At 59.6% G+C, this 327332-nt stretch carries 285 protein-coding genes, 2 tRNA genes, 7 pseudogenes and 2 riboswitches (1 of these 296 cut by a window edge); of the genes and pseudogenes, 144 read left to right on the forward strand and 150 right to left on the reverse strand.

Features of this window, described 5'->3' with window-relative positions; translation table 11 throughout:
• Positions 1-465, forward strand: partial view of a LysR family transcriptional regulator gene (locus tag IB250_RS07300; RefSeq protein ID WP_007895089.1) — the 3' portion only. The gene continues 432 nt to the left of window position 1, outside the view; the window shows 465 of its 897 coding nt (coding positions 433-897); its start codon lies beyond the left edge, outside the window; its stop codon occupies positions 463-465.
• A 482-nt stretch (positions 466-947) separates the two neighbouring features.
• Positions 948-1304: a DUF6124 family protein gene (locus IB250_RS07305; protein WP_192343585.1), complete on the forward strand. Its 357-nt coding sequence runs from the start codon at positions 948-950 to the stop codon at positions 1302-1304.
• Positions 1305-1439: 135 nt separating this feature from the next.
• Here IB250_RS07305 and IB250_RS07310 read toward each other — a convergent pair whose 3' ends face one another.
• From IB250_RS07310 to IB250_RS07340, 7 genes are read right to left on the reverse strand one after another with little or no spacing between them, the layout of a single operon-like run.
• Positions 1440-2858 (reverse strand): ATP-binding protein, encoded by a 1419-nt coding sequence (locus IB250_RS07310; RefSeq protein ID WP_192343586.1) that lies wholly within the window; start codon positions 2856-2858, stop codon positions 1440-1442.
• Positions 2855-3517, reverse strand: coding sequence for a response regulator (locus IB250_RS07315; RefSeq protein WP_192343587.1), 663 nt, complete (start codon positions 3515-3517; stop codon positions 2855-2857). The genes IB250_RS07310 and IB250_RS07315 overlap by 4 nt, the downstream gene beginning before the upstream one ends.
• An 11-nt stretch (positions 3518-3528) precedes the next feature.
• Positions 3529-4173 carry a tetratricopeptide repeat protein gene (locus IB250_RS07320; protein ID WP_192343588.1) on the reverse strand — a complete coding sequence of 215 codons (645 nt, stop codon included), beginning with the start codon at positions 4171-4173 and terminating at the stop codon, positions 3529-3531.
• Entirely contained in the window at positions 4170-4979 is an 810-nt protein-coding gene (locus IB250_RS07325; RefSeq protein ID WP_192343589.1) for an SDR family oxidoreductase, read from the reverse strand. The genes IB250_RS07320 and IB250_RS07325 overlap by 4 nt, the downstream gene beginning before the upstream one ends.
• Complete coding sequence (locus IB250_RS07330) at positions 4966-5640, reverse strand: TenA family transcriptional regulator (protein ID WP_063343388.1); 675 nt, start codon at positions 5638-5640, stop codon at positions 4966-4968. Before IB250_RS07330 ends, IB250_RS07325 begins: the two co-directional genes overlap by 14 nt.
• Positions 5637-7118, reverse strand: coding sequence for an AMP-binding protein (locus IB250_RS07335; protein WP_192343590.1), 1482 nt, complete (start codon positions 7116-7118; stop codon positions 5637-5639). The genes IB250_RS07330 and IB250_RS07335 overlap by 4 nt, the downstream gene beginning before the upstream one ends.
• A complete protein-coding gene (locus tag IB250_RS07340) occupies positions 7108-7785 on the reverse strand; it encodes a thermostable hemolysin (RefSeq protein ID WP_192343591.1) in 678 nt (225 codons plus the stop codon). Before IB250_RS07340 ends, IB250_RS07335 begins: the two co-directional genes overlap by 11 nt.
• A gap of 187 nt (positions 7786-7972) precedes the next feature.
• On the opposite strand from IB250_RS07340, the gene IB250_RS07345 reads away from it, so the two are divergent.
• Positions 7973-8545 carry a cytochrome b gene (locus IB250_RS07345; RefSeq protein WP_192343592.1) on the forward strand — a complete coding sequence of 191 codons (573 nt, stop codon included), beginning with the start codon at positions 7973-7975 and terminating at the stop codon, positions 8543-8545.
• On the opposite strand, the gene IB250_RS07350 is transcribed toward IB250_RS07345, so the two are convergent.
• The 3 genes from IB250_RS07350 to IB250_RS07360 form a co-directional block, all read right to left on the reverse strand.
• Entirely contained in the window at positions 8526-9632 is a 1107-nt protein-coding gene (locus tag IB250_RS07350; RefSeq protein ID WP_192343593.1) for a DNA alkylation repair protein, read from the reverse strand. The two genes, IB250_RS07345 and IB250_RS07350, sit on opposite strands and share 20 nt — an antisense overlap.
• A 135-nt stretch (positions 9633-9767) precedes the next feature.
• On the reverse strand, positions 9768-11576 hold the full coding sequence (locus IB250_RS07355; RefSeq protein ID WP_008071329.1) for a monovalent cation:proton antiporter-2 (CPA2) family protein: 1809 nt from the start codon (positions 11574-11576) through the stop codon (positions 9768-9770).
• A 118-nt stretch (positions 11577-11694) separates the two neighbouring features.
• Positions 11695-12585 carry a LysR family transcriptional regulator gene (locus tag IB250_RS07360; protein WP_007895093.1) on the reverse strand — a complete coding sequence of 297 codons (891 nt, stop codon included), beginning with the start codon at positions 12583-12585 and terminating at the stop codon, positions 11695-11697.
• A gap of 168 nt (positions 12586-12753) precedes the next feature.
• Between IB250_RS07360 and IB250_RS07365 the strand changes: the two genes are divergently transcribed.
• From IB250_RS07365 to IB250_RS07385, 5 genes are all read left to right on the forward strand, one after another.
• Complete coding sequence (locus IB250_RS07365) at positions 12754-13836, forward strand: 4-oxalomesaconate tautomerase (RefSeq protein WP_123495274.1); 1083 nt, start codon at positions 12754-12756, stop codon at positions 13834-13836.
• Positions 13837-13881: 45 nt separating this feature from the next.
• Positions 13882-15201, forward strand: coding sequence for a dicarboxylate/amino acid:cation symporter (locus IB250_RS07370; RefSeq protein ID WP_192343594.1), 1320 nt, complete (start codon positions 13882-13884; stop codon positions 15199-15201).
• Positions 15202-15335: 134 nt separating this feature from the next.
• On the forward strand, positions 15336-16640 hold the full coding sequence (locus IB250_RS07375; protein WP_008071325.1) for a CitMHS family transporter: 1305 nt from the start codon (positions 15336-15338) through the stop codon (positions 16638-16640).
• Between the two features lie 94 nt (positions 16641-16734).
• A complete protein-coding gene (locus tag IB250_RS07380; RefSeq protein WP_192343595.1) occupies positions 16735-17988 on the forward strand; it encodes an OprD family porin in 1254 nt (417 codons plus the stop codon).
• Positions 17989-18213: 225 nt separating this feature from the next.
• Positions 18214-18552, forward strand: coding sequence for an FKBP-type peptidyl-prolyl cis-trans isomerase (locus IB250_RS07385; RefSeq protein ID WP_007895103.1), 339 nt, complete (start codon positions 18214-18216; stop codon positions 18550-18552).
• Positions 18553-18744: 192 nt separating this feature from the next.
• On the opposite strand, the gene IB250_RS07390 is transcribed toward IB250_RS07385, so the two are convergent.
• Both IB250_RS07390 and IB250_RS07395 read right to left on the reverse strand, forming a co-directional pair.
• Entirely contained in the window at positions 18745-19080 is a 336-nt protein-coding gene (locus IB250_RS07390) for a hypothetical protein (RefSeq protein ID WP_318652635.1), read from the reverse strand.
• Between the two features lie 157 nt (positions 19081-19237).
• The gene (locus IB250_RS07395; protein ID WP_192343596.1) at positions 19238-19522 is read right to left on the reverse strand and encodes a DUF6124 family protein; all 285 of its coding nucleotides are present in this window, start codon (positions 19520-19522) and stop codon (positions 19238-19240) included.
• A gap of 504 nt (positions 19523-20026) precedes the next feature.
• On the opposite strand from IB250_RS07395, the gene IB250_RS07400 reads away from it, so the two are divergent.
• Together IB250_RS07400 and dmeF are read left to right on the forward strand one after the other, a co-directional pair.
• Entirely contained in the window at positions 20027-20302 is a 276-nt protein-coding gene (locus IB250_RS07400) for a metal/formaldehyde-sensitive transcriptional repressor (protein WP_019648873.1), read from the forward strand.
• 11 nt (positions 20303-20313) lie between these two features.
• Positions 20314-21243 carry a CDF family Co(II)/Ni(II) efflux transporter DmeF gene (gene dmeF / locus IB250_RS07405; RefSeq protein ID WP_192343597.1) on the forward strand — a complete coding sequence of 310 codons (930 nt, stop codon included), beginning with the start codon at positions 20314-20316 and terminating at the stop codon, positions 21241-21243.
• Between the two features lie 8 nt (positions 21244-21251).
• On the opposite strand, the gene IB250_RS07410 is transcribed toward dmeF, so the two are convergent.
• Positions 21252-22358 (reverse strand): cytochrome P450, encoded by a 1107-nt coding sequence (locus IB250_RS07410; protein WP_192343598.1) that lies wholly within the window; start codon positions 22356-22358, stop codon positions 21252-21254.
• An 81-nt stretch (positions 22359-22439) separates the two neighbouring features.
• Between IB250_RS07410 and IB250_RS07415 the strand changes: the two genes are divergently transcribed.
• Positions 22440-23204 (forward strand): ArsR/SmtB family transcription factor, encoded by a 765-nt coding sequence (locus IB250_RS07415; RefSeq protein WP_192343599.1) that lies wholly within the window; start codon positions 22440-22442, stop codon positions 23202-23204.
• On the opposite strand, the gene IB250_RS07420 is transcribed toward IB250_RS07415, so the two are convergent.
• Positions 23201-23809: a LysE family translocator gene (locus IB250_RS07420; protein ID WP_192343600.1), complete on the reverse strand. Its 609-nt coding sequence runs from the start codon at positions 23807-23809 to the stop codon at positions 23201-23203. The two genes, IB250_RS07415 and IB250_RS07420, sit on opposite strands and share 4 nt — an antisense overlap.
• Positions 23810-23913: 104 nt before the next feature.
• Between IB250_RS07420 and IB250_RS07425 the strand changes: the two genes are divergently transcribed.
• Positions 23914-24840 carry a LysR substrate-binding domain-containing protein gene (locus tag IB250_RS07425; RefSeq protein WP_192343601.1) on the forward strand — a complete coding sequence of 309 codons (927 nt, stop codon included), beginning with the start codon at positions 23914-23916 and terminating at the stop codon, positions 24838-24840.
• On the opposite strand, the gene IB250_RS07430 is transcribed toward IB250_RS07425, so the two are convergent.
• The 6 genes from IB250_RS07430 to IB250_RS07455 form a co-directional block, all read right to left on the reverse strand.
• Positions 24830-25171 (reverse strand): hypothetical protein, encoded by a 342-nt coding sequence (locus IB250_RS07430; protein WP_008071311.1) that lies wholly within the window; start codon positions 25169-25171, stop codon positions 24830-24832. The genes IB250_RS07425 and IB250_RS07430 overlap by 11 nt on opposite strands.
• A 135-nt stretch (positions 25172-25306) precedes the next feature.
• Entirely contained in the window at positions 25307-26326 is a 1020-nt protein-coding gene (locus IB250_RS07435) for a branched-chain amino acid aminotransferase (RefSeq protein WP_192343602.1), read from the reverse strand.
• A gap of 271 nt (positions 26327-26597) precedes the next feature.
• A complete protein-coding gene (lpdA, locus tag IB250_RS07440) occupies positions 26598-27983 on the reverse strand; it encodes a dihydrolipoyl dehydrogenase (RefSeq protein WP_192343603.1) in 1386 nt (461 codons plus the stop codon).
• Between the two features lie 18 nt (positions 27984-28001).
• Entirely contained in the window at positions 28002-29270 is a 1269-nt protein-coding gene (locus IB250_RS07445) for a dihydrolipoamide acetyltransferase family protein (RefSeq protein ID WP_192343604.1), read from the reverse strand.
• A complete protein-coding gene (locus IB250_RS07450) occupies positions 29271-30329 on the reverse strand; it encodes an alpha-ketoacid dehydrogenase subunit beta (RefSeq protein WP_007895121.1) in 1059 nt (352 codons plus the stop codon).
• Position 30330: 1 nt separating this feature from the next.
• On the reverse strand, positions 30331-31566 hold the full coding sequence (locus IB250_RS07455) for a 3-methyl-2-oxobutanoate dehydrogenase (2-methylpropanoyl-transferring) subunit alpha (protein ID WP_007895123.1): 1236 nt from the start codon (positions 31564-31566) through the stop codon (positions 30331-30333).
• 185 nt (positions 31567-31751) lie between these two features.
• Between IB250_RS07455 and bkdR the strand changes: the two genes are divergently transcribed.
• Entirely contained in the window at positions 31752-32240 is a 489-nt protein-coding gene (gene bkdR, locus IB250_RS07460; protein WP_017339472.1) for a Bkd operon transcriptional regulator BkdR, read from the forward strand.
• A 153-nt stretch (positions 32241-32393) separates the two neighbouring features.
• Here bkdR and IB250_RS07465 read toward each other — a convergent pair whose 3' ends face one another.
• Positions 32394-33257 (reverse strand): MBL fold metallo-hydrolase, encoded by an 864-nt coding sequence (locus IB250_RS07465; RefSeq protein WP_192343605.1) that lies wholly within the window; start codon positions 33255-33257, stop codon positions 32394-32396.
• Between the two features lie 104 nt (positions 33258-33361).
• Here IB250_RS07465 and IB250_RS07470 point away from each other — a divergent pair, with 104 nt between their 5' ends.
• The 6 genes from IB250_RS07470 (at position 33362) to nahK (ending at position 41380) form a co-directional block, all read left to right on the forward strand.
• Complete coding sequence (locus IB250_RS07470) at positions 33362-33697, forward strand: ArsR/SmtB family transcription factor (RefSeq protein WP_192343606.1); 336 nt, start codon at positions 33362-33364, stop codon at positions 33695-33697.
• Positions 33698-33942: 245 nt separating this feature from the next.
• A complete protein-coding gene (locus IB250_RS07475) occupies positions 33943-35187 on the forward strand; it encodes an FAD/NAD(P)-binding oxidoreductase (RefSeq protein WP_192343607.1) in 1245 nt (414 codons plus the stop codon).
• 9 nt (positions 35188-35196) lie between these two features.
• Entirely contained in the window at positions 35197-36003 is an 807-nt protein-coding gene (locus IB250_RS07480; RefSeq protein WP_192343608.1) for a sulfite exporter TauE/SafE family protein, read from the forward strand.
• A 209-nt stretch (positions 36004-36212) separates the two neighbouring features.
• A complete protein-coding gene (locus IB250_RS07485) occupies positions 36213-37397 on the forward strand; it encodes a porin (protein WP_008005357.1) in 1185 nt (394 codons plus the stop codon).
• A 256-nt stretch (positions 37398-37653) separates the two neighbouring features.
• Complete coding sequence (gene nosP, locus IB250_RS07490; RefSeq protein ID WP_192343609.1) at positions 37654-38817, forward strand: nitric oxide-sensing protein NosP; 1164 nt, start codon at positions 37654-37656, stop codon at positions 38815-38817.
• The gene (gene nahK / locus IB250_RS07495; RefSeq protein WP_192343806.1) at positions 38786-41380 is read left to right on the forward strand and encodes a hybrid sensor histidine kinase/response regulator NahK/ErcS'; all 2595 of its coding nucleotides are present in this window, start codon (positions 38786-38788) and stop codon (positions 41378-41380) included. Before nosP ends, nahK begins: the two co-directional genes overlap by 32 nt.
• 142 nt (positions 41381-41522) lie before the next feature.
• Here the strand turns inward: nahK and IB250_RS07500 are convergent, their stop codons facing one another.
• The 6 genes from IB250_RS07500 to IB250_RS07525 all read right to left on the reverse strand — a co-directional run bounded on the left by IB250_RS07500 (position 41523) and on the right by IB250_RS07525 (position 46757).
• Positions 41523-42188 carry a response regulator transcription factor gene (locus IB250_RS07500; protein WP_008005351.1) on the reverse strand — a complete coding sequence of 222 codons (666 nt, stop codon included), beginning with the start codon at positions 42186-42188 and terminating at the stop codon, positions 41523-41525.
• A 56-nt stretch (positions 42189-42244) separates the two neighbouring features.
• Positions 42245-42802 (reverse strand): PQQ-dependent catabolism-associated CXXCW motif protein, encoded by a 558-nt coding sequence (locus IB250_RS07505; protein ID WP_192343610.1) that lies wholly within the window; start codon positions 42800-42802, stop codon positions 42245-42247.
• A gap of 231 nt (positions 42803-43033) precedes the next feature.
• The gene (locus tag IB250_RS07510) at positions 43034-43825 is read right to left on the reverse strand and encodes an ABC transporter permease (protein ID WP_192343611.1); all 792 of its coding nucleotides are present in this window, start codon (positions 43823-43825) and stop codon (positions 43034-43036) included.
• Positions 43822-44565 carry an ABC transporter ATP-binding protein gene (locus tag IB250_RS07515; protein WP_192343612.1) on the reverse strand — a complete coding sequence of 248 codons (744 nt, stop codon included), beginning with the start codon at positions 44563-44565 and terminating at the stop codon, positions 43822-43824. The genes IB250_RS07510 and IB250_RS07515 overlap by 4 nt, the downstream gene beginning before the upstream one ends.
• Positions 44562-45536, reverse strand: a complete 975-nt coding sequence (locus IB250_RS07520; RefSeq protein WP_192343613.1) for a YVTN family beta-propeller repeat protein — start codon at positions 45534-45536, stop codon at positions 44562-44564. Before IB250_RS07520 ends, IB250_RS07515 begins: the two co-directional genes overlap by 4 nt.
• Before the next feature lie 36 nt (positions 45537-45572).
• A complete protein-coding gene (locus tag IB250_RS07525) occupies positions 45573-46757 on the reverse strand; it encodes an ABC transporter substrate-binding protein (protein ID WP_192343614.1) in 1185 nt (394 codons plus the stop codon).
• Positions 46758-46917: 160 nt separating this feature from the next.
• On the opposite strand from IB250_RS07525, the gene IB250_RS28810 reads away from it, so the two are divergent.
• The 13 genes from IB250_RS28810 to IB250_RS07585 all read left to right on the forward strand — a co-directional run bounded on the left by IB250_RS28810 (position 46918) and on the right by IB250_RS07585 (position 60670).
• Positions 46918-47046 (forward strand): hypothetical protein, encoded by a 129-nt coding sequence (locus tag IB250_RS28810; protein WP_256348746.1) that lies wholly within the window; start codon positions 46918-46920, stop codon positions 47044-47046.
• Positions 47047-47149: 103 nt separating this feature from the next.
• Complete coding sequence (gene pedF / locus IB250_RS07530) at positions 47150-47611, forward strand: cytochrome c-550 PedF (protein ID WP_192343615.1); 462 nt, start codon at positions 47150-47152, stop codon at positions 47609-47611.
• A gap of 3 nt (positions 47612-47614) precedes the next feature.
• On the forward strand, positions 47615-48490 hold the full coding sequence (locus tag IB250_RS07535; RefSeq protein ID WP_192343616.1) for a substrate-binding periplasmic protein: 876 nt from the start codon (positions 47615-47617) through the stop codon (positions 48488-48490).
• Complete coding sequence (locus tag IB250_RS07540; protein WP_192343617.1) at positions 48490-49251, forward strand: quinoprotein dehydrogenase-associated SoxYZ-like carrier; 762 nt, start codon at positions 48490-48492, stop codon at positions 49249-49251. Before IB250_RS07535 ends, IB250_RS07540 begins: the two co-directional genes overlap by 1 nt.
• Positions 49252-49266: 15 nt before the next feature.
• On the forward strand, positions 49267-50202 hold the full coding sequence (locus IB250_RS07545; protein ID WP_192343618.1) for a quinoprotein relay system zinc metallohydrolase 1: 936 nt from the start codon (positions 49267-49269) through the stop codon (positions 50200-50202).
• Positions 50203-50757: 555 nt separating this feature from the next.
• Positions 50758-52533, forward strand: coding sequence for a PQQ-dependent methanol/ethanol family dehydrogenase (locus IB250_RS07550; RefSeq protein WP_192343619.1), 1776 nt, complete (start codon positions 50758-50760; stop codon positions 52531-52533).
• A 240-nt stretch (positions 52534-52773) separates the two neighbouring features.
• Positions 52774-54294: an aldehyde dehydrogenase family protein gene (locus tag IB250_RS07555; RefSeq protein ID WP_192343620.1), complete on the forward strand. Its 1521-nt coding sequence runs from the start codon at positions 52774-52776 to the stop codon at positions 54292-54294.
• A gap of 257 nt (positions 54295-54551) precedes the next feature.
• Positions 54552-54623, forward strand: coding sequence for a pyrroloquinoline quinone precursor peptide PqqA (gene pqqA, locus IB250_RS07560; protein ID WP_010455123.1), 72 nt, complete (start codon positions 54552-54554; stop codon positions 54621-54623).
• A 54-nt stretch (positions 54624-54677) separates the two neighbouring features.
• Positions 54678-55592 carry a pyrroloquinoline quinone biosynthesis protein PqqB gene (gene pqqB, locus IB250_RS07565; protein WP_192343621.1) on the forward strand — a complete coding sequence of 305 codons (915 nt, stop codon included), beginning with the start codon at positions 54678-54680 and terminating at the stop codon, positions 55590-55592.
• A 125-nt stretch (positions 55593-55717) separates the two neighbouring features.
• Positions 55718-56470 carry a pyrroloquinoline-quinone synthase PqqC gene (gene pqqC / locus IB250_RS07570; protein WP_192343622.1) on the forward strand — a complete coding sequence of 251 codons (753 nt, stop codon included), beginning with the start codon at positions 55718-55720 and terminating at the stop codon, positions 56468-56470.
• Positions 56467-57600, forward strand: a complete 1134-nt coding sequence (gene pqqE / locus IB250_RS07575) for a pyrroloquinoline quinone biosynthesis protein PqqE (RefSeq protein ID WP_192343623.1) — start codon at positions 56467-56469, stop codon at positions 57598-57600. The genes pqqC and pqqE overlap by 4 nt, the downstream gene beginning before the upstream one ends.
• A gap of 237 nt (positions 57601-57837) precedes the next feature.
• The gene (gene ercA, locus IB250_RS07580) at positions 57838-59001 is read left to right on the forward strand and encodes an alcohol dehydrogenase-like regulatory protein ErcA (protein WP_192343624.1); all 1164 of its coding nucleotides are present in this window, start codon (positions 57838-57840) and stop codon (positions 58999-59001) included.
• Positions 58985-60670: a NahK/ErcS family hybrid sensor histidine kinase/response regulator gene (locus tag IB250_RS07585; RefSeq protein WP_192343625.1), complete on the forward strand. Its 1686-nt coding sequence runs from the start codon at positions 58985-58987 to the stop codon at positions 60668-60670. The genes ercA and IB250_RS07585 overlap by 17 nt, the downstream gene beginning before the upstream one ends.
• A gap of 156 nt (positions 60671-60826) precedes the next feature.
• On the opposite strand, the gene IB250_RS07590 is transcribed toward IB250_RS07585, so the two are convergent.
• The 3 genes from IB250_RS07590 to IB250_RS07600 all read right to left on the reverse strand — a co-directional run bounded on the left by IB250_RS07590 (position 60827) and on the right by IB250_RS07600 (position 64188).
• On the reverse strand, positions 60827-61720 hold the full coding sequence (locus IB250_RS07590) for an SMP-30/gluconolactonase/LRE family protein (RefSeq protein ID WP_192343626.1): 894 nt from the start codon (positions 61718-61720) through the stop codon (positions 60827-60829).
• Between the two features lie 45 nt (positions 61721-61765).
• Positions 61766-62578 (reverse strand): NAD-dependent epimerase/dehydratase family protein, encoded by an 813-nt coding sequence (locus IB250_RS07595; RefSeq protein WP_192343627.1) that lies wholly within the window; start codon positions 62576-62578, stop codon positions 61766-61768.
• 314 nt (positions 62579-62892) lie between these two features.
• Positions 62893-64188: an OprD family porin gene (locus IB250_RS07600; RefSeq protein WP_412548335.1), complete on the reverse strand. Its 1296-nt coding sequence runs from the start codon at positions 64186-64188 to the stop codon at positions 62893-62895.
• 237 nt (positions 64189-64425) lie between these two features.
• On the opposite strand from IB250_RS07600, the gene IB250_RS07605 reads away from it, so the two are divergent.
• On the forward strand, positions 64426-65046 hold the full coding sequence (locus IB250_RS07605) for a TetR/AcrR family transcriptional regulator (protein ID WP_123495187.1): 621 nt from the start codon (positions 64426-64428) through the stop codon (positions 65044-65046).
• Between the two features lie 112 nt (positions 65047-65158).
• Here the strand turns inward: IB250_RS07605 and preA are convergent, their stop codons facing one another.
• The 3 genes from preA to hydA all read right to left on the reverse strand — a co-directional run bounded on the left by preA (position 65159) and on the right by hydA (position 69400).
• Positions 65159-66433 carry an NAD-dependent dihydropyrimidine dehydrogenase subunit PreA gene (gene preA / locus IB250_RS07610; RefSeq protein ID WP_192343628.1) on the reverse strand — a complete coding sequence of 425 codons (1275 nt, stop codon included), beginning with the start codon at positions 66431-66433 and terminating at the stop codon, positions 65159-65161.
• On the reverse strand, positions 66434-67801 hold the full coding sequence (locus IB250_RS07615; protein WP_192343629.1) for an NAD(P)-dependent oxidoreductase: 1368 nt from the start codon (positions 67799-67801) through the stop codon (positions 66434-66436).
• Positions 67802-67960: 159 nt separating this feature from the next.
• Positions 67961-69400 carry a dihydropyrimidinase gene (gene hydA / locus IB250_RS07620; protein WP_192343630.1) on the reverse strand — a complete coding sequence of 480 codons (1440 nt, stop codon included), beginning with the start codon at positions 69398-69400 and terminating at the stop codon, positions 67961-67963.
• 622 nt (positions 69401-70022) lie between these two features.
• Here hydA and IB250_RS07625 point away from each other — a divergent pair.
• The 6 genes from IB250_RS07625 (at position 70023) to IB250_RS07650 (ending at position 76597) form a co-directional block, all read left to right on the forward strand.
• The gene (locus tag IB250_RS07625) at positions 70023-71507 is read left to right on the forward strand and encodes an NCS1 family nucleobase:cation symporter-1 (protein WP_192343631.1); all 1485 of its coding nucleotides are present in this window, start codon (positions 70023-70025) and stop codon (positions 71505-71507) included.
• Positions 71508-71642: 135 nt separating this feature from the next.
• Entirely contained in the window at positions 71643-72926 is a 1284-nt protein-coding gene (locus IB250_RS07630) for a Zn-dependent hydrolase (protein WP_192343632.1), read from the forward strand.
• Between the two features lie 188 nt (positions 72927-73114).
• Positions 73115-73549 carry a carboxymuconolactone decarboxylase family protein gene (locus tag IB250_RS07635; protein WP_192343633.1) on the forward strand — a complete coding sequence of 145 codons (435 nt, stop codon included), beginning with the start codon at positions 73115-73117 and terminating at the stop codon, positions 73547-73549.
• A 3-nt stretch (positions 73550-73552) separates the two neighbouring features.
• Entirely contained in the window at positions 73553-74446 is an 894-nt protein-coding gene (sigJ, locus tag IB250_RS07640) for an RNA polymerase sigma factor SigJ (protein ID WP_192343634.1), read from the forward strand.
• A gap of 212 nt (positions 74447-74658) precedes the next feature.
• Positions 74659-76155, forward strand: coding sequence for a helix-turn-helix transcriptional regulator (locus tag IB250_RS07645; protein ID WP_192343635.1), 1497 nt, complete (start codon positions 74659-74661; stop codon positions 76153-76155).
• A gap of 193 nt (positions 76156-76348) precedes the next feature.
• A complete protein-coding gene (locus tag IB250_RS07650; protein WP_192343636.1) occupies positions 76349-76597 on the forward strand; it encodes a DUF1652 domain-containing protein in 249 nt (82 codons plus the stop codon).
• A gap of 443 nt (positions 76598-77040) precedes the next feature.
• Here the strand turns inward: IB250_RS07650 and IB250_RS07655 are convergent, their stop codons facing one another.
• From IB250_RS07655 to IB250_RS07665, 3 genes are all read right to left on the reverse strand, one after another.
• On the reverse strand, positions 77041-78156 hold the full coding sequence (locus IB250_RS07655; RefSeq protein WP_192343637.1) for a Gfo/Idh/MocA family protein: 1116 nt from the start codon (positions 78154-78156) through the stop codon (positions 77041-77043).
• A gap of 289 nt (positions 78157-78445) precedes the next feature.
• Positions 78446-79213 (reverse strand): SDR family oxidoreductase, encoded by a 768-nt coding sequence (locus tag IB250_RS07660; protein ID WP_008009686.1) that lies wholly within the window; start codon positions 79211-79213, stop codon positions 78446-78448.
• Positions 79214-79251: 38 nt separating this feature from the next.
• On the reverse strand, positions 79252-80319 hold the full coding sequence (locus tag IB250_RS07665) for a phosphotransferase family protein (protein ID WP_192343638.1): 1068 nt from the start codon (positions 80317-80319) through the stop codon (positions 79252-79254).
• A 189-nt stretch (positions 80320-80508) separates the two neighbouring features.
• Between IB250_RS07665 and IB250_RS07670 the strand changes: the two genes are divergently transcribed.
• Entirely contained in the window at positions 80509-80904 is a 396-nt protein-coding gene (locus IB250_RS07670; RefSeq protein ID WP_007899527.1) for a DUF4280 domain-containing protein, read from the forward strand.
• A 186-nt stretch (positions 80905-81090) separates the two neighbouring features.
• Here the strand turns inward: IB250_RS07670 and IB250_RS07675 are convergent, their stop codons facing one another.
• From IB250_RS07675 to tssB, 12 genes are all read right to left on the reverse strand, one after another.
• A complete protein-coding gene (locus IB250_RS07675) occupies positions 81091-81633 on the reverse strand; it encodes a toxin-antitoxin system YwqK family antitoxin (protein WP_192343639.1) in 543 nt (180 codons plus the stop codon).
• Between the two features lie 12 nt (positions 81634-81645).
• A complete protein-coding gene (gene tssI, locus IB250_RS07680; RefSeq protein WP_192343640.1) occupies positions 81646-83655 on the reverse strand; it encodes a type VI secretion system tip protein VgrG in 2010 nt (669 codons plus the stop codon).
• 15 nt (positions 83656-83670) lie between these two features.
• Positions 83671-84045 (reverse strand): hypothetical protein, encoded by a 375-nt coding sequence (locus IB250_RS07685; RefSeq protein WP_192343641.1) that lies wholly within the window; start codon positions 84043-84045, stop codon positions 83671-83673.
• A gap of 7 nt (positions 84046-84052) precedes the next feature.
• Positions 84053-84679: a DNA/RNA non-specific endonuclease gene (locus IB250_RS07690; RefSeq protein WP_192343642.1), complete on the reverse strand. Its 627-nt coding sequence runs from the start codon at positions 84677-84679 to the stop codon at positions 84053-84055.
• Between the two features lie 14 nt (positions 84680-84693).
• Positions 84694-85677, reverse strand: a complete 984-nt coding sequence (locus tag IB250_RS07695; protein WP_192343643.1) for a LirA/MavJ family T4SS effector — start codon at positions 85675-85677, stop codon at positions 84694-84696.
• Positions 85678-85720: 43 nt separating this feature from the next.
• Entirely contained in the window at positions 85721-88264 is a 2544-nt protein-coding gene (tssH, locus tag IB250_RS07700; protein ID WP_192343644.1) for a type VI secretion system ATPase TssH, read from the reverse strand.
• Between the two features lie 2 nt (positions 88265-88266).
• Positions 88267-89292 (reverse strand): type VI secretion system baseplate subunit TssG, encoded by a 1026-nt coding sequence (gene tssG / locus IB250_RS07705; protein ID WP_192343645.1) that lies wholly within the window; start codon positions 89290-89292, stop codon positions 88267-88269.
• Positions 89256-91049: a type VI secretion system baseplate subunit TssF gene (gene tssF, locus IB250_RS07710; protein ID WP_192343646.1), complete on the reverse strand. Its 1794-nt coding sequence runs from the start codon at positions 91047-91049 to the stop codon at positions 89256-89258. The genes tssG and tssF overlap by 37 nt, the downstream gene beginning before the upstream one ends.
• On the reverse strand, positions 91033-91476 hold the full coding sequence (gene tssE, locus IB250_RS07715; protein ID WP_192343647.1) for a type VI secretion system baseplate subunit TssE: 444 nt from the start codon (positions 91474-91476) through the stop codon (positions 91033-91035). Before tssE ends, tssF begins: the two co-directional genes overlap by 17 nt.
• A 15-nt stretch (positions 91477-91491) precedes the next feature.
• Positions 91492-91995, reverse strand: coding sequence for an Hcp family type VI secretion system effector (locus IB250_RS07720; protein WP_038984147.1), 504 nt, complete (start codon positions 91993-91995; stop codon positions 91492-91494).
• A gap of 74 nt (positions 91996-92069) precedes the next feature.
• The gene (tssC, locus tag IB250_RS07725) at positions 92070-93557 is read right to left on the reverse strand and encodes a type VI secretion system contractile sheath large subunit (RefSeq protein WP_008067879.1); all 1488 of its coding nucleotides are present in this window, start codon (positions 93555-93557) and stop codon (positions 92070-92072) included.
• Positions 93558-93585: 28 nt separating this feature from the next.
• Positions 93586-94134, reverse strand: coding sequence for a type VI secretion system contractile sheath small subunit (gene tssB / locus IB250_RS07730; protein WP_007906307.1), 549 nt, complete (start codon positions 94132-94134; stop codon positions 93586-93588).
• Positions 94135-94362: 228 nt separating this feature from the next.
• Between tssB and IB250_RS07735 the strand changes: the two genes are divergently transcribed.
• From IB250_RS07735 to tssA, 5 genes are all read left to right on the forward strand, one after another.
• On the forward strand, positions 94363-94812 hold the full coding sequence (locus IB250_RS07735) for a type VI secretion protein (RefSeq protein WP_192343648.1): 450 nt from the start codon (positions 94363-94365) through the stop codon (positions 94810-94812).
• 173 nt (positions 94813-94985) lie between these two features.
• Positions 94986-96317, forward strand: coding sequence for a type VI secretion system baseplate subunit TssK (gene tssK / locus IB250_RS07740; protein ID WP_192343649.1), 1332 nt, complete (start codon positions 94986-94988; stop codon positions 96315-96317).
• An 18-nt stretch (positions 96318-96335) separates the two neighbouring features.
• The gene (locus IB250_RS07745; protein ID WP_192343650.1) at positions 96336-97103 is read left to right on the forward strand and encodes a DotU family type IV/VI secretion system protein; all 768 of its coding nucleotides are present in this window, start codon (positions 96336-96338) and stop codon (positions 97101-97103) included.
• Positions 97100-100936 carry a type VI secretion system protein gene (locus IB250_RS07750; RefSeq protein ID WP_192343651.1) on the forward strand — a complete coding sequence of 1279 codons (3837 nt, stop codon included), beginning with the start codon at positions 97100-97102 and terminating at the stop codon, positions 100934-100936. Before IB250_RS07745 ends, IB250_RS07750 begins: the two co-directional genes overlap by 4 nt.
• Positions 100933-102021, forward strand: coding sequence for a type VI secretion system protein TssA (gene tssA, locus IB250_RS07755; RefSeq protein WP_192343652.1), 1089 nt, complete (start codon positions 100933-100935; stop codon positions 102019-102021). Before IB250_RS07750 ends, tssA begins: the two co-directional genes overlap by 4 nt.
• On the opposite strand, the gene IB250_RS07760 is transcribed toward tssA, so the two are convergent.
• On the reverse strand, positions 102018-102989 hold the full coding sequence (locus tag IB250_RS07760) for a 2-hydroxyacid dehydrogenase (protein WP_192343653.1): 972 nt from the start codon (positions 102987-102989) through the stop codon (positions 102018-102020). The two genes, tssA and IB250_RS07760, sit on opposite strands and share 4 nt — an antisense overlap.
• Before the next feature lie 431 nt (positions 102990-103420).
• On the opposite strand from IB250_RS07760, the gene IB250_RS07765 reads away from it, so the two are divergent.
• Positions 103421-104701: a serine/threonine transporter gene (locus tag IB250_RS07765; protein ID WP_192343654.1), complete on the forward strand. Its 1281-nt coding sequence runs from the start codon at positions 103421-103423 to the stop codon at positions 104699-104701.
• A gap of 263 nt (positions 104702-104964) precedes the next feature.
• Here IB250_RS07765 and acnB read toward each other — a convergent pair whose 3' ends face one another.
• Positions 104965-107565 (reverse strand): bifunctional aconitate hydratase 2/2-methylisocitrate dehydratase, encoded by a 2601-nt coding sequence (acnB, locus tag IB250_RS07770; RefSeq protein ID WP_192343808.1) that lies wholly within the window; start codon positions 107563-107565, stop codon positions 104965-104967.
• Between the two features lie 407 nt (positions 107566-107972).
• Between acnB and IB250_RS07775 the strand changes: the two genes are divergently transcribed.
• The gene (locus IB250_RS07775) at positions 107973-108443 is read left to right on the forward strand and encodes a DUF1289 domain-containing protein (protein ID WP_007906319.1); all 471 of its coding nucleotides are present in this window, start codon (positions 107973-107975) and stop codon (positions 108441-108443) included.
• A gap of 104 nt (positions 108444-108547) precedes the next feature.
• Here IB250_RS07775 and IB250_RS07780 read toward each other — a convergent pair whose 3' ends face one another.
• Complete coding sequence (locus IB250_RS07780) at positions 108548-109411, reverse strand: universal stress protein (RefSeq protein WP_192343655.1); 864 nt, start codon at positions 109409-109411, stop codon at positions 108548-108550.
• A gap of 161 nt (positions 109412-109572) precedes the next feature.
• On the opposite strand from IB250_RS07780, the gene IB250_RS07785 reads away from it, so the two are divergent.
• A complete protein-coding gene (locus IB250_RS07785) occupies positions 109573-110181 on the forward strand; it encodes a tRNA-(ms[2]io[6]A)-hydroxylase (protein ID WP_192343656.1) in 609 nt (202 codons plus the stop codon).
• 113 nt (positions 110182-110294) lie between these two features.
• Here the strand turns inward: IB250_RS07785 and IB250_RS07790 are convergent, their stop codons facing one another.
• The 4 genes from IB250_RS07790 to IB250_RS07805 all read right to left on the reverse strand — a co-directional run bounded on the left by IB250_RS07790 (position 110295) and on the right by IB250_RS07805 (position 113597).
• Complete coding sequence (locus IB250_RS07790) at positions 110295-110783, reverse strand: GFA family protein (RefSeq protein WP_192343657.1); 489 nt, start codon at positions 110781-110783, stop codon at positions 110295-110297.
• A gap of 180 nt (positions 110784-110963) precedes the next feature.
• A complete protein-coding gene (locus IB250_RS07795) occupies positions 110964-111581 on the reverse strand; it encodes a DNA-3-methyladenine glycosylase family protein (RefSeq protein ID WP_192343658.1) in 618 nt (205 codons plus the stop codon).
• A 75-nt stretch (positions 111582-111656) separates the two neighbouring features.
• Positions 111657-112469 carry an isocitrate lyase/PEP mutase family protein gene (locus IB250_RS07800; RefSeq protein ID WP_192343659.1) on the reverse strand — a complete coding sequence of 271 codons (813 nt, stop codon included), beginning with the start codon at positions 112467-112469 and terminating at the stop codon, positions 111657-111659.
• Between the two features lie 45 nt (positions 112470-112514).
• Complete coding sequence (locus tag IB250_RS07805) at positions 112515-113597, reverse strand: bifunctional transcriptional activator/DNA repair enzyme AdaA (protein ID WP_192343660.1); 1083 nt, start codon at positions 113595-113597, stop codon at positions 112515-112517.
• Positions 113598-113722: 125 nt separating this feature from the next.
• Between IB250_RS07805 and IB250_RS07810 the strand changes: the two genes are divergently transcribed.
• Positions 113723-114136 carry a VOC family protein gene (locus IB250_RS07810; RefSeq protein ID WP_192343661.1) on the forward strand — a complete coding sequence of 138 codons (414 nt, stop codon included), beginning with the start codon at positions 113723-113725 and terminating at the stop codon, positions 114134-114136.
• Positions 114137-114139: 3 nt separating this feature from the next.
• Here the strand turns inward: IB250_RS07810 and IB250_RS07815 are convergent, their stop codons facing one another.
• From IB250_RS07815 to IB250_RS07825, 3 genes are all read right to left on the reverse strand, one after another.
• Positions 114140-114760, reverse strand: a complete 621-nt coding sequence (locus IB250_RS07815) for a LysE family translocator (protein WP_192343662.1) — start codon at positions 114758-114760, stop codon at positions 114140-114142.
• 236 nt (positions 114761-114996) lie between these two features.
• Positions 114997-115287 (reverse strand): hypothetical protein, encoded by a 291-nt coding sequence (locus tag IB250_RS07820; RefSeq protein WP_192343663.1) that lies wholly within the window; start codon positions 115285-115287, stop codon positions 114997-114999.
• Between the two features lie 150 nt (positions 115288-115437).
• A complete protein-coding gene (locus tag IB250_RS07825) occupies positions 115438-115650 on the reverse strand; it encodes a DUF1059 domain-containing protein (RefSeq protein WP_008074349.1) in 213 nt (70 codons plus the stop codon).
• A 242-nt stretch (positions 115651-115892) separates the two neighbouring features.
• Between IB250_RS07825 and IB250_RS07830 the strand changes: the two genes are divergently transcribed.
• Positions 115893-116480: a LysE family translocator gene (locus tag IB250_RS07830; RefSeq protein WP_192343664.1), complete on the forward strand. Its 588-nt coding sequence runs from the start codon at positions 115893-115895 to the stop codon at positions 116478-116480.
• Between the two features lie 144 nt (positions 116481-116624).
• Here the strand turns inward: IB250_RS07830 and IB250_RS07835 are convergent, their stop codons facing one another.
• Positions 116625-117458, reverse strand: coding sequence for an AraC family transcriptional regulator (locus IB250_RS07835; RefSeq protein ID WP_192343665.1), 834 nt, complete (start codon positions 117456-117458; stop codon positions 116625-116627).
• 34 nt (positions 117459-117492) lie between these two features.
• Positions 117493-117996: a VOC family protein gene (locus IB250_RS07840; protein ID WP_192343666.1), complete on the reverse strand. Its 504-nt coding sequence runs from the start codon at positions 117994-117996 to the stop codon at positions 117493-117495.
• Positions 117997-118378: 382 nt separating this feature from the next.
• Between IB250_RS07840 and IB250_RS07845 the strand changes: the two genes are divergently transcribed.
• The 4 genes from IB250_RS07845 to IB250_RS07860 all read left to right on the forward strand — a co-directional run bounded on the left by IB250_RS07845 (position 118379) and on the right by IB250_RS07860 (position 122292).
• Positions 118379-118834 carry a (2Fe-2S)-binding protein gene (locus IB250_RS07845; protein ID WP_007906916.1) on the forward strand — a complete coding sequence of 152 codons (456 nt, stop codon included), beginning with the start codon at positions 118379-118381 and terminating at the stop codon, positions 118832-118834.
• Between the two features lie 24 nt (positions 118835-118858).
• Positions 118859-121027 (forward strand): xanthine dehydrogenase family protein molybdopterin-binding subunit, encoded by a 2169-nt coding sequence (locus tag IB250_RS07850; protein WP_192343667.1) that lies wholly within the window; start codon positions 118859-118861, stop codon positions 121025-121027.
• A 1-nt stretch (position 121028) separates the two neighbouring features.
• On the forward strand, positions 121029-121607 hold the full coding sequence (locus tag IB250_RS07855; RefSeq protein WP_192343668.1) for a hypothetical protein: 579 nt from the start codon (positions 121029-121031) through the stop codon (positions 121605-121607).
• A 73-nt stretch (positions 121608-121680) separates the two neighbouring features.
• Positions 121681-122292, forward strand: coding sequence for a GGDEF domain-containing protein (locus tag IB250_RS07860; RefSeq protein WP_192343669.1), 612 nt, complete (start codon positions 121681-121683; stop codon positions 122290-122292).
• Positions 122293-122327: 35 nt separating this feature from the next.
• Here the strand turns inward: IB250_RS07860 and IB250_RS07865 are convergent, their stop codons facing one another.
• A complete protein-coding gene (locus IB250_RS07865) occupies positions 122328-122753 on the reverse strand; it encodes a VOC family protein (protein WP_192343670.1) in 426 nt (141 codons plus the stop codon).
• Positions 122754-122868: 115 nt separating this feature from the next.
• Here IB250_RS07865 and IB250_RS07870 point away from each other — a divergent pair, with 115 nt between their 5' ends.
• Complete coding sequence (locus IB250_RS07870) at positions 122869-123735, forward strand: LysR family transcriptional regulator (RefSeq protein ID WP_192343671.1); 867 nt, start codon at positions 122869-122871, stop codon at positions 123733-123735.
• Positions 123736-123914: 179 nt separating this feature from the next.
• Here IB250_RS07870 and fabI read toward each other — a convergent pair whose 3' ends face one another.
• From fabI to gloB, 8 genes are all read right to left on the reverse strand, one after another.
• The gene (fabI, locus tag IB250_RS07875; RefSeq protein ID WP_007906751.1) at positions 123915-124709 is read right to left on the reverse strand and encodes an enoyl-ACP reductase FabI; all 795 of its coding nucleotides are present in this window, start codon (positions 124707-124709) and stop codon (positions 123915-123917) included.
• A 21-nt stretch (positions 124710-124730) separates the two neighbouring features.
• Positions 124731-126341, reverse strand: a complete 1611-nt coding sequence (locus IB250_RS07880; protein ID WP_192343672.1) for an ABC transporter ATP-binding protein — start codon at positions 126339-126341, stop codon at positions 124731-124733.
• A 1-nt stretch (position 126342) separates the two neighbouring features.
• Positions 126343-127362, reverse strand: coding sequence for an ABC transporter permease (locus IB250_RS07885; protein WP_008074378.1), 1020 nt, complete (start codon positions 127360-127362; stop codon positions 126343-126345).
• A gap of 1 nt (position 127363) precedes the next feature.
• The gene (locus IB250_RS07890) at positions 127364-128437 is read right to left on the reverse strand and encodes a microcin C ABC transporter permease YejB (protein WP_123495110.1); all 1074 of its coding nucleotides are present in this window, start codon (positions 128435-128437) and stop codon (positions 127364-127366) included.
• 4 nt (positions 128438-128441) lie between these two features.
• Positions 128442-130283: an extracellular solute-binding protein gene (locus IB250_RS07895; RefSeq protein WP_192343673.1), complete on the reverse strand. Its 1842-nt coding sequence runs from the start codon at positions 130281-130283 to the stop codon at positions 128442-128444.
• On the reverse strand, positions 130280-132112 hold the full coding sequence (locus IB250_RS07900) for an extracellular solute-binding protein (RefSeq protein WP_192343674.1): 1833 nt from the start codon (positions 132110-132112) through the stop codon (positions 130280-130282). The genes IB250_RS07895 and IB250_RS07900 overlap by 4 nt, the downstream gene beginning before the upstream one ends.
• 319 nt (positions 132113-132431) lie before the next feature.
• The gene (locus IB250_RS07905) at positions 132432-133886 is read right to left on the reverse strand and encodes a transglycosylase SLT domain-containing protein (RefSeq protein ID WP_123495106.1); all 1455 of its coding nucleotides are present in this window, start codon (positions 133884-133886) and stop codon (positions 132432-132434) included.
• Positions 133887-133985: 99 nt separating this feature from the next.
• Positions 133986-134753, reverse strand: coding sequence for a hydroxyacylglutathione hydrolase (gloB, locus tag IB250_RS07910; RefSeq protein ID WP_192343675.1), 768 nt, complete (start codon positions 134751-134753; stop codon positions 133986-133988).
• 65 nt (positions 134754-134818) lie between these two features.
• Here gloB and IB250_RS07915 point away from each other — a divergent pair, with 65 nt between their 5' ends.
• The 5 genes from IB250_RS07915 to IB250_RS07935 all read left to right on the forward strand — a co-directional run bounded on the left by IB250_RS07915 (position 134819) and on the right by IB250_RS07935 (position 140275).
• Positions 134819-135577, forward strand: a complete 759-nt coding sequence (locus tag IB250_RS07915; protein ID WP_008074391.1) for a methyltransferase domain-containing protein — start codon at positions 134819-134821, stop codon at positions 135575-135577.
• A gap of 92 nt (positions 135578-135669) precedes the next feature.
• Positions 135670-136122, forward strand: a complete 453-nt coding sequence (gene rnhA, locus IB250_RS07920; protein ID WP_003180633.1) for a ribonuclease HI — start codon at positions 135670-135672, stop codon at positions 136120-136122.
• A 291-nt stretch (positions 136123-136413) separates the two neighbouring features.
• Positions 136414-137172, forward strand: coding sequence for a DNA polymerase III subunit epsilon (dnaQ, locus tag IB250_RS07925; RefSeq protein ID WP_192343676.1), 759 nt, complete (start codon positions 136414-136416; stop codon positions 137170-137172).
• A gap of 218 nt (positions 137173-137390) precedes the next feature.
• On the forward strand, positions 137391-139646 hold the full coding sequence (locus IB250_RS07930; protein ID WP_123495103.1) for an Orn/Lys/Arg decarboxylase N-terminal domain-containing protein: 2256 nt from the start codon (positions 137391-137393) through the stop codon (positions 139644-139646).
• A 14-nt stretch (positions 139647-139660) separates the two neighbouring features.
• On the forward strand, positions 139661-140275 hold the full coding sequence (locus IB250_RS07935; protein WP_008074397.1) for a GNAT family N-acetyltransferase: 615 nt from the start codon (positions 139661-139663) through the stop codon (positions 140273-140275).
• Here IB250_RS07935 and IB250_RS07940 read toward each other — a convergent pair.
• Both IB250_RS07940 and IB250_RS07945 read right to left on the reverse strand, forming a co-directional pair.
• Positions 140241-141134: a LysR family transcriptional regulator gene (locus tag IB250_RS07940; RefSeq protein WP_192343677.1), complete on the reverse strand. Its 894-nt coding sequence runs from the start codon at positions 141132-141134 to the stop codon at positions 140241-140243. The genes IB250_RS07935 and IB250_RS07940 overlap by 35 nt on opposite strands.
• 88 nt (positions 141135-141222) lie before the next feature.
• Positions 141223-141459, reverse strand: a complete 237-nt coding sequence (locus IB250_RS07945; RefSeq protein ID WP_123495100.1) for a hypothetical protein — start codon at positions 141457-141459, stop codon at positions 141223-141225.
• Between the two features lie 184 nt (positions 141460-141643).
• Between IB250_RS07945 and IB250_RS07950 the strand changes: the two genes are divergently transcribed.
• Positions 141644-142204 (forward strand): NADPH-dependent FMN reductase, encoded by a 561-nt coding sequence (locus tag IB250_RS07950; RefSeq protein ID WP_123359687.1) that lies wholly within the window; start codon positions 141644-141646, stop codon positions 142202-142204.
• A gap of 203 nt (positions 142205-142407) precedes the next feature.
• On the opposite strand, the gene IB250_RS07955 is transcribed toward IB250_RS07950, so the two are convergent.
• Entirely contained in the window at positions 142408-143358 is a 951-nt protein-coding gene (locus tag IB250_RS07955) for a DUF1853 family protein (protein ID WP_192343678.1), read from the reverse strand.
• 124 nt (positions 143359-143482) lie between these two features.
• Here IB250_RS07955 and IB250_RS07960 point away from each other — a divergent pair, with 124 nt between their 5' ends.
• The 6 genes from IB250_RS07960 to pepN are packed head-to-tail and all read left to right on the forward strand — an operon-like array spanning position 143483 to position 149999.
• The gene (locus IB250_RS07960; RefSeq protein ID WP_007906781.1) at positions 143483-144373 is read left to right on the forward strand and encodes an NAD(+) kinase; all 891 of its coding nucleotides are present in this window, start codon (positions 143483-143485) and stop codon (positions 144371-144373) included.
• Positions 144370-145344 carry a metallophosphoesterase gene (locus IB250_RS07965; protein WP_185022091.1) on the forward strand — a complete coding sequence of 325 codons (975 nt, stop codon included), beginning with the start codon at positions 144370-144372 and terminating at the stop codon, positions 145342-145344. Before IB250_RS07960 ends, IB250_RS07965 begins: the two co-directional genes overlap by 4 nt.
• On the forward strand, positions 145341-146213 hold the full coding sequence (locus tag IB250_RS07970; RefSeq protein WP_192343679.1) for a rhomboid family intramembrane serine protease: 873 nt from the start codon (positions 145341-145343) through the stop codon (positions 146211-146213). The genes IB250_RS07965 and IB250_RS07970 overlap by 4 nt, the downstream gene beginning before the upstream one ends.
• A gap of 30 nt (positions 146214-146243) precedes the next feature.
• Positions 146244-146504: a YeaC family protein gene (locus tag IB250_RS07975; protein ID WP_192343680.1), complete on the forward strand. Its 261-nt coding sequence runs from the start codon at positions 146244-146246 to the stop codon at positions 146502-146504.
• Positions 146501-147331: a DUF2797 domain-containing protein gene (locus IB250_RS07980; RefSeq protein WP_192343681.1), complete on the forward strand. Its 831-nt coding sequence runs from the start codon at positions 146501-146503 to the stop codon at positions 147329-147331. The genes IB250_RS07975 and IB250_RS07980 overlap by 4 nt, the downstream gene beginning before the upstream one ends.
• A gap of 10 nt (positions 147332-147341) precedes the next feature.
• Positions 147342-149999: an aminopeptidase N gene (gene pepN / locus IB250_RS07985; protein ID WP_192343682.1), complete on the forward strand. Its 2658-nt coding sequence runs from the start codon at positions 147342-147344 to the stop codon at positions 149997-149999.
• A gap of 216 nt (positions 150000-150215) precedes the next feature.
• Here the strand turns inward: pepN and IB250_RS07990 are convergent, their stop codons facing one another.
• From IB250_RS07990 to IB250_RS08005, 4 genes are all read right to left on the reverse strand, one after another.
• A complete protein-coding gene (locus tag IB250_RS07990) occupies positions 150216-150614 on the reverse strand; it encodes a putative zinc-binding protein (RefSeq protein WP_123495094.1) in 399 nt (132 codons plus the stop codon).
• Positions 150615-150688: 74 nt separating this feature from the next.
• Positions 150689-151363, reverse strand: coding sequence for a Crp/Fnr family transcriptional regulator (locus IB250_RS07995; protein ID WP_192343683.1), 675 nt, complete (start codon positions 151361-151363; stop codon positions 150689-150691).
• 86 nt (positions 151364-151449) lie between these two features.
• The gene (narL, locus tag IB250_RS08000) at positions 151450-152097 is read right to left on the reverse strand and encodes a two-component system response regulator NarL (RefSeq protein WP_008067117.1); all 648 of its coding nucleotides are present in this window, start codon (positions 152095-152097) and stop codon (positions 151450-151452) included.
• A complete protein-coding gene (locus IB250_RS08005) occupies positions 152094-153896 on the reverse strand; it encodes a HAMP domain-containing protein (protein WP_192343684.1) in 1803 nt (600 codons plus the stop codon). The genes narL and IB250_RS08005 overlap by 4 nt, the downstream gene beginning before the upstream one ends.
• Positions 153897-154199: 303 nt before the next feature.
• On the opposite strand from IB250_RS08005, the gene IB250_RS08010 reads away from it, so the two are divergent.
• From IB250_RS08010 to IB250_RS08060, 11 genes are all read left to right on the forward strand, one after another.
• On the forward strand, positions 154200-155504 hold the full coding sequence (locus IB250_RS08010) for an MFS transporter (RefSeq protein ID WP_192343685.1): 1305 nt from the start codon (positions 154200-154202) through the stop codon (positions 155502-155504).
• The gene (locus IB250_RS08015) at positions 155482-156879 is read left to right on the forward strand and encodes a NarK family nitrate/nitrite MFS transporter (RefSeq protein WP_192343686.1); all 1398 of its coding nucleotides are present in this window, start codon (positions 155482-155484) and stop codon (positions 156877-156879) included. Before IB250_RS08010 ends, IB250_RS08015 begins: the two co-directional genes overlap by 23 nt.
• A gap of 69 nt (positions 156880-156948) precedes the next feature.
• Positions 156949-160722: a nitrate reductase subunit alpha gene (locus tag IB250_RS08020; RefSeq protein WP_192343687.1), complete on the forward strand. Its 3774-nt coding sequence runs from the start codon at positions 156949-156951 to the stop codon at positions 160720-160722.
• A 1-nt stretch (position 160723) separates the two neighbouring features.
• A complete protein-coding gene (gene narH / locus IB250_RS08025; protein ID WP_038982852.1) occupies positions 160724-162262 on the forward strand; it encodes a nitrate reductase subunit beta in 1539 nt (512 codons plus the stop codon).
• Positions 162263-162264: 2 nt separating this feature from the next.
• Positions 162265-163020: a nitrate reductase molybdenum cofactor assembly chaperone gene (gene narJ / locus IB250_RS08030; RefSeq protein WP_192343688.1), complete on the forward strand. Its 756-nt coding sequence runs from the start codon at positions 162265-162267 to the stop codon at positions 163018-163020.
• Positions 163013-163693, forward strand: a complete 681-nt coding sequence (gene narI, locus IB250_RS08035) for a respiratory nitrate reductase subunit gamma (RefSeq protein ID WP_192343689.1) — start codon at positions 163013-163015, stop codon at positions 163691-163693. Before narJ ends, narI begins: the two co-directional genes overlap by 8 nt.
• Positions 163694-163703: 10 nt before the next feature.
• Positions 163704-164660, forward strand: coding sequence for a peptidylprolyl isomerase (locus IB250_RS08040; protein WP_192343690.1), 957 nt, complete (start codon positions 163704-163706; stop codon positions 164658-164660).
• 25 nt (positions 164661-164685) lie between these two features.
• Positions 164686-165678 carry a GTP 3',8-cyclase MoaA gene (moaA, locus tag IB250_RS08045; RefSeq protein WP_192343691.1) on the forward strand — a complete coding sequence of 331 codons (993 nt, stop codon included), beginning with the start codon at positions 164686-164688 and terminating at the stop codon, positions 165676-165678.
• A gap of 289 nt (positions 165679-165967) precedes the next feature.
• Positions 165968-167983 carry a ribonucleoside triphosphate reductase gene (locus IB250_RS08050; RefSeq protein WP_192343692.1) on the forward strand — a complete coding sequence of 672 codons (2016 nt, stop codon included), beginning with the start codon at positions 165968-165970 and terminating at the stop codon, positions 167981-167983.
• A gap of 32 nt (positions 167984-168015) precedes the next feature.
• Positions 168016-168183: an anaerobic ribonucleoside-triphosphate reductase gene (gene nrdD, locus IB250_RS28815; protein ID WP_017338867.1), complete on the forward strand. Its 168-nt coding sequence runs from the start codon at positions 168016-168018 to the stop codon at positions 168181-168183.
• Positions 168180-168875: an anaerobic ribonucleoside-triphosphate reductase activating protein gene (locus IB250_RS08060; RefSeq protein WP_192343693.1), complete on the forward strand. Its 696-nt coding sequence runs from the start codon at positions 168180-168182 to the stop codon at positions 168873-168875. Before nrdD ends, IB250_RS08060 begins: the two co-directional genes overlap by 4 nt.
• Positions 168876-168890: 15 nt before the next feature.
• Here the strand turns inward: IB250_RS08060 and IB250_RS08065 are convergent, their stop codons facing one another.
• From IB250_RS08065 to IB250_RS08080, 4 genes are read right to left on the reverse strand one after another with little or no spacing between them, the layout of a single operon-like run.
• Positions 168891-170270, reverse strand: a complete 1380-nt coding sequence (locus IB250_RS08065; protein ID WP_192343694.1) for a 4Fe-4S binding protein — start codon at positions 170268-170270, stop codon at positions 168891-168893.
• Positions 170258-171112: an FTR1 family iron permease gene (locus IB250_RS08070; RefSeq protein WP_192343695.1), complete on the reverse strand. Its 855-nt coding sequence runs from the start codon at positions 171110-171112 to the stop codon at positions 170258-170260. Before IB250_RS08070 ends, IB250_RS08065 begins: the two co-directional genes overlap by 13 nt.
• 22 nt (positions 171113-171134) lie before the next feature.
• Positions 171135-171467: a cupredoxin domain-containing protein gene (locus IB250_RS08075; RefSeq protein WP_192343696.1), complete on the reverse strand. Its 333-nt coding sequence runs from the start codon at positions 171465-171467 to the stop codon at positions 171135-171137.
• The gene (locus IB250_RS08080) at positions 171468-171998 is read right to left on the reverse strand and encodes an iron transporter (RefSeq protein ID WP_192343697.1); all 531 of its coding nucleotides are present in this window, start codon (positions 171996-171998) and stop codon (positions 171468-171470) included.
• 206 nt (positions 171999-172204) lie between these two features.
• On the opposite strand from IB250_RS08080, the gene IB250_RS08085 reads away from it, so the two are divergent.
• Complete coding sequence (locus tag IB250_RS08085) at positions 172205-172450, forward strand: DUF3079 domain-containing protein (RefSeq protein ID WP_192343698.1); 246 nt, start codon at positions 172205-172207, stop codon at positions 172448-172450.
• 67 nt (positions 172451-172517) lie between these two features.
• Here IB250_RS08085 and IB250_RS08090 read toward each other — a convergent pair whose 3' ends face one another.
• From IB250_RS08090 to IB250_RS08120, 7 genes are all read right to left on the reverse strand, one after another.
• Positions 172518-173192: a polysaccharide lyase family 7 protein gene (locus IB250_RS08090; protein ID WP_192343699.1), complete on the reverse strand. Its 675-nt coding sequence runs from the start codon at positions 173190-173192 to the stop codon at positions 172518-172520.
• Between the two features lie 352 nt (positions 173193-173544).
• A complete protein-coding gene (locus IB250_RS08095) occupies positions 173545-174336 on the reverse strand; it encodes an XRE family transcriptional regulator (RefSeq protein WP_192343700.1) in 792 nt (263 codons plus the stop codon).
• Positions 174337-174633: 297 nt separating this feature from the next.
• Positions 174634-177729, reverse strand: coding sequence for an efflux RND transporter permease subunit (locus tag IB250_RS08100; RefSeq protein WP_192343701.1), 3096 nt, complete (start codon positions 177727-177729; stop codon positions 174634-174636).
• A complete protein-coding gene (locus IB250_RS08105) occupies positions 177726-178838 on the reverse strand; it encodes an efflux RND transporter periplasmic adaptor subunit (RefSeq protein WP_123495076.1) in 1113 nt (370 codons plus the stop codon). Before IB250_RS08105 ends, IB250_RS08100 begins: the two co-directional genes overlap by 4 nt.
• A gap of 30 nt (positions 178839-178868) precedes the next feature.
• Positions 178869-180383 (reverse strand): efflux transporter outer membrane subunit, encoded by a 1515-nt coding sequence (locus tag IB250_RS08110; RefSeq protein ID WP_192343809.1) that lies wholly within the window; start codon positions 180381-180383, stop codon positions 178869-178871.
• A gap of 118 nt (positions 180384-180501) precedes the next feature.
• Positions 180502-180717: a hypothetical protein gene (locus IB250_RS08115; protein ID WP_123495075.1), complete on the reverse strand. Its 216-nt coding sequence runs from the start codon at positions 180715-180717 to the stop codon at positions 180502-180504.
• A gap of 255 nt (positions 180718-180972) precedes the next feature.
• Complete coding sequence (locus IB250_RS08120) at positions 180973-183870, reverse strand: AAA family ATPase (RefSeq protein ID WP_192343702.1); 2898 nt, start codon at positions 183868-183870, stop codon at positions 180973-180975.
• A gap of 336 nt (positions 183871-184206) precedes the next feature.
• Here IB250_RS08120 and IB250_RS08125 point away from each other — a divergent pair, with 336 nt between their 5' ends.
• Complete coding sequence (locus tag IB250_RS08125; protein ID WP_192343703.1) at positions 184207-185865, forward strand: bifunctional 3-(3-hydroxy-phenyl)propionate/3-hydroxycinnamic acid hydroxylase; 1659 nt, start codon at positions 184207-184209, stop codon at positions 185863-185865.
• A 2-nt stretch (positions 185866-185867) separates the two neighbouring features.
• Positions 185868-186512: a TetR/AcrR family transcriptional regulator gene (locus tag IB250_RS08130; RefSeq protein WP_192343704.1), complete on the forward strand. Its 645-nt coding sequence runs from the start codon at positions 185868-185870 to the stop codon at positions 186510-186512.
• Between the two features lie 22 nt (positions 186513-186534).
• Here the strand turns inward: IB250_RS08130 and IB250_RS08135 are convergent, their stop codons facing one another.
• Positions 186535-187770 carry an NADH:flavin oxidoreductase/NADH oxidase family protein gene (locus tag IB250_RS08135; protein WP_192343705.1) on the reverse strand — a complete coding sequence of 412 codons (1236 nt, stop codon included), beginning with the start codon at positions 187768-187770 and terminating at the stop codon, positions 186535-186537.
• A gap of 354 nt (positions 187771-188124) precedes the next feature.
• Between IB250_RS08135 and IB250_RS08140 the strand changes: the two genes are divergently transcribed.
• The 5 genes from IB250_RS08140 (at position 188125) to IB250_RS08160 (ending at position 194430) form a co-directional block, all read left to right on the forward strand.
• Positions 188125-188739: a TetR/AcrR family transcriptional regulator gene (locus IB250_RS08140; RefSeq protein WP_192343706.1), complete on the forward strand. Its 615-nt coding sequence runs from the start codon at positions 188125-188127 to the stop codon at positions 188737-188739.
• Positions 188740-188823: 84 nt separating this feature from the next.
• Positions 188824-189915: a VOC family protein gene (locus IB250_RS08145; protein ID WP_123495068.1), complete on the forward strand. Its 1092-nt coding sequence runs from the start codon at positions 188824-188826 to the stop codon at positions 189913-189915.
• A gap of 175 nt (positions 189916-190090) precedes the next feature.
• Complete coding sequence (locus IB250_RS08150; protein WP_192343707.1) at positions 190091-191047, forward strand: fumarylacetoacetate hydrolase family protein; 957 nt, start codon at positions 190091-190093, stop codon at positions 191045-191047.
• Positions 191047-192948, forward strand: a complete 1902-nt coding sequence (locus tag IB250_RS08155) for an acyl-CoA synthetase (RefSeq protein WP_192343708.1) — start codon at positions 191047-191049, stop codon at positions 192946-192948. Before IB250_RS08150 ends, IB250_RS08155 begins: the two co-directional genes overlap by 1 nt.
• Before the next feature lie 162 nt (positions 192949-193110).
• The gene (locus IB250_RS08160) at positions 193111-194430 is read left to right on the forward strand and encodes an outer membrane protein transport protein (RefSeq protein WP_192343709.1); all 1320 of its coding nucleotides are present in this window, start codon (positions 193111-193113) and stop codon (positions 194428-194430) included.
• A gap of 82 nt (positions 194431-194512) precedes the next feature.
• On the opposite strand, the gene IB250_RS08165 is transcribed toward IB250_RS08160, so the two are convergent.
• Positions 194513-195223 (reverse strand): class I SAM-dependent methyltransferase, encoded by a 711-nt coding sequence (locus IB250_RS08165; RefSeq protein WP_192343710.1) that lies wholly within the window; start codon positions 195221-195223, stop codon positions 194513-194515.
• 153 nt (positions 195224-195376) lie between these two features.
• Between IB250_RS08165 and IB250_RS08170 the strand changes: the two genes are divergently transcribed.
• The 3 genes from IB250_RS08170 to IB250_RS08180 all read left to right on the forward strand — a co-directional run bounded on the left by IB250_RS08170 (position 195377) and on the right by IB250_RS08180 (position 197151).
• Entirely contained in the window at positions 195377-195538 is a 162-nt protein-coding gene (locus IB250_RS08170; protein WP_192343711.1) for a DUF2986 domain-containing protein, read from the forward strand.
• Positions 195539-195688: 150 nt separating this feature from the next.
• Positions 195689-196384 carry a tRNA (adenine(22)-N(1))-methyltransferase gene (locus IB250_RS08175; RefSeq protein ID WP_306419134.1) on the forward strand — a complete coding sequence of 232 codons (696 nt, stop codon included), beginning with the start codon at positions 195689-195691 and terminating at the stop codon, positions 196382-196384.
• Positions 196385-196548: 164 nt separating this feature from the next.
• The gene (locus IB250_RS08180) at positions 196549-197151 is read left to right on the forward strand and encodes a DUF4157 domain-containing protein (protein ID WP_192343712.1); all 603 of its coding nucleotides are present in this window, start codon (positions 196549-196551) and stop codon (positions 197149-197151) included.
• A gap of 142 nt (positions 197152-197293) precedes the next feature.
• Here IB250_RS08180 and IB250_RS08185 read toward each other — a convergent pair whose 3' ends face one another.
• From IB250_RS08185 to IB250_RS08195, 3 genes are all read right to left on the reverse strand, one after another.
• Positions 197294-197968 carry a MarC family NAAT transporter gene (locus IB250_RS08185; protein ID WP_192343713.1) on the reverse strand — a complete coding sequence of 225 codons (675 nt, stop codon included), beginning with the start codon at positions 197966-197968 and terminating at the stop codon, positions 197294-197296.
• A gap of 49 nt (positions 197969-198017) precedes the next feature.
• Positions 198018-198584, reverse strand: coding sequence for a hypothetical protein (locus tag IB250_RS08190; protein ID WP_192343714.1), 567 nt, complete (start codon positions 198582-198584; stop codon positions 198018-198020).
• Between the two features lie 384 nt (positions 198585-198968).
• Positions 198969-199346, reverse strand: a complete 378-nt coding sequence (locus tag IB250_RS08195) for a c-type cytochrome (protein ID WP_192343715.1) — start codon at positions 199344-199346, stop codon at positions 198969-198971.
• A 237-nt stretch (positions 199347-199583) separates the two neighbouring features.
• Between IB250_RS08195 and arsN2 the strand changes: the two genes are divergently transcribed.
• Positions 199584-200024 carry an arsenic resistance N-acetyltransferase ArsN2 gene (gene arsN2 / locus IB250_RS08200; RefSeq protein ID WP_225603381.1) on the forward strand — a complete coding sequence of 147 codons (441 nt, stop codon included), beginning with the start codon at positions 199584-199586 and terminating at the stop codon, positions 200022-200024.
• A 438-nt stretch (positions 200025-200462) separates the two neighbouring features.
• Here the strand turns inward: arsN2 and IB250_RS08205 are convergent.
• Positions 200463-201112, reverse strand: a pseudogene (locus tag IB250_RS08205) (tyrosine-type recombinase/integrase); the annotation flags it as partial.
• A pseudogene (locus IB250_RS08210) lies at positions 201113-201316 on the reverse strand (DUF4224 domain-containing protein); the annotation flags it as partial. It abuts the pseudogene before it with no gap.
• 185 nt (positions 201317-201501) lie between these two features.
• Between IB250_RS08210 and IB250_RS08215 the strand changes: the two are divergent.
• Both IB250_RS08215 and IB250_RS08220 read left to right on the forward strand, forming a co-directional pair.
• Positions 201502-202485: a DUF2971 domain-containing protein gene (locus tag IB250_RS08215; RefSeq protein ID WP_192343716.1), complete on the forward strand. Its 984-nt coding sequence runs from the start codon at positions 201502-201504 to the stop codon at positions 202483-202485.
• A gap of 162 nt (positions 202486-202647) precedes the next feature.
• Positions 202648-203589 carry a hypothetical protein gene (locus IB250_RS08220; RefSeq protein WP_192343717.1) on the forward strand — a complete coding sequence of 314 codons (942 nt, stop codon included), beginning with the start codon at positions 202648-202650 and terminating at the stop codon, positions 203587-203589.
• 164 nt (positions 203590-203753) lie between these two features.
• Here IB250_RS08220 and IB250_RS28820 read toward each other — a convergent pair whose 3' ends face one another.
• From IB250_RS28820 to IB250_RS08235, 4 genes are all read right to left on the reverse strand, one after another.
• Positions 203754-203876 carry a hypothetical protein gene (locus IB250_RS28820; protein ID WP_263864768.1) on the reverse strand — a complete coding sequence of 41 codons (123 nt, stop codon included), beginning with the start codon at positions 203874-203876 and terminating at the stop codon, positions 203754-203756.
• A gap of 305 nt (positions 203877-204181) precedes the next feature.
• Entirely contained in the window at positions 204182-204772 is a 591-nt protein-coding gene (locus IB250_RS08225; protein WP_192343718.1) for a glyoxalase superfamily protein, read from the reverse strand.
• 278 nt (positions 204773-205050) lie between these two features.
• The gene (locus IB250_RS08230; RefSeq protein WP_192343719.1) at positions 205051-205260 is read right to left on the reverse strand and encodes a hypothetical protein; all 210 of its coding nucleotides are present in this window, start codon (positions 205258-205260) and stop codon (positions 205051-205053) included.
• A 182-nt stretch (positions 205261-205442) separates the two neighbouring features.
• Positions 205443-205530: transfer RNA gene (locus tag IB250_RS08235), tRNA-Ser, on the reverse strand.
• 124 nt (positions 205531-205654) lie between these two features.
• Between IB250_RS08235 and IB250_RS08240 the strand changes: the two genes are divergently transcribed.
• Positions 205655-206326 (forward strand): Bax inhibitor-1/YccA family protein, encoded by a 672-nt coding sequence (locus IB250_RS08240; RefSeq protein WP_007898177.1) that lies wholly within the window; start codon positions 205655-205657, stop codon positions 206324-206326.
• A gap of 226 nt (positions 206327-206552) precedes the next feature.
• Here the strand turns inward: IB250_RS08240 and IB250_RS08245 are convergent, their stop codons facing one another.
• Both IB250_RS08245 and IB250_RS08250 read right to left on the reverse strand, forming a co-directional pair.
• Positions 206553-206882: a YceK/YidQ family lipoprotein gene (locus IB250_RS08245; protein WP_008066990.1), complete on the reverse strand. Its 330-nt coding sequence runs from the start codon at positions 206880-206882 to the stop codon at positions 206553-206555.
• Positions 206883-206939: 57 nt separating this feature from the next.
• Positions 206940-207377, reverse strand: coding sequence for an Lrp/AsnC family transcriptional regulator (locus tag IB250_RS08250; protein ID WP_008006559.1), 438 nt, complete (start codon positions 207375-207377; stop codon positions 206940-206942).
• A gap of 135 nt (positions 207378-207512) precedes the next feature.
• Here IB250_RS08250 and IB250_RS08255 point away from each other — a divergent pair, with 135 nt between their 5' ends.
• Entirely contained in the window at positions 207513-208406 is an 894-nt protein-coding gene (locus tag IB250_RS08255; RefSeq protein WP_192343720.1) for a DMT family transporter, read from the forward strand.
• 7 nt (positions 208407-208413) lie between these two features.
• Here IB250_RS08255 and IB250_RS08260 read toward each other — a convergent pair whose 3' ends face one another.
• Positions 208414-210039: an NADP-dependent glyceraldehyde-3-phosphate dehydrogenase gene (locus IB250_RS08260; protein ID WP_192343721.1), complete on the reverse strand. Its 1626-nt coding sequence runs from the start codon at positions 210037-210039 to the stop codon at positions 208414-208416.
• Between the two features lie 346 nt (positions 210040-210385).
• Here IB250_RS08260 and IB250_RS08265 point away from each other — a divergent pair, with 346 nt between their 5' ends.
• The 6 genes from IB250_RS08265 to IB250_RS08290 all read left to right on the forward strand — a co-directional run bounded on the left by IB250_RS08265 (position 210386) and on the right by IB250_RS08290 (position 219486).
• Complete coding sequence (locus IB250_RS08265) at positions 210386-211273, forward strand: Dyp-type peroxidase (RefSeq protein WP_192343722.1); 888 nt, start codon at positions 210386-210388, stop codon at positions 211271-211273.
• A 239-nt stretch (positions 211274-211512) separates the two neighbouring features.
• Positions 211513-212130: a transcriptional repressor LexA gene (gene lexA / locus IB250_RS08270; RefSeq protein WP_192343723.1), complete on the forward strand. Its 618-nt coding sequence runs from the start codon at positions 211513-211515 to the stop codon at positions 212128-212130.
• Positions 212130-212747 (forward strand): translesion DNA synthesis-associated protein ImuA, encoded by a 618-nt coding sequence (gene imuA / locus IB250_RS08275; RefSeq protein WP_192343724.1) that lies wholly within the window; start codon positions 212130-212132, stop codon positions 212745-212747. Before lexA ends, imuA begins: the two co-directional genes overlap by 1 nt.
• Before the next feature lie 7 nt (positions 212748-212754).
• Entirely contained in the window at positions 212755-214170 is a 1416-nt protein-coding gene (locus tag IB250_RS08280) for a Y-family DNA polymerase (RefSeq protein WP_192343725.1), read from the forward strand.
• Positions 214146-217244 carry an error-prone DNA polymerase gene (locus tag IB250_RS08285; RefSeq protein ID WP_192343726.1) on the forward strand — a complete coding sequence of 1033 codons (3099 nt, stop codon included), beginning with the start codon at positions 214146-214148 and terminating at the stop codon, positions 217242-217244. The genes IB250_RS08280 and IB250_RS08285 overlap by 25 nt, the downstream gene beginning before the upstream one ends.
• A 130-nt stretch (positions 217245-217374) precedes the next feature.
• A complete protein-coding gene (locus tag IB250_RS08290; RefSeq protein WP_192343727.1) occupies positions 217375-219486 on the forward strand; it encodes a PAS domain-containing sensor histidine kinase in 2112 nt (703 codons plus the stop codon).
• Between the two features lie 157 nt (positions 219487-219643).
• Here the strand turns inward: IB250_RS08290 and IB250_RS08295 are convergent, their stop codons facing one another.
• Positions 219644-220165 carry a DUF4142 domain-containing protein gene (locus IB250_RS08295; protein ID WP_192343728.1) on the reverse strand — a complete coding sequence of 174 codons (522 nt, stop codon included), beginning with the start codon at positions 220163-220165 and terminating at the stop codon, positions 219644-219646.
• Between the two features lie 218 nt (positions 220166-220383).
• On the opposite strand from IB250_RS08295, the gene IB250_RS08300 reads away from it, so the two are divergent.
• Both IB250_RS08300 and IB250_RS08305 read left to right on the forward strand, forming a co-directional pair.
• Complete coding sequence (locus tag IB250_RS08300; protein WP_008066957.1) at positions 220384-220626, forward strand: YdcH family protein; 243 nt, start codon at positions 220384-220386, stop codon at positions 220624-220626.
• A gap of 108 nt (positions 220627-220734) precedes the next feature.
• The gene (locus tag IB250_RS08305) at positions 220735-220929 is read left to right on the forward strand and encodes a hypothetical protein (protein WP_192343729.1); all 195 of its coding nucleotides are present in this window, start codon (positions 220735-220737) and stop codon (positions 220927-220929) included.
• A 235-nt stretch (positions 220930-221164) separates the two neighbouring features.
• Here the strand turns inward: IB250_RS08305 and IB250_RS08310 are convergent, their stop codons facing one another.
• From IB250_RS08310 to IB250_RS08340, 7 genes are all read right to left on the reverse strand, one after another.
• Complete coding sequence (locus IB250_RS08310) at positions 221165-222253, reverse strand: SMP-30/gluconolactonase/LRE family protein (protein ID WP_192343730.1); 1089 nt, start codon at positions 222251-222253, stop codon at positions 221165-221167.
• The gene (locus IB250_RS08315; protein WP_192343731.1) at positions 222250-223392 is read right to left on the reverse strand and encodes a sterol desaturase/SRPBCC family protein; all 1143 of its coding nucleotides are present in this window, start codon (positions 223390-223392) and stop codon (positions 222250-222252) included. Before IB250_RS08315 ends, IB250_RS08310 begins: the two co-directional genes overlap by 4 nt.
• 110 nt (positions 223393-223502) lie before the next feature.
• A complete protein-coding gene (locus IB250_RS08320; RefSeq protein ID WP_192343810.1) occupies positions 223503-224366 on the reverse strand; it encodes a LysR family transcriptional regulator in 864 nt (287 codons plus the stop codon).
• Positions 224367-224552: 186 nt separating this feature from the next.
• Positions 224553-226271, reverse strand: a complete 1719-nt coding sequence (locus IB250_RS08325) for a hydrogenase maturation protein (protein ID WP_192343732.1) — start codon at positions 226269-226271, stop codon at positions 224553-224555.
• A 282-nt stretch (positions 226272-226553) separates the two neighbouring features.
• The gene (locus tag IB250_RS08330; protein WP_192343811.1) at positions 226554-228401 is read right to left on the reverse strand and encodes an amidohydrolase; all 1848 of its coding nucleotides are present in this window, start codon (positions 228399-228401) and stop codon (positions 226554-226556) included.
• A gap of 304 nt (positions 228402-228705) precedes the next feature.
• Positions 228706-229020 (reverse strand): SCP2 sterol-binding domain-containing protein, encoded by a 315-nt coding sequence (locus IB250_RS08335; protein WP_123495039.1) that lies wholly within the window; start codon positions 229018-229020, stop codon positions 228706-228708.
• Positions 229021-229084: 64 nt separating this feature from the next.
• On the reverse strand, positions 229085-229795 hold the full coding sequence (locus tag IB250_RS08340) for a histidine phosphatase family protein (RefSeq protein ID WP_192343733.1): 711 nt from the start codon (positions 229793-229795) through the stop codon (positions 229085-229087).
• A gap of 202 nt (positions 229796-229997) precedes the next feature.
• On the opposite strand from IB250_RS08340, the gene sohB reads away from it, so the two are divergent.
• Positions 229998-231020, forward strand: coding sequence for a protease SohB (sohB, locus tag IB250_RS08345; protein WP_192343734.1), 1023 nt, complete (start codon positions 229998-230000; stop codon positions 231018-231020).
• A 190-nt stretch (positions 231021-231210) separates the two neighbouring features.
• Complete coding sequence (locus IB250_RS08350; protein WP_192343735.1) at positions 231211-235152, forward strand: dermonecrotic toxin domain-containing protein; 3942 nt, start codon at positions 231211-231213, stop codon at positions 235150-235152.
• A gap of 44 nt (positions 235153-235196) precedes the next feature.
• On the opposite strand, the gene IB250_RS08355 is transcribed toward IB250_RS08350, so the two are convergent.
• A complete protein-coding gene (locus IB250_RS08355; RefSeq protein WP_063340169.1) occupies positions 235197-235691 on the reverse strand; it encodes a DUF934 domain-containing protein in 495 nt (164 codons plus the stop codon).
• Positions 235675-237333, reverse strand: coding sequence for a nitrite/sulfite reductase (locus IB250_RS08360; RefSeq protein WP_192343736.1), 1659 nt, complete (start codon positions 237331-237333; stop codon positions 235675-235677). The genes IB250_RS08355 and IB250_RS08360 overlap by 17 nt, the downstream gene beginning before the upstream one ends.
• A 520-nt stretch (positions 237334-237853) precedes the next feature.
• On the opposite strand from IB250_RS08360, the gene IB250_RS08365 reads away from it, so the two are divergent.
• A complete protein-coding gene (locus IB250_RS08365; RefSeq protein ID WP_192343737.1) occupies positions 237854-238939 on the forward strand; it encodes an ABC transporter substrate-binding protein in 1086 nt (361 codons plus the stop codon).
• Positions 238940-238945: 6 nt separating this feature from the next.
• Here the strand turns inward: IB250_RS08365 and IB250_RS08370 are convergent, their stop codons facing one another.
• Complete coding sequence (locus IB250_RS08370) at positions 238946-239167, reverse strand: DUF2970 domain-containing protein (RefSeq protein WP_123495032.1); 222 nt, start codon at positions 239165-239167, stop codon at positions 238946-238948.
• Positions 239168-239322: 155 nt separating this feature from the next.
• A complete protein-coding gene (gene metH, locus IB250_RS08375; protein ID WP_192343738.1) occupies positions 239323-243033 on the reverse strand; it encodes a methionine synthase in 3711 nt (1236 codons plus the stop codon).
• Positions 243034-243188: 155 nt separating this feature from the next.
• On the opposite strand from metH, the gene IB250_RS08380 reads away from it, so the two are divergent.
• A complete protein-coding gene (locus tag IB250_RS08380; RefSeq protein ID WP_192343739.1) occupies positions 243189-245474 on the forward strand; it encodes a fatty acid cis/trans isomerase in 2286 nt (761 codons plus the stop codon).
• Positions 245475-245591: 117 nt separating this feature from the next.
• Positions 245592-246176 carry a Fe-S biogenesis protein NfuA gene (nfuA, locus tag IB250_RS08385; protein ID WP_007898222.1) on the forward strand — a complete coding sequence of 195 codons (585 nt, stop codon included), beginning with the start codon at positions 245592-245594 and terminating at the stop codon, positions 246174-246176.
• An 85-nt stretch (positions 246177-246261) separates the two neighbouring features.
• On the opposite strand, the gene cobM is transcribed toward nfuA, so the two are convergent.
• The 4 genes from cobM to IB250_RS08405 all read right to left on the reverse strand — a co-directional run bounded on the left by cobM (position 246262) and on the right by IB250_RS08405 (position 248426).
• Positions 246262-247008 carry a precorrin-4 C(11)-methyltransferase gene (cobM, locus tag IB250_RS08390; protein ID WP_063340164.1) on the reverse strand — a complete coding sequence of 249 codons (747 nt, stop codon included), beginning with the start codon at positions 247006-247008 and terminating at the stop codon, positions 246262-246264.
• 82 nt (positions 247009-247090) lie between these two features.
• Positions 247091-247504, reverse strand: coding sequence for a cobalamin biosynthesis protein (locus IB250_RS08395; protein ID WP_007898224.1), 414 nt, complete (start codon positions 247502-247504; stop codon positions 247091-247093).
• Complete coding sequence (locus IB250_RS08400; protein ID WP_123495028.1) at positions 247501-248208, reverse strand: CbtA family protein; 708 nt, start codon at positions 248206-248208, stop codon at positions 247501-247503. Before IB250_RS08400 ends, IB250_RS08395 begins: the two co-directional genes overlap by 4 nt.
• Positions 248209-248219: 11 nt before the next feature.
• Positions 248220-248426, reverse strand: a complete 207-nt coding sequence (locus tag IB250_RS08405; RefSeq protein ID WP_063340162.1) for a CbtB domain-containing protein — start codon at positions 248424-248426, stop codon at positions 248220-248222.
• Between the two features lie 120 nt (positions 248427-248546).
• Positions 248547-248775, reverse strand: a riboswitch (cobalamin riboswitch).
• Positions 248776-248988: 213 nt separating this feature from the next.
• Positions 248989-249203: riboswitch (cobalamin riboswitch) on the forward strand.
• 99 nt (positions 249204-249302) lie between these two features.
• Between IB250_RS08405 and cobW the strand changes: the two genes are divergently transcribed.
• From cobW to IB250_RS08430, 5 genes are all read left to right on the forward strand, one after another.
• Positions 249303-250370 (forward strand): cobalamin biosynthesis protein CobW, encoded by a 1068-nt coding sequence (gene cobW / locus IB250_RS08410; protein WP_192343740.1) that lies wholly within the window; start codon positions 249303-249305, stop codon positions 250368-250370.
• 3 nt (positions 250371-250373) lie between these two features.
• On the forward strand, positions 250374-254240 hold the full coding sequence (cobN, locus tag IB250_RS08415) for a cobaltochelatase subunit CobN (protein ID WP_192343741.1): 3867 nt from the start codon (positions 250374-250376) through the stop codon (positions 254238-254240).
• 161 nt (positions 254241-254401) lie between these two features.
• Positions 254402-255406: an ATP-binding protein gene (locus tag IB250_RS08420; RefSeq protein WP_192343742.1), complete on the forward strand. Its 1005-nt coding sequence runs from the start codon at positions 254402-254404 to the stop codon at positions 255404-255406.
• 119 nt (positions 255407-255525) lie between these two features.
• On the forward strand, positions 255526-256071 hold the full coding sequence (locus tag IB250_RS08425; RefSeq protein ID WP_192343743.1) for a vWA domain-containing protein: 546 nt from the start codon (positions 255526-255528) through the stop codon (positions 256069-256071).
• A gap of 184 nt (positions 256072-256255) precedes the next feature.
• On the forward strand, positions 256256-257902 hold the full coding sequence (locus IB250_RS08430) for a phospholipase D-like domain-containing protein (protein ID WP_192343744.1): 1647 nt from the start codon (positions 256256-256258) through the stop codon (positions 257900-257902).
• 175 nt (positions 257903-258077) lie between these two features.
• On the opposite strand, the gene IB250_RS08435 is transcribed toward IB250_RS08430, so the two are convergent.
• Positions 258078-259301, reverse strand: a complete 1224-nt coding sequence (locus IB250_RS08435) for an NADH:flavin oxidoreductase/NADH oxidase family protein (protein WP_192343745.1) — start codon at positions 259299-259301, stop codon at positions 258078-258080.
• A 77-nt stretch (positions 259302-259378) separates the two neighbouring features.
• Between IB250_RS08435 and IB250_RS08440 the strand changes: the two genes are divergently transcribed.
• Positions 259379-259783, forward strand: a complete 405-nt coding sequence (locus tag IB250_RS08440; protein ID WP_192343746.1) for a MerR family transcriptional regulator — start codon at positions 259379-259381, stop codon at positions 259781-259783.
• Positions 259784-259915: 132 nt separating this feature from the next.
• On the opposite strand, the gene IB250_RS08445 is transcribed toward IB250_RS08440, so the two are convergent.
• Positions 259916-260365: a thioredoxin family protein gene (locus tag IB250_RS08445; RefSeq protein ID WP_192343812.1), complete on the reverse strand. Its 450-nt coding sequence runs from the start codon at positions 260363-260365 to the stop codon at positions 259916-259918.
• Positions 260366-260707: 342 nt separating this feature from the next.
• Between IB250_RS08445 and IB250_RS08450 the strand changes: the two genes are divergently transcribed.
• The 8 genes from IB250_RS08450 to IB250_RS08485 all read left to right on the forward strand — a co-directional run bounded on the left by IB250_RS08450 (position 260708) and on the right by IB250_RS08485 (position 267401).
• A complete protein-coding gene (locus IB250_RS08450; protein WP_192343747.1) occupies positions 260708-261556 on the forward strand; it encodes a transporter substrate-binding domain-containing protein in 849 nt (282 codons plus the stop codon).
• Between the two features lie 52 nt (positions 261557-261608).
• Positions 261609-262271 carry an amino acid ABC transporter permease gene (locus IB250_RS08455; protein ID WP_192343748.1) on the forward strand — a complete coding sequence of 221 codons (663 nt, stop codon included), beginning with the start codon at positions 261609-261611 and terminating at the stop codon, positions 262269-262271.
• A gap of 8 nt (positions 262272-262279) precedes the next feature.
• The gene (locus tag IB250_RS08460) at positions 262280-262942 is read left to right on the forward strand and encodes an amino acid ABC transporter permease (RefSeq protein ID WP_192343749.1); all 663 of its coding nucleotides are present in this window, start codon (positions 262280-262282) and stop codon (positions 262940-262942) included.
• Entirely contained in the window at positions 262939-263730 is a 792-nt protein-coding gene (locus tag IB250_RS08465; RefSeq protein ID WP_192343750.1) for an amino acid ABC transporter ATP-binding protein, read from the forward strand. Before IB250_RS08460 ends, IB250_RS08465 begins: the two co-directional genes overlap by 4 nt.
• 40 nt (positions 263731-263770) lie before the next feature.
• Positions 263771-264160, forward strand: coding sequence for a RidA family protein (locus tag IB250_RS08470; protein WP_007898265.1), 390 nt, complete (start codon positions 263771-263773; stop codon positions 264158-264160).
• Between the two features lie 145 nt (positions 264161-264305).
• On the forward strand, positions 264306-265070 hold the full coding sequence (locus tag IB250_RS08475; protein ID WP_032830034.1) for an IclR family transcriptional regulator: 765 nt from the start codon (positions 264306-264308) through the stop codon (positions 265068-265070).
• A gap of 39 nt (positions 265071-265109) precedes the next feature.
• Positions 265110-266327, forward strand: coding sequence for an amino acid deaminase (locus IB250_RS08480; protein ID WP_192343751.1), 1218 nt, complete (start codon positions 265110-265112; stop codon positions 266325-266327).
• A 141-nt stretch (positions 266328-266468) separates the two neighbouring features.
• Positions 266469-267401 carry a sugar kinase gene (locus tag IB250_RS08485; protein ID WP_192343752.1) on the forward strand — a complete coding sequence of 311 codons (933 nt, stop codon included), beginning with the start codon at positions 266469-266471 and terminating at the stop codon, positions 267399-267401.
• A gap of 143 nt (positions 267402-267544) precedes the next feature.
• Here the strand turns inward: IB250_RS08485 and IB250_RS08490 are convergent, their stop codons facing one another.
• Both IB250_RS08490 and IB250_RS08495 read right to left on the reverse strand, forming a co-directional pair.
• Positions 267545-267820: a peptidylprolyl isomerase gene (locus IB250_RS08490; protein ID WP_007898282.1), complete on the reverse strand. Its 276-nt coding sequence runs from the start codon at positions 267818-267820 to the stop codon at positions 267545-267547.
• Between the two features lie 66 nt (positions 267821-267886).
• The gene (locus IB250_RS08495) at positions 267887-270424 is read right to left on the reverse strand and encodes a PAS domain S-box protein (protein WP_192343753.1); all 2538 of its coding nucleotides are present in this window, start codon (positions 270422-270424) and stop codon (positions 267887-267889) included.
• A 117-nt stretch (positions 270425-270541) separates the two neighbouring features.
• On the opposite strand from IB250_RS08495, the gene IB250_RS08500 reads away from it, so the two are divergent.
• Entirely contained in the window at positions 270542-271651 is a 1110-nt protein-coding gene (locus tag IB250_RS08500) for a PilT/PilU family type 4a pilus ATPase (protein WP_192343754.1), read from the forward strand.
• Positions 271652-271773: 122 nt separating this feature from the next.
• Here IB250_RS08500 and IB250_RS08505 read toward each other — a convergent pair whose 3' ends face one another.
• The 10 genes from IB250_RS08505 to IB250_RS08550 form a co-directional block, all read right to left on the reverse strand.
• Entirely contained in the window at positions 271774-273729 is a 1956-nt protein-coding gene (locus tag IB250_RS08505; protein WP_192343755.1) for an acetoacetate--CoA ligase, read from the reverse strand.
• Between the two features lie 141 nt (positions 273730-273870).
• Positions 273871-274656, reverse strand: a complete 786-nt coding sequence (locus tag IB250_RS08510; protein ID WP_192343756.1) for a 3-hydroxybutyrate dehydrogenase — start codon at positions 274654-274656, stop codon at positions 273871-273873.
• Positions 274657-274663: 7 nt separating this feature from the next.
• Positions 274664-276055, reverse strand: a complete 1392-nt coding sequence (locus IB250_RS08515) for a GntP family permease (protein ID WP_192343757.1) — start codon at positions 276053-276055, stop codon at positions 274664-274666.
• Positions 276056-276336: 281 nt separating this feature from the next.
• A complete protein-coding gene (locus IB250_RS08520; protein ID WP_192343758.1) occupies positions 276337-277752 on the reverse strand; it encodes a sigma-54 interaction domain-containing protein in 1416 nt (471 codons plus the stop codon).
• A 147-nt stretch (positions 277753-277899) separates the two neighbouring features.
• Positions 277900-279480 carry an ABC transporter ATP-binding protein gene (locus tag IB250_RS08525; protein WP_192343759.1) on the reverse strand — a complete coding sequence of 527 codons (1581 nt, stop codon included), beginning with the start codon at positions 279478-279480 and terminating at the stop codon, positions 277900-277902.
• Positions 279481-279494: 14 nt separating this feature from the next.
• On the reverse strand, positions 279495-280517 hold the full coding sequence (locus IB250_RS08530; protein ID WP_123495006.1) for an ABC transporter permease: 1023 nt from the start codon (positions 280515-280517) through the stop codon (positions 279495-279497).
• A complete protein-coding gene (locus tag IB250_RS08535; RefSeq protein WP_192343760.1) occupies positions 280517-281578 on the reverse strand; it encodes a microcin C ABC transporter permease YejB in 1062 nt (353 codons plus the stop codon). The genes IB250_RS08530 and IB250_RS08535 overlap by 1 nt, the downstream gene beginning before the upstream one ends.
• A complete protein-coding gene (locus IB250_RS08540; RefSeq protein WP_192343761.1) occupies positions 281578-283446 on the reverse strand; it encodes an extracellular solute-binding protein in 1869 nt (622 codons plus the stop codon). Before IB250_RS08540 ends, IB250_RS08535 begins: the two co-directional genes overlap by 1 nt.
• Before the next feature lie 136 nt (positions 283447-283582).
• On the reverse strand, positions 283583-283864 hold the full coding sequence (locus tag IB250_RS08545; RefSeq protein ID WP_007898306.1) for a peptidylprolyl isomerase: 282 nt from the start codon (positions 283862-283864) through the stop codon (positions 283583-283585).
• A 96-nt stretch (positions 283865-283960) separates the two neighbouring features.
• A complete protein-coding gene (locus tag IB250_RS08550; protein ID WP_192343762.1) occupies positions 283961-284842 on the reverse strand; it encodes an esterase/lipase family protein in 882 nt (293 codons plus the stop codon).
• Positions 284843-285182: 340 nt separating this feature from the next.
• On the opposite strand from IB250_RS08550, the gene IB250_RS08555 reads away from it, so the two are divergent.
• Positions 285183-286235, forward strand: a complete 1053-nt coding sequence (locus tag IB250_RS08555; RefSeq protein ID WP_192343763.1) for a hypothetical protein — start codon at positions 285183-285185, stop codon at positions 286233-286235.
• 58 nt (positions 286236-286293) lie between these two features.
• On the opposite strand, the gene IB250_RS08560 is transcribed toward IB250_RS08555, so the two are convergent.
• Positions 286294-287382: a 3-deoxy-7-phosphoheptulonate synthase gene (locus IB250_RS08560; RefSeq protein WP_192343764.1), complete on the reverse strand. Its 1089-nt coding sequence runs from the start codon at positions 287380-287382 to the stop codon at positions 286294-286296.
• A 628-nt stretch (positions 287383-288010) separates the two neighbouring features.
• Here IB250_RS08560 and IB250_RS08565 point away from each other — a divergent pair.
• From IB250_RS08565 to IB250_RS08605, 9 genes are all read left to right on the forward strand, one after another.
• A complete protein-coding gene (locus IB250_RS08565; RefSeq protein ID WP_192343765.1) occupies positions 288011-288769 on the forward strand; it encodes a carbon-nitrogen hydrolase family protein in 759 nt (252 codons plus the stop codon).
• Entirely contained in the window at positions 288770-289213 is a 444-nt protein-coding gene (locus IB250_RS08570) for a GNAT family N-acetyltransferase (protein WP_192343766.1), read from the forward strand.
• Between the two features lie 127 nt (positions 289214-289340).
• Entirely contained in the window at positions 289341-289982 is a 642-nt protein-coding gene (gene uvrY / locus IB250_RS08575; RefSeq protein WP_008015884.1) for a UvrY/SirA/GacA family response regulator transcription factor, read from the forward strand.
• A gap of 2 nt (positions 289983-289984) precedes the next feature.
• The gene (uvrC, locus tag IB250_RS08580) at positions 289985-291808 is read left to right on the forward strand and encodes an excinuclease ABC subunit UvrC (RefSeq protein WP_063340136.1); all 1824 of its coding nucleotides are present in this window, start codon (positions 289985-289987) and stop codon (positions 291806-291808) included.
• A gap of 33 nt (positions 291809-291841) precedes the next feature.
• Positions 291842-292402, forward strand: a complete 561-nt coding sequence (pgsA, locus tag IB250_RS08585) for a CDP-diacylglycerol--glycerol-3-phosphate 3-phosphatidyltransferase (protein WP_008066866.1) — start codon at positions 291842-291844, stop codon at positions 292400-292402.
• Positions 292403-292465: 63 nt separating this feature from the next.
• Positions 292466-292541: transfer RNA gene (locus IB250_RS08590), tRNA-Gly, on the forward strand.
• A 471-nt stretch (positions 292542-293012) separates the two neighbouring features.
• Positions 293013-293633 carry a TetR/AcrR family transcriptional regulator gene (locus IB250_RS08595; RefSeq protein WP_123494982.1) on the forward strand — a complete coding sequence of 207 codons (621 nt, stop codon included), beginning with the start codon at positions 293013-293015 and terminating at the stop codon, positions 293631-293633.
• A 244-nt stretch (positions 293634-293877) separates the two neighbouring features.
• Complete coding sequence (locus IB250_RS08600) at positions 293878-294657, forward strand: thioesterase family protein (protein WP_192343767.1); 780 nt, start codon at positions 293878-293880, stop codon at positions 294655-294657.
• Between the two features lie 52 nt (positions 294658-294709).
• Positions 294710-295981 (forward strand): OmpP1/FadL family transporter, encoded by a 1272-nt coding sequence (locus IB250_RS08605; RefSeq protein ID WP_192343768.1) that lies wholly within the window; start codon positions 294710-294712, stop codon positions 295979-295981.
• A 57-nt stretch (positions 295982-296038) separates the two neighbouring features.
• Here IB250_RS08605 and IB250_RS08610 read toward each other — a convergent pair whose 3' ends face one another.
• Both IB250_RS08610 and IB250_RS08615 read right to left on the reverse strand, forming a co-directional pair.
• Positions 296039-296824 carry an SDR family NAD(P)-dependent oxidoreductase gene (locus IB250_RS08610; protein ID WP_192343769.1) on the reverse strand — a complete coding sequence of 262 codons (786 nt, stop codon included), beginning with the start codon at positions 296822-296824 and terminating at the stop codon, positions 296039-296041.
• A 74-nt stretch (positions 296825-296898) separates the two neighbouring features.
• Entirely contained in the window at positions 296899-298362 is a 1464-nt protein-coding gene (locus tag IB250_RS08615; RefSeq protein ID WP_192343813.1) for an efflux transporter outer membrane subunit, read from the reverse strand.
• A 219-nt stretch (positions 298363-298581) separates the two neighbouring features.
• Here IB250_RS08615 and IB250_RS08620 point away from each other — a divergent pair, with 219 nt between their 5' ends.
• The 3 genes and pseudogenes from IB250_RS08620 to IB250_RS08630 form a co-directional block, all read left to right on the forward strand.
• Positions 298582-299691, forward strand: a complete 1110-nt coding sequence (locus IB250_RS08620) for an efflux RND transporter periplasmic adaptor subunit (RefSeq protein ID WP_192343770.1) — start codon at positions 298582-298584, stop codon at positions 299689-299691.
• The gene (locus IB250_RS08625) at positions 299688-302768 is read left to right on the forward strand and encodes an efflux RND transporter permease subunit (protein WP_192343771.1); all 3081 of its coding nucleotides are present in this window, start codon (positions 299688-299690) and stop codon (positions 302766-302768) included. Before IB250_RS08620 ends, IB250_RS08625 begins: the two co-directional genes overlap by 4 nt.
• A gap of 54 nt (positions 302769-302822) precedes the next feature.
• A pseudogene (locus IB250_RS08630) lies at positions 302823-303132 on the forward strand (beta-ketoacyl synthase N-terminal-like domain-containing protein); the annotation flags it as partial.
• A 223-nt stretch (positions 303133-303355) separates the two neighbouring features.
• Here IB250_RS08630 and IB250_RS08635 read toward each other — a convergent pair.
• From IB250_RS08635 to IB250_RS08650, 4 genes and pseudogenes are all read right to left on the reverse strand, one after another.
• A complete protein-coding gene (locus tag IB250_RS08635; protein ID WP_008073806.1) occupies positions 303356-304738 on the reverse strand; it encodes an LLM class flavin-dependent oxidoreductase in 1383 nt (460 codons plus the stop codon).
• A 235-nt stretch (positions 304739-304973) separates the two neighbouring features.
• Positions 304974-305229, reverse strand: a pseudogene (locus IB250_RS08640) (TonB-dependent receptor); the annotation flags it as partial.
• A gap of 8 nt (positions 305230-305237) precedes the next feature.
• Positions 305238-305453, reverse strand: coding sequence for a hypothetical protein (locus tag IB250_RS08645; RefSeq protein WP_123494975.1), 216 nt, complete (start codon positions 305451-305453; stop codon positions 305238-305240).
• A gap of 133 nt (positions 305454-305586) precedes the next feature.
• A complete protein-coding gene (locus IB250_RS08650; RefSeq protein ID WP_192343772.1) occupies positions 305587-306468 on the reverse strand; it encodes an EamA family transporter in 882 nt (293 codons plus the stop codon).
• Between the two features lie 116 nt (positions 306469-306584).
• Here IB250_RS08650 and IB250_RS08655 point away from each other — a divergent pair, with 116 nt between their 5' ends.
• The gene (locus tag IB250_RS08655) at positions 306585-307412 is read left to right on the forward strand and encodes an AraC family transcriptional regulator (RefSeq protein WP_192343773.1); all 828 of its coding nucleotides are present in this window, start codon (positions 306585-306587) and stop codon (positions 307410-307412) included.
• A 270-nt stretch (positions 307413-307682) separates the two neighbouring features.
• Here the strand turns inward: IB250_RS08655 and IB250_RS08660 are convergent, their stop codons facing one another.
• The 5 genes from IB250_RS08660 to IB250_RS08680 form a co-directional block, all read right to left on the reverse strand.
• Complete coding sequence (locus tag IB250_RS08660; RefSeq protein ID WP_192343774.1) at positions 307683-308621, reverse strand: carbohydrate kinase family protein; 939 nt, start codon at positions 308619-308621, stop codon at positions 307683-307685.
• A gap of 131 nt (positions 308622-308752) precedes the next feature.
• On the reverse strand, positions 308753-309391 hold the full coding sequence (locus IB250_RS08665; RefSeq protein WP_192343775.1) for a nucleoside/nucleotide kinase family protein: 639 nt from the start codon (positions 309389-309391) through the stop codon (positions 308753-308755).
• 164 nt (positions 309392-309555) lie between these two features.
• On the reverse strand, positions 309556-310482 hold the full coding sequence (locus IB250_RS08670) for an ABC transporter substrate-binding protein (RefSeq protein WP_192343776.1): 927 nt from the start codon (positions 310480-310482) through the stop codon (positions 309556-309558).
• 43 nt (positions 310483-310525) lie between these two features.
• Complete coding sequence (locus IB250_RS08675) at positions 310526-311548, reverse strand: ABC transporter permease subunit (protein ID WP_008073815.1); 1023 nt, start codon at positions 311546-311548, stop codon at positions 310526-310528.
• The gene (locus IB250_RS08680; protein WP_192343777.1) at positions 311545-313104 is read right to left on the reverse strand and encodes a sugar ABC transporter ATP-binding protein; all 1560 of its coding nucleotides are present in this window, start codon (positions 313102-313104) and stop codon (positions 311545-311547) included. The genes IB250_RS08675 and IB250_RS08680 overlap by 4 nt, the downstream gene beginning before the upstream one ends.
• A 517-nt stretch (positions 313105-313621) precedes the next feature.
• Between IB250_RS08680 and IB250_RS08685 the strand changes: the two genes are divergently transcribed.
• The 3 genes from IB250_RS08685 to IB250_RS08695 all read left to right on the forward strand — a co-directional run bounded on the left by IB250_RS08685 (position 313622) and on the right by IB250_RS08695 (position 318169).
• Positions 313622-314632: a LacI family DNA-binding transcriptional regulator gene (locus IB250_RS08685; protein WP_192343778.1), complete on the forward strand. Its 1011-nt coding sequence runs from the start codon at positions 313622-313624 to the stop codon at positions 314630-314632.
• Positions 314633-315046: 414 nt separating this feature from the next.
• Positions 315047-316711, forward strand: a complete 1665-nt coding sequence (pgi, locus tag IB250_RS08690) for a glucose-6-phosphate isomerase (RefSeq protein WP_192343779.1) — start codon at positions 315047-315049, stop codon at positions 316709-316711.
• A 231-nt stretch (positions 316712-316942) separates the two neighbouring features.
• Positions 316943-318169, forward strand: coding sequence for a maltoporin (locus IB250_RS08695; protein ID WP_192343780.1), 1227 nt, complete (start codon positions 316943-316945; stop codon positions 318167-318169).
• Positions 318170-318496: 327 nt separating this feature from the next.
• On the opposite strand, the gene IB250_RS08700 is transcribed toward IB250_RS08695, so the two are convergent.
• Positions 318497-319420 (reverse strand): LysR family transcriptional regulator, encoded by a 924-nt coding sequence (locus IB250_RS08700; RefSeq protein WP_192343781.1) that lies wholly within the window; start codon positions 319418-319420, stop codon positions 318497-318499.
• Positions 319421-319691: 271 nt separating this feature from the next.
• On the opposite strand from IB250_RS08700, the gene IB250_RS08705 reads away from it, so the two are divergent.
• Together IB250_RS08705 and IB250_RS08710 are read left to right on the forward strand one after the other, a co-directional pair.
• Positions 319692-320252, forward strand: coding sequence for an ester cyclase (locus IB250_RS08705; protein WP_192343782.1), 561 nt, complete (start codon positions 319692-319694; stop codon positions 320250-320252).
• A gap of 13 nt (positions 320253-320265) precedes the next feature.
• Positions 320266-321303: a polysaccharide deacetylase family protein gene (locus IB250_RS08710; protein ID WP_192343783.1), complete on the forward strand. Its 1038-nt coding sequence runs from the start codon at positions 320266-320268 to the stop codon at positions 321301-321303.
• A gap of 3 nt (positions 321304-321306) precedes the next feature.
• On the opposite strand, the pseudogene IB250_RS28660 reads toward IB250_RS08710, so the two are convergent.
• Positions 321307-321502 (reverse strand): annotated as a pseudogene (locus IB250_RS28660) (beta-propeller fold lactonase family protein); the annotation flags it as partial.
• Between the two features lie 123 nt (positions 321503-321625).
• Here IB250_RS28660 and IB250_RS08715 point away from each other — a divergent pair.
• Positions 321626-321832 (forward strand): annotated as a pseudogene (locus IB250_RS08715) (OprD family outer membrane porin); the annotation flags it as partial.
• Positions 321833-321890: 58 nt separating this feature from the next.
• On the opposite strand, the gene IB250_RS08720 reads toward IB250_RS08715, so the two are convergent.
• Entirely contained in the window at positions 321891-322265 is a 375-nt protein-coding gene (locus IB250_RS08720) for a winged helix-turn-helix transcriptional regulator (protein ID WP_192343784.1), read from the reverse strand.
• Between the two features lie 102 nt (positions 322266-322367).
• On the opposite strand from IB250_RS08720, the gene IB250_RS08725 reads away from it, so the two are divergent.
• Together IB250_RS08725 and IB250_RS08730 are read left to right on the forward strand one after the other, a co-directional pair.
• Positions 322368-323486 (forward strand): NADH:flavin oxidoreductase, encoded by a 1119-nt coding sequence (locus tag IB250_RS08725; RefSeq protein ID WP_192343785.1) that lies wholly within the window; start codon positions 322368-322370, stop codon positions 323484-323486.
• A gap of 652 nt (positions 323487-324138) precedes the next feature.
• Positions 324139-325125, forward strand: a complete 987-nt coding sequence (locus tag IB250_RS08730; protein WP_192343786.1) for a lipase family protein — start codon at positions 324139-324141, stop codon at positions 325123-325125.
• Between the two features lie 163 nt (positions 325126-325288).
• Here IB250_RS08730 and IB250_RS28895 read toward each other — a convergent pair.
• The 4 genes and pseudogenes from IB250_RS28895 to IB250_RS08745 all read right to left on the reverse strand — a co-directional run.
• A pseudogene (locus IB250_RS28895) lies at positions 325289-325357 on the reverse strand (hypothetical protein); the annotation flags it as partial.
• A gap of 46 nt (positions 325358-325403) precedes the next feature.
• On the reverse strand, positions 325404-325604 hold the full coding sequence (locus tag IB250_RS28900; RefSeq protein ID WP_318652638.1) for an OprD family outer membrane porin: 201 nt from the start codon (positions 325602-325604) through the stop codon (positions 325404-325406).
• Entirely contained in the window at positions 325519-326298 is a 780-nt protein-coding gene (locus IB250_RS08740; RefSeq protein ID WP_192343787.1) for a nitroreductase, read from the reverse strand. The genes IB250_RS28900 and IB250_RS08740 overlap by 86 nt, the downstream gene beginning before the upstream one ends.
• Positions 326299-326658: 360 nt before the next feature.
• Positions 326659-327332 (reverse strand): helix-turn-helix transcriptional regulator (locus IB250_RS08745; protein ID WP_192343788.1); only part of this gene is annotated, 674 nt, incomplete at its 5' end.

A 327332-nucleotide genomic window follows, 5' to 3' on the forward strand; every position in this document is an offset into this window, starting at 1 on the left:
GAACGCCCGGCCGCCGACATGCTGGTCACCCGAAAACTCACCGATTACCGACTGGCACTCTACGCCAGCCAGGCCTATCTGGACCGTTCGCCACCGCTGCGTAGCCGCGAAGACCTCGGTCGCCATGCGTGGATCGGCTACGTCGACGACTTGCTGTTCAGCCAGGAACTGATGTTCCTCAACAGCTTCTGCCGCAACCCCCAGGTGGTCTTTCACAGCACCAGCGTCATCGCCCAGCAACAAGCCGCGCGCTCGGGCCTGGGGATCGCCGTGCTGCCGTGCTACATGGCCAGCGCCGATCCCCAACTGGTGCCGTTGTTGCCGGATGAAAGCATCCAGCGCAGTTACTGGATCAGTACGCGGCGCGAGCTGCACAAATCCGTGCGATTGCGGGTGCTGTGGGATTACGTGGTGGAGTTGTGTGAGCGTGAGCAACATCTGCTGCAAGGCTCCATTCCCCTGTAGGAGCGAGGCTTGCCCGCGAAGAACGATAACGCGGTGTGCCAGACCTTACGCCTTCGCGGGCAAGCCTCGCTCCTACAGAGGCATCCGCCGCGAGTGAGGCTGCATCTCGCTCACAGTCCATTTAAACAAGAGAAATCGCGATCGTTTAAATGAAGCTTGCCGTTACCATCCTAAGGCTACAACGTCTTGCGCCACCCCCTACACGTAAGACAGAATCCGCCAGCTTGTGCGTCTAGGGGGCCGTCGGTAACTTGATTCCCGTCACTGCCCATCAGTGATCGGGTCTGCAAGCTCGCCGGAATACCAGTCGCATAGCCCTGCCAAAGGACGCTTGTTTATGTCCTCGAAATGGCGGCTTTGTGCGGGAGATCTTCGGATCTGCCGGGTTCCTGGTTTCCCGGTCTTGCAGACCCGCACATAGCTGCCACCCATCATCTGCAAGTGATGTTGGTAGCTCCTAATGAACAATCAGGAGTTTCACCATGATTAAACCTACGCCCAATCCGCCGGACACCGATCCGATATCCCCGTACGAACCCAATTCAAACAAACTCAACGAGGCCGCCGAACGCGCCCTCGACTTCCACTTACCATCGAATGCCGACATCAAAGCCACCGCGCGTAAACCCAGCAAACTGTTTGCCGTGGCCCCAGAGGCGACTACCGAAACCCTGGCGGTTTTTTTGGTCGAGACACTGGCCTCGGTCGATGTGATGGTCCATCAGTTGGTGGATCATTTGGAGGGTGAGTCGCGTCACGCCCTGCTGGGCATTTCAAACAGCATTATGGTGGCGGAGATCACCGCGAACCGGGTGCTGGATCACATTAATACGCCTTAGAAGTGTGAGCTCCATTCCCCTGTGGGAGCGGGCTTGCTCGCGAAAGCGGTGGGTCAGGCAACATCAATGTTGACTGTACCGCCGTCTTCGCGAGCAAGCCCGCTCCCACAGGGATTGTGTTCCGCGCGCAGTCGCTCAGCCATTGGACGGCAGCTCGCGGGTGGTCCGTTGCACAGAACTGTGGTGCTGGCCATAAGGAATGGACAGCGTCGCCCGCAACCCGCCTTCCGGTAGATTGACCAAGGTAATCCGCCCACCCAGCCGCGTTGCAATGGTGCTGACGATGGTCAGTCCCAACCCCGCGCCTCCGGTATTTCCACTACTGTAAAAACGTTCGAACAACCGTGCGCGATCCGCTTCGTCGATGCCTGGCCCCTGGTCCTGGACGCTCAAGTTGTAGAACCCATCGTCCTGGCTCAGTTGCACGGTGATGACGCCATGCTCCGGCGAAAAATTCGCGGCGTTGGTGACCAGATTGTTCAGGGCGATGTCGATGGCGGCAGCGTCGGCAAGCACTTCAAAAGGCTGGTCAGCGACATCGAAGGCCAGCTCCAGGTTCTTGCTCAATAACCAGGGCGTGAGTTGGGCCAGACTGGCGCGCACCGTTTCGCTCAGGTCGATGCTTTGCTCCACCGGCACCACGGCCTTGGGTTCGAGACGGGCCATGGTCAGCAGCTGATTGACCAGGCGGCTGGTGCGGTCGACCCCGGCAATCAGAAACGCCAGGGACTCACGACGCTCCTGTTCCGTGCCGGCTTCCTGCAGGTTTTGCGCATGCACCCGCAGCACGGCCAGCGGCGTGCGTAATTCGTGAGCGGCGTCGGCGATGAAGCGCCGTTCGCGGCCAAGCACCTCTTGAATTTGTGCGAGCATGCGGTTGAGCGCTGCCTGCATCGGTTCCAGTTCGCTGGGCAACGGGGTCAGTTGCAACGGCTCCAGAGAACCGCTGTGCCGTGCCCGCAACGTTTGCGCCATATTGGCCAGGGGTTTGAGCCCCCAGCCAATAGCCAGCCAGACCATGGCCGCCAATATCAGGCTGCCCAATACATTGGGCCACAGGGTATGACGCACGATCCGGTCTACCAGGTCCGCACGCACGTCGTCCCGTTCACCGACCCAGATGCGCAGGTCATTCTGTTTGTCTTCGAGCATGAACACCCGCCAATGGCGGTTGTGCAGATCCACCACATCGCTGAAACCGGATTTCGTCGGCGGCGCCGTGAAGGAGGGCGCACTGGCGGTGTGCACCAGTACTTCGCCCTTGCGATTCCACACCTGAAAGGCAATTTTGCTTTCATAGGGATGACCATCGACTCTCGGCACCGCTTCACTCAAGGCCTTGTTGAACGCTTGATACAGTTCGGCGTGTTCATTGCTGGCCAGCGGCATGCGCATCACACCCTGCAACAGCCGGGCGTTCTGGGCCAGTTGGGCGTCGTAGACTTCGGCAATTTCGTGATTGCTGTCGTGCAGGTTGAGCACGCTGATGATCGCCAGACCCGTCAGCATCAGGCCGATGATCAGCGTCAGGGTGCGACGCCGGATCGAAGTCATCCACGCTCCTCCACCAGGTACCCGACACCGCGAATGGTGCGGATCAGGTCCGTGGAGAACTTCTTGCGCAGGTGATGGATATGCACTTCCAGAGTGTTGCTTTCGGCTTCTTCGTTCCAGCCGTAAAGCAGTTGCATCAGGTGATCGCGGGTCATGACCCGGCCCGGAGGCGAGAGCAACTCGTGGAGCAGTTGATACTCCTTGGGCGTCAGCGCCACCGGTTCGCCTTGATAGCTGACTTGCTGGGTACCGGGGTTCAGGCTGATGCCGGCGTGTTCGATCAGCACTTGAGCGCGACCGGCGCTGCGTCGCAACAAGGCCCGCAGGCGAGCCTTGAGTTCGGCCAGGTCGAAGGGCTTGATCAGGTAATCGTCGGCCCCGGCATCCAGCCCGGCGATGCGGTCTTCGGTGGCATCCCGGGCGGTGAGGATCAGTACCGGCAGGTTGGAGCCGCTTTCGCGCAAACGGTGCAACACTTGCAAACCGTCCATGCGCGGCAGGCCGAGATCGAGCACGGCCAGGTCAAACGTCTCGCTGAGCAGCGAATGCAAGGCACTGCTGCCGTCTTGCAGCCAGTCGACGGTGTAACCCTCACGGCCCAGGGCCTGATGAATGCCCTCGCCGAGGGCCACGTCATCCTCGATCAGTAATAAACGCACGCGGACTCCTGTCAGTTGAGTTTTTTGTTCACGTCCACCAGTAACGCTTCGATCTCTTTGCGGCGCCCGGCGTCGGCGCTTTCCCGGCCTGGGCGGGGGGCCGCTTGCAGGGCTTTTTGCAGTGCGTCCCTGGCTTCACCATAGCGCTTTTGACGGTAAAGGTGATCACCCCAGAAGTACAGACTGTCGATGCCGGCGGGATTCAGCTGCAAGGCCTGCTTCAACAGTTGTTCGGCCTTGTCGGCATCGCCGAAACCGATGGGCCAGCCGGGCACGCGATCATACAGCGCCGCGAGACTGGTATAGGCCGAGCCTTGCAAGGCCTTGGGATCAATAGCGAGGGCTTTTTCCAGGTCAACTTTGGCGGCCTTGACCTTGCTCAGGGCGCCGAGTCCACCCTGGGCTCCGGCCCAACTGCTGGTGACAATGCCGGACCAGATCCACGCTTCGGCCAGGGATTGGCGTTCCTGGGTGAACGCCGAGGCTTGGCTTGCGAGTTTTTCGAAGGCCGCGGTGCGCTGTTCGGCAGGCAATTCGTATTGAATGTGCGCCCAGCTTTGCTGAATGCCATTGAGGCGCTGCTGATCGGCGGCGTCCAGCGCCCAGACGCTTTGGCTCAACACCCCGAACAGCAGGCAAGTGACGATTTTTTTCATGGTTTGAAACTCTCGTTGTCGGGCTTCTGACTAAGGCGACGGATCAGCGGCAACTGCTTGCGCAAGCCACGGTCCACCAGATGCGGCAACAGACTGTTCAGGCGAACGAAAAAGCGTTCCGGCCAGCCCAGGTATAAATCGCGCCGGTCACCGGCAATGGCGTGGATGACCGCCGAGGCGACGGTTTGCGGATCGTCGACATTGGCTTTGAGCGCATCGTTCAGCGCCTGGGCCGCCGGGCTGTTCATGCTGGTGTGGGTCGCCCGGGGGGCAACGTAAAGCACGCTGATCCGGGTGTCGGCCAGCTCCCGGCGCAGGGCTTCGGAGAACCCGCGCAGGGCAAACTTGGTGGCGCAATAGCTGGCGTAACCGGGGTAGCCGATGGAGCCGTAGGTCGAGCCGACGTTCACCACCATGGCGCTCTCGGCTTGCTTGAGCAGCGGCAGCAAAAGCTTGGTCAGGCAAATCGGCGCACTGATGTTCACCGCCAGCATCGCATTGATCTCGCTGTCATCGAGCTGTTCGAGCATGGCGAAGTGATTGACCCCCGCGGCGTTGATCAGCAAGTTGATGCCGCCGATGGCTTCGGCCGCAGCCAGCACTTTGTGTCGGTCGCCGGGGACGGTCAGGTCAGCGCCGACCCAACACAGGTGCAGCGGGTAGCGTTCGAGCAAGGGCTCCAGCGTCTCCCGGTGCCGGGACACGGCCAATACCCGCGCGCCACTGGCACACAGGGCGCTGGCGATGGCCAGGCCGATACCGCCGCTGGCTCCGGTCAAAACCACACGGGCTTCATGCAGCTGCATGCAGGTTCTCCCCATCGCGGGGCAGGCCGCGGAACATGTCGGTATAGAGCGTGTAAACGACCTTCGAGGCATGAATCACCGCGGCTTGATCCGCCGGGTCTTGGAGTGTGTTCATCAGCCGGCGGTAGGTCTGCATGTGTTCGATATCCAGCGAACCGTGGGAACTCAGGTAGCTGAAGGCGGTTTCCGGCAGCGCCAGGCGCTCGCGGATGCTGCCGGCCGCGTGGGTGGCCAAGGCAATGCTGGTGCCTTCCAACACGTTGACCATGCCGAACAGGCCCACCGGGTTGTCCCGGGCAATCAGGTCGTAGAGGAAGCTGACCATCAACTCGATCGGCAGCGATGGACGACCGTCACGCACCGCCTCTTTGTCACCGCCACAGGCCGCGATGTCGTCGAGTACCCACTGTTCGTGGCCGTACTCCTCGTCGATGTACTCGCACACCGCTTTGCGTAGCCATTCCAGCCGCTGCGGCAGACGTGCGCCGCACGCCATCATCAACGGCACGGTATGGCGCACGTGGTAGTAGGCCTGGGCGAGGAAGGCGCGGTAGCTCTCCAGGCTGACCTTACCCTCAAGGGCATCGCGGATGATCGGCAGGTTGAACAACTCGTGGCGTTCCTGCTGGGTGGCTTCTTGCAGGGTGTCGAAAAAACTCATGATGCGGATTCCTCGGAAAAAATGAAGTCAGTGAGCTGCGCCCGGTAACGCTCGACGATGGCGTCGCGGCGCGGTCGGCCATTGGCCGTCAGCAAGCCATTGGCGGCGGTGAATGGTTGATCGAGACGGGTCCAGTGATGAACCTGAGCGTAATCGGGCAAGGCCTCGTTGGCCTGGGCCACGGCGGCGGCCAGCTCTTCATCGGTGCAGTCCGGCCGATGGGGCCAGAGCAGGGCGTGGTTGCTCGGCATCGCTTCGCCGTAGACGAACGCCTGAGCGATGTGACGACGCTGAGTGAGTTCGGCCTCGACCCATTCCGGATTGACGTTGCGGCCGAAACTGGTGACGAACTGATGCTTCTTGCGCCCGTTGAGGTAGAGAAAACCTTCCGGGTCGAACTCGCCGAGATCGCCGGTCGGCCACCAATCATCGCCGAAGGGCGCTTGCCCCAAATAGCCGAGCAGGGTCGAGCCCTTGACCAGCACTTCACCATCATCGGCCAGGCGAATCTCGACATGGGGCAGGGGCCGGCCAACGCTACCAGGGCGGCGCGTGCCCGGGCGGTTGAGGCACACCACCGACGAGCACTCCGACAACCCGTAACCCTCATAGACCGGAATGCCAATGCGCTGGGCGCGATGCAGTAATTCTTCGCTAACTCGCGCACCGCCGACCGCGGCAAAACGCAACGATTGGGGGTTGAATGCTTTTTGCTCGGCAGCGCTGACCAGCATAAGCAGCAACTGCGGCACCAGGATCAGACTTTCCGGTTTCCGGGTGGCCAGACAACCCAGCAGCCGCGGCACATCGACACCGCTGGCACCCTGAATGCCCAGGGTTTTCTGGCTCGGTACGCTCAAGGTCGCACCGGCATACAGCGCGGCGTAACAGCCGAGGTTTTCCAGCAGAATCGCCAGGGGCAGCAGCGCCAAGTGATGCCGTGGATCGGTGGGTTTGCTTGCCTGATCCAGCTCACGGGCCACTCGCAAAAGGCTCTCGGCGCTCAGGCATACGCCTTTGGGCGTACCGGTGGTGCCTGAGGTGAAGGTCAGTTTGGCGGTGCCTTCGGGTATCAGGTTCGGGCCGTTGAAGGGGCGACGCCAGAATTCGCCGGTCTTCTCGTAGCCGGCCGCCTGCAGTTCGGCTTCCAGTTCCGGTTCGGCAATCACCAGTGTCGCCTGGCTCTGTTCCAGGCAATGATTGCGTTGTGCCGGGCTGAAGAAGGGCGGCAACGTCAGGCAGGTCAGGCCTTCGAGCAGGACGGCCAGGTCCCAGAGCATCGCTTCGGTGCCATTGTCCAGGGCCAGCGCGACCACTTTGACGTGCTCATCGCGCAGACGCTGTTGGCGATATATGACCTCGGCGTACAGCGTGACGTAGTCCAGTTTCAACTGATCGCCCCACAAGGCGATGGCGTTGGTCTTGCGCTCGGCATGACTGCGCAGGGTCTGCTTGAACCGCTCCATTTCAGGCGACATGGCTGGACTCCTCAAGGGCCGTCGGCAACCCCAGGCGATTGAACAGACCGATGTTGCGCAAATGGATGAAACCGGCGCGGATGTTGCCGACATGCACCCATGGCTGACTCTCGTAATAACTGCCCCAGAGGTGACGGTCGTCGCCCAGCCGCGCAGGATCGGCGGCGCAGAGCGTCACCGGCTTCAAGCCCAGGCGATGAAAACTGTTCACCAGCCCGATGTTGCCGGTGAACGCCACCCATTCCAGCCCGCCCATGGCCAACAGGTAGGTGATGGCGATGATGCTCAGGCGCGCACTGCCGGTATCGCTGGCGGCGAGGTTACCGACCTCGACGATGCCGGCCCGGTCCACGGGTTGACCGGCAGCGTCGCTGATCAGCGGATCAATCGCCTCGTCCAGATAACGTTCCAGAAACAAGGGGTCGGCACCGGCCAGTCGTACGCCAGCCACCGCACACAGCGTGCCTGACGCATCACTCATGCCGAACAGCTGCGGCATGAACTGGCGGATGTCGGCGCCGTGGGCCTTTCGAAAACGCTGCTGGATAAAGGCTTCGAAGACCGGACGCTGGGGATCGTCCAGCAAGGCTCTGGCCAGACTCATCTGCGGGGTTTCGGCTTGACCGAAGTGCAGGGGCAGAGGGATGTTCCAGTCGAAATCGGGCATGGGCAAGAACGCCTCCCTGAGTAAGTTTGGGAGGAGTATCAAAGGCAATTCTTAACGGAGTCTGAAGGTGGACCTTCAGACTGTCTTAAGGCTGGACGGGCAGGGTGGCGCCGGTCGGTTCGACGAAACCGGATCCAGGCTGTACGAAATGAGTCGGCAGCCGCCACCGATCTTCAAGAGGCCCCGTATGACCCGAGATTCAGCAGTACACCGGTATGGAAAACTCTCGATCACCTTGCACTGGCTGATGCTGGCGCTGTTCATCGGCGTTTATGGTTGCATCGAGATCAAAGGATTGTTGCCCCGTGGACACGCCATGAAGGGCCTGTTTCTGGGGCTGCACGGCATATTCGGGGTGAGCATTTTTGTGCTGGTCTGGATTCGCCTACTCGGGCGCCTCACGCCCAGGCCACCGATTACCCCGGCCCCGCCCACCTGGCAGACGGGCGTCTCGCACCTCATGCACCTGGCGCTGTATGGGCTGATGATCGCTACGCCGCTATTGGCCTGGTTGATGCTGGCCGCCGGGGGCAAGCCGATGCCGTATTTCGGCTTTTTCCTGCCGGCGCCGATTGCGGTTGATCCCGATCTGGCCAAGCAACTCAAGCATTGGCATGAATGGCTCGGCAGCACTGGCTACTGGTTGATTGGTTTGCACGCAGCGGCGGGGTTGTTTCATCACTACTGGGTCCGCGACAACACACTCACGCGCATGCTGCCGGGGGGCTCTGGTGTGGGTGTCAATGAGCGTCAGCGATAATTCGGAATTGGGTGCTGGCCAAGCGTTCGCCATTTACCAGAATGTGCACCGCGTGCTGGCCGGCATAGTGCCTGCGGGTGGTCAGTTCCTTGATGTGCTGACTGCGGCTAATGGCTTCGCTGGCATTGTCGGACAGCGTGAGGGCTTTAAGTTTGAACACCTTTGCCGAGGTGCTGCCGTTGGCTTTGACATAATCGATAGCGTAATCGATCACCAATCGCTGACTGTCCGGGACCGTGGACTTCACTCTGAAAGACAGGGTGATTTTCTCACCCAGACGTATCACCGCCGGCTCAACCTTCACGTCAATGATTTCAACCTCGGGCTTGCCGCCCGCGCCAATGATTGCCAGCGCTCGCTTGTTACCCTGTTTGATCAAACTGCGCAGAGCGTGTCTGGCGATCCACGCCGTGTGTTTGTTGTCCAGCGACCAGCCCTCGATCAGCGCCAGCACCCACTCGGGATGATCCTTGGTGATGTCGTTGAGGTGGTTGGCCACGGATTTGCGCACGTAGAGGCTGTTGTCGGCCTTGAGATTGTCGAGGATCGCTGCCGCCAGTGTCGGGTCGGCCTGGACCTGTTCCAGGCGGAACGACCATGGCAGGCGCGGTCGGCTGCCTTCGCTGGCCAGGCGCCGGACGTGTTCGTTGTCATCCAGCGACCAGTCTTGCATCAGCTTGAGTGAGCGTTCGATATCGCCGCGCAGAAAGTGCCGGATGGCAAATTCCGATGAGCCGAAGGCCGTGAAATATTTGAGCGCGTCCATCGACAGATCGAACGTGTGAGCGCCGTAGGTCGCGACGTAGTGCGGCAAAAACATACTGACGAAGGCGCTGTTCAGGCGCGGGGCGAGGGCGCGCAGGACGTCGAGGGATTCTTCATAACCGAGCGGCAATACCGCGTGCAGGCATTCGCTGACGCGGGCCATGCGTTGCATGACTGACAATTCCGCCAGACCGGTTCTGGCCAGTTTCAGGAAGGCCTTGGCATCGAACCCGGGATAGACCGCAGTCATCTCGGTGGCGATGTGTGCGAGGCGTTCGGCGTTGAAGATTTCCTTCAGGGCGGGGGAGGTCTGGTCAGCCATTGTGGGTTCCTTGCCAAGTGATCGTTCCCACGCTCTGCGTGGGAATGCATCCCGTGACGCTCTGCGTCACATTTCAAGAGCGGACGCAGAGCGTCCATGGCGGCATTCCCACGCAGAGCGTGGGAACGATCCGGTTCAAACCTTACCCGCTTCCTCTTCCAGCTGATCCGACTCAAACAGTTTTGCCAATTCCGCCCGTGCTTCCTGCGCCGTTTGCATCACTTTGGCCGCATCGTCATACACCGCGTGCTGGGCCTCCAGCACCTGTTCATCGTGATGGGTAAAGCGCTTGATCCGCGCATCTGCCTGGGCCTGTGTCAGACCCAGTCCGACCAAGGTCCGCCGGGTCATTTCCAGGCTGGAATAATAGGTTTCCCGCACCGCCTGCGCTCCGACATCCACCAACCGGTGCACATGCTGACGGTTACGGGCGCGGGCGATGATTTTGATGTGCGGATAGAGCTTGTGCACCACCTCGGCCGTCTTGATGTTGGTGTCGGGATCATCGGTGGCGATCACGAAGAACTCCGCTTGCTCGACCTTGGCCGCGCTGAGGATTTCCGGGCGCATCGGGTCGCCATAGAACACCGGCACGCCGCCGAAGCTGCGGGACAATTCGATGGTTTCCACCGATGTGTCGAGGGCGATGAACTTGATGTTCTGCGCCCGCAGAATCCGCGCCACGATCTGCCCCATACGGCCCATGCCGGCGATGACCACGCGGGGCGTGTCGGCGTCGATTTCACGGAATTTTTCCGGCACCACCACGGGTTGAACCTTGGGGCTGACCAGTCGGGCGCACAACAGCAACAACAGCGGCGTCACGGCCATGGACAAGGTAATCGTCAGCACCAGCAAATCGTACAGGCGTGGCTCGAACAGCCCCTGATCACGGCCGATCTTGAACACCACAAATGCGAACTCACCACCGGCCGCCAGCACGATGCCGAGGCGAATCGCACTGACCTTGCCCAAACCTCCGGCCAGTCGACCGACAACAAACAGCAGCGGCAACTTGATGGCGATCAGCAACAGGGTCAGCCCCAGCACCACGACTGGCGCGCTCAGCAGCAGACTCAAATTGGCGCCCATGCCGACGCTGATAAAAAACAGCCCCAGCAGCAGTCCCTTGAACGGTTCGATCTGCGCTTCCAGCTCGTGACGGTATTCAGAATCCGCCAGCAGCAAACCGGCGAGGAACGCGCCGAGTGCCATGGACACGCCGACCAGGTCCATCAACCACGCCGTACCAATCACCACCAGCAATGCGGTGGCCGTGGAGACTTCCGGCAGACCGGTCTTGGCCACCACCCGGAACACCGGTCGCAGCAAGTACCTTCCGCCAATCACCACCACCGCGATACTGCCCAGCACCCGCAAGCCATGGTTCAAATCTTCGGCGGCACTGGTGGTGTGATCGCCGCCGGCCAGCAGCGGCACCATCGCAATCAGCGGGATCGCGGCGATGTCCTGGAATAGCAAGATCGCGAACGCCAACCGCCCATGGGGGCTGGTCAGCTCCTTGCGCTCGGCCAGGCTTTGCAAACCAAATGCAGTAGACGACAACGCCAGGCCCAGGCCCAACACGATGGCACTGTTCAGCGATTGGCCGAACACGAACAACGCCAGCACACCAATCACCGAACCGGTCAGCAGCACCTGCGCCAGGCCCACGCCGAACACCGATTTGCGCATCACCCACAAACGTCGCGGCGACAGCTCAAGGCCGATGATGAACAGCAACAACACCACCCCGAGTTCAGAGATGTGGCTGACGCTTTGCGGGTTGCCGATCAAGCCCAGCACCGACGGCCCGATGATCACCCCGGCAAACAGATAACCCAACACCGCCCCCAATTGCAGGCGCTTGGCCAAGGGGACGGTGAGCACCGCCGCAAATAAAAAGACGACAGCGGCTTGCAACAGGTTGCCTTCGTGGGGCATGGCGAAACTCCTGGGTGGGGCAGGCGAGAGCGGCGCTCGCCCGATTTTCAGCGGGGCGTCAGGATAAAGGCTGGCGTCCATTCAGTCAGCAACGAGGTTATTGATCGAACTCCACGGCTCAGTGGGGCCATTGTTCGAGCAGAATCGAAACGAACTTCTCCGCCGCCGGCGATAGCGATGCGCCTCGACGGTACACCAGGCCGAGTGTCCGGTTCACGACGGGGTCAGTCAGCGGGATGCTCACCAGTGTCGGGTGATCCGCCGCCGGCATCGCGAGACTCGGCATGGCGGAAACCCCAAGCCCGGCTTCGACCATGCCCAGCGAGGTGGACAAATGCTGCACTTCATAAAACCACTGCGGACGCCAGCTCAGGCCCGACAGAGCGTGGTCCAGCAACATGCGGTTGCCGCTCAGGCGCCCGACGCCGATCAACCGGTAATCGCTCAGTTCTGACCAGGTCACGGACGTCCGCTGGGCCAGTTCATGGTCACGACGGCACGCCAGGACGAAGGGTTCGTTGACCAGTGAAACGAATTCGATGTCCGGGTGCTGGCCGCTCATCATGTTGATGCCGAAGTCGGCTTCCCCCCGCAACACTGCTTCGAGCCCTTCATTGGCGCTGAGGTCGAGCAAGCGGATGCGGATTTTCGGATAGCGCTCGTTATAAAGACGAATCACCGACGGCAGGAAGTAAAACGCAGCGGTTGGAATGCAGGCCAGGGTCACCTGACCGATTTGCCGTTCGGCCAATTCACGGATGTTCAGGATCGAATCGTCGAAGTCATCCAGTAATCGACGAGCCTTGGGCAGGAAGTCGCGACCGACGCTGGTCAGGCTGACCTTGCGCGTGGTGCGATCGAGCAACGTAGTCCCTAAACCCTCTTCAAGTTTTTTTATCCGCCGGCTCAAGGCTGGTTGCGACAGATGCAGTGCATCGGCAGCTTCGTGAAAACTCCCCAGTTCGGCGATTTTCACGAAAGATCGGATGTCCTGAAGCTCATATTCCATGTTTTATCTCGTCGGGAAAGGGCGTTGAACTGCGTTCTGAACGTTAAAACTTTCTTTTGTGAAACGCAATAATTGCTCCGATCTTTGCATTGGAAACACAATTACTTCCCTGTCACTCTTGTTTGCAAGACATCAATTACCCCGATTGATTAACAAGAGTTAGTGGCCATGCAACGAATTCCTTGTGTGCTGATGCGCGGTGGTACCTCAAAAGGACCGGTATTTCTCGCCTGGGATCTGCCGGTTTCGGTTGAAGAGCGTGATGAGTTGTTGCTCTCGGTGATGGGCTCCGGTCACGAACTGGAGATCGACGGCATCGGCGGCGGTAGCCCGCAGACCAGCAAGGTCGCCATCGTCAGCCCTTCGTTACATCCCGATGCCGATGTTGATTACTTGTTCGTTCAGGTCATGGTGTCCCAGCGTCGGGTGGATACCGCCCCGAACTGCGGCAACATGCTCTGCGCGGTCGGGCCGTTTGCCATCGAGCAAGGCCTGGTCAAGGCGGTCGGTGAGCTAACCCGCGTGCGGATTCGCAATCTCAACACCGGCACCTTCGTTACCTCTGACGTGCAGACACCAAACGGCAAAGTCAGCTATGAAGGTGACACCGCCATCGATGGCGTGCCAGGCAGCGCGGCACCGGTTCAACTGACATTCCTTGACGCAGCGGGCAGCAAGACTGGCAAGCTGTTTCCAACCGGCAGCACCCAGGACTGGTTCGACGACATTCCGGTGACCTGCATCGACATGGCCATGCCGATGCTGATCATCGAGGCGCGTCACTTGGGCAAACGCGGCGATGAAACTCCGGCCGAGCTGGACGCCGACAAAGACTTTATGCGCCGTCTCGAAGCTCTGCGGTTGCGGGCCGGCATGGCCATGGGGCTGGGCGACGTCAGCGACAAGGTCATCCCCAAGCCTGTGCTGGTTGCACCGGCCAAGGCCGGTGGCACGTTGCAGGTTCGCTACTTCATGCCGCATAACTGCCACCGTGCGCTGGCCATTACCGGTTCCATCGGTCTGGCCACGGCATGCGTCAGCGAAGGCAGTGTGGTTGCGCAGATGCTCGGTAATACCGGTGGGACGCGTCTGCAACAGGTGCGGATCGAGCACCCGAGCGGCGGCATCGATGTCGTATTGTCCTACACCGGTGAGAACGGTGAGACAATCCGCGCCTCCGTTGTTCGTACCGCGCGAAGGCTGTTTTCCGGCTTTGTGTATGCCCCGGTTTCCCAACGGCTCGCAGGGTAGTCTTCTCGCGCAGTCACTGTCGTTTGCATCAGAACAATTCTAAAAATGGGTGATGCCATGAAAGTTGTTAAATCGCTCTACTTCCAGATCCTCTGCGCTGTGCTGCTGGGCGTCGTGGTCGGGCACTTCTGGGCTCAGCAGGCCATTGCCCTCAAGCCGTTGGGTGATGCCTTCATCAAGCTGATCAAAATGATGATTGCGCCGGTCGTGTTTTGCACCATCGTCACCGGCATCGCCGGGATGAACGACAAACGCTCCCTTGGCCGTTTGCTGAGCAAGACCATGCTGCTGTTTCTCGGGCTGACGGTGATCAGCCTGTTCATAGGCCTGGTCGCGGTCTACGTGTTCAAGCCGGGCGTGGGCATGAACATCGATCCGAGCCATTTGAGTACGGCGGGCCTGTCTCAATACACCGAGTCTGCGGCGAAGCTTGGGGTGGTCGAGTTTTTCATGCACATCATCCCTGACACCTTTATAGGTGCGTTCAGTAAAGGTGAAGTGCTGCCGGTGCTGTTTATCGCGGTGCTGTGCGGTTTCGCCCTGTCTTCCCTGGGCGACCGTGGCAAGCCAGTGCTCGATGTACTGGAAGCGGCATCGCAGATGGTCTTCAAGATTTTTTCCTACCTGATGCGTTTTGCGCCGATCGGTGCCTTCGGCGCACTGGCGTTCACCGTCGGACAGTACGGCATCACCTCGCTGGGTTCGCTGGCAAAGTTGATCATGACCTTGTACGTCGCCTGCGCCTTTTTCGTCTTTGTGGTATTGGGGAGCATTTGTCGCGCCCACGGCTTCAGCCTGTGGAAGCTGCTGCGTTACCTGCGCGAAGAGTTCCTGGTGGTGTTGGGAACGTCCTCCACTGAGCCGGTCATGCCACGTATGCTGGAGAAGCTTCAGGCATTGGGATGCAGCAAAGGTGTGGTCGGGCTGGTGCTGCCGACGGGGTACTCGTTCAACCTCGATGGCACGGCGATCTACCTGTCTCTGGCGGCAATTTTCATTGCCCAGGCCTGCAACATTGATCTGACCATGACCCAAACCTTGACCATGCTGGCGATCATGTTGCTGTCGTCCAAGGGTGCGGCGGGGGTGACTGGCAGCGGTTTCGTGGCGCTGGCTTCCACGCTCACGGTGATCCATGACATTCCGCTGGCTGGTCTGGCGCTATTGATCGGGATCGACCGTTTCATGTCTGAAGCTCGGGCCTTGACCAGTCTGGCCAGTAACGCCGTGGCGACTGTGGTGATCTCTATCTCGGAGAACGCCTGCGACCGTCAGGTCCTGCTCGATACCCTGGACGGTAAAAAACCGGCTGTCCCGGATGGCGATCAAACCTGGGACCGCGTCGGAACCACCACGCACATTTAGTACTGCGTAAGCGCTGCAAAAACTAATCTTTTTACTACCTGCTGCCGGGCGTCGCTGATCGCGTCGCCTGGCGGGCTCGGAGTCGTTCGCCTGCGCGTCGGCCACACAATCCATAACAACAAGAGAGTTGCCTTATGCTTGCCTTACTCGGCTTGGCCATGGTGGTTGTGTTCACCTTTCTGATCATGACCAAACGTCTGTCACCGATCGTTGCGTTGACCGTTGTTCCAATCGTCTTTGCGGTTATCGGCGGTTTTGGTGGGACTACCGGCAAAATGATGCTTGATGGCCTGAAAATGGTCGCACCGTCGGCGGCGCTGCTGCTGTTCGCGATTCTGTTTTTCGGTTTGATGATCGACTCGGGGCTGTTCGATCCGCTGATCCGCAAGATTCTCAAGCGGGTCAACGGCGACCCGATGAAAATCGCGGTCGGCACTGCGCTGCTGTCGCTGACTGTCGCCCTGGACGGTGACGGCACGACCACTTACATGATCACCTGCGCGGCGATGCTGCCGTTGTACAAGCGCATCGGCATGAACCCGATGATTCTGGCGACCATCGCCATGCTGTCACTGAGCATCATGAGCGGCATGACCCCTTGGGGTGGCCCGGCGACCCGGGCGATTGCCGCGCTGGGGCTGGATGCCGGGGCGTACTTCATTCCGTTGTTGCCGACCATGGTCGGTGGCGCCGCGTGGGTGGTGTTCACCGCGTTCCTGCTGGGCCGCACCGAGCGTAAACGCATCGGCAATACCCAACTGCAGAGCGGTGGCGGTGATTGCTACATCAAAGCGATTCTTGAGGATACGCCGCACAAGCGCCCGAAACTTGCCTATGTCAACCTGTTGCTGGTGACTGCGGTGATGGTCGCGCTGGTGATGGGGATCATGCATTCCGCGATCCTGTTTCTGATCGGTTTCGTGCTGGCGCTGATGATCAACTACCCGCAGCTGGACATTCAGAAGGAGCGCATTCTCGCCCACTCCGGTAACGCCATGACCGTGGTGCTGCTGGTATTCGCGGCTGGTATTTTCGCCGGGATTTTCTCCGGTACCAAAATGGTCGACGCCCTGGCGCAAACCCTGGTGGACTGGATTCCACCGTCTTGGGGGCACCTGTTCCCGCTGGTGGTGGCGATCACCAGCATGCCGTTGACATTCGTGCTGTCCAACGATGCTTATTACTTCGGTGTGGTGCCGATCCTTGCCAACGCGGCGGCGGCCTATGGGATCGATCCGGTGGAAATCGCCCGAGCGTCGATTCTTGGCCAACCAGTGCACCTGATGAGCCCGCTGGTGGCCTCGACCCTGTTGCTGGTGGGGATGGTCGACCGCGACATCGGCGACTTCCAGCGCGCCACCGTCAAATGGGCGGTGCTCACCTCTCTGGTGCTCACCGCGCTGGCTCTGCTGACCGGTGCCTTGACGCTGTTCTCCTGATTCACCCCTGACTCGCCGCTGATAGAACTCCACGCTCCCGATGACGGGTGCGCGGCCACGTGCATCCTTAAAACAACAATATGAGTAGTTCGACATGATCCATTTTCTGACTCGCGGGGCTTTTCTTCCTCTTCTGGGCGTGTTGCCGATGGCCACTGCCGGTGCGAGTGATTTCATCGACGACAGCAAGTTGAAGCTGCAACTGCGCAACGTCTATTTCAACGAAAACTTTCGCGATGAACATGGCTTGAGTGCGCGTTCGGCCAGAACTGCCAAAAGTGAGCGCACCGAGTGGGCCCAGGGTTTCCTGCTGGATTTCCAGTCGGGGTTCACCCCCGGCACTATCGGTTTCGGGGTCGACGCATTGGGCCTGCTGGGTGTCAAACTCGATTCCGGGCGTGGCCGCAGTGGCACCGGTCTGTTGCCGGTACACGATGACGGTCGCGCCGCCGATGAGTTCGCCAGTGCCGGGGCTGCGGCCAAGGTCAAACTGGCCAAGACCACCCTCAAATACGGCACCCTGCTGCCCAAAACTCCGGTGCTGATCTATAACGATGCGCGCTTGCTGCCGCAAACCTATGAGGGAGGACAAGTCAGCAGCACCGACATAGAAAACCTGACCCTGACTGGCGGTCATCTGGACCGATTCAAGCTGCGCGATTCCACCGACAGCGTGTCGATTGTTCCTGACGGATACTCAGGCGACAAAGGTGGCGATTTCACCTACGCCGGCGGTGATTACAAACTCGGCAAGAACACCCGTCTGAGTTACTTCTATGGTGAACTGGAAAATTTCTATCGCCAGAACTTTGCCGGCCTCCAGCACGATCTGCCATTGGGTCCCGGGGTGTTGACCGGCGACTTGCGCTATTTCAACAGCAATGACGCGGGCCGTGCCTACGCCTCGAAAATCGATAACGACATGCTCAGCGGTCAGCTGTCCTACGCGGTGGCGGGGCACACCTTTGGTGGCGGTTATCAACAACTCAGCGGTGACGCCGGGCTGCCGTACATCAGCGGTGCGACGGTGTACTCGTTCAGCAACGTCGGCATCGGCAAGTTCATCGAAGAGGACGAGAAGACCTGGATGCTCAGTTACGGTTACGACTTTGCACCGGTGGGCGTGCCCGGGCTGACGTTCATGACCCGTTATCTCAAAGGCAACGACGGCAAGTCCGACACCAACATCAAAGAGTCCGAACGCGACACGGAACTGGCCTATGTGGTCCAGAGCGGCACGTTCAAGGGTGTTGGCGTAAAGCTGCGCAACTATGTCTACCGTTCGGACTTCGCGCGTGGACGTGACAGCAATCGGATTTACTTCACCTACGACATTGCTCTCTGGTAGGGCGCCGTGGCGCCTGCGTCAGACCCGGCTTACCGTCTGCTCGCCCAACCGATACTGATTATTTTATTCCCACTGCGTTTAGCCCGAACCGTGGGAGGAGGTGGCGGGTATATTAGTTCACGGCCACTGCCCGATACAGAGCGAAACGGTTGCCAATAGTCCGCATTTCTGGGAAAACGGCGCCCATGAAGCTTGTTCGGGCAAGCGCACACTAGAGTGAATGTAATGAATGATGAATTGCAGGTAATCGACCTTGAAGTGGGCGACGGCAAAGCCGCTGTCAAAGGCGCGCTGATCACTACTCAATATCGGGGTTGGCTGGAAGACGGCACTGAATTCGATTCTTCCTACAGCCGAGGCAAACCTTTTCAGTGTGTGATTGGCACGGGACGGGTGATCAAGGGCTGGGACCAGGGAATCATGGGCATGCAGGTCGGCGGTAAACGCAAATTGCTGGTGCCGGCGCATCTGGCCTATGGCGAGCGGACGATGGGCGCGATTACACCGAATTCGAATCTGATTTTCGAGATTGAATTGCTGGAAGTGCTGACGCGGGATGATTGATGGCTGTGTGAGCTGTGGCGAGGGGGCTTACCCCCGTTGGGTTGCGCAGCGACCCCAGTCCGGTTATCGCGGTTTTTCAGGCATGACCGCATGCACCGATTTTACGACTGCTGCGCAGCCGAGCGGGAGCAAGCTCCCTCGCCACAGTTCAGTGCCTGGTTCACGGTTATTGTCCCTTTGCTAAATGGCAAGTCAGGTGAATACCTCAATATCATCAAGGGTGTCCGCCACAGTCCCTTCCAGGGAGGGGAATTTTTCCTTCACCTTTTCAAGGGCCGGGAGTACAGCACCCAAGTCCAGATCACCCTGTCTGCGGGCTATGTGACCGAGCGCGGTGACCGCAGCTGCAGCAACCGATTCAGACTCACTCTCGAGGTACCTCAGGCAGGTTCTCTGAGCCCAGGTATTGTCTTGCTCATTCAACCCGATAGAAACCAGTGCGGCGATAACGTTGGTTTCGACGTCGCTAGCTAGAAGCGTTGTCGCTTCCTCGTGGCTCATTGTTGGATCTTGGTAAAGAAAGCTCACATTTTTACTCCCCTCTGTGGCGAGGGAGCTTGCTCCCGTTGGGCTGCGCAGCGGCCCTAAAACCCGTGAATGCGGTGTGTCAGGTAATCTCCGCTCGCCAGTTTTGCGACTGCTGCGCACCCGAGCGGGAGTAAGCTCCCTCGCCACAGACCATCGGCTATTGCTGCGGATCGATGTTATCCAACGCCCGGTTCACGGCCAGTTCGCCCAGCATGATGACCTGCTGAATCCCCAACATTGTGTTGCGATGTGGGTCTTCCAGAAGGGTTGCGAAATCACTGATCATGACACTGGCTGATGCCAGTGATTCGCAGGCATTGGCCAGCAAGCTTTCGGTATCCATGTCGGGTGCGACGACAAACATTGTGCTGGGTTTGCGTGGGGGCTTGGGCGAAACCGATTCGGCTTCTGATTCAGGAGGGTTTGGAGTGTGTTTGAACATTGCTTGTTAGTCCTTAAGTGATGCTGACACCACCTTGCGACTAAACGAGAGGGTGGCAGCTGTACGCAGGTTAGTCGACCGGGGACACAAGCAATTACCGGCGCGCCCGAAGGCGCCCTGCGTACAGCTGCCATTGAGCGCAGGCGTAGGTACGCCCGACTGAATGGAGTGCATGCTGCTTGTGAAGACTACCGAGCGACTAAACCCGATCACTGACCATTCAGTGACGGGAATCAAGTTACCGACGGCCCCCAAGGCGCACAAGCCGGCGGATTCTGGCGTAGTTGTAGGCAATGACGCAAGGTGCTGTAGCCTGTTGCGCACGCCTCAAGTGATGCTTCGTTTGTCATGCCGTCTTCGCGAGCAAGCCCGCTCCCACAGGGTTTGCGCTGAACCTGTGGGAGCGTGGCTTGCCCGCGATGAACGATGACTCGGTCCACCTGACTTGCTAACCCCGGCAGCATCGGCAATCATGTCCGCCATATAGGGGTAGGGGGTATACGTATGTCGCACATCCACGAACACAAAGACGACCTGCTCAACCGCGTCCGGCGTATTGCCGGCCAGGTTCAGGCGGTGGAGCGGGCGCTGGAATCCGACGCCGAGTGCGCCAAAACCCTACATCTGGTCGCGGCGATCCGCGGTGCGGTCAATGGTCTGATGGACCAGTTCATCGACGCCCACGCCCGTGAACATGTGGCGCGTCCCGGGCTCAGCGATGAAGCACGCGCCGAAGGCGTTGAGGATTTGTTGCAAGCCATCCGCCGTTATTCGAAATAGAGGCCAGCCCCATGACTCTGCAACCTCAGGCTTCGCACTTTACCCACGACCACCTGTTTCTAGGGGCCGCCCACGATGACAACGCCCGCCGCACATTGTGGGTGGTGGCGCTGACGTTCGTGATGATGATTGGCGAAATTGCCGCCGGTTACATCACCGGTTCCATGGCGCTGCTGGCGGATGGCTTTCATATGGCGACTCACGCCGGGGCCATGGGCATTGCGGCGGCGGCCTACGGCTTTGCTCGACGACATGCCAACAATTCGCGCTTCAGTTTTGGTACCGGCAAGGTCGGGGATCTGGCGGGTTTTGCTTCGGCCATAGTGCTGGGCCTGGTGTCGATCGGCATCGCTGGCGAGTCCGTCGTGCGACTGTTTCAACCGACCACTGTGGCTTTCACCGAAGCGACGGTGATTGCGGTGGTGGGGCTGGGGGTGAACATCGTCAGTGCGTTTCTGTTGTCGGGCAATCATGGGCATCACGGCCATGATCATCACGATCACAGTAATGCCCACGCTCATCATCACGACAACAACCTGCGTTCGGCGTATTTGCATGTACTGGCCGATGCGTTGACCTCGGTGCTGGCCATCGTGGCATTGTTGGCCGGGCGCTACCTGGGCTGGGTCTGGCTGGACCCGGTGATGGGGATCGTCGGCGCGATCGTGATCGCGAGATGGGCTTATGGCTTGATGCGTGACAGCGCCGCAGTGTTGCTGGATACCACCGATGAGCACGTCGCCGCCGAAATTCGTGAGCTGCTCGAGTCGACGGACGATGTTCGCATCAGTGACCTTCACGTCTGGCAAGTCGGCCCTCAGGCGCGGGCCGCGATTGTCAGCGTCGTGGCCGTGGCAGGTGTCAATGCCGACGCCATTCGCGAACGTCTGGCGCCGGTTCATGAGTTGTCTCACCTGACGGTCGAGCATCGCCACGCTTGAAGTGTCTTTCAGGCAAAGAGCGGAATGCGCCCGTTAAGGGAAGGGCGGTAGTGCCAGGTCAACCGGTCCAAAGCAGGTTGCATCGCCAGGATCTCAGCCAGCGTCGCACGGGCAATGCTTAAGGCCAACACCTGTCCCGGACATTGATGACGGCCCGCGCCGAAAGTGAAACTGCGACGGTTCGGGCGATCGAGCAAAAACGCGTCGGGATCATCATTGAGCTGCGGATCGCGATTGGCCGAGGCCAGCAGCACCAGGATAACGTCGTCGGTGTTCAGGCTCACGCCGTCGATTTCACACGGTGCGGCGATGAAGCGGCGGGTGTTTTGCACTGACGGGTCGAAGCGCTGAACTTCAGCGATCAGGTCATCAAGTTGAGCCGAATCCAACTGTGGGTTTCGCCTCAACGCCAATAGCGCATTACCGATCAGTCCGGCAGTGGCTTCATGGGTCTGGGAGAACAGGCCGATCAGGTTGGCGATCAAGGTTTCAGCGTCGGTTGATGTCGCCGCGAAACGCTGCCGGATACCCGCGAGCAGGGCGCTTCGATTGTTCGGGTCGTCCAGAAGCTCGATGAAATAACCCTTCAGCTGTTCCGCCGCGACATGGGCGGCGTCCAGTTGTGCTTGAACGCTGAGCGCCGACAGGCAGGCGACGAAGTCTGCGGTCAGCTCGCTGATGGCCCGGCCCTGAGCCGGAGAAAAGCCGAGCAACGCCGCGACCACGCAGACCGGCCCGCGAAACATCGCTGCGTACAACCCGTCGGGGCCCGGGGTAATCAATCGAGCGCCGACCAACGCATTGACCTCATTCACGTCCATCAACGCCAGCCCCGGCTCAATCGCCGCCCTCGGGCAACGCTGCCGCTCGCCTTCATTCATCCGCATCAACTGACCGAACACCTTGCCGGCCATGCCTTGAGCAATCGCCTGGGGCACCGGCTCATGAGATGGCCGCACATGACAGTGCGGATGCGCCAGCACGGCGGCAACGGCTCGGGCGCTGCTGGCCACCCACAGTTTCAGTCCTTGATGAAAAACCAGCCCACCCTCGGCGCGCAGTTGCGCGTAGTAAGGGTAGGGATCGGCGTGAGTCGCAGCGATGATCGGGTCCATGGGGCGCAGCCTTATCGGTGGTTGGAAAGTGTTGCTACTATCTCCAGTCCGAAAGGGCCTTGATTCGTCCGGGAGCGAAATATGAACGCAGAACAACACGACATCGGCGTCTCTCAAGTGGCTGCCGCCATCGCGGAGCCTGCCCGAACGAAAATCCTCTGTTCGCTGATGGACGGCCACGCCCGCACCAGCACCGAGCTGGCGACGATTGCCGAAGTCAGTTCCTCGACCGCCAGTGCTCACCTGGCCAAGCTCAAGGAACTGGCGCTGGTGCGTTTGCACGTTCAAGGCCGTCACCGCTATTACAGTCTCGCGGACAAGCGCGTGGCCCAGGCGCTGGAAGCGCTGATGGTGATCAGCCAGAACGCCGCGCCGACGTTCAACCCGCGCACCCCGGATCGCCTGCAATTCGCCCGCACCTGCTACGACCACATGGCCGGCACGCTGGCAGTGTTGCTGCATGACCGGATGATCGACGCGGGGTGGTTGCTGGAAATCGATGAGCAGGTTTATCAACTGAGCGACAGCGGTGAGGCGTTATTCGAAGGATTGGGCATCGACGTCAAAGACCTCGGCACCTTGCGCCGCCGCTTCGCCTGCCCGTGCCTGGACTGGAGCATGCGTCGGCCGCACCTGGGCGGTGCCTTGGGTGCGGCGTTGCTGCAAACGGCGATCAAACGCAAATGGGTGACGCAGGACCTGGACAGTCGGGCTCTGGCGTTGACGGCGCTGGGGCGTAAGGAACTCAGTAGCCGGTTCGCCGTTGAGCTGCCGGTTCAGGCTGCGACAGCACAACCTGCGTCCACCGAGACCAGGCGCCGCACGATCGCCAGCCCTGCGGCTTAGCGACTGGACGAGGCCATGAGCACGCCAAAGCCGGCGAAGGTCACGCCCGAGACTTTCGCCGCCAGCCAGGAACCCTTCGGGCTCGACAACCAGCCTTTGGCGGCATTGGCGAGCAAGGCATAGCTGCCATGCACCAGAACCACCAGCACACCGTAGGAAGCGACCAGTTTGATGAACTGGGTGTAGAAGTGCGCCGAGGTGTCGATGAATTGCGGGAACACCGCCAGAAAGAAAAACACCGCCTTGGGGTTCAACAGCTGCATCGAAGCCGCTTCAAGAAAGCGATAGCCAGGGCTTGAGGGGCGCGTTTCAAGCAGCGTACTGAAACGATCCGAGCGCCAGCTTTTATAGCCCAGGTACAACAAATAGGCGGCCCCTGCGTATTTCAACGCGGTAAAGGCGCTCGCGGAGGTGCTGAGTATCAGGCCAACACTGGTGGCGCTGATGGCGGCGACGACAAACGCCCCCGACGCGATCCCCAGAATGCCCGGCACGGCCCCCGTCCAACCGTGTCGCACCGCGTTCGACAGGGTCAGGACCACGCCTGGCCCCGGGCTCAAAATGGTCAGGGTGGCGAAAAGTACAAAGAGTCCGTAGCTGTTCATGTCTTGCTCCATCGGTGGCGCTGGCTGCGTGTTGGCAGAGTGGCGTGACGAAACGAGCGTGACAAACGCTTTAATTAAAGCGCATAGGTGACTAAATTAGACCCATGAAAAATCAACTACCGCCGCTTAATGCTGTTCGCGCCTTCGCCGTTGCTGCTCGTCATCAGAGCTTCAGGCTGGCGGCCGAAGAGCTGCATGTCAGCCATAGTGCCGTCAGCCGGCACATCAAATTGCTTGAGGAATATTTGGGCGTGCTGCTGTTCGAGCGGCGCATCCGTCAATCGGTGCTGACGCCGGCCGGCCAGCGCTTTTATGAGCAGGTCAGCGCCGGGCTGTCGCAGATCGCCAACGCTGCCGCTGCGCTCAAGCAACATGCCTCGCTGCCTACCGTGAAGATCAATGTCCGTCCGTCCTTTGCCGTGCTTTGGCTGACGCCCAGGCTGGCGGATTTTGTTGCGCAGCACCCGGGCATCAAGCCGCAGGTGATCACTCAAACCCAGGCACCCGATCAGGCACGCGACGGGTTCGATGTCGTCATTCGCCGTGGCCGTGACGACTGGGCACCGGCGATTGAAGCGCGACCGCTGTTCGAAGACGAACTATTGTTGGTCGCGGCGCCATCGCTGATCGAGCGCCTGCCACTTGAAGACCTCACTTCGCTGAGCCGGCACACGTTACTGACCGTCAAGGCGCGTCGCGAAGACTGGCACAATTGGGCCATGCACTTTGGTCAAGGCCAGTCAGCCACTCAGGTAACCCGGCAGTTTGATCACATGCACCTGGCGCTTCAGGCTGCCGTGGATGGACAGGGTATCGCCCTGTGCCCAACCTCATTGCTGGGCACTCACCTCTCGAGCGGACGCCTGATCTGCCCGTTGCCCGAGTTGCGTCTGCCGTTGCCGCGTTACTACTACGGCGTTGCACCGGACGTGACGGCGCAGACACGGGTGTTTGTGGAGTGGATGTTTGCCCGCATTGCTCAAGATGAGCTGCAGTGGCAAACACCTGGTGCTGTAACCGCTACGCCCTGAAATTCCAGACAATCTCCACCACCCGCACCGCCAGCACCAGGTAGACCAGAAACAGAATGATCTGAAACGCCGTGTGATACGGCAACCTGGACAGCCGACGCAGGCCGTCGCTGACATTAAGCAGCATCAGCACCGCTGACAGCAGGATCAATCCCCAGCCGGCGAGGCTTGAGGTGAGAAACCCCATAAACAGGTACTGATCGCTGTGCAACGCGTTGGTGCCCGCCGCAAACATCAGCGCACACACCAGCAGGTTCTTGATGTTGTCGAACACTTGCGTGGTGAAGTCGGTGTCCAGCAAGGCCAGATACTTTCGCCAGAGTTTTCCCATGGTTTTGATGGCACCCGTTGATGGCCGTTGGACGTGGCAAGTCTAGTGACCTTTTCCACGATTCGCGGGCGAAAAAAAGCCCGGCCTTCAATAGGATGGCCGGGCTTTTTTGTTCAAACGGACAGTCGTGTCAAATCAAACCTTGACGATCCAGCCCGCTGGCGCTTCGACGTCGCCGGTCTGTACACCGGTCAGCTCTTTGTAGAGCTTCTGGGTGATCGGGCCGACTTCGGTTTCGCTGTGGAACACGTGCAGTTTGTCGTTGTAGCTGATACCGCCGATCGGGGTGATCACTGCGGCAGTACCGCAAGCGCCGGCTTCCTTGAAGTCGGACAGCTTGTCGATGAACACGTCACCTTCGACCACTTCCAGGCCCAGACGGGTCTTGGCCAGCTCGATCAACGACAGACGAGTGATACCCGGCAACACCGAAGGGGAATTCGGGGTGACGAACTTGTTGTCGTGGGTGATCCCGAAGAAGTTGGCCGAGCCGACTTCCTCGATTTTGGTGTGGGTCAGCGGGTCCAGGTAGATGCAGTCGGCGAAGTGCGCCTTCTTGGCCTGGGAACCCGGCATCAGGCTGGCGGCGTAGTTGCCACCGACCTTGGCCGCACCGGTGCCTTGTGGGGCGGCACGGTCGTAGCTGGAGATCAGGAAGTTGTGCGGGGTCAAACCGCCCTTGAAGTAAGCGCCGACCGGGATGCAGAAGATCGAGAAGATGAACTCGGGCGCGGTGCGCACACCGATGTTGTCACCCACGCCGATCACGAACGGGCGCAGGTACAGCGCGCCGCCGGTGCCGTAAGGCGGGATGAAACGCTCGTTGGCGCGTACCACTTCCTTGCACGCTTCGACGAACTGTTCGGTGGACACGTGCGGCATCAGCAGGCGCGCGCAGCTGCGTTGCATGCGTGCGGCGTTCTGGTCCGGGCGGAACAGGTTGATCGAACCGTCCTTGCAGCGGTAGGCCTTCAGGCCTTCGAAGCACTGCTGGCCATAGTGAAGGGCAGTGGAGCCTTCGCTGATGTGCAGCACGTTGTCTTCGGTCAGGGTGCCTTTGTCCCACTCGCCATTACGCCAGTGCGACAGATAGCGCTTGTCTGTCTTGATGTAGTCAAAACCCAGCTTGTCCCAATTGATGCTTTCGTTACCCATGACACCCTCTATCACTTAACAACCGCCGAAACGGTTCAAGGCTTCTGACATTTTTCTGGATGGGGACAACAATACTTCATTCCGGGCCCATTTCGCAGCCCGGACTATCGGGTGATTGGCATATAAATGGTGTCGACCTTGAGAATTCGCGAGCAAGCCCGCTCCCACATTCGATCTGTGGTTGCCACAGCGCCTACAAACACCACAAATCCAATGTGGGAGCGGGCTTGCTCGCGAAGAGGCCATCACCTACGCCATCAATCTCCCTGGGTTACAGATGCAGCGCGTGACCAAGGGCACGCAACGCCGCTTCCTGCACCGCCTCACCGAGCGTCGGATGCGCGTGGATGGTGCCGGCGATGTCTTCCAGACGAGCGCCCATTTCCAGGCTCTGGCCAAACGCCGTCGACAACTCCGACACGCCTACACCGACCGCCTGCCAGCCAACAATCACATGATTGTCCCGACGAGCGACCACCCGCACGAAGCCGCTTTTCGATTCCAGCGTCATCGCCCGGCCATTGGCGGCGAACGGGAAACTCGAAACGATGCAGTCCAGCCCCGCAGCCTTGGCCTCGTCCGGGGTCTTGCCGACCACCACCAGCTCCGGGTCGGTGAAGCACACGGCGGCGATGGCGGTCGGGTTGAATTCGCGGTGTTTGCCGCTGATCAGCTCGGCAACCATTTCACCCTGAGCCATGGCCCGGTGCGCGAGCATCGGTTCGCCGCTCAAGTCGCCGATGGCGTAGACGTTACGCATGCTGGTCTGGCACCGGTTGTCGATCTTGATCGCCGAACCGTTCATGTCCAGGTTCAAGGCTTCGAGGTTCCAGCCTTGAGTGTTGGGTTTGCGGCCGACAGCCACCAGTACCTGATCGGTTTCCAGGTTCAAGGTGTCGCCATTCGGGTCACGAACTTGCAACGTATTTCCTTGTGAATCAAAGCCTTCAACGCTGTGCTTCAAGTAAAGCTTTACGCCGAGTTGCTTGAGCGCTTCGTGTACCGGATGGGTCAGTTCGGCGTCGTAGGCTGGCAGGATACGATCCTGCGCCTCGACCACACTGACCTCGGCGCCGAGCTTGCGATAAGCAATCCCCAGCTCCAGACCGATGTAACCGCCACCGACCACGACCAGCCGTTTCGGCACGGACGTCGGTGCGAGGGCTTCGGTGGAGGAGATAACCGGCCCGCCAATCGGCAGCATCGGCAGGTTCACGCTTTTCGAACCGGTGGCCAGCACCAGGTGCTCGCACTGAATGCGCGTGTCGTCGACTTCGACGGTCTTGCCGTCGATCACTTTGGCCCAGCCTTGAATGACCTGAACCTTGTGCTTCTTTAATAGCGCCGAAACGCCGGTGGTCAGGCGATCAACAATGCCGTCCTTCCACTCGACGCTCTTGCTGATGTCCAGGGTCGGCGCCGATACGCTGATGCCCAGCGCCGAGTGTTGGCTGTGGTGCTGCGTCTGATGGAACTGTTCGGCGACGTGAATCAATGCCTTCGACGGAATGCAGCCGATGTTCAGGCAGGTGCCGCCCAACGATTCGCCTTCCACCAGAATGGTCGAAATGCCCAACTGACCGGCGCGGATCGCCGTCACATAGCCGCCAGGGCCGCCGCCGATGATCAGCAGCGTGGTGTTCAAAGTCTGTTGCATGACTTTCTCCACAAATGCCTACTCAACAAAAAGCGTGGCGGGTTGTTCGAGCAAGCCACGGATGGCCTGGATGAATTGCGCCGCGTCCATGCCATCGACCACGCGGTGATCGAAGGAGCTGGAGAGGTTCATCATCTTGCGGATCACGATCTGGCCTTTGACGACCATCGGCCGTTCGACGATTTTGTTCACGCCGACGATTGCCACTTCCGGCAGGTTCAGCACCGGGGTGCTGACGATGCCGCCCAGGGCGCCGAGGCTGGTCAGGGTGATGGTCGAACCGGAAAGCTCATCGCGGCTGGCCTTGCCAGTGCGCGCAGCGGTGGCCAGACGCGAGATTTCCGCGGCGCTGTCCCACAGGCTGCGGGTTTCGGCATGACGTACCACCGGCACCATCAAACCGATGTCGGCTTGGGTGGCGACGCCCACATGCACCGCGCCGAGGCGCGTGATGACTTGCGCTTCGTCGTCGTAGCGGGCGTTGATCTGCGGGAAGTCGCGCAGGGCCACGACCAACGCGCGGACCAGGAACGGCAGCAAGGTCAGCTTGCCGCGGGTTGCGCCGTGTTTTTCGTTCAAGTGTGCGCGCAGTTCTTCCACGGCAGTGACGTCGATTTCCTCGACGTAGCTGAAGTGGGCAGCACGCTGGGTGGCGTCTTGCATGCGCTGGGCGATCTTGCGACGCATGCCGATCACCGGGATTTGCTCTTCGTCGTTGCGCTGGGCGTAAGCGGCGGTGGCGGTCGATGCATTTGACTGACCCTGAGCCAGATAAGCCTCGAGGTCTTCGTGCAGAATCCGTCCGGCAGGGCCGCTGCCACGCACCAGACGCAATTGAATGCCGAGGTCCAGCGCATGCTTGCGCACGGCGGGGGAGGCCAGTGGACGCTCATCGGCTTCACGGGCAACCATCGGACCTTGGCACGCGGCGGCAGGGCGAGGCGCCGCCACCGGTGTGCTTTCAACAACCGCTTCAACTTTAGGCGCTGCAATGGGTGCTTCTTTAACCGCTACTGGCTGAGCCGACTCTTTAACGTTGCCCGCGCCTTCGACTTCGATGCTGATCAGAATGCTGCCGACTGCCATGACTTCGCCAGGCTGGCCGCCCAGCGCAATCACTTTGCCATGCACCGGGGATGGAATGTCGACCATCGCCTTGTCGGTCATGACATCGGCCAGCACCTGATCTTCGACGACCATGTCGCCGACCTTGACGTGCCACTGAGACAGCTCAACTTCTGCAATGCCTTCGCCAATGTCCGGCATTTTAATAACGTGCGTGCCCATTCAGACCTCCATAACCCGATGCAAAGCCGCGCCCACTCGGGACGGGCCAGGGAAATACGCCCACTCTTGCGCGTGCGGGTAGGGAGTGTCCCAACCGGTGACGCGCTCGATCGGCGCTTCCAGGTAGTGGAAGCAATGCTCTTGCACCAAGGCGACCAGTTCGGCGCCGAAACCGCAGGTGCGGGTCGCTTCGTGAACGATCACGCAACGGCCGGTTTTCTTCACCGACTTGACGATGGTGTCCAGGTCCAGCGGCCACAGGCTGCGCAGGTCGATGACTTCGGCGTCGATACCGGTTTCTTCAGCCGCCACTTGCGATACATAAACGGTGGTGCCGTAGGTCAGGATGGTCACGTCTTTGCCGGGACGCGCGATGGCAGCGACATCCAGTGGCACGGTGTAGTAACCGTCCGGCACTTGCGCGGCGGGGTGTTTCGACCACGGGGTTACCGGACGGTCGTGGTGGCCATCGAACGGGCCGTTGTACAGGCGTTTTGGTTCGAGGAAGATCACCGGGTCATCGTTTTCGATGGAGGCGATCAGCAGGCCTTTGGCGTCGTAAGGGTTGGACGGCATGACCGTGCGCAAACCGCAGACCTGGGTGAACATCGCCTCGATGCTCTGGCTGTGGGTCTGGCCGCCGTAGATGCCGCCGCCGCAGGGCATGCGCAGGGTCATCGGTGCAGTGAATTCGCCGGCCGAGCGATAACGCAGGCGGGCGGCTTCGGAAATGATCTGGTCCGACGCCGGGTAGACGTAATCGGCGAACTGGATCTCGGCCACCGGCCGCAAACCGTAAGCGCCCATGCCCACGGCGACGCCGACGATGCCGCTTTCGGAAATCGGTGCGTCGAATACCCGGGAGGTGCCGTACTTGTTCTGCAGGCCTTCGGTGCAACGGAACACGCCGCCGAAGTAGCCCACGTCCTGGCCGAACACCACGACATTGTCGTCACGCTCAAGCATCACATCCATGGCCGAGCGCAGGGCCTGGATCATGGTCATGGTGGTCGTGGTCATGGCGGTTTCCAACTCGATTTTATTGTTGTGATCGTTCATGTCAGATCCCCAACTCTTGACGCTGGCGCTTCAAATGCTCCGGCATCTCTTTGTAGACGTCTTCGAACATGGTCGCGGCGCTCGGAATCTGGCCGCCGGCGAGGGTGCCGTACTGCTCGGCTTCTTTCTGCGCGGCGATCACTTCGGCTTCCAGCTCGGCGCTGACGGCGACGTGTTCCTCTTCAGACCACTGACCGATTTTGATCAGGTGCTGCTTGAGGCGCGCAATCGGGTCGCCCAACGGGAAGTGGCTCCAATCGTCGGCAGGACGGTATTTGGATGGATCATCGGACGTCGAGTGCGGGCCGGCGCGGTAGGTGACCCATTCGATCATGGTCGGGCCGAGGTTGCGGCGCGCACGTTCGGCGGCCCAGGCAGAGGCGGCGTACACCGCGACAAAATCGTTGCCATCAACCCGCAGGGAGGCGATGCCGCAACCGACGCCGCGTCCGGCGAAGGTAGTGGCTTCACCACCGGCAATCGCCTGGAACGTGGAGATTGCCCATTGGTTGTTGACCACGTTGAGGATCACCGGCGCACGGTAGACGTGGGCGAAGGTGAGGGCGGTGTGGAAGTCCGATTCAGCGGTAGCGCCGTCGCCGATCCAGGCCGAGGCGATTTTGGTGTCGCCCTTGATCGCCGAGGCCATGCCCCAGCCCACGCCCTGGACGAATTGGGTGGCGAGATTGCCGGAAATGGTGAAGAAACCGGCGTCCTTGACCGAGTACATGATCGGCAGTTGACGGCCCTTGAGCGGATCGCGTTCGTTGGACAGCAGTTGGCAGATCAGGTCGACCAGCGGCACGTCGCGGGCCATGAGAATGCTTTGTTGACGGTAGGTGGGGAAGCACATGTCGTCGATGTTCAAGGCCAGGGCCTGGGCGCTGCCGATGGCTTCTTCGCCAAGGCTTTGCATGTAGAACGACATTTTTTTCTGACGCTGGGCGACCACCATGCGGTTGTCGAAAATCCGCGTCTTGAGCATGGCGCGCATGCCTTTACGCAGGATCTCGACGGGCACGCCTTCAGCCCATGGGCCGAGGGCATTGCCCTGGTCGTCGAGCACGCGAATCAGGCCTTTGGCCAGATCAGCCGTGTCGGCCGGTTCAACGTCGATTGGGGGTTTGCGCACCAGGCCTGCGTCGGTCAGATGCAGGTAGGAGAAGTCGGTTTTGCAGCCGGGGCGGCCCGAAGGTTCGGGAACGTGCAGGCGCAGCGGTTCGTACGCTTGGTTCATGGCTTCTACGCTCGATCTTGTGAATTTCTTGTAGTGAGCTGGCAGTCATTCTTCGATAAAAGAAATCTTGTCCTACAACAATCATAGGCCGGCCCAAGAAGAATATTTCTCTCTGTTTCGTTGCGCTTGAGGTCATTTGAGGATAAAAATTCTGCATAAACATAAAAAGCAGGTGGTTTTGTCTCATGCGCAAACTGGACCGTACCGATATCGGCATTCTCAACAGCCTTCAGGAGAACGCGCGCATCACCAACGCCGACCTCGCGCGTTCGGTGAACTTGTCGCCCACGCCGTGCTTCAACCGGGTCAAGGCGATGGAAGAATTAGGGCTGATTCGTGAGCAAGTGACCCTGCTCGATGCCGACCTGCTGGGGCTGCATGTGAATGTGTTTATTCACGTCAGCCTGGAGAAACAGGTGGAGGAGGCGTTGCAGCATTTCGAAGAGGCGATCTCGGATCGTCCGGAAGTGATGGAGTGCTATTTGATGGCCGGCGACCCGGATTACCTGATCCGCGTACTGGTGCCGACCATTCAGTCGCTGGAGCGCTTCATGATGGATTTTTTGACCAAAGTGCCCGGGGTGGCGAACATCCGTTCGAGCTTTGCGCTCAAGCAAGTGCGCTACAAGACGGCGCTGCCGTTGCCGGCCAATGGGTTGACCCTGGCCAATTGAGTTGTAGCAGCTGTCGAGCACCGCGAGGCAGCGTTCGGCGGCGAAGCCGTCGCAAAACTTGCAACCGCGTTCTTTCCGGGAAACCGCGTTGGTTGGATTACGACGGCTGCGCCGCCGAACGCTGCCTCGCGGTGCTCGACAGCTGCTACGGGACTAGAGTTGATTCAGAGGGATTTTGAGGTAAGTGACACCATTGCCCTCCGCCGGCGGCAAATTCCCCGCCCGCACATTCACCTGAATCGCCGGCAACAACAACGTCGGCATGCCCAACCCGGCATCGCGCCGGGTGCGCATGGCGACGAAAGCGGCCTCATCAATGCCATCGTGAATATGGATGTTGCTTTTGCGCTGCTCGCCAACCGTGCTCTGGCATTGCGGGGCGCGGCCCGGGGGCGGGTAATCGTGGCAGACGTAGAGGCGAACGCTGGCGGGGAAGGCCAGCAGCTTGTGGATCGAGGCAAACATCTGGTTGGCGTTGCCGCCCGGGAAGTCGCAGCGCGCGGTGCCGACGTCTGGCATGAATAACGTATCGCCCACCAGAATCATATCGCCGTCGATCAAATAGGCCATGTCCGCCGGGGTATGGCCGGGCACATGCAGGGCCGTGGCCTTGAGATTGCCGATCCGGAATGATTCGTCCGGCACGAACAGGTGATCGAACTGTGAACCATCGACGCTAAATCCCGCCTCCAGATTGAACAGCGTCTTGAACACGTCCTGAACCTTGCTGATCGACTCACCGATCGCAATCTTGCCCCCCAATTCCCGACGCAGATACGGCGCGGCGGACAGGTGATCGGCATGGGCGTGGGTTTCCAGCAGCCATTGCACCTGCAACTGATGTTCGCGCACGAAGGCGATGATTCTGTCGGCCTGGACGGTCGCGGTGCGCCCGGCGGCGGGGTCGTAATCCAGCACTGGGTCGACAATCGCGCAGTGCCCGCCATCGTGCTCGTAGATCACGTAGCTGTAAGTCGACGAGGCGGGGTCGAGGAAGGCTTCAATCAACGCAGACATGGGGACGAACCTGTGGAAAGGGGCGGGAGGACAATAACCGGTTGCAACACTTTATGTTTAAACATAATGTCCGCAGCTTAAGTGACGTCGAAGGCATCCTGCAAATGCAATCCAGTCTGACCGAATGTGAAGTCGCCCAGCTCCGGGCTTCTGCCTCCAAAGCTTGCGTGCTGCTCAAGGCCTTGGCCAACGAGGACCGCCTGCTGATTCTCTGCCAACTGACCCAGGGCGAGCGCAATGTCGGCGAACTGGAAAAAATGACCGGCGTGCGCCAGCCCACACTGTCCCAACAGCTGGGCATCCTGCGCGACGAGGGATTGGTCGCCACCCGTCGTGAAGGCAAGTACATATTCTATGGTTTAGCCAGTCACGAAGTGATTCAGGTGATGAAGACGCTGTCCGGCCTGTACTGCGGAGCGGTGCTGAAAAGCTGGGGCTGAGTCTGATAGCCGTAATGCGATCCGTAGCAGCTGTCGAGCCCTGGCGAGGCTGCGTTCGGCTGCGAAGCAGTCGTAAATCAGAGATTGCGGTATGTCAGACAGACCGCATTAGCCGGTTTCACGACTGCTTCGCAGCCGAACGCAGCCTCGCTGGGGCTCGACAGCTGCTACGGGACTGAACGCAGCCTCGCTAGCTGCTACGGGACTGAACCCGGCGCCATGCGTGCAATAACAAGGAATGAGTAATGAACGATCAACACTGGGGCCCATCCATCAGTGCCGACATCGTGGTAATAGGCGGCGGAACCGCCGGCATTGGTTTGGTTGCCAGCCTGCTGAAACGCGATCCGGGTTTAAACATCACCGTCATCGAACCCGACAGCCAGCATTACTACCAACCGGCGTGGACGCTGGTCGGCGGTGGTGCTTACGCGGTGAAAAACACCGCGCGCCCGATGTCCTCGGTGATGCCGCGCCAGGCCACCTGGTTGCAGGCGTGCGTGACTGACATCGCCCCGGACAGCAAACAGCTGACCCTCGACGATGGCCGCACCGTCAGTTACCGGAACCTCGTGGTCTGCCCCGGTTTGCGCCTGGCCTGGGAGAAAATCGAAGGCTTGCAGGACACCCTCGGCCAGAACGGCGTGACCTCCAATTACAGCTATCGGCACGCGGCCTACACCTGGGAACTGGTCCGGGGATTGCGCGGCGGTAAAGCGATCTTCACCCAGCCAGCGATGCCGATCAAATGCGCCGGTGCGCCGCAGAAAGCCTTGTACTTGTCCTGCGATCACTGGCGTAAAACCGGCGTTCTGAACAAATTCGACGTCGAGTTCAATCTGGCTGGCGCTGCGTTGTTCGGTGTGGCGACATTCGTGCCGCCGCTCATGAAGTACATCGAAAAGTACAACGCCCGGCTGGCCTTCAATTCCAATCTGGTCAAGGTTGACGGGCCATCGAAAACCGCGTGGTTCGAGGTCAAGGACGCTGCAGGTGTCGTGACCGTACAAGAAAAAACCTTCGACCTGCTGCACGTCGTGCCGCCTCAGGTTTCGCCGGATTTCATCCGCCAAAGCCCGTTGGCCGACGCCGCTGGCTGGTGCGAAGTGAACCCGCACAGCCTGCAACACGTGCGCTATACCGACGTCTTTGCCTTGGGCGATGTCTGTTCCACCAGCAACGCGAAAACTGCCGCCGCCGCGCGCAAGCAGATCGTGGTGGTGGCGCAAAACCTTCTGGCCCTGCGCAAGCAACAGCCGTTGCCACTCAAGTACGACGGCTACGGTTCCTGCCCGCTGACGGTGGAGAAGGGCAAGGTGATCCTCGCCGAGTTCGGTTACGCCGGTAAGTTGCTGCCGACCTTTCCCCTCGACCCGACAGTGCCGCGCCGTTCCGCCTGGTTTCTCAAGGCGACCTTGCTGCCGTGGTTCTACTGGAATGGCCTGCTCAAGGGCCGTGAATGGCTGACCCATCTGTCCAAGGTTGACTGAGAGAACCCTATGTTGCTGGCCAGTTTTTTCGGCGTTGTCATGGGGCTGGTGCTCGGTTTGACCGGCGCTGGTGGCGGTATTCTTGCGGTGCCGGCCCTGGTGCTGGGGCTGGGTTTGACCATGACCCAAGCGGCGCCCGTCGCCTTGTTCGCGGTGGGCAGTGCGGCGGCGATCGGTGCGATCGACGGTTTGCGCCATGGCCTGGTGCGCTATCGCGCGGCGTTGTTGATTGCACTGCTGGGCGCGGTATTTTCGCCGGTGGGCATCTACTTCGCCCATCAGTTGCCGGAAAGGATCCTGATGGTCCTGTTCAGTCTGCTGATGGTCATGGTGGCCTGGCGGATGCTGCGCCGGGAAAAGCCCGACGATGGCCCGAGTGATCACGGCCATGCCAACTGGGGCCAGAAAAACTGCATGCTCGATCAACAGACCGGGCGCTTTTCCTGGACCGCCAAATGCACCGCCACTCTGGCGGCACTCGGCGCGGTGACCGGTGTGGTCTCGGGGCTGCTCGGGGTCGGTGGCGGCTTTCTGATTGTGCCGGCGTTCAAGCAACTGACCGATGTGCAGATGCGCGGCATCGTCGCCACGTCGTTGATGGTGATCAGCCTGATCTCGGTGATCGGCGTGATCGGCGCGTTTCATGCCGGGGTGCGGATCGATGGTTTGGGCGTGTCGTTCATTGTCGCCAGCATCGTCGGGATGATCCTCGGTCGAAAACTCTGCGCGCGGGTGCCGGCCCGAGGGCTGCAGATCGGCTTCGCCAGCGTCTGCGTGGTGATCGCCGTTTACATGCTGTTTAGAGCGCTCGCCTAGCGGGCACCGGTTCCTGTGGACGCCAGTCCGGTCCACAGGCGTACGCCCTAAGTTCCGGGCCTGTCCGACGGGCGGTCTTACGCCGAATTTGCCGCGCGCTACCCGCCAGTCCAAAGCAGCTCACAACCGCCCCCAAGGCAGCGTATGACGCCGCCGGTCCACTTTCGATAATCGCCTCCGACATCAAGTCCCCCGTTGCGGAGCGCGTCATGCACAACAATAAGAACTTCAAGCATCGTTTCTTGCCGGCCTTCATCGCCAGCCTGTCGTCCCTTGGCCTGAGCTCAATGGCCGAGGCCGAAATCATGCTGTACGACAAGGACCAGACCACGTTCTCCACGGATGGCTACATCAACGCCTTCTACGTGAACAGTGACGTGGACCGGGCCGGCGAGCAGTACGACCGGCGCCAGGCGCGGGTGAAGATGGGGTTTCTGCCCAACTACCTGGGCTTCAACATGGGCAAGCAGGTCGATGACCTCAAGCTCGGCGCCCGCGCCTCGTTCTGGGTGACCATCAACGACAGCGAAACCAACGGCACCGACACCGCCATCGACGTGCGGCAGTTCTATGGCACGGTAGCCAATCCAGAGTGGGGCGAGGTGCTGATCGGCAAGGACTTCGGCCTGTTTGCCCGCTCCAACATCCTGCTCGACGAATTGCTCGCCGGTTATGGTCAGGTCAGCGATACATTGGGCCTGGTGGACGGCGGTGGGGTGTCGTTCGGCAACATCGGCAGCGGCTACCCGTACCCGTTCCCGACGTCGCAGATTACCTATCGCACCCCGGTGATGGATGGCTTGCGGGTGGCGGTCGGGATCATGGACCCGGTCGACACCAACGACAGCAGCGCGACGGGCAAGGCGTATCAGGAGAACCCGCGCACCGAGAGCGAGATCACCTATCAGTTCGACGTCGGCGGGGCGAAGATTTACAGCTGGCTCAACGGCAGCTACCAGACTTCGGACAACACCGATTCCAGCGTCGAGTCCGTCACCTCCAAAGGCGTGGGCTACGGCGTGCAGGCGAAGATGGGCGGGCTGTCGCTGACCGGCTCCGGCTTCCAGGCCAAGGGCATCAACCCGTTCTTCACCAACAACGCGGGCGAGCCGACCCTGCGCAATGTCGACAGCGACGGTTACCTGTTGCAGGGCTCCTACAAACTGGGCAAGAACCGCCTGGCACTGTCTTACGGCAAGACCGAGGACGACGGCAACGGCGTGGTCGGCAGCGGTGCCGATTACGAGACCCGCGGCATTGCGCTGTTCCATGACGTCAACGACAACCTGAAGCTGGTGGCCGAGTACAACCAGTTCGAGATCAACGGTCACGACACCAGCGCCCAGAATGAAGACACCGATACGTTTGCGGTGGGGGCGGTGTTGACCTGGTAACTCCATAATCGGCACAACGCAGATCCAATGTGGGAGCGGGCTTGCTCGCGAAAGCGCAGTGTCAGGCAACATCATTGTTGACTGGAAGGCCGCTTTCGCGAGCAAGCCCGCTCCCACAAGGGATTTGTGGTGTTCTGTAGATATTGTCGTCCTCTCATCCCATCGAACCACCCACCCGCTACCCAAGTAGCATTCGCCGCCGCCCGCAGGCTTCGTACACTCGTGCCTCATACAGGCGCACCGGCGAGGGGCGAGGATGCAGCAGGTTCAGAACGACGGTGTGGTCAGTGGCATGTCCCAGGCCACGGATGCCCAGCAAGCGGCTCAGGATCTGGCGCGACAACTCTTGCACCCGCACTTGGGCTTCGTGCTGTTCTTCTGTTCCGCCGAGTACGACTTGCAGGCGCTGGGGCAGGCGTTGCAACAGAGCTTCGGCGGCATTCGTCTGGTGGGTTGCACCAGTGCCGGAGAAATCACCCCCCAAGGTTATGGCCGCAGCTGCGTGACGGCGGTGGGCTTCGATCATCGGCACTTTTCCATCTCCGCCGAACTGATCGACGAGATGGAGCATTTCAGCCTGATCGATGCCCAGCAAATGGTCGAGCGACTGGTCAGCGGCTGTCGCAGCAACACCCTGGCACCGATCAAGGGCAACAGCTTTGCCCTGACCCTGCTCGATGGCTTGTCCAGCCGTGAAGAAATGGTTCTGGCGGCCTTGAGCGCAGCGTTAGGCGACATTCCGCATTTTGGCGGTTCAGCCGGCGACGACAACTACCTGACCCACACCCACGTGTATTTCGGCGGCGAGTTTCACAGCGGCGCGGCGGTGGTGGTGCTGGTCAATACCTGGCTGGACTTCGAAGTCTTCACCACCCACCACATTCTGCCCAGGGCCGAGAAGCTGGTGGTCACCGCTGCCGACAGCACCTCGCGCCGGGTGTTCGAACTGAATGCCGAACCCGCCGCCGAGGAATACGCCCGGCACATCGGCGTGGCGGTGGCCGACCTCGATTATCGGATCTTCGCCGCGCATCCGTTGGCGGTGCGAATCAACGATCAGTATTACGTGCGGGCGATCCAGCAGGTTCATCCGGACCTGAGCCTGAGTTTCTATTGTGCGGTGGAAAACGGCATCGTCCTTACCGTCATGACCCCCGGCCCCATGCTGCCAAATCTGCAAAACTTGTTCGACGGTTTGCAGAAGCGTCTCGGGGACCTGTTGCTGACCATCGGCTGCGACTGTTTTCTTAGGCGTCTGGAACTGGAAGACGGCGGCAATCTCGAGCAGATCGGCGCGTTTCTGCGGGAGCAGCGGGTGATGGGTTTCAACACCTACGGAGAACAGTTCAATGGCATGCACATCAACCAGACCTTCACCGGGGTTGCCATTGCCCGAGGCCGGTCCCCTGGACAGCGCTGACCTGCAGGCGCAGATCGCCAGCCTGCGCCACGAAAACCACAAACTGCAGCGCATCAATGGCGCGCTGATCGAGCGCATTGAATCCGGCATCACCCGGGGCAACGACCCGTATGCGGCGTTCCAGCATTCGGTGGTGCTGGCCGAACAGGTGCGTGAGCGCACCGATGCCCTGAACCAGGCCATGGCCGAACTCAAGGCCGGCAATCATTTGCTCAGTGAGGCACGGCTGCGGGCCGAAACCGCCCATCAACACTTGATCGACGCCATCGAAAGTATTTCCGACGCCTTTGTACTGTTCGATGCCGAACAGCGGATCGTGCTGTTCAACAGCCGCTTCAAGGCGTTCTGGGGCAACAGCCGGGTGCGCATCAATGCTGGCATGCGCCTGCGCGAGGTCAAACGGTTGATGACCTCGACTGGACTGTTCAGCGAAGAACCCCGCGGGCATGCCGACGAAAACCTGCTCTATCGCCTGCACAACGGGCGCTGGCTGCAAGTCAGCGAACGGCCGACTCAGGAAGGCGGGCGGGTGATCCTGTTCACCGACATTACCGACGTCAAACTCAGCGAAACCCTGCGCCGTGAGCAGGCGGTGGCGCAAAAATCGCACTTGTTGCAACGGGCGGTCGACAACCTGTCCCAAGGCGTGGCGATGGTCAACGCCGAGGGCATTCTGGAACTGTGGAACCGGCGCTTCCTGGAACTCAGCGGCCTGGCCCCGGTGGCGGCTCATCGGCCATTCGCCGAAGTGATTGCCGACAGCGAACTGAACCTGCTGACCCCGGCCAGTCGCGATCCGAACGGGCGGCACGTGCAGGAATGCGAGCAGCGCCTCTACGATGGCCGGGTGCTGGAAATCCGCACCCATCCGTTGCCCACCGGCGGTTTCGTCAACACCTTCACCGACATCACCGAACGCTACCAGCACGCCGAAGCGCTCAGCGAAAGCGAGCGCTGGATTCGCCTGATCACCGACCATGTGCCGGCGCTGATCGCCTACCTGAATGCCGATCTGGTCTATGAATTCACTAACAAGGTCTATGAAGAATGGTACTGCTGGCCCCGGGGCGTGATGCTCGGGCAGAGCCTGCGCGAAGTCCACAGCGAGCAGCACTATCAGCGCCTGGAAGCCTACGTGGCCCGGGCCCTGGCCGGCGAGAGCGTGACGTTCGAGTTTGCCGAAACCAACATCAACAATCAGGAGCGCTACATGCTGCGCTCCTACGTGCCCAATCGCCTGGCCACCGGGGAAGTGGTGGGGATTTTCGTGTTGATCCGCGACATCACCGAGCGCCGCCGTACCGCCGAGGCGCTGCATCAGGCCTATCAGAACCTTGAACTGCGGGTGCGCGAACGCACCACCGAACTGACTACCCTTAATGACCAACTGCTGCGCGAAATCGACGAGCGCCGCCGGGTGGAGTCACGCTTGCGCGAGGCCAAGCTCGAGGCCGAGCAGGCCAATCTGTCGAAGACCAAGTTTCTTGCGGCGGTCAGCCACGATCTGCTGCAACCGCTGAATGCCGCGCGGCTGTTTACCAGCGCCTTGCTGGAGCGCCGGGAGCCGGTGGCCAACGAGACGCTGGTGCGCAACGTCAGCAATTCCCTGGAAGACGTGGAAAACCTGCTGGGCACGCTGGTGGACATTTCCAAACTCGATGCCGGGGTGATCAAGGCCGACATTGCGCCATTCGCCCTGAGCGAATTGCTGGAAAACCTCGCCGCCGAATACACCCAAGTGGCCCGCAGCGAAGAGCTCGAGCTGCATTTCATCCCCTGTTCGGCGTTGGTGCGCAGCGACATTCAGTTGCTCGCGCGGATTCTGCGTAATCTGCTGAGCAATGCCATTCGGTATACCTACAGCGGGCGCGTGGTGCTCGGCTGCCGGCGTCATCATCAGCGGCTGACCATCGAGGTCTGGGACAGCGGCCTGGGCATTGCCGAAAACCGTCTGGAGGAGATTTTTCAGGAGTTCAAGCGAGGGGATGTGCAGCGCCCGGATCAGGATCGCGGCTTGGGGCTGGGCCTGGCGATCGTCGAGAAAATCGCCCGTATTCTCGGCCACCGGATTCATGTGCGTTCGTGGCCGGGCAAGGGCTCGATGTTTTCCGTCGAAGTGCCGTTGAGTGCCACGGCGCCCAAGGCGTTGCCGAACCTGCTGATGAGCGAACCGATGCTCGAGCGCCTGCGCGGTGCGCGGGTGTGGGTGCTGGACAACGACGCGGCGATTTGCGCGGGGATGCGCACCTTGCTCGAAGGTTGGGGCTGCCGGGTGATAACGGCGCTGTCGGAGGAGGACCTGGCGCGGCAAGTGGATAATTATCACGATGAAGCCGACCTGCTGATCGCCGACTATCACCTGGATGACGAGAAGAATGGTGTCGACGCCGTGGCCCGCATCAACGCCCGGCGTGCTTCAGCGATCCCGGCGATGATGATCACCGCCAACTACAGCAACGAACTCAAACAGCAAATCCGCGAACTGGGCCACACCCTGATGCACAAACCGGTGCGGCCGATGAAGCTCAAGACGGCGATGAGTCATTTGCTTGGTCGGCCTTGAGGTGTGCCTGAGAGAGTTGGGTGATTTTTAGGGCCCCTTCGCGAGCAAGCCCGCTCCCACATTGACCGAGTCGACTCAGATCTAATGTGGGAGCGGGCTTGCTCGCGAAGGGGACGACTCGGTCTTCTGGTTGCCTGCGAACTCAGCGCCGCAAATACGACCCGAAATCAATATCCCCGGCACTCAAAATCGCCTGCACCCGATTGTGCACATTGAGTTTGCGCAAAATCGCCGAGACGTGGGCCTTGACTGTGGTTTCGGCGATTTCCAGGGTGTAGGCGATCTGTTTGTTCGATTCGCCCTTGGTCATGCGCTCTAGCACCAGCAGTTGTTTGCGGGTCAGCGCCTGGAGCAGTTCGGGCGGGAAGCTCGGGGTGTCATTCATCCGGCGATGAGTGCCGCTTTTTTGCGTGCGGATGATGTCCGGCGGCAGGTACACATTGCCATTGAGGATCTGCTGGATGGCTTCGGTCATCTGCACCCGAGGCGAGGACTTGGTGATGAACCCCACCGCGCCATAGGTGATGGCTTGCAGCACGATTTGTTTGTCCTGCTCGGCGGAAACGATCACCACCGGAATGGTCGGCGCCTCGTTGCGCAGATTGATCAGGCCATTGAGGCCATGCATGCCGGGCATGTTCAGGTCGAGCAGGATCAGGTCCAGGTCATCGTGTTCCTGGGTCAGGGCCAGGGCACTGTCGAGGTCGGCGGTTTCCATGACCTCGCTGCCGGGGAAACCGTCGCTGATGACGTTATGAATGGCTTCGCGAAACAGCGGGTGATCGTCGGCAATCAGAATTTTGTACATGGCCTTTCACCTCATTATTTTTGATTCGGGTGTGGCAACAACACGCAGCGCTCACGTCAGGGAAAGGGCTCGGGCTTTGCCTGCGTCACGGGCAGGTTCGCCGCTTGCCAGGCATCCAGTCCGTCGCGGTACCAATACAGTGTTTTATAGCCCATGGACGCGGCGCGTTTTACCGCGTTCCAGCTCAACCAGCAATCGGAGCGGCAGTAAAAGACCAACGGTCGCGTCAGGTCGCCCGCCGTCAATTGCTGCAGGTGGCGCGCGAAATAATCCTGCCACGGGGGCGTCAGGTCACCGTCACCGGTATTGGCCAGCCAATGGCTGCCGGGCAGGTTTTCATGGGCCTCATCTTCGATGAAACGGCCTTGCAGCCATTGCCTTCGGTAGACATCGATCAGCAGCGGATGGGGCGTCTGCGTGAGCAGGTTTTGCAGGGCAGGCGTGTCGATGATACTCGCGCCCTGAAGCTGAGTCGGGGTTGGGCTGCGGTATAGACCGATGCGATAACCGTCGGCAGAAAACAGCGCTGTTTCAGCCTGCGCGACGCCCAGCAACAGGCTCAGCGACAGCGCGGCGAGAGAAGGGCACAGCAGAACACGTCGTGCACGCGGCATGGGGTTCAGTCCTTATAGTTATGAACCCATTACATGCCAGTAGCGGTGCATTGTGAATGCGACGATAGACAGGTAAACCAGTACTAAAGTAGTAATTTGCCCTGTTTTAATTGATCGTTCCCACGCTCCGCGTGGGAATGCCTCACCGGACGCTCTGCGTCCGCTCTTGGGACGCAGAGCGTCCCTGGCTGCATTCCCACGCGGAGCGTGGGAACGATCGGGTCGGAGCTGTCAGTTGGTTTTGCGCAGGGCCGCATGCTGCGGGTTGAAGGTGAGTACCGCCAGCAGGGCGAACACCAGCGTCAGCCCCGTACATACCGCCAGCGCCACCAGGTTGAAGCGTTCATACAGCGCAAACCGCACCAGCTCCACTGCATGGGTGAACGGGTTCAAGGCGCACAGCCAATACAACCACTCGCTGGACTCGCGCATTTTCCATAGCGGATACAGCGCCGACGACAGGAAAAACAGCGGGAAGATCACGAAGTTCATCACCCCGGCAAAGTTCTCCAACTGGCGGATGGCGTTGGACAGCAACAGGCCCAGCGCGCTGAGCATCAACGCCACCAGCAGCAATGCCGGCAAGGCCAGCAACAAACCCATGGCCGGCGGTTGCACACCGTACAGCCAGGCAATCGCCAGAAAGGCATACACCTGCAACAGTGAAATCAGCGACGTCGCCAGCAATTTGCTGCACAGCAGGAAGGTCCGGGGCAGGGGGCTGGTCAGCAGCACGCGCATGCTGCCCATCTCCCGGTCGTAGACCATCGACAGCGAACCTTGCATGCCGTTGAACAACAGGATCATGCAGGCCAGGCCCGGGATGATGTAAACCTCATAGGGGATGTAGGTGTCGTAGGGCTCGATGATGGCGATGCCGAGTGCCGCGCGAAAACCGGCAGCGAACACCAGCAGCCACAGCAACGGCCGCACCAGCGCGCTGAGAAACCGCGTGCGCTGCAACACAAAGCGCAGCCATTCGCGCAGCACGATACCGCTGAAACATTGCCAGTAGGCGTTCATCCGACGATTGCTCCTGAAGGGGGCGGGGTGGTCAGGTGAGCGAAGGCCGAACCCAGGTCGCCACCGTGTTCCAGGCTCAACGCGTCGGCCTGTCCGCTGGCCACCAACCGCCCTTGATGCAGGATCAGCAAGTCGTCGCTGGGCTGCACTTCATCCAGCAAATGAGTGGTCCAGAGCACGCTGATGGTGTGCTCGCGGCACAGGCTGCGGATGTGTTGGTTGAGCGCCAGGCGACTGGCCGGATCGAGGCCGACGCTGGCCTCGTCGAGCAGCAACAGGCTTGGCTCGTGCAACAACGCACGGGCGATTTCCACCCGGCGGCGATGGCCGCCATTGAGCTCGCGTACCCGTTCGCGACGGCGCTCGGTCAGGGCCTGGCGTGCCAGTTCGGCGTCGACTCGCAGGTTGGTCTGGCGCCGGGACAGGCCATGCAGCGCGGCGTGATAACGCAGGTTTTGCTCAACACTGAGGTCCAGATCCAAAGTGCTTTGCTGAAACACCACACCCAATTGCTTGAGCGCCGGACGTGCCGAGGTGCGCAAGGAGCAGCCGCCGACCCGAATATCACCGCGCTGCACATCATAAAGGCGGGTGAGCAGCGCAATCAGCGTCGACTTGCCCGCGCCGTTCGGTCCCAACAGCGCCGCAAAACGCCCCGCTGCCAGATTGAAACTCACCTGACGCAAGGCCTCGCGCGCGCCGTAAGCGAAACTCAGGTCGCTGACTTCAAGGGCGTTCATGGTGTCACCACCACGCCCCACGGATAGCGCCCGACTTTCACCGATTTAGTGACCTTGAGGCTGTCGACATCGATCACCGATACGTCGCCGCTGACGCCATTGGTGGCCAGTAATTGCCGTTGATCCGGGGTAAACGACATCTGCCAGACCCGTCGGCCCACCAACAGGTAATCAACAATCTCGAAGGTCTTGGCGTCGATCACCGCCACATGGTTGGCCGGGCCGAGGGCGACGAAACCGTACTTGCCGTCGGCGCTGAGTTTGATCCCCACCGGTTGGACTTTGTCCGGGTGCACGCCTTTGATCTGGAAGGTCAGCGTCTTGAGGACCTTGCGGCTGGCGACGTCGAGAATCGTCACGGTGCCGCCGATTTCCGCCGAGGCCCACAGCTGCGAGCCATCGGGATTGAATTCGACGAAACGCGGCCGCTGATCGACCAGGGTATTGTCGGCGAGGGTCTGGGTGCTGGTGTCGATCCAGTGCAGCATGTTGGTGGTTTCACTGGTGTTCACCGCCCACTTGCCGTCGGGGCTGACGGCCATGCCTTCGGGCTCGACGCCGACGTTGATCTGCCCGAGCACTTTGGAAGTTTCGGTGTCAATCACCGTCACCAGCGCGTCGTCCTCGTTGGAGACGTACAGCCAGCGATTGTTGGGGTGCAGGGCGAATTGCTCGGGGTCTTTGCCGGAGGGCAGTTCCTTGATGATCTTGCGCGTGGCGATGTCCATTACCTGGACCCGGTCCGAATCGCTGGCGCAGATGTACAGCAGCGTGTTGTCGTGGGACAGCAACAGGCCGCGCGGGCGCTGGCCGACGGGCAGGGTATCGGTGACTTGCAGGGTCTGCATATCGATCAGGCTCAGGCTGTTGTCCTTTTCGTTGGAGACCCAGGCGGTGCTGGCAGCGACGTGCCCGGCGGTGAGAAGCAGGGCGCAGGAAAGTAGGGCACAGGAAAGCAGGGTGCGGCGCATGGCAGATTCCTTATTGTTGTTGTCATGAAAAAAGGATCAGAGAAAGCGGCAGCTGACCTCGGCTTTGTCGTAACCCAGGCTGTCCATTTCGTTGACAGGGTGCAGGAAGCCGTCTTGCGGCGAAGTGCTGACCAGCGCCCGGGGTTGCACGATGGGGATCGGCTGGCGCAACTGACCGTTCCACGGCCGATAACTGAGCTTGCGACCCTTGAAGCCGTCCAGCGGCAATTGATCGCTGATCTCAAGCGTACGAATCGCCATGGCATCGGCCTGACGCAGTTTACCCACCGCACTGGCGATGCTGCGTACGGCAATCCACGCGGCGAAATCCCGGTCGTTCATCCAGCGCCCGGCCAGGGCTTCGAAGCGTTTCTGCAACTGCGCGGCGCCGTAGGTTTCCACGGTTTTGTGCCAGCCCACCGGGGTCAGGCCCTGGGTGCCGGCGACCGGCCGTGGATACCAGGTCTGGTAGGGCACGTACTCGCCGAAGTCGCCGCGTTCATCGGCCACCAGCACCACGTCGTACTCGGCGGTCTGGGTGAACAGCGGCATGTCGGCCTGAGCGCTGCGGCGCTGGTCGTTATCGAAGCTCCAGGCTTTCTCCGCCACCAGTTGCAGGCCGAAGCGTTTGGCCGCCCGACGCAGGGCGGCGGCATAGGCTTGATCGTCCGCGGTCGGGCCGACGATCAACAGCGCCCGCTGCCATTTGCGCAGCACCAGAAATTGCGCCAGCGCATCGGCCAGCATCGCCCGGCTTGGCAGGCTGTGTAGCACGTTCGGCAGGCAGTCGGTGCTGCGCAGGCTGTCATCCGCGCTGCCGGCGTTGAACAGCAAGCTGTCGGGTAGCACGGCGCTGAGACGGCGCAGGGTCTGCGCCGGTGCATTCACCACAAACAGGCGCAGGCCTTGTTCGTATTGGGCTTTGGCCGCTTCGATCAGCGCATCCGGATTGTCGACGCTGGCGCTGACCAGGCTGTAGCTGTGGTTGAGAAAGCGCCCGGTACTGTTGCTGTCGGTGATCGCCAGTTCGGCGCCGCGCAGGCCGGCATCGGTCGGTTCGGGAATGACGTTCGACAGCAACGGCCCGGGGTCGGGGCGATAACCGAGGTAGCCGATCTGCACTTGCAGCGGTGCCTGCGCCGCCTGAACCTGGGTCGCCACCCCGGCGGCGCAGGCAATCGCCAGCAAGTAGATCAAGGCATAAGGGGCGAGCTGGCGCATAAAGGCACTCCATCACAGGTAGCGTCAGCATAGGAACCCTGGACGGGCGGGGAAATATGCAGAAAGTACCGATGGGCCAGTACCAAGGTAGTAACTCACCCCGGGCGGCGCGGTTTTAGCATGGATTGCAACGGCCATCACTCAAGGGGGGAGATTGACCATGCGAATTCTCAAAGCACTGCTCCTGCCGTTTTTGCTGATCCTGACCCTGATCGGCATCGACAAGCTGCACGGCGCCCGCCCCGTATTGGTTGGGCCTGCGCCACAAGCCCTACTACCAAGGGAGTAGGCCGCGGCCACCAAAGCAGCATGGGGTTGGCGCAAAGCCGTTCCTAAGATGGGTGCCATAGCCTCTTCAAAGAGGTTTTGCGTGCAATCTTGAGGGCAGAACAATGACAACAAAACGCAGCGCCTTGCTCGTTGCCGGACTGCTGGCCGGTTTCATCAATGCAGGTTCCGTCTGGGCCCACGGCAACGTGGTACCCCAAGCCGTCGAAACCCAGGGACTGACCCCGATCAAGGATGCCGGTGTGCAGGTCGATGCCGATGGTTGGGCGGCGGCGAACCCTTACCGTTCCTCCCCGGAACGCGAAAAAGCCGTGCAAATCGGCTCTTCGGCCTACAACCAGAACTGCGCGGCCTGTCATGGCCTGGAAGCCAAGTCCGGCGGTATCGCTCCCGACTTGCGCATGCTCGACGTCGGCGAGGCCGGTGATGAATGGTTCGTCGAACGTGTGCGCCATGGCGCCGTGCGTGACGGCCGGGTGTACATGCCGAAGATGGCCGACTACCTGAGTCAGGAAGCCCTGTGGGCGGTACGCACCTACCTGGACAGCGTGCACGTCGAGGAGTGACCCATGCGTTTGCTCGCGGTGTTGATCAGCGCTGTGTGGCTATGTTGCCAGGCAGCGCAGGCGCAGGTCCGTACCTATGACGAAATGATCGCCGCCGCCGAGCTGAAAGTCGCGGTGTACAAGGACTTCGCGCCCTACAGCTTTGAAGACGCTGGTCAGGCTCGCGGGGTCGATGTTGAACTCGCCCAGGCGCTGGCCAAGGCCATGGGGGTACGCCTGAAACTGATTTGGGCACCCGCCGGAGAAAAGCTCGACGACGACCTGCGCGATTACATCTGGCGGGCCAGCCAGTTGCACAATCAGCAACTGGCCGACCTGATGATGCGCGTGCCCTACGATCGCGATTACGCACAGAAACGCAATGAACTGGGTGAACTGGAAAACGGCCATGTGGTGATGTTCGGGCCGTACCAGACCGAACAATGGCAAGTCGCTTACGACCGTCGTCGGCTGGATTCAGTCGCCAGCGTCGCGGTGTTCCAGCAACACCCGATCGGTGTTGAAGTCGACAGCGTGCCGTCGTTTTACCTGACCTCGGTGTTCAACGGCATGCTCGCCGCCAAGACCCACCATTACCCAGGCGTACCCCAGGCGTTTGCCGCGATGAAGGCCGGTGAAGTCGACGCGGTGATGGCCATGCGCGGCGAGATCGACTGGCAAGTCCATCAGGCCGCCGACCCACAAGTGGCGTTGGCGGAAAACGCCTACCCGAACATGGGTAAACAGCTTTGGGAGATCGGCATGGCGGTGCATGAAAGCAATCGGCAACTGGCCTACGCCGTGGAAGAGGCGCTGGAAGCGTTGATTCGTGAGGGCTCGGTGAAAGCCATTTATGCCCGTTACGGCCTGCGGTATGACGTGCCCGAGATGTATCAATAGTGAACTGGCGAGCGAGTTGTCTGTTGGCCTGCTGGTTACCCTTGGCCGCGAACGCGGCGGACGTCGAGCCGGGTAACGACCCGGTGCCGTCGGTGATGTGGGGGTTCTATCACAAACAGATGCTCGGCGATGCACCGTTCGTGTTCGATGAGCGGGTCAAGTTGCTCGCGCCGCCATTTGCCGAAGACGCCCGACAAGTGCCGCTGGAAATCGACGCCCGGGCGTTCAAGGGCGAAGTGGTGCGCATCCTCGCCTGGGCCGAACTCAATCCGCTGCCGAAAATCGTCGACTTCGAACCCTTGACCGGTGTGCTGCCATGGCTGTCGATCCGCATCCGCGTTGAACAAGCCACGCCGTTGCGTGCGGCGGTACTGACCCGCGACGGGCTGTGGCATGTCGGCTCGACCCTGATCGATGCGGCAGGCGGCGGTTGCACTGCGCCAAGCGTGGTGCGCACGCAACCGGGTTGGGAAGAACACATCGGCGAAGTGCTGGGTGGCCGTTATCCCCGGGGCGAATTCAGTCGCGTGCGTTTGCAGGTGGCGCATCCGATGGACAACGGCATGGTCAGCGGCATCCCGGAGTTTTTCATCAACCTGGCCGAGCTGCGCGATCAAAACGATCAATTGCTGGCGCGTCTGCAGTTGTTCCCGGCGGTCAGCGAAAACCCCAATCTGGCCTTCGACATCGAAGGAGCAGGGCAGACGCGTCTGGTGCTGCGCGACAACAGCGGCAATCAATTCGATGCGGCCATTCCCTGACCCAAGGAGCGAGTGATGCGCTGGATGCTGCTGTTGTTCATCAGTCTGAGCCTGCCGGCCCTGGCCGATCCCGATTACACACTCAAGCCCCGGCAGATCGCCGAAGACACCTGGCTGCTGGAAGGCAGCACCGACAACTTCGCCAAGAGCAATGGCGGCAACATCGTCAACACCGCGTTCATCGTCACGGAAAAAGGTGTGGTGGTCATCGACACCGGGCCGTCGAAACGCTATGGCGAAGCCCTGCGCAAAGCGATTGCGGCGACTACCGATAAACCGGTGATTCAGGTGCTGCTGACCCATCACCATCCTGATCATGTGTTGGGCAGTCAGGCTTTCACTGACGTGCCGATTGGTGCCTTGGCCGGTACCACCGAACTGTTGCGACAGCAGGGTGATGCCATGGCTGAAAACATGTATCGGCTGGTGGGTGACTGGATGCGCGGCACCGAAGTGGTGTTGCCGACGCAGGTGCTGACGCCTGGCATGCACAGTTTTGGGAACCACGATTTGCGCCTACTGAGTCTGGGTGGGCACACCGGCGCGGATCTGGCTATTCTCGACCAGAAAACCGGCGTGTTGTTTGCCGGGGATCTGGTGTTTTATCAACGTGCCCTGACCACGCCCAACAGCCCGGGGCTGTCGGTGTGGCTGGCCGACATCGCGACCCTGCAGGGTTTGCCGTGGACACTGATCGTCCCCGGCCATGGGCCGGTGGCCACGGATACAAAACCGTTCGAACAGATGCACGATTACCTGACCTGGCTGGACCAGCTGATGCGCGACGGCGCGGCCAATGGCAGCGACATGGCCGAAATGATCCGCAGCCCCATCCCCGAACGTTTCGCCGGGATCAGCCTGAGTCGCTATGAACTGATCCGCAGCGTCAGCCATTTGTACCCGCGTTACGAACGGGGACAGATGAGGCGGGTGGATTCCGGCCAGCACTGATGTTGCCTGACACACCGCCTTCGCGAGCAAGCCCGCTCCCACATTTGAGCGGTGTGAACGCAGATGTTGTGTACGAAAATCCGCTGTGGGAGCGGTGTGAACGCAGATGTTGTGTACACCGAAGATCCACTGTGGGAGCGGGCTTGCTCGCGAAGAGGCATTCACATTCAGTAATGATGTTGCCTGGCACACCGCCTTCGCGAGCAAGCCCGCTCCCACATTTGAGCGGTTTGAACGCAGATGTTGTGTACGAAAATCCGCTGTGGGAGCGGTGTGAACGCAGATGTTGTGTACACCGAAGATCCACTGTGGGAGCGGGCTTGCTCGCGAAGAGGCATTCACATTCAGTAATGATGTTGCCTGGCACACTGCCTTCGCGAGCAAGCCCGCTCCCGCAGGGACCGAAGTCGATCACAAAATCCGCGACCGACCCGGTACTAAGGAACTAGCAATCTCCGCACTGCGGGTAATTGTTGCAAGGACGGCGGCGTTCAAGAATCTGCACCAGACCGGGAAAATTTCCCGGGTATAACAAAAACCGCAGAGGCAGCCGTCATGACCCAACCCGCACGTCGCCAACCCTTCGTTTTGAGCATGCTGCTCAGTGCCATGCTGTTGTCTGGCCAGGCATTGGCCGCAGTCTCCGATCAAGACATCCTCCAGGACCCGAAGAACCCGGAGCAGGTCGTCACCAACGGCTTGGGCGTCCAGGGTCAGCGCTACAGCCCGCTGGACACCCTCAATGTCGATAACGTGAAGGACCTGCGACCGGTCTGGGCCTTTTCGTTCGGCGGGGAAAAACAGCGCGGTCAGCAGGCGCAGCCGATGATCAAGGACGGCGTGATGTACATGACCGGCTCCTACTCGCGGGTATTCGCGGTGGATGCGCGCACCGGCCGCAAGCTCTGGCAATACGACGCGCGCCTGCCCGATGACATCCGGCCGTGCTGCGACGTGATCAACCGTGGCGTTGCGCTGTATGGCGACCTGGTGATTTTCGGCACCCTCGACGCCAAGCTCGTGGCCCTGAACAAGGACACCGGCAAGGTCGTCTGGAGCAAGAAAGTTGCCGACCACAAGGAAGGCTATTCCATCAGCGCCGCGCCATTGGTAATCAACGGCAAACTGATCACCGGTGTGGCCGGTGGCGAGTTCGGGGTGGTGGGCAAAATCGAAGCCTATGATCCGAAAAACGGCGACCTGCTGTGGACTCGTCCCACCGTCGAAGGCCACATGGGCTATGTCTACAAGGACGGCAAGGCTGTGGAGAACGGCATCTCCGGCGGCGAAGCGGGCAAAACCTGGCCCGGCGATCTATGGAAAACCGGCGGCGCGGCCCCTTGGCTGGGCGGCTACTACGACCCGGAAACCAACCTGTTGCTGTTCGGCACCGGCAACCCGGCGCCGTGGAACTCGCACCTGCGTCCTGGCGACAACCTTTACTCGTCCTCGCGCCTGGCGTTGAACCCGGATGACGGCACGATCAAGTGGCACTTCCAGAGCACACCCCACGACGGTTGGGACTATGACGGCGTGAACGAACTGGTGTCGTTCAACTACAGCGAAGGCGGCAAAGAAATCAAAGCCGCAGCCACCGCGGACCGTAACGGTTTCTTCTATGTGCTCGATCGCACCAACGGCAAATTCATCCGTGGCTTCCCGTTCGTGGACAAGATCACCTGGGCCAGCGGCCTGGATAAAAACGGTCGGCCAATCTACAACGACGCCAGCCGTCCGGGTGCGCCGGGCTCCGAGGCCAAAGGCAGTTCGGTGTTTGTCGCGCCAGCGTTCCTGGGGGCGAAAAACTGGATGCCGATGGCCTACAACCGCGACACCGGCCTGTTCTATGTGCCGTCCAACGAATGGGGCATGGACATCTGGAACGAAGGCATCGCCTACAAGAAAGGCGCGGCGTTCCTCGGTGCCGGTTTCACCATCAAACCGCTGAATGAAGACTACATCGGCGTGCTGCGCGCCATCGACCCGAAAACCGGCAAGGAAGTCTGGCGCCACAAGAACTTCGCGCCGCTGTGGGGCGGGGTGCTGACCACCAAGGGCAACCTGGTGTTCACCGGTACGCCGGAAGGTTTCCTGCAGGCATTCAATGCCAAGACTGGCGAGAAAGTCTGGGAATTCCAGACCGGTTCCGGCGTGCTCGGCTCGCCCATCACCTGGGAAATGGACGGTGAACAATACGTCTCCGTGCTCTCCGGCTGGGGCGGCGCGGTACCGCTGTGGGGCGGCGAAGTGGCCAAGCGCGTCAAGGACTTCAACCAGGGCGGCATGCTCTGGACGTTCAAGCTGCCTAAAGACCTGGTAGCCAAACACTGATCGCTGCAACTGATCGTTCCCACGCTCTGCGTGGGAATGCAGCCCGGGACGCTCTGCGTCCCAAAAGCCGAACGCGGAGCGTCCGTTGAGGCATTCCCACGCGGAGCGTGGGAACGATCACCTACTACCAAATAACGAGAATCCCCCTGCCAACGGCGCATTCGTCTGGCAGGCGGGGCTCTCTACTATCGGTTCATCGCCTGTTGGCTCGACAGGCATCGACCCAGACAGAGGCCCACCATGATCTACGCACAACCCGGAACAGCCGGCGCTATCGTTTCCTTCAAACCGCGCTACGGCAATTTCATCGGCGGCGAATTCGTCGCTCCAATCAACGGCGAGTACTTCACCAACACCTCACCGGTCACCGGTGAAGTGATTGCCGAGTTCCCGCGCTCCAGCGCCGCCGACATCGAAAAAGCCCTCGACGCTGCCCATGCCGCCGCCGATGCCTGGGGCAAAACCTCGGCGCAGGATCGCTCGCTGGTGCTGCTGAAAATCGCCGACCGCATCGAGCAGAACCTGGAAATCCTCGCCGTCACCGAAACCTGGGACAACGGCAAGGCCGTGCGCGAAACCCTCAACGCCGACGTACCTTTGGCCGCCGACCACTTCCGGTACTTCGCCGGTTGCATCCGCGCTCAGGAAGGCGGCGCCGCCGAGATCAACGAACTGACCACCGCCTATCACTTCCACGAACCGCTGGGCGTGGTCGGGCAGATCATCCCGTGGAACTTCCCGCTGCTGATGGCCGCCTGGAAACTCGCCCCGGCCCTGGCGGCCGGCAACTGCATCGTGCTCAAACCCGCCGAACAAACGCCGCTGTCGATCATGGTGTTCGCCGAGCTGATCACCGACTTGCTGCCGGCGGGCGTGCTGAACATCGTCCAGGGCTTCGGTCGCGAAGCCGGTGAGGCGCTGGCCACCAGCAAGCGCATCGCCAAAATCGCCTTCACCGGTTCCACCCCGGTGGGCGCGCACATCATGCATTGCGCCGCCGAGAACATCATTCCAAGCACCGTCGAGCTGGGCGGCAAGTCGCCGAACATTTTCTTCGAAGACATCATGAACGCCGAGCCGCAGTTCATCGAGAAAGCCGCCGAAGGTCTGGTGCTGGCGTTCTTCAATCAGGGCGAAGTCTGCACCTGTCCTTCCCGGGCGCTGGTGCAGGAATCGATCTACGAGCCGTTCATGGCCGAGGTGATGAAGAAGATCGTCAAGATCAAGCGCGGCAACCCGCTGGACACCGAAACCATGGTCGGCGCCCAGGCGTCCGAGCAGCAATACGACAAGATCCTCTCGTACCTGAAAATCGCCCAGGAGGAGGGTGCCGAACTGCTCACCGGCGGCGCGGCCGAGCGTCTTGAGGGCGACTTGTCGAGCGGCTATTACATCCAGCCGACCCTGCTTAAGGGCCACAATAAAATGCGTGTGTTCCAGGAAGAAATCTTCGGCCCGGTGGTGGGTATCACCACCTTCAAGGACGAAGCCGAAGCCCTGGCGATTGCCAACGACAGTGAGTTCGGCCTCGGTGCCGGCCTGTGGACCCGCGACATCAACCGCGCCTACCGCATGGGCCGGGCGATCAAGGCCGGGCGCGTCTGGACCAACTGCTACCACCTGTACCCGGCCCACGCCGCGTTCGGTGGCTACAAAAAATCCGGTGTCGGCCGTGAGAACCACAAGATGATGCTCGACCATTACCAGCAGACCAAAAACCTGCTGGTGAGCTACGACATCAATCCGATGGGGTTCTTCTAACCCGCAAAAACACCACAACCCCAATGTGGGAGCGGGCTTGCTCGCGAAGGCGGCTTGATATTCAACAATTATGTTGACTGACAATCCGCTTTCGCGAGCAAGCCCGCTCCCACATGGGTTCTCCGTGTACTTGAGACCGCGCGACACCCCCTACCAACGCACGCCGCCAACTCCTTCGAAAGTAGCATTCGGTCATCTCATCCCCCGTGCATTAATGGTCTTACCGGAATTGACCGGCACAAGAAGAGGATTGACCCATGTGGAATAAACCCGCGTTTACCGATCTGCGTATTGGCTTCGAAGTGACGATGTATTTCGCCAACCGTTGATTGATCGCCCGGTCAGCCGTCGCGTTGGCCGGGCCTGCCTTCTGGAGCCATCCCATGCACATCCGCGTTCTCGGTTCCGCCGCCGGCGGTGGTTTTCCGCAATGGAACTGCAACTGCCGTCAATGCGCCGCGATGCGCAACGGCAACCTGCGCGCGCAACGTCGCACGCAGTCGTCCATTGCCCTGAGCGACGACGGAGTGGAGTGGGTGCTCTGCAATGCTTCACCGGACACTCGCGCGCAACTCGAAAGCTTTCCGGCGATGCAACCGGCCCGACGCTTGCGCGACACGGCGATTGCCGGTGTCGTCCTGCTGGATAGTCAGATCGACCATTGCACCGGCTTGTTGAGCCTGCGCGAAGGCTGCCCGCATTCGGTCTGGTGCACCGAGCGGGTTCACGAAGACCTCAGCAGCGGCTTTCCCTTATTCACCATGCTCAAACACTGGAACGGTGGCTTGCAGTGGCAACCCATCGGACTGGATCGCGAGCCGTTCAGCATCGCGGCCTGCCCACAGCTGCAATTTCGCGCGATTGCGTTGGTCAGCAACGCACCGCCGTACTCGCCCAACCGTGGCAACCCGCAACCGGGGGACACCATCGGCCTGTTCATTGAAGACCTGCGCAGCGGCGCATCGGTTTTCTATGCGCCGGGGCTGGGGCAAGTTGATGCCGAGGTGTTGAGCTGGATGCAGCGTGCCGACTGCCTGCTGCTGGACGGCACGCTGTGGCGCGACGATGAAATGCGTGTGTGCGAAGTCGGCCAGAGCCTGGGCAGCGAAATGGGCCACCTGCCACAAAGCGGCCCCGGCGGCATGCTCGACTTGCTGGAGGGCTTTAGCCGTCAGCGCAAGGTGCTGATCCACATCAACAACACCAACCCGATCCTCGATGAAGACTCGGCCGAGCGGGCGTTGCTGGAACGGCGCGGGATTGAAGTGGCCTATGACGGCATGAGTATTGAGCTGTAGCGGATGGCCTCTTCGCGGGCAAGCCTCGCTCCTTCAGGGGTTTGTGTACACCGCAGAACCCTTGTAGGAGCGAGGCTTGCCCGCGAAGGCGCCAGACCAGACACCGCGAAATCCGGAGAACCGCAATGACCGACACCCCCATGACCCCCGCCGAATTCGAAGCAGCCCTGCGCGCCAAGGGTGCCTATTACCACATCCACCACCCATTCCACCAAGCCATGTACGCCGGGCGTGCCACCCGCGAGCAGATCCAGGGCTGGGTCGCCAATCGCTTCTATTACCAGGTGAACATCCCGCTCAAGGATGCCGCCATCCTCGCCAATTGCCCGGACCGCGACGTGCGTCGGGAATGGCTGCAACGGATCCTCGACCACGACGGCGTCCCCGGCAGTGAAGGCGGCATCGAAGCGTGGCTACGATTGGGCGAAGCCGTGGGGCTGGATCGCGAACAAATCCTTTCGCAAGAGCTGGTGCTGCCGGGCGTGCGTTTCGCCGTGGACGCCTACGTCAATTTCGCCCGTCGCGCGTGTTGGCAAGAAGCGGCCAGCAGCTCGCTGACCGAACTGTTCGCGCCACAGATCCACCAGTCCCGGCTCGACGCCTGGCCCACCCATTACCCATGGATCGACCCGGCCGGCTACGACTATTTCCGTACACGTCTGAGCCAGGCCCGGCGCGATGTCGAGCATGGTTTGCGCATCACCCTGGCGCATTACGTCACGGTCGAAGGCCAGCAACGCATGCTGGAGATTCTGCAGTTCAAGCTCGATGTGCTGTGGAGCATGCTCGACGCGATGAGCATGGCCTATGAGCTGGATCGCCCGCCGTATCACACCGTCACCACGGAGCGGGTCTGGCACCGGGGGATCATCTTGTGAGCCAGATCGAACAGCAACCCGGCCCACCGCTGTGGTTGCTGGCGGAGCTGACCTATCGCTGCCCGCTGCAATGCCCGTATTGCTCCAACCCGCTGGACTTCGCCCAGCAGGGCGAGGAGTTGAGCACAGAAGAATGGATTCGGGTATTCCGCGAGGCGCGGGAGATGGGCGCTGCGCAACTGGGTTTTTCCGGTGGCGAGCCGTTGGTGCGCCAAGACCTCGCCGAGCTGATCAAGGCCGCGCGGGACATGGGTTACTACACCAACCTGATCACCTCGGGTATCGGCCTGACCGAACAGAAGGTCCGCGACTTCAAAGTCGCCGGGCTGGACCACATCCAGATCAGCTTTCAGGCCGCCGACGAACAGGTCAACAATCTGCTCGCCGGTTCGCGCAAGGCCTTCGCCCAGAAACTGGCCATGGCCCGTGCGGTGAAAGCCCAGGGTTACCCGATGGTGCTGAACTTCGTCACCCATCGACACAACATCGACCAGATCGCGCAGATCATCGAACTGTGCCTGGAGCTGGAGGCGGATTTCGTCGAGTTGGCGACGTGCCAGTTCTACGGTTGGGCCGAACTCAACCGCGTCGGCCTGTTGCCGACCCGCGAACAGTTGCAGCGCGCCGAGCGCATCACCAATGAATACCGCCAGCGGCTTGAAGCCGAGGGCCACCCGTGCAAGCTGATTTTCGTCACCCCGGATTACTACGAAGAACGCCCCAAGACCTGCATGAATGGCTGGGCCAACCTGTTTCTCGACATCACCCCGGACGGCACGGCCTTGCCTTGTCATAGCGCCCGCCAGTTGCCGGTGCAGTTTCCCAACGTGCGCGAGCACAGCATCGCGCACATCTGGAACGACTCCTTCGGCTTCAACCGTTTTCGTGGCGATGACTGGATGAAAGAGCCGTGCCGTTCCTGCGATGAAAAGCACAAGGACCTCGGCGGCTGCCGCTGCCAGGCGTTCATGCTCACCGGTGATGCGAGTAACGCGGATCCGGTGTGCAGCAAGTCGCCGCACCACGACGTTATTCTCAAGGCCCGGGACGAAGCCGACGCGCCGGGGCAGGGCATGGAGCACCTGACGTTGCGCAATGAAAAGGCTTCGCGGCTGATTTATCGTGGATGAATCGTGGGCTGATACAAATCCCCTGTGGGAGCGGGCTTGCTCGCGAAAGCGGCATTACATTCAACACATCTATTGACTGACACACCGCTTTCGCGAGCAAGCCCGCTCCCACAGTTGATCTCCAATGGATACAAGTCTGAGTACATCCCAGCTCGCTATCCATTGGTCTGATTGCATTCGCAGCCGGATGCTTTAGTGTGGTCCTTACCTTTCAAAACAATAAAAACAGGCTTTCCAATGAGCCAGAATCTCAGCCAGCTGCGTAAATTCGTTTCGCCTGAAATCATCTTCGGTGCCGGCTGTCGGCACAACGTCGGTAACTACGCCAAGACCTTCGGCGCCCGCAAAGTGCTGGTGGTCAGCGACCCCGGTGTGATTGCCGCCGGTTGGGTCGCCGATGTCGAGGCCAGCCTGCAAGCCTTGGGCATTGATTTCTTTTTGTATAGCGACGTTTCGCCCAACCCGCGGATCGAAGAGGTCATGCTCGGTGCCGAGCTGTACCGGGAGAATCACTGCGATGTGATCGTGGCGATCGGCGGCGGCAGCCCGATGGATTGCGGCAAGGGCATCGGCATTGTCGTCGCCCACGGGCGCAACATCCTCGAGTTCGAGGGCGTGGACATGTTGCGCATGCCCAGCCCGCCGCTGATCCTGATCCCGACCACTGCCGGCACGTCGGCCGACGTGTCGCAGTTCGTGATCATCTCCAATCAGCAAGAACGCATGAAGTTCTCCATCGTCAGCAAAGCCGCGGTGCCGGACGTGTCGCTGATCGATCCGGAAACCACCCTGAGCATGGATCCGTTCCTGTCGGCCTGTACCGGCATCGACGCGTTGGTCCATGCCATCGAAGCCTTTGTCTCCACCGGTCACGGGCCGCTCACCGACCCTCATGCGCTGGAAGCGATGCGGCTGATCAACGGCAATCTGGTGCAAATGATCGCCAACCCCAGCGACATCGCCCTGCGCGAGAAAATCATGCTCGGCAGCATGCAAGCCGGGCTCGCGTTCTCCAACGCGATTCTTGGCGCGGTGCACGCCATGTCCCACAGCCTGGGCGGCTTCCTCGATCTACCCCATGGCCTGTGCAATGCGGTGTTGGTGGAACACGTGGTGGCGTTCAACTACAGCTCGGCGCCGGAGCGCTTCAAGGTGATCGCCGAGACCTTCGGTATTGATTGCCGTGGCCTCAATCACCGGCAGATTTGCGGACGGCTGGTCGAACACCTGATCGCGCTCAAACATGCCATCGGCTTCCACGAAACCCTGGGCCTGCACGGGGTGAGTACCGCAGACATTCCGTTCCTGTCGCAACACGCCATGCACGACCCGTGCATCCTGACCAACCCGCGCGAATCCAGTCAGCGCGACGTCGAGGTCGTCTATGGCGAAGCCCTCTGACGAGCAACAACGGGCGCTGGCCGGGTTACTCGGCTTAGGCAACCACTCGGCGCGCAAGAGTCATTACCCGGAACTGGCCGCGCGCCTGGATGAACTGGAAACCGAACGCAACCGCTACAAATGGCTGTTCGAAAACGCGGTACACGGGATCTTCCAGGCCAGCCTGCTGGAGGGCATGCGCGCCGCCAACCCGGCGCTGGCGCGGATGCTCGGCTATCAGAACCCGCAGGAGGTGCTGTTTTCCCTGACGGACCTGGCGGGCACGTTGTTCGTTGGCGGGGCGCAAGAACTGGAAAGCATCGGCGAAATCCTCCAGCGCGAGCGCAGCCTGCTGGGCTATGAAACTCAGTTGCGGCGCAAGGACGGCAGCGTCCTCGACGTGTTGATGAATCTGCTGCTCAAACCGGATCAGGAAGGTTTGGTGGAGGGCTTTGTCGCCGATATCACCGAACGAAAACTCGCTCAGCAGCGCCTGCAACAACTCAATGACGAACTGGAGCAGCGGGTCACCGCGCGCACCAACGAGTTGATGGACGCCGCCGAAGCCTTGCGCGATGCCCGTGATGCCGCTGAAGCCGCGAATCGCAGCAAGGACAAATACCTCGCCGCCGCCAGTCACGACTTGCTGCAACCGCTCAACGCCGCGCGTTTGCTGATCTCGACCTTGCGCGAGCGCAAACTGCCCGACGTCGAACAGGTGCTGGTGGAGCGCACGCATCAGGCGCTGGAAGGGGCGGAAGATTTGCTCACCGATCTGCTGGATATTTCCCGGCTCGATCAGGCCGCGGTGAAGCCGGATATTGCCCTGTACCGCCTCGACGAATTGCTCGCGCCACTGGTCTCGGAGTTTCAGTCGGTGGCCGCGGCAGCCGGGTTGAACCTGCGGGTGCACATGGGCGATTACGCCATTCATACCGACTTGCGCCTGATGACCCGAATCCTGCGTAACTTCCTCAGTAATGCCTGCCGCTACACCGACGAGGGCTGCATTCTGCTGGGGGCAAGACGCCGGGGCGATGCGCTGCGTATCGAAGTCTGGGACACCGGGCGCGGAATCCCGGCGGATCGTCTTGACTCGATCTTCCTCGAGTTCAACCAACTGGACGTCGGGCGCGCCGCCGATCGCAAGGGCGTGGGCCTGGGACTGGCGATTGTCGAACGCATCGCCAAGATCCTCGACTACAGGATTGAGGTGCATTCGCGGCCGGGGCGCGGTTCGATGTTCAGCATCGAAGTGCCGATCTCCCATGAGATTCCATTGCCGATCAGTCAGGCCGCGCCGCAACCCAGTACCGGTAACCCGTTGCCGGGCCGGCGGCTGTTGGTGTTGGACAACGAAGTCAGCATCCTTGAAAGCATGAGCGCGCTGCTCGGACAGTGGGGCTGCGAGGTGGTCATCGCCACCGACGAGGCCACGGCACTGATGGCTTTGCAGGGACAGGCGCCGGAATTGATTCTGGCGGACTATCACCTGGATCACGGGGTGGTGGGCTGTGAAGTGGTCCGGCATTTGCGCGAGCATTTCAGCCAGGCGATTCCAGCGGTGATCATCACCGCCGACCGCACCGACCAGTGTCGGCGCTCACTGCAGCGACTCGACGCACCGCTGCTGAACAAACCGGTGAAACCCGGCAAGTTGCGCGCGGTGCTGACTCAACTATTGGCGTAGCGGTAGCGGCAACCACAGCGACAGCGCTGGAATGTAGGTCACGGCCATCAGCCGCCGACTCGGTGGCGGTGAAGATACCCGAGAGAATCCCGCCGAGAATGATGACCATCCCTGTCTTGTTGTTTTTATTCAAGGCACAGCGATGCAGCAGAAGGGTTAAAGCCATTCGTTGAACACCGGTTCCGGCAAGCCTTTGACGCCGGGGGTGAGGGCGAACACGCCGCCGGCCAGCGACTGTTCGTCATGGTCGTCAGCGGGGCGGATCGAGGTCACAAACAGGGTATCGAGCTGGCTGCCACCGAAGGCGCACATGGTCGGTTTCTTTACCGGCACGGGGAGCGAACGATCCAGTCGGCCATCGGGGGTGAAACGGTGAATCAGCCCGGCGTCGTTGGCGCAGATCCAGTAGCACCCTTCGGCATCCACTGCCGCGCCATCGGGGCGACCAAGGAAGTGATGCATGTCGACGAACAGCCGACGGTTGGATGGCGTGCCGTTGTCGATGTCGTAATCGAAGGCCCAGATCTGCTGCACGTCGGGGTGCGAATCCGAGAGGTACATGGTCTTGCCGTCCGGGCTGAAACCCAGGCCATTGGGTACGATGAAACCGCTGAGCCGGGCGTCGAGCGGCCCGGGTTGTCCGGCGCTGTAGCGATAGAGCGTGCCGTCGGCGGCGTTGGCGCCCATGTTCAGCACCATGCTGCCGGCCCAGAAACGGCCCTGACGATCACAGCGGCCATCGTTCAGGCGCATGTCGGGGCGGGCGTGATCGACGTGGGCCAGCAGTTCGCTGTCGAGGTGGCCATCGTTGTGTGGGTGCAGGTGAAAGAATCCGCTTTCCATGCCGGCGACCCAGCCACCCGCGCTGTGACGAGCGATGCAGGCGAGCATTTGCGGGGCTTTCCAGGCGTGAACGTGCCCGCTGTCGGCATTCCAGCGCTGTAATCCACCGGTCGGAATATCGACCCAGTACAGGGCGTTTTCCTCGGGGACCCACACCGGGCTTTCACCGACCGCATTGCGGGCATCGACAATCAATTCGGCTTGCATGGCAACGCATTCCCTTGGCTTTGTTATGTGGGGATTGGCGAGGGCTCAGTCGCCGAACGGACCAACCGCGACAAAGGCACCACCCTGATAAACCCGGGCCGGATCATCCTCGGCGGGCATTGGTTGGGCTTCGACTTTTTCGCGGAAGACTTCAGACGTGTCCTGTGGCGCATAACCCAGGTGTGCGGCGAAACGGTTGTCCCACCAGACGCTCTTGTTGTCGGACATGCCGTACACCACGGTATGGCCGACATTCGGGGTGTACAACGCGCGTTCGAGCAGTTGGGTCATGTCGTCGAAGCTCAGCCAGGTGCTCATCATTCGGCGGTTCTGTGGTTCCGGGAACGAGGAGCCGATGCGGATGCTGACGGTTTCGATGCCATAGCGATCGAAGTAGAAACTGGCCATGTCTTCGCCGTAGGACTTGGACAAGCCGTAATAGCTGTCCGGGCGGCGAGGGGAGTGGGCGTCGAGGGTTTTGTCCTGCTTGTAAAAGCCGATGACGTGGTTGGAACTGGCGAAAATCACCCGCTTCACACCGTGGCGGCGGGCCGCTTCGTAGATATGGAACACGCCGCAGATGTTGGCACCGAGGATCTCTTCGAACGGACGCTCAACCGACACGCCGCCGAAGTGCAGGATCGCGTCCACGCCTTCGACCAGTTGATGCACCGCTTGCTTGTCGGCGAGGTCGCACGGCACGACTTCTTCGCGATCATCAATGGCTGGCGCCATGTCGGCGATGTCCGACAGACGGAGTACGTTGGCGTAAGGTCGCAGGCGTTCGCGCAAGACTTTGCCGAGGCCACCGGCGGCGCCGGTCAAGAGCAGGCGATTGAATGGGGATGTGGTCGTCATGTAAATCCCTGAACAGTAAATTGTCGTTATTGGGTTGTTGTAGGTTGTCGTATGACTTGGTCGAAGTATTGTTAGGCTTTCCGGTGCTTGTCAACGCGACTTTGATTGAAATTGACGGAGGGTCATGTTCATCCCCCGTGAGTGCATTTCGCGACACTCTTTTGTAGCAGCTGGCGAAGCCTGCGTTCGGCTGCGCAGTAGCCGTAAAATCAGGCACTGCGGTCCGTCAGATAGATCGATTTGCGACTGCTTCGCAGCCGAACGCAGCCTCGCGAGCTCGGCAGCTGCTACAAGCCGAACGCAGGCTTCGCGCCTTACAACAACGAAATCGGGTAACTGATAAAGATCCTGTTCTCATCGAATTCATTGGTGCTGAAATCGCGGCGGATGGTCGCGTTGCGCCATTTGACGTTGAGGCTCTTCAGCGCGCCGCTTTGCACGGTGTAGGCCAGTTCCGATTCACGGCCCCATTCCTTGCCATCGGTGATCGCTCCGGTATGCACGTTATCGCCGCTGATGTAGCGGTTCATCAGCGTCAGGCCGGGGATGCCGAGGGCGACGAAGTTGTAGTCGTGGCGCACCTGCCAGGAGCGTTCCTTGGCGTTGTCATAGCTGGCGTTGTAGCTGTCGTTAGCCAGCGTGCCGCCGCTGGTGCCGTTGACGCGCATCCAGGCGCTGTCGCCGCTGAGTTTTTGCAGGCCGACATAGAAGGTGTTGCCGCCGTATTTGGCCGAGAGCAGGGCGAACGCGGTTTTGTTATCGAGGTCGCCGGCCAGCGCGCTGCCGTCTTCCTTGCCGATGAAGTAACCGAGGTTGGCACCCAGGGTCCAGTCACCCATGGGCTGGCTATGGCTCAGGTTGAAATACTGCTGCTGATAAATGTCGCTGAGTTCCGCGTACCACACGCCGACCTGAGTACGCTTTTCATTGAACGCATACTCGCCGCCGCCAAAGTTGAAGCGGTCGGAGGTGAACGCGCCTCTGCCGTTCATCGACATGTCTTCCATGCTCGCGTCATTGCGCGGGCTGTTGCCGCGAAACTGGCCGCCATAGAGCGTCAGGCCGCTGAGTTCGGTGGAGGTGACCTGGCCGCCGCGAAAGGTTTGCGGCAGCGAGCGACCATCATCGGAGCGCAGGATCGGCAGCACCGGCATCCATTCCCCGACCTTCAATTCGGTTTTCGACACCTTGGCTTTCAGCGCCACACCCAGACGGCCGAAATTGTCGGCGGGGCGGCCGTCATCATGGATCGGCAGCAACTGCGTACCGCCCGTGCCCTTACCGCCGTCGAGTTTCTGCGAGTACATACCGAGCACATCCACGCCGAAACCGACGGGGCCCTGAGTGAACCCGGATTTGGCGTCGAGGATGAAGTTTTGCGTCCACTCTTCCGCCTTGCCCTGGGCATTGTCCGGGTTGGTGAAGTTGCGATTGATGTAGGCATTGCGCAGATTCAACGTGGCTTTGGCGTCATCGACGAAACCTTCGGCCTGGCTGGTCAGGGGCAGGAGGAAGGCCAGGCTGCTGCAACCGATCAGGCTGAGGGTATGGCGACGGACGAAGGTGGGGCGAGGGGTGCTGCTGAAGGAATTGCGGGCGATTCTGCTCACGATAACGCTCTCTTGTTTTTTGTTGTTTTTATTTTTTGTTATATGTCGTCGTACAACGTTGGCGGCGATTATTTGCGAGGCTTTAAGGGGATGTCAATCACAAGTTATACGATGACTTCTCCATCAATGTTGACTGTCACCGAGCTGCAAGACCACCGTACGAAGTTTCGTTTTCCCCTGTCGCCCCGATCCAGAGCGGATGCTAGTCTTGATCAACGTTGTTGCCAGGGAGCCCTCATGGGCAATCACAAGATCGAGATTCGTCGCAGTAACGTCGAAAAAATTCTGCTGGGGGCCGAAAAAGTCTTCGCCGAAAAAGGTTTCGGTAGCACCGCCATGGCCGACATCGCCGCCGAAGTGCAACTGCCGCGTTCCAACCTGCATTACTACTTCAGCACCAAGAGCGAGCTGTACAGCGCGGTATTGCTGGGTTTGCTGGAGGTCTGGAAGCAGGACGCCTTGTGCTTCGAGATGTTCGATGACCCGCGTGTGGTACTCAGCAGTTACATCCGCGCCAAGATGAACCATTCCCGCAGCCGGCCGTACGGCTCGAAAGTCTGGGCCAACGAAATCATCCACGGTGCGCCGACACTGGGTGACAAACTGGACGCCAGCCTGTACGACTGGGCCAAGATGAAAGAAGCGAAAATTCGCCAGTGGGTGGAGGACAAACGCATCCTGCCGGTGGAGCCTTCCAGCCTGCTGTACATGATCTGGGCCTCGACCCAGCACTACGCCGACTTCGATCACCAGGTGAATATTCTTAATGATCACCAGCCGCTGTCGGACATGCAGTTCGAGCGGGCGGTGCAGACGGTGACAAGCGTGATCTTGCGGGGGATCGGGTTGGAGCCGTAACCCGATCGTTCCCACGCTCTGCGTGGGAACGCCTCAATGGACGCTCTGCGTCCGCTCTTGGGACGCGGAGCGTCCCGGGCTGCATTCCCACGCGGAGCATGGGAACGATCGGTTAGACAGTGATGTGGTACGGATTCCTCGGATCATGATTCCAGTCCAGGAACGGCTTGCCGGTATCCATCGGCACCATCTCGATGCAATCCTGCACCGGACACGTGATCTGACACAGATTGCACCCCACACACTCATCATCGATCACTTCATATTTATGCGTCCCGTCCGCCTGCTTAAGGCTCGCAATCGCCTGGTGCGAGGTATCTTCGCAAGCGATGTGGCAGCGACCGCAACCGATGCACGCCTGCTGATCAATCTTCGCAATCACCTGATAGTTGATGTCCAGGTACTTCCAGTCCGTGGTATTGCCCACCGCACGCCCGGAAAACTCCGAGACACTGGCGTAGCCCTGACTGTCCATCCAGCGGGACAAACCGTCCTTCATCTCCTCGACAATCCGGAAACCATGCAGCATCGCCGCCGTGCACACCTGTACCGAACCGCTGCCCAGGGCAATGAATTCTGCCGCATCGCGCCAGCTGCCAATTCCGCCAATGCCAGAGATCGGCAGGCCTTGGGTCTGTGGGTCGCGGGCGATTTCGGCGACCATGTTCAACGCGATCGGCTTCACTGCCGAACCGCAATAACCACCGTGGGTGCTTTGGCTGCCGACGGCGGGATTGGCGACCATGCGTTCCAGATTGACGCTGGTGATCGAGTTGATGGTGTTGATCAGCGACACCGCATCGGCCCCACCCCGGTGAGCGGCACGGGCGGCGACGCGGATGTCGGTGATGTTCGGCGTGAGCTTGACGATCACCGGCAGCGAGCAATAGGTCTTGCACCAGCGAGTGACCTGCTCGACGTATTCCGGCACCTGGCCGACCGCCGCGCCCATGCCCCGTTCCGGCATGCCGTGGGGGCAGCCGAAATTCAGTTCAATGCCATCGGCCCCGGTGGCTTCCACCAGCGGCAGGATGTTTTTCCATGACTCTTCGACGCAGGGCACCATCAGCGACACGATCAGCGCGCGATCCGGCCAGTCCTTTTTGACCTGGGTGATTTCCCGCAGGTTGATGTCCAGCGAACGGTCGGTGATCAGCTCGATGTTGTTAAAACCAAGCACCTCCCGATTAGCCCCGAAGTGTGCCGAGTAACGCGACGATACATTGACCGCCGCCGGGTCCTCACCCAGGGTTTTCCAGACCACGCCGCCCCAGCCGGCCTCGAACGCGCGAACCACGTTGTAGGCTTTATCGGTCGGTGGCGCAGAGGCCAGCCAGAACGGATTGGGGGCTTTGATGCCGGCGAAGACAATCGAGAGATCGGCCATTTACGCAGCCTCCACGTTGAGCATGAGTTGAGCGTTGATGGCCTCGGCGGCCAGCTTGCCGTGCTGCACGGCCTGCACGGTGAGGTCCTGATCGAGGCTGGTGCAATCGCCGCCGGCATACACGCCGGGGATGCTGGTGCGCAGCTGTTCGTCGACGAGGATGCGGTCGCCCTGACGCTTGAGTTCACGGGCCAGCGGATCGGCGAGGGCGCTGTTGTCGAAGGTTTGGCCGATGGCTTTGAAGATCGCGTCGGCGGCCAGTTCGAAGGTTTCGCCGGTGGTTTGCAGACGACCTTCCTCCAACCGGGTGCGAGCGAAGCGCATGCCGCGCACGTTGCCCTGATCGTTGAGCAGCACCTCTTGCGGTTGCGCCCAGGTCAGCAGCCGCACCTGATTGGCCTTGGCGATGTCCTGTTCGTGACCGGTGGCACCCATGTCCGGGGCGCCACGGCGGTACACCAGATTCACGTCGCGAGCGCCGAGACGGGCCATTTGCACGGCCATGTCGATGGCGGTGTTGCCGGCACCAAGGACAATGCAGTGCTCGGCCAGTGGCAGTTGCGTCAGGTCATCGGCCTGACGCAGTTCGCGGATGTAGTCGGTGGCGGCGAGCAGGCCGGGGGCATCCTCATGGGCTAGCCCCAGCTGTTTGCTGGCGGCCAGGCCGAGGCCGAGGAACACCGCATCGAATTGCTGATGCAGTTCGCTGAGGGTCAGGTTGTCGCCGAGTTTCTGGCCGTGGCGGATTTCGATCCCGCCAATCCCCATCAGGAATTCAAGTTCCTTCTGCGCGTAATCGTCCACCAGTTTGTACTTGGCGATTCCGTATTCGTTGAGGCCGCCAGCCTTTTCCCGCGCCTCGAAAATCACCACGTCATGGCCGTGCATGGCGCTGCGGTGCGCACACGACAAACCCGCCGGGCCGGCACCGACCACGGCGATGCGCTTGCCGGTCGAGGCGGCACGCTGGAACGGGTGTTCGCTGAAATGGGCATTGTCCACGGCATAGCGTTGCAACAGGCCGATCAGCACCGGCGCGCATTCCTGGGCGTTGTTGCGCACGCAGGCCTGCTGGCAAAGAATCTCCGTCGGGCAGACCCGGGCGCAACTGCCGCCGAGGATATTCGCCGAGAGGATTTTCTGCGCGGCGCCCTGAACGTTTTCCTGATGGATATTGCGGATGAACGATGGAATATCGATGTCGCTCGGACAGGCATTCACACACGGCGCGTCGTAGCAATACAGGCAGCGCGAGGCTTCCAGATGCGCCTGACGGTCGTTGAGCGGCGGCGCCAGATCGGTGAAATGGCCGGCGAGGGCGGCCGCGTCCTCATGGGGATGCGGGAGGTGGTTCAGGCTCTTGATCACGGTGTTGGCCTCACGGTTATTGAGGTACTGCCTCTGATGGGCTGATCGTTCCCACGCTCTGCGTGGGAATGCCTCAAGGGACGCTCCGCGTTCCAATGGGACGCAGAGCGTCCCGGGCTGCATTACCACGCAGAGCGTGGGAACGATCGTGGGTACGGCTCAGCGTTTCACTGCCGTCGGCTTGTTCAACTCAGCCCGCTTGCTCAGCAAATCAAACACCGCCGGATACGCCGGCCGTTCGACATACCGACCGGCACCACGCTCGGCGCGCAAATCACCATCGGCCCACACCACTCGGCCCTGGCTGACGGTGTGGCTCGGCACGCCACGCACGGTCTTGCCTTCAAAAATATTGAAGTCGACTTGCTGGTGATGGGTCTTGGCTGAAATCGTCCGCGTACCTTCCGGATCCCAGAGCACCAGATCCGCATCGGCGCCAACGCGGATTGCCCCTTTGCGCGGATAGAGGTTGAAGATCTTCGCGGTGTTGGTAGAGGTGAGGGCAACGAAGTGCTGCATCGACAAACGCCCGGTATTCACCCCTTCATCCCAGAGCACCGCCATGCGGTCTTCGATACCGGCGGTGCCGTTCGGGATTTTGCTGAAGTCGTCACGACCGGCGGCTTTTTGCTCGGCACAGAAGCAGCAGTGGTCGGTGGCGGTGGTGTGCAGGTTGCCCGCTTGCAGGCCATGCCAAAGCGCCTCTTGATGGCCGCGAGGACGGAAGGGCGGGCTCATCACGTAACCGGCGGCGGTCTGCCAGTCCGGGTGTTGGTAAACGCTGTCGTCCAATAGCAGATGCCCGGCCAGCACTTCGCCGTAGACCGGTTGGCCCTTGGCGCGGGCGTAGGTGATTTCGTCGAGGGCTTCCTTGGTCGAGACGTGCACCAGGTACAGCGGCGTGCCGAGGGTTTCGGCAATGCGGATCGCCCGGCTCGCGGCTTCACCTTCCACCTGCGAAGGCCGCGACAGCGGATGTGCTTCCGGCCCGGTCATGCCCTGGGCCATCAATTTGCGTTGCAGGTGATAGACCAGTTCGCCGTTTTCCGCATGCACGGTCGGCACGGCGCCCAATTCCAGACAACGCTCGAAACTCGCCACCAATGTGTCGTCGGCTGCCATGATCGCGTTCTTGTAGGCCATGAAGTGCTTGAAGCTGTTGACCCCGTGGTGGCTGACCAGCTCGGCCATTTCTTCGCGGACCTGTTCGCTCCACCAGGTGATCGCGACATGGAAACCGTAATCCGACGCCGATTTCTCCGCCCAGCCGCGCCATTGATGAAACGCCTCCATCAACGATTGCTGCGGGTTGGGAATCACGAAGTCGATGATCGAGGTGGTACCGCCGGCAAGCCCCGCTGCGGTGCCGCTGAAGAAGTCCTCGCTGGCCACCGTGCCCATGAAGGGCAGTTGCATGTGAGTGTGCGGGTCGATGCCGCCGGGCATCAGGTATTGGCCGCTGCCGTCGAGCACTTCGGCATCGACGGGAACATCGAGGTTTTCACCGATGGCTTTGATCACGCCGTCGGCGCAATAGACGTCGGCGCGATAACTTTCATCATGGGTAATAACGGTGGCGCCACGGATCAACAGAGACATTCCGAGTTCCTCGCAGGCATTGACCGACTGATGCCGGTTCTAAATGTTTTATATGAAGCAGACGCCAATCGGTGTATTCCTGTCAGCGCTGTCAAGAATAGACGCTAGCTGCAGTTTGTGGATTGAGCAAGAATATTTTTTATAAGCTTATTGCTGTTTTAACTAATTGAAAAATAACGATAAAAACTGAAAATCACCAAAATGGTGAGGCCTCTCACCATTTTGACGCACTTGACAGGTTCGAAATATGGTCAAGATTTTCTATGTGAAATCAGCCGCTTGAGGATGGTCTATGGTTGATGCGCAATCTTTCAAAAAAGATCGACGCACCAGATTGAGTCCTGACTGTTCGGACAACTTGCCTGACATTCGGCCTGAGTGGCATGGCAACTCACCGCGGATTCAATAGTTGGATAAATAAAGCTGATTAACATCAGTTGGTTAGCGAAATTTTATGGCACTGCCCGATGCGCTAGCGGGGCACCCGGCACGTTTATTGATGCCGCCGCTGACACCTTGGCCGGTCCATGAAAGTTGTCAGTTTCTCCGGCCATCGTCGGGCTTGCGCACTTTGCGCCAGCCCCTGATGAGCAAAAATAATCAAAAGAACAGTGGAGCGGCCATGCAACAGATCAGATCGCAAGTGACCGAGCGCGACGGCTTGTTTGAGCTCGAAGCCGGCAGCGACGTGCTTGACAGTCCCCGTTACAACCACGACATGGCACCGACCAAGGTGCGCGAACGAACCTGGAACAAATGGCACATCACCGCGCTGTGGGTCGGCATGGCGATCTGCGTGCCGACCTACACCCTCGGCGGCGTGCTCACCGCTTATTTCGGCCTGAGCGTCGGTGAAGCGCTGCTGGCGATTCTGTTTGCCAACATCATCGTGCTGATCCCGCTGACCCTGAACGCCTTCCCCGGCACCAAGTACGGCATTCCGTTTCCGGTGTTGTTGCGCTCATCCTTCGGCATCCTCGGTTCCAACATACCGTGCCTGATCCGTGCCCTGGTGGCCTGCGGCTGGTTCGGCATTCAGACGATGTTCGGCGGGCTGGCGATTCACCTGTTTCTCGGCTCGGTGTTCGATGGCTGGAAAGCCCTCGGCGGTACCGGTGAAGTGATCGGCTTCATGCTGTTCTGGGCCTTGAACCTGTGGGTGGTGATTCGCGGCGCGGACTCGATCAAATGGCTGGAAACCCTTTCGGCGCCGTTGTTGGTGCTGGTGGGCGTGGGGCTGCTGGTGTGGGCGATGCCGAACGTATCGATGACTGAATTGATGGCGATCCCGGCCAAGCGTCCGGAAGGGACCAGTGTGGTCAGTTACTTTGCCGCCGGGCTGACCGCGATGGTCGGGTTCTGGGCCACCTTGTCGCTGAACATTCCAGACTTCAGCCGCTACGCGAAAAGCCAGAAGGATCAGATCATCGGGCAGATTATCGGCTTGCCCCTGACCATGTTCCTGTTCGCCTCCCTTGGTGTGGTGATGACGGCCGCTTCGGTAAAACTGGTGGGCGTTACTGTCTCCGATCCGGTCACGTTGATCGGCCATATCCAGAGCCCGGTCTGGGTCGCCCTGGCCATGGCGCTGATCATCATCGCCACGTTGTCGACCAACACCGCGGCCAACATTGTTTCGCCGACCAACGATTTCCAGAACGTCGCGCCCAAGGTCATCAACCGCACCAAAGCGGTGATGCTCACGGGTTTGGTCGGGTTGGCGCTGATGGCCCATGAATTGTTGAAAAAACTGGGGCTGATCGTCTCGGATTTGAGCCTGGAGACGGTGTATTCCAACTGGTTGCTGGGCTATTCGAGCCTATTGGGGCCGATCGCCGGGATCATGGTGGTGGATTATTTCCTGATCAAGAAACAGGAACTGGATTTGGCCGGACTTTACCGCGATGACGTTTATCCGGCGTGGAACTGGTTCGGTTTTATCGCGTTCGGCGTGCCGGTAGCGCTGACGCTGTTGTCGCTGGGCAGCGATGCGTTCAGCTGGTTCTACAGCTATGGCTGGTTCACCGGCTCGGCCCTTGGTGGGCTGATTTATTACGGGCTGAGTGTGATGCGGCCGAGTCCTACTGCCGTGAAATCGGCGGTGTGAGTTTGATCGTTCCCACGCTCTGCGTGGGAATGCAGCCCGGGACGCTCCGCGTCCCAGAAGCGGACGCAGAGCGTCCATGGATGAATTCCCACGCAGAGCGTGGGAACTATCAGAAGAAGAACTGAGGAGATCACCATGAACGCTGCCATAGACGTTCTGCAGTCCACCCATCAGCACATCAACCGCGACCGTCTGTGGCAGTCGCTCATGGACCTGGCCAAACTCGGTGCCACGGTCAAGGGCGGCGTCTGCCGGCTGGCCCTGACCGACCTCGACCGCCAGGCCCGGGACATCTTCGTGAACTGGTGCGAGGAAGCCGGCTGCACCGTCAGCATCGACGCCGTCGGCAATATCTTCGCCCGTCGGCCTGGCCGCAATCCGAATCTGCCGCCGGTAATGACCGGCAGCCACATCGACACCCAACCCACTGGCGGCAAGTTCGACGGCTGCTTCGGCGTGCTGGCCGGGGTCGAAGTCTTGCGCACCCTCAATGACCTGGGTGTGGAAACCGAAGCGCCGCTGGAAGTGGTGGTCTGGACCAACGAAGAAGGCTCGCGCTTCGCTCCCTGCATGATGGGCTCCGGCGTGTTCGCGGAAAAATTCACCCTCGAAGAAACCCTGGCCAAGGTCGATGCCGAGGGCGTGACCGTCGGCGAAGCCCTGAACGCCATTGGCTATGCCGGACCGCGCAAGGTCAGCGGCCATGCCGTAGGCGCGTATTTCGAAGCTCACATCGAGCAAGGCCCGATTCTTGAGGATGAGCGCAAAACCATCGGTGTCGTGATGGGCGCCCTCGGGCAGAAATGGTTCGACCTGAAACTGCGCGGCGTCGAAGCCCATGCCGGTCCGACGCCGATGCACCTGCGCAAGGACGCTCTGGTCGGCGCCTCGGTGATCGTCGGCGCGGTCAATCGCGCCGCCCTCGGCCATCAACCCCACGCCTGCGGCACCGTCGGCTGCCTGCAAGCCTACCCCGGCTCGCGCAACGTGATTCCTGGCGAAGTGCGCATGACCCTGGATTTTCGTCATCTGGAGCCGGCGCGACTCGATTCAATGATCGCCGAAGTTCGCGAAGTCATCGAAACCACCTGCGAGGAACACGGCCTGACGTTCGAACTGATCCCCACCGCCGACTTCCCGCCGCTGTACTTCGACAAGGGTTGCGTCGAAGCGGTACGCGGCGCGGCGCAAGGGTTGGGTTTATCGCACATGGACATCGTCAGCGGTGCAGGGCACGACGCGATCTTCCTCGCCGAACTCGGCCCGGCCGGGATGATCTTCGTGCCCTGCGAGGGCGGCATCAGCCACAACGAAATCGAAAACGCCGCGCCGGATGACCTCGCCGCCGGGTGTGCGGTGTTGTTGCGGGCGATGTTGGCGGCTTCGGATGCGATTGCCAGTGGTGAACTTGCGGCCTGAAGATCAAAAGATCGCAGGCTTCGCCAGCTCCTACAGGGGTTGCGTACATCCGTGGGTGTACTCGGTCAATGTAGGAGCTGGCGAAGGCTGCGATCTTTTGCTTCTAAGCGTTAAAAAAACGTCCCACGTCACAAACCCGAATCCTCAATCGTCATCCTGTTGAACCCCACAATTAGCGGAGCAACACGATGTCGTCCAACACCCAACCGGTCAATCTGCTGCAGTCCATTCCTCAGGTTTTCGAAAGCCTGACCCAGGTCCATGTCACCCTCGACAGCCATGACCTGGACCCGACCCTCAAACACCTGCTGCACCTGCGTGCCTCGCAGATTAACCAATGCGGTTTCTGCGTGAAGATGCACACCCGCGAGGCGCGCGAGGCCAATGAAACCAACGAGCGCCTGGACCGCCTGATCGTCTGGCGTCACGTCAGCGATTTCAGCGCCGCCGAACGCGCCGCCCTGGCCTGGACCGAAGCCCTGACCGTACTCGATGAAAAGACCGATTACGCCACCCTGCGCGGCGACTTGCGCGAGCATTTCAACGATGCTCAGATCGGTGCCTTGACGGCCGAGATCGGCATGATCAACCTGTGGAACCGTTTGCAGGTGTCGAGGCACTGATCGATGAACTCCGCTGAAAACGCCGCCGCTGTATTCGAGCAGCGCCGGCCCTTTTTGCTCGGTCTGGCGTATCGCATTCTCGGCTCGCGCACCGAAGCCGAGGATGTGGTGCAAGAGTTGTTCATCAAGTGGCTGGAGGCCGACCGGGCCTCCATCGCCACGCCGGCCGCCTGGCTCACCACGGCCTGCACCCGGCACTGCATCGACCTGCTGCGCTCGGCGCACACGTCACGGGTCGATTACATCGGCACCTGGCTGCCGGAGCCGATTCACACCACCCATCAGCATTCACCCGAACACATGCATGAACTGGCCTCGTCATTGTCCACCGCATTCCTGCTCTTGCTGGAACGGCTGACCCCCAAGGAGCGCGCCGCGTACCTGCTCTACGAAATTTTCGACATGGATTACGCGCAAGTCGCCGAGGCGATCGGAGTCCAGGAAGCGGCTTGCCGCAAACTGGTGTCCCGGGCCAAGGCTGGCCTGGGGAGCGGGCAAATCCGTTATCAGCCGGAGCCGGCGCGTCAGGATCAATTGCTGAGCGCCTTTCACAGCGCAATCGCCAGCGGCTCAACCGCGTCCCTGACCGCGCTGCTGGCCGAAGACGTCGAACTCTGCGCCGATGGCGGCGGTAAGGCCTCGGCCATCCGCGAAACCTTGTCTGGCATTACCAGCGTGCTGGATTTCATTGGTCAGTCGTTGCATGTCTATTGGCATACTTGCGAATGGCTGCCCAGCGAAATCAATGGGGCACAAGGCGTGATCATCAAGGCGGACGGGGTCATTACTGCGTCGATGACGTTTGGTTTTGATGAAGCGGGGCGGGTGAGCCGGATTTTTATCATGCGCAATCCGGATAAGCTGGCGGGGCTGGATGCATCGTTGCAAGTGCAATAGTTGATCGTTCCCACGCTCTGCGTGGGAATGCAGCCCGGGACGCTCCGCGTCCCTTTCGAGAGCTGGAACGCGGAGCGTCCCTAGAGGCATTCCCACGCGGAGCGTGGGAACGATCAGCCCGGCGGATGAGTCCTCAGCACTATCCCAATCCCCCGCGGTCGTAATCTTCACAGGGCGGCGCATGAATGCGCCGCCGTACGCGTGGAGTTCCAATGAGCCAGGACGTCCTGACCACCGAAACCAATCGCCGCCAGTTGCAGCAGATCATCGCCGGGCTGTCCGATGGGGTGATTTTGCTGGAGCTTGACCAGACGATCCTCTGGGCCAACGACGCCGCGCTGACCATGCACGGCGTCAGTCGGATCGGTGAGCTGGGGGCCAATGCCAAGGAGTACGCGAAGCGGTTTGCCTTGCGCTATCGCAACAATCACCCGGTGGCGACGGAGAATTATCCGATCAGCCGTGTTGCCCGCGGCGAGATGTTCAACGATGTACTGGTTGAACTGACGCCAGTCGAAAACGGCGAACGCACCTGGGTTCACAGCGTGCGCAGCATGGTGCTGGCCGACCATGCCGGCGAGCCGGAGTCGTTGGTGCTGATCATGAATGACGTCACCGAATGGGCCAGCGCCGAGCAGCGTTTCGAAAAGACCTTCAATGCCAACCCGGCCCCGGCGGTGATCTGTCGCCTCAGCGATTTGCGTTATATCAAAGTCAACCAGGGCTTCCTGGAAATGACCGGTTATGCCCGCGATCAGGTGATTGGCGCTTCGACCTATGAGCTGGATGTGCTGGAGCGTGCTGAAAACAAGGACCTGGCCAAGCAGCGTTTGCGTGACGGGGTAACCATTCCGCAGATGCAGGCCGAACTGCAATTGCCCGACGGTGGCAGCAAACAGGTGATCGTTGCCGGGCAACCGCTGGAGCTCAACGACGAAGCTTGCATGCTGTTTTCCTTCGTCGACATGGAACTGCGGCACAAGGCTGAAATAGCCCTGCGCCAGAGTGAGGAACGGTTTGCCAAAGCCTTTCGCCTCACCCCGGTGCCGATCCTGGTGTGCAGCGCCGACGATCAAGTGGTGATGGATGTCAACGAAGCGTTTCTCGATACCCTCGAGTGCCCGAGTGAAGAGGTGCTCGGCAAGACCGTGGCGCAACTCGGTTTCATCAATGACGCAGGCGCTCGCACGCGATTGTTTGCGGCCCTGGAGAAAACCGGGAGTGTGGATCGCATCGATGTCAGGGTACGCCGCAAGGATGCCGGGCTGATCGATTGCGCCGTCTCGGCGGACACCGTGAACATTCAGGGTGGCACTTGCTACCTGCTGGTGTTGATGGACATTACGGAGCGCAAACGCACCGAGCTGGAACTGGTGTCAGCCATTGAAGAGGTGATGAAAGATGCTTCCTGGTTCAGCCGCACGCTGATCGAAAAACTCGCCAACGTGAAGAACGTCAATTCACCGCAGTTGCCCACTGTGTCGTTCACCGAACTGACCGCGCGAGAGCGCGATGTGCTCGGCTTGATCTGTGAAGGCCTGGCCGACAAGGAAATCGCCGCACGCCTGAAACTGGCGCCTAATACGGTGCGCAATCATGTTTCGACGGTGTATTCCAAACTCGACGTGCACAGCCGCAGCGAGGCGATTGTATGGGCTCGCGAACGGGGTCTGTTCTCCAGCGAGAGGCGGCCCAAGGGGCAACGTTAAGATGCAAATGCACTAGTTGGGATGGTGCAATTTGATGTTCTGCTCAGGGGCTGGTTTTTCTAGTCTGTGAGGGTGCGATACGTGGCTTCGGGTCGGTATCGCATTTTCTTCAATGCAGCTAAAGGAACAGCCACATGGGTACGAACAGTTCAAGCGTGGAGTCGATTTCAGCTCGTCGCCAAGGTGAATCGGGATGAATCATCTGGCGCAATTGCGTATGCAACTGGAGCGGAGTTTTTCGCCGTTGGCCTGTGAGTGCGCGCTCACCGGGGATAATTCGTTGACGGTGAAGCTTTATCATCCGGCGACGGGGCAGGTGGATCTGGTGGTCAGCGGGTTGAGCATGGCGAATCTCAGAACGCCGGAGGCGTTGACGGCGTTGATTGAAGAGTTGCAGTACGAGCTTGAGAACATTGGCCTGCATCGGTCCAGTGCTTCGTAGGCGCTGGCTTGTTTCCCTCTGCTTTTTCTGGCATTGGCGGGTGGCTGGGCTATAAGGAATGCGAGGTATTTCTTTTCTGTGACGGGGCCGCAGGTAGGCGGTGTGGTTTTTGTGTCGCGGAAAATGTCGATTACTTACCGCGGGTCAACCTATGAACAGTCTTGGGATACGTATTTTTTCGCCACTGTCGCTCGTACTCTGCGCGGCGATTCTGGGTGGATGTGCCAGTCCGCCACCTCCACCACCCGCTGCGCCGCCACCGCCACCGGTTCGTACCTGCCAGACCTCCGAAAACACCGATGTACAGGGTGACATGAGGGCTGAAGGGCAGGTGACGCGGACCACGACCCTGACCCGTTGCGTCACTCAGTAAGTTTGCTCCGGTTAATGGCGTTTACCGCCAGTGGCCCTCTGCGACTGGCGGGTGTCGCCCGAGCGGCGATTCAGACTTCCTCGATCCTGACCCAACGCGACTCGTGTGCCGCCAAACGAATCGCTGTCGCCAGGCGTTCGACTTCCCATGCCTGCTCGAAATCTGTCCCGTCCTGACCGAGGCCGGCCAGCGCCATCACCAACTCATGCACTTCCAAAGTCTTGAGTTCGTTGTAACCCAACTGATGCCCCGGTGCCGGGCTGAAAGCGGCATAACCCGGTAAATCCGGCCCTGCCAATAGCCGTTGAAAACCGCCTTGCCCTGCGCGAAACATCCGCAGTTCATTCAAGCGTTCCTGATCGAACGCCAGGGTGCCCCGGGTGCCGCTGATTTCAAAACTCAGGTGATTCTTGTAACCATGTTTGAGCCAGCTGCTGCTGAACGTCCCGCGCGCGCCGTTGGCGAACCGCAGCAACGCGTGGACCTGATCGTCGACCGCGACCTCGCGTCGTTCCTGACCGCCCAACGTAACGGGGCGTTGCGCATGCACGGTCTGGGTATCCGCGCACACCGCCTGAATATCGCCAAGCAGATGACGGGCCATGGCCAGCAAGTGACTGCCCAGGTCCGCCAAGGCACCGCCGGCGTAATCGGCGTCGCAACGCCAGGACCAGGGTGAAACGGGATCGGCCATGAAGTCTTCGCTGAATTCGCCCTGGAAACTGATGATCTGTCCCAACGCTCCACTTTGAATCAAATCCCGAGCGAGGCCGATGATCGGATTGTGCTGGTAGTTGTAGCCGACCCGCGTCACCACGCCCGCAGCTTTAGCGGCCAGACGCATGGCGCTGGCCTGTTCGAGGTTCACCGCCAGCGGCTTTTCGCAGTACACCGGCTTGCCGGCGGCGAGGGCGGCCATGGCCATGGGGTAGTGCAGATGATTAGGGGTGGTGATGGCGATCAGATTGACCTTGGGATCGTTGATCAGCTGTTGCCAGTCACTGTGAGCGGCATCGAAGCCCCACGCGTCGGCGCAGTGCCGGGCGCGCTGCGGATCGGCGTCGGCGAGGGCGGTGAGTTTGAGCTTCAGCGGTAATTCAAATACGGCGCTGACATTGCGAAAGGCCAAGGCGTGGGCGCGGCCCATGAAACCTGTGCCGATGAGTCCGATACCGAGTTCGCGCATAGCCGGGGTCCTTTGGGTTTTTATTTTCAGGAGGGCTATTTATGGAATAAATATTCCCGAAATGCAAATTGTGGAATAAATATTCTTATGCGGGGTCCGATACGGCTGCGATTTGATTGTTCCTACGCTCCGCGTGGGAATGCAGCCAGGGACGCTCCGCGTCCCAAAAGAGCGGACGCAGAGCGTCCGGTGAGGTATTCCCACGCAGAGCGTGGGAACGATCAGTGGTGAGTACTGAAAACTAAAAAGGCAGCCCTGAGGCTGCCTTTTATGTATCTGGTGAGTCGAATCAGGACAAGAACCCGCCATCCACATTCAACGAAACCCCAGTCGTGTAGCTCGACGCGTCACTGGCCAGGTACAACACCGCACCGGCCATCTCACTCGGGTCGGCTACACGCTTGAGCGGAATCTGCTGCAGCGCGGTTTTCAGGATGGCGTCGTTCTTTACCAGCGCCGAAGCGAACTTGGTGTCGGTCAGACCCGGCAGCAGGGCGTTGCAACGGATGCCGAATTGCGCGCATTCCTTGGCGAAAACTTTGGTCATGTTGATCACCGCTGCCTTGGTCACTGAGTAGATGCCCTGGAAGATCCCCGGCGAAATACCATTGATCGAGGCGACGTTGATGATGCTGCCGCCGCCGTGTTCGCGCATCAGCTTGCCGGCTTCCACCGACATGAAGAAGTAGCCGCGAATGTTCACGTCGACGGTTTTCTGGAAGGCGCTGAGGTCGGTGTCCAGTACGTTGCAGAACTGCGGGTTGGTCGCCGCGTTATTGACCAGAATGTCCAGGCGCCCGAACTGTTCGCGGATGCCGGCGAAGACTTGGGTGATCTGCTCCATTTCACCGATGTGGCAGGCGACTGCGGTGGCCTTGCCGCCAGCGGCGATGATCGCGTCGGCAACGTGCTGGCAACCGTCGAGTTTGCGGCTCGAAACGATGACGTGGGCACCTTGCTGCGCCAACAGTTTGGCGATGGCTTCACCGATGCCGCGGCTGGCGCCGGAGACGAAAGCGATCTTGCCGTCGAGGTCGAACAACTGAGTCTTGGACATGATTTTTCCTTGTTATTGGGCCCGATCAGCGGCCGTGATCAGAGGCTGGATTTCGAGATGACTTGCAGGCTCATCTGCTCCAGCAGTTTGTTCATGTGAATGAACTGCGCGAAGCGTTTGTCCTGGGTCTGACCATGGAAGAAGCGGTAGTAGATCTGCTGCACGATGCCGGCCAGGCGGAACAGACCGTAGGTGTAGTAGAAGTCGAAATTGTCGATCTGGATGCCCGCGCGTTCGGCGTAGTAATCGACGAACTCACGGCGGGTCAGCATGCCGGGGGCGTGGCTCGGCTGACGGCGCATCAATTGCACCGGCGCCGGGTCGTCGGCTTCGATCCAGTAGGCGAGAGTATTGCCCAGGTCCATCAGCGGGTCGCCGAGGGTGGTCAGCTCCCAATCCAGCACGCCGATGATCTGCATCGGGTTCTCGGGGTCGAGGATCACGTTGTCGAAGCGGTAGTCGTTGTGGACGATGCTCGACGTTGGGTGATCGGCCGGCATCTTGTCATTGAGCCAGGCTTTGACCGCTTCCCACTTAGGTGCGTCCGGGGTCAGGGCTTTTTCGTAGCGCTCGCTCCAGCCTTTGATTTGCCGTGCCACATAGCCTTCGGGTTTGCCGAGGTCGCCCAGGCCATAGGCCTTGTAGTCGACCCGGTGCAGTTCCACGAACTTGTCGATGAAGCTCTTGCACAGGGTTTCGGTCTTCGCTGAATCAAGGCCAAGTTCTGGTGGCAGTTCGGAGCGCAGGATGATCCCCTTGACCCGTTCCATCACATAAAACTCGGCACCAATCACTGACTCGTCAGTGCAGTGCACATAGGCTTTGGGGCAATAGGGAAAGCCATCCCGCAGCTGATTGAGAATGCGGAATTCGCGGCCCATGTCGTGGGCGGACTTGGCCTTGTGGCCGAACGGTGGCCGACGCAGGACGAATTCCTGTTCGGGGTATTCCAGCAGGTAAGTCAGGTTCGACGCACCGCCCGGAAACTGGCTGATTTTCGGTAAGCCGCTCAGGCCCGGAATGTGCGCCTTGAGGTATGGATCGATCAGGCTGGCATCGAGTTCTTCGCCGGAGCGGATACGGGTGGACTGGTCAGTAAGCGCCATGCTTATCCCTTCTGCTTATTTTGGAGGCCAGACATCATTGACTAATCTAATGGTGCGCCGGGGTGGCCACAAGCGCGGCACGGTCTTATAGGTTAGCGTGTTGCCGGATAATCAGCGTTCCTGATGTGCGCGAACCGGCTCGGCGGACTATGGTTCAGTGGAGCGTCGCTTCCAGGAAGGAGATTCGACATGGGTTGTCCGCAAGTTTGCGCCACCGCGACCCTGCAATGCAGTTTCGGCGCGGCACCAGCGGTACTCAACGTGTTGCCGGTGAATCGCACGCTGACCGGGGGCATGCCAGCGGCGAACATCATGGATCACATTCCGCTGGTCAACGTCATGCCGTTCGGCACGTGCATGAGCATGGCCAACCCGATGGTCGCGGCCGCCACCGCCGCAGCGCTTGGCGTATTGACGCCGATGCCCTGCATTCCGGCCACCGCCACCCCGTGGATCCCCGGCGGCGCGCCGACCCTGCTGCTGGGCGGCATGCCGGCCATCGATGCCAACAGCACCCTGATGTGCAATTGGGCAGGGGTGATAAAAATCGTGATGCCGGGGCAAATGCAGATGCTCATTCCCTGACCTCAAATAATCCTTGTAGCAGCTGTCGAGCCCCAGCGAGGCTGCGTTCGGCTGCGTAGCAGTCGTAAAATCAGAGAGTGCGGTACGTCAGGCAGACCGCATTAACCGAATTCACGACTGCTTCGCAGCCGAACGCAGCCTCGCTGGGGCTCGACAGCTGCTACAGGGCTCAAGCTGCTACAGGGCTCAGGCCTGCTCGGGATCACTCCAGCGCCTGAACCACCAGCGCACCCTCGAAATCGGCTTGCCCTCGGCATCCAGCGGTCGCCCATCGCTGGCAAAACCCTGTTCCGGTTCCAGTAATAGACCATTGAGATATCGAGCCTCGACGGCAGCTTTACCGTTGGGATGAAAGCGCTGATACCGCCCCTCGCGCACGCCATCGCGGTAGAACTCTGCTTCGGCCAGTTGCCCGTCGGGAAAGTAATTGAACGCCTCGCCATGCAGCAGCCCTCGGCGGTAAGTCGCCTTGCGCTGCAGCCGGCCTTGCGGCGCATAGAAACTCGCGACCCCCTGCAGCTTGTCACGAACAAACGGCAGCTGCGCCGAGACCTTGCCGTTAGGGTGATAGAGCAGGGTAGTGCCTTGCAGCTCGCCCTGGCTGTACTGCAAATCGGCCTGCGCGCGCCCGTCATCCTTGATGTGCAGCGCACCGTCGAGCTGGCCATCGAGCAAGCGACCTTTGAGCTGTTTATCGTTCTGCTGCAAATCCAGCGGCGTGATGGCCATGGGTTCTCCTTGTCAGTTGACCTGCACCAGACCACCCTTGATCGTCAGCATGCCGCCACCGTCCACGATCTGCGACGCGGCGCCTTTGTTGGTCAGGCTGATCCCGGCATCGTTGGTCATGGTCGTGCCGGCCTTGTTCTCCAACGAGGTCCCCGCCTGATTGCTCAGGGACGTACCGGCCTTCTGGCTGATCGAGGTGCTGGCCTGGGCTACCAGATCAGCGCCACTCTTGATCGCAAAACTGCCGCCGCTTTGCAGGGTCAGGGTACCGGTCACCTTGATGGTCAGATTGCCGTCCACCGTCAGGCTGTAATCGCCGGTGACCTTGTGCGTGTAGTTGCCACCGGTGCTGTGGGTCTGGTCCGCGCCCACGGTCACCGTGCGACTGTCCTTCACATCGAGATTGTCACTGCCAGTCTGGATGGTCACGCTGCGTTTGCCTTTCTCCAGGGTCACGGTCTCGTCGCCTTCCTTCACCGTGCGCGTACGGGCGTTCTGTACGGTCAGGGTTTCGTCATGGCCGACCGTGGCGGTGGTGTCGTTGAGCACATTGATCTTGAAATCCTTTTGCGCCTGGAGAAACACTTCTTCGGCGTCCTTCTTGTCCTCGAATCGCAGCTCGTTGAAACCGCCACCGCCCTTGGACGACTGAGTCTTGATTCCGGACTGGGTCTGATTCGCTGGCAGCGCATAGGGCAGGGCGTTGTCACCGTTGTAGACGCAACCCGTCACCAGCGGTCGATCGGGATCGCCATCGATAAACGTCACGATCACTTCCTGGCCGATGCGCGGCACGAACTGCATGCCGAAACCCTTGCCGCTCCAGGGCAATACCACCCGCACCCAGCAGGAGCTGGCTTCGTCGTTCTTGCCGTCGCGATCCCACGGGAACTGCAACTTGATGCGGCCGTATTCGTCGGTCCAGATTTCTTCGCCCGACTTGCCGACGACGATGGCGGTTTGGGTGTGCATTCGCGGCTTCGGTGTGGTTCTCACCGGGCGAAAAGGCGTGGCCTTGGGGATGGCTTCGAAGCGATTACGATAACTGTCATGGCTGGCTTCGTGAGTCACCGCCGTTACCACCCAATCGATATTCAACGTCGAATCATCGTGCCCTGCGAGAGTGAACCAGTGCCCCGGCACCAGCCAGCGGCAGTCGCTTTCACCGACAAAACGCTTCTCCTGGCTGCGCAATCCATCGACACGCTGCTTGGTCAGCGCATCGCCGCGCGCTTTGGTGTTGTAGCTACCGGGGTGCTCGTACATCGACCGTGGCCCGGCGACGGCTTCGGCCTGGCTGTAGAGCGAGGTGGTCGGGGTGGTGAACTCGTAATCCGTCGCCTGATACACCCCGGCCACCGCCTGTACGCAGACCTGGCCGGAGCGAATGCCGTGCAGTTCTCGCTCACCCAACTGCTGGCCGAGATAGTTCACCTTGGGGCCATTGGGGATTGGCACAAAGGCATCGTTGCTGTCACCCAGCACCAGCGTGTGTTTGCCGTCCTCGTGGGTGAAAAACCAGAAAATCCCTTCCTCTTCCAGCAACCGTGAAACGAAGGCGAAATCGGTTTCGCCGTACTGCACGCAGTACTCGCGCGGGGTATAGCTGCCGCTGAGCTTCAGCAGGAAATCGGTAAAACCATGAGCCTTGAAAATCGTGGTGACGATGTCAGAGGTGCTGAGGTTCTGGAACACGCGGTTGTTGCTGGCCAGGGTCAGCCACCAGAGCCATGGCCGCAGTACAAGCTGATAGCGCTCGGCAGTGGCGTCGGCCGGGAGTTGGCGGATTTCGGCGACCAGTGCATCCATCGGGCGGGTGAGGGCGTCGTTGTGCAGGGTGGTGGTGACGTGGGTGGCGACGGCGGTGATCAGGGTGAGGGTGGCACCGTCGTTGAGGCCGTTGAGGGTTTGTGTGCCCAGCGCATTGAGCGCTTCTTCGCCGGACAGCGATTCAGGATAAAGCGCCGACAGCGAGGTGGCGGTAAGGGAGAGGCTGGTATTGCTGTCGGTGGAGCGGGGCATCAAAGTCGCCTCGGGTCATGAATTCAGAAATGAAAGCTTGAGTGCCGGCAGACCGTGTTGGACTTTAATTACCTGCATCGGTGTGCCACGCGGGCAACTCCAACCATTGAGCGATTCGGGAATTTTCGTTAGATATTTCTTTTTGACGCCGACAAAGACCATCACTCGACTCATGCTGTCCGTTTGCGCACGGACGACACTGGACGTGAAGAACAGCGTTTCTTCTTTACCTTGTCGAGGAATGACACCGGTAGGTGGCTGACAGGCAACCTCGCGGACATTGAATCGACCGATCTGATTGGGCTCGCAAGCGGCAATCAATGTGACCAGCCGTTCTGGGGGGCTCAGGCTTACTTCCTGTTCCAGGGTCGGGAAAATATCGAATTTCATAGCCACCTCATGATGCCCAGCAGCCCAGTGCGACATGCCTTGGACTGCCTTCATGGAATTTGTACACGCCGTTGAGGATGTACAGCGGGTCTGACGTCCAACCTTCACCGTGCTCGGTCAAAACACGGTAGACCAATGGATAAACCAGAACCCCGGGCGATTCCGCGTAGAAAAAATCAATCCTCAACGACTCAGGGCAAGGCATAGGGCAATAGGGATTGTTGGCTGCCCCAGACGTAGAGCCACCGGGAGCAACTTGTGCCGTCAGATAGCGTGAGGGGTCATATTGAGCAGTGACTTGATAAATGAAGTTGATGCCAGGGTTCGCTTTGACATGCTTATATACCATTAGCTCGTATTCATACATGATCGGGTGGTTGGTGCCTTCCGTTAAGGTCACCAGATTACGCAAATCAGTTCCGCTGCCACCGAGTTGATTACCGATCAAATGACCACGCTGGTGATGTTGCGGACAAGAACCTGAAATGAACCCCGGTGGATGGAGGGATTGGTCAGGGCCGGAGCCTCCCGACATATTGTTCGACGTTAATATGGCTTTGGCGTAAAGAGGTACAGTGACACTTGAGCCGTTGACGTTGATTGAAGTGGCTTTGTATTCAGGAATGATGGGCATTGACAGTCTCCTTGTTAACTGCCTATGTATAAGAATCCGCTTTTGCCGTGAAAGGTATAACTCGTTGCCGTTCTTTTCGAGAACAGTTCAGGGTCAGTATTGGTGACCTTTTTTCTGTTGAGCCTTGCTTTGTTGAATTCTTCGGTTCCGCGCTCCCAATCCGTGTGGGTATGGTCGTCGGTATAAAGATCTTTGAACTTTATCTGCTCGGAAGGTGTGATCTCGACGAGTGATTTTTTTTTGTATTTTGTGCTGAGGTAGTGAGATAGGAAATGATCGTTGATGGGGGTGAGGCCATTGCCATAACCAATAAGCAGACGAGTGATATTGTTGGGGGAGCGGTAGCTGTCTGTCGTTGTCGAACCGACTTTGGCGCCCCCTCCCATGGCTGGAAAACAATCCACCAGTGTTTCCCATAAACTTGTGGTCAGGTTTTTTCCGTCCCTCCTGTAATAGTCCACACTGCGCGTATACAGTTCATGTGCCATTGACGTAGTCTGCCCATTCAATTCTCTGGCGATGACTAACCATTGTAAGCTGTGGCTATGTTCGCCGTGGTCTGCTGCGATGGAATCTTTCCAGAAGAATTTGTGATGGATCAAATAACCCACGTATTGATCATTCATAGTGAGCTTGAATTTGTTGGGGACAGTATTAAAATCGGTGTCCGCTTCAAGGTTTTGCTGGAATTTGAATCCGTTTTTCATGGCTTCCAACCCCAGGCAGCGCGTAAAAAGATTGCCGAAAGGCAAGCTTTTGGTGGGCTCGTTATCTTTGGTTTTGGTTATAAGTCGATAATGATCCCAGAGGTCTTTTGAAAGATTGACGATTCCTTGCTCAAATCTTGGTTTGTCTTCCAGTAGATCGAATATTTTTCCGTAGTCAATCAGGTCGTTGTTGAAGTCGGTATCTTTTTGCTTTGCACGTTTTCTTTCTTTGTTCTTTTCTTTAACGGTAAGTACATAGTCCTTGTCTTTTAGTATTTCGTAGCCTGGCATGTGCTGTCCCTGCTTCAGTTTTCTGTGTTTGAAGTGTTTGTATTCATTCCAACACCCACTCCGCCAACTTCCCCGTCACCTGCGTCATCAAAACATTCTCAACATCCCTCGCTCCCGCCGCACTGCACTTGGCCAACACCGCCTGCACAATCCCGGTATCAAACTCAAACTGTTTCCCGGTCGCGGCCTTGTAGCGTCCGCGCAATTTCTCCAGTTTCGCCAACACAATCCCTTCCAGCGTCGCCTCATCCAGCGGCCGATACGCCACCACCGTCATGCGGGCCAGAAACGCTGGCCGAAACGTTTTCAGCAGCACCTTGTGCAGCGCTTCGTTGAAGGCATCGGTGCCCAGTTGCGCGACCGGTGTATCGAGCAGCAACTCAGCGCCAACGTTGCTGGTGGCGAGCATCACGGTGTTTTTGAAATCCACCACCAATCCGGTGCCGTCTTCCATCACGCCTTTGTCGAAGACGTTGTAGAAGGCTTCGAGCACATCCGGATGGGCTTTTTCGATTTCATCCAGCAGCACCACCGAATAAGGTTTTCGCCGCACCGCTTCGGTGAGTACGCCACCGCTGCCGTAACCGACGTAGCCGGGCGGGGCGCCTTTGAGTTGGCTGACGGTGTGGGCTTCCTGGTATTCCGAGAGGTTGATACTGATGAGGTTGCGTTCGCCGCCGTAGAGCGCGTCGGCCAACGCATAAGCGGTTTCGGTTTTGCCCACGCCCGTGGGGCCGACCAGCAGGAATACGCCGACTGGTTTTTGCGGGTCGGTGAGGCCGGCGCGGTAGGCTTGCAGGCGTTGGGCGATGGTGTTCAGCGCGGTGCTTTGGCCCATGACCCGCAGGCCCATGCGCTGGCCGAGGGTGCGTACGGCGTGGGCTTCGTCGGCGAGCATTTTGCCCACCGGAATTCCGGTCCAGCCGGCGATCACGGCGGCCACGGTTTTTGCGTCGACCTGTTCCGGCACCAGCGGATCGTCCTGGCGAATGGCATCCAGACCGGCCTCGAGTCGTACCAGTTCGGCGGCCAGATGATCGATGCGGCTGTCGGTGGCTTCGTCCGGTTTGTCGTTGTCGGCGCGCTCGCTCAAGGTAAGTAACTCGCGGCGGGTTTCCAGCAGTTCGCGCACGGCGATCCGCTCTTCGTTCCAGCGGATTTCCAGGTCGCGAATGGACTGCACATTACTGACGGATTCGGTTTCCAGCAGGGTGATGCGTTCCCGATGATCGAGCCCGGTGGCTTGTTCGCGACGCAGGCGTTCGACTTCATCCTTGAGGCTGTTCTGGCGATGGCGCAGGCTTTCCAGCGGTGGCGGCACGTCGTGCTGGCCGAGGGCGACCCGGGCGCAGGCGGTGTCGAGCACGCTGATGGCTTTGTCCGGCAACTGACGTCCGGAGATGTAGCGGTGGGACAGTTTCACCGCTTCGTGAATCGCCGCGTCCAGCACCTGCACGCCGTGGTGCTGTTCCAGTTTCGCGGCCACCCCACGGAGCATTTCCACGGCGGTGGTTTCGTCCGGTTCCTCGACTTGCACCAACTGAAAACGGCGGGCGAGGGCCGGGTCTTTCTCGAAGTATTTTTTGTACTCAAGCCAGGTCGTGGCGGCCAGGGTGCGCAACTCGCCACGGGCCAGCGCGGGTTTGAGCAGGTTGGCCGCGTCGCTGCCGCCTTCCGCGCCGCCAGCGCCAATCAGGGTGTGGGCTTCGTCGATGAATAGAATGATCGGTTTGTCGGCGTTGCGCACCGCGTCAATTACACCTTTGAGCCGCTGTTCGAACTCGCCTTTGACCCCGGCCCCGGCCTGCAACAAACCGAGGTCGAGTACCCGCAGGCTGACTTCCTGCAACGACGGCGGTACATCGCCAGCAGCAATGCGCAGGGCCAGGCCTTCGACCACCGCCGTTTTGCCCACGCCCGGCGCGCCGACCAGGATCGGGTTGTTCTGCCGACGTCTGAGCAGGATGTCGATGCACTGGCGAATCTCGCCGTCGCGTCCGACGATGGGGTCGATGCGCCCGGCGTGGGCGTCGGCGGTCAGGTCCTGGGTGAACTGATCGAGCACCGAGTCCTGTTTCGGCTGCGGTTTGCCGGCATTGACAGGCCGCGTGCCGCCGACGTGTTCGCGAGAGTTTTCGGTCCATTCCAGCAGGTTGCTGCGCAAGGCTTCCCGCGGAATTTTCAACAGCGACGAGGCGCTATTGAGCAGCAGGCTGCGGCGTTCATCGCGGTCGAGCAAGGCCAGCAGCAGCAAGCCGGAACGAATGCTGTCGAGGCCGAGCACGCTGGCCTGAACCACCGCGTCTTCGAGCAGGCCGATGGTTTGCGCCGAGAGCGCCGGGGTGCGGGTGCTGCCGGATTTGAACAGTTCCAGGGCCTTGTTGATTTCCGCCGTCAGGGCATCGCGCTCCAGGCCAAAACGCGGCAGCAAGTAAGCGAAGTCACCACCCTCGATGTCCAGCAGCTCAAGCAGCAGGTGTTCGATTTCGACGTAATGATGACCCCGTTGCAGGCAGCGTTGCGCGGCCCGTTCGAGGGCGCGGCGGTTGTCCGGGTTGAGGCGTCCGATCAGGCTGGCCAGTTCCATGTTCAGGTGATCTCCAGCTGACGAAGGCGGGTTTCGATCTGTTGCACGGCGAGGCTGGTCTGGCGTTGCAGGCCACCGTTCCAACTGAGCAAGGGCGGAGCCTGGCGACCGAGTTTTATCGGGCTGGCACCGCGCACCAACAGCACCAGCGTGCAATCCAGATCGGGCCCGAAATACAGCGCGCTGAGGCTGGCCAGTGCCGGATGGGAGTCGCCATCGGGCAGAAACCGCGTCGCCTGCGCCGAGGTCAGCGGGCCGAGGGTCAGGCGGATGCCGGCGTGTTCATCCCAGACCCGGGTGCCGGCCACGGCGCTGCGGCCCAGTTGCAGGTTGCGGCCGCCCGGTTGCAGGCGACTGCGACTGGCGGGTGGGATTTCCCGCCAGGCACCTTCATAGGCGCTGAGTGCGACCGGCAGTTCGAAGTGCTCGCGCACGATCGCGGCGAAGCCGGCGAGGGAGCGACGACCGTCGGCAAACAGCGCGCTGCATGCCAGTACGGCGGAATCGGGAACGGCCTGACGTTCCTGCAAGGCTTTGGGCAACAACCCGGTCAGCGCCCGCAGTTGCGCCTGCACCGGGGACGCGCCGGGGGCCGTAAAACCGACGGCAATCCGGTGTTTGCGCATCACCTTGTACAGCAAGCTGAGCAAGCGATGCTGGAACAGGTCGAGGAATTCGGCCGGCGCATGATCCTTGGCGCGAGCCCTCTGTTGCAGCCATTCCTGATAGGCGTAGGGCAGAGGGCCGTCGGGCCCGCCGAGGCCAAACACCGGGGTACTGAGCGTCGGTTGCTGACCGGGTTCCTGGGTCAGGCTTTCGATTTCGCTGGCGGAAAAAAGCGCCGTCAACGGCCCGCGCAGGCGCAGGGCTTCCGCTTGAGGCGCGGTGCCGCTGCCCAGGGATTCGGCTTGCGGGTGTTCACGCTCCAGCAGCAGCAACGCCTGTAATAATTCGAACGCCTGCGGGTCGCGCCGCAGCTTCTGACTCAGGCTCAGAGGGAGAGTGGCATGCCGGCTTGGGGTTGCCATGTCTTGACCTCCTTGTCTGACTGGACCAGGACCGTGCGCACAAAGCGATTGGCCGTGGCATAGAGTGAAAAGAATTGCGCCAGCACCGCTGAAAACAACACGGCGCTGCTGCCGACGAAATGCTGCGGATCGAGTTGCAGCTGAACCTCCAGCCCATTGCGCCAGCCGCGCCACGCATCTTCGCCGACATGGGCGATCACCCGTTCACAGCCAAGGCCGAGCAAACCTTCGATCTGCCGCAGGGCGCTGGCCTCGTCACGCAGGTTGTGCAGTTGGAGGATTTCCTTGAGGGCATTCAGCGCCTGCGGCCCCTCGACCAGCGACAAATGATTGAGGGTCAATTGCGACACCAGCCGCCAACGGGACTCACCGTCCAGGCGCGGCAAACTCTGTGGGCTGGGTGGATTGCGCAGGCGTGCCCAGGCCACTGGCCCCGGTCGTTCGAAACCCAATGGTGTCCCGGCCGGAAGGCTCTGGGCCAAGTGTCGGTTGGTGCACAGCAATTCGGCGGTGAGGCTGTATTCGGTGGTCTCGGACAATGGATCGAGTCGGGTGTCCACCAGGCTCACCATCAGGTCGGTGCCCAGACGATTTGGGGTCATGCCACTGACCCGTCGTGCGTGCCAGTAGCATTGCTTTTCACCACCGATGTGCTGGCTGCCGTAATAAGCGGGAACGCGCAGCACACCCTGACTGGAACTGGCGCGCATCGCCCGGATGCTGTGGATCTCGACGCTGTTTTCCCGGTGGCTGTCGGCGACCAGGCGGTACTCGCTGCGGGTACCGTCCGGGCGCAGGGGCTCCGAGGTTCGCGGAAACAGGTTGATCACCGGCGCACAGCCCAAGGCGAAGTCGCTGGCCTGAAAGTGCAGACGGTTAGCCGGGGCGCGGTCGAAGACGATGTACAGGTACAGCGTCTGGCTGTCGCTGGTGGCACCGGCCAACGGAATATCGAAGAAGTTGAATTTGTCCGGGAAGGCGAAATATTCAGCGAGCAGACGCATGCCCGGATGCACGCCGTCCTCGTCCGGCAACAGCACTTCGTCGCTAGCGAAACCGACAATGTCCGGCAACCCCGCCAGCACTTTCGGCACGCTGCCGATGGGGCCGGCCAACACCTTCACGGCGTGGGCGCCGAGCAGGTCATACAGGCAGGCGTTGATCACCGGGGAGGCGGCGAGGTGCACGCGCAATTGGTTGATGTTCAGTTCCGACCACTGGCTTTCACCGAGGCAACGTAGGCTCAGGCGCAGGGCCGAGCGTGCCTGTGCAACGCCGGTCAGGGCCTGCGCTTCGTCGCTGCCCAGCAACAGCGCTTCATTGATTTCCAGCGGCCACAAGCGAACCGCGGCGCTGGTGCGAAAATGGATGCTTTCGCCTTTGCTGGTGGTGACGAACAGCGGCGTGTCTCGTGGCAGCGGGTAACCGCCGGCGAGGTTGCCCTTGCTCGGGTCCGGCTCGAACTGCACGATCGCGCAGGACGGTAATGGCCGCATCGCCAGCGGGTAAAGCTGTTCGAGCAAGGCGTCGCTGAATTCGGCGTAGTCGTCATCGAGCCGCCGTTGCAAGCGCGCCGCGAGCAAGGCGAAACCTTCGAGCAGGCGTTCGACATGCGGGTCGGGGCATTCACCGGGGGACAATTCCAGGCGTCTGGCGACCTTGGGATAACGCTCGGCAAAAATGCTCCCGGCGTGCCGCAGCCAGGTCAGTTCGCGCTGGTAGTAATCGAGCAGTTGCGGGTCAATCGAGTCGCTCATGACGCACCTCAAGGCCATCGCCCGCCTTCTCGATGACAAATGCCACGGGCCAGTGCTGCTGGCCGCTGCGCAACTCGCCCAGCAGCCGAATGCTCAGTTGCTGCGGATGGCCGGGGACCGGATTGACCTGAACCTCGCCCAGTTGCAGGCGCGGTTCGAAGTGGGTGATGGCCACGCGGACTTCCCGCGCCAACTGACGACGGTCATCGCTGCGCTGCTGTTGCAAGGCGGTCCAGTCAGCGATGCCGTAGTCGAGAATGCTCGGTGGGGAGGTCAGTGGACGTTGGCCGCGTCGGGTGTTGAACAGGCGCAGCAACTCCGTGTGTACCGAGTCGAGCAACCCCTGGCGATCGAACACCTGCACGGTGTCGACCTCGCTTGCGGCGAGGCGCTCGAACAACGGTGGGAGAATACCGGTGCCTGCCATGGCCGACGCGTCCGCTTACTTGGCTTTGATGAGCTTGTTGGCGGCCATGTCCCAGGTCGAGGCGGCCGTGCCTTCCTTGGTGCCGTCGTCTTTCTGGGCCGTGAGTTCCCACTTGATCTTGGTAAAGTTCAGCGACAGTGTTTCCACCGGTTTGCCACCCGTACCACCGCTGACGCTGACGTTGGACAGCACGACGTTGGTCAGGGTGTAGATGATGAACGGCATCAGCTGACCGCTGCCTTCGGCGGCGTTGCGACCGATGGTGATTTTGGCTTCCGGGATTGGTTTGCCTGCGCAGCAATACTCGTTGAGAGAGGGCGTCGAGCTGTCGACGAATTTGGTCAGGGTGAACTCGCCGATGTGCGGCTTGCCGGAGGTACGCTCCGAGTTGCTGACGTCGTTGGTCACCTGCATCGCCACGTTGTGGCTGTAGGACATGACTTCGATCTTGTCCTTGTAACCCTCGAGCAGGCTATCGCCTTTGATGTCGCCGCCGAGGTCGAGAATGATTGCATCCATCGCATGAAACTCCTGAAAGTAATCGTGCTAGATAAGCAGGGGGAATCCCGCCGGGTTGGCCGGCGGGAGGCAGGTCAGGCGGCTACCGGTGGCGGCAGGGTCGCGACCAGGCGGATCGACGCGGTCAGCTCTTCGAGCTGGAAGTGTGGCCGCAGGAACACCGTGGCCTTGTAGGCACCCGGTTTGCCGGCGACCTCGGTCACATCCACCCGGGCTTCACGCAACGGGTACTGCGCCTTGATCTCTTGCGGCGCGTTGTCGTTGATCAGCACGTAGTCGGCGATCCAGTTGTTGAGGTAGGTCTGCACGTTGTCGCGGGTCATGAAGCTGCCGACCTTGTCGCGCATGATCACCTTCAGGTAGTGGGCGAAGCGCGAGGCCGCGAGCACGTACGGCAACATCGCCGAAATCCGCGCGTTGGCGTTCGCCTCATTGGTGTTGTAGAGCTTGGATTTGTTGGTGGTCTGGCCGCCGAAGAACACCGCCACATCGCTGTTTTTCTTGTGACACAGGGCGATGAAGCCAAGGTCGTTGAGCTCTTTCTCGCGACGGTCGGTGATCGCCACTTCGGTCGGGCATTTGAGCGACAGATCGCCAGAGGTGGTGCGGAAGGTATGGGCCGGCAGGCCTTCCACCGCTCCACCGCCTTCGGCACCGCGAATCGCCGCGCACCAGCCGTACTTGGCGAAGGCTTCGGTGATTCGTTGCGACAAGGCCCACGCAGCATTGCCCCACAGGTATTTTCCGTGGTCGCTGCCGTTGACGTCTTCGACGTAGTTGATGCCTTCCACCGGTGACGTGTCTGGGCCGTAGGGCAGACGCAGCAGGAAGTGCGGCAGTACCAGCGACACATAACGCGAGTCTTCGCTTTCGCGGAACGAGCGCCACTTGATCAGCTCCTGGCTCTCGAAGACTTTCGACAGGTCACGGGGCACGGCCAGTTCGGTGAAGCTGTTCATGTCGAACAACCGGGGGCTGGCGGCAGCAATGAACGGCGCGTGAGCGGCTGCGGCAACGTTCGAGAGTTTCTCCAGCAGGCCGATGTCTTGCGGGTGCCGGCCGAAGGTGTAGTCCCCCACCAGCAGGCTGAACGGGTGGCCGCCAAAGGTGCCGTATTCTTCTTCGTAGATCTTCTTGAACAGCGCGCTCTGGTCGAACTCGACGGCTTTTTCCAGATCGTTCTGCAGCTCTTTCTGGGTCACGTTGAGCAGACGCAGTTTCAGTCGGGAACTGGTCTCGGTGTTTTTCACCAGCAGGTGCAGGCCGCGCCAGGAGGCTTCGAGTTTTTGCAGGTCCGGGTGGTGCAACACTTCGTTGAGTTGAGCGCTGATCAGCTCGTCGATCTGGCTGATGCGGTCGTTGATCATCGCCACGGTGTCCTTGTCGATGGCCATGCCTTCGTCTAGTACCTGGGTGGCGAATTCCGCGAGCATGTCGCGGGCGTAATCCTGCTGGCTGTCGTCATGGGCCATGCGGCCTTTGGCGATGATTTCATCGAGCAGAGACAAGGTCTGGGCGGTACTGTCGCTGGCTTGGCTCTGGGCGGCGGATGAGGCGGGCATGGCAAATTCTCCCTAAGTGGATGAACGATCAGGCTTGCGGTTCGGCCGGTACTTCTGCATCGCCTGCGGGGGCGGGGGCGGCGGTTTCCGGGCGGGCAGACTTGATCTCTTGCAGTCCCTCGGTGTTGGCGATGACGTCGCGCAACAGCTTGTCCAGATCATCGTTGCCATCGAGCTTGGTCAGCAGGTCGCGCAGACGCTGACGGGCTTCGAACAGACGCCGCAGCGGGGTCACTTGCTCAACCACCTTGACCGGGTCGAAGTCGTCGATGTGCTTGAAGTTGAGCTCGATGTTGAGTTTGCTGTCGTCGCCGCTGAGGGTGTTGGTGACCTGCAAGGTGGCGCGCGGGCCGATCGAGGCGAGCACTTCGTTGAAGTTATCGCGGTCGATTTCGGTGAAGCGCCGTTCATTCAATTTCGGGAGTGGCTCCAGAGGCTTGCCGGAGAGGTCGGCAAGAATGCCGACAACCAACGGCAATTCTTTCTTCTCGATGGCGTTGCCGATTTCGACGTCGTAGGTGATTTGCACCCGGGGCGGGCGAACCCTGTCGAGCTTGTGCTGAGTACTTTCTGCCATGGTGGCTGACTCCGATGCATGAGGCGGGCGCAATGCATCGGGAGGCCCGTTTCATCGCATTCCCTTACTGGACCGTAGGTTAGAAAGGGAGGGCAGAGGACCTGTCATTCCTTTGACGAACCTTCCACATTCGTCGTGCTGACCGAACTACCCAAGACGCTAGAACAGGTCTATAAAAAAGCAAACAAAAAGCATTTTTGGACTGTACCGAGAAAAGGAAAATTCATTTTGTACGCACGTTTTTTTTCTGTGGTTCTGCTCCTGTCACTCGCCGGGTGTTCGTTGTTCGGACCTCGTGTCGACCTCGATAATCTGACGCTGGACGTCGCGCCCCGCGCCAACGATGACACGCCGATCGCGGTGGACTTCATTGCGGTGAACGACGCGGACCTGCTCAAGCAGTTGTCGGGTATCACCGCCCGCCAGTGGTTCGCCGAACGCGAGCAGTTCCAGCGCGACTATCGACAGTTGATGACGGTCTGGGGACTGGAGCTGGTGCCCGGTCAATTCATCGACAAACAACCCTTCCCGCTGGAGGGCAAGCGGGCGGCTGGACTTTTAGTCTTCGCCAGCTATAACACTCCCGGAGCACACCGGTTACGGCTGGACGATCAGAGCAACGCCTGGCTCAAGTTCGACAGTCGCGAGATGACGCTGGTCAGCGACCACCCGAACTGAACACAAAACGGTGGGAGCGAGCCTGCTCGCGATGACGGCGGTACATTCAGCTTCAATGTTGGTTGACCCGCCGCTATCGCGAGCAGGCTCGCTCCCACAGGGATTGCGGTGTTCAAGTCCGGGCCAGGCCGCCCATTTTTTGTGCGGCAATAAGAGATGTCGAAAGGAGTCGTATGAGTCTGCTACCTGACGCGGTTTGCTGGCATGAGGGCATGCAGTTATTGCCCCAGCATTTTCAGTTGCAAGGGTTGCGGGCCGAGGCGCTGGTGGCGCATTTCGCCCAGGCCTGTAATCCGTGGTTCTGGGGCGTGACGCGAGTCGAGTTCGATCCTTCGGCATTGAGCGCCGGGCTCGTCCGGCTGATCAATTTGCAGGCGACCTTGCCGGACGGTTTGCCGGTCAATCTGCAGGCCGGTGTGGGGCCGATGCTGGAGCTCGACGTCAGTGAAGTGATCGATGCCACGGACAATGCCACCGTCACCGTTTACCTGGCGATCAGTCCACTGTGGCGCGCCGGGCAGTTGCTGCCGCTCAAGGGCCGATTGCAATCGGTGGTCGGCGATGCGTTGCCGGATCTCACGAGCGGCGAGTACCCCGAGTCGATCACGGTCTGGCGTCCGAACCCGCGCTTGTGCACGCAACTGAACAAGGCGGATTCCGTCTGCCTGCCACTGCTGAGGATTCGCAAGGAGGGCGGCGGCTTTCTCCAATTGCCTTACACCCCGCCAACGCCATGCCTGTTGCCCGAGTCGGTAGTGGGTCGGCGCGTGGCGGCACTGTGTGCCCGGGCGCGGGAGAAATGCATGTTCCTCGCCGGTCGTTTGCGCCAGGCGCAGCAGGCTGGCAATCAGGACGACGCGCTGGAAATTCGTCGCCAGTTGACGGCGCTCTGGGCGCGGCTGCCGGAAGTCGAAGGCCTGCTGAACAGTCGAGTGGCGACGCCTCAGGCGCTGTATGGCTTGCTGCTCGGGCTGGCCGGTGCCTGGTCGTCGCTCGATCCATTGGCCGGTGTTCCGGCGTTCGCACCGCTGGACTTTCTTGAGTTGCAGCGCGGCTATGAAGCGGTGCTCGACTGGCTTGAAAAGACCCTCGAACTGATCCGCGCCGGATATCGCAGCCTGGCGTTCGAACGCAGTGAACAAACCTTCTCGATTCAATTGCCCGACGATCAGCCGAGCCAACGGCTGGTCATCGGTTTGCGCATGCCCAACGGTGCCAGCGAACAGGCCGCGAGCGAATGGCTGCGCGGGGCGATCATTGCGTCGCAGCCGCACATCGCATTGCTCAGTCGTCAGCGCATGAGCGGTTTGTCCCATCAGGCCATGAGTCGCAATGAACAAGTGGCCTACAGCGTCGGCGACGATACGCGGTTGTTTGTGGTGACGGCCGAAGGCCAATGGTTCGACGGGCAGTTGCCGTTGCTGATTGCCGCACCGGCTTCCAGGCTGGCCAGCAGTCCATGGCAAGTGGTGTTGTTTGTCGCCCAGGCGAGTGAAAGTGCTTGATCAAGGAAGGAACGTCCTATGTCTGAGGGCAATGTCGGATCGGGTACACGAGGCCTCCACGAAGCGCCGCTGAGCAGTGCTTTTCGCCAGGCCTGGCAGCAATGGTCCCAGGACTGGAACCAGTTACCCAAGGACAGCGAGGACGAAGCGCTGGTGGAGGCGGTGGTCGAACTGTCGACGCAAATCTCCCAACGACTGTGGCGAACCGCATTCGCCAAAGTCGGTGACGCCGCCACCGAGCAAGTCAAGGCGCTGGTCTATGCCTTTGTCGCGCTGGTCGATGAAACCTTGCTGTTCATGCCGTGGCCGGGCCAGTCAGCCTGGCAGGAAAAACCGCTGGAATCGCGGCTGTACGCCAGCCGTCAGGCCGGTGAGCGGATACCGCTGGCGATCAAGGAACTGCTGGATGAGCAGATTCCCACCACGCGCGATCTGGCCAACGTCTATTTGCAGTGTCTGGTGCTGGGATTTCAGGGACGTCTGCGCGGCGAACCGAATCAGACTCAACATGAAAAATGGCGCCTGGCGCTGTTCACCTTTGCCTGGCAGCACGAGGCGGATTATGCCGACGTCAGTGCCCGGCTCGAACAACCTTCGGCCGTGCCGCCGCTGCAATTGCCAGTGCGCCGTTCGTTGCCCGACGGTTTTCGCCTGGGTCTGGGGATTCTCGCCATGGTTCTGCTGCTGACCGGGTTGGGGCAGTTGTTCTGGCGTGACATTCGTCTGGAGCTCGAACCGGTCTTGCAGATGACCGATTCCGTGACCGCCTCGGAGCAAGACTCATGAGCACGCTGGGGATTATCGGCCTCGTCATCGCCGTGCTGTTGCTGCTGGCGATTGTCGGGGTAGCGGTCTGGTGGTGGCGCACGCAAAGCGGTGCGGCGATTCGCAGTTTTTACCTGGCGGTGCGGCACATGGAGCAGGAGCAGGGCGCCCAGGACCGGTATCAGATTCCATGGCTGCTGATGCTCGGCAACGAAACCCAGGGCACGCAGTTGTGTAGCCAGTGGCGTTTGCAGCCGACGGACAAACCGGCCTGGTTCGGTCGCTGGTGGTCGGACCCTGAAGGGACGGTATTGGTGGTGCCACAGGCACTGTTTCTGCCGGATGAAGGCATGCACCTGCAACGGGGCGGCTGGTGGCGCTTGCTGGGATTGATCCTGCGCTTGCGCAGTCAGCGTCCGCTGGACGGAGTGATCTGGACGGTGCCGGTCAGTCGACTGGGCAACGTCGAGCAAGCCGTGACCCTCGGGTTGGCGGCACGTCGACGCTTCATCGATCTGTTGCAACGGTTCGGGCTGAGCGTGCCGGTGTACGTGGTCATTACTGGCATGGAAGAGTTGCCGGGGTTTCAGGAGTTGATCACCGCGCTGCCGGTCGAGGCCCGCGAACGCACGCTGGGCTGGTCGTCGCCCCACGGGACCGATGCGGTCTGGCAAGCGCAATGGAGCGATCAGGCACTGGATCAGGTGACTCGGGCCTTGGCGGAATCGATCATCGAAATCGGCGCCTTGTCCGGGCAACTGAGCACAGAACTGTATGGCTTGCCGGAACGCTTCGAAGCCTTGCGGCGCCATCTGCAATCCTTGTTGGAGCCGGTTTTCCAGGGCAATGCTCAAGGTGAGGCACCGCGCTTTCGCGGTATCTATTTCACTGCCAATCAGCCCGCGGAAGACAGCACCGACGGATTTTCGGCCTACGACACCGGGTTGCAGCAGAGCGCCTTTGCCCGGCAATTGTGGCAGCGGCGGGTGGTCGCCGAACGTGGTCTGGCCCAGGTGGTGCCGCGTCTGTTACGCCTGCGTCAACGCTGGCAACGCGTGACCGGTGGGGGGGCGCTGGTGGTCGCGGTGGTTTGGAGCGTGGGCATGCTGTGGGTCTGGCAGGATTCGGTCAAGGAGGCCCATGAACTGTCGCGCCTGCTGCAAGGGGCGCAAAAAAACTACGCGGCGGTCACGGATGAATCCCATCGGCTGGAATCGACTCGGCGCAACGTTCAGGGTTTCTGGCGAGTGCTGGAAAAGGCGCCGGGCTGGAACTTCACCTCCGTGGTATTTCCGACCTCCTGGTTCTCTTCGCTGGATGCGCAGTTGGCGAGCGAGTTGCGCCTGACCGCCCAGAGCCATTGGTTGCTGCCGTTGCACGACTTGTTGAACGCGGAACTGGCGCAACTCAAGACCATCCGCAACACCGAACGACGGGGCAACGTCGAAAGCGAAGATCCGGCCCAATGGCAAAACTACGTCAAGGCCAAGGATCTGGTGGAGCGCGCGGTGAATCTGGAGCAGCAGAACCAGTGGTTCAGTCAGGCGCTGAACAACCCCAAAGCGCCCCTCGAAGACCTGGTGTTGTTGAGCAACAACGCATTGTCGCTGAACCTCAACGTCGGCACGTTGCACCGCGCCGGCTTTTACAATCGGGCGTTGTTCGATGCTGATGGCAGCGACTTGCGACCGCTGGACCTGACCGTCGAGCGCCCGGTGATCGAGGAAAATTTCCTCGGGCTCATGGAGCGCTGGCTGGACCAGTATTTCCTGGCTGACAATTTCGTGCGCCAGGCCGGTTATCTCAAGCTGCATCTGGAACGGCTGGAGGCCGGCAGTGGCAACTCCCTCACCGAGCTCGAAGATTTGCGCGCACTGGTCGATGACCTGCAAACCGTGATCGGCTTGACCAATTCGGCGTGGGGTCGCGGCAAGGGTCAGGACCTGGTGCCTGGCTACCGCGAGTTGCTGGACAACGTGCGCAAAAGCGCCTTGCTCGGACCGCAACTGGAACAACAGTTGGAAATGCAGGCGGCCAAGCTGCAACAGAGCTTTCGCGATCAATGGATCGTTCAGGCCGGCTCCCGGGACAATTTATTGATTCAGCAAGGCAGCGGGCAACTGGTCTTGCAGGAACACGTGGTACAGCTCAACAACGCGGTGCAGGCGCTGTTCAAGCGTGACTTTGTGGCCATCGCTTTACAGGCGGATCGCTCCGAAGCCCCGAATGGGCAAGGGCAGGGCGTTGATGGCGACGACCTCGACAGTGCGCTGAACTATTTCGCCAGCTACAAGAGTTACGCCGCCGAAGAGTTGCCACGCATTCCTCCGGCGTATCGCGGCGCCTTGCTGCAAGCGGCCGAAGGCGCAGTGGTCAAGGCCATGTTGTCGAGCCTGCGCGAGCACAATGCGCAGGCCAACAGGGGCGTCTTCAATGTGCAGGCCTCCCAGGCGATTGCCTTGCAGAAAGCCTTTATCGAGGTGCGTCGCAGCGATCTGGCCACGCGTTTGCAAACGGCCCTGAACCGCCGCGCCCTGGCCGAAATCGTCAGCGGCCTCGACGAAATCGTCGCCCAGCCGCTGTTCAGCGGGCGCACCGAAATCAGCCAGTGGGACGGCTCGAAAAACCTCGGCCTGCAACTGTATGGCGCCAACGACGTGCAGGATTTGAAACTGAGCCTCAAGCAGCAATTCAACACCATGCTCGGCATCACCGAGCGCCGCACCTCGGCGCTGGAGTGGCTGAAAGTCCAGCAACAGAACCTCTCGGCGCTGGATTATGAACGCGTGACGCAGTTCAGTGCGCTCAACGACGAACTGCTCAAGTACAAGGAGCAGAACCCCGCCAGTTCGCCGGCGCAGATCGAACAATTGGTCAGTCGCGACTTCATCGAAATGGACGCCACGTCCTGCGGCCAGATCCTGCAAACCGCCAACCTGTCTGGCGGGCGCGGAACACTGGCGTTGCGGGCGGTGGATCTGCAACAAACCGCCATGCAACGCTGCCAGTTCCTGCAACAGCAACAGGCAGCGGCGGCGTGGAACGACCTGGCCAACTATTTTAATCAGTACCTGGCGGAGCGCTTTCCGTTTGCCAATGGCCTTCAGGCCGCCGACGCTGATCCGGCCAGGGTTCAGCATTTGCTGGAGCTGATCGACAAGCGTTTGCCGGTGGCGCAGGCCGGATTGTTGCTGAGCCAGACCCCGGAACGCCTGGCCGCCGAGGACTTTCTCAATCGTCTGAAGCAAGCCAGCACGTGGCTGGGCCCGATGTTTGTACGCGACAAAAGCGGTGTGTTGGGGCTGGAGATGGACGTGCGCTGGCGCACCGATCGAGAGGAAGAGCGCGGTGCCGATCAGGTGATTGCCTGGGGCTTGAATGCCGGCAATCAACAGCTCAGCTATCCCGGCGAGCCGCAGCAGAACCTGCGCTGGATGGTTGGCCAACCGATCCGGCTGACTTTGCGTTGGGCCCGAAATGGCTACCAGCGCCCGGCCAACGATCCGTTGCAGCCGAGCCTGGTGGTGCGGGATCTGGAAGCGGGCTGGGAGTACAGCGGTCCGTGGTCGTTATTGCGCTTGATGCGTTCGCACGTGTCGGTGCAACGCCAGCCAAACATGGATTACACGGACTTTCCGTTGACCTTGCGCCTGCCCGTGACGACGCAGTCCAGCACCACCACCGCCGAGCAAACCCTGATGTTTGTGCGCCTGTCGTTGATGACCCAGGGCTCGAAATTGCCGCTGTCCATTCAGCCCTTGCCAACCCGTGCCCCACGCTCTCCGTTCATGGTGACGAGATCGACCGCGGGCATTGAAGCCCCTGACATCGAATCCCAAAAGGAGGGCCTGTGAATCAACCTTCAACGCCGTTGCCGGAGCTGATCAGCCAACTGCTCGAACCGATCAGCGAGCAGGCTCCCTGTGGTCAGGATCTGCGTTATGAGCCCGAGTTCGACCGGTTGCGCGAGCTGCGCCGCGAGGACGACACCAGTTTGCCCACGGGGGTGTGGCAGTCGTCGATCAAACGCGCCCAATGGCCGGAACTGGAAAAACTGACCACCAACCTGCTGCTTGAACGCAGCAAGGATTTGATGCTCAGCGCCTGGCTGGGTGAGGCCTGGCTGCATCAAGACGGGCTCGAAGGTTTGCCGGGCAGCCTGGCGCTGGTGGCCGGGTTATGCGAGCGCTATCCCGAGCACTTGCATCCCCAGGCGGAGGACGGCGATCAGTCATGGCGGGTGATACCGCTCGAATGGCTGGCACGACGCTACGCTGAAGTGTTGCTGACCCGAGTGCCGTTGTTCGAGCCGCGCAACAATGAATTCGATAGTTTCTGTCTGGATGCCTGGCGCCGGTTGCAGCTGCAACAGGTACAGGCCAGCGACAGTAAAACGGCCAAGACCTCGGCGGAGAACGCGCGTAACGAACAGAAAAAACTCACCGAACAGATTCGCGCCACCCCGTTGTCATTCTGGTTGCGCAGCCAGGGCACGCTGCTGCTCAGCCAGCAGCACCTGCAACGCCTGGAGGTGTGGAGCGACGCTTATCTCGGCAATCAGGCCCCAGGCTTCAAAGCGTTGCAGGACGTGATTGAAGCGTTGTTGACGCTGGTTCAGGAGTTCATCGCCATGCACCCACGAAAACCGACCCCGGCGCCTGTCGAAATTCCAGCGGTGGTGGCATCGAGCCCGGCCGACGTGCCGCCCGTCATTGCGGCGCCTCAGGTGTTCAGCGAGCCCGCGAGTCGTGAAGAGGCGTACCGGCAATTGCTGTTGATCGCCGAGTACCTGGCGCGCACCGAACCCCACAGCCCGGTTCCCTATTTGATCAAACGAGGCGTGGAATGGGGCAACAAGCCCCTCAGTGAGCTGCTTGGAGAACTGATCAGCGCCGATGCCGAATCCCGGCGACTCTGGACGCTGTTGGGCGTCCTTTAGTGAGTGTTGCGGGCGGCTGCCGACGGCGGCGGTAAAGCAATGGGGGTGAGTACCGGTTGACCGGAAAAAAATGCCGTCAGGTTTTTGCCGACCAGTTCCACGGTGCCTTGGGTGGCCTCCGGCGACAATCCGGCGACATGCGGGGTCAGAACCACGTTGGCCAGCCCCTTGAGGGCGTCCGGCACCTGAGGTTCGTTATCGAAGACATCCAGCGCGGCGCCAGCGATCCGTCGTTGTTCCAGCGCGCTGATCAGGTCAGCCGTGACGATCACGCTGGCCCGCGCGATGTTGACGATAAATCCGTTAGGCCCTAAAGCGTCGAGTACCTGCCTGTTGATCAAGTGCTGAGTGCCGAGCCCGCCGGGTGCGGCAACGATCAGAAAATCCGAATGGCGTGCCAGTTCGGTCGGCGTCGAGCAAAAGCTGTAGGGCACGTCGCTGCGATGCTGGCGGTTGTGGTAACTCACGCTCATGTCGAAGCCGTTGGCGGCACGTTTGGCGATAGCGATGCCGACGGCACCGAGGCCGAGGATGCCCAGGCGCTTGCCGGCCAGGGAAGGGCGCATGATTTTCGGCCACTCGCCCCGACGCACGGCAGCATCGGCCCGAGGAATATCGCGCACCAGTGCCAGCAGCAACGCCATGGCGTGGTCGGCGACGGAAGAGGCATTGACGCCGGCCCCATTGGTGACGGTGATGCCACGGTCGGCGGCGGCTTGCAGGTCGACGTGTTCGTAACCGGCCCCGATCACGCAGATGATCTTGAGGTTGGGCAGGGCGGCAATTTCGTCGGCACGCAGGCCCAATGGACCGCGCGTCAGCACCGCATCGATTTGGCTGCCCTGTCGGGCAATGGCGGCGGCGCGCTCGGCCGGGGTCGGGGCCAGGATCAAATGAAACCCCTGATGTTCGAGAATCGGCAGGTATTCATTGATGGTTTCAACCAGTACCAGAACAGTTGCGGTCATGCTGGGCTCCTGCGGGCAGCGGAATATCGGGGTTTGAACGTCGTTTCAGGTTGCTGACTCCAGAGCGGTTTGGCAATGGTCAGGGGCTTTGGCTCCCGGTGTCGGAGCTGGCGAAGCCTGCGATCCTTCTAATGACAACACTAGATCATTTGCCCGCGATTCGTAGGAGCGAGGCTTGCCCGCGAAGAACGATTACTCGGTATTCCTGATGGACCGAGGCGACTGGTTCGCGGGCAAGCCTCGCTCCTACGGGAGAACGCGTGTTTCGCCAGCTGCATCTGATCCGCATAACCATTCCTCACCTAAGCCTTTGCTTCTGTTGATTAATCCCGGACAATCGCGCCCCTGTTTCGGCCAGGGCGCTGCCTGTCGGTTTTTTCCGACTCGTCCTGACCGGGTGGCAAGTGACCGGAAAGCGGAGATCCGACCGGATGAATGATCAGGCCAATAGCGTCGACGAACGCTATGTAGCGGCAACACCAGCGAGCCTAGAAAGCTGGAATCGCCATGACACCACCTGGATGCTGGGCCTGTTTGGCACGGCAATCGGGGCCGGTACCCTGTTTTTGCCGATCAACGCGGGGCTGGGCGGCTTCTGGCCGCTGCTGATCCTGGCGGTGCTGGCATTCCCTATGACGTTTTACGCCCACCGTGGCCTGACCCGCTTTGTATTGTCCGGCCGCGAAGGCGCCGACATCACCGAAGTGGTGGAAGAGCACTTCGGCATCAAGGCCGGCGCGTTGATCACGTTGCTGTATTTCTTCGCGATCTTCCCGATCCTGCTGATCTACAGCGTGGCCCTGACCAACACCGTGGGCAGTTTCCTCGAACATCAACTGCACATCATGCCGCCACCGCGCGCCGTGCTGTCGTTCGTGCTGATTCTCGGCCTGTTGGCAGTGGTGCGTTGCGGTGAGCAGGCGATCGTCAAGGCCATGAGCCTGATGGTCTATCCGTTCATAGTCGCGCTGCTGTTCCTGGCGGTGTTCCTGGTTCCGCACTGGAATGGCGGCATCCTCAGCACCGCGACCACGCTGCCTGAGTCGTCGGCGCTGCTGCACACCTTGTGGCTGGCGATTCCGGTGATGGTGTTCTCGTTCAACCATTCGCCGATCATCTCGGCGTTCGCGGTGGACCAGAAGCGTCGCTACGGTGATCACGCCGAAGAGCGCAGCTCGCAGATCCTGTCCCGCGCCCACCTCTTGATGGTGGTGATGGTGCTGTTCTTCGTCTTCAGCTGCGTGCTGACCCTGTCGCCGGCGCAACTGGCCCAAGCCAAGGCGCAGAACCTGTCGATCCTGTCGTACCTGGCCAACCACTTCAGCAACCCGACCATCGCCTTCGCGGCGCCGTTGATTGCCTTTGTGGCCATTTCCAAGTCGTTCCTGGGTCACTACATCGGCGCCAGCGAAGGCTTGAAGGGCCTGATCGTCAAGAGCGGCAAGCGCCCGGCACCGAAGACGCTGGACCGCATGACCGCGGCGTTCATGCTGGTGGTCTGCTGGATCGTTGCGACCCTGAACCCGAGCATTCTCGGCATGATCGAAACCCTCGGTGGCCCGATCATCGCGGCGATCCTGTTCCTGATGCCGATGTACGCGATCCGCAAGGTTCCGGCCATGGCGCGCTTTCGTGGTCAAGCCTCTAACGTCTTCGTGATAGCGATAGGCCTGGTGGCGATTTCGGCGTTGATCTACTCCCTGACAGCCTGAGGATAGATCTTCCAGATACGCTGAATACCCTGTGGGAGCGGGCTTGCTCGCGATGATCGTTCCCACGCTCTGCGTGGGAGTGCCTCAAGGGACGCTCCGCGTTCCAGCTCTCGAAGGGGACGCGGAGCGTCCCGGGCTGCATTCCCACGCGGAGCGTGGGAACGATCAGTAAACGATCAGTAACAGTGAGCCCCACATTTCTTCAGGCATAAAAAAACGCCGCTCATCTCACGATGGGCGGCGTTTTTTATGGCGTTGTAACGTTAGGCTTGAACGACCGGGATGTTGGCGTTCGCAGCAGCTTCACGGAACTCGGCGATCTGGTCGAAGGACAGGTAGCGGTAAACGTCGGCCGCCATGCTGTCGATCTTGCCAGCGTATTCCATGTACTCCTCGACGGTCGGCAGGCGACCCAGGATGGACGCAACGGACGCCAGTTCGGCCGAAGCCAGGTAGACGTTCGCGCCGTCACCCAGACGGTTCGGGAAGTTACGGGTCGATGTCGACACAACAGTCGAGTTCGGCTCTACACGTGCCTGGTTACCCATGCACAGCGAGCAGCCTGGCATTTCCATGCGTGCGCCGGCCTTGCCGTAGATGCCGTAGTAGCCTTCTTCGGTCAGCTGGTGCGCGTCCATTTTGGTCGGCGGCGACAGCCACAGACGGGTTGGCAGCTGCCCCTTGACCTGATCCAGCAGCTTACCGGCAGCGCGGAAGTGACCGATGTTGGTCATGCACGAACCGATGAACACTTCGTCGATCTTCTCGCCAGCAACGCTGGAGAGCAGACGGGCGTCGTCCGGATCGTTTGGCGCGCAGAGTACAGGCTCCTTGATGTCGGCCAGGTCGATTTCGATGACTTCAGCGTATTCGGCGTCAGCATCGGCCACCATCAACTCAGGGTTGGCGATCCAGGCTTCCATCGCTTGAGCACGACGTTCCAGGGTGCGCACATCACCGTAGCCTTCACCGATCATCCAGCGCAGCAGGGTGATGTTCGATTGCAGGTATTCGGTGATCGATTCTTTCGACAGCTTGATGGTGCAACCGGCAGCCGAACGTTCGGCCGAGGCGTCGGACAGCTCGAAAGCCTGTTCGATGCTCAGGTTGTCCAGGCCTTCGATTTCCAGGATGCGGCCGGAGAAGGCGTTCTTCTTGCCTTTCTTCTCGACGGTCAGCAGGCCAGCCTGAATCGCGAAGTAAGGAATGGCGTGAACCAGGTCACGCAGGGTGACGCCCGGTTGCATCTTGCCTTTGAAGCGCACCAGGATCGATTCCGGCATGTCCAGCGGCATTACGCCAGTGGCAGCGGCGAATGCGACCAGACCGGAACCGGCCGGGAACGAAATGCCCATCGGGAAACGGGTGTGCGAGTCACCACCGGTACCGACGGTGTCCGGCAGCAGCATGCGGTTCAGCCAGCTGTGGATGATGCCGTCGCCCGGACGCAGGGAAACGCCGCCGCGGGTCATGATGAAGTCAGGCAGGGTGTGGTGGGTGGTCACGTCGATCGGCTTTGGATAAGCCGCGGTGTGGCAGAACGACTGCATCACCAGATCAGCGGAGAAGCCCAGGCACGCCAGGTCTTTCAGTTCGTCACGGGTCATTGGCCCGGTGGTGTCCTGGGAACCGACGGTGGTCATCTTCGGTTCGCAGTAGGTGCCTGGACGCACACCGGCTACGCCGCACGCCTTGCCGACCATTTTCTGCGCCAGGGTGAAGCCCTTGGTGCTTTCGATCGGGGCATCCGGTTTCTTGAACAGGTCGAATGCTGGCAGACCCAGTTCGGCGCGAGCCTTATCGGTCAGGCCACGGCCGATGATCAGCGGAATACGACCGCCGGCACGGACTTCGTCCAACAGCACAGGGGTCTTCATTTCGAAGGTGGTGATGACTTCGTCAGTACCGTGCTTGCAGACTTTGCCAGCGTGCGGGTACAGGTCGATCACGTCGCCCATGTTGATGTTGGTCACATCGAATTCAATTGGCAGTGCGCCGGCATCTTCCATGGTGTTGTAGAAGATCGGAGCGATCTTGCTGCCGAAGCAGAAGCCGCCAGCACGCTTGTTCGGCACGTAAGGAACGTCGTCGCCGAAGAACCACAGCACCGAGTTGGTGGCCGATTTACGCGACGAACCGGTACCGACCACGTCACCGACGTAGGCGATCGGGAAGCCGCTGTTGCGCATTTCTTCGATCTGCTTCATCGGACCGATGGAGCCTTGCACGTCCGGCACGATGCCGTCGCGAGCCATTTTCAGCATGGCCAGGGCGTGCAGCGGGATGTCAGGGCGGGACCAGGCATCAGGAGCAGGGGACAGGTCGTCGGTGTTGGTTTCGCCAGTCACCTTGAACACGCGCAGGCTGATCTTGTCGGCCAGCACAGGGCGGTTCTTGAACCACTCGCCGTCGGCCCAGGATTGCAGCACGCCTTTGGCGTGAATATTGCCGTTCTTGGCGCGTTCCGCGACGTCGTGGAAAGCATCGAACATCAGCAGGGTGTGCTTGAGTTCTTCGGCGGCCACTGGCGCCAGTTCGGCGTCGTCCAGCAGATTGACCAGCGTCACGATGTTGTAGCCGCCCTGCATGGTGCCGAGCAGTTCAACAGCGCGTTTCTTGTCGATCAGAGGGGATTTGGCTTCGCCTTTGGCGAGGGCAGAGAGGAAGCCGGCCTTTACATAGGCCGCTTCGTCCACGCCTGGCGGAACGCGATTGGTGATCAGGTCAACGAGGAAGGCTTCTTCGCCAGCCGGGGGATTCTTCAGCAGCTCGACCAGGCCTGCAGTTTGTTCGGCGTTAAGCGGCTGGGGAACGATACCCAGTGCTGCACGCTCTTCGATATGTTTGCGGTAGGCTTCAAGCACAGTTATTACCCTCATCAGTGGTCCCAAATGGGTGTCCGGGACGCTCATCCCGAAATTGCCGTACTCATGCGCTGCGTGGCGTTGTGGGCCGCTTAGCCAGAATTACCGGCAATTCCTTACAGAAGCTGCTTTCAAAGTTTTACGCCTGCAGAACGGGGAGCTGATGAGGGTTGGCGTCAGGTTTTTCACCGCTGAAAAACCCTTCGCCAACACCGCTCTGAAGGAACGACTGTGCTCGTGACGCTTTGAAAACAGCTTCTAACGGACATTGGCGCCTTAAAAGGCTGGCTGATTCTACGGCAAAAAAAAATTAAAGGTAAGTTAGCCCTCGAATTTTGAGGGGTGATGAATGTTAGACAAAGGGCTAACATGCCGACCTGTTCTGCTTTCCCGTGTTTTGCCTACCTATGCCCAATCAGACCATCAAGACCCCCTGCGTCGGCCTCTGCTCCACTGTTTACGGTGATCTGGTGTGCCGTGGCTGCAAGCGTTTCCACCATGAAGTGATTCACTGGAACGGTTACAACGAGGAAGAAAAACGCGCGGTATGGCTGCGTCTTGAGCAATTGTTGTCGCAGGTGATGGCCAGCAAGGTAGAGATTTTCGATCCCGCGTTGCTGCGTCTGCAGCTGGAGCAGCGCAAGATTCGTTTTGTGCCGCATCAGTCGGAATATTGCTGGGCTTATCAGCTGATCGCCCGGGGGGCGCGGGTCATCAACAATCTGGAAGCCTACGGGATGGTGCTGCTGCCGGAGTTCCGCGACTGGAACCTGCCGGAATTGCGCGATGCCATTGATCGGGAATTTTTCCTGCTCTCGGAAGCGCATTACCAGCGCTACATAGCGCCGGGTTTCCTCAAAGACGCCTTCGGCGCCTAAAAGCATCGCGAGCAGGCTCGCTCCCACAGGGGATTTGTGAACGACACAGATCCAATGTGGGAGCGAGCCTGCTCGCGATGGCGTCCTGCCAGGCACCACAAATCTCAATGCTGGGTCACAATCTCTTCCAGATGATCCATGACCGTATCCGGCTTGAGCACCAGCACATCGCTCTCCAGCGCATCCAGCACCACTTCCGCCGTATTACCAATCAACGCCCCGGACAACCCGGTCCGCGCCACGGTGCCGATCACCGTTACCGATGCCCCCAGTTTATGGGCCATGAACGGAATCAATACATCCGCCGGGCCTTCCTCGATGTGCAGATGGTCGTCATCGATATCGAACTCGGCCTGGAACGCCTTGCACTGCTCGCGGTAACTGGCTTCGATGGTTTCCTTGAGCTGAAACGTCGGGTCGGCCGCCGAGAGCATCGGCGATGGGTGAGCGCTGATCACGTGTAAATGGGCCTTGGCCAGGCTGGCGATGTCGTAGCCATGATCGATGATGCTGGCGTGCAAGGTACGGTGTTCGCCGTCGATGTTGCCGACATCGATGGCCGCCAGGATCACGCCGCCGGTCCAGGGCTTGGCGGTTTTCACCAGCAGCACCGGGGTAGGGCAGTAGCGCAGCAGTTTCCAGTCCGCCGGGGTCAGCAGGGCTTTTTTCAGCGGGCTGTCAGCGAAATGCTGCTTGATCACCAGCCCGCAGCCTTCGGCTTGCTGCACATCGACGATGGTTTCGTGCAGGCTTTCGTTCCACGCCTGCTCAGTGGTGACGCTGTAGCCGTCCTCAATCAGCGCGGCCTTGAGCACGCCAAGCATGCCAGCGTGATCATGCTTTTTATCGCAGACCAGCAGGTGCAGATGGGCCTGGGTCACGCCAGCGATCAGTTTGGCCCGTTTGAGCGCCAGGCTTTCCGAGTGTTCGGGTTCGATGACCACCAGGATGCTGCGAATGGCTTGCATGATCGGGATCTCCATGAAGATAAAAAACACTGCGTTGGACAACTATAGTTGCTGGCCGGCATTCGGCGACTTGATGCATATCAACGGTTGGTGTCTGGTGGTCTGTCGGCAGGCCGGTATAATCGGCGCCCTTCGTTTTGTACCTTTTATCCGTGAGCCCCATGATCCTTCCCGAAATTCACGAGTTCCTCGGCTGCCGCACGCCCGATGGCTGGGTCCAGGCCGCGCTGGCCGATCAGGAAACCCTGCTGATCGACCACAAAAACTGCGAATTCAAGGCGGCCAGCACGGCGTTGAGCCTGATTGCCAAATACCACTCTCACGTCGATCTGATCAACCTGATGTCGCGTCTGGCCCGGGAAGAGTTGGTGCACCACGAACAGGTCATGCGCCTGATGAAAAAGCGCAAGATCGGGCTGCGTCAGCTGTCCGCCGGGCGTTACGCCTCGGGGCTGCGCAAAGTGGTGCGCAGCCACGAGCCGGTGAAGCTGGTGGATACGCTGGTGGTCGGCGCCTTCATCGAAGCCCGCAGCTGCGAGCGTTTCGAGGCGTTGGTGCCGCATCTGGATGAAGAACTGGGCAAGTTCTACTTCGGCCTGCTGAAAAGCGAGGCGCGGCATTTCCAGGGTTACCTGAAACTGGCCTATCAGTACGGTGACGCCAAGGACATTGCCCAGGTGATCGATAGGGTTCGTGACGCTGAGCAGGCGTTGATCGAGTCGCCGGATGTGGAGTTTCGTTTTCACAGTGGTGTGCCGGTAGCGGCGTGAAGATCAAAAGATCGCAGCCTGCGGCAGCTCCTACAGAACCGGGGTATATACACGGTCGGCGTAGGCACTGCCGAAGGCTGCGATCTTTTGATCCGGCTTTGTCATGAACGGGCTTAGCGGCTCAAACCCAGGCGCTCATGCCACTGGGCGATGGACTCTTCAGGCCACCTATCGCACCGTCGATCAGCGGGCTGCGTCTGGACTTCTACCCATGATGCTTTCGAACCGAGCATTACGTGCGTGTTCTCGGGTGGCACCGGCAGCGCCGTGTCGATGACCGAGGCGAATGGGTGGACAAGGTCCGGCCATTCAGGACTGAACACCCATAATCCCGAGCCGCAAACGGAACAGAAATGCCGCTCGGCGGTGCTGCGATGGGCGCGTATGTCACCTTTTTCCTTGAGCCGCGCATGGTAAATCGAGATGTGCTTGCGACCGCGCACCTTCAGGCTGGCGGCATCGCCAGCGATGTTGATCGCATAACCGCCACCGCCCTGGGTCTTGCGACAGATCGAGCAATAGCAGCGTTGATAAGGGTAGGGGTGGGCGCTGGTCAGGCTGAACGACACTGCGCCGCAATGGCAGGAGCCTTCGAGCTGCATGGGAACCTCCAATGAGGTTGGGATGACTCAGGACAGCCTAGACTGTCCGCGTTCCTGGACTTGAAATTATGCTGGATGTGCCGGTGCTATCGCGCCCACATTGGATCTTCAGTGTTCACAAATAATGTGTTCGCAGAAAGTCCCCTGTGCGAGCCTGCTCGCGATGAACGATAACGCGGTCTACCGGCCGGGCACCCGCCACAAGTACCACGCCGCCACCGTCCGATAAGGGCGCCACGCCATCCCGATTTCAATCATCTGCTTACGAGTCGGCTGTACTTCCAGCCCCTTCAGCCGCCGATAACCCTCACGCACGCCAAAGTCATCGGCCGGTAAAATGTCCGGCCGCTCCAGGCTGTAGATCAGCAGCATTTCCACGGTCCAGCGACCCCCCCCACGCAAGGTGATCAAGCGCTCGATCAAGGCTTCATCGTCCATGGCCAGGGCCGTGGCGTAATCCGGCACCACGCCGTCCAGAGCTGCCTGAGCGATGCCCTGAATGGTCGCGATCTTGCTGGCGGAAAACCCGCAACCACGCATCTGCTCGAAGTCGGTCGCCAGAATCTGCTCAGGCCTTGGGAAGGTGCTCGCCGGAAACAACGCCAGCAGCCGGCCGACAATCGCATCGCCGGCCTTGGCATGCAGTTGCTGATAGGCAATCGCCCGCACCAGCGATTCGTAAGGATCGCGAGCCGCATGGGGCTGATGCAGGCAGGGGCCGATGGCGCTGATGTGGCGTTGCCAGTCGGCGTCGAGGGCCGAGAGAAATTCGCTGGCCAGTTGGTAGGTGTCGGGCATGGAGCATCCTGAAGCGCGGGTGACTGCGGGGGAGATTAGCCCTCACTCCGCAGCGCCGCACTCCATTGCTTGCGGTCAAACTTTGCCGGTGGGGGTCAGCAGGGCGTTCACTTGGCCATAAGTGAAGGCCTTGAGGTCGCTGCTATCGAGTTTTCCGGTTTCCAGAAAGCTTTTGGCTACCGACGCCATGGCGCCGTAGAGGAATTCGGCGATGCTCGAGCCGGCGCTCAAACGGCGCACGCCGAGGGTTTGCAGTTCTTCAGGCGAAGGCAGGCCCGCGAAACCCAGCACGTTCACCGGCAGCGTCGTGCCACGGCACAACGCTTCAATCTCATACGCCGCCGTGACGCCCGCCGCGAACAGCCCGTCGGCCCCTGCGGCCTGATACAACGCGGCCCGTTTGAGTGTTTCTGCGACGCGATCTTCGGCCGGTACCAAGCCCTTGAGATACACGTCGGTGCGAGCGTTGATAAACAACTTCACGTCCCGGCGATTGGCAACCTGGCGAGCGATTTCAATCTTGCGCGCCAGCAGGTCGGGCGGCGAAGCACCGTCCTCGATATTGATCCCCACGGCACCGGCGGCGATGACGGCGTCGATCACTTCTGCGACCCGACCCAGGTCATCGGAATAACCGGCCTCGATGTCCACGGTCAACGGCACCGTGATGACTCGGGCGATGGATTCGACGGTGGAAACGAGACGTTCAAGCGGCAAGGTATTGCCATCCGGGTAACCGTGAACCCAAGCCACCGCCGCGCTGCTGGTGGCGACGGCCTTGCTGCCCAGCTGTTCCACCAATCGCGCTCCGGTGGCATCGGCGACGTTGGTCAGGATCAGCAGGCCGCTCTGGTGCAGTTGGTGGAATTGGTTGTCGAGTGTGTCCATCGAATGTCCTTCCTTATGACTTTTTTTGAATAAACGGCGGAGTGATCAGAACGCGAGTTGTTCGGTGATTTGCACCGCGGCGCTTTCCAGCCTGAGCAGGAACGCCTTGCGCGGTTGTCCTCCACCATAGCCGGTCAACGAGCCGTCTGCACCGATCACCCGGTGACAGGGCAGGATAATCGCCAGGCGGTTTTGTCCGTTGGCCAGGCCCACGGCGCGACTGGCGCCGGGGTTGCCCAGTTGCGCGGCGATAGCGCCATAAGTCGTGGTCTTGCCGTACGGAATCTTCATCAGTTCGGCCCACACCTGTCGGGCGAAAGCGCTGCCGGGCAGGTGCAGTGGCACGTTGAATTCGGTCCGTTTGCCGGCGAAGTATTGCGCCAGTTCTGCTTCGATTTGCTGCAAATGCCCGTTGTGTCCGGGTGCCACGGCGTAGCCATAACGGTTTTGCAATTCTTCGATTTCCCTGGTCAGTGCCGGTCGATCGAGAAATTCCAGCAGCACCAGCCCACGCTGTTCGGCCATGGCGATCATCGGCCCCAGTGGGGTGGTCAGCCGAGTGAACAGCAGTGGCTCGCTGTGGGCGGCGCGGCCGGGCGTGATATGGAACGACTTTTGAAACGCATCGCGAAAGCCGCTCAGGGATTCGTAGCCGGAGTCGAACGCGGCGTTGTCGATGGATGCGCCCTGTTTGATGCCACCCAGGGCGATGCCCAGGCGCCGGCTGCGCAGCCAGGCGTGAAAGGTCATGCCGAAATGCTGCTTGAACCAGCGGCGCAGTTTCAGTGGCTCGATGCCCTCGGCCAGCAACTGGGCATCGGTCCAGCGCAGGTCGGGGTCGGCGTCCACGGATTTGAGCAGTCGCTGCACCCAGTCCGGCGCGATGGCCGCGGCGTCCAGTGGCTTGCAACGCAGGCAGGCGCGATAGCCCGCCGACATCGCCTCATCGGCATGGGCGAAAAACTCAACGTTTTCCGGCTTCGGTTTGCGCGCCGTACAGCCGGGGCGGCAGAAAATGCCAGTGGTTTTGACCGCGGTAAAGAACACCCCCTCATAGGCGGTGTCGCGTTCGAGCATGGCACGAACCATCTCGGCGTGGGGCGGAAGCACAGCGTTTTGTAGGTTCATGGGCTGAGCATATGCTGCGTCGCCCGGCGCCTCCACCGGAAAATCGACAATGAATTTTTAGGGTCCTGAGCTACAGTCATCGGGTTACCGATAATCCTGTAAACGTTATTTTCAGGAATCATCCTATGCAACCGTTCACGATCAAACACATCGATCACATCGTCCTGCGCGTCAAGGATCTCGAACGAAGTATCACTTTTTACGGCGAGGTACTCGGCGCCGAACTGGTCAAGCGCCGTGACGATCTGGGCCTGGTGCATTTGCGTGCGGGCACCTCGATGATCGACCTCGTCGACATCCAGGGCGAACTCGGCCGCAAGGGCGGTGCTGCCGCTGGCCACGAACGGCGCAACGTCGATCACTTCTGCCTGCGCATTGAACCGTTCGACGAGGAAGCGCTGGTCAGTCACTTGCAGTCCTTCGGCCTGATCCCCGAGAAAGCTGCCGTGCGTTTCGGCGCCGAAGGCCACGGGCTGTCGATCTATTGCTTCGATCCGGATGGCAATCAGGTCGAACTGAAAGGGCCGTCCCAAGGGTAAAGTTCAGGCCCGTTTCGCCATCAACAACACCGAGGCCGCAGCCGACAACAATCCCGCGCAGCAACGGTTGAAGATCTGCTTGCCCCGTGGTTCGGCGAACCAGCGGCGCATGTGCAGGCCCATGTAGGCGTAGGCGCTGATGGCGATCCACTCCAGCAGCAGGAACAATGTGCCGAGCACGACGAATTGCGCGGCAATCGGTCGAGTCGGGTCGACGAATTGCGGCAGGAATGCGGTGAACAGCAAAATAGCCTTGGGATTGCCCGCAGCCACCAGAAACTCCTGCCGCGCCAGAGCGACAATGTCAATTGGCGCGCCGGTCACAACCTGCTCGGCCTCGGGATTGGCGCGCCACAATTGCCAGGCCAGGTACAACAAGTAAGCGGCGCCGATGATCTTGATCGCATAAAACAGCCATTCCGAGGTTTGCAGCACCACCGACAACCCGGCGGCGGCCAGGGCGATCATCCCGGCAAACGCCAGCAAACGACCGACGCCGGCCACGCAGGCGCGACGATAGCCATAACGGGTAGCGTTGCTGACCGACAGTAGATTGTTCGGGCCGGGAGCCATGTTCAGGGCGAAGCAGGCTGGGAGAAACAGGGTGAGGGTGGCGAGGTCCATGACGACGGCTCCAGTAACGAGAGCCGTATTTTTATCATGAGTGACGAGTGGGCCGGCCCATACAGCGGTGGGCGCAAATCGCCATACACTTGCGTTGGCTTGGTTAACCAACGTTCCCCGTAGGATCTCCTTTGTCATTCAGGTTGGAGAAAAACAGGGGGCAGACCACGATTGCCCGGCATTCGCCGTAAATCGCGGTCTGTCCCTTCTAACGTAAGATCAACCGGAAAGGCACACTATTTGATCTGCACAATCACCGGACCTTCCGTCACGATCGGCGGGTTTGCGTGAATATTCGAGGCATTTTTCTGAATCCAGTCGCGCGCGACTTTCAAGCTCGCATCGCTGCCGGCCTTGTCCGTGCAAACAGTCACCGCCGTACCGCCATCACCCGTGTTCAGCAGTGTGTAGCTTACCAGGCCAGGCACTGTCCGCAGGGTAGCTTCGACGTCGGCCTTGCGCTGTTCCAAAAGCTCGAAAAGCTGTTTTGCTCCAGCACCCAGGTAGGTTCTTATAACTGCATACATAGTCGTCTCCTTTGGGGGAAACAGGGGACAGACCACGATTGCTCGGCATATGCCTTAAATCGTGGTCTGTCCCTTTTTATGTGTCCCTATTTATGTTCCCGGCGGTCCCGATGAAGATCAAGATCAAAAGATCGCAGCCTTCGGCAGCTCCTACGCGGGACGCGGTGCTTCAACAGGCGGAGTACCGTCGTGAAACATCGTCTTCAGTTGCGCACGCAGTTCCGGTGAGTCGGTGTGCTTGTGAACGCTGACCGCATGCTGTGCGGCGGCCTCGAGCAGTTCGTTTTCAGAGTCTGCGGACAGCGCGACCGAGCATTTGGAATCGCTTGGAAACTCGCGGCAGTCGATGTATTTACGCGCCATGAGCTTTTCCTCCCTACGACGAAGGCAGGCCGTGGCCTGCGTGAACGATCACTCGACGCGATACCCCGTACATCAAACACGATTGCAGGTCGCTTCGAGTGTGCCAACTCTTAGAGTATAGGCTCGCCACAGGGCGCATCGTGGCAGGCTTGCAATGACGCAGAGGGGCGTTTTCTTCAATACGGCGTTCAGGCTGCTCATTACCTTGAAGCCTGGTTCAACTGAATTGAAGAAGGTATGCAATGAGTCTGATTCTTTCCATGGCCGCGTTTGCGCTGGCAGCTTCGATTACACCGGGACCGGTGAACATTGTGGCGTTGAGCTCTGGCGCGCAGTTCGGCTTTTGCGCCAGTCAGCGGCATGTGGCCGGGGCGACCCTGGGGTTTGTTCTGCTGTTGGTGCTGATGGGGTTGGGATTGCATGAGGTGTTGCAGCGTTGGCCGGCGCTGACGCGGGTGGTGCAATGGGCGGGGGTGGCGTTTCTGCTGTTCATGGCTTTCAAATTGGCCACTGATAACGGTCAACTCGATGCCAAGGAGTCGGGGCGGGCGCCATCGATGCTGTATGGCGCGGTGATGCAATGGCTCAACCCGAAAGCCTGGCTGGCCTGTGTGGCGGGGATGGGCGCGTTTGTCGCCGATGGCGAGGCGCGGCTGGTTTGGCAGTTTGCGGCGGTGTATCTGGTGATCTGCTACTTGTCGGTGGGGTGCTGGGCCTATGCCGGCACGTTTTTGCGCGGCTACCTGAGCAATCCGGCGGGGATGCGCCTGTTCAATCGGGTCATGGCGTTGTTGCTGGCGGTGAGTGCGGGGTATTTGCTGTTGCCGTAGGTTCCCGGCACAACTCTTATTGCCAATGTTTTCTCTGTGGGAGCGGGCTTGCCCGCGATGGCGTCTGGTCGGCCAACAATGATGTCGAATGCAGTATCGCTATCGCGGGCAAGCCCGCTCCCACAGGGTTTTGAGTTGCTTGACTTAGCCGCGATACTGCCCCGGTGTCGCCGCCAGATGCTGTTTGAACGCGCGCTGAAAATGCGCCTGATCAGCAAACCCGGCTTCCAGCGCCACATCGGCAATCAACTTGCCGTTACGCAGTTGTTCCTGCGCGAACTGGATGCGCCGGTTGATCAGAAACGCATGGGGCGTCATGCCGTAATGCTGCTTGAACGCGCGGATCAGGTACGACGGCGACAGTTGCGCCGCCTCGCAAATATCCTCGAGCTTGAGCATGTGTGTGCAGTTGTCGCGGATATAGTCGGCGGCCCGCTCCAGCTTGAAATTGGGTTCGCGCAGCGGTTGCTCGACAGGGTTGAGCCGCTGTTGCACCTCGGTGAAAAATTCCACCGCCGCGCTATGCTTGCTCAGCATGTCTTGCTGCGGGTCGATCAACACCTCGTACAAATTCTTCAGGCCAGCAAACAGCTCGACGTCACGATTGTGAGTGATGGAAAACCGGCGAAACGCCGAGTCCTGGCTGAAGCCGAGCTGATGCTGCAAATCGGTCAGCCAAGGCGTCTCGACGTACAGCATCAGGTACGACCACGGCTGGTCGTCGATCGGGTTGCAGGCATGCACATCGCCCGGATTCATCAGCACCACGGTGCCGGCACTGACCTGAAATTCCGATTGCTCGTGAATATAGGTGCTGCGCCCGGCGGTGATCGCACCAATGGAAAAGTGCGCATGGGAATGCCGGCTGTAGCAGACCTCGCGACCGTCGGCGATGGAACGGGCTTCGATGAAGGGCAGCGCGTCGTCACGCCAGAAGCGCGGGGCTTTGTCTGCATCTTTGGTGACGGAGTGCTTCATCCTGGCGTCCTCGGCGGTTCAGCTCTGGAGTGTATTAGCTCTCGCCGTCAAAGGCTCGTTGCAGCATGGCGATGTCGAGTTTTTTCATTTGCAGCATCGCCGCCATGGCGCGCTGGGATTTGGCTGTGTCGGGGTCTTTCATCATGTCCATCAACGCCACGGGCACGATTTGCCACGACACGCCGAATTTGTCCTTGAGCCAGCCGCATTGCTGGGCTTCAACGGGACCGCCCGCAGACAGGCGCCCCCAGAAGTGGTCGACTTCTTCCTGAGTGTGACAATTGACCTGGAATGAGACCGCCTCATTGAACTTGAACACCGGGCCACCGTTGAGGCCGGTGAAGCTCTGCCCATCGAGTTCGAAACTGACGGTCATCACCGAACCTTCCGGCCGGCCGTGGATTTCCTGACCGGCCTTGCCGTAATGGGTGATGCCGGCGATTTTGGAATGATCGAAGATCGCGCAGTAAAACTTCGCCGCCGTTTCAGCCTGATCGTCGAACCACAGGCAGGGGGTGAGTTTGGGAAAGCGTTGCATGTCGGTTGTCCTCGGCAGGTTGAACACGCTGGATTATCAGCGTAGTCAGTCCGCGGTCGATCGGTGGCGCCGTAGATCGACAAGTCCGTAGCAGCTGCCGAGCTGCGCGAGGCTGCGTTCGGCTGCGAAGCAGTCGTGAAATCAGCAAACGCGGTGTGTCAGGTGAACCTTGCAGGTAGGGTTTGCGACGGCTGCGCCGCCGAACGCAGCCTCGCGCAGCTCGGCAGCTGCTACGGGACGGGAGCGACCGGTGGTCGATGAACATGGCTTGTGGGTCAAATTGCGCTTAGCTGTAGGGATAACCCGAGGCGCGCGTAACCCGCCGACCTTGCAGGAGCGAGGCTCGCCCCTTCAGAACACCGTGAGTCTGAGGAAACCCGCAATGCTGACCCTTAATATCAATGGCAAGGACCAGGAACTGGATGTCCCGGCGGACATGCCGTTGCTCTGGGTGCTGCGCGATGTCGCGCACCTGACGGGCACAAAATTCGGTTGCGGCATGGCCCAGTGTGGCGCTTGCACCGTACACGTCGACGGCGCGCCGCTGCGCTCTTGCATCACGCCTGCCACGGCGGTGGCCCACGGGCAGAAAATTCTCACCATCGAAGGCTTGTCTGCCGATGGCTCGCACCCGGTCCAGCAAGCCTGGGCCGAACTCGACGTGGTTCAGTGCGGCTATTGCCAGTCGGGGCAGATCATGTCGGCGGCCGCGTTGCTGGCGAAGATCCCCAAGCCCACCGACAGCGACATCGACCAGGCGCTGTCCGGCAACATCTGCCGCTGCGGCACCTACCCAAGAATCCGCGCCGCGGTCAAACGCGCCGCCGAGATCGGTTGATACCACGTCGAAGGGAGCTGACCCATGAACAGAATCAACCCTGTCTCGCGTCGCGGTTTTCTCAAGGGCAGTGCGGTGTTGGGCAGCGGTCTGGTGGTGGCGTTTGTCATCCCCGGTGCCAATCGCTTTGCCCTAGGCGCCGAGAATCAAGGAAACGTCTTCGCCCCCAATGCCTTTTTACGCATTGGCAACGACAACAGCATCACCGTGCTGCTCGGTCATTCGGAAATGGGCCAAGGCATCTGGACCGGCCTGACCATGTTGATCGCCGAAGAGCTAGACGCCGACTGGTCGAAAATTCGTGTCGAACATGCGCCGGCCTCGGCGGCCGATTATGGCCTGCCGGCGTTTGGCGGGATGCAGATCACCGGCGGTTCGACGTCGACCTGGATGGAGTTCGACCGCTATCGCCAGGCCGGAGCGGCGGCGCGCTTGATGCTGATCGAGGCGGCGGCCAAGCGATTCGACGTGGCGCCTTCGCAGATCCGCACCGAATCGGGCGTGGTCATGGCCGGCGACAAGCGCGCCACTTACGGCGAATTGGCGGATGACGCTGGCAAGCTGCCACTGCCGGATCCGGCTTCGATCAAGTTCAAGGAAGCCAAAGACTGGAAGGTCATCGGCAAACCCACCAAGCGCCTCGACACCCCGGAGAAAATCACCGGGCAGGCGAAGTTCGGCATGGATGTGCAATTCGATGGGCTGATGACGGCGATGGTTGCACGTCCACCGGTGTTCGGTGGCAGCGTCAAATCCTTCGAAGGCGCCGAGGCACTGGCGGTGCCGGGCGTGCACAAAGTGGTGCAGGTGCCCACGGGTGTCGCGGTGATTGCCGATCATTATTGGGCGGCGAAGCTGGGGCGCGATGCGCTGAAGGTCGAATGGGACCTGGGGCCGAACGCCGGGCTCGACAGTCAGAAACTGCTGGAAAGCTTCCGTAAACTCGCCGCCACCCCCGGCACTTCCGCCAGTCGGGCCGGGGATGCGACGGCGACACTAGGCAAAGCAGCGAAGACGATTGAAGCAGAATACAGCGTGCCGTACCTGGCTCACGCGCCGATGGAGCCGCTCAACTGCACGGTGAAAATTTCCAAGGACAAATGCGAAATCTGGACCGGCACGCAGTTTCAGACGCTGGATCAGATGATCGCGGGGAAGATCACCGGGCTCAAACCCGAACAGGTAGAGATCCACACCCAATTCCTCGGTGGCGGTTTCGGGCGTCGGGCCAACCCGACCTCGGATTTTGTCAGCGAAGCCGTGTACGTCGCCAAAGCGGCGGGCGCGCCGGTAAAAACCGTCTGGGCCCGAGAGGATGACATTCGCGGCGGTTATTACCGCTCGGCGTTCTTGCATCAGGCGCGCATCGGCCTGGATGCCGACGGCATGCCAATGGCCTGGAAGCATGTGCTGGTCGGGCAGTCGATCCTGACGGGCACGTCGTTCGCGGCGACCATGGTCAAGGATGGCATCGACAAAACCTCCGTCGAAGGCGTGGCCGACAGTCCTTACCTTGAGGGGCTGGCCAACCACCAAGTCGAACTGCATTCGCCGCAAACCGGCATCAGCGTGCTGTGGCTGAGGTCGGTGGGGCACACCCACACGGCATTCGTCATGGAGTCGTTGATCGATGAACTGGCAGACGCCGCCGGCAAGGATCCGGTGGAATACCGACGCGCCTTGCTCAAGGCGCATCCGCGGCATCTGGGCGTCCTGAATCTGGCAGTAGAGAAAGCCAACTGGAAAGCACCGTTGCCAGACGGTCACGCATTGGGCGTGGCGGTGCATGAGTCTTTCGGCAGTTATGTCGCCCAGGTGGCCGAGGTGTCCCAGGACAATCTGGCGATTCGCGTGCACCGGGTGGTGTGTGCGGTGGACTGCGGCATTGCGGTCAATCCGCAGAGCATCGCCGCGCAGATGGAGTCAGGCATCACCTTTGGTCTCAGTTTTACCTTGCACAGCAAACTGACGTTCAAGGACGGTCAGGTGGAACAGTCCAATTATCACGATTATCAGGTTCTGCGCCTGAACGAGATGCCGGTGGTCGAGGTGCATATCGTCCCCAGCAGCGACAAGCCCGGCGGCATCGGCGAGGTCGGTGTACCGCCCGTGGCGCCGGCCGTGGCGAACGCGGTGTTTGCCCTGACCGGGCAGCGTCTGCGGGAACTGCCGTTGCAACTGTCGGGGGTGTGAGATGAGACGACATGTATTTTGGGGCGCGGTGATGCTGATCGGCCTGGGTGGTTATACCTCGGACCTGTTCGCTGATGATAAAGAGGCGGTGAAGGCGTTCGACACGGTGCAGAAGGTGTTCCAGAGCCCGCGTTGCCAGAACTGTCATATCCCCGGCGATTCACCGTTGCAGTTCGACGCCGGTGTTCCTCACGCAATGAATGTGGTTCGCGGCCTGGACGGCAAGGGCGCAGCCGGTTTGCCGTGTGCCAGTTGTCATGCCGAACGCAATCCGCCGGCCAGCTATGGCCCCAACGCTCCACCCGGAGCACCGCATTGGAGCCTGCCGCCAGCCGCACACAAGATGGCCTGGATTGGGCTGCCAGCCGACAAGTTGTGCGCGATGATCAAGGACCGTTCCAGTAATGGCGACCGTGATTTTGCGGCGCTGATCAAGCACGTCAGCGAGGACAAACTGGTGCTCTGGGGCTGGCGCCCGGGCGAGGGACGGGCGCCGGTGCCGGTGCCCCACGACATTTTTGTCACCCAGTTCAAGATTTGGGCCGATGCTGGAGGGCCGTGTCCGGTGGCAGGAAGCTGACCAGCGGCGCGTTTATAGGGAGTCATACCGGGTATGAGCGACTCTAACGTTCATACCCATCAAGGAGTGAGTGATGTTAACCCCAGGCAAATCGTTTAAACCCGGCGTTGGCGCAGATGCCTTGCGTGCACCGAACATCCTCGACAGCGCGGCGCAGGATCGCGATGTATTGCGCGACCTGGCGCGAAAGGCCGAGCAAGAACTGACGGGCGTGCAGATGGCGAGCATGGATGAATTGACGCTGCTCTCCAATCGTCATGGCTTCGAGGCTTTGGCCCGGTTGGCGCTGGAGGCCTGTCAGCAGTTGGGCATACCCGCGACGCTGCTGTTTTTCGACCTTGATGACTTCAAGCGCATCAACCAGCTGTACGGTCGCGCCGAGGGCGACGATGCCCTGAAAACCTTCGCCGATGTGCTACGCATCGCCTTTCGTGAAAGCGATGTGATCGGCCGGCTCGGCAGCGATGAGTTTGCTGCCTTGTTGACCGGCACCGACGCCGTGGAAATCGCCGCGATCAGAGCGCGCCTCGAAGAAATACTCGATGAACGCAATGCCACGGCGCATCGTGGCTATGACATTCGCTTCAGTATCGGGCAGATCGAGTTTGATCCTCGGCTACACCAGACGGCGGAAGACTTGCTGGCTTTGGCCGATAAGGCGTTGTGCGACGCCCGTCATTGTTGAATGGCGTCTTGCAAGACCGCTGCAACGTGCCCGGATCATTTGGCGAACAACTGATCGATATTCTTGAACGCCTTGAACTCCAGAGCGTTGCCGCAGGGGTCGAAGAGAAACATCGTGGCTTGTTCGCCCACCAATCCCTGAAAGCGGATACCCGGTTCGATCACGAAGCGCGTGCCAAGGGCTTTCAAACGCTCGGCCAGGGCCTCCCATTCCGCCATCCCCAATACCACACCGAAATGCGGCACCGGTACGTCGTGGCCATCCACGGCGTTGGTGTGGGCGGCTTCCTGGGAAGCGTTTTTCGGTGCCAGATGAATGACCAGTTGATGGCCGAAAAAGTTGAAATCGACCCAGTGATCGCTGGAGCGACCTTCTTCCAGGCCGAACACTTCACCATAGAAGCGCCGGGCAGCGGCCAAGTCGTAAACCGGGATGGCCAAGTGAAAAGGGGACAGTTGCATCGGACGTGCCTCGACGGGTTGAGAGTTAAGACCGAGTTTAGTCCTGTGCTTTTTGATTGAAAGACGATAGTTTTTTGCGACGAGCTCAAATTATTTCGATCAATCGGGGAGCCGCATGCTGCGGGAACTGAAAACCTTCATTGCCGTGACGCGTCATGGCACGTTCGCTGCGGCAGGCATGCACATTGGCCTGACCCAGTCGGCGGTCAGCGCGCAGATCCGCAACCTCGAACAGGCGTTGGGCATTCGCCTGTTCGATCGCACCGGACGTCAGGCGATTCTCAACGCCGCAGGGCAGCGGGCGTTACCGATGGCTCGGGAAATCCTTGAGACCTTCAGCCGCATGGCCGTCAGTGATAGCGTCGGCGAGTTTCGTGGCGAATTGAAGATCGGCGCGGTGGCCACCGTCCAGACCGGGTTGTTGCCGCGCGCGCTGTTGCGACTCCGGCAGCAGGCGCCATTGCTGGAGGCGAAGCTGGTGCCGGGGGTATCCCTGAGCCTGTTGAGTCAGGTGGACACCGGCGAAGTGGATCTGGCGATTCTGATCAAGCCACCGTTTGAATTGCCCAAGGAATTGTCGGTGCAAGTCATTCGCCGAGAGCCGTTTGTGCTGATCGTGCCGGCAGACCTTGAGGGCGACGACCCGCTGCAGTTACTCGCCAACCATCCCCATGTACGCTACGACCGCAATTCTTTCGGTGGGCGCTTGGTGACTCGCTTTTTACGTGAGCAGCAGATTGATGTGCAGGTAGCTCTGGAGCTGGATGAGCTGGAAGCTATCGTCAAAATGGTCGAATGCGGGCTGGGTGTTTCGCTATTGCCCGAGGCTGGGCTGTGGCTTGAGCATGGGGCGAAGGTGCGGATCATCCCGTTGGGTGAGCTGACGTTCTACCGGGAGATCGTGCTGTTGCAGCGTTATAGCCAGCGCACACAACCGATCCAGCAGTTGTTTGCGCGGTGTTTGACACAGATCGATGACTAAACGCTAACCCCTGTGGGAGCGGGCTTGCTCGCGAAGGCGGTGTACGGCATACAGAAAGTGTCGACTGGCGCACCGCTTTCGCGAGCAAGCCCGCTCCCACATTTGACCGAGTCAATCCTGGAATTGAAGCCATAAAAAAACCCGCCTGAAGAGGCGGGTTTTTAATGGCTAACCGAAGATCACTCTTCGATGTTGCCCATGGCGGTGGTGTTGAAGCCGCCGTCCACGTACATGATTTCGCCGCTGATGCCGGACGCCAGGTCCGAGCACAGGAAGGCGCCGGCGTTGCCGACTTCGTCGATGGTGACGTTACGACGCAGCGGGGTTTGCGCTTCGTTGGCGGCCAGCATCTTGCGGAAGTTCTTGATGCCGGAAGCGGCGAGGGTGCGGATCGGGCCAGCCGATACGCAGTTCACGCGGGTGCCATCCGGGCCCAGGGAGCCGGCCAGGTAACGCACGCCAGCTTCCAAAGAAGCCTTGGCCATGCCCATTACGTTGTAGTTCGGCATGGTGCGCTCGGCGCCCAGGTAGGACAGGGTCAGCAGGCTGCCATTGCGGCCTTTCATCATTTCGCGACCAGCCTTGGCCAGGGCCACGAAGCTGTAGGCGCTGATGTCGTGAGCGATGCGGAAACCTTCACGGGTGGTGGCTTCGGTGAAGTCGCCGTCCAGTTGGTCGCCCGGGGCGAAGCCGACGGAATGCACGATGCAGTCCAGGCCGTCCCACTTCTTGCTCAGTGCTTCGAAGACCTTGGCGATTTCTTCATCGCTGGCCACGTCGCACGGGAAGCACAGCTCAGGGCTCGAGCCCCAGCCTTGTGCGAATTCTTCGACACGACCCTTGAGTTTGTCGTTCTGATAAGTGAAGGCAAGCTCAGCGCCCTCGCGATGCATGGCGGCAGCGATGCCGGATGCGATGGACAGCTTGCTGGCGACACCGACGATCAGTACGCGCTTACCGGCGAGAAAACCCATGTGTTGCTCCTCTTTTCAGGTTTATTGCGCAGTGGCTGGTGCCAGAAAAGCGGCTTCCAGCAACTGCTGTGTATACGGATGTTGGGGGGCGGCAAAGATACTTTGCGCGTCTCCCTGTTCGACCACTTGGCCATGCTTGACCACCATCAGCTGGTGGCTCAGCGCTTTGACGACAGCCAGGTCATGGCTGATAAACAAATACGTCAGGTTGTACTTGGTTTGCAGTGAACGTAGCAGCTCCACCACTTGGCGTTGCACGGTGCGGTCGAGGGCCGAAGTCGGCTCGTCCAGCAGAATCAACGCCGGTTTTAGCACTAATGCCCGGGCAATGGCGATTCTCTGCCGTTGCCCACCGGAAAATTCGTGGGGGTAGCGGTGCCGGGTTTCCGGGTCCAGACCTACCTCCTTGAGTGCCGCAATAATCGCTTGTTCCTGTTCTGCCTCGGTGCCCATCTTGTGGATCCGCAGGCCTTCGCCGACGATCTGGCTCACGCACATCCGTGGGCTCAGGCTGCCGAAGGGGTCCTGGAACACCACCTGCATTTCCCGGCGCAGCGGCCGAACTTCGCTCTGCGTCAGGCAGTCTAGCTGCTTGCCTTCAAAACGTATGGAGCCTTTGCTACCGATCAGCCGCAATATCGCCAGGCCGAGCGTCGACTTGCCGGAACCGCTTTCTCCCACAATCCCCAGGGTCTGGCCCTGGGGCAGGCTGAAATTGATGCCGTCTACCGCTTTGATATGGTCCACGGTCTTTTTCAGAAAGCCTTTTTTGATCGGGAACCAGACTTTCAGGTCCTCGACCTGCAGCAACGGCGGGCCAATCACATTGGTCGCCGGTTTGCCGCTGGGCTCCGCTGCCAGCAGTTCCCGCGTGTACGGATGCTGCGGCGCGCGGAACAATTCTTCGCACGATGCCTGTTCGACGATGCAACCGCGCTGCATGACACATACCCGATGCGCAATTCTTCGTACAAGGTTCAAATCGTGACTGATCAGTAACAACGCCATGCCCAGACGGGCCTGTAATTCCTTGAGCAGTTCGAGGATTTTCAGTTGAACGGTCACGTCCAAGGCCGTGGTCGGTTCGTCTGCGATCAGCAATTCCGGCTCATTGGCCAGGGCCATCGCGATCATTACCCGTTGGCGCTGGCCGCCGGACAATTCGTGGGGCAGGGCCTTGAGACGCTTCTGCGGTTCGGGGATGCCGACCATTTCCAGCAGTTCCAGCGTGCGCTTGGTCGCGACTTTGCCGGTCAGGCCTTTATGGATACCCAGGATTTCGTTGATCTGTTTTTCGATCGAATGCAGAGGGTTGAGCGAGGTCATCGGCTCTTGAAAGATCATCGCAATCCGGTTGCCGCGGATGTGGCGGATGGTTTTCTCTTTCAGGTCCAGCAGATTCCGGTCGGAATAAGTGATGGTGCCGGACGGATGCCGGGCCAGCGGGTAGGGCAGCAGCCGCAGGATCGAGTGGGCGGTCACCGATTTGCCGGAGCCGCTTTCGCCCACCAGCGCCAGGGTTTCGCCGCGCTTGATGTCGAAGCTGACGCCCTCGACCACCCGCTGCACGTGTTCACCGACGACAAATTCGACGGCCAGGTCGCGCACTTCGATCAGATTGTCCTGATTCATTTCACTTCCTCGGGTCGAAGGCATCGCGAGCGGACTCGCCGATGAACACCAGCAGACTCAACATCAGCGCCAGCACCGCAAATGCACTCATACCCAGCCACGGCGCTTGCAGATTGGATTTGCCCTGGGCCACCAGTTCACCCAGGGACGGCGCGCCCGGCGGCAGGCCGAAGCCGAGGAAATCCAGGGCGGTCAGCGTACCGATGGCGCCGGTCAGGATGAACGGCATGAAGGTCATGGTCGAGACCATGGCGTTGGGCAGGATGTGGCGGAACATGATCGCACCATTCTGCATGCCCAACGCCCGTGCCGCGCGCACGTATTCCAGATTCCGGCCGCGCAGGAACTCGGCGCGCACCACATCCACCAGGCTCATCCACGAGAACAGCAGCATGATCCCCAGCAGCCACCAGAAATTTGGCTGCACGAAACTGGCCAGAATGATCAGCAGGTACAGCACCGGCAACCCGGACCAGATCTCCAGAAAACGCTGCCCGGCCAGGTCGACCCAGCCGCCATAAAAACCCTGCAAGGCCCCGGCGATCACGCCGATGATCGAGCTGAGAATGGTCAGCGTCAAAGCGAACAGCACCGAAATCCGGAAGCCATAAATAACCCGGGCCAGCACATCGCGGCCCTGATCGTCGGTGCCCAGCAGGTTATCGGCCGAAGGCGGCGCGGGGGCCGGGACTTTCAGGTCGTAGTTGATGCTCTGGTAGCTGTAGGGGATCGGCGCCCACAAGACCCAGGCGTCCTTGGCCTTGAGCAGTTCGCGAATGTACGGGCTCTTGTAGTTGGCTTCCAGCGGGAATTCGCCGCCGAACGCGGTTTCCGGGTAGCGCTTGAGGGCCGGGAAGTACCAGGCGTTGTCGTAATGCACCACCAGCGGTTTGTCGTTGGCGATCAGTTCTGCACCGAGGCTTGCGCCGAACAGAATCAGGAACAGCCACAACGACCACCAGCCACGCTTGTTGGCCTTGAACAGCTCGAAACGTCGGCGATTGAGAGGGGACAGGTTCATCTCAATGCTCCCGGCTTTCGAAGTCGATGCGCGGATCGACAAAGGTGTAAGTGAGGTCACCGATCAATTTCACCACCAGCCCCAGCAGGGTGAAGATAAACAGCGTGCCGAAGACCACCGGGTAATCGCGGTTGATCGCCGCCTCGAAACTCATCAGTCCCATGCCGTCGAGGGAGAAGATCACTTCCACCAGCAATGAGCCGGTGAAGAAGATCCCGATGAACGCCGAGGGGAAACCGGCGATCACCAGCAGCATGGCGTTGCGAAACACATGGCCGTAGAGCACGCGATGGCGGGTCAGGCCCTTGGCCTTGGCGGTGACCACGTATTGCTTGTTGATTTCATCGAGGAAGCTGTTTTTGGTGAGCAGCGTCATGGTCGCGAAGTTGCCGATCACCAAGGCGGTCACCGGCAGCGCCAGGTGCCAGAAGTAATCGAGGATCTTGCCGCCGGTGCTTAGTTCGTCGAAGTTGTTCGAGGTCAGGCCCCGTAGGGGAAACCAGTCGAAATAGCTGCCGCCGGCGAACACCACAATCAGCAAGATGGCAAACAGGAACGCCGGGATCGCATAACCGACGATGATCGCCGAACTGGTCCAGACGTCGAAATGGCTGCCGTGTCGCGTCGCCTTGGCGATCCCCAGCGGGATCGACACCAGGTACATGATCAGCGTGCTCCACAACCCGAGGGAGATCGATACCGGCATCTTTTCCTTGATCAGGTCGATGACCTTGGCGTCGCGGAAGAAGCTGTCGCCGAAATCCAGGGTGGCGTAGTTCTTGATCATGATCCACAAACGTTCCGGCGCCGATTTGTCGAAGCCGTACATGTGCTCGATTTCCTTGACCAGCGCCGGGTCCAGGCCTTGCGCCCCACGATAGGCGGAGCCCGCCACCGACACCTCGGCACCGCCGCCGGCAATGCGGCTGGTGGCGCCTTCGAAGCCTTCGAGCTTGGCGATCATCTGTTCCACCGGCCCACCGGGGGCGGCCTGGATGATCACGAAGTTGATCAGCAAAATGCCGAGCAGGGTCGGGATGATCAGCAGCAGTCGCCGAAAAATATACGCCAGCATCTGATTACTCCGTGCCCGCAGGGTCGGCTTGCAGTTTGGTTTCGACTTCTATCGGCAATGTCGCGTTGGGCTTGACCCACCAGGTATTGATGCCGATGTCATATTTGGGCGAAACCTTCGGGTGGCCGATGTGGCTCCAGTACGCCACGCGCCAGGTCTTGATGTGCCAGTTGGGGATCACGTAGTAGCCCCATTGCAGCACCCGGTCCAGTGCCCTGGCGTGGGCCACCAGGCTTTGGCGTGAGTCGGCGTTGATCAGTTGCTCGACCAGTTGGTCCACCACCGGGTCTTTCAGGCCCATGGAGTTGCGGCTGCCGGGTTTGTCGGCCGCGGCGGTCATCCAGAACTCGCGCTGTTCATTACCCGGCGAGTTGGACTGCGGGAAGCTGCCGACGATCATGTCGAAGTCCCGGGAGCGCACGCGGTTGATGTATTGCGAGACGTCGACCCGGCGGATCACCAGGTCGATGCCCAGGTCGCTGAGGTTGCGCTTGAACGGTAGCAGCACCCGCTCGAACTCGGTCTGGGCCAGCAGGAATTCGATGGTCACCGGTTTGCCGGTGGCGTCGACCATCTTGTCGTCGACGATCCGCCAGCCGGCTTCTTGCAGTAGTTGATAGGCCTTGCGTTGCTGGGTGCGGATCATGCCGCTGGCGTCGGTCACCGGGTTCTGGAACGCCTCGCTGAACACTTGCTCGGGAATCTTGCCGCGCAATGGGTCCAGGATCGCCAACTGATCGGCGTCGGGGAGGCCGGTGGCGGCCATTTCCGAGTTTTCGAAGTAACTGCGGGTGCGCGCGTAGGCGCCGTTGAACAGTTGCTTGTTGGTCCATTCGAAGTCCAGCAACAGGGTCAGTGCCTGACGCACACGCACATCCTGAAACACCGGGCGGCGCAGGTTGAACACGAAGCCTTGCATGCCGGTGGGGTTGCCGTTCGGGATTTCTTCCTTGATCAGCCGACCTTCGGCCACCGCCGGAATGTTGTAGGCCTTGGCCCAGTTTTTCGCGGCCGATTCCAGCCAGTAGTCGAACTGACCGGCCTTGAGCGCTTCCAGCGCGACGGTGTTGTCGCGGTAGTAGTCAGTGGTCAGCACGTCGAAGTTGTAGAAGCCGCGATTGACCGGCAGGTCCTTGCCCCAGTAATCCTTGACCCGCTCATAGCGCACCGAACGTCCAGCCTTGACTTCGCTGACCTTGTACGGGCCGCTGCCGAGCGGCAGTTCCAGGTTGCCCTTGTTGAAATCGCGGGTGGCCCACCAATGCTTGGGCAGCACCGGCAATTGGCCGAGGATCAGCGGCAATTCACGGTTGTTGTTGTGCTTGAACTTGAACAGCACTTTGAGCGGGTCTTCGGCGACCACGTCCTCCACGTCGCTGTAGTACCCGCGAAAGAGCGGGGCGCCGTCCTTGATCAGGGTCTGGAAGCTGAACACCACATCTTCGGCACGTATCGGATGGCCGTCGTGGAAGCGTGCTTCGGGACGCAGGTAGAAGCGCACCCAACTGTTGTCCGGGGCTTTTTCGATTTTGCCGGCGATCAAGCCGTATTCGGTAAACGGCTCATCCAGGCCCTGTTTGGCCAGGGTGTCGTAGATCATGCTGATGTCGTCGGCCGGCACGCCTTTGTTGATGAACGGGTTGAGGCTGTCGAAGCCACCGAACCCGGCCTGGCGAAAGATCCCGCCCTTGGGGGCGTCGGGGTTTACGTAATCGAAATGTTTGAAATCGGCCGGGTATTTCGGCGGCTCGTTGTACAGGGTCAGGGCATGTTGCGGGGCGGCGCAGGCCAGCCCGGCGAACAACAGACCGCTGGCCTGCAAGAGCAGGGCGCGTACGGGTTTCATCGATCTTTCTCCGAAGATTTCAGCCACCACGCGCTCAGGCCCAGGGTGTAGGGCGGCGTGGTGACGAAGGCGAACCGGTTGCGGTAGGCCAGGCGGTGATAATTGAGGTACCAGTTGGGAATGATGTAGTGCTGCCACAGCAGTACCCGGTCGAGCGCCTTGCCGGCGGCGACTTGTGCATCACGGGTCTGGGCCGCGAGCAGTTGTTCAAGCAAATGGTCGACCACCGGGTTGGCGATACCTGCGTAATTCTTGCTACCCTTGACCCCGACCTGGCTGGAGTGGAAGTACTGCCATTGTTCCAGGCCCGGGCTGAGGGTCTGGTTGAGGGTCATCAGGATCATGTCGAAATCGAACTGATCGAGGCGCTGTTTGTACTGGGCGCGATCGACCGTGCGCAGCCGTGCGTCGATGCCGATGCTGGCGAGGTTCTCGACGTAGGGCTGAAGGATGCGCTCCAGGTTCGGGTTGACCAGCAGGATTTCGAAGCGCAACGGTTGGCCGATGCTGTTCTGTAGCCGCTGACCGTTGAGCTTCCAGCCGGCCTCGGCGAGCAGCTCCAGGGCCTTGCGCATGGTTTCCCGCGGAATGCCGCGGCCTTCGGTCTGCGGCAGGCTGAACGGCTCGGTGAGCAGCTTGGCGGGCAACTGATCGCGATAGGGCTTGAGCAGCAGCCACTCATGACCGACCGGTAGCCCGGTCGCGGAGAACTCGCTGTTGGGGTAATAACTCATGGCGCGTTTGTAGGCGCCGCTGAACAGCGTGCGGTTGGTCCACTCGAAGTCGAACATCAACCCCAGCGCTTCGCGGACCTTGGCCTCGGCGAAAGTGGGTCGCCGGGTGTTCATGAACAGGCCCTGGCTCTGGGTCGGGATCTGGTGCGCGATTTGCGCCTTGATCACATCGCCACGGCGCACGGCCGGGAAGTTGTAACCGTTGGCCCAGTTCTTCGCCTGGTGTTCGATGTAGATGTCGAACTCACCGGCCTTGAACGCTTCGAAGGCCACGTCGCTGTCACGGTAGAACTCGACTTCCATGCGATCGACGTTGTACTTGCCGCGATTGACCGGCAGGTCCTTGCCCCAATAATCCTTGACCCGTTCGAAGACGATCTGCCGCCCGGGCGTTACCGAGGTGATGCGATACGGCCCGCTGCCCAATGGCGGCTCGAAGGTGGTGGCCTTGAAATCGCGACCTTCCCAGTAATGCTGGGGCAACACCGGCAACTCGCCCAGACGCAGGATCAGCAGCGGATTACCGGCGCGTTTGAAGACGAAACGGATGCGCCGTGGGTTGAGGATGTCGACCCGCGACACTTCCTGAAGGTTGGTGCGGTATTGCGGGTGACCTTCCTTGAGCAGCAAACGGTAAGAGAACGCCACGTCGTAAGCGGTGATCGGCGTGCCATCGTGGAAACGCGCTTCGGGGCGCAGGTTGAACACCACCCAGCTGCGGTCCTCGCTGTACTCCACCGATTGGGCAATCAGGCCATAACTGGAGGTCGGCTCATCGCCGGACGGCGCGTATTGGCCGGTGCCGACCATCAACGGTTCATTGAGTTCGTTGATGCCGTATTGCAGGAAGTTGGCGGTGGAAACCGGGCTCGAACCCTTGAAGGTGTATGGGTTGAGCGTATCGAAGGTGCCAAACGCCATCACCCGCAACGTACCGCCCTTGGGCGCTTGCGGGTTGACCCAGTCGAAGTGGGTAAATCTGGCCGGGTACTTGAGCGTGCCGAACTGCGCATAACCATGGCTTTCGCTGATCGTTGCGCTTGCGGGGGAGCTCAAGGCCAGGCTGATCAGGAGCAGGAGGAGGGGACGCTTCAAGTCAGAGATCCGATCCAGGCGGCTTGGGCTTTGTGGGCCGTACAGTAACAGCTTGTATCGACAGGAAAAAGACGGGGGGTTAATGCGTTGTTAATTGCGCAGGTGAATGACTTGTAGCAGCTGGCGAAGCCTGCGTTCGGCTGCGAAGCAGTCGTGAGTCCGGCTAGTGCGGTCTGCCTGACACACTGCAATCACTGGTTTGACGACTGCTTCGCAGCCGAGCGCAGCCTCGCAGGCTCGACAGCTGCTACGGCCGAACGCAGCCTCGCGAGCTCGGCAGCTGCTACAGGGCTGCGATCTTTTCGGCATCACATCAATCTTAATGCGGCGAAGCAACCGTCAGCATCTGCCCCGGTTTCAGCGCCTGGCCAACCCGAGGGTTCCAGCGCTTGAGGTGCTGCATTTCAACGTTGAAGCGTTTGGCGACCATGTACAGCGAGTCGCCTTGCTTGACCTTGTATTGGGTCTGTTGCGTTTTGTTTGTAACCTTGCCGCTCGCCTTGCTGTTCGCGGCGACCACGGTGTTGACGCGCCCGGATTTGCGCTTGGCGGTGTCCTGCATCACCAGGGTCTGGCCGACCTTGAGGTCCTTGCCGTTCAACTTGTTCCAGCGTTGCAGGTCTTTGACCTCGACCTTGTTGGCCTTGGCGATGGTGCCCAGATTGTCGCCGCGTTTGACCCGATAGGCGCGCTTGAGGCTGGCGATTTCGCTGTCGTCTGCCCCTTCGAACACCGGCTTGAGGGATCGCTGGCTGATCAGCTCGTCAGGACGCATGGTCGACAGGCTGGCGGTCAGCAGTTGCGCCTTGGACGTTGGCACCAGCAGATGCTGGGGGCCGTCGATGGTGGTGCGCTGCTTGAAGGCCGGGTTGAGCTGGAACAGTTCGTCTTCGTCGATATTGGCGACGGCGGCAACCTTGGACAGGTCCATGCGCTGGTTGATTTCGACGACCTGGAAGTACGGTTCATTGGCGATCGGGTTGAGGTTCACGCCATAGGCGTCGGGCGCCAGGACCACTTGCGACAGGGCCAGCAACTTAGGCACATAGGCCTGGGTTTCCGCTGGCAGTGGCAGGTTCCAGTAGTCGGTCGGCAGGCCGAGTCGTTCGTTGCGCTCGATGGCCCGGCTGACCGTGCCTTCGCCGGCGTTGTACGCCGCCAGGGCCAGCAGCCAGTCGCCGTTGAACATGTCGTGCAGGCGGGTCAGGTAATCCATGGCCGCGGTGGTCGAGGCGGTGATATCGCGACGGCCATCATAGAAACGGGTTTGACGCAGGTTGAAGTAACGCCCGGTGGAAGGGATGAATTGCCACAAGCCAACCGCATCGGCCCGGGAATAGGCCATCGGGTTGTAGGCGCTTTCAATCACTGGCAATAGCGCCAGTTCCAGCGGCATGTTGCGTTCTTCAAGGCGTTCGACGATGTAGTGAATGTAGAGGCTGCCGCGTTCGCCGGCGTTTTCGAGGAAGGACGGATTACTGGCGAACCACAGGCGCTGTTGCTCGATGCGCGGGTTGACGCCCAGGTTGTCCTGCAACTGGAAGCCCTGGCGCATGCGCTCCCAGACGTCCTGTGGAATTTGCGGTGTTGGTTTTTCGCTGAGCCAGACAGGTTTTTGCTTGGCTCGAGCGGCGATGTTCGGAGTGTGTGTCGCTTCGGTCTGCGGCACATGGCTGGAACAGCCCGCCAGAGTGGCGGACACAGCCACCGCGATGGCTTGAGCCAAGCGGGTCAATGCGTCTGAATTGATGGCTTTACGAATAGGTGACGACATTGGCTGGAAGTAAGTTCCGGGCAAAAATGTCGGGCGATTCTAGAAAGCGCACCCCCTGCGGTCAACCATTCAGAATTTTTGTACCAACGTGATGGCTACTTAGAACTTATCTTTCCAAGCGCGTAGAGCAGCAAAAACCGCACTCGGAGCCCGGTTTTGGGTTCCATTCCGTTCGTCCACTTTTTCTTTAACGGATGTTTCGTCGACACGCAAAAACGGGTTGGTACGCTTTTCAAGCGCCAGAGTAGAGGGCAGCGTCATGATTCCGGCATCACGTTGCGCGGTGACTTTTTCCAGACGTGCGGCGGTGTCCGGATTGCCCGGTTCGACCGCTGCGGCAAACTTCAGGTTGCTCAGGGTGTATTCGTGAGTGCAGTAGACCAGCGTGTCTTCGGGCAGCGCGGCGAGGCGGCTCAGCGAGTGATGCATTTGCTCCGGCGTGCCTTCGAACAGGCGCCCGCAACCGGCGGCGAACAGGGTGTCACCGCAAAACAAATGGCCCTGGTGATAAAAGGCAATGTGTCCGAGGGTATGGCCTGGTACTTCGATGACTTCGAAGTCCCAGCCCAGCACGCTGATGCGGTCATTGTCCTTGAGTGCCACGTCCCGCGCCGGGATGCTTTCGCTGGCCGGGCCGTAGACTGTCGCGTCTGTCGCTTTTTTCAGCCGCTCGACGCCGCCGACATGGTCATGATGGTGATGAGTGATCAAAATATCGCTTAACACCCAACCCGGGTGCGCGGCGAGCCAGGCTTGTACTGGCGCGGCATCGCCCGGATCGACCACGGCGCAGCGCTGGGTGCTGTGGTCTTGTAACAACCAGATGTAGTTGTCGGTGAAGGCGGGCAGGGCACTGATCTGTATCATCGTCGGATTCGCCAAGCGGAAAACATTGGCGCATCTTAGAACTTCCTGGCGCGTTGGAGAATGCAATGACCGATAAAGCGTTCGCTCAGGCCGATCCTGAGTGGCTGACATTGATCAGCGCGGCCCGTGAATGGCTGTCCGGCCCCATCGGGCAATTTCTGCTGGACGAAGAACGACGCATGCTCGAAGACGAGTTGGGGCGCTTCTTCGGCGGCTACCTGGTGCATTACGGCCCTTCGGCGCAGACGCCGCCGTCGGCGCCGCAGGTCCAGCGCAATGTGCGGCTCGGTGCGCCGTTGCCGGGGGTCGAGATTGTTTGCGAAGAGCAGGCCTGGCCTTTGAGCGAGCACGCCGCCGATGTGGTGGTGTTGCAGCACGGGCTGGATTTCTGCCTGTCGCCCCACGGTCTGCTGCGCGAAGCGGCGAGCAGCGTTCGGCCTGGCGGGCATCTGCTGATTGTCGGGATCAACCCCTGGAGCAGTTGGGGCCTGCGTCATGTGTTCGCCCATGACGCCTTGCGCAAGGCCCGCTGTATTTCGCCATCGCGAGTCGCCGACTGGCTGAACCTGCTGGGTTTCGCGCTGGAGAAACGCCGCTTCGGGTGCTATCGTCCGCCGCTTGCGTCGCCTGCCTGGCAAGCCCGTCTGGCCGGTTGGGAGCGCAAGGCCGGTGACTGGCAGTTGTCGGGTGGTGGCTTCTATTTATTGGTCGCGCGCAAGATTGTGGTGGGCCTGCGGCCGGTGCGTCAGGAACGGCGCGAACCGATGGGCAAGCTGATTCCGTTGCCGATGGCCAAGGTCAACCGTCGTCACCTCGAACCGTAATACACATTTTATTTTCCCGGCCGGGTTCGCCCCGGCCTCGGGCATCGTCGGTCACCGATCGGCGAGCCACCGCATTTTCTGGATAGATTGGCATGAGCGATAGCGTAGAACTCTTCACCGATGGCGCCTGTAAGGGCAACCCTGGCCCGGGCGGCTGGGGTGCGTTGCTGGTGTGCAAGGGCGTTGAAAAGGAACTCTGGGGCGGCGAAGCCAACACCACCAACAACCGCATGGAGTTGATGGGCGCGATCCGTGGCCTGGAAGAGCTCAAGCGCTCCTGCGACGTACTGCTGGTGACCGACTCCCAGTACGTGATGAAAGGCATCAACGAGTGGATGGCCAACTGGAAGAAACGCGGCTGGAAAACCGCGGCCAAGGAGCCGGTGAAAAACGCCGATCTGTGGAAGCTGCTCGACGAGCAGGTCAACCGCCACAACGTCACCTGGAAATGGGTGCGCGGACACATCGGCCATCATGGCAACGAGCGGGCCGACCAACTGGCCAACCGTGGCGTTGATGAAGTGCGTGGGTACAAGCAGGCCTGATTTCGGTTCTACCGATGCACCGCGTCATCGTTCTTCGCGAGCAAGCCCGCTCCCACATTCGACCGAGTTCTCTCAGGGGAATGCGATCAAATGTGGGAGCGGGCTTGCTCGCGAAGGCCACGACTCGGTGTTCCTGCCAGGGCGCATCGCGGGCAAACCCGGCTCCTCAAGAAATCACAGCATCAAAATCGCGGCGGCCAGTTGCTGGTCTGAATACCGGTCGTTGACGATCTCGCGAGCGTGTTAACATCGCCGCTTTTGCACGATTGACCCGTTGAGAGCTGAGCACTGATGGCCACCAGATCCGTTGTACTCGATACCGAAACCACCGGCATGCCGGTGACCGACGGCCACCGGATTATCGAAATCGGTTGTGTCGAGTTGATCGGTCGGCGCCTGACCGGCCGGCATTTCCACGTTTACCTGCAACCGGATCGCGAGAGTGACGAAGGCGCCATCGGCGTCCACGGCATCACGAACGAATTCCTGGTGGGCAAGCCGCGCTTCACCGAAGTGGCCGATGAGTTCTTCGAGTTCATCAAGGGTGCGCAGCTGATCATCCATAACGCGGCGTTCGACGTTGGCTTCATCAACAACGAATTCGCCCTGATGGGCCAGCACGACCGCGCGGATATCACGCAACACTGCTCGATCCTCGACACCCTGATGATGGCCCGGGAACGTCACCCGGGGCAGCGCAACAGCCTCGACGCCTTGTGCAAACGCTATGGCGTCGACAACTCTGGCCGTGAGCTGCACGGCGCCTTGCTCGACTCCGAGATTCTCGCCGACGTTTACCTGACCATGACCGGCGGCCAGACCAGCCTGTCGCTGGCCGGTAACGCGTCCGATGGCAATGGTTCAGGTGAGGGCGCGGATAACTCCGCCACCGAAATCCGTCGTCTGCCGGCCGATCGTCAGCCGATCCGGATCATCCGCGCCAGTGAAGAAGATCTGGCCCAGCACATTGCGCGCCTTGAAGCCATCGCCAAATCCGCCGGCGCTCCGTCGTTGTGGCAGCAATTGGCCGAGGCCAAGGCTCAGGCCTGAAAAAGATCGCAGCCTTCGGCAGCGCCTACGCCAACCGTGTCGACCATCAAATCAACGGTGGCCCCGATCCTGTAGGCGCTGCCGCAGGCTGCGATCTTTTGATCTTCACACGCACCCAATGCCCCACTTCAGGGCATCCCCCTCGCCACATGCGCTCCAACCCTCTACCCTGAGGTTATTGGCAGGCCACGGTCTGCCGCCTCAGGACACCGAGCCCCATGTATAAAGATTTGAAATTCCCGGTCCTGATCGTCCACCGCGACATCAAGGCCGACACCGTTGCCGGTGATCGTGTGCGTGGCATCGCCCGGGAGCTTGAGCAGGAAGGCTTCAGCATCGTCTCGGCGGTCGATTACAACGAAGGGCGTCTGGTCGCCTCGACCCATCACGGCCTCTCTTGCATGTTGATTGCCGCCGAAGACGCCAGCACCAATGCTCATCTTCTGCATAACATGGCCGAGCTGATCCGCCTGGCACGGGTTCGGGCGCCGGACCTGCCGATCTTTGCGTTGGGCGAGCAGGTGACCCTGGAAAATGCCCCGGCTGACGCCATGGCCGAGCTCAATCAACTGCGCGGCATTCTTTATTTGTTCGAAGACACCGTGCCCTTCCTCGCCCGTCAGGTTGCCCGCGCGGCGCGCAAATATCTGGACGGTCTGTTGCCGCCATTTTTCAAGGCGCTGGTACAGCACACCGCCGATTCCAATTATTCCTGGCATACCCCCGGCCATGGCGGCGGCGTGGCGTATCACAAGAGTCCGGTGGGGCAGGCGTTTCACCAGTTCTTCGGGGAAAACACCCTGCGTTCGGATTTGTCGGTGTCGGTACCGGAACTCGGTTCGCTGCTCGATCACACCGGCCCGCTGGCCGAAGCGGAAGCGAGAGCCGCGCGTAATTTCGGCGCCGATCACACCTTTTTCGTGATCAATGGCACCTCGACCGCCAACAAGATCGTCTGGCATTCCATGGTGGCCCGCGATGACCTGGTGCTGGTGGATCGCAACTGCCATAAGTCGGTGCTGCATTCGATCATCATGACCGGCGCGATCCCGCTGTACCTGTGCCCGGAACGCAATGAGCTGGGAATTATCGGCCCGATTCCGTTGAGCGAATTCAGTCGTGAATCGATCCAGGCCAAGATCGAAGCCAGCCCGCTGACCAAGGGCCGCGAACCCAAGGTCAAGTTGGCGGTGGTGACCAATTCGACTTACGACGGCCTCTGTTACAACGCCGAATTAATCAAACAGAGCCTGGGCAACAGTGTCGAGGTGCTGCATTTCGACGAGGCCTGGTACGCCTACGCGGCGTTTCACGAGTTCTTCGCCGGTCGTTACGGCATGGGCACCTCTCGCAGTGAAGACAGCCCGCTGGTGTTCACTACGCACTCCACGCACAAATTGCTGGCAGCGTTCAGCCAGGCGTCGATGATTCACGTTCAGGACGGCGGTGCCCGGCAGCTGGATCGCGACCGTTTCAACGAAGCGTTCATGATGCATATCTCGACCTCGCCGCAGTACAGCATCATTGCTTCGCTGGACGTGGCCTCGGCGATGATGGAAGGGCCGGCTGGCCGTTCGCTGTTGCAGGAAATGTTCGACGAGGCCCTGAGCTTTCGCCGGGCCCTGGCCAATCTGCGTCAGCACATCGCCGCCGATGACTGGTGGTTTTCCATCTGGCAACCACCCTCGGCCGAAGGTATCGAACAGGTAGTCACCGAAGACTGGTTGCTGCAACCCGACGCCGATTGGCATGGCTTTGGCGGCGTAACCGATGATTACGTACTGCTCGATCCGATCAAGGTCACGCTGGTGATGCCGGGTTTGACGGCGGGCGGTGCCCTGAGCGCGCGGGGTATTCCGGCGGCGGTGGTCAGCAAATTCCTCTGGGAACGCGGACTGGTCGTGGAAAAGACCGGGCTGTATTCGTTCCTGGTGCTGTTCTCCATGGGTATCACCAAGGGCAAATGGAGCACGCTGCTGACCGAGTTGCTGGAGTTCAAGCGCAGTTACGACGCCAATGTCAGCCTGGCCACCTGCCTGCCGTGCGTGGCACAACACAATATTGCCCGTTATCAAGGCATGGGTTTGCGCGATCTGTGTGATCAATTGCACGCCTGTTATCGCAGCAATGCCACGGCCAAACACCTCAAACGCATGTACACCGTACTGCCGGAAGTCGCGATGAAGCCGGCGGACGCCTATGATCAATTAGTACGCGGGGAGGTTGAGGCTGTTTCGATCGATGCTCTGGACGGGCGGATCGCAGCGGTAATGCTGGTGCCATACCCGCCGGGGATCCCGTTGATCATGCCCGGCGAGCGGTTCACCGAGTCGACCCGTTCGATCATCGATTACCTGAAGTTTGCCCGTACGTTCGACAGCAGCTTTCCCGGATTTGTCGCCGATGTGCATGGCTTGCAACACGAAGACGAGGGCAATGGACGGCATTACACCGTCGATTGCATCAAGGAATGAGGACCTTTGCGAGTATGCAACCAGTCATGAATCCCAAATACCCAGGCCTCTCGGTGCGTGTCGCCGATGAGGGGTTTGCGGCTTATATCTGGGGCAGTGATTTCAGTTTTGAAGTCGCCGCCTATGGTGCCGCGCAAATCGGTAAGCCGGTGGCGCAGTGGCCGGTGACGCCAATCACCCCGTATCGCAAGTGTTACGGTATCGATCCCGAGGAATTCAGCAGTTTTCGCGATGCCGCAGACAGCGCGATTTTCATGGCCTATCTGGATGACGAGCCGGTGGGGCATTTAGTGGTCAGCACCAACTGGAACGGTTTCGCCCATATCGATGAATTGGCGGTGCATGCACCGGCGCGCCGTCATGGCGTGGCCAAGGCGTTGCTGGACGTGGCGCAGTTCTGGAGTCGCAAGAAAAAACTGCCGGGCATCATGCTGGAAACCCAGAACAACAACCTGGGCGCCTGTCGGCTTTATGAGCGCTGTGGCTATGTGGTCGGCGGAATCGATCACCTGCGCTACCGCGGAATCGATCCGAATACCGCTGAAATGGCGCTCTTCTGGTATCGATTATTCGATAATCCGCTGGAAAACCCGCTCAGCTCGCCAGCATCGCCACGGCTTGTTCCGTGAGGATGTCCAGCAGTGCTTGAACGGCCGCAGAGGGCTCGGCGCTCTTCAGGCTCAAGGCATACACGCTGATCGGCACGGCAGGCGCCAGCGGGCAGGCATCGAGCCCGGCCGATTTGGCGCCGAGGGCGGTAAATGGGTCGACGATCGCCAGACCTTCACCGGCCTCGACCATGCTGCGCATCATTTGATGAGTCTGTACCCGTGTCTGAATGACCGGGGCAGGGCGCAGCGCATGCAGCTTGTTGTCCAGTGCCGGGCTTAACGGATCGTGACCTTCCAGACCGACCATCGACTGGCCAGCCAGGTCCTGCAGCGAAATGTACTTCTGTTTCGGTTGCAGCCACCCATGGGGTGCCAGCAGCTGGAGCTTGCCTTGAGCGATGACCTGGCAATGGATATCGGCGTGGTCCGGGTCATGCAGGCTCAGGCCCAGATCGCTTTCACGCAGCAGCAGGCTTCTGACAATCGCGCCGGTCGGCTGGCTCAGGAGGGTGCAAGGTGCGTCGGGGAGGCGTCGGCGCAGGGCCGCGATGCTGTGTGGCAACAGGTGTTGTGCCAACGGCGGGGTGCAGATGATGCGCAGGGGCGGGGCCAAATATTGCTTGAGGCTGCTGGCCAGTCGCTGGACCGGCTCGAGGGCTTCGTAGACGTGGGCGATCTCGACTTGCAGCTCCCGTGCTTCGCGCGTGGCTTGCAGACGACCACGCACGCTGGCAAACAGCATGAAACCCAACTGATCCTCGGCATCCCGCAGAGTGCGTTCAACCTCGGCCACTGGCAGCTGCAGCCATTCGGCGGCGGTGCCCAGGTGACCGGTCTGCAGGAGCGCCTGGATCACTTCGATATGACGTAAACGCATGCGTGAAGTCCATGTTCAGCAGGTGAGGGAGTCAGTCACTGAATCCTAACTCAAGTGCGCGCATATGACTTCTGCTCATAACAGCGAGTTATGAGGCCACGTTCGTTTCAGGTTCGCGAGTGAGGGTGACGCCCGATTGCACCAGCACAAATTCGTTGTCGTCGAGTTTGTTGAGCCGGTCGCCAATGGCCAGCTTATAGGTGCTGACAGGCACCGAGCCGGCGAGGCCGTCGTGCGACGGGGTGGATTCCTGGAACTCATGCACGGAATAAACGCGGCCTTCCGCGTCTCTTGCATGGAACTGACCGACGAGTACTGCTGCCATCTGCTTAGAACCTCTGGAGATAAATCACTCAATTTGCGGTTCTGTAGACCGTGGTTGGGCGAGGTAAGTTTTCCTACAGGAAAAAAATAGTCAGGGGCGGCGATTTTCCGTCGCCCGCTGGTTGAATCGTCATCTGATCATCTATAACTAGAAGCTCTTCCCATTGGACAGTCGAGAATCTTCCATGAGCAACGTCTACGAGATCGCCGTTCTGGTCGGCAGCCTGAGAAAAGCATCGATCAACCGCAAGGTTGCGCTGGCGCTGGCCGAGCTGGCGCCTGCCAATCTGAAGCTGAACATCGTCGAAATCGGCGATTTGCCGCTCTACAATGAAGACATCGATGGCGAATCACCGCCGGCAGCCTACAGCACTTTCCGTCAACAAGTGAGCTCATCCGACGCGGTGCTGTTCGTGACCCCGGAATATAACCGTTCGGTACCGGCGCCATTGAAGAATGCGATCGACGTGGGGTCGCGCCCTTATGGCAAGAGCGCCTGGAACGGCAAGCCGGGTGCGGTGATCAGCGCTTCACCGGGCGCCGTCGGCGGATTTGGCGCCAACCACAACGTGCGCCAGTCCATGGTGTTTCTCAATGTGCCGTGCATGCAGCAACCGGAGGCCTACCTGGGTGGCGCTGGTTCAGCGTTTGATGAGGCGGGCAAGTTGTCAGAGTCGGTCAGGCCGTTCTTGCAAAAATTCATCGATGCGTATGCGCTATGGGTTGAGCAGCATAAAAAGCAGTGACGTTTCCCTTGTAGCAGCTGCCGAACCTGTAGGTCGGGATTGTGTTGATGGTGACGCCGGCGGCGCTGGCGTTGCGGTTGTCTATCTGAACCGTGTCGACCCTGTCGCGAGCAGGCTCGCTCCCACAAGGATCTTCGCCATACGGAGATCCAATGTGGGAGCGAGCCTGCTCGCGATAGGGCCAGTCCATTCACCACAAAAACTCAACCATTACCCGGCACATTCGGCCAAAGATCGGACACCAGAAACAGCCGCTCGGCTTCTTCCCAATCGCCTTTGCCATTCTCTGTCAGCCGCACCATCAATTGCGCCGGTGCCAGCGGGTCCAGATCGCTCAGCCATGCGCTCAGCTGTTCAGCATTCCAGGTTTGCTCTTCGGGATAGTGCGCCGGCGCCAGCCAGGCATGGCGGGGCAGGGGTTGCCAGCGGCCGAATGGGCGTTGTACGACAAAGTCCGCCCAGTCCTTCTGATGCAGCCAGCTACCGCGCAAATGTTGAGGGTGCGCGCCGCTGGGTGATTCGGCCTGCCCCGGCCACGGATAGAGCAGATAACCGCCCAGCCACAGATGGGCACTGAACTGCTGGATATCCAGCGACGCCAGCACTGCACGGCTTTCCACTCGCGCGGAAATCGGTAATTGATGCTGGCTCAGGTGCTTGAGTTTACGGTCGAGCCGATCATGACAACCCGGTCCGAGCCACTGCGCGGTGTCATGGCCGTCACCATTCTGTGGCCCCAGATAGAGCTTGATCGCCAGTTCCAGGTGATGCACGCCATCGCGATCACGCAGCAGCATATCCAGTTCACCCAAGGTGTGGCCTTCACGGCGGATCGGCATGTTGGCGGCGATCAGCTCGATGCCCGGCGCGTGCCGCACGGCGTATTGCCACAGCCGCTCGTAGTACAGACCCAGCCGCCGGGTTCTGGCCTGGGCCAGCCAGTGCAGCAGGTCGTAGCTGTCGCGATCCAGTTGCCGGAGCCAGTGTTCCAGGCGCTCCGGTGCCTGCACCCAGTCGCTGCCCGCCAGCGGATGACGCTGCGGCCACGGGGTGACGCTGAGCATCGGCGGCGCGAGGATGACCCAAGCCAGGTCGCGCACTTCGGGGTGGCGCAACTGGTGAGGTAACTGGAGCAAATCTGGAAATAGGATCATCTTGCGAGCATAGCCCGAAACGCGAGCGCACCGTCGTGGCTGAAAGGGTTTTGTCTACGCCGCGCTTTCGCCCATAATCGTGTTTTTCGCCGTCGCAGGCCCTCCGCATCCTAATAGGAGCCCCATGGAGCAATTTCGTAATATCGGCATCATCGGTCGCCTGGGCAGTTCTCAGGTGCTGGATACCGTCCGCCGACTGAAACGGTTTCTGCTCGATCGTCACCTGCACGTGATCCTCGAAGACACCATCGCCGAAGTCCTGCCGGGTCATGGCCTGCAAACTTCGTCGCGCAAGATGCTCGGTGAAGTCTGTGACATGGTGATTGTGGTCGGTGGCGACGGCAGCCTGCTGGGTGCCGCCCGGGCGCTGGCCCGACACAATATTCCGGTGCTCGGCATCAACCGGGGCAGCCTGGGGTTCCTGACCGATATTCGCCCCGATGAGCTCGAAGTCAAAGTCGCCGAAGTGCTCGACGGCCACTATCTGGTAGAAAACCGCTTCCTGCTGCAAGCCGAAGTCCGGCGCCACGCCGAGGCCATCGGCCAGGGCGATGCGCTGAACGACGTGGTGCTGCACCCCGGTAAATCGACGCGGATGATCGAGTTCGAGTTGTACATCGACGGCCAGTTCGTCTGCAGCCAGAAGGCTGACGGCCTGATCGTCGCCACACCGACCGGATCAACCGCCTACGCGCTGTCGGCGGGCGGCCCGATCATGCATCCCAAGCTCGACGCTATTGTGATTGTGCCGATGTACCCCCATACCTTGTCAGGTAGACCGATCGTGGTCGATGGCAACAGTGAGCTGAAAATCGTCGTGTCCAAAGATATGCAGATTTACCCGCAAGTTTCCTGTGACGGGCAGAATCACTTCACCTGCGCGCCCGGTGACACCATCACCATCAGCAAGAAAGCGCAGAAGCTGCGGCTGATTCACCCGCTCGACCACAACTACTATGAAGTCTGCCGGACCAAGCTCGGCTGGGGCAGCAAGTTGGGTGGTGGAGGCGACTGATGCTCGATCCCGCGCGTAGCTACGACCTGATCGGTGACGTGCACGGTTGCGCTCTGACCCTTGAGCACTTGCTCGACCGGCTCGGTTACCACAAACAGGCTGGCGTCTGGCGGCATCCGTCGCGCATGGCGGTGTTCCTGGGCGACATCATCGACCGCGGCCCGCGGATTCGCGAGGCGCTGCACATCGTCCACGACATGGTCGAAGCCGGCCAGGCGCTGTGCATCATGGGCAACCATGAATTCAACGCCCTCGGCTGGAGCACGCCGGCGTTGCCGGGCAGCGGCCAGCAGTTCGTGCGCGAACATACGCCGCGCCACGGTCGCCTGCTCAAGGAAACCCTGACTCAGTTTGAAGATCATCCCGAAGATTGGCATGACTTTCTGCAATGGTTCTATGAATTGCCTCTGTTCGTCGATGCCGGGCGTTTCCGGGTGGTGCATGCCTGCTGGGACGCCGGCCTGATCGAGCCGTTGCGCGGCTTGTTCCCCGACGGCTGCATCGATGAGCATTTCCTCCAGGCCTCCGCGGTGCCGGGCAGTTTTGCCTGCACCGTGTTCGATCGCCTGTTGCGCGGCACCGACATGCGCTTGCCCCACGGGTTGACCATGACCAGCGGCGACGGCCTGACGCGCTCGTTTTTCCGCACCAAATTCTGGGAAGACGACCCGCAAACCTACGGAGATATCGTGTTCCAGCCCGACGCCTTGCCTGAGCCAGTGGCCCGCACGCCGCTGTCGTCCAGCGAAAAAGACAACTTGCTGCGCTACGGTGTCGATGAGCCGTTGTTGTTCGTCGGCCACTACTGGCGCAGCGGCAAACCGGCGCCGATCCGCCCGAACCTGGCGTGCCTGGATTACAGCGCGGTGCTCTACGGCAAACTGGTCGCTTATCGTCTGGATCAGGAAACCCGTCTCGACCCGCATAAATTTGTCTGGGTCGATGTCGAACGGCCGGAGGTGCTGCAATGACGGCGGTGGCGGTATTACGCCTGCCTTTGGCGGTGGATTTGAGCGGGTTCGTCAAACTGCTGCAACGCATGCAAGTGCCCCACCGGGTCAGCGAAGAGGCGGGCGAGCAAGTGCTGTGGGTGCCGGCCAACATCAGCGAAGACGTGCGCTCATTGTACGAACGCTTTCCGGCGGGTGACCCCGATCAGCAACTGGATATCCCGATCGCGCAGACGCAGCCGCGTCCGGGCTTCGTCGAGCAGTTGCGCTACAGCAAGGCTACGGCGTTGGTGCTGTTGCTGAGCCTGATCGTCGCCATGGTGACGCTGCTGGGCGATAACCTCGAGACGATACGCTGGCTGACCTTCCTCGATTTCCGTGTGGTCGGCGAGTACATCCATTTCACGCCATTGGCCGACAGCCTGGCGGCGGGGCAGTGGTGGCGTCTGGTCACGCCGATGCTGATCCACTTCGGCATCCTGCACCTGGCCATGAACGGCATGTGGTACTGGGAACTGGGGCGGCGCATCGAGACGCGGCAGGGCAGCATCAACCTGATCGGCCTGACGCTGCTGTTCAGCCTGGTGTCCAACTATACCCAATACCTTTTCAGCGGCCCGAGCCTGTTTGGCGGGTTGTCCGGTGTGCTGTACGGTCTGCTCGGGCATTGCTGGATCTTCCAGGTTCTGTCGCCGAACCCGGCGTATCGCCTGCCCCGAGGGGTGTTGGTGATGATGCTGGTGTGGTTGCTGCTGTGCCTGTCCGGGCTGGTCTCGATGATCGGCTTCGGCCAGATTGCCAACGCGGCCCACGTCAGCGGGTTACTCATCGGATGCTTCACCGGTTTGTTGGGCGGTTTGTACAACCGCCGTAAACTGACTTCCAAATAAGCTATGTGATTAAAGAGCGCGGAGCCCTTGATGTCCTCTTTTAACGAAATGATCAAAAACATCACCCCGGATATCTACCGGAGCCTGAAACTGGCGGTGGAAATCGGCAAATGGTCCGACGGCGGCAAACTCACCGCCGAGCAGCGCGAACTGTCCCTGCAAGCGATGATCGCCTGGGAAATCCAGAACCTGCCCGAGGAAGAACGCACTGGCTACATGGGCCCGCAGGAATGCGAGTCGAAGTCGATTGAAGTGCCAAACATTCTGTTCAAATCGGATGCCGTCCATTGATCGAGATTGGCCGCGGTGCAATCAGCAAAATGTCGGCGCGCCTTGACGGGCCGAACGTTCAGTACGCTTTTCGTCTGGGCGACGCCGAGGTACCGGTCAATCCGTTGATCGGCACCACGGTGCGCCTGGAATTCCTGGGGGCGATCCACTGCACCCATTGCGGACGCAAGACCAAAACCAGTTTCAGCCAAGGTTACTGCTACCCGTGCATGACCAAACTGGCCCAATGCGACCTCTGCATCATGAGCCCGGAGCGTTGCCACTACGACGCCGGCACCTGCCGTGAGCCTGCGTGGGGCGAAAAATTCTGCATGACCGATCATGTGGTGTATCTGGCCAATTCGTCGGGGATCAAGGTCGGCATCACCCGCTCCACGCAACTGCCCACTCGTTGGCTCGATCAGGGCGCCAGCCAGGCCTTGCCGATCATGCGCGTCGCGACCCGTCAGCAGTCAGGCTTCGTCGAAGACCTGTTCCGCAGCCAGGTAGCCGACAAGACCAACTGGCGTGCTTTACTCAAGGGCGATGCGGTATCGGTGGATCTGGCGCAGGTTCGCGATCAGCTGTTTGAAAGTTGTGCGCCAGGTTTGCAAGGTTTGCAGGAACGATTTGGCCTGCAAGCAATCCAGACCATTACCGATGTCGAACCGCTCGAGATCCGCTATCCGGTCGAGCAATACCCGGCCAAGATTGTCAGCTTCAACCTGGACAAGAACCCGATTGCCGAAGGCACGCTGCTGGGGATCAAGGGCCAGTACCTGATTTTCGACACCGGCGTGATCAATATTCGTAAATACACGGCTTACCAGCTCGCCGTGCATCAGTAAGGATTCCAGTATGCGCACCGAACAACCGAAGATGATCTACCTGAAGGACTATCAGGCGCCTGAGTACCTGATCGACGAGACGCACCTGACCTTCGAGTTGTTCGAGGACCACAGCCTGGTCCATGCGCAACTGGTGATGCGTCGCAATCCTGAACGTGGCCCGGGTCTGCCGCCGCTGGTGCTGGATGGCCAGCAACTCGATCTGCTGTCGGTGACGTTGGCCGATCGCGAACTGAGCGCCGCCGACTACCAACTGACCGAGAATCACCTGACCCTGCACCCGACCAGTACAAGCTTCACGGTCGACACCAGCGTCAGGATCCACCCGGAAACCAACACCGCACTGGAAGGCTTGTACAAATCCGGCACCATGTTCTGCACCCAGTGTGAAGCCGAAGGTTTCCGCAAAATCACCTATTACCTCGATCGCCCGGACGTGATGAGCACGTTCACTACCACGGTGGTCGCCGAGCAGCACAGCTATCCGGTGCTGCTGTCCAACGGTAACCCGATTGCCTCGGGGCCCGGCGAAGACGGCCGGCACTGGGCGACCTGGGAAGACCCGTTCAAGAAGCCAGCCTACCTGTTCGCGCTGGTGGCCGGTGACCTGTGGTGCGTCGAAGACACCTTCACCACCATGACCGAGCGCTCCGTGGCGCTGCGCATCTATGTCGAGCCGGAAAACATCGACAAGTGCCAGCACGCGATGAACAGCCTGAAGAAGTCCATGCGCTGGGACGAAGAGGTTTACGGTCGAGAGTACGACCTGGACATCTTCATGATCGTCGCAGTCAACGACTTCAACATGGGCGCCATGGAAAACAAGGGCCTCAACATCTTCAACTCCAGTGCCGTGCTGGCCCGCGCCGAAACTGCTACCGACGCCGCGCATCAGCGGGTCGAAGCGATCGTTGCCCACGAATACTTCCACAACTGGTCGGGCAACCGTGTGACCTGCCGCGACTGGTTCCAGCTGTCGCTCAAGGAAGGCTTCACCGTGTTCCGGGATTCGGAGTTCTCCGCCGACATGAACTCGGCCACGGTCAAGCGCATCCAGGACGTTGCTTACCTGCGTACCCACCAGTTCGCCGAAGATGCCGGCCCCATGGCTCACGCCGTGCGCCCGGACAGCTTCATCGAGATTTCCAACTTCTATACCCTGACCGTGTACGAAAAGGGTTCGGAAGTGGTCGGCATGATCCACACTTTGCTGGGCGCCGACGGTTTCCGCAAAGGCAGCGACCTTTACTTCGAACGCCATGATGGCCAGGCCGTGACCTGCGACGACTTCATCAAAGCCATGGAAGACGCCAACGGCGTTGACCTGACTCAATTCAAGCGCTGGTACAGCCAGGCCGGCACTCCACGTTTGGTGGTGAGCGAGTCCTACGACGCCGCGGCAAAAACCTACAGCCTGACCTTCCGCCAGAGCTGCCCGGAAACCCCGGACAAGGTGGAAAAACTGCCGTTCGTGATTCCGGTGGAACTGGGCCTGCTGGACAGCAAGGGCGGCGAAATGGCCCTGCGTCTTGCCGGTGAAACCAGTGCTCAAGGCACTTCGCGGGTTATTTCGGTGACTGAAGCCGAGCAGACCTTCACCTTCATCGACATTGCGCAAAAGCCGCTGCCTTCATTGCTGCGCGGCTTCTCGGCGCCGGTGAAACTGAGCTTCCCGTACGATCGCGATCAGTTGATGTTCCTGATGCAGCACGACAGCGACGGCTTCAACCGCTGGGATGCCGGTCAGCAATTGTCGGTGCAGGTCCTGCAAGAGTTGATCGAACAGCAACAGAAGGGCGAGGCGCTGGTGCTGGATCAGCGTTTGGTTGCAGCGCTGCGTACCGTGCTGTCCGATGAGACACTGGATCAGGCGATGGTCGCCGAAATGCTTTCGCTGCCGGGCGAGGCGTATCTGACCGAGATCAGTGAAGTGGCTGACGTAGACGCCATCCACACGGCCCGCGAGTTTGCCCGTAAGCAATTGGCTGAAGGTTTGTTCGAGGCATTGTGGCTGCGTTATTCGGCTAATCGCGATCTCTCGAAGAAAACGCCGTATGTGGCCGAGGCCGAGCATTTCGCCCGCCGCGCGCTGCAAAACATTGCGCTGTCGTACCTGATGCTCAGCGGCAAGCCGGAAGTGTTGGCGGCAACCCTCGAGCAGTTCGACACCAGCGACAACATGACTGAACGTCTGACGGCGTTGGCGGTGTTGGTGAATTCGCCGTTCGAAGAGCAGAAAGCCACGGCGTTGGCGACCTTCGCCGAACACTTCAAGGACAATCCGCTGGTCATGGATCAGTGGTTCAGCGTTCAGGCCGGCAGCCCATTGCCGGGTGGTCTGGAGCGGGTCAAAGCCTTGATGCAACACCCGGCGTTCACGATCAAGAACCCGAACAAGGTGCGGGCACTGATCGGCGCGTTTGCCGGGCAGAACCTGATCAACTTCCACGCGGCTGACGGTTCCGGGTATCGCTTCCTGGCGGATCTGGTGATCGAGTTGAACGGGTTTAACCCGCAGATCGCCTCTCGCCAACTGGCGCCGCTGACTCGCTGGCGCAAATACGACGACGCTCGTCAGGCGTTGATGAAAGGCGAGCTGGAGCGGATTCGCGCTTCGGGGCAACTGTCCAGCGATGTGTTTGAGGTGGTTAGCAAAAGCCTGGCCTGAGTTTGGCCTTGCTCCCGCAGGGTTCACTCGGATCCCTGTGGGAGCTGGCTTGCCCGCGAAGGCGGCCTGATAGCCGACCTGTCTCTTGCAGATGTACACCAATCAAATGTGGGAGCGGGCTTGCTCGCGAAGAGGCCCTGTCAGTCGACATCAATGTTGAATGTAAGTCCGCCTTCGCGAGCAAGCCCGCTCCCACATTTGGATTTTCGTTGGCCCTCAGGCCATCGTTTTCTGCCGGCTTTCATGCTGGCGAGCATCACTGGCAATCAACTGCCTGATCCCTTCAAACAACTCATCACTCTGCGCCTGCGTGCAATCCTCACCATGGCGTTTACGCAGCCCGTAATGGCTGAGAATCAGATGCACATCAGCATGCAGCCCATGTTGCTTGAGGCAGTTTTCAACACATTGCAACGGGCAACCATCCAGCGCGAAGATCCGCCGCCCCGAGCGTGCCTTGTTGACCAGCGCCGCCACATGCCCGCCGACACCAACGATGCAGGACATTTCAGCCAGGCCACTGCGGTCCAGGCGCACGGCCAGGGTATTGGCCAGTTGGGCGACGTTGGAGCAACCTGAGCAGGAGTAAACCAAAGGCAGGGTTGAACGGGGCATTTGCACTCTCCGTGGATGGACACTGCCAGTGTGCAAGGCGCTTGGCATTGCGCCTTGATGGCGGTCAATTCCGACTACTGGAAAGCCGCCAGCTCCTCTTCAGCGAGGATGCTGATATGGCGACGCTCCATGGCGATCAGGCCGCACTCCACCAGGCGATGCAAAATCCGCGAGAAGGTTTCCGGCTGAATCCCCAGCTTCGACGCCACCAGGCGTTTGGACACTTGCAAGACAATCTGGCCGGTCACCGGGTGGCGTTCCTGGAACAGAAAATGGATCACCCGACGAGTCGCACTGGCCATGGTCAAGGTATCGATGTCGCGCAGACGCAGGTGCAGGTGAACGCTCATGCTCGCGAGGATCGCCAGACAGACTTTCGGCTGATCCTCCAGGGCGTTGCGGTAATGGTTGCCCTCGATACTGACCAGCACGCTGTCCTTCAGCGCGGTGGCGCTCACCGGGTAGAGTCGGGCCTGGCTGAACAGCAAGGCTTCGGCAAAGGTCTGGCCGGGCTGGATGATCTCCACCAGGTTTTCCTGGCCTTCGCCGGTGAGCCGGTACAACTTGACCTGGCCGCTGACCAGCAGGAAAAAACGCCTGGCCGGATCCCCTTGGTGCATGAGCGTGCTGTGACAACTCAGGCGCTTGAGCATGGCCAGGCTGCAGACTTCCTCGAAGACTTTCTCCGGCAGTTGGCTGAACAGATGATGACGGCGCAACGTTAAAACGATGGAAGGGTGGGTCAGCATGGCGTACCTCCGCTGACCGTCATAGTAGAGAGCGCAGGCCAATTGACCTATGCCTCTGCAGGCCTACCTCCAAGGAGGGATGCCTGTCAGCCTGCACTGCGCAGATGCTCCATGGCCCACACTGCCGCCTCCACCCGCGAGCGCAAGCCGAGTTTGTGCAGCAGGTTTTTCACGTGGACCTTGACCGTCCCTTCGGTGATGCCCAGCTTGTGCCCGATGACCTTGTTGCTGAAGCCGCTGGCGATGGTTTTCAACACCTGACGCTCACGCTCGGTCAGTTCCACCACGGCCTGGCGTGCAGGAGCGCGCAGTGCCTGGGCCATGACTTGAGTCAGCCCCGGGCTGATGACCAAGGCGCCGTTCAAGGCATCGCGGATGTACTGGATCAACAGTTCCGGTTCCATGTCCTTGAGCAGGTAACCGTCGGCATCCAGGCGCAGTGCATCGCGAATATCGTCTTCTGCATCCGACACCGTAAACAGCAGCACTTTGCCGGTGTAGTGCATCGCCCGTAATCGGCGCAGGGTTTCGATGCCATTCATTTGCGGCATGTTGTTGTCGAGCAGGACCAGATCCGGTCGAAGCGGCTCAATCAGACCGAGTGCTTCTTCACCCTGGCTGGCTTCGCCGACGATCAGGAAATCATCTTCGAGTTCGAGCATCTGGCGAATGCCGTGACGCATCATCGGGTGGTCGTCTACCAGCAGGATTCTGTGTTGCGGGGACGGGGTCATAGGGTGCTGCCTTCTGTTTGCTGCCCGAGAAATTCCGGGTGGAATTCCAGTTGGACACGGGTGCCTTGGGGTTCCCTGGAAAGGATCTGCAGCTGGCCGTGCAAGCTGCGAGCCCGCTCATCCATGATGTTCAGGCCGTGGTGTTCGCGTTGGTCGACGTTGCCGCTGAAGCCGCGACCGTCGTCTTCGACCGACAATCTGACTGTCTCGCCATCTTGGCGCAGTTGCAGCCAGGCGTTTTGCGCATGGGCGTGGCGCAAGCAGTTGGAGAGCGCCTCGCGGGTGATCTGCAGAATGTGGATTTGTTCGCTGGCCGATAGCTGAAAGGCCAGGGTGTCGACGTGCAGATGCACCTGGAACTCCCCGCGCCGGGAAAATTCCTCGGCGGTGTCCTTGAGTTCCTGCACCAGCCCCGCGTCGTGAATCTGCAAACGAAAAGTCGTCAGCAACTCGCGTAACTGGCGATAGGCATTGTTCAGTCCCTCGCGCAATTCGGCGGTGACGGTCTCCAGGGTCTGGACCGGTTCGCCCCGGCGCATCAGGGTCTGCATGCGGCTGACTTGCAGCTTCATGTAGGACAGGGCCTGGGCCAGTGAATCGTGCAGCTCGCGGGCGATGATCGTGCGTTCTTCGAGCAATAGCAGGCGATGATCCTGTTCCCGTTGGCGCTTGAGCGAGAGCGAGGTGCCGATCAGGTTGGCCAGGGCCTGGATCAGTTGGGTTTCCCAGGCTTGCATGGGATGGCCGTCGACAAAGTGCGCCTTCAGCTCACCCAGTTCACTGCCCTGGTTGCTGATGCTGAAGGCTTGCGGATTGGCTTTGTGGTGCTTCTGGCACGTGGCGCAGTCGCTACTGGCGCAGACTTCGCGGATGTTCGCGCCGTGCAGGGCCAATAACTGTTGGGCCGGTGCCTGCAGTTGACCTTGCAGACACAGCGACAGACGCAAGCCGGGCAGGCGTTGCTGGAAGCGTCGAATCAACTCATCCAGGCCTTCGGCATTGGCCAGGCGTGTGGCCAGGCTTCGGCTGCTTTGATACAGAAGCTCCAGGGCGGCATTGGCTTGTTGCAGGTTAAGGGTTTTTTGCCGGACCTGACTTTCCAGGGTGCGATGCGACTCTTCAATCGTCTCGGCCATGGTGTTGAAACTCGTGGCCAACTGGCCCAGTTCGTCCTGGGACTGATGGTTGACCCGCACCTTGAAGTCGCCGCGACGAAAGCGCTGGGTGGCGTCCACCAACTCCTTGAGGGGCGTGACGACACCGTACTGCAATTCGTATAAGCCGATCAGCAGGACAATCATGGTAGTGAACAAGGCCAGGCCCTGGATCGCCTGTTGCCAGCCCTGTTTTTGTTCGCTCTGGCGCTGCAACAGGTTGACGAACTGGTTCAGTTGTTCGACGAAGGAATGAGCCTGGACTTGAAAGGCAGCCGCATCGCCGCGCAGCAGTGCCGGGAGCAAATCCTCGTTCCATTGTTGCTGGATTTGCCCATAGCTGACTTGCAGGGCGGCGGTGGGGCCATCTTCCAGCACGGCCTTGAGTGACTGGCTGGTGAGACGGGTTTGCAGGCTGTCGGTGATGGCGGCGATTTCTGAGGGCGTTGCACCCGCGGCCAGTTTCCAGCTCAGGTGATAAGTCTCCATGCGCACCGAGCCTGCGGTGTTGATGGCGGCGGCATCGCCCTGGCTGAACCAGGCGATCAGTCCGGCGCTCAGCGAACTGGCGAGCGCCAGCACGGCGATCAGGATCACCGCCAGCCCGGCGCGAGCGGGCAGGGAGCTACGCAACCAGCGCATCATCGGCGCAGGTCCCGGAAGAAATCAGGAAAACAGAGCATGTGCAGCACCAGAGTAGGTTTTGCCGCCGATCCCGGGCGCGCTACCTCTAAAGAGTTGTCGACAGTTCCTTGTCAGCAAAAGCGTGGCTTAAAACTCTTAATATACTGATAAATAAAGGGTTTTAAGGCTTTTCAGGACTACCTCCTTAGAGGTAGACCGCATAAGCATAGGCCTATGCCCCCATGGCCTTCGTTGACATGGGTCAAGTTTTTGCGGGGTTGGCCTCTCTAGTCTGCCGCCATGGCTGACTGACTGGAGAGCATTGTGAACCCACCGCGTGTACGACAAGGCTTGGTGCTGGGCATGAGCACGCTGGCCTTCACTGTGTGCTTTATGGTCTGGATGATGTTTGCCGTGCTCGGGGTGCCGATCAAGGACCTTCTCCAGCTCAACGAAACCCAGTTCGGCCTGCTGGCCGCGACCCCGGTGCTGACCGGCTCGCTGGTGCGTTTGCCGCTGGGTTTGCTGACCGACCGTTTTGGCGGGCGCAGCGTGTTCTTCCTGCTGATGCTGAGCTGCGTCGCGCCGCTGTACCTGATCAGCCACGCGACTGCCTACTGGCAGTTCCTGGTGCTGGGTTTGTTCGTCGGCCTGGCCGGCGGCTCGTTCTCGGTCGGGATTGCCTACGTCGCCAAATGGTTCGACAAGGACAACCAGGGCTTCGCCATGGGCATCTTCGGCGCCGGTAACGCCGGGGCTGCGGTGACCAAGTTTCTCGCCCCGGCATTGATCGCTGCCGGCAGCTGGCAACTGGTGCCGAAAGTCTTCAGCGCGATCCTCTTTATTACCGCGCTGCTGTTCTGGTTCCTCAGTGCTGAGAACAAGGACCACCACAGTGCATCCGGCGCCACCTTGCGTGAGCAGCTGCGCTCGCTGAAGGACCCTGCGGTGTGGCGCTACTGCCAGTACTACTCGATCGTCTTCGGTGGCTACGTCGCCCTGGCCCTATGGATGACCAAGTACTACGTGCAGGAATACGGTTTCAGCCTGCAAAGCGCGGCGCTGCTGGCGGCCTGTTTTTCCCTGCCCGGTGGCGTGCTGCGCGCCGTCGGCGGCTGGATGTCAGATCGCTGGGGGGCGCAAAGCGTGACCTGGTGGGTGTTGTGGGTCAGCTGGATCTGCCTGTTCCTGCTCTCGTATCCCCAGACCCAACTGCAAGTGCAGACCATCGACGGCCCGGTGGATTTCCACATCGGCCTGAGCCCCGCGCTGTTCACCGTGCTGCTGTTCGTCATGGGCATCGCCTTCGCGTTCGGCAAGGCCTCGGTTTTCAAATACATCGCCAATGACTACCCGAAAAACATGGGCGCGGTGTCCGGCATCGTCGGCCTCGCCGGTGGCCTGGGTGGCTTCGTGCTGCCGATCCTGTTCGGCGCCCTGGTGGACCTCACCGGCGTGCGCTCTTCCTGCTTCATGTTGATGTACGGCGTGGTCTGGGTCTCCCTCACCTGGATGTACTTCAGCGAAATACGCAAAAGCCCGGTGCTGGGTAAGGCGCCGCTGCTGACCCCGTCCCCGATTTCCAGCATTGCCCTAGGAGAAGAACATGTCCGTTCTGCAAAAGCCTGACAAAGGCCCGGTCATCCATGACTGGCGCCCCGAGGACCCCGCGTTCTGGGGAAGTAGCGGCAAACAGACCGCCACGCGCAACTTGTGGATTTCCATTCCTGCGCTGTTGTTGGCCTTCGCGGTGTGGATGGTCTGGAGCACGGTGATCGTGCGTTTGAACGCCATCGGCTTCACCTTCACCACTGACCAGCTGTTCTGGCTGGCGGCGTTGCCGGGGCTGTCCGGTGCGACCTTGCGCGTCTTCTATTCCTTTATGGTGCCGATCTTCGGCGGCCGTCGCTGGACCGCCCTGAGCACCGCGTCGCTGTTGTTGCCGTCGATCTGGATGGGCTTCGCCGTGCAGGACCCGAGCACCTCCTACAGCGTGTTCGTGTTGATTGCCTTGCTCTGCGGTTTCGGTGGCGGCAACTTTGCCTCGAGCATGTCCAACATCAGCTTCTTCTATCCCAAGTCGCAGCAGGGCACAGCCCTCGGCCTCAACGCCGGGCTGGGTAACCTGGGCGTCTCGGTGATGCAGTTCTGTGTACCGCTGGTGATTACCTTCGGTGTGTTCGGCTTCATGGGCGGCTCGCCGCAAGCACTGCCGGATGGTGGCCAGTTGTGGCTGCAGAACGCCGGGTTCATCTGGGTGCCTTTTATTGTCCTGGTGACGGTGCTGGCCTGGTTCGGCATGAATGACCTGTCCAGTGCTCGCGCTTCGTTCAGCGAACAGGCGGTGATCTTCAAACGCAAGCACAACTGGTTGATGTGCTGGTTGTACCTGGCGACCTTCGGTTCGTTCATCGGTTTCTCCGCCGCGTTTCCGCTGCTGATCAAAACCTCCTTTCCTGATGTCATCGCCTTGAAATTCGCCTTCCTCGGCCCGTTGGTCGGTGCACTGGTACGCCCATTGGGCGGATGGCTGGCGGACAAGCTCGGTGGCGCAAAAGTGACCTTGTGGAACTTCGTGCTGATGATCGTGATGGTCTTCGGGGTGCTGCACTTTTTGCCGCAGAACGGTACCGGCGGCAACTTCTACGGCTTCCTCGGCCTGTTCATGCTGCTGTTCATCACCACTGGCGTCGGCAACGGCTCCACCTTCCGGATGATCCCGGTGATCTTCCGCACCCAGCATGAAAAAGCCTCGGCCGGAAAACCACCGGCAGTGCGCGAACAAGCGCTGAAGAATGCCGGCAAAGAGTCAGCTGCGGTCCTGGGCTTCAGTTCGGCCATGGGCGCCTTCGGTGCGTTCTTCATTCCCAAATCCTTCGGCTCTTCGATGGCCCTGACCGGCGGCCCGGAGATGGCCTTCTACATGTTCGTCGGCTTTTACCTGAGCTGCATCGTGGTGACCTGGTGGTGGTACGCGCGCAAAGGCGCCGCAACACCCTGCTGAGACGACCCGAATCCAACCATTGCGTGGGCGGGGCACAGACCCCGCGACAAAGCCTGAGAGGACTACACCGTGAGTCATTTACTGGATCAATTGCGGTTTTTCAACCGTAAGCAAAACGAGTTTTCCGACGGTCATGGAGAGACCCGCAAAGAGTCTCGCGACTGGGAGAACGTCTACCGTTCGCGCTGGCAGTACGACAAGATCGTGCGCTCCACCCACGGGGTGAACTGCACCGGCTCCTGCTCGTGGAAAATCTACGTCAAGAACGGCCTGATCACCTGGGAAACCCAGCAGACCGACTACCCGCGTACCCGTAACGACCTGCCGAACCATGAGCCCCGTGGCTGCCCCCGTGGTGCCAGTTACAGCTGGTACATCTACAGCGCCAACCGGCTCAAGTACCCGAAAATCCGCAAGCCGTTGCTCAAGCTCTGGCGCGATGCGCGGCAGACCATGGCGCCGGTGGAAGCCTGGGCCAGCATCGTCGAGGACAAGGCCAAGGCTGACTCCTATAAAAGCAAGCGCGGCATGGGTGGCTTCATTCGTTCCAACTGGGAAGAAGTCAACGAGATCATCGCGGCGGCCAACGTCTACACCATCAAGCAATACGGCCCGGACCGGATCGTCGGCTTCTCGCCGATCCCTGCCATGTCGATGGTCAGCTACGCCGCAGGCTCGCGTTACCTGTCGCTGATCGGCGGTGCCTGCCTGAGTTTCTACGACTGGTACTGCGACTTGCCACCGGCCTCGCCGATGGTCTGGGGCGAGCAGACCGACGTGCCGGAATCGGCCGACTGGTACAACTCCAACTACATCATTGCCTGGGGCTCCAACGTCCCGCAGACCCGCACCCCGGACGCGCACTTCTTCACCGAAGTCCGCTACAAGGGCACCAAGACCGTCGCGATCACTCCGGACTACTCGGAAGTCGCCAAGCTTACCGACCTGTGGCTGAACCCTAAACAAGGCACCGATGCGGCGCTGGCGCAGGCGTTCAACCATGTGATCTTCAAAGAATTCCACCTGGACAAACCGAGCGCCTATTTCACTGACTACGCCAAGCGCTTCACTGATTTGCCGGTGCTGGTGCTGCTCAAACAAATGGTCGACAAGGCACCGGGCGCCGGTTACCAGCCGGACCGCTTCCTGCGCGCCAGCGACCTGACCGACAACCTCGGCCAGGAAAACAACCCGGAATGGAAAACCATCGCGCTGGATGTCAGCGGCGAACTGGTGTCCCCTCAGGGCTCCATCGGTTATCGCTGGGGCGAGAAGGGCAAGTGGAACATCCTGCCCCGTGAAGGTGGCGAAGGCCGTGAGATCGATCTGAAGCTGAGCCTGATCGGCGATGACGTCGCCGAAGTGGCGTTCCCGTATTTTGCCGGCGAGTCCCACGAGCACTTCCAGCACGTGGCCGGCGATGCCGTGCAATACCGCCGCGTGCCGGTGCATAACGTGGTGCTGGCGGACGGCAGCGTAGCCAAAGTCGCCACCGTGTTCGATCTGTCGGCCGCCAACCTGGCCATTGATCGCGGCCTCGGCGGCGCTAACGTGGCCAAGGATTACAACGACGCCTCGGTGCCCGGCACCCCGGCGTGGCAAGAGCAGATCACCGGCGTCAGCCGTGAGAAAGCGATCCAGATCGCCCGTGAGTTCGCCGACAACGCCGACAAGACCAAGGGCCGTTCGATGATCATCGTCGGCGCGGCGATGAACCACTGGTACCACATGGACATGAACTACCGCGGGCTGATCAACATGCTCATGCTCTGCGGGTGTGTCGGCCAGACCGGTGGCGGTTGGGCGCACTACGTCGGTCAGGAAAAACTCCGTCCGCAATGCGGCTGGCTGCCCCTGGCGTTCGGCCTGGACTGGAACCGTCCGCCTCGCCAAATGAACGGCACCAGCTTCTTCTACGCCCACAGTTCGCAGTGGCGCCACGAGAAGATGAGCATGCACGACGTGCTCTCGCCGCTGGCCGACAAATCGCAATTCCCTGAGCATGCCCTGGACTACAACATCCGCGCCGAACGCGCCGGCTGGTTGCCCAGCGCGCCGCAACTCAACACTAACCCTTTGCACATTTGCCGCGACGCCGCGGCGGCCGGCATGGAGCCGAAAGACTACGTGGTCAAGTCGCTGCAGGACGGTTCGCTGCGCTTCTCCTGCGAACAGCCGGACAGCCCGGTCAACTTCCCGCGCAACATGTTCATTTGGCGTTCCAACCTGCTGGGCTCCTCGGGCAAGGGCCACGAGTACATGCTCAAGTACCTGCTGGGCACCAAAAACGGGGTGATGAACGAAGACATCGGCCAGGTCGGCGATTGCAAACCCGAAGAAGCCGAATGGGTGGACGAGGGCGCCATCGGCAAGCTCGATCTGGTTACCACACTGGACTTCCGCATGTCTTCGACCTGCGTCTATTCCGACATCGTCTTGCCGACCGCGACCTGGTACGAAAAAGACGACATGAACACCTCGGACATGCACCCGTTCATTCACCCGTTGTCGGCCGCCATCGACCCGGCGTGGGAATCGCGTTCCGACTGGGAAATCTACAAAGGCATTGCCAAGGCGTTTTCCAGCATGGCGGTCGGGCATCTGGGCGTTGAAAAGGACCTGGTGACCATCCCGTTGATGCACGACAGCGTCGGCGAACTGGCCCAACCGTTTGGCGGCACCGACTGGAAAAGCGCCGGTGTGGCTCCGGAGCCGGGCAAGAACGCGCCGAACCTGCACGTGGTGGAGCGTGACTACCCGAACATCTACAAACAGTTCTCGTCGCTTGGGCCATTGCTGGAAAAACACGGCAACGGTGGCAAGGGCATCAACTGGAACACCGACGCCGAAGTGAAATTTCTCGGTGAACTCAATCACAAAGAAGGCGATGCCGGTATCAGTCACGGCCGTCCGAAAATCGACACGGCGATCGATGCCGCCGAAGTGATTCTGTCCCTGGCGCCGGAAACCAACGGCCATGTCGCCGTCAAGGCATGGGCGGCGTTGTCGGAATTCACCGGCATCGACCACAGCCACCTAGCGCTGTCCAAGGAACACGAGGCGATTCGTTTTCGCGACATTCAGGCGCAGCCGCGCAAGATCATTTCCAGCCCGACCTGGTCGGGACTCGAAGACGATCACGTCAGCTACAACGCCGGTTACACCAACGTTCACGAAGGGATCCCATGGCGCACCATCACCGGTCGCCAGCAGTTCTACCAGGATCACCCGTGGATGCAGGCGTTCGGCGAGCAACTGATGAGTTATCGCCCGCCCGTCAACACCCGCACCATCGAAGGGGTGAAAGGCAAGCGCAGTAACGGCCACAAGGAAATCGTCCTGAACTGGATCACCCCGCACCAGAAGTGGGGCATCCACAGCACCTACAGCGACAATCTGCTGATGCTCACCCTCAGCCGTGGCGGGCCGATTGTCTGGCTCTCGGAGAACGACGCGAAAAGCGCCGGCATCGAGGACAACGACTGGATCGAATGCTTCAACGTCAACGGTGCACTGACCGCCCGGGCGGTGGTCAGCCAGCGCGTCAAGGACGGCATGGTGATGATGTACCACGCACAGGAACGGATCGTGAACGTGCCCGGTTCGGAAACCACCAAGACCCGTGGCGGCCACCACAACTCTGTCACCCGGGTAGTGCTCAAGCCGACCCACATGATCGGCGGCTATGCCCAGCAAGCCTACGGTTTCAACTATTACGGCACGGTCGGTTGCAACCGCGACGAATTCGTCGTGGTGCGCAAAATGTCCAAAGTCGACTGGCTCGATGGTTCAAGTGGCGATGACCTGCCACGTCCGCTGCCGACCGATATCGAGGAGAACTGAGATGAAGATTCGCTCACAAATCGGCATGGTTCTGAACCTGGACAAGTGCATCGGTTGCCACACCTGTTCGATCACCTGCAAAAACGTCTGGACCAGCCGCGAAGGCATGGAATACGCCTGGTTCAACAACGTCGAATCGAAACCCGGGATCGGCTACCCGAAAGAATGGGAAAACCAGGACAAGTGGAAGGGCGGCTGGATCCGCAACGCCAACGGCACGATCAACCCGCGCATCGGCGGTAAATTCCGCGTGTTGGCGAACATTTTCGCCAACCCGGACCTGCCGAGCCTCGACGATTACTACGAACCGTTCGACTTCGATTACCAGCACCTGCACACCGCGCCGCTGGGCGAGCATCAGCCCACTGCACGTCCGCGCTCGCTGATCTCCGGCAAGCGCATGGAAAAAATCGAATGGGGCCCGAACTGGGAAGAGATCCTCGGCACCGAATTCGCCAAGCGTCGCAAGGACAAGAACTTCGACAAGATCCAGGCGGACATTTACGGCGAATACGAAAACACTTTCATGATGTATTTGCCGCGCCTGTGCGAGCACTGCCTCAACCCGACGTGCGCGGCGTCGTGCCCGAGCGGGGCGATCTACAAGCGTGAAGAAGACGGGATTGTCCTGATCGACCAGGAGAAATGCCGTGGCTGGCGGATGTGCATCAGCGGCTGCCCGTACAAGAAAATCTACTTCAACTGGAAGAGCGGCAAGTCCGAGAAGTGCATCTTCTGCTACCCGCGGATCGAAGCCGGGATGCCGACCGTTTGCGCCGAAACCTGTGTCGGACGCATCCGTTACCTCGGCGTGCTGCTGTATGACGCCGACCGCATCAGCGAAGTGGCGAGCACCGCCAATGAGCAGGATCTGTACGAGAAACAACTGGAGATCTTCCTCGATCCGAATGACCCGGCAGTGATTCGTCAGGCCCTGGCCGATGGCGTACCGCAGTCGGTGATCGACTCGGCGCAACGTTCGCCGGTCTACAAAATGGCCGTGGACTGGAAACTCGCACTGCCGCTGCACCCGGAATACCGCACCTTGCCGATGGTTTGGTACGTGCCGCCGCTGTCGCCGATCCAGAACGCCGCCACTGCCGGCACCGTCGGTATGAACGGGGTGATCCCTGATGTCGACAGCCTGCGTATTCCACTGAAGTACCTGGCCAACCTGCTGACGGCGGGCGATGAAAAACCGGTCAAGCGTGCGCTTAAACGCTTGCTGGCGATGCGCGCCTACAAACGTTCCGAGCAAGTCGATGGCGTTCAGGACCTGCAAGTACTGAAGGACGTCGGCCTGAGTGTGGCCCAGGTCGAGGAGATGTATCGCTACCTGGCGATCGCCAACTATGAAGACCGCTTTGTGGTACCGAGCGCGCACCGTGAAGACGCCATGAGTGACGCCTTTGCCGAACGCTCCGGTTGCGGCTTCAGTTTCGGCAGCGGCTGCAGCGGTAGCTCCGACACCAACATGTTCGGTGCGAAGAAAGCCAACCGCCGCGACATCCTGAAAACCGTCCAGTTGTGGGAGGAATGAGCATGCAAATTCTCAAAGTGATTTCGCTGCTGCTCGATTACCCGACCGAGACGCTGATTGGCGGTCGCGACGAACTGGAGAAAGCGATCATCCAGTCACGGGAAATCAGCCCTAAACAGCGCGGCGCGTTGTTCGAATTGCTCGAACTGATCTGCGCCAATGACCTGATGGATGGGCAGGAGCACTACGGTGCGCTGTTCGGCCGGGGTCGTTCGCTGTCGTTGCTGTTGTTTGAACATGTGCATGGCGAGTCCCGCGACCGTGGCCAGGCGATGGTCGACATGATGGCGCAATACGAAGAAGCCGGTTTTGCCATCGGCGTCAAAGAGCTGCCGGACTATATCCCGCTGTACCTGGAGTTCCTCTCCACCCGCGAAGACATCGAGGCCCGCGAGGGCCTGGCGGATGTTTCGCACTTGCTGGCCTTGCTCGCCGCACGTCTGGAAGAGCGCGAAAGCGCCTATGCCAGCTGCTTCCGGGCGCTGCTGCAAATCGCCGGGGCCGAACCGCATCAGGCGGTGGCCGATCTGCGGGCGCAGGTGGCGGCGGAACCGCGCGACGACTCCCTCGAAGCCCTCGACAAGATCTGGGAAGAGGAGGCCGTGGACTTCCTCCAGGCCGAACAGCAGGACCGTTGCAGTGGACTGCCAAGCGCACCGGGCAAGGCTCGGGAAGAAAGCGCGGTGCCGTTGCACTGGGTGGATTTTCAGCATGAAGGGTTGGCCGCCGCGCCAGCCAAGGAGGTCGGTAATGTCTAAATGGAATCTGTTGTTATTCGGGATCTATCCCTACGTCGCTTTGGCCATTTGCCTGATCGGCAGTTGGGCACGCTTCGACCTGTCGCAATACAGCTGGAAGGCAGGTTCGAGCCAGATGCTCAACCAGCGCGGGATGCGCGTGGCGAGCAACCTCTTTCACGTCGGTGTGTTGTTCGTGCTGGCCGGGCACTTCGTCGGCCTGCTGACGCCAGCGTCGGTTTATCACCATGTCATCAGCACTGAGAACAAGCAGTTGCTGGCGATGGTGTCCGGCGGGTTCTTTGGCCTGCTGTGCTTGATCGGCTTGCTGATGCTGGTCAATCGGCGGCTCACCGATCCTCGGGTACGTGCCACCTCCAGCCCTTCGGACATCCTGATTCTGCTGGTGCTGCTGGCGCAGTTGCTGCTGGGGCTGCTGACGATTGCGGCGTCCACCGCGCATATGGACGGCTCGGTGATGGTGATGCTCGCCGATTGGGCGCAGAACACTGTGCTGTTGCGGCCGATGGAAGCGGCGGCGGCCATCGCGCCGGTCGGGCTGACCTACAAGCTGCACGTGTTTCTCGGTTTGACCCTGTTTGTGCTGTTCCCCTTCACCCGTCTCGTACACATGATCAGCGCACCGATCTGGTACCTGGGGCGTCGTTATCAAATCGTTCGTCAGAAGTACTGAGGAGACAATCATGTCAGGTGGATGTGGATGTGGTGGTAACGGCGGCAGCGGTGGCTGCGGGTCTTCCAAAAAAGCCGAGGACGTTCTCGATATCGCGCCGCTCGCACAGGCGCAGTTTGAAGCTCTCCCGGTTGAGCCGGCAGCTGCCGATGACGCCCCGGCGCAGTTGATCGCCAGCAGCGAACAGGAGTGGCCGATCATCAGCGTCAACGAGGTCTCGATCACACCGGAAGCGATGGCCCAGGAGCTGCAATATCACCCGGCCGAGAGCCGTGAGGACGCGGTGTACCTGGCCGCCCGGGCGTTGGTGATCCGCGAGTTGTTGCAGCAGCGCATTGCCGAACTCGGCGTGTCGATGGAGATCGGTGCTGGCGAGAACGAAGAAGAAGCGGCCACGCGCTTGTTGCTCGAACGCGAGGTGCACGTACCGCAGTGCGATGAGGAAACCAGCCTGCGTTACTACGAAAACAATCGCGGGCGCTTTCACAGCGCACCGTTGCTGGCGGTTCGGCACATCCTCCTCGAGTGTGCGCCGGATGATGTTGAGGCACGCGCCGTTGCCCATGATCAGGCGGAAGTTCTGCTGCAACGTCTGGAAGACTTTCCCGGCAGTTTCGCCGAGCTGGCCGTGAAGTATTCGGCCTGCCCGTCGAAGGCTCAGGGCGGTTCTCTGGGGCAAATCAGCAAGGGCCAGACCGTGCCCGAACTGGAACGTCAGCTGTTCACCCTGGCGCCGGGCCTGGCCAGCAAACCGCTGGAAAGTCGCTACGGCTGGCATGTGGTCAGTGTCGATCAGCGGATCGAAGGTATGCCGTTGCCCTATGAAGTGGTGTCGACGGCGATTCGCACGCAGTTGCAGCAAGGCGTCTGGCAAAAAGCGCTGGTGCAGTACCTGCAAACCCTGATCGGTGCGGCGGATATTCGCGGCATCCACTTGCAGGGTGCCGACTCACCGCTGGTGCAGTGAGCATCGAGGAAAACCGGGAGATGTGATGAACGCTGTAATGCAGGATGGCTTTGGACGGCAGATCGATTATCTGCGGATGTCGGTGACGGACCGTTGTGATTTTCGCTGTGTGTATTGCATGGCGAAAAACATGACCTTCCTGCCGCGTCAGCAGGTGCTCACGCTGGAAGAGTTGCAACGTCTGGCAACGCTGTTCGTCGGGTTGGGCGTACGCAAAATCCGCCTGACCGGCGGCGAGCCGCTGATTCGTCCGGGCATTGTCGAACTGTGCCGCAACATCGCCGCGCTGCCCGGTTTGCGCGAACTGGTCATGACCAGCAACGGCTCGCAACTGAGCCGCCTGGCCCGGCCATTGGTGGAGGCGGGGGTCAAGCGGATGAACATCAGCCTCGATAGCCTGGACGGGCAGAAGTTTCGTGCGATCACCCGCATCGGCGATCTCGATCAGGTGCTCAACGGCATCGAAGCGGCGCGGGACGCGGGGTTTGAGCGGATCAAACTCAACTGCGTGGTGATGAAAGGGCGCAACTTCGATGAAGTCCCGGCGTTGGTGCAATACGCCATCGATCAGCGCATCGATATCAGTTTCATCGAAGAAATGCCCTTGGGCGACGTCGGGCGTTCCCGGGGCGAATCGTTTTGTTCCAGTGACGAGGTACGGGCGCTGATCGCCAGCCAGCATCGGTTGCTCGATAGCACTGAAAACAGCGGCGGACCGGCGCGCTACATGCGCCTGGAACGCCATCCCGATACCCGGATCGGTTTCATTTCGCCCAATAGTCACAACTTCTGTGGCAGCTGTAATCGGGTGCGGATGACGGTTGAAGGGAAGCTGTTGCTTTGTCTGGGGCAGGACGATGCGCTGGATTTAAGAGGATTGCTGCGGCGTTATCCGCTGGATGATCAGCCCGTGATCAATGCCGTGCAGAAGGCCTTGCGCGGCAAGCCGTTGCGCCACGATTTCAGTCCCGAAGGGGAGGTGCAGATAGTGCGGTTCATGAACATGAGTGGTGGTTGAGCTGCTCTGCACGGTTTGTAAGAACACAGATGATCAAATGTGGGAGCGGGCTTGCTCGCGAAAGCGGTCTATCAGTCAACAATGATGTTGAATGTGATGGCCTCTTCGCGAGCAAGCCCGCTCCCACATTGGCTCCTCGCTTGCCACAGAATCTGTGTCGTCATCGGACGTTTTTTTCACCGCCAAATCTTGATATCGATCAATTGCAGATCAGCCCTTTGTCCGTAGTCTTCACTGCATGTTGTGGTTTTAAGTTTATTTAAGTCTATATGTAGTGTTTGGAGGCCAAATGCAGAGCACGCTGATCTCAGTTGGATGTAACCGCTTGCACAAGCGCGATGGCAGTCTGGTCGCCTTCGATGCAGACAAGATCCGTCAGGCGTTGATCGCCGCCGGCAAGGCTACGGGGGAGTACACCGAGGTTGAGGTTGAAGGTTTGCTTCAGGCGGTACTCGCCCGGCTGGACGGACTGCCAAGGCTGCATGTCGAGCAGATCCAGGACCGTGTCGAGCGGGTGTTGATGGACGCCGGTTTCTTCTTCGCCATGCGGGCCTACATCGTCTACCGCGAACAGCACGGGCGTTTGCGTCGGGACCGCCGGACCATGGTCGAAGTGGCGACCTCGATGAACGAGTACCTGGACCGTGAAGACTGGCGGGTCCAGGCCAACGCCAATCAGGGCTACTCACTGGGCGGGCTGGTGTTGAACGTGTCGGGCAAGGTCACTGCCAACTACTGGCTGGACGAGGTGTACAGCGAGGCCATCGGCCAGGCCCACCGCGAGGCGGACTTGCATGTGCACGACCTCGACATGCTCGCCGGTTACTGCGCCGGCTGGTCGCTGCGCACCCTGTTGCACGAAGGGCTCAATGGTGTGCCGGGGCGTGTCGAAGCCGGTCCACCGAAGCACTTGAGCAGCGCTTTGGGGCAGATGGTGAATTTCCTCGGCACCCTGCAAAACGAATGGGCCGGTGCTCAGGCATTCAGTTCGTTCGACACCTACCTGGCGCCTTATGTGCGCAAGGACCAGCTGAGTTATCAAGAGGTGCGCCAGGCGATCCAGGAGTTCATCTACAACCTCAACGTGCCGTCGCGTTGGGGCACCCAGACGCCGTTCACCAACCTGACTTTCGACTGGGTGTGCCCGCAGGATTTACGCGAGCAGATACCCGTCATCGGCGGGGAGGAAATGCCGTTTGCCTATGGCGACCTGCAAGTCGAAATGGACCTGCTCAACCGCGCCTACATCGAGGTGATGCAGGCTGGCGATGCGAAAGGGAGAGTGTTCACCTTTCCGATCCCGACCTACAACATCACCCATGATTTTCCGTGGGACAGTGAAAACGCTGATCGCTTGTTCGAGATGACCGCGCGTTACGGTTTGCCTTACTTCCAGAACTTCCTCAATTCGGATCTGCAGCCCAATCAGGTGCGTTCCATGTGCTGCCGGTTGCAGCTGGATGTGCGGGAGTTGCTCAAGCGCGGCGGCGGCTTGTTCGGCTCGGCGGAACAGACCGGGTCGCTTGGCGTGGTGACTATCAACTGCGCCCGTCTGGGTTATGTGTTCAAGGGCAACACCAGTGGTTTGTTGCAGCGCCTGGACACGCTGATGGAGCTGGCGATGGAAAGCCTGGAGGTCAAGCGCAAAGTCATTCAGCACCACATGGACGCCGGTTTGTACCCGTACACCAAGCGTTACCTGGGCACCTTGCGCAACCATTTTTCCACCATCGGCCTCAACGGCCTGCATGAAATGCTGCGCAATTTCAGCGGCGACGAGGAGGGCATGCACACCGAACAGGGCCGCAAGTTTGCCCTGAACATGCTCGACCATGTACGCGCCACGTTGCTGCGTTTCCAGGAGGAAACCGGTCATCTCTACAACCTGGAAGCGACACCGGCAGAAGGCACCACTTACCGCTTCGCCAAGGAAGACCTCAAGCGCTACCCAGACATCCTCCAGGCTGGCAGCGTGCAAGCGCCGTATTACACCAACTCCTCGCAACTGCCCGTGGGCTACACCGAAGACCCCTTCGAGGCCCTGGAACTTCAAGACGAACTGCAATGCAAATACACCGGCGGCACGGTCTTGCACCTGTACATGGCCGAGCGAATTTCTTCGACCGAGGCTTGCAAGCAACTGGTGCGAAAAGCCCTTGGCCGCTTCCGCCTGCCGTACCTGACCGTGACCCCGACCTTCTCCATCTGCCCGGTGCACGGCTACCTCGATGGCGAACATGAGTTCTGCCCCAAATGCGACGAAGCACTGCTGCTGCAAGAGCAGAAAGCCGGCGCCGTTCATTGATTTCGATCCACTCAACCGCAAGGAGCTTCACCATGACTGCATCGCAAACACTGCCCCAGGCTCAACGTCAACGCTGCGAAGTCTGGACTCGGGTGATGGGCTATCACCGTCCCGTGTCGGCGTTCAATCCGGGTAAACAGTCGGAGCACCGCGAGCGGGTGCACTTCACTGAAAGCGCGGCACTGGCCGGACGCCAATGAGTCGAATGCTTCGGGTCGGGGGCATGGTGCCCCTGACCACTATCGACTATCCGGGACAGCTCGCCTGCGTGCTGTTTTGCCAGGGTTGCGCCTGGCGTTGTCGTTATTGTCATAACCCGCAGCTGATTCCCCCTCGTGGCAGTGAGGAAGTGGATTGGCGGCGGGTGTTGGCATTTCTGCAACGTCGCCAGGACCTGCTTGATGCCGTGGTGTTCAGCGGCGGTGAGCCAACCTTGCAGGACGGTTTGCTCGGCGCCATGGATGAGGTGCGGGCGATGGGATTTCGCATCGGACTGCACAGCGCGGGCATCAAACCTGCTGCATTTGCCAAGGCACTGACCGGCGCGGATTGGGTCGGTTTCGATGTCAAGGCGTTGCCCGAGGATTGCCAGGCCATCACCCGGGTCGAGGGCAGCGGCACCGCCAACTGGCGCAGCCTTGAGCATCTGCTGGCCAGCGGTGTCGACTACGAATGTCGCACCACCGTGCATTGGCATCTGTTCGAGCCGGCGCGTCTGCTGATTCTGGCCAAACGCTTGAATGCGCTCGGCGTCAAACGCTTTGCCGTGCAACTGGTTCGCACCGAACGGATGTTCGATCCGCTGTTGCCGAGCGTTTCGGCTCAAGCATTGCTGCCAGAGTTGTGGGAGGCCATGCGCGAGTTGTTTCCAGCCTTCGTGTTGCGGGGATAACGGGGGCTGGGGAACTCAAGCCCAGCCCCAGAATTGCAACCACCAGCCAAATCCCACCATGCCTTCGGCCAGGAGCAGGCAAGCGATGGCGGACCCGCGTCGCACCTGGGAAAGACCTTCGCGACTCAGCCGTTTCCAAACCAGTAGCAGGCTCCAGCCCATCGCGGCCAATAACAGACAGGCCCTGGCCGGTTGTACCCACTCCAGCAGCAGGCCTTCATAACGCAGTAATTTGACGGTGGTGGCCGACAGCCCGAGAAACAGGCCGGCACCCCCCAGGGGCGTGAGTGTCATCGCCAGGGGCCAATACAGTGTGCGATCCCGTGCCAGTCGGGCCGTCAGACGCAGAAGCAGCATCAACGCCGTGCCGAGCACGATCGAACTCAAACTCAGGTAAGCGACGATGCTGAAACCGTCGAGCCAGCTGAAGCTGTCGTTGAGCTGCGGGTAATGGGTCAGCAGCCACCAGGGGGCGTTATCCTGCAAGGCCCAGAACTGGTTGTGTTCGACCAGCCACTGGGCCAGGGATTGTTTGAGGGCGACAAACCATGGGCTGACCGTCCACTGAAATGCGCCCATGGCCAAACCGATCACGCCGAACAGCAGCAAGCGTGCATCCCAAGGGGATAGGGTCTGCGCTGTCGCGTGAAGAATCTCCTGATTGCTGGAGCGGGCGATCAGTTGAACGGCACCGCGTTGCCCGCTGCAGCGTCCGCAGGCGTGGCAATCACTGGCGCCTTGCAGGCGGCGGATATCGAGCAGGGGAGCGCAGTTGGGCGGCGGCAGGCGTGGTGCGGCATTTTCTAGCCAGCGTTGTTCATCGACCTGAAAGTGCACGGGGGCCAACCTTGCGAGCAGGGCGAAAACGCCGCTGACCGGGCACAGGTAACGGCACCAGACCCGCTTGCCCCGGGCGAACAACAACCCGACGATGACCGCTGCGACGGTCGAACCGCCCAGAATCAACAGCGCGGCCTGGGCGTAGTCATAGACGCTGATCAATTGGCCGTAGAGGGTCGTCAGGCAGAACGCCAAGGTTGGCCAGCCGCCCCAGCGCAACCAGCGCGGCACACCCAGGCCTTTACCGTAATGGCTGGCCCATTCGCTGAGCGAGCCTTCCGGGCACAGAACGCCACACCAGAGTCGGCCGAAGAACACCATCGACAGCAACACGAACGGCCACCAGATCCCCCAGAATAGAAACTGTGCGAGCAAGGTCAGGTTGTCGAGTATCCGTGCCTGGCTGTCTGGCAGCGGCAACAGTGCCGGGGTCACCAACAGCACTGCGTAAAACACTACAACAGCCCACTGCACCCCACGGATGACGGGCGCACGGCGACGCATCCCGTCGCCCAGGCGTTGGAGCCATCGATTGCGCCGGCTCAGGTCGGGCATGGCAGGTTTTCCGCAGTTCGTTGCCGTAGCCAGCCGCCGACGGCCAGCCAATAACCGATCCACACCAACAAGGTCAGGCCACTGGGGCTTGCCCGATAACCGGCGAACCCGGCAAGAAAACCACCCAATCCGTGGCTGTCGTTCAGCAACGTGCTGCTGTCCCAAAGCGCTTCGCCAACGAGGCTATAAACCACGCCCGGCAAATCCAGGGCGAGCAATTGGCCGCCGATTCGTTCGGTGCCGCTGACCAGCAACGCCGCGCCGAGCATGAGCAAGATGACTTCGCTGATGGCAAAGAATCGCTGCCATGAAATGAATCGGCGACTGCTGTGCAGCAGCGTGATGGTCAGCGCCGACAGCACCAGTCCCAACACGCCACCGACGGCAAACAAACCGAGCTGCGGACCGCGCAACCGGGCGCCGGCGCCATAGAGAAATACCACCGTTTCGCTGCCTTCGCGGCTGATCGCGAGCATGGCCAGTAGTAATAGACCTGCGCCCCCTTGCCGAGCCAGGTGGCTATCGGCGTGTCGTCGCAAATCGTGGTTGAAGGTGCGTCCGTGGCGATGCATCCAGCCCACCATCTGCACCATCAACAAACTTGCAACCAGTGCGAGTGCGGCCTGGAACCATTCGCTGGCCGACCCGTTCATGGCCTCACCGGCAAACAGAATCAACACCGCCAGCAGGCCCGAGAGCATCAACCCCAGCACCACACCTGCCCAAAGGAATTTGAACAGACGATTGCGTTGGCCTTGCTGGCTGGCCCAAGCCTGGAGAATACCGATCACCAGCAACGCCTCGACGCTTTCGCGCCAAACGATGAACATTGATTGATTCATGCAAGCTCCGTGCGCTAACAGGTTATTTCGCGAGGATGCCGCCCTCGGGCAATTGCGGATTGAACTCGTCAAAAAAGGGGTAGTGACCGGGCCTCAGGGGGTGAATGACCACGAAGGTTGTCACCCCCGGCGACAAGACTTTTTCAACCCGCAACGGCGTGCTCTCGAATTCGGCCGGACCTTGGCCGACGTTCTTCAGAACGATCTTGAAGCGCTGTCCGGCCGGCACCTCCAGCAAGGCAGGCGTGAAGTGGCCATCGCGAAGGCTCAGCTCAAAGCTCGGCAACTCGGCATGGGCCGTCAACGGTGCAACTGTTCCGGCCACAATCAGCCAGGCAAGATGCAGGCGCTTCATTCAATAGCCGCCTTTTTTACCGATGCCGGCATAGATGAATTCGTAGTGCAGTTCGCAGCGTTCGAACCAGGGCGCTACACCGGTTTCCTTATCGGTATGGCGCCCGAGGGAGCCATGACCGCCGGGTGGCAGGACGGTGAACGTCAGCTGATATTTACCGGGGCCAAGCAGCTTCACATTGTCGCCATAGTGCGGACCGTCATTGGCCACCATGGCGTGGAAATCGCCTTTGATCTCGGGGTCGCTGCCGTGTTTTTTCAGGTTGAAAGAGACGTTCAGGTAGGGGACGAAACTGCCTTCCTGAAAGCCCTGTCGATTATCCGCAGTGGCGCGAATGTCAGCTTCCAGGTGGACGTCGGAATCCGCGGTGGCGCGCATCATCCCCGCAGGTGCCATTTCTATCGGCTGCAAATACACCGCCCCGACTTCCAGCCCGGGACACAACTGTGGTTCCCCGATCGGGTATTCCTTGGCGTGAACCAGTGGTGTGAGCAAGAGCAGGGCGAGTGACAGCGAAAAAGGGGTACGCATAATAGCTTCCTGAACACCGATGAGTAGGAGCCCGAGTCTAGGAAGCTTTGCTGCGAACAATAATGATTGTTATCAAGTTTTGAGTAATTAAACGGTTGGCTCAGGATTGCGCAGGGGGCTCGATGCCGGTTCTTGATATGTATCAAGGCTGGCATTGCGCAAGGGCTGTAGGTTGGAAAAACGCCACTCAATGATCGGAGATCGGCATGGCCAAGAATTTCCCCGTCAACCCCAAGCACCCCGAACGGATCTGTTGGGGATGCGACCTGTATTGTCCGGCGAAGTCCCTGGCGTGCGGCAATGGTTCCGAACGGACGATGCATCCGGCGGAGATGTTTGGAGAGGATTGGCACGTGCCTGGCGACTGGGGCCTTGATGCGGTCATTGCTACAGACAAGGTGGTGGATGACTTCCAGTCATTGCACGATGATGCGCTGCACGCGAAGAGTTGATCCGCTTTTCGTAGGGGGCAGCGGTGCGTCGATCGCCGCACCGCTGACCCCTACAGGCTGCGTTATATCAAGCGTGGGTGATGGAAAGGTCGCTGATGATGCACACCGAACCGTCTTCGGGGTCGGTGGTGTCGGAGTAGTCGATCTGGTTGTACACACCGCCGTGGAAGGCCAGCGTTTTCGTGTCCCAGGTGTTGTCGAGGCGCATGATTGCGGAGGTCGATTTGACGCCGTTACAGCTCGCCGAAACGGAGACAGCGCCGCTCGAATTGGCGTGAATGTTGATTTTGAACAGTGCCCCGAGCGGCACGTCTTCCAGAACCGTGGAGTTCACCGGGTCTTCTTGAAGATAACTCGACCGGAACCCCATGGTGATTCGGCCTTTGTTCCAAAACACTTTCACCGGTGGTCGCTCTGAACCCTGCACATGAATCTGGCCGATCACCACCTTCTGCAGCGAGTTGACTTTCGTCAGGCGCATTTCTTGGCGGTTCCAATGGTCAGCAGCGCTGGCGAACAGCCAATAACCCGGCTCTTTCCACTCGCAACGAGTCCGGTGCGTGCTCTTGCTCGAAGCGCCGAGCGTCGGTGCCGTCATTTGCAGCGAGCCATCTGGAAGCATCGAAATGACTTGCGGACATTCAAGCAGTGCGCGCCAGCCGATGAGCTCAAGTGCGATGGGGTTGGTCTCGGAGATCGGAAGCGGTGTAGCGATTGTGTAGTTGCTGATGTCTACGGTCATGGTCATTTTCCTTAATTCATGTTGATGTCACCTTTTGCTCCGTTGAGCCTTTCGCTTTTGATGTAGGCCTACATCCCACTGCCCACTCAGTGAATGGGCAGAAGTGATGCTTTCGTTGTGGCTCGCGTTCCGGGTGATGGAGTCAGTTGGATCAATACCTCGCTGGCCGTCAGATCTAACAAGCGATTGGATATTTGATTTCTTGAGATAAAAGTAGCAGTGCTTATATTTAATGTAAATAGCACTGCTAATAATATTTTGGCGGGGCGTAAAAAAACCCGCACCTGGCGGGTTTTTGATGTTTCGGCTTTTTAGCTGCAACCTCATCGCCTGACGGGCATGTGAACGTCAATCAGCGGGCAAACATCCCCCACCAGAACACGTGGCCCAGGATCACGATCTGCTGTTCCTGAATCTCGGCAAAGGTGTAGTCCTCATCCGGATGCTCGTCGCGATTGAAGCTGCGCAGGCGGATGCCCGTCGGCAGGCGGTAAACCTGCTTCACCCGTAGCTGACCGTTGTGGTTGATGGCGTACATGTCGCCGTCAACGATATCGCCCAGTGAACTCTTGCCGACGTTGATGCCTACGGTCGCGCCGTCACGCAGCACTGGCAGCATGCTGTTGCCGCTGACAACCACGCACTTCGCGTTGCTGAACTGAACGCTGTTATGGCGAAGGTCCTTCTTGAAAAAGCGCAGCCGGGCAGTGTCGCTTTCCTCAATCACGAAACGGCCTGATCCGGCTGCCAGTTCCACTTCGCGCAGGAAGGGAACGTAGACTTCATCGTCATCCAGGGGCGTGTCGTCATCCCAAGGTTCGATGTCCGACATCAATACGCTGGGCTGGATGCGTTCGGAAGGCTGGACGCTGGCAACGGTCGACATCAGGCGTGGGCTCACTTCGCTGGCATCGAAGCGCAAGGCTTTTGCCAGTTTCAGGAGTGCCTCGACGTTCAGTGGAACCTTGCCGGTTGCGTACTGACTGAAGGCGCTTTGGCCAGACCATCCGCAAGCCTCGGCCACATCCGCTTGAGTGAGATTTGATCCAGCCGCTTTGGCAGCAGACTTTCGCTGGTCATAAATAGCCTTGAGCCTGGAGCTCTCGGCGACTTCTTCAGGGGTAAGGGGGCGGCGTGTTTTCATGGTGACAAGGGTATTAGCAGAACTGATATTTCTGCAAGTAGCGCTGCTGGTAGTTTTCGACTGATAAAAGCAATTCTGCTGCTCTACGTGGCAGGTGGCTGCTCGGGGCGCTCCTTGTGCGTCCTGTAGCCGTCAACGGTAGCGGGGGGCTGCCGTTGTCAGTGGGAATAGCCGCGAGGAGGCGAAAGAAAGCAGGTTTCGCAGAACCTCGCGGCTGACCTCTGTTGTTTTCAGAAACGGCGCTGAGCAAGCCTTTCTAATAGCGGTGAGGTCCGGAACACAGTGTCACGGCATACATCACTCAGAAGCGAGTGCGGCATCCCCCCGTATCTGTTGGCTGTCAGCGGCCGGCTGGCGACCCACCTTGAACCAGGCGGCGTATAACGCCGGGACGAAGAAGATCGTCAATAGCGTCGCCACGGTAAGGCCGCCCATGATCGCAATTGCCATCGGCCCCCAGAACACACTGCGCGTCAGCGGGATCATTGCCAGCACGGTGGCCAGTGCCGTCAGCATCACCGGACGGGCCCGGTGAATGGCGGCATCCAGCACCGCATTCCATGGGGCGCGCCCTTCGGCGATCTCGGTTTGTACCTGATCGATCAGGATCACCGAGTTGCGCATGATCATGCCACCCAATGCGATGATGCCCAGGATTGCGACGAAGCCCAGCGGCGACTGGAACACCAGCAGCGCCGGCACCACACCGATCAGGCCCAGCGGTGCGGTCAGCACCACCATCCACATGCGAGAGAAGCTCTGCAGTTGCAGCATAAGCAACAGCAGGATGCTGATCAGCATCAGCGGGGCCACCGCCAGCAGTGCCTTGTTGGCTTTGTCACTTTCCTCCACCGCGCCGCCCACGTCGATGCGGTAGCCTGACGGCAGCTGCGCTTCGATATCCTTGAGCAACGGCTGGAGCTCCTGCGTCACCGATACGCCTTGTTCGCCATCCTTCACGTCGGCACGCACCGTGATCGCCATATCGCGGTTGCGGCGCCACAGCACTGGCTCTTCCAGCTCAGAGCGCACCTGTGCGACTTGCGACAGTGGCACCACCGTGCCCTGGCGGGTGTAAAGGTTGATGTCTTTCAGTGTGTCGAGGCTCAAGCGCTCCTCAGGCACGGCACGGGCGACGATGTCGATCAGGTCCTCATGCTCACGCAGCTGCGACAGGGTTGCCCCGTTCATCACGGTCTGGGTCGCCAGCGACACGTCGGCCGGCGTGAGGCCAAGCGCGCTCGCCTTGTCCTGATCAAGCTCGACCTTCAGCGTGCGCACCGGGTCGTTCCAGTCGAGCTGGAGGTCGCGCACCTTCGGGTTGGACGCAACCACCTTCTCCACGTCGCGGGCGATTTGGCGTACCACCTGGGTATCGGGGCCGACGACGCGAAACTGCACCGGGTAGCCGACAGGCGGCCCCAACTCGAGCCGGGTCACGCGCACCCACGCCTGCGGGAATTGTGGGTCGGCCGAGGTCACCAGCCGCTCACGCACCCGCTCGCGTGCATCCAGGTCCTTGGTCATTACAACGAACTGGGCGAATCCCGGGTTCGGCAGCTCGGGGTTGAGCGAGAGATAGAAGCGCGGTGCGCCGGCGCCGGTGTAGGCGGTATAGAAACGCACGTCCTCGTCCTTCGCCAGGATCTCCTCCATGTGCTTGACCTGCTCGGTCGTCGCGGCGAACGAGGAACCTTCCTTGACGCGCAGGTCAATGACCAGTTCAGGTCGCGAACTGTTGGGGAAGAATTGCTGCGGCACTAGCTTGATACAGGCCAGAGCAAGCACCAGAGCGCCAAACGTCGCACCGATGACCACCCACCGGCGCTCGATGGCGGCGTCGATCAGGCGGCGCAGGGTACGGTAGAACTTCGTGTCATACATATCACCATGCTGGTGCTTGCCTAAATCGTTGGGCAGCATCTTGACCGCCAGGTACGGGGTGAAGATGCCGGAACAGATCCACGAAAACAGCACAGCGGCGCCGACGATCCAGAAAATGCCACCCGCGTACTCGCCGGTGGTGGACTTTGAGAGGCCGATCGGCAGGAAGCCCACGACGGTGATGAGTGCGCCGGTCAGGCGCGGCATGGCGGTGGACTGATAAGAGAAGGCGGCCGCCTTTACGCGGTCCATGCCGGTTTCCATCTTCGCCACCATCATCTCGATGGCGATGATGGCGTCATCCACCAGCAGGCCCAATGCGATAATCAGCGAGCCGAGCGAGATACGCTCCAGGTTCCAGCCCATCGCCAGCATCACCAGCGCTACGCCGCCCAACACCAGCGGCACTGTGGTCGCGACCACAAGGCCAGCGCGCCAGCCCAGGCTGGCCAGGCTCACTGCGATCACGATGATCAGCGCCTCAGCCAGCGCGTGCGCGAAGTCGTGGATAGCATCCTTCACCGTGGTTGGCTGGTCGGCCACGAGCTCAAGCTCCACGCCATGTGGTAGCTCCGACTGGATCTTGGCGACTGCCGCGTCCATCGCCTTGCCAAGGTCCACGATGTTGCCGTCGCTGGTCATCGTGATGCCGAGCATCAGCACTGGCTGGCCGTTGTGGCGCACTGTGTAGGTCGGCGGATCCTCAAAGCCACGTGTAACGGTCGCAATGTCGCCGAGCTTGATCAGCCGACCGCCTGCGGAGATGGGCACGTTGCGGATAGCCTCTTCGCTGGCGAACTGGCCGCTCACGCGCACCATGACGCGGTCGCCGCGGGTGTCGATCTGACCTGCGGGCAACAGGGCGTTCTGGCTCTTGAGGCTTTCGGCGATGGCCAACGGTGTAATGCCCAGCGCCGCCAGGCGTTCGTGCGAGAACTCGACGTAGACACGCTTGGCCTGCTTGCCGATGAGATCGATCTTCTTGACCATCGGCACCTTCAGCATCTGGCGCTTGATGTCCTCGGCCGCGTCCGACAGGTCGGCGTGGCCGATGCCGTCGCCCTTGACGGCGTACATCAGGCCATACACGTCGCCGTATTCGTCGTTTACGATCGGGCCGATCACACCGTCAGGCAGCTCGCGGCTCAGGTCGTTGAGTTTCTTGCGCGCCTGATACCAGGCCTCGCGCTGGTCAGCCTTGGAGGTGCCGCCGCGCACGGTGAGCGTCATGCCCGCGTAGCCTTGCCGCGCGTAGGTGACCACCTTCTCGAAGTTGTCGATCTGCTCGAATTTCTTCTCCATGCGGTTGAGGACCTGGTCCTGCATCTGCTGAGCGGTGGCGCCCGGCCAGATGACCATGGCGGTCATGGAGGGCACGGAAAAGTTCGGATCCTCGAGCTGACCGAGCCTGGTGAAGCTGAAGGCGCCGGCCACTGCGACAATGAGGAGCATGAACAGGACGATGGCGCGATGGCGCAGCGCCCAGTCGGTGAGGTTGAAGTTGTTCATCGGGCGGCCTGCTGCGTGATGTTCGCGTCAACAATCGCCGCGCCGGGAAGCGCGACCTTCAGTCCGGATGCCATCTTCTGTACCCCGGCGGTAACGACCAATGCACCGGCCTGCGGCCCGGAGACGAGCACCTCGTCGTTGCGGTAGCCCAACACCGCCACCTGCACCAATTCGACGACGCCGACCGGATCCTTGCCCACGGGCGTGACCACCCACAGGGCAGGCTGGCCGCCGCTTTGCGTCAGTGCCGTGGCTGGCACCGCTGCCACCGAGACACTGGTCATTACGCGCTCGGCCGTTACCGTGGCAGTGGCGCCCAGCGGCAGCGCCTGCATCGGCTTGAGCCGCGCGCGATAGGTGCGCGTTTGCGCCGCAGCCTGGGGCGACAGCTCACGCAGCGTGACATCGAAGATCTCGTTAGGCGCACTGGCCAGCGAGGCCTTGAAACGCGCCTCCTTGAAGACGGACAGCTGATCCTCGGGCACATCGACAACGATCTCGGATTCATCGGGATTCGCGATCGAGACAACCGGTTGGCCCTCAGCCACGACTTGCCCGGTCTCAACGCGAACAGCCGTGACGACGCCGCTACGCGAGGCGCGCAGCACGGTGTATTTGAGCCGGTTGCGTGCGAGCTCAAGCTTTCGCGCCTCGGCCTCGGCGGTCGCATGCGCAGTCTGGGCATTTGTATGCGCGCGCTCGTCGTCGGCCGCACTGACCGAGCCGTCAGCCTTCAGCGCGGTCAGGCGCTGGCGGTCCGAATCGGCCTGGCGTGTCTGCTCGGCGGCAACCGCCCACTGTTGTCGAGACGCTTCTTCAGCGAGGCGGTAGTCGCTGTCATCCAGCACAGCCAATATGCTGCCTTCGCGTACAAACTGGCCTACATCGACGTTGCGCTGGGCGACTTTGCCGCCCACGCGGAAGGCCTGGTCGACTTCATGTCGCGACTGTACGGTGCCTACGTAGCGACTGATGTCGCGGGCATTGTCGTAGCTGATTTCAACGGTGCGTACCGGTCGTGGTGCCTGAACGGTCGGCTGGTCCGGGCTGCACGCGGACAGCATGACGGCTACGGCCAAAGCGCCGGCCGCAGTAAGGGAGGTTTTCAAGGCGGTTCCTCTTTGAAAAACGGCAGTTTCTTAGGAAAGTGGTGGCCGGTCGGCTGTGGTGGCTGCTGTGGGAGTAGCGGGTTGTTCGAACACCTGCCAGCCCCCGCCCAGTGCCTTGTAGAGCTGCACGCTATCGAGCAGCAGCCGGGTGTTGCTGTCGTTGGCATTCAGGCGAACCGCCAGGCGCGCCCGTTGCGCGTCGAGCAGCGGCAACAGGTCGATCTGCCCCCTGTCGTAGAGCGATTGCGCGTGGCTCAGCGCCGCCTCCGCGGACTCGGTGGCCGACTGCAATGACTGGGCGCGCTGACGCTCTTGCGTCTGCGTGACGAGGGCGTTCTCCACGTCTTCGAGTGCGCGCACAATGCCGTCCTCGGCGCGCAATAGCGCCTCACGCTGGCCGCTCTCGGCAACCTCGTTGATCGCGCGTGTGCGCCCGGCGTTGAAGATCGGCATCGCGAGCAGACCGGCCACGTTGGTGAAGCGTGCGGCGCCCAGGTCCAGACCGTTCAGCTCAAGGCCCTGGCGGCCGTAGGATGCGCCGAGGAACAGCCGCGGGAACCACTCAGCCGCAGCTTGTTTACGGTGCGCATTGGCGGCATCGAGCTGCGCCATCAGCGCCAATACATCAGGCCGACGCTGTAGCAGGGTGGCGGGCTGCCCCTTGCGGGCCTCGGGCGCCACCGCGTTGCCACGGGAGGGCTGGATGCTCATGGCGTTAAAGGCCTGATCCCCGATCAGCACCGCGATGCGATGTCGCGATACGGCTGCCAGCGTCTCCAGCGGTGGGATTTGCGCGCGCGCCGATGCGGCATCGGTTTGCGCGCGCTCGACGTCGAAAGAGGTCGCCAACCCTACACGGTGGCGCGCATTAACCAGGCGCAGTGTCTCGTCTTGCGCCTTGGAGATCGCGCCTAATGTTTCGGCCTGGCGCAGTGCGCCAACCAGCGTGAAGTAGTTGCTGGCGATGTCGCTCATCACCAGCAGACGCACGCCGCGCACGCCGTCCTCCGCGGCCAGTGCCTCGGCCTCGGCCGCCGCTGCTCCAGCACGTAGGCGTCCGCTGAGGTCAAGTTCCCAAGAGACGTCCAGACCGGCGCCCACGGTCTCGGTATCTGGATAACCCTGCTTCTTGGCCGTGCTGTAGCCGCTGCTACGGTCGGAGCCGAAGGCGGACATTCCGACACTCGGAAAGAGCCAGGAGCGACTGATCGTCTCACCGGCGCGAGCGGTGCGCACACGCTCGGCGGCGATCTTGATATCACGGTTTTCACGCATCGCGCGGCGCACCAGATCCGTCAACACCGGGTCGTTGAACGTCTCCCACCACGCGGCTTCGGGTTCCATTTCGGAGGCTGTGCTTGCGGCGAACTTGGCCGGCAGGTCTACCGACGGCTTGGCGACCTCAGTAGAGCAACCGGTCAAGACCAGCGCGATAGACGCGGCAAGCGCCGCACCCACGACGACGCCGAACAGGCGTTCGGCATGTTGCAGGGGCGTCTGCCCGGCATAGCGGGTCAACGGAAGGGGAAGGGGACATCGCAGCATCGGATTGGACTCGTATAGATTCGAGGTGGTATCAGCGTAGGGCCCGGTATGCGCGAAGTCGTCAGCGAAACGTCGCCGTTCGGTCGCCATATCGAGTGCTCATTCATTGTTGGAGGCGTCACTCGCCGTCGGCATTTGCCGCGTGCTCGTCGGCCGCCGACGTGAGGTCCGAGTCAATCGACTCCAGCAATTCTTCGGCAGACGAAAACTCGCGCTGACGCCCGGTGACCAGGTTTTCAAGGCGGCCCGCGAGGGCGCCGGGCGTGGCATCGCTGCGCAGCTTCAGGACGTACGAGCGACGATTGGGGTACTTGGATTCAGGGTTCAGACTCATCACAGACCAGGGGGCAAGAAAGTTCGACGACAGCGTAGGCCGCCTCCTGGGTCGAGTCGTAAGCGAAAGGTCAGACTTCGGTCGGGACAGCGCCGCTCTGACAGAAATCAATGCCGGTAAGTTAAGGGCTTGAACACCGCAGCCCCTGTGGGAGCGAGCCTGCTCGCGAAGGCGACGGGTCAGCCAATATTGATGCTGAATGTACCTCCGTCATCGCGAGCAGGCTCACTCCCACAAGTTTGCGCCCTTAACTCATCAAGCCGACTTTGCGCCCTGAAGCAGCGAGCGCGCACGTTTCACCAGCTCGGTTCCCTCCGTTTCGGGCAACTGGTCAAGCAGCGCCGCCAGGGCCTGGCGGTCCTCGGCCGTAGCGTCGTGGTGCCCACACAGCTCGACTAACGCCTGCAGCTCCAGCCACGGTGCTTCCTGGGTGCGCGCCTCCTCAACCGCACGCCGCACCGCAATGCTGCCGGCATCGAGCCGGCCCTGCGTCCGCGCAATCGCTGCCTCCAGCAGCAACAATTGCGGCAGGTACACGCGCTCGCCCAGTTCTTCCCCAACGTGTAGGGCTTCCTGTAGCTCGACTCGCGCGGCGTCGCAATCACCCGCCAGCAGCAACGCCTCGGCGGCGTAGCCGAGTACCTCGCTGGCACCGGAGCGCATGCCGAGTCCGGTGTGTTCTTCGTAGGCCTCGCGGATGCTGCGGTAGCCGTCGCGCGGTGCGCCGTTGCGCGCGTCGGCCCAGCCGTGCCACCAGCGGCAAGCCGTGCGCCCCAGTGCGAGCGAATACTCGTCGACCAATGTCTGCATGTCGTCAGCCAGCGCTGCCACACGCACAGGGTTTCCCATTCGCACTTCGATCAACACCTCCTGCCAGGTGGCGACCAGCCAGGTCATAGGCTGGCGAAGCGTTTGTGCGCGGTCCCGCGCCAGTTGCATATGAGCCCGGCCTTGCTCAACCAGGCCAGAACGCACGAGTTCTATGGCCAGCATGCCGTGCAGCATGACCTGAGGATCGGCCGCAAAGATCTCGTTCGCCCCGATGTCCAGCGGCTCGGCGATTGCGAGTGCGCGCTCCAGCCATCGGCGGGTTGCCTGCGTGTGCCCCTGGAGATGATGCACCTCGCCTTGCACGATGCACGCCACCAGCATGAGCGCTGGATCGTTCGCCTCGGAGGAGAGGGCTTCGGCGCGTTCCGCGACCGCCAGCGCCTGCGTATAGTCGCCGCGCAGACCGAGCAGATAGCCGAATCCGTGCAGCAGGCGACCGCGCATCGGATGCTCGGGTACATCCGTTAGCCGCGTGTACGCGCGTTCGAACGCGTTCCTGGCTTCGCTGCCGACACCGAGCGTATGGAACGCCGACACGCCTTGCAGCGTGGCCAAGGTAATTTCGAGCGTATCGCGCTCCATCCCTTCCGGCGCCTGCCACAGCAGGACCATCGCGCGCTCAGTGAGACCGAAGCACAAGGCTGGGCTGAAGTGCAGCAACGCGGCTTCCGCGGCCTCGGCGTAGTAGTGCAGCGCGATCATCGGCTGCCGGGCCCGGTCGAAGTGCGTCGCCAGCTCCGAGGCAGCAACCGGCACGCCGGCCATGCGCTCGCGTTCGAGCGCAGTGCCAACCTGGCTATGAAGGTGGGTACGCAATGAGCGCGGCGTGCGGTCGTACAGTACCTGGCGGAAGAGGGCATGGCGGAACGAGTAGGGTAGCTCCACCGTCTCTTCAAGTTCGGCGGCTCGCGACCGAGTGAGCCACACCTGCTCGCGCACCAGTTCCTCGCAGGCGTGGGCCACCGAAGCGAGGTCGCGTTCGAGGGCCAGCGAAACCGTCTCGACCCGGAACTCGACTCCGCATACCGCTGCCGCCGAGAGCAGCGCAAGCTGCTCCGGCCCGAGCTTGGTGATGTAGTGATCAATGATGGCCGCAAGGTTCTCGGGAACCGCCATCCCCGCCAGCCGGGCCTCGATGGTGGCGTCGTCGCCCGTTGTGTCCATCACTTCGCTGATGACTGACGAGACGAATAGCGGCACACCGTCGGTGCGCTCGTGCAGGGCACGCACGAAGGTTTCATCGCGGGCCAGAGAGGCTGAGCGCAGCGCGACATAGTCAGCGACCTCGGTTTCCGAGAACGGGTCGAGCACCACTTCCTCGCACAGACGTTGCAGGCGCAGTTCGTGGCGCAACGAGTTGAGCGGATGATCAAGCGCCACCACTTCGGCGACGCGGAAGCTCGCCAGCCACATAAGCCGCGTGCGGCCCCGTCGCCGCGCCACATAGTCGATGAGCTGGACCGTCGCTCGATCGCTCCAATGCAGGTCTTCGGTTACCAGCAACAGCGGCCGCTGCTCAGTGTAGCGGTCCAGCAGTTCGCCCATTTCCCGCAGCATGCGATCCGGACCGATGCCGGCAAGCTCGCGCCGCAACGCGTCTCGCTCTTGCGCGGTGCTCAGCCACGGCAGTTGCAGCAGCCAGGTTGGCGCCACGGCGCGCAGCAGCGTCGGCAGGGCGGGGTCGCTGCGGCACAGATCGGCCAACGCTTCCAGCACCGGCAGGTACGGCTCGCCGGTGCCGTAGTGCTCCACGCAATGGCCACGTGCGCAGGCGATGTCACCAAGGCTGGCGAGGAAGTGTTCGATCAACGTGGTCTTGCCAATCCCCGGCTCTCCGGCAAGCCAGACCACTGCGCGTTGCCCTCCGTAAGCCCGCTCCCACGCGCGCTGCAGTTTTGAAAGTTTGTCGGTGCGACCAATGAATGGCGGCGACGGATACGCACCGGCCGCCGGCACCGTCGCGGATGCCGGCGGCATCGAAGGGGCAGGGGATGGCGCGGCGATGAAGCGATAGCCGCGCCGCGACACAGTCTCAATGAAGCGGGGCTGCCTGGGGTCATCGCCCAGCACCTTGCGCAGATCGCTGATGGCCGTCTTCAGCACTGAATCGCTGACGAACCGATGCCCCCACACGGCATCAAGCAAGGCATCTTTGGTCACCAGCGATCCGGGTTGGCGTGCAAGTGCGCACAGCAGAGTGAAGGGCGTTGGTGCCAACGCCACGGCTTCTCCGTTACGTAACAAGCAGGCGTTGGCTTCGTCGAGCTCGAACTCGACGAAGCAGAGCTGGACTGGGTTCGGATGAGGCTGCGGACGCGCCACGTTGGATTCCTGAAGACTAAAACATAGTTTCTAGCACTGGGCCATTACTCCAATAACAACGCTGATCGGCTCATAAGCCAAGCCTCGCCGGTCGGAAATCGATGCAGACGCTACCCGCTCTCCATCGCAGGACAATTCGATGAGACGTTGCGACTGCGCAAGGCCCCCTGACACCTTCGGCACAGAACATAGGGCCTCATTCCGAGGCGGTAATGATCTTGAAATGGTAATGACGAAAATTTCAATATTGAAATATGTCTCAATTTTACATACCTTGACCTTGCCTGACGATGAGACCGGCGCGTCTCACCACTTCAATCACAACAAGGGCTCGAGATGAACAACAACAAAAAAGCTTCGCAACTGCCTCCCACCGCCGTCGATGTGCTGGTCGTCGGTAACGGCCCGGTAGGGGCGACAATCGCGGCGCTGCTCGGCCGCTATGGAGTAAAGACACTGGTAATGGACAAGACCCATGAGGTCCTGCTAATGCCTCGTGCCATCGCTCTGGACAACGAGGCGCTTCGCATCCTGCAACTCGCCGGATTGTCGGAAGATGCTTTCGAGAAGATCGTTATCCCTGAAGTGAAGATGCATTCCCCGGTCCTCGGGCAATTCAGTCGGGCCAACACCGCCGGGTGCATCGACGGCCACCCCAAACTGGTGACTTTCTATCAACCCGACCTCGAACACGCGATGCGTAAACAGGTTTCTGGGCTGAAGTCAGTGACCAGCCTGGGTGGCTTCGAGCTCGAGAATCTGGTCGAGGAATCGGATTGTGTCGTCGCCTCCGTGCGGGATCAGGACGGCCATCTGCATTTCATTCGCGCCCGATACCTGATCGGTGCGGATGGTGCCAGCTCCAGGGTCAGGGCCTTGATCGGCCAGGAATTCGAAGGACAAACCTATGCAGAGGATTGGCTGATTGTCGATGTAAAAAACCGGCATAAGTCCGCCATTGATCACGTTGAGTTTCTTTGTGATCCACTGCGCCCGACGCCGCACATGCCTGCGCCCGGCGGAAGGGAGCGCTGGGAGTTCATGCTGCACCCAGGCGAATCCCGGGAAGAGCTGGAAAGCCCGGAAAGCATCGCCCGGCTGATTGCGCCATGGATCAATCCGCAGGCGCTGGAAATAGAGCGCAAGGCGGTGTATCGATTCCACGCGCGCTGCTGCAACAGGTTCAGCAAGGGGCGAGTTTTCCTTGTAGGGGATGCAGCCCACATTACTCCCCCCTTTGTCGGGCAAGGTCTCGTAGCGGGGCTTCGAGATGGCGCCAACCTCGCCTGGAAACTGGCCTGGGTCCTTCACGGCCAAGCCGCGCCTTCAGTACTCGATACCTATGACGTAGAGCGCCGCCCCCATGCCCAGGCGATGATCAATCTGGCAAAACTCATGGGCCGTCTGGTGATGCCAAGAAACAAGGTCGCCGCTTTCTTCATCCACGCAATGATGCGCGCGCTGGCGTTGACTCCCGCTTCCAGAAAGTACTTCGAACAACTGGACATCAAACCGAAGAACATCTTCAAAAACGGTCTGTTCATGCGTCATCGTCGTGGCGACAAACTGGTGCGTGGCAGCCTGTTTCCCCAGGCCTGGGTACGCAACACGCAACAGCAGATCCAACTGAGCGACGATGCGCTTGGACACAACCTGACCCTGGTCGGATTCGGTGTCGACCCGTTGTCGCTGCTGAGCGCTGCCGAGGTCTTTTCCTGGATACAGATGGGAGGCCACTTCTTGCAGATCGGAGCCTGCGGTCAGCGCTCCGACAGCGCTTGCGACTTCATCGAAGACCTGAACCATGACATCCTGCCGCTGGCTGCCAAAGGCACGCTCGTCGCGATCCGCCCCGACCGTATCATCATGCACCACGCTCCCGGCGCACAGGCAGGCAGCCTGGTTCGAGACTGCCTGATCCTGATGGGTAGCGCCGATTCCACGGCCGACAACGTTTCCATTACCATAAACGAGCCTCCTCGATTAAGAGCGTGAAGATGCCTTCCCCCATTTTTCCTTCAGAAGCAACTGAGCAAGAGCCTCTCACTCGAGGCCACAAGAAGCGGGAACGCACCCGTCGCGGCCTGGTGGACGCGGCGTTGCGTCTGGTCGCACGCAAGGAAGTGGGGGAGATTGCACTGCTCGATGTCGCCGCGGAGGCCGCGGTATCCAACGGCACCATCTACAACTATTTTCGAACGCGTGACGAAGTTCTCGAGGCGGTTGGCATCGCCATGGCGAGCGAGTTCTCCGATGCCATTTCCGCCCTGAGCTCGGACGTACACTGCGGTGCACAGCGGCTTTCGATTGGCGTGCGCATGTTCATCTGCCGGGCCGCGTACGACCATCAATGGGCTAACGCACTGCTGCGCATCATCCATTCCGATCAGACCATGCGCTCGCGCTTGGCCGCCCATGTGCTGGGCGACTTGCGTGAAGGGCTGCGCGCGGGGACTTTCGCTTATGAGGACGAAGGGATCGCCCTGGACATGGTCGTATCGTGCACCACCGGCGCCATGCGCTCGGTTGTCGAAGGGCGTGCGGTGGCGGAACACGATCTGCAGGTTGCCGAGATGATTCTCAAGGCGCTGGGCGTAACACCTGCCAGAGCCAAGAAAATCGCTGGTAAGCCGCTACCCTAGTCCTGATGTCATCCTCGGCCGGCTAAGCCCGGCCAATCCATTGCCGATAGTTCTTCGCCTGGCGACGAGATTTCAGCTGATTGCCGATCAATGCCATGAGTGGCGACGTCTTGGGTTTTGTCTGTTTGCCTTGGCTCAACAAGCCGAGTTGCTTCTTGACCACCGACGCCACTGCAAGCGACGCCAGCGCCTTATTCTTCCAGCGGACGACGATCGGCTCCACTTCGGTGTCCTGACCTGCCATCCACTGGCTTGGCAGGGCCGGCTCGATTGCCAGCGCAGTGGCAAGCCCCACCATCGACACCGAGCCGCTCACCACTCGCTCCGCGACCTCCTTTCTGCGCACGCCGCCGGTGACCATCAGCGGCATGCGCGCGATTTTTCCTATTTTTTCCGCGCACTCGAGAAAATACGCTTCTCGAGCCAGGCGGCTGCCATCGCGGGTTTGCCCCTGCATCGCCGGGCTTTCGTAGCTGCCACCGGACAACTCGACCAGGTCGACCGCCTTGGCGTTGAGCATTTCCACCACGCGCGCCGCATCCTCGGCATCGAAACCACCGCGTTGAAAGTCCGCGGAATTGAGCTTCACAGCGACGCAAAAGATCGGTGCCACTCGCCGGCGTATTGCATCGATAGTTTGCAGGAGAATTTGTGCACGATTTTCCAGGCCGCCGCCCCAGCGGTCGCTACGCCGGTTGGTCAAGGGGGAGAGGAATTGGCTGAACAGGTAACCATGCGCTGCATGAATCTCCACGCCGGTGAATCCGGCACGCTCAGCCAGCACTGCGGCCCGGGTATAGCGCTCAATCAGCTCTTCGATCTCCTGCTCATTCAAGGCTCTGGGCGGCACAAAGGCCTTTGATAGTCCGGGAATGTCGACAGCCACCGCGGAGGGGCCCCGTGCCGATTGCCCCATGGAGGCCAATAGCTGCCGTCCGGGATGATTGATTTGCATCCAGGCCTGGGCTCCGCGACTGCGGCAAGCATCGGCCCATAGCCTGAACTGGCCCAGGTTCCGATCGTCCTCAAGCACTACACCAGCGGGTCCGGTCAAGGCGTGGCGGTCAACCATGACGTTGCCAGTGATGATCAGGCCGGCCCCACCGTCCGCCCAACGCCGGTAGAGCTTAACCAGCGCATCCCCTGGAGCGTGATCCTCATTGGCAAGATTCTCCTCCATGGCAGCCTTGGCGATTCGGTTGGGAATCACCGTGCCGTTAGGCAAACGAAGCGGTTTGAAGAGCTTTGAGCTGGTCATGTTCTGTCCTTCAGCTGATGAGAATTCGGCCAGCCATCGCTAAGGGTCATACCGTTTGAGCACCGTCTGCACAGTGCTTGCTCAGGTTGTTGAGCTCCTGGTTTGCATCGAGGGGCCGGTTTGATGACCTGCCGGGACGGCGAGCCAGAAACACGACATAGCTGAACACGCGTGTTCAGTTGTGTCAATGTGTAGAGCCCTTCAACGATCCTGCCATATCCAATCGATCTACCGGTTTTTTGCGCCATAGAAAGGATCTCATTGAGAAAAACGTATTTAATTCAAAAAACGTTGTTGACGTAAACTGAACACAAGTGTTCAATCAGGCCATAAGGTAATCCTGGAGAGAGAACCGTGGAATCCCTGAATCCAACACAGCGCCGTATTCATCAAGCCGCCTTTCGCCTGTTCGCTGAAAGAGGCACCTCACAAGTGAACATTCTTGATCTCGCACAAGAGGCAGGCGTGGCGCGCGGAACGGTCTATAGCAACATCGACAACATGGAAAGCCTGTTCGAGGCGGTCGCCAGCCATCTCGCCAAGGAGATGCATGAGCGTGTCAACAAGAGCTTCAACTCCCTCACTGATCCGGCTCAGCGCCTTGCCAATGGCATTCGATTGTTCATTCGTCGAGCGCACGAAGACTCTCAGTGGGGGGCGTTCATCCATAAATTCGCCATGAGCAATGCTTCGTTGCGCGAAATGTTCAGCAGCCAAGCGACGACCGATCTTCTGAGCGGACTGTCCAGTGGGCGGTACACGTTTGAAAAGGGGCAATTGCTCTCGGTAATGACGCTGATATCGAGCAGTGTCCTGGGCTCGATTTTCCTGGTGCTGGAAGGCCACAGGACGTGGCGCGAATCGGGCTCTGACACGGCCGAGCTGGTGCTGCGGGCATTGGGTGTCCCGCCTGAAGAGGCTAGAGCGCTGGCGACCAGCGAGTTGCCAGCACTGCCTTCCCTCGACTGATTCATTAACCGAGTCAACCAGACACCCCTGGATTTTCAGGGGTGCGGGGACGGCTTTACCCTGAAAACCCGGAAAACAAGAACAATGACCCACAAAAATGAAATGCCCCGGTTAGCGACACCACAACCTGCCCGGCATCCGCAACCGACAGTGAAGGCCCAGGATCTGACGCACCTGATCTTTCAACGGCCGGACTTGAACGAGGCGGCGCGGTTCCTGACCGACTTCGGCCTGTCGGTAAGTCAGCAGGACGCCGATACGCTTTACCTGCGCGCCACCGTCCCCACTGCATATTGTTACCGTGTCCATCGTGCAGAACATGCACGTTTTGTCGGGTTCGGACTGGCAGTCCAGTCGCTCAAGGATCTGGAAAAACTGACGCGCATCCCAGGCGCGTCATTGGTAGAAAAATCAGAACATCCTGGTGGTGGGTATTGCGTCAAACTCACCGATCCTTCCGGATTCATCGTGGAAGCTGTTTGCGACCAGACGGCAGGTATAACGCTGGGACACAGAGCTCCTCTTTCCTGGAATCTGGCGCAGGAGCAACCGCGAATCAACGCCACGCAGCGCCCGCCGATCGCTCCGGCTGAAGTCCTCAAACTGGGCCACATCGTCATCGAAGTGGCCGACTACCAGGCGACCTGTGCCTGGTATACGAAGCATTTCGGGTTGATTCCCAGCGATGTGCAGGTACTCCCCGATGGCACACCTATTGTCACCTTTATGCGCCTTGACCTTGGTGACACTCCTGCGGATCACCATACGCTCGCGATAGCGCAAGGGTTCATGGCGACCTATAGCCATAGCGCCTATGAGGTCGTCGATGCAGACGCTGTGGGCATGGGGCAGCGCGTCCTGCGCGAGCGCGGTTGGGTGCACTCATGGGGCATCGGCCGACACATTCTGGGCAGTCAGATCTTCGATTACTGGCAAGACCCTTGGGGCGATAAGCACGAGCATTACTGCGACGGGGATATTTTCACGGCTGCACAGCCTACGGGCATTCATCCCGTGAGCCCCGAGGCAATGGCGCAGTGGGGGCAGCGCATGCCCAAGCGTTTTACAAAACCGAAGATGAGCCTGGCCAATCTGCGTGCGCTGTTGCGCAACCTGCGACGCAGTCCGGACTTGAGCATTCGCAAGTTGATAACACTCATGCGGATGTTCGGGTAGAGCTGCCGCCATGTCGGGCAATGCAACCAGGTATGGCCGTCGGGATGTGCTCAAAGCCGGCGCGTTGATCGCCGGCGGCTCGTTGGTCTACAGCGTTGCCAGCCCCCTCTCAGAACAACACCACAGTTCTCGCGCCGCCGAGCGCGAGACAAACGCCGCTCCAGGAGTACCTTCAATGTCTGCTGTACACGTAGTCCGCTTCGAATTTCAGAACGGTATCCACTGGGGCGTGCTACGCCAGGGCCGTATCACGGTTGTCCCCGGCGCTTTTGAAACCACCGGTGATTTCATTCGCGAAAACAGTATCGACGACCTCGCTCAAATAACAGGTACGGAGCTTGCGGAGGGCGAAGTGAAACTGCTGTCGCCGGTGACCCGTAACCAGCAGTTCGTCTGCCAGGGCGCCAATTACCGTCAGCACATGATCGAGTCGGGCATGGACCCGGATGTGAAGAAATTCAACATGATCTTCACCAAGGCGACGAGTTGCCTGGTGGGGGCTGACAGCGACCTGATCAAGCCACGGACCGTGCGCTTCCTCGACTACGAGATCGAACTGGGGCTGGTGATGAAACGCGCGATCAACGGCGCTGTTGTTGTCACCGACGCCAATCTGCATGAGTTCATTGCAGGCGTCGTCATCGTCAACGACTACTCGGCTCGTGACATTCAGATTCCTCAGATGCAGTTCTACAAGGGCAAGAGCTTCCGCACTTTCGGTCCGGTCGGCCCGTACCTCTGCCTTCTGGATGCCACGAACATTCGTTACCTCAAAGAGCTGCAACTGCGCCTGACGGTCAACGACCAGGTGCGACAGAACGACAGCACGGCCAACCTGGTTTACGGCCCCGCTGAAACCCTTACCGAACTTTCCGCCCTGCAAGATTTCGCCGCTGGAGACCTGATCGCCACCGGTACGCCTGCTGGCTGTGCGCTCACGGTACCTTCGCCTGGCAAACAGCGTATTGCGGCCCTGATGCCAGAAGCCACCAAATGGAAGCTTTTCCTCAAGGCACAGGAAGGTCGGACGCAATATCTCAAGCCAGGTGACGTGGTTGAGGCGCGCATTCGCAGCGCCGATGGTGTGATCGACCTCGGCGTGCAACGCAACCGAGTCGTGGAGGAAGCCTGATGGTTGTGCAGACCCTGAGTGACATCGAAAGCCTCGAACAAGCCCCCCTGTCGGAACGTGGCCTGGCATCCAGCACTTATGAAGCGCTGCGACAGGCAGCCCGGTGCTCCCCCCAGGCACCGGCGCTTAGCTTCTTCGCCGATGCCGCCGATTTCAAGCGCACCTACAAATGGAACTACTCCCAGCTCTTCGCGGATATCACCCGCGCGGCGAATGCTTTCCATGACCTGGGTATAAAACCGGGCGAGGTGCTTGCCTTTATCTTGCCCAATCTGCCGGAAACCCATTTCACGATATGGGGCGGGGAGGCGGCGGGCATCGTCATGGCAATCAATCCGCTGCTCGAGGCCAAGCAGATAGCTGGCTTGCTGGATGCTGCGAAGGCATCCGTGGTAGTGACGCTCGCGCCAACGGCGGGCAGCGATCTGTGGCCAAAACTGGCTTCGCAACTGGATCAGTTGCCCACGGTCAGGTCTGTCGTGTGGGTCAGCATGGAGCCCTATGTCGCCGAACCCGTGCGTGGGGCTCTGAAAGCAGCGGCACTGAAGGAACGAGGCTTGCATCGAGATATCGCGATCCACGATTGGCAATCGCTGATGAGTACTCAGCCGCACACACACCTGAAGAGCGGTCGGCAAATCCGCCGCGATGAGTGCTCCTCCTACATCTGTACGGGCGGCACCACCGGGCTCCCCAAGATCGCCGCGCGTAGCCATGGCTCTGAAGTGTTCAATGCATGGGCCGTAGCCGCTCATTTGCAGCCACGCAGTGGTGGCCAGGTTATCTTTTGTGGCCTGCCGCTGTTTCATGTCAATGGACAACTGGTGACGGGGCTGGTGCCTTGGACTCAGGGCGACCATGTGATCCTCGGCACGCCTCATGGCTATCGTGGCGAGGGGGTGATCCCACGATTCTGGGAGATGGTCGAGCACTTCGGTATCAACCTCTTTTCCGGCGTGCCAACTGTCTATGCCGCACTTCTGCAAAATGAATGGCAGGGCTGCGACCTGTCCAGTCTTCGCTATGCAATGTGTGGCGCCGCACCCATGCCGGCTGAGCTTTTCCGGGAATTCGAGCGCCGGACCGGGGTAAAGATCCTTGAAGGTTACGGTCTGACGGAGGGCACCTGCGTTTCCTCAATCAATCCGCCCCATGGCGAGCGCCGTATCGGCTCCATCGGGCTGCGGATTGCCTACCAGAATATGCGCGCGGTCGTGCTCGATGATTCTGGAGAGTACCTGCGCGACGCCAATGTGGATGAGATCGGCCTCATCACGATCAGTGGCCCGAATGTCTTCGAGGGCTATCTGGAGGAGCGTCATAACCAGGGCCTTTGGATCGATATCGAAGGTCAGCGCTGGCTGAATACGGGCGATTTGGGCCGTCAGGATGCACAGGGGTACTTCTGGCTGACCGGACGCAAGAAGGAGTTGATCATTCGCGGCGGCCACAACATTGATCCCAAGCAAATCGAGGAGGCTCTGCAGGCGCATCCCGCTGTCGCCTTGGCCGCTGCAATCGGCAGCCCCAATGCCTACTCGGGCGAGGTGCCAGTCGCCTACGTTCAACTGCGTCCCGGGCAAGTTTGCAACGCCGAAGAACTTGAGGCATTCGCTCATCTCAATATCAGCGAGCGGGCAGCAGTCCCCAAGCGCATTGAAATTCTCGAGGCGTTGCCACTGACTGCCGTGGGCAAGATATTCAAGCCCGCTTTGCAACAGCGGGAGATTGCCAAAGTAGTCCAGGAAGAAGTGGAACGCCTGGGGCTTTCGAATATTGCTGTTGAGGTCGTGCAGGACAATCGCCGTGGGCATGTCGCCTGCATCCGGGCCGGAACTGCCCAGGAAGTCCTGGCTCCGCTTTTGGGGCGTTATAGCTTTCAAACCGAGTGGCTTAATTGAGTCTCTGATTCGCATCTGTAATCGCGGCAGTCGTGCCCTGGTGTTGTTCAGTCAGGGCCTTTTACACAACTTCGATCAATTCCAGCCGGCACTGAAAAGTGCACAGGAAGGCGAAGCCTTGCCTGCGTGCAATCAATAAAAACAATAAACAAGAGGTGGACAATGAAACTGAATAGCCGTGTGATGCCGTGTCTCTCTGCTCTGCGAAAGTATGCTGTCTGGATTAAGGTCACCAGTGCCATGGCCCTGCTCAGCGCCTCTTCTATTGCAGGTGCCAATGGCATTGCGCTAAACGAACAAAGTGCAAGCAGTGCGGGAACTGCTTATGCAGGAAGGTCGTCTTCCGCGCTGGACGCCAGCACCATCTATGGAAATCCTGCTGGCCTGACCAAGTTGAAGCGCAGTGAAATTTCCGGCGGTGCCGCGATCGTTTCGGTGAGCGACGACATCAGTGATGCGCAGAGCAGTGCCCCAGGCACGAATGAGGGGGACTCGGTACCTTTGGGGGCCGTTCCTTTCGCCTATATGTCGACACCGCTTGATGAGCGTCTTTCGGTGGGGCTGGGCCTCTATGCCCCGAGTGGTCTGATCAATGATTACGAGGGCTCTTTTCAGGGTCGCTACCATGGCTCCTACAGCACGACCAAGGAGATAACGCTGCAGCCTACCATTGCCTATCGAATCAATGATTACGTGTCTATTGGGGGTGGACCGACCCTGAACCGTTTCAATGCAAAGCTTCAGAATTACATGGCAACCGGCGCCCTGAACAACGGCCAGGACACACTGGTTACCATCAAAGGCGATGACACGGCGATTGGCTACAACGTCGGACTCTTGGTCGACTTTAATGAGGCAACCCGTTGGGGGATTACCTATCACTCGAAGGTGAACTATCAGCTCAAAGGGCACACTGAGGTTTCCGGCTCCCCGAGCGTTATCCCGCTGGACGGAAAGTATGACACCCAGATAGATCTTACGATGCCCGAATCAGTGGATACGTCCATCACCCATCGATTCAATAGTCGCTGGACCGGATACCTGGGGACCACCTGGACACGCTGGAGCCGGATTCAGAAGATCGAAGCAATCAACAGCGGTGTTTCCGCCATGGGCCAGGCTGCTGGCCTGGGGCGTGTGGCCGAAGAGATGAACTGGCACGACACCTGGTCCACCGCGGTTGGCGCATCTTATCAATTGAACCCGCAATGGCTGATACGCGCAGGCTATGCCTATGATCAGACGCCCGTTGGGAATGCCGACCGCAGCGTGCGCGTTCCGGTCGGGAATCGCCAGGCCGTGACCTTGGGCGGCGCTTATTCGCCGACTGCCGATCTGACGTTAGACTTTGCGTATGGCTATCTCTGGGATTCAAAAGCCTCAGTACAGCATTCGAACAACTCCGGACTTCAACCGGAATACAGTGCCAACTACAAAAATAGTGCGAATGGAATTTCAGTGCAGGCAACCTATCGGTACTGATCGACACGACTCCATTTTTGCAAGTCTTGCACCTTTAATCGAAAAGCAACTATCCCGACGGGGCGTGATGCAGTTCTGCCTGTCAGTCAGCACCCATTGCCGCGACTACTTTTGCGGCAGTGGGTGGGTTTTGCTCAGCCACCAGCAGCAATGACTGCGGCACAGGGCTTTGCGGGTGCTGCGGTTCCTGCAAGCCGGCCAGCCGAAAACCGGCCATGTCCAGAGCATTGAGCCAACTGGACAGCGTTCGCAAGTACCACGGCATGGGTTGCCACTGCCCCTTGAACCCAGCGAAGGTCTCCTCCCGCCAACCATCTTGATAGTCGCCCGCCGCCGCGGTCCACGGATGCAGCGTCTGGATCACCAGCGTGCCACCAGGGACGAGCAGGGCGTTCATGGCCGTGAGCAGGGGAATGATGTCCTGGTGCAACAGGGCGAAGTTGGCGCAGATCAGGTCGTAGTTGCTGCCAATGTCTACCTTCGCCTCCACCAACTCTTCATAGCTCGCCAAATGCACCCGCGAAGAGCCCGCCGCCCGCGCTGCCTCGACCAGCGCTGCATCGCCATCCACACCAACCGCCTGGATGGCGCGGTCAGCCAGGGCACGCAACAGCCAGCCCTCGCCGCAGCCCAGGTCGAGCACGTGCTCGGGTTGGCGGCCGAGTACCGCCAGCAGGATGGCCTGGTCGGTGACTTTCAGGCGACTTTCAATGGTGCCGGTACGGATGGCCTCGATCCAGGATTGGGCGTTGTGGTGCCAGCTCTGGAGGAGGGTGGATTCGAGGGCGGGCATTTCGATGTCCGGAGTCATGGGTTAGATGGAAGGATAGGACAAGTGCTGGCAGGTCGCAGAAGCGTTGTCGCGAACCACTTGGAAGCCATCAACCATTGTCCCGTTACCCGAACCTCTGCCATCATTCACGAACTCACACGCCGAGCAGGAAATATGAACCGTCGTAAAAAAATACAGCAGTTATTAAAGGCTCACGCAAAAAAGGCCAGCGCCAAATTGGCACCGCCCAGTAAGTCTAAATACATCAGTAAAGCTGACCGATTGAAACTGGCTGCTGAACCCAGTCTGGACTCGATCATTTCCCCTGAGAGCTGATCCAGGTATTTTTTTGGGTCGATACGTGTGCGGTAGGTCGGGGCGAGATGGTCCTGGTCGCATAAATTTGAAATGCATGGCGTGACTCGACAGAATCGCGCCCCGATCCGGCCAAAGGTTTCGGACGTTCGTGGTGAAAAGGGGCTGCTGTTGAACGAACACACATTGTCCATGCGCCTGGAACGCGTCGCGGCGCATGTACCAGCAGATGCGCGCCTGGCCGATATCGGCTCGGATCACGGCTATCTGCCGGTGGCGTTGATGCGCCGTGGCGCCATCGCGGCGGCGGTGGCTGGGGAGGTGGCATTGACGCCATTGCGCTCGGCCGAACGCACTGTGCGCGAGAACGGCCTGGACCAGCGGATTACCGTGCGCCTGGCCAATGGCTTGGCGGCGATCGAGCCAGAAGACGAGATCACGGCGATCAGCATCTGTGGCATGGGCGGCGAGACGATCCGCGACATCCTCGACAACGGCAAGGCACGCCTGAGTGGCCGTGAGCGACTGATCCTGCAGCCCAACGGTGGCGAGCAGCCATTGCGCCAATGGCTGATGGAGAATGGCTACCGTATCCTCTGCGAGGAAGTGCTGCGGGAAAATCGCTTCTATTACGAGATCATCGTCGCTGAGCGCGTCGGGCCGGTGCTGTATACCCCTGAGGAGCTGTACTTCGGCCCACTGCAGATGCAGGCACGCAGCCCGGCGTTCCTGATCAAGTGGCAGCGCATTCTGCGCCACAAGCAACAGACGCTGACCAGCTTCGCCCGGGCTCGGCAGGTCGTGCCCGAGGAAAAGGTGCAAGACATCGCCCGGCAAGCCCGGTGGATCACCGAGCTGCTGGCTTGAACACGCTCCAGCGGCTGTACGTTAAGTCGCCTATCGAGGGATTCACGGAAAAAATGGTCTGCCCTGCAATTATCTTGGGAGCGTCTGGTTCGGGACTACGCTAAAGCTAGCTGATCCTCGATCAATTGTGACCTGTTCGCGCTGCGTCCGTCCCTGGAGCGCCAATGCCACCTATCACCACGCGCCTGTTGGCGCTGTTTGTGCTTTGCCTGACGCTTGAAGTGCCAGCCCAGACCAACGCTTGCCCAGCTGGCGAAAAAGAAGTGTGCCTGAACGGCTGCATCTGCCTGCCAGACCTGGAGCCGATGCTCGGCTCCCTGCCTGATGACGTCCACCAGATCGCGGCACCTGCCCTGGCGCTATGGTTGACCCAAGCCCGCGCTGATGCAGCCAGCGCCGGCATCCAACCCATTCCACCGCACATCCGCGAGCAACTGCTGCGCTGGTACGACCCCAGCGTCCTCGATACCGCGCGCTACAAAGTCAGCGACGACGGTCAATTCAACGCTGCCACTGCCATGCTGCAAAACCCCGATGTCGGAGCCGTGACACTGATCGACATCATCCTTTTCCGGGACGCTCAAACCGCTGAACAGAACATCGCGCTCTGGGCTCACGAGTTAAAGCATGTGCAGCAGTATCAGGAATGGGGGGTAGAAGGATTTGCCCAGCGCTATACACAGGATTTCAACGCTGTAGAGGCGCCGGCTTATGCCATACAGGCTGAGGTCAGGCGGTCGTTGCGCGAAGGGCTTATTGAAAAATAGCGACCTGTCACCGAGGGGAGTTATCGGTGCGGGCCAAAGCTGGACTCGCGTTTGGTTGTCATCTGCGGCAGCAGAACCTCAGGTTTCTCATACCGGATGCCGAGAGCCAGCCAGGTGGTACTCATAGAAAACGCTCTTGAAATTACTGAGGGCGGAGCAGGTGAGCATTACTGTCGATGATGGTTTGGATGATTTCCACCGAGCCATTAATGGCGAATTGCGCACCCATGCATACCAGAAGGAAACCCATCAGCCGTGATATGGCATCAATGCCTGACTGTCCCATTATTCTCATGATTAGCCCTGAGCCAAGCAGGCATACCCAAAGGATAAGAGCGGTAAACAGGAAGATTAACGGAGGGGCTACTAATAAGACCCAGGCAGGAAACAACGTACTGTGTTTGATAGTGGCAGCGGAACTTATGATCATCGCAATGGTGCCAGGTCCGGCCGTACTGGGCATGGCCAGCGGGATGAACGCAAAGTTCGGTTGTTCGGTTGCGCCGTTGCTGGAAGCAGAGGGCTGAAGAGGCGGTGGAAACAGCATCTTCAAGCCCATGATGATGAGAATTCCGCCACCGGCCATACGCAAGCCCGGTATGGAGATATTAAACGCATCCATAACAAACGCGCCTACGTAGTAAGTGAACGTCATGATCAGAAAGACATAGAATGACGTCAGAAAAGCCTGTGACTTTTTTTCCTTGTGACTCAGCCCCTTACTCAAGGCGAGAAACAGCGCAACTGTGGTGGGGGGGTTAGTCAATGGCAGCAGCGCCAGTAACCCAAGTCCGATTGCATTGAACAGATCTGTCATGTCGAACTCAAGTCCTGTTGTTCGAGGCCACGTTTGTCGGCGAACGTTGTTAGCGTGAAGTTTTGACCTTCAGCACTTCGGTATAAATGGCATCGACCGTCTGACCCACTTGGAGTTTTTTCATTCTTTCCTGAAGCTTCGGATCTTCGACTTTCAGGACAGTCGCTTTTCCCTCCGGCGGAAGCAAGGTCACCTCATGCTGTTTCAGGTCAATGCGAGTGATCTTGGACGTGACCTTGACCTGGCGAACCGCTTCACCTCCGGGATTGGGATTGTCCTTGGTGGCGCGGATGGACATGGATTCATTAGTGACGCCCGATGCACCGCCAACATCGGTATCAAGCTTATAAGCGACCGAGCGAATCACATGAATATCGACCGTGTCGCCGACTTTCAAATTGTGCAGGTTTTTGGCCTGGTCGGTGAGTTGGATAGGCACTGGACTCTTGTCGCGACCTTCGATGGTGACCTGGTAGTTGGCGGGATCAACGGCCAGTACGCGTGAAACGATGTGACCTTCCATGGCACTGCTGCCCAACGGTATATCGGCGGCATGGGCCGTCAGGCAGGCGGTTGAGAGGAGTGAGGCGAGGGCAACGGCGCGGATTGGTTTCATGGGTCTGCTTTTCCATAGATGGTTGACAGAACGAATCCAGGGATCGCTAGAGCCTTGCTCTGGACAATCGCTTCGATATCCGAGAGTGGACCGATTACCGCGGTTTTTCCAGTATGGCGGGCAAAATCGCAGTCGGCTTGGGACCTGCGAATCATTGCCGTGGGCGAATTACGATACTGGCGTTCCTGCGCGATGGAGCATGCGCTATTGTTCAGATATCGTGCATGTCCCACTCATCTCCTGATACCCAGCGGACCGCAGAAAGCTTTCCGTTGAGCATGCCGATGTGCCCGCGAGAGGTCGACTGGCTCACCGGCATTGCCCCACAAGCCCTCAAACCTGAAATGGCTTTTAGATTTCTGTGCCTGTATCTCGTCTCAAAAATCATCGATTTTTTGAAATCACATCACCCATATATTGATTTAAATCGCGCAGATCTTTAATCCTCCATGAGTATGGCGATAGCTTTACACCATTCTCTCGCAAAGTTTTTGGAATCAAGTCCCCATTTGGACGAAGTATTATCGATGATACAATTACGCCCGGATAATCATTTAATCGTTTTTTGAAAGCGAATGTTGTTAGATCGGGTGTAGGGGGATTGCTTTTATTAGCCAGTGGTCCTGTTGCTTTGAGATCTATTCCGTGGCACATGGTGCATCGCTGTAAATAGAGATTTTTTCCATTAACACTATCCGCGAAGGATAGTGATGTTTGAATTAGCGATAAAATTCCTAGCGAAGCGATAAATAATATTTTCATTGTTTTTATCTTCCTTGATGGGATCAGCGTCGACTGGACGCGATTTTGTGCGCGGGAAAGATATCAGCCATCGTGTTGGCACACACATCATTTCTGATTCCCATTGAATCAACTCGTTTTCCAGGCGCATCCCGGTGACCGCTTGCCCCCATAGGACTAATGCAGCGTTGCAGGGAGGCATGGGACATACTGCTAGCATTGAGTGTCAGAGAGCCTATAAGAGCACTGATGATGCAGATGATTAAAGTAGGAACAAGCGGTTTGAATCAGCTCCGTGCGTCTTTGAGCCAAGCTGGATTGCCCTACGATGATGTGAGCGATCCCGGGCGGCAGTTCTACCGATTCGACGTGGATGGGAAATTGGTTGCGTATGGAGGGTTGGAGGGTAGTGGCCCTGATCTCCTGCTGCGCTCTATGGTCGTTTGCGAGGAGCATCGTGGAGCGGGACTGGGTACAGCGGTATTGTCGGAACTGGAACAATACGCGGTCTCCCGAGGCGCAGCCCGACTGCATTTGTTGACCCAAAGCGCTGTTAATTTTTTCACGGCCAACGGGTACGAACTGCTTGATAGGGGTAAAGCGCCTGTCGCAATTACCCAGACAGCTCAGTTCAAGCATTTGTGCCCTTCGTCAGCAAGCTACCTGCGGAAAACTTTAAGCAGATCCCCTCTGCAATGAGTGAGCCATCGAAACGCTTCTGGGTCATTGCTAGTGTTGGTAACCAACGCCCGCTTCTGGGCCGAAAGCTGCCTATCGATCACAGTCAAGGCACCCTACGCATCATTTGTTGATCGGAACGTGGTGTGTCGGAAGGGTAGGGTTGCGGAAATAGCTGAAAAGATGCGGAAACGATCCGGAAATGGTGCTACAGAAATAGCGTACTGCAGAAACGACAAAGCCCTGAAAAATCAGGGCTTTGTCGGTACAAATATGGCGGAGGCGATGGGATTCGAACTCATGGATCTGTTGCAGTCGACGGTTTTCAAGTCCGATAGATAAAGCCGTTAAAACTGCGGCTTTGAGGTGGTTTTACGTTCCATAACCGACAGATTACCGCTTGGCTACAGACCGCATTCTACAAGGGGGGCACTTCGAGTTATGGAACGCATTTTCAGGCTATTTTTTTGAGGGCTGTGCGATGGCTCCGACGCGGCGATACACCCGCTCGGTGATATCGCCCTTCGTGTGCCCCAGGAGCAAGCTCGCTTCGCCGATATCTTTGATCTCCGATGCCGCTTTGGGTCTGATATCTCGAAACTGAAACTCTGCAATTCGACCCGCCAAGAGTGCGTCGCCATCTTCAATAGCCACTTGCTTCGCCTTTTCCCTCGCCTCATCCCACCGCTTGCGCAACATCGTAGCGGTCATCCTTTTTCCCCTTTTTTGCTCACGATCAGATAACTGGAAACGTGCTGAGCGTTTCGCGCCGCGATCTGTGCCACCAACAGGCCCAAACTATTGGCCGCGCCATTGATCGTCATCTGAATCCGAAGCTTCTTACTGGTTTTGTTTTGCTGAACCATCAGGAATCCTCCCTCGATGTCATCTTTGCGCATCACCAGCACATCTGCTGGCCGCTGGCCGGTCAAGTAGGCCAGGTCCATAGCGTCTTTCAGTTCTTGCCCTGCTTTCTGGTACACCGCATTCCACACCACGTCATTTGCGTAATAGTCGCGCGGCGTTTCTTTGTTTTTGCGGACACCTTGGCAGGGGTTTTCCTTGTTGGTTAGCCCCCACTCACGAGCCATGTTGAAAACATGGGACACGGCCGGCAGCGGGTTGGGGTCAATGATGGCCGGCGAGATCATGCCCAGTTTCATGCGGGCGTACTGTCGACCCACCAGCGGGCGCTTACCTCGGCTCTCGACATAGAGCCACTTGCGATCATCGAGCCAGCGCCGCTGAGGGGCCCTGGCCTTGTAGCCGGTGATATCGGCGAGCTCTTCGTCCGATAGGATTTCGGATTGCATGCTGTGCTCCATGCCGCGTGCAGCGGCAGAAGGTGGTTATTGGGTCAGGCTGCTTTTCGCAATGATTGGGCAGCGAGCCGCGATGGTTCATGGGGGCTTACAAGCTGTACGTGTGGAATCTGCGAGCAGGGCTGCGTCGAGCTCATTGATTGCCTTCTGAATAATGGCTTCGTTATCGATCGTATTTGACCAGTCGCAGCTTTTCAGCGCCGCAGCGGCATTTGATGGTCTATGTTGGATGGTTAGGCAGTTGTCCGCGAGATTATGCGTCGGGGGGACATGGTTTTTTGTGGGCATGGAGATTCCTCGCCGGGTATATTGCGATGATGAAATTTTATGAGGGGGCTCTAATGCAACTCTTTCACTACACGGATGCTGCAGCTGTACAGTCGATTTTGACTAACGGAAAAATGTGGTTAACTGATCTTCGATTTTTGAATGATTCAGAGGAAATGAATCATGGGCTAGAACATATTTTAGAAGAGCTGAAAAACCCCTCGGCTACAGCTCGCATTAGTCCGGAGTATGTTGAAGCGGCGTCATCTTTTATTGGCGATAATTTGTCGTTTGATTTTGGGGATTTTTCTGCATCGCCACAGATTTTTGTGTGCTCCTTCAGCCAGTCTGGCGATCTGTTGAGTCAGTGGCGTGCCTATGGATCGTATGCAATTGAGTTTGATGGTGAGTTAATTTCCTCAAATAAATCAGGGTGCTTGTACGATTCAAAAGAAAAGAAAAGTAGAGCATTTACCTCGGTTGTTGATACTTTAAGAGAGGTGGGTCGATCCCATCGAGCAAACCCGCACGGCATGGGTGAGGACGGAATGGCAGCTTATGCTGAACTAATTAAAACGGCTGCTACATTCAAGCATCAAAGTTTTGAAGAAGAACGTGAAGTGAGAATGATTCGAGGCGTTGACTTCGATGATTCTTTTGAGGTGAAATTTCGTCCTCGTGGGAATATTTTGATTCCCTATATCGAAGTTGAGGTTCCTTTTGAGTCAATTAAGGCTGTGCACATTGGGCCAATGCCTAATCAGGAAGTGGCTTATTGGTCAATGTCATCCTTTGTTGGGCATGTCGATTTCAATTGGCATAATGCAAACCCTAAAGGCAATCATGCTATTGATGTTAAATGCTCTAAGACGCCATACCGGGCCGCTCTGTAGTGAGTTAGAACGCATTAACTATTAAGCTGCTTTATTGCAGTTGTATCATCTTCCAAGGGTCATTTTCTCCAATCAAGCGCCGCCCTCCGTGGTCGGATGGTGGCAATTTGATTCGGGGTGGTGTTGTATAAGCGCTGGTATGACATAAAAAAGGAAAGAATTATGGCTGACGGTCAGGCCCGAAGCGCACCACACGGAGCGAGCAATCGAATTAAGCATGCCCTGCATCTTCCGGGCTGGAGTTTTAGCGACGGCGATAAGGGCGCGCTGCGTCGATCAGGTACACCCGTTTTGGTTTCCGAATACGACGTGGACATGAAAGGCAGTATTTTTTGTCCTGAATGCTGCTGTCCGTTGTTTAGGAATCCCGAGGAAGAGGATGCAAATAAGCGGGGTCGAAGTGCTTTTTTTGCACACAAAAGGGGTATTAAAACCGATTGCAGTTTAAGAACCAAAAAAGCGGTCGGTAAGTACTATGATACAGAAGAGGAGGCTGCCCAAGCCGTTGTTGATGGAGAACTGGTGGTTGTGAAAGGCTTTATGCAAAGCCGTCCAGTTTCGCCTGAGGTTGAGCCTGATGTGTACGACCAGACTAAGGTTGAGGATTTGCATGGCGAGCTTTCGGATGTGCCAATCGGTCGCCATCGTGGGAAAAAATTTAAGGTCCCAAGTGTTGTGACATCGATTGCAGGTCTCTGCAGAGGGTTTGATAAAAATCTTTATAAATACTATTACTTTCCAGAGGCCCAGTATGCACAGCTTTTAATGGATGCGCTGAGGGCTCTAAGCCCCTCGACGGATGTAACTGAAGAACCAGTGCTTGTTTTCGGGACGGTGATGGGCGTTCGTGATGCAGGCCCGAATCCATGGAATGTACGAATGGTATTTATGAAGTTTGTGTCAAGTAATGGATATAAGGACTTTTGCTTGAAAATGAGCTGTTCTGATGGGGATTACCATAAAATTGATAGTTCTGCTGTTGGTAGAGTAGCTATCGCCTATGGCCGGATTCAAGAGAGCGGTATCGGTCTTGCTCTGAATGATCTGAAGTGGGGGGAAGTTTCTTTGCTGCCTAAAAAATATGAAGATTTATTAAAGGCTTAATCGTTGATCTTGCAATAAATAGAGGGTTGTAGATAAGGCAGTCGTGCCGTCTACTTTGGTGCGACGATCTTTCTGCCCGTGAACATCCTAAAGCCCGGACACGCTCCGACACAGACTTTCCGCCTGCGCCACTACCGAAACCATGGCCGTGGCGTATTCTGCGATTACTTGGGGTCGAAGGCGTCCAGCACGCAAGCGACGTTGTTGCCAATTTTCTCCTGCGGCACCGTCTTGAACTCCTGCGCGATCACCTCGCGCTGAACCTCTTCACCTAAGCGACAATTCACCCTGCAAATTAATCCTAGACTGGCAGCATCCGAATATGCCCATTAGCGGGCAAGCAAATTAGGAAAGCAACGCATCAGGCGCTGTGGCCATCCCTGGTGGCGATTCGGGCACATCGAGAGTGGTGCAGCCGGGGTGACTGAGGCGCCCCGGCCTTTTTTGTCGATTCCAGTTAAGTAAACTTGGCCGATCTTGGGTGATCACCTCGCTCTCTCGAATCAACGTCAGCTGTCTGGATTGCTGCGGGTATTCGTTTCCGCGATTGTGGCGAACAGCGTATGACTGGCAATGGCCGGAAGCTGACCTCCTAGAAACGGATGCCTATCACTTCTCCGTCATCGTTCAAAGCTGGCAGTCCATACGTATCCAGCAATTTACCTTTCTCGAAAACGAAGCGTGGAGGCCAAAACGTGTATTTATGGATCAGCGATAGAAGCTGTTCTACCGTAGTCACCTGATAGGGGGCTTTCAGGCGGAAGAAGTACATGCATTCCCAATCGCTATTGAAATACTGTTTAAGATCATCGGGATCATGCGTTTCAGAAATCGGCCTTCCTTCAAGATCCTCCTCATCTGGCTGATTTCGATATTGCTCAAAAAACAGACTTCCTAACAGATCGAAGGCAAATTCCTCCCAGAGTAGCGGGCTATCTTCATCATCAGGGTCAGGAGCCTCCTTAGCATCGAAGGCTAAAACAAACCCTTTGCTATAAGCGTCCTGAATTGGTTGGCATAGCTTTGCCGCTTCTGAAATCTGATGCCAGTTATCCAAGCCCGCAGCGTTGGCTACGACCTCAAGAGCTTCAAGATGCGAAATGTCTTTAGCCCGTTTCAGGCGGCGAGCGCGTTGTTTTAGGCGAGAAACAGTAGATTTGTGGATCAAGATTATGCGTTTCATAGGATGCATCCTCTGTTCGCGGAAAGCCGGTGCCCACTGCCGAGATCCGCACAGGGAATCCCAAACGCATTGAAGAGGAGGAAATCGTCCCATTCGGGTTTGCCAAGGTGGGCAGCAGGCTTCGATCCAGCCTGCGCAAATCATAAGGGATTAGTCGTTGGTCTTTCAATACGTTTGAATGACCTATGCACGGCGCATAGCAATCCCCCTTGTACATGTCAGCGAATGATTGCTTTTGGCGGATAGCAGTCTTTTTAGCCAAGGAAAAGTAGCCGTCGTCACTCCGGTGCCATCGGGACTGCGAGCGTAAGCTCGATGAACTCCTCGTTCCTGTCGATGGTGTCCAAGGCACCACGCAAATTGTCGGCGACGTCAGCCGAGCCACGAGACTCGACCCAGTTGGAAAGCTCCATGATGGCGGCTTCGAGGGCCAGCTGGTTTTTGTTTATTTTGTACAGCAGGGAGGGGAGAAGGTCTGAATGTGGCATCGCAAATCCTCGGTTTTGAGGAAAGCGTAACATCGCGTTACATGAAGGATGTTTAACGATCGGCGGGACGCCGGAGGAGGGGGCCAGCTGCTTAGTTATGGAACACATGCCTAGCGGCGAGATTGTCGCCAAACCCCAGAAACGACAAAGCCCTGAATAATCAGGGCTTTGTCGTATAAAGATGGCGGAGGCGATGGGATTCGAACTCATGGACCTGTTACAGTCGACGGTTTTCAAGACCGTTGCCTTAAACCACTCGGCCACACCTCCGTTTGCGTTGCGGGCGCCATAATACCTGAATGAAACACACTGTCAAACTCTCTGCATGGCTTGTTACAGAGCGTCTGTTATGATCTTTGCGACTGAACGTTTCAAACCCAACAGGAGTGTCGCCATGCGCGAACAGGATTACGCAGTTAATAACAGCGTGCAGGCTGAGCAGCTAGAGGTTAGCCGCGTCCTGCGCAACACTTACGGCTTACTCGCCCTCACCCTCGCATTCAGCGGCGTGATGGCGTTTGTTGCGCAGCAGATGCGTGTCGGCTACCCGAATATCTTCGTCGTGCTGATCGGCTTCTACGGCCTTTTCTTTCTCACCAACAAACTCCGTGATTCGGCGTGGGGCCTGGTTTCTGCGTTCGCGCTGACCGGTTTCATGGGTTTCCTGCTCGGCCCGATTCTCAACCGTTACCTGGGTATGCAGGGCGGCGCGGAAGTCGTCAGCTCGGCCTTCGCGATGACCGCGCTGGTGTTTGGCGGCCTGTCGGCTTATGTGCTGATCACCCGTAAGGACATGAGTTTCCTCGGTGGTTTCATCACCGCCGGTTTCTTTGTGCTGCTGGGCGCGACACTGGCGAGCTTGTTCTTCCAGATCAGCGGTCTGCAGCTGGCGATCAGCGCAGGTTTCGTGCTGTTCTCCTCGGTGTGCATTCTGTTCCAGACCAGCGCCATCATTCACGGCGGCGAGCGCAACTACATCATGGCGACCATCAGCCTGTATGTATCGATCTACAACCTGTTCGTCAGCTTGCTGCAACTGTTCGGCATCATGAGCCGCGATGATTGATCGTCAGCCTTGAGTAAAAAACCCGCTTCGGCGGGTTTTTTATTGTCTGTGATTTGGCTCAGCGTTGGTTTCAATCAGGCTCGTGGCAACACACGCAGAGTTTGTTGCCGTCCGGGTCGCGCATATAGGCGCCGAAGTAATCGGGACATGATAGGTCGGTAGAACGCTAATGCACGATCGAAATCGGTGATGCCGATAAAAACGTGAGACAACATTCACCTGCTCCTTATTCGGCCACAATGATGCTGCCATCAGCCTGTTGCCGATAAATGGTGTAGGGCAGCAGCATGGTGTCGAGAACGCCGGAAATCACTACGTCGATCAGTACAAAGGGCGTGCCGTTGTTGTATTTGTACTCATCGATGCCCGGGCCTGGAGGCGCATGCAGACTGCAAAAGTCATACGTCACGCCGCTATAGATCCGTGGAACCGCACCGCAGTAGGTTTTCTGTTCCTTGAGACTCTTCGCCGCGGCCTCGTCACTGCGCACCACGGTCTGAAACGTGCCGCAACCAGTGAGTATCATTGCCGCCAATAACATGACCTGAGTTTTCATACCGTCAATCCTTCGCCGGAAAAACCCCAATCTACCCCTTTGTGAACAAAACAGCACTCAAGCCATCGGTGGCAGCCGGCGCTTGACCGGGGTCTTCTTGACGATGGCGGTGTTGGTTTCGGCGTGGCTGTTGAGGCGATCGAGGAGGGTGTCCAGTTGTTCCATCGAGCGCACATGCAGGCGGGCGATGAAGCAGTCGTCGCCGGTGACTTTGTCGCACTCGGTGAATTCGGGGATGGCCTGAATCTGTCGCTCCACTTCCTGTAACTGGCCCGGCAACGGGCGAATACGGACGATGGCCTGGAGTTGGTAACCGAAGCATTTGGGGTCGATCTCGACGGTGTAGCCTTTGAGCACGCCACGTTCTTCGAGGCGGCGCAGGCGCTCGGCGACACTGGGCGAGGACAGGCCGCTGATCTGTGCCAGGGCCTTGAGCGAGCGGCGTGAATCTTCCATCAACGCGCTAATCAGCACTTGGTCGATGTCGTCGGTCATGGCGAATCCTCTGTTAGGCAATTGGCTGAATAAGCCTTGATAAAAAAGGCAGAAGCCGAGTTTAGCCTGCTTTTTGCGCTGGAGAAGCCCCCAAATGGATTGGCATACTTTGGGCTCAAATACAGGAGGTGGATGATGGACAAAACATTACGTCGCGGCTCATTCGAAATGACCGCCGCCATGCTGATTTCCGGGACCATTGGCTGGTTCGTGCTGGTGTCAGGGCAACCGGTACTGGACGTGGTGTTCTGGCGCTGCGTGTTCGGTGCCGCCACCTTATTGCTGATCTGCGCGGCGTTCGGCTTTCTGCGTCCTGGCATTTTGACGTCCACCACTTTTTTGCTGGCCGTACTGAGCGGGGTGGCGATTGTCGGCAACTGGGTGCTGTTGTTCGCGTCCTATTCCCGCGCCTCGATTGCCATTGGCACGGCGGTTTATAACGTTCAACCATTCATGCTGGTGGGGCTGGCCGCGTTGTTCCTGGGGGAGAAGATCACCCTGCAGAAGTTGTTCTGGCTGGGCATTTCGTTTCTAGGAATGCTGGCGATTGTCAGCGCACATGGTGAGCAGGGCGAGGGTGGCAACGATTACCTGATGGGGATTGGTCTGGCGCTAGGGGCTGCCTTTCTGTACGCGATTGCCGCGTTGATCATCAAACGCCTGACCGGCACACCTCCGCATCTGATCGCATTGATCCAGGTGTGCACCGGCGTGCTATTGCTCGCGCCCTTTGCGCACTTCTCGGCGATACCGCAAACGCCCGATGCCTGGGCCAGTCTGGTGACCCTGGGCATCGTGCATACCGGTTTGATGTATGTGCTGCTTTACGGCGCGATTCAAAAACTGCCGACAGCGCTGACCGGCGCGTTGTCGTTCATCTACCCGATTGCGGCGATTTTCGTTGACTGGTTCGCCTTCGGCCATCGCCTGGAGCCGCTGCAATGGATCGGTGTCGCCGCGATTCTGTTGGCCGCCGCCGGGATGCAACAGGGTTGGAGCCTGAAGCTTCGGCGGGTGGCGGCGCAGTAAACAGGCCTCAGAAAATGTAGTCAGTGGTCAGGAAACTCGAGTTGCGTCCGCTGATGATCTCGCTGAGAAGCTCTTTGCTGCTCTCCTGGAACTTGGTCGCCACCAGAGTCCGAATCGAAAACACTCGCAGCGCATCGTGCACCGACAGCGTGCCCTCGGCGGAGTTCTTGCGACCGTTGAACGGATAGGTGTCCGGACCGCGCTGGCACTGGGCGTTGAGGTTGATCCGGCCGACCTGGTTGGCGAACGTGTCCACCAGCCTGCCGACTGCCACCGGGTTGGTGCCGAAGATGCTCAGTTGCTGGCCGAAGTCGGATTCCAGGACGTAATCGATCACGGTGTCCAGATGACGGTAAGGCACGATCGGCACGACCGGGCCGAACTGTTCTTCCTGGTAGACGCGCATCTGCGGTGTCACCGGGTACAACACGGCCGGGTAGAAGAACGATGCGCGGGCTTCACCGCCGTTGGGGTTGACCACGGCTGCGCCTTTGCTGACCGCGTCCGCCACCAGGGTGTGCAGATAATCGACCTTGCCTGATTCCGGCAAAGGCGTCAGGGCCACGCCGCTGTCCCACGGCATGCCGGGTTTGAGGCTGGCGAGTTTGGCGTTGAATTTCTCGATGAACGCCTCGACCACGTCTTCATGGACGAAGAGGATTTTCAGCGCGGTGCAGCGTTGACCGTTGAACGACAGCGAGCCGGTGACGGCTTCGCTGACCGCATTGTCCAGATCGACCTCCGGCAGAACGATACCGGGGTTCTTCGCATCCAGGCCCAGCGCCGCGCGCAGGCGGTGAGGCCTTGGGTGGAGTTTTTTCAGGTCGCTGGCGGCCTTGTTGGTGCCGATGAACGCAAAGATATCGATCTTGCCGCTGGCCATCAGTGCGCTGACGGTCTCGCGGCCGCTGCCGTAGATAACGTTGATGACACCGGGCGGGAAGCTGTCGCGAAAGGCTTCCAGCAACGGGCGAATCAACAGCACCCCAAGCTTGGCCGGTTTGAATACCACGGTGTTGCCCATGATCAGCGCGGGAATCAGCGTGGTGAAGGTTTCGTTCAGCGGGTAATTGTAAGGCCCCATGCACAACGCCACACCCAACGGCACGCGGCGGATCTGGCCGAGAGTGTCCTGCTCCAGTTCGAAGCGGCTGGAGCGGCGGTCGAGTTCCTTGAGGGCATTGATGGTGTCGACGATGTAGTCGCAGGTGCGGTCGAACTCTTTTTCCGAGTCCTTGAGGTTTTTACCGATCTCCCACATCAGCAATTTGACCACCGCCTCGCGCTGTTCGCGCATGCGAGCCAGGAAGGTTTCGACGTGCTGGATGCGCTCGGCCACGCGCATGGTCGGCCACAGGCCCTGGCCGCGGTCGTAGGCGCGGACGGCGGCGTCGAGCGCGGTCAATGCGGTGTCCGCATCGAGCAGCGGCGTGCTGCCGAGGATCACCTGTTCATCACCATTCGCACCGCTCAGGTACACTGGGCTGCGGACTTGAGCGAGGGGCCCGGACCAGGTTTTCAGTTCGCCATCGACCAGATACTCGCGCTGCTCGGTCGGGCCGTTGAGGCGGTACTTTTCCGGGACGTTGTCGGCGGTGGGAAACAGGTTGCCAAGGATTTGTGCTGTGGTCATATCGCTACCCCGTCTGGATTGGGTGATGCACTGATGAATCGTTTTAGCAGACCTCGGACTTGCTTGTCATGGCTCATCTTATGATTTTTTTTGCTCGGCGTTATGGATCGTCGTAGCAGCTGCCGAGCCTGCGAGGCTGCGTTCGACGGCGAAGCCGTCGCAAACCCTGTATGCAAGGTTTTCCTGATACACCGCAATATCCGATTTCACGACGGCTTCGCCGCCGAACGCAGCCTCGCAGGCTCGGCAGCTGCTACCGGGTTACGGGGCTGCTATCTTTTGCCCTGAAAACACACAAGTAACGATCCCCCGGTTAAACTTCATGTTCTTTCTCAAAGGAGTTCATATGAGTTATTACCAGCCGGGCATTCTCGCCACCCCTGTTCCGCCTCAAGCTCGTCATATGTTCTTCGCCCTTGAATCGGTTGAGGCACTGCCGGCTGCGCTGGATAACCTGATGCGCCTGGTGGACGGCAAGTCGGCTGTAGTCGGTTTTGGTGAATCCCTGGTCAAGGCGTTGCACGCGCAGATCGACGGGCTGCGCGCCTTTCCTGCGCTGGTCGGTGTCGGTGTCGACAACCCCTCGACCCAACACGCACTCTGGTGCTGGCTGCACGGTGTTGACCGTGGCGAACTGCTCAATCGCAGCCGTGCGCTCGAAGCCGCGCTGGCACCGGCCCTGCGTCTGGTGCAGATGAACGAAACCTTCCGCCACATGACCGGGCACGACTTGACCGGTTACGAAGACGGCACCGAAAACCCTCACGATGAAGCTGCTGTCGCCGCTGCATTGTTGAGCGACGGCGCGGACGGTCTGGTCGGTGGCAGCTTCGCCGCGATCCAGCAGTGGCAGCATGATTTGAAAGGCTTTCACGCAATGCCGCCCCATGAGAAAGACAACATCATGGGCCGTCGCTTGAGCGACAACGAAGAACTCGATGACGCGCCGATCTCCGCTCACGTCAAGCGCACCGCCCAGGAAAGCTTCACACCTGAAGCCTTCGTGGTCCGTCGCTCGATGCCGTGGATCGAAAGCGATCGTGCCGGCCTGATGTTCCTGGCCTTCGGTTTTTCCCTCGATGCGTTCGAATCCCAGTTGCGGCGCATGAGTGGTCTGGAAGACGGCATTACCGACGGCCTGTATCGCATCAGCCGACCGATCACCGGCGGCTACTACTGGTGCCCACCGCTCAAGGACGATCGCCTTGACCTGCGCGCACTGCGTGTCGGCTAAACCTCGAGTAAAGTCGGACACGCCGATGCCGGTTCTGCCTTGGTTGAAGCCGGCATCTACCCGTGGCCCTACCTCTCAGGACTCACCTGAAACCTGTAGGAGCTGACGAGTGAAACGAGGCTGCGATCTTTTGATCTTGCTCTTTAAAAACAACATCAAAAGATCGCAGCCTCGTTTCACTCGACAGCTCCTACACAGCTCCTACAGGTCCTTGTCAGGAAAAGCCCAAAAGAGTACAAATGTACTCCATGACGACTTTAACTCCCCGCCGTACCGCCATCCTGACCTTTATCCGCGATCGAATCGCCGAACATGGTCAGCCCCCGAGCCTCGCTGAAATCAGCGAGGCCTTTGGCTTCGCCTCCCGCAGCGTGGCGCGCAAGCATGTGCTGGCGCTGACCGAGGCCGGTTTCATCGAGGTTAATCCGCATCAGGCGCGCGGCATTCGGCTGTTGAATCAACCGCCGCGGCCCGAACTGCTGGACGTTCCGGTACTCGGTCGAGTGGCGGCCGGTGCGCCGATCGGTGCCGATGCCGAGATCCATAGCCGTTTGCTGCTTGATCCGTCGATCTTCTCGCGGCTACCGGATTACATGCTGCGGGTGCAGGGCGATTCGATGATCGAGGACGGTATTCTCGACGGCGATCTGGTGGGCGTGCGGCGCAATCCCGAAGCGGTCAACGGCCAGATCGTCGTGGCGCGGCTCGACGGCGAAGTCACCATCAAGCGTTTCGAGCGGGTCGGCGATTCTGTTCGGCTGTTACCACGCAATCCGGCTTACAAACCGATCATTGTTCGAGCCGATCAGGATCTGGCCATCGAAGGCGTGTTCTGCGGTCTGGTGAGGCAAGGGTAATGGGCGCCGTCGTTGCGTTGGATACGCTGTTCAATGGCGGCCAGGTCTGGAAGGGCCGGCCTGCGCCACCGGCCGTCAGCCCGCAACCCACCGGGCATGCGGCGCTGGACGCGGCATTGCCCACGGGTGGTTGGCCGGAAGCGGCGCTGACTGAAATCCTGTTGGCCGGGCAGGGCGTGGGTGAGTTGCAACTGGTGTGGCCGGCGCTGGCGCGGCTGTCGGCGGCAGGTGAACGCATCGTGCTGGTGGCACCGCCTTACGTGCCGTATCCCCAGGCCTGGCAGAACGCCGGGGTCGATTTGCGGCAACTGTCGATCATCCAGGCCAGTGAGCGCGATGCGCTGTGGGCGGCGGAACAATGCCTGCGTTCGGGCAGTTGCGGGGCGGTGTTGTGCTGGCCGCACAAAGCCGACGATCGGGCATTGCGACGTTTGCAGGTGGCGGCGGAAACCGGTCAGACCCTGGCGTTCGCCTATCGCTCGATCAGTGAAGCCATCAACCCGTCACCAGCGGCCCTGCGCATCGCCATCGACGCCAAACCTGCGCAATTGCGGGTGCTCAAGTGCCGGGGCGGGCTGGCCCGTTCGGCGCCGATTACCTTTGCCGTCGGGCATTGAGGTTGCCATGCGCTGGGTTTGCATTCTCTTCCCGCAATTGGCACTGGACGCGGTTCTGCGTCAGCGCCCCGACCCCGATGAGCCGCTGGCGCTGCTGACCGGTCCGGCCCAGCGTCGGGTGCTGCAAGCGGTCAACGGTTCGGCGCGGGCGCTGGGCTTGCGTCCCGGCCAGTCGATGACCGCCGCTCAGGCCTTGAGCAAAGGGTTTGTCACCGCCGAATACGATGCCGCCGAGATCGAACACTGGCAGCAGTTTCTGGCTGCCTGGGCCTATCGGTTCAGTTCCCAGGTCAGCGTGCATTACCCGCGAGCCGTGGTGTTTGAAATCGAATCCAGCCTGGGCTTGTTCGGGCCCTGGCCGCAGTTCGAGGCGCGGTTGCGGGCTGAACTCGGCGAGCTGGGGTTTCGTCACCGGATTGTCGCCGCGCCCAACCCGGTGGCGGCGCGGGTGCTGGCCAACGTTTATGACGGTCTGGTGGTGCCGGACAATGACGCCTTGCAGCACCATCTCGGGCAATTGCCCGTCGACCGGATCGCCCTGGAGCCAAGCGTTGCCACGGCACTGTCGCGCATGGGGCTGCGCACTTTGAGTCAGGTGCAGGCGCTGCCACGACATAGCCTGGCCCGGCGTTTCGAAGCTCAGGTGCTCAAGCATCTGGACACCCTGTTCGGTTTACGACATTTGGCGCTGGCGTTTTACCTGCCGCCGGACCGTTTCGATGTGCGCATCGAACTCAACTTCGATGTGCAATCCCATCAGGCATTGCTGTTTCCATTGCGCAGGCTGACCGGCGATCTGGCGGCGTTCCTCTGCGGACGCGACAGCGGTGTGCAGCGTTTTGACCTGCACTTGGAGCACGCCGGGTTGCCAGACACGCTGATCAAGGTCGGCCTGCTCAGTGCCGAGCGCGATCCGGCGATGCTGTTCGAGCTGGCCCGGGGGAGGCTGGAGCAGGTTCAGGTCGAGGCGCCGGTGCGCGGTTTTCGTCTGCGCGCCGAAGACTTGCCGACCTTTGTGCCCCAGTACCAGGAACTGTTCGATGATCGTCCGCAGCAATCCTTGCCTTGGGAGCAACTGCGCGAACGCTTGCGCGCACGGCTGGGGGATGACGCGGTGCAAGGCTTGCGGTTCCAGGCCGATCACCGGCCGGAATGCGCTTGGCAGGCCAGTGTCGACAGCCAGACCTGTGAGGTATTGCCTGCCGTGCAACGTCCGGGCTGGTTGCTGACGGAGCCGCAGGCCGTACACGAAGGTTCGACGCGCATCCTCATGGGGCCGGAACGCATCGAGTCGGGCTGGTGGGACGGCGACGACGTGCGCCGCGATTATTACCTGATCGAAACCCGTTCCGGTCAGCAGGGCTGGGCCTATCGGGCGGTAGGCGAAGGCGGTCCGTTGTGGCTGCAAGGCTGGTTCGCATGAGTGTCGATTATGCCGAGCTGCACTGCCTGTCGAACTTCAGTTTCCAGCGCGGTGCTTCCAGTGCGCTCGAACTTTTTCAACGGGCGAAAAAGCAGGACTATCGAGCGTTGGCGATCACCGACGAATGCACCCTGGCGGGCATCGTCCGCGCCTGGCAGGCGGCCAAGGCCGTGGAATTGCCGCTGATCATCGGCAGTGAAATACGCATCGAAGACGGCCCGAAACTGGTGCTGCTGGTGGAAAGCCTCGAGGGTTACCAAACCCTGTGCCGCCTGATTACCCGCGCCAGACGCCGTACGCAGAAAGGCCAGTATCAGGTGCTGCGGGAGGATTTCGGCGAGCCGTTGCCGGGGCTGTTGGCGTTGTGGGTGCCGGATGCCGTCGATGACGTTGAGCAGGGGCACTGGCTGAAGCAGACCTTTGCCGAGCGCCTGTGGCTGAGCGTTCAGTTACATCGCGGGCAGGACGACACCCGGCGACTGGCGGCACTGCTGACCCTGGCGCGGGAATTGCGGATCCCGGCGGTAGCCAGCGGCGATGTGCACATGCATGCCCGTGGCCGTCGCGCCTTGCAGGACACCATGACTGCGATTCGTCATCACTTGCCGGTGGCCGAGGCCGGGTTGCGCCTGCACCCCAATGGCGAACGGCATTTGCGCAGCCTCGACGCCTTGCGCGATCTTTATCCGCAGGCACTGCTCGACGAAACGCTGAGCATCGCCCGGCGCTGCAGGTTCGACCTCGGTCAGTTGCGCTATCAATATCCCCGGGAGCTGGTGCCTGAGGGGCGCACGGCCACGTCCTGGCTGCGGGAGTTGGCCGAAAAGGGTGTTCGGTGGCGCTGGGAGAAAGGCCCTAAAGCCGAGGTGTTGGCGCAGATCGACAAGGAACTGCAGCTGATTGCCGAGCTGGGGTACGAAAGTTATTTCCTGACAGTTCACGACATTGTCAATTTCGCCCGCAAGCAACACATTCTGTGTCAGGGGCGCGGTTCTGCAGCCAACTCGGCGGTGTGCTACGTACTGGGGATCACGGAGATCGACCCGGAGCGGAGCACGTTGCTGTTCGAACGTTTTCTCTCCAAAGAGCGCAACGAGCCGCCAGACATTGACGTCGATTTCGAGCACGAGCGGCGTGAAGAAGTCCTGCAATACGTGTTTCAGCGTTATGGTCGGACCCGCGCGGCGCTGACGGCGGTGGTCAGCACTTACCATGGTGCCGGCGCAGTCCGCGATGTGGCCAAGGCACTGGGTTTGCCGCCGGATCAGGTCAACGCCCTGGCCGACTGTTGCGGTCACTGGAGTGATCAGGCGCCTCCCGTCGAGCGCCTGCGTGAAGGTGGTTTCGATCCCGACAGCCCGGTGTTGCGCCGGGTGCTGAGCCTGACGGGGCAGTTGATCGGTTTCCCCCGGCACCTGTCCCAACATCCTGGCGGTTTCGTGATTTCCGAGCAGCCCCTGGACAGCCTGGTGCCGGTGGAAAACGCCGCCATGGCCGAGCGCACCATCATCCAGTGGGACAAGGACGATCTGGATGCGGTCGGGCTGCTCAAGGTCGATATTCTGGCGCTGGGCATGCTCAGCGCGATTCGCCGTTGTTTCGATCTGCTGCGTCGGCACCGTGGCCGGGACCTGAGTCTGGCAACGGTGCCGGCCGAAGATCCGCAAACCTACGAGATGATCGGACGTGCCGATACCATCGGGGTGTTCCAGATTGAATCCCGGGCTCAGATGTCGATGCTGCCAAGGCTCAAGCCCACGACCTTCTATGACCTGGTGATTGAGGTGGCAATCGTTCGTCCGGGGCCGATTCAGGGTGGGATGGTGCATCCCTATCTGCGGCGGCGTAAGGGCGAAGAAGAGGTGATCTACCCATCGAAAGAACTCGAAGCGGTGCTGGAGCGTACGTTGGGCGTGCCGCTGTTCCAGGAACAGGTGATGCAGATCGCGATTGTCGCCGCCGACTACAGCCCCGGCGAGGCCGATCAATTGCGCCGCTCCATGGCCGCCTGGAAACGCCACGGCGGACTGGAACCGCACAAGGAACGCCTGGCGGACGGAATGAAGAAAAACGGCTACACGGCGGAGTTCGCCGCGCAGATCTTCGAGCAGATCAAAGGCTTCGGCGATTACGGTTTTCCCGAGTCCCACGCCGCCAGTTTCGCCTTGCTGACTTATGCCAGTTGCTGGTTGAAATGCCACGAGCCGGCGGCCTTCGCCTGTGCGCTGATCAACAGCTGGCCCATGGGTTTCTACAGCCCGGACCAGATTCTTCAGGACGCCCGCCGACATCATTTGCAGATTCGTCCGGTGGACGTGCGGGCCAGTGACTGGGATTGCAGCCTGGAACCGATCATCGGCGCGCAGCCGGCCATTCGCATGGGGTTGCGGATGATCAAAGGCTTTCGCGAGGACGATGCCAGGCGCATTGAAGTTGCACGGTCGAAAGGGGCGTTTGCCGACATCGCCGACCTTGGCGAACGGGCGCGACTCGATGCTCGCGCTCAGGAACAACTGGCCGATGCCGGTGCATTGCGCGGGCTGGCCGGTGACCGGCATCGGGCGCGCTGGGAAGTGGCGGGGGTGCAAAAGCAGCTCGGCTTGTTTGCCGGTTTGCCGAGCCAGGAAGAGCCGACGGTGTCTCTGCCCAAACCCACCGTGGGCGAGGACCTGCAAGCCGATTACAACAGTGTCGGCACCACCCTCGGCCCGCATCCGCTGGCATTGCTGCGGGGTGAATTGAAAGCCCGGCGTTGCCGCAGTTCGAAAGAGCTTATGGATGTCGAGCACGGCCGACCGGTCAGCGTCGCCGGGTTGGTGACCGGTCGACAACGCCCGGGCACCGCCAGCGGCGTGACCTTCGTGACACTTGAAGACGAGTTCGGCAACGTCAATGTGGTGGTCTGGCGCGACCTGGCCGAACGGCAACGGCAGGTACTGGTCGGCTCGCAATTGCTCAAGGTCGATGGGCGCTGGGAAAAGGAAGGGGAGGTGCGGCATTTGATTGCCGGGCGCTTGAACGACCTGAGTTCACTGCTCGACGGTATCCATGTGCGCAGCCGGGATTTCCGCTGAACTTTGACATTCAGCTATACCTCTATGAAACCATTGGCGTCGGCGGTGCTCGAAACAAACGGGCACGCACCGTCTCCTCACGCCGTTGCACTGCCTGACAACATGTCATCCACAGGACATAGGCCAGTCGATGCAGTTTCTAGACAATAGCCACGGATGTACCGGTTGGAGCGGCGAAATGGCTGGACGCATTCGCGCGTTCGACTGGAGCCTGACCGAGCTCGGGAGCATCGATACCTGGCCCGGGAGCCTGTGCAGCACGGTGCAATTATTGCTCGCCTCACCCCTGCCGATGGTGATGCTGTGGGGCCGGCCCGGTTACATGATCTATAACGATGCCTACTCGAGATTTGCCGGTGGGCGCCATCCTTACCTGCTGGGTTCCCCGGTGGAGTTGGGCTGGCCAGAGGTCGCCGAATTCAATCGGCATGTGGTGGACACCTGCCTTGCGGGCGGCACCTTGTCCTATCACAACAAAGCTTTGGTGCTGTTGCGTGACGGCGTACCCGAAGACGTCTGGATGGATCTTTACTACAGCCCCGTCGCCGATGATGACGGGCACCCCGCCGGGGTCATGGCGATGGTGGTCGACACCACTGACCATGTGATTTCCGAGCGCCGCCGCCAGGAAGCCGAAAGCGCTTATCGCGCCGACAACGAAAGAGTTCGCCTGGCGCTCAATGCCGGGGCTTTGCTCGGCTCATTCGTCTGGGATATCAAGGCTGATGTGCTGTCTGCCGACGAACGCTTCGCCCGCACGTTTTCCTATCCGCCCGACCAGGACCTGGCCAACCTGCCACCGCTCATCGCCGAAATGCAGATCCATCCCGACGACCGCAGTTGGGTTCAGGAACGGATCAATCAGTCGGTGGAAACCGGCATACCCTATAACGCCGAGTACCGGGTTCTGCGGCCCGATGGCAGTTACCTGTGGGTGCTGGCTAGCGGGTGTTGCGAGTTCGATGAAAAAGGCGAGGCGTTCCGCTTTCCCGGGGTGTTGATTGACATTCATGAACGCAAGACCGCCGAAGAATCCTTGCTCAAATTCACTCGCAACCTGGAGCAGCGAGTCGCCGACGAAGTCGAGGCGCGGCTGGCGGCCGAAGAGCAGTTGCGCCAGTCACAGAAACTCGAAGCCATCGGTGGTCTCACCGGTGGTGTGGCCCATGACTTCAACAATCTGTTGCAGGTGATCGCCGGCAACCTGCATTTGCTGGCGCGTCACGAGCCGGACAACGCCAATGTGCAACGCCGGGTCAGCGCGTCGATTGCCGCGGTCGAGCGCGGTGCCAAATTGTCGTCGCAATTGCTCGCATTCGCCCGTCGTCAGCCTTTATCGCCGGCGGTCTGCGATCCACGGCAGATCTTCGAAGGACTGGGAGAATTGTTGCAGCGGGCGCTGGGGGAAACTATTCAGATCAAGGTGACGGCGCCTAACGATCCATGGCATCTCTACGTAGACCGCAATCAACTGGAAAACGCCATCCTCAACCTCGCGATCAACGCCCGAGACGCCATGAACGGCGAGGGGACCATTGCCCTGAGTGCCGAGAACATTGCCCTCGACCGCAAGTTTTGCGCAGGCAAGGGCATCGTCGCCGGCGACTATGTTTGCGTCGCGGTGGCTGACACGGGTGTCGGCATGTCGCCTCAAGTGCTCGCACAGGCCTTTGAACCGTTTTTCACCACCAAGGCCGACGGCCAGGGCACCGGCCTGGGTTTGAGTATGGTGTTCGGTTTCGTCAAACAGAGCGACGGGCATATCGAGATTTCCAGCGTCGTCGGGCAGGGCACTCGGGTGCAGCTGTATTTCCCGCGCAGCTTGCGCCCGTTGCCCGGTGAAACAACGCGCCATGATCCGCAGCACCGTGGCGGGCACGAAACCATTCTGGTGGTCGAGGACAACGAAGCGGTGCGTGGCTCGGCGGTGGATTTGTTGCGTGAAGAGGGCTATCAGGTTCTGACCGCGGCCAATGGTGACCTGGCCATGCAGATGTTGCTCGATGGCGTGGCAGTGGATCTGATCTTCACCGATGTGGTTATGCCCGGTCTGATCAAAAGCGCGGACCTGGCCGCCTGGGCCAAGGTACAGAATCCACCGGTGGCGGTGCTGTTTACCTCCGGCCACACCCGGGACATTATTTCGCGCAATCACCAACTCAGCCCCGACACTTATCTGCTGAGCAAACCTTATGGCCCTGAAGCGCTGTTGAGTAAGATCCGCAATGTGCTGGGTGGTTGATTCTGGATTTTCATTGATTGCGCAATCCATGTGGGAGCGGGCTTGCTCGCGAAAGCGGTGTGACAGGCAACATCAATATTGACTGTGCCGTCGCCTTCGCGAGCAAGCCCGCTCCCACAGGTTCCGCGCCTTGACTGACTGTCATCAGCGCGTGGGCTTATTTGTCGGGATGAGCCGCCTGGAGTTTTTTCGCCATACCCAGGTGTTTTTCCAGCGCCGGCAGCATTTTTTGTGCAAAGGCCTTGAGGTCGGTGGCGCCTTTGGTCTTGTCGTCCGTCACCGTATTGGCTTCTTTCTTGAACCGTTCAATGGCTTCTTCGTGAGCCTTCACCTGATTGTTGGCATAGGCCGTGTCGAAGGATTCATCGCGCAGGTCGAGAATTTTTTCCTTAGCCTGTTTAACCATCGTCGTCGTGTCCGGCACTTCGATGTCATGCTTTTTCGCCAGTGCCGCCAGTTCTTCATTGGCTTTGGAATGATCGGTGACCATCATGTTGGCGAACGCCTTGACGTCGGCCGATGAGCTTTTTTCCAGGGCCAGTTTGCTGGTCTCGACTTCCGCGATGCCGCCCGCGACCGCGTCATCGACGAAGTCGTTGGAATCGGCGGCAAAAGCTGTGCCCATGCTGGTGCTCAAGGCAACGGCCAGGGCGAGGTGACGCAGATTGAAGCCGTCCATTGATCATTCTCCACACAGGTTTCTATGGGCGATCCGGGTGATCGTTATTCAATGGAGGCGGGCGCTCGGGTAAAGGTTTTATCGCGTTTGCGACAGGACGACGAACGGACACCGCTGGTCTGATAGACGGTCGACAGAACCGGGTAAGCGAGGCCATTCTGATAGCTGGTGAACGCAATCGATCACGTTTGCCACCGATTAACAAACGGAGGTGTTCCATGCCGGTGACCCATGACCTTTATCAGGATTTGCGCTGCACGAAGGAAGAGATCCAGCAAAAACGCACCAAGGATCCGTTACTGGATTCACTGCTCAACAAGTACTCCCAGGCGGACGCCGAAGTGTTGAAGGCCGAGTCCGCACAATCGGATGCGCCCAGCGATGATGCACTGAAGAAGCTCAAGGAGAAGCGCTTGCAGGTCAAGGACAAGATCGTCCAACAACTCCAGGCACGGTCCTGAGGCGCTATGTCGAGTCACCGACGACCGGTGACTGAAAAATTGGAACGGGGATAAATACCGGCACCTCGAACGATCAGAGCCGACTTTGCGGCCCATGCGAGGTGCCCCATGCCCCATTCAGCCTTTCCCCATAAAGAAAAGTACCCCAGCGAACAACAGGGCGGCTATGACCCGATCCCGACTCATCCCGAACCCCTGAGCCCGGGACGCACCACCGTCAACCCCGAGGATGAACCGGGCATCGATGAATTGCCGGACAATGAGGACAAGCAGGACGACTCCGACACTCAAGCAACCCAATAGTCCTGTAGCAGCTGGCGAAGCCTGCGTTCGGCTGCGAAGCAGCCGTGAATCCTGCTAACGCGGTCTGCCTGACGTACCGCAGTTTCTGATCTTACGACTGCTTCGCAGCCGAACGCAGCCTCGCTGGGGCTCGACAGCTGCTACAGCTGAACGCAGGCTGCTACAAGGACTGACATTCAATATTGATGTGGCGTCATTCGCGAGCAAGCCCGCTCCCACAGGTTGATCATCGTTACTACTGCAATGCCGTGCTCAACGGCAACCGCGCCATGTGCCGTGCTTTCAGCGATCCCAGATACAACCAGTCCCCATACTCGCGCACGGTGGTGATGGGGGAGTAGTTGCCGCTGCTGGCGTCCTGCAGATTGGCAATCACTTTACCGTCGAGGTCCAGGCCGAGGGCGAAGGCGCGGTTCTCCACCGGTATGGGCAGGACCGTCATCGCGCCCACGATCATTTTGCGTACCAGAGGGTAGGGCGCCGTGGCGTCGAGCAGCGCATTGCGCGGGGCATACAATGCTACCCAGAAACGGTCGCGACCATTGAATGCCAGGTTGTCCGGCAGCCCTGGCAAATTGTCGATGAACAGATCGTGGGTTCCGGCTTTCGGCCCGGTCAGCCAATAGCGGCTGATGCGATAGGCGCCGGTTTCGTTGACCAGCACAAACGCATCATCAGGCCCCAGGGTCACACCGTTAGCGAACTCCAGTTTGTCCAGAAGAACCGTCGTTTTGCCGGTCTGGAAGTCATAACGCAGCAATCGGCCGTCACCGCCGTGCTCGATGATTGCCTCGCCATCCTTGCCGTAACCCCAACGGCTGGATGCATCGCTGAAATAGGCGTAATGCCCGGGCTTGTCGATGGCCACGTCATCGGTAAAACCGAAGGGCACGTTGTTGGCCGTGGTGCTCAATGCAATCAATCGGCCTTGAGCATCGAGCGACAGCAAACCCTTGACCCCGTCGGCGATCACCAGCAAACCATTGGGATGGCGCGCCAGGCCCAATGGCCTGCCACCGGTATCGGCCAGCACCCTGGTGGTCTTGCCGTCGAGGCTGGTGCTAATCAACCGGCCGTCATGCAGGCCGGTGATGAGGATGTTTTCTTCCAGAAGCAATGCTTCCGGGCCGTCGATGTCAGCGGCACCGACAGGTTCCACGCCTTTGAGGCGCTGATTATCGGTGTAGATGCCATCGATGAGGGAGGGCGCTGGTGACGGTGTCCAGGCGATCGGCTGGACCTTGGTGGGTAATAACAACAGGAAGCCGCCAATCACGAAGATCAGCAGCAACAGTAAATGCCGAAACCTGAAGGCTCTTTTCACGCGGTGACTCCTGTCGAGGCCAGATGTTTTTGCGCCATCTCGCGTAACGCCAGCATCGATTGCGCCGATTCACGCTCGATGCGCCGCTTGAGCAACAATCGATTGGCAATGCGCATCAGTACACCGCTAAAGCAATATTCCAGGGTGCGGACAAACCGCGTGCCGTCGCCCAAAGCCTCGCACTCGTAAGTCACCACCAGCGACAGTCCATGATCGCCCCGGGCCCGAGCGCTCCAGCGGCGACCAGGCAGGTATTCGCTGACCTCCCAGCGCAAATGCCCCTCGCGTCCGCCGGCCCGAATGTCTTCCTCGAACCGCGCCCCGGCATACAACGGGCCGCTCTGGCCATCGACCTTGAGGGAGGACGGATGCCACTCCGGCCAACGCGGCGCCGTGCTGGCGTAGGCGAGCACGGCGAGCGGACTTCCAGCGATGTCGATCACGTGCTGCAGGCGGGTGGGCGTTCTCGTCAGGTGTGGAGGCGCTTGTTCCGGTTCCCAGTGCAGGGTGCCGAACAGGTAGTCCATCAGTGGAAACACGATATTGAAATTGCGCTCCTGCATCAGCTCACGGCGATGGTGCAGTTCGTGCAAACGGCGCATCTGGCGAATCCACGGCAAACGTGTCAGCGGGTTGCCGGGCGGTAGATGCTCGCAGGCATGGAACACTTCATAAGTCAGGTAACCGAGGACCATGCAGCCGCCGAACAAACCCGCGACGTTGCCGTTGATTTGAGCCAACAGCCACCAGGCGGGCGTGGTGATGACGAGGGTGTGCAACACAATCAGCCAGGCCGGAAACAGAATCACCCGCCAGTCCCGGGCGCTGTCGTAGGTCATGTGGCCGGGGGTGAAAAAGCTGTGATGGTCACCGGCGTGACGGGCGTAGAACATTCGCGCCAAGCGCTTTTTATGGTGCCCCAGATGCCGATGCACGACGTAGACGCCGAAGTTGAAAAACAACAGGGTCAGCGGCACCGCCAGCCATTCCAGGGGGTGTACCTGATGCACGGTGTTCCAGAACGCGCCGATGGCCAGCAACCCGAACAGCAGCACAAACACACCGTGCAACCAAGGGTTGTAGAGCGGATGAATGTCGGCACGGTAGCGCGCGCGGAATGCTTCGGTGGTCTGCCTCACTGCGTTCACCTGTGGTTATTGTTATAACCAGCAGATTAGCCGATCCCGCCGCAGAGGCTGGCTGAACCTCGAGGGCACAAGCGCCATGCTCAGGTGCAAGGCGCCTGGCGTCAGGTCAAGGGGTTCCAGCGTTGGGACCAGTCGTCGTCCGTCTTGATCACTTCGCGCAGCAGGTCGAAAGCCCGTTGCAAGGTCGCCGAGTCGCGGTCCCGGGAGTAAACCAGATAAGTCGGATAACTGAACTCCGGAGCTTTGGGCACTGGCTCCAGCACGCCGCTCTCCAGGTAGCTCTGGACCACGCGGGTGCGGAAATAGCCGCTGCCGCCGTTTTCCAGGATGTATTGCAAGGCCAGCGGTCCGAGGTTGAAGCTCAGGGCTGCCTTGGCCTTTTCCGGCAGTGCGGCATCGTGCTGACGACGGAAGTCCGGGCCCCAGTCGATATACACATAAGGATCGGGCTGTCCGGTCAGGCGTACCAGGATGAGTTTTTCTTCCAGCACCTGCTCGACTTGCAGGCGTGGCCAGTACTCGGGCTGATAGACCAGCGCCGCATCCAGCACCCCCAGCTCCAGTTGCCGCAGCAGGTTTTCGCCGTCGCGGATTTCCATGCGCAGAGCATGGCTGGGAATTTTCTCGCGCAACTCGCCGGCCCAGCTGAGCATCAACGGGTTGCACAGACTGACCTCGCCACCAATGTGCAGCACGTCGCGGTAGCCCTCGGGCAACGGCAAGTCCCGACGCGCCGCTTCCCAGGTCTGCACCAGTTGATTGGCGTAAACCACAAAGGCCTCACCGTTCGGCGTCAGGCGTGCCCCGGCGCGGTTGCGCACGAACAGCGTGCTGCCGAGCTGACTTTCGAGCTTTTGCACGCGGGCGGTGATCGCGGTCTGGGTGACGTGCAGCTTTTCAGCCGCCGCGGCCAGGCTGCCGTGGCGGACGATTTCCAGAAAGGTGCGGGCGAGGTCGATGTCCATGGGCAGGCCGATGCGGGAGGTGCGAGCATTGTAAGAGCAGCATTTGTCTTCCGATACCGCGTTATCGTTCTTCGCGAGCAAGCCCGCTCCCACATTCGATCTGCGGTGTTACAAAAATCTATGCCCAACACCCATTCAATGTGGGAGCGGGCTTGCTCGCGAAGAGGCCCTGTCAGGCACCGCAAATTAATCGGTTAACTCGATTTCCTGAACAGTGGCCCACTGCGCCACCAACCGCTGCGGCGTGCCACACACCCTACGCTTGAACACAAAATTTCGGCATTTCTCGGCAAATTGTTTGCGGTTCTGCACCATGTCCAGCTGCATCTCTTCCAGCTCGGCATTGCGACAGTGCTGCGCCAGTTGAGTCTCGAGCTGGCTTTTGCGTTCACGCACCGCCTGATACGCCGGATCACTCAACGCACCATTGGCCCGCTGCAACAACCACAAACCAAACTCGTCGGGGCAGCGCGGGCCGATTTCCTGGATCATGCCCAGTTGCAAGGCTTGGGAGGCGCTGATCGGCAGACAGTCTTCAGTGAGTTTTTTCGCCATTGCCTGGCCGACGACGCGGGGCAGGCTGTAGGTCCAATACTCGGAGCCGTACAGGCCCATGGTTTTGTAATGGGGATTGAGCACGATGTCGGATCGGGCGAAGACGATGTCGGCCGCCAGCGCCAGCATCACGCCGCCGGCCCCGGCATTCCCGGTCAAGCCGCTGACCACCAGTTGCCGGGCACTGAGCAGTTCCTGGCAGACATCATCGATCGCCTGAATATTGGCCCAGGCTTCCAGTCCCGGAACCGCTGCGGCCTGGATCACGTTGAGGTGCACGCCATTGGAGAAACTGCCGCGCCCACCCTTGATCAGCAGCACCTGGGTGTCCCGGGACTTGGCCCAGCGCAGGGCCTCCACCAGTCGCTGGCACTGTTCGGTGCTCATCGCGCCGTTATAAAACTCGAAGGTCAGCTCACCGACATGCCCCGATTCGCGATAGCGGAGCGGTTGATAGCTTTCATTGCTGAAGGGCTGGGAGGCGATCGACCAATCAAGGGTAGGTACTTGCGCCAGCTGTTCGGCGAGCACATGCCGGGCCGGGCGCTTGAAGGTTTCTTCACCGGGCTGGGGTTTATGTCGCAACGAACCGATCCACAGACTGATATCGCCGGTCGCCACCAGCACCGCATCGTCATGCACCGCGAGAATCTCCCCCGGCGTGCCGCTGCGTGAATCCAGGTGAGCGTCGTACAGGTAATACTGACCGCCGGCCAGGCTCGCCAATACGCCGGGTTGGCCGTCGGCAGCGTCGATGCTGCGTTTGATGAAGTGAGAGCTGTTGTGCCAGCTAAAGGATCGGTCGGCTTGCTTCATGTTCGGCTGCAAGCGGCCAATCACGTGGCGCTGGTTGTAATCCAAGGGCACCGGCACGAAACCGTCGATGAATTTTTCCACCACTTCGCGGATGCAAGAGATTGCCGCATCGCTGACGCGCCCGTTGTACAACTCGGATTTGCGCAGGCCTTGGGGCAAATTGAATTCACAGGTGGCCCAGACCGGCCCCGCATCCATTTCCTCCACCGCTTGCAACGCGGTCACGCCCCAGCGGCTGAGTTCACGGGTTATCGCCCAGTCCAGCGCACTGGCGCCACGGTCGCCGACAATGCCCGGATGAATGATCACCACGGGACGCTGACGGTTGCTCCACAACTGTTGCGGTACCCGATCCTTGAGGAACGGGCAGATCACCAGATCGGCGCCGGAGTGTTCGATTTGCTCGCATACCGCCTCTTCATCGGTGAACAGCACCACGCTGGGCGAATGACCGGCGTGACGCAAGTCCAGCCAGGCCCGCTGGGTCAGGCCGTTGAACGCTGACGCCAGCAGAATGATTTTCAATGACCGCACGATTGACTCTTCCTTGAGAATGACGGGCCGCAGGCTCCCAATGAGCCGTCCGTGGCCTTCGATGGAAGCGTGATAGTAGTGATTGCGAGGGGGGGAGCAACTGATCGAGGTCAAGCTTGTGTCAGTGGGTGTTACGGGACAGAAGGTTGAACAGCGATTCAATGTGGGAGCGGGCTTGCTCGCGAAGACGGTTCAACATTCAACAGTGATGTTGACTGTCAGTCCGCTTTCGCGAGCAAGCCCGCTCCCACATTAGATGGATGGTGTTTGGAAATATTTTGTTCAAAACGCAAAACACGAACAGCCAAACGCCCCCCAGAACCCTTGGAAGTCACTGACCGGCGCCGACGACAACCGCGCCCGCTCATGGCTGTGGGCATGCACCGCGCAAGCGCCCACGCATTGATGAACCTGAGTCGTCAGCGGCGCCAGGGGTTTCCAGTGCCCCGGTACATTCACCACCGGCGACCACTCAGGCACTACCGGGATAGGCGCAGGCCCCAGTTTTTCGAACTCGACGCTGCCGTAGACGATCTTGCCGTCGACAATGGTCAGCACCGACTCGATCCATTTGATGGCTTCGTCTTCGATGTGAAAGTAGTCCGCCGACAGCGCAATCAGGTCCGCCAGTTGCCCGACCTTGATCTGGCCTTTCTTGCCTTGTTCGGAGGAAAACCAGGCGCTGCCGTGGGTGAACAGTTCCAGCGCCGTATCACGGCTCAAACCTTGCGGGTACAGCGCCAGCCCGCCGACGGTGCGGCCACTGACCAGCCAGTACAGGGAGGTCCAGGGGTTGTAGCTGGAGACTCGCGTGGCATCGGTGCCGGCGCCCACCGGCACACCCTCGGCCAGCATGCGTGCGATCGGTGGTGTCGCTTCGGCAGCCTTCGCGCCGTAACGGTCGACAAAGTACTCGCCCTGGAACGCCATGCGGTCCTGGATGGCGATGCCGCCACCGAGCGCTTTGACCCGCTCAATGTTCCGTGGGCTGATGGTTTCGGCGTGATCGAAGAACCATGGCAAACCGTCGAACGGAATATCCCGGTTGACCTTCTCGAACACGTCGAGCATGCGGCTGATGGATTCGTTGTAGGTGGCATGCAGGCGGAAGGGCCAACGCTGTTCCACCAGATGCCGCACCACCGGCTCCAGCTCCTGCTCCATGGTCTGCGGCAAGTCTGGGCGAGGTTCGAGGAAGTCTTCGAAATCGGCTGCCGAGAACACCAGCATTTCCCCGGCACCGTTGTGCCGCAGGAAGTCATCGCCCTGACCGTAATGGGAGCTGCTGGTCCAGTTTTTGAAATCGGTCAGCTCTTCCTTGGGTTTTTGGGTGAACAGGTTGTAGGCAATGCGCACTGTGAGCTGTTGGTCTTTGGCCAGTTGCTGGATGACTTGATAATCGTCTGGGTAATTCTGATAACCGCCGCCGGCATCGATGGCGCTGGTGACGCCCAGCCGATTGAGTTCACGCATGAACTGGCGGGTCGAGTTGACTTGATACTCCAGCGGTAATTTCGGTCCTTTGGCCAGGGTCGAGTAGAGGATCATTGCATTGGGTCGGGCGATCAGCATGCCGGTGGGGTCGCCATTGGCATCGCGCTGGATCTCGCCGCCCGGCGGGTTTGGCGTGTCGCGGGTATAGCCGACCACTTTCAACGCCGCGCGATTGAGCAGGGCGCGATCATAAAGATGCAGAACGAATACCGGGGTGTCCGGCGCGGCCTTGTTCAGTTCTTCAATCGTCGGCAGGCGCTTCTCGGCAAACTGGAACTCGTTCCAGCCACCGACCACCCGCACCCATTGCGGCGTTGGCGTGCGATCGGCCTGATCCTTGAGCATGCGCAAGGCATCGGCCAGAGACGGCACGCCTTCCCAGCGCAGCTCAAGGTTGTAGTTCAGGCCGCCACGGATCAAGTGCAGGTGAGAGTCGTTGAGACCGGGAATCACCGTGCGGCCATGCAGGTCGATGATTTGGCTGCCGGGGCCTTGCAGGGCCATGGCCTGGGCGTCGCTGCCGACCACCACGAAGCGTCCGTCCTTGATCGCGACGGCACTGGCCTGGGGTTTCTTGCGGTCAACGGTGTGCAGGCGTCCGTTGTACAAAATCAGGTCGGCTGGGGTATCGGGCATGGCTTTACTCCCTGCGAATAGTGGGCTGACCCAGGCACCGACGGCGCCTGCCGAGAGGCCTTGCAGTACACGGCGACGGCTGAAGTCGTTGTGCTCGTCAGGTGGGCTCATGGCAGCGCTCTCCACAAAGTTCTTCACAAAGAAGCGGGGATCAACAGCCGATGTCTGACGCATGCGGCCAGAAGGAATATAGTCGGCAAATCCACAGATAGCCGTTTCCGAGGGCGAAAAACGACGAATCCCGCCACGAGGGGCGGGATTCGTTTGCAGCCAGACGTACTCCCGAAAGACGGGAGCGGCGTGCTTAGCCCGGGAACAGCTCGGACAGTTTCATGGCCAGCATCATGTCGCCTTCAGCGCGCAGTTTGCCGCCCATGAACGCTTGCATGCCGTCGGTCGAACCGTCGACGATGCCTTGCAGGGTTTCGCCGTCCATGACCAGCGTCACCTGGGCGTCCGGGTTCTCGCCTTCTTGCAGTTCGCAGGTGCCGTCTTTGACGATCAGCGAGAAGTTCTTGGTGTCGTCGATGCGAAAACCGAATACCAGGTCCAGACCGGCAGCAGCGGCTGGGTTGAACTTGGCTTTCATTGCTTGTACGGCATCAGCTACGGAGGTCATGGTTCGATCCTTTCTTGGGTAATAAGAGCTGGGTGATTACAGCCAGGGTCACAATAATCCGGACTCAGCGAAACGTGATGAGTTCCGGGGTCTTCAACAGTTGCAGGTGTGCATGACTGTTGAAGGAAGCCAGGGCCACCTCGCGCCCGCGAAACTTAAGCAGGTTGAGCGAGGTGTTGACGATTTGCCAGTTCAGTTCAAAGGCCTGCTTTGCGGGCATTTGCGTAATGAGGTGGAGCAGGGCAGTGATAGTGCCGCCGGAGGTGAACACAGCGATTTTCTGGGTATTGTCGGCTTGTTCGAGCAATCGATGCAGACCGCTCTGTACGCGTTCGACGAAGCCCAGCCAGCTTTCCAGTCCCGGTGTGTCGTAGGTACCGGCAAGCCAGCGTTCGATGATCAGGGCGAAGATGCGTTGGAACTCCGCACGGTTTTGTGCCGCGTTGCGCAGGATATCCAGCGCGTGGGGCTCGTCCTCCAACATGGCCGGCAGCAGGGCGCGGATCACTGCGTCGGCATCGAATTCATTGAAAGCGGAATCGATTTCCAGGGCAGGCACCGGCATACCGACGGCCGCAAACTGTTCCAGCGCACTGTTGGCGGTGTGTTGTTGGCGGCGCAGGTCGCCCGACAGGCAGCGATCGAAGCTGACACCGAGTTCGGCCAGGTGCTGACCGAGGAGTTCTGCCTGGCGAATACCGGTCGGCGACAGGACGTCATAGTCGTCTGCACCAAAGGAGGCCTGGCCATGTCGAATCAAGTAGATGCTGCCCACGTCCGCGTCATCCCGGTACGTTGAAGGTTTGGCGAGGTTATGAGGATGGCGGTGAGCTGTCAATGAAAAAACATACGCTTGTTTGAAATGCCTGTTACAGGCCTGTTGCCAGAGGTTTCACGGCTGGCCGTCGGGCCAGCGGATGGGTATGCTGGAGGTATCCCGCGCGTGTTTACCCCGCGCATTGATTGAAGGAGTCCCTGTGGAGCTTTTGTTCGAGTACGCCATTTTTCTGGCCAAGACCGTGACTCTGGTGATCGCCATTCTGGTGGTCCTGGCCAGTTTTGCGGCGTTGCGCAGCAAAGGTCGGCGCAAGTCGGCCGGTCAGCTGCAGGTCAGCAAACTCAATGATTTCTACAAAGGGCTGCGCGAACGCCTGGAGCAAACCTTGCTCGACAAGGATCAGCTCAAGGCCTTGCGCAAGTCCCAGGCTAAAACCGATAAAAAGCAAAAGAAGAAACCCGAGGCCAAACCACGGGTGTTCGTGCTGGATTTCGATGGTGACATCAGGGCGTCGGCCACTGAGAGCCTGCGCCACGAAATCACCGCGCTGCTGACCCTCGCCACGCCCAAGGATGAAGTGGTGCTGCGCCTGGAAAGCGGCGGCGGCATGGTCCACAGCTATGGCCTGGCGTCTTCGCAACTGGCGCGGATTCGTGAAGCCGGCGTGCCGTTGACCGTGTGCATCGACAAGGTCGCGGCCAGCGGCGGCTACATGATGGCGTGCATCGGCGAGAAGATTATCAGTGCGCCGTTCGCGATCCTCGGCTCGATCGGTGTGGTGGCGCAGTTGCCCAACGTCAATCGCCTGTTGAAAAAGCACGACATCGACTTCGAAGTACTGACGGCCGGTGAGTACAAGCGCACCCTGACGGTATTCGGCGAAAACACCGAGAAAGGCCGGGAGAAATTCCAGGAGGACCTGGACATCACCCACCAGCTGTTCAAGAACTTCGTTTCCCGCTATCGCCCGCAATTGGCCATCGACGAAGTGGCCACCGGTGAAATCTGGCTGGGCATTGCGGCGCTCGACAAGCAACTGGTGGATGAACTCAAGACCAGCGATGAATACCTTGCCGAACGCGCCAAGCAGTCTGAGCTCTATCACTTGCATTACGCCGAACGCAAAAGCCTGCAGGAGCGCATCGGTATCGCGGCCAGCGGTTCGGTCGATCGTGTATTACTGAGCTGGTGGAGCCGCTTGACCCAGCAGCGCTTCTGGTAAGCCTCTGGCAGGCGTCTCCGGAAAAATCAAACCGCGGATTTCCGCGGTTTTTTTTCGTCCGGCATTTAAGACCGTTCACTTTCCTGCGGACTCTGCGAAACGTCCTAACTGGCCTGTCGATCATTCCGACTTACGCTTGAGTTGGGGCCGGATATTCTGGTGACTCCCAATAGTTTGCAATGGAATGCACATGAATGATCACGCCCATGGCGACGCCCCAACGCGCAATGTCCTGATGCGTAACGAACTGAAGGCTGCGGTGGAGACCGCACTTGTGCAAACTCCCGCTCAGTTTGGTGAGCGCTTGATCAAGGAGAAGTGGGGAGCCGACATTGATCCGCAGACAGCCCTGCTGGTAACGCTCGACTATAACTACCATGGGCATCCTCCTGAGAACGGTGTCCACCAGGGGCAGGTGGGAAGTTCTCGCACCCTGATCCAGGCACTGCTTGGCAATTATCAGACGGTGGGCGACGGGCGCTTCGGCGAAACCGCGTTTGGGCTGTACACACCGCCCGACATCGGGCCGTCGGTGCGCATTGTCGAGAAGGTCGATGAGTTTGCCTATGTGGGCAACGGCAACCATGACACCTATGAAGGGATTTACCGCGCGACGGTTCCGCAATCCTATGGCCCGCACACGCAAATCAATCTGCGGCCTGCCGATTTCAAGCAGTGGGTCTGGGGGTTGTTTCTTTCCCGTCGATACCAGACTTATCTTGATCAGGCCTGGCCGTCGGACGCGGTCATTGCTGCTCCCGGTCCTTATGCCATGAGGACATCGGTCAAGGCGGCTTTCGTCATGGCGGTCCGGTTGCAATATCAAGAACGGTGCCTGTCCCGGAAGGGACTGGAACTCGCCATGCAAGCCGCCGGGTTGCCTGCCGCGCAGACTTGGGAAACGCTGACAATCGAGCAACTGCAAGCGCCTACAAGGATGCCTTCGAGCGTCGAGGCGAGTCGGTTGAAACTGTACCGTTATACGGCAACCGATATCTGGTGTTTTCGAGCGCGATCAGGCGCCAGGGTGCTGCTGTACATCCCCGGCAATTCTTCACCGCTGCACGAATTCACCGATAGCCGGCAGTTGCGTCAATGGATCGTGGCTCAGGGCAGGGAGGCCGATACGAAACAGGCACTGGCGGCTCACTTTTGCGAAGAGGATCGCGAGGACGGCACCTTTCATGCGGGGGTACTGACCGCGCTGGAGGGCATGGCGGTTTATCCCAGGATGCACAAGCTGACGAAGAATGCCGGGTTCTTCAACGATGATGGACATTGGGATCCGGACGACTACATCAATTTTGATCGCTCACCCAGCGCATCCGACCCTTTTGCGCAGTTGGTGAGTTCCATGAAGCAGGCCGCCCAGGACAGCGTCAAGACCATCCGCGACGATGCCCAGGTCAACCGTGACAATCTGAGCGCTTTCGTCGAGCCGATCGTGCAATGGATCAACCGGTTCGGGCCATTGGCGTTGTTTGTGCCCGGAGGTGAGGGATTGTTGGTGCTGGCCGGGCTTATTGACGCCGGTTACGGTCTGGATGAGGCCATCGAGGGGAAAACGGCCAGTGAGCGTTCTGAAGGCGTGACGCGAACCGTGTTCGGCTTGCTCAATGCACTGCCGATGGCCGGGGCTGGCGCTTCGTTAAAAGGCGAAGGCGCCGAGGCCGCCGCGCTGGCCAGGGCCGAGCACGGGGCCGAGGAGCCCGCTGTGCAGCTCGATGGTATGCCGGTGGACGCTCCACCCGTTCATGTCGCCCCTCTGGCGTCGGCCGCGCAGATGCCGACCCGTCTGAGCCTGCTTCGAGGGATCGGCACCCCGGTGGACGCCTTCAGCGACGAAGTGCTGGCGCAAATCGGCAAGGTCAGCGCCGTTGATGACGATCTGCTGCGAATGATGCAGGCCGGTCGTCAACCTACGCCTGTGTTGGCCGACACTATCAGTCGCTTCAAAATCGATCAGGACGTCATGAAGGCCATCGACAAAGCGCAGGCTGACGGGAACGAGGCATTGCAGGCCCGGCGAGTGGAGTTATTCAACGCTCGCTATCAGGCGCTCCAGCACTCGGAGCATGAATGGGTCCGATTGTTTCAACAGCAATATCCCGGCCTGCCGAAAAGTGCGGTGGAGCAGATGCTTGATCGCTGTGGCATAGCGTTCACAGAGACGCCGGATGCGATCGAGATCAAGGGGGTATTCAGGCAACTGGATGGCAAGGCCCGTCAGTATCAGCAGCATGTGAGGCTGACCCGTGCTTACGAAGGCCTTTATCTACGATCCGTGGCCCATTCCGATTCGGACACGCTGGCCTTGCATTCGCTGAGAAACTTGCCCGGATGGCCAAAAGGTCTGCGAATCGAGGTGCTAGACGGCTCGCTGCAAGGTCGGGTGCTGGATCGTTGCGGTTCGCTTGATGCGGCTGATTGTCGTCGCTTGATCAAAATCGGCGACCACTATCAATACGTTGATGTGGTCGCCCAGGCCATCGCGCGCACGGACTTTTACGGGGCCGTCATCGGTGTGTTGTCCGCGGATGAGCGGGCGGCGCTGCAGTTGCAGTCGCTGAACCCGGCCAACGAACTGAAGCTCAACCTTCGCGACCGGGCGCTATCGCGCGCCGAGTTCGGCCTCGGCCTGGGCAGAATGGACGGGGGGCTGCCTTTTGAAATGCAGGGCTTGAGGGGCGGCGGCTTTCCGACGACCCTCCAGGCTGCGGCGTTGAGCCACGAGACGATGAGACTGCAAGTCAAGGACCTCTATCCCGACTTCGGCAACGCGCAGGCCGATGAATGGCTGCAACATGCCGGAGCAAGCGCTCAATCACGCCTCGATGGTCTGAAGCAACAGTCTGAGCAATTGAGTACGGATTTGACCAGTTGGATCGACCGGTCCCTGCAGGATGTCGATGACATGGACATCGACTTACTGGCCGCTGGCGACGAGGACGCTGTGGGCATGACTCATGCGCAAATCGCGGAGCATAACGTCGCGCTGGTGCAGCACACGATGGAACTCGAGCGCGACACCCGGATAGAACTGGCTGACGAGCTGATCTCAATCTGGCAAAAGTGTCCGCCGCAGGCCAATCGCCTTTATTCCGGCGAAGCGTTAGCGGGATACAAACTGGATCTGGAGTTCGAGGACTACCACCGCTTGCCGATCATGAACATCAAGTTCAACGAGGTGATCGAGTTGTCGATGCGCGGATTTCAGCTGACGGAGCGTGAGAGCCTGAACGGGTTCCTGGAGTCTTTCCCCAATCTGCGGGTATTGAATCTGGAGAAAGTCGATCTGCGGCTATCTAACGCCATGGGGGAGCTGGAGAGTGTTTTGCCGCCTGCAATCGCGCGAATGAGCCATCTCACAACGCTGAATCTGAAAGACACGTTTCTCAAATTCAGGGAGAACACGGCGTCGCAACTGAGTGACTTGATTAACTTGCAATCACTGGACCTGAGTGAAAACCCCCTGAGTGTTTCGCCTGTGTTGTTAGGGATGGACAACCTGCGCGAGGTGAATTTGAGGAAAACAGGGATCAGTACGTGCCCGATCGGGATTAGGGACGAGCCCTACCTGACGTCGCTGGACCTGCGTGACAACCGGATCACCCGGGTTCCGTCGGCGGTGTTGAGCCAGGCCATTGTTCGGGGGCGAGTGCAGCTTTGGGGCAACCCGTTAACGGACGAAGACACATTGCGGCGCCTGATCAGCCATCGACAGCGCACAGGGATCAACCTGTGGTTGAACGCGCCGGGTCCCGGTTATGGCAATCCAGAGGCGTGGTTACAACCGGGGGAAGAAGCGCTGCAGCAGGTCAGGCGAACGATCTGGCAGCAATTGGCGGTCAAGCCGTCAGGCAGTCGTTTCCTGAGGCTCATCGATGGGCTCAGCCTGACGGCGGACTTTCAGGTCGAGTATATGGCGTTGCAAGCGAGGGTCTGGCAACTGTTGAGCGAGGCGCAGGCATCGGACGAGTTGTGGAACTGGCTGAACCGGGTGGTCGAGGCCACAGAGGTCGATGCTGAAAATCCGTTGGGGATTTTCATGTCGCTGGAGGATCGGGCCAGGCTCTACCGCGATTGGGTAGCGATGGGGCGGCCCTTTCCGGTGATCACCGAGCAGGCCTAGAAGAGGATGGCCTTGAACCCCGCAAAGGGTTCAAGGCCAGGACATCAACGGCGACGGAACAGCGGCAGCGGTTCGTCGGTGGCGGCCTGATAGGTCACCGAGAAGTCCTTGAGGCCTTCAAGGGCTTCGTACGGGTCTTTATCGGCGCGAATCGCAAACGCGTCAAAACCGCAGCGGTGCAGGTAGAACAACTGGTCGCGCAGCACATCGCCGATCGCCCGCAGTTCGCCTTTGAAACCATAACGGTCACGCAGCAAGCGAGCATTGGAGTAGTTGCGTCCATCGGTGAAGGCCGGGAAATTCAAGGCGATGACCTGGAAATTATCCACGTCTTCACCGATTTCTTCGGCTTCTTCATCGGCATCCAGCCACACACCCAAGCCGCCATCGCGGGCCTTGAGCATACGGCTGTGTTCGCGCCACAGCTGCAACGGGACGATCAGGTCGTCGCAGTTGCTGATCTCGTCGATATTGAAATCTTTCGGCAGCAAGTGCCAGGTTTCGTCGACGACTTCGTTGTTCTTAATTATTCGCTGCATAGACGCGCTCCTTGAAGAGGTCGATGCCGATACGCTGATAGGTGTCGATGAAGCGTTCGTCTTCGGTACGTTGTTCGATGTACACGTCGATCAGCTTCTCGATCACGTCAGGCATGGCTTCCTGTGCGAAGGACGGGCCGAGGATCTTGCCCAGGCTTGCATCGCGACTGGCGCTGCCACCCAGGGACACCTGGTAGAACTCTTCGCCTTTCTTGTCGACCCCGAGAATGCCGATGTGGCCGACGTGGTGGTGACCACAGGCGTTCATGCACCCGGAGATGTTCAGGTCCAGCTCGCCAATGTCGAACAGGTAGTCCAGGTCGTCGAAACGGCGCTGGATCGACTCGGCGATCGGGATCGACTTGGCGTTGGCCAGCGAGCAGAAATCACCGCCCGGGCAGCAGATGATGTCGGTCAGCAAGCCAATGTTCGGCGTGGCGAAACCTTGCTCGCGCAACTCGCCCCACATCGCGAACAGTTGGGACTGTTCAACGTCGGCCAGAATAATGTTCTGCTCGTGGGAAGTGCGCAGCTGACCGAAGCTGTAACGATCGGCCAGGTCGGCAACGGCGTCGAGCTGCTTGTCGGTGATGTCGCCCGGTGCAACACCGGTCGGCTTCAGGGACAGGGTCACGGCCACATAACCCGGCTTTTTGTGGGCCAGGGTATTGCGGGTGCGCCAGCGCGCGAAGCCCGGGTGTTCTTTATCGAGTTCGGCCAACGCCAAGGTCTGGTTGTCCAGCGCCTTGTACTCCGGATCAACGAAGTGTTTGGCCACGCGATGCACTTCGGCCTCGGTCAGCGTGGTCTGGCCACCGCGAAGGTGTTCCATTTCCGCATCGACTTTCTGCGCGAACACTTCAGGTGTCAGGGCCTTGACCAGAATCTTGATCCGCGCCTTGTATTTGTTGTCGCGACGGCCGTAGCGGTTGTAAACCCGCAGGATGGCGTCGAGATAGCTCAGCAAGTCCTGCCACGGCAGGAACTCGTTGATGAACGCGCCCACCACCGGCGTACGGCCCAGGCCGCCACCGACCAGCACACGGAAACCCAGTTCGCCTGCGGCGTTGTGCACTGGCTCAAGGCCAATGTCATGGACTTCAATGGCCGCACGGTCGGACGTCGAACCGTTGATGGCGATTTTGAATTTACGCGGCAGGTAGGCGAATTCCGGGTGGAACGTGGTCCACTGGCGGACGATTTCGCACCATGGACGCGGGTCGATCAATTCGTCGGCCGCGACACCGGCGAACTGGTCGGTGGTGACGTTGCGCAGGCAGTTGCCGCTGGTCTGGATCGCATGCATCTGCACGGTCGCCAGTTCAGCGAGGATGTCCGGGATATCTTCCAGGGCCGGCCAGTTGAACTGCACGTTTTGCCGGGTACTGATGTGGGCGTAGCCCTTGTCGTAGTCGCGGGCAATTTTGGCCATCATTCGCGTCTGGCGCGAAGTCAGTTGGCCATAAGGCACCGCCACCCGCAGCATCGGGGCAAAGCGCTGGATGTAAAGGCCATTTTGCAGGCGCAGGGGGCGGAATTCTTCTTCGCTCAGCTCGCCTGCCAGATAGCGTCGGGTCTGATCACGGAACTGCTTGACGCGGTCCTCGATGATCCGCTGATCGTACTCGTCGTATACGTACATATAAGTCCTGTTCTCAGGCTTGGGCCGGTTGGATATAGCTGCGTTTTCGCTAGCTTTCATCCGATACAGCCTCGGCAATTCTGCGCGCACGGCCGCGCACTCCCAACGGAGCCGACGCAAGATACCAGTTTGCAGTTATGCGCAAAAGTGATGTTTGAGTATATGCAAAGAACCAAAACGACTAATGAAACTCATGGGGGTAAAACCCACATTTGTGGTGCGGGCAATCATCGTCTTAACTGTGGTCGAGTCTTTATGCAATCACCGATAAAACCGACAAGAGGCGATGCAATGAGCAACCCAACCAAAGCAGGGAAAAGCGATAGCACGGTCGATGCCTGGGCGATTTTGTTCCTGATCATCCTGGTCGTGGGCACAGCGGTGTTCTGGGTCAGTCATCAATAAACGACCCCGTCCGGGCCCGGCGCCGACGATTGTCGGACAAAAGCCGGAATAAGCGCCGTTCCAGAAACTTCGCTGGCTATAATGCGCAGCGGATTTTCGGGGGCTCGGACGTTTAATGTTGAAGTTCATCTGTGGTGTTGTGCTGGCGCTTGGTACGGTCTTGGGACCGTGTGCCCAGGCGGCGTCTGTATTGTTCCTCAATCCCGGAACCACCCAAGAGGTCTTCTGGGTCAGTTATTCGCAGTTCATGCAGGCCGCGGCCAAGAACCTGGGCATGGATTTGCGCATCCAGTATTCCGAGCGAAACGCTGAAACCACACTCAAGCAAGCCCGCGAAGCCCTGCAAGGGCCGACTCGACCGGATTATCTGGTGTTCGTCAACGAACTGTACGTTGCGCCCGAAATCCTGCGCCTGGCTCAAGGCAGCGGTGTGAAGCTGTTTTTGGTCAACAACGGCCTGACCGCAGACCAGATGCGCTTGCTCGGCGCGCAGCCGCAGAAGTATCCCGACTGGTTGGGCAGCCTGGTGCCCAACAATGAGGAGGGCGGCTACTTGATGCTCAAGGAGCTGATTCGCCTGCATCGCCCGGTCGCGCCCGGTCAGGTCATTGATCTCGTGGCCTTCTCCGGCCTGAAGATCACGCCAGCCGCGCAACAGCGTGAGAAGGGCATGATGCGGGCATTGGCCGAACACCCTGAAGTGCGGTTGCGCCAGTTGGTCTATGGCGGCTGGACCCGCGAGCGCGCCTATGAACAGGCCAGGTTATTGTTCAAGCGTTATCCGCAAACGTCGCTGGTCTGGTCGGCCAACGATGAAATGGCCTTTGGTGCCATGCAGGCCTACGCCGAAACGGGCGGCCAACCCGGCAAGGACGCGCTGTTCAGCGCCGTCAATAATTCACCGACTGCGTTACAGGCGCTGTTGGAAGGGCGGTTGAGTGTGCTGATGGGCGGGCACTTCACTCTGGGTGGTTGGGCCTTGGTGCAACTGCATGACTACGATCAGGGCGTGGACGTCAGCCAGTACGGCGGGCGCGACCGGCAGATTCCGTTGTTGCAGCTGATCAATCACGCACAAGCCAAGCGGTTGCTGGCGTTGAGTGCGACTCAGGATTATGGCGTGGATTTCCAGAAGCTCTCGGCCAAGGGGCGGCCGACGTCGTATCGCTACCCGTTCAGCTTGCAATCCCTGATGCACTGAGCCGGTTCAGATACCCGCCAGGTACACCACCAGTTTGACGATGCCAAACAGCGTCAACGCGAACACTGCCGTGAACAGAATCCCCAACATCACGAAATGACTGGGCTTGCCGTGGGTGAAATCCCGGGCGCGGTTCTTCCCGCTCTGCACCCCGAACGCCGCCGCCATCACGCTGTGCAGCATCTGCCAGAAGGTCGGTGGCTTGTTGTTGTCGACTGGATCGTCCATAAATCCCCCGTCACGCATGTGTGAGAGCTAAGCATAGACAATACACCCGAAACCTGTGGGAGCGTGGCTTGCCCGCGATGGACGCGCCGCGGTCTCACAGGGAAACCGCGTCATCGTTCATCGCGGGCAAGCCTCGCTCCCACAGGGGATGGGGGTTAGTTGTCGTAACCCAGGTTAGGCGCCAGCCAACGCTCGGTCACGCTCAATTCCTGACCCTTGCGCGAGGTGTAGCTCTGCACCTGATCCTTGTCGATCTTGCCCACGGCGAAATACTGCGCCTGCGGGTGAGCGAAGTACCAGCCGCTGACCGCCGCCGCCGGGAACATGGCGTAGTGCTCGGTGAGGAACACGCCGCTGCGGCCGGCTTTGAGTTCTTCCGCTTCCGGGTCCAGCAGTTTGAACAGCGTGGCTTTCTCGGTGTGATCCGGGCAGGCCGGGTAGCCTGGAGCAGGGCGGATGCCGGTGTATTGCTCTTTGATCAGCGCCTCGTTGTCCAGCGTCTCGTCCTTGGCGTAGCCCCAGTAGTCTTTACGCACCTGTTGGTGCAGCCACTCGGCACAGGCCTCGGCCAGGCGGTCGGCCAGGGCCTTGACCATGATCGAGTTGTAGTCGTCGCCCGCATCCTGATAGGCCTTGGCCACTTCTTCGGCGCCGATCCCGGCGGTGGTGATGAAGCCCCCCACGTAGTCGGTCACACCGCTATCCTTGGGCGCAACGAAGTCGGCCAGGGAGAAGTTCGGTTTGCCATCGGTCTTGATGATCTGCTGGCGCAAGTGGTGCAGCTTGGCCAATGGCTTGCCGTCATCGCCGTAGACTTCGATGTCATCGTCGCGCACCTGATTGGCCGGCCAGAAACCGAACACCGCACGGGCGCTGATGAGTTTTTCGTCGATCAGCTTGGCGAGCATTTCCTGGGCATCGGCGTACAGCGCGGTGGCGGCTTCACCGACCACTTCATCCTTGAGGATGCGCGGGAATTTACCGGCCAGGTCCCAGGAGATGAAGAACGGCGTCCAGTCGATGTATTCGGCCAGAACTTTAAGGTCGATGTTGTCCAGCACCTTGGCGCCGGTGAACGTCGGTTTGACAGGTTCGTAGCTGCCCCAGTCAAACTGCGGCTTCTTGGCGATGGCCACCGGGTAGCTCAGGCGTTCGGTACGGGCGCTGCGATTGGCAGTGCGCTCGCGAACGTCGATGTATTCCAGGCGAGTCTTCTCGACAAAACCGGCCTTCAGCTCCTTGGACAGCAATTGCGTCGCCACGCCGACGGCGCGGGAGGCGTCGGTGACGTAGATCACCGCGTCGTTGCTGTACTTGGGCTCGATCTTCACCGCCGTGTGCGCCTTGGACGTGGTCGCGCCACCGATCATCAGCGGCAAATGGAAGTCCTGACGCTGCATCTCGCGGGCCACGTGAACCATCTCGTCCAGTGAAGGCGTGATCAAGCCGGACAGGCCGATGATGTCGCATTTCTGTTCTTTGGCGACTTGCAGGATCTTCTCCGCCGGCACCATCACGCCAAGGTCGACGATGTCGTAGCCGTTGCAGCCCAGCACCACGCCGACGATGTTCTTGCCGATGTCGTGTACGTCGCCCTTGACCGTGGCCATCAGGATCTTGCCCTTGGCTTCCGGCTTGTCACCTTTTTCCAGCTCGATGAACGGGATCAAGTGGGCCACGGCCTGCTTCATCACGCGGGCGGACTTCACTACCTGCGGCAGGAACATTTTACCGGCACCGAACAGGTCGCCGACGATGTTCATACCGGACATCAGCGGCCCTTCGATCACTTCGATCGGGCGTGCAAAGGACTGACGCGACTCTTCGGTGTCTTCGACGATGTGGGTGGTAATGCCTTTGACCAGTGCATGTTCCAGACGCTTGTTGACGTCCCAGTTGCGCCACTCTTCGGTCTCGGCTTCCTTGACGCTGCCGTCGCCCTTGTACTTGTCGGCGATGGCGAGGAGGGCGTCGGTGCCTTCCGGGGTGCGGTTGAGGATCACGTCTTCGACGGCGTCGCGCAGCTCGGCCGGAATCTGGTCGTAGATCTCCAGTTGGCCGGCGTTGACGATACCCATGGTCAGGCCATTACGGATCGCATACAGCAGGAACACCGAGTGAATTGCCTCGCGCACCGGGTTGTTGCCACGGAACGAGAACGACACGTTCGACACGCCGCCGGAAGTCAGGGCGTACGGCAGTTCGTCGCGGATGTAGGCGCAGGCGTTGATGAAGTCCACAGCGTAGTTGTTGTGTTCTTCGATACCAGTGGCCACGGCGAAGATGTTCGGGTCGAAAATGATGTCTTCCGGCGGGAAGCCGACTTCGTTGACCAGAATATCGTAGGAGCGTTTGCAGATTTCTTTCTTGCGCGCTTCGGTGTCGGCCTGGCCAGCTTCGTCGAAGGCCATCACCACCACCGCGGCGCCGTAGCGTTTGCACAGTTTGGCGTGATGAATGAATTGCTCGACGCCTTCTTTCATGCTGATCGAGTTGACGATGCCCTTGCCCTGGATGCACTTGAGGCCGGCTTCGATCACTTCCCACTTGGAGGAGTCGATCATGATCGGCACGCGGGAGATGTCCGGTTCACCGGCAATCAGATTGAGGAAGGTCACCATGGCCTTCTTCGAGTCGAGCATCCCTTCGTCCATGTTGATGTCGATCACCTGGGCGCCGGCTTCGACCTGCTGCAGGGCGACTTCCAGGGCTTCGGTGTAGTTGTCTTCACGGATCAGACGGGCGAATTTGGCGGAACCGGTGATGTTGGTGCGCTCGCCGACGTTGACGAACAACGAGCTGCGATCAATGGTGAACGGTTCCAGGCCCGACAGGCGGCAAGCCTTGGGAATGTCCGGAATCTCGCGCGGCGCATAGCCGGCCACCGCTTTGGCGATGGCTTCGATGTGACCCGGCGTGGTGCCGCAGCAGCCGCCGACGATGTTCAGGAAGCCGCTTTGGGCGAACTCTTCGATGACCTTGGCGGTTTGGGCCGGTAGTTCGTCGTACTCGCCGAATTCGTTTGGCAGACCGGCGTTCGGGTGCGCGGAAACGTGGGTGTTGGCCTTGTTCGACAGTTCTTCCAGGTACGGACGCAACTCGCTGGCCCCGAGGGCGCAGTTCAGGCCGACCGAAATCGGTTTGGCGTGGGCCACGGAGTTCCAGAACGCTTCGGTGGTCTGGCCCGACAGGGTGCGGCCGGAGGCATCGGTGATGGTGCCGGAGATCATGATCGGCAACTCGACGCCCAGTTCTTCGAACACGCCTTGCACGGCGAAAATCGCCGCTTTGGCGTTGAGGGTATCGAAGATGGTTTCGATCAGGATCAGGTCGGCGCCGCCTTCGATCAGGCCTTTGGTGGCTTCGGTGTAGTTCTCCACCAGCTCATCGAAGGTCACGTTGCGGTAGCCAGGGTTGTTCACGTCCGGCGACAGCGAGCAGGTGCGGCTGGTCGGGCCGAGTACGCCAGCGACGAAACGCGGCTTGTCCGGGTTCTCGAGAGTTTTCGCATCGGCAATCTTGCGGGCCAGGCGAGCGCCTTCTACGTTCAATTCGTAGGCGAGTTCTTCCATGCCGTAATCGGCCATGGAAATCCGGGTGGCGTTGAAGGTGTTGGTTTCCAGTATGTCGGCGCCGGCGTCCAGATAGGCCTTCTCGATGCCGCCAATCACGTCAGGACGTGTCAGCACCAACAGGTCGTTGTTGCCTTTGACATCGCTCGGCCAGTCGGCGAAGCGTTTGCCACGGTAATCCTGCTCCTCGAGCTTGTAGCTCTGGATCATCGTACCCATGCCGCCATCGAGAATCAGGATGCGCTCTTTGAGGGCGTGCTTGAGAGCTTGAAGGCGAACGCTGCGATCGGACATTTGGACTACTCGGTAAGGCCATGACGAAGGGCCGGAATGATAACAAACCTGTGCGCTTTTGGAGCATGCAGGGGTTTTGCATGAATATCGTTCATGTTGGTGCGCAGGCCAGACCGGTAGAATCGCGGCGTTTTCTCATGATCAGGACCAGGGATATGTCGTATCGCGTCGTCACCAGCCTATTGATGCTGTTTTTAAGCGGGGGCGCCGCTGCGCAAGGTTCGGATATTTCCTACACCCGGGACATTCAACCGATCTTCACCGAAAAGTGCGTGGCCTGCCATGCCTGCTACGACTCCGCCTGTCAGCTCAATCTGGGCAGTGGTGAAGGGGCGGCCCGAGGTGCAACCAAGGCACCCGTTTATGATGGCGAACGCAGACAGGCCGCAGCGCCGACCCGACTGTTTTATGACGCCTTCGGCAAACGCGCCTGGCAGCAAAAAGGCTTTTATTCGGTGCTCGACGCCCAAGGCAGCCAGGCGGCGCTGATGGCGCGCATGCTCGAGCTGGGCCACAAAACGCCGTTGCAACCTAACGCCAAATTGCCGGAAGACATCGTCCTGGGCCTGAACCGGGAGAACATGTGCGCCATGCCGGCGGAGTTCGGCGGCTATGCCAGCGCCCACCCGAAAGAAGGCATGCCGCTGGCGGTCACCGGCCTGACCGATCAGCAATATCAGACATTGCAACGCTGGCTGGCCTCCGGCGCACCGATCGATGAGCAGGGCCTGGTGCCCAGCGCCAGGGAAGCCCTGCAGGTAGTGCAGTGGGAAAACCTGCTCAACGCGCCGGGCGCCCGGGAGAGTCTGGTCGGGCGCTGGTTGTTCGAGCACTGGTTCCTGGCGCACCTCTATTTCAAGGACGGCGAGCCGGGGCATTTCTTTCAGTGGGTACGTTCGCGCACACCGACGGGGCAGCCCATTGATTTGATCAACACTCGCCGCCCGAATGACGATCCGGGCACTCAGGTCTATTACCGTTTATGGCCGGTGCAAGGCGTGATCGTGCACAAGACCCACATCACCTATCCGCTCAGCGCCGCGAAGATGGCGCGGATCAAAAGCCTGTTTTACAACGGCAATTGGCAGGTCAACGCGCTGCCGGGTTATGGGCCGGAACGACGGGCCAATCCGTTCACGACCTTTGAGGCTATCCCGGCTCAGGCGCGTTACCAGTTCATGCTCGATAACGCCGAATACTTTGTGCGCACCTTTATTCGTGGCCCGGTCTGCCGCGGCCAGATCGCCACCGACGTGATTCGCGACAATTTCTGGGCGTTGTTCCAGGCCCCGGAGCATGACCTCTATATCACCGACCCGAATTATCGCGGCCAGGCCACGCCGTTGCTGGCGATGCCAGGGCAGAACGATGATGTTGGCAGTGTCCTGAGCCTGTGGCGCGACTACCGTGACAAACGCAACGAATACGAAGCCTTGCGCCGGGACAGCTACGCCGACCTGCCGGCACCGAGCTGGTCGACCCTGTGGGCCGGCAATGACAACGCTTTGCTGAGTATTTTCCGGCATTTCGACAGCGCCTCGGTGAACAAAGGCCTGATCGGTGACGTCCCGCAAACCATTTGGCTGTTCGATTTCCCGTTGCTGGAACGCACGTATTACCAGTTGGCAGTCAACTTCGATGTATTTGGTAACGTATCCCATCAGGCCCAGACCCGGCTGTACTTCGACCTGATTCGCAATGGTGCCGAGCAGAACTTCTTGCGCTTGATGCCAGCCGACTCGCGGGACGGCTACCTCGACGATTGGTACCAGAACGGCGGCAAGCTCAAGATGTGGCTGGATTACGAGTACATCGACAACGACAAACCCACGGCACTGACGCTGGACGAAAAGGACCCGAAACGCGATTTCGCCCTGCAATTGCTGGCCCGGTACGGCGAACTCAACGCCAACCCCGACCCGATCAACCGCTGCGACGGTGCCTACTGCTCGCGGCCGAACATCGATCTGGCCTTGCAGAACGCCGAACAGGCCTTGAGCCGCCTGACTTCACGTCCGTCTGCGGGGCTGAAGGTCATCGATCAATTGCCAGAAGCCACGATGCTGCGCATCGAGACTCAAAGCGGCAAGCGCGGGGTCTATAGCCTGCTGCGCAACCGGGCCCACAGCAACGTGGCGTTCTTGCTGGGTGAGTCGCGGCGCTATCAGCCGGGGCTCGATACGTTGACGATTTATCCGGGTGTACTCAGCAGCTACCCGAACTTCATGTTCAACATTCCGGCCGGGCAAGTGCCCGCTTTCGTTGATGCGATGGAAACCGCGAAGGACGCTGCCAGTTTCGAGAAAATCGTCGAACGCTGGGGCATTCGCCGCAGCCATCCGCAGTTCTGGCAATATTTCCATGATCTGAGCCGCTACATCCACGACACCGACCCGGTGGAAGAGGGCGTGCTGGACATGAACCGCTACGAGAATCTTTGATGCACGAGGTGCCTGCGCTCCCACATTGGATCAGCTGCGCTTTCCCGACAAAAATACTAGGACTTTGTCCGGCGCGATGATTGGCGTAAACTGCGTCCAAGCCTGCGAGGAGTTTCCATGACCGCTATTACCATTACCGACGCCGCCCACGATTACCTGGCTGATCTGCTCTCCAAGCAGAACACCCCGGGTATCGGCATCCGCGTCTTTATCACCCAGCCTGGCACCCAGTACGCCGAAACCTGCATTGCCTACTGCAAGCCGGGCGAAGAAAAACCTGAAGACACGGCGCTGGGGCTCAAAAGCTTCACCGCTTACATCGACTCGTTCAGCGAAGCATTTCTGGACGATGCGGTAGTCGACTACGCCACCGACCGCATGGGCGGCCAACTGACCATCAAGGCGCCAAACGCCAAAGTACCGATGGTCAACGCCGACAGCCCGGTCAACGAGCGCATCAACTACTACCTGCAAACCGAGATCAACCCGGGGCTGGCCAGTCACGGCGGTCAGGTTAGCCTGATCGATGTGGTTGAAGACGGCATTGCCGTGCTGAAATTCGGCGGCGGTTGCCAGGGCTGCGGCCAGGCAGACGTCACCCTGCGCGAAGGCATCGAGCGCACCTTGCTCGAGCGTATTCCCGAGCTCAAGGGTGTTCGTGACGTGACCGACCATACGCAGAAAGAAAACGCCTACTACTAAGGTGTTCGCTGCGACATAAAAAAACGGTGCCCGTGAGCACCGTTTTTTTTTGATCATTCCCACGCTCTGCGTGGGAACGATCATCTCAGGGTCTGTAGAGGTGCGCATGCCCCGCGCGATACAACGATGATTCACTGAAGTGATCGCTACCCAACACCCGACCCACCAGAATCAGCGCCGTCCGGCGAAATCCCTTGGCTTGAACCTTCCCGGCAATATCCGCCAGCGTCCCCACCACCCAGTCCTGATCCGGCCAGGTTGCCCGATGAATCACCGCGATCGGGCAATCGGCGCCGTAGTGCGGCAGCAATTCAGCAAGGATTTTCTCCAGATGATTAACCCCCAAGTGGATCGCCATGGTCGCCCCATGCTGCGCCAGACTGCCCAGTTCTTCACCGGCCGGCATGGCGGTCTTGTCGGCGTAGCGGGTCAGAATCACGCTTTGTGACACGTCCGGCAGGGTCAGTTCAGCACCCAAAAGCGCCGCGCAGGCGGCGGTGGCTGTGACGCCGGGAATGATTTCGAAAGGGATGTCGAGTTCACGCAAGTAGCGAATCTGCTCGCCAATCGCCCCGTACAGGCTCGGATCGCCGGAGTGCACCCGGGCTACGTCTTGGCCGTTGGCATGGGCGGTCTTGATCAGCTCGATGATCTGTTCCAGGTGCAATTCGGCGCTGTTGACCACCTGTTCGGCGCGGTGGCCGTCCAGTACAGCGGCGGGGACCAGGGAGCCTGCATAGATGATGACCGGGCAGCTACGAATCAGCCGCTGGCCTTTGACGGTGATCAGTTCCGGGTCGCCGGGGCCTGCGCCAATGAAGTAGACGGTCATCGTCGTTTCCTGTCAGAAAAAGGGTATGGGCACGCTTCAGATGAAGATTGCTCATGATCGATGGCGAGGATTATCGGAGATTTTACGCGGCACTGGCCAATGCGAGGGTAGCCTGGGCGTATTTTTGTCGTGGAATCAGCAACTTTGCCGGTGCCTGAGCCAATTGTTCGGCCAGTGCCAGCGCGGCACTTTCCGCTACGCCGTAACAGCCGGTGCGTTCGAACGCGATGTCCGAGTGGTGGCTGAGTTGCGGTTCATAACCGGCCAATTGTTCGCTGCTGAAATACATCAACGGCAATGCCAGTTGTTCGGCCAGTTCGATCAGGGCGGGTTCTTCGCGCTTCAGGTCGATGCTGGCCAAGGCCTTGATCTCACGAAGCTCGATTTGATGGGCCTGTAATGCCTGATCAAGCAGCGCCCGCAGCGTGCTGACGGGGCAGCCGCGCTGGCAGCCCAGGCCGACCACCAGGGTCGGCGCTGCGCTTACGTCAGTCATGCGGAGTATTGGCCATCGCTTTTGCGGCGGAACAACCAGGCGCTGATCAGGCCCAGGGCCAGCCAGAACGCCATGTTGGTCAGCTGCGAAGCGATTTTGAACTGCGCTTCCAGGGCTTGCGGCGCGAGCATCGAATGGACTTCCGGTTGCGGCGCGCCAATCACATGAGGCACGGCCAGGATTGCCACTCCAAGGATCTTCATCAGCCAGTGGCGGCTGAATGCGATCAGCGCGATGCCGACTGCTGTGGATGCGGCGGTGCCAATCCACCAGATCTGCCGTTGCGCCAGATCCGCCGCGGCAGTACCCGGCAGTTCAGGTGGCAGGCCGAGGGTGGGCGCCAGCACGAACGTCGCATAACCGGCCAGACCCCAGAGCAAGCCCTGAGAGGTACGGCGTGGAGCGCGCAAGGTGTAGAGGCCCGCGAGCATCAGGGCGAAACCGACCGCCACCACCAGATTGCCGCCGGTGGTCGACAGCACGCGCTGCCAGCCGTCTTCCGGCTCCCAGGCTTCGGCATCGTGGGTGTGAGCGGTGACAGCTCCCGCGGCGTGCTCGTGGATTTCAACCGCGGCAGGCTCAGATTTTTCGTAGGTCTCGGCCTGCAGAATCAGCGGAGCCACCCAGAAGCTTTGCAGCAGGGTCAGCAGCAGGGCGGCCAGCAGCCCGGTGAAACCTGCGGTTTGCGCGATACGCTTGATCATGTCAGCAGGTCTCAATGGCACGGGAATGCGGCGCTGTGACGGGTATCGTGCGCGGCGTTGTGTACCGCTTCGATGTGCGAGAAACCGGCGAAATACACAAGGCTGGCGCCAAGAATCGACGCACAAAAAGCGGCGGTCAGGCGTTGGCTCAGGGTAGTGGTGGTGCTGATCGTGCTCTTTTTATCGGTGTTGCTGGCGGTGCTGCTGATGATCGACATGGCGCTTCCCTCTGGTCTGTCAGCGGGTGAATAGAGCGCATGAAAACCTCCGTACGCCGGGGCACGCAGAGATTTCGAACAGCGCCCGCCCACCGCGGGTTTGTTATTCAGTGAACGTAAGAGTCACTTTGTGTTGCGGGCCGGTCTCCGGGCTCGCGAGGGGCAGGGCTTGTGCCCAAACCTGCAAGCATCACCTTCCCATGCCGTATGACGGGCACAGTGGATTTGACGCTTCACTCGCTTACCGTTGCGGGGGCAGCACCGGACTGACATGGCTTTAGAGTAAAGCACATGATTCACCGGTTTCCCGTTTCACCCTGTGAAGGGCACCCGTAACAAGGCGTGTAGGAGAGCATGGGCGGGGGTTGGGCGTCAATTGGCATGGGTTCTCGTTTGAGTTGATCGTTCCCACGCTCTATGTGGGAATGCAGCCCGGGACGCTCTGCGTCCCTTTCACAGCCGAACGCGGAGCGTCCGTTGAGGCATTCCCACGCAGAACGTGGGAACGATCATCAAGTGATCGCATTCACCTATAGGACATTGACCCGCCCACACACGATGCGTAGCCTTGCGCTTTCGAGGTTCTTCGGCGTCTGCCGAAGCTAAGAAGGGAACGCGGTCGATGCCGCGGCTGCCCCCGCAACTGTGAACGGTGATGTTCGCTGCCACGCCACTGCAAGCCCTGATCCATCAGGTTCGCGGGAAGGCGCAGCAAACGCCAGTCGAACGATTGGCACACCGTCAGCCAGGAGACCTGCCTCGATACAGATTCTCACTACAACCGGGCGGGGTGATCCGGTGGCGAACTCTTCAGGCACGCGCGCCGCGTCGCCGGTCGTCGTCCCGTATGCCCGCCACCTTGCCAAAGGGCATCCGATGAAAACACTGGCCAAACTCCCCGTCACCATCGTTACCGGCTTCCTCGGCTCGGGCAAAACTACCTTGCTGCGCCACATGCTCGACAACGCCCAGGGCCGTCGCATCGCGGTGATCGTCAACGAGTTCGGCGAGCTGGGCATCGACGGCGAAATCCTCAAGCAGTGCTCGATCGGTTGCACCGAAGAAGAAGCCAACGGCCGCGTTTACGAACTGGCCAACGGCTGCCTATGCTGCACGGTTCAGGAAGAATTCTTCCCGGTGATGCGCGAACTGGTGGCCCGTCGTGGCGACCTCGACCACATCCTGATCGAAACGTCGGGCCTGGCCCTGCCGAAGCCTTTGGTTCAAGCCTTCCAGTGGCCAGAAATCCGCAGCGCCTGCACGGTTGACGCGGTGATCACCGTGGTCGACAGCCCGGCCGTCGCTGCTGGTACCTTCGCTGCGTTCCCGGACCAGGTCGATGCCCAGCGCAAACTCGACCCGAACCTGGACCACGAATCGCCGCTGCACGAACTGTTCGCCGACCAACTGGCCAGCGCCGATCTGGTGATCCTCAACAAGGCCGACCTGATCAGCGCCGCAGACCTGGCCCGCGTGCGCCTGGAAGTCGCCGAAGAACTGCCGCCAGCGGTGAAAGTCATCGAGGCCAGCAGCGGTCGTCTGCCACTGGACGTGCTGATCGGCCTCGGTGCCGGCTCCGAAGAACACATCGACAGCCGCCACAGCCATCACGATCATCACCATGAAGGCGAAGACGATCACGATCATGACCATGACGCGTTCGATTCCATCTCCATCGAGCTGCCACAAGCCGACGAAAGCCTGCTGATGGACGCGCTGACGCAACTGGTGGTCCAGCACGGCATCCTGCGGGTCAAAGGTTTCGCGGCGGTACCGAACAAGCCGATGCGCCTGTTGATCCAGGGTGTGGGCACACGTTTCGACAAACACTTCGACCGTCAGTGGGGCGCCGAAGAGGCACGCAGCACCCGTCTGGTATTGATCGGTCAGGCGCTGGACGCCGTTCAACTCGAAGCGCAATTGCGCGCTGCGCTCAGCGTTTAAACCATGCACCTGCTCAGGACCCAGCCCGGCGGTTTCGTGTCGGATGACAACATTGCCGACCTTGGACAAACCCCCGCCGAGCTGGTGATCCTGTGCAGCGGCGATTCCAGCCTGGCGTTGCTTGCCGAAGCGGCGCAACAGTTGCCCGACGATTTCCCGAGCGTACGCCTGGCCAATCCGATGCAGGTGCAGAATCACGCCTCGGTCGATCTCTATGTCGATGAAGTGCTGCGCCACGCCAAGGTAATTCTGATCTCGCTGCACGGCGGCATCGCCTATTGGCGTTACGGCATCGAGCGTCTGGTGGAATTGTCCGAGCGCGGCGTGCAGCTGATTCTGGTGCCGGGGGACGATCGCCCGGACCCGGAACTCAGTGACCTGAGCACCGTAACCGCGCAAGACCGCGACCGGCTCTGGCACTTCCTGCGTCAGGGCGGCATGGCCAACGCGCTCGACCTGTTTCGCTGCCTCGCCAGTCGTTGGCTGGATCGCGACTACTCATGGTCCGAGCCGAAAACCCTGCCACGCACGGCGATTTACCATCCGCACAAAAGCCCCGCTGAGTTGAGCGATTGGCAAGCCGACTGGCAAGCTGATCAGCCGGTGGCGGCGGTGCTGTTTTACCGCTCGCATTTGCAGGCGGCGAACACCGGTTTCATCGATATTTTCTGCCAGCGTTTGCAGGCGGCGGGGTTGAACCCGTTACCGATTGCACTGGCCAGTTTGAAAGAGCCCGGCTGCCTGACGGTGGTTGAGGACATGCTGGATGAAGTCGAAGCGGGGGTGATTCTCAACACCACCGGTTTCGCCCAGTCCAGCCCCGAAGCGCCGCATCTGCGACCGTTTCGCCGCAACATTCCAGTGATTCAAGCGATCTGCGCCCAGGACAATGAACCCGGTTGGCGCGCCAGCGAACAAGGCCTCGGTCCCCGCGACCTGGCGATGCACATCGCGCTGCCGGAGCTGGACGGGCGGATCATCAGCCGGCCGATCAGTTTCAAGGACCTGGCCTGGCGCAGCGAGCGCAGTCAGTCAGACGTGGTCTGCTACCGGCCGCAACCTGAGCGCATGGATTTTGTCGCCGAACTGGCGCGGCGCTGGATCGATCTGGCGCGGGTGCCTAACGGCGAAAAACGCATCGCCCTGATTCTCGCCAACTACCCGACTCGCGATGGGCGTATCGGCAACGGCGTCGGCCTCGATACTCCGGCTGCGGCGTTGAACATCCTCCGAGCGCTGCACGCTGAAGGTTATCCGCTACCGGTTGAATTGCCGGACAGCGGCACCGCGCTGATCCAGCAATTGCTCGGCGGCGTCAGCAACGACCTCGATACCCTCGACCAGCGTCCCTGTCATCAAAGCCTCGCGCTGGACGACTACAACCTGATGTTCAACGCGCTGCCCGAGACCAATCGCCAAGCCGTGCTGGAGCGCTGGGGCGCGCCCGAAAACGATCCAATGTTCCGTGGCGGGCGAATGATGATCGCCGGCTTGCGTTTCGGCCTTACCTTCGTCGGCATTCAACCGGCCCGGGGTTATCAGGTTGACCCGAGCGCGGTCTATCACGACCCGGACCTGGTGCCGCCTCACGGTTATCTGGCGTTCTACTTCTGGTTGCGCAACACCTACGGCGCTCACGGCGTGATCCATGTGGGCAAGCACGGCAACCTCGAATGGCTGCCGGGCAAGGGCGTCGGGTTGTCGGAAAACTGCTGGCCGGATGCGTTGCTCGGACCGCTGCCGAACATCTATCCGTTCATCGTCAACGACCCGGGCGAGGGCGCCCAGGCCAAACGCCGCACCCAAGCGGTGATCATCGATCACCTGATGCCGCCGCTGACCCGCGCCGAAACCTACGGTCCGCTGCGCAATCTCGAATTGTTGGCCGACGAATATTACGAAGCACAATTGCTCGATCCGCGCCGCGCCCGGGAACTGCAGCGCGACATTCTGCAATTGGTGCGCGACACGCACATCGACCGTGAACTGCAACTGGACGAGAAACTCGACAGCGATGCCGATGCGGCGATCTGGTTGCCGCGCCTGGACACGTACCTGTGCGACTTGAAGGAGTCGCAGATCCGCGACGGCCTGCACGTGTTTGGCGAGTCGCCAGTGGGGCGGTTGCGCATCGATACCTTATTGGCCTTGCTGCGTATTCCTCGCGGCGATGGACGAGGGGCGCAATCGAGCTTGCTGCGGGCGCTGGCCAAGGCGTTTGCGTTGGGTTTCGATCCGCTGGATTGTGCGTTGGCCGAGCCGTGGACCGGACCACGTCCCGTGGAACTGCAATCGCTTAACGATGAACCCTGGCGCACCGTCGGGGATACCCGTGAGCGCCTGGAGTTGTTCGCCACTCAACTGATTTCGCACACGTTGAACCAGCCTCAAGCCCAACCCGGCCCCTGTGGGAGCGGGCTTGCTCGCGAAAGCGGAGTGTCAGTCGACATTGATTTGCCTGATACACCACTTTCGCGAGCAAGCCCGCTCCCACAGGAGGCAGATTGGTCGGAAGTGAGTGCGATCATCAACAGCCTGCGCGAAGTCGTTGCCCCGCGTCTGGACGCCTGCGGCCCGGCGGAAATGCGCGGCCTGCTGGACGCCCTCAGTGGTCGATTCGTCCCGGCCGGGCCTAGCGGCGCGCCGAGTCGCGGCCGTCTGGACGTGCTGCCTACCGGGCGCAATTTCTATTCGGTGGATGTGCGCAACCTGCCGACCACCACCGCGTGGCGCATCGGTTTTCAGTCCGCGAACCTGATTCTTGAGCGGCACTTGCAGGACCACGGCGATCACTTGCGGCAGCTCGGTCTGTCGGTTTGGGGCACCGCGACCATGCGCACCGGCGGCGATGATATCGCCCAGGCTATGGCGCTGATGGGCGTGCGTCCGGTCTGGGCGACTGGCAGCCAGCGGGTCGACGATTTCGAGATTCTGCCGTTGAGTTTGCTGGACCGTCCACGGGTGGACGTGACCTTGCGCGTCTCCGGATTTTTCCGCGATGCCTTTGCCAACCTGATCCGGCTGTTCGACGCCGCCGTGCAAGCGGTCGCCGCACTGGATGAGCCGGACGATCTCAACCCGTTGGCGGCCAAGGTCCGCGCCGAGCGGCAAGCGTTGCTGGAATCCGGTCTGGATGAAGACGCTGCGCGGCGGCAGGCCGGCTGGCGCATCTTCGGGGCCAAACCGGGTGCTTATGGAGCAGGCGTGCAGGGCGCCATCGATGGTCGTCTGTGGCAAAGCCGCGACGACCTGGCTGAGGTTTACCTGAACTGGGGCGGCTACGCTTACGGCGGCTCTGACGAAGGCACCGCCGCCCGCGAACAGTTCGCCCAGCGTCTGAGCCAGGTGCAGGCAGTGCTGCAAAACCAGGACAACCGTGAACACGACTTGCTCGATTCCAACGACTATTACCAGTTCCAGGGAGGCATGCTGGCGGCTGTCGAAAGCCTCAGTGGTGAAGCAGCGGCCAGTTATCACGGAGACCACAGTCAGCCGGATTTGCCGAAGATTCGCACGTTGAAGGAAGAGCTGAACCGGGTGATCCGTTCCCGGGCGGCCAATCCGAAATGGATCGACGGGGTCAAGCGTCATGGCTATAAAGGCGCGTTCGAACTGGCGGCGACGGTCGATAACCTGTTTGCGTTCGACGCCACGACGCAGTTGATCGACGATCACCAATATGCGTTGCTGGCGGACGCCTATTTGCTCGATCCAGCGACCCGGGAGTTTGTCCGCGAACACAATCCCCATGCCTTGCGCGACATGACCGAACGCATGCTCGAAGCGCAGCAGCGGGGGATGTGGAAAGAGCCGGGCGAGTACCGCGAGGCGCTGGAGAATTTGTTGCTGGACATAGAAGAAGACGGGTAGTGCGCTTAAACCTGTGGGAGCGGGCTTGCTCGCGAATGCGATGGGTCATTCAATATTGATGTTGGCTGACACACCGCCTTCGCGAGCAAGCCCGCTCCCACAGGGATGAAAGTGCCTGTGAGATTTGCTGATGGATCACCGACCATGACCGAGATTTGAACATGACCGACACCCCCCATTTCCCGCTCTCCGCCGTGGTCGGCGCCGATGACTTGAAGCTCGCGCTGTACCTGACCGCCATCGACCCTAAAATCGGTGGCGTGCTGATCGAGGGCCCGCGCGGCATGGCCAAATCGACCCTGGCCCGAGGCTTGGCGGACCTGTTGGCCAGCGGTCAATTCGTCACCTTGCCCCTGGGCGCCACCGAAGAACGGCTGGTGGGCACCCTCGATCTCGACGCGGCCTTGAGCGAAGGTCGCGCACAGTTTTCCCCCGGCGTACTGGCCAAGGCTGACGGCGGCGTGTTGTATGTCGATGAAGTCAATCTGCTGCCCGATCACCTCGTGGACTTGCTGCTCGACGTGGCTGCCAGCGGCACCAACCTGATCGAGCGTGACGGGATCTCCCATCGGCATTCGGCGAAGTTTGTGCTGATCGGCACCATGAACCCCGAAGAGGGTGAACTGCGTCCGCAATTGCTCGACCGCTTTGGTTTGAATGTCGCCCTCAGTGGCCACACCGCACCCGCCGAGCGCGGTCAGATCATCCGTCGCCGACTGGATTTCGACAGCGACCCGCAAGGGTTCTGCGCCGAGTGGGAAAGCCAGCAACACGCACTGCGCGAGCGCTGCCAAAAGGCGCGCTCGGCACTGGCAAACATTCCCCTCGACGATGCCGCGCTGGCGCAGATAACCGAGCGCTGCTTTGCTGCCGGCGTCGATGGCCTGCGAGCCGATCTGGTCTGGTTGCGCGCGGCCCGGGCTCATGCCGCCTGGCGCGGAGCGAATGCCATTGGCGAAGAAGATATCGACGCGGTCGCCGAGTTTGCCTTGCGCCATCGCCGTCGCGAACACTCGCCACCGATGCCGCACCAATCCCCCGCAGAACAGCCCTCCAATCAGAACGCCAACCCGAGCGAAGGTCAGGGCCAGTGGGGCGAAATGCCCGCCCAGGCGCTGCCGGTCGGCGCTCGACGTGAAGTGCCGAGCTGGCCAAAAAAGCCCTAGGCATTCGCCCTCGATCGGACGCGGGGGCGAATGCCAGACCCCGCGCAGGACGGCTGGATCACGGTAAACAGGGCAAGCGTCACGCAGCCCTGAGCGGATCGATCAATTGGCCCGGCACCTTGCTCAATGGCCGACCGCGTCAACGCGACGATCTGCTGTTTCACCTGCGCACCCGCAGCCCTCATGAATTATGGCTGGTGATCGTCGATGCCTCGGCCTCGACCCGGCGTCATCAAGCGTTGAGCGATGCCAAGGGCTTGTTGGCGCAACTGTTCGACGATGCCTATCGACAGCGTGCGCGCCTGGCGTTGCTGACCGCCAGCGGCCATGTGCCGAAGTGGCAGGTGCAAGGGTTGAAAGCCTCCGCTGGCTTGCGCGACTGGCTCGACGGGCTCGGGGCTGGCGGCGGTACGCCGATGCTGGCGGCGTTGGGCGAGGCAGGGCGCTGGTTGGCGGCGCGGCAAAAACGTTTTCCGGCAGAGCAGCAACGGCTGTTGTTGGTGACGGATGGACGGGTGAAGGAATGGTCAGCGTTGCCGGCGCTGGAGTGTCCGGGGCTGCTGATCGACATTGAGCGCGGGCCGATTCATCTTGGCCGGGCAAAGGTGTTGGCGGCGCAGTTGCAGGTTGATTATCGACATATCGATGAGCTGATTTCAGGTTGAGTTTGGTGTTGACAGTGCTGGCCCCTTCGCGAGCAAGCCCGCTCCCACTTTTAATCTGTGGCGTTCACAAAACCCATGTGGGAGCGGGCTTGCTCGCGAAGGCATCACCTCGGAATCGGATAATTGCGGTTAATCCCCATCGCTACCCTATGCTCTGTAAGCAAGACAATCACAGGAGTGACCCATGCGCGTTCTAGCCCGCAACGATCAGGACGATTTCCGCGTCAAAGCCTACGCTGGCACCAATGGCGTGTTGCTGGCGATTGACCTGGCCGAACACCGTCGCAAAGGTCTGCTGGGTTTCGCCATCGAAAAACAGCAAGGCAGCAAACCCTGGCTGTTTTTGTTCAACAGCCTGACCTTCCCCGGCAAGGCTCATACGTTCCCCCAGTTTCACGCTACCCCCAGCGATACCGCGCCATTGCAGAAATTTCGCTGGGCCGATTACGCGGTCAATCCGGGCGTGACAATCCATTATCGGGTTCACCTGGCCTACGGCACCGCCGATGCGCCGCAGCTGGGTGAGTTTCTGGAAGTGACGCTCACCACCGACAATGGCCTTCCAGCGGGCCAGAGCGTCATCTTCAACCGGGCGGTGGCGGCGAGTCAGGCCTTCCAGCGCAAATTCGCCGACCTCGATGCGCAGCTCAGCGCCAACAAAAAACTGCCCATCGAAGAATGGCCCGACGCTCCACGGCAATGGCTGGAAAACGGTCTGCTCGCACGCTTGCTGGGGTTCATCGAACGGGCCGAGGATGATCAGTGGGCGCTGGACATCGCGATCTATGAATATCAGTTGAAGGTGATTGTCGATGCGGTGAACGCTGCGTTTGAGCGCGGCGTAAAGGTTCGGATTTTGTACCACGCCCAGCCGGACGAAGACACCACGGCGCTGAACGAAGCCAGCCTGGAAAAAATTCCGGCAGCGAACAAGCGCGGGCGGGTCACTCACAACATTTTTCACAACAAGTTCATGGTCCTGAGCCGGCTCGACGCAGCGGGGCAGAATCAGCCCGAAGCGGTACTGTGTGGCAGCACCAATTTCACCGCCAACGGCGTTTATCGTCAGGCCAACGTGGTGCATGTACTGGACGACGCCCGGATCGGCGCCAGTTATCTGCAAACCTTCGAGCAGGTCTGGGCCGACCCGACGGATGTCGGCGCCACACGGGAATGGCTCACGGAAAACAATCCGATGCAGCCGGAGCAGGCGCTGTTCGCTGGCTTCTCACCGCGCTCGGGCCAGGGCGACTTGCGTGAGTTCGTCGACATCATCAACGCCGCCAAAAAAGACCTGCTGTTTGTCACCGCGTTTGCCTTGCCGGACGAAGTGCTCAACGCGTTGCTCGGCCTGCCCCACGACGATATTTTGCGTTACGGCCTGCAAAACACCGTCAGCAGCATCACCGGTTTCCACGCTGATCGCACCGCTCAATTTGCCGCCACCGCGCTGCTCAATACCGGCCTGGAAGGCTGGCTCAAGGAAAACATGAAAGGCCAGAAGGGCAGACTGCTGGTGCACACCAAAGCCATCGTTGTCGACTTCACCAGCGATGCACCGACGATCATCAGCGGCAGCCACAACCTGAGTGAGGCGGCCAGTAACGGCAATGATGAGAACTTTCTGATCATCCGTGGCGACACCGACCTGGCCGATCGTTACGGGTTGGAACTGCTGCGCTTTTACGAGCATTACCGGTTCCGCTACTTCGCAAAAAAGCTGGCGCTCAAGCAGGTCAGACCGTTGGCGCCGGATGACAGCTGGACCGATGACTATTACCGCGAGGGCGATCTGCGCATGTTGTCGCGGTTGCGCTTTGCCGGACGATAAACACACTCGCGCGCGCCCTTTGTAGCAGCTGCCGAGCAGCGCGAGGCTGCGTTCGGCTGCGAAGCAGTCGTAAGTCCGGCTGACGCGGTCTGCCTGATGCACCGCAATCTCAGGTTTTACGACTGCTACGCAGCCGGACGCAGCCTCGCGCTGCTCGGCAGCTGCTACAGGTCGGTTATTTGCCCATCGACTGGCGGTACTGACGGGTACGCCGGGCGATGTACAGCTGGTTGAGGATCAATGCCCATACCGCCGAGACTTGCGGCCTAGGCTTGCGCCCGCGGCTCAATCGATGAAGCTGAAACTTCACCACGGCCATATTCGCCAGCGCCGCCAGAGGTTTGCGTTTCCAGCGAATCGGCGGCAACTGCGGGTGGCTGTTCTGGCCTTCACGCCAGCGTTTGACCAGGTTCGGTTCGATGGCCATGGCCGTGCCAATACCGGCCATGGCGATACCGCTGTCGAGCACTTGTTCGACGATCGCCAACCGCCGTATTCCACCGGTCACCATCACCGGCATGTTCGCCACACTGGCCAGTTCACCGGCCATTTCCAGAAAATACGCTTCTCGCGCCAGGGTCCGACCGTCGCGCGCTTCGCCTTGCATGGCCGGGGCTTCGTAGCTGCCACCGGAGAGTTCCAGCAAATCGATTTGCTGGTCGTTGAGCCACTGGATCACTTGCCGGGCATCATCGGCGTCGAAACCGCCGCGCTGGAAGTCCGCGGAATTGAGCTTCACCGCTACGCAAAACTGCGGCGATACCAACTTGCGAACAGCGCTGAGCACTTCCAGCAGCAGGCGCGCGCGATTTTCCAGAGAACCGCCCCAGCGGTCGGTGCGGCGATTGGTCAATGGCGAGAGAAACTGGCTGATCAGATACCCGTGCGCGGCATGGATCTGCACCCCGGTGAAACCGGCCTTTTCCGCCAGGGCGGCGCTGGTGGCGAAGCGTTGAATGACCTCTGCAATGTCGTTCTCGCTCATGGGTGTGGGTTCGGCAAACATCTTCGAAAACCCGCCAAGATCCAGCGCGACCGCCGAAGGTGCCCAGGCTTGCTGGCCGAGGTTGGCCATGGTCTGGCGGCCGGGATGATTGAGTTGCACCCAGAACTGCGCGCCACCGGCCCGGCCGATGGTTGCCCACTGACGAAAACGTTCCAGGTCTCGCTCGTCTTCCAGCACCACGCCACCGGGCCCGGTCATGGCGCGGCGGTCGATCATCACGTTGCCGGTCAGCAACAACCCGGCTTCGCCGTCGGCCCAGGCTTGATACAGCCGAAACAACTCGCCGGAAGGCGCCTGCCCGGTATCGGCGAGGTTCTCTTCCATCGCGGCTTTGGCGATACGATTGCCGATGGTCTGGCCGTTGGGCAAATTCAACGCTTGGAAGGGCGACATGCTTGACTCCTCATCAGTGAAGCGTAGAGGCTAAGCTTAAAGTTAACTTTAATGTCAAGCGTGCAAACGAGGCCGTGATGAAGATTGGTGAATTGGCGCAACAAAGCGGGTTGAACGCCTCGCGCATTCGTTTTTACGAGGCCCAGGGCCTGATCCGTCAGGTCGAGCGGCAGGCCAACGGCTATCGGCGTTACCCGCCGCAAGTGTTGCAAACCCTGAAAATCATCCAGTGCGCCCAACAGGCCGGTTTCACCCTCGAAGAGCTGAAGTTGCTGCTACCGGATGCCACGACGGGTGAGGTCAATCACGACGAACTGGTGGCGAGCCTTGGGCGCAAGGTCGAACAGATCGAAGCGATGCAACTGCACCTGGCCCAGAGCAAGGCGCAGTTGCTGGAGGTGATCGAGAATATCCAGGCGCGACCCGAGGGCATGGGATGCGGTGCGAATGCCGAGCGGGTGCTGGCGTCGCTCAAGCAATAGTTCTGATGACTGCCCAGGATCAAGAGCAAAAGCTTCGCGAGCAAGCCCGCTCCCACAGTTGACCGGGGTGTCCAGATAGACTCGGTCTAATGTGGGAGCGAGCCTGCTCGCGATAGCGGTCGGTCAGATGACTCAAACATGACCCATCCAGCGCACATGCAACAGCTCTCGTGCACGAGGCGCAGTGCATAACGATCGAAGGGTTTTCTGCAACCACGGCAAGTCGTGGCGGGGTTTGCGGCTAGCCTGTTTGGGCCTGAGCTTGCCGATGTGCTTTTTGAAATTTTCTTCCAGGGTTTCCCGAGTCCCGATGCCCTTGAGCTTCTTCAGCAGCTTCCCTTCCTTGTAGAACAACACCGTGGGTGTGCCGGTGACATCCGGATGCCTGGGGGACTCGCTCGTACTCAGCATGTAGACCTGCGCGTGATCCTTATACTGCTCGGCAATCGTGCGGAAAACCGGCTCGGCCATCTCGCAGGCGTAACAGTTTTTATTGCCGAAATACAGGATCACCGGGCGCCAGGTTTTCAGGGCCTTGCGGTAGGCCGGAGCCAGCGTTGATGGGTTAATCATCGAGCTCATTGAAATCTCCTTTTCAAAGACCATCGAAGGCCTGTTGACGTTAAAGGAGGCAAGCAGGTGGGTCTACTGTCAGAAATTACAGGTAGGGCTCTGCTTCATTTTGAATCGCTATGGCTTCAGATGTGGTGCAAGTACTCGAGCGTTGTGTCCCACGGTAGCGTTCTCTTATTTGTGCGTTTCGTAACGCCTTCCTCGCACTCACGCGCATCCATCTGATTCAAAACACTTTCCAGACTCCCCGAGATTCCGCCCACAACCTGTGGCACACTTTCTGCTGTCTATTCCGTTGTTACATACCTACTTCCGGTATAGCGGAATAAACATCACCCTGGAGTGCTTGCCATGCATCGCCGACCTTCGTTGTTTAAAGCGTGTGTTTTTCTGTTCGCGGCTTCGGCCGCTGTCATGGGTGTCGCTCAAGCGGCAGACAGCAAGCTCGACAGCGTGCTGGCCCGTGGGAAATTGATCGTGGGCACGGGCAGTACCAATGCGCCGTGGCACTTCCAGGGCGCGGATGGCAAGTTGCAGGGATTCGATATTGATATCGCGCGGATGGTGGCCAAAGGGTTGTTCAACGACCCGACCAAGGTCGAGTTCGTGGTGCAGTCGTCCGATGCGCGGATTCCGAATCTGCTGACCGACAAGGTCGACATGAGTTGCCAGTTCATCACCGTGACCGCCAGTCGTGCGCAGCAGGTGGCGTTCACCCTGCCGTACTACCGCGAAGGCGTCGGCCTGTTGTTGCCGGCCAACAGCAAGTACAAGGAAATCGACGACCTGAAGGCCGCCGGCGATGGCGTTATCGTGGCGGTGCTGCAGAACGTGTACGCCGAGGAACTGGTGCATCAGGCACTGCCCAAGGCCAAGGTCGATCAGTATGACAGCGTGGATTTGATGTATCAGGCCGTGAACTCCGGCCGTGCCGACGCGGCGGCCACCGATCAGTCGTCGGTGAAATACCTGATGGTGCAGAACCCTGGTCGCTATCGCAGCCCGGCTTACGCCTGGAGCCCGCAAACCTACTCCTGTGCAGTCAAGCGCGGCGATCAGGACTGGTTGAACTTCGTTAACACCGTCCTGCATGAAGGCATGACCGGTGTTGAGTTCCCGACGTATGCGGCGTCGTTCAAGCAGTGGTTCGGTGTCGATCTGCCGACCCCAGCGATCGGTTTCCCCGCTGAATTCAAATGATCCCGTGAGAGCGGGGCGGTTCTAAATCGCCCCGCTCAAGGTACTGCTGACCATGAACTATCAGTTGAATTTTGCCGCCGTCTGGCGCGACTTCGACACCTTGTTGGCGGGCCTCGGTCTGGGGCTTGAGCTGGCGCTGGTGTCGATCGCGATCGGCTGCGTGATCGGCCTGATGATGGCGTTTGCCTTGCTGTCGAAGCACCGTGCGTTGCGGGTGCTGGCGTCGGTGTATGTGACGGTGATCCGTAATACGCCGATCCTGGTGTTGATCCTGTCGATCTACTTTGCGTTGCCGAGCTTAGGGGTTCGTCTGGACAAGATCCCGTCGTTCATCATCACCCTGTCGCTGTATGCCGGGGCGTACCTGACCGAAGTGTTCCGTGGCGGGTTGTTGAGCATTCCCAAGGGGCTACGTGAAGCCGGCCTGGCCATCGGGCTCGGTGAGTGGCAGGTCAAGGCGTACATCACCGTGCCGGTGATGCTGCGCAATGTGCTGCCGGCCCTGTCGAACAACTTCATTTCGCTGTTCAAAGACACCTCGCTGGCGGCGGCGATTGCCGTGCCGGAGCTGACCTATTACGCGCGCAAGATCAATGTCGAGAGCTACCGGGTGATCGAAACCTGGCTGGTGACCACAGCGCTCTATGTTGCGGCCTGTTACCTCATTGCCATGATGCTGCGTTACCTCGAGCAGCGTCTGGCGATTCGCCGATAGGAGCCCCCATGTACGAATCCCCCAGTTGGTTGCATGAGTTATGGGTGGCGCGGGAAGTCCTGTGGCAAGGCTTCCTGACCAGTGTGCAGTGCTCGGCGCTGGCGATTTTACTGGGCACGCTGGTCGGCATCGTTGCAGGTCTGGTGCTCACCTACGGCACGTTCTGGATGCGCGCGCCGTTCCGGTTTTACGTCGACATCATTCGCGGCACGCCGGTGTTTGTATTGGTGTTGGCTTGCTTCTACATGGCACCGGCCTTGGGCTGGCATATCAGCGCATTCGGTGCCGGCACCTTGGGGCTGACGCTGTTTTGCGGCTCCCACGTCGCCGAGATTGTGCGCGGTGCATTGCAAGCGCTGCCCAGTGGCCAGATGGAAGCGAGCAAGGCCATCGGCCTGACGTTTTACCAGGCGCTGGGCTACGTGTTGTTGCCTCAGGCGTTGCGGCAGATCTTGCCGACCTGGGTCAACTCGTCCACCGAGATCGTCAAGGCCTCGACGCTGTTGTCGGTGATCGGCGTCGCCGAATTGCTGCTCAGCACCCAGCAGATCATCGCCCGGACGTTCATGACCCTGGAGTTTTACCTGTTCGCCGGTTTGCTGTTTTTCGTCATCAACTACGCCATCGAATTACTCGGCCGGCACATTGAAAAGCGGGTGGCTTTGCCATGACACAAGCTCAAGTTTCGACCCAGAATCAAGCGCTGCTGGACATCCGTGGCCTGCACAAACAATACGGCCAGCTCGAAGTGCTCAAGGGCGTCGACCTGACGATGCAACGCGGCAACGTGGTCACGCTGATAGGCTCCAGCGGCTCGGGCAAGACCACGCTGCTGCGTTGCGTGAACATGCTCGAAGAGTTCCAGGGCGGGCAGATTCTGCTCGATGGCGAATCCATCGGCTATCACGAGGTCAACGGCAAGCGCGTGCGTCACCCGGAAAAAGTCATCGCCCGCCATCGCGCCATGACTGGCATGGCGTTCCAGCAATTCAATCTGTTCCCGCACCTCACCGCGTTGCAGAACGTCACCCTCGGGTTGCTCAAGGTCAAAAAGCTGCACAAGGATGAAGCCGTGGCGCTGGCGGAAAAATGGCTGGAGCGGGTTGGCCTGCTGGAGCGGCGTGATCACTATCCCGGGCAGTTGTCGGGCGGTCAGCAACAACGCGTGGCGATTGCCCGGGCGATTGCGATGAACCCGAGCCTGATGCTGTTCGATGAAGTCACCTCGGCCCTCGACCCGGAACTGGTGGGCGAAGTGCTGAACGTGATCAAGGGCTTGGCCGAAGACGGCATGACCATGCTGCTGGTGACCCACGAAATGCGCTTTGCCTTCGAGGTGTCGGACAAGATCGTGTTCATGAATCAAGGGCGGATCGAAGAGCAGGGGCCGCCCAAGGAACTGTTCGAACGCCCACAATCGTCGCGTCTGGCGGAATTTCTCAAGAACACTCGTTTCTGATTTTACAAAAGAATTTTACTTTCAATCAGGAGAAACACCCATGAGCATTACTCGTTACGGCACCGGCAGCACCGCCGGTGGCGGCCAGCCCCGTCCTTTCGCCCGCGCCGTCGAAGCCGATGGCTGGCTGCACGTGTCCGGCCAGGTGCCGGCACTGGATGGCGAAATCATTGTGGGCGGAATTGTCGAGCAGACTCACCAGACCATGAAAAACCTGATCGCGATTCTGGAAGAGGCCGGGTACGGGCTCGAAGATGTGGTGCGCACAGGTGTTTGGCTGGAAGACCCGCGGGATTTCTGGAGCTTCAACAAAGTGTTTTCCGAGTACTTCAAAAGCGAACACGCCCCGGCGAGGGCCTGCGTACAGGCGAACATGATGGTCGATTGCAAGGTCGAGATTGATTGCATCGCGTACAAGAAAAAGGCCTGAACCGAGGTGACTTCATCGCTAGCAGGCTAGCTCCCACAGGGAAACGCATTCCAAATGTGGGAGCTAGCCTGCTAGCGATGGCGGCCTAACGGTCGTCGCCGCACTCTAGGTAAACTCCCGGCGACTTTGAATGGGAACCACTGAAATGACCGAAGACACCATCAAGCGCCGGGCTCGCGGTCTGGACCGGGCGTTCGACATTCTCGATTTCCTCAAGGAAATCGGCCAGCCCCTGCGCCCGAACGAAATCGCCAGCGGCATCGGCAGCCCGAAATCCACGGTCTACGAACTGGTCGCCTCCTTGTTGGAGCGGCGTATTCTCGAACCTGTGGGTAAGGACGGTCACGTTTACCTCGGTCGTCAGCTGTACTTCCTCGGGCAGGCGCATTTGCGCCATTTCGACCTGACCCGCGAGGCCGATCTTGCCTTGCAAGAGATCGTCAGCCAGACCCGTGAAACCGCGCAGATGTGCCTGCTCAACGGGCGCAAATACACCGTGGCGTTGATGAAAGAGGGCGAGCGTCATTTCCGTATTTCCTCGGACATCGGCGAGAACGCGCCGATCCCCTGGACCGCTTCCGGACGCTTGCTGCTGGCGCACCTGAGCGATCAGCAGATTGTCGACTTGATCGACCCGGACGACTTCATCCTGCCCGACGGCGAACGTTTGCCGCTGGAGCGGTTTCTCGAGGAAATTCGCCAGGCCGGTATCGATGGGTTCTTTTCCTTCGATAGCGTCGCAGACACGTTTACCCATTGCTTCGCCGCCCCGGTCAAAGACCCGAACGGCGTGGCCATCGCCACCCTGTGCATCGTCGCCCCAAGGGCCGATGCGAAGAACAATTACAACGACTATCGTCGGGTGCTGATCGACAGCGCCAACAGCCTCGCCCGGCGTATCAACGAATAACAGCGGCTGCCTGCGGCCGCGAGTGTGAGGAGATCGACCATGTATTCCGCCAAAAATACTGCCGCCGTGGAAAAGGGCTTTGCCCATACAGGCGCCAATCTTGTGCGTGACGTCAGCCTGCCAGCGCTGGTGCTGCACCGCGACGCGCTGGAGCACAACATTCGCTGGATGCAGGACTTCGTCAGCAACAGCGGCGCGGAACTGGCGCCCCACGGCAAAACCAGCATGACCCCGGCGCTGTTTCGCCGCCAACTGGACGCCGGTGCCTGGGGCATCACCCTGGCCAGCGCCACGCAAACCCGCGCGGCTTACGCTCATGGTGTGCATCGGGTGCTGATGGCCAACCAATTGGTCGGCACGCCGAACATGGCGCTGATCGCCGATCTGTTGGCAGACCCGACCTTCGATTTCTATTGCATGGTCGATCACCCGGATAACGTCGCGGACCTCGGCGCGTATTTCGCCTCGCGCGGGGTGCGCTTGAACGTGATGATCGAGTACGGCGTGGTCGGCGGGCGTTGCGGTTGCCGCACCGAAGCCGAAGTGCTGGCGCTGGCCAAGGCGATTGCGGCGCAACCGGCATTGGCGCTGACCGGCATCGAGGGTTACGAAGGAGTGATTCACGGCGATCACGCGGTGAGTGGCATCCGTGCGTTCGCTGATTCTTTGGTGCGCCTGGCGGTGCAATTGCAGGACAGCGGCGCGTTCGCCATTGCCAAGCCGATCATCACGGCGTCGGGTTCGGCCTGGTACGACTTGATTGCTGAATCCTTCGAAGCGCAGAACGCCGGCGGGCGCTTCCTCAGCGTGCTGCGTCCTGGCAGCTACGTCGCTCACGACCATGGCATCTACAAGGAAGCGCAATGCTGCGTGCTCGACCGTCGCAGCGACCTGCACGAAGGTTTGCGCCCGGCGCTGGAAGTCTGGGCGCATGTGCAGTCATTGCCGGAGCCGGGTTTTGCGGTGATCGCCCTGGGCAAACGCGACGTCGCCTATGACGCCGGTTTGCCGGTGCCGTTGCTGCGTTACAAGGCCGGTGTGGTGCCGGCAATCGGCGAGGACGTGAGTGCCTGCAAGGTGACGGCGGTGATGGACCAGCACGCGTTCATGACTGTGGCGCCGGGGATTGCGTTGCGGGTGGGCGATATCATTTCGTTCGGTACTTCGCACCCGTGCCTGACGTTCGACAAATGGCGCATCGGGTGTCTGGTGGATGAGCAACTGAATGTCATCGAAACCATGGAAACCTGTTTTTAAGGTTTGAGACCGCGTCGTGGCCTTCGCGAGCAAGCCCGCTCCCACAGTGGATCTTCAGTGTTCACAAGACCCCTGTGGGAGCGGGCTTGCTCGCGAAGACGTCCGCCCAGACACCACCGAAACACCAGAGACACCACATCAATGAACAGCATCAGCCCCCTCGGCCCCAACACCCCGCGCATCGCCCTGATTGGCGAATGCATGATCGAATTACAGCAGCGCGCCGATGGCACGCTGCAGCAAAGCTTCGGCGGCGATACCCTGAACACCGCGGTCTACCTGGCCCGTGAGCTGGGCGATGGCGGCACGGTGGATTACGTCACCGCCCTGGGCGATGACAGTTTCAGCGACGCGATGTGCCAGAGCTGGGCCAGTGAAAATATCGGGCTGGACATGGTCCAGCGTTTGCCCGGTCGCCTGCCTGGGCTGTATTGCATCCAGACCGACGCGGCCGGCGAGCGGCGTTTTCTCTACTGGCGCAACGAAGCGGCAGTGCGCGATTGCTTCACCACCCCGGCGGCCGCGCCGATCCTGGCGGCGCTGCCGGATTACGACGTGTTGTATTTCAGCGGCATCACCCTGGCGGTGCTCGGTGTGCAAGGGCGGGAAAAACTGCTGGAAACCCTGATCGAAGCCCGGCAACGGGATGCGCGGATCGTGTTCGACAACAATTATCGACCACGCTTGTGGGCTTCGATTGAAGAGGCACGGGCGGCTTATCGCAGTGTTCTGCCCTATATCGACCTGGCGTTGCTGACGGTTGACGATGAGCAGGCGCTGTTCCATTTTTCCGATTGCGCGGCGGTGTTTGCCGCGTACGAGCAGATGGGTACGCCGGAAGTGGTGCTCAAGCGCGGGGCCGAGGCGTGTCTGATTCGCTGTGACGGTGAGTCGTTCGAAGTGCCGGCACAGGTGGTCGAGCGGGTGGTGGATACCACGGCGGCGGGGGATTCGTTCAGTGCGGCGTATTTGGCGTGTCGGCTCAAGGGTGGTAGCCCGGTCGAGGCTGCCGAGGCGGGGCATCGGTTGGCGAGTCGGGTGATTCAAGTGCCCGGGGCGTTGATCCCGAGATAAGCGGTGGATGGCCGTTTGCTGCGCAATCGGTTCGCGAGCAAGCCCGCTCCCACTCTAGATCTTCAGTGAACACACAATGGGTGACCACCACCGATCAAATGTGGGAGCGGGCTTGCTCGCGAAGGGGGCCGTAAGCCAACCCCTCAATCCCGGTAAAACACCTGCACCAGGTGATAACCGAATTTGCTCTTGATCGGCCCATGCACCACCCGCAGTGGTTTTTTGAAGATCACCGCATCGATCACGCCGACCATCTGCCCGGGCCGTACTTCGCCCAGGTCACCGCCGCGTTTGCCGGACGGGCACGTGGAGTATTTCTTGGCCAGCACATCGAAGGCTTCGCCCTTGGCGATGCGTTGTTTGAGCTGCTCGGCTTCTTCCGAGGTTTTCACCAGAATATGGCGGGCTTGGGCTTTCATTGGCAGTACCTTGCAACGGTGGTGGCTATGTTGGTGCCAGCGTGGGGCGCGCGATTATGCCTTAACTCAGTCCGCTTGGCCGATCATCGTGCGAATCTTGTTGGCCAACAGGTCAATGGAAAAAGGTTTGGCCACCATGTCCATCCCTTCCTCCAGGAACCCCTGGCGTTCGGCGGCTTTCTCCGCATAACCGGTCATGAACAACACCTTCAGGTCCGGGCGATGCTGACGCGCGATTTCCGCCAGTTGCCGACCGTTCATGCCCGGCAGCCCGACATCGGTCACCAGCAGATCGACCCGCAGGTCGGATTCCAGCAAGGGCAGGGCGGCCTTCGCGTCTTCGGCTTCATGGGCGTGATAACCCAGTTCATTGAGCAGGTCGAGCACCAGCATGCGCACCGCCGGATCGTCTTCCACCAACACCACCGTTTCACCGGCCACCGCTGCCGGAGTTTCGCCGGTGAGCGGCTCCAGAGTGTGCTCCGGCACCGCGACGTGCAGGCGTGGCAAATACAGGCGAACGCAGGTGCCCTGGCCCGGCAGGCTGTGAAGGCTGACGTGCCCGCCCGACTGCTGGGCGAAGCCGTAGATCATCGACAGTCCAAGGCCGGTGCCCTGACCGATGGGTTTGGTGGTGAAGAACGGATCGAAGGCCTTGGCCAACACTGACGGCGTCATACCGGCGCCGTTGTCGCTGACGGCAATCATCAGGTAATCCCCGGCCGTGACCGGTTCCAGGGGGGTGATGTCGCTACCGTCGAGGTGAACGTTGGCGGTTTCGATCAGCAGCTCGCCACCCTCTGGCATCGCATCCCGGGCATTGATCACGAGGTTGAGCAAGGCGTTTTCCAGTTGGCTGACGTCAGTGCTGACGGGCCAGACTTCATCGGCCAGCTTTATTTTGAGCTCGATAGGGTCGCCCTTGGTGCGGCGGAACAAATCTTCCAGAGAATGCACCAGCTGATTGGCATTCAGCGGCTTGCGATCCAGTGACTGACGCCGGGAGAACGCCAGCAGGCGATGGGTCAGGGCAGCGGCGCGGTGAGCCGAGGACACCGCGGCTTCGGTAAAGCGACCGATCTCGGCGGCGCGCCCGTCGGCGATGTAGCGCTGCATCAAATCGAGGCTGCCGATGATCCCGGTGAGCATGTTGTTGAAGTCATGGGCGATGCCCCCGGTGAGCTGTCCCACCGCTTCCATTTTCTGCGCATGCCGCAAGGCATCTTCAGCGCGCTCGCGTTCGAACATCTCGTTCTGCAGCCGCTGGTTGGCTTCGGCCAATTGCTGAGTGCGGGCGCTGACGCGTTCTTCAAGGGTTTCGTTGAGGTTGCGCAGGGCTTCTTCGGTCTGTTTGCGTTCGGTTTCGTCGATCACGAAGATGTAGAAACCGTTGACCGCGCCGTCCGCGCCATGACGTGGCAGGTAGTTCATCAGGGCCTGGCGGGTGCTGCCATCGCGGTGCGCGGCGCTGATGCTGAAACTGCAGGCCTTGCCTTTCAGCGCTTCGGCAATGTATTCGGCGCGCAGGGCATAGGCTTCGTCGCCCAGCACTTCACGGACGGTGCGGCCGTAAAGCTCCTGGGGCGTCAGGCCGTACCATTCCAGGTAGGCGGCATTGTTGAGGCGAAAACGCTCCTCGCTGTCGACGTAACTGATCAGGATCGGCATGGCGTTGATGATCAGTTGCAGCTCGGTCTGGCTCTGGCGCAAGGCCTGTTCGATGTGTTTGCGTTCGGTCAGGTCGAGTGCCGCGCCAAGGAAACGAATCGGTCGGCCATGATGATCCTTGTAGCAGCGGCCTCGGGCAAACACCCAGCGCAATTGGCCGTCGGGCTGCAGCAAGCGATATTCCTCGGCGTACTCGCTGCCATGGGTGATGCAGTGCTTGATGCTGCGGGCAATCATCGCCCGGTCTTCCGGGTGCACGCCGTGGAGGTATTCACTGATGGGCAACTGGCTGGCCATGGTCGGATCGACGCCATGCAATTGCGCGAAGTGGGCATCGGCGATGAAACGGTCTTCGCCGATGTCCCAGTCCCAGGTGCCGACGGCATCGGTGGCGGCCAGCGCCAGTTGCAGGCGCTGCTCGGTTTCGTGCTGGGCCTTGAGGCTGGCGGCGGAGCGTTGTTCCAGCTCCAGGGCGATGCGGCGGCGTTCGTTGGTTTCGATGGCCGTGACCAGAATCCCGGCGACCTCAGCGCTTTCATTGCGAATGGGGCTGTAGGTCAAATCCAGCCAGAAGTCGGAATCTCGTCCGTCGCGCTGCAAGGTAAAGCGCTGTTCGCTGTAGGTCCGCACCTGACCCTGTAGGACGGCGCTGTAAATCGGGTGGGTGAAGTCTTTCAGTTCTGGCCAGATCAGGTGCGTCGGTTGTCCGAAAGCGTGAGGGTGTTTGCTGCCGGCGAGGAGGGCGAAGCCGTCGTTGTAGATCTGGGTAAGCTGCGGGCCCCACAGCAACAGCATCGGCATTGGCGAGTGAATCACAATGTCCACGGCGGTGCGCAGGCTCTGTGGCCAGTGATCAGCGGCGCCCAGCGGGTTGTTTGTCCAGTCCAGTCGGGCAATTAAGGCCTGGGCGTCGCTGGCGGTCGGTGGTGCGTTCATTGCAATGTCCTGCGTCAGTCGGTGTGGCGGCGTCTACTATCCTTGCATGGCGGTAGACGCTGGATGATCCGTTTTGGGTCATTTTTTCAATTGAATGCTTCGCGGGTGTTTTTTGCCATGGAAATCGATGCACTGTTGCAAATTCTGGCCAGCCGCAATGGCTCCGATCTTTACTTGTCCACGGGCGCGCCACCCAGTGCGAAATTTGACGGTGTGCTCAAAGCCCTGGCTGAGCAACCGTTCAAGCCCGGAGAAATCGCAGCCATTGCCGCGTCCATCATGGACGCCGAACAGCGCCTGGAGTTCGATCGCGAACTGGAAATGAACCTGGCGCTGTCCCTGGCCGGGGTCGGGCGCTTTCGGCTCAATATCTTCAAGCAGCGCAACGATGTGTCGATCGTGGCGCGCAATATCAAACTCGACATTCCACGCTTCGAAGACCTCAAGCTGCCACCGGTGTTGCTCGAAACCGTGATGCTCAAACAGGGGCTGATATTGTTCGTCGGTTCGACCGGTTCCGGCAAGTCGACCTCGTTGGCGGCGCTGATCGATTACCGCAATCGCCACAGCAGCGGCCATATCATCACCATCGAAGACCCGGTCGAGTTTATCCATCGGCACAAGAAGTCGATCATTAACCAGCGTGAGGTCGGCGTCGATACCCGCAGTTTTCATGCGGCGTTGAAAAACACCCTGCGCCAGGCACCGGACGTGGTGCTGATCGGCGAGATCCGCGATCGCGAGACTATGGAGCACGCGCTGGCGTTTGCCGATACCGGTCATCTGGTCATTTCCACTTTGCATGCCCACAACGCCAATCAGGCGCTGGACCGCGTGATCAACTTCTTTCCCGAAGAACGCCGGGCGCAACTGCTCCATGACCTGGGCAATAACCTCAAGGCCTTTGTTTCCCAGCGTTTGGTGCGTACCCGGGATGGGCAGCGCCGGGCGGCGGTGGAAGTGATGTTGGGAACGCCAACCATCGGCGACCTGATCCGGCGCAATGAGCTTGGCGAGCTCAAGGGGATTATGGAGAAGTCGTCAGAAGCGGGCATGCAGACCTTTGATGGAGCGCTGTTCGGGCTGTTTGCCGAGGGCGCGATTGATGAGGCAGAGGCATTGAAACATGCAGATTCGGTGAACAACTTGCGTCTGCGCCTGAAAATGCACGCCGAGGCCACGCCCGGGCCCCATGCACCGCCGGGGGAATGGGGATTAGTGGACTAGCGCCGGCAACGACGATCAAATGTGGGAGCGGGCTTGCTCGCGAAAGCGGTCTATCAGCCAACATCAATGTTGAATGTGAAATCGTTTCGCGAGCAAGCCCGCTCCCACAATGGATCTACGTTTCAGTCGTTCAATTCAGGGCGGTCGCGAAACTGCTCCAATGCCTCGGGATTGGCCAGTGCGTCGGTGTTCTTCACCTTCTGGCCATGCACCACATTCCTTACCGCCAGCTCGACCACCTTGCCGCTGATGGTCCGCGGAATGTCCGTCACCGCGACAATTTTCGCCGGCACATGCCGTGGCGTGGTGTTGGCGCGGATGACCTGGCGAATCTGTTGTTGCAGCGCTTCGTCCAGCTCGACACCGTCGCGCAACCTCACAAACAGCACCACCCGCACGTCATCCTGCCATTGCTGGCCGATGGCGACGCTGTCCAGCACCTGCGGGACTTTCTCCACCTGACGATAGATTTCCGCCGTGCCGATGCGCACGCCGCCGGGGTTGAGCACGGCGTCGGAACGCCCGTGGATCAATAGGCCACCGTGGGGCAGTTGTTCGGCGTAATCGCCCTGGGCCCAGACACCGGGGAACAGGCTGAAATAGGACTTTCGCAGCTTCTCCCCGTCAGGGTCGTGCCACAAACCGATAGGCATGGCCGGAAAATGTCGGGTGCACACCAGTTCGCCTTTTTCACCGATCACAGGCGTACCGGCGTCGTTCCAGACTTCCACCGCCATGCCCAGGCCCTTGCACTGCATTTCGCCACGACGCACCGGCAGGACCGGGTTGCCAATCACAAAGCACGAAATGATGTCAGTGCCGCCGGACATAGAGGACAGGCACAGGTCGGACTTGAACGCGCGATAGACGTAATCGAAGCTTTGCGGGGACAGCGCGGAACCGGTGGACAGCACGGTTTTCAGGCTGCTCAGGTCATGACTGTCGCACGGCTTCAGGCCATTGCTTTCCAGTGCGGTGAGGAACTTGGGGCTGGTGCCGAAGACGTTGATGCGTTCGTCGTCGATCAGGTCGATCAAACGCTCCGGGCCTGGATGAAATGGCGAGCCGTCGTACAACACCACGGCGCTGTCGACTGCCAGCGCCGAGACCAGCCAGTTCCACATCATCCAGCCGCACGTGGTGTAGTAGAACAAACGGTCGCCGGGGCCAAGATCGGTATGCAGCCCATGTTCCTTGACGTGTTGCAGCAGTACGCCGCCGGTGCTGTGAACAATGCATTTCGGCACGCCGGTGGTGCCGCTGGAATAGAGGATGTACAGCGGATGAGCGAAGGGCACGGGAATGAATTGCGGCTCGCCGCCCGGGTCGTAGAAATCGTCCCAGAGCGTCACGTTGGCCTGGCTGTGGAAGTCTTCGATGCGCGCCTGGGGTCGTGCATAAGGCACAACGATCAACTGCTGCAAGGACGGCAGTTGCCCGAGGATTTCGTTGACCTTGGCGGTCTGGTCGATCTCTTTGCCGGCGTAACGGTAACCGGCGCAGGTGATCAGCACTTTCGGCTCGATCTGGCCGAAGCGGTCGATCACCCCATGAGTACCGAAGTCTGGCGAGGAACAAGACCAGATCGCACCCAGACTGGTGGTGGCGAGCATGGCCACCAATGTTTGCCAGGTGTTTGGCATGCACGCGGCCACGCGGTCGCCGAGGCCGACACCGGCGGCTTTCAGGCCGTTTTGAAAACCGGCGACATGGCTCGCCAGTTCGGCCCAGGTCAGTTGTTCCCGTTGGCCGTTTTCGCCAATGGCCACCACCGCCACGGCATCGTCGCGACGGCGCAGCAAGTGCTCGGCGAAGTTCAGCGTGGCGCCGGGGAACCACTGGGCGCTGGGCATTTGTGCGCCCTCAATCAGCACCGCGTCTGGCTGATCGTGAAAACGGATGTCGAAGAAATCGACGATGGCCTGCCAGAAAGCTTCCCGCTGATCGATGCTCCACTGGTGCAGGGCAGGGTAGTCGGCGATCTCAAGGGCATGTCGCTGATTGACGAAGCGCCGGAACGCCTCCATGTGGGACTTGCCGATGCGCTCGGTGCCGGGTTGCCAGAGGATGTCGGACATGGCTTGGCCTCTCTCGTTCCCACGCTCTGCGTGGGAATGCCTCAATGGACGCTCCGCGTCCGCTTTGGGACGCAGAGCGTCCCGGGCTGCATTTCCCGCGCAGAGCGTGGGAACGATCAGTGTCAGGGGGCTAGCGGCGGGTTACTGCGCCAACCACCCACCATCAATATTCCACGCAGCGCCACGCACCTGGCTACCGGCTTCGCTGCATAAAAACAGCACCAACTCGCCCAGCTGCGACGGCGTCACGAATTCCAGCGACGGCTGCTTCTCGGCCAGCAAATCATGTTGCGCCTGCTGCGGGTCGATCCCGGTCGCGGCGCGATCATCGATCTGCTTCTGCACCAGCGGCGTCAGCACCCAACCCGGGCAAATGGCATTGCAGGTGACGTTCGTCGTGGCGGTTTCCAGGCCGACCACCTTGGTCAGGCCGATCACACCATGCTTGGCCGCAACGTACGCCGCCTTGCCCACCGAACCGACCTGGCCATGCACCGAGGCGATGTTGATGATCCGTCCCCAGCCCTTGGTGCGCATCCCCGGCAAGCTCAAACGGGTACTGTGAAACACCGACGACAGATTGATCGCAATGATCGAGTCCCAGCGCTCCACCGGAAAATCTTCCACCGACGCCACGTGCTGGATGCCCGCGTTGTTGACCAGGATATCCACGCCGCCGAACTCACGCTCGGCGTACTCGATCATGTCGGCGATCTGCGCCGGGTCGCTGACGTCGGCGGGGTGATGGCCGACCTTGCCGCCGCTTTTATTATTGAGCTGTTCCACCTCGGCAATCACCCTGGACGCATCGCCGAAACCATTGAGGATCAGGTTGGCGCCAGCCTTGGCCAGGCTCAGGGCGATTCCCAGACCAATGCCGCTGGTGGAACCGGTGACCAGTGCGGTCTTGCCCGAAAGAGTCGTCATGAATACCTCACACAATGCCAGTGGCGTAGAAAGTACCGATCACCACAAAAACAGCGAGTGTCTTGATCAGCGTAATACAGAAAATGTCTTTGTAGGCTTCGCGGTGGGTCAAACCGGTGACCGCCAGCAACGTAATCACCGCGCCGTTGTGCGGCAGGGTGTCCATGCCGCCACTGGCCATCGCGGCGACCCGGTGCAGCACTTCCAATGGAATGTTGGCGGCATGGGCGGCACTGATGAACGTCTCGGACATCGCCGCCAGGGCGATGCTCATGCCGCCCGACGCCGAACCGGTGATGCCGGCCAGCAGGGTCACGGTAATCGCTTCGTTGACCAGCGGGTTGGGAATGCTCTTGAGCCAACCGGACAGCACCAGAAAACCTGGCAGCGAGGCGATCACTGCACCGAAACCGTATTCCGACGCGGTGTTCATCGCCGCCAGCAGCGCGCCGCTGACCGCACTTTTACTGCCTTCGGCCAACTTGCCGCGAATCGTCTGAAAGGCGAACACCAGCACCATGACGATGCCCACCAGCAAGGCAGCCTGGACCGCCCAGATCGCGGTCAGTTTGGCGATGTCGGTGGTTACCGGTGCAGCCATGCCTGGCAACGAGAGGCTGTGAGTCTTGCCGTACCACAGCGGAATCCAGCGGGTGAACAGCAGGTTCATCAGGCCCACCATCAACAGCGGCGACAGCGCGATCCACGGGTTGGGCAGCTTGATATCCGGCGCGGTTTCCGGCTCGTTGCGCAGCTCTGAACCATACCCTTCACCGCTGCGCTGGGCCTTGTTGCGCTGGCTTTGAAGGAACAGCATGCCGGCGCAGAACACGAAAATCGTGCCGATCACACCCAGCCACGGCGCGGCCCAGGCGGTGGTGTTGAAGAAGGTGCTGGGGATGATGTTCTGGATCTGCGGGGTGCCGGGCAGGGCATCCATGGTGAACGAGAATGCGCCGAGGGCGATGGTCGCCGGGATCAGGCGCTTGGGGATATTGCTCTGGCGGAACATCTCGGCGGCAAACGGGTAGACCGCAAACACCACCACAAACAGCGACACGCCGCCGTAAGTGAGCAGGGCGCAGACCAGCACGATCACCAGCATCGCCTGACGGGTGCCGAGCAAGCGAATGGCCGCTGCGACGATGGAGCGGGAGAAGCCCGACAACTCGATCAGCTTGCCGAACACGGCACCGAGCAGGAACACCGGGAAATACAGTTTGACGAAGCCGACCATTTTTTCCATGAACACCCCGGTGAAGACGGGGGCAACGGCGGAAGGGTCGGTGAGCAGGACGGCGCCGAGGGCGGCGATCGGGGCAAAGAGGATAACGCTGTAGCCACGGTAAGCAGCCACCATCAGCAGCGTGAGGGCTGCCAAGGCAATGATCACACTCATGGTGTGTCTCCTTCGATTGTTATTTTTGTAGGGTGAAGCTTTGTGGGAAGGGCTAAAGCGAGTTTCGTGCCAGATATATAAGTTGCTGAAATATAAAGGATTTATATTTTTTTTGAATGTTGTGGAGGATGTTTGTCTCTGTTTGGAGACGTTTGAGCGCCTTAAAAGATCGCAGCCTTCGGCAGCTCATACAGGGAAACGCAGAAATCACCGTAGGAGCTGCCGAAGGCTGCGATCTTTTGATCTTGAAAATCGATCTACAAATGGAGATACGTGTCTCTTTATGGAGACTCTGCAATCCCCAACGCCACCATCTTCTTGTACAACGTCGACCGCCCCAGCCCCAACCGTGCCGCCGCTTCAATAACCTTCCCGCCGCATTGCGCGAGGGTCGCTTCAATCAACTGCCGATCAAACCGTTCGCGAGCTTCACTGAAAGTCTCATGGGCAACCGGCTCGATGGCCAAGGGCGCCACACGCTGCACCGGGACAACACTGCCAATCGCCGCGCGGATATCCGCCACGTTCAGCATCAAATCATCACTGAGCAATGCCGCACGCTCCAGAACATTGCGCAGTTCGCGGATGTTCCCTGGCCAAGCGTGTTGACCCAACAAATTCAAGGCTTCGGGGTTCAGTTCGTGCTGACTGCGCAGCTCTTCGAGGATCGCTTCACTGAGGGCCGGCAGGTCGTCGAGGCGATCACGCAGGGGCGGGACCTGAATCGGCAGCACGTTGAGGCGGTAATATAAATCGGCGCGAAACTCGCCGCGTTTGATCGCCGCTTCCAGGTCGGTGGAGGTGGCCGCGATCACTCGCACATCGCTCTGGATCACTTCGTTGGAGCCCACCGGCTCGAATTCCTTTTCCTGCAACACCCGCAGCAATTTGCTTTGCAGCGGCAGCGGCATGTCGCCGATCTCATCGAGAAACAGCGTGCCGCCCTGAGCGATCTGCAACTTGCCGGTGCGGCCCTTGCGATCGGCGCCGGTGAACGCGCCGGGGGCGGTGCCAAAGAACTCGGCTTCCAGCAGCGACTCGGGGATCGCCGCGCTGTTGATGCTGACGAACGCTTTGTGCGCCCGAGGCGAGGCGCCGTGGATCGCCTGGGCCAGCAGTTCCTTGCCAGTACCGGTTTCGCCCAGCAGCAACACCGGAGACTCGGCACTGGCGCTGCGCCGGGCGCGACGTTTGACTTCCAGGCTGGCGGCGCTTGTGCCGATGAAATGGGCGAAGTTGTACTTGGTCTGCCGTGCCCGCAGCAGCGAGCGGGTGGAGGCGAGTTCTTCCTGCATGCTCAGGTAGCGCTTGAGCATCGGCGACAAGCTACGCAATTCATCGAACAGGGCAAAACCGATGGCGCCGATCACCGCGCCGGCATCGTCGTGAATCGGCAGACGCATCACCACCAGCGGTTCCTTGGGGGTGTCTTGCATGTCCAGCAGGATCGGTCGTCCGGTGCGCACCACCTCACGCAACAGGCTGCCAGGGATCACACTTTCACAGGCCCGGCCGATCGCACCTGCGGCCGATTCGAGACCGAAACGCCGGGCATAACGCTCGTTCATCCAGACGATGTTCGCGTCGCGGTCGACAATCACCGTGCCTTCGCTCGATTGCTCGATGATTTCGAACAGCGAGCGGATCGCCAGGGTGCGAACGCGCTGGTAGTCCTTGAGGCTTTCGGTGGTGTTCATCGGTGTCATATCCAGAATGTGTGGTGTTTGTTCGGGCCCCATCGCGAGCAGGCTCGCTCCTACAGTCGATCTGTGTCGTTCACAAATCCCCTGTGGGAGCGAGCCTGCTCGCGATGGCCGCTACACGGTCCAACGGCATGACGCCGATTATGCCCACCCCGGACGCGCCGCCGCCAACAGCTCTTTGGTGTAGGGATGCTGCGGCGAGTCGAACACCGTGTGGCTCGCGCCGCTTTCCACCACTTTGCCGTCCTTGATCACGATCATGTCGTGGGCCAGGGCGCGTATCACCGCCAGGTCGTGACTGATGAACAGGTAGGTCAGGCCGTATTTTTCCTGAAGCTGACGGAGCAGGGCGACCACTTGTTTTTGCACCGTGCGATCCAGCGCCGAAGTCGGTTCGTCGAGCAGGATCAGCGCCGGTTTCAGCACCAGTGCGCGGGCAATGGCGATGCGTTGGCGTTGGCCACCCGAGAATTCGTGCGGATAGCGATGACGGCTTTGCGGGTCGAGCCCAACTTCTTCCAGCACCCGGATCACCTGGGCTTCGCATTCGTCCGGGGTGGATTGGCTGTGAACCTCAAGGCCTTCACTGATGATCTGCGCCACGGACATTCGCGGGCTGAGACTACCGAAGGGGTCCTGGAACACCACCTGCATCTTCTTGCGCCACGGTCGCAGCTGCTTCTGTGTCAAGCCATCCAGGGCCTCGCCCTGAAAGCGAATGCTGCCTTGCGAATCGAGCAAACGCAGGATCGCCTGACCGAGGGTGGACTTGCCCGAACCGGACTCACCGACGATGCCCAGCGTCTTGCCACGCTGAACATTCAGACTGATGTCGTCCACCGCACGCAGATAGGTTTTACGCTGGAACAGGCCGCCACCGATGGCGAAATGCACCTGCAAATTATCCACTTCCAGCACTTTTTCACGCTCATCCCGGGGCAGGGCTTCACCTTCCGGTTCAGCGTGCAGCAATATGCAGCTGTAAGGATGTTTCGGCTCGGTGAACAGTGTTTCGCAAGGCGCCTGTTCGACGATTTCCCCGGCCTTCATCACGCATACCCGTTGGGCGATGCTGCGCACCAGATTGAGGTCGTGGCTGATCAACAGCAGCGACATGCCGAGTCGTTGTTGCAGGGATTTGAGCAACAACAGGATCTTGCGCTGCACCGTCACATCCAGCGCGGTGGTCGGCTCGTCGGCGATCAGCAATTCCGGCTCGCAAGCCAGGGCCATGGCGATCATCACCCGTTGCCGTTGACCGCCAGAGAGTTGATGGGGATAAGCCTTGAGCCGTTCTTCGGGCTTCTGGATGCCTACCAGTTGCAGCAACTCGAGAATCCGTGCTTGCGCCGCTTTGCCGCCCAAGCCTCGGTGCAGCAGCAGGGTTTCGCCGATCTGCTTTTCAACGCTGTGTAGCGGATTGAGGGAGGTCATCGGCTCCTGGAAGATCATCGCGATTCGGTTGCCGCGCAGCTCGCGCAAGGTCTTGATGTCGGTGCCGATCAATTCCTGCCCGCGATAGCGAATGCTGCCGGTGGTAGTCGTGCCGTTTTCAGGCAGCAGTTGCAGGATCGAATGGGCGGTCACCGATTTGCCAGAGCCGGATTCGCCGACCAGTGCCAGGCATTCGCCGGGGCGGATGTCCAGGCACAGGTTGCGTACCACGGTCTGGCCGCTGAAGGCCACGTTGAGGTCACGGATTTCGATCAGGTTGTCACTCATATCAACAGTCCGCTTCAAGACCGAGGATCAAAGGCATCACGTAATGCCTCCCCGATAAACACCAGTAAAGAAAGAATCAGCGCCAGGGTGAAAAACGCCGTAAGCCCCAGCCACGGCGCTTGCAGGTTCTGCTTGCCTTGACCAATCAACTCACCCAGTGATGCACTGCCAGCCGGCATGCCGAAGCCGAGAAAATCCAGCGCCGTGAGGGTGGAAATCGCCCCGGTCAAAATGAACGGCAAATAGCTCAGGGTGGCGTTCATCGCGTTGGGCAGAATGTGCCGCACGATCACCTTGCGGTCGGTCAGGCCCAGCGCACGGGCGGCTTTGACGTATTCGAGGTTGCGCCCGCGCAGGAACTCGGCGCGCACCACGTCCACCAGGGCCAGCCAGGAAAACAGCGCCATGATCCCCAGCAGCCACCAGAAATTCGGCTCGACGAAGCCCGACAGAATGATCAGCAAGTACAGCACCGGCAGCCCCGACCAGACTTCCTGCAAGCGCTGACCGATCAGGTCGACCCAACCCCCGTAGTAGCCTTGCAGCGCGCCGGCGGCGATGCCGATCAAGGCGCTGATGAAGGTCAGGGCCAGCGCGAACAGAATCGACACCCGCGCCCCGAAAATCACCCGGGCCAGCACGTCCCGGGCTTGATCGTCAGTGCCCAGCCAGTTGACCTTCGACGGCGGGCTCGGCGCCGGTTGATTGAGGTCGTAATTGGGCGTGTCGTCGCTGAACGGGATCGGAGGAAACAACATCCAGCCGCCGTCCTTATGAATCAGCTTCTGCACGTAATCGCTGCGGTAATCGGCCTGGAACGGCAATTGCCCACCAAACTCCTGTTCGGTGTGGCGTTTGAATGCCGGGAAGTACAGCGAGCCCTGATAACTGACCACCAGCGGTTGGTCGTTGGCGATCAGCTCGCCGCCCAGGGTCAGCAGGAACAGGCCGATAAACAACCACAGCGACCACCAGCCACGGCGGTTTTTCTTGAAGCGCTCGAAACGGCGACGGCCCAGCGGCGAGAGCTTGAACATCAGGCGTTCCTCGCGGCGAAGTCGATGCGTGGGTCGACCAGGGTGTAGCAGAGGTCGCCGATGAGTTTTATCAGCAGGCCGAACAAGGTGAAGATGAACAGCGAACCGAATACCACCGGATAGTCCCGTGAAACCGCGGCTTCGTAACTCAAGCGACCCAGGCCATCGAGGGAGAAAATCACTTCGATCAGCAGTGAGCCTGCAAAAAATACGCTGATGAAGGCCTGCGGAATTCCCGACACCACCAGCAGCATGGCGTTGCGAAACACATGACCGTAAAGCACCCGGCGTTCGCTCAAGCCCTTGGCTCGGGCGGTGACCACGTATTGGCGAGTGATTTCATTGAGGAAGGAGTTCTTGGTGAGGATGGTCAGGGTGGCGAAACCACCAACCACCAGCGCTGTCACTGGCAGCACCAGGTGCCAGAAGTAATCGGTGATTTTGCCCAGGGTCGACAGCGACTCGAAATTGTCCGAGACCAGCCCGCGCACCGGGAACCAGTTCAATGAGGTGCCGCCGGCGAACACCACAATCAGGAACATCGCGAACAGGAACGCCGGCATGGCATAACCGATGATGATCGCGGTGCTGCTCCAGATATCGAAATGGCTGCCATGATGCACGGCCTTGCGGATGCCCAGAGGAATCGACACCAGATAAGTGATCAACGTGGCCCAGAGCCCGAGAGAAATGGTCACCGGCATTTTTTCCAGGATCAGGTCGGTGACCGTGGCACCACGGAAAAAGCTCTTGCCGAAGTCGAGGCGGGCGTAGCTCTTGAGCATCAGCCACAGACGTTCCGGGGCCGGTTTGTCGAAGCCATATTGCTTTTCAATCTCTTTGATCAGCTGCGGGTCGAGCCCTCGACTGGCCCGTGAGCTGTCATGCATGGTTTCGCTGGAACTGCCACCGACACTCGCACCGCCAATGCCCTGCAACTGCGCGATGGCCTGTTCCACCGGGCCACCGGGCGCGGCCTGGACGATGACGAAATTGACCAGAAGAATGATCACCAGTGTCGGAATGATCAGTAGCAGGCGCCGTAGTATGTAAGTCCACATCAGTGCGGTCCTCCGGGCTTGCCGCGTTTGATGAGCTCGGCGGTCATTTGTTGATTGGTCAGCGGGGTGGAGCTCACTTCCCACCAACTCTCGATGGCTGCGTCATTGCTCGCTTGCACAGAGGGAATGCCGAAGCGGTTCCACCACACGGTCGAGCTGCCCGGCGGGTAATAATTGGGAATCCAATAGAAGTTCCATTGCAGGACGCGGTCCAGGGCATGGGCGTAGCGCAGCATGTCAGCCTGGGTGGTGGCGCGAACCAGGCCGTTGACCAGCGTATCGACCGCCGGGTTCTTCAGCACCATGTAGTTGTTGGAACCGGGATCGTTGGCCGCCGCCGAGCCGAAATAGTTGTACAGCTCGTTGCCCGGCGAGGTGGTGACCGGGTAGCCGGTGACGATCATGTCGTAATCCCGGGACATCAGGCGGTTGACGTACTGGGACGCGTCGATGCGCCGAATATTCAGGTCGATGCCGATTTGTTTCAGGGTGCGCTTATAAGGCAACAGCAGTCGGTCCATGCCGTTCTGGCTGACCAGGAAAGTGAAGCTCAGCGGTTGGCCTTGGGCGTTGACCAGTTGATCGCCATCGGGTTTCCACCCGGCTTGTTCGAGCAAACCCAGGGCTTGCAACTGTTTGTCGCGAATCATGCCGCTGCCATCGGTTTTCGGTGCTTCGAAGACCTGGGTGAAGACTTCGTCGGGGATCTGCCCGCGCAGCGGTTCGAGAATCGCCCGTTCACCTGCGTCGGGCAGTTCTCGGGCAGCGAGGTCGGTGTTGGAAAAGTAGCTCTGCTGGCGGATGTACATCTCGCGCATCATCTGCCGGTTGCTCCACTCGAAATCCCAGAGCATGGCCAGGGCCTGACGCACGCGACGGTCCTGGAACATCGGGTTTTGCAGGTTGAACACAAAGCCCTGAGCCGATTGCGGTGCCTCTTTGGCCAAGTGAGCCTTTTGCAGGCGACCGTCGCTCAGGGCCGGGCTTTCGTAGCCGATGGAGTAGGCGGTGGCGGAGAACTCGCGGTTGTAGTCGTAGGCGCCACCTCGCAGGACCTGGCGGGCGACATCGGTATCGCCGAAATACTCGATGCTGAAATGATCGAAGTTGTAGAGGCCACGGCTGACCGGTAAATCCTTGCCCCACCAGTCGGCGTTACGCTCGAAGGTGATGCTGCGCCCGGAGTCGACCTTGCTCACGCGGTACGGCCCGCTGCCCAGTGGCGGCTCGTAACCACCGCCGTTGGCAAAGTCGCGGGTTTTCCACCAGTGCTCGGGAAATACCGGCAAGGTCGCGAGGTCGAGGGGCAGGGTACGGTTTTCGTTGCTCTTGAAGTCGAACCGAACGGTGAGTGGTGACTCCACTTCGACGCCTTTGACGTCGGCGAATTGCGTACGATAGCGCAGGCTGCCCTGGGTCATCAGCAGGTCGAAGGTGTAGCGCACGTCTTCGGCGGTGATCGGCTTGCCGTCGGCGAAACGGGCCTTCGGATTCAGGTAGAAACGCAGCGACAGTCCGTCGTCGGAACGCTCCATCTGTTGGGCGACCAGGCCGTAAACGGTATAGGGCTCATCCAGCGAACGCTGGGCCAGGGGCGAGTAGATCAAGCCGTCGATCTGCGTGACACCCGTGCCCTTGTCGATGTACGGCAGCATATGGTCGAAATGACCGATTTCCATCGCCGAGCGACGCATCGTGCCGCCCTTGGGCGCGCGCGGGTTGGTGTAGGCGAAATGGCTGAAGCCAGCGGGATATTTCGCCGGTTCACCGTACACGGTCAACGCATGTTGCGGTGCAGCATTCACACCAGCGGCACTTAATAGCAGCGCCACGGCAGTGAACAACAAAGTGGGGAAAGCCAGTCGCATTGTCAGCCTTAGAGCCGGGTGGTGGATAACCACAATTTGTACGCTAGCGGCGCGTCCCTCGCCAGCCGTATCACGTAACGAAAACACAACGGCCCGCCAAAAGGCGGGCCGTTATGTAGCAAACTCAAAGCGCTGATCAGTCCTGACGACTGGTCACTTCCAGCAGGTGGTAACCGAACTGGGTCTTGACCGGGCCTTGCACCACGTTGATCGGCGCGCTGAAGACCACGGTGTCGAATTCCTTGACCATCTGGCCCGGGCCGAACGAACCCAGGTCACCGCCCTGACGGCTGGAAGGGCAGGAGGAGTTGGCTTTTGCGACTTCGGCGAAATCGGCGCCAGCCTCGATCTGGGCCTTGAGTTCGTTGCACTTTTCTTCGCTGGAAACCAGGATGTGACGGGCAGTGGCTTTGGCCATGGGACAATACTCCATTCAATGTTCAATAAAATGCGGAGCCTACCGGATTCAGTGGGCTATTTCTTCCTCAAAGTTCCGTCTGTTTCATGCAGCGTTTTAAAGGCCGGCATTTCGCAAGCGTTCGGCATGTTGCACATACAGGGCAATCGGGTCGATACCCCGGCGGACCTGACCGGTTGTCTGGCCGAGGCTATCCAGATGATCCAGCGAATAATCCGAACGGATCACTTTGCCCAGATGGGAACTGAATCGACCGACCATACCGTCATTCTGCTCGGCTTCGGTGGTGAAATAGTGGGAGAAGGCCCGCAGAAACCCGTGCAGCGGATTGAGTGCATGGAGTCCCTCATCGAGGATGTCCCCCTGCAAAATGCCGCTCCAGGAATAGTAGCGCACACCATTGACCTGATCGCGCCCCTTGCCCCCCCAGGTTTTTGGCAACCCTTGCGGGTACTTGTCATTAAAGGCGCCAACGCCTTCGGTGGTCAGTGCATTGAGCGCAGCAATGGCGTTTTGCGGTAGATGCCGGTTGCCACTGAGCAATGACAGGAAATCGGCGAACAGCGTGGCCACCGCTCCGGCAACGTGTTCCGGCAGGCGTCCGGGGATCAGTGCCTTACGCAGGAAGTCGGCCAGTTCCGAGCCATGATTCGGCCCGCTGACCGATGTCACCGAGGCGACCACCTCGGGTGCCAGCGCTCCTGCATACCGTGCCGCAAGCGCCCCCTGACTGTGACCGATCAGATTGACTTTGCTTGCACCGGTTCCCAGCAGTACCCGATCGATCTGCGCCAACAGTTGCTCGCCGCGGGTTTCATTGCTGTGGGTAGCCGACAGATGCGGGATGAAGACCCTGGCGCCGGCGCTTCTGAGGGCCAGTTTGACGTCATGGAACAATTCCAGGTTGCCGATGCGATCGAAGCCGAAGAGCCCGTGGACCAGCAGGATCGGATAGTGAGTGGTTGCATTCCGTAGCATGTAGATTCCTTTTTCGCAGTAGGTCAGGTGTGTGTTCAAGGGGGGCACTCTAAAGCACACCAGCTGCTCGGCGATGTATGAAAAAGCCGCTATAACCCGATGAAAACGGAATAGAAATAGTACGAAAGTTCGGATGAACATGAGGTCTTGGTCGGAATATCTGGACATCTTTTTAACGATGGTTGAACGCTTTCTCGCAATGACCTACTTGTGAAACGTCATTTTTCCGTGCAAGCCGACGCCTTTGCCCTGCATCACGAATCAGCACTGTGGGGTTCAATAGGCTTCGTTCGATGCCGACTTTCAAGGCGGCATTTATTCCAAGGACTGGAGCGTATGAATGACTATTTATGAAGCGGCAAACCTGAATGTTGTAGAGCAATACATGGCGGCACCTCGGCTGGACCAGGCGGAGAACGCCATGTTGGATCCGTCCGAAAGAAAGGCCATTGTCACTGTTGCGCCTTATCAGGCCATGGCCTGCGGAGACAAGCTGGTCTTGTCCTGGTCAGGTATCGATGCAGAGGGTGTGGCGTATCGGCATGAAGTGTCGCGGTTCGTCAGCGAAGCCCAGGTGGACAGGGTGATTGTCTTTACTGTGTCGGACGTACACATCGCCGCACTGGACGGCGGGTCGCTCGAGGTTTACTACACGCTGTACAGCGCGCTCCATTGTGAGCCTTTGGAGTCCGGGCGTTTACAGTTGAGCGTCGGTGATGTCCGGCCGGATCTGCTGCCTGTGATTGTGAACGATGCGGTGGGTGGCACACTTGATCCCGACAGGGTCGCCGAGGGCGCCCGCGTTACGATCAGGCCGTATCCCCGGATGGCGGCTGGAGATCGGGTCTTGCTGTCCTGGGCCGGCGGTACGCCACAATCAAGCTTCAATGACACATTGAAAATCGAATCCTTTGCAGTGGGTGGCGAACTGTCGTTCTGGGTAAGTCCCGAGTCGATTGCTCCCAACCTTGGTGCAACCATTACGATCAGCTATTGCGTCGAGAAAGAAGGCCAAGAGCCTCGCTTCTCGGAGCCTGCACAGTTGTTGATCGGCCCTCTGGAGCGAGGACCGCTATTGCCGCCCTCTGTACTGGAGGCCGATGAGGGTTGGCTGGATCTGCAAGATGCGATCGATGGTGTCACCGTCGTGATCGACAATGCCCAGGCAGAAGAGGGTGAGCTGGTTTATCTGAAATGTGACGGGGAGCATTTCAATCATCGCGATGATCGTGAGATCTCAAGGGAAATGGCCGGTCAACCGCTGGTATTTATCGTTCCCTACAGATTTTGGCGCGAGCATCGGGATTTGACGGTCCGGGTAGCCTATTCGGTCGAACGTCTCGACGATGTGAGCCAACAGTCCGAAGTCACGTTGGTACAAGTGCAGTCGTAACCGGCTTAAGGCAACCGCCTTCCAGTTTTCGCTTGGAGATCTGGAAGGCGGGCACTGGTCACTTCGGCTGTTGGGTACAGCGCTGCGCACGAAGTTGCTCGGCTGCCTGCTGCAACAACCGTTCTGTCCCGGTCCAGCCAAGGCAGCCATCCGTTACTGACACCCCGTAACGCAGCGATGGGCTCAGCGCTTGGCAACCTTCGAACAGATGGCTTTCGATCATCATGCCAATCAACGATCGATCACCCTGCAGGCGCTGTTCAAGCACGTCGTTGAACACCGCTGGCTGACGCAATGGGTCTTTACCGCTGTTGGCGTGGCTGCAATCGACCATGATCCGCGCCGGAATCTTGAGCCGGGTCAAATCGCTGTGCACTTGAGCGATGCTGTCACGGTCGTAGTTCGGCCCGCGATGGCCGCCACGCAATACCAGATGGGTATCGGCGTTGCCTGGTGTCTGGATAATCGCAGGGTGTCCCTGGCTATCGACACCGAAATGGCGATGCGGATGGGCGGCCGAGCGCATGGCATCGCTGGCGACAGCCACACCGCCATCGGTGCCATTCTTGAACCCAACCGGCATGCTCAGGCCGCTGGCCATCTCCCGGTGGATCTGTGATTCGGTGGTACGGGCGCCAATCGCGACCCAGCTCAGCAGGTCGTCGAAGTAGCCGGCGGCTATCGGTTGCAGCAGCTCGGTGGCAACGGGCAAGCCCAGCTGGAGCATTTCGCGCATCAATTGTCGGGACAGCGTCAAACCGCCGGCCATGTCGTCGCTGCCATCCAGATGCGGGTCGTAGGCCAGGCCTTTCCATCCCACCGTGGTGCGCGGTTTTTCGACGTAGGCGCGCATCACCAGCAGCATCTCATCGCTGACTTCGGCAGCCAGGCGGGCAAGGTGGGTAGCGTATTCGAGGGCGGAACGGGGGTCGTGAATCGAGCACGGACCGACGATGACCAGCAGACGGGAGTCTTCACCGTTGAGGATCGCGCGAACCGCTTGGCGGTGGGCGGCGACTTGCTGGGTCAGGGCGTTGCTGAGGGGTAACTGCTGTTTGAGTTGCAATGAGCTGGGCAGACGCAAGGTCAGCGCTTCATTGGCAGGGTTCAAGGTGGACAGCGGCAGAGCAGAGACGGACGAGTTCATATTCGGGCTTCCTGGGCTGGCGGCGGGTTCGTTCCCGCGCGCTCGGCCCTATTGGGGTGTTCGACAATTGGCCGGATTGGCTGCGTGTGTGTGCTTGCCACCTGTGGGTGACCGATCGGAGGCGGCAGGCTGTCCCGAGCGGAGGCTGGTAAATCGCCAGGCGGTAAAACTGTCGTAACGGTAATAAGTGGCGTAGTTCATGTCGTGAATCCTCAAATTGTCTGGTGTGACGCTAAAAATGTTCAGGGCTGAAAAAACAAAACCCCCGGTCGGGAGGCCGACCGGGGGTTGAGAATTCTCTGGTGGCGACCCGTTTAAAGTGGGCGCCGTGTGGGTATCAGGCGCGCCAGTGGCTAAACCAATACCCAAAATAAAAGCTGACCGAAGTACAAACGTCATTCACCCGGGCAGCCGCAACCGAGCGCGCGGCGCTGGCGGTACGAAGCTGTGAGAGGGCGTTGAGCATGGTCTGTCTCCGATGAATGCGCCGAGCTTACTAGAGGCCGGTACGCGGATTCAATCAGAAAATGCTATCGATGATCACGGGCTTGTCTATCGCTTGAGTACGTCGGGGGTTGTGACACACTTTGCGCTGCGCCCAACAACCACAACGTCACAAGGACGAACCATGACGACACTGACTATTGCCGCCGCTCAATCGATCTCTATCGCCGGTGATCTTGCCGCCAATATGGCTAGGCATCGGCGCTTCATGCAGGTTGCTGCAGAGCAAGGCGTGCAATTGCTGGTGTTTCCGGAACTGTCACTGACCGGGTACGAACGCGGCTTGGCGGCGGAGCTGGCCATAGCGCCAGACGCCGGGGTGCTGCAACCGCTGCGCGATTTCGCGCGGGAAGTCGGTGTGACCAGTGTCGTTGGGATGCCGATTCGTCTATCAGACGATTCGTCGGTATTGATCGGAGCTCTGGTATTGGGCGCCGATGGTTCGCTTGGGGTTTACAGCAAGCAGCATCTGCACCCGGGCGAGGAGGTGGCGTTTGCTCCGGGAACGGGCGGTTCGACATTAAAGATCGGTACCGGCACCGTCGCGCTGGCGGTCTGCGCCGATTTTTCTCACGCCAGTCACGCGGCAGCCGCGGCACGGCAGGGTGCTGATCTATATGCCGCGGGCGTGTTGATCACAGAAAACGGTTACGCTCCGGATACCGCACTATTGCAAGGCTATGCTTGCACTCACTCGATGGCGGTTCTGATGGCCAATCATGGTGGCGCAACGGGTGGCTGGGAGTCGGCAGGGCGCAGTGCAATCTGGGCGGCGGACGGGACGTTGATTGTGGTGGCGCCGGGTACGGGGAACCTTATGGTCGTTGGTCGCCGCAACGCTGACGGATGGAAGGGGCAAGTCGTGGCTGTGGCGGAGGCTTGAATGGGTTTCGAATTGCGTCCGGCAACGTCTCGGGACCTGGACTTTGCCCGTGACCTGACTTGTCGAAATATGCTTCGCTACTACATTCAACATGAGCTGTTGTGGCTGGACGAGGCCTTCGATGTCGCCTGGGAGGGGCGGGAAAACTGGCTGATTGTGTGGGAGGACACGGTGATGGGTTACGTCAGCTTGAGCCGTGACGCCAGAGCCTTGTATATCCGCGAATTGCATTTACTCGAAGCGTACCAGGGGCAGGGCGCCGGTTCCTGGGCGATCGATCAGGTATTCGCCATGGCATGCAAGGAGCGACGTCCGGCATTGCGTCTGACCGTCTTTGAAAATAATCCGGCAAAAAAGCTTTACGAAAGAAAAGGCCTGAAGGTGGTCGGCAAAGACCAGTGTTTCCTGAGAATGCAGCGTGATATCAATGGACTGCATCGCTGAAACACACTGGCGGCAAGCCTCGCAAGAAGATTTGACACTTTTTAAATGCTGCTTTCCGCTAGGTCTGCCAGTTGCTTTTTGCTAAGGTGTCCGACAACCCAATAAGACCAATTCGCGAGGTGTCTGCTTGATTAGGGTGCTAGTAGTCGATGACCATGATCTCGTTCGTACAGGCATTACACGAATGCTGGCTGACATCGATGGCCTGCAAGTAGTCGGTCAGGCCGAGTCAGGGGAGGAATCCCTGCTCAAAGCGCGTGAGTTGAAACCCGATGTGGTGCTGATGGACGTCAAGATGCCCGGGATCGGCGGTCTCGAAGCCACGCGCAAATTACTGCGCAGTCATCCGGACATCAAAGTCGTCGCGGTCACCGTGTGCGAAGAAGATCCGTTTCCCACCCGGTTGTTACAGGCAGGTGCCGCAGGTTACCTGACCAAGGGCGCCGGATTGCCGGAAATGGTTCAGGCCATCCGCCTGGTGTTTGCCGGGCAACGCTATATCAGCCCGCAAATTGCCCAGCAACTGGCGATCAAGTCGTTCCAGCCAACCAATGATTCGCCCTTCGATGCCTTGTCGGAGCGGGAAATCCAGATTGCGTTGATGATTGTCGGTTGTCAGAAGGTGCAGATCATTTCCGACAAACTGTGCCTGTCGCCCAAAACAGTGAATACCTACCGTTACCGTATTTTCGAGAAGCTTTCGATCAGCAGCGATGTCGAATTGACGCTGCTGGCGGTTCGTCACGGCATGGTTGATGCCAGCCTCTGAAAATGACTGAAATCTTCGATCCAAGTGCTTTTCTGTCGACAGTCAGTGGTCGGCCGGGCGTCTATCGCATGTTCGACAGCGATGCGCGCCTGCTCTATGTAGGCAAAGCGAAAAATCTCAAGAAGCGTTTGGCGAGTTACTTTCGCAAAGCTGGTCTTGCCCCCAAGACTGCTGCGCTGGTAGGCCGTATTGCCCAAGTCGAAACCACCATCACGGCCAACGAAACCGAGGCCTTGCTGCTTGAGCAGACGCTCATCAAGGAATGGCGTCCGCCGTACAATATCCTGCTGCGCGACGACAAATCCTACCCTTATGTCTTTCTCTCGGATGGCCAGTTCCCACGCTTGAGCATTCATCGCGGGGCGAAAAAGGCCAAGGGCAAATATTTCGGCCCTTATCCCAGCGCGGGTGCGATTCGCGAAAGCCTGAGCCTGCTGCAAAAGGCGTTTTTCGTTCGTCAGTGTGAAGACAGCTTTTACAAGAACCGGGCTCGACCTTGTCTGCAATACCAGATCAAACGCTGCAAGGCGCCGTGTGTGGGGCTGGTGGAGCCCGAGGTGTATGCCGAAGATGTACGCCACTCGGTGATGTTTCTTGAAGGGCGCAGCAACGCTCTGGCGGACGAGTTGTCTGCGGCCATGGAAGAGGCGGCGGTCAACCTCGAATTCGAGCGCGCCGCCGAGCTGCGTGACCAGATCTCATTGCTGCGTCGGGTCCAGGACCAGCAGAGCATGGAAGGCGGGACAGGCGATGTCGATGTGATTGCGGCGTTCGTCAACCCAGGTGGCGCCTGCGTACACTTGATCAGCGTGCGCGGTGGTCGGGTGTTGGGGAGCAAGAACTTCTTTCCGCAGGTGGGTATTGAGGAAGACGTTTCTGAAGTCATGGCAGCGTTTCTTGGCCAATACTTCATCAGCAGTCCCGAACGGGACTTGCCGAGCGAGCTGATCGTCAACGTGGTTCACGAAGATTTTCCGACCCTGATCGCAGCCATCGAAGAGCTGCGCGGTCGAGAATTGACCATCAGCCATCGAGTACGAGGCACCCGGGCGCGCTGGCAGCAATTGGCGGTCACTAATGCCGAGCAAGCGCTGGGCGCACGTCTGGCTAACCGGCAACACGTTGCGGCCCGTTTCGATGCGCTGGCCGAAGTGCTGAACCTGGACGAGCCGCCGCAACGTCTTGAGTGTTACGACATCAGCCATTCCAGCGGTGAGGCCACTGTGGCGTCCTGCGTGGTGTTCGGCCCGGAAGGCCCGATCAAGTCCGACTACCGCCGCTATAACATTGAAGGCGTTACCCCGGGTGATGACTATGCTGCGATGCACCAGGCCTTGACCCGGCGCTTCAGTAAATTGAAGGACGGCGAGGGCAAGTTGCCGGACATCCTGCTGGTCGACGGCGGCAAAGGTCAGCTATCCATGGCGCGTGACGTGCTTAACGAACTGGCTGTGCCAGACCTGATTCTCTTGGGTGTGGCCAAGGGCGCGACGCGCAAGGCCGGTTTTGAAACCCTGTACCTCAACGACGCAGCCCATGAGTTCACCTTGCGCGGCGATTCCCCCGCGCTGCATTTGATCCAGCAGATACGCGACGAAGCGCACCGTTTCGCCATTACGGGGCACCGCGCACGTCGTGGCAAAACTCGCCGCACGTCTACACTTGAGGGCGTTGCCGGTGTCGGACCGACACGTCGGCGCGATTTGTTAAAACATTTTGGTGGATTGCAGGAGCTGTCTCGTGCCAGCATCGAAGAGATCGCCAAAGCACCCGGAATCAGCAAAAAGCTCGCAGAGTTGATTTATGCAAATCTGCACAGCGAGTAGAATGCCCAACTCACCTCGTAGCCAGTTGTGCCGATGAATATCCCTAATCTGATTACCGTTCTACGCGTCCTGCTCATCCCGATCTTCATTTTGCTGTTTTACTTGCCTTACCACTGGAGCTATCTGGCGTCTGCCTCGGTCTTCGCCTTTGCCGCCGCGACCGACTGGCTCGACGGGTATCTTGCCCGTCGTCTGGAACAAAGCACTCCTTTCGGGGCCTTCCTCGATCCTGTTGCAGACAAGCTGATGGTCGCCGTTGCGCTGGTTCTGCTGGTACAAGAGCATGGCAACCTGTGGCTCACGCTGCCGGCCGCCGTTATCATCGGTCGCGAAATTGTTGTCTCGGCGCTGCGCGAGTGGATGGCCGAACTCGGTGCCCGCGCCCATGTAGCGGTGTCGAACCTGGGCAAATGGAAAACCGCCGCGCAGATGCTGGCGCTGGTGATCCTGCTGGCCAATCCTTCGGACTTCAGCTTCTGGGTCCTGATGGGTTATGCCTTGTTGTTGGTGTCCGCTGGCCTGACGTTGTGGTCCATGGTCCAATACTTGCGGGCTGCCTGGCCGCATCTGAAAACGGACGTGGAAAAGAAATAAACTTTTTTTGAATCAAGGGGTTGACGGGGGGTGTGGATTCTATAGAATGCGCCTCACCAAGACGCGGGAATAGCTCAGTTGGTAGAGCACGACCTTGCCAAGGTCGGGGTCGCGAGTTCGAGTCTCGTTTCCCGCTCCAAATATTGCGCTGCAGAGTTCCACTGAATTCTGTAAGCGATTGAAATAAGGACCTTCGGGTCCTTTTTTCGTTCCGGCGGGAACCACTGAAATCCAGCACTATCCAGCACCATCCAGTGCGTTTAAGTCCAGGATTAAGTCCAGGATTCTGATGCGTACGGAGTCGGTTTGCTGCTGGAGCAGTTTGTGTACCGAGATGAGTGTCCGGCCCTGACTCTGTTCAGGAGCTCGCGATGGCGCTCTCAGAAATGTCGATTCGGCACGCCCAAATCACTGGTATTGACTACATGCTTGGTGACAGTGACGGCCTCACGCTCAATGTGACGGCCAGCGGTGGTGTACCCTATCCATATGCCGACACAGCAAGACCATGGTAAGGGGGGGCATGCTTACGTCTGGCATGGTGGCGTGTGACTATGCTATAAATAAGTCACAAGTTGTCAACCACCTTTGGGGTGCGTAAGCTACAGGAATGAACCATCCACCAATTTCTTCGCCCGGCGCCCGGGGCCCAGCTGATCACGACATTCGAGACCAGATTGTCGCGGCGGCCAATGAGCACTTCAGCCAATACGGTTACAGCAAAACCACGGTTTCCGACTTGGCCAAAGCCATCGGGTTTTCCAAGGCTTACATCTACAAGTTCTTCGATTCCAAGCAAGCGATTGGTGAGGCCATTTGCTCAAGCTGCCTGGCACAAATCGTCGCAGCCGTGGAGCAGGCTATCAGCGAAGAGGGGATTTCTTCGACGGAACGCTTTCGTCGCTTGGTCAAGACCCTTATCACTACGGGCTTGGACCTGTTTTTCAACGACCGCAAGCTCTATGATATCGCTGCATTCGCCGCCTCGGAGCGTTGGCCCAGCTCGCTGGTGTATGACGCACGGATCAAGCAGTTTGTAGTACAGGTTGTGCGCGAAGGGCGCGAAAGTGGAGAGTTTGAGCGCAAGACTCCCCTGGATGAAACCGTAGAAGCGATACACCTGACCCTTCGGCCTTTCGTCAATCCTCTGTTGCTCCAGCATAGCCTTGATCACGTCGAGGTCGCGCCGACGCTTACCTCGAACCTCATCCTGCGTAGCCTTATGCCCTGAGTGTGGCTGCAGTGATGCAGCCACACCAATCCAAATAACTTTTTTGCATTTGGTTTGCATCTGACTGAATAGTTTCCATTTGCTCAAATTGTGACTATTGACACAAAAGGTCACCTGAATAAATATGGCGCATCGGCTTTTGAGGAATTGCCATGAACATGCGTCGGCATCGACATTTTTCCGATTCCATTCCATTCCGATTCCGTCTTCGAGTACGCGTTCAGTGCACAGGGTGGGCGTTGATATGACGAGCTTTGCTCAGGTGCTGGCGCAATTTGATCCGGGCGTGCCGTTTGTTTCTCCGCCCAATTGGCAGCAGGGCCGGACGATTTTTGGCGGCCTGTCGGCGGCGTTGTCGTTGGAGGCGGTTCTGCGCGAGCGCCCGCAGGGCTTTCCTCCATTCAAGTCGGCGCAAGTGTCATTCATAGGTCCGGTCACGCAGCCCCAGGTGTTCAATACAAGCGTGTTGCGCCAAGGGCGATCCGTGACTTCGGTATCGGTCGACTGCAAGTCGGGCGATGAACTGGCGTTGCGCACGACCTTGCTGTTCGCTCAACCACGAGCCAGCAAAATTACCCATGAGGCGTGGGGATGCCCGTTGGTAGAGGGGCCATCGCGGTACCGCACGCTGGAGCTGGACCACAGCTTTGCGCCTGCCTGCGCGTTCAACTTCGAGATGCGTCCCGCGGGCGGCTCACTGCCGGTATCCGGTGCGGAAAATCCCGAGTTGCTGATGTGGGTCCGTCACCTCGATGCCCAGGGGGTTGACCCGGCGGTGGCCCTGATCGCCCTCGCTGACAGTCTGCCGCCTGCCGCTATGACGTGCTTTATAGAGCCTGCGGCCATCAGCTCGGCTTCCTGGACAATCGATCTGCCGCAGCCCGCCGTGGCCGGCGAATGGTTTCTCATCAGTTCCTTCAGCCAACAGGCCTTGGAGGGCTACTCGTTACAGGATATGGAGATCTGGGACGAAAGCGGTCGGCGGGTGCTTTGGGCGCGCCAGACCGTGGCGATTTTTACCTAGTACAAAAACAAACTGTTCCACCACCTCTGCAATTGTTCCTAGAGTCCTAATAATGAAAAGAATCTTGCTCAAGACCCCCGTGAGTCTCGCCGTTGCGCTTGCATCATCCCAAGTGTTTGCCAGTGGCTTTGCGCTGAACGAACAAAGCATCAGCGCGATGGGGTCGGGATTCGCCGGCCGCTCTTCCTCGGCTGAAGATGCGAGCACCGTCTTCGGCAATCCGGCGGGCATGTCTCGCTTGAAGAAAGAGCAGGTCAGCCTCGGCGCTGCGACGCTGTTTGCCAAGAGCGATATCAGCCAGACACGCAGCACTTTCGGTGGCCAGGAAGACGGTGACATGGTGCCGACCACCACGGTGCCGATGGGTTACTACGTCAAGCCGGTGGATGAGCACTGGGCCGTCGGCGTTGGCTTTTATGTGCCATTCGGTCTGATCACCGATTACGGCAGCGACTTTGCCGGGCGTTACTACGGCAACAAAAGCGAAGTGACGACGCTGACCTTCCAGCCCACCGTCAGCTATGCCTTCAACGACAAGGTGTCGATTGGGTTCGGTCCGACCATCAACCGGATCAGCGGTGAGATCTCCGGGATGGTGCCCAATCCTCTGAGCCCCGGCAGCAACGATGGGAAGCTGAAAAGCAACGGCGATGACACGGCGCTCGGCTTCAATGCCGGCATCCTGGTGCAGGCCACGGACCAGACCCGCCTGGGGCTGACTTATCACTCCAAGGTCAGTTATCACCTGGACGCCAAGTCCAAGCTCACTGGCGGGATTTTCAGTGTAGTGGGGGTCAGCGGGCGTAGCTATGACGCGTCGCTGGATGTGGACCTTCCGGAGTCGGTTGATCTCTCGCTCACCCATCAGCTCAATGATGACTGGACCCTTTATCTGGGAAGCACCTGGACACGCTGGAGTCGCTTCAAGGAGCTGACCATCGAGAACTCAGGCTTGCCTGCGCTGCTGAGCGGCGCGCTGGGTACTGTCAGAGAAGAACAGAACTGGCATGACACCTGGGCCCATGCAATCGGCGCGGCGTATAAGCTGAACGATCAGTGGGTGCTGCGCGCAGGCTTGTCGGTCGATCAGTCGCCGGCCAACAACACCAACCGTGGGCCTCGGATTCCAACTGGTGACCGCACAGTGCTCAGCTTCGGTGCCGGCTGGACGCCGGTACAGGATGTAACGATCGACCTGGCTTATTCCTACTTGCAGGAAGAGAGCGTGCGGGTCAACGAAACCTCTGCGACCCGTGGTGCGTACAGTTCCAAATACCGCAACAGTGCCAGCGGTTTCGGTACCTCAATCAGCTATCGCTTCTAACGCGACATGCCGTGTGCCGGGAGCTTGTGCGGCTCCCGGTCCCTTGCAATATCCCGCTCATGCACCCATGACATTCGCCATCAGGCGTTGGTGCAGCCAGCGTGGCGTGGCCCAGGTCAACACCGTGAGCGCCTTGTTGCCGAAACCGGGTACTACACTCATGCGTCCGGCTTGCAGCGCGCGGATGCCGGCGCGAACCACCGGTTGAGGTTGCATCATCACCATTTTCAGCGCTGGGGTAAGTTTCTGACTGGCGCTTTGGACAAACCCGGTGTCGGACAGGCCCGGGCACAGTGCGGTCACGACGACACCATCGCCCTTGAGTTCCTGATGCAGCGCCTCGGAGAAGCGAAGCACGTAGGCCTTAGCCGCTGAATAGACCGCGAAATTCTTCACGCCTTGGTAAGACAGCAGGCTTGCGATGTGCAAGATGTGCCCGCGATGCCGGGGGCGCATGTCTGCGGCGAAGAGACGAGTCAGGGTGGTCAGGCCAGCGATGTCTAGATCGATCATTGCCAGGGACTGGTCAAGGGAGTGATCCAGGAAAGGGCCCTGCAATCCATGGCCGGCGTTGTTGATGAGCACATCAATCGCAATGCGGCGCCGGGTCAGCCGTTCGTGTAGCTCGATAATCGCCGGGATCGAAGACAGGTCTACCTGCTCGACGATGACCTCAATGCCGAAGCGCTCGCGCAGCTGGGCCGACAGCGCTTCAAGCCTGTCCAGCCTGCGGGCTACTAGAACGAGGGACTTTCCCTGTGCTGCGTATTGCCGGGCGAACTCCTCGCCAAAGCCGCTGGAGGCGCCCGTGATGAGCACCCAGGAATTCTCGTTGGTTTTCATGTTGCTGGACTCCGGTTTTAAAGACTGAAAACAACAGTGACGGGGCCAAGTGAACGGCTGGTGTTCATGTCCGGTCATCGGCTCGCTACAGGCTGTGGTGGCTGCGGCGCTTGCCAGCCGCCACCGAGGGCCTTGAATGCCGCGACCGCTGCGCGCGCCGATTCGGTCCGTGCTTGTGCCCGGGCATCGGATGCCTGGAGCAGCGTCTCGTCGGTGTTGAGGACGTCGATCAGGCTGGCCGTACCTTTCTGATAAGCAATAAAGGACGACTGGCGCGCCTCGCTCAATGACGCTTCGCCTGCGGTGAGCGTGGTGGCCTGGGATTCTCGGTTCACTAGGGCGGAGAACGCGTTCTCGACATCCTCGGTGGCCCGTAGCGCAGATTGACGATAGGCGGCCAGCGCTTCAGCTTCCTGTCCCTTGGCCTGGTCGATCTGGGCGTTGATCCGGCCAAAGTCGAACAGCCTCCAGCGCAGACCCAGCGCGCCCGACGCCTGGCTGGCGCCGCCTGAGAACAGGTGCCCGGCCGATACGGCGGTGGCACTGCCGAGCAACGCACTGAGGGAAAATTTCGGGTAGTACTCGGCAATGGCCTCGCCGATGCGGGCATTGGAGGAAGCGAGGCGGCGCTCGGCGACGATGAGGTCCGGCCGGCGGCGCAATAGGTCAGCCGGCGTCCCCATCCCGGTAATTTGTGGAGGCAGCGGAATGCTGCCGATCCCGGCCAGTTGCTGGCGATGGGTGCCCGGCGGTGTGCCGAGCATGACATCCAATGCATTCATGGCGGCATCCAGGCCGGTCTGCAGGACTGGCACCGTTGCCTGGACCTGAGCAAGCGCGCCCTCGGTCTGGCGGACCTGATAGCTGGCGGCGAGGCCTTTGCTGTAGAGCAGCTGGACTTTCTCCAGCAAGTCCTGCTGGGTCTTGACCTGGCGGTTCGCAATGTCCAGCCGCGCCTGCAAGCCGCGCAGGGTGATGTAGGTGTCAGCAGTCTGCGCGGCGACGGCCAGTCTCGTGGCGGCGGCACCGGCCTCGGAGGCTTGGTACTCAGCTAGTGCGGCTTCGCGTCCGCGTCGCAGGCCACCAAAGACATCCAGTTCCCAGCTCGCGCCTAGGTCCAGCTCGTAGGCGTTTCCGTACCGATCAAAGCCGGGCGTCGAATCGAGCACCTGGCCCAGCGGCGTCTCGACGGATTGATAGGCGCGTGCGGCCTGGCCACTGATATTTCCCGAGGGCAGCAGGGCGGCATTGGCCGCGCCAAGGCCGGCTCGGGCCTGGGCAACGCGCGCTGATGCCTGGACAAGGTCGAGGTTCTGTTCCAGGGCCTTGGCGATGAAATCGCTCAACACCGGGTCGCCAAAACCCTCCCACCAGGTTGTGAGGCTGGCCTGTGATGCGCCGCTCCTTTGCTCGATAGAAGACTGGCCCAGGAAACGATCCGAAAGCGCAGCGTCCGGGCGCTGGTAGTCCGGACCGACCGCGCAGCCGGCCATCAAGCTGGCGCCTACTAATAAAACAATGGGGCGGAGGGGTGACATCAAGGTTTCCTCGGGATCGACATTGGTGACCATACTATCGTATGGTCACAAGCTGTCAATTGGTGATGAATACTACTGTATGGATCTCAGGCCTCCTGTTTACTGAAGATTATCCGGACATCAAGCTGACTGAAAACAAAATTAGATTGGTGACCGTTGACAGTATTGGTCACGAGCGTAAGAATGGGCTCCCAGTCCTCTGCTCAATAAAGGGAACCTATGCTCCGGCTCCGACCTTTCACCCTGGCCGCTTGCTTGTTGCCTCTCGTCCTTACGGCGTGTGGCGACTCATCCACTGCCATCGATCCGCGCACGCTTGCCCCTTTGGTGAGGGTCGCGCAAGTGCAGGGGGCGTCCGCCAGCGCTCGCTCTTTCACCGGTGTTGTGGCGGCGCGGGTCCAGAGCGACCTGGGCTTTCGCGTTTCCGGCAAGGTGCTGGAGCGGGTGGTGGATGCCGGCCAGACCGTTAAAAAGGGCCAGCCTTTGATGCGCCTGGACCCGATCGACCTGGGATTGCAGGCGCGAGCCCAGCAAGAAGCCGTCACGGCCGCCCGCGCCCGGGCCAAGCAGACTGCGGATGACGAGGCGCGGTATCGCGAGCTGGTGGCCGCCGGGGCGATTTCGGCGTCGGGCTACGACCAGATCAAAGCCGCAGCCGATACCGCCAAGGCCCAACTCAGCGCTGCCGAGGCGCAAGCTGATGTGGCCCGCAATGCATCCGGCTACGCGGTGCTCCTCGCCGACGCCGACGGCGTGGTAATGGACACGCTGGCCGAGCCGGGGCAGGTCGTCAGCCCCGGGCAACCCGTGGTTCGACTGGCGCGAGCCGGGCAGCGCGAAGCCGTCGTGCAACTGCCCGAGACCCTGCGGCCAGCCGTCGGGTCCAGCGCGCAGGCGACGCTGTACGGCAGCACCAGCGGGGCCGTCACCGCGAAACTGAGGTTGCTTTCCGATTCGGCTGACCGGGTGACCCGCACCTTTGAAGCGCGCTATGTGCTGGAAGGCGCCCTGGCCAACGCACCGCTGGGCTCGACCGTCACACTGCGCATCGCCGAAGGCGCGACCCAGGGGCAGGTGGTGCAGGTGCCGATTGCTGCGTTGTACGACCCGGGCAATGGCACCGGCGTGTGGGCCATCGACGGCGAACCGGCAAAAGTCACCTGGCGTGCGGTGCAGGTCCTGGGCTTGAGCGACGACGCTGCGCGCGTCACAGGTCGCCTCAACGTCGGCGAACAGATCATCGGCCTGGGCGCACATCTGCTGCGTGAAGGCGAGTCAGTCAGGCTGCTTCCACAAAACGATGTGAAGGTCGCCGGGAGCCGCCAATGAGCCTCAATCTTTCGGCCCTCGCTGTACGCGAGCGCTCCATCACGGTGTTTCTGATTTTTCTGATTGCTGTCGCCGGGACCTTGGCTTTCTTCAAGCTGGGCCGCGCGGAGGATCCGCCGTTCACGGTCAAACAACTGACCGTTATCACGGCCTGGCCCGGCGCGACGGCGCAGGAGATGCAGGACCAGGTGGCCGAGCCCCTGGAGAAACGCCTGCAAGAATTGAAATGGTATGACCGCACGGAAACCTACACCCGTCCCGGTCTGGCTTTCACCATGGTCTCGCTGCTGGACCGCACGCCGCCTTCCCAGGTGCAGGAAGAGTTTTATCAGGCGCGCAAGAAGCTTGACGACGAAGCCACTAAGTTGCCGGCGGGTGTGATCGGACCATTGGTCAACGACGAGTACTCGGACGTGACATTCGCGCTTTTCGCCCTCAAGGCCAAGGGCGAGCCGCAGCGGTTGTTGGTGCGTGATGCCGAGGTCTTGCGCCAGCGCCTGTTGCACGTGGCAGGGGTGAAAAAGGTCAACATCATCGGCGAGCAGGCCGAGCGCATCTTCATCTCTTTTTCCCACGACCGGCTGGCGACCCTGGGCGTTTCCCCTCAGGACATTTTCGCCGCACTGAACAGCCAGAACGTGCTCACACCCGCCGGTTCCATCGAAACCAATGGACCACAGGTCTTCCTGCGGGTGGACGGCGCCTTCGACAAGCTGGAGAAAATCCGAGACACGCCGCTGGCCATTCAGGGCCGCACCTTGAAGCTCTCGGACGTGGCGACGGTTGAGCGCGGCTATGAGGATCCGGCCACCTTCCTGGTGCGCAACAACGGCGAAGAGGCGTTGTTGCTGGGCGTGATCATGCGCGAAGGCTGGAACGGCCTTGACCTGGGCCAGGCGCTCGATGCAGAAACAAGCAAGATCAATGAAGGCATGCCGCTGGGCATGACACTGACCAAAGTGACTGACCAAGCGGTGAACATCAATTCGGCGGTTGACGAGTTCATGATCAAGTTCTTCGTCGCCTTGCTGGTGGTGATGGTCGTCTGCTTTATCAGCATGGGCTGGCATGTCGGGATCGTGGTTGCGGCGGCTGTGCCGTTGACCCTGGCCATCGTGTTTGTGGTAATGGCAGCCACCGGGAAAAACTTTGACCGGATCACCCTGGGTTCGTTGATCCTGGCCCTCGGGCTGCTGGTGGACGACGCCATCATCGCCATCGAAATGATGGTGGTGAAAATGGAGGAGGGCTACGACCGGATCAAGGCCTCCGCGTATGCCTGGAGCCACACGGCCGCACCGATGCTGTCCGGTACGCTGGTGACCGCGATCGGCTTCATGCCCAACGGCTTCGCCCAGTCCACCGCCGGCGAGTACACCAGCAACATGTTCTGGATCGTCGGCATCGCCCTGATCGCCTCTTGGGTGGTCGCGGTGGCATTCACCCCTTACCTGGGGGTGAAAATGTTGCCGAACATCAAGAAGGTCGAAGGCGGGCATGCGGCCATCTACGACACTCCGCGCTACAACCGCTTCCGTCGGATCCTGACGCGGGTAATCGCGCGCAAATGGCTGGTGGCCGGCACGGTTATCACGTTGTTTGTCGTGGCCATCCTGGGCATGGGCCTGGTGAAGAAACAGTTCTTCCCCACCTCGGATCGCCCCGAGGTGATGATTGAAGTGCAGATGCCCTATGGCACCTCCATCGAGCAGACCAGCGCCACCACCGCCAAGATCGAGGCGTGGCTGCAAAAACAGGCGGAAGCCAAAATCATCACGGCTTACATCGGGCAGGGCGCGCCGCGCTTCTTCCTGGCAATCGCGCCGGAACTGCCGGATCCATCGTTCGCCAAGATCGTGGTCCTGACAGATAACCAGGAAGCACGGGAAACCCTCAAGTCCCGTCTGCGCGAAGCGGTCGCCGAAGGACTCGCTCCGGAGGCCCGGGTCAGGGCAACGCAGATTGTCTTCGGTCCGTATTCACCATTCCCGGTGGCTTACCGAGTAATGGGGCCTGACCCGTCGAAACTGCGGGAGATCGCAGCTCGCGTACAGGACGTCATGCAAGCCAGCCCGATGATGAGGACCGTCAACACCGACTGGGGCTCGCTGGCGCCGACGCTGCATTTCAATCTGGATCAGGACCGCTTGCAGGCGGTAGGGCTGACCTCCAGTGCCGTTGCCCAGCAACTGCAATTCCTGCTGGCCGGGGTGCCGATCACGGCGGTTCGCGAGGACATCCGTTCGGTGCAGGTGGTGGGACGCGCCGCCGGCGATATCCGCCTCGATCCGGGCCGGATCGAAGGTTTTACCCTGGTGGGTGCGGCGGGGCAGCGTATCCCCCTATCCCAGGTCGGCGAGGTGGACGTGCGCATGGAGGATCCGATCCTTCGCCGGCGTGACCGGACTGCGACCATCACGGTGCGCGGCGACATCGCCGAAGGCCTGCAACCGCCGGATGTATCGACAGCCGTCATCAAGCAGCTGCAACCGATCATCGACACGTTGCCCGATGGCTATCGGATCGAGCAGGCGGGGGCCATCGAGGAATCCGGCAAAGCCGGCCAGGCCATCGTGCCACTGGTGCCGATCATGGTGGCCCTGACGCTGCTGATCATCATCGTCCAGGTGCGTTCGATCTCGGCCATGATCATGGTGTTCTTCACCGCGCCGCTGGGGTTGATCGGCGTGGTGCCGACGCTGCTGATTTTCCATCAGCCGTTCGGTATCAACGCCCTGGTGGGGCTGATCGCGCTCTCGGGGATTCTGATGCGCAACACGCTGATCCTGATTGGGCAGATACATCAGAACGCAGAGGAGGGGCTGGACCCGTTCCACGCTGTCATCGAAGCCACCGTGCAACGGGCGCGGCCGGTGCTGCTGACGGCCCTGGCGGCGATCCTGGCGTTTATCCCGCTGACCCATTCGGTTTTCTGGGGAACGCTGGCCTACACCCTGATCGGCGGCACGTTTGTCGGAACCATCATGACGCTGGTGTTCCTGCCGGCGATGTATTCCATCTGGTTCAAGATCCGTCCGGTCAAGGCCGTGCAAACTGAAACAGTAAAGCTGGCATAAGCGATCGATCACTTGCCGCTCCAGTGAGCGTCTACAGAAATGAAGAGGTTTTCCATGAGTACTCCAGCAGGTCAAACGCGCATCGTAGTCACGGGCGTCGGCGTCGTCGGTCCCCTGGGTTGTGGCGTAGAGGAAGTCTGGAAACGGCTGCTGGCCGGACGTTCCGGCATTCGTAGCCTGCCCGAAGTATTCGCCGAGGGCACCGGCGTCGCGGTCGGCGGCCAGGTGCCGACGCTGGAAGACGATGCCGTTGCCGGAGCGCTTCATCGCCCCCAAGGACCGCAAGAAATTGGATCGCTTCATCGAGTTCGCCTTGGTGGCGGCGCAAGAGGCCCTGGATCAGGCAGGCTGGCATCCGACTGAGGTCAAATCCTTTTGGCCCCGTGAGCTGCAAGGGAAGATCGAGTTGGCGCAGCTGAATTTGCAGCCGGGCCGTGAGCATCCATTGTTCATCTGCGCCCGGCAGCGCGATCAATCCCGAGTCTGGACCTCGGCGCTGTTTCTTACGTTGTAAACGCTGATGCCCCGCGACGTTTTCCTCGAACGTTCGGCGACTGCTTGATAACGCTTGAGCAGTCGCCTTCGGGCTAAAGCGCCTTGCCGAAGCGGAATGAAGCGCCATAAGCCGAGTCGGGTAAATGGCTGCTGCCATCTTCCCTTAACCTGGACCTGAAGGTCCCGCTTTGCGGCTGGGTCCTGTAGAGGCCGCGCTTCTGTAATTCGGGAATGATCAACTCCACGAAATCTTCGAGTGTGCCAGGGCTGATCAACGGATTGATCATGTAGCCGCTGGTGCCGCTAATGCGTGCGTGTTCTTCGATCCGGTCGGCTACCTGTTGTGGGGTGCCCACCAGGATCAGGTCGCTGCCGCGGGTGACCTTGGCAAAACGTTGCTTCACATCCCCGGCGGTCAACGGCTTACCACTGCCATCGGGGTGCATGACATAGGACGTCAGCCCTTCGGTGTGGGTCGACAATGCATCGCTGTCGGCATAGCGACTGATATCAATGCCGGTGTCGCCCGCATAACTGACCAGTTGCGCTTGAAGATGGTAGTTGCTTTGCAATGCGTCATATTTGCGCTGGGCTTCAATTTCGGTTTTGGCGGTGACGATGCGCAATACGGTCAGGGACTTCACATCCTCACGTTGGCGACCGAGAGCCTGGGCCTTGGCCCATATGTCCTCCAGGCCCTGACGGATTTCCTGAGGGTTGGATTTGGCAATGAAGATCAGCTCGGCGTGCTTGGCGGCGAACTCGCGACCGCGACCCGACCAGCCGGCCTGGATCAGTAGCGGTGTGCGCTGCGGTGACGGTGAGGTGAGGTGCGGCCCGGCGACTCGATAGTGCTCGCCCACGTGGTTAATCGGCCGTACCCGATCACCCCGGGCATACAGCTGATGAGCTTTGTCCGCGACCACCGCATCGTCGGCCCAACTGCCTTCCCACAGCTTGTACACCACATCGAGAAATTCTTCGGCGCGTTCGTAGCGGTCATCGTGTTTGATCATCTGTTCAAGGCCGAAGTTACGCGCGGCGCTGGACAGATAAGAGGTCACGATGTTCCAGCCCACCCGGCCATTGGTGAGGTGGTCCAAGGTGCTGAAACGCCGAGCGTGGGAGAAGGGGTGTTCATAGCTGGTGGTAACCGTGACGCCGAACGCAAGGTTTTCGGTGACCGCGGCCAAGGCGGGAATGATCATCAACGGATCATTGGCCGGAGCTTCCACAGCCCATTTCATCGCGGCATCGGCATTGCCACCAAAGACGTCGTAGAAACCCAGCACGTCGCCGAAGAACAGCATGTCGAGGTTGGCCTGGTCGGCAATGCGCGCCAGATTCGACCAGTAGCCCAACGAGTTGATTGCCAGGCGCTCGTCAGCCGGATGCGTCCAGAGGCTCGGCGCACCTCCACAGCCCACACTGGCTTGTTCGTAGAGTGCAAACAACAGAGGTTTTGGATCGGACATCATGGCTCCTGAACAAATTTGAAGGGGCGTTTCTGTATCAGCTTCAGCTCATAGATTGAAACGCACTATAAAAACAAAATGTAATTATTTAATGGAATAAGAGCCTTGTATCAGGCTATATGGAACCTAAGCCTCAGGCGCCATCCTTACCGGGCTCGGCATCGCTCAGAATGAATGTTCGAAATACCTGCGATCTTTTGTTCTTGCTCTACGCGCCAGAGGAGTCAGAACGCGTCTTGCTGCTGGGGGAATTTGGTAATCAGCGCTCGCGATTGGCGTCCGAGCAGCTGGAAGTCGCCCAGGGCGGTCAGTTGTGACGGTGTGTCGTTGACGCTGAGGATTTTCGTGTGGTTGTAGTTCAGTGCCGCAGTCCATCTCACCGAGCCGAACTGGTTCAGGTTCTGCCGGTAATTGCCGACCACATCGACCCCGGACGTCCGGGTGTTGGCGCCGTTGGTGAAGTACTGCGCGCCGGCCGTGGCCGGCACATGGACGCGGGTTATGCGAGCTTGATGGCTCCGCCTTGGATATCGTCCCGCGCCATTCGCAAGTCATTGGCGTCTTGGTTGAGCCGATGAATGAGGTTGAGTAATCGTTGACGCAACACCTCGTCTTGGAGCTGCTCAGTAGCACGCATCACATCAAGCGCCGCTGCCTCATTGTTGGTGGCAACAGCGTCGAGTAGTTTGCGCATGCTTCTTGATGGCCGATTCATCTCCAACCCTCCTAGGTTTCGGTGACGCGAATCATATGGCCGAAATGTTTCGTTAGTGTTTCAGTTGCACGAACTTGGTTTTGAATCACCGGCTCCGGTCGTACCACATCAACTTCGTCGCAAGTATCGCGTATCAGAGGCCACGATGGCGTACCAGCAGGACACGTCCTGGCCTTGAACCAACGGCAAGCGCAAACAGAATCAATGCGATGGAGGCCCAGCCTGAGGCGCTGGGGCGTTGGCCTAAAATGAGAATGGAGCTGACGATGCCAAACACGGGAATCAGCAGCGACAGCGGCGCCACCCGCGATGCAGGGTACTCACGCAATAGCAGGTTCCATCCCCAGTAGCAGAAGAGCGTGGCGCCGTAGACCTGGAAAGCTAGTGAAAATGTCGTAACCGCATTCAAATGCGAAGGCAAGGCTATAAATGGAGCCGCGCCATGCAACAGCCAAGTCATCAGAAATAGCGGAATGGGTGGAAACAAGCTGGCCCACACCACGAAGGCGAAAATCTGGTGCACCTTCGATACTTTGATCACGACATTGCCAATGCTCCATGCCACAGCGCTAACGATCACTAATGCGAAACCGATCATGGTGGCCTCACCGGGACTGCCCAGCAGGATGCCAACCAGCCCTATCGCAGCCAGCACGATGCCGAATAATTGAGGCATTGATAGGCTTTCACGGAACAACAGCACACCCCAGCCGAGCGTGAAGAATGCGCTGAACTGGATTAGCAGAGAGGCACTACCGGGTGGCACACCCAATGCGATACCCAGGTTGATCAAGGCCCACATTGCTACGCCGAAGATCAATCCATAGGCCGCAAGCCAACGGAAGGCAACTTGCGGACGCTTCACGAAAAACACCCAGGGTAAGGCGGCCAGCGTGAAGCGAATCGCAGTCAACAGCAGGGGATCAATATCGGTAAGACCGAGTTTTGTAATGGGGAAGTTCAATCCCCAAACGGCCGTCACCAAGACGGCAAGCAACAAGTGTTTTTTCTGCATGGTTCGCGTGTCTTTCCCTGAATAGTGAGTTTTAAATGCTCTGTACCTCTGGGAATATGCAAGAAATCGGAATGGCCTGCTTTCAGGCGGGGGCCAAATATCATTAAAATCAGGCCATGCAAACAACAGCGCTAGATCCCTACCAAAACATACCGCGCGATGCTGTCGTGACCGTAAGCGACTATGCAGACGGTGAGCTGTTCCCGTCGCACATCCATCAGCGTGGACAATTCGCTTATGCCGCACGCGGTGTCATCACTATATTCACCGACGAAGGCAACTGGGTCGTTCCGCCCCTGCGCGGCATATGGGTACCGTCCCAGCGACCTCACGCTATGCAAATGCGTGGCCCTGTCACGATGCTCAACACCTATATCCGCAAACAGGCTGCGCAACGCCTGGGGCTACCGGCTCATTGCCAGGTTTTCGATGTATCGCCGCTACTGCGGCAATTGTTGGAGAAGGCCATCGATATTCCCGCGTGCTATGACAAAAATGGACGCGATGGCTATCTGATGGGTTTGTTGCTGCACGAGATTGCCGGGATGCCTGCGCTATCGCTCAACGCGCCATTACCGACTGAACCTCGTCTTGCCCGGGTATGTCGCGATTTCTTGGCCCACCCTTCGCTGGAGATCGGCATCGATGACATGGCGCAGCGCACCGGAATGAGCCGCCGCACCTTTACCCGCCATTTTCGACTGCAAGCTGGCATCAGCTATATCGAATGGAGACAACAAGCTTGTCTGCTTGCGGCAGTTGTTCGACTTGGAAACGGCCAGTCTGTTACGCAGGTCGCAATAGAGTTGGGGTATAGCAGCTCAAGTGCATTCGCAACGGTATTCAAGCGTGTACTGGGTGAAGTGCCCAGTCGATATGTCTCAGAACAAAAGGTGTCGGTGTCCAAATTCGACCAGAAATACAGCGCAACGCCATCACCTTAGTGCTGGAATCTGGAGGGTGTGTTGGCCGGACACTTACTGAAATCCAGCGCTATCCAGTGCTTTTAAGTCCTGAATTGAGTCTCGAATGAGAGTCTTGAATTCGGACAAGCACTGTCGCCGTGATGAGGCGCGTGCTTTGGTTGCTCAGGGCGGATAGTCCGTTCAGCCAGCGCCCGATAGCCAGCCTTCGCCACAGCCCAAGTCAAGTGGGGGGGGACCCCACTTGCTCGCGAAAACTGCAATGCCCGCGATACAGATTCTGACCAGATATCAATCCAACTGATGCCGATAAGGCAAGTCCGGCCCGGTCTTGCCGCAGGTCAGGGCGGCGGCGCTGACGGCGAAGATGAGCATCGCGTCAATCTGTTCGCGACTCAAGCGCTGCAAACCCTCCACCGAATCCAGCTGCTGTTCGGTCAGCCAGGCGATCAACGCCGCTTGGAAGGTGTCGCCGGCGCCCACGGTATCAGCCATCACCACCGCGCAGGCCGGCGCAGACCAACTGCCATGGCGGCGGCTGAATACCGTTGCTCCCTGACCGCCACGGGTAAGGAATACCAGCTGGCAGCGGTGTTCCAGCCAGCCATGGATCACGCTCTGAGGATCACGCTCGGGGTAGAGCAGGTTCAGGTCCTCGTCGCTGACCTTGATCAGGTCGGCATGCTCGACCAGAGTGTTGATGCGTTCGCGCCACAGTTCGATATTCGGTTGCGGGTTGAGTCGCACGTTGGGGTCGAGGCTGATCAGGCGTTTGCCGCTTTCCCGGCGGACCAGGGCCAGCAGGGTGTCGGCAATCGGCTGCACCACCAGCGAGAACGAGCCGATATGCAACCCACGCACCTCAGCGCCTAACTCAGGTAAATGCCCCGGCAACAGCTGGCGATCGGCACAGCCTTCACCTCGGAAGCTGTAATGCGGCGAGCCGTCGGCACCGACGGCGACCATCGCCAGGGTGGTCGGTGCGTCGAAGTCCTGCAGGTAGTCCGGGCGCACGCCTTCCTCCTGCAGCACTTGCTGTAAACGCCGGCCGAGGTAGTCGCTGGACAGCCCGGCGAACAGCGCGACGTCGATGCCCAGACGGCGCAAGCCGACGGCGACGTTGAACGGCGAACCACCGGCAATCGCTTTGTAGTTCACTTTTGAAGTTTGAGCGTTGACGTCGTTTTCACTGAAGAAGTCGAACAGCGCTTCACCACATACCAGATACATAGTCATTCGCTCTTTATAAGGTTCGCTACAAGTTGTTGATAGCGTTCGTAGGCCTGTTAGCGTTAAAAAGCTAGCCAAGCAAAGCTGTTGGTTAACGCGTGATTCTTTCTCAAAAGAGAGGAAGTGGGATCTTAATTTGTGATCGTGAAGTCAGCGATATTGCTGGCCGAAATCACAATGTCGGCATTCGGAAGGTCGTTGCGATGAACTTTTTCATAGGAAGTAGACTCATCGAAACCCAATGATCGCCATCGATCAAGCAGGCGCGCTTCCAGGGTTTTGCGGTCAGCCTGCAGCATTATGGTGGCGTCAAAACAGTCTATTAAGGACGACCATGGGGCGAGGTCTAATAGAAGGTAGTTTCCTTCCACGATGAGATATTTCACGTCAGAGGAAATCAATTGTCCTGCAGCACGGGATATCTCCAGGATTCGATCGAATACCGGAACGGCAACCGCTGGTTCGTTGTTCGCACGAAGCCGTAGCAGCAGACTCCTGAAGCCACCCACATCGAATGTATCAGGTGAGCCCTTACGATCTAAAAGGTTCAAGGATCCAAGAACCGCGTCATCGTAATGAAAGCCATCTCCGGGAACAACAGCTGCGCTCCCCGGCATAACGCTATTAAGAGCCTCTACCAAGGCCTGAGAGACGGTGGACTTACCGGCACCAGGCGGCCCCGCTAGCGCAACGACAATTCGATTCCCAGACAGGGCCTTAACGTAGTTAAGTAGCTCTGTACTTACTATTGTGTTTGTTTTGGTAAACATGCCAAATCTCTCCTCAGCAGCCGTCGCTCAGGTTTCCCGTAGGTTCGCCCCTCTAGGGGTTTTCATGCCGTTCGGCCGCTGCGAGCAACTCGCAGCAGCCATTCCCCGCATTAAAGAGGTGGGACCCCTATGTCATTTGACTCAATCGCTCAGTGGTCAATTGGTCAGTGGTCAGCTTGCCAGCCTTTGTACTCCATGACGTTGGCTCGTGTTACCAGTGAGGGTTGAAGCAGTACCGTTGTGCTTTCCAAAGATTTGCCATTCAACAGGTCATAACCCATCGTTACGGCCTGTTGTGCCTGGCCCCAAGGGGATTGAGAGGCGGATGCCTGGATCTGTGTATCGCTTTTGAGCGCAGTCTCTATATCGGGAGCCCCATCCACCGATGCGATAATGATGCCTTTGCGCTTGAGTTGTTTTGCTGCCAGGTCTGCACCTATGGCCTGGGGATCATTGATCGCGAACACCGCGTCGACTTTTGCAAAGCGAGTCAAGTCGCCTTGCATCACGCTGTAGCCACCTTCACGCGAGCCTTTGGCATCCTGATTATCAGACAGTATCTTGATATCGGGTGCCTGCGCGAAAACACTCTTGCAGCCATTGACTCGGTCCAAGACTGCTGAGGTCTGCGTACCATTCTGGATAATAACGTTACCCTTGCCACCCAGCTTCTCAGAGATGTACTGACATACAATCCTGCCGGCTTCGACGTTATCGGTCTGTACCGTGGCGTTGGCACCTTGCACCATGACATCTACGCCCACAACCACTATGCCTGCCTTCCTTGCTTTAGCAATCGCAGGCGCAATTGCTACAGGGTCGACGGCGTTGACAAGAATCAAGTCTACGCCCGAAGAAATGAAGTTATCGATTTGAGTGAACTGCTTATTCAAATCGTAATCTGCCGACACCGAGATAAATTTTGCGGCTGGATTGATATGCAGTGCCTCGGCTTTGGCGCCATCTACCATCGCTACAAAATAAGGATTACCCAGCGAGCCAACAGTTATCCCGACGGATTTCAACTCTCGCGCTTGAGCGCTGCTAAATGCCAGTAGTGTACAAACAGCGGTAAATATTATTTTTTTCATGAGCACTGTCTCTTGTTATTGGAGTGTGGGGGGTATATATGATTCAGGTTCGTGCACCTGACTGCCGAAAGCGATCGAGGGCTACCGCGCCGATGATGACAACACCTTTGATAATGTATTGCCAGATATCCGAAACTCCCAGCAATATCAGGCCATTGGAAAGTGTAGCGATAATCAGGGCGCCAATTAGCGTACCGACGATAGTGCCGACGCCTCCTGTAAAGCGCGTGCCTCCCAGAATAACGGCGGCGATAGCGTCGAGTTCATAAGACTGTCCCATTTGCAGTCCGTTAGCAGCCATCAGTCGAGCGGAAGTCATGATAGCCCCCACACCCGCCAACAAACCGGATAGGGCATAAGCAAATAACAGGACTTTCCAGACTTTGATTCCCGACAACCGTGCGGCCTCAGGATTGCCGCCCACTGCGTAAATCTGTACGCCTAACACCGTACGTCGAAGAATAAGCCACGAAAGAGTAACCACGACTACCGCGATTACAACCAGCCATGGCACCCCGAACAACGTATCGTTTCCAATGTAAGCAAAGGACAGGTCAGGATTGAAAACCGTTTTGTCTTCGCCGATGAGGCGTGCGATTCCACGCATCGCAGTCAATCCGCCTAGCGTGACGATAAATGCCGGTAGCTTTCCAAAAGCGACCAATACACCATTGACGAGCCCTAGTAGCAGTCCGACTCCAAGCCCCGCAGCGATGGCCAGGGGAGCAAACCCCGGAACTTGCGATACCAATAGCGCCACTACTGCGGAAACAGCCAGAATCGAACCAACCGAAAGGTCGATTCCTCCTGTCAAAATCACAAAAGTCAGACCTGACGCCAATACCACATTGATAGAGGCTTGCTGACTGATGATCGAGAAATTCTGAACCGAGAAAAAGCTCTCGCTCATCAGGCCAAAGCCCACACAAAGGAGTAACAGTACGGGCAGCATGCCCGCCACTCTCATCAGTTGGCGCATTTTATCCTGGGTGGAAGCTCCGGCGATGCTTCGTACACCAGGCGTGGTGAAGTCACTTGCTACTTTGCTTTGCAGTGGGGAAGTCATTGGACTAAGTCTCCGTTGGCTAGAGTCAACCTGTCGCTGCCTGTGGCAGACGCGATAATGGCTTCAGGTGTGATATCAAGACCGCTGTGGCCACCGAGTTCGGTGACAAGTTTACCTTCACACATGACCAATACACGGTCGGCAATTCCAACGATCTCTGGTAGTTCACTTGAAATTATCACTACGCAAACGCCGGATGCTGCTAATGCATTGATGATTTTATATATTTCTGATTTAGCCCCAATGTCGACACCCGATGTAGGCTCGTCGAGGAACAATACTCTGGGCTTCATCTCCAGCAGACGAGCCAACAAAACTTTTTGCTGGTTACCTCCGGACAGTGCTCCAACATTGATATCTGGAGACGCTTTGATATTGAGTGCCTGGATTGCTTGTTCGGTACGTCCAGTTCCGGCCGTTCGGTCCACAAACCCCGCAAATCGAGCATCACTTCCCACAACACATACATTGATATTGTCGTGGACACTCATGTCGAGAAAAAGGCCCAGTGCTTTGCGGTCTTCTGTCAGATAGACGATGCCTGCGTTACCTGCATCGCGAGGAGAGCGTATGACTACAACTTCGCCGTCCATCTCAATCTTTCCGCCTGAGTACGCATCGACGCCTGCGATTAATCGGGCAAGTTCGGTTCTTCCAGAACCCACCAGTCCTGCAATCCCGAGAATTTCGCCGGCATACAGATCGAAACTGCAATCCTGAATTTTGAAGTCATCTGTAAGATTGCGAACACGTAGTATCGGTTGCTCGTAAGAGCACAAAGGACGCTCATGGGCGTAGAAGCCGGAAACATCGCGGCCAACCATCATCCGGACTAGGGTTTCAGCTGACAGCGTGACGCGATCCAGTGAACCAACGTAATGACCGTCCCGGAGCACCGAAACAAAGTCGGACAATGCGTATATCTCGGCCATTCGATGGCTGATATAGATGATCGCGACGCCATCATCACGTAGCTGGCGAATCAATGTAAAAAGACTTTCGGTCTCTTTTGTGGATAGCGGCGTTGTAGGCTCGTCCATCACCAGGATTCGCGTATCGGCATGAATTGCACGCGCGATTTCAACAAGTTGTTGGTCCGCAATCGACAAAGTACCGACCAGTGCGTGCGGATCAAATGTGACGCCAAGCCGCTTTAGTACTACGAGCGCACCTTCGGTCATTGCCTTGCGGTTTATAACTCCACATCGTCGAATCTCTCTACCCAGGTAGATGTTCTCCACCACGCTCATATTCGCGCACAAGCTGAGCTCTTGATAGATGACGGATATGCCATGGCGCTTCGCATCGTTCACGCCATAGTTTCGAATATCACATCCGTCGATTCGTATAGTGCCACTGTCGGCGACATAGGCCCCCGATAGTATTTTCATCAGAGTGGATTTTCCGGCGCCGTTTTCGCCCATTAGCGCGTGGATTTGTCCAGGGAAAATACTGAGGTCAATGTCATGCAGGACACGCACCCCATTGAATGACTTCGAGATGGAATGCATTTCCAATAGGGCAGGAGGGGGGCTTTCAGATCCAGTGCTCAGCATAGCTGTTAACTCCTTATCTACCGATTTGAGAGGCAGTTGAAACCTCCCATCGGTGTTCTTGTTTGAGCAACATAGTCGAAAGGAAAGCGCTTGCGCAAGCGCTTTCCTTTTCGTTCGAGGAATTCTCCAAAAAGCACTTCCATGTCCATCCCCTAGGGAAGCCCCGACCAAAGAGGACATGAATAGGATGTTAGAAAAGCGCTTGCGCAAGCGCTTTCGTCTAGGCTATGCTTTTTTCAACAAGCGCTGCTGCGTCCATCAATTGGTTCGCAGGATGATCGCTACGATAATAAAAAGGAGTGCCCGGCTATGCTGCATAGCGGATTCCACCATCTCGATTCACAGACTTCAGATGCGCTGCGCATCTCGCTGGGTCTTTCACGAAATTGCGGGCTCGCCCCGGCATCAATTCCGAGAGCCATCGACGCATTTTCTCGCCGTGAGCTTTACAATAGGTAGCAACTGGACATGAGTTCAGCGCTATCCATCAAATCACGTGAGAAAGGAGTGATGCACAGTGGGTGCAAAGATGAGCGATGTCGCGAGAGCCGCGAACGTATCAATGTCTACGGTATCTCATGTTCTCAACGGTACTCGTAAAGTACATCCTGACACCGTCCGTAGTGTGAATCAGGCTGTAGAGTCCGTAGGCTATATTCGAAACTCACTCGCTCGGTCTCTGGCTCGCTCCTCTTCGGGTTCGGGTGCTATCGGAGTGGCGATTGCTACGCTTTCAAACTATTACTTCAGTGAAACAGTACGTGCCATCGAAGCGGCATGCGCGAAAAGCGGATTGATGATGATATTGGTCAATACGCAAAGGGATCCGGAACAGGAACTCAAAGCGGTCAAGGCACTGCATGAGCGACGTGTTGACGGGATTGTACTCGCTTCGGAATATGATCCAGAAAATCGAGTATTTAATTACTTAAAAGCCAACAAGATACCCACGGTTCTCATCGATCGACTTCTCTCGACGTCTTTTGATCAGGTGGGGGTGGAGAATAAGAATTCATCTCAAGAGTTGATTGCACATTTGATTAAGCTTGGTCATCGGCGTATCGGGATGGTATCCGGACGATTGACTCAGTCTTCTTCTCATGAGCGAATTGACGGTTACCGTGCGGCTTTAGCTGACGCTGGAATTGAGTACGAAGATCAATTGGTTTGCTGTGGTGAATCGGCGATTGCGCCGGCAATGGAAGCCACGCGCCGTTTGCTATCGTTAGAGCGCCCGCCCACCGCAATAATGACTGCAAACAACTTGATGACCATTGGTGCAATGCAGGCTCTTCGTGAAGCGGGGCTTGAGGTGCCAAAGGATATCGCGCTGGTTGGCTTTGACGATTTCGACTGGGCGGATGCTTTTAGCCCAAGACTGACAGTTGTAGCGCAACCTCTCGAGGAGCTCGGAGCCCAGGCTGTGAAGCTTTTATTGAAGCGTATCAAGCAACCTGAGGGTAGACGTCAGACTATTAGATTGAAACCCTCTTTAATCCAGCGAGATTCTTGCGGCGCTCCAAAATGACTGTACTCAGGGTTTCGTCCTGAGGATCTAGCGGTGCAGACGTGAATTATTTGATGCTTGTCCACGTCTCGCCGCCTGGATAACTTTGAAACTAAATGACTGGCACTTGGTTTCCACTTGTCGTGCACGGATATGCATGTTTGCAGTGTTTTCTGCTTGAGTGCCCCCGCGTTCGGTTTTGTTTTCTTCAGGCTTCAATGATTTCGTTATAGAGATAGACATTTATTTGAATCGCGATGGAGAACGCTGGCCCTCGCGGGAGTAAATCCGATAATGGGTCGTAACTGCACAATGCAGGGCTTATTCCTGTGATGGCGCTTCTGCGTTTGCAGAATTACAAAACGCCCACATTTGAATGGCAAGAAAAGAGTTGATTGAGACGGCACAAGCCGTATTGGCGAAGAAGGGCTGAGCATGAATAACTACAACAAAACGAATGATGTGACTGCACTGCCGGCATGGCGCAATCTGCTCGACCATCGGGAGAGCATGAAAAATTTTAGTATGCGCGATGCCTTTCGAGATAACAGTAAACGCTTTCAAGACTTTTCCTTGGCGGGCTGCGGGCTTTTTTTGGATTACTCCAAAAACCTCATCACTCACGAAACGCGTTCATTGCTTGTAAACCTTGCTCGCGAGGCAGGCGTGGAACAGGCCGCGCGTGCCATGTTCAGTGGAGAGAAAATCAACTGCTCCGAAGGGCGCCCAGTGCTGCATACGGCGCTGCGGCGACCAGTGGGGGACGCTTTGATGGTCGATGGTCGCAACTTGATGCGCGATGTGCATGGAGCCCTGGCGCAGATGACTGACGTTGTGAGTCGTATCCATAACCATCTGTGGCGTGGTTACAACGACAAGGTCATCACCGATGTCGTAAACATTGGTATTGGTGGCTCATTTCTGGGCCCGGAGCTTGTCTCTGAGGCGCTGGCGCCTTTTGCTCGGCATGGGGTGCGGTGCCATTATCTAGCTAATATCGACGGCAGTGAGTTCCGAGAGGTTACAGCCGGACTGAACGTAGAAACAACGCTGTTCATCATCTCCAGCAAAACCTTCGGTACTCTTGAAACCTTGAAGAATGCACAAGCTTCTCGTAGCTGGTACTTGGCTAAGGGCGGGACGGAAGAGAAGCTATATCGCCATTTCATTGCTGTGACCAGTAATCGCCAGGCAGCGCTGGATTTCGGCATCCGTGAAGCAAACATTTTTCCTATGTGGGACTGGGTCGGTGGCCGTTACTCACTATGGTCTGCAATTGGCCTGCCGATTGCGCTGGCCATTGGCATCGCTAACTTCAAGGAACTGCTATCCGGCGCGTACGCTATGGATCAGCATTTCCTGAACGAACCATTGGAACAGAACCTTCCTGTTCTTTTAGCGGTACTCGGCGTTTGGTATCACAATTTTTGGGGTGCGCAAAGCTATGCTTTCTTGCCCTATGACCATTACCTGCGCAACTTCGTTAAGCATCTGCAGCAGATGGACATGGAGTCAAATGGCAAAAGTGTTCGTCATGATGGCACGTCAGTGTCCTGCACCACGGGCCCGGTAATCTGGGGCGGCGTGGGGTGTAACGGACAGCACGCTTACCACCAGTTGCTGCATCAGGGAACGGCTCTGATTCCAGCTGACTTCATTGTGCCTGTGGTCAGCCACAATCCAGTGGCTGATCATCAGGAATGGCTGTACGCCAATTGCTTGTCTCAAAGCCAAGCGCTGATGTGGGGCAAAACCCGCAGTGAAGCTGAGGCAGAGCTAAAAGCCAAAGGCCTTTCATCCAGTGAGATTGAACGACTGGCGCCGCATAAAGTGATCCCCGGTAACCGGCCAAGCAATACAGTTGCTCTTGAGATCATCAATCCACATAGCCTTGGTGCGCTGATCGCCCTTTATGAGCACAAGGTCTTTGTCCAGGGCGTAATTTGGGGAGTCAATTCGTTTGATCAATGGGGCGTGGAACTGGGCAAGGAGCTAAGTAACAACGTCCATAGCCTCCTGACTCGCTATGACGCGCAACCGGCTGATGATTCCTCGACGCAGGGTCTTATAGATTTCTTCCGAGGACGTCATCGGGGGTAGAGCCTCATAAGATTGGACGGGACTAATGCCTTATCGTTCGCTCGTCTGGTCACTTTGCGCCGGCAATGCCTGGATTTTTCTCATGGGTTCAGCGGTGCCTTTTCTATTCGATTTAACTTGGTATTTTCCTTTTTGAAACAGGTGCGTGGGATTTAACCGCGTACTTTGATTAAAAGCGTGCTGTTCGCGTCGGCCTTATCCAATAAATATAACAAACAAAAGGTGTTATGAATGAACGTTAAAACTCTCAGCGCAGTTCTGGGTGCGTCCTTTGCTGTCGGCTTTTTACCCGTTGACGCGTATTCAACAGACTTCAGTGGTTATTTCAGAACCGGAGTTGGAGATTCGACTCAAGGAGGGAAACAGTCGTGTTTTCAGCTACCGGGCGCGCAATCCAAATACCGTCTTGGCAACGAATGTGAGCAATATCTGGAGCTGGATTTGCGCCAGGATCTGCTTTCACTGGACGACGGCTCGGTGGTCAGCGTGGAAGGCATGGCACAGTTTTATAACGAGTATGGCCATGAACCAAAATTTGACGGGGAGCACGGCTATACGCGGATGAGTCAGCTCTACGCTGAGTGGAGCAAGATGCCGGCATTGAATGGCGGTTCTTTCTGGGCGGGCCGTCGTTACTACAACCGAAACGACATCAATATTTCCGACTACTTCTACTGGAACCAAAGCTCAACAGGCTTTGGGTTCGACCAGGTCGCATTGGGAGATCTGAAATACAGCTACGTGTTCTCACGCAAGGACAACGTCTTCCAAAAGGATTTTGTTACCCGTCATGATGTGACCGTCAGCGGATTCAACACAAATCCCGGTGGCGAGGTTCAACTGGGCGTCAGTTATCTGGACAAGCCGAGCCGCGAGAATGCTCATCAGGGCTGGTCGGTGGTTGCCCAGCACAAGCAGGTCGCGTTTCTTGGCGGAGTCAACAAGTTCGCTGTTCAATACGGCCGAGGGCCGGGCACCGCATTGGGCTACACCGGTGATACCACGTTGGATGAGAGCAACAAGAGCTGGCGGCTCGTGGAGTTTTTCGACTGGCAAATGACCCATGCTTTTAGTGGTCAAGTTGAATTGGTCTATCAAAAAGACACGCGCCCTGATGGTGATGATCAGAACTGGTTATCCATTGGTGTTCGGCCAATTTATGCGTTCACGGACCAGTTCAAGTTGATCACCGAAGTTGGGCGCGACCAGGTTGAAGCCGCAGACGGTACCCGAAAACTCACTAAGTACACCATCGCGCCTACCTGGTCACCGAAGGGCACGGGATTCTGGGACAGGCCGGAATTTCGTCTGTATTACACCTACGCAACCTGGAACAAGGCTGCGCAACGCGCCGCCAGCTTGCAATCTCCGGGATCGGCGTTGTCTGATACCGGTGCGTTTGGTACAGACCTGCAAGGCTCCAACGTAGGGTTTCAGGTCGAGTATTGGTGGAAATAAATCCTGAAATGACAGGGCTGACAATCAGCCCGGATCTGCTTCAACAACTGCGGATAGCGAGGGCAATCCAACGCTTCCTCTCAAACAGGAAGGGAGTGGTAAACCGCGAGAGGAAGTGAGCGAGTCAGAGGGTGCTGAACGTTGTGACGTTCAGCACCATAGTCGATCGAACATTGTTGAAGCTTTTTCAGGCGAGTCACTCAGAGTGAGAGACAACGTCACCATCCTTTTATCCGGTGATCGAGTTTGTAATTGCGCACTGATGCACCGGCGCGAAAGTCACCTATGCCGCCGCTTCGTCGCTTCTTGCAGCGACATTCGAATGTATCAGCTCAAATATCCGTCCAGGTTGCTGGATTCTTCTGCAAAGCGCTCGATCAGAAATTCGAGAAGGGCGCGTACGCGAGGTGCCATATACCGGTTACGTTGATATAGGGCATGTACCGGCGCGTCCTCAGACCGCCACTGCGGCAATAGAATCTTCAAGCGTCTTGCTCGTAGGTCTGCGCCAATATCCCACATCGATTTCATTGCAATGCCGTAACCGTGAACCGCCCACTCTCGAGCGACCGCGCCATCATTCGTCTCGCGAGCGTTTGCAAGCGGGACCCTATAACTTTCGACTTTGTCATTTCGGGTGAAGCGCCAGTCGTTTGCAGGCCCGGCGACCGAGTTAAGGACAATGCAGTCGAAACGTTCCAAATCCCGTGGATGTTCGGGGGCGCCGTGTTTTGCCAGATATCGAGGCGATGCACACAGCACGCGCCGATTGGGTGCCAGGGGGCGGGCAACGAAGGAACTGTCCGGCGGCACGCCAAATCGGATGGCAAGATCAATATCGTCTTGCAACAAATTCGACAGCGAATCCGACAGCACCAGCGCGAACCTCACCTCAGGGTATTGCGTGTTGAACTGGTCAAGCCAGCTCTTTAGCACGTTGCGACCGAAATCCGAGGTAGCGGAAATTCGCATCTTGCCACCCACGACGCTTTTCCCAGCTTGGAGAAAGGCATTGCCATCGTCGAGTGCCTGGAGTGCCTGCTGGCAATAGGACAAATACGTCCGCCCTTCATCCGTCAAGCGCAGGTGGCGTGTCGTGCGCTCGAACAGGCGCGTATGCAACACAGATTCGAGCTTAACCAGGCGCGCACTCGCGGCAGCGGGGGATAGCCCGAGCTTGCGGCCTGCAGCTGACAATCCACCGAGATTTGCTGCTTCGACAAACAGCCTGATGTCGCCTAGGTAGTCCATGATATTTCGAAGTTTTTTGAAAGTTATTCAAATAATACGCCAATTATCAAATTGAAGAGAGCTACGCAAAATGGCGGCATGAACAAACAGCCAGAGTCTCGTCATGAAGCTTGACCATGCAACGATCGTCACCGGAGACCTCGAAGGTGCATCCGGGGTCGTCATCGAACGGGTCACCAATCAGCAATCAGTCATCCCCTGAGCAGCCGGGCCTTTATCAAACTGCGGTTCGACCGTGTATCCCTCATTACCTATCGATTGGAGAATCCTCATGTCGCTTTTACCTGTTGCGCGCCTGACCCGCGCAAGTTGTTGGTTACTCACTTCCCTGGTCACCGTCGCGCTAACCCCCGTCTTCGCCGCGACCGATTCGCTCGTCCAACCCCGCACTGTGATCGTCGACCATAGTCTTGCGAAAACACAGGTCGAGGCGCAGATCCTGGCCGCACGCCGCTATGGCACGTTCTGGACCACCGGCGACGAAGCGCTCGCGCGCGCCGCCCTGGCACCCGACTTCAAGGATTCAACACTGCCGCCAGGTCGCCCCCAAGGCATCACCGGGCCGATCGCGGCATCGAAAACGATGCATGCGGCTATTCCCGATATCCAGTGTGAAGTGGAGCAGATGATGGTGGTTGGCGACCGAGTCATCGCTCATTTGCATTTCACCGGCCACTTTACCGGCCAGTTCAAGAGCGTCCAGGGCAAAGGGCAGCCGATCGACTTCATCGCGACCGATATTTATCGCGTCGTCGAAGGTCGCATCGCTGAGAACTGGCATCTGGAAGACAATCTGACCCTGGTGCAACAGCTCGGCTTGATTGCCAAGTAAGGAGATTGCACTGATGAACATTGACCATGAACCCATTGCTGACGGCCCGAATACATCGGAGCAAGTCAGCCGCCGGACGTTTCTCAATCGAGCCGGGGCGGCAGCGGGCGTCCTTGCTGCGAGTGCGGTGTTCCCTGCTACCACAGCCGCGCAAGCTGCACCCGCCACGTCAAAGCTCGTGGCTACGCCACGCCATGGTCAGTTCTGGCCTGACGGCATTCGGCTGGTCATTTCCATTTCCATGCAATTTGAGGCGGGTGGACAGCCGTCCAAAGGTACGGACAGTCCTTTCCCCAAGGTAGATTTTCCGCCAGACATTCCATCGGATCTAGCAGCCAATACCTGGTTCGCCTACGGTTATCGCGAGGGAATTCCACGCATGCTCGATCTGTGGGATCGCCACCATGTCAAGGTGACCTCGCACATGATCGGCGAGGCCGCTGGGCGGCATCCCGAAATCGCAAGAGAGATCGTTGCGCGCGGCCATGAAGCGGCCGGACACGGTCCTCGCTGGAGTTCCCAGTATGCGATGAGCCGCGAGGAGGAGAAGCAGTTCCTCATCCAGGCAGCCAGCATGGTCGAAGAAGTCACAGGCCAGCGACCGATAGGCTACAACTGCAACTGGCTGCGGCGTGGTCCGAACACGTTGTCGCTGCTACAAGAGTTGGGCTACGTCTACCACATCGACGATCTGAGTCGCGATGAGCCTTTCATCGAACAGGTCAATGGCAAGGACTTCGTCGTGGTGCCATATACACTGCGCAACAATGACATCCTGCTGATCGAAGGCCGCAACTATTCGCCGACCCAGTTCCTGGAGCAGATCAAGCTGGATTTCGATCAACTCTACGAAGAAGCCGGCACACGCCGCCGCATGATGTCGGTCAGCGCTCATGACCGCATCAGCGGCTCGCCGCAGATGGTGAGGGTCTGGGACGAGTTTCTGCGTTACGCCAAGAGCCGGCCGGGGGTCGCATTCATGCGCAAGGACGAGATTGCACGCTACATCCAGAACAGCCCGCTGACTCTGCGCGAAGCTGAAACACTATAAAAACATGCTTTCTGCCAGCGGCGCTTTGGACAGCGGAGTCAAATGTCCGCTCTTGGGATCTATACGGTGGCCCAGCACCTGAAACGGCTTGACCCGCAAGGCGGCAAACAACACTTTGCCGTCAGGGGGGGATGGCCATGGGGTTGACCTGATCACCGGCGTTGACCTGTTCAATCAGGCTCAGCGCGCCGTTGTGCATCCGTATGTCATGCGCCAAAAGGGCTGGGTAGGGCCGCAGGCACTTGCTGCATCGAAGCCGGTACAAGCGAAACCCCCATTCTGCCGCTACCAAATGTACGACAGAGGCAAGTTGTGGAGCGCGTTGTCCCAGGATCGGGTCGACACCAGCGGTTTGATCACAGATGGCAAAGAATGGGGCCGAGAATCGGAATTGGCCTACGTCGTGCAGTCCGGCGCGCTGAAAAATCTCAGCTTCAGATGGCGAAACTCGAGTGTTCGCCGGGATTTCAGTACCAATGAGTTTGATGAAAACCGGATTTTTATTAATTATCCTATATCGCTATTGTGACGAATATTCTGCGTTGCAGGGTGGCAGTGGCGGCGAGTCAATAAAAAGACTCGCATCGTCAGCTTCCCTGCGCGGCCTCGTCAAACTTCAACCGGGCCGTTTCAACCTCAGGCAATTTGTCGAGCGTCCATTTATGCAATTCGCGAAATGGCTGCTGCAGTGTTAGACCAAGTGGGGTGATCTCATACTGCACTGCCACGGGCGAGAACGAAATGATCTGGCGCGAGACGAGACCATTTCGTTCCAACCGCCGCAGGGACTGTGTAAGTGCCTTCTGAGTGACGCCCTCCAGGCGACGCCTGATGGCATTGAAGCGATGCGGCCCATCATCAAGCACCGCCAGAACCATCATCGACCACTTGTCTGCGATTTGGTCGAACAGCGCCCGGCTTGGGCAGTCTGACGAAAAACATTGCGGCTTTAATTCCAGCATCGAAGTTTCCTCATGTATACCTAGGCGACTCTAGGTGCCTAATTGACATTAGGTCTACAAAATATACTTATGTGACTTCCAAAAGCAAATGGAGTCCATCCAATGTCAAAGCTTGATACCAGTGTTTTATTTCGTCCTCTTTCCATCCGCTCGCTTGAACTGAAAAACCGGATTGTCATGGCGCCGATGACGCGTCTGTTCTCACCCGAAGGCATCCCGGGTGAAGCGAGCGCTGCCTATTACCGGCGGCGGGCAGAGGGAGGTGTCGGGCTGATTTTGTCGGAAGGTACCGTGATTGATCGCCCAGCATCGCGTAATGACTCCGGCATCCCTTTTTTTCACGGCGAAGCGGCGCTGGCGGGGTGGAAAAACGTGATCGATGCGGTCCACAACGCTGGCGGGCGCATGGCACCGCAGATCTGGCACACCGGTGCCACGCGTTACATCAACGACTGGGAGCCAGATGCGCCAGTGGAAAGCCCGTCGGGCCTTGATTCGCCAGGTGACCTGCGTGGTGTGGCGATGAGTGAAGAGGACATTGCCGACACGGTAGCAGCGTTCGCCAAGGCCGCAGCGGATGCCAAACGACTGGGCTTCGATACCGTTGAGATCCACGGAGCCCATGGTTATCTGATCGATCAGTTTTTCTGGTCTGGTACCAATCTGCGCACCGACCGCTACGGCGGCCCGACAATCAAGGAACGCTCGCGCTTTGCCAGCGAGATCGTATCTGCTGTTCGTCATGCTGTTGGCCCTGAATTCCCGATCATCATGCGCGTCAGCCAGTGGAAGCAACAGGACTACGGCGTACGCGTCGCTGAAACACCAGCTGTGATGGAAGATTGGCTGCTGCCATTGGTCGAGGCCGGTGTCGACGTCCTGCACTGCTCGCAGCGACGTTTCTGGGAACCTGAGTTTCCCGAAATTGACGGTGAGAACGGGCTGAACTGCGCGGGCTGGGCGAAGAAAGTCACTGGAGCCACAACCATTAGCGTCGGTTCGGTTGGGCTAGATAATGATGTTACTAACGCCTTCGCCGGCAAGGGATCAACCCCGGCGAGTTTGGATCGGCTTGTCGAGCGCATGGAGCGCGAAGAGTTTGATCTGATCGCTGTAGGGCGTGTTCTGCTAAGTGACAAGGATTGGGCAGCCAAGGTGGAAAATGGCGATTACGCAGATCTAAAAGGCTTCAATCCGGCATCTTTAGCCGAATTGGTTTGAGCCTTGTTGCGGAGTGGAGAGTGCGATGCCACAAAGGTTTAGTCTGAAAAAATCAGAGGTCTAGCCTCGGATTTTGCGAGGTCGAGTCGTAATCTGTTGTTGAGTGCGCCCTGACTGTTTCAATGACCGAACATGTCAAGGCCACTCAACACCCGCGCAAACAGGATTGGGTTGCAGTGTGGCCTGGGAGTTTATGCGCAGGCTGCACAGCGTCGCTAGTTAACATAGCGCTAGATTCTTCATGGCGCGGGCGGGCACCGTGTCATGGCGTCCATGTTTGTGCGTCGCGGGGCATCCACCAATTGGAGCTGCAAGGCTGCGGCGAAAAATGCATCGGCGACTAGGCTAGCGGAGCAGGCAAGCCGAGTTGGACTGTATAAAACTCGTGGCTTTCCTCAGCATTCATATTGCTCGTCGAGGCTGGCACGAAGCGCGGGCCCGAACGCTTCGGGTCCTGGTCAGCGGTCTACCAGCAGTTTCGGGATTGACGGAATCAAGGACCGTTCGACCTGCTGCTCAAATGGCTGCACATCAAGTTGATGCTTCCAAAACTGCGACTACACTCGGTCTTGCTGGCCCCAGAAGGATCGACGGCAGCCGTGAGTTTTCGTTGGTCCCGTTGAATTATTTATCTTCGAGACAAGGAGCAGTCATGACTTCGCTAGACTCACTTCAGCAAAGGCAAATCAGTCTTACACACGCTTTCGTGGTCAACAATGCGGCGTTGCATTCTCAGTCCTGGAAAAACATGAAGAATCCTACGCCGAGTCAGGTTACGGACAATATTCTTTCGCGTCTGAAGGCCTCCAAGGTAGGCGGCGGCTATGACATAGCCTGGGGCCCCGCGCTGGTAATGGATGGCGAGTATGCGGCGCACATCACCGTGGTGCTGACCGGCGGGAAAAGCGGGAACGACATCGTCGTGGTGACGAGTGGGACACTCACGGATTCTTTGAAGGATCAGGTGGACGATCTCGATATTTTTCCAATGGTGCCGTTGCAGAGCGTTATTCCGGGTTACCAGGGATCGGCGAGTATCGCCCAGGGAACGGCGGATGGTGTGAACGCGATACTGACCACAGCCTCGACTATCGGTGCCACGGGCACACTGTGCGATTTTCTTGGGAGGCAGCAAAGTGGGGCGACGATCCGTCTGGTTGGACATAGCCTTGGCGGTGCGCTCATGTCGGTGCTCGCGCTTTATCTGAAAGACAGGTTCCCGGGCTTTAACTTCTTTTGCGAAACCTTTGCTGCGCCCACGGCGGGAGATGGTTTTTTCGCCAGCTATTTCAATAAGCAAATGGCCGGCAATGCGCTACGCATCTACAACACGCTGGATGTCGTTCCGATGGCGTGGTGTGCAACTTCTCTCGATTACTCCCTGACCCTTTATGAGGTCGATCCCAAGGAAAACACGAGGAACATGGTTTGTTCCTGCATAGACAAGGTTGTGAATAACAACCTGAACTACACGCAATGGGGAATGGGCAGCGCGAACATGGAGTTGCGGCTCTGTGGGAAATCTCAATCCGACTGCACAAGCTACGAGTCTCAATCCGGCTATCAGCACGTCTATGAGTACATGACACTGTTGGGCCTGCAGCCCGGCGATATACCGATGCCGCCGTTCGGCAGCTAGTGAGATAGTCTCGTCGTCCAGACGTTCGGGTTGTAGTTAGGGCATTTCTTTGAGAAGCCTTAACTGCAACTCGTTTATCCGCAAACCTATTATTCGCGGTTGAGCCCAAAATGGTGGGATCTACATCTCCACCTTTTGCGTATTTCAAACCCAGGGTAAGTCCAGGTAGCCCTGCCGCTGCGAAGTCGAAATCGTAGCGTGCGATCCAGACGCGTTCTTGGGGGCTGTGAATGTGCTGACCAACGACTCAGCAAACAGATACGTGTCGGCACCATTGATCATGGCGAACGATGTATCCCCCAGGCTTTCTGAAAACCTGCGCCGAAGGTGTGGCCGCTCTGGCGATAAGAAAGCATCGTGCTGAAGGTGCGGTTGTTCACATCACCTATACCTTCATCCCCTGTTTCGCTGGCAGAAAAATATCGGACGTCGGAGATTACTGCTCTCCTTATTATTATGGTGAAAAACTGCGAAAGCACTGACTGGCTCCCGCGCCGTTACCAGCGTGTTTTCAATAGCCACGGGATCGGCGTAACCAAGGCTCATGCCACATATCAGCATCTGCTCGGCCGGGATGTTCAGAACGTCTGAAATGACATTGTGGTATTTGAGAAATGCGGCCTGCGGACACGTGTGCAAGCCTCGGCCACGTGCAGCCAGCATGACGCTTTGCAGGAACATGCCGTAATCCAGGAGGCTGCCTTGCTCAAGCACTTTGTCCAACGTAAACAGCAGGCCAACCGGGGCATCGAAGAATCGGTAGTTGCGCCCGTGCTGTTGGTGCATGCGTTGCTTTTCACCTTTGGCAATCCCCAGCAGCCCATAGAGATCCCAACCCACCTTACGCCTGCGATCAACATAGGGCGTGACCCACTCGCGTGGGTAGTATTCGTAAGGATCTTGCAGGTCGCTACTGAGCTGCGGATCGTTGTCGATAGCGGCGATTGCCATCGACAGCCGATCTTTGGCGTCACCGGTTACGACGTGAACGCGCCATGGCTGCATGTTCACACCCGAGGCACTGAAGCGAGCGATGTCTAGAATCGCTTCAATTTCTTCATGGGGCACAGCTGTCGGGAGAAAGGCTCTGACGCTGCGGCGTGAGGCGATTGCCCAGTCGACCGTGCGCTTAAGCTCTTGCGCTGACAGTGGCGGTAGTGACAAGCGATTCAAGGTGCATATCCTTTAACGTGTTGTTGGTGAAGTGCACTTGCTTAGGTACATCAGGGTTGCTTCCCCCAAGCGGTTAGCCATTGGGGTATTCACTGACCACCGCAACCTCGATGCTGGAATTGTTGACCTCTAGCGACTGGCGTTCGCAGGGAAGCCATTTGCGGTCATTCTAGGTAGGCGATTTGGCGCCGCCCATGCCTGGCCGCACCAACTTATGTGAGCTGTTTGGGCATGTCGCAAAAGCGCCGAGTGAACCCGCTGCAGTGTGAGGACAGGGTGGTGATAGCGAATGCCAGGGACGAGCTCCTGGCTAGCGGCTAATGCGCGTGGGAGTAGAGCGAGTTTGCCACTTGGTGGAGTTCACTCATCTAAATGATGGCGTCGATAGGCACCTGGATTGACGCCTGTCCATTTCTTGAACGCTCGATGAAAGGCGCTGGTTTCCTGGAAGCCGGTTTCTGCCGCGACTTCCGTAACCGTCATATCTCCACGCGAAAGCAAATCAATGGCCATGTCGCGACGCAGATCATCCTTGAGGTTCTGATAATGGGTGCCTTCTGACTGCAGCCGGCGCTGAAGTGTCGAGTTGGACATGCGCAGCACAAGTGCCAGGTCTTCCCGTTCGGGCCATTGGTCTGGGCTCAGTCCTCGCAAGTGTCGTCTTATCTGTGCGCTGATACTGTCGTCGTTCCGGTACTTCACCAAAAGACTGGCAGGAGATTCTTTTAGAAACCCGCGAAGGGTTGCGGCCGACTGCGCAATTTTCATGTCCAGGAATTTTTTGTCAAAGCTCACAGCGGTCGTTGACGCATCGTATTGAATGTTCTCGCAAAAACGCATTCGGTAGTCGCTTTCATCGTCGGGCTTTGGAGCTCTGAAACTGAGCTTCTGCAATGGAATCCGTTGATTTACAAGCCAGCATGACAGGCCATGTACCAAGATAAACCAGGTGCCGTAAGCAAACAGTCGTCGCAATATCCCCTGATCCTGCAGGACGATAAACGCTTGGTCTTCCTTGACGTATAGCTCGCCAT

The sequence above is a fragment of the Pseudomonas sp. PDM09 genome (genome assembly GCF_014852305.1).
In the GTDB taxonomy this organism is placed as follows: domain Bacteria; phylum Pseudomonadota; class Gammaproteobacteria; order Pseudomonadales; family Pseudomonadaceae; genus Aquipseudomonas.

Coding starts and splice junctions, on each gene's coding strand:
- IB250_RS07305 (WP_192343585.1), top strand. CDS start 948: ATGATTAAACCTACGCCCAATCCGCCGGACACCGATCCGATATCCCCG.
- IB250_RS07310 (WP_192343586.1), bottom strand. CDS start 2,858: ATGACTTCGATCCGGCGTCGCACCCTGACGCTGATCATCGGCCTGATG.
- IB250_RS07320 (WP_192343588.1), bottom strand. CDS start 4,173: ATGAAAAAAATCGTCACTTGCCTGCTGTTCGGGGTGTTGAGCCAAAGC.
- IB250_RS07325 (WP_192343589.1), bottom strand. CDS start 4,979: ATGCAGCTGCATGAAGCCCGTGTGGTTTTGACCGGAGCCAGCGGCGGT.
- IB250_RS07330 (WP_063343388.1), bottom strand. CDS start 5,640: ATGAGTTTTTTCGACACCCTGCAAGAAGCCACCCAGCAGGAACGCCAC.
- IB250_RS07335 (WP_192343590.1), bottom strand. CDS start 7,118: ATGTCGCCTGAAATGGAGCGGTTCAAGCAGACCCTGCGCAGTCATGCC.
- IB250_RS07340 (WP_192343591.1), bottom strand. CDS start 7,785: ATGCCCGATTTCGACTGGAACATCCCTCTGCCCCTGCACTTCGGTCAA.
- IB250_RS07345 (WP_192343592.1), top strand. CDS start 7,973: ATGACCCGAGATTCAGCAGTACACCGGTATGGAAAACTCTCGATCACC.
- IB250_RS07350 (WP_192343593.1), bottom strand. CDS start 9,632: ATGGCTGACCAGACCTCCCCCGCCCTGAAGGAAATCTTCAACGCCGAA.
- IB250_RS07355 (WP_008071329.1), bottom strand. CDS start 11,576: ATGCCCCACGAAGGCAACCTGTTGCAAGCCGCTGTCGTCTTTTTATTT.
- IB250_RS07360 (WP_007895093.1), bottom strand. CDS start 12,585: ATGGAATATGAGCTTCAGGACATCCGATCTTTCGTGAAAATCGCCGAA.
- IB250_RS07365 (WP_123495274.1), top strand. CDS start 12,754: ATGCAACGAATTCCTTGTGTGCTGATGCGCGGTGGTACCTCAAAAGGA.
- IB250_RS07370 (WP_192343594.1), top strand. CDS start 13,882: ATGGGTGATGCCATGAAAGTTGTTAAATCGCTCTACTTCCAGATCCTC.
- IB250_RS07375 (WP_008071325.1), top strand. CDS start 15,336: ATGCTTGCCTTACTCGGCTTGGCCATGGTGGTTGTGTTCACCTTTCTG.
- IB250_RS07380 (WP_192343595.1), top strand. CDS start 16,735: ATGATCCATTTTCTGACTCGCGGGGCTTTTCTTCCTCTTCTGGGCGTG.
- IB250_RS07385 (WP_007895103.1), top strand. CDS start 18,214: ATGAATGATGAATTGCAGGTAATCGACCTTGAAGTGGGCGACGGCAAA.
- IB250_RS07395 (WP_192343596.1), bottom strand. CDS start 19,522: ATGTTCAAACACACTCCAAACCCTCCTGAATCAGAAGCCGAATCGGTT.
- IB250_RS07400 (WP_019648873.1), top strand. CDS start 20,027: ATGTCGCACATCCACGAACACAAAGACGACCTGCTCAACCGCGTCCGG.
- dmeF (WP_192343597.1), top strand. CDS start 20,314: ATGACTCTGCAACCTCAGGCTTCGCACTTTACCCACGACCACCTGTTT.
- IB250_RS07410 (WP_192343598.1), bottom strand. CDS start 22,358: ATGGACCCGATCATCGCTGCGACTCACGCCGATCCCTACCCTTACTAC.
- IB250_RS07415 (WP_192343599.1), top strand. CDS start 22,440: ATGAACGCAGAACAACACGACATCGGCGTCTCTCAAGTGGCTGCCGCC.
- IB250_RS07420 (WP_192343600.1), bottom strand. CDS start 23,809: ATGAACAGCTACGGACTCTTTGTACTTTTCGCCACCCTGACCATTTTG.
- IB250_RS07425 (WP_192343601.1), top strand. CDS start 23,914: ATGAAAAATCAACTACCGCCGCTTAATGCTGTTCGCGCCTTCGCCGTT.
- IB250_RS07430 (WP_008071311.1), bottom strand. CDS start 25,171: ATGGGAAAACTCTGGCGAAAGTATCTGGCCTTGCTGGACACCGACTTC.
- IB250_RS07435 (WP_192343602.1), bottom strand. CDS start 26,326: ATGGGTAACGAAAGCATCAATTGGGACAAGCTGGGTTTTGACTACATC.
- lpdA (WP_192343603.1), bottom strand. CDS start 27,983: ATGCAACAGACTTTGAACACCACGCTGCTGATCATCGGCGGCGGCCCT.
- IB250_RS07445 (WP_192343604.1), bottom strand. CDS start 29,270: ATGGGCACGCACGTTATTAAAATGCCGGACATTGGCGAAGGCATTGCA.
- IB250_RS07450 (WP_007895121.1), bottom strand. CDS start 30,329: ATGAACGATCACAACAATAAAATCGAGTTGGAAACCGCCATGACCACG.
- IB250_RS07455 (WP_007895123.1), bottom strand. CDS start 31,566: ATGAACCAAGCGTACGAACCGCTGCGCCTGCACGTTCCCGAACCTTCG.
- bkdR (WP_017339472.1), top strand. CDS start 31,752: ATGCGCAAACTGGACCGTACCGATATCGGCATTCTCAACAGCCTTCAG.
- IB250_RS07465 (WP_192343605.1), bottom strand. CDS start 33,257: ATGTCTGCGTTGATTGAAGCCTTCCTCGACCCCGCCTCGTCGACTTAC.
- IB250_RS07470 (WP_192343606.1), top strand. CDS start 33,362: ATGCAATCCAGTCTGACCGAATGTGAAGTCGCCCAGCTCCGGGCTTCT.
- IB250_RS07475 (WP_192343607.1), top strand. CDS start 33,943: ATGAACGATCAACACTGGGGCCCATCCATCAGTGCCGACATCGTGGTA.
- IB250_RS07480 (WP_192343608.1), top strand. CDS start 35,197: ATGTTGCTGGCCAGTTTTTTCGGCGTTGTCATGGGGCTGGTGCTCGGT.
- IB250_RS07485 (WP_008005357.1), top strand. CDS start 36,213: ATGCACAACAATAAGAACTTCAAGCATCGTTTCTTGCCGGCCTTCATC.
- nosP (WP_192343609.1), top strand. CDS start 37,654: ATGCAGCAGGTTCAGAACGACGGTGTGGTCAGTGGCATGTCCCAGGCC.
- IB250_RS07500 (WP_008005351.1), bottom strand. CDS start 42,188: ATGTACAAAATTCTGATTGCCGACGATCACCCGCTGTTTCGCGAAGCC.
- IB250_RS07505 (WP_192343610.1), bottom strand. CDS start 42,802: ATGCCGCGTGCACGACGTGTTCTGCTGTGCCCTTCTCTCGCCGCGCTG.
- IB250_RS07510 (WP_192343611.1), bottom strand. CDS start 43,825: ATGAACGCCTACTGGCAATGTTTCAGCGGTATCGTGCTGCGCGAATGG.
- IB250_RS07515 (WP_192343612.1), bottom strand. CDS start 44,565: ATGAACGCCCTTGAAGTCAGCGACCTGAGTTTCGCTTACGGCGCGCGC.
- IB250_RS07520 (WP_192343613.1), bottom strand. CDS start 45,536: ATGCGCCGCACCCTGCTTTCCTGTGCCCTACTTTCCTGCGCCCTGCTT.
- IB250_RS07525 (WP_192343614.1), bottom strand. CDS start 46,757: ATGCGCCAGCTCGCCCCTTATGCCTTGATCTACTTGCTGGCGATTGCC.
- IB250_RS28810 (WP_256348746.1), top strand. CDS start 46,918: ATGCGAATTCTCAAAGCACTGCTCCTGCCGTTTTTGCTGATCCTGACC.
- pedF (WP_192343615.1), top strand. CDS start 47,150: ATGACAACAAAACGCAGCGCCTTGCTCGTTGCCGGACTGCTGGCCGGT.
- IB250_RS07535 (WP_192343616.1), top strand. CDS start 47,615: ATGCGTTTGCTCGCGGTGTTGATCAGCGCTGTGTGGCTATGTTGCCAG.
- IB250_RS07545 (WP_192343618.1), top strand. CDS start 49,267: ATGCGCTGGATGCTGCTGTTGTTCATCAGTCTGAGCCTGCCGGCCCTG.
- IB250_RS07550 (WP_192343619.1), top strand. CDS start 50,758: ATGACCCAACCCGCACGTCGCCAACCCTTCGTTTTGAGCATGCTGCTC.
- IB250_RS07555 (WP_192343620.1), top strand. CDS start 52,774: ATGATCTACGCACAACCCGGAACAGCCGGCGCTATCGTTTCCTTCAAA.
- pqqB (WP_192343621.1), top strand. CDS start 54,678: ATGCACATCCGCGTTCTCGGTTCCGCCGCCGGCGGTGGTTTTCCGCAA.
- pqqC (WP_192343622.1), top strand. CDS start 55,718: ATGACCGACACCCCCATGACCCCCGCCGAATTCGAAGCAGCCCTGCGC.
- ercA (WP_192343624.1), top strand. CDS start 57,838: ATGAGCCAGAATCTCAGCCAGCTGCGTAAATTCGTTTCGCCTGAAATC.
- IB250_RS07585 (WP_192343625.1), top strand. CDS start 58,985: ATGGCGAAGCCCTCTGACGAGCAACAACGGGCGCTGGCCGGGTTACTC.
- IB250_RS07590 (WP_192343626.1), bottom strand. CDS start 61,720: ATGCAAGCCGAATTGATTGTCGATGCCCGCAATGCGGTCGGTGAAAGC.
- IB250_RS07595 (WP_192343627.1), bottom strand. CDS start 62,578: ATGACGACCACATCCCCATTCAATCGCCTGCTCTTGACCGGCGCCGCC.
- IB250_RS07605 (WP_123495187.1), top strand. CDS start 64,426: ATGGGCAATCACAAGATCGAGATTCGTCGCAGTAACGTCGAAAAAATT.
- preA (WP_192343628.1), bottom strand. CDS start 66,433: ATGGCCGATCTCTCGATTGTCTTCGCCGGCATCAAAGCCCCCAATCCG.
- hydA (WP_192343630.1), bottom strand. CDS start 69,400: ATGTCTCTGTTGATCCGTGGCGCCACCGTTATTACCCATGATGAAAGT.
- IB250_RS07625 (WP_192343631.1), top strand. CDS start 70,023: ATGCAACAGATCAGATCGCAAGTGACCGAGCGCGACGGCTTGTTTGAG.
- IB250_RS07630 (WP_192343632.1), top strand. CDS start 71,643: ATGAACGCTGCCATAGACGTTCTGCAGTCCACCCATCAGCACATCAAC.
- IB250_RS07635 (WP_192343633.1), top strand. CDS start 73,115: ATGTCGTCCAACACCCAACCGGTCAATCTGCTGCAGTCCATTCCTCAG.
- sigJ (WP_192343634.1), top strand. CDS start 73,553: ATGAACTCCGCTGAAAACGCCGCCGCTGTATTCGAGCAGCGCCGGCCC.
- IB250_RS07645 (WP_192343635.1), top strand. CDS start 74,659: ATGAGCCAGGACGTCCTGACCACCGAAACCAATCGCCGCCAGTTGCAG.
- IB250_RS07650 (WP_192343636.1), top strand. CDS start 76,349: ATGAATCATCTGGCGCAATTGCGTATGCAACTGGAGCGGAGTTTTTCG.
- IB250_RS07655 (WP_192343637.1), bottom strand. CDS start 78,156: ATGCGCGAACTCGGTATCGGACTCATCGGCACAGGTTTCATGGGCCGC.
- IB250_RS07660 (WP_008009686.1), bottom strand. CDS start 79,213: ATGTCCAAGACTCAGTTGTTCGACCTCGACGGCAAGATCGCTTTCGTC.
- IB250_RS07665 (WP_192343638.1), bottom strand. CDS start 80,319: ATGGCGCTTACTGACCAGTCCACCCGTATCCGCTCCGGCGAAGAACTC.
- IB250_RS07670 (WP_007899527.1), top strand. CDS start 80,509: ATGGGTTGTCCGCAAGTTTGCGCCACCGCGACCCTGCAATGCAGTTTC.
- IB250_RS07675 (WP_192343639.1), bottom strand. CDS start 81,633: ATGGCCATCACGCCGCTGGATTTGCAGCAGAACGATAAACAGCTCAAA.
- tssI (WP_192343640.1), bottom strand. CDS start 83,655: ATGCCCCGCTCCACCGACAGCAATACCAGCCTCTCCCTTACCGCCACC.
- IB250_RS07685 (WP_192343641.1), bottom strand. CDS start 84,045: ATGAAATTCGATATTTTCCCGACCCTGGAACAGGAAGTAAGCCTGAGC.
- IB250_RS07690 (WP_192343642.1), bottom strand. CDS start 84,679: ATGCCCATCATTCCTGAATACAAAGCCACTTCAATCAACGTCAACGGC.
- IB250_RS07695 (WP_192343643.1), bottom strand. CDS start 85,677: ATGCCAGGCTACGAAATACTAAAAGACAAGGACTATGTACTTACCGTT.
- tssH (WP_192343644.1), bottom strand. CDS start 88,264: ATGGAACTGGCCAGCCTGATCGGACGCCTCAACCCGGACAACCGCCGC.
- tssG (WP_192343645.1), bottom strand. CDS start 89,292: ATGGCAACCCCAAGCCGGCATGCCACTCTCCCTCTGAGCCTGAGTCAG.
- tssF (WP_192343646.1), bottom strand. CDS start 91,049: ATGAGCGACTCGATTGACCCGCAACTGCTCGATTACTACCAGCGCGAA.
- tssE (WP_192343647.1), bottom strand. CDS start 91,476: ATGGCAGGCACCGGTATTCTCCCACCGTTGTTCGAGCGCCTCGCCGCA.
- IB250_RS07720 (WP_038984147.1), bottom strand. CDS start 91,995: ATGGATGCAATCATTCTCGACCTCGGCGGCGACATCAAAGGCGATAGC.
- tssC (WP_008067879.1), bottom strand. CDS start 93,557: ATGCCCGCCTCATCCGCCGCCCAGAGCCAAGCCAGCGACAGTACCGCC.
- tssB (WP_007906307.1), bottom strand. CDS start 94,134: ATGGCAGAAAGTACTCAGCACAAGCTCGACAGGGTTCGCCCGCCCCGG.
- tssK (WP_192343649.1), top strand. CDS start 94,986: ATGAGTCTGCTACCTGACGCGGTTTGCTGGCATGAGGGCATGCAGTTA.
- IB250_RS07745 (WP_192343650.1), top strand. CDS start 96,336: ATGTCTGAGGGCAATGTCGGATCGGGTACACGAGGCCTCCACGAAGCG.
- IB250_RS07750 (WP_192343651.1), top strand. CDS start 97,100: ATGAGCACGCTGGGGATTATCGGCCTCGTCATCGCCGTGCTGTTGCTG.
- IB250_RS07760 (WP_192343653.1), bottom strand. CDS start 102,989: ATGACCGCAACTGTTCTGGTACTGGTTGAAACCATCAATGAATACCTG.
- IB250_RS07765 (WP_192343654.1), top strand. CDS start 103,421: ATGAATGATCAGGCCAATAGCGTCGACGAACGCTATGTAGCGGCAACA.
- IB250_RS07775 (WP_007906319.1), top strand. CDS start 107,973: ATGCCCAATCAGACCATCAAGACCCCCTGCGTCGGCCTCTGCTCCACT.
- IB250_RS07780 (WP_192343655.1), bottom strand. CDS start 109,411: ATGCAAGCCATTCGCAGCATCCTGGTGGTCATCGAACCCGAACACTCG.
- IB250_RS07785 (WP_192343656.1), top strand. CDS start 109,573: ATGATCCTTCCCGAAATTCACGAGTTCCTCGGCTGCCGCACGCCCGAT.
- IB250_RS07790 (WP_192343657.1), bottom strand. CDS start 110,783: ATGCAGCTCGAAGGCTCCTGCCATTGCGGCGCAGTGTCGTTCAGCCTG.
- IB250_RS07795 (WP_192343658.1), bottom strand. CDS start 111,581: ATGCCCGACACCTACCAACTGGCCAGCGAATTTCTCTCGGCCCTCGAC.
- IB250_RS07800 (WP_192343659.1), bottom strand. CDS start 112,469: ATGGACACACTCGACAACCAATTCCACCAACTGCACCAGAGCGGCCTG.
- IB250_RS07805 (WP_192343660.1), bottom strand. CDS start 113,597: ATGAACCTACAAAACGCTGTGCTTCCGCCCCACGCCGAGATGGTTCGT.
- IB250_RS07810 (WP_192343661.1), top strand. CDS start 113,723: ATGCAACCGTTCACGATCAAACACATCGATCACATCGTCCTGCGCGTC.
- IB250_RS07815 (WP_192343662.1), bottom strand. CDS start 114,760: ATGGACCTCGCCACCCTCACCCTGTTTCTCCCAGCCTGCTTCGCCCTG.
- IB250_RS07820 (WP_192343663.1), bottom strand. CDS start 115,287: ATGTATGCAGTTATAAGAACCTACCTGGGTGCTGGAGCAAAACAGCTT.
- IB250_RS07825 (WP_008074349.1), bottom strand. CDS start 115,650: ATGGCGCGTAAATACATCGACTGCCGCGAGTTTCCAAGCGATTCCAAA.
- IB250_RS07830 (WP_192343664.1), top strand. CDS start 115,893: ATGAGTCTGATTCTTTCCATGGCCGCGTTTGCGCTGGCAGCTTCGATT.
- IB250_RS07835 (WP_192343665.1), bottom strand. CDS start 117,458: ATGAAGCACTCCGTCACCAAAGATGCAGACAAAGCCCCGCGCTTCTGG.
- IB250_RS07840 (WP_192343666.1), bottom strand. CDS start 117,996: ATGCAACGCTTTCCCAAACTCACCCCCTGCCTGTGGTTCGACGATCAG.
- IB250_RS07845 (WP_007906916.1), top strand. CDS start 118,379: ATGCTGACCCTTAATATCAATGGCAAGGACCAGGAACTGGATGTCCCG.
- IB250_RS07850 (WP_192343667.1), top strand. CDS start 118,859: ATGAACAGAATCAACCCTGTCTCGCGTCGCGGTTTTCTCAAGGGCAGT.
- IB250_RS07855 (WP_192343668.1), top strand. CDS start 121,029: ATGAGACGACATGTATTTTGGGGCGCGGTGATGCTGATCGGCCTGGGT.
- IB250_RS07860 (WP_192343669.1), top strand. CDS start 121,681: ATGTTAACCCCAGGCAAATCGTTTAAACCCGGCGTTGGCGCAGATGCC.
- IB250_RS07865 (WP_192343670.1), bottom strand. CDS start 122,753: ATGCAACTGTCCCCTTTTCACTTGGCCATCCCGGTTTACGACTTGGCC.
- IB250_RS07870 (WP_192343671.1), top strand. CDS start 122,869: ATGCTGCGGGAACTGAAAACCTTCATTGCCGTGACGCGTCATGGCACG.
- fabI (WP_007906751.1), bottom strand. CDS start 124,709: ATGGGTTTTCTCGCCGGTAAGCGCGTACTGATCGTCGGTGTCGCCAGC.
- IB250_RS07880 (WP_192343672.1), bottom strand. CDS start 126,341: ATGAATCAGGACAATCTGATCGAAGTGCGCGACCTGGCCGTCGAATTT.
- IB250_RS07885 (WP_008074378.1), bottom strand. CDS start 127,362: ATGAACCTGTCCCCTCTCAATCGCCGACGTTTCGAGCTGTTCAAGGCC.
- IB250_RS07890 (WP_123495110.1), bottom strand. CDS start 128,437: ATGCTGGCGTATATTTTTCGGCGACTGCTGCTGATCATCCCGACCCTG.
- IB250_RS07895 (WP_192343673.1), bottom strand. CDS start 130,283: ATGAAACCCGTACGCGCCCTGCTCTTGCAGGCCAGCGGTCTGTTGTTC.
- IB250_RS07905 (WP_123495106.1), bottom strand. CDS start 133,886: ATGTCGTCACCTATTCGTAAAGCCATCAATTCAGACGCATTGACCCGC.
- gloB (WP_192343675.1), bottom strand. CDS start 134,753: ATGATACAGATCAGTGCCCTGCCCGCCTTCACCGACAACTACATCTGG.
- IB250_RS07915 (WP_008074391.1), top strand. CDS start 134,819: ATGACCGATAAAGCGTTCGCTCAGGCCGATCCTGAGTGGCTGACATTG.
- rnhA (WP_003180633.1), top strand. CDS start 135,670: ATGAGCGATAGCGTAGAACTCTTCACCGATGGCGCCTGTAAGGGCAAC.
- dnaQ (WP_192343676.1), top strand. CDS start 136,414: ATGGCCACCAGATCCGTTGTACTCGATACCGAAACCACCGGCATGCCG.
- IB250_RS07930 (WP_123495103.1), top strand. CDS start 137,391: ATGTATAAAGATTTGAAATTCCCGGTCCTGATCGTCCACCGCGACATC.
- IB250_RS07935 (WP_008074397.1), top strand. CDS start 139,661: ATGCAACCAGTCATGAATCCCAAATACCCAGGCCTCTCGGTGCGTGTC.
- IB250_RS07940 (WP_192343677.1), bottom strand. CDS start 141,134: ATGCGTTTACGTCATATCGAAGTGATCCAGGCGCTCCTGCAGACCGGT.
- IB250_RS07945 (WP_123495100.1), bottom strand. CDS start 141,459: ATGGCAGCAGTACTCGTCGGTCAGTTCCATGCAAGAGACGCGGAAGGC.
- IB250_RS07950 (WP_123359687.1), top strand. CDS start 141,644: ATGAGCAACGTCTACGAGATCGCCGTTCTGGTCGGCAGCCTGAGAAAA.
- IB250_RS07955 (WP_192343678.1), bottom strand. CDS start 143,358: ATGATCCTATTTCCAGATTTGCTCCAGTTACCTCACCAGTTGCGCCAC.
- IB250_RS07960 (WP_007906781.1), top strand. CDS start 143,483: ATGGAGCAATTTCGTAATATCGGCATCATCGGTCGCCTGGGCAGTTCT.
- IB250_RS07970 (WP_192343679.1), top strand. CDS start 145,341: ATGACGGCGGTGGCGGTATTACGCCTGCCTTTGGCGGTGGATTTGAGC.
- IB250_RS07975 (WP_192343680.1), top strand. CDS start 146,244: ATGTCCTCTTTTAACGAAATGATCAAAAACATCACCCCGGATATCTAC.
- pepN (WP_192343682.1), top strand. CDS start 147,342: ATGCGCACCGAACAACCGAAGATGATCTACCTGAAGGACTATCAGGCG.
- IB250_RS07990 (WP_123495094.1), bottom strand. CDS start 150,614: ATGCCCCGTTCAACCCTGCCTTTGGTTTACTCCTGCTCAGGTTGCTCC.
- IB250_RS07995 (WP_192343683.1), bottom strand. CDS start 151,363: ATGCTGACCCACCCTTCCATCGTTTTAACGTTGCGCCGTCATCATCTG.
- narL (WP_008067117.1), bottom strand. CDS start 152,097: ATGACCCCGTCCCCGCAACACAGAATCCTGCTGGTAGACGACCACCCG.
- IB250_RS08005 (WP_192343684.1), bottom strand. CDS start 153,896: ATGATGCGCTGGTTGCGTAGCTCCCTGCCCGCTCGCGCCGGGCTGGCG.
- IB250_RS08015 (WP_192343686.1), top strand. CDS start 155,482: ATGTCCGTTCTGCAAAAGCCTGACAAAGGCCCGGTCATCCATGACTGG.
- narH (WP_038982852.1), top strand. CDS start 160,724: ATGAAGATTCGCTCACAAATCGGCATGGTTCTGAACCTGGACAAGTGC.
- narJ (WP_192343688.1), top strand. CDS start 162,265: ATGCAAATTCTCAAAGTGATTTCGCTGCTGCTCGATTACCCGACCGAG.
- narI (WP_192343689.1), top strand. CDS start 163,013: ATGTCTAAATGGAATCTGTTGTTATTCGGGATCTATCCCTACGTCGCT.
- IB250_RS08040 (WP_192343690.1), top strand. CDS start 163,704: ATGTCAGGTGGATGTGGATGTGGTGGTAACGGCGGCAGCGGTGGCTGC.
- moaA (WP_192343691.1), top strand. CDS start 164,686: ATGAACGCTGTAATGCAGGATGGCTTTGGACGGCAGATCGATTATCTG.
- IB250_RS08050 (WP_192343692.1), top strand. CDS start 165,968: ATGCAGAGCACGCTGATCTCAGTTGGATGTAACCGCTTGCACAAGCGC.
- nrdD (WP_017338867.1), top strand. CDS start 168,016: ATGACTGCATCGCAAACACTGCCCCAGGCTCAACGTCAACGCTGCGAA.
- IB250_RS08060 (WP_192343693.1), top strand. CDS start 168,180: ATGAGTCGAATGCTTCGGGTCGGGGGCATGGTGCCCCTGACCACTATC.
- IB250_RS08065 (WP_192343694.1), bottom strand. CDS start 170,270: ATGCCCGACCTGAGCCGGCGCAATCGATGGCTCCAACGCCTGGGCGAC.
- IB250_RS08070 (WP_192343695.1), bottom strand. CDS start 171,112: ATGAATCAATCAATGTTCATCGTTTGGCGCGAAAGCGTCGAGGCGTTG.
- IB250_RS08075 (WP_192343696.1), bottom strand. CDS start 171,467: ATGAAGCGCCTGCATCTTGCCTGGCTGATTGTGGCCGGAACAGTTGCA.
- IB250_RS08080 (WP_192343697.1), bottom strand. CDS start 171,998: ATGCGTACCCCTTTTTCGCTGTCACTCGCCCTGCTCTTGCTCACACCA.
- IB250_RS08085 (WP_192343698.1), top strand. CDS start 172,205: ATGGCCAAGAATTTCCCCGTCAACCCCAAGCACCCCGAACGGATCTGT.
- IB250_RS08090 (WP_192343699.1), bottom strand. CDS start 173,192: ATGACCGTAGACATCAGCAACTACACAATCGCTACACCGCTTCCGATC.
- IB250_RS08095 (WP_192343700.1), bottom strand. CDS start 174,336: ATGAAAACACGCCGCCCCCTTACCCCTGAAGAAGTCGCCGAGAGCTCC.
- IB250_RS08100 (WP_192343701.1), bottom strand. CDS start 177,729: ATGAACAACTTCAACCTCACCGACTGGGCGCTGCGCCATCGCGCCATC.
- IB250_RS08110 (WP_192343809.1), bottom strand. CDS start 180,383: ATGCTGCGATGTCCCCTTCCCCTTCCGTTGACCCGCTATGCCGGGCAG.
- IB250_RS08115 (WP_123495075.1), bottom strand. CDS start 180,717: ATGAGTCTGAACCCTGAATCCAAGTACCCCAATCGTCGCTCGTACGTC.
- IB250_RS08125 (WP_192343703.1), top strand. CDS start 184,207: ATGAACAACAACAAAAAAGCTTCGCAACTGCCTCCCACCGCCGTCGAT.
- IB250_RS08130 (WP_192343704.1), top strand. CDS start 185,868: ATGCCTTCCCCCATTTTTCCTTCAGAAGCAACTGAGCAAGAGCCTCTC.
- IB250_RS08135 (WP_192343705.1), bottom strand. CDS start 187,770: ATGACCAGCTCAAAGCTCTTCAAACCGCTTCGTTTGCCTAACGGCACG.
- IB250_RS08145 (WP_123495068.1), top strand. CDS start 188,824: ATGACCCACAAAAATGAAATGCCCCGGTTAGCGACACCACAACCTGCC.
- IB250_RS08150 (WP_192343707.1), top strand. CDS start 190,091: ATGTCTGCTGTACACGTAGTCCGCTTCGAATTTCAGAACGGTATCCAC.
- IB250_RS08155 (WP_192343708.1), top strand. CDS start 191,047: ATGGTTGTGCAGACCCTGAGTGACATCGAAAGCCTCGAACAAGCCCCC.
- IB250_RS08160 (WP_192343709.1), top strand. CDS start 193,111: ATGAAACTGAATAGCCGTGTGATGCCGTGTCTCTCTGCTCTGCGAAAG.
- IB250_RS08165 (WP_192343710.1), bottom strand. CDS start 195,223: ATGCCCGCCCTCGAATCCACCCTCCTCCAGAGCTGGCACCACAACGCC.
- IB250_RS08170 (WP_192343711.1), top strand. CDS start 195,377: ATGAACCGTCGTAAAAAAATACAGCAGTTATTAAAGGCTCACGCAAAA.
- IB250_RS08180 (WP_192343712.1), top strand. CDS start 196,549: ATGCCACCTATCACCACGCGCCTGTTGGCGCTGTTTGTGCTTTGCCTG.
- IB250_RS08185 (WP_192343713.1), bottom strand. CDS start 197,968: ATGACAGATCTGTTCAATGCAATCGGACTTGGGTTACTGGCGCTGCTG.
- IB250_RS08190 (WP_192343714.1), bottom strand. CDS start 198,584: ATGAAACCAATCCGCGCCGTTGCCCTCGCCTCACTCCTCTCAACCGCC.
- IB250_RS08195 (WP_192343715.1), bottom strand. CDS start 199,346: ATGAAAATATTATTTATCGCTTCGCTAGGAATTTTATCGCTAATTCAA.
- arsN2 (WP_225603381.1), top strand. CDS start 199,584: ATGATTAAAGTAGGAACAAGCGGTTTGAATCAGCTCCGTGCGTCTTTG.
- IB250_RS08220 (WP_192343717.1), top strand. CDS start 202,648: ATGGCTGACGGTCAGGCCCGAAGCGCACCACACGGAGCGAGCAATCGA.
- IB250_RS08225 (WP_192343718.1), bottom strand. CDS start 204,772: ATGAAACGCATAATCTTGATCCACAAATCTACTGTTTCTCGCCTAAAA.
- IB250_RS08230 (WP_192343719.1), bottom strand. CDS start 205,260: ATGCCACATTCAGACCTTCTCCCCTCCCTGCTGTACAAAATAAACAAA.
- IB250_RS08240 (WP_007898177.1), top strand. CDS start 205,655: ATGCGCGAACAGGATTACGCAGTTAATAACAGCGTGCAGGCTGAGCAG.
- IB250_RS08245 (WP_008066990.1), bottom strand. CDS start 206,882: ATGAAAACTCAGGTCATGTTATTGGCGGCAATGATACTCACTGGTTGC.
- IB250_RS08250 (WP_008006559.1), bottom strand. CDS start 207,377: ATGACCGACGACATCGACCAAGTGCTGATTAGCGCGTTGATGGAAGAT.
- IB250_RS08255 (WP_192343720.1), top strand. CDS start 207,513: ATGGACAAAACATTACGTCGCGGCTCATTCGAAATGACCGCCGCCATG.
- IB250_RS08260 (WP_192343721.1), bottom strand. CDS start 210,039: ATGACCACAGCACAAATCCTTGGCAACCTGTTTCCCACCGCCGACAAC.
- IB250_RS08265 (WP_192343722.1), top strand. CDS start 210,386: ATGAGTTATTACCAGCCGGGCATTCTCGCCACCCCTGTTCCGCCTCAA.
- lexA (WP_192343723.1), top strand. CDS start 211,513: ATGTACTCCATGACGACTTTAACTCCCCGCCGTACCGCCATCCTGACC.
- imuA (WP_192343724.1), top strand. CDS start 212,130: ATGGGCGCCGTCGTTGCGTTGGATACGCTGTTCAATGGCGGCCAGGTC.
- IB250_RS08280 (WP_192343725.1), top strand. CDS start 212,755: ATGCGCTGGGTTTGCATTCTCTTCCCGCAATTGGCACTGGACGCGGTT.
- IB250_RS08290 (WP_192343727.1), top strand. CDS start 217,375: ATGCAGTTTCTAGACAATAGCCACGGATGTACCGGTTGGAGCGGCGAA.
- IB250_RS08295 (WP_192343728.1), bottom strand. CDS start 220,165: ATGGACGGCTTCAATCTGCGTCACCTCGCCCTGGCCGTTGCCTTGAGC.
- IB250_RS08300 (WP_008066957.1), top strand. CDS start 220,384: ATGCCGGTGACCCATGACCTTTATCAGGATTTGCGCTGCACGAAGGAA.
- IB250_RS08305 (WP_192343729.1), top strand. CDS start 220,735: ATGCCCCATTCAGCCTTTCCCCATAAAGAAAAGTACCCCAGCGAACAA.
- IB250_RS08320 (WP_192343810.1), bottom strand. CDS start 224,366: ATGGACATCGACCTCGCCCGCACCTTTCTGGAAATCGTCCGCCACGGC.
- IB250_RS08330 (WP_192343811.1), bottom strand. CDS start 228,401: ATGCCCGATACCCCAGCCGACCTGATTTTGTACAACGGACGCCTGCAC.
- IB250_RS08335 (WP_123495039.1), bottom strand. CDS start 229,020: ATGACCTCCGTAGCTGATGCCGTACAAGCAATGAAAGCCAAGTTCAAC.
- IB250_RS08350 (WP_192343735.1), top strand. CDS start 231,211: ATGAATGATCACGCCCATGGCGACGCCCCAACGCGCAATGTCCTGATG.
- IB250_RS08355 (WP_063340169.1), bottom strand. CDS start 235,691: ATGCAGCGAATAATTAAGAACAACGAAGTCGTCGACGAAACCTGGCAC.
- IB250_RS08360 (WP_192343736.1), bottom strand. CDS start 237,333: ATGTACGTATACGACGAGTACGATCAGCGGATCATCGAGGACCGCGTC.
- IB250_RS08365 (WP_192343737.1), top strand. CDS start 237,854: ATGTTGAAGTTCATCTGTGGTGTTGTGCTGGCGCTTGGTACGGTCTTG.
- IB250_RS08370 (WP_123495032.1), bottom strand. CDS start 239,167: ATGGACGATCCAGTCGACAACAACAAGCCACCGACCTTCTGGCAGATG.
- metH (WP_192343738.1), bottom strand. CDS start 243,033: ATGTCCGATCGCAGCGTTCGCCTTCAAGCTCTCAAGCACGCCCTCAAA.
- IB250_RS08380 (WP_192343739.1), top strand. CDS start 243,189: ATGTCGTATCGCGTCGTCACCAGCCTATTGATGCTGTTTTTAAGCGGG.
- nfuA (WP_007898222.1), top strand. CDS start 245,592: ATGACCGCTATTACCATTACCGACGCCGCCCACGATTACCTGGCTGAT.
- cobM (WP_063340164.1), bottom strand. CDS start 247,008: ATGACCGTCTACTTCATTGGCGCAGGCCCCGGCGACCCGGAACTGATC.
- IB250_RS08395 (WP_007898224.1), bottom strand. CDS start 247,504: ATGACTGACGTAAGCGCAGCGCCGACCCTGGTGGTCGGCCTGGGCTGC.
- IB250_RS08400 (WP_123495028.1), bottom strand. CDS start 248,208: ATGATCAAGCGTATCGCGCAAACCGCAGGTTTCACCGGGCTGCTGGCC.
- IB250_RS08405 (WP_063340162.1), bottom strand. CDS start 248,426: ATGTCGATCATCAGCAGCACCGCCAGCAACACCGATAAAAAGAGCACG.
- cobW (WP_192343740.1), top strand. CDS start 249,303: ATGAAAACACTGGCCAAACTCCCCGTCACCATCGTTACCGGCTTCCTC.
- cobN (WP_192343741.1), top strand. CDS start 250,374: ATGCACCTGCTCAGGACCCAGCCCGGCGGTTTCGTGTCGGATGACAAC.
- IB250_RS08420 (WP_192343742.1), top strand. CDS start 254,402: ATGACCGACACCCCCCATTTCCCGCTCTCCGCCGTGGTCGGCGCCGAT.
- IB250_RS08430 (WP_192343744.1), top strand. CDS start 256,256: ATGCGCGTTCTAGCCCGCAACGATCAGGACGATTTCCGCGTCAAAGCC.
- IB250_RS08435 (WP_192343745.1), bottom strand. CDS start 259,301: ATGTCGCCCTTCCAAGCGTTGAATTTGCCCAACGGCCAGACCATCGGC.
- IB250_RS08440 (WP_192343746.1), top strand. CDS start 259,379: ATGAAGATTGGTGAATTGGCGCAACAAAGCGGGTTGAACGCCTCGCGC.
- IB250_RS08445 (WP_192343812.1), bottom strand. CDS start 260,365: ATGAGCTCGATGATTAACCCATCAACGCTGGCTCCGGCCTACCGCAAG.
- IB250_RS08450 (WP_192343747.1), top strand. CDS start 260,708: ATGCATCGCCGACCTTCGTTGTTTAAAGCGTGTGTTTTTCTGTTCGCG.
- IB250_RS08455 (WP_192343748.1), top strand. CDS start 261,609: ATGAACTATCAGTTGAATTTTGCCGCCGTCTGGCGCGACTTCGACACC.
- IB250_RS08460 (WP_192343749.1), top strand. CDS start 262,280: ATGTACGAATCCCCCAGTTGGTTGCATGAGTTATGGGTGGCGCGGGAA.
- IB250_RS08465 (WP_192343750.1), top strand. CDS start 262,939: ATGACACAAGCTCAAGTTTCGACCCAGAATCAAGCGCTGCTGGACATC.
- IB250_RS08470 (WP_007898265.1), top strand. CDS start 263,771: ATGAGCATTACTCGTTACGGCACCGGCAGCACCGCCGGTGGCGGCCAG.
- IB250_RS08475 (WP_032830034.1), top strand. CDS start 264,306: ATGACCGAAGACACCATCAAGCGCCGGGCTCGCGGTCTGGACCGGGCG.
- IB250_RS08480 (WP_192343751.1), top strand. CDS start 265,110: ATGTATTCCGCCAAAAATACTGCCGCCGTGGAAAAGGGCTTTGCCCAT.
- IB250_RS08485 (WP_192343752.1), top strand. CDS start 266,469: ATGAACAGCATCAGCCCCCTCGGCCCCAACACCCCGCGCATCGCCCTG.
- IB250_RS08490 (WP_007898282.1), bottom strand. CDS start 267,820: ATGAAAGCCCAAGCCCGCCATATTCTGGTGAAAACCTCGGAAGAAGCC.
- IB250_RS08495 (WP_192343753.1), bottom strand. CDS start 270,424: ATGAACGCACCACCGACCGCCAGCGACGCCCAGGCCTTAATTGCCCGA.
- IB250_RS08500 (WP_192343754.1), top strand. CDS start 270,542: ATGGAAATCGATGCACTGTTGCAAATTCTGGCCAGCCGCAATGGCTCC.
- IB250_RS08505 (WP_192343755.1), bottom strand. CDS start 273,729: ATGTCCGACATCCTCTGGCAACCCGGCACCGAGCGCATCGGCAAGTCC.
- IB250_RS08510 (WP_192343756.1), bottom strand. CDS start 274,656: ATGACGACTCTTTCGGGCAAGACCGCACTGGTCACCGGTTCCACCAGC.
- IB250_RS08515 (WP_192343757.1), bottom strand. CDS start 276,055: ATGAGTGTGATCATTGCCTTGGCAGCCCTCACGCTGCTGATGGTGGCT.
- IB250_RS08520 (WP_192343758.1), bottom strand. CDS start 277,752: ATGAACACCACCGAAAGCCTCAAGGACTACCAGCGCGTTCGCACCCTG.
- IB250_RS08525 (WP_192343759.1), bottom strand. CDS start 279,480: ATGAGTGACAACCTGATCGAAATCCGTGACCTCAACGTGGCCTTCAGC.
- IB250_RS08530 (WP_123495006.1), bottom strand. CDS start 280,517: ATGTTCAAGCTCTCGCCGCTGGGCCGTCGCCGTTTCGAGCGCTTCAAG.
- IB250_RS08535 (WP_192343760.1), bottom strand. CDS start 281,578: ATGTGGACTTACATACTACGGCGCCTGCTACTGATCATTCCGACACTG.
- IB250_RS08540 (WP_192343761.1), bottom strand. CDS start 283,446: ATGCGACTGGCTTTCCCCACTTTGTTGTTCACTGCCGTGGCGCTGCTA.
- IB250_RS08545 (WP_007898306.1), bottom strand. CDS start 283,864: ATGGCCAAAGCCACTGCCCGTCACATCCTGGTTTCCAGCGAAGAAAAG.
- IB250_RS08550 (WP_192343762.1), bottom strand. CDS start 284,842: ATGCTACGGAATGCAACCACTCACTATCCGATCCTGCTGGTCCACGGG.
- IB250_RS08555 (WP_192343763.1), top strand. CDS start 285,183: ATGACTATTTATGAAGCGGCAAACCTGAATGTTGTAGAGCAATACATG.
- IB250_RS08560 (WP_192343764.1), bottom strand. CDS start 287,382: ATGAACTCGTCCGTCTCTGCTCTGCCGCTGTCCACCTTGAACCCTGCC.
- IB250_RS08565 (WP_192343765.1), top strand. CDS start 288,011: ATGACGACACTGACTATTGCCGCCGCTCAATCGATCTCTATCGCCGGT.
- IB250_RS08570 (WP_192343766.1), top strand. CDS start 288,770: ATGGGTTTCGAATTGCGTCCGGCAACGTCTCGGGACCTGGACTTTGCC.
- uvrC (WP_063340136.1), top strand. CDS start 289,985: ATGACTGAAATCTTCGATCCAAGTGCTTTTCTGTCGACAGTCAGTGGT.
- pgsA (WP_008066866.1), top strand. CDS start 291,842: ATGAATATCCCTAATCTGATTACCGTTCTACGCGTCCTGCTCATCCCG.
- IB250_RS08595 (WP_123494982.1), top strand. CDS start 293,013: ATGAACCATCCACCAATTTCTTCGCCCGGCGCCCGGGGCCCAGCTGAT.
- IB250_RS08600 (WP_192343767.1), top strand. CDS start 293,878: ATGACGAGCTTTGCTCAGGTGCTGGCGCAATTTGATCCGGGCGTGCCG.
- IB250_RS08605 (WP_192343768.1), top strand. CDS start 294,710: ATGAAAAGAATCTTGCTCAAGACCCCCGTGAGTCTCGCCGTTGCGCTT.
- IB250_RS08610 (WP_192343769.1), bottom strand. CDS start 296,824: ATGAAAACCAACGAGAATTCCTGGGTGCTCATCACGGGCGCCTCCAGC.
- IB250_RS08615 (WP_192343813.1), bottom strand. CDS start 298,362: ATGTCACCCCTCCGCCCCATTGTTTTATTAGTAGGCGCCAGCTTGATG.
- IB250_RS08620 (WP_192343770.1), top strand. CDS start 298,582: ATGCTCCGGCTCCGACCTTTCACCCTGGCCGCTTGCTTGTTGCCTCTC.
- IB250_RS08625 (WP_192343771.1), top strand. CDS start 299,688: ATGAGCCTCAATCTTTCGGCCCTCGCTGTACGCGAGCGCTCCATCACG.
- IB250_RS08635 (WP_008073806.1), bottom strand. CDS start 304,738: ATGTCCGATCCAAAACCTCTGTTGTTTGCACTCTACGAACAAGCCAGT.
- IB250_RS08645 (WP_123494975.1), bottom strand. CDS start 305,453: ATGAATCGGCCATCAAGAAGCATGCGCAAACTACTCGACGCTGTTGCC.
- IB250_RS08650 (WP_192343772.1), bottom strand. CDS start 306,468: ATGCAGAAAAAACACTTGTTGCTTGCCGTCTTGGTGACGGCCGTTTGG.
- IB250_RS08655 (WP_192343773.1), top strand. CDS start 306,585: ATGCAAACAACAGCGCTAGATCCCTACCAAAACATACCGCGCGATGCT.
- IB250_RS08660 (WP_192343774.1), bottom strand. CDS start 308,621: ATGTATCTGGTATGTGGTGAAGCGCTGTTCGACTTCTTCAGTGAAAAC.
- IB250_RS08665 (WP_192343775.1), bottom strand. CDS start 309,391: ATGTTTACCAAAACAAACACAATAGTAAGTACAGAGCTACTTAACTAC.
- IB250_RS08670 (WP_192343776.1), bottom strand. CDS start 310,482: ATGAAAAAAATAATATTTACCGCTGTTTGTACACTACTGGCATTTAGC.
- IB250_RS08675 (WP_008073815.1), bottom strand. CDS start 311,548: ATGACTTCCCCACTGCAAAGCAAAGTAGCAAGTGACTTCACCACGCCT.
- IB250_RS08680 (WP_192343777.1), bottom strand. CDS start 313,104: ATGCTGAGCACTGGATCTGAAAGCCCCCCTCCTGCCCTATTGGAAATG.
- pgi (WP_192343779.1), top strand. CDS start 315,047: ATGAATAACTACAACAAAACGAATGATGTGACTGCACTGCCGGCATGG.
- IB250_RS08695 (WP_192343780.1), top strand. CDS start 316,943: ATGAACGTTAAAACTCTCAGCGCAGTTCTGGGTGCGTCCTTTGCTGTC.
- IB250_RS08700 (WP_192343781.1), bottom strand. CDS start 319,420: ATGGACTACCTAGGCGACATCAGGCTGTTTGTCGAAGCAGCAAATCTC.
- IB250_RS08705 (WP_192343782.1), top strand. CDS start 319,692: ATGTCGCTTTTACCTGTTGCGCGCCTGACCCGCGCAAGTTGTTGGTTA.
- IB250_RS08710 (WP_192343783.1), top strand. CDS start 320,266: ATGAACATTGACCATGAACCCATTGCTGACGGCCCGAATACATCGGAG.
- IB250_RS08720 (WP_192343784.1), bottom strand. CDS start 322,265: ATGCTGGAATTAAAGCCGCAATGTTTTTCGTCAGACTGCCCAAGCCGG.
- IB250_RS08725 (WP_192343785.1), top strand. CDS start 322,368: ATGTCAAAGCTTGATACCAGTGTTTTATTTCGTCCTCTTTCCATCCGC.
- IB250_RS08730 (WP_192343786.1), top strand. CDS start 324,139: ATGACTTCGCTAGACTCACTTCAGCAAAGGCAAATCAGTCTTACACAC.